Here is a 411212-nt window from a genome sequence, read left to right as displayed (position 1 = left end):
TAAACAGTATCACCAGCGTGGGTAATCTCAACTCACTCAATGTAGATGGAACCGTTACAGCTCAAACACTCAGCGCTACCTCCATCAACGGTACATTGAGTACGCCTACTCAAAACAGTATCACCAGCGTGGGTAATCTCAACTCACTCAATGTAGATGGAACCGTTACAGCTCAAACACTCAGCGCTACTTCCATCAACGGTACATTGAGTACGCCTACTCAAAACAGTATCACCAGCGTGGGCAATCTCACCTCACTCAATGTAGATGGAACCGTTACAGCTCAGACACTCAGCGCTACCACCATCAACGGTACACTCAGTACGCCCACTCAAAACAGCATCACCAGCGTGGGCAATCTCACTTCACTCAATGTAAATGGAACTGTTACAGCTCAGACACTCAGTGCTACCACCATCAACGGTACACTCAGTACACCCACTCAGAACAGTATCACCAGCGTGGGCAATCTCACTTCACTCAATGTAAATGGAACTGTTACAGCTCAGACACTAAGTGCTACCACCATCAATGGTACACTCAGTACACCCACTCAAAACAGCATCACCAGTGTAGGTGACCTCACTTCACTCAATGTAAATGGAACCGTTACAGCTCAAACACTCAGTGCTACCACCATCAACGGCACATTGAGTACACCTACTCAAAACAGTATCACCAGCGTAGGTAACCTCAACTCACTCAATGTAATCGGAACCGCTTCCGCAGGAACGCTCAGCACTGTCACCATTAACGGTACACTCAGCACACCCACTCAGAACAGTATCACCAGCGTAGGTACACTTACCGGATTAACGGTCAGTGGCACTGCTACCATCAGCAGTTTTACCACTACCGGGTTCGTTCAATCCACCAGTGCAGGCGTATTGCGTTCTTCAGCACTCAGTTCCTCCAATGTAGTCACGGCCCTTGGATTCACCCCTGTTGGCCCCTATTTTGGATGTTTCACAGACAACACCCCTCAAACCCCTGCCATAAATACCGCTACGGTAATGACGTTAAATACAACTGTTATTGGTGGGCACGGAGTGAGCCTGGTAGGTACTTCACAAATTAAAGTAGACTATGCCGGTATCTATAACCTGCAGTTTTCAGCACAGGTGTCAAAGTCAACCGCCGGCGCTTCAGATGTCACCATCTGGTTCAGGAAAAATGGCACTGATGTTGCTAATTCGGCAACAGATTTTAACTTATCCGGTAATACCGCACTGGAAGTGGCTGCCTGGAATTATTTCTTTGATCTGGCCGCAAATGATTATGTTGAGATCGTATGGAGCATCCCGGCTACAGGAATAGTTATCCAAAACTTAGATGCGCGAACAACACCTACCCGGCCTGCAGTTCCATCCCTCATTGTAACGATGCACCGGATCAACTGACACCAGCCACCGGAAATACACATATCTTTTTGCTGTACTTTTGCGGTCCATGGGACAGAAAAAACTCATCCGCTTCGAAGCCATCAAACATTTTTCCAACGTACTGGAATACCCCCAGGATATGCAGGGTAAATGGAAGGATTTTTTTAAGAACGATGGGCAGATCACCCTGGAACTGGCCTGTGGTAAAGGCGAATATGCCGTAGGATTAGGCCGGATGTTCCCCGAACGAAATTTTATCGGTATCGACCTGAAGGGCAACCGCATCTGGCGTGGCGCCAAAACAGCATTGGATGAAGGGCTGGGTAATGTGGCGTTTGTGCGTTCCCATATTGACAAGATCACCGACTATTTCCAGAACGGGGAGATTTCCGAGATCTGGATCACTTTCCCCGACCCTCAGTTACGGGGTTCCAGAGCCAAAAAAAGATTGACACATCCCCGATTCCTCCGCTTGTACCAAAAAATACTGGAGCCGGGCGGACGGGTTCACCTGAAAACAGATAGTCCCGACCTCTACCAGTTTACCCTGACCGTCATCAACTTATTTGAACTGGAATTGTTAGAAAAATCAGACAATGTGTATGCCCAGGCCAGCATCCAGCCCGAATTACTGATCAAAACACATTACGAAGGGTTGGATATTGCCGGAAGTAACCGCATACATTATCTCTGTTTCCGTATCAACCGGGAACTGCCTTTGGCAAAAGACGAAGTATTAAAACAGTTACTCAGTGAGTCAGAACCTGATTGAAGGCCTTCATTATTATCTTGACGGGAACGGGTATACCGTTTTCACCGAACAATACCACCTGGAAAAAGGGCATTGCTGTGGCCATGGCTGCCGGCACTGTCCTTACCGGTACGAATGCGTACCTGAACCCCGCCGTTCACAATTATTGGATCAAAAAGAAAACGATTCTGCCACGAAACAGTAAATTGTTGTTATTAAACCAGCTTCTGTGGCTACCCGAAAATCTTCTGAAAAACCCAACGCTATTCTACCCAGCGGCAAAAAAGACAGTTCCTTTTTTGCGCAGGTATACGATGTAGCCCGGCAAATACCCCGTGGCCGTGTAACTTCCTATGGCGCCATTGCCGCTTATCTCGGCACTAAGCTGAGCGCCCGCATGGTGGGCTGGGCTATGAACGGGGCTTCCGGCCAGCAAGATATTCCTGCACACCGCGTAGTGAACCGCAACGGCATGCTCTCCGGTAAAATGCATTTTGCCACTCCTACCCGCATGGAGGAGCTCCTCAAAAAAGAAAGGATCAGGGTTGTGGATGACAGGATCGTAGATTTTGAAAAGAAATTCTGGGATCCGGCGGTGGAATTGTCAATTTGAAAATGTAGCAATTTGAGAATTTGAAAATATTTTTCCTCCCATTTTCAAATCAGCACATTCTCAAATTTTCAAATTAATGATAATAAGGGCTGATCATGCAGTATACAACCGGTCCGGTAACGGCTACATATAACCATAAGGGCCAGGTGATCCTGGCCAGTTTTTTGTGTGCCGGAAATTCTGCTGTTAAGGCACGGTAGGCGGTAAACAGGATCAGCGGCAGTATCAAAGCGGCCAAAACAATATGAGTACCCAGAATAAAATAATAGACCATACGGATCGTGCCCGCCTGCAACTTTTCTTCGTCACTCACCAGGCCATCATGGTTACTGTCGCCAAACCTTGCCTCACCGGCCAGCAGGTGGTGGGCGATATAGGATACCAGGAAAAGGATGGATAATACCAATGCAATCATCATCAGTTTCCGGTGCAGCTGGTAATTTTTATTTTTCACGGCCCACAGTGCCGCCAGCAGTAATACAGCAATCGCTGAATTGATGAAGGCATTGATGGTGGCAAAAATATGCACATCGAAACCCAGGTTCAGCTCCAGTTTTACACGGCCCAGCAATACAACAGCCGTAAAAACAACAACAGAAAAGATACCGATGAGCCAGGAGGCTTTTTTATCGTTCTTAGTGAGTGAGGGTTGTAACATGGATTGTTTATTAAGTTAATGCTTGTTGTCCTATTTAAAATCATCCTGATAATCGAGATTCAGTGTCGCTCAAGGCCGCTGGACCCCGTTCCTGTTCCCGGGCTGCTTTTTCTTCTGTCAGAATATGCTACGCATCATTTTGACTGCCATCGCCTACGCTTGGCACCGAACAAAAATCCCGCCCGGGCGGGACGTCCACAGGAACTGATTAGAAAAATTTCATCAACACCCTCCAGATCATCATTTTTCGCTTCTTATAGCTGAAAATGTTGGCTTATAGTCGGGTTGATTTATTTTCCCGGTTCGCAGAAAAACGGTCACGGATATAGATAAACAAAATTCTACCCGTTTAGTTTTCTCCTGCTGCGCATATAGGTCACAAAAAAGATCACCAGCACAATAATGATGAACCAAAGCCAGCTCAGGTCAATGATCTGTGAGAAAACCGCACTTTTTTGTTTCTTATCCTTTTCCAGCATCAGCAGACCAATATCCCTGGCCAGTTTGCCGATGGAAGCAGAATCCAGGCCATTGTAATAACCACGCACCCGGTATTCCTTGTCGATCAGTACAAAACGACTGGTATGCACAAAATCGGGGCTCACCGGCTCGGTGCTGAACTTATCTACTTTCAGTTCTTCAAAAGCAAACCGGTAAATGGAATCGCGGTTCCCGGTCAGCATCCACCAGTTATCGTGGTTCACACCAAAACGGTCGGCATACGCTTTGAGTACCGGCACGCTGTCGCGCTCCGGATCTACCGTAAACGACACGAACTGCACAATGGAGGTATCTACCTTTTTGCGGAGATTACCGCCGCGGATGAACGATTGCTGCAAAGCGGCCATATTGGAAGTGAGCTTGGGGCAGATGCTTCCGCAGTGCGTGAAGAAGAAATCCACCACCAGGATCTTCCCTTGTTTATCATACAGGCTCACCGTATCGCCCAACTGGTTCTGCAAACGGATATTGGAGGTCTGGTGCCAGAGGGTGTCTGTGATCATCTTACCCTTCTCCACACGTTCCACCACGGTATCCAGCAGGTACCTTCGCGGCATATCCACTGCTGAACCACTCGCATATTTGAGGATGAGATAAGAGCAGATCGGCAGCAACAAAGCCAGCGACAGACCTAACAGCGCTTTTTTATTCATAAGGTATCAGTATAAAAAAACCATCGGATGACAACATACGATGGTTTAGATATGATTGAATGCAGTTGTAACCTATCCTTTATTCCACCGCTTTTTTCTCGGTTGCAGGTTTGGCTTCTTCGTGTTTGCTTTCGCCGTGTTTGTTTTCTGCTTTCTTCTCTACTTTGATGGTGCTCTGCTCCTTAAAGTGCGGATCGTATGTGTTACGCAGGTTACGGAACGAGTTACCATCGTACAGGAAAGCCGTGATGAACCATACAAACAGTGCCAAAGGAACCACGATGGTCATGATCATGTTCTTTAACTCGTGTTTCAGGTGCATGAAATAGGCTACGATATAGAAAGCCTTGGCCAGCATCAGGATAATGATGGCTCCTTTAACAGCCAGGCGCAGGCTGCTTTCCAGTGGCATACCGATCATCCAGAAACCAAGGGCCAGTTCAATAATGGTTAATACCGAAAGGATAATGGTTACCCTGACGATCTCTTTGGTTCCTCCACCGCTGTGTTCTTCGTGTGCTACTGTATGTTCCATAAGTATGTTGCTTAATGAATTGACGAATTAGATAAAACTTAGATCAGGTAAAAACAGGTGAATACGAATACCCATACCAGGTCTACAAAGTGCCAGTACAGACCGGCTTTCTCGATCATCAGGTAATGACCACGCTGCTCAAATTTGTCCATCAGGGTCATGATCAGCATTACGATATTGATCACTACACCCGAAAACACGTGGAAACCGTGGAAACCGGTGATGGTAAAGAAGTAATTGGTAAAGTTGGTAGAAGAAGCCGTTCCGTCATGGTTCAGGAAAGGGTTGCTTCCCCACCAGGCACCTTCGTGGTACAGGTGGTTCCACTCCCAGGCCTGGCAGCTCAGGAACGCGATACCGCCGATGATGGTCAGGATCAGGTTCTTCACCACACCTTTTTTATCCATGTTATGACCGGCATGTACCGCCAGTACCATGGTAACGGAGCTGATGATCAGGATAAAGGTCATGATACTCACAAACACCAGTGGCGCATGTACACCTTCCGGGGCAAAAGGGAAACTTTTGAATACTTCGTTCGGGTCAGGCCATCCATTGGTTGAAAAACGGATGGTTCCGTAAGAGATCAGGAAAGCGCCAAATGTGAAGGCGTCACTCATTAAGAAGTACCACATCATCAATTTGCCGTACTCTACATTAAATGGGCTTTTTCCGCCGCCCCACAGTTTGGTGGGTGTAACTGTTGCTGTTGACATGAGTTATCTAAAATTTCGTTACAAAAATATTGGCTAGTGTTCAAAAAAGGTGAATAAACCCCAACTTTTTCTTAGACTACCCGATCCAGTTGTAAAAGATGAATAAATAGATCCAAAGTATATCTACAAAGTGCCAGTAAGTGGCTGCCAGCTGTATGGGCAGGTTACTGTAACTCTTCACTTTTACGGAATAGGCGCGTGCAAAGATCACCAGCAGGGCAATGACCCCACCCAGTACGTGCAGCATATGCAGTCCGGTGATCACGAACAGGAACGATGCAGCTGAATTGCTTTTAGGACCAACCAGGGCGATATTTTGGGCATCCAGCTCAAAAAAGCCCCATGTCTGCATCAGCATAAACGCAGCACCCAGCACTGCTGTTACGGTGATCAGGGTGCGGTAACGGCCCATATCGCGTGCTTTGAAGGCTTTTGCGGCCAGGTGTATGGTGACACTGCTGAGCAGGATCACAAAACTCGAATACCAGAAAACCTGTGGCAGGTCGAACTCGAGCCAGCTGCTCTGGTTCTTTTTGACCACATAAGCACTGGTTAAACCTGCGAACATCATTACGATACTGCCCATTCCCACCCAAAGGGTGAATTGATACGGATGTATCCGCTGGCGTTCGTTTGTCTGCACTGTTGTCATCGTCACGTTCATTTTTTAGTTATTATCTTATTTTATCTGCCAAAAGGGCCAATAATACAATCGGAAGATAGATATAGCTGCTGAACATCACCCGTCTCGCGGCTTTTGCATTCATCTCGCGGTACAGGCGGATGCTCTGGAACACCATGAACAGGTTACAGGCCACCAGTATCCACATGCTTACCTGGCCGGTCATCCCAAAATAATAGGGCAGTATACCCACAGGGATCATCAGTACGGAATACATGATACCCTGTACGGCCGTAAAACGGGTTGGACCCTTATCGGCCGGCAACAGTTTAAAACCGGCTTTGCTATAATCGCCATGAGCCACCCAGGCAATGGCCCAGAAATGCGGAAACTGCCAGAGAAACTGGATCGCAAACAGGATCCATCCGCCTGCATTGGAGAACTGTTTTCCATTGGCGATGACGGTTCCCAGCGGATCGATCATATTGGTAGCTGCCACCCAACCAATCAGGCAGGGCAAAGCGCCGGGGAATGCACCCACCAGCACTGCTATTGAGTTGATCTTCTTTAACGGGGTATAGATAAAAGCGTACAGGAACAGGCTGAAAGCCGATAACAAAGCTGCATTCCAGTTAAACGCGTTCTCATCGTTTTTAAAGAACCAGCCCATCATGAATACACCCACGGTGCCGGCCAGTATGGCAAAAGTGTAGGCTTCCTGCTGGCTCATCCTGCCATCTGCCACCGGACGGGTAGCGGTTCGTTTCATCACCGCATCGGTATCTTTTTCCACCGCCTGGTTAATGGCGTTGGCACTGCCGGTGATCAGCATACCGGCTACAAACAGCAGAAAGATCATCCACCAGTCAAATTCCACCACATTGGGTGCCAGTAAATAACAGATGATACAGGAGAACACAACGGTGAAACTCAGCGTGAACTTGATCAGCTGAAAATAATCCTTCACTTTGGAGGCCAGTGAAAAAGAAGTGGATGTTTTTACCGTTCCTGTCATGTTGCTATTGATGAAAAGGGATGCAGCACAATATTCCGCCACACCCTTCCCGTTTTACTCGCAGTTAAAAACAATGCTCCCGGTAACCGGGAGCATTGCCGCTATTGTGAAACCGGTATGTATTGTTCCGGTTCTACAAGGTATTTTTTAGTGATGGCTTTCGTCTGCTCCAACCGGTGTGGTCTGCGGAATAAACTCTGTACCATCTTTACCGTAATCATATGCCCAACGGTGTACTTCAGGGATCTCGCCCACCCAGTTACCGTGACCGGGACGGATAGGTGTGGTCCACTCAAGTGTATTGGCATGCCATGGGTTCTGCGAAGTCACTTTTCTTCCTTTGAAGATTGAGTAGAAGAAATTGAACAGGAACAACAGTTGTACGGCGAATACGATCATCGCTACGGTACTGATGAAACGGTTCAGTTCTGCAAACTGCTTGAAGCTTTCCCAGATGCTGTAATCGTAGTAACGACGTGGCATACCGGCCAGACCTTCATAGTGCATAGGCCAGAAGATCAGGTAAGCGCCTGCAATGGTTACCCAGAAATGGATATATCCCAATGAGTTGTTCAGGTAACGGCCATACATTTTAGGGAACCAGTGATAGATACCGGCGAACATACCGAACATAGAAGCAACACCCATTACAATGTGGAAGTGCGCAATTACGAAATAGGTATCGTGCAGGTGAATATCCAGTGCTGAGTTACCCAACCAGATACCGGTAAGACCTCCTGAGATGAATAAACTTACAAATCCGATCGCGAACATCATACCCGGCGTGAAACGGATATTACCTCTCCACAAAGTGGTCAACCAGTTGAACACTTTGATGGCAGATGGAACCGCGATCAGCAGGGTCAGCAATACGAAGATGGAGCCGAGGAATGGGTTCAGTCCGGTAACAAACATGTGGTGCGCCCATACCAGGAACGCCAGTACCGCTATCGCAAACATAGAACCGATCATGGCCATATAACCGAATATCGGTTTACGTGAATTCACAGATAATATCTCTGAAACCATACCCATGGCTGGTAACAGGATGATGTATACTTCGGGGTGACCCAGGAACCAGAACAGGTGCTGGTACAGGATGGCACTTCCGCCCTCATTGGGCAGGGCACCTATGCCACTGATAAAGATATCAGACAGGTAGAAGCTGGTACCGAAATTTCTATCGAAAATCAACAGGATGAAGCCTGAGAACAATACAGGGAATGACAATACACCCAGAATAGCGGTAAAGAACAGGGCCCAAACGGTCAGAGGCAAGCGGGTCATGCTCATACCTTTGGTACGCATGTTCAGTACAGTGGAAATATAGTTCAGACCAGCCAGCAATTGAGATACCACGAACAAGGCCATGGAGATCATCCAGAGGTCCATACCCGTTTTAGAACCCGGCGACGCATCACCCAGGGCACTTAACGGAGGATACGCCGTCCAGCCACCGCTGAAGGGGCCTGTTTCCACAAAGATGGAGGAGATCATTACGATACTGGCTGCAAAGAAGAACCAGAAGCTCAGCATGTTCATGAAAGGAGAAGCCATATCCCTTGCTCCGATCTGCAGCGGAATCAGGAAGTTGGCGAAGGTTCCGCTCAAACCGGCGGTCAATACAAAGAATACCAGTACGGTACCGTGCGTGGTAACCAGCGCATAGTATGCTTCGGGGGTAATACGTCCGCCTTTTGCCCACTTACCCAGGATGTCTTCCAGCCAGGGGAAAGTAGCATCAGGATAACCCAGTTGCAAACGGAATAACACACTCATCAAACCTCCCAGCACCGCCCAGAACATACCGGTGATCAGGAATTGCTTCGCGATCATCTTGTGGTCCTGGCTGAACACGTATTTACTGATGAAGGTCTCATGATGATGGTGTTCGTGATGATGATCACCATGTGCATCATGTGCTGCAGCATCTGAATGTGCATGTAAAACAGCTTCGTTACTCATACTCTGTTTTCTTTAATATATTTTCTGTTCACTGAAGATCCCGCAAAAACGGAACCCATTATTAAATTACAATTTAGCAACTACTTTGGTTGCAGCTTTAGCGGTATCTGCTGCAGCTGGCTTGGCATTCTCAGGATCTTTGTCCGGATTGGCCACCAGGTATTGTGGTTTTTGTTTGGCCTGCCAGATATCGTATTCTTCCTGGTCCAGTACTTCAATGATACCTTTCATTGAGTAATGACCGTTACCGCACATCTGGTCGCAGCTGATCTCGTAAACAAAATCAGGGTTTTTGGTCAGTTCCTTCATTTCCTTGGTGGTGTACTTCGGCGTGAACCACAGGGTGGTCGGGATTCCCGGTACGGCATCCATCTTCATGCGGAAATGCGACAGACCCACGTCATGCACCACATCCCTTGCACCGATGATCAGTTTAACAGGGCGGCCTTTTACCAGGACCATTTTATCGGTAACGATATCATCGTGACTCAATTTATCATCCCACAGCACACCCAGCGCATTACCGGATGCATCATCAATGTTTTTGTAATATTTTTTTCCGAAAGCACCGTCTTTACCAGGGTAACGGAAGATCCAGTTGAACTGTTTTCCGGTCACTTCCACCACCATGGCTTCTTTGGGAGGTTCGCCGGTGAACAGGAACCAGTTACGCAGACCGATCACCACCAGGATGGTCAGAACGATCGCAGGAATGATAGTCCACAGCACTTCCAGGCGGTTATCATGCGGGAAGTAGAATACTTTGCGCTTATCGCTCTCCTGGTATTTGTATGCGAACCAGAAAAGCAGGATCTGGGTAGCAATGAATACGATACCGGTTACGGCAAGTGTGATCCATAACATGGAATCTACGCGGGCACCTTCCACACTGGCTGAATCTACCGCCAGCAGGGTCTTGCCGAAATAGAGTTTGTTGCAGTACCAAACACCGATCATACCCAGCACCAGGAAGACCACCATCAGGAAACCGTTGATCTTATTGTTCTGTTTACGGCTAACATCTTCGCCTTTCAGTACAGATACATATTCGCTGGCTTTGGCGATCTGGAAGATCACTACAAAAATCAGGACAATTACTGCTATGGTTAAAAACATTGTCATAATGCTATCAATATTATCTTAATCTAACAATTAAAGCTACAATACAATTATACCTGGTGTATAATACTTTCTTTCAGGAACGGATGGTACTTGGAAATCAATGGTTTGCTGGCAAGTGCGCGTCCCACAAACAGGATCATCAGTCCCACGAACAGACTCAGGATACCAAAATCGAGCCAGCCGAGGGTCACATGCTCTTTGGACAGGCTACCCATCACCATCTGGTAAAAATCGATCCAGTGGCCAAAGATGATCAAAACTGCCATAAAAGTGACCAGTGTATAATTTCTTTTGGAAGAACGCTTCATCAGGATCAACAGCGGGCAGATAAAGTTGATGATCAGGTTCAGGAAGAAGATGCCTTTATAAGGTCCCTGTACACGGTGTTTGAAATAAACGGTCTCTTCAGGGATGTTGGCATACCAGATCAGCATGTACTGGGAGAACCAGAGGTAGGTCCAGAAAATAGAGAATGCAAACATGAACTTACCGATATCCTGCAGGTGCTCCTGGTTGGTCAGTTCCAGGTAACCTTTGTTCTTCAGGTAGATCACCCACAGGGCAATCAATGACAAACCGGAAACGAAAGAACTGGCAAAAGTGTACCAGCTGTACATGGTAGAGTACCAGTGTGCATCGATACTCATCATCCATAACCAGGGAATAGTAGAACCTACGGTCAGGGCAAACCATACGGTGAAAAGTGCGGCACGTACCGTACTTCTCCAGATATAGGAAGCACCTGTCTGCTGGTCCATCGGAGCCTCATCCGCTTCGCTGCTGATCTGGCGCATTCTCCAGCCCAGTAAACTCCAGAGGCCAATGGCCAGGGTGGTCCAGATGATGAAGAATTTCGCATTCAGAAAACCGGCTTTACCAGACAGGATCGGGTCTTTGGACACCGCTTCTGTATCCAGCCAGTGGTAGATATGGTGTTTGTCGCTGACAACCACATAGATCAGTACCAGGAACGTGATGGAACCGAAAATGGGTACCATGGTAGAAATGGCTTCCGGGATGCGCTTGAACGACTGCTGCCAGCCACCCATGGCCAATGTGGTTACACAAATGAAGAACATACTGGCATTACAGATCAATGTCCAGAAGATCGTATTGTACATGAGGGTTCCCCAGAAATGTGCCTGTTCATGTTCATCGGAGCTGAAACCTTTGGTCACTGCGCCCAAAACCAATGCAACCAGACCAACACCGATCAATGCCATTGACCAGGTTTTCATCTTTCCGGGAATCTCAAATTGCTCTCTGATAGATGCCATCGTTATACTCTTTTATATCAGTTAGTACTTTTCCTGCGCCCAGTGGCGCAAGGTGAATTTATTTGGTTACTGCAACTGCAGCAGGTGCGGCAGTAGCAGTTGATTTTGCTTTTGCTTGTTGATCCTTGATATACCTGATCACCATCCAGCGCTGCTTACGGCTCATTTGTGAAGCGTAAGAACCCATCATATTTTTTCCGTAAGCCACAGAATAGAACATCTGTCCCTCAGGCATGGCTTCATACTTGGCATCGCCCACCAGGGTGGCAGGTTTGGCGGCATAAGGTCCGTTACCGTCTTTGTACAGCGGTCCGTTACCATTCAGCTTGGCGCCATGGCAGATTCCGCAGTTGATCAGGTACAGTCTTTCTGCTTCTGCCTCATCCTTGGCTGATAAGGAATCGATCGGATTCTTCACCAGTTTCGAAGCCACATAGTTGGTAGAATCACCCGGTGCATCTTTGGTCAGGTGGAAGGGCATTTCTTCTTCACGGGAAATGGTTCCAGCTACCGGCATGGCCGTGTAATGGATACCTTTCTCTGCCAGGTTGCTGTGGTCTGCATAGGTTTCATAAGCGCGGCTGTAAGCCATATCCGGCATGTAGATATTGCCCGGGGTACGTTTTACATCGCTGCAGCTCACCATCACTATGGCAGCAGACAAAACAGTTATGATTGATAATTTCTTCATCATATATCTATTCTAAAAAGTAAGATTAAGCTACTACGGTTTGTTTGTTCTGGAATGGATGTTCGTCCTTATCGTAACGACCTAACCACCAGCCTTCTTCTGCCACCTGGATATCCGTTTCTATAGCACCGTTACTGGCCAGGAACGCTTTCAGGTCGTCCGCATTGGTCTTCTCGGTACACTCGATCACCATTACAAACATATCGTCAGTGGCACGTGCATGGAAATGGTGTTTCTTCACGAACGGGGCCAGCTGGCACAGGTAACAGAAAGTAAGTACCATACCCACCGCAGAGAACAACACCGTTAACTCGAATGTGATCGGTATCCATGCCGGTAAGGCAAAATGCGGTTTACCACCAAAGTTCAGCGGCCAGTCTTTTGCCAGGATCCAACTGATCGAACCCAGTGCGGTGGCTGTACCGGTGATACCATAGATGAATCCGGCTGTATGCAGGCTGGTTTCCCGGAGGCCCAGCGCATGGTCCAGTCCGTGTACCGCAAACGGCGTGTACACATCATGGATCTTATATCCCGATGTACGAACTTTCTTCACCGCGGGAAATAAAACAGCTTCGTCATCAAAGCAGCCTACTACGAATTTCTTTTTTGCCATTGTTTTTAGCTTTTAGCTTTTAGCTGTGAGCTACCAGCTTTTTTTCAAACTTCTTTATCTGTATCACAGCCTCCTGTGAGGCCGGCATTCATTAATGTGCGTGATCGTGTGCAAACTGTTCAACACCTTTCTCTTCCAGTTGATCCATTTTATCTTTAAAGCTCTCACCGGATGTTTTCAGTACATACTTGATCTCGGCAACCGCGATCACCGGCATGTATTTGGCAAACAGGAAGAAGCAGGTAAAGAACAGACCGAAGGTACCGGCGTAAAAACCGATCTCCCAGATGGTGGGACTGTAGTAAACAGACCAGCTGGAAGGCAGGTAATCACGGTACAGGGAAGTAACGATGATCACAAAACGCTCGAACCACATACCGATGTTCACGATGATACTCATGAAGAAGGTCACAAACAGGTTCCTTCTCATCTTGCGGAACCAGAAGATCTGCGGACTCAATACGTTACAGGCCATCATACCCCAGTAGCTCCAGCCATAAGGACTGAACAGGTAAGCACGGCTGTACCAGAAAGTGTAACCCTCGTATTTGTTCTGGCTGTACCAGCCCATGAACAACTCGGTGAGGTAGGCAATACCTACGATAGAACCGGTGAGTACAATTACCTTATTCATCGCCTCAATATGACCGAGGGTGATATAATCTTCCATCTGGAACACTTTGCGGATGATCACCATCAGGGTCTGCACCATGGCAAAACCGGAGAAGATGGCACCGGCAACGAAGTAAGGAGGGAAGATGGTGGTATGCCAACCCGGAATCACGGATGTGGCGAAGTCGAAGGATACGATGGTGTGTACAGACAATACCAGTGGCGTACTTAAACCCGCCAGTACCAGCGACAGGCTCTCATGGCGCTGCCAGTGTTTGGTGGAACCCGTCCAGCCAAAAGAAGCGATACCGTATAAACGTTTGCGCAGTTTGGTGAAAGCGCGGTCACGCACGGTAGCCAGATCGGGGATCAGACCACTGTACCAGAACAGCAGCGATACGGTAAAGTAAGTAGAGATCGCAAATACGTCCCATAACAGGGGTGAGTTGAAGTTCACCCACAGAGGACCACGGGTATTCGGGTAAGGTAATACAAAGAAAGCCATCCACACACGGCCCATGTGCCAGATCGGAAACTGGCCCGCACACATTACCGCAAAGATGGTCATCGCTTCCGCTGCACGGTTAACACCGGTTCTCCATCCCTGGCGGAACAGCAGCAGGATCGCTGAGATCAGGGTACCGGCGTGACCGATACCAACCCACCACACGAAGTTGGTGATGTCCCAACCCCAACCAACGGTCTTATTCAGGTTCCACTGGCCGATACCGTAGGTAACATCCCGGTAAATGGAATATACACCAAACAGCAACAAGGCGACAGCGATGTAAAAACCGACATACCAAAGCCGGGAAGGCTTCGCTTCAATAGGGCGAATGATGTCTTCTGTAACCTGGTGATAGTTTTTGTCGCCATTCACCAATGGTTCCCTGAGCTGTGATTCGTACTTTAAATGCATCTGGTCTTGTTTATGGGTCCATTCCGCTTGCGGCGGAACAGTATTTTTATTGAATCAACTTTTCTTCTTTCTTCCGCTTCGTTGCGTCGCACACTTGTACCGTGGCTCGCTCCTCGGCTTTGTGAATCGTCATTCGTGAATTGTCAATGGTGAATTGTCAAACAAACATTCACAATTGCCCATTCACACTAGTGATGCGCCGCTGCTTCTTTTTTCTCGGCTCCTTCTGCCTTAGCACCGGCTGCATGGTGTTCCTCTTCCAGGTTACGCACTTTTGCCATATACGTTACATTAGGCAATACGTGCAGCTGCTCCAGAACATAGAACTGGCGGTTCGGATTCTCCACCCTTGCTTTGGCAATGGCGCTGTTGGCATCGTTCGCATTACCGAATGTGATGGCGTTGGTAGGACAAGCCTGCTGGCAAGCCACTTTGATATCGCTGTCAACCATCGGTCTGCTGTCGTTCTTGGCAGCCAGTTTGCTGGCCTGTAAACGCTGTACGCAGAAAGAACATTTTTCGATCACACCACGGGCACGCACCGTAACATCGGGGTTCAGCACCATACGGGTCAGGTCATCGTTCATATCCAGCACCACATCGTTCACAATGCCTTCCTGGTTATCAGGGAAGCTGTCGGAACCGGTGTAATCGGCCCAGTTGAAACGACGTACTTTATACGGACAGTTGTTGGCACAATACCTGGTACCGATACAACGGTTATAAGTCATCTGGTTCAGACCTTCGCTGCTGTGGTTGGTAGCGGCCACCGGACAAACGTTCTCACAAGGAGCGTTATCACAGTGCTGGCACATCATCGGCTGGAACACCACGTTCGGGTTGTCCATATCACCGCTGAAATAGCGGTCAATACGCAGCCACTGCATTTCATGTCCGCGCAGTACTTCCGGTTTACCTACCACAGAAACGTTGTTCTCTGCGGTACAGGCCACCACGCAGGCGCCACAACCGTTACAGGTGTTCAGGTCTACGCTCATGCCCCATTTGATACCTGGTCTGTCGTACACAGGATAAATGGTACCCTGGCTTTCGAATTTCTCCAGTCCACCCCATGGTTTCAGCTCGGCTTCGCGCTCTTCACGGATCTCGGTAGGATGTGCTTTGTATTCGGCCAGTGTCAGTTCTTTCATCACTTCCGTACGGTTACCCTGTGTGGTATCGTAGCGGCTATGTGTCTGGGTTAACGCTACCGGGTATTTATCGCCGGTGGCAGTAACGGTAACATTTGCATTGGTGAAGCTTACGGTTGCACCGTTCAGAGAAGCCATCGGGAACACGTTCTTACCGGTTCCAACTACAGACTTACCCAGTTTCTCGCTTCTTCCGTAACCAACCGCAATACCGATGGTATTCGGATGGGTTCCGGGTATGATCAGGGCAGGCAGCTCAACGCTCTTGCCATTCACGGTAACTTTTACCACTTTCTTCGGAGGATTCACTTCATAAGCATCCGCCTGACCGCCGTTGTTCAGGTCAATGTTCAACAGGGTTCTTGCCAGGGCTGGCGATACGATCACGTAGTTATCCCAGGTAGCACGGGTAACCGGATCGGGCAATTCCTGCAGCCATGGGTTGGCGGCACCTTGTCCGGCACCGATCGCTACTTTTTCGTAGAGCACCAGTTCCACTTCTCCGCCTTTTTTAGCGGTACCTACTGCAGCAACAGCACCGGCAACAGCACCACCATTAAAGGCGGCACCGGAAGCAACACCGGCAGTCGGGTTGATCACACCATCCTGCAGGGCTTTGTCCCAACCGGTTTCACCACCCACTTTAGCGCTCCAGAATGTTTTCAGGAAAGCCAGGTAATCGGTGGTAGCGCCACTCCATTTCAGGAGGCTGTCCTGCCACTGGCGGGTTTTGAATAAAGGATAGATCGTAGGCTGGATAAAGGAATAATGACCGGTAACAGGTTCGGCATCACCCCAGCTTTCCAGGTAATGATGATCCGGAACTACGTATTTACACAGTTCTGTGGTCTCATCCAGTTTGGTATTGAAAGAAACGGTTGTACGTACTTTTTTCAGGCCTGCTTTGAATTGCCCGGCATCAAACCAGGTATAAGCAGGATTAGCGCCGTGGATCAGCAGGGTACCTACGGAACCGGCATTCATATCTGCCACCAGTTGGGTAAAATCAGCATCCACACCCTGGCGGGTATTCATGGTAACGGACCAGTCGATGGTTTTACCACCGGCACCAATCGCTTCATTGATCGCGTTCACGATGATCTGTACATTCACATCATTGCTTCCGCAAACTACCAGGGCTGCACCTTTGTTCTCGTTCAGCGCTTTGGCTGCTTTTTCAACGCCTGCTTTCAGCCTGGCATCGGAAAGCGTTACTGCCTGGCCGTTAACGGCGCTTAATAAGGCAGCCACCACCGCTCCTGTTTCAGAAGGGCGATGTAAATATTTTTCATCAGCGTTGGAACCGGTGAGACTGGCCACAGTTTCAAAATGAATGTGTTTGCTCATCTCGGGGTTCTTCTCGTCTAATTTCTTACCGGTTGCATATTGTCTGGCAAATTCTACCGGGCTCAGCCAGGTACCCAGGAAATCGGCGCCGATGCTTACGATTGCTTTGGCGTTCTCGAAATGGTAAGAGGGAATGGCTTTTTTACCGTAAGTAGCTTCATTGGCCAGCAGCATACCGCTATAAGAGATCGCATCGTAGGTCACGTGGCGACTTCCCGGGTATTTGGCAACAAACTGGTCAATAGCGGCTTTGGTAGAAGGAGAGGTAATGGTGCTGGTCAACACAACCACCGGACCGGAAATGGCACCGGCAACTGCTTTGTCGATCGCTTCAAAAGTCACTTCCTTACCATCGATGGTAGGGAAACGCAGGCGGGCGGTATCGTACAGGTCGAGCACAGAAGCCTGCACACGGGCGGAAGTACCGCCTTTGGTGATCGGGCTCAGGTCATTACCTTCTATTTTGATGGGACGTCCGTCGCGGACCTTGGCAAGCACACTTACCACGTCACCGTCCTGAACATAGGTGGTAGCATAGTATTTGGAAACACCCGGCACAACATCTTCCGGCTTATTGGCAAAAGGAATGGCCTTTTTTACCGGCATTTCACAACTGGCTGCTGCAGCGGCAGCGGCGGTGCTGAAACCGAGATACTTTAAAAAGTCTCTTCTGGGCGCTTTTGCTTCTAAAAAGCTGGTGCTTTTGCTTTCATCGGCAACAAAAGGTAGTTCTTCCCTGAATTCATCTTTCACATCCTTGTTGTATGCGTCTGACTGATTCAGCTCTCCAAAACTTTGCCAGTGCTTTTTTTGCTCCATATGCTAATTTGAAAATTTGAGAATGTGAAAATTTGAAAATGCTGGATGAGCCTCTCAAAAATTCTCTCTTTCTTTAATACTATTATGATACTGCTTTTCTAAAAATTCTTTTGAAACAAAGGTTTGAAAACCCTATCAGACCTTCAAACCTTCGGTTGTCAGCTGATTAATAGTGACATTTCTGACACTCTGTACCACCGATCTTCTCTACGGTGATGCCTTTGGTGCTATCGATCTTTCCAGACTTCAGGTCCTGATGGTATTTCTCGTAAATACTGTAAAAACCGTTGTCCTTGAATTGCACTTTGGTTTCGCGGTGACAGTTTACGCACCAACCCATGCTCAGGTCAGAGAACTGTTTCACTTCGTCCATTTTCTGGATCTCGCCGTGGCAGGTCTGACAGGCAACCTGTCCTGCTTTTACGTGCTGTGAGTGATTGAAATATACGTGGTCGGGCAGGTTGTGGATACGGGCCCACTCGATCGGCTTGGCCTGTGTGGCATCCCAGGGTTTACCCTCTTCAAATCCTGCGTATTTGTATAATTTTTTGATCTCGGCGGTACCATCTACCTCTTTACCGTCCTCATTGTACAGTTTTTCTCCTTTGTACTCGTTGATGTTCATGTGACAGTTCATACAAACGTTCACAGAAGGGATGGTGGCCTGTTTGCCCTGGTAAACACCGGTATGGCAATACTGGCAGTTGATCTGGTTAACGCCTGCGTGTACTTTGTGAGAATAGTAGATCGGCTGAACGGGCTGATAGTCCTTGCTGCGACCCAGCGCCATAGCGCCTTTGGAAGTAAGGTAACCACCCACGATGAACAGGATCACGGTTACAAAAGCGATATACGCTTTGTTTCTCCAGAAAGGAACCGGCTCAACGGGCGCAAATCCTTCGCGCTCGTCAGATAATTTCTTCAGGTTGGCATTTACCTGCAACAGGATCAGGGCTACAACGGCCAGGATCAGGGTCAGGATACCGAATAATAAGGTATTGTCGCCCTCAGCAGCCGGCGCAGCTGCTGCTGCGGCCGCTCCGGGTGCAGCAGCACCAGGGGCAGGTACGGACTTGATATAAGCCAGGATCGCGTCAATATCAGCATCCGCCAGGCTCGAGAAAGCAGGCATCGCGGTTTTATTGTACTCCAGGTACAGGTCATTGGCGTACTTGTCGCCAGACTTTAACACGGCAGCACTGTTCTTGATCCAGGCATGCAGTTTGGCCTTGTCGGTCCAACGATCTTCCACACCAGCCAGGGCCGGTCCGGTGGACTTTTTATGTACTGCGTGGCAAGCCGCACAATTGGTCTGGAAAAGTGTTTTCCCATCCTGTGCATTTGCGGTGGTACCCAGAGAAAAACCCAGGAAAAGAATAGTTCCGGTGAGGCATGTTTTGGCGAAACGTCTAAAAGATATCATATTCACAAACTGTGGTTCTTGGTGTGGAAAAATATCCGTGAACGGCTGCAAAAATATGACAGGAAGCTGACAAAAACTCCAAGGCTAAAAAATTTTTTTATCCTTGCCAGGCTTGCATTTCAGCGGATTCGCTTCGGGTTCTTTCAAAACATGTCATGAAATTGGAACGATATTGATCGGGGCTGCTTATTTGCGAACCGGCAAAAGATTAGTCAGATTTTTATCCCATTTTTGACCCATGTTTAAACGCCTGCAGCAGAAATGGGGGGTAAACACCCGCCAGTTCTGGATACTTTTTATTGTTTTTGGTCTCACCGGAACCACCACCGCCATGCTTACCCGGTACATTACCAGTTGGTTAGGCATGGATGACAGCAGTTTCTGGCTCTGGAAACTGCTGTTACGGGTAGGTATGCTGTTATTTGGCTACCAGGTGATCCTGCTTACCTATGGTTTTTTGCTGGGGCAATGGTCTTTTTTCTGGAAATACGAGAAAAAACTGCTTGTCAGACTGGGCTTTACAAGCCTCGCCCCCAAAACTACCCACAAAAAGCCCCCTACCGCCATCGCCATTTTTGCCTCCGGCGCCGGTTCTAACGCCTTGAAAATAATAGAACACCTGAAAGAACATGTTTCCATACAGGTGGCACTGATCGTATGCAATAAACCCGATGCCGGGGTGCTTGCGATTGCCAGGACCCATGGGATCCCTACCCTGCTGATCGAAAAAGAGCGTTTTTTCAGGGGTGATGCCTACCTGGCCGAATTACAGAAACACCATATCCGCTTCATCGTACTGGCCGGTTTTCTCTGGAAAGTGCCCGATGCCTTGATAAAAGCTTACCCGGATAAGATCATCAATATACACCCGGCCCTCCTGCCCAAATATGGCGGCAAGGGCATGTATGGCATGCGGGTTCATGAAGCCGTCATTGCCGCCGGCGAAAAAGAAAGCGGGATCACCATACATTATGTTAATGAGCATTTTGATGAGGGAGCCCCTATTTTCCAGGCCCGCTGCCCCATAGCACCCGGCGATACGCCCGAACAGCTGGCCCAAAAGATCCATGCACTGGAACACCGGTATTTTCCGGAGACCGTAGAAAAAACAGTAGGAAAGTTGAACAGATGAGCAGGGAACAAAGAACAAGGAGCAAGGAATGATGAAGTAGTTTTTATGATTGACCGATGCGAAGCTGCGCTCGGAGCAGTCGCTCGGCTCTGCCGAGTGATGCCTATCCCCAGGCTTCCAGCCTGAAAATCTTACAACTGCCATACCCACCGCCTCCAGGGCAACCCTGTCTGATCTTGTCTCTTCTGTGAGCCCCATCCTTCATTCTTCCTTCATTATTGCTTCGTTATTCCTTCGCCCCCGCTATACCTGTTTACTACCCTTTGTTCGTCCTTTGTTCGCCCTTTGTTCGCCTTTTTCACTGATTTACTGGCCGCGGAGCGAAGAAAAGGCGAAGCGGAGACGAACAAACCCATGTTAAACTAAGAGAATAACAGGAACAAACCGGGGTGAACTATTGCTTATCTCAATAAAAAACGGTAGCTTTTACGAACCAACCCATCGGATATCTCCTTTTGCCCGGCTTTCCTGTTACCAAGGTTTTGTGTATCCATTTCCTAACCAAAAACCTGTCCCATGGAAAACAATTCAACGGCGTACCGTTATTCCATTGCTACCCGGGGAATCCTGGGTGGCCTGTTCGTGGGTATCGCCACCACCATTATCGGACTGATCTTCGACCTGGTTTACCGGAAGATCACCGGCTATGAGTTTGCCGAGTATATCAATATCAACTCCATCATCTTCTTCACCATCCCTACGCTGGTAGTGGGGGGTATTGTTTATTCGCTCATCATGCAATTTGTCCGAAAGGGCTTATGGGTGTACATATCGCTTTGCCTGGTATTGACCCTTGTGGTGGCCCTGATCCCGCTTGGTCCCAATATGCTACCCACCGGCGATCCCATGCCCCCCAGTGCCCGTGGCCTCACCCTGGGCCTCGAACTGCTCACCGGACTGATGGGCGCCTTCGCCATCCCCTATTTTGCCAGGCATGCGGAGATCTGGGGAGACTAGGGAGTTTGAACAGATGAACAAGGAACAGGTGAATGATGAGGTAGGGGGCAAACCTCTGTGAAAACTCCCGAGCCGCTGCAGTGAAGAACTATTGAATTTTGAAGAAGAAGTGATGATCGGAAGGACATCGTTCATCGGTTCGTCTGTTCCTTGCTCATCTGTTCAATATTCTCTTTGTTTTCTCTGAATTGTTTATGAACTTACCGGTTCAACCGAAACATATGAGAAAACAGGTTCCGCTCTTCTTTTGCTTTGCCTTGCTGGCAATTTTGCGTCTTACTGCACAAACAGGTGTCCCTCCCTTATTAACTGTGGGTGTGCCGGAGAAAAATCATTTTTCTGCGGAGCGTTTACAACGGATCGACAAACTGGTGCAGGAGTATATCGACAGTAACTGGATAGCCGGGGCTATTGCACTGGTGGCCAGGGATGGCCATATTGTGTACCATAAAGCTATCGGGTATGATGATAAGGAAAAGAACAAGCTTTTACAGAAAGATGCGATATGGCGCATCGCCTCACAAACCAAAGCCATCACCAGTGTTGGGGTGATGCTGTTATTCGAAGAAGGCAGGTTCCTGCTCGATGATCCCATCAGCAAATACATCCCTGAATTCAAAAAACCGGTGGTACTGAACACTTTCAATAAAGCTGATACCAGCTACACCACCCTCCCCGCCAAAAAAGAGATCAGCATACGCGAACTGCTGACGCACACATCGGGCATTGGTTATGCCCAGATCGGCAGTGAGACCATGAATGCCATCTACGCCAAAGCCGGCGTGGTGGGCGGTATTGGACTGAAGGGCGGAAAACTGGGTGATAATATCAAAAAACTCGGCAGCCTGCCACTGGTACACCAGCCCGGCGAAAAATGGACCTATGGATTGAATACAGATGTGCTGGGTTACCTGATAGAAGTGGTGAGCGGCATGAGTCTCGACGAATTCTTCCGCAAAAGAATATTTGAACCGCTGGGCATGAAAGACACTTATTTCTATCTCCCGAAAGAAAAACAGGGACGCCTGGCCATGCTGCATTCTGATGACCAGCAGAAAAAAGTAGCCAATACCGCTGAGACCATCCAGGTGAACGGAGCATTTTACCGCGATTACCCGATACTGGCTGATGGCAGTTTCTATTCGGGTGGCGGCGGACTGGTTTCTACCGCTTACGACTATGCGCTTTTCCTGCAGATGTTACTGAACAAGGGAAGTTATCATGGCAAACAATTACTGAGCAGGCATAGCATTGATATGATGACTATGAACCAGACCGGCGATCTGCGCCAGGCAAGATTTGGTTTGGGTTTTGAAATTGTAACAGAAAATACAGTGGCGAAGTCTGTCTTATCACCCGGCACTTTCAGCTGGGGCGGTATGTTCGCCTCTTCTTACTGGATCGATCCGAAAGAGAAGATCGTTGCGCAGTTTGTACTGCAGCAGTACCCTTTTTCGCACGGGGAGATCGCGGAAAAATTCAAAGTGGCCGTATACCAGGCCTTACAGTAAACTTTTGTGATGGACAAATGCAAGTGGGGCGCGGGGGGCCGCCCCCTCTTGCTGTTTGTACCTAATCAGGGTTTCTTCTCACAGGTATTCACACCGAACAGTGTATACAGCGGGCAAAAACTGATGAACGAGGTAGCCAGGAACACAGCACCGAGGATAACCAGTACCAGTCCAACAGTGCCTGTTACCGTTCCGGTAAAATACAAAGCCGAAAAAACAATAGCCGCTATCACACGGATGATGCGGTCGATATTACCCATGTTCTTTTTCATACTTGTTTATTTTTTGAGTAAAGAGCTTACAGGTTTGATTCCAGTACAAAACAGGTTGTAGCAACCAATTTTCTCAGGAACAGCTTGTTTTCTTCCCATGAAGCTAATCATCTTTGGAAAATTATTATATGATTTTGGTCAGTTTTTATGCAAAAGCCTGATAAGCAAGAAGGCTTACCTGTTATTAGCCAAGTAATAACAATGTGCTACCCACCGCCTAAGCCCTGGGAATCCCTAAAACACGCCGGGCAGTCAATCGCATAGATAATATTAATTATATTCGTTGCCGTATCCTTTTTGACCAGGCTGGAAACAATCTGGTCAAAAGATTTTATCCTATCGAAAAACTGTCTATGAGAAAATACCTGACTATTTGCTCAGCCTTGCTTTGCCTGGAAAGTATTGCACAACCAAGTATCAGTTCCATCACTCCGGGAAGCGGATCTATTGGGTCCAGTGTTGTGATAACAGGTAAGAATTTCCATCCCACTCCGGCGAATAATGCTGTTTATTTTGGTACGGTTGCTGCAAGGGTTAGTGCAGCCACCAGCACAAGTGTAACTGTTACGGTTCCCATCGCGGCCAGTTATCATCCCATCACCATCACTGCCAATGGCCTGACAGGCTCCAGTGATATCCCATTTTTACCTCTTTTCTCCGGCAACATCACGAATTTCTCCGGCAGCCGGTTATTTGTGAAACAAAAACCTGATTCTGCAGTAAACAATGCCGCCATATCAGACCTGTACAACTATGATCTGGATGGCGACGGGAAGCCTGATTTTGTGGCTATCATTTACGATAACGGAAGTTCCACCAATCCTCTGCCGGGAAGTAATCCGGGGGCTATCCTGGTTGGTATCAACACCAGTATTACCGGTACTCCCTCATTCGGCAGCAAACAAACCCTCAGTACAGGGCTCCACCCCAGTGAAGTTGCCTTTGGTGATATTGATGGCGATGGAAAACCGGATATCATTACCGCCAACCAGGGTGAGAACACCATTTCTGTCTTCAGAAACACGAGCACCCCAGGCAGTCTCTCCTTTGAGAGTAAAAAAAACTTTTCGGTTGGCGCTTCCTATAACACCGTTGTATCGGGTGTAAAGAATTCTGTAGCCATCGGCGATTTTAACAATGATGGAAAACCTGACATTGCTGCCTCTGTAGGTAATGCTAATATTTTCTCTGTTTTGACAAACACTTCAACCACTGGAACCATCTCATTCAGTAAACAGGATGTAGGGACTACCAACAACACGGGTCCTTCAGCACCAACCGACCTGCTCACCTGCGATCTTAACAAAGACGGCAAGTTGGATATTGTTGTTATGAATTATATCGTAGGCAATATTTCCATTTACAAGAACCTGAGCGCTGCTGACAGCATTGCATTTGCTCCCAGACAGGACATACCGGTTACCGGGTATGCCATATCTGCGGCAGACATTGATGGTGATCAAAAACCTGATCTGCTGATAGGAGAATCCTTACAGTCACAACTACATATTTTACTCAATAAAAGCACCCTTGATACCATCGGTTTTACCTCACCCATTACGAGCAATACCCTTGGGCCTTCTGCTAACTTCATAGTAGAGAATATTGACGGTGATGGCAAACCCGATATCGTGATCGGACAAACCAATGGGGACTCTATCCAGGTTCTGAAGAACACGAGCACTGCAGGAAGCAGCTCCTTTACCAGCCGTACATACCTGGGTGATAATGGCAGTAATTCCCTTACCAGAATCACCTGTGCCGATTTCGACGGTGATGGACTGAAAGACATTGCAGGCAGCAATGTTGTAAGTCTGACGGTTTTTCGCAATTCAATCACATCCAGTCCTTTCATCAAAGAATTCTCCCCCACATCGGCGGGAGCAGGCAGTACTGTTACCATTAAAGGAATAAGGTTTACCGGAACAGACCTGGTACGTTTTGGAACAGACACAGCCAAAACATTTACCATTCTATCGGATACGCTGCTAACGGCAACGGTTGGAACCGGGGGGTCGGGTACCATTACGGTGAAAAATGCCTATGGTGCGGATTCCCTTGCCGGTTTTGTTTTCCTTAATCCCCAGATTTCACTATTAGACAGTTCTGTGAATACCCTTCGTTTTAATACATTGAAAGGGGTGTATTCGGGGGTGCAAAATTTTACCTTCATGGGCAAATTCCTGCAATCCGGCGTTACTATTACAGCGCCACCATATTTCCAGGTTTCATCCAATAAGGATAGCGGGTTTTCATCCGTACTCTCTCTTTCTCCGGTAAATAACCAGCTGGACTCTGCCAAAATATATGTCCGGTTTAAAATGGACAGTATTGCCTCTATCAACGGCCCTCTCTCTATTGGAGCAACCAACGCAATAACCAGAACTGTAACCCTGACCGGCAGCGCCTGTGATTCAACAATACTATTCACTCCATTGATCAACAGTATTACCAAAGACTCTACCATCTGTTTCAGGGATTCGCTCGTGCTGTCAAGTACCAGTGGCAGTTTTGCTACCTATAAATGGAGTAATGGAGATAGCACCCAACGCACAACCCTGAAAGCCTCTGCCAATATCACCCTGCAAACAGCTTCCCAGGCAGGATGTTTGTCGAAAATATCATCCATCCTAAAAGCCATCAAAAATTCCAATCCTGTTCCCGTGCTCGCACTAACCGGCAGTAATACTTTGATAAGCAGCACAGCCCCCAATTATCGCTGGTACTTCAATAACATACCCATCAACAATCAAATTACCAATACCCTGACTGCTGATAAAGTGGGTTTTTATACCGTAGAGACCAGTAACGACAGGATATGTTGGGATGCTTCGAACGACTTCCCCATCATTACGGTTTCTTCACCACTGGTCAATGATACGCTTCAGGTGAAAGCCTACCCGAACCCCGCCACCGGAGGCAGTTTCAATGTAGTGGCCACTTTGCAGTATCCTACCAACGTAATTGCAAGGGTGACCGTTGCAGATGTAAATGGAGCTATACTGTTACAAACCAACAAATTCATCTTCTTTGGACGGGAAATCAAGATACCTGTCACACTCAGTGTCAAGGGGACTGTATTTGTCAAAGTGGAGATCAACAATGACATCAAAACACAAACTGTGATTTTACAATAAACAAGGACGTCGCATGCAAAACAGAAACATTTTTTATCCGCTGCTCCTGGTTGCCATAACCTGCCAGTTCGGTTGCAGCAAAGGTGGGCATACTACCGATACTTCTACCACACCCCCCGCTCCCCCTCCACCCCCGGTAGTAACACCCAAGACCTGCCTGATTTCGGGTATCTCACAACGTAACAGTGGCAACAAAGCAGAATTCGGACTCACCATTTCATATGATAACAGTTTACGCCCTACGGCTGTCTCTGTATATGACAGTATGCTGAACACTACCCTTTTCAGAGCTAACCTGACATACGCTTCCGCTGATTCGATCCGTTTAGATGCTTATCAGTACATGAAACTGGATGGAAATAATCGTGTGGTGCTTTTCGTAACCAGTTCTGACCCCTCCAATCCCCAGCAGGCTGATGCATATCGCTATGAATACACTTATAATGCAGAAGGATACCTGACAACCAAGAACCTGTTCATCAACGGTTCTAAAAAGGCTAATTACAGTACCGCCTATTCCTATACAGGCAACCTGCTCACCGGTTGTATCATGCTGTCAACCAGTTCCGGCAACCTGAAAATCCTGGAATCGACGCTCAGCTACGATCTTAGCATCACACCTAAAACCATGTTTTATTGTTTTCCTGACGGTTTTGAGAATTTCTATTATACTGCAGCACTCAATTTTGGCAATCGTCCCACCAATCCTTTGGCAAAAGTGACAACCAAACTATACAACCCGGCTAACAACACCCTGCTCGACACCTGGACCACTACTTATGGTGGTTATGGGCTGGATACGAATGGGTACCTGACAGGAGGTATTGCATCAGGCGACTTACAGCAGGGCATGGCCTCATTTTATGGCAAAACATTTTTCAGTTACCAATGCCAGTAAAACATTACCACGATATGTAGCGATGTTTTACTGGCTATTTGCCTGATAAAGGCCGTTTCATACGGTAAGCCGGATACCTGCCACCGCCTACAACTTTACATACATAGAAAGGTTCACAACCCTTCCATCAAGCGGTGCCCATATTTCGGGAAAAACCGGGTTGGTATATGGTGGGAACACGACGGTGGCATGTTTATTCTGCCTGTAATCCAGCAGGTTTTCACAGTTCAACACAAAAGCGACCTTCCCTACATTGTATCGCATCATGGCTGCCGCAAACAGGTAGGGCGATGTGGTGCTTCCGTCTTCCAGCCATTGTTTGCCGGTATGGGCCGCTTCAATGCCTGCCCTGAAATGTTCACTGAATTCGTAGGCGATCACTGTGGCGAACTTATTCCTCGCTATCAATGGCAGGTTACGCTGAGTTTCCGGTGCATAATTCCGGCGGGCATGTGTGTACACATACCCTATATACATTTCCAGTGCCTCATGCCGGGCCTGTATATAGGTCTCAAAACCTGCTGTCTGCAAGCGGTCGGCCTCATTGGCATAGAAATAGACCGGTGAAACCAGTCCTGCTTTTTGCCATACCAGCGGCGCTGTGATCTGGTTATAGAAAAAGGTCTGGTTCAGGGTAAGTTCCCATGCACCCAGTTTCTTTTTATAATTAATGTCGTAATTCACCCCCAATGAACGTTCTGCTTTTACCGATGTGGCATATCCCGCCAGGTAACGGTAATCGCGTTCATCTATTTCACTGTTGAAGAGGGTAGGCGTTTTGTAACCCAGTCCCCCTCCCAAACGCATGGTTATTTCGGGATTCATTTTATACATGAGTGATAATCGCGGCAGCACAAAAGTTCCATACCGGTTATGCAGGTCTATCCGCAGGCCGGATTGCAGGGTAAACCGGTCATGGAATTTCCAGTCATCCTGTGCAAAAAAGCCAAGGGTACTGCTTTTCTCATTGGGAACCAGGCTGCTATCGGGCAGGTGTTTGCGAAAATCATCACCGTTAAAATTCATGCCTGCCACCCAGTTATGCTGTTCCGTTTTACGGGTATAGGCAGCTTCTGTGTACCAGGTCAACTGTCCGGCCCGCATCCCGAACAGAGAGGTCTCCACATCTCGGTTAAAATGACTGGCGCTTGCTTTCAGGGTGAACTGTGCGTTTGCGGGCAGTTTTTTCTCCCAGGTTATATCGCCCGTATTGCGCATGCTTTTGTTCCGGATAAAAAATTGATGCTGCGCGGAACTTCCTTTATCCAATACCTGCATATCGCCCCCATTGCGATTCTCGTAACTGAGAGTATATCCCAGTATAACGGTAGATGTGGGTCCGCCATAGAGGAACAGACGTGGGTGAACCAATACAGATTTTACAGAGGGCACATCAGAAAATCCATCTTTATTCACATCCACTGCCTCCTGCCGGGTTCCACCGGTAAAAAAGGTATACCCTGTTTTCTGATTCCTTCCCGACAAGAAAAGGTTCAGGTTGTTTTCCTGCAAATTGGACCGATTAATGGTGAAGTTTTTTTCCGGTTTGCCCAGTTTCGGTTTTTTGGATACCAGGTTCACCATACCGGCAATGGCACCACCGCCATAAAGGGTGGAACTGGCCCCTTTTACCAGTTCTATCTGTTGCAGGTCCAACGGGGGTATCTGTAAAATGCTAAAACTTCCGGAATAACCGCCGAACAGCGGGATACCATCCCGTAATATCTGTGTATACTTTCCCTGTAAACCCTGTATGCGCATGTCGGCATTACCGGTGGCTGCATTGGTCTGCTGGATCTGGATACCTGCGATATCTCCCAGCAAACTGGCGATATTACCGGGTTTAATGCCATTCTCCTCCTGCACTTCTTCGGCACCCAGTACTTCCACTTTTGTGGGCAGGTCCTCAATGCGCGAGTTGGTGCGTGAGGAGGAAACGATCACCACTTCATCCAGTTCTTCCTTTTGTGCGTAAAGTGCAATATTCAGTGTAACCAACTGCTCTGCGATAATCGTTACCAGTGTGTCTTTGTCTGCATATCCTGTATGTGAAAACCGGATAAGACTGCTGCCGATTGGCAGTTTCAGCAGGAAATGCCCCGAGCTATCCGTTGCGGTTCCTTTCTGAGAGCCCACCAGATGTATGCTTACCCCCAACAGGGGTTTTCTTTCAGCCCTATCTGTAACCGTTCCGCCAATTGCCTGGGCAAACAGGGTTGCCGATGGAAAAAACAGGCAGGCAAGAACGTACAGGACAGGCTTATTAATAATTTTTTTCATGCTGATATATAAATAGGGATGCGGGCTGTGTTGCCACCCGCATCCATGATGATTAAATAATGGTACCCGCTGTTGAGAGTTTTGCCTCTTTTTTCTTTCCCTTCAACGTGTATTCGATTTCATAATAGATTTTCCCGTCAGGAGAAGAGATCTCATACACCCTATCTACTTTTCCACCAGGAAATTGTTTAACAAAAGCCTCCATCACTGCTTTAGGGACAACAGACAGAGGAATGGCCTTCTCTGTTTCGAGCCAACGGCCGGTAGCCGAAAAATTAGCGGATACCTTTTCTCCGTTCAATATGAATGAAGCCTCGTATTCGTCTTTATTTTCCCGGTTCCAGGTTACCTTTTTCGCTTCAGGGAATTTTAGCCGGAAGGCTTTTTCTGCTGCAGTGGGCATCTGGGTTTTCTGAGCTGCAGCCATAACCATAGTTGCCATGCATAACATGGCTATAACGATAATTTTTTTCATGACAGTATCTGTTTGCGGCAACAGCATGACCATCGCTGTTGCCAATAATCAATAAAATAGTTCCTGTAAATGACTCAGACAAAAAGGGGCGGATGAAAAATACCAGGACGGAAATCGCAGTTGCGGATCACGGTATTGCTGAGGGGGATAGTATTGATGGGGAGTTCAGGTTGTTCCAGGTTGATCTCCTGCTGGATAGGTTGGTACAGGTAACCAGACTGTATCTGTACCAGCACTGCACCATGAATGGGTTCTTGCGGACAGGAATTACGCTGTTCGTCCTCTTCATCGGGATCAAATCCGGCTACCAGTAATTTTTCACCGATGAATTCAATGAAATCCATATCTGCATCCTGTTTCAAACAGTTATTGTATACGGCCTGCAGCGATGTTACGTCATCAAAATTGGCATAGGGCATTACCAGGGTTGATAATGAGAACAATACCAATATGAGTATGATCAGTATTTTTTTCAAGCCAGGGGATCAATTGAATACCGAAGATCGAACAAGAAATGTTGATTCTGGCAGTTTTTTCCGGAATAACGAAATTATAACAGGCCAGCAGGAACATAGTCCTGCAAGAATGGATATTGCTCTTTCCCGTTATCCCGGCATCCGGGAAATGTATTTCTCGATCTCTTTTACCTGCTCCAGTACCTGCTGGGTCTTGGGTTTGCAGGCTTTGGCTTTGCGGAAAAAGTCTTTGGCGGCGCGGAATTCCCTTTTGTTCATGAAGATCTGGCACATGCTCAGGTAAGCCACTGCTTCACTTTCCTTATCAGGAATACCGGCACGGATAGCGGCACGGATATAACTTTCGCCCTGTTTCAGGTCGCCCCGCTGCATAGCCATCATACCCAGCTGCAGTTTGTTGGAGCCTTCTGCTTCCGGCATGGGTGATCCCAGTTCGGAGCTTTTTTTCAGGTGTGCTTCGGCCGAGGTAAAGTCCTGTTTCATCATGGCCAGGTTACCCTTGATGGTATAGTAGGTAGAACGTACCGGTTTGTACAGCAGGTTGGGGTACCAGATAGTGGCCAGGATCCTTTCCACTTCTTCAATATTACCGGCTTCCATGGGTTCCTGTATCAGTCGCAGGGGACCAATGAAGAAATGGCTCGCTATGGCGATCACCCCGATAAAATACAATATAAAGGAAGGCCAGAAACCGCTGAGCACATTCACAGTGATTGCCAGGGCAATAGACAGCAGTCCTAACCAGAAACGATATTTGATCAACAGATTGTAAAACTTCATAACCCTCTTTTGAAAGCGGCAAAGATAGGGTGAATTGGCATTGGGGCAATGGGGCCGGAAGGCGTGAATCGTCAGTCGTGAGTGGTCAGTGGGGAGTGGGGAGACAAATTCCTCCCAGCCCCTGTCACTCACTACTCACTACTGACCACTCACGATTGACGACTGACGATTCACCAAAACTAATTCTTCGCGTCGTTCACTTCTATCCAGTAGCCGTCGGGGTCGTTCACCCAGATCTGTTTTACCCCGTCTATGCGGTTGGTGATCTCTCCTTTTACACCTCTGGAGTTATAATAAGCTATGTTACGGGCTTTCAGCAGTTCTACGAATGCTTCGGTCTTGGGTACGCTGAAGCAGATATGGTTATTCAGGAAGTATTCTTTGGCTTTTTCGGCCCCCTGTATCACATGCAGCGCCACGCCGGGGGCGATGGAATACCAGATATGGCGGTTATCATGAAAAGGCTCGGGGATGGTATCCAGCTGGAATACCCCACTGTAAAAAGAGCGGGTCTTTTCCAGGTCTACCACATAAATGGCCACATGGTTCAACACAGCTTTGGGTTTGGGGGCAGCTGCTTGGGCCAGCAGCGACTGGGTGCTGCCAAAAATGCCTATCAGCAGCAGTAAAGAACGAAATACCTTCATATGGTTGTTTTATTTCTCTGAAAATACTGAAGAAATCGCTGATTTGGCAGCATTTATTTGTCCTGGAATGCGTAAAAGCCCTTCGGGAACCCTTAAATCTGTTGAACGGGGAATACCAGAATCTATTATTTTTGCAACCCATTAGAGATTTGTAGTTTGTGGTTTGTGGTCTGTTGTTGAAATAACCATAGACTACAAACCACAGACTATCCAAATCTCTCCCGGTCCCGTAGTTCAATGGATAGAATAGAAGTTTCCTAAACTTTAGATACAAGTTCGATTCTTGTCGGGACTACTTTCAACTAAGAACCCTTGATAATCAAGGGTTTTTCTATTTTAGGACGTTTATTTTATATAATTGAAATGTCCTATTTGTGTAGCAAACTGTGCAGCAAAGTATTGAAAACAACCTAAAATCAGGAGATTCCCCTATTGCCAGTTTAACATAAACTTTGGGCTCTAATTTTAAACTGTCTGCTGTTTAGGTACACTTACAAAATCCAATTTTTTTGCGGCTTCAACTCCTCGAATAAATCCAACAATGGATGATGATTAAGTAGCACAACAACTCAACTTTGTCACATCTTTTCCGAATGTGATGGCCGCCAATTTAATACCTTCCCCTAATGTCAAATAAGGATAAAAGTTTTCAGCTAATTCTTTTATGGTTATCCCGTATTTAATAGCCATACTTAATTGTTGAATCAGCTCTCCGCCTTCCGGTGCTACTATTCTTGCTCCAATTAATTTATCTGTTTTGGTGTTGCGGATAAGTTTGATAAATCCTCTTGTATCGTATGCAGCAATGGCACGGGGCACTTCTTTTAATGCTACTGTAGAAACCTCATAAGGTATGTTTTGTGCTGCTGCCTGTACTTCATCTAAACCGGCTCCACTCACTTGTGGGTCAGTAAATACAACCCATGGCAAAGATGAATAGTCCGCTTTATTTTCACTATCGGTAAATGCATTTTCAACAGCTATCTTTCCTTCGTAAGCGGCGGTATAAACAAATGAGGGCGTGTTAACAACATCACCCGCAGCATAAATATTTGGCAGGTTTGTTTGCATTAATTCGTTCACCTGTATATGACCGGTTTTGGTTAGTTGCAGGCCTGTTTTATCCAGTCCAAGTTTTTGTGTGTTTGGTTTTGTTCCGGAAGCCACTACTACTTTTCCCGGCTCTTTAATTTCAGTAAAAGAACCATCAGGACATTTACAGTGAATTACAATATTGCCTTCCGACCTTTCAAATTTAACTGCACGGAAATTCGGCAGAATTTCAATTCCTTCAATCCTCATGTGCTTTTCCAGTTCTTCACTGATATCAGGTGTTTGGGTTCGCAGTACACGGTCGGTAAATTCTATTATACGGACTTTTGTTCCAAGACGGTTATAAGCCATTGCAATTTCTAACCCGATATAGCCAGCGCCCATAATGGTTATGCTGGCCGGTTGTTCTTCCAAATCAAATAGAGATACATTGGTGAGATAACCGATATCTTTCAACCCCTCAATATCAGGTATATGGGTGGTTGCACCAGTTGCTATAATGAATTTTAGGGCAGTGTATGTATCTTTACCATTTACCAAAATAGTTCTATCATCCACAAATTCCGCCCAACCTTCAATTAATTGTAGATTTTTAAAATCACTCACCACATCCAGGTACTTTTTTTGCTGAAGGGTTTTCACCAATTGCTTTTTGTCTTTAATCACCTGTGCAAAATCAATATCAACACCCTTGGGTTTTATACCGGCAAAGTTGGAATGGGAAGAATGATGAGCAGTTTCCGCTGCACGGATAAGGGTTTTGGAGGGCACACATCCCACATTTACACAAGTACCTCCAAAATCTAAGCCCCCATTTACCATAAGAGTAGTTACACCAAGTTCATTGGCTTTAATAGCAGCTGAAAAAGCTGCCGAACCGCCACCGATAATAATTAAATCAACCTGCTTTACCTTAGTTTCCGCCAACACATTAACATTGGCTTCTTTTGCCCGATAAGCCGGTGTAAGATTGATGGAATGTATAATCTCCTCTTTTGAAATATGGTCTGGGTTAAATACAATTTCCCCCTTCCCTGATGCATAACTTATTTTCTTTGAAAGGATCCCCTTCTTCTTTTCCAGCAAACGTTCAATACTCACTGCACAATGGTCACAAGTCATACCGGAAATTTCGATCAACATTTTTTCTTCCCCTGTGTTGTCTCCGTTATTGTATCCGGCATCCAGACTTTGTATTTTTTTTAAATATTTCATTATCGTTTTACTATTTTTAATTACAGAACACTCAAGAGGCCTATCCAAAAACTGTAACAGGAAAAATACTAATAGTACTATATTCCTTATCACTCCGATTCCTTATCCGGTTTTTTCAACAACTGTAATTATTCATTTTCTGAAATTGCAGTATGAATATGGTTGCTCCTCCGGTACTACCGCTTCTGTAATTGTAAAATTGTTAGTTATTTAATCGGATTTGTCATGGTTATTTTATACCCGGTTTCATTTACAGCATCTGTAATGATTTGTTCTTTGGTTTTTGAATTATCAAATTTTACGGTGCTGCTGCCTGCTTTAAAATCAGTTTTATATGCTAGTACACCAGGTATCTTTGATAAGGCAAGATTTATATGTTCCGTACAGGCTTCGCAGGTCATTCCTTTAATTTTAAACTCTATCTGTTGAATGCTGCTTTTGTCAACTACAATTATTGCATTCTTTGCCGATTCAGGAAAAAAAATATGGGAATATTTTGGGAATGCCATCAGTGCAAAAGCTAATAAAGTAACTATTCCCAGAAATGTTTTGCCTTGCCAGAATAAGGGCTTGTCTTCTTCGCAAGCACAATCTATATCTGCTTTTTTAGGCTTTAATTTTTGATACCAGGCTAACCCCAATACTGCAAACGTGAGGCCCAAAAGATAAGGTCGATAGGGTTCTATCCATGAAAACGTTGAAGCTATTCCACTGGTGCCACTGATTAAAGCGAGTACCGGGGTAATACAGCATAAGGAGGCAGCAGCAGCAGTAAATAACCCGGCTATCCAGGTCTTGCTATTTGATTTATCTGTACTCATACTAATTCAAATTTTGTATTTAACTCGTTAATGTATTTAAATAAAGACCGAAGCATTTTTAAATGTTCCGGTTTTAAGGAATAAAAAATTGTTTGCCCTTCTTTACGAGCCTTTATGATTCCGCCATCTTTCATTTTGCGCAGATGTTGTGAAATGGCAGGAATGCTCATGTCAAGTATATCACTCAGATCACAGGGACAGAGTTCCTTTTCTTCTTCCAGCAGATACAGGATCTTAAGACGCACTTCATTGCCGGCCAATGACAACACTGATGACATGGCGGAAAAGGCATTACATGTGTTTTCAATCTTCTCCTTGCAGGTTTGTATTTGAGTGGGGTCGGCATATAAACGAATACAGGTATTCATGTTCTTTTCGATTTAGTACGAATTTAATAAATAGTTTATTATTTAAGCAAATGCTTAAATATATATTTTTAAAATTAATCGCTAATCTGTTCAGTATATGTCAAATGAAAGTTTGGGATGGTGCTTATTTGTTTAGTTGCTCGTGCCTGGTTCTTCGGGTGGTGTAAATATGCCTATATATGTGGCTGCGAAATAGCTGTAATTAAGATGATGTGTTATTACATAAAATAACCCGCTAGTCGCGATTTCGTATCGTGCAGGCGCCATTGTGGCGGGAGGCTATTATTGTACAGAAAATCTTCATCAATCAATACAAATTTGCATTTTTCTGTTTCATACAAGAGAAAAATTGATATACCTGATAGCACAATACTGACCAGCTCATCCACCTCGCTTGGAAAAGCCAGCTACCGGAATGAATATTGTATTACAGGTGGTTTTAACACTAAAGGCCGGTTACCAGAACCGACCTTTAGATTGGGGGAATTCAGACATATTAGGCACCTGACTCTTTTTCTTTAAGCAGGAAAATGAAGGGGATAACATATACCCAATGTCGCAAAATTGAGCCGATTGGGGTCATAGCTCCCATCTTATTTCCAGCCACTCCTGCTCCCAATAAAGGGAACATAAATAGCCATACAAGTGCAATGGTTTGCACTGTAATAAACAGGAAAGGCCTGATCCATTGCGGCCCCCATAATGAGGACTTAATGCCGGCGTACAATATGGCGAGCAACATACCATTACCAAAATGAGCCGCTACACCGTAGGCAAATCCAAGTTCTGTTTTTTCGCCGAGCAGGGCAGGAATATCCCACCATTTTCCCGTCATAACAAATCCAAAAACATCAAATAGTAGGGTGCCGGCAATACCTGCTATAATTGCATTTTTCCAATTTATTGTATGATTCATGATTGCTATTTTAAGAGTAATTGACTAATTGAGTGGCGCTGCTTCCGGAAAATCAATCGGTATATTCGTTACTTTGTGCAGAAAATTGGTAATTGTTTTCTCGCCCACTGAAACAATTGTGTCTATCAGATTTTCATTCGTATATCCCGCATCGTAAAAGGCATTCAGAACATTATCCGAAACTACTCCCCTGTTTTCAATAATGGACTTTGCCAGTTTCACAAGGGCATCTAATTTACTGTCGAATGTAGCGACCCCTTTTCTCAATTCAATAATCTGTTCATCGGTAAATCCATTCATCTTGCCAACTGCTGTATGTGCTGCCTGGCAATACAAACAATTATTAACCTGGCTTACAACAAGAAAAACAGCTTCTTTTTCTTTGTTGGATAGTGATGTATTACCTGATGAAAAACTAAGATACCGGCCTAATGCATTATCAGAATATGCATAAGTGGCATAAATATTAGGTACAAAACCTAATTTACTTTTCAGGTCATCAAAAATTGACTGGTTAACCGGAGAAACCTCCTCTCTTGTGGGAACTTCAAATTGTTTCATGATTATAATTTTTATGATGAAACAAAGTTCCTTTACTCGAAAGCGGTTTACAATGGCAAAACAACACGCTCACTTGTCAATTTTACCCGGAAACCGGCTGCAGGTGCTTTCTCTTGAAGTCAGCTGCATTTTGGCCTTCTATATTCTTAAAGAGTTTGCTGAATTGGGCCGGATCTTGGAATCCCAACTCACGACTAATTTGTTTCAGCGACTTATCAGTATAAAGAAGTTGCCTTTTTGCTTCCAGAACGATTCTTTCATGTATGACCTGCAACGGTGTCTTATCCGAAAAAAGGCTGAATGTATTTGTGATTGTCTTGGGCGACTTATGCATGACAGCAGCATAATCGCTTACCTTACGAAGTGTTTTGTAATATTCTTCCACATACACCATAAACTGTCTGACGGTATCAACATCGGTTAAGGATGCCGTACTTCGAAACCATTGTCTTCTTGCCACCCTTGTACAGCGTATAATCAGCCGCTTCAGTAAGATCCGCAACATTTCTTCCTGGTTATTATCTTCGATATCAAATTCTTCTTTCAATGCGGTAAACAAATAGCCAAGCGTCATACTTTCACTTTCATCCAGGTATATTACGGGAGTCACATCTGATCCAAAAAACAGAAGCCCATTGCAGGACACTTCCTTATCGTTTGTATGAATACAATAAAACTCGCGGTTGAATAATACCGCAGAGTAATATGCGTCTGTATCGGCTATATGAATATATTGTAAGTATGTAAGACAGATCAAATGGCTTGGCAGTAATATGACAGGTTTTTCATCAACCCAAAATTCGATAGGGCGCAGCGATCTGTTCCAGATAATCCGTAGATATTTTTTACTCTTATCAAAGGGGGGCGTACGCAATTCATTTTCACACAAAATGAACCTGGCTTCAACTTTTGAATTATAGAAACTCTTTAGCATGATATTGGGAATTCTGGTGTTAGAGATCCCTGTTTAAAACAAATGTCTATTTCGACATCAGCTGGCTTCTGTATTTGATAGTAGAGGATGCAACGCCATAATTATCGGGCAATCCGATATTCGAAATTTCCCGAATGCCGATTTTTATCAATGCCATATGATGAATGGCATGTTCAAGGTTATACGCTATTTCCCGAAAATAATTAGTTGGTATCCGGTTTAGTTCAAAGTTGTTTTCATCAAATCCGGCCTCAAGTATCAATGGCTTATTCTTCTCATGCAATGATACATTTATGTGGTGCATTACATTAATAGCTATCTCAGGGGATGTTTCAATGACAATATCTCTTTTTCTTTTCTCGTAATTTACAATTCCGGATTTATAACCTTCCTGTAAGCATACAAACATCTCCACTACATGTCGCACATGCTGTCCGATACTGGCACCAGAAAGCGTATCTATTTTTTGACAATATTGCTGATCCGTAAGTTGCAATAATGAATCTTCGAGTTGATTGAGAATAACATGAACAGATTGCTGTATTGTCATTTTTTAAATTTTAATATTTATACCCTTCGCCTGCTTTTTCTTCTAACGCAACACCCAATGCCAATACTATCCGGTTTACAAAATTGAAATAAGATACTACTAATGTGGCATCAAGTATCGCCCGGTCATCTAAGCCTGCCCGCTTTAATTCCTTTGTTTTATTTTCATCATCAAAGTCATCTGGGTACAGGGTAAGATCAATAGCATACCTGCATAGCAAAGTATCCGTTTCGTCCAATCCTGCTGTTTCATAATTCCTGCGAAGCCTTAGTACCTTCCATTCATCCTTCCAATAATTATGTAAAGCCGTACCATGATGTTGTTGACAATATTCACAACCATTGGCCGCTGATACCACCACCGCTATCATTTCTCTCTGCGCCCTTGATAAGGGACTTTGACTGAACATAATCGTCATATACAATTCCATGTGGGCAATAATACTATCAGGATTCAGGCTTTGTATGGTATGCACAGCCGCCAGTTTACCCCTTTTTTTAATCAGGTCATCATAAATATTTTTGAGCTTTCCGGTAGCTTCCTCAAATGGGATCACTGTAATATTTGCCATAAAGCTGTCTTTTAAGACGAGAAACCGTTGTTTTTCTTACAATGCATGAACTGATCAGCAATTATAAATGCGATAGAATCTCCCGAACAGTCACTCTTTTTCTATAGTCGGGGTCAAAATGCTTGAAAGTAATCACTCCCTGTTTATTAATTATATAAACCGTAGGTACAGGCAGCGTCGCACCATTAGCTCCGTTTGCCTCATGAAAATCTATACCATATGTTTTGTATTTGTTTACCGTACCGCTATCTACGGCATACGCCACTTGGTAATCTTTCATTATTTTCAACCCGTTATCGAAAAGTACCGGATAAGAAGCTTTTGTTTTTTCAACAGTTTTAGAAATATTCTCCGGCTTTTCAGGAGAAACAGCAATCAGGCCAGCTCCTTTTTCTTTTATAAAATTTAATGAATCCTGGAGTCCTTTCAATTGCCTGTTACAATAAGGGCACCATTGCCCCCTGTAAAACACCATCACAACAGCCCCTTTTTTTAATTCTGCTGAAAGCGTAATTAATTTACCCTGCTGGTCTTTTGCGGAAAATTCCGGGGCCTTATCATTTAATTGAAGACCGCTGAGCGATAGCTGTGAAAAAGAAAATAATGGTAAGATCGCTAATAAAAAGATGGTTAAATAAAGTTTCATGTTATTACTATTTTATTTACATTAATTAGTATTAAACACATTATGCTATTGAAGATTATTAGTCTCCTATTTCGAAATGCATATCACCCGGCAGACCCCAATGGCGGGAGCTTCTTCTTTGTTATTCCCCCCTCTTCAGGATATTCAGAAGAATTGATTGAAAGTAAATTATCTGACATGCTGAGGTGCCGATTTTATTATTAAAAAACAATCCTAAAATATATTTAATAATCTAAACATTAGATGTAAGTAATAAAGAGCTGCCTATTATAGCAGGCAACTCTTTAGCGGCAAGAAGATCAGACCGCCCAGTGTCTTTATTCCTCTCCTTTATCGTATGCAGCGATGTAGTTAACTTCGATATCATCAGCCACATTATTCTTCTTTTTTCCCATTGGTTTACCAACTCCATAAGCAGTAATATCTTTCACGATAAATTTACAATGCACTGACACTTTCCCTTCTTTCACTGTAATATGCGCTTTCTCTGCAAGGGGTTTTGTAACACCTTTAATTGTCAGATCGCCGGTTATAGCAGCTTCATAAGTACCATCTTTTTCGAAATTAACTGCTGTGAGATTAGAGATTTTCCCTTTCAGGCTAATTTTCGGAAACTGTTTTGAATCCATGAAATTGGTATTGTTAAAATGCTCCTGCATCAGTGATTTTTCAAAAGAAAAGCTTTGTACCGGTACCGAAATGGCAATATCGCCGGTAGAAGTATTGATGACACCGGTAACCGTATTATTAGTGGCTGAGATGTCTTCGGCAACCGTATGCGAATAAATAGTAGCCTGGCCTGTTCTGGTTACATACTTGGCCTGGGCATTAACACCTATTGCTAAAATGGTTGCGAATACTGCAGAAAGGATACTCTTTTTCATGTTTTTTTATTTTATTATTATTGACTTTTCACTGGATAAAACCTTACACCTGAGCCTATCTTATACATTTTGTTTTTTCTTCAACATATGTAACTGAACTAAAGCATTAGTTAAACAATGAACTTATCAGCCACCAGATCACAAACATTATTATAACTATAGATTTGATATTGCAAAATGTCCAGAAAGATTTGGGCCTTCTGTTGTCACACCCATTACCACAATCACAATTGACACCATTACTCATTTTACTATCTGTTTTGTCAATGGAATAACAGGTTTAACTAACATAGCAATGCCTATCCCAAAAAGCACATGCCCAAAAACACTCCCTATGATCATCAATAGCATTGAACCTTCGGGTTGAACTGTGGCTGGGTCTCCGGAAAAAACAGTCATTAGCGGGAATCCGATCTGAGCTATGATAAATACAACGATACCATAAACAGCTCCCCTGGCTATTTTGCCTGCTATTTTCTTTAACCAGTCATTGAAAAAGAAAATATAGCCGGCTGCAAATACGATGCCTATTAAAAAATGAATAGCCCATCCCAATAAAACCGGAATACCCATCATTCCAGCCAATATTGCAGGTGGATTCATTTTAGGCATCCCCACAGCACTACCCAACATCATGAAAAGAGTCATGGCGATAGTAGCAACTATTCCAATGAAAACCGATTGTTGAATTTTGTTCTGCATATCTCTTTCTGGTTATGACGGGATATTGTCAAATACCTGACACTTTTGCTATCTATTAGTTTCTGCCTGCTATTCCAACTGTTTACATATTTCAAGAAATTCGGCTTGTAAAGTAACAGATCTGTCCTTTGTATACCATCCGTGCAGTTCTCTTTCAAAATCATTCCGGCTTTTACCGTTAGGTTTCATTTTCCATTCGTTAAATATTTGCTGTGCCGGCAATGGCCTGGGCCCCCATAGAAATGCCTCTTTACTCAGCGTTTCATTTACCGCTATCAATTTGGGTATTGCCCGGGTGCCATTGGTAAGATAATGATCCATTAATTCAGAATTTTCGTCCCGAAGCAGGATAAACAGCTTTATTTTATCGGTATTTAGTTTCGCCAACTCAGCAATAACAGGCAAATTTTGTGCACTATCCCCACACCATGCTTCAGTAAGCAAAATCTAGGTATAATAATGCTTGATTTTTTCAACTGCCGTTTTTAACGCCGGGTTTATTAAAATAGTTTTATGAATGCGCCGGGTTCTTATCCAATTTAACTTTGTGTATTCCACTAAAGCCTCTGAATGAAGTACAGAACTTGTTATTTCCCCCTTAACCCATTCTTCAAATTTTCCCAGATAAGCTTCATAAGTGTAAAGACCGAGCTCTGTTAATAATGTTGACATGCCTTATTATTTCTTATGTTTTATCCCATATTCGCCAAATTCAATCAATTGTTTGGGCGTAATATATCCTCTTGTATAAGTAACAATATTACCGTCAGCATCGGCTATAATCAGGGTCGGGTATGCACTAACTTCAAATTTTTCACTTAAGAAAGGCCCGTCGCCTTTTTCCATATCAATGGCTACGTTAACGTAGTTTGCATTAAAAAAATCTCCGACAGACTTATCAGGAAAAGTTTTTTTCTTCAATAATTTACAAGGACCACACCAGGAGGCATAGGCATCGAGAAAAATCAATTTATGCTGTTTTTTTGCCTCAGCTAAAGCTTTACTCCAGTCAGCTGGCATAAACTGGATACCAGACTTATTAACAGGCTCATTAATGGCTTCATTTTTTTCATTATCATCCTGTTGAATGAAGGCAAAAAACAGAATGGTTATGGATACCACCAGACCGGACAGTAGGATCTTATTACGCATACTTTTTATTGTAAAGACTATGAATAGTAATAATCCTTACAGATAAAAATGCAAAACAGGTAACGGAACCAGCGTAATTACTCTTTTCAGATCGGAAATGATGTAAAATAACTTGAAATAATGTTGCGCGTCTGACACAACCGATGTTTCAACTTAGTTGCTGCGCACCTAAGGCATTTAATTATATTCGGAAGATGTGCGATAGGAATAGTAAAATGTATACCAGGCCCATAACTTTATTGAGTATAAAAATGTTCATTTTAAAGTAATCCAATAGCTTTTTACCTAAAAACACATAGGTCAGCATTACCAATAAAGTTCCCACTGCATTGAAAAAGACAAATGCAAAGATGGTCCAGTTATTGGGAATCAGGTTCAGTAAGCCGGTTAATACACTACCTGCAATTAGCCAATAAGGAATTTGTTGGGGGTGGATTATTACAGCAAGGAGACCTCTAACGATGGTGTTTTTATGAGGTTGATTATTATTACCTTTTCTTTCCAATAACATCCATAAACCCATAACAAGAAGTACCATATAGGATACAGATTCAATACATAAAAAGAGCCTATTGTTGTTTTTAAGGTTGACAATAAACAGAAGCGATCCAAGACAATAAATGCTTTCAAATACTATCACCAGCGCCAGCATGCATATGAAAAAACCATGTCTTTTTGAAGTATATAATTCCAAAATCATCAGGTTAATATTTCCCGGAAAAATATAGCCATAGAAACCAATAAAAATTCCACTTAACACTATCATCATTTTATGTCAACGCTTATTATAGGGGGTCATAACATTATGACCGTTTTGTAGAAAAGATAAAAAAACCACTCAGTTTTTATACAATACAGGTTTGTTGCTGAACAATAGCCGCTTCAATTTCCTTTACAATATCGTTGGCAACTTCGGTTTTATATTTAACAGGGAATCGATGTACAGAACCCTCTTTTTTCAGGATTGTTATTTTGTTGGTATCATGCTCAAAAGTTGCTCCTGCATCATTCATGGAATTTAGTACAATTAAATCAAATGATTTTTTTAGCAATTTATCCTTAGCGTGTTCCATTTCATTGTCTGTTTCTAACGCAAACCCAACAGAAATCTGCTTATTCCCTTTTACTTTACCAAACTCGAAAGCTATATCAGGATTTTTGATCAATTTAATAAAAAGTTCTTTTCCTGTTTTCTTGATTTTATTTTCAGGAACCAGTTCCGGCTTATAATCTGCCACCGCTGCAGCAAACACCGCAATATCAATATCATTAAAATAAAGGCTGCTGGCAGCATACATTTCTGCAGCGGAAACAACTGATACAATTGTTAAATTGGGATGTTGCAAGTGGATGTTTACCGGTCCGCTAACCAATACCACTTTTGCCGCTTTATATAAAAATGATTCGGCTAAAGCGTAGCCCATTTTACCAGATGAATGATTACTGATATAACGAACAGGGTCAATAGCTTCTCTGGTTGGGCCAGCAGTAATCAATACATTTTTGTTCTTTAAAGAAGATATAGCCATAAAGTGTTTTTCACATATTAAGACGTAACAATACGTTGTTCCTTTCTATTTGGATAAAGAAGTCCGTAAAAGTTATCGCTGATAAAGGGTCCTTCTCAATAGTCTGTTCGAATATTCCTGACCCTATCCTGCGAAAAGAAATATGTAATGTCTTTGCAGTTTTCTATTTTAGCTCTTCATTTGTAAGGTAACTGACAACTTTCCGTCTTCATTATAGCATTCAACAAACAGCAAAAGAATCGGATCATTCATGTGTACGGTAACTTACATTCCTACTAAAACCGGGATAATTCTCACTTCAAACCGAGACGAACATATTAGTCGCGGCATTGCCTTCTATCCGGAATTTTATCAGGTAAATAATAGAAAGTTGGCTTTTCCCAAAGACAGTAAAGCTGGTGGCACCTGGTTTATCAGTAATGAATATGGCGATGTCGGCGTATTGTTAAATGGTGCGGCAGAGAAACACAAACCGATGCCTTCCTATCGAAAAAGCAGAGGTCGCGTATTACCTGACATATTTCAACACCATTCACCCTTAGATGCATTAAAAAACTATCAGCTTATTGGTATTGAACATTTTACCCTGATTCTATGGGAACAATCTGTGTTAAGGGAGATACAGTGGAATGGCGAACGACTGATAATCAAACTACTTGATAAACAAAAAGCTCATATCTGGTCATCCGTAACCCTATATGACAAAATCATGATCACAGAAAGACATAGCTGGTTTAACAATTGGCTTCAGCAACACGCTGCTATTACTCAAAAAAATATATTGAATTTTCATGGAAATACTCATACAAGTAACAAAGAATATGGATTATTAATATCAAGAGAAAACAGCATCTCAACAACCAGTATTACTTCACTTTGCATAGAACAAAAAAAGGTTCAGCTATACCACAAAGACTTAATACAAAATATTGAATCGATACTTCAGTATGATTTAATGAATATGCCGCATATTAACCCCCGGTCAATCAATGAAAGTAACATTGCTTAAAAAAATTAAATTTTCACCCTTCTTTATCAGATTAATGAACTGGGAATTCTGGCCCTTCCATGTGGTGTATTTCCCGATCTATCCTGTATGGTTATGGTATTGTATTAGAGCGAGATCGGTTTTCTTTTTTAGTACATCCAACCCAAGCATCAAAAATGCCGGTTTTCTGATGGAATCCAAAAGTGATATTGACCAACTGATTCCGGAAAAGTACAAACCAGTTACCTTATTTTTTTCAGCCGGCCATCCGTTTGACAAAATAAAAGAGGCGGTAAAGAATAATGGTCTACAATATCCACTTGTTATTAAGCCCAATATCGGGATGCAGGGCAAGGCTGTGCTAAAAGTGCATAACAACTATGAATTCATTAATGCGATTAAAGCATTTACCGTTGATTTTATTGTGCAGCCTTTTATACCTTATCCAAAAGAAATAGGCATCTTTTATGTAAGATTACCAAATGAAAAAAAAGGTAAAATAACGGGAATAGTTGAAAAGGAGTTTTTAAAAATAACTGGCGATGGCGTAAGTACCATCAGGGAGTTATTGAGCAGTAATCCCCGTTATATTCTCCAATTACCGGTACTCAAACGAAATTTAGAAGATGGTATAGATAGCATTCCGGGAAAAGGTGTAGAAAAAATCCTGGTACCATATGGAAACCATGTAAGAGGCTCTCTGTTTCTCGACAGCTCTTATAAAAAGAACAAACAAATCGAATCGGTCATTGATAACGCCTGTCAACAAATTAATGGTTTTTATTTCGGGCGACTTGATATAAGATTTAACAATTTTGAGGAATTGGCCGAAGATAAAAACTGGAGCATTATAGAACTGAATGGCGCTGGCAGTGAGCCAACACATATGTACGATCCTGCACATTCCCTATTCTTTGCATGGAAAGAAATTATCCGACATTGGGAATTGCTTTTCCAGGTATCCATTCAGAACAGAAAAAGAGGGTTTTCTAATTTATCTTTCAGGCAAGGTATGAATATGTTCAGAGAAAATTCACAGTACGTTAAAAAGCTGGATCATATTCAATTTCATTTGCATTCACAGGAATATCAAAAGCAACCACTTTTGTTAAACCTTACTACGGCAAGATAGCTAGTGCGATAAATTCATAGTTTATTTCAATCGGCATAAACCAGCAAAGTGGCTATTTTCAATTGCCATTACCAATGTAAAACAAAACGCGTTTACAACAGCACTTATCGTTTTGATGAATGATTCCCCCTAAAAGAGAGAATGGTTCTTAACCATTATACCCTGCCAACTTCACAAGCATAATTTACGAAATGTTGTAAGAAATGATAATGTGCAGGTTTAAATATTATCCACTCCATCAACCATGGACTCAGTATCCTCTTTTACGACCAATGTATTATTACACTCTTTTCTGATCAATTAATTATTTATAACGATTGAGGCAAAAATAATTCCTTCAGGCAGGAGCTGATCCTATGTCACTGAATATTTTGATTTCAGCAGATTTAATTAAATACTTTCGTTTAAGAGATCCTGCATGCCAACGTAACTGTTCACGAATGGAATTTTATTCCAATTCAATGCAAATTTTCATCTAATATTCTCTCCATTCTTTCTTTTGTAAATACCGGTAATTTGTCTTCGGCCTGAACTTGCTTGCTCTCTGATCTTATCCACATGGTCTGTTTTTCAAATTTCCTGCAAAAGGAACACACAGAAGTATGCATAGACAGCTTCATTTTTTCTGTCAAACTGAGTTTACCCTCTTCCTTTTTTGCCATAAGGAATGTAGCTTCCTTACAAGTAGCCATAAAATACTTCATCATGAACTTTTTCATACTCCTCATTTTTTTAACCAATTTTTTTCTACGCAGTCACGCATTTGCAGCCGGGCTCTGTGTATTAACACCCAATAGTTAGACGAACTTATATTTAATAACTTACAGATTTCATCAGAGTCAAGATCTTCCATATATTTCAATGTAAAGACATGTTGTTGTAATGCTTTAAGATGGTCCTTACACCAATTAATGACTTTCTGGAATTCTTTTTTTTCTACAGGATCATCAGCAGCCTGCCAGTCTTTCGGCTTGCTGTTTTCTGCCCAGGCTCCTTCTTCATTAAACCATTCATCCACTATTTGCAAATCAGGCATCGTCACTACAGGCTGTTCAGTAGCTTTCTTTCTATAGTGATCAATTATTTTGTTTTTCAGAATGGTAAACAACCAATTTTTTTCAGATGCCTCGCCTTTATATCCATCCAATCCTTTTAATGCAGATAAAAAAGTCTCCTGAACCAGATCTTCTGCCAATACACTGTCATTTATCCTCGGTAATGCGTGCTGATAAAGCATATCTCCGTAAAGCTCCGGCCATTTGTGTGGATCAGCTTTATATTCTTTTTTGGGGACTGTTGGCGGCATTGTTTTTTTATAAAATTAGTAAAAGCTATCCTTAATTGATTCGCTAAATTTTAAACCCTGTCTGTAAGGATTGGCGTAGCCGGCCGTCTCTACATAGGTATACATTTACCGAAAGCTGCACTCGTTGAATCTTCCATATGTCATGTATTAAATAAAAGCAAAGCAGCTACTATGAAAAAGAAAACAACTAAGTTAATCGGATTAGTCATTCTGGCAGGATTGGTAATAGCCGGCAGTATAGGCACTTATATGTGGTTTAAACCGCATCGGAATGTACAGGCCACAAAAGCATTTTCGGAACTAAAAGCCAGAGATCTTATACAAGAATTTTCAGCAGATGCCAATGCGGCTAATGCAAAATACCTGTCACAGGATGGCAATTCTAAAATACTGATCATTGAAGGCCAGGTAAATAAAATATCCAAAAATCAAATTGGAGAAACGGTAATTATTTTAAAAGAGGAAGGTGCTAAAGCCGGTGTCAGTTGCACATTTACATTAAAAACAAGCCCGGAAATAGCGGGAATAAAAGAAGGTGATATCATACACATCAAAGGCGCCATTACAGCCGGCAACAGCTATGATGCAGACCTTGATTTATATGAACATGCTGTCATGATTCAATGTGCTATTGTCAAGTAAGAGTCCCTGAATTTTATAAAATTGATGATTTCACGCATATCGATTAGATTCCTGTATTGAAATTTGACTGGCATACATCAGAGGTTGGCTATATACTATCAAACCGGATAAGAATGCCCTTATACAGTCACTGAAGATGAGTTTACTCTCAATTAAATTACGACCTAATCCAATTGCAAAAAATGAAAAAAAACTTAATTGGCTTTATCATACTATTATTCAGCAGCCAATTGTTACCGGCTCAGGAAAGTGGTAAATTATTTTTTACAACTGCCGTCGGGTCGATAAATCCGCAGGGAAAGTTCAGGGATGCTGTTCAGTCAACACTTGCCTTCAACTCGGGTGTTGAAATGGCTTTGAAGAAAAACTGGTATACGCAGGCTGTTTTTGATTTTAATGCCCTCAAATATGACCAACAAATTAGAGACGGGAATTCTCCTTTTCTGTTTCAGAATACCAACAGTTCACTCCTCCTGCTTGGACTAAACGGCGGAAAGAATATTTTCCTTAAAAATCATAAATGGTTCATTTCATTCTATGGCGGCGGAGGTTATTTAAATATAGGTGAGCCCAGAGTAACGGTTGATTTAGTATCAAGCATCGCTAAACAGGATGTAGCGAGAGAAAGTAATGTATTTGCAAGAGGCGGGAGCAGGCTGGCATATAAAACCAGGTCAAATTTTTTCCAGACGGTTTATTTTGACGTGTCCTATTGGGCCTCACCCGCTACCATCCAGGGGGGCCGCGTAAATGGAATCTCTTTTTACATAGGCACAAGGTTTGGCACCATTCAATAGAACAGTTCTTAAAAAATAGAGAATAGAAGTTTCCTGAAATTTAGATACAAGTTCGATTCTGTAGCGTTGAGGTAAACCCATTAGGGCCAGACTATACATAAGCTCTCCCCGACTGCAGAGAAATTGGTTGTTATTATCAGCGTTAACCTTAGCACAAGAGGCAATCCCGAAATAGGTTCGGATATACCAACATAAAAAAAGTTCATAACCTTTCGGCTATGAACTTTTTACAAAATCTGCAGCTATTATTTGGGGGAAGTGAAATTCTCGCTTGAAAAGCGGGGGGTCTTATCATTCGATTTGTTCAGGTCTTCCCAGGTGCTATTGGGCTTATCGGTCACAAAGATCTCTGAACGTCTATTCACCAGCTGCAATAGACTGTCGTAATTTGCATCAGAACAGTCCTGAACGAGGTATTTTTTACCATAATGGTTTTCTACTATCTGTGAGGCGGGCACGCGGTTATTGAGCAGATACCTTTTTACTGCAACAGAACGTTTGTTTGATAAACCGATATTGTATTTCTCATCGGCAGCACAATCTGTAAAAGAACCGATCACCGCCTGCATGGCTGGATGGCTCTTCAAATAGCTGACCAGGGAATCCAGTACCAGTCTGTCTTTTGCACGTATATCTGATTTATCCAGATCATAATAAACGATATAATGCAGGGCATCAGCGGGTTTTACCACTTCCTCTTTGGGTGCTGCAGCAATAACAGGTACTGTCACATCCAGTATTCCCTGTTCAAGAGCATACCTGTTTTTACCCAGGCTGCGATAGTTTGCCGCAGTAACAGGCTGTATGTTCTCATGGCCTTTCCTGTCGTCAACAACGATCTTATATGCCTGGTTTGGTCTTACGGACAACTGGTAATTTCCATTCTGGTCTGTCACCGTGCTATCCAGGAGCTGTCCGGTAACGCCATCATACAAACGAACGCGTATATCTTTTCCCGCATTTTTATTGATCGTGGCCTTTCCGAAAAGTTGCACAAAGGCTTTTTGGTAAGCGTATTCAAAAATATCGTCACTTCCATACCGGTTAGAATTGAAGAATCCGGTATTTTCTTTTTTCGAGAATCCGAAATCATCACTGCTGCTATTAACGGGGTATCCCAGGTTCTCTGGCTTTCCGGCTGCATTGACGCGGTAGATATCCAATCCACCCAGGCCTGCATGCCCATTCGAGCTGAAATACAAGATCCCTTCATAATAAGTGGGGAACAGTTCATTTGCTGCGGTATTGATGGCAGCACCGGCATTGATGGGGTCACTCCACTTACCATCTTCTGTTTTTTCAACATAATAGATATCTGTGCCGCCTAATCCTCCGGGCTGGTCAGTGGAGAAGTACAGTCTTTTATCATCAGGCGTTGCTGCCGGATGGAAATAAGAATGGGCTTTCTGATTAAACGGCATCGGGGTGATATTTGTCCAGGCACCTGATTCCGTTCTTTCTGCCCTGCATATTTCCAGCTCACTCACGCCGTTGCCAACAGACCGGTTCCTGGTGAAATAGGCTACTTTTCCTTCGTTAGCAAAACTGATCGCTCCCACATTCACGCCTTTGTTCAATTCTTTGCTAAACAAGGGCACATCAACAGCCGTATAGGTAAACTGTTTGAAATCAAACTTGGGGTTGAGTATGCTATTATCGTTGGGTATCGCAGACGTATAATCCGTGATACTTCTCCTTAATTTTTTCTCTGCCCAGGCCGATTGCCGGATACTGTCTGTACGGATATCAGTCAATGTTCGCTGGTAATACAGTTTGCTGAAAGGAGTCCCGTCCCATCCGAACTCGCTACGACCGGTAACTTTGGAGCCCCTGTTAGATTCGAATACGAAACCGCTCTCATACAAAGCAGCATTGAATTCGTTGAGCGGGGTATTGACACTCAGATAATACAAGGTATAATCGAGAGAATCCTTCATGAAAACTTTCGGATTGGTAAAACCCGCAAGCCTCTCTTTCGCTACCCTGGCATCCACTCCGCTATTAGCATCGGCTAAACGGCCCTGATAAGCTGATATTGCTTTTGTATAGTTGCCGGTGCTGGCATACAATTCCGGAAGGAGATTACCCTTTACCGAACCGAGCTGGCTGGCTCTTTCATAATAATAGATGGCACTATCGTACTGGTTATTGATTTTGAAACAATAAGCCAGCTTGGTTAATGCTGCCGTATCTTCCGGATGGTTCTTCAGATGACCCTTAAAAAAGGGGATAGCATAGGCGAACCGCAGACTGTGGAACTCCCGGTTTGCAACGGAAAGGGCTGCTTCTGTCTTTTTTTGCGCCTCTACACAAACGGGAAGCAAGAGCGCAGCAAGGATGAGTTTGTACATATCTTAAAAATATCTTGTGGATTTAATGGTTTTATTCCTGCCGAATTCAAATCGGAACATCAGTTCATGAGAACCCCTGTTAAAAGCGTTCAGCTGCGAAGTGGTAACATCATATGCATAACCCAGACGCAGTTGCGGATTGATCTGTAACTCGGCCATACCTACAAAAGCATCGCCTGTTCTGTAGGAGGCGCCCAGACCAATGACATCCCGTAACCATACATTACAGTTCAGATCAGCCTGAAGGGGTGCACCAGATACCGCTTTGAACAGGACCGATGGTTTGAGTTTCACTTCATCTGACATATCCAACACAACACCTGAGGTAATGAAAATATGGAAGTCATTTGCCTTTTGAATGCCCGATGTGATCATGTCAAGCGTGGCGATCCTTGTCCGCAGGATATTCGGTACAGAAACACCTGCATAAAAGCGGTCGGTATTATAGTACAGACCTGCCCCGATAGTGGCCATCCATTTGCTATAGTTCTGAGAAAAAGCAGGGTCGCCGGGTGTAAAACGGTTAGGCACCTGGGTCAGGTCGGTCCTGTAATTCATCATACCAAAGGATAAACCTCCGGACAACACACCTTTCTCCGACACATGCACCCTTGTGGAAACCATGGCATTGAAGCCGGTAGCTTTTTCCACACCCAGGCGGTCATCGTATAACTGTATACCCAGACCCACTTTGTTATCATTGATGGCTCCATCAACACTTACGGAAGTGGTTTGTGGTGCACCGGGCAGTGAAACCCATTGTTTACGGTAAAATGCGTTCAGACTGATGGCTTCTCTGCTTCCGGCATACGCAGGATTTATCCCAAGCATATTATACATGTACTGCGAATACATAGGATCAGTCTGTGCCTGGAGTTTACCTGTAATACAGAGGCTTACAAGCAACCCGATTCCTATCTGTTTGAATATTTTTTGGCTCATTTTTCAGTTTTTATCTTACAATAGTTAAGGGTCCGGCAAATTTTTGTACGATTCCCGTTGCATCGGTGGCAACCACCACATAGTAATAAGTGCCTTCGGGAACATATTGTCCTAAGAAATTCCCTGAACCACGTGCATCCCAATCATTCTTATAGTCATTGTTCTGGTACACCTGGTTACCCCAACGGTTGAATACCTGCAAGGCGATCCTGGTTCCAAAGGGGCGGGTGATGATGAACTTGTCATCCACCCCATCCTGGTTCGGAGAGAATCCTCCCGGGATGATGATATCCAGCTTAGGTACCTGGAATTTGGTAGCTAAACGGTTATTCGGATCACTGCCATTGGCTACCGGATCATTAGAAGCCAGTTGCGCACGTCCATAAGGCGTATTTGCCTGCATGATCGCAACGTTGTTATAATTACCCGGTGTAGCACTTGCATTGATCTTTATAGACAAGGTGATAGAATCGGACTTGTTGGCTGCCAGTGAAGACTGCAACGTTACCAGGTCAATGACACCTGATCCGTTGTACAGGACATTGGCCGCCAGTGTACCCGTTGCCTGTACATTGATTACTGAATAATCACTGGCATTGGTAAACACTTTTGACAGATCATCTTTTACCTGCACGCTATCCATTTTCACATTCATCAGGTTGGTAGTCTTGATCTTGAATACGGCGAGGAAACTTCCGTCCGGTTGTAGTTTGATTGACTCAAACCGTTTGGTGACTTCCATGATCGTTTGGGGGGCAATGATCGTTACCGTATCAAATTTACAAGGCGTGCTAACCAGTCCACTGGCAGTATCTACCGCTTTCACACACCATACATACACACCCAGTTTATTGGGCAAAGCAGGTGCGGTGGTGGTGCAGTTCTGACCATTCACATCACACCACTGAGGTTTGCTGCCAGCTGTGATGGTTTTGATCAGTCCGCTGATATTGGCGGGCAAACCGATACCGCCCAGCACATAGGTTGCATTTACAGGGGTAACTGTAGGCAATATGCGGATGGTGTCGAACACACAAGGTGTGCTGCTGATATTACTTATTGTATCGATATTCTTTACACACCATATGTAGATACCCGGTTTGGTAGGTAACAACGGAACCGTAGTGCTGCAATTATTGCCATTTACATCGCAATAGATCGTTTTGGAACCAGCCGGCGGCGCGCTTACTGTTTTACCGATATTCACCGGATTGGAAGGATCTCCTGCATTATAAGTGCCACCAGTTGCTTTAGGAGGATCAACATTAGGATACTCGATCAGCAGGTATAATGTAGCTTTTGCACAGGTGGAAGGAGTTCCGCCACAAACTGTGTAAGCCACTTCTATCGGTCCCGAAAATCCAGGGGCCGGGGTGAATGTATACGTTCCATCTGTATTGATCACCAAAACTCCTTTGGAAGCCGGTACGGTTCCGATCGCAGTTACGGTGAGACTGGCCTTAGCTGTGTTCCTGTCATTGGCTATCAGGCTACCCTTGATTTCCGCACCAACAGTGGTAGAAGCATAGTCATCTGCTGCTATTGTAATTGGATCCGTGTCAACAGGTACCGTGTAATATACCCAGGCTGTGGCACAGTTGGCAGGGCTGGCATTGTCACATACCCTGTAGCGAAGGCTGTCCGTACCTGAAAAACCTGCTTTAGGTGTATAATTAATGGTACCATCTGCATTCACTGTAGCTGTTCCATTCAAAGGATCCGTTACAATCGTTACACTGGCAGTATTCAGGCTGCACCCTATGTTACTGCACTTGTCATTCGCCAGCACATTTGTAGTAGTGGTTTCACCTGGCAAAGCTGTTACAATATCCAGATTGACCACGGGTGGATTATCTGTACGAACCGGATCTTTCACCGTAATCACCAATGAAGTAGTGGCACAGTTGGATGTCTGACCAGGCACACACAATGGAACCTGGTAGGTATAGATGCCCGGCTGAGTTGCTTTGAAGACATAGGTACCATCCGTATTCATTGTGATCGTAGCACCTGAAGGATTACCGGATGCCGGTATGGGTGTACCATAGCTTGATCCCACAGGTATCACATCATTCGTTGACACATTACCACTTACGGGAACATTCACATTCGTGGCGTTCACATCCGGATTCAACTGTGCAGGTGGGTTTACCAGCAGGTGCAAGGTTGCCTGGGCACAGGTAGAAGGAGTACCTCCACACACTGTATACACCACATCGATTGCGCCACTAAAGCCTGCCGCAGATGTGAATGTGAAAGAACCATCGGTGTTGATCACCAACACTCCTTTGCTGGCAGGTACGGTTCCACTTGCAGTTACAGATAAGGCAGCACCGCCTGTATTCTTATCATTCGTTAATATATTACCGCTTGTTGCAACACCTGCATAGGTATTGGCATAATCATCTGTTGCCACTGTAAGAGGAGCTGCGTCGGCAGCCGGTACTGTATAATATACCCAGGCTGTAGCACAGTTGGCAGGACTGGCATTGTCACACACATTGTAACGCAGACTGTCTGTACCGAAGAATCCGGCTTTAGGTGTGTAATTCATCGTGCCATCCGCATTCACTGTAGCTGTTCCGTTCAACGGAGCAGTTACGATCGTTACGCTGGAAGCATTCAGGCTGCAACCTGCATTACTGCATTTATCGTTGGCCAGTATATCCGAAATCGTGGTTACTCCTGGTAAAGCTGTTACGATATCCAGGTTCGCAACGGGGGGATTGTCTGAACGGGCCGGATCTTTTACAGTGATCACCAATGATGTGGTAGGGCAATTCGATGTCTGACCAGGTGCACACAAAGGAACCTGGTAAGTATAGGTACCGGGCTGGATCGCTTTGAACACATAGGTACCATCCGTATTCATTGTAATTGTAGCGCCTGAAGGATTACCGGATGCCGGTATGGGTGTACCATAGCTTGAACCGGCAGGTACCACATCGTTCGTTGACACATTACCATTTACGGGAACATTCACATTCGTGGCGTTCACATCCGGATTTGTCTGTGCTGACACGGTAACCGTTACAGTGGCCGTATTGGTGCAACCTGAACTGGCAGAAGTTCCGGTAACTGTATAGGTAGTGGTTACGGCAGGATTGGCTGTTACACTGGCCGTATTAGATGCAGACAATCCTGTAAGCGGCACCCAGCTGTAGCTATTGGCGCCATCTGCGGTAAGAATAGCAGCATTCCCCAGCTTAATAGTAACAGTAGCCGGATACACAGACACTGCAGGTTTATTATTAACGGCAACCGTTACCTGGGTACGCGATGCAGATACACATCCGCCAGAACTGGTTACATCTACATAATAACTGGTGGTAGTGGTTAATGCCGCTGTTGTATAGGCTGCACCCGTATATAAGGAAGTGCCGCCTGTCGCTGCAGTGTACCAATTGTAGGCAGGTGAGCTGGTGGCAGAAGCTGCCGTTAAAGTAGTTGTCAACCCAGAACATACAGCCAAAACGCCCGTTACACCACTGATCGTTGGCAACGCATTTACCGTAACGGTAACTGCAGTTCTGGATACAGATGTACATCCTCCCGCATTGGTTACATCCACATAAAAACTGGTGGTAGTGGTCAATGCTGCTGTTGTATAAGCTGCACCCGTATATAAAGAAGTACCGCCAGTTGCTGCAGCGTACCAATTATAAGTAGGTGAACTGGTGGCCGATGCTGCCGTTAAGGTAGTAGTTGAACCGGAACAGATAGATAAAGTACCCGTTACACCACTGATCGTTGGCAAGGCATTAACCGTAACAGTAACTGCAGTTCTGGATACAGATGTACATCCTCCCGCATTGGTTACATCCACATAAAAACTGGTGGTAGTGGTCAATGCTGCTGTTGTATAAGCTGCACCTGTATATAAAGAAGTACCGCCAGTTGCTGCAGCATACCAATTATAAGTAGGCGAACTGGTGGCTGAAGCTGCCGTTAAGGTAGTAGTTGAACCGGAACAGATAGCTAAAGTGCCCGTTACACCACTGATCGTTGGATAGTCATTTACGGTAACGGTAACCGCAGTTCTGGAGGCAGATACACATCCCGCAGAACTGGTTACCTCTACATAAAAACTGGTGGTAGTGGTCAATGCCGCGGTTGTATACGCTGCACCCGTATATAAAGAAGTACCGCCAGTTGCTGCAGCATACCAATTATAAGTAGGTGAACTGGTGGCCGATGCTGCCGTTAAGGTAGTAGTTGAACCGGAACAGATAGATAAAGTACCCGTTACACCGCTGATCGTTGGCAAGGCATTAACTGTAATGGCAGTAACGGTTCTCGGAGTAGACGTACATCCACCTGAATTTGACACTTCAACATAAAAATTCGTATTGGCGTTTAAAGCCGGTGTTGTATAAACTGCGCCGGTATGTAACGGTGTGCCCCCGGCTGCATTATCATACCAATAAAAGGTAGGAGAAGTGGTTGATGAGGCAGCTGTTAATGTGGTAGTCAAACCGGCACAGAGGGTTGTTGTACCCGTCACACTGCTAATGGTTGGTGCTGATCCGCCAACTACTGTAACAGTAGTTGAGGTTCTTGATGCAGAAGTACATCCGGCACCACTGGTCACATCCACATAAAAACTCGTGGTGGTGGTCAATGCTGCTGTTGTATAAGCCGCACCTGTATATAACAAATTGCCGCCGGTTGCTGCATCATACCACTTATAGGTTGGCGACTGGGCCGCGGAGGAAGCAACCAGTGTTGTCGTCTGGTTGGTGCAAATAGATAAAGTACCTGTCACATTACTGATGGTCGGTAACGCATTTACTGTAACAGTCGTGGCGGTCCTTGATGCAGAAACACAGCCGGCTGCATTTGTTACATCCACATAAAAACTGGTGGTAGTGGTCAATGCTGCTGTTGTATAAGATGCCCCCCCCGTTTGCAATAAGGTACCCCCTGTTGCTGCCGTATACCACTTATAGGTAGGCGTACTGGCTGCTGATGCTGCCGTTAAAGTAGTGGTCAAACCGGAACATATGGATAAAGTACCTGTTACACCACTGATTGTAGGTAGATCAAGAACGGTAATTTTCCCGGAAACATCACTGGTGGCTTTGAGTCCGGAACTACCTGTAATGATCGCGTAATAATAAGAATCACCCGCAGAGGTACTGGTTGGTGTATAAGAAATCGTTTGACTGGTACCCGTTAAGCTAACAGTTCTGATCAATGTACCACCCGCATTAGAATTCGTTGTATTCTTATACCAACTAACCTGGCTTAGGGTACCACTGCTGATGGTAGCTGTAAGTTGCAATGGGGTAACTGCCGCATTTAAACAAACGGTTTGGGTAGCGGTAGACATCTGAGCAGTAATATTGGGCTGTAAAGCCAACATGTCGTTCAATGCCGAAGCGATAGGATCTGAAGAAGTAGCAACATTACTATTATCTGATATATTCGCTGGACCATTTACGGGGTGTATCAGCAGATATGCTTCACCTGAATAGACCGGACTGACAAAATTATTATTGGAGATTACCACCATATAAAAACAGGTGGTATTATCTCCCGAACCTCCAGTCTTTGCTCTCCGGTTAATTTCTCCATAAATAGTCTGCACCTGACCGGATGCATCGGTATATGTTAAAATACCTCTAACATAGTTTCCGACAAAGGAGCTGGGCTGATTGGGATCTTCAAACTTAAAATTAGTTCCCGCTATAGAAGTCGTAATGGCTGCAGTATTTGTCTGGGCGCCATATGAACTTCCCACCGCTTTGTACACTTTATTAAAATTCACTGACACTCCGGCATAGGCATTTACCGACAGAAAAAGGGCTGCCAGCCAGGTCAGCAGAGTCTTCAACCGGATGGAACCGGCAATACTGCTTTTCAAGATCTCAGGGTTTGAAGTGGTTGAATAATTAAGCATGAATCCTTTTTTCAATTATTATTAAAATCAGATGTAAGACCGTACATATCAGAAAACCGGGGGGGATGGCTCGGGAGATTGGATCGTCTACAAGTGCGCAAAAGAACACCACTTGCCATTATAATTTCGTACTACGTTGTCCAGTTTCGACAATTCTGAACAGAGAAGTCGTTCAATTTTATATACAGACACATGATTGAACCCATCGAAGCATAAACAGAGCGTTCATACTTGTCCCAACAACAGAGTGGTTGCCAGAAGAGCGTTAGCAGAATAAGATATTTTTCATGCGGATCCGGCGAAAATCAGCTATTTCACAGGATTTCAATGCATTATTTTTAACATTTTTTGCCGAATAAGTTTGATTTTGGAAAATAGACCGGTCGTTTTAAGCTATGCGGGAAAAACTCGATTTAAATTTGTCAGCTTATCTATTCAGAACACCCCTTATACAAGGGGCTTGAGCGCAAAATCGCATCGTAACAATGGGCATTACACAGGACTCGATTTTATTCGTCGTCTGCCTCCTGACCGGCAGCCTGGGACTATTTGTTTCACTGATCCTTTTTTTTGTGAACAAGGAAAAAAGCCTGGCACCCAACCTGGTTGCCATGATCATTGCCATCCTGTCATATGTAATGCTTACCAATGCAGCGTATGTAACCAACTATTTTATCATTTTCCCGCTTTTCTACAGGTTAATGGCCTGGACGATCTTCTGTATAGGACCACTGTCTTATTTATATGTACGTTCTGTTTTAGAACAAACCTTCCGATTAAAACGTACTGACTGGCTATATTTTATTCCGGTACCTATCTACCTCATTCACCGTATCCCATTTTACCTGTTAAGCCGTGAAGAAAAAGTGGCTGTTATCAAAAGCAACCTGACCAACCTCAAACTGATCCTGGTAGAGCCCGAGGGGCTGTTCCCACAGGGCTGGATGGCAGTGGCCAGAATATTGCTGGGCGTTATTTTCCTTGCTGCGCAGTGCAGGCTGATCTGGAAGTGGAAAGCTAAGGTCAATAACCAACAACAGTTCAACCTTCACAACAAGACCGTATTTACCTGGCTTCAATCGTTCACCTATATCATGTCGATCAGTTACCTGCTCGTATTTATTGAAATGACTTTGCATGTAAGCAATGTATTTCGTCTGGACTACCTGATCCTTACCAATGTCGGGCTCACCATACTTTTTATCTGTGCCTATTTAGTAGTGAAACCGGAGATACTTTATGGCATGAAGGGATGGCTTCAGGAATCACCCGTTACAACTGAAGAGAAAGCGGTGAAGCCGATGGAAGAAGCCATACCAAGCGTTACAAATACAGATCATCTGAGCAAGAAAAAAAGCATACCGCATGCTGATGCCGTTTTGTATGAGTCTATGATAGAAGAACATTTTTCCAAAAACCATCCGTTCATCAAAACAGGCTATTCCATCAAAGACCTAAGCAAAGAGATACAGTTGCCTACCTATATTTTGTCGGCATTCATCAACCAGTACCTGGGAAAGAATTTCAATGAATTCATCAATGACCTGAGAATAGACCACCTCTGCAACCTGGTGCAAAAAGACGATTCCTTACTTTCCTATACCATTGAAGCCTTAGGCAATAAAGTAGGCTTTAATTCAAGGACCAGTTTTATCAATGCCTTCAAAAAAAGAAAAGGGATGACGCCTTCGGAGTATTTCAACCTCTCCAAGAAACAACACACAGAGCCAAACAATGACTTCAGCTATTTCCAAGACAATACCAATACACTTGGTCTCCCATTAAAAAATACGCTACCCAGCGATATAAGCGTTTCCTAATCCATCCACTCATTCATTCATTCATTGTTACCTGTCCTTCAAAAACAACCCTCCCTTCACCAGCCAGGAGACCCCGAATGCCAGCAAAGCGCCGGATTCGAGCCAGAAAACAGGTTTATAGGCTTTTAACCATGTCATTGTATCACGCAGATTCGTATAGAGTGCCAGTAATACAATACATACCAGCATTAACACCCCACAAATATGGTACACCCGGTTACGCTGTTTTTTCTGGCGGGTAATGACCACACCCCTGCTTTTGGTGAACTGGAACAGCGAAATGGCCGCCAGTATGAGGAATAGTGCGGCAGAAAACACATTATGCAGGTTATTACGCAGTTCATTCAGCGGCAGATGAACAATGGCGCAACTGTCTGTGCTGGTTTCATTGGTGGGAAAAAACGCCACCCCTAATGCCAGTATACCCGCCGAGGTCGATAAAAACCCGTCTAACCGGTCGCCGGGATATCCTTTGTAGGAGATCAGGAACAGCGCCACCGCACATAACATACCCACCAGCAGGTCGCCGGTAATGGTATAATAATAATCGCTCACCGAATCCTGTATAGTATAACAGTGCCCAAACAGGTAGTTACCTACCAGCATGGCAGCAGGCAACAAAACACTCATCCAGCCTATGGATTGTACCAGTGTTTTAAAGGAAATCAGTCGCGGGTCTGACTTGGGAGTTCCCATCACACGCTATTTTAGCCTGAAAAATAGGTATCTTTTCTTATACGTTTTTTATCCCACTGAATAAAAAAGGTCCGGCAGTTACATCTGCCCGGACCTTTTGCATTATTGCACACTCTTCTCATTTACGAAATTCAACACCTGCCAGCACGGGGTAATGATCAGAAGGGAACTTACCATGATAAGTATCTGTGAGTATACCATACCGTATTGCTGTAAAATGAGCAGAAAGAAAAATATGGTCGATAATATCTTTCGATGGATTATCTGTTTTAAAGCTGTTAAAGCTACCATTGTTCTGGTAAGGATGTGGCACTTGTTGCAAAACATCTTTTAAAAGATTGCTGTTCTGGATAAATTGGTACCACTCGCTTTGGTGGTTTCCGTTAAAGTCGCCTGTAAGTATTACTGGCTGATCACCGGCAATTTCAACGATCTTTTTCATAATCAGTTTACTGCTCTCCACACGGGCAACCACACCGCGATGATCAAAATGTACATTAAATACATAAAAACTTTTTTTGCTTTCCCTATCTCGGAGTTTAATCCACGAACAGATCCGGTTGATCCTTGCATCCCAGCCAAAACCTGGTTTTTCAGGCGTTTCGGATAACCAGAAATCACCTTTATCCAGCAGGTCGTATTTTTCTTTCTTGTAGAAAATAGCAGAGTGTTCCCCTTTGAACCGGCCATCATCTCTTCCTTTTCCATAGAAAGTATATTCAGGAAGCTCTTTCTGCAGGTCGTCGAGCTGATTTCTCAGCCCCTCCTGGGTTCCCAAAATATCGAAATCGTGAAAACGTATCAGCGCTGAAGCTATGGGCGCCCTGTTTTTCCAGAGATTCCCCGAATCCCCCGGATTATCGTAACGTAAATTAAAGGTACCTATAGTAATTTTTTGGGCTCTTAGCGCAAGCATGCCTGTCAAGAACCAACACAAAATGAGAACGATTTTTTTCATACAGTCATTTATAAATTTAGACAGTGGCCATGTAACAAATACCGGACCATCATTTGCGGCAATGCAAAAGGGAACAGCACGTAGCGGCATATTCCCTCTTAGCATCCCTGATGATTACTGCTTAGCTAACACTGTTACCATCCCGGGTTCTGCCCCAGCTTTGGATTGATAAGCAGGTCCGCTGTTGGAATGGGGTACAAGTATTTTTTATCTTCCCATTTTCTCACAGAATTATTCAGCCAAGTAATTTCACCTGAAGTAGCGCCACTTAATCTCTGTGGATTTACTGATCCGTTAGGAAGTGTTGGTGACACATTAATGAATGTTACTCCTGCAATGGCCGCAGGTGCAGTACCGCTGTAAAACAACACATCATTTTTACCATCCTCATTCAGATCCATAGGTGTATTGAGAGCGGGAACATAAAATCCATTCCAGGTTTGCGTGAGCAGGTCTCCTCTTTTCCAGCGAAGCAGGTCAGAGAAACGTAGCCCTTCCCATGCCAGCTCAATACCCCGCTCACGTCTGATCTCCAGAATAGACGGGTCGGTAATCCCCGGAAAATAATTGGTTTGCAGGTATGGATCAGCCGTTACGGGCTTATTGGTCAGTCCTCCGGTGATACCAGCTCTGGAACGTAATGACCCAATAGTTTTTGCCCAATCGGCATCTGTAAGAGTCCCCAGTTCTGCTTTGGCTTCTGCATAGTTCAGCAGTACTTCTGCATACCTGATAAGTGAAATTGAGTTATCGTTACGGGTACCTCCGTCAAAATATACATCATCCAGACACCATTTGATAGGCTGGTAACCTGTATAGGTATAAGAGAATACCGGAGGAGCCGCTTCCTGGGCTCCGCCATTAATTCTTTTATAAGTTCCCAGGCGGATGGTTTGCTGCAGGCGTTTGTCTCGGTTCTTCACCTCATCGGCAAATACTTTTGTCTGATAGCCGGCGGTTCCGGTAAACGGTGTGCCGTCTATATTGAGATAGGTATTTACAAAGGTCCTTGTAAAGCTAAGACGTGATCCATACGTGGCCGAGGTCCAGTACCAGTTCGCATCGTTCAATACGTTCAGGGTGGCATCTGACACATTGCTCAGGATAACTTCGGAGGTTACTGGTTGTTTACTGATAAAGAGTTGACGATAAGAGAGGTCTGTTCCACTGGCCGTATTCAGTTTAAAGCCGCCTTCAGTAATGACTTTATCCGCCGCCGCTGCTGCCTGCTGTAACCACTGGTCAGCAGTGGATGCAATGGCGTTAGTAAGTCCACCTGTTCCGCCATGGTATTTACGGAATGTTCCCTCAAACAGACAAATCCTTGATTTGTATGCTAAGGCAACATATTTGGTGATCATACTACGAGTCGCATCGGTTGCCGTAATATTGTTGCTGGCAAAATCCAGATCGGCCAGTACAGAATCCATCACCAGTTTACGCGGGTCTCTTGCCCTGTAAAGGTTTACAGAATCGGCGATGTCAATAGTTTTACCATACCAGGGTACATCGCCAAAACGCTGCACCTTATCAAAGTAAAACAAAGCACGGAAGAACCGCGCGATAGCGATATAGTTCTGACGAACCGCAACCGGCACAGCAGGATCTGTACAGTTTTCAATAAAATAGTTGATGTTCCTGAGTGGCGACCAGCTCCAGCCTGAACTTTGCAGAGCTGTAAAACCACTGGCTGTAAGGAAAGTCGGCACATCTGTTCGTGCACCATAATCGCTCATAGCATCTGCTCTTACCACATCGTTTCCGGAAGGAAGGTTATTGTAAAATGATGCCACATACAACTGTAGCCCTTTTTCATTGCCAAATACAGCGCTTTTAGAAGCCGTAGCCTGCGGTTCCTGATCCAGTTTCTTACAACCTGACAGGATCAATGTTAATATGCTTATGGAGAAAAGTATCTTTTTCATAGCTGAATTAATGAATTGTGATCAATTATAAACCAATGGTGATACCCACTGTCCAACCTTTCAGGATTGGGTAGTTCTGTCCGTTTCCGCTGGTGCCACTGGTCAACACCCTGTCTGAACCCTGGATATTTTCCACGTCAAGATTATGGGTGATCTTGTACATAGGTGAATAGGTCCACACGTTATCTGCTGAAACATATACTTTGGCTTGTGTGAGTTTTAGACGGCTAATCAGTGACTGAGGCAGATTGTATCCCAACTGTACATTCTTCAACCGGATATAGGCAACGTTCTGCAGGTACTGAGTTTGTGTTACGTTCAGTGCACGTCCGGTACCCTGGGCGATATAACCTCTCAAACGCGGAAAATAAGTATTGGGATTAGCTTCGGACCAGATTTTATCAACCATTTCAGATGGCACGCGGTTATAAGGTCTGTTATAAGGACCCCAGAAAGCGTCTGCTTCTGCACCTGGCCACCAGCTCTGTTTACCTACCCCCTGGAAGAAAGCACTGAAGAAGAAATTGTTCCAGTCAAAATCAAACAAAGCGCCAAATGAATACCTGGGTTGCGCGTTACCAATGATACGGCGGTCGCCGGGATTAGAAACGGTATTAGCTCCGGTATTGATCACTCCGTCACCATTCAGGTCAAGGAATTTCACATCACCGATCATAGTAGTTCCGGAATTGGAACTCTTGATCAGAGACTGCTTGGAAGCTTCACCAATATTAGCGGCTGTAAAGAATCCATCAGTAACATATCCCCAGATCTCACCCAGTTTCTGTCCCACATAATAATCACTCAGCAGCTGGGTCGGGTTATTGTATTTGGTGATCTCTGACTGGTAATCAGACAATGATAACCTGATACCATAATTAAAAGGTTTGTGCGCTACGGTAATATTGTCTCTCCAGGAAGCAACGACCTCCCAGCCTTTGGTTTTCAGATCGGCATAGTTGCCTTTGGGCACACTGGTACCAAATACAGCAGGCAGGGTTGGTCCATTGGTGAACATGTCTTTTGTGTTCCGTACGTACCAGTCGAAACTCAGTGTCAGTTTATTTCTCAGGAAAGAAGCGTCTACGCCGATGTCGGTGGTGGTGGCTTTTTCCCAGGTAAGGTTATCGGGTAATACAGAAGGCTGACCGGTTGTTTGCGGGCGGATGCCACCCAATACACGTCCAGACTGGCTGATACCAAACTGCTCCATAAAAGCATAGGAAGCAATATTACCATTACCCAATGAACCATAAGAAGCCCTGATCTTGAAGTCGGAAATAATATTTTTTGACAATTTCCAGTAAGGTTCTTTGGATACCCTCCAGCCACCCGATACAGATGGGAAGAAAGCATAACGCTTATCGCTAGGAAACTTGGAAGAACCATCATAACGGCCATTTACTTCCAGCAGGTACCTGTCGTCAAACCCATAGTTCATACGGAAGAACCCTCCTCGTACACCCCACTGCTCATAAGGTCCGGCAGTGGTGATCGCAGTACCTAATGCCAGGTTAATGCTCTGCACATTATCATAGATCAATCCGTTACGTGTGGTAGAAAGACCTTTGTATGTAGACTGTTCATTGTTGAAACCGGCAAGTACCTTGAAATAGTGCTTTTCTTTGAACTTGTTCTCATATTCTGCATAAATATTGGCAGCGAGATACTGGGTTTCCGTATAGCTGTCTGTAATATCATTGGTAGTGGTACCGATATATTCAATAACATTCGGCTTACGGCTGTATGGTATAGGAACCCGGATAGTTTTGGAATTATCATCTACATTCTGGATAGTGAAATCTCCTTTTACGCGGAAAGTATTCCCGAAGAATTCAGAAACAAAACCAACCCTGTTGCGCAGGGTGCGTTTGTTGAAATCGATCCCGTTTTTCCCATACACAAAATCACCTACAGTATATGCAGCCGAGTATGACAGATTACCATCGGGATTAAATAGTGGCGACATTTCATGACCTTCATCTGAAATATTTCTCCAGATACCTCCACCCTCACCCACATTCAGCGGGTTATGGTACAGCATATTGGCATAATCGGCATTATTCTCAAAACGCAACCAGGGTAGTACCTGGATGGTTCCTTTTGCCCGGAAATTATACATTTTGTAATTATCAGAATTGTAGCGAAACAGTCCATCCTGACCATAATAACGGCCAGTGATCATAAAGCTGGCTTTTTCATTACTTCCACTGATAGAAATATTATGATCCGCTGCCAGGGTATTTTTCTTATACAGGATATCATACCAATCAGTATTTCCGTAATAAACATATTCTCCATCGGCATTCACATCCACTTTAGATAAAGATGGATTATCGTTACGGTTCTTATACTCAGCCAGATAGGCCTGTGAAAATTTCACGGTTTTGTTCACATTTTGCGGAAACTGCGAATAATCGTTCCAGGCACTCCATGCGTCGTTGAAGATTTTTGCAAATGTGTAACCGTTGGTTACATAACTCGGTCTTACGATCGGAGATTTACTTGAATAGTTGGTTGAATAGGTGATACTCGTTTTCCCTTTCGTTGGATTTTTGGTAGTGATCAATACCACACCAAAAGCGCCCCTTGCTCCATAGATGGCTGCAGATGCAGCATCTTTCAGTACCGTTACATTGGCCACATCATTGGGGTTCAGCAAAGCCGGGTCTCCCACAACACCGTCAATCAGAATCAACGCGCTACCACCCTGGCCGATAGAAGTATTACCCCTGATATTATAAGAAGGCGACTGGGTAGGTTTACCATCGCCCATCACCAGGTTCAGGTTAGGAATAAAACCCTGGATACCCTGTGAGAAGTTAGACATCGAGCGATTCTCCAATACTTTGCCCGATACCTGATCTACGGCGCCGGTAAGATTTACTTTTTTCTGGGTGGAATACGCCACCACTACAATATCATCCAGCTCTGATTTGGAAGGCGCCAGGCTAACCGAGATCATCTTATCATCACCACCAACCACATTCTCTATCACTTTGGTGCCATAGCCAACATAAGAAAAAGTAAGCTTGTAGGCGCCGGACTTTGCAAGATTAGCAATGGCAAACACACCATCAGCACCTGTAACGGTCGTCTTCTTCAGTTTCAATGCTGCATTTTCCAGCAGCACGGATACACCGCCAAGCGGTTCGGATTTTTCGTTTTTAATTTCACCTTTTATCACAGTTTGCGCAGAAGACATTGCACATCCAAAAAATGAAATTAAAATCAAAAACGCTATTCCTTTTTTCATTTTAATCTTTTTTGCAAAGAAACTCGTTTTGATTTGTTTAACATTTGTGTGAACATTAAGATAAGGTTACGAAACGGTATCCAACAGGATTGTTATCACAATTCCAGTGAATTCGTTTACATGCAGTCTGGACTAAAATGATATTAGATTATGTCTGATATTATTCATGTATACCGCTCTAAAAGAAAGGTTCTGACTTAATAAGCTTTCAGCGCAAAGATTTTCACACACTATTCAATCATGTGGAATAAAAAGAAGGGAACGATACTGCTTCATTTATTTATCAATTTCAGAAACACAGGAAGGTCTTTTTCTTCATTACTATAAAGAACAAGTTGCTGATTTGTAGAATACAGGAACAGAGATGGAAATTTCTTAGGCTGAAAAAGAGTGATGAACTGCTGCCGGGTATCTCGCAGCAATAAAACATTGGGTTGCTTTGCCAATTGCGGTGCTACGCTGGCGAGGAAAGCTTCTGCACTGGGACCAGGATCCATAGTTACCAGATATAGTGCCACCTTATTCAGTTCACGGTAATGACCATTCAGGTATTGCAGACTCATCCGGCAATGCTCACAGGTAATATCGAAAAAGACAAAAAAAACCGGTTTGCCGGTTGCCAGGTCCTGGCGGGTAAATGCAGCACCGCTCTTCCTGATAAAACGGAAATCAGGGATCTTTTGGGCAGGCGTTTGTGCCATAGAAGTGCTCAATAACACAGAGAACAATAGTACCAGGCTCATTTTCCGTTTCATAAGAATGAAGATAATAAAGATCCCTGTTACATACTGATAGGGATCTTTCTGAAAACAGTGTCTATAAAAAGTATGTATCCTACATGGTCAATACCAGTACAACTATACACAAGTTAACAGTATGTCAATAGATGGGACTTAGCTGGTATTCATTACCATAAACCTGAACAGTATACCCAATTACTGAAATTATCCGGCAAAAAATATACAGGTATCCATCAACAGACACTAATCAGATCCCCATCCGCATTTCGATCATCAGTTGACTGAAACCCGCTTTTTCGTAGGAACGGATAGCGGATTGGTTATGATGATATACATCCAGGCGCAATTCCGTAATCCCCCTTTCCCGGGCCCATTGTTTCAGCGCATCCAGTACCAGCCTGTTCAAACCTTTGCCCCGGTGCGTGGGATGGGTGTACATAAAACCCAGGTAAGCATGCTGCGGATGCTGCAGGTACGGTTTGGCAGTTTCCACACGGGCATATCCCGAAGCTACCAGCTCACCATTCAGCTCAACCACCATGAGTACAGAAGCGGGTGAGTTAATCAGCAGTTCCAGGTCGTAATAATGGATGGTACCGTTTTTAAGTGTAGGATCATAAGGCCTTTCGGCTTCGATCACGCCTTGTTCAAATAAACGGAGCGTGTTTATATCGGCTGCCGTAGCAGGCCGGGTGATCAGTGTTTGCATAGCGGAACAGGTATGATGGGATGGTTGATGGTTTTGCAGACAAAGATACCAGATTCATTTACCATACATGAATACGATCTGCCAATACCTGTTGTCCGGCTCTTTGATGCCAGGCCTATTATCGTGATCGCTGACGGGTTCCTGAAAAATTTTCCCGAAACAACTGCCTGGTAGCGGTTCCTGCAAATTCGTATCTTACCGGTATGAGAAAAATGCTTTGCCTGTTACTGACAAGTTACTGCCTGCAACTCTCTGCGCAGGAGCATACGGCCAGCTACCGTTACCTACCTCCTTCTGATACACTGGTACAACAGAAACTGAACGAATGGAAAAAGATCAAATTCGGTTTGCTGATGCACTGGGGTACATATAGCCAGTGGGGTGTTGTGGAGAGTTGGAGCATCTGCCCGGAAGATGAGGGCTGGACACAACGGCGCGGTCCCTATGCCGGCAACTGGTATACTTACCTGAAAGCCTACGAAAATCTTCAAACCACATTCAATCCAACCCGCTTCAATCCCGAACGCTGGGCATCAGCAGCTAAAGAAGCCGGTATGAAATACCTGGTGTTCACCACCAAACACCATGATGGTTTCTGTATGTTCGACACACACCAGACCGATTATAAGATCACCAGCAGCAAAACCCCGTTTTCTTCCAACCCAAGGGCCAATGTGGCCAAAGAAGTATTCAATGCTTTCCGTAAACAGGATTTTATGATCGGGGCCTATTTTTCCAAACCCGACTGGAACACTGATCACTACTGGTGGAAATATTTTCCACCCAAAAGCCGGAATGTATCGTATGACCCTGCAAAATATCCTGAACGCTGGCAGGGTTTTAAAGATTTCACCTATCACCAGATCAAAGAACTGATGAGTGAATATGGCAAAATGGATATTCTCTGGCTGGATGGCGGCTGGGTAAGACCCTACAGCAGTATCGATACTGCTGTAGAATGGCAGCGCACCATTCCATACAACCAGGATATTGACATGGCCCGGATCGCCGCCATGAGCCGCAGTTACCAGCCCGGCTTACTGGTGGTTGACCGCACCGTACACGGAGAGTATGAGAACTATGTCACACCCGAACAGGCTGTGCCTGCTGCCTATCTTCCCTACCCCTGGGAAAGCTGCATCACCATGGGCAATTCCTGGTCCTACGTACCCAACGACACCTACAAATCATCTCGCAGGATCATTCACCTGTTAACGGATATCATCAGTAAAAACGGGAACCTGCTGCTCAATGTAGGCCCTGGTCCCGACGGGGAATGGGACCCGGTTGCCTATGAACGCTTACAACAGGTAGGCGCCTGGGTGAAGATCAACCAGGAAGCCATTTATGATACAGAAGCCGATCCTGATCTTCCCCGGCAGGGCAATTTTGTGTTTACCCGCAAGGGCAAGACCATTTATGCCATTTACCAGTTGGCAGAGAAAGAGATCCAGACGGGAGAACTGACATTACGAGGAAGCATTTTTACCGATGCCAAAAAAGTACAGCTACTGGGCAGTAAACAAAAGATCAGGACAGCGGCAACCGCTGATGGCCTGACCCTCAGGTATAACCCAATAGCCGATACAGAAGCACTGGTCTTTGCAATAGAACGATAAAACAAACTGGTGTCACCGTTTGGTTTATAGTTGGTACACCACTGCCTCGTAAGGACGCAGATCACCATTGGTAGCCGGTGTTGCGTAATTATTCAACAACAGTTGGGCCTTACGCATATCAACCCCTGTTTGCACCGTTGCCGGTTTTGCGGTGAAATTCAGCATCACTAAAAAAGTTTTGCCCTGCCACTCGCGTGTGTAGGCATAGACCGCGGGATTGTCTTTATCCAGGATCGTGTATTTGCCATATACAAGCACCGGATTGTTTTTGCGCAACGCCACAGTTTTACGGAAGTAATGGAGTACGCTATTCGGATCTTTTTCCTGGGCAGCCTGGTTGATGAGCGTATAGTTCTTATTCACCTGCAGCCAGGGTGTACCGCTACTGAACCCGGCATTCAGGCTGCCATCCCACTGAAAGGGTGTGCGACCGTTATCGCGGCATTCGAACTGCATACGTTTGAGGAAAGCAGGAATATCCCCCTTATGGGCCAACTGGTTCCTGTACTCGTTCAGTGTAGGCATATCCCGGTAATCTTCGATCTTGGTAAAACCTGCATTGGTCATGGCCAGCTCATCACCATTGTAATAATAGGGGGTGCCGCGCATCGTCATGATGAAAGTGGTGAGCATTTTGGAAGACAGGTCGCGGAACTCCGGGCTGTCATTACCAAAGCGGCTGACCATCCTTGCCTGGTCGTGGTTGGCCAGGAAAATGGACAACCAGCCATCTTTGGCGAAAGCACTGTCCCATTTGCTGTACACCTGTTTAAAATGCTGCAGGCTGTATCCGCCGGCTTTGGCAATATCCACGCCTTCAAAAGCATATGCCATATGCAGCTCTTTGCGGGAAGCATCTACCAGGTTATGCGCATCTTCAAAACTGTTACCGGCACCTTCTGCCACACTCATCACATCGTATTTGCTGAATACCTCCCTGTGCATCTCTTTCAGGTAATCGTGTATGCCGGGCACCATGGAATAATATTTCATGAAGTCCTTCTCATACGCTTTGGGGAATGCAGGAAAACTGGTGTCTTTGGCCGCAAAACCAAAAGCATCCAGCCGAAAACCATCGACCCCCTTATCGGCCCAGAACTTCATGATAGCATACACTTCCCTGCGCAGTTCGGGGTTCTCCCAATTCAGGTCGGGTTGTTTGCGTGAGAAATAATGCAGGTAGTAACTGTTGATGAGCGAGTCGTATTTCCAGGCATCGTGGTTCACATCAAACAGGCTGTAGCGGTAGTTGGGTTTGCCCCTTTCCGCATCCCACCAGTGGTAGTAGTTCCGGTATTTGCTGGTACGTGAGCTACGGCTTTGCTTGAACCATTCATGCTCATCGCTGCTGTGGTTCACTACCAGGTCCATCACCAGTTTGATGTTGCGGTCATGCAGCCCTTTCAGCAAGGCATCAAAATCCGCCATGGTACCGAATTCACGCATGATGTTACGATAGTCGCTGATATCATACCCGTTATCATCATTCGGTGAGCTGTAGATTGGATTTAACCATACCGCCGTAACACCCAGACTCTTGATATAATCCAGTTTGGAGAGGATGCCTTTCAGGTCACCGATACCATCGCCATCACTGTCTTTGAAACTGCGTGGGTAGATCTGGTATACGATGGCTTCTTTCCACCATTTTTGTTCGCTGCTGTCTAATGCAGGATCTTTTTTGGCAGGGCCGTTCTGGCAGGAGTACAAAATAAGTAACATAGCGGATACAGCAGCCAGCGATCGGGTAAAGAACATAACGGGATATTTTAAGGTTGACAGCAATAAATCTACGACAATGACCGGACCAAGCATAACAGGAATCCTGCATTTTGTTATGTTTCCCGGGTATGGTCTTTGCAACAAAGGGCTTACTGTGCAGGGGTGTGCTGTTTTTTTGTCTGGGTGGTCATCAACCCGAACATCATCACCAATGCTGAGAGAATGATCACCTGTATGATCAGCGACTTGTTCACCAACGGGATACTGCTGGCAGGTGTTATGGATAGGAATAAAAGTATCGTGATCAAACCCCGTGGTGCAATGAACAGGAGTGGTTTCAATGGCAGGCCCGACAGTCTGAGCTGTATGGCACGCAGCAGGAAAATAGCGACTACGATACCTGCTGCCCACGCCAATGTTTCCGTATTCAGCAGCTCAGCGGTCTCGATCAGGTACCCGAACAACAGGAAAAACAGGGAACGTATCAGGAATGCGGCTTCTGTAGTGATCTCCCTGAATTTATGCACTTCCTTGTTCAAGGCTACCGGATTCAGTTTATGGATCCATTTTATATGCTGCAATTCATCAAGGTTACCCAGGAACAACCCGAATAGCAGGATAAAGATCAGGCCCGGCAAATGGTATACTTTTGATACCTCATAGATCAGTATCACCAGCAGGATGATGGGTGCAAATTTTATGGAATGGTCAATGCGGCTCAGTAGCAAGGACAAACCAATGGTTGCCACAAACGAGACTGCAGCAATCACCAGCAATTGCATGAAGAAGCCACCTATCGTATACAGATTAATGAATTCGTTCAGTGCCACAAAATTAAACAGTAGCACACCCAGGATATCAGACAGGCTGCTTTCATAGATCACAAATTCCTTGTTGTGTTGTCCAAGTGATTTTACACTGGGTATAGCAATCGCGCTGCTGATCACACAGAGCGGGATGGCATTGGTCAGACTGTCTTTAAAATCATAAGCACCCACCTGTTGCAATACCCAGGCGAGGCCAAAAGCCAATGCCAGCATGGGCAACAAAGCTACGGCAACAGAGCGTTTGATCAGGGGCGTTTTGGAAGCATTGAACTCCAGTTCAAGCGCCCCTTCCAGTACGATCAATATCAACCCAATAGTACCCAGCACCGGCAATACAGGGGTAAGATCGGGCAGGGAAAGATCCAGAATACCTGCCAACTCACGCACTAAAAAACCCAGCAATAACAAAAGGATCACCGAAGGGATTTTTGTTTTGGATGAGGTAAGGTCAAATACATAAGCGATCAGCAATAAAACACAAAGAGTGATAATGATAGCATTGGTCATGCGCCGTATTTTGAATAATGATATTCTTCAAAATACAAAACATATGGCAGTATGAATCATGGCAACCGGTCAGATTAACATAGTTTTTGTACCCAGTTACAGGAAGTTAATCATATCATGAACCCTTAGGAATAGGACTACTGTTGTAAACACATGCCTGTTTACAGGTGTTTTTTTCTGCGCATGATCATTTTTTCCAGTTCCACACCTATGAACACAATAGTGGAAGCAGCGCCCACAATGATGAACTCACGAAGATCCAGGGCTTGTGTTGCAAAAACTGTTTGCAGCAGCGGCAGATAGGTGACCGCCCACTGCAGCAGCAGGGTAAGCAGTACCGAACCCATCAACAGCGGATTAGAGAACAGGCCGATGCGGAAAACAGACTGGTGTTGCGAACGTATGGCCACTACATGCGCCATCTGTGACAAACACAATACATTAAACACCATGGTCTGCCAATGCAACCCTTCTGCAATGGCCCATGCCTGCATACTCAGTGCCACTGTGCCCATCAACATTCCAACCCAGATCATGTGCGCACCCTGTCCATTGGCAAATACCGTTTGCTGTGGCGGCCTCGGTGGCCGGTGCATGATATTCTTTTCAGCTTTCTCAAACGATAAGGCAATGGCCGGCAACCCATCTGATACCAGGTTGATCCATAAGATATGAATGGGCAATAAGGCAATGGGCATGCCCAGTACAGGCCCCATGAGCAGGGTCCACAACTCGCCTGAATTGGTGGTCATGAGGTACTTGATGAACTTTAAGATATTATCGTAGATCCTGCGGCCTTCCTTGATGGCTTTAACGATGGTAGAGAAATTATCATCCAGCAGGATCATATGTGCTGCTTCCTTTGATACATCCGTGCCGGTGATGCCCATAGCGATACCGATATTGGCCCGTTTGAGCGAGGGGGCATCGTTCACCCCATCCCCTGTCATGGCCACGTAATGCCCTTTTTCCTGCAGCATTTTTACGATCTGTAATTTCTGTTCCGGCGATACACGTGCATACACTTTGATCTGTTCCACTTTTTCAGCAAATGCGGCATGGTCCAGCGCCGACAATTGCCGACCACTGATCACCAGGTCCTGTTCGCTGCTGACAATGCCGATACGCCTGGCAATGGTCTGGGCAGTAAGCGGATGATCGCCGGTGATCATTACCGGAACAATACCGGCGGTCTTGCATTGCGCCACGGCACCGTACACTTCTTCCCGCGGTGGATCGATCATACCGGCCAGGCCCAGGAAATGCATTTCCTTTTCATGCTGATCACTATTGGGATTAGCGGGCACTTCATCCCAATAGCGGTAAGCAAAACCCAGTACCCGCAAACCTCGGGCAGCCATGCTGTTCACCTGGTGGTGTATGGCGTCTGCCTCCACCTTTTCGCAGCGGGTGAGCAGCATATCGGGGGCTCCCTTGGTAAAAGCAATGATCCTGCCATTGTGTTCATGGAAAGTAGTCATCAGTTTGCGGTCGGCATCAAATGCGATCTCCGACAAACGGGGCCAAACGGCAGGACGTATATAATGTTCATTCGAAACTTCCATCAGGGCGATCTCGGTACTATCGCCCACCATACTGTTGCCATCGAACAGTGTATCGTTATTCAGGGCAAATGCGTGCAGCAGCAGCGAAACCTCTTTCTGGTGTTTCACTTCAGCCAGTTCGTTGCGGTCGTACAGGTGGCCATTCACATACACCTGCTCAACATGCATTTTATTCTTGGTAAGAGTGCCTGTTTTATCCGTGCAGATATAAGTGACCGAACCCAGGGTCTCTACAGCAGGCAATTTCCTGATCAGGCTATTGAACTGTACCAGCCGTTTGGCTGCCAATGCCAGCGAAATGGTGATCACCGCAGGCAAGGCTTCGGGTATGGCTGCTACCGCCAATGAAATACTGGTCATGATCATTTTGAGCAGACCCTCCCCGCGCAGCCAGCCCACCAGTAAGAACAACAAGCACAGGATCAGCACGATCACCGATAGTTTTTTTCCAAAGGATGCCATGCGCTGTTGCAGTGGCGTCTGCACTTCTTCTTCCTGCAGCATTTTGGCAATACGGCCCAGTTCGGTCTGCATACCGGTAGCGATCACAATACCGCTGCCGCGGCCATAGGTCACATAGGTACCTTTGAATGCCATATTGAGCCTGTCGCCCAGCGGCAGCTCTTCCGTTTCCAGGGTGGCGGCAATTTTATCCACGGCCATCGACTCTCCGGTGAGTGCCGCTTCTTCTATTTTGAGGCTGATGGAATCGATGATGCGGATATCGGCGGGAACAGCATTACCGGCTTCCAGTAACACAATATCGCCCGGCACCAGTTCGGTGGCGGGCAACCAGGTCACTACCCCGTTGCGCATGGTCTTTGCCTGCGTGGTGCTCATCTGTTTGAGTGCCTGCATGGCTTTTTCGGCCCGGTATTCCTGGAAGAAACCGATGAGCGCATTCAGGAACACGATGATGATGATGACAAGCGTATCAGTAGCTTCGCCAATAACCGCCGAAATAACCGCAGCAGCCAGCAGGATCAGGATCATCACATCTTTGAACTGCGCGAGCAATATACCAATGGCTGTTTTTTGCTTACCTTCTTCCAGTTGGTTCGGACCCTGTTCCAGCAGTTTCTCCTCTGCCTGCAGCGAACTCAGTCCCTGTGGGGCTGATCCCATCAGTTCAAAAACGGTTTCGATGCTCAGGCGATGCCAGTTCATAGTTTGGCTTTGCCTAAAGTTACGCAAGAATACGGGTAGGTGATCCTTAAGACCTGCTGAGGCATCCGTTCAACAAATAATCGAAGAAAACGACTATCTCCTTCAACCAAATACAACTTTCTTTGTTAACAGTAAAACTCAAATAGGATTCCAGAACTTAAACAATACCCCATGTTTCCTGCAGCAAGATTATGGAGAATGTTTCTGATCGTGATCGGCAGTATGACTGCTCTTGTTACCTATGCACAGGACAATGGCCGTATCTCCGGCACTGTATTGGATAAACGTTCACAAAAACCCATTGCCGGCGCAGCTATCAGCATTAAGGGCAGTACCAAAGCAGCACTCACCGATACCAATGGCCTGTTCCGCATCACCGGCATAGCTTTAAAGACATATACTATTGAGATAAGGGCCACCGGCTACCAATCGCTCAGTTTATACAATATCATCCTGAGCGCGGGTAATGAATACACGGTGAACATAGAACTGGAACTCCAGGTAACCGAACTGGCAGCCGTTGTGGTAAGCAATAACCGGCGCACGGCCAAAGCTGCCACACTGGAAAGCCCTTTAAGCGTACAGCGTTTAACACTGGAAGAGATCCGGAGTAACCCCGGCGGCAATTTCGACATCAGCAAAGCCATTCAGGCATTACCCGGAGTGGGCGGCGGCGCGGAAGGCGGCAGTTTCCGCAACGATATCATCATCCGCGGCGGCGCACCCAATGAGAATGTGTATTACCTGGACGGGATCGAGATCCTGGTGCTAAACCACTTCCAGACACAGGGAAGTTCGGGCGGTCCGCAGGGTATGCTCAACATCTCTTTTATCGAAGACGTGAAACTCAACTCTTCCGCTTTTGATGCACGGTACGATAACGCTTTGAGTTCCGTATTCCAGTTCAAACAGCGCAACGGTAATACCAATAAGTTCCAGGGCAATGCCCGTATCAGCGCCACGGACGTATCGGCTACACTGGAAGGACCTATGTCGAAAGACAGGAAAACCAGTTTCCTGGCATCGGCGCGCCGCTCTTATTTGCAATTACTGTTCTCTGCCATCGATCTGCCCATACGTCCCAACTACTGGGATTTCCAGACCAAGATCACCCGGCAGATCGACCCCAAGACCAGTTTATCCTTCATGGCATTGGGAGCGATCGACCAATTCAGCCTGGCGCCGGTAAAAAAAGCCACTCCGGAAAAATTATACATCATCAACGCCAACCCCTCCATCAACCAATGGAACTACACGTTCGGACTGAGCCTGAAGAAACTCATCCGGAACGGGTATGTGAACTGGGCCCTCAGCCGCAATGCTTTTGACAATGCCATTGAATCGTTTGAGGACAACACCCTGAAACTACCCTCACAACGCACACTCGATTACACTTCAAGAGAAACAGAGAACAAACTGCGGGTAGATGTGAACAAGAACATAGCAGGCTGGAAGATCAGTTACGGCGCTTCCCTGCAATACGTACAGTACCAGAACCGCTCGTTCAGCGTGATCCGGAAAGAACTGAAAGACAGTGCCGGCAACCTGATCCAGCCAGCGGTCACAGTGAACTTCAACAGTCCCCTGTCCGGCTTCTGGCGGTATGGCGCTTTTGTACAGGCGGGCAAACGTTTCCTGGATAACCGTTTGGGCATCAGTGGCGGTTTACGTACCGACATGAACAGTTTTACATCCGAAGGTAATCAGCCCCTGCAAACCTTATCGCCCCGGATCTCGTTCAGTTATGTGCTGGCAGATAAATGGACGGCCAATATTTCTGCCGGTCGCTACTACAAACTGCCACCCTATACCATTCTGGGTTTTGCCGATAACAACGGTTTACTGGTAAACAAGAACAGTCGCTACCAGCGAAGCGACCACTATGTGGCCGGTGTCGAATACCTGCCCAATGATGGACTGCGTTTTACCGCAGAAACCTTCTATAAATTGTATGATAACGTGCCGGTATCGGTCCGCAACGGCATTTCACTGGCCAACCTGGGTGGCAATTTCGATGTGCTGGGTAATGAGGCAGTGATCACCAATGGAAAGGGAAAAGCCTGGGGCGTTGAATTGTTTGCCCAGAAAAAACTGACCGAACGGTTCTTTGGGATTTTCTCATATACTTTCTACCGGAGCCAATACAGCGGTAACAATGGGAATTACCTGCCCAGCAGTTGGGACAATAAACACCTTTTAAGTCTTACCTGGGGGTATAAGTTCAAACGCAACTGGGAGTTGGGCATGAAATTCCGCTACCAGGGCGGGGCACCCTATACTCCGTATGACATGACCGCCTCACGCCTGAATTATCTTTCGCTGGGAAGGGGGGTGTTCGATTATGCGCAACTGAACAGTTTACGCTTACGGGGTTTTCATTCGGCTGATATCCGCATCGATAAAAAATGGAATTTCAGGAAGACCACCATCGACCTGTTCCTGGACATCACCAATTTCCTGCGGGCACGTAACCAACCCATACCCGATTTCACTTTCACGAGGAATGCCAACAACACGGCTTTCATTACAACAGACGGAAGGGCGTTGAAAGCTGATGGCAGCAATGCCATCCCCATCCTGTTGCAGGATGATTCGGCCAGTTTCATTCCTTCTATTGGACTGATCGTTGAATTCTGATGGCTGAATAAAGAACAGAAGATCCCTAACAGATGCGCGGCAGTTGCTCACCGGTAAGATACCCCACTACCCGGTGTCCACCGATACGGCTCTTCAGCATCACTTTGCCGGCATGTTCCTGGGTCACTTCACCAATGATACGGGCATTCACCCCATTGGGATCGGCGTGTAACAAAGAAACCGCGAGGTCTGCCTGTTGTGGCGATACGATGGCCACAAAAGACCCCTCATTGGCCACATACAGCGGGTCAAGACCCAGCATTTCGCATGCGCCTTCCACCTGTTCGTCGATGGGCAACTTATCCTGCTCGATCACAAAACCCAGTTTGCGGATCTCGGCCAGTTCATTCAGTACCGAAGCCAGTCCTCCGCGGGTAGGATCGCGCATGAATTTGATATCCGGGCCGATCACATCCAGTAATCCGCGTACGGTATGGTTCAGGTTGGCGGTATCGCTCACGATATCTGTCTCAAACTCCAGTCCCTGGCGTTTGCTCATGATGGCAATGCCATGCTGCGCCAGGTTACCGCTGATGATGATCTTATCGCCCACTTCAATATGGTCATGGTGGATCTGTGCTTTGGGGTGTATCACGCCCACACCCGATGTATTGATGAACAACTGGTCGCCCTTTCCTTTCTCCACCACTTTGGTATCGCCTGTAACGATCTTGACGCCGGTTTTCTGCACGGCATATTTTACACCGGTCAGTACGTTCCAGAAAGCTTCCATCGATAAGCCTTCTTCTATGATGAATGCCAGTGAAAGATATTTAGCATCGGCACCGCACATGGCCAGGTCATTCACGGTTCCATTCACCGCCAGTTCGCCGATATTGCCGCCCGGGAAAAAGATGGGAGAGATCACATAACTGTCGGTACTGAATGCCGTCCGTCCCTCCAGTTCAAAACTGGCGCCATCATGCTGCTGGTCGAGCAGCTCATTCTTCAGGACATCAAACACCCCGCTTTGCAGCAACCGGTGGGTAAGCAACCCCCCGCTGCCGTGACCCATCGTGATCACATCAAAATCGAATTTGGGCATGGGGCATTGTAACTGGAAATGTTTTTTATCTGACACGTTGCTCTTTTTTAGGATGATACTACTTCTGTGGTTCCTGTTCCGGATAAACTATATTGATAATACGCGGCACAAGCGCCCTCACTGCTGACCATGGGTGCCCCCAATGGATGCTCCGGTTTGCACTTGGTGCCGAAGTTCGGGCATTGGCGGGGTTTCTTCAAACCTTTCATGATATCGCCACTGATACACTCTTTGTTCTCTTCGGCCAGCGGTATATCAATGGCGAATTTGATCCGCGAATTGTACTGGCGGTAACGTTCATTCACTTCATAACCGCTCTGCGGGATGGAGCCAATGCCTCGCCAGGTGCGGTCGCTCACTTCAAATACTTTCTGTATGGTATCCTGTGCCATGCGGTTGCCCTCGCGCTGCACGCTGCGGGCATACTGGTTCTCTACTTTGTATTCACCTTTCTCCAGTTGCCTTACGGCCATCAGGATCCCCTGCAACAGGTCAACCGGTTCAAAACCTGTTACCACAATGGGTATCTGGTATTTTTCTGCCACCGGGTAGTATTCTTCCATGCCCATAATGGTGCACACATGCCCTGCTGCCAGGAAAGAATCGATCTGGTTCTCCTCATCGCTCAGAATAGCTTCCATGGCCGGAGGCACCAGTACATGTGATGCCAGTATGCTGTAATTGTTAATACCCTGGTTATCGGCATGCACCACACTCAGCGCATTGGCCGGCGCCGTAGTTTCAAAACCCACCGCAAAGAACACCACTTCCTTATCGGGGTTCTTCTTGGCCAGCTCCACCGCTTCCAGCGGCGAATACAGAATGCGTACATCGGCACCTTCAGCCTTTGCTTCCAGCAAACTTTTCCGGCTGCCAGGCACTCGTAACATATCACCAAACGAACAAAGGATCACATTGGGCTGACCAGCCAGGTAAATGGCTTCATCGATCACGCTGACACTGGTCACACAAACCGGGCATCCCGGACCATGCACCATAGTGATCTGTTCCGGCAGCATATCCAGTATGCCATTCTTCACCAGGCTATGCGTTTGCCCGCCACAGATCTCCATCAATGTCCAGGGTCGGGTGGTGATGTTATGTAATTCTTCCACATAATCTTTTACAAGCTGTGGATCTCGGTATTCGGAGAGGTATTTCATATAATGATAGAATGATAGGATGATAGAATGATAGAATGTTTGGTTTGGTGGTTAGTTTGAGAGTGTTTTCCTCGCTTTGGAAACTACTCTCAGGATTTCGGTCACTTCAGTTTGTAAGGTTTTTAATTCGGGTTTTGTATAGATCAGCGATTCCTCTATTAATTCAAGCCAGAATAATGTTTCGTCACACTCTTCTATTACGATACTCATTTTAGCAAAGAACTCCTGTTGAGACCTTGCCCTGCAGGCAGCCCTGTAATTAGACGCCGTTGAAGAAGAACTTCATATCAACTGTTTACCTATCACACCAGCCTCTTCCGTTTTAGGCAGCATCTGAACCAACCTGATACTGCTTATGGCCATTTGTTTCGTCCGCCTCTTGAATGTCTCGATAAACAATGACTTCTCTGTCATAAAAAATATTTTCCCACTAAACTACCAAAACCAACTCCTCCTAGTTAGTAGAAATATTTCTATCACCCCATTCTATCATCCTATCATTCTATCATTCACTCATTATTCTCTATCTCCTCCACCTCCCCCATCTGCTTCAGATAGCTGAAGGTTTTTTGGGCTTCTTCTTCGTCTACCAGGTTGATGGCCACACCTACGTGGACCAGCACATAATCTCCGATCCTGGCTTCGGGGACCATGAAGAGATTGATCTCTTTGAGTATACCGCCGAAAGAAACTTTTCCTTTACGGAAAGTGGTATCCAGTTCTTCGGTGATGGCGATGATCTTTCCGGGTATGGCTAAACACATGGTGTTTGTTTTTAGGGTTATTTATTGCACCTGCATCAGCGGTGCGATGATATTCTCAAATCTTTTTTTTTGCGCTTCCATGGATGTGTGGGGCCGGTCGCCAAAATGTGCATACCAGGCCAGCTGGCCCAGGCTGATACATTCATCGTTCGGACTCACCTGCCTGTGAAAATAGAGTTTGCGTTTGTGTTGCAACAGGTCCATGATCATGTCTACCAGCAACGCGTTCTGAAATACCCCGCCACTGAAAGCCAGTTTGTCGATATCGTAATAAGAACTCAGGTATGCGATGGCTTTGGCCAGTGAATAAAAGAATTTCCAGGCGATCATTTCATTGGGTTCCTTGTGTTGCCAGTCATCAAGCAGTTCATGTATCAGCTGCTGCCAGTTCCATACCCCTTCGGTCAGTGGCATACTGTAATAATCGTATGAATGATAGGTACAGCTCTGTGCCAGTGCTTCCAGTTTCATGGCTGCTTCACCTTCATAACTGGTTTTGGATGCTACGCCCAGCAGACAGGCCACTGCATCTATCAAACGACCCATGCTACTGGTCTGCATACGTGTGGGTTGTTGCAGGAGCTGCTGGTAATACACCCATTCTTTTTCGGTGAAGAGGTGTTTCAGCCTGTGTTCGGCCACGGCAGAACGACCCAATATGCTCAGGGCGCTCAGCCGGGGCTCATGGCTCATCTTATCGGCCAGCAGCTGGGGAAAATAATCCAGGTGTACCACGCGGTTGATCTCACCCTGGTCATACAGGAACACTTCACCACCCCATATCTGTCCGTCATTGCCATAACCCGTACCATCCCAGGTAATACCCAGCACGGGTTGTTTCTGTGCAAACAGGTCGTGTTCGGCCATGACCGCAGCAAAATGCGCTTCATGGTGTTGCACTTCGGTAAAAGAGCAGGCATCCATGGCGGCCAGATCTCTGCCACGTTGCGATACCTGGTAACGTGGATGTTTATCGGCCACAATATGTTTCGGCGTGAAGTTGAGCAGCTTGCTTACCTGCTGCAACGACTTCTCATAACTTTCCTGCGACTCCACCGATTGCTGGTCGCCCAGGAACTGGCTGATGAAGAGCCGGCCGGCATGTGCTACCGCAAAAGCGCTTTTCAGTTCACCCCCCATGGCCAACGTATCGGCAGGCAGGTCACTGAATGGAAGCGGATAATAGTTCGGTGCCAGTCCACGGCTGCGGCGGAGGAGGATCCTTTGCCCGCGGCTGCTGAACTGCAGTACGCTGTCGTCCTGCGGCGCTACAATTTCCCTGTCGTATGTGAGGATAAAATCTGCAATGGCCGGCAGCCAGTGCAGGGCTTCAGCATCATCATAGATCATCGGTGAACCGCTCAGGTTGGCGCTGGTGGCGATCAGGGGTTTACCAAAGGCTTTCGCGATCAGTTCCAGCAGGGGCGACGAGGGTAACATGGCGCCCACCCGTTGTAAACCCGGTGCTATCTGATCCGCCACGATCCTGTTCTCGGGGTGAGGTTTCAGCCTGCATAGGACAATGGGGGCAGCTTTATCTTTCAATGCGGTGATCTCTGTGCCGCGCAGGGTCACATCTGCATTGAGCATTTCCAGGTCGGCGTATAACAGGGCAAACGGTTTTGCCGGCCGGCGTTTTCGTTCGCGCAGCAGTAAGATGGTTCCTGCATTCGTGGCATCACATAACAAGAGGTAACCACCGGTATTTTTTACGGCAATGATCTTACCCTGTTGCAGCCAACGGTTCACCTGTTGCAGTTGCTCCTGTTCGGTAGCGGGTATCTCTTTGCGATAGGCATCGTACAGGTGCATGGTGATACGGCAATCAGAGCAGCTATTGGTCTGGCTGTGATGCCTGTGATCCTGCACCGCTTCATATTCATTTTGGCAACTGTTGCAAAGTGGCAGTTGCGCCATGGTGGTATGCCTGCGGTCGTAAGGCAATGCTGTTGTGATGGAGTACCGGGGACCACAATTGACACAGGTAGTGAAGGGATAACGGTACCGCCTGTTCTCCGGATCGTTCAGTTCGCGGCGGCAATCATCGCAGAGGGCGATGTCGGGGGTGATGAGCATGTCAACGGTCTCGGAACCGGTGCTCATATCAATGAAGAACCCGGGAGCCACTTCACCTGTATAGAGTTCTATGTGGTAACCGGTGATGATGGCCAGCGGAGGTGGCTGCTGCAGCAGGGTTTCGTACAAAGCACTCACCTGTTCCTGGCTGCCGCTGCAGTAGATATGTACACCGTTGGAGCCATTATGCACCCTTCCGTTCAGCTGCTGCTGTACGGCCAGTTTGTGTACATAGGGCCTGAAACCCACGCCCTGTACCATTCCTGTAATATGTATATGATACGCAGGCATCGGTAGTGCGGGGTTATACAGGTTGTAATACTTTAGTTTTCAGCCATTCATACCACTGGTCCATTCCCTCGCCGCTGGTACAGCTCAGTTCAATGATCTCCAGTTTGGGATTCACTTTACGGGCGTATTCCTTGGCTTTCTCCACATTGAACTTGACATAAGGCAGCAGGTCCGTTTTATTGATCACACACAAAGTGGATGAATGGAACATGTCGGGGTATTTGATGGGTTTGTCCTCCCCTTCGGTCACACTGATCACCACCACCCTTTCCTGTTCGCCCAGGTCGAACATGGCGGGACATACCAGGTTACCTACATTCTCGATGAACAGTACAGAGTCGGCCTGCAGTTTCATACCCTGTACGGCGTGTAACACCATATGGGCATCCAGGTGGCAGCCTTTGCCGGTATTGATCTGCGTGACTTTGGTTCCGGTGGCGTGAATACGGTCCGCATCATTGGCCGTTTGCTGGTCACCCTCGATCACGGCAAAACTGAGTTCGCCTTTCAGATCGGTAAGGGTTCGTTCCAGCAGGCTGGTTTTGCCCGAGCCGGGTGAGCTGACAAGGTTGATGGCGAGGATATTCCTTCCTTCAAAGAAACCACGGTTGCGCTGGGCAAGCAGGTTGTTCTCCAGCAGAATATCCTGCTCAACATCCACTACTTTTTTGCCGGGAGAGGTCTCGTGGGTATGATCATGCGAATGATCATGGTGATGTGAATTGGGGCCGCAGCCACAGGTAGCACACATAACTAAGGTTTTTGTGAGATTAATCGGGTAGTACAAGTGAGCGGAGTTTCAGTTCCTTTCCGCTCTTGATCTGGCTGAGATGACTGCCGCAATTCGGACAGCCATCGTACAAATGCTCCATCGTAAAGTCCGTATTACAGTCAAGGCACAGGGCCCTGCCTTCTATCCGGTTCACTGTACGACGGGCATTCTCCAGCAGGGTTCTTTTGACAGCCTGTTTCCATGCAAAATCGAACGAGTCCATTTCAATTCCACTCAAACAGCCGATATCCAGCTCTATCTCTTCTATCACAGCAGCATCGTGGCGGGATGCCTGTTCAGAAGCCAGTTCTACGATACTCATTACTATGGATAACTCGTGCATGGGTCAGTAATGGTTTATTAAAGACTCTTTTTGTTTTTCCTTTTTTCAACGGCAATAAAAACACCCGTCAGTACTACTACACCCAGTGATACCAGTAAGTGCTGGGGCTCGGTGAAATAGTGGATGATGGTATACCCTTCTGTTTCACCATGACCGGGATGGGCCAGCGCAAATAAGGGGGTCAGGGCCGCCAGGGAAGCAATTACTTTTTTCATATGATCTTTTTTTTACGTGTTGGTATTTCCTGCAAAATAGCAAATGCCTCTCCGGAGAAATATGACAATAATCATTTCAGCCGATGATAAACGTCATTCCGAAAAGTTGGGTAGAAAAGTACTTTGTATCCTCTTAAATCTATTCAACATGTCTAACGAGATCATTCCCACACAACAACCCACCTACTACGAAGAGGTACAGCGAAAAGGCTACAGCCGTCGCGATTTTCTGCAGTTCGTGAGCATGATGACGGCCTTTATTGGCCTGGAGAATACAGCTATCGGACAGGTAGCCAAAGCTTTAGAAACCAAACCCCGGGTACCGGTCATCTGGCTGCACTTTCAGGAATGTACCTGTTGCAGTGAGAGCTTTATCCGCTCATCGCACCCCATTGTGGCGGATATCCTGCTGGACAAAATATCGCTCGACTATACCGAGACCCTGATGGCCGCTTCCGGTTTCCAGGCTGAGGAAGCGATGCAGAATACCATGAAGAAATACAAAGGCGAATATATTCTATGTGTAGAGGGAAGTGTACCAACCGGTGCTGACGGCGTTTACTGTATGATCGGGGGTAAGACTTCGCTGCAGATCCTGGAGGAAGCCGCCGAGAACGCCAAAGCCATCATTGCCTGGGGCAGCTGCGCCAGCAATGGCTGCGTACAGAGCGCCAAACCCAATCCTACCAACGCCACACCAATCCATAAACTGGTGAAAGGCAAACCCGTGATCAAAGTGCCAGGCTGTCCTCCTATCGGCGAAGTGATGGCCGGGGTGATCGTTCACCTGGTGACTTTCGACCGCATTCCTGAGCTGGACCGCCTGGGTCGGCCCAAAGCCTTCTACAGCAAAAGGGTACACGATACCTGCTACCGCCGTCCATTCTACGATGCCGGTCTGTACGTAGAAAGCTTCGACGACGAGAACGCCAAAAAAGGTTACTGCCTCTACAAAGTGGGCTGTAAAGGACCTTCTACCTACAATGCCTGCGGTGTGATGAAATGGAACAACGGAACCAGCTTCCCTATTCAGTCCGGACACGGCTGTATCGGCTGTTCGGAAGAGAACTTCTGGGACAATGGCCGGCTCTATGAACGCGGCTCTGCCTTTGCCGGTTTCGGTATTGAAGCCAATGCCGACACGTTCGGTAAAGTGGCCCTGGGCGTAACCGCCGCCGCACTGGCCGGACATGCTGTAATGACCAACGTGCGCAAGAAAAAACTGATCCGCGAAGTAGAAGAAGAAGGCAAACAGAATGAACAAGCACTCAAATCCTGATTACTAACAATACAATTTGTTATATGAGCAAAAGAATTGTTGTTGACCCCATCACCAGAATTGAAGGTCACCTGCGTATAGAAGCAGATATTGAAAACGGCAAGATCAAGGATGCCTACAGCAGTGGTACCATGGTACGTTTGCTGGAAGAGATCCTGCAGGGCCGTGACCCGCGCGACGCCTGGGCCTTTGTAGGCCGGGTATGCGGCGTATGCACTTCTGTTCACTCCCTTACCTCGGTAAGGTGTGTAGAAGATGCCCTGGGCATTACCATCCCGCCCAATGCGGAACTGGTGCGTAACATCATGTTCTGTGCACAGTACATGCATGATCACGTGGTTCACTTTTATCACCTGCACGCGATGGACTGGGTTGACGTGGTGAATGCACTGAAAGCCGATCCGAAAAAAACATCCGAGCTGGCTCAGAGCATCTCCAAATGGCCCAAAAGCTCTGTAGGGTATTTCAGTGACATACAGGAGCGCATCAAAAAATTCGTGGCCAGTGGCCAGCTGGGCATTTTTGCCAATGGTTACTGGGGACACCCCGCGTACAAACTGCCTGCCGAAGTGAACCTGATCGGTCTGGCTCACTACCTGGAAGCGCTGGAATGGCAGAAGGAGATCGTAAAAGTGCACGCCATATTCGGCGGTAAGAACCCGCACCCCAACTACCTGGTGGGCGGTATGGCCTGCGCCATCGGTATTGACGATGTGAGCGGCATCAACGCAGAAAGGCTGGCCTATGTGGAACAGCTGATGAAAGATGGTAAAGAATTCATTGAGCAGGTATACATCCCCGACCTGATGGCCATCGCTTCTTTCTATAAAGACTGGGGCGCCATCGGTGGCGGACTGGGTAACTTCCTTGCCTATGGAGACCTGCCCACCAACGGTTACCGCGATACGGCTTCTTTCAAATTCCCTTCCGGCGCCATCCTGAACAAGGATATCAGCAAAGTGATGGACGTGGACCTGCGCAAAGACGACGAGGTACAGGAATTTGTAAAACACTCCTGGTACGAATACAAAGGTGGCGATGATATGGGCCTGCATCCCTGGAAGGGCGAAAGCAAAGTGAAATATACCGGACCCAAACCACCGTTCGAACACCTGGATACCACCCAGAAATACAGTTACCTGAAAACACCCCGCTGGAAAGGCCATGCGATGGAAGTGGGCCCACTAGCCCGTGTGCTGATCGGTTATGCAAGGGGACGCGAAGATTACAAAGCTGTGGTGGACAAAGCGCTGACAGACCTGAACGTACCGGTCACCGCCCTGTTCTCCACCTTGGGCAGAACAGCTGCCCGCGGACTGGAAAGTGTGCTGGTAGCGCAGTGGGGACTGGAATTCTTCGATAAACTGATCGCCAACATCAAGAACGGCGATACGCGTATGGCAGATACCACGCTGTTTGAACCTTCTACCTGGCCCAAACAGGCCGTGGGTGTGGGACATGCCGAAGCGCCTCGTGGTGCCCTGGCACACTGGATCAATATTGAGGACCAGAAGATCGCCAACTACCAGCTGGTGGTGCCCACCACCTGGAATGCATCGCCAAGGGATAACAAAGGCGGATTATCAGCCTATGAATCATCCCTGATCGATACGCCGGTACACGATGAGAAACAACCGCTGGAGATCCTGCGCACCATACACAGTTTCGACCCCTGTATGGCCTGCAGTGTTCACCTGTACGATGAGGAAGGCACTACCATCAGCCGCGTAAGCGTGGTGGGAGAATAACTCTGCGAAAACTCCCTGTTCTCTTGTTCTCTGCGGTTGGATGGAGCTTACACCAACCGCAGAGAGCGAGAGAGGCAGAGGTTACTCAGAGGGAACCGATACACATTGGCTTCTAACAATTAAGTAATTCAATATGAAAACAAAATACCTGCATGTTCACCGGCTCCGCCGCGTATATGTATGGGAGTTGCCCGTACGGTATTATCACTGGCTGAACGCATTGGCCATCCTGGCCCTCATTGTCACCGGTTTCTTCATTGCCGATCCGCTGGCTTTGCAAAGTAAGGATGAAGCTGCCATGCGTTTTACCATGGGCTGGGTGCGTTTGATCCATTTTATCGCGTCCTATATCTTCTTTTTCAATTTCCTGTTCCGGTTGTACTGGGGTTTTGTGGGGAACAAATACGCCAACTGGCGCCAGTTCATCCCCACATCCCGGAAATTCATCAAGGAAATGTGGACCGTATTCAAGATCGATATCCTGATGTTGCGTGGTAAAGAGCATATCAGCATCGGACATAATGCAATGGCTGGATTTATTTATTTCCTGACTTTCTGGGCTTTCCTCATCCAGTGTTTAACAGGGTTTGGCCTCTATGCTTCCATGGGAACCTGGTGGCTGCCCAAGTTATTCAGCTGGGTACCGGCTCTATTCGGCGGCGATATCATGACCCGGCAGATACATCACTGGGCCATGTGGTTCTTCATTCTTTTTGCGGTGATCCATGTATACCTGGTATTTTACCATGACTATGTGGAAGGACGGGGAGAAATGAGCAGTATGGGCGGTGGCTGGAAATTCATTGAAGAAGACGTGTTCCAGAACGAGGAACACCATACACCAAACAAGGTTAAACAATGACAGCACCCAATCCAAACCTGTTGATCCTGGGCATCGGTAATTACCTCATGGGGGATGAGGGTGTAGGTGTACACACCGCACTCAGGCTGCAGGAGAGGCAGCTGCCGGAAAGTATCGAGATCGTAGATGGAGGTACCGGTGGCTTTTATCTCCTGCAGTATTTTGAAGACCATGATACCGTGATACTGATCGATGCCACCCTGGATGGTAACCCTCCCGGTACCATCCGTTTGATAGAACCCCGTTTTGCCAAAGATTTTCCCCGTGCCATGAGCACCCACGATATCGGCTTACGCGATATGGTGAGCGCCCTGCAATGGATGGAGAAAATGCCGCATATCTACCTCTTCGTCGTAAGCATCGAAACCATTCAGCAACAAGGCATTGAACTGACACCTGCCGTGGAAGACATCATGCCCCAACTGTTGCAGCTGGTGGCCGACAAGGCAATGGAAGTACTGGAAGCCAAACTGCAACTCCCTACTGCCCTGGCAGTCTAGTGCCAAACCCCTCTGCGCAAACTCAGCGCTCTCTTGTTCTCCCGTTCTCTGCGGTTGGATAGAACTTTCCCCAACCGCAGAGAACGGGAGAACAGGGAGGTTTCGCAGAGGATGGCTCCGGCATTTTACCTGGATCACACATCCGCTTCTTAGTTTCTGTACTTTTGCAGTTCAGCAATACACCCTTATCCCTTGCAAGTATTAGATAACCCCGTGTGGCAGGCACTGAACAGTGTCGACAGCCGCTTTAACCTGGGCGATGAAGTGGCCGGGTATTTCCCCGCAGATGTATCACCGTTTGCCGCTTTGCCCAATTGGACCGCTGCATTACAGCAAACCCTGTTCGAACGTTTACCCGCCGACCGTTCCTGGTCGGTCATGATCAAAGACCCCGTTGAACTGATCGCTGCCTGGGAACTCAAGTTCTCCACCACGCTACACCAGATGACCTGTACGGATTTCACACCCTATCACAATGGCGCCATTGAAACGATGCCGCTTAGCATTTCACATGTACCGGCCATGCTGGAGCTGACCGCGCTCACCAAACCCGGTCCCTTCCTGGAACATACCATTGACTTTGGTAACTATCATGGTGTTTTCGACGGTGAACAGCTGGTGGCCATGGCAGGCGAACGACTGCACCTGAACGGGTACACAGAGATCAGTGCCGTATGCACCCATCCGGATTATGAAGGCAAGGGGTATGGCGCACTATTGGTATCGCTGATCGCCCAACAGATCATCAACAAAGGCAATATCCCTTTCCTCCATGTAAAATGGGATAACCAGCGCGCCATCAAGATGTATGAACGACTGGGTTTTGCGCACCGGTCTGATATGTATTTTGGCGTGTTCAAAAGAAGATAACCTTTACCGGAAAAATTCCTCCGCGTAATTCCGCGCGCTCTGCGGCTCCGCGGTGAAAAAAGTTCACAATTCAATTCACCGCAGAGGCGGGGAGAAGTAGAGGTTTCGCAGAGAGTTACAGATCAGGGGGAGTTGTACACCCGGTTAAAGAGGTTCCTATTTAACATGCGTGATAAGTGCTCTCTTCTCCGTAGGGTCCTCTTCGAGTGACCCTGCGGAGAACAAAACAGTAGTTGTCAGGCGACCAACATCGGCGTCAGGTTTTGTAGATCAGTAGCAGTTGCACATCCGGTTAAAGAGGTTCCTGTTTAACATCTGTGCAGCGTGCTCCGTAGACCGCAGGGTCCTCTTCGAGAGACCCTGCGGAGAAGGTTATCTGCCAACTCACCACTCCCAACTCACGATTCACGACTCACCACTCACCACTCACCGCCCGGAGGCTCTTTGCAGAATAAAGATAAATGCAGTATTTGGTCCATCGGCTGTTGTATTTCTGACCAGGCTTCTGTAATTTGGCTTTAGCTAATCGAGGTCACGCTATGGCGTGATGGCCAACCTGCCTGCCCGTAGGCAAGGCCAGCAGAAGGAACATCTCCCCGTCTTTCGCAAAACCCAAACATTAGCAGCAAGTGTAAAGACAAACCGAGTGACGCATTCAAACAAGTTGTAAACATCAGGGTGGCTCACAAATTGCACGCAAAAAGTCCTTATGCAAACAATGAACGAAAATAGGTTTTGGCAATTTGACACGAGGCATTGGTTTCAACAATTGAACAGTGCTGAGAAAGGACTGTCCCAGGCAGCTGCAGACAAGATCTTACTTGAGCAGGGGCTTCATCCTAAAAACAGATCCGTTGTAAAAAAAGAGTTTTTACTTTTCATCGGCCAATTTAAAAGCCCGCTCATGCTGCTCCTGATCGGGGCAGTTATCATTTCGGGATTCCTGGGGGATGTGTCAGACGTATTGATCATCCTTTTCATCGTTTTATCAACAGGTCTGCTCAGTTTTTTCCAGGAAAGGAATGCAGGGAAAGTGGTAGAGAAACTTCAATCCATGATCTCTTTAAGATCAACCGTTCTGCGTGATGCGCAACAACAGGAGATCGCATCATCTCAAATTGTAAAAGGCGACGTGATCATTTTGAATGCGGGTGCTATGTTGCCTGCAGACTGCCTTTTAATTGAATCTGATGAACTGTACGTCAATGAGGCCAGTTTAACAGGAGAATCTTTCCCGGTCAGAAAAGAAGTCGGCATATTGGATGAGCAAACGGAACTTGCCAGTCGGACAAATTGCCTCTGGGAGGGAACGAATATTGTAAGTGGAAATGCCAAAGCGCTGGTCATTGAAACAGGTGAAGCAACCATATTCGGCAGTATCTCAAAAAGTGCTTCACAGACCATTGAGACCAGTTTTGAGAAGGGCATCAGGAATTTTGGTTTTTTCCTGATGAAGATCACATTGGTTCTGGCGATATTCATTCTTGTAGTAAACCTCCTGAATCACAAAGGCATCATTGAATCCGCATTATTTGCATTGGCCTTAGCCGTAGGGATGGCACCTGAACTGTTACCTGCCATTACAACCATTGCCATGAGTGCCGGGGCAAAGAGGTTATTGGAGAAAAAAGTGATCGTAAAGAAACTGAATTCCATTCAGAATCTTGGAGAAGTGAACCTGCTGTGCACAGACAAAACAGGCACGATCACAGAAGGAAGTATCATAGTAACAAGCATTGTAGACGGCTCTGGACAGGAAAGTGAATTTGTACAACAACTGGCTTTCTGGAACGCTTCTCTTGAGTCAGGATATTCAAACCCTATCGATGACGCTTTAAGACAATTAAAGCTTGACACCAATATATCTGCAGAAAAGATCGGTGAAGTACCCTATGATTTTATCAGAAAAAGACTGAGCATTGCAGTAGGCACTGAAAAAGAAACCCTGTTCATCAGCAAAGGCGCATTTCCCCAGATCATCAGCATCTGCTCTAAATGGAGAACAGGCAACGGGACTGTGGAAGATATAGCCACTCACAAACAAGTACTTGAAAATATGTTTGTGAACTATGGAACCGATGGTTTACGGGCCGTTGCCATTTGTTACAAACCCATTGTTGCCCATACTATTTCTAAAGACCTTGAAACAGACATGATCTTTGCGGGATTTATCCTAATGAACGACCCCATAAAATCAGACATCATTGCAACCATTGACGAATTGAGTAAACTGAAGGTTGGTTTAAAGATCATCACCGGGGATAATGTCAATGTGGCCAGATCCATCGCCTTGAACATTGGCATAAAAAATCCTGTGATCATGACGGGAAAACAACTTTTTTCCACCAGTCCTGAAGCATTGAAGCAGCTTGTTAAAAAGATCCATCTCTTTGCAGAGGTAGAGCCACAACAGAAAGAAAGCATCATACTGGCCCTTAAAAAGACGTATAGCGTTGCCTATATAGGAGATGGAATTAACGACGTATCAGCCATAAATGCAGCCGATGTAGGCATATCCGTTGAGAATGCGGTAGATGTAGCCAGGGAAGCCGCCGATTTTGTACTCATAGAAAAGGATCTGATGGTAATAGTAGATGGCATTAAAGAAGGAAGGAAAACCTTTGCGAATACCTTAAAATATATTTTTATCAATACAGGTTCAACATTTGGGAATATGTTCAGCGTGGCCATTGCCTCATTGCTTCTTCCATTTTTACCCATGTTACCCAAACAAATATTATTGACAAATTTCATAACCGACTTCCCATATCTCACAGTTGCCTCTGACAATGTTGATAAAGAGCAATTAGCCAGGCCGGGGAAATGGAACCTGACATTCATCCGCAATTACATGGTAATATTTGGGATACATAGTTCTTTGTTTGATATAATAACCTTCGTGATACTTTTATACGTTTTGAAAGTAAAAGAATCTGCATTTCAAACAGGCTGGTTCATTGAATCAATCCTGACAGAGTTATTTATCCTGTTTATCATTCGAACACACAAGAACTTCTTCAAAAGCAAACCCGGAAAATATCTTTTCATTTTGAGTGTTGCAGGTTTAGCGATCACACTGGGGCTTCCATATTTGCCTTTTGCGGGTAACATCGGTTTAATACCCTTGCCAATACTGAATCTCGGTGTGATGTTACTAATCGTTGCTGCTTATGTCATAACAGCAGACCTATTGAAAGTCTGGTTCTTTAAAAAATATCGCAACGCCTGAATACAAGGCCCTCAACCGTTGGCTGAAATGCAGGATATCACTTACCCGTTTCAGAAAATCGGGTATTTCGTCAGCAGAGACCCTTCGGACATGGTTCACCGCCCAACTTCCCGCTCTCTTCAGCGCAGCGGTGAACAGATCAGGCATTGCCGACAGGCTTCTCCCTGAATAGCAGTAGAATAGGGACTGGATAGCAGCCGGATCACCTCCCGGTCAGAACCGGAGTACTACCGAAGTATCCCCGGATAGGGACTGGATATACTTAACTATAACTTAGCTATAAGTTAGCTATAAGTTCGCTATAAGTTAACTATAACAGGCGCTCCCTTGTTGGCGCCTGACCACTGTAGGGAGATAAAACTTCTATAGAATTGCTTTGCCACACCCGAAAGGGCGCGACAAAAGAGACCTTAGCTTTCCGAACGGCTATGGATCCTATACCAGGATTAGTCAGTAGGGCCCTGATTATCAAACGTACTGTGTACTCTGTAAACCGTAGGGTCCTCTTCGAGAGACCCTACGGGGAAGGTAGGTTCCTGATTACAAGCGTACTCCGTAACCCGTAACCCGCAGGGCCCTCTTCGAGAGACCCTGCGGGAAGGTTTTCTGCCTTACTCACTACTTACCACTCACGATTCCCGATTTGCTGCATTATTTAGCCAATCCGATCTGTTTCATGAACGACTGGTTATCCCAGAACAGGTACTCCTCGATCATTTTACCATCTTTCCAATGGCCGATGGTAGACATGGCAAGTTTGAATTTCTTATTAGTGGGCGGAATCGTTTTGCCGTTACCTATTGGCATAGGCCGTGAAAAGGTTCCTTCCATTTCACCAATGACACAGGTCCAGTCACCATTACCAAAACGAACGGGGTGATTTTTAATTTTTGTGTCGGGCGCAAAAACAAACATGGGTGTCAACATATCAATGTGTTGCGGCGCCAATCCTACGGTTGTTGATCCATCCGGGTAAATTACTTTGATATTGTCGGCGTGACTGATATTGAAATTTTTCCAGTCCTGGTTGCTGTAAAATACATAGTCCAGTGAATCGAACCGGGTAAGTCTCATCTCGGTCATCGCTTTTTCATCCCTGAATTTTTTCAGTTCATTCTGCAGAGAGTCAACCTTTGCCTGCAGGTTGGAAGCGTTCCCGCAACTGCTTACCGCTACAATGGCTGCCATTATCAATAGCAGCGCTGCCGTTTTTACGGTGGTAATTGATTTTTTCATTTTGGATTTTTTATTATGATTAATTAAGAAAAACCAGGAATGTATTATAGTGCGGCCGTCCTTTCACTTTTCATCTCAATTGGCTTTTCAGCAGTTGCGCATTAATGGCCACTACGATCGTGCTCATACTCATTAACACAGCGCCGATAGCCGGACTAAGCATAATATGCCATTTGTATAAAACACCTGCAGCCAGCGGTATTGCTATGATATTATAGCCTGCTGCCCACCAAAGGTTCTGGATCATTTTTTGATAGGTCGCTCTTCCGAACAGTAATAAACTGGCTATGTCTTTCGGGTTTGAATTGACAAGTATGATATCTGCAGTTTCTGCAGCCACATCCGTTCCCGATCCTACAGCGATGCCTACATCGGCCTGTGCCAATGCCGGGGCATCATTTACGCCATCACCGGTCATAGCTACAAATTCTCCTTTGTTCTGCAGCTCTTTTACTTTTTTCAGTTTATCATGTGGCAGTACGTTGGCCAGGTAACCATCCATTTTTAATTCCTCGCTTACTTTTCTGGCTACCCTTTCATTATCACCGGTAAGCAATAGATTTTTTATTCCTGCTTCTTTCAGGATGGCAATTGCCTCAAATGATTCTTCCCGGATACTATCTGCGAAAGAAAAATACCCGGCAACCGCGTTATCGATCAACACATACACAACCGTGCTATCCGATATGGTCGCTTCTTCAATAACTGCGAGATTCTTTTCTTGTAAGTAGTTGGGCCCTACTACTTTTATCTCCTTTCCCTCCACAACTCCCTCTATACCTTTTCCCGGGAGATAGTTGAACTTTTCCGGTTTCGGGATATTGATGCCCGCTTCTTTCACTTTCCTGATCAAGCCATTAGCAATGTAGTGCTCTGAATACTGTTCAACACCTGCTGCCAGGCGCATTAGTTCTTTTTCCGTAAACTGTTTATTTACGACCACTGTTTCCTGCAACTCATGTGATCCGCGTGTAAGGGTTCCCGTTTTATCGAAGATGATGGTAGTAATCAGGCGGGCATTTTCAAAAGCGGTCCTGTTGCGCAACAACAACCCTTTCTGTGCCGCTACGGTAGTAGAAATAGCTACCACCAGGGGAACGGCAAGTCCCAATGCATGTGGACATGATATGACCATTACCGAAACCATTCGTTCTAATGCGAACACAAATGGAAAACCTAACAGTAACCATACCAGCAGGGTAATGATACCACCTCCCAGCGCGACAAATGTGAGGACTTTTGCTGCCCGGTCGGCAAAATTCTGTGTAGTGGATTTTACTTTTTGAGCGTCTTCTACCAGTTTAACGATCTTATTGAGATAGCCGTCTTTGCCGGTACTTGTCACCTGAACGGTCAATGAACCGCTGCCATTCACGGAACCGCCGATCACTTTACTGTCTTTTTCTTTTTTTACAGGTTTACTTTCACCGGTAAGCATGCTTTCATCCAGGTAACTTTCTCCTTCCAGCACAACACCATCTACCGGGATCTTTTCTCCCGGCTTTACCAATACCTGATCGCCGATCCTGATATCTGCCACAGGCATATCGTGTATATGACCATCCTTCAGATGATGTGCTGTTGCCGGCATCATTTTCACCAGCAATTCAAGCGAACGGGAAGCGCCCATCACCGATCGCATCTCAAAATAGTGCCCTATCAGCATGATATCAATCAGGGTGGCCATTTCCCAATAAAAATCCATACCAGGCAGTCCTAATGTAATGGCTACACTATATCCCCATGCTACTGTAATGGCAACTCCGATCAGGGTCATCATGCCTATGTTGCCGTCTTTCACCTCATCATACAAACCTTTCAGGAATGGATATCCTCCATAGAAGAAAATGAAAGCAGACAGGAGGGCCAGCACATATTTGTCGCCGGGAAAGACTAGCTCAAATCCCAGCCATGTCTGAATCATGTGCGATAGGAGCAATACAGGAACCGAGATGATCAAACACACCCAAAAACGCTTCCAGAAATCAACTGCGTGATGACCCGCATGTTTGTCGTGCCCGCCCGGGTGATGACCTGTATGATCATGACTGGTTGCGGCATGTTGCTGTTCATGATGATGGTGTTCCATATATTATTTTTATAGGAATGGCACAGGTTCAGATCGGTGTACTATCACAAACCAAAATTTATGCAACCAAATTCACCACAACACTTTCAGCTGCATCGGAAACAACCATATATATGTTATCCCCGATGCCTGCTTTTAACTAATCTTTCCTACGCTTTTACTAAACACCCTATACCTGGTATCATCAAACATTTCCATAGCTATTGGACTGGCCACCATCAATGGCGATCGTTTGTCCATTTACATAAGAAGCATCCTCACTCAGTAAAAAGGCTACCACTTTGGCTACTTCTTCGGGCAGTCCCAATCGTTTGGTTGGATTGGCTTTTGCGTACTCGGCTTCTGCAGCTTTGGGATCTGCCGGGTTCACCTGGCGAAAAGCTTCTGCCACCATGGGCGTTAATATGGCTCCGGGAGCAATGGCATTTGTGTTGATCCCATCTCTTCCGTATTCCAGTGCGGCATTTTTCGTCATACCAGAGACCGCATGTTTACTGGCTACATAGGGAACCTGGTTCAATACGCCCCTGATACCACCCACAGAAGCCACATTTACAATACGGCCATATTTTTGCTTCTGCATCACCGGAATAACATAACGCATACCATAATACACCCCCATCAGGTTGATATCGATCACTTTTTTGAAGATGGCCACATCATACGCTGTCATTCCCGCCTGTTTACCCTCAATACCAGCATTATTATATAGTCCGTCAATACGACCAAATGTTTTCAGGGTTTCGTCTACATAATTCTTTACTGCTTCTTCTTTAGAAACATCTGCTGTAACTGTAATTATTTTTCCCGCAGGCGATAGTTTGCCAATTTCTTTGCTTGCTTCATTCAGCGCCGTTTCATTAAAATCCACCAGTGTCAGGTTTGCTCCTTTTGAAGCAAGTTCTTTCGCTGCTGCAAGACCAAGTCCCATAGCTGCGCCGGTAACAATGAAGGTTCTGTTTTCAAAATTTTTCATTTCCGTTTATTTTAAGTAGTTAACAATCACTAAAGCACAAATAAACCATCTGGCCGTTTATTTCAACCAGTTATTAAGATCATCGAGCACGAGGCTACTGATTTCATGTCCTGTCGGGTATTCGTGATAGGCTAGGGGAATGGCTAATTTTTCCAGGTACTCTTTTGCGGCCCTTGCGTAATAAACTGGCAGTACAGTGTCTTGCACACCATGTGCGATAAACACTTTAAGACCTTTAAGGTAACTCTTTTCCCCCGCAAATACAATAGGTTTGATCTCGTCCAGCAAGCGGCCGCTTAAAGCTATGAGGCCCTGCACTACATCCGGATGCGTGAGTGCAATACCATAACTCATGATGGCGCCCTGGCTAAACCCGCCTATATACACTTCATTTACCTTGTATTGTTGCTTTATCTGCCTGATAAAAGTCAGGATCCGTTCTCTGCTGGATATTTCCTGCGCCTCATTGATCATCGGCTTCCCGGTTGAAAAGTCAACCTGGTACCAGGCATAGCGTCCGGGGCCCAGTATGAACTGGCCCCTGGGCGAAATAACATAACTATCCGCCGGTAACCGGTTGGCCAGGCCAAAGAGATCCTGCTCATTACTGCCCACCCCATGCAATAAAATAATGGCCCGTTTTCTTGTTGAGACAAGTTTTGGCTCCCGTACAAGATAGGGCAGGGAAAGCTCCTTGCCGGTATCCGTAACTATTTGACTTATTTCTGAAACAATCATCTTTATACTGTTTTAATGATAAACCAAGCGCGATCCTTCTGCAAACAAATGACAGGCGGCCCTGTTATCCGAGTCGTACCGATGTCATCGTAAGTGAACCGCCTACTGCTTTATCGTTAAAAAATGAGACCTTGTCCTTATCGGTCTTGATCCCCAGGGTATACATCAATGGCAGGTAATGCTCGGGCGTTGGAATAGCCAGCATCGCTTCCCTGCCCAATGCGGTATAATCAATGAGGGATCTATGATCACCGGCCTGTATCAATTCCTTAAACTTATCATTCATTTGCAAGGCCCAGTCATAAGCATAGTTTGCATCGTTCAACTTATCCCATGCTACCATCCGCAGATTATGGACCATATTGCCGCTTCCCATTATTAAAACTCCTTTTTTCCGAAGCGCATACAGTTCCTTTGCCAGATCGTAATGGTATTGGGGGCCTTTGGTATAATCGATGCTTAATTGCAGTACGGGTATATTTGCTTCGGGGTACATATGTCTCACTACTGTCCATGCACCATGATCCAATCCCCAGTCGTGGTCTAATGTCACCTTCGCCGAATGCAGCAATTCCGCCGCTTTTTTGGCCAGAGCCGGATTTCCGGGGGCATTGTACTGAACATCGAAAAGCGCTTGGGGGAAGCCGCCAAAATCATGTATGGTCTTCGGAAAATCCATAGCCGTTATCCGTGTTCCTTTTGTAAACCAGTGTGCCGAGATGACCAATACTGCTTTTGGTACCGGTATCTCCTTTGCCATCTGTGTCCATCTGCGGCTGAATTCCGTATCCTCAATACCATTCATTGGCGAACCATGACCTACAAAAAGAACAGGCATACTGTTTTCCTGCTCGGCTAATCCGCCTGTAAAACTTTTGAATGCTGCCAATGTTGTCATACCCACTACTCCTTTTACGATTGTTTTTACAAATTGTATCCTTTTCATTCCAACCGGCATTTGGGATTAATAAGCTGCTGTAAAACGCTGCCGTATATGTCTGGGTGTTTCCAGTTCATCTACTATCGCCACTGCCGTATCTTCTACAGACAGAATACTTCTGCCGTTATCATCAAAGACCGGGTTCTCCAACCCTGTTCGATAGGTTCCTTTCCGCACACCTGATGTTCCGGGGTGCATTTCTATTGCCGGGCTTAAAAAAGTCCAGTCCAATTCGGTCTCTTCTGTAAGCAGGGTCAGGTAATCCCTGGCTGCTAATGCGCCTGGTTTTATATCTGCGGGAAACTCTTTGGTGTCTACAACCTGCAGATCCGGGGCAATAAATAAACTACCTGCTCCACCTACAACAATGAATCGTTTGACTCCCGCATTTTTAACGGCTGCCTGGATGCGCTGTGATCCTTTTAAAAATTCCTGATACAAGTCTGGATTTGTCCATCCCGGATTATACGCACTGATAACGGCTTCGTGACCAGTGATGGCAGTTTGCAGGGCGGCTTCATCCAATACATTTACAGAAATGACCTTCAGATTTTCCGCGGGTGTTATTTTCCCAACATTCCTGGCAATTGCTGTAACCTGATGGGCTCTCTGCAACAGCTCTCTTAAGATCGCCCTGCCTACAAATCCCGATGCTCCTATTAAAGCTACTTTCATTTTTACTATTTGAGTTGATAATGGTTATTACTGATAAGATTGATCGCCTGTTCGGGTATTGCTAAAACCCAGTAACCTGTTTTTGTGACTGAGTAAATAGTCTACAGAGAATTTACCACTACCCGCCAAAAGCAGTACTATGTATACCAACAGATAATACAAAGCCGGCTCTTTTACCTTGAAAGGATCTGTTTCATGAATAACAAAAACTGCTACCAGCATGGTGATGATCAGCGGCAGGGTAGCCAGCCTCGTTGCGAAACCGGCTAAGATCAGTACAGAACAGATCACTTCTGCAAAAACAGCAAGACCCAGTGAAGTTTTTGCTCCCAAACCCATCACTGGCGGAAATTGCACCGGGTCACCGGAAAAGAGCATACTCATTTTTGGCAATCCGTGTGTGAGCATCAGGATAGCTATACCGATCCTGGCGATTAACAATGCTAGGTCTGTGGTAGCGGATTCAATATTTCTGCTCATTGTGTTTTTCATTCCTGTAAGTATTTCGTTATGCTACTATGGTTTTTGTGTAAATTCTCCATCTGCGTATATACGTACTTCATCGCTGATCATCGGAGGCGGAAACCCATTGCCTAAAGCAAAATCAGATCTCTTGATCGCTCCTTCCAAATGAAAACCTGCTGTATTGGCTTTCGACATGGGGTTGACAACCAGGCCTCTATACTTCAGGTCCATAGTAACCGTTTTGGTAATACCGTGCAGGGTAAGGTTACCGGTAAGCTTGTATTGGTTATTTCCGGTTTTCTTCAGTGAAGTACTTTTAAATGTGAGTTCAGGATATTTGGCCACATCAAAAAAATCAGCGCTTTTCAGGTGGTTGTTTCTTGCTTCTACCCGGGTATCGATAGAAGCCGATTTAGCGGTCAGCTCAAACGAAGCATCACTGAAATCGGGTTTGGATGTGTTGATCTTTGCATCAAAATCATTGAAAGTGCCGGAAACATTGGAAATACCCAGGTGTGTTACGGTAAAACCGAGCTGCGAATGCGGGTCATCATTTTCCCATGTTACGGTTGCGGCTGTAAATGCGGTCAATGCAATAAATGCTGCGAGGATGAGTGTTACTTTTTTCATTAGTTGTTTTTTGTTTATGTAAGAAGATTAATTGTGTAATATTTTCCAGCCGGCCAACCAGTTGTAATGGTATTTCATACCCAACTGAATTAGCAACAGTTGCATGTTTTCCAGGGTTCTGCTAACGGCTAAATCACCAGCCACGATCGGATGAAACCCTGCAGTTGCGACTATTTCAGATACGGTCTGTAAAGCCTCTTCATCATTTCCGGCAATAAACGCGTCTACCTGCTTTCCATCAATAATCGGAGTAGAAAAGTCTGCCGCGAATGTGGTATTGAATGCCTTGATCACTTTTGAGCCGGGCAGCAGTTTCTGTAATTCCTCTGCCGCGCTGGTATCTGGCGGGGTCACCAAACCATTGTAATTTCCATTCAAAGGGTTGGCAATACTGATCACGATTTTCTGGTTGGCCACTTCCTTTATCTGTGGCGCTATTGTCTTCTCAGCTTCAAACGGAACAGCGAGGATAATGATATCCGCTTCCCAGCTGGCTTCTGTGGTACAAACAGCCGCTTCCACATCAGCAGATGCATTCAGGGATTTGATTCCCTGGACCAATGCATCCAGTGCGGACTGGTCATTTCCTTTTAAAAGCAACCTGTACGGTCCTTTTGCGATTGCTTTGGCAATGGCCGATCCCATATTACCATTGGCACCTATGATCGCTATGGTTTGTTTGGTTTGCATAATTTTTATTTATTACACAAAACTACTTTCCAGCGATGCCTGGTTCCATTGCGTTTGGGCAAGAAATGGCATTGACAAAAATCAATGAAAGTTGCAAATCATTGATTACAAATTACTTGCGAATCATTTTTTGACGAACCCGACTCAGGGTTTCCGGGGTGAGGCCCATATAGGAAGCTATCATGTGTTGGGGTACACGTTGTACGATATTGGGGTAGAGATTGATAAAGCCCGTGTATCGTTCTTCCAGTGTTGAACTAATGATAGAGGTTAATCTTTTCTGCATGGCAAGGTATGCACCGGTAATATTCAGCCTGGTAAAGGTTTCATATTTGGGCAGTTTCCTTAATAGTTCTTCGTGAGCCGACTTGCTTATGAGTACCAGTTCGGCATCTTCAATAGCATCAATATTGTAAGTGGCAGGTTCATTGGAAAGAAAGCTATAGAGGTCTGAGATCAGCCATCCTTCCAGGCCAAACTGGATGATGTGTTCATTGCCTTTTTCATCCACCGAGTATGCCCTTAATGCTCCCTTTTCTACAAATGCTATGGACTTACAGATGTCTCCTTCCTGCAGCAGGTATTGCTTTTTGCGTAGTTTCTTCGGCGTCAGATACTGTTTTACCAGCGTCTCTTCTTCCTCTGTAAGAGAAATCTTTTCATTGAACTTACGGAAGAATAATTCGTACATCTGAATGAATTGTCTGTAAAGATCCCAAAAAATCTGATTCACCTCCCTAATCCGGATACACTAATTTATCCGGAGCCAATGCCAGCTGCAATATCCCGTATTGCTTCATGATGCAGTTTGCCATCATCCATCAGGGAATCTAAAATTGGGGGGTGCACTTGGTTCTCACACTCATTGACCATTCACTATTGCCAACTTCCTACTCACGGCTCACGATTGACCACTCACCGCAGAGCCGCAGAGAGCAGGGAGGTTCGCAGAGGTTTACTCGACCTTGGTGATTGCGGTTCTCTTGCCTACGCCATTCTCATTAAAAGGCTCTATCTGGAAATAATAAGGCTGGTCCTTTTCCATGGCGGAGAAATAGTATTCATTCTTGCCGTATACCATGATGCTGGTATACAGTTTATCCGGTGCGGTGCCCGTGTAAATGGTATAACCGGTGGCCGTTGGATTCACTTCCCATTTCAGCCAGCTGTTGCGCCGTTCGCTCTCGCCACGCAGTACCACAAAATGTTTCACTGCATCCGGTACATCTCCTCCACCTTTGCCAAATACCCGGAAGCCGCTGATGGCAAACTTGCCGGTGGGCATGTGTATGTTCTCCAGTTTCAGGTAACGGGTCTGTATGGGTTTGGGCAATTCTATGTATTCGTGGGGCACATCCGTCTTGTTCTGGCTTTTATCTACCAGCAGTTTCCAGTTGATCCCATCCACTGAACTGTACAGTTTGTATTGATGATAGGTGGTGGTGGATTTTCCCATCAGCGTCACGTCCTGGTCGGCATAGTTGATCTGTACGGAATTCACGGTGGACAGCGCTCCAAGGTCGGTCTGGATCCATTCGCCCTTATTGGCAGTGGCTGCGCTCCAGTAGGTCTTGATGTCTTCATCCACCGCCAGGTTGGCTGCAAAAGCACCCAGGGTAGAAGATACTTTTACCGGCTTCTGGTAGTTCAGCAGCATCCACCCGGTGAACTGCGAATGGGTATGATCCGCGGTTGCGGAGGGAAGGTAATGCGGGTAATCGCCAAAGGCGGTGTTGGCAGACAGGATCCCATCCTGATCGAACTGTGCGGGCCAGATACCGATGCGTCTTTCAAAATTATTCTTTGATCCGATCACGATCGTGGATACATGCCACCACTGGTTGTATACATCCTGGTAGGTAGCACCATGCCCTGCACCACGGGCAAAACCACCGGGCTTGTACGAGAAGGGATTATGCGATTGATAGGTGAAGGGGCCCATGGGTCTATCAGACACATATACCCCATCGCCATAACCACTGAATTCAGTTCCGGGAGCACCATATTGCAGGTAGTATTTACCGTTGTGTTTGTTCACCCAGGCACCTTCCATAAAAGGTTTGAGGAAAGTGTTATCGTTATGCTCGCCAAAACGCTCCCATCCGTGCACAGTATCGTGCAGGCGGATCAGTTCTTTTTTCTCACCGATGGGTTGCAGGGTCTTGCGGTCTATTTCCTGTCCGTAGATCGGGTAGAAATTACTGGACCCCCAATACAGGTATACGCGCTTGTCATCATCTACAAAAAATCCGGGATCCCAGGCACCGGCCTGGAAGGAGTCCACCGCTTCTTTCCACTCGTCTTTCTGCGGGTTGGTGCTCATCCACAATGGGAAATTCTTTTCATGGGTGGAGCCGATCACCAGTAAAGTGTCGCCCAGCACCAGTGTGGCCGGCGCGCACAATTCGTCATATACTTTGTGCCAGGGTTTGAGGAACTTACGCGATACGAAATGCCAGTTCAGCATATCAGGGCTCCACCAGTAACCCCATTGGTTGGTGGAGAACAGGTAATAGTTGCCCTTGAACAGGGTGATCACCGGATCGGCTGTTGCCCGGTGTTTCCCCTGCTCCACAAAATTGGGAATAGGACAATATCCATAATCCACATTGATCGGATTACAGTAGGTCTTCTGTTGTGCGTTCACTGCATGGACCATCGCCACCAGTACAACCAGGCAAAAAGCAAAACGTAGTTTCATATAATAAATGTACTATTATTCTCTGCACCTCCTCCCCGCTCTCCCCGCCTCCGCGGTGAAAAAAATCACGCACGGAAGATTGTCTTCAAGCTCTCAGCCTATCCGTTCAGCAACCATTCCTTCAACTCAGCAAAAGAGGCTTTCATGGTGATGCTCTTCTTCTCCAACCCGAACAGGTATTGCGCTGATGCCGGCACTTCTATTTTTTTCCCGATCATGGCTTCTACCGTATCAGGAAACTTGACCGGGTGTGCAGTCTCCAGAATGAATCCTGCCTCGCCGGGATGCCCGGATAGGTATTCCTGCAAAGCATGGTACGCAACAGCACCGTGCGGATCAAGGATATATCCATACTGATGGTACACATCGGCAATAGTCTCACGAGTGGTTTCATCCGTAACCGTATAACCGGAGATCTTTTCCCGGATCGTTTCGTATTTATTGTCAAACAGTTCCATGATGCGGATGAAATTACTGGGACTTCCCACATCCATGGCATTGGAGATAGTGGGTACGGCTGTTTTAGCTGCATAATTACCGGTACGCAGGTACTCGGGCACTGCATCGTTCACGTTGCAGGCGGCTATAAAATGTTTCACCGGCAAACCACTGATATGTGCCAGCAAACCTGCACAGATATTGCCAAAATTTCCACTCGGGACAGCGATCACAGGGGCTTGTTCCTTATCCTGCCATTGCTGGTAGGCAAAGAAATAATATAACTGCTGCGGCAGCCAACGCGCCACATTGATGGAATTGGCGGATGTAAGCTGTAATGCCTTATTCAAATCAGTATCCATGAATGCATCTTTCACCATGGCCTGGCAATCATCAAAACTACCTGAGACTTCCAGCGCTTTGATATTTTGTCCACAGGTGGTCAACTGTAATTCCTGCACGGGACTCACTTTACCCGAAGGATAGAGGATCACGACTTCCACACCTTCCACACCCAAAAATCCATTGGCGACGGCGCCGCCGGTATCACCCGAAGTGGCTACCAGTACGGTGACCTTGTCTTTTGCCTGTTGTGAAAAATAACCCAGGCAGCGGCTCATGAAACGTGCCCCTACATCCTTGAAAGCCAGCGTAGGTCCATAAAACAGTTCCAGCGAAGAGATCCGTTCATTCACTTTCACCAGCGGAAAATCGAACCCGATGGTTTCAGAAACGATACGGAACAGGTTTTTTTCATCGATGGTATCTCCCACATAAGGTTGCATCACCAGCATGGCCAGTTCTTCCCGGGTATAATCGTTACAATTTTTGATGATTAGCGGGTCTACCGTTGGAATGGTTTCGGGGAAATACAATCCTTTATCCGGAGCCTGTCCCTGTATGGTGGCTTCACGGAAACTGACATTGGGTGCTTTTTTATTGAGACTGTAGTAATGCATAGTAAATGGGCAATGGTGAATGGTGAATATTACTGATCAATGAAACGTACACCGGTGCAATTGATCGTTGTGACATAGGTATGGTGATCGAGTGATAGCTTCTCATATACGGCATGCATTTGTGCCTGTACTTCTCTGGCAGTGGTTTCGTCTTTGCTCAGCATGAAAATGGAAGGGCCACTGCCTGAGATGCCGCCTCCCAGTGCGCCGGCTTCGCGACTTTTCTTTTTTATATTGTCAAAACCGGGGATCAGGATACTTCTGACCGGTTCGATCAAAACGTCTTCCAGCGAACGTCCAATGAGGTCATAATCTTTTTGCAACAAGCCTGCTACCAGCCCTGCGATATTACCCCACTGGCGTATAGCGTCTTTGAGTAATACCTGCTGTTTTAAGATACCTCGTGCATCTGCCGTTCTTACTTCTATCTGTGGGTGTACAATAGTCACATACAGTTCCGGTACGGTGAGTGGAACAATATCCAACGGAAAGATGGATCTGATCAGTGTTACGCCCCCATAGATACAGGGTGCAATATTATCGGCGTGTTTTACGCCCGATGCCAGTTTTTCTCCATTCATCGCAAAACGGACTAGGTCCTGTTTGCTGAAGCGATCGTTCAGTAACCGATTGGCGGCAACCACTGCTCCTGCAGAGCTTGCCGCGCTGGAACCCACACCGCTTCCGGGTTTGATATGTTTACAGATAGCCAGCTCAAAGCCTATCGGTTCCGGTATCTCTTCCAGCATAGCCAGTAACGCGGCACCTGCCACATTCAATTCGGGTTGGGTGGGCAGGTTATACGCATCCAGGTTGACGATGGTCACTCCGGGTTTATCGGAAAAGCGGATATGCATTTCATCATACGGTTCATTCACCGCAAAACCGAGTACATCAAAACCGCAGACCATATTGGCAACCGTTGCCGGTGCGTGTACCGTTATGATCCCGCCTCCTTCGCTACCAAAAGGGGAATAAAAGAAAGTATTGTTGCAAAACATTCTCATATGAATCTTTTTTGTTTCACCGGTCAACTCCAAAAGCTAATCTGTGAAACAGGTTCCTCATCTCGCTACCCGGATGATATCTGCAAACACACCACTCGCCGTTACATCGGCGCCGGCGCCGGCACCCTTAATGACCAATGGCTGTTCGGGATACCGCTCTGTGTAGAACAAGACCAGGTTGTCTTTACCGTACAGGTGATAGAAATCAGAATCCGCAGGTATGTGCTGCAATCCTACCGATGCTTTACCGTTCTCATATTGTGCCACGAATTTGAGCTTGCAATTCTTATCGGCGGCGGCCTGGTAAAGGGCCTGGAAATGCGCTTCCTGTTTTTCCATTTCTGCATAGAAATCTTCCACACTTCCTTCAAAGCAGGAAGCCGGTAAGAAATATTCGTTGCTGATATCTTCCATTTCCAGTTGCTGACCGGCTTCCCTGGCCAGGATCATGATCTTACGCATCACATCGGTACCACCCAGGTCAAGCCTCGGATCCGGCTCTGTATACCCTTCTTCCTGTGCCTGGCGTACCACCTGCGCAAACGGGCGGGTGGCATCGTAGTGGTTGAATACAAAGTTGAGCGTGCCGGACAGCACCGCCTGTATCCGGTTCACCTGGTCGCCGCTGCGTAAGAGATCGTTCAAAGTTCCGATCACCGGCAGACCAGCGCCCACATTCGTTTCGAACAGGAAAGAAGTATTGTACTCGCGTGACAGTGATTTCAATTTCTTATACGATGCATAGGAAGAAGAAGCGGCTATTTTATTACAAGCCACCACAGAAACACTTTTCTCCAGCAATGAGCCATACACAGATGCCACTTCCGCATTGGCGGTAACATCCACGAATACACTGTTGCGTAAATTCTTTTGGATGATCTGTTGCACAAAGTCATGGATATTGCCCTGTTGCGCCTGCTGCAGGTCCTGTTTCCAGTCAGCCAGATTCACCCCTTCTTCGTTGATCAGGATACGCTTACTGTTGGCCAGTCCCGTGATCTGGATCTGGAGACGAAGATGATCCTGCAGGTATTTGAATTGTTTCTGAATCTGCCCGATGAGTTTACCTCCCACATTACCAGTTCCGGCTATGAATACGTTCAATTGTTTATAAGTGGTTTCGAAAAACTCTTCGTGTAATACATTGATCGCTTTTTTAACATCAGCGGAAGATAATACCGCCGATATGTTCTTTTCGGATGAACCCTGTGCAATAGCCCTTACATTAATGCCGTTCCTGCCCAGCACACCGAACATTTTACCGCTGATACCCGGATGACTCTTCATCTGTTCACCTACCAGTGCCACAATAGATTGGCCTGTTTCCACTTTCAGCGGATCTACTTTTCCGGAACGGATCTCATGGTCAAAAGCATGATCGATAGAACGTTTTGCCTTATCGGTATCAATTTCATTAATAGCTACACAGATCGAATGCTCTGAAGAGCTTTGGGTGATCAGGATCACATTCACTTTTTCCTGTGCCAATGCTTCGAACAAACGTTTGGAGAAACCGGGAATACCTACCATGCCGCTTCCTTCCAGACTTAACAGGCTGATGCGGTTAATGCTGGAAATACCACGGATAAAACTATCCGGCGTAACAGCCGATTCATGTTCCACCAATGTTCCAAAGTCGTCCGGCGCAAATGTGTTCTTCACCCAAACGGAGATCTGTTTTTTCATCACTGGCTGTATGGTAGGCGGGTAAATGATCTTGGCACCAAAATGCGACAATTCCATGGCTTCCTGGTAAGAGATGCGTTGTATGGGTCTGGCATTCTGCACCAGCCTGGGATCGGCGGTCATCATACCGCTCACATCTGTCCAGATCTCCAATGCGCTGGCCTGCACCGCAGCTGCATAGATAGCACCGGTATAATCGGAGCCGCCACGACCCAGCGTAGTGGTATTGCCATGTGCGTCACTGGAAATGAAACCCGGAGCAACATATAGTTGGTGTGGATTAGCCTTGAGATAATCCTGGATATTTTTCTCTGTCTGTGTAAAATCCACCACCGCATTGCCGTGGCTGGAATTGGTGACGATCAGTTTACGTGAATCGAGCCAATGCTGGTTCACTCCGAGCGACTGGAACTTTGCCGAGATCATCATGGAAGACAAGAGTTCTCCATAACTCACGATACGGTCTTTGGTGCGGGCAGACAACTCACCGAGCAGGAATACACCATCACAGATCCCTTCCAGTTCATTAAACTGTTGCTTTACCAGGCTCAGTGTGGCACTCTGCTGCTGTATAGGCAGAAGCTCACGTACGGTATCGAGGTGGCGGCTTTCCATCTCTTTCAACAACTGTTTATAGGCTTCATCTGCGTGCGAAGCCAGTTCACCGGCATGTAGCAGGTTATCCGTGATACCACCCAATGCAGACACTACGAGAATCGTGGTTTCTTTCTGCACAGAAGACTGTACAATACTAACTACCCGGTTGATGTTTACTGAATTGGCTACGGAACTACCGCCGAATTTTAATACCTGCATATCTGGATACTTGTTGCTTGAATAAATGTTTTGAAAATAGGATACTGGTTTCCCTGAGGGAGAACAGCTGTAACAGCCCGAAGATGATATGATATTGTATAACCCCTTACAGGGTTGTAATGGTAATAATAGCAGTTGCGAACAGCGGGGCTGTTGCTATGGTGGATGTGATATGTAACTGCTGTAATGGCATCTTTTGCTAAGCGTGATCTAAGATAATTAAAAAATGTTTTCATCATACGAGATAACCGAACAAATTATCGTTCTGCTTCAACTCTGTATAGTTGATATGATAACGGTTCAGGTTTTCCAACAGTGTTTCATAATCATGTTTCGACTTCAGCTCTATACCTACCAAAGCAGGCCCGGTTTCTTTATTATGCTTCTGCATATATTCAAAACGGGTAATATCATCACCAGGGCCGAGTACATGGTTTACAAACTCTTTTAAAGCACCCGGCCGCTGGGCAAAGCGGATCAGGAAATAATGCTTCAGTCCTTCGTACTGCAGTGAACGTTCCTTGATCTCCTGCATACGGTCAATATCATTGTTACTGCCGCTCACTACACAAACGATGGTCTTCCCTTTGATCGCATCAGCATAATCGTCCAATGCGGCTATAGATAATGCCCCGGCTGGTTCTACTACGATCGCGTCTTCATTGTATAACTGCAGGATCGTAGTGCAGACTTTGCCTTCTGGTACCAGGTGCATATCGTCCAGCACATCTTTACAGATATTATATGTTACATCACCGACCCTTTTCACTGCCGCACCGTCAACAAAACGTTCAATGTTCTCAATTGTAACAGGATGTCCGGCTTTTAAGGCTTCAGACATAGATGGCGCACCTTCTGGTTCCAGACCGATGATTTTTGTTCTGGGAGAAAATGTTTTAAAATAAGCGCCAATACCCGCAGCCAATCCACCGCCGCCAACCGGAACAAAGACATAATCAATATCCGACCTGTCTTCCATGATCTCCATCGCCACTGTGGCCTGTCCTTCAATGATACGCAGGTCATCAAATGGCGGGATAAAAGTCATGCCATGTTCCTGCGTATATTCTTTGGCAGCAAAAGCACAATCATCGAAAGTGTCACCCGTAAGCACCACTTCTATAAAACCTTCCCCGAACATTTTGGTCTGATTCACTTTCTGGTTAGGTGTGATGATGGGCATGAATATCACCCCTTTCACATTCAGTTTTTTGCAGCTATAGGCAAAACCCTGTGCATGATTTCCTGCACTGGCACAGACCACCCCTTTCTGCAACTGCTCCTGCGGAAGGCTGCTCATCATATTATATGCGCCGCGCAGTTTATACGACCGCACCACCTGCAGGTCTTCCCTTTTCAGGAATACATCACACTGGTACTTTCGAGATAAATTGTGGTTATACGTAAGCGGGGTACGGTTGACTATCTTCTGCAAACGCTTTTTGGCGCTTTCAAAATCCAGTGTGGGGGTTGCGGTACTTGATCGGGTATCCATATTGGTCATTTTTCTCATCCCCGGCACTTTCTCTTATCATGGGAAAGCACCAGGGACGAGTCAGGTTATTTTGCCGGCTGGTTCTCTGGACGTAAACTTCTTACGGTCCTTCCTGCCTGCCATATTTCACTATCATGCAGTTCTTTCAATTCGGCATCCAGTTTTTCGCGGTAGTCGGGTTTGCTGTTACTTTCGATCGACTTGGCCGCTTCTTTGCCGGTAGCCACGCTCTCATACAATTCTGTAAATACAGGTAATGTGGCATCGCGGAACTTCTTCCACCAATCCAGGGCTCCACGTTGTGCGGTAGTGGAACAGTTGGCATACATCCAGTCCATACCGTTCTCAGCTACCAGCGGCATGAGGGATTGCGTCAACTCTTCTACGGTTTCATTGAAAGCCTCGGAAGGAGAATGTCCTTTAGAACGCAACACCTGGTACTGTGCTGCAAAAATTCCCTGAATGGCACCCATCAGTGTACCACGTTCTCCGGTAAGGTCACTGTATACTTCTTTCTTAAAATTGGTCTCGAACAGGTACCCGGAACCAATAGCGATACCCAGTGCCACCACCCTTTCAAAAGCACGACCGGTAGCATCCTGGAAAATGGCATAACTGCTGTTCAGTCCACGACCCTGTAAAAACATCCTGCGCAGTGAAGTACCTGAACCTTTGGGAGCCACCAGGAATACATCCACATCAGCCGGAGGTATGATACCTGTCTGGTCATTATACGTAATACCAAAACCATGAGAGAAATACAAGGCTTTTCCCGGGGTCAGGTGTTTTTTTACGGTTGGCCACATGGCTATCTGTGCTGCATCGCTCAACAGGTAACAGATAATGGTTCCTTTCTGAAGGGCTTCTTCAATTTCGAATAAGGTTTGTCCGGGTACAAATCCATCCTGTACTGCTTTGTCCCAGCTTTTAGAATTTTTGCGCTGACCCACGATCACATTAATACCGTTTTCTTTCTGGTTCAAAGCCTGTCCGGGACCCTGTACGCCATAACCGATCACGGCCACCACTTCATCCTTCAATACCTGCTGTGCTTTCGCCAACGGAAACTCTTCGCGTGTCACTACATTTTCTTCTACCCCACCAAAATTTAATTTTGCCATTTTGTAAAATTTAACTGTTAATTGGTTTAGTTGTTATTGGTTGATTTGTTTTTATGTTGATTTGCATTTCCTGATCGACACCTTTTTGTGAATAGGCAATTGTCAAAGGTGAGTTCTTACCAAGTCAAGCCCTATTGACCATTCACTATTGACCATTCACCATTGCCATTCACCCTCCTCACATCGAAAACACTTCATCCTGTTTATCCAGATATTCATTCTCTACCAGTTCTTCTCCCGGCTCTGCCTGTTCAAACTCTTTCAGTTTTTCATGGAAGCCTTTGCTCTGTTTGATGATGGCCACCCTGGCGCTGCGTACGAATTCGATCAGTCCATAAGGCGCCAGCACTTCTACCAGCTTGTCTGTTTCTTCCCGATGGCCACTGGTTTCGAAGATGGTATAGTCCTTACGGATCACTACCGCCCTTGCACCATATTCGCGCAGCAGTCTTTCCACTTTTACTTTTTCAGCGATCTCATCCGTAGGTACTTTATACAAGGCCAGTTCCTGCCAAACGATCTCTTCGTTGTTATTATAGTAAGCTTTCAGCACTTCCACCTGCTTTTCTATCTGGCGGGCCAGTTTGCGCACCACTTCTTCCGTTTCATGGATCACGATGGTAAAACGGTGTATTCCTTCCGCTTCGGAAGGAGATGTGTTCAGGCTCTCAATATTGATCTTCCTGCGCGAGAACATGGTTGCAATACGAACCAGCAACCCAATATGGTTCTCGGTATATACGGTTATGGTAAATTCCTGTTTTGTCATATTCACCCCCCTGCGCCCCCTGTTCGGGGATTTGGTTATATAATGCAATTCATATTGGTAGTACAGGCACTGCACTACTGCGGCTGGTTTATTTCAGCCTTACTTCGCTTACGCTGCAACCCTGCGGCACCATCGGGAACACATTGTTCTCCTTGCCCACCATCACTTCCAGCAGGTAAGAACCTTTGTGATCGAGCATTGCCTGTAAAGCTGCTTTCAGACCGGAACGGTCGGTGATCTTGTTACCGGCAATACCGTACCCCCTGGCTACCATCACAAAATCCGGACTGGCAATGTCTACAAAAGAATAACGCCTGTCGTTAAACAATTGCTGCCACTGGCGTACCATTCCGAGGAATTCATTATTCAGGATCAGTATCTTGACATCCACCCCTGTTTGCATGATGGTTCCCAGTTCCTGTATGGTCATTTGCATACCGCCGTCTCCGATGATGGCGATCACTGTTCTGTCCGGAGCGCCAAACTTGGCTCCGATGGCTGCGGGTAAACCAAAACCCATGGTACCCAATCCGCCGGAAGTGATATTGCTCTTGCTCTGGTTGAATTTGGCATAACGGCAGGCCACCATCTGGTGCTGGCCCACATCTGTAACAATAACGGCATCACCGCCGGTAAGCTCGTTCAGGTTCCTCATCACTTCACCCATCGTCATTTTTTCGGTAGAGGGATGCAGTTCTTCAAAAATGACTTCCTTGTTCTCCTCGGCGTCGCAGGCACGGAATTTCTCCACCCACTGCGGATACACTTTGGCTTCCACCAGTTTTGTCAGCATGGGCAGAGTTTCCTTACAATCACCCCAGACACCTACGGTTGCTTTCACATTCTTATCTATCTCCGAGGGATCTATATCCAGGTGAATCACTTTGGCCTGCTTGGCATATTTGTCCAGTCGTCCGGTAACACGGTCATCGAAGCGCATACCCACGGCTATCAGTACGTCGCACTCATTGGTCATCACATTCGGGCCATAATTTCCATGCATGCCCAACATGCCCACATTCAACGGATGATCGGTGGGTAAAGCGCTTAACCCTAAAATGGTCCAGGCGGCGGGGATGCCCGCTTTTTCAATAAAGGCCTTGAATTCTTTTTCTGCCTTACCCAATATCACACCCTGACCAAAAACCACAAATGGTTTTTCCGCTGCATTGATCAACCGGGCCGCTTCTTCAATATATTCTTTCCGGATAATGGGCTTTGGACGATAACTGCGCACATGGTTACAAGCTGTATACCCTTCGTAACGGAATTTCTGTATCTGTGCGTTCTTGGTGATATCTATCAATACAGGGCCCGGCCTGCCGCTGCGGGCAATGTAAAATGCCTTGGCCAGTACTGCAGGTATCTCTGTGGCATCTGTTACCTGGTAATTCCATTTGGTAACCGGAGTCGTAATATTCACCACATCGGTTTCCTGAAAAGCATCTGTTCCCAGCAGGTGTGCAAATACCTGTCCGGTGATGGCAACTACGGGTGTACTGTCGATCATCGCATCAGCCAAACCTGTAACTAAGTTGGTAGCACCAGGACCACTGGTAGCAAATACCACCCCCACATTCCCGGATGCACGTGCATAACCCTGTGCGGCATGTATACCACCCTGCTCATGACGTACCAGGATATGTTTCAGTTTATCGTTATAATCATACAAAGCATCATAGATGGGCATGATGGCACCACCAGGATAACCGAAAATGGTAGTTACCCCCTCTACAATGCAGGCTTCCAGTACCGCCTGGGAACCGGTCAGTTCATCACCTTTCGCGGAAGAGATTACCTGTGGTTGCGGGCTGGTCGTTGTTTTTATTTGCGCAGTTGTACTCATACAATCTGTTTTTTTCTTTTGGATTCAGTTGAAAATTCTGTTGTTAACTCTCATCGGTCACACAGCCTTCCGAAGCATCTTTTACCTGTTTGGCATACTTGTACAAGAGACCTTTGGTGGCTTTCAAGGCAGGCTGCTTCCAACTGACTCGGCGCCTGTTTATCTCTTCTTCGCTTACTTTCAGTGTCATTTTTTTAGTGGCTACATTCAGTTCAATGATATCATTGTCCTGCACCAATCCTATCAAACCGCCATTGTATGCTTCAGGTGTTACATGTCCTACCACGAAACCGTGTGTACCGCCGCTGAACCTTCCATCGGTGATCAATGCCACGCTCTTACCCAATCCCGCACCAATAATGGCTGATGTGGGTTTCAGCATCTCCGGCATACCCGGTGCACCTCTCGGACCCACATAACGGATCACCACCACATCACCATGTTTGATACGGCCGCTGTTGATGCCGTTGATGAGTTCATGCTCACCATCGAACACACGTGCGGGGCCTTCAAACAATTCACCTTCCTTTCCACTGATCTTAGCCACACTGCCACCCTCGGCGAGGTTGCCGTAAAGGATTTGTAAATGACCGGTCGCTTTCACAGGTGTTTCTACAGGCAGGATGATCTGTTGCTGTGCGAAATCCAGATCTGGTGCATCAGCTACATTCTCAGCGATCGTTTTACCGGTTACGGTCAGGCAATCGCCATGGAGCATCCCTTTGTTCAACAGGTATTTCATCACCGCAGGTACACCACCATATTGATGCAGGTCCTGCATCAGATATTTACCACTGGGTTTAAAATCTGCCAGAACAGGAACCCTATCGCTGATGCGCTGAAAATCATCCTGGGTCAGTTCCACATCAACACTCTTGGCCATGGCGATCAGGTGCAGCACCGCATTGGTACTGCCCCCCAGCACCATTATCAGGGTGATCGCATTCTCGAACGCTTTACGCGTCATGATATCCCTGGGTTTGATATCTTTTTCCATTAACAGCCTGATAGCTTTACCCGCTTCCTGGCATTCCTGTTGTTTCTCCTCACTCAACGCGGGGTTAGATGAGGAATAAGGCAGACTCATACCCAATGCTTCTATGGCCGATGCCATGGTATTGGCAGTGTACATACCACCGCAGGCACCTGCGCCCGGACAAGCATGTTTTACTATTCCCTTGAAGTCAGCTTCGTCAAGATTACCGGCGAGTTTTTGTCCCAGCGCTTCAAAAGCCGATACGATGTTCAGGTCCTGCCCTTTGTAATGGCCCGGCGCAATGGTGCCGCCATACACCATGATGGCTGGCCGGTTCAAACGGCCCATCGCAATAATGGAGCCCGGCATATTTTTATCACAACCCGGTAATGCGATCACAGCATCGTAATACTGTGCGCCGCAAACAGCTTCAATCGAATCTGCAATAATATCCCTGCTCACCAGGGAGTAACGCATGCCATCGGTACCATTGCTCATCCCATCACTCACGCCAATGGTGTTAAAGATCAATCCTACCAGATCGTTCTCCCATACACCTTTTTTCACCAGCTGTGCCAGGTCATTCAGGTGCATGTTACAGGTATTGCCGTCGTACCCCATGCTCACCACACCTACCTGTGCTTTTTTCAGGTCTTCATCCGTCAGACCAATTCCGTAATACATGGCCTGTGCGGCAGGCTGTGTTACATCCTGTGTTAATGTTTTACTGTACTGATTGATTTCTTTTGCCATTTTTTCAACGATATATCTTTATTCAACTTTACTTGTGTCACTCACTTGTACTTTCGGTAATGCTATTCAACACCGGTGATCTCGTTCACCACTACATTTTTCCGTTCCACTACCAGGTCCTTATAAGCCTGTTGTATGGTGCGGCTCACGGTCTTTTCCCAGGGCAATGCAAAGGTTTTGTCATCCAGCGATTCCATACCGATCACTTCCGCTGCTGTTCCGCAGAAGAAAGCGGCATCGGCGCCATACATGGCTTCTTTGGTGAACAGTTTCTCTTCCACCGGTATGTTCAGTTCGGCACATAATTCCAGCACAGTGGCTCTGGTGATACCCGGAAGAATATTGCCTAATGCCGTAGTGTACAGGCGACCGTCTTTTTCGTAAAACACATTTGCTCCTGGACCTTCCGCCACATTGCCGTTCATATCACTCAGCAGGGCTTCATCAAAACCATTGGCCTTGGCTTCCTGGCTGGCCAGGATGGAGTTCACATAATGCCCGGCCGCTTTAGCGTGTATCTTGAATCCTTTCGGATTGGGGCGCTGAAAGGAAGAACTCATTACGCGCAGCAGCTTATCGCCCAGGAAGGGCGCCATCTCCCATACTTCTATCACAATGAATGATTCCGTGTTCCGGTTAAAACTCATATTGGCCGGGGCATATACCACCGGGCGGATATAAGCGTCCTGCAGTTTGTTCTGCGATAGCAGTTCATAGGTAGCTTCTATCAGTTCAGCGGCCGACCAATGGTACGGCATATTCAATGACTCCGCAGAAACCTTCAAACGCTCATAATGTTCGTCTGCCTTGAATATGCGGGTCTCGCCGGTGAGGGTCCTGTAAGAACGGATACCTTCAAACACAGAATAGCCATAATGGAACGACTGGCTATAAAAATCCATTTTGGCCTCCGACGCATTTACAAAAGCCCCGTTGAGGTAAAGTACCGTATGCTCGTTATAATAGTTTGCCATATATTTTTTGTTCTTTGTTACAGTGCTGAAAAAGAAAGCCCCGCCTTTTGGGAGGCGGGGCTTATATGCTTAGTATCTTTTACCTAATATAAACTCATCCTCCATGCAGGGCAGGAATAATAATGACGATCACAATCGCAATGACTGTAATGACCGTGTTCACATTATGTATTCTGCTTCTTAACATGGATGAGCTGTTAGCACAAAAGTACTCCCACCACTGCAAAAAACAAAGAACTATTTTATGTATTCCAAAAACACACGCATATTATTTACGAACGTGTGTAAGTTATCAGATAATCGTTGACTGGTTCAAACTCGCGTTACTACTGCGTCTGCCGCCATCCCTATGCCGTTCGATATGATCTGCGATCAGGTCACCGATCGCTGTGGTTGCATAGTTGTTGATCGGATCCACATCTTTTGAAACAAAGCCATGCGATAGTGTCCAGCTCACCGCTTCCCTTACCGCATGTGCCTCATTGGTCAGACCAAAATGATCCAGCATCATGGCTGCAGAAAGGATGGAACCCAGCGGGTTAGCGATATCTTTTCCGGCCGCCTGCGGATAGGAGCCGTGAATGGGCTCGAACAATGCGGTCTTATTACCCACAGACGCAGAAGGCAGCAGGCCCAGCGAACCGCTGAGTACACTGGCTTCATCGCTGATGATATCACCGAACATATTCTCTGTGAGCACCACATCGAACTGGGCCGGATTCAGGATGATCTGCATGGCTGCGTTATCAACGAACATATAATCCACGGTCACATCCGCATACTGCGCTGCTATCTCCTGGATCACTTTGCGCCAGAGGCGGGAGGTTTCCAGTACATTGGCCTTATCTACCAACGTCAGCTTCTTTTTTCTTTTCTGCGCATACTGAAAAGCCAGGTGCGCCACCCTTTCTATCTCGGGTTTGGTATACACACAATCATCGGAAGCCCTTGTCTGGTCTTCGCTCAGCTCCTTCTTGCCAAAATAGATACCACCCGTCAACTCGCGGAAGATCACAAAATCGATCCCTTTCAACTGTTTTGCTTTCAGGGGAGATAAGTGATGCAGCGCATGATAGGTAGTAATAGGACGGATATTGGCGAACAATTGCAGTTCCTTGCGAAGCTTCAGCAAACCCTGTTCGGGCCTTACTTTGGCAGTGGGATCGTTATCATATTTGGGATGGCCGATAGCTCCGAATAAAATCGCATCGCTATCCAGACAGGTAGCAATGGTTTCGTCGGGCAAAGGATTACCCGTTTTATCAATCGCATCCGCTCCCATGATACCATAGTTGTAATGGAACACATGTTCGAAACGGTGCGCTATGGCATTCAACACCTTGATGGATTGCTGGGTCACTTCCGGACCTATGCCATCTCCGAATATTACTGCGATCTTCTTTTCCATATCAGATAGTATTTCTTAGTTTTTTTATGCTGCGATTCTTCCTTGCTTCAGCTCCAATGTGCGGTTGACACAGGATGGAATCTCTTCTTTATAATGACTCACATAGATCAGCGTTTTCTGCATCTCTACACAGATCGTATCCACCAAGGCAATAAAACGGGCAGACAAGTCACTGTCCAGTCCCTGGCAGGGCTCATCCAGTATCAGCAATGGCGGGTTCTTTACCAATGCCCTCGCCAGTAAAATCAGTCGCTGCTGCCCATTGGATAACTGTCTGAAAGATTTTTGTGCAAGGGCTGTGATATCGAGCAATGCCAGCCACTGGTAGACAATAGCGCGCTGTTGCTGTGATAATTGCCTGAACAAACCGATGGTATCAAACAAACCGGAAGCCACTACCTCGAATGCGGTGGCAGTGTCATCAAAATAATGGTGCAGTTCGGGTGATACATAACCGATCTTCTGTTTGATGTCCCAGATACTTTCCCCACTACCTTTTCTTTTATCGAACAGATAAATTTCATTGGCAAAAGCCTGCGGATTATCACCATTGACAAGGCTCAGCAAAGTAGATTTACCCGAACCATTGTGGCCGGATACACTCCAGCACTCACCCTTCCTCACTTCCCAGTTAATGGTATCCAGTATGGTACGGTCATGATACACCACCGAAGTATTCACCATGCGTATCGCTATAGAAAAATCAGGGTAAGTATAGACCGGCGGTATGGTTTTACAGGAAACAAGGAATGCATCATTGAGCAACAAAGGTTGTTTTGCCTCAGAACGGATAAGGACGTGATCCTGACGGGAAGATATGGTTCCCAGTTTACCATCCGACAATTCTGCCACATGCGTTACGGAAGCGGGAATATCCGTAGGGCCAGTTACCAGCAGGTACTGGATACCACGCTCAGAGAGATTATCCAGGATGGTATTCAGCATCTGCCTTGCCGTTATATCCAATCCGGTATACGGATTATCGAGCAACAGCCATTCGGCATTCTGCAACACGGCTTTGGCCAGCTGACATCTTTTGTGTTCACCATTTGATAACTGGATCAGGCGGGTATTACTGATATGGCTGATTCCGAGCTGAGCCAGCGTTTCAGCAACAGATACTTTATCTGCACCTGTTTCTTCCAAAGCTTCCGAAACAGTCTGTGCGTCTTCGGAATCGTTTGAATTGAATCGTTGCTGGTAATAAAAAGAATTCAGGTGGGACCGGTTTTTAAACTGGTGTTGTTGTGCAATGACGGCTATCCGCGTAGCAGTTCCGTTCTGAAAACAGATGGTTCCACTGCCGAAACATTGACCGGACAATGCCTTGATTAAAGTCGTCTTGCCAGATCCGGAAGCACCGATCACTGCCAGTTTTTCTCCGGGCTGTATGGTAAATGACAAGTCCTGCAACACAGGGCGGCCCGACAGTTGTACTGTAAGTCCGTTTACCTGTAAAAGAGGAGAAGCTGTCATAATAAAAAATTAGGATTGTAACTGTGCCTCAAAAGCTTCTATCTGCGCTTTATTACTGATGAGATAATCAATATCATCGTACCCGTTCAAAAGACATGTTTTCTTATACCTGTTGATATCAAACACTTCCTGCACACCGGTTGCATCAATCGTAATGGTCTGTGCGTCCACATCAATGGTCAAGGTTGCTTCATTTCCCAGTGCAAACAATTCTGCAAGGAAAGCATCGCTCACTTTTACCGGCAACACACCGTTGTTCAGGGCGTTGTTACGGAAGATATCTGCAAAAAAACTGGACACCACCGCCTTAAAACCATAATCCTGCAGGGCCCAGGCAGCATGTTCGCGGGATGAGCCACAGCCAAAATTCTTGCCTGCCACCAGTATCTCTCCGCTGTATTGCCGTTGGTTCAACACGAAATCCGGTTTGGGCTTGCTTTCATCATTATCAACATAACGCCAGTCGCGGAACAGGTTCTTACCAAAACCTTCACGGGTAGTGGCTTTTAAGAACCTTGCCGGAATGATCTGGTCCGTATCCACATTCTCTATCGGTAGCGGAACAAAACGGCTGTGTATTGATTTCAGTGGTTTCATATATATAACCCCTTCGGGGAAAATTTTACTTTGATGAGATAGTATCCTTCCATCTTACTTCAGAAAACAGCGGGCAACTCCCTTACATCCGTTACCACTCCGGTAATGGCTGCAGCAGCGGCTGTTAAGGGACTAGCCAGCAGTGTTCTGGCGCCGGCGCCCTGGCGGCCTTCAAAATTCCGGTTACTGGTACTGATACAGTATTCACCTGCCGGGATCTTGTCTTCATTCATCCCCAGACAGGCACTGCAACCTGCCTGACGTATTTCAAATCCCGCTTCGCGGAATACTTTATCCAATCCTTCGGCCTGTACTTGTCTTGCCACCTGTTGTGAACCTGGAACAATCATCACCTGCACATTAGGGTTTTTCTTTCTTCCCTTCACCAGTGATGCTACCTGGCGCAGATCCTCGATACGCGAATTGGTACAGCTGCCGATGAACACATGCTGCACCGGCATACCCAATAAGGCTTTGCCTGATTCGAGTCCCATATAGGTCAGTGCCTTGATAATATTATTTCGTTCACCTTCGTCAGTGATATGATCCGTTACCGGGATCTTTCCATTGATGGCAATACCCAGACCGGGATTGGTTCCATAAGTGATCATGGGTTGAATATCGGCCGCATTGATCTGTATCTCTTTATCGAATACCGCATCTGCATCACTATACAGTTCTTTCCATTCGGCCAGTTTTTTATCCCACTGGGCAAGTCCTGGTGCAAACTGACGCCCTTTGATATAATCGAAAGTGGTTTGGTCCGGAGCGATCATACCGCCACGGGCGCCCATTTCGATACTCATATTACAGATCGTCATCCTTGCTTCCATCGATAAGGCGCGGATGGCAGAACCGGCATACTCTACAAAATAACCGGTAGCGCCACTGGCCGTTATCTGTGCAATGATGTACAGGATAATGTCTTTCGATACCACACCCGGCTGCAATTCACCGTCAATGATGATGCGCATTAGTTTGGGTTTGGTTTGCAGCAGGCACTGCGATGCAAATACCATTTCTACTTCACTGGTACCAATACCAAAAGCGATGGAGCCGAAAGCGCCATGCGTGGATGTGTGGCTGTCGCCGCAAACGATCGTCATACCTGGTTGCGTAATGCCCAGCTCAGGTCCGATCACATGTACAATCCCCTGGAAAGGGTGCCCCAGGCCATACAATTCAATATGATGTTTCTTACAATTTTCAATGAGTTGCTGAACCTGCAAACGGGAGAGTTCATCTTTGATAGGTAAATGCTGGTTCAGCGTAGGCACATTATGATCGGCTGTGGCTACCACCTGCTGCGGACGAAATACGGTAAGGCCTCTTTTCTCAATACCGGCAAAAGCCTGCGGACTGGTCACCTCATGTATAAAGTGTTTGTCGATATACAGTACCGAAGGACCCTCTTCAACCTGTTGTACTACGTGTTTGTCCCAGATCTTATCAAATAATGTCTTTGCCATACGAAATTTAAATTAAGCGTGGTGTAGAAACACCACGCTACTCAAACTAAAACTATACTGATGAGAAAATCCTAAGCGATGGCTGGCTCTGCCTGATAAGCTTTTGCCAGCTGGTGCAGGTCCTCTTCCTCAACTTCCTTTTTTCTGTCTGCTACCTGCAAAAATGATTCATAGAGAACATCTATATCGTTACGTGTAAATGCATAACCGATCTTCTGGAAACGGTGCGCCAGTGCACTACGGCCGCTCCTGGCAGTAAGTACGATCTTACTGCCTTCTGCCCCAACTTCTTCGGGGTTAATGATCTCGTAAGTAAGTGAATCCTTCAAAAAGCCATCCTGGTGTATTCCGGATGAATGTGAGAACGCATTGGCGCCCACAATGGCTTTGTTCAATTGCACAGGTACCCGCATGGTATCAGCCACTTCGCGACTGAGCGGGTTCAGCATTCTGGTATTGACATGGGTATATAAACCCAGGTATTTGTGTTGTTTCAGCACCATCACTACTTCTTCCAGTGAAGTATTCCCGGCCCTTTCGCCCAGGCCGTTGATGGTACATTCTATCTGCCTGGCTCCGGCAACTACGCCTGCAATGGAATTGGCAGTAGCCAGTCCGAGGTCGTTATGACAATGGCAGGACAGGATCGCCTTATCCACATTGGGCACATGGTTCATCAGGTACGCGATCTTTTCGCCATACTGTTGTGGTAAACAGTAACCGGTTGTATCCGGTATGTTCACAACAGTGGCGCCGGCTTTGATCACCGCTTCCACCACCCGTGCCAGGTATTCGTTATCGGTCCGGCCGGCATCTTCGGCGTAGAACTCCACATCATCCACAAAATTCTTAGCCCATTTCACGGCCTGAACAGCACGTGCCAGGATCTCATCACGCGTAGCGTTGAATTTGGCCTTGATATGATAATCAGAAGTGCCGATTCCGGTATGAATCCGGGGACGTTTGGCGAATTTGAGCGCCTGGGCGGCCACTTCAATATCTTTCTGCACAGCACGGCTAAGACCACAGATAGTGGCATTTTTCACCGCTTTGGAGATCTCGGTTACCGATTCAAAGTCGCCGGGACTGGAAATAGGGAAACCAGCTTCGATAATATCCACTCCCAGGGCCTCCAGGTGCAGGGCAAGGGTCAGTTTCTCTTTGGTATTGAGCTTACAGCCAGGAACCTGTTCCCCATCGCGGAGTGTGGTGTCGAATATGAAGACCTGTTGATCCATTAATATTTTTTAGTCTAATTTTCAGATGAAAAGGCAGGCTATTTACATTTGTTATCGATTGCCGTTAATAACAAACCTAATAGCCTGCCATTATCGAATATAGTTCGGATAATACAGGAAAAAAGACCAAAATCGGGGGCTTTTTACACTCTATAAAGCCCCCAAAAAAAGACCAAACCCTTACTGGTATTGGATCTTAGTTAAAAAAAAATACGATGCCTAACCGTTCTACCGATACTTTATTTCAACTGATCCAATCGCTGGAAAGATCGGAGAAGCGGAATTTTAAGCTCTATATGACCCGGAATTCGGGATCGGGCGACCTGAAAGTGATCCAGTTATTCGATGCCCTGGACAAAATGAAGGAGTATGATGAAGAACAGTTGTTAGTTAAAAACCCCTCGATTCAGAAACAACAGCTTTCGAACCTGAAAGCCCACCTGTACCGCGAGATCCTGGTAAGCCTTCGTCTGCTGAACCAGGAAGAGAATATCGACCTGGAACTGCATGAACAGCTCGATTTTGCCCGGCTTTTATATAATAAGGGACTTTATCTGCAGAGCCTGAAGATCCTTGACAGGATCAAAGAGCTGGCACGCAGCAATCACCAGGTCACCTACCAGTTACAGGCACTGTTTCTGGAGAAAAAGATCGAATCGCTACATATTACGCGCAGTATGCAGGACAGGGCCGACAGACTCAGTGCCGAAGTGAATGAAGTGAACCAGCGACTGGAGCTGATCAGTACACTCTCTAATCTGTCATTGCAGTTGTATAGCTGGTATATCAAACACGGCATTGCCCGTAACGAAGAAGATACGGCCGCGGTAGATGCTTTCCTGAACCATCCGGCTATTGATCGCGCGAAAGATGTAAAGGAGTTTTATGAACGATTGTACCTGTACCAGTGTTACTGCTGGCATGCATTTATAACCCAGAATTTTCTGGGCTATTATCGTTATTGCCAAAAATGGGTAGACCTGTTCGAGTCTACACCCAGGATGATCGAAATAGAGACCGCACATTATATCAAGGGTATGCATAACCTGATGGGTGCCCATTTTGACCTGCGTAATTTTCAGAAATTCAATGAGACCATCCTGTTGTTTGAAAAGTTCATGCAGACACCGGTGATACAGCAGAACCGGAACAACCTGATACAGACTTTTATTTACCTGAACATATCCAAGCTGAACAAACATTTTATGGAAGGGACCTTCAGTGAAGGACTGGAACTGGTCCCTTTTATAGAGGAAAAGCTTGAAGAATTTGAGCTGTACCTCGACCGTCATCGGGTACTGGTGTTCTATTACAAGATCGCATCGCTGTATTTCGGCAGCGGCGATGCCGACAGGAGCATTGATTACCTGAATAAGATCATCAACTGGAAGGTAGACCTGCGTACAGATCTGCAATGTTATGCCAGGTTGCTGCACCTTATCGCACATTATGAATTAGGTAATTTCACCTTGCTTGAATACCTGCTTAAATCTGTATACCGGTTCATGTACAAGATGCAGAACCTGAGTACGGTGGAGGAAGAGATCTTCAGTTTCCTGCGCAAATCGTTCCGTTTATCGCCGCAGCAACTGCAACCTCAATTCGAGACCTTACTGGCTACATTGAAACCGCTGGAAAAAAGTCGCCTGGAAAGCCGGGCTTTCATGTACCTCGACATCATTTCCTGGCTGGAAAGTAAGATCAGCCGTGTACCAGTACAGAGTATTATCCGTAAAAAATACCTGGATGCACTGCATAGCAAACAGCCCTAATATGCATACATTTACTTACAAAAATATCTCTGCATTCAAAGGGAACGTGATGTACAGGGCACATCCTTTACCAGGCTCTGTTTCTATATCAACGATACCATTGTACACTTCCGCACGACTAATGATGTTGTAAAGACCGATGCCTTTCCGATGCTGGCTACTGTTAAAACCTACACCATTATCAGCAATCTTCAGGTAAATCATATGGTTGTTGCGCATCAGTTCAATATTGACCTGTGTTGCCTGCGCATGTTTGATGATATTATTCATCTGTTCCTGTACCATCCGGAACACACTTAGTTTAAAATCATACTTGATATCTTCCTCAAAAAAAGTATCTGCTGTAAGATCGATCTGCAAAGTATTCACCGCACCAATATCATCCAGCAGGCCCTCTATGGCTTTACTCAGACCAAAATGTTTGATTAATGGTGTCACCAGCGTCTGGGAGAGTTTGCGGATCTCTTCAATGGCATGCAGGATAAATCCGGAAGATTGTTTCAGAAAACCTGATTCATCTTTACACTTCTGTTCGGCCGATGCTATGTACATCATGGCAACGGTCAGTTGCTGGTTCACGTTATCGTGCAACTCGGTGCTGATCTCGTATCGCTCCCGTTCCTGCACACGAATCATGGCTTCATTGATCTCTTTCTGTTTCAGCAGGCGTTCTTCTTCCAGCTTTTCCTCTAATCTCACTTTTTCGGTGATATTATTATGAATGGAAAGAATTGCCGGTCCGCCCTTGTATTCGATGCGATGAGAAGAGATATCAAGGATCATTTCTTCCCCGTTTTTTTTAATATGCTTCCATATACCGGAACTTTTCAGGGTTTCATCCTGCTGGAACTCCCTGGCAAAAGCACGGATACTTTGGTGAAACTCTGGTTTCCTGAGATCCAGTACCGACATGTTTAATAGCTCTTCATACGTATAACCGTATTCCTGCTGGGCAATATCATTTGCTTCCAGAATGGCGAGGGTCTCCATGTCCCAGATAAAAATAGGTAACGGATTATTGAAAAAGAGATTGCGGTAACTCTCGTTGCTTTCAATCAGACTCAGGCGGATCCTGTTACGTTCTATACTGTACTGGATGGATTTAGCCAGCAAACGTTCGTCATATTCTCCCTTCACCAGGTAATCCTGCGCGCCTTGGGCCATCGTTTCCAACGCCAGCTCCATATCGGCCAAACCGGTAAGCACAATAATGGGCACACTGTCTGCCACACTATTTACCTGGGCATAGGAATTGAATCCTGAGCTATCCGGCAAAGAGAGGTCGAGCAATACCACACTTACTTCCTGTTGCTTCAACACATCAATGGCCGAAGCCGCGCTGGTTGCTTTAATGACTTCTGTGAAAGGAAGGTTGGTTAAACGCAGGGTCTCTTCCAGCAGGAACATATCTCCCGGGTTATCTTCCACGATCAGCACTGAAAAAGCTGGATTTGTTTCGGTAATAGCCATTATTCTGAATTCTTCTTCCGGAATATCCTTTTGCTGGCAATCCGGTATGATAAACAATTGATTCTTTCCTTAGCGATAGTCAGCCGCCGATTTACTGATGGTAAAATAAAAACAACTTCCCTTACCAGGTTCGGATTCTACCCAGATCCTGCCCCCATGCCGTTCCACGATCTTCTTACAAATAGACAATCCGATACCGGTTCCGCTGTATTCATTTTTATGATGGAGACGCTGGAACAATACAAAGATCTTTTCAAAGAAAATTGGTTTGATACCGATCCCATTGTCTTTCACACTGAACAGGTAATGTGCAGCTTCCTCCTGTCCGTTGATCTCTATCAGGGGCGATTCGCCACTATGGTATTTCAGTGCATTCCCCAACAGATTCTGGAATAACTGAAATATCTGTATACGATTGGCCGTTACAGACGGGAGATCTCCCACCACCACAGTTGCTTTCATCTCATCGATCCTGCCCATGAACATATTCACCACTTCCTTCAATAACAGATTGGTATCTATTTCTGAAAAATTATCCTTATTTGATCCCACCCTTGAATATTCCAACAGGTCCATGATCAGTTTTTTCATCCTGTCTGCCCCATCCATGGCAAAATGTATGTATTGCTCCGCAGTTTCATCAATCTGGTCTTCATATTTTTTCTTGAACAACTGCAGAAAACTGGTGATCATCCTCAGGGGTTCCTGCATGTCATGCGAAGCAATGTATGCAAAACGCTCCAGTTCCACATTCGATGCGGCCAGTTCATCGGCCCGTTGTTTCAAGCGGGTATTCAGCTCCAGTAATAAAGCTTCATTTTTCTTTCTTTCCGTAATATCCCGCGTAGCACCCAATACGCGTGTGGCTTTCCCATTATCGTTGCGGATAATATAGCCTCTGTCGAACACATGGGCATATTGTCCATCTTTTTTCATGAAACGATATTCATCCTCCCAATACAACTGTACCGGATCAGCCAATACTTCTGCCCGATGATCCAGCAGCGAGGGCAGGTCGTCGGGATGCACCCGTTTGTTCCAGAAGTCATCTTCCGCAGCAGCTTCTTTCAGGTCGTATCCGAAAAAAATCTGAAGACCCTGACCTGACCTCACCACATCACCTGTTTCCACGTTCCAGTCCCAAATAGCGTCGTTGGTTGCCTTTGCCACCATATCATAATTACGGTTACTGGATTTTACAGCTTCTACCGAAAGATGGTTCTCGATGATAACCGTCAGGAGATTCTTTACCCGATTCAGTGTATATTCTTCTTCCTTAGTGGGTGATTTTATCCTTCTGTAATAGATCGCAAAAGTGCCCATTACCTGGTTATGCGAATCAATAATGGGAAACGACCAACAGGATTTGACACCTCCTATGTCTGCCAGTTCCCGATAGTTCGCCCAGCGGAGATCGGTAGCAATATCTGTAACCACCACTTTCTCCCTCAAGTAGGCTGCTGTGCCGCAAGATCCGGTATTCTCACCAATCTGGCTTCCATCAATTGCCTTGCAATAAACTTCCGGCAAACTGGGCGATGCCCAGTTATACAAACGATTCCCCACTAACCGGAGCACGGAACAGATCATACCGGTATGCAGTTCCTCTATCTGCTTCAGGTAAAAACACAAAGTATCTTCCAAAACACTCTCAGGACGCGCATTCATCTCCAGTACTTCTCTTTCCAGTTTCTCCAGTATACGCAGGGTTCTTACTTCCGTTACATCTTTGATATAAACAAAAAAGTTTTTTTCTGAAGGATACACACCTACATCAGCCCATATCTTATACTGGGGAAAGAACTCCCTGAAACGGATGGCTTTATTCTTCTTTACCAGGGTATCATAATCAATACCGTTTTTCAATACTGCCAGGTCAGGAAATGTAGACCAGAAATTTTTACCAATAATATCGCGCTCATATCGCTGCAGAATTTGTTCTGCCGCTTTATTGAAAAATACAATCTTCCAGTCCTTGTTGGTAATAAAGAATCCGTCGGTCACACTGTTTACTGCACTTTCCAGCAGGCGGCGACTGTCTTCCTCTTTCTGGTGAAGCTGTTTGGTATCTTCGAGCAACTCTTTCAGCTTCTGTTCCTGGCTTTGCCGGTCAGGCACCGGGGCAAACATCAGACAGGTCAGTTCCCTACCATCTTCCGTTCTGCTCGTTGACGATATGATCTTTATCGGAAAATGTTCCCCATCCCTGCGGATACCGATAGCTTCCATTTCTACAAGCCTGCCTGGGGCACCTCCTTTCATCAATTGCTGGATAGACAAATCATCCAATACCAGCATATATTTACTACCAAGATTCTGCAACTCCGCTTCGGTATAGCCAAACAGATTGCAGGCAGCCTGGTTTGCCTGCAAAATGCCACCCTCCGGTGTTGCGATGATCAATGCCTGGAGTGATGTATGAAAAAAAGATTCGTAAACAGAGCTTGGCATCATAGATCCGCATGGATATTTTTATTCAGAAAACCCAAAATACCGGTATGTACAGGTCATAATAACCGGCATTATGCTGGCTTACAAGTTCGGTAAGATTTGTTTTCCTGCCAAGATTTGTTTTGTGCGAATACTATTCTTCTTTTGCTGTAAACTTTTCTACGGTATTGTCAATCGGCTTTACGGTTCTCAGGTATGCATAGATAGCCGACAGATCTTCTGGCTTCATGCCCGCATACATGGTCCATGGCATAGGCGAATTAAAATCCGTTGGTTTTAATTTGGGAGAACGGTAGCTGCTGTCTTTATACGCAGCAAACCGCTGTATAAATTGTTCCCGTGTCATATTAGCCAGGCCAGTGCTGTGTATGGTAAGGTTAGCAGAACGCACAATGCCACCTGGCATACGGAACTCACGACCACCGCCGAATTCTGTTCCTGCAATCACCTGTCCCTTACTTTCTTTTGAATGACATTCCACACAGGCTGCCATATTGGTCAGGTATGCCCCATATTGTACAGAATCAGACTGCGGAGGCCTGGTTACAAATGCTGGTTTAACCGGTACCAGGTTCATCATCAGGTTTGCCGGAAAATCAGGTCGCGAAACAGTTACGTCATGTGTAACAGCAGGCAATGTGCGGATATAGGCAATGATACTGTAAACATCTTCCTTATCTGTCTTTCCATAATGACCGTATGGCATGATCGGGAACAGGGCATTACCATTCCTGGTAACCCCGGTGGTAATCGTACGGAAAATCTCACCATCTGTCCATTTCGATAAAGCATACGGCGTAATATTCCTGGCATAAAATGTTCCCGGAAATCCAAACTCCCTGGCAAACACTTCTCCTCCTTTCCCATCGGTACCTGCAATGGGAGGACCAGCGAACTGAGACCAATCGCGGGTGGAATGGCAGTCAATGCATACGGCCACACTGGTAGCCAGGTACTTGCCACGTTCCACCCTTTCAGGTGTAATCTCAACTTTTAGTTCGGGGGCATTACCAACATCGGGCAGAAAATAATAAACATACCCTGCAGCAAGTGATACAAGTAGCAGCAACAAGGCTGCCAATACCAATAATGGTTTGAGTAGCTTTTTCATAGAATGTGGTTTGGTTGTAGTGTATGTTTGACAAAGTAGAAACTATTTTGAATATTTTATAGTGTTTCGGGGTAAATAAAAAAGGTCCCGCAGAACTGCGGGACCTTTTTTACAATATTGGCATTCAGCTTATAGATAGATTCTTTCGATCACATCCTTAAATTTCTCCATCACCACTTTTCTTTTCAGGCTCATTTTAGGTGTCATTTCGCCGGTATCGATGGTCCATTCACGGGGCAGTAATTCAAATTTCTTGATCTGCTCCACATGATTGAAGTATCCATTGAAGCTTTCTACCAGCCCTTTGAACAGCTCCTGCACCTGCGGCTGACGGATCACTTCTTCATTGCTGGTATAGGTTAACCCCCTTTCTTTCATCCACTCACGGAGTACGGCAAAAGAGGGAACAATGAGTGCTCCCACAAATTTGCGTTCCGCACCCACTACCATGATCTGCTCAATAAACGGACTTTCCTTGAATTTATTCTCGATCGGCTGTGGTGCCACATATTTACCGCCACTGGTTTTAAAGAGCTCCTTTTTCCGATCGGTGATCTTGAGGAATTGACCATCTTCAAAAACGCCGATATCCCCCGTATGCAGCCATCCGTTTATCACTGTTTCGGCAGTGAGGTCCGGACGTTTGTAATAACCTTCCATCACACAGGGACCCGTTACGCAGATCTCTCCGTCCTCCGCCAGTTTCACCTCTATGCCATTGATAACAGGTCCTACGGTTCCGAATTTCATGCCTCCTTTACTCTTACGGTTAACGCTGATCACGGGACTGTTCTCTGTGGGACCATATCCTTCGTACACCGGTATTCCTGCTGCATTAAAAATACGGAGCAGTTTTACCTGGCAGGCTGCACCGCCGGTAACCACATACGACACCCTGCCTCCCAGTGCCTCTCTCCATTTGCTGAAGATGAGTTTATCGGCCAGCGCCAGTTGCGTGCGATACCAAAGGCTGCCGCTAATGCGGTTATCATATTTTTCTGCCAGCTCAACCGCCCAGAAAAACAGGCTGCGTTTGATGCCGGTTAACTCGTTACCCTTTGTCATAATACGCTCAAATACTTTCTCCAGCAAACGGGGAACAGTGGTAAAACCATCTGGTTTCACTTCGCGCAGATTGTCGCCAATCGTTTCCAGGCTTTCAGCATAATAAATACTGATACCGCTGTAGAGATAGATATAGGTGCAGGTCTTCTCAAAAATATGGTTCAGTGGCAGAAAACTCAACACACGGGTTTCCGGCGCGTCTTCAAACGGAAAGCTCTCTTTAGAAAACTGTACATTACTGTAAATATTCTTGTGGCTCAGCATGACACCTTTGGGTGTCCCTGTTGTACCTGAAGTATAGATAATGGTAGCCAGATGTGAAGCAGGAACGTTTTGTTTTACAGCAGCTACCTGCTGTAGAGAAGCTTCATCGGCCAGGTCAGTTACTTCCGACCAATGTGCAGCTCCTGCTATTTTATCGAATGTATACGCTTTCTTAAGTGTTGGGACTTTAGAAATGAGGCTATTGACTTTTGCCAGCAATTCTTCATTGCTCACGAAAATGTATTTTACTGCCGCATCGTTTAAAATGAATTCTAGCTCCAGTGGATTGGTGGTGGGATATACCGGAACCAATATGGCGCCCAGTTGCTGAACGGCCATATCAGTGAACACCCACTCGGGACGGTTATTACTGATGATGGCGATTTTATCGCTGCCCTCGGGTGTCATATCATTTCCGCTGACGCCCAGTTTCATCAATCCGGCACTCAGGCGGTTTACCGTATCGGCAACCTGCTGTGTACTGTACTTTACCCATTGTCCCTTTTCCTTGGCGGCCAGCATATCGCTCTTGGGGAAATGCTGTAGCTGGTGTTCTAAACAGTCAAAGAGTCTTTTAATGGTCATGTGCAATCGTTATTCGTTCAAACAAATCAATACTTCGATCCGGATTCTCTGTAAGGACCGGATACTGTCTAACGGCTTTATATAGCAGTCGTTTCAGGAAGTCAAATTAGGCAATTAAGCACAAATAAAAAAGCCGATGTTCTTTACACCGGCCTTTGCAGAAAAAGATATTAGCGTGAAAAATAATATTGACCAGGAGGTGTTTTAAACACCCTGCTTTGCTGGTAAGCACTGAATCCGGCTGTTTCCTTTGGATGTGCTTTCTGCCATGCCTGGCACGCATCAGCCCCCAGCGATGGTGCGAAGAGCCAGTAAGTGTAGGCTTCGAACAGGCCCTGGCTGATCAGGTATTGCTGATGGGTAAACAATTGAAAAGGATAGTTTTTTTGCTGTGTAGCAGCCCACTCAACCACAAATCTTGTACGGATAGCCGTTAATGCATCTGCGGTTACGGCCAATTGTGTGGCACCGGCTGCTTTGGCCACGATGTCGAGTACGGTCTTCTCAAATGCAGAACTCATTTTCAGGTCTTTCTGTTGCTGAATGGCGCCTGGTATCAATAAACTTCTCCAACTGTTATACAGTTGTGTTTTGATCTCCTCGGTGCGGGCCGAATAACTTTCCAGGTTCAGGAAGATTTCGCCATATAGAACGGAACGTATCCAGTTTCCCTTTCGGGTATGATACATCGTGGCATTGTAATAATTGCTGCTGAAGTTGGGATCCGCTTCTATCCCTTTCTCCCATTGTACAATGGCTTCTTCCAGGTCATTCTCCAGTGCAAACAATTCGGCATATTCATTATAGATAACGCCGCTATTGGGAAATTTACGCAGCGCCGAACGGTACAGCTTGGCACATTCCTTATACGATGCAATGGCTTTATACGAAAGTCCCAGCACCTGGAAACTCTGCTGGTCGGCATTGGGCTTTTCTACCAGATCTTTCCCTGTTTCGATGGCTTTACTGAAATCCCTTTTGAGATAATAAGCAAAACAGAGGTCCCGCAGGATCTCGGTATTATCAGGTTCCTGCTGTTTGGCGCGTTCCAGCACTACGGCGGCATTGTCGTAATCGCCTTTCTGTACCAGGGTACGGGCAGTTTCCTGTAATAACCTTGCCGTTTGTTCCTGTGCTTTCGCTGAACCTGCCAGGACAATTACGAGCAGTGAAAGAAATGCATATTTCATGAGCTTGTATTTAACCACAGTTGTGTTGCAAAACACATGCCGCGGTTATTCGTAGATGAGATGCGTTAACAGGCCGTCTCTGAGTTTAGGCTCAAACCAGGTACTTTTAGGCGGCATTACATTACCACTGTCTGCAATATCGAATAACTGCTCGATTGTAACTGGGTACAGGCTGAAAGCTGCTGCCATTTCACCGCTGTTCACTCTTTTTTCCAATTCTGCCAGTCCACGTATACCTCCCACAAAATCGATACGCTTGTCGGTACGCTGGTCTTTGACACCCAGGATCGGGTCAAGTATATTATTTGACAGGATAGTCACATCCAGCACACCTATGGGATCAGTGGTATAGGTTCCCGTTTTGGCGGTAAGCTTGTACCAGTTCTTATCCAGGTATAAGCCAAAGGAGTGCAGGGTTTCCGGACGATATTCACCACCTTTGAATGGTTCTACCGTAAAATCTTTTTCCAATGCTTTCAGGAACGAAGCCGGTGTTAAGCCATGCAGATCTTTCACTACCCGGTTATAATCCATGATATACAGTTGATTGGAAGGGAACAGGGTGGTCAGGAAATAATCAGCGCCCTCTGTAGCGGCATCTCCCAGGGCTTTCCGCACTTTAGCTGCCGAAGCTGCCCGGTGATGACCATCCGCGATGTAAGTGCAAGGGATCTCTTTCTCAAAAACAGATGTAATTTGTTCTGTAACATCGTCACTGCTTACAATCCAGATGGTGTGTTGTATGCCATCGTCGGCTGTAAAATCATATACCGGCGATTTGGTTTCCTTCCACTGACCGATCAATGCATCGATGGTGTCGTGATTACGATATGCCAGGAAAACATTACCGGTTTGCGCACCGGATATTTTGATATGATTAATACGATCCTGCTCTTTTTCCGGACGGGTAAATTCATGTTTCTTGATAATGCCATTCTCATAATCATCCACACTGCTCACACATACCAGGCCCGTTTGTGCGCGGCCATTCATCACGAGCTGGTAGATATAATAACAGGCTTTCGACTCGCGGAAAAGGATCTCTCGCTTGATAAAAGCGGCCAGGTTCTCTTTTGCCTGCTCATATACAGCTGCATCGTGTACATCCATCGTATCCGGAAGATCGATCTCACTTTTCGTGATATGTAAAAAAGAACTGTGGTTGCCCTGCGCCTCCTGTTTCGCTTCTACTGAACTCAATACATCGTAGGGACGGCTGGCAACCTGTTTAGCCAATTGTGGTTGCGGGCGTAATGCTTTGAACGGTCTGATTCTTGCCATTGGACAAATATCTGTAAATAATTACAAATGAAAAGTTATGTATCGCCAATGAAAGGACTACTCAATAGCCCTAACAAACATTTGTATGAATTTTTGTGCCAGTTCACTACGCTGAATGATCCACTGAAACAGGTAGATACCGGTGATAGCGCAAACAATGCCCGCCAGTACATCCAATACATAATGATGGCTGTTATACACGGCAGCAAACCAGATACCGGCCATCACAATGCCAAAGAAAAGATTGATCCAGCCAAGGCGGTATTTGATTCCATAGAACAGAACGATCAATGGGTAAGATGAATGCAGCGATGGCATGGCCGCAAATACATTGGAGCTTTTGCTATAGAGAGAATGGAAGATAGTAACCCCGAAAAAAGCGTCAAACCGTTCCAGTCCGCCTGTATTACCCGGCGTGGATGCCAGGAAGTCGAACCCATGCAGCTGCACATACCAGGGTGGTGCGGCCGGATACAGGTAATAGATCACAAAACCCATCAGGTTCACAAACAGGAAAGTGAGTGAGAAATAGAGAAAAGCCAGCCGGTTCTTAAAAAACAGGTAACCGGCAAAAGCCAGGGGTACCGGAACCCAGCAGAGATAAAAAACACCGGTAAGCACATCCAGGAATGCCGTCTTGTGTGTGATCCAGAATTCATTCGGTGTAATGATGCGGCCCTCGTGGGGTATGCCAAACAGGGCTTTTTCCGTGTTGTACAGGCTTTCGATACGGACATCCTGGTACAGGTAGTTCGGAAAGGCTTTCATGAAATCAAAGATGATCCAGAAAATGATGAAGATGGAAAAACCAGTAATGAACTTCCGGGTGATGCGGGAGGTAAAATACATGGCATTAAAGAGCAGCATCAGATAGACCTGATCTGTTTTAAAACCGATCAGTATGTAAGAAAGCAACAGGTACAGCAATGAGATAGCCGCAACGATCACAAACTGGCGGGTTGAAAAAAACGAAGTGTCCTCCTTCTCTGCAACATTCATATTCATCAGGGTTTGAACCTTTCAACCACTTCTTTTCCGGTGGCCACATCGATCCCCTTCATTTCCATGTATACCACATTGGGCGACCAGAAAGTGCCACCATCCACTTTTACAAATAAACGGGTAAGCTGCGCATGTTTCTGGTTGATGGTTGCATACACACGGTACTTATTGTCTTTGGGTGAAGGCATGAGCGTAAAAGTCTGTTTCCGGTAAGAAACAAAGTTCAGCTTATACGCCCCATTGCCAATGGACTGCGACTTGATGCCATAGGCGAATACACGCTGGATATAATTCAGCTCCTTACGCATGCCACCCTCCGGATATCGTATCCAGAAAACATGTACGGGCGATTCTTCGTTCAGTTTCCCCGATTTGTCGTAATTCAGTTCACAAACGATGGTATTGGTATTGGCAGTACGTTGCAGGTAGAACAACTGCAGGGGATTACCTGTTGGAACCGGGAAGGTATCCTGGGGTTCTATCAACATATTAGCAGATGCCGGATGCACAGCTGCCACCGGGCTCTTGCCCTGATCGGGCACTGTTGTAAATGCCACACCGCTCATCACCAGCACAGCCAGGCCGGCCAGCAGTTTATTGCCAGGTGTTTCATTGGCAGCATTTTGTTTGGCTGCATCCCTGCTGTCAAGGGTTTTTTGCGCACCTGTCAACCGTTTCAATGCGGTGATATTGGTAAGTACTGCCATCAGCGCAATGGGAATGGTGAAAATAGACATGGTTTCCAACACATGAAAAGAGATCCCCGGTACATACCATTTATGATCGCCGCCAATATAAGTGGCCGTTACGCCGCAGGCAATGGCAGAGATGCCGATCAGGATCACCCGCTCCGGCCTTTGCATCAACCCATCCTTGCATTCAATACCCAGTCCTTCGGCGCGGGCCCGGGTATAACTCACCATCATAGAGCCGATCATGGCAATGAACGCAAAAATGGAACTGAGAAAATAATGATGTCCCACCAGGTAATAACAGATGCCAAAGAACATGACCAGTTCACTGTATCGATCCAGTACAGAATCGTAGAGAGCGCCAAAAGTAGAACTCATATTGCCCAGTCTGGCCACCTGGCCGTCCAGCATATCGAACAGGCCTGCAAAAAGGATCAGTGCACCTGCCCAGCCAACATAAGAAAGGTCTCCGCGGTGTCCTTCTTCTGCTCCCGAAATAAAAATCACGGTCACCCCGATATTTAAAATAAAGCCAATAGTAGTTACTGCATTGGGTGTAAGCCCCGCCTTAATCAGCAATTTCACAAAGGGGTCTATAACAACATAAATCCCTTTTTGCGCCCGAACTCTGAATGGAACTCTTTCCATGAACCGTTTGTTCTATTGAATTAAAAATCAAATTTAAACCTTGCCCGCACACCCAATGACGCCACATATGGATTTTCAAGATAATTAAACCTTTTTACCAGGTCAACCCTGATCAGCTTGAATATATTGGCCACACCTACACTTCCCTCGATATAAGGTTTCTTATCCAGCGAGAAGGTAGTGGGAACCCCTTCAAACAGCGGATACTTGATCAGCGACGGGTCTTTGGCCGGATTATTTTCATCCCGCACACCTCCATACAGCATCTTGAAGGAAACCACTTCACGCAGTTTCAACTTTTTGAGCAGGGGCACACGGTTAAAGAAGAGCCCGTTAAAGTGATGATCGATATTGATCGCAAAAAAGCGGTCGCTCACAAATTCCTGGAAATTCATCAGGTTATACGAGTTCAGCTGGTAAGCATAGGTCTGGTTGGCCCTGTGCACCGTCATCAAGGGATAAGGGATTTTACCAAAGATATAACCTCCTTCGAATACCAGGTCACTATATCCCAGTTGCGACATATACGCCCTCTTCTCGAATCGGGCGCTGATGTTCTGGTAATTGTATTCGCTGTTCATCAACCCCTTTACACCTGCAATAAAACGGAGGGTAAAAATGGGGTATTTGTTGATGATGGGAATACGGTACACTTTACCCTGGTAAAACTGTTCATTCGGTGCCCAGCGGATCTCACCGGAAAATTCCGAAGTGATCAGCTTATTTACATTCACAGTGCTGCCGTTCACCTCCTTATTATAGATAATGGCTCCTGCCGGCTCCTGTTTCCAATTCTTGAAACCGAGGGTGAATGACAGGTGATTATCCAACTCGTGTACATAATCCAGTTTAAAATTGCTATTGTATAACCACTTATCGTTCTTTCCTCTCTTGAAAGACAGCAGGAAGTTGTCTTCTGCCACAAACTGCAGTTCCTGTCCCGGTATCTTGGTATCATGCTGGTAACTTACCCGTACAAAATTGAGCGGGAAGGAATAGATGGATTTGTTATTGAGCGAATAGGTGGCACTCAGGAAACCCTTCCATCTTTCATCCTTAAAACCATATGCACCATAGGTTTCAAAATAAATGCGTTTACTGAATTTCGGTGTTGTCCTTCCGCCAAAACGGAGTTTGAAACCTTCTACCGGGTTAAAGCTGTAAAAAGCTGCTGCCGGACCGAATTCAAAAGGCCCCACGGAAGTATAACCCGCCACCAGGAAAGTAGCGATGGCCAGTGTTCTACGGAAGGAAGGCATTTTTTCCAGGCTGTCGATATTGCTGTACACCTTCGCTTCGGTGCGGGTAAGCGTATCGTGACGGCTTTTGTTCCAGAAATCATCCGGAAGCTGGTCTATCTTATCCAGTTTCACGGTAGCAGGTCCGTCATATACACTATCCGGCAATGCCTGGTTGATCTTGAAGTTCTTGTAGGATACGGTGCGTTCTCCAAAAAATCCGGTACCTGAGTTTTTGGTCACACTGGCATCCGCCATGATGTTACTACGACTCAGGTGGTAGCGACTATCCTCGCTTTTTTCAAAATCCAGGTCAATATGCAGCTCACGAACAAAATTCAGGTTGGCATTCTTGCTCAGGAACATGTTGATCTTCTGAACAGAATAATTGCCATCCAGCGTGATCCACATATTACCACGGAACAGCAGATCATTGGTATTCCTTGGCGTGAAATACACTTTGATCAGCTTATGCCCGCTGGCATCCACCGTGGTATCCCTGATATAATACATATAAAAAGTGGGCGCCAAATCTGCAATCGGACTCAGGAACTGGTAGGTGAACAAAGGGATATCATTATCGTAAATATTGATATCCATATACAACCTGTTTAGGTAACTGCTAACCCCGTTATTATCGATGTATTCACCAAAATTCACACGTTTTTCGCCGGTGATGATGGTCTTTGTTTTTTCAGGTTTCTTACGGAAATATTTTTTGGACAGGGTCTCCTCCAGGTAAACAGGCAGCAGGGCCTTACCCTCCAGTTTGGTCGTATCCCGGTTCTCAAAAAGGAACTTGTAGTTCTTAAGTAATTTGGAATTGGTGAGCTTATCAGAAATATTACTGATGGATACCTGTAGTTTCTCGTACTGGTCGTATTGTACAAAATTGTAACTCTCCGGCCGGTTCAGTGGTTTATTGGCAACCACCCGCCTGATCAGCTCTACTGCGGGATTGCCTTTGTTACGGTAAGGCGCCCTTTTACGGGTGGTGACCGTTACGTTGTTGATGGCTTTGGGATCGGTTTCCAGCTCAAAGTTCAATGTCTGGCTAACGCCTGGTGTGATCGCCTTCAATACCGTTTTATACCCCACATAGGTAACCTGCAGTGTGGCAATGGTACCGGAGGAGCGTAAGGTATAACGTCCCAGGCTGTCGGTAACCGTACCACGGCCCCCTTTCAGCACCACGCTTACGTATTGTAAAGGTTGTTTGCTTACCGCATCGGTAACTACCCCCTGCACCACTGTTTGCGCAGAAGCCTGTGCCAATCCTGTAAGCAACAGCAACAAAAAAAATATCGATCTTCTCATCTTAATACTTGTCATTATTATTATTTAAACACGAATCTCTTTTGCAGCACATAATTGTAAAAAACACCCACAACCAAAGAAACGGTGACTTTAGAAACCACGTAACTGAAACCGGCATAATTGGTCAACAGGAACACGCCTGCCGAAACCAGTAACAGGTTACCCATCCAGACCATGATATATTTTACGGCCTGCAGTTGTACTTTTTTACTTCTTGCCCTGAACACCCATCGGCGGTTCATGGTAAAATTGATCACTCCCCCACTGATCGTACCCAACACACTTGCCAGCAGGTACCAGCATTGAAATGCTTCTTTCAGCACAATGGTCATCGTAAAATCAACCAATGTTGCTGTTAAAGACGCCATCTGTGCTTTTACGAATGTTGCCATGCAATCAGTACTGCTGTGATTTGTAACAGACCATTGGTATACACACCCGCCAACAGGTCATCCATCATCACACCCCAGCCAGTCGGCAGGGATTCTGCTTTGCGGATATACCATGGTTTTACGATATCAAAAAAACGGAACAACACCAGTGCTGCTGTTATCCATGCCCAGCCTGCGGGAAGCAGTAACAGGCTTACACACATACCCGCCACTTCATCGATCACTACTCTGCTGCTGTCTTTGCCCCAATCTTTTTCTACGATATGAGACGTTACGATTCCAATAACGATGATCGCCACCGTAGCAGCAATCATCGTTTCTTGAGATACTCCTTCTGCCGCTGCCCGCCACCAGATCAATGCCGTCACCAGCGCAGCAATGGTTCCGCCGCCCCTGACGTATCCGATACCGAAACAACCGGCTGTTATTTTAGCGATCTGCATCATAAAGCTTCCACCAGGTCCTGGTAATAATCCAGTCCCAGGTGTGTGATCAGGTCTTCGCCCATGATATGACGCAAGGTATTCTGCAGCTTGATCAGCTGTTTGAAGATATCATGCTCCGGACGCAGGCCTGGTGCGGTTTGTGGTGATTTGAAATAGAACGACAGCCACTCCTGTATACCTGACATATTTGCACGTTTGGCCAGGTCCATGAACAGGGCCAGGTCAAGTACGATCGGTGCAGCCAGGATGGAATCGCGGCAGAGGAAGTTGATCTTGATCTGCATGCCGTAACCCAGCCATCCGAAAATGTCGATATTATCCCAGCTCTCTTTGTTATCGCCATGCGGAGGATAATAGTTGATCCGTACTTTATGGTACAGGTCGCCATACAGGTCCGGGTTGATCTCCGGCTGCAGGATATCTTCCAGCACGCTCAGTTTGGAAACCTCTTTGGTTTTGAAATTATCCGGATCGTCCAGTACCAGACCATCGCGGTTACCCAGGATATTGGTCGAGAACCAGCCACGCACACCCAGTGCACGGGCATGTAATCCAGGCGCTACAATTGTCTTCATCAGGGTCTGACCGGTTTTAAAATCCTTACCGCCGATCGGGGTGCCGGTCTCTTTGGCCAGGTCCATCAGGGCAGGGATATCGCAGGTAAGGTTGGGGGCTCCGTTGGCAAAAGGCACACCCAGTTTCAATGCGGCATACGCATAGATCATACTGGGAGAGATCGCAGGATCGTTGTTGCGCAAACCTTCCTCAAAAGATTCAATGGTAGCATGTACTTCCGTCTCCTCAATGAATTTTTCAGTAGATCCGCACCAAACGATCACTATGCGGCTACAACCATTGGCATCGCGGAAATTCTCAATATCGTCCATCACCGCTTTGGCGAGGTCAAATTTGGTGGCAGCCTGTTTAATATTCTTGCCATCCAGGTTCTTTACATAGGATTTGTCGAATACCGCTTTCATCGGAACAATGGCTTCCAGTTCCGGTTTGATGGCATTGAGCAGGCCGGCATCGAGCACTTTGGCGTTCATGGCAGATTCGTATACGTTATCAGAATATACGTCCCAGCCACCAAAAGCAATATTGTTCAGTTCGGCCAAAGGCACAAAATCCTTGATCAGCGGGTAACGGTTCTCGGTACGCTTACCCAGGCGGATATTACCCATCTGCGTAAGGGCACCGATCGGCTGTGCCAAACCTTTGTTCACAGCAATTACACCTGCGATCATGGTAGTAGCCACAGCTCCAAGACCGGGTAACAGGATGCCAAGTTTTCCATCGGCGGGTTGAATGTTCTCTTTCATATAAGTCGTGTTAGTTTTTTTCATTGATACAGATCGCTATGGCATGGTTGCCTAAGGCCGCAAACCTTTGATCAGTATATTCATGATCGACTCCATCCTGGTTTCCAGTTTGGCATAACGGCCTTCGATGAATATTTCCCTCTCCAGTCCACGCAATGAGGTCACCATTACGGAAGACAGGACGTCCAGTTCTTTACTGATGGTCCCGTCAAACTCACCATTAGTAATACCGAAAGTCAGGATCTCTTTCACCAGGTTCACTTCCTGCGTATCGTATTCCGTATGCAGGTGTTTCATGCAACGGAAGTTATCCTGCATCTCGCCTTTTACAATCTTGCAGAGATTGGCATATTTCTCAACAGATTTGATCTTGATCAGTGTAAAAGCCCGCAGTTTGTCTTCGGCTGTTACCGCTTTCTCCACCCCCTGTTTCACCTGGCTGAATACCTCAGCCATTTCCTTAAGGATGACGGCATCGAAGATCTCTTCCTTACTGCAGTAATAGTAATAGAGGGTACTCTTGCCCTTGCCCATGGCTTTGGCAATGTCTTCCATGGTCGTCTTTTTAACGCCAAACTGCCGGAATAATTGTTGGGCCTGTTTCAGGATCTCATCACGGATACTATCGTCTTTTGCCACTATCATATTTTCGACCAAAATCGTTTTACGGTCCAAAATTAGCGCAAAATCCGTACCAAATGCAACCGCTTATCAAAATTATCCGTTGCGGGAGGCAAAAACCTTCATTAGGTCGCAGAAGAACTGTACGCTTTCAAGGGGGAGTGCGTTGTACATACTTACCCGTATGCCGCCCACTGTCCGGTATCCCTTTACCCCTACCATACCTTCTTTTTTACAGAGGTCGAGGAAAGGGGCTTCCAGTTCGGGCTTGCTCAGGAAGAAAACGGCATTCATATGGCTGCGGTCTTCCCTGGCAACCAATGCTTTGAACAGCGGGAGGCTATCGATGGTATGATACAAAAGGTTCGATTTTTCCAGCATGCGGCGCTCCATTTCGGCCAGGCCGCCCTGCTCCAGTATCCAGCGCAGGGTAAGCATGCTCACATATACGGCAAAAACCGGCGGGGTATTCATCAGCGATCCTGCCTCAATATGTTTCTGGTAATCCATAATGGTTGGGATCCGGTGCTGGATCCGGCCCAGGATCTCTTTTTTGACCACGACCAGGTTTACCCCGGCTGCGCCCATATTCTTTTGGGCACCGGCATAGATCAGCGAGAACTTACGGAAGTCGACAGGCCGGCTGAAGATATCACTGCTCATATCCGCCACCAGCGGCACCGCCGTTTCGGGAAACTGGTGCCATTGTGTCCCCTCCACGGTATTGTTGGAGGTGATGTGCAGGTATTTGGCATTATCGGGGATGGCGAATGCCTTTTGTATATAGGTATGGTTCTTGTCTGAACTGTCGGCCACCACTTCCACCTTTCCAAACAGGGAAGCTTCGCCGATGGCTTTTTTGCCCCAGATCCCGTTGTTGCAGTAAGCAGCCGTTTCACCGTCATCCAGCAGGTTCATGGGCACCTGCATGAACTGGGTGGTAGCACCTCCATGAAGAAAAAGCACTTCATAACTGTCATCCAGCTGCATCAGTTTCTTCACCGAGCTCACCGCCTCCTGCAATACCTCGCCGAACAGGGGTGTGCGGTGCCCGATCTCCAGGATGGACAATCCGGTATCATTGAAATTGAGGATCGCGCGGGAGGCTTCTTCCAGCACTGACTGTGGCAGAATAGAAGGGCCTGAATTGAAATTATGGAGTTTCATAAAGATTGCTTGAGGCGCAAAGGTAACCGGATTTATGGAACTTGAGGGGTGAGACGTGAATCGTGAGTGGTCAGTGGTGAGTAGGAAGTTATAGAACAGCACTAATTGTCAATGGCAATAGGCAATGGTGAATGGTCAATAGTGGCCTTTCACCATTACCCCCCCCACTCACCACTGACCACTCACAACTGACGACTAAGGCCACACTATTCATGCACATCCGTCACCCCGCCCGAAACCGCGTATTTCATGGCATCGGCGGCGCTTATATTGTGCAGTAATTTTACCCTTTCGCGGGGTACTATATAGGTGATGCCTGAAATGGCGTAGGAATGCGGTACATACACGGTCACATGTTCGGGCAGTCCAAACTCATGTGCATTCTGCTGTGTGATAAAACCCACGCGCCATACATCAGGCGCATCAATATTCACCAACACGGCCTTATCAAACTTTTTCTTGTTACCGGCAAAAGCTTCCAGGAAATCTTTGACTGATGAATAAATGAATTTGATTCCGGGGGTTTTCTCCAATACCGTATCCAGCACAGCCACCAGTCGGCCCACTACAAATAACGAAGACACCCATCCCACAAACAATACCAGCGAAATCACTACCAAAAAACCCAGACCGGGTATCTTTTTGGGAATTCCACCTTCATCCTGCGGAAGCAATCCGGGCGCCACCGATTGGATAATGTTGGGAAGGATATTATCAACAAAATTGAACAGACCCAGCACTACCCAAATCGTAATGCCGATAGGTGCCAGTACAATCAATCCCTGGAAAAAGAACTGTAACAGTTTCCGCAGGTAAGCACGGATAGTAATACGAGGTTGAGCCGGGTTCATTCAGTTAGTTATTATACTGTAAAGTAAGTAAGAAATCAGGATACCACAGTCTGCGGGAAAACAAGGCAAAAACCTCTCTGAAAACTAACAACAGTAAGTATTCTTGTTTTCATTCATCCCTCTCCCCGACCGCTTAACACAAAAATAACCCCAAAAAAGTGTTGGAAACTTTTGTAACGAATTAAGTTTCCATAGTTTTGGCCCCCAACTGAAAATTATCATGGAAGTAAGAGACAGAATTGTGAAAAAGGCACATGAATTGTTCATGCGTTACGGTATCCGAAGCGTGAGTATGGACGAAGTGGCCAGTCAGCTCGGGATGAGCAAAAAGACCATTTACCAGTTTTATGCCGACAAAGACAGCCTGGTAGAAGACGTGATTGATATCGAACTGCACGAAAGTGAGTGTACCTGTATCAACCACAAAGCACATAGCAGCAACGCCATAGATGAAATTTTTATGGCTATGGATATGATGCAGGAATTGCTGTCCCGCATGAATCCCAGCGTGATTTTTGATATGGAGAAATATCATCCCAATGCGTTTAAAAAGTATAATGAGTTCAAAAACAAGTTCCTGTATGCCATGATCAAACAAAACCTGGACAAGGGAAAAGAAGAGGGCTTATACCGTCCGGAAGTAAATACTGAGATCATGACCCGGTTCAGACTGGCTTCCACCTTCCTGGTATTCAATCCTGAACTGTTCCCGCTGGGCAAACACAGCCTGGCCGCCGTGATCATTGAGACTACTGATAATTTTTTATGCGGACTGGCCACCGCCAAAGGCCAGAAACTGATACAGAAATACAAGCAACAAAGACTAAAAACCGACATCTTATGACCAAAAGAGGATTAGCAAGAATTGTGTACCTGGGTTTTATCCTGTGTGCGGGAAGATCGTTTGCCATTGCGCAACCACCTACCAAACACGAATTCACCATCCGCCAGGCAGTTGAGTATGCTGCGCGAAACAATGTACAGGTGAAGAATGCATTGCTGAATATACAAAGCCAGCAACAGACCAACCGCGAGATTACCGCTGCGGCACTTCCCAACATTAACGGCAGCTTTGGCATCACCGATTACCTCAAACTGCCCACTTCCCTGTTGCCGGGAGAGATCTTCGGACAACCCGCCGGAACCTATATACCGGTGCAGTTCGGTACCAAGTACAACTCTACCGCCAATATCCAGGTGCAGCAGCTGCTGTTCGATGGGCAGGTATTCATCGCCCTGCAGGCAAGAGCTACTTCCATTGCCTTCCAGACAAAGAACAAGGAAGTGACGGAAGAAATGATCAAGACTAACATTCACAAGATCTATTACCAGCTGGTACTCAGCAAAACGCAGATAGAACTGCTGGATGCGAATATTGCCCGTTTGCAGAAACTGAGCCATGATGCCACCGAACTGTACAAAAACGGTTTTGCCGAAAAACTTGATCTCGATAAGATCTCCGTACAGCTGGCTAACCTGCAGACAGAAAAAACCAAAGCGTTGAATGGCATCAGTATCGGTTATCTGGGCCTGAAAACACTCATGGGTATGCCGGTACAGGACACGCTGATTCTTACCGACAAACTTACCGATGAGCAGGTACAGGAGGATTTTTCCAATGATACGGCTTACCAGCATGCCGACAGAAAGGAATTCCAATACCTGTCGCTGGCCAAAAAGCTGAACGAGTTCAATATCAAACGTTACCAGTTGAGTTATGTACCTACCCTGTCGGTAGTAGGCGCTTACAGCAAAAATGCGCAGCGCAACAAATTCGACATGTTCAAGACGGGCGAATGGTACACCACATCCTATCTGGGATTTAACCTGTCGGTTCCCATCTTTGACGGTTTTGCCAGAAGTGCCCGTATCAAAAGGGCAAGGATCGATCTCAAGCAGACCGAGAACCAGCTGGAAAACCTGAAACTGACCATCGACAGTGAAGTGGAGCAGGCCAAGATCAATTTCAGATCTGCGTTGAGCACCATGAGTTTCCAGAAGAAAAATATGCAGCTGGCCGAAGAAGTATACAACCAGACCAAGAAAAAATTTGAAGTAGGTACCGGTTCCAATACCGAGATCACTGCAGCGCAAACGGACCTGGTGACTGCACAGACCAATTACATCAATTCACTGTACAGCGCCATCATTGCCAAAGTAGATTACCTGAAAGCAACCGGAAAATTATAAACCAAACACACTATCTAAACCTTACTATATGCAAAAGTTCATACAAATCATTTTCATCAGCGGTTCCCTTGTCCTGGCTGCCTGCAGCGATAAAACGGAAGGCAATGGATCATTGGCCGCTAAAAAAGCGGAACTGGACAAACTGAAAAAAGAACATGGTATCATCACCGATAAGATGAAATCGCTTGAAAAAGAGATCTCCCTGCTGGATACATCCTTTTCAAGAGAAGATGTGGCCAAGCTGGTGGGTGTTGCCGACATCACTACACAGGATTTCTCGCACTACATCGACCTGCAGGGCAGAGTGGATGCTGATGATATTTCCTATATCTCGCCCCGTTTGGGTGGCGGACAGGTGAAAGCCATTTATGTAAAAAGAGGTGATTTCGTAAAAAAAGGGCAGCTGCTCTTAAAACTGGACGACGCGATTGTGAAACAACAGATCGCTGCATCGCGCCAGAATGCCGAAGCGGTAAAAACACAACTGGGTTTTGCCAGGGATGTATATAACAGGAGGAACAACCTCTGGAAACAGGGCATCGGTACAGAGATAGAACTGATCAGCGCCAAAACCAATGTGGAAGCACTGGAAAGACAGGTGAAAGCAGCGGAGGAGTCCATCAAGGTGCAACAGGAACAACAAAGCGGCACCAATATCTACAGCGATGTGGAAGGTATTGCGGATGATGTGAACGTGCGTGTGGGAGAACTGTTCACCGGTTTTGCCGGAACCATGCCACAGATCAAGATTGTCAATACCAATAGCCTCAAGATCGTGACCGATGTACCTGAGAACTACAGCGGCCGTATCAAACAAGGCTCAAACATGGAAATTCTGCTGCCTGATATCAATAAGACCTTCAGCACCAGCATTTCTGTATCCGGTAAAGTGATCGACCCCAATAATCGTTCTTTCCGCGCCGAAGCCAAACTGCCACGCGATCCTGCTATCCGCCCCAACCAGATAGCACAGGTACGCATCCTGGACTACAGTGCCAAAAATGCCATCGCCATCCCGGTGAACACCGTAGGTACCGATGAAAAAGGGAAATATGTGTACATAGCTGTTACCGAGAACGGCAAACTGGTTGCCAGGAAAAAAACAATTGTAGTGGGCGAATTATACAAGGCCCTGATCGAGGTCAAAAGCGGGTTAACCGCCGGTGAAAAACTGATCACCGAAGGTTTCCAGAACATATACGACGGACAGATCTTACGGGTGAAATAAACGTGAATCCTGCTTAGTGGGTGATCACTGATCACAGCACTGATAGTTCACAAAAACCAAGCTACTACTAAAAATAATAATATGCATCCATTCATAGAAGGTGTCGCCAAAAAATTCAAACAGTTCAAACCCACCAGTTGGTCTGTTGACAACCGTACGGCGATCTACATCATTACCATACTGATCTCCCTGTATGGCCTGAATAAATTCAACACGCTGCCCAAGGAGCAGTTTCCTGACATCGTGGTGCCCACCATCAGCGTTAGCACCGTGTATTTCGGAACCTCACCCAAGGACATGGAAAACCTGGTGACCCGCCCCATCGAGAAACAATTGAAGGGTATCAGTGGCGCCAAAGTGAAAAAGATCCAGTCCACCTCGCAGCAGGATTTCTCACTTATCATCATCGAGTTCGACACAGATGTAAAAACGGAAGTGGCGAAGCAGAAAGTGAAAGACGCGATAGACAAGGCACAGACCGACCTGCCTACCGACCTTACGCAATTGCCCAACGTACAGGAATTCGATTTCAGTGAAATGCCCATCATGTACGTGAACGTAAGCGGCGATTATGACGGGATGACGCTGAAGAAGTACGCTGATAACATGCAGGACCATTTTGAGGAACTGACCGAGATCAGCCGTGCAGATATCGTGGGCGCACCGGAAAGAGAGATCCAGATCAATGTGGACCCCTTTAAGATGCAGGCGGCCAAACTATCTTTCAACGATATCTCCAACGCCATCAGTTACGAGAACCGTGACATCAGCGGTGGACTGATTGAAGTGGGTGAGATGAAAAGGACCATCCGTGTAAAAGGACAGTTCAACTCAGCCCTGGATATGCGCAACATCGTGGTCAAGAACCTGCAGGCTGCACCGATCTACCTCAGGGATGTGGCCGAGATCATTGATACCGTGAAAGAGACCGAGAGTTATGCCCGTCTGGATGGTAAGAATGTGGTGACCCTGAACATCATCAAAAGAAGTGGCGAGAACCTGATCAATGCTGCGGATAAGATCAAAGCGATCGTGGATGAGATGAAAGAGAAAAAAGAACTGCCGCCGAACCTGAAAATCGTGATCACCGGTGACCAGAGCATCAAAACCAAGATATCGTTCAACGATCTGGTAAACACCATCATCATCGGATTTATACTGGTACTGGTGGTGCTCATGTTCTTCATGGGTGTCACCAATGCCTTCTTCGTGGCGTTAAGTGTTCCGTTGAGCGTATTCGTAGCCTTCCTGTTCCTTCCGCTGGCCGATTCGATCGTAGGTACGCATGTGACACTGAACTTCATCGTACTGTTTGCCTTATTATTCGGGCTGGGTATCATCGTAGACGATGCCATTGTGGTGATCGAGAACACTCACCGTATCTACAATAACGGTAAGGTAAGGATTGAAAGGGCCGCCAAAGAAGCAGCCGGCGAAGTATTCATTCCCGTACTGGCCGGTACACTTACCACACTGGCACCTTTCTTCCCTCTGCTGTTATGGAAGGGTATCATTGGTAAGTTCATGATCTACCTGCCTACCATGCTGATCCTGACATTGGCGGCATCACTGATCGTAGCCTTTATCATCAACCCCGTTTTTGCGGTCAGCTTCATGCACCCGGATGGAAGGGAGTTTGACAAACCCAAAAAACAGATCTTCCGGCAGCCGCTGTTCTGGGTGCTCATTGCATTCGGTATCCTGTGCAACCTGGCAGGATGGCATGGCTTTGGCAACTTCCTGCTGGTGGTTGCGGGTCTGATGCTGCTGAACCGTTTTGTACTGCGCGACATGATCCACAATTTCCAGGAAAAAGTATTGCCCGGTCTGATGAACAGCTACGAAAAAATGCTGCACTGGGTATTGAAGGGAGCCCGTCCTGCAAGACTGATGCTGTGGTTATTCCTGCTCTTCCCGATCGCGTTGGGATTATTGATCGTGCGTAACAACCCCAAACCTTTCTTCCCCAGTGGAGATCCCAACTTCGTGTATGTATACCTGAAAATGCCGATCGGTACCAAAACATCGGCAACCGATTCGGTAACACGCATACTTGAACAGCGGGTGCAGAAAGTATTGGGTAAAGAACTTCCGGGTAACGAGGGTGGTATTGTAGAAAGTGTCATCACCAACGTAGCGGTAAGCGCCAATAACCCAAGAGATAATAACCGGAGCACACAAAGCAACCTGGGACGTATACAGATCTCTTTCGTGGAATATGAAAAACGTGATGGCAAATCAACGGCTCCGCTGATGGCAGCCATACGTGAGCAGATGACCGGCATACCCGGCGCCACCATCGAAGTAAAACAGGAAGATGCCGGACCTCCCACTGATCCTCCTGTGAACATTGAAGTGAGTGGTGATAATTTCGACGAGATCGCCAAAGTGGCCTACGACCTGCAGAACCACCTGGATACCAACCGCATCCATGGAATAGAGGGTTTACGGATGGATGTGGACCTGCAAAATCCGGAAGTGACCATCAATATCGATCGTGAAAGGGCGCTGCGCGAAGGTATCAGCACTGCCCAGATCGGTATGGAGATCCGCTCGGCTGTATTCGGAAAAGAAGCCAGCAAACTGAAGGATGGAGAAGATGAATACAAGATCCAGATCCGTTACAACCAGTTGCAGCGTAACAATATCAGCGACCTGATGAATATGCGACTGACCTTCCGTGACATGAGCACCATGGGCATCAAACAAGTGCCATTGAACGCTGTGGCAACCGTTGAATATACCAACACTTCCGGTGGTGTAAAACGTAAGAATGTAAAACGCACCATACAGATCCAATCCAACATCACCGATCCTTCCCTGACCGGCCCCATCAATGTGGAGCTGGCCAAGAAGATCGAAGAGTTCAAGGATAAAACACGTATTCCTTCCGATGTAACCATCAAACAGACCGGAGAGGGAGAACAACAGGCTGAGACCATGAGCTTCCTGGGAACCTCGCTATTATCGGCCCTGTTACTGATCTTCCTGATCCTGGTACTGCAGTTCAACAGCTTGAGCAAACCGTTCATCGTGTTGACCGAGATCTTCTTCTCCATTATCGGTGTATTGATCGGCTATGCGGTGACAGGCATGTCCATGGCCACCATCATGGTGGGTGTAGGTATCATCGGCCTGGCAGGTATCGTGATCAAAAACGGTATCCTGTTGATCGAATTCACTGACGAACTTCGCGGCAGGGGTTATAAAACAAGGGCTGCTGCCATTGAAGCGGGTAAGATCCGTATCATCCCGGTATTGCTTACCGCACTGGCAACTATGCTGGGTCTGTTACCGCTGGCAGTAGGTTTCAATATCGACTTTGTATCACTGTTCACCCATTTCAACCCGCATATCTTCTTCGGTGGCGATAGCGTGGTGTTCTGGGGACCTTTGAGCTGGACCATCATCTTTGGATTGATTTTTGCCTTCTTCCTCACGCTGGTAATGGTTCCCAGCATGTACCTGATCAGTGAGCGACTGAGAAGACCGATGGAGAAATTCTATGGCACCAAGTATGTGGCACTGTTAGGTTTCACCGGTCCGTTCTTCTTCATCACCGTAGGTATCATGTTCCTGGCGAGAAGGATACAGGGTAAAAAAGTATGGCTGGGTAAAATGAAAGATTCACCGGCCGTATAAACGGACAGTTGAATTTTGGTTGAATAATCAGACCGCCTCCGAGAACGGGGGCGGTCTTGTTTGGGAGATTAACGGATTCACAACCACTCATCCTGAAAATATTTTTACACTAACCAAGCCTTTCTTATTTTCATAAAAACAAAAACAATGATCGAAAATCACGAAATAGACTACCGCATTTATGGCGAGGAAATGCAGTATGTAGAAGTAGAACTGGATCCCAATGAGACCGCCATTGCAGAGCCTGGTGCCTTTATGATGATGGATGATAATATCCAGATGGAAACACTTTTTGGTGATGGCAGTCAGCAACAGAAAGGCGGCCTGTTCGGAAAATTATTAAACGCCGGAAAACGGGTACTGGTAGGAGAAAACCTGTTTATGACCGCATTTACCAATGTTGGCAATGGCAAAAGAACAGTAAGTTTTGCCTCACCTTATCCGGGTAAAATCATCCCATTGGACCTGGCAAGGCATGGTAACCGCGTGGTATGTCAGAAAGATGCTTTTTTATGCGCCGCCAAAGGCGTGAGCATCGGCATCGAATTCCAGCGCAAACTGGGCACAGGTTTGTTTGGCGGAGAAGGTTTTATTATGGAGAAACTGGAAGGAGATGGTATGGCATTCCTGCACGCCTGCGGACACGTGGTTGAGCGTCGCGTAATTCCTGGAGAAACCTTACGCATTGACACCGGATGTATCGTAGGTTTTACCAATGGTATTGATTACGATATCCAGTTTGTAGGCGGTATCAAGAACACGATTTTTGGCGGAGAAGGGCTTTTCTTTGCCACACTACGTGGCTCGGGTACCGTTTGGATACAAACATTACCTATCAGCAGGCTTGCCGGAAGGATCCTTCGTTATGGAACCACCAGCCGCAAAGAAGAAGGAAGTATCCTTGGCGGCATCGGTAATATGCTGGATGGCGACGGCTGGTAGCCGATTTTACTGATACTTTTTTAGCCGGAGATTTGCAGATTTTGAATATTCTGCCTATCTCCGGTTTTCTTTTTGGGGATTTACCGGTTTTCAACTACCTCGCAACTGAAACATCATTTATATTACGGTATCATACCCCAAGGAAAATTACTGCATTGAAAAACTTTTGTCTTGCCATTGGCCTGCTGTTATCAGTAAGCGTTGTCGCCCAGAAAAAAAATGCCGCTTTCCGGCTCAACATCCATCGTACTTTCACACCCGTACAGGTGGACGGATCTGTGAATGATCCTGCCTGGGAAAAAGCAGAGCGGGCTGATAAATTTTATATGGTACTTCCCATGGATACCAGTATGGCCCAGGTGCCCACTGATGTACGGATGTGTTATGATGACCAGAACCTGTATATTATCGCTATCTGTTACAAAAAGATAACAGGTGCGAACATGGTGGAATCGCTGAGGCGGGATTTCAATTTTGTCAAAAACGACAATTTTATTTTTTTCATTGACCCCTTCGAAGACCAGACCAATGGTTTCACCTTCGGTGCCAATGCTGCTGGCGCACAATGGGATGCCACTTTATACGAAGGCGGTAAAGCCGACCTGAACTGGGACAATAAATGGACTTCGGTAGTCACCGACCATACCGACCGCTGGATATTTGAAGCTGCCATTCCTTTCAAAACCATCCGTTATAAAAAAGGTATCAAAGAATGGGGTATCAATTTCAGCAGGAACGACCTGAAGACCACTGAAAAATCCAGCTGGGCACCGGTGCCCAGGCAGTTTCCTACCGCATCACTGGCCTATACTGGTGTATTGGTATGGGATGAAGCACCACCGGTACAGGGTCCCAATGTTTCTGTGATTCCCTATGTGCTTACAGGTGTATCAAAAGATTATGTCAACAAAACGCCTTCGCAATACAAATCAGATATCGGTTTGGATGCCAAGATCTCAGTAACTTCTTCACTGAACCTCGACCTTACTTTTCATCCGGATTTTTCGCAGGTAGAAGTGGATAAACAGGTAACCAACCTGGATCGTTTTGAATTGTTCTTCCCAGAAAGAAGACAGTTCTTCCTGGAGAACAACGATATCTTCGGCAACTTTGGCAATACCAATATCCGCCCCTTTTTCTCAAGAAGGATCGGACTGGGTGTGCCCATCAACTTTGGTGCCCGCCTCAGCGGCAAGCTGGATAAGAACTGGCGGATAGGTGCCATGAATATCCAGACTGAAAAAATGGAAGAACGTGGCCTGCCCGCACAGAATTTTGCCGTGGTTTCGCTGCAGCGTAAAATCTTTAAACGTTCTTCTGTAGGTTTTCTCTATATAGACAAGACCTCCCTGAATTATACCCCGGGTGCCGATCTTACCAAACCCCAGTACAGCAAATACAACCGGAACCTGGGTTTGGAATATAACCTGGCATCTTCCAATAATATCTGGACAGGAAAAGGTATGTTCCTCAAATCATTCACCCCGGGTAAAAATGGAAGTGATTGGGTGCATAGCGGAAGTATCACTTACAATAGCCGCATCTGGAATATCAGCTGGCAGCATGAATATGTTGGTAAAAACTATACGGCAGAAGCGGGCTATGTACCCAGGCAGGGATATATTAAATTCAATCCTGCCATCACCCGGAATTTTTTTCCAAAAAAAGGTAACATACTGAGTCATGGACCACAGTTCAGCGCCGCAATGTATTTTGATGAGAAGATGCGCAGAACAGATGACTGGTTCAATGTTTCTTACCTGGTAACCATGCGAAACCGCATTACATTCACGGGTTCTTACCAGCGTGATTTTATTGAGTTGCTAAATCCCTTTGATCCTACCAATACCGGGAAAGACTCCCTGGCAAAGGGTTCACGCCATTCTGCCAACACCTATGGTATCGATGTTGTATCGCAGCCGCAGAAATTGTTTACTTATTCGGCTACGGTGCGTTATGGAGGGTATTACGCAGATGGAACGAGATTCTACTGGCTGTCTGATATAGGCTATCGTTTTCAGCCTTACCTGAGCCTGGCACTCAGCACCAGTTATAACCAGTTGAAACTGCCGAAACCCTGGGGTAATGTCTCTTTTTTCCTGATCGGCCCCAAAATAGACCTGACCATGACGAACAAACTTTTCATTACCACGTATGTACAATACAACGAGCAGCAGAAAAACATTAACGTGAATGCCCGGTTACAGTGGCGGTACAAACCCGCATCAGATCTGTTCATCGTTTATACAGACAACTACTTCCCCACCCCGTTCTCAGTAAAGAACCGGGCGCTGGTACTGAAGTTCAATTACTGGTGGAGCCTCTGATAACTGTGCCTTCGCGTCTTTGCGAAAAAACAAGTTGCAAAGACGCGAAGGCACAGTTGTAGGATGCTATTGTAATCCCGATAGTGTCTCTACTGCTTTTTTCAGCGTTTCTTCTTTTTTGGCAAAACAGAACCGCAGCACTTTATTATCTTCTCCGTGTTTGTAGAAAGCCGACATCGGAATGGTAGCGATACCGTATTCCCTGGTCAGGCGAACCGCAAGATCCTTATCAGCTTCCTGGCTGAAATGACCGTAACTGTAGCACTCAAAATAACTGCCGTGCGAAGGGATACACCGGAAGGGTGTGGCTTTCATCAGCTCACGAAAAAAATCACGTTTCTTTTGCAGAAATGCAGGCAGGCCCAGGTAAGCCTCTTTGTTAGTTATGTATTCGGCAATAGCTACCTGTTTCGGTGTATCGCATGAGAAACAATTGAACTGGTGTACTTTCCTGAATTCCTTCATCAGTAAGGGGGAACTGATACAGTACCCCAGCTTCCATCCTGTACAATGGTAGGTTTTCCCAAACGAATAGCAAACGAAACTCCGCTCCAGCAGGTCTGGGTAACGTAACATGCTCTGGTGAGCAATACCATCGAAAATCAGGTGCTCATATACTTCATCACTGAGAATGAGTATACCGGTATCTTGTACAATGCTTCTCAACTCAGCGATGTCTTGCTCTGACAATACACTTCCTGTGGGATTATGGGGCGTATTGATCATGATCATGCGCGTACGGGCGGTTATCCGGGCACGCACTTCATCCCACGGAATAGAGTAGTCAGGAAATTGAAGCGGGATCAATACAGGCACAGCGCCATTGATCTCAATATTGGGTATGTAACTATCATAGGCGGGTTCAAAAACGATCACTTCATCACCCGGCCGCAGCACGGTGGTCAGGGCAGTATAAATGGCATAAGTGCCACCTGGCGTTACGGTGATCTGCGTTTCAGGATCGACCGCCGCTCCATACAGACCCCCGGCTTTTTCTGCCAGTCGCTGACGCAGCAACGGCAGGCCATTCATATGCGTATATTGGTTCAAGCCATTCTTCATGGCAGCATCTACCAGCGAAGTCAGTTCCTCACTCATCGGAAAATCGGGAAAACCCTGGCCCAGGTTTACGGCTCCCAGTTCGGTAGCCAGCTGGCTCATCACAGTAAAAATGGTAGTACCTACCGTTGGCAGTTTGGATTGAATCATCGGGGTCATGAACACAGAATTATTGCAGCAATTTACTGAGATAAATCAATTTACCTTCCTGCGTGATGCCCTGCACCACTATTTGCAGGTTCTTACTGATGTCGTTATTATAGAATGAGAATGTCAGCGGTTTCCCTTTCCCGTCATACAACAGGTTGGGGATCCAGTGCAGGGTCCTGCGCAGATCGGTCTGGGTGAAATTAATCTGCTTTTCTGCGTAGTTGAGGGTATAAAATTCCTTAAGGGGTGAGCATTTTCGGTTCATGGCAAAGCCAACTGGCTGGCCAATCGCTTCAGTTCAATTTCAGCTACTTTAGCGGCATAATTCAGATTTACCAAACGGTAGCCTTCGTTTTCAAAACTTTGTTGTGCCTGTTTTACATCAATGATCGTTGCCTGGCCCAGCTGGAACTTCTGCAGAATCAGGTCAAGCAGCTGCGTAGATAAGGCATAGTTTTGTAAAGCTGTTTCCAGCTGCGTCAGCGAATTGGTGTAAGCCTGATAAGTGCGTATCATGCCGGTTTCATTGTCCAGCAGGATATTGTCGCGCTGGATCGTAGCATTACGGGTATTGATCGCCGCTACCTGCTGTTGCTTTTTGCTGATGCTGCCGTTATAAATGGGGATAGCCACGTTGATACCAATGAACGGACCATAACTCTGGTTCAGCAAACTAAAACCTGCTGCACTTTTACTGCTGGTAAGGTTATATCCTGCATTGGCCCGGATGGTGGGGTAACGTAACGCAGCGGTCTCTTTTTCCAGCAGCTCGTTAATACGTATCTGCCTGTCGGCAGCAGCAAGTAATGGATTTTTGGCCAGGCTGCTCCTTACGCTGTCAATATTCACTTTCCTGTCAACAACAATGGTATCACTGACCAGGATTTGGGTATCCGGTTTGAGGAAAATAAGGTTCAGCAGATCTGTTTTGGCCTGCGCGATCACCAGTTCCTGTGCCTGCTGTGACTGTACCAACGCATTCAGGTCCAGTTGTGCCTGAAAGATGTCGGCATTGTTCGACATACCCACTTCTTTACGCACCTGCAAGATCTCCAGTCGCTTTTTAGATACTTCGATAGACTGTGCGATGGTTTTCAGGTAACTCTGTTGCCGAACCACATCAAAATATTTCGTGGTTACCGCTGCAATGGTATTCTGTATCTGTACGCTTAGTAATTGCTGGTTCTGTTGCTGCAGTTCTTCCAGACGCTTTTTGGTAGACACCACACGGTAACCATTGAATAACAGAAAACTGCCTGTCAATCCAACCGTAAGGTTATTAGAGCTTACATTATTACGCTTGGTATCGCGGGCGGGATCTGCAAATTTCTGGTTAATGCTGGTCACCTGCTCATTGTCGTTACCGGTGGCATTTACTACCGGCAATCCGCCAGCCACACCGATATGGTTATTGATACTGCTGATCTCAGCGCTGTTTTTAGCCAGCTGTATATCATAACTGTTTTGCAATGCAGTATTGATGGCATCGGTAAGGCTTAATTTCTGCTGGGCAAAACCCTTGATACCGATTGACAGAAAGAGGATAACCGCAATTTTTTTCATGTGTAGTGAAATTATCAACACTGTTATATCCCGTCTAAAAATTTATATGAACGGATGAATCAGCTTACCAGGGTGCCCACATTGGCACCTTCCACCACCTGTAACAGGTTGCCGGGCTTGTTCATATCGAACACAATGATGGGAAGTTTGTTTTCCATACAAAGCGTGAAAGCCGTCATATCCATTACTTTCAGGTTATTACTGATACAATCCTGGAAGCTGATCTTCTCATATTTTACTGCAGCAGGGTCTTTTTCAGGATCCGCAGTGTATACACCATCCACGCGGGTGCCTTTGAGGATCACATCGGCTTTCATTTCAATGGCCCGAAGGGATCCGGCAGTATCGGTAGTAAAATAAGGGTTACCCGTACCAGCACCAAAGATTACTACCCTCCCTTTTTCAAGGTGACGAAGGGCTTTTCGGCGAATATAGGGTTCGGCCACCTGCTCCATATTGATTGCACTCTGCAAGCGCGTGTACACACCGATCTTCTCCAGCATGGCCTGCATGGCCATGGCATTGATAACAGTGGCCAGCATACCCATATAATCGCCATGGGCACGTTCAATACCGCTATCGGCCTCGTTCATTCCCCGGTAAATATTACCTCCACCGATCACAATGGCCACCTGCACACCCAGTTCTGTCACCAGTTTGATATCATGTGCGTACTGCTCTATGATCTTGGGGTTAAAGGGATCGCCGTTACGCTGATCGCCCAGTAAAGCTTCACCGGATAATTTGAGGAGGATGCGTTTGAACTTAGGCAGCATGGGGTAGTTGATTTGTATGCAAATAACCTGATTTTTCGATGAGTTGCCAAAAGGAAAAAACAGGGACTTCTCACCAAGTATCAGAAATCACGAATCGGTTCGTAATTACGCCAGTAAAGTGGGTATGCTGTGAATAGCCCAAACAAAAAGGGAGTGCCAGGCACTCCCTTTTCTCTATTCAGTTAACCGGGGATTATCCCAGCGCTACACGCTTGAATTCAGATACTTTCACATCACCTGCAGATTTCAGGTAAGCTTCTACGGAAATACCTGCATCTTTCACAAAAGGTTGTGCCAGCAGGGTGTTCTCTTTGAAGAAAGCGTTCAGTTTACCTTCAGCGATCTTAGCGATCATATCTTCAGGTTTACCGGCCATTTTCGGATCAGCTTTCATGGTTTCCACCACGATGGACCTTTCTCTTTCCACCACTTCAGCAGGGATGCTGTTGGCATCTACTGCCAGCGGGTTCATGGCTGCGATCTGCATGGCCACGTCTTTACCGGCTTCAACAGCTTCTGCGGACAGACCAACCAGTACACCCATACGGTATGCACCGTGAATATAAGAAGCCACATAAGGAGCTTCAATTCTTTCAAACTTGGCAATACCGATTTTCTCACCGATGGCAGCCAGTTTGTCGTTGATCATATCAACCACTTTGGATCCATTGATCACCACTTCATTCAGTTCTTCGACAGATTTTACGTTATTGGCAACAGCCGCATCCGCAATGCTCTGTGCAAACGCAACGAAATCAGCATTTTTAGAAACGAAATCCGTTTCACAACTGATACATACCACAAAACCCACTTTATTGTCAGCTGAGGTTTTAGCAATGATGACACCCTCTTTCGCTTCACGGTCGCTACGCTTGGCAGCCACTTTCTGTCCCTGCTTACGTAACCAGTCAATAGCTGCTTCAAAATCGCCATTGGTCTCGGTCAGTGCTTTTCGGCAATCCATCATACCTGCTCCGGTTGTCTGGCGCAGTTTATTAATATCCTGGGCGGTTATAGTTACTGTAGACATTATATTGGTAATTAAAGATTAAGAATTCGCAATTAACAATTAGTAATCAAGAATCATACTGTTTTCATGATGAATTCTTGATTACTAATTATTAATTCAATAGTAGTTGCAGCAGCGGCTTATTTACCTGCACCACCACCTGCAGGGCGGCGGTTACCGGGAACACGACGCTTAGGTGCTCCACCAGGACCGCCGGCTGCACCGGTAGCACCACGTGAGCGACCACCACGGGCAGCTTCAGCTTGTGCTTCAGCTTCCAGGCGACGGGCTTTTGCTTCGTTCTCATTGTTGCTATCTTCAGACTCTTCTTCATCTTTAGAAGCCTGACGTTCAGCCAGACCTTCAGCGATAGCAGCTACGATATAGTTGGTGATGATAGCAATAGATTTGGTTGCATCATCATTTGCAGGAATAGCAAAATCAACTTTATTAGGATCACAATTGGTATCAACCATACCAAAAGTGGTGATGCCCAGACGCTTGGCTTCGGACAAAGCAATATGCTCATGACCGATATCCACCAGGAACAGAGCGGCCGGCAGGCGACCCAGCTGAGCGATACCACCCAGCACTTTCTCCATTTTATCCTTATCGCGGCTCAGGGTAAGACGTTCTTTTTTGGTCAGGCTCTCTGCACTGCCATCGCTCAGCATTTTCTCTATGCTCTGCATCTTCTTCACGCTCTTACGAACAGTGTTGAAGTTGGTGAGCATACCACCTAACCAACGCTCAGTGGCGAAAGGCATGTTTACACGCTTGGCACATTCGCTAACGATTTCTTTTGCCTGCTTTTTGGTAGCCACAAACATGATCTTCTTACCGCTTTTCGCGATCTGCTTGATAGCAGCTGCAGATTCCTGCAGGTGATCAACAGTTTTGTTCAGGTCGATGATGTGGATACCTTTTTTCTCAGCAAAGATGTAAGGCAACATCTTTGGATTCCACTTCTTTTTCAGGTGACCAAAGTGTACACCGGCCTCCAGCAGTTGTTGTTGTAATGAAGTGTTATTTTCCATTTGTATAAATTGTTATAATGATTTGATTTGGTTAAGCTGCGAGCCATGAGCTGTGGGCCTTGAGCAAAAACAGCTCATAGCGCATGGCTCGCAGCTCATAGCTGGTATTAACGCTTGCTGAACTGGTAGCTTCTACGAGCTTTCTTATGACCGAATTTCTTACGTTCAACACCACGTGGGTCACGCTTCAGCTGGCCGGCAGCTTTCAGTGCTGGACGGAATTCAGCGTTCACTTCGAGCAGTGCGCGGGCAATACCCAGCTTGGCTGCTTCGGCCTGACCTTTCAGACCACCACCCTGTGCATTGATCACGATGTCCACTTTACCCAGCATATCAGCTGTTTTCAGCGGAGCCTCTACCTGGTTCTGCAAATAAACCAGTGGAAAATAAGCTTTGTAATCTTTGTCGTTTACAGTGATCTTACCATCGCCCTTGCTGATGAAAACGCGGGTAACGGCTTCTTTACGGCGACCAACTGCATTTTTTTGTTTTTCCATTTATGTTGGAATTAGTTGTTAGTGTAAGTTGATTAGAATTTCAGTTCTTTAGGCTGTTGGGCAGTGTGCGGATGCGCAGAACCTGCATACACAAAGAACTTCTTGACCATTTTACGGCCCAGACGGTTTTTAGGAAGCATGCCTTTTACAGCTCTTTCCATGACCACTTCCGGACGGCGTTTCAGCAGATCTTCAGCAGCTTCTTCTTTTTTACCTCCTGGGTAACCTGAGAAGTTGATGTATTGTTTCTGCTCAGCTTTGTTGCCGGTAAAAACAACTTTCTCTGCATTGATCAGGATCACATAATCACCGCAATCTACGTGCGGGGTGTAATAAGCCTTGTTCTTACCACGAAGAACAGAAGCGATTTTCGATGCAATACGTCCTACGGTTTGATTAGTACCGTCAACCACATACCAGTTGTGCTGTACGGTAGCCGCGTTCGCATGCTTGGTGGTGAAATGAAGTTTACTCATATTTTTTCGTTTTAATGAAACCAGCGCTATCCCGCCGATTTTAAATGGACGGCGAAGGTAGACCCAACCCGGCCAACTTTCCAAGGATTTTCAAAAGTATTTCAGATCGATATCTCACAACTAATTGATTTACAATAATAATTTTGATCGATTAATTTCAAAGGATGCTGAAACCTACGAACTTACAGCATTATAGGCCCGCCCGCCTGCCTAATTCAACCCTACCAACCCTTTTAGCGGGTGAAAAAACAACCATCCCTGCGTACAAATACGCTTCATGACAAGCGGTGAGATGAATATTTTTGCGAAAGTTGGTCTTTTACCAACTTTTTTATACTTTTCCGGTCTTTCTGTCACCTAGATGGTGCGATTGAGTTTTACTGACCGGAATCGTGCAATGCAACGATAACCCGGTAATATGAAGATCATCAATCCAATGCTTGTTGAAAACTTCGCGAAGCGACATGCTCATGCCAGGAAAAGCCTTTCTGCCTGGCGAAAAGCAACAGAAGAAGCCAGGTGGAAGAAAAACCAGGATGTGTAAAGGATTTCCCTAATGCCAAAATGCTACCCAATAAAAGAGCAAGATTTGAGATCTTACACAATACCTATCGCCTGGTGGTTGAGCTTGATTATGAAGATGGGATTATAAATGTGAGATTTCTCGGTTCTCATAATGAATATGATAAAATTGATGCAACAACAATCTAGTTTTATGAAAATTGCATGGTACCTGCTAGAGGATGAATTGGATTATCGAAAAGCATGCGAACGATTCGAGGAAGTCAAATATGCCACAAGAGAATCTCCTGATCACAAAGAAAAAATGCTACTTGCCTTTTTGATTGATGATTATGGAAAAAGAAATTCTATGCTTCCCGAATTGGACCCCATCGAATTCATCAAGATCCGGATGGAAGATTTTGGCTACAAACCCGCCGACCTGGCAAAAGCCTATGGTGATAAAGGAACTGTGAGCAAGGTTTTAAATTACAAGCAGGCATTATCCCTGACCATGATCCGTAAATTCAGTAAATTACTCCGCATACCCGCAGAGGCTTTGATCAAAGAATACAAACTCCAGTAAATTTTGTCCTACCAGAAATTCCAGGCCACCCAGCTTTTCACCGGAACCGAGATGCTCGGCCCTGAGAAAGTATTGATCACCGATGAACAGGGAACCATTGAAGCCATTGTTGACCAGCACGAAGCCGGAGAAAATGTTCAACGATTTTCCGGGCTGCTCAGTCCCGGTTTCATCAACTGCCATTGTCACCTTGAACTGAGTCATCTACGCGGTCGCATACCCGAAAAAACCGGACTGGTTGATTTTGTGTTCCGGATCGTGAACGAACGCCATTTCCCTGAAGCAGAAATACTGGATGCGATAGCAACAGCCGAAGACGAAATGCTGGGCAATGGTATTGTGGCTGTAGGTGATATCTGTAACAATTCCCTCACACTCGCCCAAAAAGCAAAACAGCGGTTGGCTTACTACAATTTTATTGAACTGACCGGCTGGTTACCCCAGGCGGCAGAGGCCCGTTTCAACAGATCATTAGAGGTTTACCAGGCATTTCAGCAACTACAACCCGCAGACAGCCGGTTCCGGAACACGCTGGCCCCCCATGCACCCTATTCTGTTTCCAATGAATTGTGGGATCTGATGATACCTCATTTCCATAACCAGACCGTAACCATACACAACCAGGAAACCAGCTTTGAAGACAGCTTATTTGAATCCAAAAAGGGTGATTTTATGCGGATGTATGGTCTGATGAATATTGATACAGCTTTCTTTGCACCTACCGGCAAAAGCAGCCTGCAATCCTATTTTGAAAAAATGATGCCGGCCCGAAAGCAGTTACTGGTACACAATACATTCACCAAAGAGTCCGATCTCAGGTTTGCGACCGACAGATCAACAGATGTAAACTGGTGCATCTGCATCAATGCCAACCGATATATTGAACAGGCTTTGCCTCCTGTTGAGTTGTTTCGCAGCCAACAGGCCAATCTGGTCATTGGCACTGACAGCCTGGCCAGCAACCATAGCCTTAGCATTCTTGATGAGTTAAAAACCATTACCCGCTTTTTCCCCAAGATTCCGCTGGCCGAGCTATTGCAATGGGCCACTTATAACGGCGCTAAAGCTCTGCAAATGGAAGATCATTTGGGAAGTTTTGAAAAAGGCAAACAACCTGGCATCATACTGATCCAGCAGTTAGCAAACCAACAAATCAACTCCCACTCCACCCTGCAAAGACTCCTTTGATTCATTCACTCATTCACTCACCCACTCATTCACTCATTATCACGCAAGTATCTCCTGCAAAATCGCATAACTCCGCATTTCTCCAAAGTCATAAATATGCAGTGATAAAAACGTCTGGTATGCCTGCAACAATTCCCTGCGGATATTCCGATTAAGGGTAAGCCCTTCAAGGTCATTATAGAACTGCAGCCTGGCAAGATCTGATGTGGTCCTGGCCATAACTCCTTCCAGGTAATACGGGTGCGTGGGTATCTCCGCTGTGAACAATCCTTCCTGCAGATCAAACACCGGTGTTTGTTGGCTGTAGGTACCCTGCAATTGAAAACCCAATTCACCGGCCAGGTGCAGCGTAAAATAAAGAGGAAGATTACCGGTCAGGGTGTCGTTACCCTTGTCCAGCTGTTTCAGTGTATCCTCGATCAGGTAAAACAATTCAGGGTTAGCCTCAGGTTGTTTAAGACTATGCTGCAGTAATTCGATGACATACATGGCCACTGCATTCCGGACCACATCGAACAGCACTTTTTCGTACAGGTACGCCCATTGGTATTCCTTGATAAATTGCAGCTGCTTCTGTTCATTGTGGTACACTTCCATGTCAAGTATGGCAGAGGGCTGGAAAAAAACGGCTTTCCCCGAAGATGTCTTACTGCTTTGACGTACCCCTTTTACAATATAGCTCTGTATCCCGAACAGCTCTGTATAGACGCTAGTGATGATACTGGTATCACCATATTTAACCGTTCGTAACACAATACCTTTGGTGGCGTGGATCATGCGATGATTGATGGGTGAAGATAACGAGTATTTGCTATCTGGTATTCCGTTGCCAGAGGGCTTACCAAAGCAGTTCCTGTCAACTCATCTTATATACGCGTTCTGCTCTATATTTGTGATCACCTTCTGATCCCATTATCCATGCGTATTGTTTTATTCCTGCTATTCTTTTTTGCTTTGCAAGGGAGCAGGCTATTGGCACAAAACAGCACTCCGCAATTTTACCTGTACGAAGACAGTTCCTCCCATTCCAATCCGCAGCATATATTAGAACTGTTCAGGGAGCATACGATAAAACAAGCTCCTGAAAAAGGAAAGAACCTAAGTTTTACACGTTCAATCTACTGGCTTATTTATGAGAACCCTTCTGCAAAACCGGCAGATTCAATGTTGCTATACATTGGCCATCACCATATCAATCGCATTCGTTTTTATTTTGTTGCGGACAGCAATATTCAGACACAATGGATCACGGGTGATTATTATCCTTTCCGTCAAAGACCCATTGAAACCACCGGTTTTTACTTTCCAATCAGCCAAAAAGGAATTTATCTGGTCGAAATAGATAAACGGAATGAATCTCTGCAGTTATCCTATCACCTTACAGATATCAAACAGGCATTACAGGAAGAATCGCGTACCAAAACAATTCTCTTCCTTTTTACCGGAATGCTGCTATTGCTCATCATCTTCGGTCTTTATCTTTTTATCATTGAAAAAGACAGACTATACCTATATTATATTCTATACATAGCTACAGGATGGTTATGGGTTTTATCTAATGCAGGTTATGGCTTTGAATACCTCTGGCCCAACATGCCATGGTTTGCAAGTAAAGCCAGGCCCGTGTTCGTAATCCTTCCGCTTATTTTCGCTTCCATATTCCTGGTGAGATATATTGGTGGCGTTACAAACCGGATTCACCTGAACATTCTAAAGTGGATGAACTCCTTATTGACAGGATGTATTATCCTCATCCTTTGTCTCAACGATCAGAATCAGCTGAATGACTGGTGGCTATACCTCCAATATATCATTCCCATCATACCCCTGCTGTATATTATTGTTTTTTTTATCATTCTGATCATTGCCAGTTTCCGCGGAAACAAACTGGCAGCCTTTTACCTGGTGGCCCAATTGATCCTGTTGATTTCTGCCGTTTTACAAATATCCTTTTCCCTTGGTAGTCTTAACCGTTTCGATTATTTCTTTAGTCATTACGGGCTTGCTTTCGGTTATGTGGTAGAAACCATTATTCTGACCATCGGATTGGTATACCGGTTCAATCGCTATCGCCTGGACAAAGAAGCGTTGTTGACCACACTAAACCAGCAGCAAAAGGAAAACACAAAAGTATTGATGCAGGTTCAACAGGAAGAGCGGGGTCGTATTGCCAGCCAGTTGCACGATGTGGTTGGCTCTCTCTTATCAGGCATCAAATTCAACCTTGCTTCGATCAGGGAAAAACAGGTATTCCTGCAGCACGATGTTTCCACTCAGTTTGATAAAACAGAAGAAGCCATAGGGATCGTATCGGGTATGGTGAGAAGCCTGAGTCACGCCTTAAGTCCTGTTATGCTGACCCAGGTCGGATTCAGGAGCGCACTTGACAAACTGGTCAGTATATTCAATGCCTCCGGCAGGATAAACATACAGGTGGAAGTGATAGGTTTTGATACATACGAAGCCAGACTGGAACAATATTACCTGACCCTATATGGTATCGTATATGAACTGTTGAATAACATAGCCAAACATTCCGGAGCTACGCATGCATTATTACAGATATCTGAATATGAGGATGTATTCGCTATAGTGGCAGAAGACAATGGTATAGGGCTTACAGATACACACACAACAGGTGAAGGACTTGGCATGGCAGGTATCCGGTCGAAAGTGTCCTATTACGGAGGCACGATGGCAATTGATAGCGACAAAAATCAAGGACTAATTATAACCATAGAAATTCCGATTGTGTATGACAAAGAACAGGCTCATATTGGCTGACGACCATCAATTCATGCTGGAAGGGGTACAGTCAATTTTGAAAGAGGATACATTATTGGATATTGTGGCAACCGCACAGAATGGTCATCAATTGATCGATGCGGTAATACGTGAAAAACCGGATCTCGTATTACTGGATCTGAATATGCCCGGGTATGACGGACTACAATGCCTTGAAAAAATCAAACAGGAGTTTCCAGGGATCAAAGTGCTTATTTTATCCAATTATTCGCAACCCGACCTGATTAACAAGGTCAAAAAAATGCAGGCAGACGGTTATTTAGCAAAAAATTCTTCTGCCAATGAATTGCGGGATGCCATCCGTACGGTGTTATCCGGCGGATATTATTTTCAGCAAATGGAAGAGTCTCCTGTCATAACCGAGAATTCTTATTACTTTGATGAGTTCCTGAAAAAATACCAGCTTACTAAGCGTGAAGTGGGGATTCTCCGGCTGGTATGCCAGGAAATGACCACCAAAGAAATCGCTTCTGCACTCTTTCTAAGCGAACTTACGGTGAACACACACCGCAGGAATATCCTGAAAAAACTAAGCGTTAAAAATGTAGCCGGCCTCGTAAATTTTGCTAAACAGCACAATATTTTATAAAGGTATCCCCTCCCCCGAAGGGATACCTGATAGGAATACATAAGGCTTATGACTATGTCATTTACTGACGTCTATTAACCTTCGCACCTATTTTACATTCAATTTTTGCATCAATCATGGTCAGACCGATCTCACTGCCCTGTATCAAACTGGTAACAGGCATCTCAATAACGTAGAGCCGGTCACAGGTAAACCCACGAACATGCTCATTTGGATACATTGAATTTTATGAAGGCAAAACTATCCTGGCAGAGGATCGGGGCAAATACCTAATAGTGGGTATTTATTGTGTTTTATCTCCTATAGGTTCTGCCTGCCGAGCACATACGATAGCTGGCAGCTGCCGTCATCTCCTATCGTGACCAATAAACCTTGTGTAAGTATTTATAAACGTTTAAACCACCCCGGTAAACTGCTTCAGAAAACGGATATCGTTTTGCGAGTAAAGACGGAGGTCATTTACCTGGTATTTCAGCTGCGTGATCCGCTCTACCCCCATACCGAAGGCAAATCCGGTGTATTTATTCGGATCAATCCCGAAGTTCTCCAGTACATTGGGGTGCACCATACCGCTTCCGAGGATCTCTACCCAACCGGTATGTTTACAAATATTACAGCCATCGCCTTTACAGATGAGGCAGCTGATATCCATCTCGGCACTGGGCTCCGTGAACGGGAAATAACTGGGCCGGAAACGCACTTTTACATCGTTACCAAACATTTCCTGCACAAAAAAGTACAGGGTCTGTTTCAGATCGGCAAAACTTACGTTCTCATCCACATACAAACCCTCTACCTGGTGAAAGAAACAGTGTGCCCTTGCACTGATGGTCTCATTCCGGTACACTTTACCCGGGCAGATCACCCTGATCGGTGGTTTCTGCGTTTCCATTACCCTTGCCTGTACGCTGCTGGTATGTGTGCGCAACAGCCAGGATGGGTTTTGATTGATGTAAAACGTATCCTGCATATCGCGTGCCGGATGATCTTCGGGCAGGTTCATAGCACCGAAATTGTGCCAATCGTCCTCAATCTCCGGACCTTCTGCCACCGCAAAACCAAGTCGTTTGAATATAGACACGATCTGGTTACGCACAATATTCAACGGATGCCGGGCACCTACGGCAACAGGATCGCCGGGCAAACTCCCATCTATTTTCAGGGTATCGGCTACTGCCCCCCCGCTATTGCTTTCTTTCAGTAATGCATACCTTTCTTCTACAAACAGTTTGAAATCGTTCAATACCTGCCCGAACTCTTTTTTACGCTCGTTGGGCACATGACGCATTTCGCCCATGATGGTTTTTACCAATCCTTTGGTACCCAGGTATTTGATACGGAATTCTTCTACCGCTTCCGGGGTATTTGCCTCAGCGGCCGCGATCTCCTGCCGGTAGGCTTCGATCTGTTGTACTAACTGTTCCATATTGCGAAGATAAACGCAGATTGGATATGATTTGGGTATGATTCCTATGATTTGCAAGGGGAAACGCTTACCAAGTCCGGAATAGCCGTAAAATTATAGCTCCATACGCAGATTGGATATGATTTCGGTATGATTCCTATGGTTTATAAAAGAAAACTGCTGACCCCGCCCCGAACCCTGAAGTGAGTGACACAAGAACCGATGCCATTGATTCACCAGCTGGTAAAGAGAGGTGTCCGCCATTCCGGATCGTTAAAACAGGCCAAAATACTGTAAAATCCTATCCTTCCTGCCCCAAATCATAGCCAATCTGTGCTGATTACTTTACATTTGCTACTGTAGACGTACAAATTATGGAATATAATACCGAGAGAAATTACCTAGGCATGAAGGAATATGGCCGCCATGTACAAAAGATGGTGGAATACCTGCTGACCATTGAGGATCGTGAAAAAAGACAGCAGCAGGCCCAGTATGTAATTGAGCTGATGGGCTTTGTGAACCCCCATTTAAAGAATGTAGAAGACTTCAGGCATAAACTCTGGGACCACCTGTTTTTCATCAGTGATTTTAAACTGGATGTGGACAGTCCCTATCCCATTCCCCAGAAAGAAACCTATAAGCAAAAACCCGACCCGCTGCCTTACCCTAAGCGTCATCCCAAGTATGCGCACCTGGGTAAGAACCTGGAAGTAGTTATTGATAAGGCACTGAAGGAAGAGGATCCGGAGAAAAAAGCCGGTTTTGCCCATGCCATAGCTTATTATATGAAGCTGGCATACAGCAACTGGCACAAAGAGCTGGTGCACGATGATACCATCCGCACCGAACTGAACAGTATTACCGGCGGGCAGCTTGAATTCAGTAACACGCCTTATATTAAACACCGCAACCAGAATTTTGAGCGTGACGAATATCCCCGAAGTGGTGGTGGACGCTGGCAGCAGAATTTTGGTGGCCGCAGCGGCGGAAGAAGCCAGGGTGGTCAGCGCGATAACAACCGCGGCGGCAGATCACAGGGTGGCAACCGCGGCGGTGGCAATCAGGGTGGTAACCGAAGTAATAATGGTAACAGGCAGGAAGGCCGTGGCGGTCAGTTCAAGAAGCGTTACTAGTTTACTTTTTTATTCATACAATTGCTATTCGTTTAGCAGTAAAAAGATATTTTTAGGCATCGGAAATTCCCGGTGCTTTTTTATTGCGTTTATTCAACCGCGTGACCTTCACCGGAGAATAAACGGGAAACCCACAAACCTGCAACCAACATGAACGCATTCGAAGTGATCGGCGGTAAAAAACTAAAGGGAGAAATTGTTCCGCAAGGGGCAAAAAATGAGGCTTTACAGATCTTGTCGGCGGTATTGCTCACTTCAGAAGCTGTAACCGTATCCAACATCCCCGATATACTGGATGTGAACCTGTTAATAGAACTGCTCGCTGATATTGGTGTAAAAGTGACCCGTAGCAACCGGCATACCTGCACTTTCCAGGCAGATGATATAGATGCGGATTACCTGGCATCAGACAGTTTTCGCAAAAAGGGGGGGCGGCTCCGGGGTAGTGTAATGTTTGCGGGACCAATGCTGGCCAGGTTCAAAAGGGCGTATATACCCAAGCCCGGTGGCGACAAAATTGGCCGGCGCAGACTGGATACGCATATCATTGGTTTTGAAAAACTGGGTGCAAAATATGAATATGAAGAGCAACTGGGCTGTTTCAAATTATCTTCCCCGCAACTGAAGGGTTGTTATATGCTGCTGGATGAACCTTCTGTTACAGGGACCGCCAATATTGTAATGGCAGCAGTTCTGGCAGAAGGTATCACCACCATTTATAATGCTGCCTGTGAACCCTACATTCAGCAGTTGTGCAAAATGCTGACCCGCATGGGAGCCAAAATTCAGGGTATTGGCAGTAACCTGCTGATCATAGAAGGTGTGAGTAAACTGGGGGGTACCACGCACCGCATGTTACCCGATATGATCGAGATCGGCAGTTTCATTGGTCTCGCCGCCATGACACAAAGCGAGATCACCATCAAAGATGCTGGCGTGGAACACCTGGGAGTCATACCGGAAAAATTCAGGCAACTGGGCATCGGGTTCGACATCAAAGGAGATGATATTTATATTCCCGCACAGGATATTTATGAAATACAAACCTTCCTGGATGGTGGTATCCTTACCATCTATGATCATCCCTGGCCGGGTTTTACCCCGGATCTGTTAAGTATCGTACTGGTGGTGGCCACACAGGCAAGGGGCAGTGTACTGGTGCACCAGAAAATGTTTGAAAGTCGTTTATTTTTCACCGATAAACTGATCGATATGGGTGCACAGATCATACTCTGCGACCCCCACCGCGCCACCGTGATCGGACTGGGTAGAAAAAACAATTTACGTGGCATTACGATGAGCAGCCCGGATATACGGGCCGGACAGGCATTGCTGATAGCCGCCTTAAGCGCCGAAGGAAAAAGTGTGATCCAGAATATTGAACAGATAGACCGTGGTTACCAATATATTGATGAACGCCTGCGAAACCTCGGTGCAGATATCAAACGTATTCCCGCCTGACAGGCTACTTTCCGATAATCGACGGTACCACACCACCAAATCAGTACCAGCTTGGTGATTCTGAATTGGCAATCAGGTATTTATGCTTTTATGTTCTGCATATGTAGTGCTTATACAAACCTACTACACAGAAAAAAATCCCGCGAAAACGCTAATATTCATGAAGTCAACCGGAAAATACGGCATTGATACATCCCGGATACTGTCGACAGCCTCTCTCCCTAAATCGTAGTAGACCGACTACAAACTAAACTGCTTTTGAGCTATTACCAGAGCTGATGAATAGTTGGAGCTTTACAGTAGCCAATATCCGTAACCTGTACAATACAGGTTAATCTCCATTCACAGGTAAAACCAATACCATGAAACAGGCTCCCATATTCACGGATAGCGCTCAAAGGATAGAAGAAACAGAGAAGATCAAGTTCCCTGAAACGCAACAGACAGACGAATTCGGGCAGATTATCCAATTAGCAGGCATCATTTGCAATTCCTCTGTATCGTTGATTTCCCTGATCGACAGAACGCAGCTATGGTTCAGGTTCAAAGCGGGTATAGAAGAAACTGCTCCTCTGGCAGAGATCACATTTACCGGAACGGATATTTTGCTGGACCATGATTTTGCGGTGGTAGAAGAAGCCCTCAGGGGTACCCATTTTTTTGACAACCCCATTGACACTGTCCCTACGGAAAAAAGATACTATGCCGGCGTACAGCTTTTGTGCCGGCAGGGTTACCAGATAGGTATGCTTTGTGTAGCCAATCCCAATCCTTACCTGCTCAGCAAACAACAATTACAGGGACTGGAATTATTGGGTAATCACCTGGCCAAACTCATTGACCTGAAAATAACCCGTAAGCAGCTGGAAAGAAAATCGCAGAAAATCGAATTACAGAACCGCTTGCAGAAAAAAATGCACTCAGTGATCGTGCATGATATCCGCGGACCGATCGGTTCGATTTTATCAGCTTTTCAGATGCTGGAATCTGAACAGGTTTCTGAAGAGGAAAGAAAAATGCTGATTTCCATTTTTGCCAAACAGATCGGTACCACCTATAACCTGGTCAACAACCTGATCGATTGGGGCTCGATAGAAATGCAGGAAAAATCTGTGAAACAGGAAGTGAACCTGAGAGAAATCGTTAATCAGGAGTTTGAACAGATACGGAGCAGTGCCGAATCTAAAAACAACCAGCTGATCAACCGGGTCAATAAAACCGCTACCATTACCATCAACCCGAATATCTTACGGTTCATGATCCGGAACCTGGTCAGCAATGCCAACAAGTTCACACACAATGGACAGATCACGATATACAACGATGTGTCCGAAACCTATCACCAGGTAGCCATCAGCGATACCGGTGTGGGCATGTCGCAGGAGATCATCAATAAGATCGTCAGTACAGAAGACAGTGTTGTGAGTACATTCGGCACCAATGATGAAAAAGGCAGTGGTATGGGCATTACCCTGATCAAGGATTTCATGAAACAAATCGGCGGGCAGCTGCAGATACAAAGTACGATAGACAAGGGTACAACTGTCTTTCTCAAGATCCCCATGTAAAGCATGGTAAAACAAACCGCATTTCGTTATTGATTCCCTGCAGAAGATTCTACTTTTGCAGTATGAACACATTTGAAACCCTACAAAGCATCATCCAGCATAGAAGAAGCGTAAAACCTTCTGATATGAATGGAAAAAAGATAGACAATGCACTTATCCAGCGTTTGCTGATCCTTGCCGACTGGGCGCCTACACATGGCCGAACTGAGCCCTGGCGTTTTATTGTGTATGAACAGGAATCTATTGGGAAATTCTGCCGGGATCATGCCGAGCTGTACAGAAATGGTACCGATCCGGAGAAATTCACACATGCTAAATATGAAAAACTGCAACAGCAGGGTGACCGCCTCTCGCACATTATTGTTGTGTATATGAAACGGAGTGTTCACAACAGTATTCCTGTACTGGAAGAGATCGCTGCGGTAAGCGCCGCCATGCAGAACATCCTGCTCGGCGCCGCATCACTGGGTATTGCCGCTTTATGGAGTACCGGCGGCATGACCCATGACCCATCCATGAAAACATACCTGGGCCTTGGTGAAGAGGATATTGTCATGGGGCTGCTCTTCCTCGGTTATACCGATGAACCCGCCAAAGATGGTCAGCGCAGGATACCGCTGGAGGAAAAAGTGAGTTGGCATTCGTGAGTCGTCAGTTGTGAGTAGTGCATAGGCAATGGTGAATCCAGGGGTCAGCCTCCCCCAACAAAGTCCTTTCCCGCTCATGACTCATGAATACCAATTGCCCATTCACCATAATATTGTTTCTTTGCGCAAATCAATCGCATGTCTGCAACACATGGCAAACTGATCATACTCACCGCTCCCTCTGGTTCGGGCAAAACATCCATTACCCGATACCTGATCAGTAAATATCCCCGTTTGTCTTTTTCAATTTCTGCCACTACCCGTGCACCGCGCGGTACCGAAAAAGACGGAGTGGAATATCATTTCCTGAATGTAGCTGATTTTAAGTCTAAGATAGATGCCAATGAGTTTATTGAATGGGAAATGGTATACGAAGGAAAATACTATGGCACACTAAAGACCGAACTGGAGCGTATCTGGAACGAGGGCAAGGTACCCATGCTCGATATTGATGTAAAAGGCGCCATACATGTGCAACAACAATTTGCAGGCGATTGCCTGTCTATCTTCATACAGCCCCCATCAGTGGCCGAACTCAGGCGCAGGCTGGAAGCCCGGGGTACCGAAACCCCGGAAAGCCTGGAAACAAGGGTGAACAAAGCCAGCTATGAAATGTCTTTCAATCACCATTTTACCAAAACCATCCTGAATGAGGATCTTGACAAAGCCTGCGCCGAAACCGAACAGGTGATCAAAGATTTCTTAGGTTGGTAAGCCGGTTTTGCTGAAATTGGGTGTCTAACCAATTGCATATGTCATTCCAGAACAGAACCGTATTCATTACCGGCGCCAGTAGGGGTATCGGTAAAGCCATGGCTTTACGTTTGGCCAGGGAAGGCGCCAATATTGTGATCGCTGCCAAAAGCGTGGAAGAAGATCCCCGCCTGGGTGGCACCATCTTTTCTGCAGCAGCAGAAGTAGAAGCAGCGGGCGGAAAAGCACTGGCGGTACAACTCGATATCCGCCATGAAGACCAGGTACAGGCTGCTGTACAAAAAGCGGTAGACCATTTTGGTGGTATCGATGTGCTCATCAACAACGCTTCAGCCATTCAGCTGACCCCGACCGAACAGACAGAAACCAAACGTTTCGACCTGATGCAGAGCATCAATGTACGCGGCACTTTCTTAATGGGCAAATACTGCATCCCCCATTTGCGTAAAGGAAAGAACCCGCATATCATCACATTATCACCCCCTGTTAACCTTGATCCCAAATGGATGGGCGGCCATATTGCCTACACAATTACCAAATACAGCATGAGCATGCTGGCACTTGGCTGGGCGGCTGAATTAAAGGGCGCCGGTATCGCTTCCAACGCTTTATGGCCCAGGACCACCATCGATACGGCAGCCGTAAGAAACCTGCTGGGGGGTGAAGCGCTTGCCAAAATGAGCCGCACACCCGATATACTGGCCGATTGCGTATACCATATCCTCAGCAAACCTGCTGCCCAATGCACCGGCAACACCTTTATTGACGAAGAAGTGATGGCAGCCGAAGGCATCACAGACCTGAGTAAATATTCTGTGGTACCCGGCGCCGAACTCTACCGCGACCTGTTTGTTTAATTTTTTGAAATTACTTGCATGAAAAAGATCTTATCTACTGCTGTCATTTGCGCAGTCTCTCTGGTATTATATGCCCAGAAAGGAACCAATGCAACTGCATTGTTGAAACAGAACACCATTACGAACATAGACGCCAGGTACGACGATTATAAAAACATTGCGTTACAGATCTGGAACTATGCTGAGGTAGGTTATAAGGAACAGAAAAGTTCTGCCCTGCTGCAGCAAACCTTACAGGCCAATGGCTTTACTGTACAGGCGGGTGTTGCCGATATACCCACTTCTTTTGTGGCGAGTTATGGCAGTGGTCAGCCGGTGATCGCCATCCTGGCGGAATATGATGCTTTACCCGGCCTGTCGCAGGAAGCAGTTCCCGGCAAACAACCGATCAAAGGAGTGGATGCAGGCCATGGCTGTGGCCATAACCTGTTCGGCACAGCCTCTGTTGCTGCCGGTATCGAGATCAAGAAACTGATCGAAAGTAAACAACTGAAGGGCACCATCCGCGTGTATGGTTGTCCTGCAGAAGAAGGTGGCAGTGGCAAGGTATACATGGTCCGCGCCGGATTGTTCAAAGACGTGGATGTAGCTGTACACTGGCATCCTTCTGATGTGAATGCCGTTACCATGACAAGCGCCCTGGCCAATACATCGGCCAAATTCCGTTTCTATGGTTTATCCGCCCATGCATCCATGGCCCCAGAAAAAGGCCGTTCCGCACTGGATGGTGTGGAAGCCATGGATCATATGGTAAATATGATGCGTGAACATGTGCCCCAGGAAACCCGTATCCACTACGTGATCACACAGGGTGGCAAAGCGCCAAATGTGGTGCCCGATTTTGCAGAAGTGTTCTATTATGTGCGTCACCCGAAAAGAGAATGGGTGGTGAGTGTGTTCGACAGGCTCACCAAAGCTGCCAAAGGTGCAGCCCTGGGCACAGACACCAAAGTAGAATATGAGATCATTGGTGGCACACACGATCTGCTCATTAACCGTACTTTGGCAGAAGCCATGCAGCAGAACCTGCAGAAAGTTGGCGGGGTGAATTACACCGCTTCTGAGATCGAGTTCGGTAAGAAAATACAGTCTTCTTTCTCTTACCAGTCACCTGCCATTGAAAGAGCAGCAACCATTGCTCCCCTAAAACCAGTGATCGATGCCGGTGGCGGTTCTACCGATGTAGGGGATGTAAGTTATGCCGTACCCACCGTTGGCCTGGAAGCAGCCACCTGGATACCCGGCACCGCCGCACATAGCTGGCAGGCCGTAGCCTGTAACGGCACAGATATCGGCGCCAAAGGAATGATGGTAGCTGCCAAAACCATGGCACTAACTGCCATCGACCTGTTCACAGATGCGGCGTTGATCACCAAAGCCAAAGAAGAATTCAAACAATCCAGAGGAGATTACCAATACAAAGCCCTCCTGGGCGACAGAAAACCCGCATTGAATTACAGGGACTGAGTGGGGAGTGGTGAGTAGGGAGTTCAGAAAGTATTGATAGACTAAAAAAGGGGAAGCATCCAGCTCCCCCTTTTTCTTGCGTATATCCCAATTCACGAATCACGATTGCCCATTCACCATTGCCAAATTATTCCCCCACTCACCACTCACCACTCACGCTCCTCCCTTCCACCACCCGCTTATATTTAGCCATATCAATCGCTTTCTCACTTTTGGCGATGATGACTGTGGCAATGGTATTGCCGATCATATTGGTCAGGGCTCTTCCTTCACTCATAAAACGGTCCACCCCGATCAGGAGTGCCAGTCCTTCCAGCGGTATCACTTTTAAGATCGTAAGCGTGGAGGTAAGAACAATGAACCCACTGCCAGTTACGCCGGCTGCTCCTTTACTGGTGATTAACAGTACCCCGATAATGGTCAGCTGCTGTGCCAGGGTAAGATTGATATCGAATACCTGCGCCAGAAAAATAGTGGCCATACTCAGGTAGATGGTGGTTCCATCGAGGTTAAAACTGTAGCCCGTGGGAATGATCAAACCCACTACAGATCTTTCGCACCCTGCAGCTTCCAGTTTCTCCATCAGGTTGGGCAGAACCGCTTCGCTGCTGCTGGCACCCAGCACAATCAGAAGCTCTTCCTTGATGTACACCAGCAGTTTCCAAACATTGAAACCATAATAACGGCCAATCAGGTTCAGTACCACAAAAATGAACAGCAGTGATGTTATATAATAAGACAGCAGCAGGTTTCCTAATAATGCCAGGCTGCCAAAACCGAATTTGCCAATGGTATAGGCCATACCACCGAAAGCGCCGATAGGACTTAACTTCATCACAATATGGATCACATTGAAAAAAGCCCTGTTCAGGTTCTCAAATACAGATATCAGTTTGGCGCCACCACTCCCCATCTTGGTGATGGCCACACTGAACAATACGCCGAAGAACAACACCTGCAACAGATCACCCTTGGCAAATGAGTCAACAATATTGGTGGGGATGATATGCGAAAAAAACTCACCCCAGTTCATCTCCTTGGCGGCAGAAGTATACTTATCGAGGTTTTCTTTGGGTAGATGATTGGTAGCAATTCCCACCCCCGGCTTCAACATATTCGCCACCAACAGTCCGATGATCAGGGCAAAAGTGGTGACCACTTCAAAATAGATCAGACCCTTACCACCAACCCTGCCCACTTTTTTCAGGTTACCAGCTCCGGCAATACCGAGTACGATAGTCAAAAAGATCACCGGCGTGATCACCATCTTGATCATATTGATGAACGACTCGCTGATCAGTTTTGCGGTAGGTGCAAATGCAGGATACAACCAGCCGGTAAGAACCCCCAAAATAATTCCAATGATAACCTGTACGTAGAGAACCTTTAGATATTTCATCGGCAACGGGGAGTTTTGGTATGGCAATCTACAAAAAAAGTCCATAGAGGCTGACCCTTACATCAGGGAGCTTCTATGGACTTCTACTTTATTTGGTTATTACTAATCCAGCTTCTCAGGACGCATCTGCGGAAAGAGCAGTACATCCTGGATAGATACCTGGTTGGTCATCATCATACATAACCTGTCAATACCGATACCGATACCGGAAGTTGGCGGCATGCCATATTCCAGTGCACGCAGGAAATCATGGTCGATGAACATGGCTTCATCATCCCCCCTTTCCATCAGCCTGGCCTGTTCTTCAAAACGTTCACGCTGATCGATCGGATCGTTCAACTCGGTATAAGCGTTAGCAATCTCTTTCCCGTTCACCATCAGTTCAAAGCGCTCCACCAGCCCGGGTTTGCTGCGGTGTTTTTTGGTGAGCGGGCTCATCTCAACAGGATAGTCGATGATGAACGTTGGCTGTACATAGGTATGTTCGCTGGTAGCACCAAAGATCTCATCGATCAGTTTACCCTTGCCGATATTGCCGGGCACATCTATTTTGAGTTGCTTGCAAACCTCGCGCAGACCGGCTTCATCCATCCCGCTGACATCAATACCTGTATTCTCCTTAATCGCATCATGAATACTGATACGTTTGAATGGTGCTTTGAAATTGATGATCTTATCACCCAGCGGCACATCTGTAGTTCCATGCAGGGCAATGGCTATTTTCTCGAACAACTGTTCGGTAGTCTCCATCATCCAGAAATAATCCTTGTAGGCGGTATACCATTCCAGTACGGTAAATTCCGGGTTATGGGTTCGGTCCATACCTTCATTGCGGAAATTCCGGCTGAATTCATATACCCAGTCAAACCCGCCCACGATCAGTCGCTTCAGGTACAGCTCATTGGCAATACGCAGGTAAAAAGGAACATCCAATGCATTGTGGTGCGTAATGAACGGACGGGCAGCGGCACCACCGGGGATAGCCTGTAATACCGGTGTATCCACTTCCAGCGCACCCTGGCTATTCAAAAATTCGCGGATGGTGTTGATGAGTTTGGTCCGTTTTACAAAAGTGTCTTTTACATCAGGGTTGATGATCAGGTCAGCATAGCGCTGGCGATAGCGGAATTCGGGATCGGTCACCGCATCGAATACGTTCCCCTCCTCGTCTCTCTTCGTAACCGGTAATGGCTTCAATGATTTGGTAAGCAGGGTAAGTGTTTGCGCATGAATAGAGGTTTCGCCTGTTTTGGTAATGAATGCAAAACCGGTAACCCCGATGATATCTCCAAGATCAAGTCCGTGTTTTACCACGGTATCCCAAAAAGATTTGTCTTCACCAGGGCAGAGATCATCCCTTTTCACATACAACTGAATAATGCCCTTGCTATCCTGTATTTTGATAAAGAACACTTTACCCTTATCATTGATGCTCATGATACGGCCCGCCACGCAAACAGCAGCGAACTGCTCCTTGGTTTCCTCGGAATACTGATCCTTTATATCGGTTGAAAAATGACTTACAGGATATAAAGGGGCCGGAAATGGATCGATACCCGCTTCCTGCAGCTTAACCAGTTTCTCACGGCGGATCAACTCCTGTTCAGACAAATGTGCTTGACTCATACTTGCTTTTTGAAAGCAGCAAAGATACGGGCAGCAGGGGAATATAGAACAGGGAATGATGAACCGACGAACAAGGAACAAGTGAATGATGAATCATTGGCTAATTCGCTAATGAAACAGACGAACAGGGAACAGATGCGTAATGGGATTTGACAACCTGATCTTTATCCGATTTTGACCGCTGTTCGTCCGTTCCCCTCCCCGTAGATATCCGGGTTATGCAGTTGCATCATCCTGGGTATCATCTCCTCCGGTATGGGTGTCCAGCCAAACTGCGCGTACAAGCCATGGGCATCGCGCGTAAAAAGCACCCAGCGGCGAAGCTGTTGGAGATCGGGATGTTCGTGAATGGTCTGCATGAGTTGTTTGGACAAGCCTTTGCCCCTATGGCCGGGCAGAATGAATACATCGGCCAGGTAAGCAAATGTGGCCCTGTCAGTGACCACACGGGCAAAACCAACCTGTCCGTCCGGACCATAAACGCCAAAACATAATGAATGTTGCAGCGAACGTTCCACAACTGTAAGCGGAATATTTAGTGCCCAATAGGAATCCTGTGAAAGATACTGGTGAATCAGGCCAACCTGCAACCTGTTGTGATCGGTACTGATTTCGTAAGCGGAACTGTGGTGTTTATTATTTTCTGTCATGAAACAGTTGTTGGTAAACTTCTTCCCGGCTAAGTTCAAGCATATCACCCGGCTCTAAGGTACCCAGTGAAAGCCCCTCTATCCGGTAACGGATCAGGCGCAAAGTAGGGAATCCTATTTTTGCCGTCATCTTTCTCACCTGCCTGTTTTTACCTTCTGTCAAAATCATCCGGATCCAGGGTGCAGGGATCTCTTTACGGAAGCGGATGGGTGGATGACGGTCAGGCACTTGCGGGACCATGGAAAACAAAGTTGCTTTGCAGGAAGCCGTTCGATATAATTTACCATCGACATTGATCGTAAGCCCCTTCTCCATTTCCCTGATGGCTGCATCGGTGATGGCGCCATCTACCTGAACCCAATACTCTCTTTCGTGGGCAAACCTGGGATCAAGCAAACGATGATTCAGAGACTTGTCGTTGGTCAACAGCAACAAGCCTTCACTGTCATGATCAAGCCTCCCCACAGGATATACATCTTTAGGCACATCAAAAAAATCAGCGAGGGTTTTCTTTCCATCGTCCGCAGAAAATTGTGATAGTACCAGGTACGGTTTATAAATAATGAAGTAGCGGTTCATAGAAAAACAAAAGTCCCGCAGAAGCGAGACTTTGTATATGGATGGGTTAGTAAGTACCGGGAAATAAATTTCCCTACACAATATTAAAAAGACTTTTACCGAAAGCAAAAAATTTTTTAAACAATTTTATTAACATTTTGGCGGGGAATGTGGATTGCATCAGCAATTGATGTATGTTATGACTTAGCCGCTGAACTGTATTTCTGCACATACTTATCACCGATTAAAAAACATAATCCTCTGAAACATTGATGAACAAAGCATTTCAGAAGATAGTGAAATACGATTTGCAGATCGGGCTCATCTTTTTCCCGAAAAAAATATTGCCGGAAACACACCCTGAAACAGGGTTTTACCACGAAAAAAAATTTCTGCTGAACCAGGAATATTACCTTTGATTTCTATCAAAAAACATTGTTATGAAGTTTCCCGCACCCGTTTCCGTAGCATGGCTCGCCGACCTGATCGGTGCAGAAGCAGCAGGCAACCTTGCTGCACAGGCATTGGGCATCAATGAAATTCATAAAGTAGAAACGGGCGACCTGGTATTTGTTGATCATCCCAAATATTATGATACGTGTTTACAAAGTGCTGCAAGCTGCATCATCATCAATACCAAAGACGTACAGATACCGGAAGGCAAAACCATTTTTGTTGTCAAAGACCCGTTTGAAGCTTATCTCAAGATCGTTACTCATTTCCGCCCGTTTACTCCTGCACAACAATCCATCAGCGATGATGTGGTCATTGGAAAAGGAACCGTGATCATGCCTAATGTTTTTATCGGCCGCGAAGTGGTTATCGGCGAAAACTGCGTGATACACCCCAATGTTTCTCTGCTTGATTATACCATTATCGGGAACAATGTAGTGATACAGGCCGGCAGTGTTATCGGCAGCGATGCCTTCTATTACAATACCAAAAAAGACAGAGCCGTATGGTATAAAAGAATGCAGAGTTGCGGCAACGTAGTGATTGAAGACCAGGTAGAAATCGGTGCCGGCTGCACCATCGACCGGGGTGTGACCGCCGAAACCCGTATCGGTGCCGGAACCAAAATGGACAATATGGTTCATATCGGACATGACACCACCGTAGGTAAAAACTGCCTGTTTGCCGCACAGGTAGGTATTGCCGGAGGAACCATTATTGAAGACGGGGTAACCCTCTGGGGACAGGTTGGCGTAAGTAAGACCCTCACCATCGGTGCCAACGCCGTAGTGTTGGCGCAAAGTGGTGTTCCTTCTTCACTGGAAGGTGGTAAGACCTATTTCGGCTATCCGGCAGAAGACGCTTCTCTTAAAAGAAGGGAACTGGTATGGATCAAACGGATACCTGAGCTGTGGAAAAAAGTGATGGAAAAATAAAAGATCGTTAATCTGTATATGATACATTATAAACCATGTATCCGCTTCAACTCTCCACAGATGCGTTTAATGGAATCCGCAACAGGTGTATAGGCAAACTGTGGGAACTGCTGTAGTAATTTGCTGTTATTGAACTGTACTTTGGCAGCAGCCGTATGTGCCGTTTCCTTAGTAAGCAGTGGATCTTTACCGGTAAACCTTGCTTTGAGGGCTTCCAGCCGCCATACGATTGCTGCCAGGAGTGGGGTAACTTTCCGATACGGCGGACGTTTGCCAAAATTTTGGGCGATCTGCGTAAACACTTCCCGGTAAGGCAGATTATCCGCACAAAGAATAAAACGCTCCGCCTGTACATCACTCTGCATCAGCAGGATCATGGCTTTCACCACATCGGCCACATCCACAAAACCTCCGGTACCCTCTGTATACCAGGGAAACTCTTCATACGCCGATTTAAAGATCTCTGATGATCCCTTTTCCCAGTCGCCCGCACCCAGGATGATGACCGGGTTAACGATCACTGCATTCAGGCCTTCGCCAATACCCCGCCACACTTCCATTTCAGCCAGCCATTTGGTCTTACCGTATTCGCTGTTGCTGGTTTCTTCAGACCAGTTCATGCTCTCATCAATGGGTTTATCCTGCCGTATGCGCCCAAGTGCAGCCACAGAACTGACGAAGACCAGCTTACGTATGCCGGCATCCAGGCAGGCATTCACCACATTGGCTGTGCCGTCTATATTGTTTTTATGCAACAGGTGTTTTTTTGCGGGATTGAAGGAAACAACCGCGGCACAATGATACACTTCATCCACACCTTTCATGGCTTCTTCCAGAGAGACTACATCCAGTATATCACCCTGTACCCAATCAACTCCCTGCCCCCCTTCAATATGGGGGATGGAACTGCGGTATAACGCCCTTACTTTTTTACCCTCGTTCACTAACTGCTTTACCAGGTGAGAACCTACCAAACCACTAGCGCCGGTGATAAAAATCATAGAAAGGTGTTTATGCGAAGATAAGGAGTGAATGGGCAATGACAATGGCGCGTCGTGAGTCGTGAATCGTGAGTAGGGAGTAGGAGTATTTGTGAATGGTCAATTGTGAATGGTGAATATTCGGGCGTGCTTACCTTACAGTTTGTGGGCGCCGGTCTGTTACTTCTCACTGACCACTCACCACTGACCACTCACGATTCACGATTCACGAATGACATTTTCTGCATTTGCCGCTTACCACCACATCGGTTTGTGAAATGGTGAAGCCATCGGGCAGGCTGAGTTTGGGTACGCTGATATTATCCAGGCAATAGGTTGTACCACAATCATCGCACATGAAGTGTACATGGTCATCGTGGTGATGACCGCCGGCGCAGGCATCTTTGCACAAAGCATAACGCACCGAATTGTCAGCAGTAGGGATAGTATGAATGATCCCCTTTTCAACAAAGGTCTGCAGGGTTCTGTAAATGGTTACACGGTCGAATTCAGTACCGCTCTCATGTTCTATATCGGCATGCGCCAATGCAGTTTTTGATCGGACAAAAAGTTCCAGTATCTTTTTCCGGCTGTCGGTAATGCTCAGCTGGTTTTTCTTCAGGGTCTCAACAATACTGTACATCATACAAATTATTTAGGGTTGGTATTGAACAACCCATTCACGAAATTGGCAGTACCCGATTTCTCCTCCAGCAACGATCGTATGTCTTTGGCAAGCCGGTCAAGTTCGGGTTGCTTCAGTCCGTCATAGATCTGTCCACGAACCTTCCCGTCCCTGTCAACCAATGCAAAGAACTGTGTATGGATGAACTGGTCCTCTATTTTTTCTACGTTATTCTTCGGATCATCCAGCAGGTAAGAACTGCGGGCCTGCTGGTACAGGCTGTCTTTACGGCCGGTAAGCATCACCCATTTCCGGTTATCGATCTTCATTGAGTCGGCATATATTTTCAACCGCTGTGCAGAATCACGTTCCGGATCGCAGGTATGCGCAACGATCATGAAATCCGGCTCATTTTTGAACTGTTCAAATACTTTTTTCATATTGTTGTTCATCTTGGGACAAATGCCCTTGCAGGTGGTAAAGAAGTATTCCACCACGCTTACCTTACCCAGCATATCCCTGTCGGTGAACGGCAAACCGTCCTGGTTGGTAAAATGAAAGGGTTTTACATAGCTGATCACAGCCAGTTTGGTTTTCCATTTGTCGGTACCCTTGAACAGGAAATAATAAAAACCCAGTACCAATACCACAAAAAACAGGAGATAACCCAGGAACTTCTTATTCATAACAGGATAAATTGAGTGTAAAGTTACACCTCATTCCGCTTATGCCGGGGACTGTGGGAAGAGTCTAACAAATATTTTGCAACAATGTTGCATTGTCGTATCTTCGCAGTCATGCGATTAAAGATTGACTGGGATGCAATGGGGATCTTTACTTCACTGGCTTGCGCCATTCATTGTGCGCTGCTACCCCTATTCCTGACCAGCTTACCCCTGTTTGGGATCAACATCATTGAAAATGTGTGGTTTGAATACCTGATGATCGGGATCGCATTCCTGGTAGGGTCATACTCTTTATACCATGGGTTCAGAAAACACCACCATAGCTGGTTGCCTTTTATCCTTTTTTCGGTAGGAATTGCCTGTTTACTGGCTAAAATGACCTGGCACGAATGGCGTAACTGGTTTCTGGTTCCGGCTGTGATCTTTATTGTGACAGCCCATATTCAGAATCACCGGATGTGCCTGGTACATAACCATGCACATTCAGATGACTGCAATCACTGATTTGTTTGAACAAAGTATGGCTGCTCAGGCAATGGTATAACTTACGCCACCATCCTTTTCATCTTTCAATTGTACGCCGAGTGCGGCCAGTTCATTGCGGATCTTATCGCTGGTAACAAAATCTTTACGGCTCTTGGCATCTTTGCGGATATCGATCAGGAGCTGCAATACACCATCCAACTTACCATCATCGCCGGCAAGTTCCTGTTTCAGTCCAAAAATATCTTGCACGAACAATTGCAGTTGTTGCTTCAGCGTGCCTACCGTAGCAGCCGACAAGGCATTAGCAGCAATATGTTTGTCTTTGATGGAATTGATGACAGACACCAGTTCGAACATATTAGCCAGCACTTTAGCCGTATTCAGGTCATCATCCATGAACTGCGTGAACTCGCTCACCAGTTTCTGCACTTTCGCGTCCAGTAACTGATCGGCAGCCTGCTGGTTACCGGGAACTGACCAATGGCTGAGCCAGTCAAAAGATTCCATCAAACGTTTCAGCGCTTTTTCGGATGCCTGCAGGGCTTCATTACTGAAATCGAGTGTACCCCGGTAATGGCTTTGCAGGATAAAAAAGCGGATGGTCATGGGATGATAGGGCTGTTCCAGCAAGGGATGTCCGCCACTGAACAGCTCGCTCAGTTTGATGACATTGTTGTAGCTCTTACCCATCTTCCTGCCATTGATGGTGATCATATTATTGTGCATCCAGTAACGGGCAGGCATTTTATGATTGCATACGGTACTCTGCGCGATCTCGCATTCGTGGTGCGGGAACTGAAGGTCCATCCCACCTCCATGGATATCGAACTCTTCACCCAGGTATTTGGTGGCCATGGCCGAGCATTCGATATGCCAGCCCGGAAACCCTTCGCCCCAGGGGCTTTGCCAGCGCATGATATGTTCCGGGGGTGCTTTTTTCCAGAGGGCAAAATCGCTCTTGTTCCTTTTTTCATCCTGGTTATCCAGCTCACGGGTACTTTCGATCTGCTCTTCCAGCACACGCCCGCTGAGGATGCCATATGGCTGTCCTTTTTGGGAATAATCCGTATTGTATTTCTCCACATCAAAATAGACCGATCCGTTTACCTCATACGCATATCCGTCTGCGATCAGTTTCTTGATCATTTCTATCTGTTCGATGATGTGACCGGTAGCGGTAGGTTCAATACTGGGGGCTAGGTTATTCAGCCTGTCCATGGCCCAATGATACAGATTGGTGTATTTCTGCACCAGCTCCATCGGCTCCAGTTTCTCGAGTATCGCTTTTTTGCTGATCTTGTCTTCCGCTTCACGCCCCTCCTCTTCAAAATGTCCCGCATCAGTCAGGTTACGCACATAACGGACCTTAAACCCGTTGTGCATCAGGTAGCGATACAGAACATCGAATGTTACATAAGGTCTCGCATGCCCCAGGTGGCTCTCGCCGCTTACAGTAGGACCACAAACGTACATACCTACATAAGGTGCATTGATGGGAACAAACTCTTCTTTCTGTCGGGTAAGCGAATTATATACTTTAAGTGGCATCTTTTATGGGTGGTTACTTTTACATCAATCAGTTGAAACAAACCGGTATCTACCCGGCAAACAGGAAACACTGCATCAGCAGCAGCAGAAACAACAGCAATATCTGTGTGGGTGGTTCATTGTGTTGCGAAGATATTTCATTTTTTCAAAAGAAGGTCAGATACCAGCATAATATGGTCGCTGAGGTCTTCGTCCACCATATCAAACTGTTTTACTTCAAAATTCCGGTCGGGAAGGATATAATCGATACGAAGGGTAGGCGCCAGCGAAATGAAGGTACGGCCTACGGCAAACCCTTTTTTCAGGAATACATCCTGCCTTTCGCCCCTGATCCGGAAATAGGCGTATGAATTGGGGACATCATTGAAATCGCCGCAGATAACGGAAGGATACGGAGACTGGTCAATAGCTTCCCTGACAATATTGGCCTGTACGGCCCGGCGGTTGAATGCCAGTTTCATTTTCCGGATAATACTTTTAGACGCTGAAATACTCTCTGCATCCTGCTCACGTATCTTCTCTATATCAGAGTAATCTGCTTTTTTAAACTTGAACGATTGCAGGTGCGTAGTATATATACGTATGGTATCATCACCTTTTTTGATGTCGGCATAGATCAGGCTCTCCGCAACCGGGTAAGGGATCCTGCCCGAATCAACGATCGGATACCGGGAGAAGATGATGCAACCTGATTGGTAGCCGCTATTGTCACGCTGGTAATCTCTAGAAAAATAATAATACTGGTACTCTTTTGAAAACAGCGCAATATTATCCGCATTGGCCGCATTATTGAATTCCTGCAGGCAGATCACATCCGGGTTCTGTTTATGGATGCTTCCCGCCACTTCCGAAGGGACCAGTTTCCTGATTTCCTTATTGGCAGAAAGGCCATTGAAGCTTTGTATGTTCCAGTCAACAATACGCATGGTGTTGGCAGGCTTCCTTTTACTGAAACCGGAACCTGGATGCCAGGCAAATACCACACTGATCTGTTGCCAGCCTACAGCCAAGGTAATCAGTGGCAACCAAACCATCGCAGGTTTTGCCAGCAACCAGAAGATCACAAAAAATACCAATGCCAGTAACAGGTAGGGAACTATCAGGCCCGCGAAACCGCTGAGCCACCAGCGGGTCGGGTTGATGTAAGGCAACAGGCAGGCCACCGCATACAGTAATGAAATAATCACATTGATTGCGATAAACACTGTTTTGGTTGCACGGCGAAAAACATTTTTTGCCATGCCCGAATTTACTAAAAATCAATTGCGAAGTTGCATATCCCTGATAAGCAGAGGCAGGGTCGGGTTTTACTCATCGGAACTAGCCCGTTTCAGGAACTCTTTTTCCTCATCGGTGAGCAGCTGGTAGCCCTCCTGGTTGATCTTGTCGAGGATCTCATCCAGTCTTTGCTGGGTGATATTGGAAATTTTCTCATAGGGTTTTCTATCGGACCGGTAATACAGTTTTTCCCGGGTTGATTTGCTGTTATGCTTTTTGTCGGGACTGAACAGGTCGTCCAGCCAATTCACCAGCCGGATCATCCAGGCACCCCAATCCTGTCCGCGGCGAAGTTGACGTATATAGAAATATCCCATCACACCACCTGCCAGATGACCGGCACCGACAGCGGCATTTCCGGTAGCCAGGGTGGCAAAATCAATAACCACAAAGATCAGGGTAAGTACCCACAAAGGAATGCCTCCATTGATCAGGGGGAAAATGCGGTAATCAGGTGCCAAAGTGGTGGTTGCAACAGCAAGTGCCATGATAGGTGCCCCGGCCCCCATCATAGGTGCAGTTACAGCGAGGTTTCTTTCCAGCACCGGCACCAGGTTATTACCCAACAGGAATACCAGTCCACCCACAAAACCGCCATAAAGGTATACAGGTATCAGTTTGTTATTACCGGTAAGATCCTGCATGATATAGCCAAAACACCAGAGCCACAAACAGTTACTGATCAAATGCCAGACTCCCTGGTGTGTAAACATATGGGTGATCAGCGTCCAGGGCCTGGTTAGGAAAGTATCCGGCATGGCTGGCAAGGTGAACCAGTTCAGGATTTGTTTATAGAAGAACTCTTCCGGAATATCTGAAAGATAATAGACCGTTTTAATAAAAGTGATGATCACAAACAGGATCATATTCACCGCAAACAGGAACACAAGTGCATTGTTATCCTGTCCTAACAGGATGTTCCGGCCGGTTTTATAAGGTTGAGGCGACATACACACAATTTATCTCTGAAAAGTAACCTGTATCTTAATAGAACGTTTTTTTGTTGTTTTTGTTCCAGGTCATCACAATTAACAATCCCACAATGGCCCCGCCAATATGCGCCCAGCGGGCCACATTATCGCCGGCTGAGTTCTTTAAGGCAAAGAACACTTCATATCCAAAATACAATAACCCGATCCACTTGGCCTTAACGGGTACCAGGAAATAGATATATAAATAGGTATTGGGAAACAGATATACGAAAGCTGCCAGTACACCAAACACAGCTCCGCTGGCACCAATAGTACTGGTATTGATCCGACTCTGATAAAAAACGGTCAGCTGTTCAAACAGCTTGTTCATCAGCCCCGCATCATTCGGGTTCTCCCTGATCAGGCTGATCAGCTGGTCGCGGTAGCCTGGGTCACCCAGTTTGTTTTTGCTGATAAAGTTGATCATCGCATCTGCCTGATATGGCCCGCCATCAGCATGCTGCTGAAAAATAGCGGCATAATCTTTCATCAGCGGCATCAATTCATAACTTAGAAATAGCAGGTGTATCAGTGCTGCGCCCAATCCGCAGATCAGGTAAAAAGTGAGGAAACGTTTGGAGCCCCAGAGGTTTTCGAGCACAGAACCGAACATCCAGAGTGCGAACATGTTACCGAAAATATGACCCAGATCGCCATGCAGGAACATATGGGTTACCAGCTGCCAGGGTTTGAACAGGTTACTCTGCCAGGCATGTAATGCCAACACATCTTCAATAGAGAAGTTGACAGAGGGTCCTTTGAATGTGTTCTGCGCCAAAAAGAACAGGCCGTTAATGATCAACAGGTTTTTTACGATCGTAGGCAAGATCTCAAAACGCGAGGGTCGAAATTCTGTCATAGTTTATCTCCCTGCCCGCCGAAGAACGGGTGATTACAATAGTTACTAAAATGGATACCCATACAAATTGCGTTCATCTATATTTTTTTCAGTTTCAGCTGCACCACATTCTCAATATGCAGTGTGTGCGGGAACATATCTACCGGCTGGATTTTTTCTACCGCATATTTTTCGTCCAGTAAAGCAAGGTCTCGCGCTTGTGTGGCCGGGTTGCAACTTACATAAACCACGGTAGGCGCAGCGATATCCAGCAGCTTTTTAACCAATTTTTCGTGCATACCCGCTCTTGGTGGATCTGTGATCACCACATCGGGGCGGCCATGGGCGGCAAAAAAAGCATCGTCACAGATATGAATCACATCCCCAGCAAAAAAATCGGCATGCGCAATATGGTTCAATGCCGCATTTTTCTTTGCATCCGCTATGGCATCTTCGATCACTTCCACACCGATCACTTTTTTGGCCAGCTTACTCACAAAAATACCAATACTGCCCGTACCGCAATACAGATCATATACGATCTGGCTTCCATCCAGTTCAGCAAACTCGCGGGTTACCTGGTACAGTTTTTCCGCCTGACGGGTATTGGTCTGGAAAAATGATTTGGGACTGATCATGAAAGAATAGTCTTCCAGCTTTTCAATGATATACCCCTTTCCAAAATAGGTCTGCGGCTCCAGGTCAAACAGGCTGTCGTTCTTTTTGGTGTTGATGGTATACAACAAAGTGGTGATCTGTGGAAACTGTTGCAGCAGCTGGTCCAGCAGTTGTTTGCGCAAGTTTTCCTCCTCGTAACCCAGCACTATGTTGATCATGAGCTCGCCGGTAGTAGTATTGCGAACAAACATATTACGCAACCAGCCGGTATGCGAACGGTTATTGTAAAATGCCAGGCCATTGTCAATGGCAAATTGTGCCACTGCTTTCCTGATCTGGTTAGTGGGCTCTTCCTGCAGATGGCAGGTATCAATCTCAACCACTTTATCAAAAAAACCACGTGCATGAAAACCCGCGGCGCCGGAATGGTTATTCGGATCAATACCTTCGGCTTTCATCCGCCTGAATTCTTCGGTGGGTATGTATTTACCGGTAGCAAATGTGTATTCCAGTTTATTCCGGTACCGGGTGGTAACATCGGCCCCGATAATAGGCGCCATCGGCGGCAAAGCCACTTTGGCAATACGTCCCAGGTTATCGCTCACCTGTTTCTGTTTGTAGAAAAGCTGCTTCTCATAGGGAAGCATCTGCCACTGGCAGCCCCCGCATACACCGAAATGCTGGCAGAATGGGCTTACCCTGTCGGGGGAAAGTGTATGGATCTTTACGGTATGGCCTTCTGCCCAGTCAGCCTTGTTCTTCGACAACTGCACATCCACCACATCACCTGGCACCGCACCTTCAATGAATACCACTTTGCCATCGACCCTGGCCAACGACTTACCCTCAGCAGCATAATCCTGCACAAGGATATTTTCTAAAACAACTGGTTTTTTTTGTTTTCTCACGGCTGCAAATGTAACTAGGATTAGGGATGAATACATGACCAGTCAAATGAAAGAACCGCATCCTTACATTTTTGACAGTAGTTTAACCCCGGTTTAGCTATTTTTACCCATCATTCAACAGCTATGAGGCGATTATTACTTACTGCAGTCAGTTTTATACTGGTAATGGGGGTATTGGCCCAAAAAAAGACAACCCCGCAAAAACCTGCCATCACCAAAGCACCGGTAACCAAGGGACGGAATATCAACATTACCCTTACCCCACTGAAAAACTGTAAAGTGTACCTGGCCAGTTATTACGGGCAAGGCCGGGCCCTGGTAGATTCCGCTTATCTGAACGAAAAAAGCCAGGGGGTTTTTAAGGGTCCCAATAAATTAACCGGGGGTATCTATTTTGTGGTATCACCCCAATACACCATCCAGTTCGACCTGCTGATGGATGATCAACAGCAATTCACGATTACAGGCGATACCGCTTTAAAAGAAAACGCTGTGATCACCGGCTCAGCCGAAAATGATCTTTACAAAAAATACGCAGTATATACCAGTAGCAAGGGAGCCAGTCTGGCACAACTGGAAAATGCCTACAAAGCAGCAACCACCAGTGCCGATTCCGTACGCCTGCGCGATGAGATCATTAAAACAGACAAGGAACTACAAACCTATCGGGAAGATATCATCCGGAAAAATCCAAACAGCCTGCTGGCCATGCTGCTCACTGCCATGAAGCGGCCGACCGTACCTGCCATACCCGTTGTGAATGGAAAGGCGGACTCTACTTACCCTTACCGGTTCGTAAAAGAACATTTCTGGGATGATGTATTGTTCAACGATGATCGTTTACTGCGTACGCCTTTCTTTGAAATAAAACTGGATGATTATTTTAAGACCATGGTGTCGCCTGAACCAGATTCGGTGATCAAAGAAGTGAATTACATGTTACTTATGGCCAGAACCGGCAAAGAAATCTACCCATACCTGCTTACCAAATTCACCAACAAATACATGAATCCCGAATTCATGGGGCAGGACAAAGTGTTTGTATTCCTTTTCGAGAACTTTTATGCCAAGGGCGATACCATGTTGCTGAATCCAGCCTCGCGTAAAGTGATCACGGAAAGGGCTTATAGCCTGATGGCTAACCAGCTGGGGCAGCAGGCCCCTTTTCTCGACCTGACTGATACCACGGGCAAAACGGTTTCGCTCTATGGCATCAAAGCACCATTCACGGTGGTTGCTTTCTGGGATCCCAACTGTGGTCACTGCAAGGAAGAGATCCCAAAGATGGATTCTCTATACAGATCCAAATGGAAAAAATACGGAGTAGCCGTTTATTCCGTCAATATCTATGAGAATGAGATAGCTTCCTGGAAACATTTTATACAGGATAAGAAACTGTCTCCCGAGTGGACACATGCCTATGAAACCAAAGCGGCCAAACAGGCAGTGGAAAAAGCAGGCAAAGCCAATTTCAGGCAGTTATACGATATCTATAAAACACCTACCATTTATCTGTTGGACAAGGATAAACGCATCATTGCCAAACAGCTCAGCCTTGAGCAGTTCGACGATCTGATAGAAGCCAAACGGAAAACATTAAAAAATTAACCCTGCTAAAAATCGGGGGCTGCTGAAACAGAATCATTTCAATAGTCCCCGATCAAATAGTATACAGCCGTATATGTTAGCTTTCAGGCTGGAAGTCTGGGGATAGGCGTCACTCGGCGGAGCCGAGCGACTGCTTCAAAAATTTAGATGCGTTTGTCCTGTGTGATGCAGTCAGTCGTTTACTGGACCTCTTTCACTACATTCCAGATCACTTTAGGTTTGCCCAGGGTATAGTAGTGCAATACCGGCACACCGAATTGTTTCAGCTCCTTACTCTGCTGCACCAGCCATTCAGTACCTACCTGCTCACATTCCTGGTCGGTCTTACATTTCATGATGGCATTAGAAAGGTCGGTCGGAATATCCACATGGAAGATCCTGGGCAGAACCGATAATTGTTTTTTGCTGGTGATGGGTTTCAGTCCCGGAATGATCGGCACCTGTATACCCATATCACGACAGGTTTTTACGAAGTCGAAAAATTTCTGGTTATCGAAGAACATCTGCGTCATGATGTATTCTGCGCCCGCGTCTACTTTCTCTTTCAGTTTTGCCAGGTCTATCTCCAGGTTCGGTGCCTCAAAATGTTTTTCGGGATAACCCGCAACACCCATACAGAAACTGGTTTTGCCGCCATTCTTGATGTCTTCATCCAGGTAAATACCGTTATTCATGTTGTTCACCTGCTGCAGTAGTTCAATGGCATAATGGTTACCGTCTTTCTCGGGTTCAAAAGCCGCTTCGTTTTTGGCAGCATCACCTCTCAGCACCAGCACATTATCAATCCCTAAAAAGTCAAGATCGATTAATGCATCTTCCGTTTCGCGACGGGTGAATCCTCCGCAGATGATATGAGGTACCGCATCAACACGGTAATGGTTCATGATAGCCGCGCAGATTCCTACCGTACCGGGACGTTTCCGAACATCCACTTTCTCAAACGTACCATCCGCTTTTTTCTTGAACATGGTTTCACTGCGGTGATAGGTAACATTGATCCAGGACGGCTTGAAGTCCATCAGCGGGTCCAGGTGATCATACAGGCTATGAATGGTCTTACCTTTTAAGGGCGGTAATACTTCGAATGATACCAGTGTGTCCGCAGACTGTTTAATGTGTTCTGTTATTTTCATTGCTTTGCTGTCTTTGCCATATGGGTATCCCCATAAAATTGGTGCAATATACACCCTCCACCATAGAAAAACATCTGTTAAGATAGCCCATAGCCCCCCGATTACCCCTGATAACCGCTATTTTTGTCAAAACACAACGCATTGAGTCTTACCATACATACCCAAGACCTGTTTAAAAGTTATAAGGGCCGCACAGTAGTCAACAGCGTTTCTGTAACCGTAAAACAGGGAGAAATCGTAGGTTTACTGGGACCAAACGGTGCCGGTAAAACCACTACTTTTTATATGGTCGTGGGTCTGATCAAGCCAGATGAGGGTCAGGTATTCCTGAACGACATGGAGATCACCAAACTGCCTATGTACAAAAGGGCACAGATGGGCATTGGCTACCTGCCCCAGGAAGCCAGTGTTTTCCGGAAACTGAGTGTGGAAGACAATATCATGGCCGTTCTGGAAATGACCAAACTTACCACAGGTGAGCGCCAGCACAAACTGGAATCCCTGCTGGATGAGTTCAACCTGCACCATGTACGCAAAAACAATGGTGACAGCCTGAGTGGCGGAGAAAGAAGAAGGACCGAAATTGCCCGTGCCCTGGCTGTTGACCCAAAGTTCATCCTGCTGGATGAGCCTTTTGCCGGTGTGGATCCCATTGCGGTGGAAGATATCCAGAGCGTGGTTGCCAAACTCAAATACAAGAATATCGGCATCCTGATCACCGATCACAATGTAAACGAGACCTTGTCCATCTGCGATCGGGCCTATCTCCTGATCGAGGGTAAGATCTTCAAACACGGATCAGCCGAAGAGTTGGCTGATGACCCGCAGGTACGCAGGTTGTATTTAGGTACCAACTTTGAACTGAAACGAAAAGACTGGATCATTGAAATGGGTAAGGAAGGATCGGTGGGGGCTTAATCAGGCCGGTTTTCTTGTCACAGGCTTTCGCATTCTCATTCCCATTGCTTATTTTGCTACTGAACCAACATGAAACTGTTTAGCCCCGCTATATCACGTTTGGCCAGATTCCGGCACTGGCGTATTGAGCAATGGATCAATGACCCCATCGGCTCGCAGCGGGAAGTATTGCAGGACCTGGTTACCCACGGCCAATACTCAGATTTCGGACGTAAATATGGATTCAAGGAACTCTTCAATATCCGAACGTTCAAAGAAAGAGTACCCATACAGGAATACAACGACCTGAAACCCCTGATTGAACGGCTGATGGCGGGAGAAGAGAACATGCTTTGGAATACCCCCGTTAACTGGTTCGCCAAAAGCAGCGGTACTACCAGCGATAAAAGCAAATTCATCCCCATTACACAGGAGAGCCTGGAAGACAACCATTTCCAGGCATCCAAAGATGTATTGACGCTGTATTACAACTTCAATAATGAAAGCAACCTGCTCACCGGCAAAGGGCTGGTGATCGGCGGATCACACCAGATCAGCAAATTGAATGAAGATATACAATATGGCGACCTGAGTGCCGTATTGCTGCAGAACACACCCATGTGGGCCAACTGGATCCGCACACCGGAATTGTCCATAGCGCTGATGGATGAATGGGAAAGTAAGATCGAAAAGCTGGCCCAATCCACCATACAGGAAGATGTAACGTCTATTTCAGGGGTTCCCACCTGGACACTGATCCTCATCAAACGCATATTGGAGATCACCGGTAAAGCCACCCTGAAAGAAGTATGGCCCAACCTGGAACTGTATATACATGGCGGAGTTTCTTTTGTCCCCTACCGAGAGCAGTTTGAAAAAGTCATTGGCGAAGGCTGCACGTATCTTGAAATGTACAATGCCAGCGAAGGCTTTTTTGCCGGCCAGGACAATCCCAATGAAGATGGGATGCTGTTATTCCTGAATCATGGCATCTTTTACGAATTCATGCCGGTGGAAGAATACGGCAAACCTGAACCCAGGACCATCGGGTTGAGAGAGGTGGAGATCGGCAAAAATTATGCACTTGTCATCAGCACCAACGGAGGCCTTTGGCGCTACCTGGTAGGCGATACGGTTCAGTTTACTTCTACCTTCCCCTTCCGCATCAAAGTAAGCGGCAGGCTGAAACAATACATCAATGCATTTGGCGAAGAAGTGATCGCAGACAATACCGATAAAGCCATCGCTATGGCATCGCAGAAGACAGGATTGGTGGTGAATGACTATACTGCCGCACCCGTATATTTCGGCGACAACCAGAAAGGAGCCCATGAATGGCTGATAGAGTTTGAAGAAAAACCGGCCAGCACCGAACAGTTTGCCTTTGAACTGGACTGCGCCTTAAAATCACTCAACAGCGATTACGAAGCCAAGCGGTATAAGGATATTGCACTTACCCTGCCCATCGTGCATGCATTGAACAAAACGGTTTTCCGCGAATGGCTGAAAAGTAAAGGCAAACTGGGCGGCCAGCACAAAGTGCCCAGACTGAGCAACGACAGGCGTTTCGTAGACGATATCCTGTCATTCCTGTAAAAACAGCAATGGCAGATATCCCGATTGCTTATTGCCGCCCAAAACAATTCTTTTACATTTGTTCCTCATAACAAACTGTTTCTTATGAAATTATTGGAAGGAAAAGTATCGATCGTTACCGGGGCTGCCCGTGGCATTGGCGCAGCCATTGCGGTGACCCTTGCCGAACATGGCAGTGATGTGGCATTCACCTATGTAAGCGATAGCAGTGCAGAAAAAGCCTCCGCACTGGAAGCACAGCTGACCGCATTGGGTGTAAAAGCCAAAGCCTATAAAAGCAATGCCGGTGTTTACGAAGAATGTGAAACACTGGTGAACGAAGTACTGAAAGAATTTGGCAAAATAGATGTGTGCGTAAACAATGCAGGAATCTCCAAAGACAACCTGCTATTGCGTATGACAGCAGAACAATGGGATGAAGTGATGGACATTAACCTGAAAAGTGTTTTCAACATGACCAAACAGGTTATCAAACCCATGATGAAAGCCAAAAGCGGTAGCATCATCAACATGAGTTCCATAGTGGGTGTGCGGGGTAATGCCGGACAAAGCAGTTATGCAGCCAGTAAAGCGGGCATTATCGGCTTCTCCAAATCGGTGGCACTGGAACTGGGCAGTCGCAATATCCGCTGCAATGCCATTGCTCCAGGTTTCATTGAGACCGACATGACTCATTATTTAAAAGATGGGGACGGCGCTACGGAGTTCCTGAAAAAAATACCACTTGGCCGCTTTGGCAAAGCCGAAGAAATTGCCAATACTACATTGTTCCTGGCGAGTGACATGAGCTCCTATATCACCGGACAGGTATTAAGTGCCTGTGGCGGACTGAACATATAACAATCCGGATAATCACTATAACAAATTGTAACTGTGGCGGATAAATATATCCGCCACAGTTGGTAAATACCCTTCCGTTAAAAACTTTAACAACCAGCTTATTGATGTTTGTGGTTATTTTCGCGAGGCAATGAAGAAAAAATTCTGTACAATCTTTTTACTGATGGTGCTGGCGATCCAGATACTGCCTATCAGGCAGATGGGAGGTCTACTGTTCAGTAACCAGTTTACAGAAGAACTGCCACATTCGAGCAGTGTTGATAAGAGCTGCCTGCAGAAAGTTGACCTGAAAAGCGACTACCTCTCAGCTTCACCTGAAACAGCTGTTTCAGCCTATATGCACGCCACTTTACATCACCTGGCTTTTGCTGATGCCATTCCGCAGAACTTTACGGGTGATATACATGTTCCTCCTCCCAACTGCTGATCGTTACCTGTTACAGGCATTCCTGTGACCACCGCTTATTTGCATTGACTTTTCCCTGTTTTACGTTATCAGCTATTCTCAGTAACGATGAAGAAGAGATTCTGTACTGTATTCCTGTTGATGGTATTGGCCATACAGATACTGCCCATACGGCAGATGGGAGGCCTGTTGTTCCGTAACCAGTTCACTGAAGAACTCCCGCATTCCATACACATAGAGAAAAGTGGGTTTCAGAAAGCTTTCCTGCGAAACGACCATCTTTCCAATACCGTTTCTGCGCATTCACCCTCTCCGGAGAAAGAAGCTTCGCAGCATCACCGGTTTGCCGACGCCATCCCGCAGAACTTCACGGGTGATATCCATGTCCCCCCTCCCAATTGCTGAATGGTAACAGGCAGCAAACCTTTTTATTTACTATAGTTCTAATTGTATCATGAAAAAATATTTTCAGAGCGCCGGCAACGACCTGCCCGCCTCTATTGTAGTGTTATTGGTAGCCTTGCCATTGTGCCTTGGAATTGCACTCGGCTCAGGCGCACCTCTTTTTTCCGGCATTATTGCCGGTGTGGTGGGTGGTATAGTGATCGGCTTACTCAGCGGTTCACAACTAAGCGTTAGCGGTCCCGCCGCCGGATTAACCGTTATTGTGGCTACCGCCATCCTGAAACTGCAGGTGTACGAGGCTTTTTTGCTGGCCGTGGTCATTGCCGGTATCATACAGCTGATCTTCGGTTTTATCAAAGCCGGTGTGATCGGTGATTATGTACCCAATTCTGTGATCAAGGGTATGCTGGCGGCTATCGGCCTGATACTCATCTTAAAACAAGTTCCTCACCTGATGGGTTATGATACCGATTTTGTGGGTGATGAAACTTTCCGGCAGAATAATCAGGAAAATACATTTACCGGAATGTTCCAGGCAATCCGGTACATCACACCTGCCGCAGTGATCATCGGAGCCGTATCACTGGCCATACTGATGTTCTGGGAAAGAAAATTCGTCAAGAAAAACAAGGTACTCAACCTGGTGCCAGGCGCCTTGGTAGCAGTGATCGTGGGCGTGCTGCTCAATCAATATTTTGCACTTAGTCAACCGGAATATGTGCTCGGAACCAAACACCTGGTATCATTACCTGTTGCCAGTGACCTGAATCATTTTTTCTCATTCTTCACTTTTCCGGATATCAAACACCTGAATAACCCGGATGTGTGGACCTCTGCAATCACCCTTGCCATTGTGGCCAGCCTGGAAACCCTGCTGGGGATTGAGGCGGTAGACAAGCTTGATCCGCTGAAACGGGTTACCCCACCTAACCGTGAATTAAAAGCCCAGGGAGTTGGAAACATCATTTCCGGACTGATCGGCGGTCTGCCCCTTACTTCCGTAGTGGTTCGAAGTTCTGCCAACGTATCAGCAGGTGCCAAAACCAAGGTATCTTCTATCATGCACGGGGTACTGTTACTGGTATGCGTTATGCTGATACCCACCCTGCTGAATAAAATACCTTTAAGTGCTTTAGCTGCTGTACTTATCTTTACAGGGTATAAACTGGCGAAAGTTTCGCTGTTTAAAGAGTTCTTTCACAAAGGATGGGATCAGTTCATCCCGTTTGTGGTTACCATTTTGGCTATTCTGCTCACAGACCTGCTGATCGGTATCCTTATCGGCATCGCGGTTGGACTGTTCTTTATGATCCGGAATAATTTCCGCTCATCCGTAATGGTAGTGAACGACAAGAACCATTACCTGATCCGTTTACGAAAAGACGTCTCGTTTCTGAACAAGCCCATCATTAAAAAGAAACTGGAAGACGTACCCCAAAATGCTTTTGTACTGATCGACGCCACAAGGGCCGATTATATTGATAAGGACGTGATTGAAGAGATCAATAACTTCCTGCTGCACGCTCACCTGAAAAATATCAGGATCGATATCAGGAAAAGCGTACACAAACCCATGCACCTTTTACTTAATGAACCTAAATTAACCATCCAATGAAAGCATACGAAAAACTATTATTAGAAAACAAAGCCTGGGCAAAAGAAAAAGTAGAAGATGATCCCGGGTACTTCAACAGGTTATCAGAAATTCAAAAACCAGAGTTCCTGTGGATAGGTTGCAGCGACAGTCGCGTACCCGCCAACGAAATCACCAATACCCAGCCTGGCGAGATCTTTGTACATCGCAATGTGGCCAACCTGGTCATTCATACCGATGTGAACCTTCTAAGCGTGCTGGAATATGCCGTGGTACACCTGAAAGTAAAACACGTGATCGTCTGCGGCCACTATGGCTGCGGTGGTGTAAAAGCTGCCATGACCAATCACGATTTCAAACAGGTGCTGAATATGTGGCTCAGAAATATCAAAGATGTATACCGTCTGCACACAGATGAGTTGAACCAGATTGAAAATGAAGATCAACGGTTCGACAGACTGGTAGAACTGAATGTAATTGAACAGGTGCAGCACCTCGCTAAAACATCCATCATCCAGAAAGCCTGGCAGAACGAACAACGTCCAGACTTGCACGGATGGGTATATGGTTTAAAGAACGGGGTGATCAATCCCGTATTTGAGATGAAAGCACAAACCCCCATTGACAGGCTGTACCAATACGACGACCTGTAAATAAAAGCATAACCGAACAAAGGCACATAGTTATTATGTGCCTTTGTTTTAAATTCTGTTCCGGAATACCATATCCTGAGGTCAGGCAACAGCCTTAGCTGGCCTGTGCGGGTTTGGGCGCTTTGAATTTTTGGATGAATCGTTTGCTATGGTCGCTCAGGATCAACCTTCCGCTGATAGCAGCCCGCTCTTGCAGCAGTTCATCCCAGTGTTCTGTTCCTTTCCACAACACCTGCTTGATTTCCTGCATGGCAGCAGGAGAGGAATGCGACAACGTACCAGATAACCGGCCAACTGCATCATCTACAGCAGCAATATCTGTATGCAGTTCTGCAAACAGACCTTTACGACGGGCCCAGTCGGCCGAACGCCAGTTGGTGGCATCAATGGTAAGCTGTGAAAAAGCGGAAAGGCCCAGCTTACGTTCTACGGCAGGCCCCACCACGAAAGGACCGATACCCACTGCTAATTCGCTTAACTTGATATCCGCACCCTCCACTGCAATGGCATAATCGGCCGCAGCAGCCAAACCTACCCCGCCCCCGATGCATTTACCCTGGATACGTGCAATGATGAACTGTGGCACTTTACGCATAGCATTGATGACCTGTGCAAAACCTGAAAAAAAGTGATACCCTTCTTCTTCGTTGCTGATAGCCGCAAGCTCATCGAATGAAGCGCCGGCACAAAACACTTTTTCGCCTGCCGAACGCAGGATGATCACATGGGTCTCCGGGTTCAGTCCCTCACTATGGATATCTTTGGCCAGGGTTGCCAACAGTTTACCCGGCAGGGAATTGCTCTGCGGATGAAAGAACTCTATCGTGGCAATACCATGCTCACGCTCCACTTTCACATAACCGTCTGTTACTTGCTCTATCATGATACTAAATTATTAAATCGTCTGAAAAATCCTTCTTTTCTCCGTTTCTCTCTTATTGCCCCTTCCTTTCCACCATCGTCAATATCGTTGCCACACCCACTATCTCATTAGTATCATCCATAATCTCTACCAGCCACTTCACAATACCCCTGGGGATATCATCGGGTTCTTTCTGTTCCTGTGCTATTTTCTCTTTACAGGTAAACCGAACCTGGATCTCGGCGCCCGGATATACGGGTTTTGTGAACCTGAGTTCATCAATACCATAATTCAGCAATACCGGATTCTTTTCATAACTGTCCACAAACAGACCTGCAGCTGCGCTCATGATAAAATAACCATGGGCCACCTGCCTGTCGAACATGGTTCCCGCAAAATCGGTCTCTCTCAGGTGTGCATAAAAATGGTCGCCGCTCAGGTCTGCGAAGCGGTCGATATCTTCTGTAGTGATCTCTCTTTTGGCTGTCAGCAGCTGATCGCCGATGACCAGTTCCTCAAAATATTTTTTAAACGGATGTTTTCCTTCACATTTGCCCGTAGCTCCTGGCTGGTACACCTGGCTTATCGCAGTGATCATATCAGGAGAACCCTGTATGGCCACACGTTGCATATAATGTTTTACGCCGCGCATACCTCCCATTTCTTCACCACCGCCAGCCCGGCCAGGACCACCATGAACCAGCAAGGGCAATGGCGAACCATGTCCCGTACTTTCTTTGGCACAGGCTTCGTTCAGAACAAGGATGCGACCATGATACATGCCAGCACTCAGCACATACTTCCTGGCAATTTGTGTATTGGCCGTTACAATAGAACTTACCAGGGAGCCCTTACCCATTTTTGCAAGTGTAATGGCTTCTTCGGTTGTACGGTAAGGCATAAGGGTAGATACGGGACCGAAAGCTTCCACTTCATGTACTTCACGGCTGGTGAGCGGCTGGCTGTTCAACAACAGGATCGGGCTCATGAAAGCCCCTTTCTGCGCATCGGCATCTATTACTTCCACACTATCCAGTGAACCATAGATGATCTGAGAGGAAGCCAATAGTTTCTGCACCTGTTCTTTCACTTCTTTACGCTGTGTATCGCCGGCCAGCGAACCCATTCTCACTTTTTCGTTAAGGGGGTTTCCGATGGTGGTTTGCGACAGTGCTTTACGCAAAGCCAGTTGTACCTCTTCCAGTTTGTTCTCCGGAACAAATATGCGGCGGATAGCAGTGCATTTCTGTCCGCACTTCGTGGTCATCTCTTTTCTCACTTCTTTGAGGAAGATATCCCATTCAGGCATGCCCGGTATCACATCCTCGCCAAGCACGATACAGTTGAGCGAGTCAGCTTCCATGGTAAACGGAACATTCTCCTGCAGGATGCGTTTGCCCGATTTCAGCATCAGTCCGGTTGAAGCGGAACCGGTAAACGTTATCACGTCCTGCGAGGTCACATGCTCCAGCATATCGCCTGCACTTCCACAAATCAGTTGTAAGGCTCCATCCGGTAAGATACCTGATGCCACGATCCGTTTTACCACAGCTTCTGTCAGGTACGAAGTAACGGTTGCGGGTTTCACCACCGCGGGTACACCTGCCAGCAGGTTCACTGCAATCTTTTCCAGCATACCCCATACGGGGAAATTAAAGGCATTGATATGGACAGCCACCCCTTCTTTTGGCACCAACAGGTGATGGCCCATGAATGTATTCGCTTTACCGAGTGGGTGATTCTCTCCATCCAGGCAATACGGCGTATCTGGAAATTTTCTGCGCAGTGAGGCATAGGAGAAAAGGTTGCCGATGCCTCCTTCAATATCTACCCAACTATCGGCTTTGGTGGCACCAGTCTGGTAACTGATGCGATAAAACTCATCCAGGTGTTCGCGCAGGTGAAGTGCCAGTGCGCGCAATAACCTGCCCCGCTCATGAAAACTCAACTTGCGGAGAGATGGGTTGCCCTGGGTTCGGGCATAATCAAGGATAGCCGCAAAATCCAGGCCTTTGGTAGAAGCCCTTGCAAGCGGCTCACCGCTTACTGCATGATACAGCAATTGACCATCGCCATCTCCTTTGATCCAGTTTCCCAGAACATAATTTTCCAATGCAATCATAGCAATCATTTATAGAGCAACAAAGCTAACGATTGGTAGGTTTTGGCAATGCGAAGAATGAATATTAATCTACCAGCCCAAACTGCCGCAGGTGATGGTAAACATGTTTATAGAGATAACGGATCTGTTGTTCCTGATCTAACCAACCAAAAATAGGATGCATCAATTGCAGCGAAGGGTCTGCCGCGTATACTTCAAATACCAGGTCCAGTTCTTTTGCCAGTTTTTCAATGCCTTCCTGCAGTGTGACATATTTATGCGGCCGGGGTTCTTCCGGCATAACCGGAACCCGGGTATTTTCCTGAAAAGGCAATTCAGTAGCCAGAAAATCACGGGCAGCGGCCAAACCTCGGGGATCGGTATTGATCAGTTGCAGCGGTATTTTTCCATTGGCCACTTTACAAACATCCTCCAGGTGTTCCACCATCTGTTGCGCGTCCATTTTACCCCAGTTCCCTTTCTGCAGGGGACTTAGTTTCTGTAATAAAGGAACGACCTCCTCTTTCAGGAATACGATTTTTTTCTCCAGCATAACAATCGATTGACTTTAAAGATAGGAATGAAGATGATTGGCGACAGTAAAAAAGAATCCCGCCATTAAAATGACGGGATTGCAGTTGGTTGTTGGTTGTAAAACTTTTTACAAGATATATATTTAAGACATCCGTTTGTCAATTTCGCTGCAAAGAGCGGCAAAAATTTCTTCTACGGATCCTTCACCCTTCACATTGACCACTTTATCGAACTGGCTGTAATAATCTGCTACTACGGATGTTTTGTCCTGGTATTCCTTAATTCGGGCCCTGATCACCGATTCGTTGGTATCATCGCTACGACCACTGGTTAACCCCCTGTTCAGCAGGCGCTGTACCAGCTCTTCTTCAGTTACCTGCAATGCCAGTACCACACCAATGGAGGTGTTTTTCAGGTTCAGCAGTTTATCCAGGGCTTCACTCTGGGCCACCGTACGGGGGAATCCATCAAACAGGAAACCTTTGGCCTGCGGATTGGCTTCCAGCGCAGAACTGATCATACCCACCACCACTTCATCCGGCACCAGCTGGCCACGGTCCATGATACTTTTGGCTTCCAGTCCGAGAGGTGTCTGGCGCGCAATTTCACTGCGTAACAGATCCCCGGTTGATAAATGTTTTAACCCATATGCTGCAATCAGCTTCTCGCTTTGCGTACCTTTCCCGCTTCCGGGAGGTCCAAACAGGATAATATTAAACATGTAGTTGCTTACCTTACGTGAAGCACAAAGATAAGGCCTTGATTTTAAAAAACATTTAACAGTATTTGAAAACCTTTGGAAGCGATCGATCGTAAGGTTTTATGACGCATTTCCGTCAGACAAAAGCCAAGATCCCGACAGGTTACGTTATTTTTATCACATAAAATTTAATTGAATATGAAGCCGCTCATTCTGCTACTGCTCTCAACCATTGTATGGCAGGGCTGTCATAGTCAATCCAATCAAAAGAACCCGATCAAAATGGATACAGAAAACAAAAAGAATAACCCCGTGTATTCGCGGACCGATTCGTCCAAAGTGGTTTTACAGGAAGAAGAGTGGAAAAAATTCCTGAGTCCGGAAGTATATTATATCGCCCGCCAGAAAGGAACCGAACGGCCCTTTACCAGTCCGTTCGAAACTTCCAAAGAGATCGGCACTTATTACTGTGCCGTTTGTGGCAATGCCCTCTTTAAAAGTGACACCAAATTCGAGAGTGGTTGCGGATGGCCCAGCTTTTATGAACCCATCACCAAGGGTTCCATCATTTATCTGCCCGATAACAGTCACGGTATGCAACGGACCGAGGTACAGTGCGGCCGCTGTAAATCGCATTTGGGCCATGTATTTGACGATGGCCCGCCTCCAACCGGTCTGCGCTACTGCATCAACGGTGTGGTGCTCGATTTTGAAAAAGCGAAAGATGCAGAGAGAAAATTTGAGGAGAAGAAAAAGGGATGAGGCGGCAGTGGTGAGTAGTGAGTTGGCAATGGTGAATGGAGCAGCATAGAGGCCACCGTCACTCCCTGCTCCCTACTCACCACTCACGATTGACGATTCACCCTCACGCTTCTTCCCTGCAAAATAATACGCCGAGAAAACGGTGATCAGCACGCCCACCACAGAGAGGATCATGACACTGTTGGAAAAGAAATCCACCCAGTTCAGTTTTACTTTAAAGATCTCTTTACTCAGCAACACACCCACACTCCCCAGGTAACCGAAAGAATCTGCCAGGTAGATCAGGAAGCCCACATTACCTGTAAAACGGAATGTGGCGATCAACCGTTCGAAGAAAACAGAATTGAAGGGGATATAGACCATGTACAGGCCCAGACCCACGGCCGTCATCCACCAGACAGGATCCAGTTGTTTCTGCACGAAGAACAAAGTAGAGATCCCCGCCAGTACAAAACCGATACCGATGAACACATGGGCCAGCATCAGCGCTTTGTAACTGTTCCGGATCAGTACCATACTTCCAATCAGCACCAATACGATCAGGGTAATCGGTGTTTCCGTCTTGGAGAAGATGGCAGGCTGGTTCAGGTAACCCATCTCCTTCCACATATCGGCGCTGAAATTATCGCGGATATCGCGGAAGATGGTGGCAAAACCATAGATCACGATACAGGCCACCAGACCCGGCAGAAAGGTTTTGACGAATTGTTTACGGTCTTCAGCCGACATGGGCGTCCGGTTCATCCGAGCAGCTATATCGGCCTCCTCCGGTGGTGGTATTTTTTCGATGAGATAAATGAAAAGAAGCAATGGCAGAGCAAATACCAGTCCGGTAGCAAAAGGTACCCAGAATTCAGACAAATGAAACTCCAGCAGCAGCCATCCGCCCACCGTTTTTACAAAGCCCGATGAAAAGATAAAACTCACAGCCAGCGAAGCACCGATAAAATCGGTACTGCGTCTTCCCTCCACATAAGAGAACACCACACCCCATAACATCCCCAACGGAAAGCCATTGATAAACAAAAACACGGCATTATACGGTGCAGGAATCACGGCAAAAAACAACCAGGCAGCCCAGGCTATGCCCACCAGTAACAAGATGATCTTGTAACGGCCCAGCCGCTGTAACTCTGAAATGAACTTGATACCATAAAACTTAGCCATCAGGTAACCGATCATCTGGCTCAATACCAGGATCGTCTTATAATGGACCCCCGCAAAACGCATCCCATCGAACGTGCACACCGTGTAGGATTTTCGGAAACCAAAGATCATGGTATAGGTAAGAAAGGCAACAACGGCAGCATAGATACCGGTTCGCAGGGCGTTTCCCTGCAGGTAGGTTCGGATCAGGTTAGGCAAGTGATTCGTTTGAGAACTAAATATAATCCCTCCAGCTGCTACATCACACGACTGCCGGCTTTTTTTGTTGTTTTTTTAATCCACCGATTCATTCTGGCCGCTCAGCAGAAATACCTGAACCACAGATCAATATCATTTGGCAGTTGCGGGTTTATTTCAGAATTTCCGAGACTGAAACTTTCACGTATGAGAAAAATCTTCCTGGTCACATCGCTGATCATGGCTTCTGTTGGACTATTTGCCCAGCAGGCCGACCTGTCCAAACATTTCAAGAACCTGAAACCCCGCAATATCGGCCCGGCCGGTATGAGTGGCCGTGTTACATCTATTGATGCTGTCTGGACCAATCCCAATATTATTTTCCTCGGAACTGCCAGTGGTGGTGTATGGAAAACCGAGAACGGCGGCGGCAGCTGGACACCCGTATTTGACGAGCAGCCGATCCAGAATATCGGTTCTGTTGCCATTACCCAGTCTAACCCCAGCGTGGTATGGGCAGGTACCGGAGAAGGTAACCCGCGTAACTCCATCAGCCTGGGCGAGGGCATCTATAAAAGCCTGGATGGTGGTAAAACCTGGAAATGCATGGGCCTGCAGAAGACCCGTAATATCCACCGCATCATCATCGACCCCAATAACCCGGATGTGGTGTATGCCGGTGTGATGGGCAACCCTTTTGCCGAACACGCCGAACGAGGATTGTACAAAACAACCGATGGCGGCGAAACCTGGAAGCTGATCCTTCATACCAACGATACCAGCGGTGGGGGGGATATGGTGATGGACCCGTCAAACCCCAACAAATTACTGGTGAACATGTACCAGCATAAGCGCACTCCCTGGAGCCTGAAAGGCGGTGGCAGTGGCAGCGGCCTGTATGTGACCTATGATGCCGGTAAATCATTCAAAAAATTAGGCAAGGAAGAAGGTCTGCCTGCGGGCGAATATGGCCGCATCGGCATCACCATCAGCCGCAACGATCCCAACCGCATATACGCACTGGTGGAAGCCACCAAAAACGGTCTGTACCGTTCAGATGACGGTGGACAGAAATGGCAACTGGTGAACAGCGAGCCTTCTGTGGTGACCAACCGCGCTTTCTATTTCCAGGATATTGCAGTGGACCCGCAGAATGAGAACCGCCTGTTCAACATCAACCAGATGATCACCATGAGTGAAGATGGCGGTAAAACATTCCCCACTACCATCATCCCTTACGCCGGTATTCACCCGGATCACCATGCCTGGTGGATACATCCCACCAATTCTTCTTTCATCATCGACGGTAACGATGGCGGTATCGCCATTACCCGCGACAGGGGCAAGACCTGGCAGTTCGATGAGAAACTTCCGCTGGGACAGTTCTATCACATCAACGTAGACAACCGCATTCCTTACAATGTCATGGGAGGGTTACAGGATAATGGCAGCTGGCACGGCCCCGCCTATGTATGGGTGCGCAGCGGCATCCGCAATGCTTACTGGCAGGGAGTGAACGGCGGTGATGGATTTGACGTGATGCCCGATCCGGAAGATCCTAACTGGGTATACTCGATGAGCCAGGGAGGAAATGTGAACCGTTACAACATAGCTACCGGCGAAGAGTGGAATATACGCCCACCCAGACCCGATATGAAAACCAGGCAACGTTTTAACTGGAACGCAGCCATAGCACAGGATCCTTTTGATAAGGCCACGATCTACTACGGCAGCCAGTTTGTGAACAAAAGCACCAACCGTGGTGCTTCCTGGGAACTGATCTCCCCGGACCTGACCACGAATGACAGCGCTAAAATTGACCAAAGTAATAATGGAGGTATCTCTATCGATATCACCGGTGCCGAAAACTATTGCACCATCCTGGCCATTGAACCATCTGCCAAGCAGCAGGGTGTGATCTGGGTTGGAACCGATGACGGTAATGTGCAGCTCACTACCGATGGCGGCAAAAGCTGGACCAATTTCCGTGGTAAGATACCCGGCATGCCGCTGGGTGCGTGGGTACCGCAGATCCGCGCTTCACGCCACAATGCCGGTGAAGCATTCGTAGTGGCCAATGATTACCGCAGGGGCGATATGAAACCCTATATTTTCCACACCACCGATTTTGGTAAGACCTGGACACGCATCGTTGATGAAAAGAAAGTGACCGGTTATACTTTGTGCCTGATACAGGATCCCGTTGAGCCTAACCTGATCTTTGTGGGAACCGAACAGGGCTTATGGGTTAGCTTCGATAACGGCGTTACCTACCAGCAGTTCAAAAACGGGTACCCGTCTGTTTCAACCTACGACCTGGCTATCCAGGAAAGGGAAGCGGACCTGGTGATCGCTACTTTCGGAAGAGCACTGTGGATCCTGGATGATATCCGCCCGCTGAGAAAGATCGCAGCCAGTAAAGGCATCCTTCCTGTCAAAAAATTAATGGCTTTCGACGCTCCTCAGGGATACCAGGCTAATATTAAAAACGCATCGGGTATTGAATACAGCATCTGGGGAAGTTATGAAGGCGAGAACCGAAGAACCGGTGCTGCACTCAGTTTCTTTGTGAACAAATCTGCTGCTGATACCGGCAAGAACAAACTGGCCGATACAGCTACTATCCACATTTTCGATGCGGCTAATGTACAGGTACGCACCCTGCGCACCAAAGCCGACAGCGGTTTTAACCGCTTCTATTGGGGCATGGAAGGCAAGGGTGTTCGCCAGGCCGGTGGTGGCCGTGGTGGCCGCCGCGGCGGTGGTGGTGCCGGTGAAGCAGAACCAGGTGGTCTGCCCGTTGATCCCGGTACCTATAAAGTTGTGTTCAGCCTGGGTAAAGACCATACCGATAGCACGCTGGTAGTGGTGAATGATGATCCCAATGCACCGTTACACAAAGAGATCCGCGATGCCATCCGCAAAGCCAATGCGAGACTGGACAAACAGACCCTGAAACTGGCCACCCTGAACGATCGTCTGACAGAAGCAGATGAGATCATCAAAAAGATCGAGGCTAATCTGAAAGACATGGATGCCAAACAGGCCGACACTTTACGCAAAGTGGGCAAAGCAGTTCAGGAAGGTTTAAAAGCCATCCGTGAGCAGCTGAATGGCAAACCCCAGGAAAAACAAGGTTACGGCAATGTACCACAGGTGACCGTTAACAGCATTTTCGGCGAAGCCCGCATGTATGTACTCGGTAAACGCGTTGCACCCGACGCACAGGAAGAACGCCTGATGCAGGATGCCGAGAACATGATCTCCGCAGTCATCGCCAAAGCCAATGCATTCTTTGATGGCAAATGGAAAGAGTACAGATCACTGGCGGAGAACGCACCTGTGAAAATGTTCAAAGACTATAAACCTATCGAGTAGGATCAATGAGTGAATGAGAGGATGAGTGAATGTTTTTATTGGATTGTTGCAAAAGGCCCGGTGGGCCTTTTGCCTTTTATAGGGGCCTGTTTGCAGAAAATACCGATCCGTTGGAAGATATGTGTAAATGCAAATAAAACAAACAGTGGAACTTTACAGAATCAACGGATTCGAAAGAAAACTTTTTGGTAAAGAGCCGGAAGTAAGAAGCAATTAATGTCCCCTTCATAACCAGAATGGCGGTCCCCCCGCTGCTATTTCCTGGTTTACTTCAATAATGCTCCTATAACAGACTTGTAGGTTTTACCGATAGGGATGGGGGTATTATTCTCCTGCAGGTAAATGATATCGTCCTGTACCAGTTTGATGTGACGGATGCCTACCATATACGAACGGTGTACCTGCAAAAAACCAAAATTGGCCAGCCTGCGCGACAGTTCGGACAGGGAGAGATTCACCAGGTGCGTTTCCTGACCGCTAAGTACCAGTTTGATATAATCGCGCAGCGCCTCGGCATACAATAAACGATCGATCTCAATTTTGATGATTTTGACACCGGTTTTGATGAACAGGAAGGGTTTTTCCTTTTCCACGGTTGCCGGCACTGGTGCAACCGGTGCTTCACGCTCAAAGATCTTATCGATACTTTTCTTGAAACGGTTCGGCAGGATCGGTTTTTTCAGAAAATCTATGGCACCTATCTCAAATGCGGTGAATGCATAGTTCTCATTTCCTGTAATCACAACAATGGAAGGATCGCCCGAAATGAATGGGATAAGATCAAAACCATGCCCGTCTGAAAGTTCAATATCGAGCAGCACAATATCCACCACTTCTTTTTCAAAAAACTGTCTGGCTTCCTGGAACGACCTGCAGTTACCCACCAGCTCCAGCGCAGGATACAGGCTGATGAGTTTGGTGAGCATAGTGATGATCAGGATATCATCGTCGATGATCAGGATCTTTTTTTTCATCCGGTTAATTTCCTATTCCAAATTAAGGAAAAAACTTATACATACGTTCGGTCAGAATCATATGTTGTTGAGTACCAAATCGTAAAGGAGATGGTATTTGTCATACAAGTGACATAAATCCCGGCCGCGACCAATTATTTCATAGCTCCACCGGTCAATGGTGTAATTTTGCGCTCGATTTTCAATCAATCTTTTATGAGCCAACCCAAACTAAGCCACCTGGCCGGAACCCTGATCGGCAGTGAGATCGTAAAACTCGGAAACGCCATCAGCGAACGCATCCGCAACGGTGAGAAAATATACAATTTCACCATCGGTGATTTTGATCCGCAGGTGTTCCCAATCCCGGCAGAGCTGGAATCTTTGATCATCGAATCGTACCAGCAACGCAATACCAGTTATCCGGCAGCAGAAGGTGTGCTTGACCTGCGCAAAGCCGTCAGCAGTTTCATTAAAGAATGGGAAGGCATTGATTATTCGCCCAGCGAAATACAGATTGCATCCGGTGGCCGCCCGCTGATCTATACCATTTTCAAAGCCATTGTAGACAAAGGCGATAAAGTGATCTATGGTGTTCCTTCCTGGAATAATAACCACTATGTTCACATGACAGATGGTGAACATTGTGTGATCGAATGTTTACCCGAGAATGACTTCATGCCCACTCCCGATGATATCCGTAAACATATCAAGGGCGCTACCCTGATCTGCATCTGCACACCGCAAAACCCTACCGGTACCACCTTATCCAAACAGGCGCTGGCAGAGATCTGCGACCTGATACTGGAAGAAAACAGGCAACGCGGTGAAGATGAAAAGAAATTATACCTGATGTTTGACCAGATGTACTGGACACTCACCTACGGTGCTACAGAACATTACAACCCCATTTCACTCAGGCCTGATATGAAATCTTATACCATTTTTGTGGATGGTATTTCCAAGGTTTTTGCCTCTACCGGTGTGCGGGTAGGATGGGCATTGGGTCCGGAGACCGTGATCGCCAAAATGAAAGCGATCCTGAGTCACCTCGGTGCCTGGGCTCCCATGGCTGAACAGAAAGCGGTAGCAAAATACCTGTTACAGAAAGATAATATCGCCCGCTACCTGGTTCATTTCAAAGCTGAGATAGAAGAAAGGTTGCGCAGCATCCATAACGGACTGATCGCTTTACAAAAGAAAGGATATCCGGTTGATTCTGTTTCACCCCAGGCAGCCATTTATCTTACCATCAAATTAGACCTGGCAGGCAAGACCACTGCCGATGGCAAGCCACTGGTTTCACAGTCAGATGTTACTTCCTATATTCTTGGAGAAGCCAAACTGGCGGTGGTTCCCTTCTCTGCATTTGGAGCAGGAGCCAACAGTCCCTGGTACCGTTTAAGTGTAGGTACCAGCAAAAAAGAAGAGATCCCCGAAATGCTGGGTAAACTGGAAGCAGCGTTAGAGAAACTGAAGTAGTGCAGATGCATAAATTATAGTGAGGGTCTCCGAACAAGAGGCCCTCATTTTTTTCTTCCCCCCATTTTTCTTTTATTAAAACTGGCTCCACTTAATGCAGAAATTACAATAAAAGCCATAAAAGAAAAGAAGGGGATCTGCTACGGGCGCAAAATCTTCTCCATCTTTTTGCCTTTGGCCAGTTCGTCTACCAGTTTATCCAGATAGCGTACTTTTTGTGTTAAGGCATTTTCAATTTCCTCTACCCGGTACCCGCAGATCAGGCCGGTGATGAGGTGAGCATTGGGATGCAGCGTTGCTTTCCGGAAGAATTCTTCAAAAGTCACTTTCTTATCGATCAGACCCTGAAGCTGTTTATGATCATACCCGGTAAGCCATTCGATCACCTGGTGCAGTTCCTCCTGGGTCCTTCCTTTCTTCTCAACCTTGTTGAGATAATGCGGATAGACCGAAGCAAAGGTCATTTTGGCTATACGTTCATCGTGATGGGCGGTGTTGCTCATGCCAACAGATTAAATAATGGTAAGGTTGGTGATCGTTACTGATAACAGCTCAATATAGCTATATCCTTCCTTTTGCCAACAGGTTCTGAAAAGGGAACCTGGCAAGCCTTTTAATTCTTATTACAGGTAAACACAAAAGGTTTCTGTCTTCGTTCTGTTAATACCTGCTGGATCAGGTGTGTCTTGCGGATGATCCTCCTGCGGTTAATGTCGATGATCTCGTTGGCAATGGAAAATGCTGCCCAGTTCTCGGTATCGAACAACAGTTGGTGCAACTGTACGAGCTCATGCTCCATCAGCTGTGGATTGCGTTGCGCAGAAGATGATAAAACCAGCAAATCCCTGTTCATAGGCTAATCAAAAATTATCGGTGACTGGGCGGGCAACCGCAGAGTTTTGAGTTTTTATTCCTGTTCAAAAGACCACAGGAACCACAGACCAGTGATACCAACAACAACAAAACGATTATTTGGTTTATTTTCATCTTCATATTCGCGTTCTAAAATACTATTTTACGCCGTACACTTACCAAACAAATCGTTTTGCCTGATAATTTTAACATACACACGGTACTGGTGGCCCCACTCGATTGGGGACTGGGCCACGCAACACGCTGCATTCCCATTATCAGGGCACTGGTAACCAAGGGTTTCAATGTCATCATTGCTGCCGATGGTGCTCAGGCCCACCTGTTGAACCAGGAATTCCCCATGCTTACCATACTGCCCATACCCGGTTACCGGGTTCGGTATGCGGGTACCCGTATTGGCCTGGCACTGGCATTGATCAAACAGTTGCCGCGCCTGAAAAAACTGATCATCGAAGAACACCAATGGCTGCAGGATGTGATTGACCAACACCAGGTAGACCTGGTGATCTCCGATAACCGGTACGGTTTATATTCGGAAAAGGTTTCCTGCATTTTCATCACGCACCAGCTTGCCATCAAAGCACCGTTTGGCTGGTTACAAAAGATCCTGCAACGCATCAACTACCGGTATATTAACCGGTTCTCTGCCTGCTGGGTACCTGATGCAGCGGGGGAACTTAATCTTGCCGGCATTTTATCTCACCCCAAACAATTGCCCGCAATACCTGTCAGGTACATGGGTGTTCTTTCCCGGTTCCAGGAAAAGAAGCTGGAAAAAAAATACGATTACTGCATCCTGCTTTCCGGACCTGAGCCACAAAGAAGCATCCTTGAAGAAAAATTCATATTGGGATTACCAAAACTGAACAGTACCTGTTTATTGGTTCGGGGAAAACCGGGAGAAGTGGAAAATATTTTCATTGGCGATAAAGTCACTGTAAAGAACCACCTGGGGGGCAACGAACTGGAGGACGCCATTAACCAGAGTGACTATATTGTCTGTCGCAGCGGGTATACCAGCGTAATGGAAATACTGTCACTTCATAAAAAAGCAATACTCATTCCCACACCGGGCCAAACGGAACAGGAATACCTTGCCGATCGGTTACAGGAAAAAGGGTACTGTTTATCATTTTCGCAAGACCGGTTCGATTGCAGCAAACACCTGCCCATGGCCGGAACTTTTTCTTACCAACCAGTATCCTTAACTACGTTCAGGGAAACCGACCTGTCCAACTTACTCAACAACTCCCTTCATGAATAGGCCGAAACAAACGCCCTGCTCACCACTGCCCACTCACTCTCCTACATTATCCTACCTTTGCCCCCCATGACCCGCAACACCAAAGCACATGCCGCTGTACTGGGCGCCAATTTCATTTTTGGGGCCAATTATGCAATCGTAAAATATATCACACCTGCATACCTGCACCCTTTTGCCTTAAATGTGGTACGGATACTGGTAAGCCTGTTCCTGTTCTGGACACTTTTCCTCTTCAAACCCGGCAAGGTCAGGCTTGAACGCAAACATATTCCCCGTTTTCTTCTTTGTGCGTTAACAGGGGTAGTGATCAACCAGATCTTTTTTATCAAGGGGGTATCACTTACCACACCTATCCACAGTTCCTTACTGTCGTTGGCCACCCCCATTTTCATCACCCTGATCGCCGCATGGCTGTTGCGCGAAGGATTTACCTTATTGAAATTCACCGGACTGATACTCGGTATCGGCGGTGCCACTTTACTGATCTTATTGAAAGACCCCGGGCATAGTGGCAGCAACCTGTTACTCGGCGATATCATGGTACTGATCAATGCCGTTTCTTATGCATTCTATCTGGTGCTGGTACGTCCGCTCATGCAGACCTACAGCGGCATACAGGTTCTCAGATGGATCTTCACATTTGGCTCGCTTGTGATCCTGCCCTTTGGCATGCAGGAGTTCCTCGCCACCAACTGGGCAGGGTTTGGATTGGCACAATGGCTGGCGCTGGCCGCTGTGGCCGTAGGCGCCACTTTTCTGGCTTACCTGCTGAATGTATATGGCATTTCCATCATCGGTGCTTCTGCAACCGGAGCCTATATCTATACGCAGCCTGTATTTGCAGCAGTGATCGCCATCGTATTTGCCGGAGAGCATTTCAACCTGATCAAACTGACTGCCGCCATCCTCATCTTTACCGGGGTTTACCTCGCCAACTTTAAAAAACAGACAGAGACCATACAACCTTCCTGATGTATCGTTTATTCAGCGTTTGGGATAATCGAAAAACCAGAAAGATTTTTTAGCTGCTGCAAAATCTTTCCAGTGCAGAGCATCGGCTTTCACCGCAAACACCCCGCAGGTGGGCATATTATCGATCTGGGTACTCGTCAATTCATTGACAAAAGTAGTGATGCCGGGATTATGCGAAAAGACCGCCACAGTCCGGATGGAATCATCGATCTCACTGATCACTTCATAAAATATGGCAGGATACGCATGGTAGAGCTGTCTCACAGTAGCCAGCCGTTCTTTCCCCGTCTGGTATACTTCCACAAAATGTTTGGCGGTTGTCAGGGCTCTTTTGGCAGGACTGGTGATGAACAGATCGATAGACACCTGCCTGTCCAGCAGCCGTTGTGCCATCATGGGTGCATCGTGTTTCCCGCGGTCGTTCAGTGGCCGGTCAAAATCGTCCTGGCCAACTACGGCCCAGCTGCTTTTGGCGTGTCGTATGATCAATAACTGTTTCAGACCCAAAAGTTACAAAATTCTGCCCTTACATTTGCTGCATGGCTATTACCCGTATTCCGGTAGAAGAATTCCTGGCACTTGCTCAAAGGCATCCCGTGCTGGACGTACGCAGTCCGGGCGAGTTTGGTCATGCCCATATTCCCGGAGCCCATAGTTTGCCGCTATTCTCCGACGAAGAGCGGAAAGTGGTAGGAACCGCTTACAAACAGGAGAGTCAGCAAAAAGCCATTAAACTGGGACTCGATTTTTTTGGGGTAAAAATGGCGAAGATGGTTGAAGCAGTTGAAGAGATCCTTGATATCAAAAACAAACGGCAACACTTCAGAAGAGATCACCATATCATACTGGTTCATTGCTGGCGTGGCGGTATGCGCAGTGCAGGTGTTGCCTGGATGCTGGACCTCTATGGATTCAAGGTATACACACTGGCAGGAGGGTACAAGGCTTACCGAAAATGGGTGCTGGACCAGTTCAACATTGCTTACCCTATCAATATCATTGGTGGTTTTACGGGCAGCGGCAAAACAGAAGCCTTGCAGGCACTAACCAAAAAAAAACAGTCGGTGATTGACCTCGAAGGACTGTCCAACCATAAAGGATCTGCATTCGGAGCTCTTGGCCAACCGGCACAACCCTCCCAGGAAATGTTTGAGAACCTGCTGGCTGCCGCATTAAAGAAAACAGTTGACAGCTGGCACACAGGATCCGATGATCAGGCTGCAGGCAGACCGTATTTATCAAAAGTCATCTGGTTGGAAGACGAAAGCCAGCGCATTGGCGAAGTAAACCTTCCCGCTGCTTTTTTCAGACAGATGCGCGATAAACAAATCTATTTCCTGGATATACCTTTTGAGGAAAGATTACAATTCCTGGTAGAACATTACGGAAAATTTGAAAAGGAGAAACTGATCAATGCCATTCTTCGAATCAAAAAAAGGCTGGGCGGACTGGAAACCAAAAATGCGGTGAGTCTGTTGATAGAAGACAATATCAAAGACTGCTTCGCTATCCTGCTTGCCTATTATGACAAATTTTATCTCAAGAGCCTGCAGAACCGGGAAAATTTTTCGTCACTCTTCAACAAAGTGATCCTGAACAATGTTTCTGCAGAAGCTACCGCCGAAGCCGTACTTACACAGTATTCACAGAAGGCAACAGCTGGCATATCAGGCAACTGATCTGTCCGGTACAGCATGTTTTTTAAAACTGCAGAACAGAAAGTTCTGTTTGGTATTAAAAGGTGTTACATGGTCTTCCGTAACACAGCGGATCTTGTCGAACTTGTTTGCCATTTCTTTTTGTAATAATTCTTCCGTGTATTTACGTATAGGAAGTCCACTGCATTTATCGGGGCCATAATCTGAAAACGTTCCGATGGTCATATACCCTTTTACATGTTGATCAGCAATATTGATATACTTATTAATCTGTTCGGGCGTAGTCAAAAAATGAAAAGTGGCCCGATCGTGCCAAACATCGTATTGTGTATCCGGCTCAAACGCTGTTACATCAGACACCACCCATTTGATCTTTCCTGCTTTGTCGCCCAAACGTTTTTGGGCACGGGTAAGCGCTTCCTGCGATATATCAAGCACCGTGATGTTCTGGAAACCCTCATCCAGCAGGTAATCTGCCAGCCGGCTGTCGCCTCCGCCCACATCAATGATGGCAGCGTCTCTGGGTATGTGAAAACTATGTATAAAATCCAGCGAAGTGGCAGGTTTTTCCTGTGTCCAGCTTACTTCATTGGGTTGCTTGGTCCGGTAAATAGCGTCCCAGTAATGTTGTTTATCCTCCATGACGGTTTTTTATAAAGTTACAAAAAAGGATCTTTGATTACAATCCCAGCCAGCGGGTAATGGTCAGGTAACTCATCCAACTCATCACCACCACTACTATCCATCCGGCAATCTGCAAAATCAACGGATGGCGATAACTGCCTACCAGTCGGTTATTTCCTGCAGCCAGCAGCATTACTGCCAGTGTAATGGGCAAGATCAACCCATTCAAAGCTGCTACCGTAACAAGGATCTTAACCGGCTGGCCAACCCATGCAAAAACGATCGTTGAAAAAACAATGATACAACTGATCAGCCAACGGTCGTTGCGGTTGATCCATGGATGGAATGTTCTGAGAAAAGAAACCGAAGTATAAGAAGCACCCACCACCGAGGTAATGGAAGCTGCCCACATAACCACACCAAAAAATCGATATCCCAATTCGCCAGCAGCAAGCCGGAATACTGATGCCGGCGGATTGGCAGCATCCAGCAATCCTGCATGCGTAACTACACCCAGTGCAGCCAGGAACAGTACCACACGCATAGTAGCTGTTACGAGGATACCGGTTACGGAACTTCTGGTCACTTCCGGCAAAGCCGCCTGCCCCTTAATGCCCGCATCGAGCAGACGATGACCACCGGCAAAACAGATATAACCACCCACTGTGCCACCGACCAGTGTAACAATAGCCACTACGCTGATCTTTTCCGGAACAAATGTCCGGCATAGCGCATCGCTCAACGGGGGATGCGAACTGAATGCCACATACAGGGTCAGCAGGAATATCAGCACACCCAATACTTTCGCAAAAAGGTCCATGGCTTTACCGGCTTCTTTCATCCAAAAAAGGAACAAAGCCATTATACAGCTAATGATGGAGCCATATACGGTATCGATCCCGGTGAGTACGTTCAAGCCGAGACCACAGCCAGCCATATTGCCTACATTGAAAGCCAGTCCGCCTACCACGATCAGTGCAGCCACAAAATATCCCAGGCCCGGTAACAGTTCGTTGGCGATATCCTGCGCGTGTTTCTCCGTTACAGCCAGCACCCGCCAGATATTCATTTGGGCGCCGATATCAAGCAACACGGAGATCAGGATCACAAAACCAAAGCTGGCCAGAAGCTGCTGGGTAAACACAGTGGTCTGTGTCAAAAAACCCGGGCCAATGGCAGATGTGGCCATCAGGAAAGCTGCGCCGGAAACGGCAGACGAGCGTGCAACTTTTTTCAATGTTCGAGGGGTTGAATTTGAATATGGTGTTGTTGTAGCTTATAAAAAATAGCCCGGGCAAAATCCAGTGCATGCTCCCCATCACCATGCAGGCAAACCGTGTCTGCTACTATGGAAACCGCCTGTTTGTTGGTTGCGGTCACTGTTTTTTGCTCTATCATCTGTAATACCTGTTGCAGGCACTCCTCTTCCGAGCCAATAAGGGCATTGGCGGCTGAGCGGGGTGTGAGACTTCCATTAGGCTGGTAGGTTCGGTCGGCAAAAACCTCACTGGCGGTTCGTAACCCAATCTTTTCTGCTTCACTGATAGAATGACTGCCGCTAAGTCCAAACAGTACCAATTCACTATCTACCGTATAGACTGCTTTTGCAATAGTATTAGCAAGAAGTGCGTCTCTTGCAGACATATTGTACAATGCCCCATGCGGTTTTACATGATGCAGCCTGGAGCCCATCTGCAAAGCCATCTCCTGCAACAGCTGTACCTGTATCATCACCAGATCAAACACTTCGTTAAGGGGAAGCAGCATTTCGGTACGGCCAAAATTGGCTTTGTCGGCAAAACCGGGATGTGCCCCGATCGCCAGCTGGTGTTCAATGGCCAGTGCCAGTGTACGCTGCATGCTATCTGCGTCTCCGGCATGATAACCGCAGGCAATATTCACGCTGCTGATCCAGGGCATCAGTTGGGCATCGTGGGCAAAGCCCTCTCCCATATCGCAATTCAGATCGATGGTTTGCATGCACGGGCTCCCCGGCAATCGGGGGGAGTTATGATTTAGGTTTTGATGAACGATCAGCTTCCGAAATACTGATCTAAACGGAAGTTACAGGCATTTTGCAGTTGCTGCAAATTCATTTCCTGTTCCCGTAGAATTTTTTCTGCCTCGGTGACACTCACCAGTTGCAGCCCAAATTCCTCACCTGCCTGTTTTTGGGCCAAAACGGGCAGGTCGGCACTGGTCACATGCGCCAAACGAGGGTACCCTCCTGTTGTCTGGTGGTCTGCCATCAGAACAATCAGCTGTCCGCTGGGCAATAGCTGCATAGTACCCCTGGTTACGGCTGTTGATACCAGTTCGTTACTCAGGTTCGTTTGCAGTGGAGGGCCCTGCAAACGGTACCCCATCCGGTTACTCTCCCGGGATATCTGAAAAACGGAATCTGTCAGTAATTGTCGGGTATCGCCATCCAGCTCGTTTCCGGCAATACAGCGGATAGGTCCATCATGGTATAATCCACCAATATCTGCGCGCCAGGGCAGGGTTTCAAAATCCTGCGAAAGTTCGGGTAAAGGATACCGGTTCGCATGTTTTAGCAATAAGCTGTCCTGCTTCTGCAAGGCCCTTCCTGCAAAACCACCGGCTTTTACCTGCAGCTGCGTACTGGCACTATGCAACCATTGCTCTGCTACAAAACCACCGGCTACTGCCAGGTACATTCTGGCGCCTTTTCTTTGTTTTTTACATTGCAGAACTGCACCTTTTTTTACCAGCACCGGCTGATGCAGGGGAACTTCCCTGCCCTCCACTTCAGGAGAAAAATCCGCACCGCTCAATGCGATCAGGGTGGTGGTCTCAAAGAATAAGACGGCCGCAGGAAAATGCATTTCTAGTACAGCTGTTGCCGGGTCATTGCCCACCAGCATGTTGGCGATACGCATAGCCAGACGGTCCATTGCACCGCCGGGGTTGATACCGGATTGCTGGTAACCGTAACGGCCCCTGTCCTGCAGCGTATCCAGCAGTCCTGTTTTTTGTACCCGTATACTCATGGCCGTTTCAGTTTTTGAAATTCAGCAAGAGATATTGGATAGAAACGCACTTCATCGCCGGGTTGCAGCAAACAGGGGTTTACCTGTTGCACATCGAAAAGTTGCAATGGTGTCTGACCGATCAACTGCCAGCCGCCGGGCGAATCCAACGGATAGATCCCGGTCTGTTCCCCGGCAATGCCTACACTGCCTGCAGGCACACGGGTTCTGGGTGTCGTCTTCCGGGGTGTGATGAGTTGCTCAGGTACCGATCCCATATAAGCAAAGCCCGGGAGGAACCCGATCATATATACACGATAGGCAGTAGCCGTATGCAAGCGTATCACTTCTGCTGCAGACAATTCATGTAAGGCGGCAACTGCCTCTATATCCGGAGCGAGGGTCCTGTCGTAACAAACGGGAATCTCTATTTTTCGTGCTGGCTGCTCCTGTACATGATGCATCGCTGCAACCGATTGCTGCAGCCAGTTGTGCATCATCTCATAAGGTGAACGGCCGGGGTATTTCCTGAACAGCAACAGCGCATCGTACACGACCGTGAGCGAGTTATATGCGGGAATGATATCCAGCACCGCTTCGGTTTCCTGCGCAATCAGGCACCGGTATAAACGCATCACCTGCTCATTGATGGCAACAGAGATCCCATTGCCCAATGCAATGGTAACGGCATGATCGCCGCAGGCATAGTACTGGTATTCGGGAAGATTTGCCACCGGCTACAAATTACATCATCGGCCAGAAACCACCAGCAGGAACTATGCCCTGGTCAACATGGCTTCTTTGCGAAGCAACCACCATTGGCGCAGTGAAAAGATATGCAGGCCAAGTGCAATGGCCACCAGTACCGCCCCCAGGTATACAAAAGGGAATTCCCCGATCAGCGTATTGGGTGGTTCATTGGTGAAATAGCGGAAACGAGTAGGCATCGAGAGTACGGCTATCAGGAGGATATTCAACAACAACAGCAAGCCGGCAATATTAAAGAACAATACCAGCTGTGGTATCCATTTACGCATCAGGAGCATGGCTGCCGGAACAGCCAGCAGGCCACTTAGCCCGTCGAAATTACTGCCCTCAAAAGTCATCTGGATCGGCAGCAGGTTATCGAGAAAAGCCCGCCACAACAAGAGCTCCACCAGAATGCGGAACGATTGCATGCCCACCAGCCAATGCGGCGGTATGACTTTGATGATCTCAGTTCCTGTAGCAGAAAAGGCGATGGTAACAAAAACCAGCAGCGGAATAAGGATCATGAAAACAGGTCGCGGAGGGATCGTTGAAAAATCAGCAAAAAAACCTTTGATGGCGAGTGCACCGATCAAAACCAACCAGGCTGCAACGAAGATCCATGTGTTAACCCAGATCCTGTTCCTTCTAACAGTTGTAAAGCCCGTTCGGCGTAATGCCAGTTGCAGGCCACGCATCACGATCGCGATACAAAGCAGCGACAGGACTGAAAGCAAGATAGCAGGTATTAGTTTCGGATTCATCGGTTCAGTTCATCATAAGTAGGAAACCAAAACTATCTTACCTGTAAAAAGCGGACAACCTATTTTGGATAAATGGCATCAGTGCGCCTTACCTGCGGTCGTAATTTCATGTTGCCGCAACCAGCTGAACAGCTTGGCGGTCACAGATTCTGTAGTATAAGGTTCGAATCGGGTATGATCCAGCTCTCGTATCGGTATTACCCGTTTGGTGGAACTGCTGATGAATGCTTCACGCGCAGCACCGATCTCTTCCAGTGAGATATCTTTCTGTATGACCCGCAGTCCATTTGCAGCCGCAACCTGCAGTATCTGTTTCCGGGTAATCCCTGCCAGGATATTTTTCTCTGGGGTAACGATCGTATGGTCGTCGGTCACGAGAAAGAAATTAGACCTGGGAAACTCGGTGATGATCCCATTCTGATGGTACAACACATCATCTGCCCCCTGTTGTTTTACCCAGGGTTGTAACCAGATCGCCATCAGGTAATCGGTGGTCTTCACATGCGGCATCTGGCGCTGATGCGGATAACTGACCACTTTGTACCCAGGCAACATCACCTGATCCGGCGGAGGTGTTAACGGTGTTTGCACGATCACCAGGTTAGGCTCAGTGATCTGGTACCCATCGGGCGAACTTCCTCCCGACAGCATGATACGTATTCCCGAAAAAGGCAGGGCATTCTCTTTGATCAGTTGCAGGATGATCTGCTGTAACGCATCCCGCTGATATTTTACCGGCAAATGCATGGCCTGGGCCGAGAAGAAAAAACGGTCCAGGTGGTCCTCCCAGTACAAAGGTGTATTGCCGGTTACACGCAGAAAATCAAAAATACCATACCCACGCTGATAACCCAGGTCATTCACGGGTAAAGAAGCCTCGGTTAGCGGCATGAAACGGTCATTACAAAAACAGGTCAGGTTGCTCATTATCGAATACGGTTATATTTTTTCAGGATGTCCAATACTTTTTCTACCGGTAAAACTTCCGCCACATGGTTACCAATACCCCTGGTGGTAGTGGCTGCGAAAAGTGAATTGATGATCGCTTCTTCTGTTGCTTCGATGGCGGCCATGAACAGGGGTGAGACCGCGTCATTGGTCAACAGACTCACTGTTTGTGTTTTCCCTGAAGCATTATGATCGATCCGTAATAAGGGATCTGTTGAAAAAGCGATCACATAATCACCACTGCCATTATGCGCAATGCCACCGGTTTTGGCCAGTCCCATAAAAGCGCGTTTGGCCAGGCGGCTGAGGTTGCGACTGTCAAGCGGCGCATCGGTTGCCACTACGATCATACAGGAACCATCTTCTTTTTTATTCAGCTGATCGCTCAGATAATATTTGTTCAATTCTTCTCCTATCGGCACACCGTTAATCTGCAATACTCCTCCAAAATTGGTCTGCACCAGCACACCTACTGTATATCCGCCCATCGATGCCGGCAGTTTGCGTGAAGCCGTGCCGATTCCTCCTTTGAACTGGAAACAAACCGTGCCCGTACCGGCACCTACTGCTCCCTCTGCAACAGGACCGCTTGCTGCCTCCTGTATGGCTTTCAGCACATCTGTTTGTTGCACATGCTGGCCTCTGATATCGTTCAGGTAACTGTCGTTGGTCTCACCCACCACTGCATTCACGGAAAATACTTTCTCATTACCTGCCTGTTGTAACGTATGCCCGATCACCGCATTCATGGCAGTGGCCACACTCAGGGTATTGGTGAGGATCACGGGACTTTCCAGGTTGCCCAGCTCGGTCAGCTGTGTGCTGCCCGCCAATTTGCCAAAACCATTGCCCACAAACACACCTGCAGGGACCTTATGCTGAAAAATATTCCCGTCGAAAGGCAGGATGGCCGTTACACCTGTACGGACCGAATCGCCCTTGATCAAAGTGGCATGCCCTACTTTAACACCCGCTACATCCGTGATCGCATTATAGGTACCTGTTGGCAATACACCGATGCCGATTCCCAGGTCACGCGGTCTTTTGGACTGAGACAAGGCAAATAAAGCAACTGACATACCACAACAAAGAAGAAGAGATCTTTTCATAAAAGGAGATGGTGTTAAAATTACGGTTTCTTTGACATCGTTCTCAGGACTTTGCCGGTTATGGCTTTTCAACCAGATCATACCCTTACCTATGATTTTACAATAGTTCTTTCCTAACTTTCTGGCTCATTATACTGCTATGAAAAAAATCACCTGTTTACTGCTGGCAGCCTGCTGCAGCTTCAGCAGTTTTGCCCAGACCGATCCGGGATGGATCCGTTATGCGGCCATCTCACCCGACGGAAACACCATTGTATTCACCTACAAGGGGGATCTTTACCGCGTTGCCGCCAGCGGAGGTAATGCTACTGCGCTTACCGTACATGAGGCACACGATTTCATGCCCGTATGGAGCCACGACGGCAAACAGATCGCATTTGCCAGCGACCGCTACGGCAACTTCGACATTTTCGTGATACCGGCAGAAGGCGGAGAAGCCAGGAGAATCACCTGGCATTCAGCACAGGAATATCCCTATGAGTTCTCCGCAGACAACCGGTCAGTATTGTTTGGTGCCACACGTATGGACCTGGCCAGCAACCGGACTTACCCAACGGGTTCACAGCCGGAGTTATACAAAGTTCCTGTCAACGGTGGCAGGGCCGAACAGGTGTTGAGCACACCGGCAGAAGAAGTAAAACTGAGCCGGAATGGCCAATACCTGATCTACCAGGATAAAAAAGGCGGAGAAAACACCTGGCGCAAACACCATCATTCTGCTATTGCAAGGGATATCTGGGTGTACGACAGCAAAGCCGGCTCGCATAAAAAGATCACTTCCTTTGCCGGCGAAGACCGTAACCCGGTATTCACCGATAACGACCAGGCTTTTTATTACCTGAGCGAAGAAAGCGGGTCTTTCAATGTACAGAAGATGTCTATTACAGGTGGGAAGCCGCAGACCCTGACCTCTTTTACAAAACACCCGGTGCGCTTTTTAAGCGCTGCCAATGACGGTACGCTTTGTTATACTTACGATGGCTACCTGTATACCCAGAAAGCCAATGGCAAAAGCAATAAGGTTAATATCAGTATTGCTACAGATGTCAAGAGCAATAACGAGAAAGTAGTTCCGGTAACAGGCGGTGCAAGGGATATGGCCGTATCACCCAATGGTAAAGAAGTTGCCTTCATCTTCCGCGGCGAAGTTTTTGTGACCAGTGTGGAGGGTGGTGTCACCAAACGCATCACCAATACACCCGAGCAGGAGCGACTGGTGAGTTTCTCGGCTGATGGCAAAACACTGCTGTACGCTTCTGAGCGTGGCAATAGCTGGAAAATATTCGAAACCAGGAAAACACGCGATGAAGAACCTTATTTCTATGCGTCCACCGTATTAAAAGAAACCCCGGTGATCGTGAACGGGAACGAGAACTACCAGCCCGTATACTCTCCCGACGGTAAAGAGATTGCTTATATAGAGAACCGGATGACGCTGAAGGTATACAACATTGCCAGCAAACAATCCCGCACCCTGCTGACTGATAAGGAGCTGTTTTCGATGGGCGACAATGACCAGTATTTCCAATGGAGTCCTGACAGCAAATGGATCCTCTTTGATTATTCCGTTCCGGGAGTGGCTTCCGGCGAAGTGGGTATCATTGCTGCCGATGGCAAGGGAAAAGTGAGCAATCTCACCGAAAGCGGCTTCAATGATAGCCGCGCCAAATGGATCATGGGCGGAAAAGCCATGCTCTGGTTCAGTAACCGCGATGGATTGAAAAGCGTGGCGCAGAGCGGCGGCGCACAAACAGATGTGTATGCAATGTTCTTTACACAGGAGGCCTATGACAAGTTCAAACTCAGCAAAGAAGATGCCGCATTAGTGAAAGAAGCCGAAGAGAACAAAGCCAAAGCAGATACCACAAAGAAGAAGGAAAACAAAAAAGATAGTGTGGTGATCGACTGGGAAGGGCTCAGCATCCGCAAGGCTAAACTTACCATTCACTCTTCTTCGCTGAGTGATGCACTGGTCAGTAAAGACGGTGAAACGCTCTATTACCTGGCCCGTTTTGAAAAAGGAAGTAATCTCTGGAGCACCAACCTGCGCACCAAAGAAACCAAAATGCTCGTTCCGCTGAATGCGGGTGGGGGTAGCCTTGCCTGGGATAAAGACCAGAAGACCATCTTCCTCTCTGCGGATGGAAGTATTTCTAAAATTGACCCAAACACCGGTAAACGCGACATGGTGAGCATCAATGGTGAAATGGTATTGAATGTAGATGCTGAAAGGCATTTTATGTTTGAACATGTATGGCGCCGCACCAAAGAAACTTTTTATACCGCCAGTATGCATGGGGTGAACTGGGACAGCTACAAACCCGACTATGAGAAATACCTGCCGCATATCGGTAATAATTATGAGTTTGCAGAAATGCTGAGTGAGCTGCTGGGCGAGCTGAATGTGAGCCATAGCGGAGCCAGCTATAATAACGTTTCCGCCAATGGCGATGCAACCGCCTCGTTAGGTGTTTTCTATGACCCGCAATACAAAGGCAATGGTATCCGGATAGAAGAACTGATCAAAGACGGTCCATTAGACAAAGCCGGTCTCAACATCAAAGCGGGCATGATCATAGAATCGATCGATGGTGAACTCATCACACCCGATAAGGACCCTGCACAGTTCCTGAACCGCAAAGCCGGTAAAAATACCCTGCTAGTGGTGCTGGATGGTTCGGCCAGAAAAGAATTTATCGTAAAACCCATCAGTCTGGGCGAGGAGAACGGGCTTTTGTACAAACGCTGGGTAAGAAAGAACCAGGAAGAAGTAGGCCGCTTAAGCAATGGTCAACTGGGTTATGTACACATACCCGGCATGAACGATGGTGCCTACCGCACCACTTATGAAGAAGTGATGGGCAAATATGCCAGCCGCAAAGGAATTGTGGTAGATACCCGTTTTAATGGCGGCGGCGACCTCGTGGCCGACCTGGCCATGTTCCTCAGCGGAAAAAAATTCATGGATTACACCACCGACACGCGCAGTAATGGATATGAGCCTAATTTCCGCTGGACCAAACCCAGCATCTCCATCGCCAATGAAGCCAATTACAGCGATGGTCATTGTTATGCCTACACATACCAGGAATTGAAACTCGGCAAACTGGTGGGTATGCCTGTACCCGGCACCTGTACGTTTGCTGGCTGGGAAGCACTACAGGATAACAGTATCCGCTGGGGTGTGCCACCATTGGGTTGTAAAGACATGAAAGGACAATACCTCGAGAACGCACAGACTGAACCCGATATCAAACTCATGAACGACTATGAAACCGTGATCAAAGGCCGCGACCAGCAACTGGAAGCTGCAGTAAACACTTTACTGAAAGAAATCCGGTAATACTGTAATAACTATGGGAAAGTTACAGCACTTTCCCATAGTTATATACTTCGCAGTATATTAATTCCGATCATAAAGTCACACCTGTGCCTATAGGATTGTCTAATCTTATAACAACACAATAACAGGAAAATGAAATCTTTAAAAACCGGAATTACAATGGCATTATCAATTTTGAACATCCTGAGCAGTTCTGCTCAAAAACCCGAAACAGACGTATCGGCAGGTTTTCCGTTTAAGATACAATCACAGCTTGTTAATGACGTACCCATAAATTATTACGAACAGGGGCAGGGCGATCCCGTTTTATTTCTTCATGGAATTCCAACAAATGCATATATATGGAGAAATATTGTTCCGCAGGTTGCTACCCAGGCAAGGGCTATCGCTTTCGATTTGGCGGGTTACGGCACATCCGGCCTTCCGGCTAATCGAGATTACAGTCTTTCCTCCCAATACAGTTATGTAAAAGGATTTATTGACAGCCTCCGGCTCACCAATATTACACTTGTTGTGAATGATCTTGGCTCGCTGCTTGGGTTAAAATACGCAGTTGAAAATCCCACAAACATCAAGGGGATCATATTCATCGAATCTGCTTTTATGCCAACGGAGCAATGGTATCGGCAGCTGACATGGATGCAGAAAACAATGTTTTATCTGATGAAACATCCGAAACTTGCCTGGCATATGCTGGTCACGAAAAACAGGATCCCGGCAATGATGATGAAAATGGCTGTACTAAGAAAACTATCCCATGAAGAACTGAAATGGTATTTAGAGCCCTTCAACAGGGATATGGAAAGAAGAAAACTGATGCTTTACGGGCCCGGACCGGCAACTTTTCCCAAAAAAGGCATTTCGAGAAAACAAGGGGATTTTGCAGACGAAATCAACAAAATTGCGGCAGGACTAAAAGAAATGAGCAACACAAAACCCTATCTTTTAGTATATGCCACACCCGGAATGATCACCAGAAGGCCGGCTGTAGCATATGCGAAACAAAATTTCAAAAAATTAACTTTACTGAATGTTGGCAAGGGAAAACATTTTTTACAAGAAGACCATCCCCATGCCATTGCAACAGGAATAGTGAACTGGATGTTACAACAAAAAGCGGAATGACAAATACAATCATATATGAAACAGTTGCAAAAGCTGCCAATGGCGACAAAACCGCTCTGAACGAGGTTATCCGATCTATTGATAAACTTGTGTACAATCTCTCCATTAAAATGTTGTGGAATATTGATGATGCAGAAGATGCCAGTCAGGAAATTCTAATTAAAGTAATTACAAACCTGGGTAGTTTCGAAGGAAAAAGTTCATTTATAACCTGGGTATATCGTCTTGCCACAAACTATTTATTATCTCATTTATCAAGAAAGGCCCGCAGTCAAACCGTTCATTTTGACGAACTATCTCAAAGTTTAGCGGAAGGAGTAATAGCGGATACCGGCTTTACCGAAAATACCGGAGAACAAAACTTATTGGTTCAGGAAATAAAAATCGGCTGTACAAATGGAATGCTGCAATGCCTGGATAAAGACAGCAGGGTAACCTATATTCTTGGCGATATTCTTAATTTCAACAGCACGGAAGGATCTGCTATATTAAAAATAAGCCCCGCAACGTTTAGAAAAAGATTGTCCAGGGCAAGAGAACTGCTGTATGCATTCATGCAGGCAAACTGTGGCATAGCACAACCCAAAAACAGCTGCCGTTGCCAGAAACAAATTGATCACTGCATGGCAACAAAAAAAATCAATCCCCGAAAATTAAATTTCGCTACTCATGGCGAGGATATGCAGCTATTACAGAAAATAACCTTTGCAGAGGATACGATAAGTTTATTCCGGACAAACCCGGAATATGAAATGCCTGAAAACAGCATAAATGAATTAAAAACGATTTTGAATATTATAGAAAGATAACCCCGGGCACACAGCAACCAATGACTTGCTATCCATACATTACTAATCATTCACTCCCTTTCTGCTATTCCTCCCTACCGCATAGTGCGGCTTTAGCTCCCTGTAGATACTGGTTAACTGCTCATTACCTGATTCGGACGCATTTTTAGAATTCTGGAAATAAGCCCGGGTCTGCCTCATGATCTCGTTGCCGATCACCAGTTTGGCATCTTCCAGTTTGGTTTTAACAGCGTCCAGTTCTTCTATCAGTTCTGTATACTGGGCATAGAGATGAACATAATTGTTACATTCCATCACGTCTACAAAAGAAGGAACCGTGTTGGGGTTCTTGCGCATGAACTGAACGGCTTTTTCTACAAACACATGGCGTTTGGTATTTAGTTTGAACATACTCCGCCTTTCGCTGGGCTTTAGTTTGATGTTGTTGGGAACCATGTTACGTACAGCAGCAATATTCTGCTTGATAGACATCAACTCGCTGGCAACAAAGCTTCTGAAGGAGGCCATAGATTGGATATTTATGCTATAACGCTGTTTGTAATTAGAAAATTGCTTATTAATCCGGTTTTTTATGTGAAGTGTGAATCGTCAATCGTGAGTGGTGAGTTGTGAATGGTGAATGGGAGTAATCATATGCCCTGTATGCAATTGTAGACTTACTCACTACTGACCACTCACGACTCACGACTCACCACTCACGACAAACCCTTCCCCCCTATCTTTTTTCTTATTATCTTGTCAATCAGAACAATTGCTGCCACATGAGATTATTATGGAGCTTCTATCTCCGTGCCATGGGATGGACCCAGAAGGGCTCTTTTCCCTATCAGCTCAAAAAAGCCGTACTGATCGTGGGACCGCATACCAGCGCCTGGGATTTTGTGATGGGCCTGGCATTCCGTAGCAAACTTCGCCTGCATCATGTCAAATTCCTCGGCAAGGATTCCCTGTTCAAAGGACGGTTCGGTTTTTTCTTCCGCAAACTGGGCGGTTTCCCGGTAAACCGGTCGAGCAGCAACAAACTGGTAGACCAGGTAGTGGACCTGTTCAACAATCACGAAGAGTTCATCCTGGCCCTTTCTCCCGAAGGCACCCGAAAAAAAGTGGACCGGCTCCGTACCGGTTTTTACCATATCGCCAAAAAAGCCGGTGTACCGATTATCATGGTCGGACTGGACTTTGCCCATAAACAAGGTGTGTTTTCAGAACCGTTCTGGCCCACGGACGATGAGGTCGCCGATTTTACAAAGATTTACGAATTCTATGCGCCCCTGCAGGGAAAGATACCCGAACAGGGCATGGCGCATTTTTTACTATCTCCCCAAACCTAATACGATATTGCTGTATGCTTCGACCACTCCCCACCATGCTTGATAAGTTCTGCGAATTTGAGCAGACCCGTGCCAACAAACTTTTTCTGGCAGAACCTGTGAAAGGGGTTTACCAGACATTTACCTGGCAGGAAGCGGGAACCCAGGTTCGCAGAATGGCCGCCGCCTTGCGCGCCATGGGCCTGGGCAAGGACGATAAAGTGGCCATTCTCAGCAAGAACTGTGCACACTGGATCATGGCCGACCTGGCCATATCCATGGCAGGCTGCATTTCGGTGCCCCTATACCCCAATATCACCCCCGATGCCCTTCGCGAGATCATTGACCACAGTGAGAGCAAAGCCATTTTCATCGGCAAACTGGACAATCCCGAAGAACTGCGTACCGGTGTTCCGGATAAGCTGCTGCAGATCAGTTTCCCTTTCTATCCCAATGCCGGTTGTATCAACTGGAATGAACTCATCAAAGAACAGGAAGGCCTCACAGGCAAACCCGATATTGACCCACAGGCACTGGCCTGCATTGTATATACTTCCGGTACAACAGGCCAGCCCAAGGGCGTAATGCATACTTTTCATGCCGTTGCTTATGCCGTAGATGCCTTCCTGATAAGTTATCCCGAGATCAGAGAGGAGATCTTTTTCTCCTATCTGCCCCTCTGCCATGTAGCCGAACGTATGCTGGTAGAATGTGGCGCCATCTTCACAGGCAGTACGGTATATTTTGTTGAGTCGATGGACACGTTTGCCGCCAACCTGGCCCATACCAAACCCACCATCTTCCTGGCCGTGCCCCGTATCTGGGAAAAACTGCAGGAAGGCATCCTCAAAAAGATACCGCAACAGAAACTTAACCGGTTATTGTCCATTCCGCTCGTATCAACAGTTATCAAAAAAGCCATCAAGAAAAAACTGGGCCTGACCAATGCCCGGTTCCTGTTCACCGGGGCCTCACCCATCAACCCAGCCCTGCTCCGCTGGTTTGCCCGGCTGGATATTGTGATACAGGAAGCTTATGGCATGACGGAGAACCTGGCACTCTCCCACTCCAACCGCAGGGGTGCCGTTAAATTCGGCACGGTTGGACAATCCTATACAGGAGTAGAAGTACGCCTGGGCAAGGATAATGAAGTGCAGGTAAAGAGCCCGGCCAACATGCTGGGTTATTACAAAGAACCCGGTCTTACCGCCGAATGTTTTGAAGAGGGTTTTCTGCGTACAGGTGATGAGGGTTCTATAGACAGTGAAGGTTACCTGACCATTACGGGCCGCATCAAAGACCAGTTCAAGACCAGCAAGGGCAAATACATCATGCCGGCACCGGTAGAAAGCAAACTGCTGCAAACACCCGAACTGGCACAGGTTTGCGTGGTAGGGTCTGGCATGCCCAATGCCATGGCACTTTGCACCCTCTCAGAATCGGCCCGCAAACACGCCCTGGAACAGCTACAGGAGATCCTGCACCATGCCCTGGCAGCAGTCAACAAAAGCCTGGAACACCACGAACAGTTAACCAAACTCATCGTATTGCGCGAAGAATGGACCATCCAGAACGGCCTGCTCACGCCGACACTGAAGATCAAACGGAAGATGATCGACGCCAGTTTTGGGGAACTATACCCCGAATGGAGCAAGACCACACACAAAGTGATCTTTGCCTGAGCAACAGCACAGCAAACGCAGTTTTTGTTGAAAACTAGCCCGGCACCGGCGGTTTTTTAGTGATTAATTTTGCGATAAGTACCTTAAGCACAATTTAATGTCCAGATAAGACGTTACATAAGGGCAATTTTTATCACCACCAATTAATGAACATGAAATCAAGAATTCTCTTACTGATCGCCATGGGTTCAATGGCCGTCTTTTCCTGTGTGAGTCCGAAAAAACTCGAAGAAGAAAAGGCAAAGTACACACAACTTAGCGGCAACTACCTGGATATGCAGGCCAAATACCGCGACCTGCAGGATGAACTGAAACGCTGCCAGAACGAATCAAGCGCCAAGATCTCCGACCTGAATACCCGCAAAGCGGCCCTGGAATCACAGATCGCCGATATGGGCAAACAGATCGACTACCTGAAACAGAACAACAATACCGTGCTGAACCAGCTGAAAGACCTGTCTGTGGTTACCGGCTCACAAGCGGAAAGCATCAAGAAATCACTGGAGAATATCGGTGCCAAAGACCTCTATATCCGCGACCTGCAGGGTTCTATCGCCCGCAAGGATTCGCTGAATATGGCCCTGGTGATGAACCTGAAAGGCGCCATCGGCAACCTGGATGACAAAGACATCAACATCAAAGTGGACAAAGGCGTGGTATATGTAGACATCTCCGACAAACTGCTGTTCAAGAGCGGCAGCTACGAGATCACCGACCGTGCCAAGGAAGTACTGGGCAAAGTGGCCAAAGTGCTGAACAACCAGCCTGAGATCGAATTCATGGTGGAAGGCCATACCGATTCCCTGCCGATCAGCATCCCTGGTATCCAGGATAACTGGGACCTGAGCGTAAAACGCGCCACTACCGTAGTTCGTGTATTACAGAACACGTATGGACTGGATCCTAAACGCATGACGGCTGCCGGCCGCAGCCAGTACCTGCCTCTGGCTACCAATACCACACCCGAAGGCCGTTCCGTAAACCGCAGAACACGTATCGTGATCCTGCCGCAACTGGATCAGTTCTTCAAATTGCTGGAGACCAAAAAATAGAAGACCATTCTACCATAAAAAATAAGCTGTCCTTTTGGGACAGCTTATTTTTTTATCATCAACAGAACAGATATTATTTGCCAGCCGCTTTCCAGGCTTCCAGGATCTCTTCTGTATGGTTCTTGCTGTCGGGTTTATCGATGATCTTAACGATCTTCCCTTCCTCGTCTATCAGGAATGTGGTACGGGTGGTACCCATATAAGTGCGGCCCATGAATTTCTTCTCTCCCCACAAATTGTATTTATCCACGATCTTTTTATCCTCATCTGATACCAGCGGGAAGGGCAGTTCATGTTTCTGCTCGAATTTCTTGTGGCTTTTCACGTCATCCACACTTACCCCAACCACCTGGTAACCCTTTTTCTTCAACAGGGCGTAGTTATCACGCAGGTTACAGGCCTGTATGGTACAAGTGGGGGTATCGTCTTTCGGATAGAAATAAAGAACCAGTTTCTTTCCCTTGAAATCGGCCAGCGAAATGGCATTCCCGTTCTGATCCAATGCCTTGAATGCGGGTGCTTTGCTGCCTTCTTTTAGTACTGCCATATTATTATTTTACGTAATCAATTTGTAATAATAACGCTATTTGGCCTGTTTTGTTCCTATTTGGCCGCGCCAGAGCAAAAAATAACACAGTCTTTGCCCTTGCGGCCTTACATTTGCACAATTTATTTTTTTGCAACCATGCCCAAAGACAATTCCATCAAATCCGTTCTGATCATTGGTTCCGGCCCCATCATCATCGGCCAGGCCTGTGAGTTCGACTATTCCGGTTCCCAGGCTGCCCGCAGTCTGCGCGAAGAGGGTATCAAAGTGATCCTGATCAACAGTAACCCGGCCACCATCATGACCGACCCCATGATGGCCGATAAAGTGTACCTGTTGCCACTGACCGTAGAAAGTATTGAACAGATACTGGAAGAGAACCAGATCGACGCCGTTCTGCCCACCATGGGTGGACAAACAGCCCTGAACCTCTGTAAAGAGGCGGAGGAACTGGGTATCTGGGAAAAATACCATTGCCGCCTGATCGGAGTAGACGTTGCCGCCATTGATACGGCTGAAGACCGTGAGAAATTCAGGCAGTTAATGGTAAAGATCGGAGTAGCGGTAGCCCCCAGTAAGGTGGCCAACAGCTTTCTGGAAGGCAAAGAATTTGCACAGGAGATCGGTTTCCCGTTGGTGATCCGCCCTTCCTTCACGCTGGGAGGTACCGGCGGTGGTTTTGTACATAGTAAAGACGACCTGGATGCTGCCCTCGAAAGAGGTCTGAAAGCCTCTCCCATACACGAAGTACTGGTAGAGAAAGCAGTTCTGGGATGGAAAGAGTATGAACTGGAGCTGCTGCGTGATCAAAACGACAATGTGGTGATCATCTGTACGGTAGAGAACCTTGACCCGATGGGTGTGCATACCGGAGACTCTATTACCGTGGCCCCGGCCATGACCCTGAGCGATACCTCGTTCCAGGACATGCGTAACAAAGCCATCCTGATGATGCGTTCACTGGGTAATTTTGCCGGTGGATGTAACGTACAGTTTGCCCAGAACCCGGAAACAGAAGAACTGATCGCCGTAGAAATCAATCCCCGTGTGAGCCGTTCCTCTGCCCTGGCTTCCAAAGCAACCGGTTACCCCATTGCCAAGATAGCAGCCAAACTGGCCATCGGTTATTCGCTGGATGAACTGAAGAACCAGATCACCAGAACCACATCGGCCTATTTTGAGCCTGCACTGGACTATGTGATCGTAAAAGTACCCCGCTGGAACTTCGATAAGTTCAAAGGCGCCAACGATACCCTGGGCTTACAGATGAAAAGTGTGGGTGAGGTAATGGCCATCGGAAGAAGTTTCACCGAAGCCATCCAGAAAGCCTGCCAGAGCCTTGAGAACGAAGCCATTGGACTGGGCTACTACGGAAAAAGCCTGATGAAGAGCGAGGAACTGGTAGAATATATCAAAACCCCGAAATGGGACCGCATCTTCCGCATCAAGGATGCACTGATGCAGGGTTCCACCATCAAATCCATTGCACAGGCCACCCGCATCGACCGCTGGTTCCTGTACCAGATACAGAAACTCTGTACTATCGAAAAAGAGATCGCTCAATACACCATCGACACCATTCCGGAAGAACTGCTCAAAGAAGCCAAGAAAAACGGCTTTGGCGATGCCCAGATCGCCCGGATCCTGCATGGTGATTGCAGCGACGAACAGGTATACCAGAAAAGAAAATCACTCGGCATCACCCGCGTCTACAAGATGGTGGATACCTGCAGCGCTGAATTTGAAGCCAAAACACCCTATTTCTACAGCACATTCGAAGGATAGGACTTTTTTTGTGAATGGGCAATTGTGAATGGTGAATACCCCACCCCTCGCAATTGCCCATTTTCATTCACTCATCCACTCATCCGCTCATTCACTCATTCATTCATTCCTACTTTTCCTTTACCTTGCACCATCAATAAAATCACTGTATGAAACTGAAAGACATCCAGGTACTGAACGAAAAAGAGACCCGCGGCGGATTTGGCGAGGGCATGTATGAGATCGGGAAAGAGAATGAAAACGTAGTGGTACTCACTGCCGACCTTGCCGGTTCTCTGAAACTCGGTCCTTTTATCAAAGATTTCCCTAACCGTTTTGTACAGGTAGGTATTGCTGAAGCCAATATGATCGGCATTGCAGCCGGTATGACCATCGGCGGAAAGATCCCTTATACCACCACTTTCGCCAACTTCAGTACCGGCCGTGTATACGACCAGATACGCCAGAGTGTGGCATACAGCGATAAGAATGTAAAGATCTGTGCCTCTCACGCCGGTCTCACACTGGGCGAAGATGGCGCTACCCACCAGATACTGGAAGATATCGGCCTGATGAAAATGCTGCCGGGCATGACCGTGATCGTTCCCTGCGATTTTAACCAGACCAAAGCGGCCACCAAAGCCATTGCCGCTCACCATGGACCGGTATACCTCCGCTTCGGACGTCCGAAATGGCCCAACTTTACCAAAGAGGACGGAAGCGATTTCGTGATCGGTAAGGCCCAACAGCTGAGCGAAGGGACCGATGTCACCATTTTTGCCTGCGGACACATGGTATGGAAAGCCATTGAAGCCGGAAGGATCCTGGAAGACAAAGGCATCAGCGTAGAACTGATCAACCTGCACACCATCAAACCATTGGATGAAGCTGCGATCATCGCCTCTCTCTCCAAGACCAAATGTGCGGTAACGGTGGAAGAACATAATATCATCGGCGGTATGGGAGATGCTGTGGCACAGGTTGCAGCCCGCCATATTCCCGTACCCATCGAATACATCGGCACCAACGATACTTTCGGCGAAAGCGGCAAACCCAACGAACTGCTGACCAAGTACGGCCTGGATACTCCATTTATCGTAGCTGCTGCTGAAAAAGTGATGGCAAGGAAAAAATAATCAGGATCGCATACCACAGGAACCGTGGCTGAAAAGCTGCGGTTTTTTGAATAAGAGAGGAACGGAGAAAAGAAGAAAAAAAGGGTACGGCCCCTGTCTTCTTTTCTCCGTTCCTCTTTTATTGAACACCCTTTATATTAGTATTACCAATAAAATCACATGATCCAGACTGAAAGACTCCGCCTGATTCCCCTGACCCATGACCAGTTGCAGAAATACCTGCTTGCCGATCATTCGCTGGAGGATGACCTGCAGCTGGACTACATAGACCTGACGATCGCTCCTGAGTTGAAAGAAGCCATCGAACAGGTCTTTCTTCCGAATACGGCCAACCCTCAAAAGAATTACCTGTTCTGCACACTCTGGACCATCGTACTGCGATCCGCCAATAAGATGGTGGCCGATCTTTGCATTGTTGACGAACCCAATGAGCTTGGTGAGATAGAGATCGGTTACGGCACTTATGCAGCGGAACAGGGCAAAGGTTATATGACAGAAGCCGTTGGCGGCCTCATTCAATGGGCCCGACAACAAGCTTCTGTAAAAGCCATCGTGGCGGGTACGGACAAAACCAATATCGCTTCTTATACCATCCTCCAGAAAAATGGCTTCATCCGATCAGGAGAAACAGAAACAGGCTTCACCTGGCGACTGGAACTTAACTGATCAGCAGCTCCATCCAACATCTCAGTCATCTGCTATCTCACAAAGAATATCCGACAGTTCCTCCGGTTTGCTAAAGAAGGGTGAGTGACTGGTTGCCATACTGTATACTTTTTTACAGGGTGTTTCTGTATACATTTTCCGTTGGATAAAGGGTGTAACGGCCCTGTCTTCCGTGCACTCGATATAATACCGGGGCACGCTTCCGAAATGTTCATCCGTCAACTGCAGTGGTGTAATTCCTGATATCACTGGCTCATGGCTCAATAACAACCTGGCCAGCTCCGTAATATACGCGTCACAATCGTGGTATAAACCTTCCTTGTAGATCTCGGGTTGTAATGTGGAGGAACCGGTTGCTTCGTGCAGGGTAACATACGGTTTCAACACACCTTCCGTATCCTGCAGGGAATATTCACGCTGGGTCTTGCCGCCAGGTATCAGGTAGGCTGCCAGGTAGATCAGTTTTTCGATCCTGTGCGGTCGGTATTCTGCCGCCTGCGAGATCATGATCCCGTTCTTACTGTGCCCTACCAGGATGATCTCCGTTTCTATGCTATCGATCAGGTTGCATAATTTCTCTACACCTGTTTGCAGCGTCACTCCCTGTATCGGTGTTTTATCCCTGCCCATACCCGGCAGGTCTATCGCAATTACCCTATGTCCTTTTTTTCCCAGGATAGGACTTACCCTGTGCCAGTTCCAGGCACTATGCCATGAACCGTGAACTAAGATGATTGTTTTCATATCGATTGGTTTATGCTGCAAAACTGCAACACCCGATACCCGTCTGCAACCCGATACTTGCTTTCTTACAGGAGGATCCGGCAAACCAACTCAATCATGATTGACCCTGGCAGCTTCCCAGCCAATCATAGCCGCCTTGCGCCGGGAGCCCCACATATATCCCCCCAATGTGCCATTCGACTGGATCACACGATGACAGGGGATCAGGAACGCAACAGGATTGCTGCCAATAGCAGTGCCTACTGCACGGGATGCATTGGGCTTCTGTATCTTTTCTGCAACAGTGCCATAAGTGACCAACTGGCCTTCTGGTATCTTCAGTAAGGTCTCCCAAACCTTTAACTGGAAGTCGGTACCTTTCAGGTGCAGTTTGATCTGGTTCAGTTTTTTCCAGTCCTGAGTGAATATGTACAACGCATTCTGCTGAATAATATCTGTCATCTGCCTGAAAGCCGCCCTGGGAAAATGTGCCTGCATGTCCGCAAAGGAAACCGCTTCCTCCTCTGCAAAAGCCATATAACATATGCCCCTTTGTGTAGAAGCTACGATGATGTTTCCGAACGGGGTTTCTGCGTAACTGTAATTGATCGAAAGGTTCTCCCCTCCATTCTTGTATTCACCCGGCGTCATGCCTTCAATGGTCACAAACAGGTCGTGCAACCGGCCGGTACCAGATAAACCGGTATCATAGGCCGCATCGAACAAAGTAGCTTCCTGTTTACGGAGGATCTCTTTGGCGTAAGCCACACTGGTGTATTGCAAGAATTTTTTCGGACTCACCCCAGCCCATTCTTTGAACAGCCGTTGAAAATGGAAGGGACTCAGATGCACTTTAGCTGCCACTTCATCCAGGTCGGGCTGCGAACGGAAATTGAGCCGGATGTATTCAATGGCTTCCGCGATCCTGTTAAAGTTCAGCTGTTGCTGGGTATCCATATCTTTTGTTTGTGCTGTAAAATTATCCGGCAATCCCCTCTCCGCAAACCCGAAACTTGCGCTCTTGCTCTGCTCACTGGTCAGGAGATCACAATCCTGACTATGTCTTCCTGAAATAACGGTACAAGTTTTACATTTAATCCCAGAAACCAACGCCATGCTGAAAAAATTCTTTCCCATCCTGGGTATTCTTGTCTGCCAGTCGCTGACCGCACAGCAACAAAATCGGTACAATCCCTCCATCGATGTACAGCATTATACATTCCAACTGGAAGTTTCAGACAGGAACGACAGTCTTACAGGCACTGCCCTGATCACGGTACGGTTTACCGAAAAACTGGCTGCGGTATCCTTCGACCTCTCCAATATCAATGATACAGGCAGGGGCATGTTGGTGACATCGGTGATGGAAGACGGCAAAAAACTTGCTTTTACACATAAACTTGACCGCTTGACCATTCAGCTGCCTGCTGCCTGTGAAGCAGGTTCCTTACACAGATTCGCCATTCATTATAAAGGTATTCCGGCAGATGGGCTCATCATTAGTCGTAACCAATTCGGGCGTCGGACCTTTTTCAGCGATAACTGGCCAAACCGGGCACATCACTGGATCCCCTGTAAAGATCATCTGTCCGATAAAGCTTCCGTAACATTTGTGGTCACTTCACCGGATCATTACAAAGTAGTGTCCAACGGTGTAAAGACAAAAGAGATCCTGCTACCCGAAAAAAAACGTCGTACTCATTGGACCGAAACGGTTCCATTACCTGTAAAAGTGATGGCCGTCGGTATTGCCGATTTTGCTGTTGAACAGGCCGGTGAAGTGAATGGTATCCCGGTTACCAGCTGGGTATTTCCTGAAAATAAACATGCCGGATTCTACGATTATACCCAGGCCACGGAGATCCTGCCTTTTTTCATGGATAAACTGGGGGCCTATCCGTATCGCAAACTGGCCAATGTGCAATCGAAAACCATTTTCGGCGGCATGGAAAATGCCGGCGCCATTTTTTATACCGAGACCAGCATCACCGGCAAACGCCAGATGGAGGAACTGCTGACACATGAAATTGCCCACCAGTGGTTCGGCAACCATGCTACTGAAACCGATTGGCCGCATCTCTGGTTAAGCGAAGGTTTTGCCACCGCCATGACCCATCTGTATATGGAGTACCGACATGGAAGCGATACCCTGACCAGCCGTTTACAAAAAGACAGGGAGACCGTACTGGCATTTACCAGGATCAAAAAAACACCGGTTGTGGACAGTACAGGGAGAACAAAACCCATGACCATGCTGAACGCACATTCTTACCAGAAAGGGGGATGGATATTACTGATGCTCCGCAACCAGTTGGGTAATGATCTTTTCTGGAAGATCATACGAACCTACTACCAGACCTATCGGAACAGGAATGCGTCAACAGAGGATTTCCAGAAAGTGGCAGAGACTGTTTCGGGAAAAGACCTGGGCACTTTCTTCAGACAATGGCTGTATACGGCTGAGAATCCCAATCTCGATATCAGCTGGAACTATGTTGCGGAAAGTAAAGAAGTACGACTTATGGTAACACAGAAGACCCCGACCCTGTTCTCAATGCCCGTTGATATTGCTGTAACGGATGCGGCAGGGAGGAAAGGAGTCACAACCCTCACGATCGGTCAGAAAACCACCGTTGCCAGTATTCCGGTAACCAGTAAGCCTGTAACAGTGGAAGCCGATCCCGATTGCCGGTTACTGGCTCAATACCAGGTGAAAGAGATCAAGTAGCAAACAGAGGTCAGGATGAAGATTTAAGGTGCCAGTCTTTGCATATGCCATTTGCTGCCGAGCTGGTGTACATACCTGATACGATCGTGCAGGCGGCTGCTGCGGCCCTGCCAGAATTCGATATTGGTGGGTCTGACCACATAACCTCCCCAATGTTCCGGCCGGGGTATATGACCATCGCTGAATTTTTTCTCCAGTTCCTTCACATTGCTCTCGATCACTTCCCGGTTGTCGATCACGCTGCTTTGGGGTGAGGCCCAGGCTCCGATGCGGCTGCCGGCCGGGCGCGACTGGAAATAATCGTCACTCTCTTTTTCAGGAACTTTTTCCACGATGCCCTCAATGCGTACCTGCCGCTCCAGTTCTTTCCAGAAAAAGATCAGTGATGCGCGCGGGTTCTGCTCCAGTTCCCTTCCTTTATGGCTGTGATAATTGGTGAAGAAGACAAACCCCCGCTCATCAAACCCCTTCAATAATACCACCCTTGCCGACGGCAGTCCACCCAAGGTAGCCGTAGCCAGTGTCATGGCATTCACTTCGTCTATCTCACTTTTGATGGCATCATCCCACCAGCGGGCAAATTGCTCCATGGGGTTCTCGGCCATATCAGCCTCATTCAGGGCATGCATCATATAATCTCTCCGGATATCGGCAATGGTCTGGCTCATAATCATTGATTAAGACAACAAAGGTAATATGCTTACCGGGGAGTTGGTATGATAAAAATCAGGCAAAAAGGAGCGAGAGGCATAAGTCAAAATTAAAAAGTCAAAAGTCAAAACAGGATAAGTTCCTCATTTTGACTTTTGACTTTTTAATTTTGAATTCTTTCCTATTCCGTGATCTCAATATGTTTCGCCCGGTGTTTTCCGGAGATAAAGCTGTACACAGCAGGGATCACCAGCAGGGTAAGTACCAGCGAAAAGAGGATACCACCCACTACCACGATACCCAATGGCATACGGCTTGTGGCAGCAGCACCCAGACTCAGGGCAATGGGCAGGGCCCCCAATGATGTAGCCAGACTGGTCATCAGGATCGGTCGTAGCCTCTGCGTGGCCGCTTCTATCACCGCCTGGCGTTTGGGCATACCGAAATTCCGTTTCTGGTTGGCGAACTCCACGATAAGGATACCGTTTTTCGTCACCAACCCGATCAGCATGATCATTCCGATCTCGGAGAAGATATTCAGCGTCTGGTCAAACAGGTACAGGCTCAACAAGGCACCGGCCAAAGCCAGTGGTACCGTGATCATGATGATCAATGGGTCCAGGAAACTCTCGAACTGTGCAGCCAGTACCAGGTAGATCAGTAATAAGGCCAGGATAAAGGCGAATACAATATTGGAAGAACTTTCTGAATAGTCCCTGGAAGGACCGTTGAGCGATGTCTGGAAAGATTCATCCAGCAGTTTATTGCCAATTGCATTCATGGCTTTGATACCATCGCCAATGGTCTTTCCCTCTGCCAGTGAAGCGGAAATGGTAGCTGCTTTGTATCGGTTAAAGTGATACAGGGTGGCCGGGTTACTGCTTTCTTCCATTTTCACCACCGCATCCAGCGGAATATAATCACCCCTGTTGTTTCTCACATACAGGTTACTGATGTCATTCGGCGTGCTCCGGTTATCACGCTCTACCTGTGCCACTACGGAATACTGGAAACCATTCATGATGAAATAGGCCATCCGGCCGCCACTGAATGCCGATTGCATGGTGGCCACCACATCTGCGGTAGACAGTCCCAGGTCCTTGGCTTTCATCCTGTCGATAGTCAACTGTACTTCCGGTTTATTGAATTTAATGTTCACATCCACGTTGGCAAAAGTCTTATCCTTACGGGCTTCTTCGAGGAATTTGGGTATGACCGCTTTCAGTTTGGAAAGGTCCTGGTTCTGCAGGATGAACTGCACGGGTAGTGAGCCTCTGGAAGCAAAACCTACCGCAATGGTCTGTTCCTGTATGGCGAAAACCCTTACTTCGTTGAATCTTCCCAGTTTTTTCTGCAGATCGTTGGCGATTTCATTCTGGCTTCGCTTACGCTGATCAGGTGGCACCAGTGCTACCCTTGGCGCTGCAGAGTTGGCAGCTCCGCCCGGACCGAATCCTCCGGGGGTACGTGCCTGTACAAAATCATTCTCGGGTACCGAATCGATCAGGAAATTGGAGATATTATCCGAGATCTTTTGCATGGCGTTATAACTGGTTCCTTCGGGCGCCGTTACCGTAAAACGGATACTGCTCCTGTCTTCCAGCGGTGCGATCTCGCTCTGCAAAGTGCTCATTACGCCTACAATGATACCTATACAAACCAGTACGATCACCCATGCCATCCAGCGTACATTCATGAAGGCAGAGAGTAACCGTTTATAGCCTTCCTCCATACCCGTAAAGAAAGGTTCTGTCTTTTTATAGAACCAGCCTTCGTGGGCTTTTTCAGAACTGAGGTATACGTTCAGTACCGGAGTAATGGTGAGTGATACGAATGCCGATATCAATACCGCCACAGCCAGGGTCACACCGAATTCGCGGAACAGCCTTCCCACAAAACCTTCCAGGAAGATCACCGGCAGGAATACCACAGCGAGGGTGATAGAAGTAGAGATGACCGCAAAAAAGATCTCCTTACTTCCTTCCAGCGCCGCTTTGCGGATCGGCAGACCCTCTTCCAGTTTCCGGAAAATATTTTCCGTTACCACAATTCCATCATCCACCACCAGACCGGTTGCCAGTACAATACCCAACAGGGTAAGGATATTGATAGAGAAGCCGGCAATATACATGATGAAGAAAGTGGCCACCAGCGAAATCGGGATATCAATCAATGGTCGCAACGCAATGAGCCAGTTACGGAAGAACAGGAAGATCACCAGTACCACCAGGCTGAACGAGATGATCATGGTCTCTTTCACTTCCTCCAGCGACTTACGGATATTGATGGTGTTATCCAGTATCACCGTCATTTCAATATCCGACTTGTTGGCTTTTTTGATCTGCTCCAGTCGTTTATTGAACTCGTCGGCTATCTGTACGTTATTGGCGCCGGGTTGCGGTACAATGGCCAGACCCACCGCATTCACTCCATTCAGTTTCCAGGACTGTTCCAGCTGTTCAGGACCTAATTCCACTTTGGCCACATCGCCCAGGCGAACGATACCACTGGCATCTTCACGGATGATCAGGTCGCGGAACTGTTGTTCGTTACGGAGTCTTCCCAAGGGACGAATGATGAGCTCCGTAGTGTTACCATAAATTTTACCGGGTGGCAGTTCAATATTTTCTGTGTTGATCGCTGTCCTGATATCTGTGAAAGCCACATTATGGGCTCGCATCCTGTCGGGGTTCAGCCAGATACGCATGGCATATCGCTTCTGTCCGAAAATGTTCACTGCACTCACATCCTTGATGGTCTGAAGCTGCTGCTGCAAAACATTCTCTGCATAATCGCTCAGCTCCATCAGGCTCTTAGTGCGGCTTTGCACCGCCAGTACCAGGATGAAATCGCCACTGGCATCGGCTTTGGAAACGATCGGAGGGGCATCAATATCCTGGGGCAGGCTCCGCTGGGCCTGTCCTACCTTATCGCGCACGTCGCTGGCAGCAGCTTCCAGGTCAACCCCCAGGTTGAACTCAACCGTGATATTACTGCTACCCAGTGAACTGGATGATGAAATGGAACGGATACCGGGAATACCATTCACCTGTTTCTCCAATGGTTCGGTGATCTGGCTTTCAATGATATCTGCATTGGCACCCACATAACTGGTACTGATGGAAATAATGGGCGGGTCAATGGCAGGATAATCACGCACAGCCAGGAAACTGAAACCCACCAATCCAAACAGGATGATCAGCAGGTTCATTACGGTAGCCAATACCGGCCGCTTTAACGATAGTTCAGAAATATTCATAGCTGTGGGGCTGTTCTGTTTTGGAAATCAAAAAATCAGGGTACCGGAACGGGATTGTTTTAGTTCGCTAACTGTTCCAGTTTCTTTACGCTCTTCACTTTCAGCGTTGATTTGGGTCTTGCAAACAACAACCCGGTCACAACCACTGAATCGCCCGGTTCAAGTCCTTTCAGCACTTCCACCGTGTATGCCTGCCTGCTGCCAGTCTCAATAGTTGCAAAAGAGGCTTTCCCGTTCTTCACGAGCACCACCTGTTTGTTCTTATCGTCGGGAATGATGGCATTGGACGGGATCAGGATGGTTTTCTTATCGCGGCTGGCCGACAGGAATACTTTTACATAAGCACCCGGATTCACATCGCTGCCCTGCAGCAGCGCCCTCACTTTCAGGTTACGGGTTGCCTGGTTCACCTGTGGTTCAATGGCCGATACCATAGCTTTCCGGATGGTTTTATTGGTAGCGTCTATCTGTACATCCACCACATTGCCCTTGCGTATCATTTTACCGTATTCTTCCGGAAGGGTAAAGTCGATCTTGATCTTATCCACCTGCTGTATGGTAGCGATGATGGTGGAGGGAGACACATAAGCACCCGGGCTCACCTGGCGCAGACCCACCACACCGCTGAACGGCGCTTTGATCACCGTTTTATCGATGAGTGACTGGGTATAGGCCATATCGGCCTTATAACTGTTCACCGCGTTCAGGGCCACATCATACTCAGCCTGGTTAACGCCATTGATAGCCAACAGCTTTCGCAGACGGTCTTCCGTTTTCACGGCCATTTCCAGCAATACTTTGGTTTTGTTCAGCTGCGCCTGCAGATCCGCATCATTCACACGCGCTATCAATGCACCTTGCTGAACACGAGCTCCTTCCGGAACATTCAGGTAAGTAAGCCTGCCACTTACTTCGGGATGTAGTTCCACATACTCGTTGGCCACCACGGTGCCGTTGGCTTCAACAGCGTTGGAAACGGTTTGCGGCGTGGCAATGATCACATCTACCGTTACGGGCTGGTTGGCATTGTTCTGTTTGGGTGCATTCTCTTTTTTGCTCTTACAGGCAGTTGCCAGGAAAAGGCCGAGCGACAGAATATAAAAATGTTTCAAAGTCGTATAATTTATGAGCCGTTAAAGATAAAAACTATTTATATCTGACTGCAGTTTATCGATGAATGGTTAAGCTGCCAAAATAATTCGGCTGAATCTTAAAAATGATCGGTTTGCGGTGTAAATTCATTAGCAGAACCTCTTGGTTCATTTTGTAGACGTTTATCTACCCGCCATGTACCAGCTTAGCCATACACATCCCTCCAAAAGGGCATTTATTACCGGAGCAGCCTCCGGATTGGGCAAAGCTTTCTGTGCAGAGCTGGCCAAAGACGGCTGGACAATCGGCATGGCCGATATCAACATCAAAGAGCTGGAAAACGTTGCGGAAGAGATAACTGCCCTCGGCGCTAAAACGCTGCTATACCCGCTCGATGTATCCGACAAAGACCAATACGGCAAAGTGGCCGCGGCTTTTCTGGCCGAAGCAGGGGGTATTGATCTGCTCTTCAACAATGCCGGTGTGGGAGATGGCTCTCCTTTTGAGGAATACGGCCTGGAAAACTACGAGTGGATGGTGGGCATTAACCAGATGGGAGTAGTATATGGCTGCCATTATTTTATTCCCGCCATGAAAAAACAGCGGTCGGGACATATCCTGAACACCGCCAGTGCCGCAGCCATCAGCTGTGCACCTACTATGGGCGCCTATAATATGACCAAAGCCGCCGTAGTAGCCATCAGCGAAACCCTGTATGGAGAACTGATGGATCATAACATACAGGTATCCTGTATCCAACCCACTTATTTCAGGACCAATGTGGTGCAATACGCTCGTGGTGGCGATACCGTGAAGAAAGCCACACAGATGTTCATCGAAAAATCAGGTCTCGAAGCTGACACCGTAGCGCAGGAGATCCTGACAAGAGCAGGAAACAGGGAACTCTACATCATACTTCCGAAAAACGCCAGGCAGATGTGGCTTTTCAAACGCCTGGCGCCTACCCGGTTCCGGAAAAAAGTAAAAGAACAGTTCCTGGCGGCTATGAACAAAGCCCTGCGCAGGAAATGACCAATAGACAGGTTTCCGGAACCCGCATAAAAAATCATACCGCATGACAGCCAATCAATTATTCAGTCTCGAAGGAAAAGTGGCCCTCATCACCGGTGCCAGCAAAGGTATTGGAGAAGCTATTGCACGCATCTATGCAGCCAACGGCGCCCGTGTGATCATCAATTCGAGAAAACAGGAAGAGCTCGACAAAGTAGCTGCATCCATCAATGCAACAGGTGGCACCTGCACAGGAATTGCCGCCAATGCGGGTGAATTACCGGCATGCAAGGAACTGGTCGAAAAAACAATATCGTTATATGGCGGTATCGATATACTGGTGAACAATGCCGCTACCAATCCGGTGTACGGTCCGGTTGTAGACTGTGAAGAATGGGCTTTCGACAAGATCATGAACGTAAATGTGAAAGCCCCTTTTGAACTGGGTAAACTGGTCTATCCCATCATGAAACAAAGAGGTGGGGGCAGTGTCATCAATATCAGCTCCATTGCGGGGCTCACACCCGATCCCGGGCTCGGCATGTATTCCGTTTCAAAAGCGGCATTGAATATGCTGACCAAAGTAACCGCCAGGGAATGGGGAGCAGATGGCATACGCGTAAATGCCATCTGTCCGGGACTGATCAAGACCAAATTCTCCGAAGCCCTCTGGCAAAACGAGAAATGGCTCAACCATTTTGTCAAACAATTACCCATTGCACGTATGGGCACCGTGGAGGAAATTGCAGGGCTGGCGCTCTTCCTCGCATCCAACGCCTCAGGCTACTGCACAGGTACATTGTTTACCGCAGATGGCGGGGTTACCATTTAACAAAACACTGCCGTTTACGGCCAACTCATTTTTATGGAATCTGTATTTGCTACCGAACGATTACAACAACTGCTTCCCAAAGTGCAGGCCTTTGTTGAAGAAGAGCTGGTGCCGCTGGAGAAGGACCACAGCATCCGACCCTTCAAACAAACCGAAAAGATCCTTGCCGAGAAACGCGAAAAAGTAAAAGCACTGGGATTATGGAACCTGCATTTGTCCAAAGAAGAAGGCGGACAGGGATTAACACTCTGCGAGTTTGGCCAGGTAAGTGAAGTGCTTTCACTGGCACCTTATTACGGACAGTACACATTCAACTGCCAGGCCCCTGATATCGGCAATACCGAACTTATCAGCAGGTTCGCTTCGGATGCGATCAAACAGCAATTCCTGCATCCTTTGCTGGAAGGAAAGATCCGCAGTTGTTTTTCTATGACGGAGCCGGAATTTGCCGGTTCAAATCCTACGAGGCTTGCCACCACTGCTGTTCGCGACGGGGATGACTATGTGATCAATGGACACAAATGGTTCACTTCTTCTGCCGATGGCGCTGCTTTTGCCGTAGTGATGGCCGTTACCAACCCGGAAGCCAAACCCCATGAACGTGCCAGCATGATCATTGTGCCTACCGATACACCCGGTTTTCAGTTCGTGCGTAACATCCCCATTTTTGGTGAAACAGGAGAAGGTTGGGCCAGTCATGCAGAGATCAATTATGTAAACTGCCGTGTTCCCGTAACCAACCTGATCGGCCAGGAAGGAATGGGTTTCCGCCTGGCACAGGAACGCCTGGGTCCGGGACGCATCCATCACTGCATGCGCTGGATCGGCATTGCAGAAAAAGCTTTCGACCTGATGTGCCGCCGCGCAGCCAGCCGTGAAATGGAAGAAGGCGTAATGCTGGGCGAAAAACAATTTATCCAGGGATTCATTGCAGAAAGCCGCGTAGAGATCGATGCGGCCCGTTTACTGGTATTACGCACCGCATACAATATTGACCAGGTGGGTGCCAAAGCCGTGCGCGACCAGGTATCGGGTATCAAATTCTATGTGGCCAATATGGTACTGAAAGTGCTCGACAGGTCCATACAGGTACATGGCGGCATGGGGCTCACCGATGAAACCCTGCTGGCCAACCTGTACCAGCATGAGCGTGGGGCCCGCATCTGGGATGGTGCTGATGAAGTGCACAAACAAAGTATGGCCATGAATATCCTGAAGAATTACGGACTCGATATCAAGAAAAAACGCTGATCCCGTCATTCAAAATGGCAACGGCTCTATACTGCCAGATCCATGCTAACCCAACAAATACAGACCCTGATGCAGGATGAACAAAATAGCCTTATCGCCCTAAACCAGTATCTGCAGGAACAGGGAAATCCCATTGCGGTGGTGAATACCATCACCCGTTTTACGGGTGGTTACTCCAACCTTACTTACCTGCTACAGACGAACGATACAGCCTATGTGCTGCGTATGCCGCCCCATGGCGCCCAGATTAAATCGGCACATGATATGGGTCGCGAATTCCGTGTATTACAATTATTGAAACCGCATTATAACAAAGTTCCTACCCCCATTCTCTACTGCCAATCGGCGGAGATCATCGGTGCCCCGTTTTATATCATGGAAAAACTCGAAGGCGTCATTTTACGGGCACAGAACGCTCCGAAAATGCAGATACCCTCAGCGACCTTCGATCAATTATCCGGCGCACTGTTGGATAACCTGGCAGCATTACATGCATTGGATATAGAAAGCACAGGGCTGACACAACTGGGCAAACCGGAAGGATATGTACAACGCCAGGTAGAAGGATGGGTGAAACGATATTATGCTGCCGAGACCGACAAGATCGATACCATGGATGCCTCAGCCCAATGGTTACAGCAACACCTGCCGCCTGCGCAGGCACCGGCATTTTTACACAACGATTATAAATACGACAACCTGGTACTGGATCCGGACGATCTCACCCGTATCACAGGTGTATTGGATTGGGAAATGTCTACGGTTGGCGATCCCCTGATGGACCTAGGCGCCAGTCTTGCCTATTGGTTCGAAGCGGGCGAAGAAGAAGTGTTCAAAAACTATAACCTCAGCTGGCTTCCCGGTAATTATAACCGCAGGCAGGTAATCGACCGGTATGCAGCAAAGACCGGCAGAGACCTTTCGAACATATCTTTCTACTATGCATTCGGCCTCTTCAAAAATGCGGTGATCGCGCAACAAATCTACCACCGCTGGAAACAGGGATACAGCAACGATCCCCGTTTCGGCGCCCTACTCCCTATGATCCGGTTATTAGGAAAAAAAGCAGCAGACACCATAGAAAGAGAAAGCTTGTAACACATTATTTCAATATTCCCTTCACCGCAGAGACGCAAAGAGCGGGGAGTTCCCGCAGAGGTATCACCCTCAACATTCATCTGTTCCTTGCTCATCTGTTCTTTCTCCCTCAACATTCCCTACTCTTCTCTCCTCCGTAACGATCCTCTCGGCGCATTCTTTGCCGCTTTGTACTGTTCAAAACTTTGCTGGATATAGTATCCCAGCTCCAGGTCGTTCAACAGTTGCACCACTTCGTAATCGGGGCGATAGCGGGCCATGAATGTGTCCAGTTCGGGCGATTGCAGTTTGGTGATCTTTCTCACAAACTGTTTGCTGTAGCGGTTGTTCACGTATTTCTCCTGTTCCTGATCCAGCAAACGTTTCTGTAAACTCAGGATACTGCGGTTCCTTTTTACACGGAACATGTTGATGATCTCATCCAGGTCGAAACCTACTGTCAAACCGCCGGGGTTATACGTGGGGCTATTGCTCAACCGAAGACCTGGTTTTCTGAAATCAAAGACCTTGGCATAATCTTTCCGGTTCTGGATGGAATCGAATTTATAATAGCTGTTCCGCACTTTTACCTCCGGCAGTTCAAAACTGCGGATATGGATCATCACATTGAAATTATCAAGATTGGAAATGGTATCCACCGGGTATTTCATGGTGGTCTTACCAATCAGCGAGAACCAGATCGAATCTTTGGCAGACACCGTAATCCTGTATCTACCGAGCGAATCCGTAATGGCACCTCGACCCGAACTGCTCAGCACCCCTACTGCTTCCAGCGGCCTCCTGGCAGATATATCATATACCGTTCCGCTGATGGTCACTGTCTGGGCATGCGTTTCATGAAAGATAAAGACAAACAATACCAGCAGCAGAATGGGTAAACTTTTTCTCAAGTCATCAATTTAGGCTGTAATATTAAATCAGCAACGGCATAGTACAAGAAATGTATCCCAAATTAACTCGGCTTTTACAGAATAGGCCTGCGAGCAATAACCTCAAAACAGCTAATGTCGAAATAAAACAAGACGGCCATGTGCGATCTCATGGCACACTGCAGGGACCATCAGAATTTTGTATCGATGATATAAGGCAACATGGTCCGCCAGGTAGGCCAGTCGTGGGTGATATCCGGACCCCATACATCCAGATCGTACCAGATGCCTTTGCTGTACAGGATCCCGGCAAAACGCCGCGAAGCTTCCGGGTCTTCATAAGCACCGCTGCCTGTGTAAATATGTATGTGATGACTGGTTTTGATCTTTTCAAGATACCAGTTATCGGTAAGATTGGGCAGATAGTGTTCCGGGCTGTTATAGTACACCTGTTCGTCAAAAAATCCCCTGGTGTATTCCGTAAGATTGTACACACCGCTCATGCTGATGACGCCGTTGATGATATCGGGTCTTTTCAGGAACAGATTCATGGCATGTAGTGCACCAAAAGATGCCCCGCAGGTATAGATCATGGTGTCCTGGCTCGTAGCATTTCTGATAAAAGGAACCACTTCATTGAACACATATTCATTGAACTGGTTATGACGGATGGCTTTGTGTTCGGGCACCATCTCATAATTCATCCAGCTTTCCTTGTTCATGCTGTCAATGCTGAATACCCTAAGTTTACCCGCATCGATGAACGGGGCCAGCGCGTCGATCAGCTGGAACCTTTCGTATTCCAGGTAATCCGCTGCCGCGGTGGGTATCAGTAATAAGGCAAATCCATAATGTCCATAAGAGGCGATGGGCATGTCTTTTCCCAACGCAGGACTATACCAGGAATCCAGTTCTCTGTTCATACGCAGACGTTTGGTGAAAAGCAAATGGCAGTTTCAAAAACTACTCGATACAGTTCTTCTTGATCTCTTTCCATAGGTCGCGGTAACACTGTGCCGCATAACTGCTGGCGGCAAAGGTCTCCAGGGGGGCTTCATTGATCCCCATCTTCTCAACATCGCTGAGATAAGGGATATAACTTTTCAGGAACACTTTGTCCTTGTAAAAACTATTCATCACTTCATGATGCAGGTTCTTACGGTGGTCTACCATGCTGAAGAAACATTTTAGTTTGGAGAGATCCAGCTCATTCTCCTTGAAATAAGCCGCCACTGTTTCATAAGAGCGGATCGACAAAGTGGTAGGGATATTGGGCATCAGTATCCAGTCAACACCGGCAAAAACAGCATCGTGCAACACAGAGATCCCGGGCGGACAGTCCAGGATCACGATATCATACTCTTTCTTCAGACCCGACAGCAAAGCAGAGATCTTTTTCTTCGAATGTTTCATTTCACTCAGCAGTACATCTGCATGGCGGGCAGACAGATCGGCGGGGATGATATCGAGGTTCTCGTATGCGGAAGCCTGCACTGCATCCAGCAATTCCATTTCGCTGTTCAGCAATTTACGCGACTCGTTCTTGGTAGTTGCTTCGGCACCCAGATAAAAGGAAGAGGAACCTTGTGGGTCCATATCCCAGATCAGGGTTTTATAGCCTTCTTTGGCAGCTAAATACGCCAGGTTAATTGTGGCAGCGGTTTTACCAACCCCGCCTTTCAGGTTATACAGTGCTAGTGTGACCATACTCTAATATACGAAATTCCTTTATGTAACAGGTTGTTTACTAATTCTGGTATTACAGGAGTTTTGAGGAGAGTTGCCCGCAGAGGCGCAAGGGTGCGGTTTTGGGTTTGTCAGATGAACCAGCCCAGTACCAGGCAGCCCGCTACAATAAGGGGGGCGGGTATCTTATGGCTGTTGAGCAGCAGGAATGTAATGATCACGATCATCAGGTCCCAGATGCCGATGGCTTCGGCCTGGATCAGTGAGCTGAGGAAAGTGTCTTTGATGAGGTAACAGGTGGCCCCCGCCATGATGCCCACTACAGCGGCGTTGATCCCCTCCAGCGAGCGGTAGATCACTGCATATTTTTTCAGGTTATGCCATACCGGGAAAAAGAACAGTACCAGCAGGGCGCTGGGTAAAAAGATGCCTACGGCACCGATCACACAGCCCAGTAACTGCATCAGTGTACCCTGATCGCGCAGCACCATACCACCAGTAAAGGCGCCGATAGAGAACACGGGCCCAGGTATGGCACGTACCATTCCCGATCCGGTTAAAAAATCTTCCCTACTCATTTTCAATACATCCCTTTTGGTGGTCTGTATTCTTTTGGTTTCCGGGCGGATCACATACTGTTCATACATCAGCGGTATCAGCACATCGCCGCCGCCGAATACCAGGCTGCCGAAACGGTAAGTATTCTCGAACAGGTTGATAGGCTTACGGTATTCCCAGTTTTGGCGGCTGGCCGTTTCAGACAAATAACCCGCCAGGCCAAACAGGGCAAAAAAGATGAGGATATTGCCCCAGCCTACCTTTTTATGCGGGATCTCTGTCTGCGGTATCCTCCTGTCGCTGAAATTAGTGGCAATACCCGCCGCCACGATCAGTGCCGGGAAGATCCAGGGTGTTTTGAATGCGATGAATGTGGCCAGAGTGGCCACTACCATGATCACTTTTGTAATGGTGTTATTAACTGCCACCCCAAAAATGCGGAAAGTGGAATAAGCGATAAAACCGATAGCCATGGGACGCACGAATTTGAATACACCCACTTTCAGACCCATGTCTTCAAAATAATCCAGCAGGAAAGAAATGCCTCCCATCAATGCACAAGCGGGTAGTATCCAGATAAGCAGGGTAAGGATGGCCAGGGGTAGTCCCCCCCTTTTGTAGCCGATCAGTGTGAGTGTTTGCGTGGAAGAGGCTCCGGGCAACAGCTGACAAAAGCCGTTGTATTCAATCAGTTCCGCTTCGGTTACATCTTTTCTTTGTTGTACAAAGGTCTTCAACATCATCCCCATATGTCCCTGCGGCCCCCCTACTGCGGTAATGCTGTGCCAGAACACAGCCCGCAAAAAAGGTATATGGCGCATCACGACCATCAGGAGTACTTTGTTGAGAGCGGAATTTAATTAAAATTTCAGGCTTGGGGGTAAACAAATACGCATAGTGGTCAAAAAACCGTGCCTTAGTGCCTTTGTGCGGGATAATTGCACACAAAGGCACTAAGGCACGGCGGTTATGAATCAGGCTATTTCTTCAATCCAATTTCCCGCAGGCGCTCATCCAGGTATTCTCCTGCGGTTGCATCAGGGTAAGCTTTGGGATGTTCGGCGTCAATACAGCTTTCCAGGCAGGCAAGACTCATCTCACTTCTTGGGTGCAGGAAGAACGGCATGGAAAAACGGCTGGTATGCCAGAGTTCCCTTGACGGATTCACCACGCGGTGTGTGGTACTGCGTAGTTTGTTGTTGGTAAGCCGCTGCAGCATATCACCCACATTCACCACAATCTGCTCGGGCAGTGAGGTAACGCCTACCCAATCACCCTGTTTGGTCAGGATCTGCAAGCCATCAGCAGAAGCACCTACCAGTAAAGTGATCAGGTTGATGTCCTCATGCTGTTCCGCACGGATCGCAGACTTGGGCTCCTGGGTGATCGGTGGATAATGTATACAGCGCAGGATGGAGTTACCGTTGTGAATATGCGCATCGAAATAATGTTCATCCAGTCCGAGGTATACAGCAATTGCCTGCAACAGGGCTTTCCCGCTTTTTTCAAAATTACGGTAGGCATTGAACAGGGTCTGGTTGAACGCAGCTATTTCCGGAACGGATACATTATCGGGGTATTCTGACTTTATGGGATCATTATCTTCCACCGTTTGGCCATACTGGAAAAATTCTTTCAGGTCCGGTGCTTCGCTGCCCTTGGCATGCTCGCGGCCAAAACTGGTATAACCTCGCTGGCCTGCCAGTCCGGGGATTTCATACGCCAGTTTCTTTTCCAATGGCAGGGAAAAGAACTGCTGCACATATTCATATTGCTGTGCAATCAGTTCATCCGGCACTCCGTGGTTTTTCACTGCCACAAAACCCACTTCTTCATAGGCCTTACCCAGTGATTGCACAAATGCTGCTTTACGACCTGCATCTCCACTCAGGAAATCGGCCAGGTCAACGACAGGAATAGACATAATTCATTAGATAGTTTAGTGAGTAAAATAGATCGGATATGGCGCGAAAAGTACAAAATAGGCATCATACCAGGTAATGTGTAGATAATATACGCTTATGGAGAATTTTTATCAACTTTAAGATATGATCCGGAAATGGCCTTTTATCGTTTGGATATTTTTCTTTTTTGTTGGGGGATGCAGCAATGGGTATCATCGTTTTATCTCCCATTATACGTTTACCAATTCCAACGGTGCACCCGATTACAGCAACCCGGATCATTGGGCCGCATTACCTTCCAAATGGGACCCTTCCGATAGCGTGCCTGCTCCTTTACGTAAGTCATACCAACCCGATACCAGCGCCGATGTTTTTTTTATCTATCCCACCACTTACACCGATCAAAAGAAAACCCTTGGCTGGAATGCGCCGATCGATGATGCCGAACTGAATGCCAAAACAGATTATACCAGTATCTTACTGCAGGCCAGCGTATTCAACGAAGCGGGCCGGGTTTATGCTCCCCGTTACCGTCAGGCCAACTACTATGCCTATTTCCCGGCAAACGCCCAGGACACGATGCAGGCTATCGCCGCTTTTGAACTGGCGTACCAGGATGTGAAAACCGCATTTCAGTATTATCTCTCGCATTACAATCATGGCCGCCCGTTGATCATTGCATCACATAGCCAGGGAACACAGCATGCCAAACGTCTGTTAAAGGAATTGTTTGATGGTACTGAACTGGGCAAACAACTGATCGCTGCTTACCTGGTAGGTATGCCACTGGAGCCAGACTGGTTCTCTTCCATACAACCCTGTATCACCCCCATGCAGACCGGCTGCGCAGTCAGCTGGCGCACCATGCGCGAAGGGTATAAGCCGGATTATATTGCCAAAGAAACCTTTGTTTCCACCGTTACCAACCCGCTTACCTGGGATGCCGGCAAACCCCTGGCAGAAAGGGTGGAGAACAAAGGCGGACTATTGCTCAACTTCAACCGGCTGATCCCAAAGATCATTGATGCCAAAGCCGTACAGGGGGTACTTTGGACAAGCAAACCCCGTTTCTTCGGCAACCTGTTCCTCACCAGCCGGAACTACCATGTAGCGGACCTGAACTTTTTTTACCTGAATGTGAGAGAGAATGCGAAACAACGGGTATTATCCTTCACGCAAGCGCAGAAAAGCAAATAACGCTTCAGCAAAAGTTATACGATAACTGCACAGCTATCTTAAAACAAAGGTCCCGCCAGTATTACGGCGAGACCCATATAGATACCCCCAATTGAACCCTTAGTTATTGCTTTTCAAAGCGGATGGACTTGATGAATATGTCCCCGCTGAAAGCATTCATTACATACCGACCGCTGTTCAGATCACCCATGTTCAGCTCCAGTTGCTGACGTCCTTCATTGATCTGTGCCACCACCGTTTTGGCAATACGACCATCCATATCCAGCACTTTCAGTACCAGCCGGCCAACTTTGTCGGCCATTACGGTCACATAACTGCGCTCAACCACCAACCCCGGTTGTAAATTCTGGATATGCATAACGGATGTATAAAATTTCTGAAAATAGCGGGGGCCTATTCTTTAGACAATACAGATAGCTGTACCGCTGCTTATCGGTTGCAAGTATGGTGCCAGAAAATGGGATAAAAGGCTAAAAACGGGAAAAATCCCGTGGTAAAAAGGACTTTCTTCCGGGATATGCCTAATGCTAAAGGAGGGTGGGCCCGGAGAACCCGTCCGGGAAGTTGTATGTGCAGGAATCTTATTTCCCTTTTTTAGTTAGTTTTTGCACTGCTGTTAGTTGTTCTTTCAATTTTTCCAGCTCCCGGCCCAGCTGTTTTACCAGTTGGGTTAACTGCGCAAGTTCTTCTTTGGACGCATACCCATACTGGGGAGCTGATTGCATAACCTGCTGCGGTACGGGGTTGCCCCCGGTAAAAAAATTGGCTACATCCACTTCCAGGATTTCGGCAATCCTGAGCAGGCGGGTGGCCGAAGGATCGGTTTCGCCACGTTCAATTTTGGCATAAGCACCCGCGGTGATCTCCAGTTCAGCGGCCATATTATCCTGGGTATAGTCTTTGCTCTGCCGCAGCTTACGTATTCTTTCTCCGATGGTTTTTTTCACAGATCAAATTTCTTCAACACCCTTATCTTGAACTGTCTTAAAAGTATAGTTTAAGATATTTTAAATACATTTACTGTCTTTATAGTGCAATATTGTTGTTTTACGACAGCTCCTGTGCTTATCAAACCTTAGAAGACAGATGCCCACATTACATTGGATAGGAAAAGACAAGGTGATCAACCATCACCTCGATGTGCCTTTCCGTGTTTTGGCGCATGGCTATGGTTTCCATAATGGGAAAATAAGCAAATCGGTTAGCGGAAGCGGTAACCGGATCATTCATGGCGATAACCTGGAAGCGCTGAAAGCTTTACTGCCGGAGTATGAAGGAAAAATCAAGTGTATTTATATAGATCCGCCGTATAATACCGGTAACGAAGGATGGGTGTATAATGATAATGTGAATGACCCCAAGATCAAAAAATGGCTGCACGAAGTTGTGGGTAAAGAGGGAGAAGATTTAACGCGCCACGACAAGTGGTTATGCATGATGTACCCGAGACTGAAGCTGTTGCATAAGTTATTGGCGGATGATGGGGCGATATTTATTTCAATTGATGATAATGAGCAGGCGAATCTGAAATTATTGTGCGACGAAGTTTTTGGAATAGGAAATTTTATTAGCAATATAATATGGGAGAAAAACTACTCCCCGAGGAATGATGCAAAATATTTCTCAGCATCTCATGATTTTATTTTGGTTTATACTAAAGTGAAAAATAACTGGAATCGTAACCTCACACCTCGCACCGATAAACAAAATAAGTTTTACAAATATGACGATGATAATGGGAGAGGTGCCTGGCGACCAGATAACGTTTTAGTAAAATCTTTTTCTGAATCTGGGGTATTTGGAATCGTAAATCCAACAACAGGAAATGTGTTTTTTCCTCCAAAAGGCAGCTGTTATAGGTTTAATGAAGAGAAGGCCAAACAGTTGCTTGCAGAAAATAGATTGTATTTTGGAAAGAACGGGGAGGGTAAGCCACAGCTAAAAAGATATCTATCTGAAGTAAATGAAGGAGTTGTCCCACAAACAATCTGGAAATATGATGAGGTATCACATAATCAACAAGGGAAAAAGGAGTTAAATAAGATTATTGAAGGAAATGTTTTTGATAGTCCCAAACCTTTTGAATTAATATCGCGAATCCTGCAAATAGCATGCAACAAAAACTCCATCATCCTCGACTCTTTCGCCGGCTCCGGCACTACGGCCCATGCGGTATTGAACCTGAACAAACAGGATGGAGGCAATCGCAAGTTCATTCTCATTGAAATGGAAAACTATGCCGAAACCATTACAGCCGAAAGGGTGAAACGGGTGATCGGTGGTTATGCAGACAAAGAAGGCACCGGCGGCAGCTTTGATTATTATACGCTGGGGCAACCCATTTTTACAGAAGAAGGTATGCTGAATGAGTCGGTTCCGGTAAAAGAGCTGCGCCGCTATATTTTTTACACGGAAACCCAGCAGGCTTTACCCGATACAACTACCAATAAAGACAACCCCTTTTTGCTGGGCCTGCATAACCAAACAGCTTATTACTTTTTTTACGACTCCGGCAAGGCCACATCGCTGGATCATGATTTTCTGGCCACCATCCGTACCCAAGCTGAAGAATATATTATATACGCAGACAATTGTACACTTACCAATGAGTACCTGACAATGTATGCCATCCGTTTTAAAAAAATACCGCGAGATATCACACGGTTTTAAACCAGCCTATGGAACTGAAAAAATACCAGCAGGATGTTATCGCCGACCTGGAAAGATTTCTTTCCCGCTTACAGGAAGTAAAACACCTGGGTGATTCGTTTTACGGATTCTGGTCGCAGCACCCCAAAACGCCTCTCCAGCCTTTTGTGGGATCGGCTATTGAGCCTTATAAAAACAATATTCCCGGTGTACCACATGTATGCGTAAAAGTACCTACTGCCGGCGGTAAAACCTTTATAGCCTGCAACGCCATTAAGACCATATTCGATTCATTCTCTTACGATAGGAACAAAGTGGTGGTATGGCTGGTGCCTTCCATCACCATCCTGGAGCAAACCCTGCGTAACCTTAGCGATTCTTCTCATCCTTACCGGCAAAAACTGAACACCCATTTTAACGGCCGCGTGGAAATTTTTGATAAGTCGGCCCTGCTGCAGGGCACCAGTTTTAACCCTTCCAGTGTGCAGGAGCAGCTCAATATTATTGTGATGAGCTTTGACAGCTTTCGCTCGCGCAGTAAAGAAGACCGGAAAGTGTACCAGGAAAATGGTAACCTGCAATCGTTCGGCCCCCTGCTGGGTACCGAAGAAGAGATCAGCCTGATGAAAGTGATACAGGCGCTTAACCCGGTGGTGGTAGTGGATGAAAGCCATAACGCAGAAAGCGAACTCAGCGTGGATATGCTGGTTAACCTGAACCCCTGCTTTATTCTAGACCTGACAGCTACACCCCGCAAAAACAGTAATATCATCAGTTTTGTGGATGCCCTTGAGCTGAAGCGGGAGAACATGGTGAAACTGCCCGTAATTGTATACAACCATCACGACAAAACAGAAGTGATCCATTCAGCCCTGCAACTGCAACGCAAACTGGAGAAAGAGGCCCTGGAAGAACATAAAAACGGGGGACGCTATATCAGGCCCATTGTACTGTTTCAGGCGCAGCCCCGGAATGCAGAAGACAATACCACATTTGAAAAACTGAAAGAGAAACTGGTCGAATTACAAATACCTGCCGAACAAATCCGTATTAAAACGGCCAATATCAATGAGATCAAATCCGAGGACCTGATGAGTCCGGATTGCCCCGTGAGGTATATCATCACTGTTAATGCATTAAAAGAAGGCTGGGATTGTCCTTTTGCGTATATCCTTGCCTCACTTGCCGACAAATCATCGGCGGTAGATGTAGAGCAGATTCTGGGCCGGGTTCTTCGGCAGCCTTATGTTACCAAACATCGTTTCCCTTTACTGAACCTCAGTTATGTACTGACTGCTTCCGATAAATTCATCGACACCCTGGACAATATTGTAAAAGGATTGAATAAAGCCGGGTTCAGCAAACAGGACTACAAACTACCCGAAACAAACATTAACACTGCCACACCTACCCCGAACCAGGTATTGAACCAGTTAACGGTTTTTGCAACAGACGGGGAAGAGCATGAGGAAGATATCAGTGCTGGCATTGATTCCGCACGGATTATGGCTATGATCGAAACAGAAGTTCCAGCCGAGCCACTATCGATCATCGAAAACATGGCCATTCAGGAAACGAACGCTATGGAATCCAGGGTGAATCAATCGGCACATACACAAACCATTTCCTTACCCTCCGAAATCCAATCGATCGTGAAAAAATACAGCATGAAGGAGTTCTTCCGGTCCGATGCACTTTCGATGCAGATACCCCAGTTTTTCCTGCAGGTACCCGCAGGTGAGATTTTCGGGGGCGATAAATTGCTGGAAAAAGATGAACTACTGGGTGTAGATTTCAAACTGTCGCAGGAAGACACCAAAATCGATTTCACCAACGTTACCGCCAACCTCTACAAGGTAGACCTCGATGAAAGTAAAAAAGAACATACCCCGAGTTTTATTAAACTGGATGGTGATATCCGCGACAGCCTGCAGGCTTACCTGCTGGACCCGGTCAGGATTGACAGCCGGGTAAAAAATTTTACCAGAAGGATCATGAATATCATCGGGAAATTTGACCCCATACCCGACAGTGAAATAACGAAATATATCAGCCGGATACTGGAAGGTTTCAGTGATGAGCAGTTTATAGCACTGGTCAGCCATGAATACAGTTATGCTGATAAAATCAAGGCCAAAATCAATAGTTTGAAAGATCTCTTCGCAGAGAAAAAATTCAGGGAATTCCTGGATACCGATAAGGTTTTGATACGCCCTTCTTACCGTTTCCCGCCAGAGATCATTCCGGGTGATCCTTCCAAAGACTTCCCAAAATCCTTATACGAAACGGAAGGGTGCATGAATGGTTTTGAAGAACGCATCATCAATGAAATAGCCAATATGGAAAACATCGCTTTCTGGACCCGGAACATAGAAAGAAAAGGGTTTTGCATCAATGGTTATATCAATCACTATCCCGACTTCATCATCAGGAGTAAATCGGGCAAAACCATAATCCTTGAAACCAAAGGTGACCACCTGGATGCGGAAGCAAAAATCCGTCTTGGAAATGCCTGGGCCGCCAAAGCCGGAAATGCCTACAGGTACTTCATGGTATACGAGAACCGTGCTGTACAAGGCGCCTACACACTGGATGCCTTTTTACCAATTGTGCGGGCAATTTGATTCCTACTTCAGGGCAATGGCCGGTAGATCCGTTTTGGGTGTTCCCTTTATCTGTCGGTATAACAGGTATCAATTTTCCGCTTTTGTTTTGTTTTCAGTTATTTGACAGGTTTCTTATTCATAAATGCTTTTCAGGTATTGCTCGGGTTGTAGGTTCTTGTCCCGGACTGCAGGTCTGGGAGTGCAGGAGGTGAAAGATAATTGATTCAGGCGCTTTAGCGCCGGGTTTTTAATTGATAATGCGCGAGGCTGTTATCGAGATCTTTCGTTATAAGATACAACTTCTTCCATTCTTTATATTCCTCAGTAAATGTTCTTTTCTGATGATGTTGTTCCTGATTATCAATATAAGCTCTCACCTTCTCAATCATAGACAGGCAAACAGATGCAGCAAAATAATCTTTCTGCCATTGCAACTTCAAGTCGCCAAAACCTGCTTGGTTATTAAACCAATAGGCCGATTCTCCTTTCAGGATCTGCGCTACTTCATCCAGGCATTGTGTAGATCTTAGCCAGACCAGGCAATGAACATGGTCGGTAAACCCATTCACCCTATCGAGGTAAATACCTTTCCGCAATGCATTCTGGTACATATGATCGAATAATTTCTGCCGATAAGGCTGTGACAACATGGGTTTGTGCTTGCAGGTTGCCCATACATAATGGATATAAACATTGGTATATGACATATCTGTAAGAAAACAAGAAACCGGCAATTCCAATACCGTATTAATACGCAGAGCTGCCGTTTTTTTAACCCACTCTGGGCTAAAGCCCGGAACCCATATCAAAAACACCTGATTATCCCACGGCCTGAAGGCCACGGCAAGAGAGAAACTGCTGTTGGAAAAAGGTCACAACAGCCCAGCCGCAACAGCGGCGCCTGGCCAATAGAAAAGCCCGTCCAAACAGAACGGGCTCCCAAAAATTCATATCCATCATACTAAAATCCGCGCCCTCAGCGATCAGTTTCCATACACACTCAGGAACTTGATCCGCATGATCTTCAGCTGTTCCCAGTTATAGTTGTTCTCGCTCAGTTCTTCCTGTGCCACCTGGAGTGAAGAGGTTTCGCAACTTTTGAAATAATCGATGATCTCTTCCTGGTCGTAAGTATCCAGCCATTCATCAATGGCATAATCCAGGTTCAGTTTGGTGCCGCTGGCCGCAATGGTTTCCATCTCTTCCAGTAATTCATCCAGCCGCAGGCTCTTGTTCTTGGCGATGGTCTCCAGCGGTATCTTCTTATCTACGTTCTGAATGATATAGATCTTGTTATTAGCTTTATTGGCCACACTCTTCATCACAAAATCATCCGGTTTCTCAATATCATTCTCCTCAACATATTGGGCGATCAGTTCTACAAACGGTTTCCCGTATTTGATAGCTTTCCCTTTGCTTACACCCTGACATTTCTCCATTTCTTCCAGTGTGGTAGGATAAATGGTGGCCATATCCTGCAAGGAACTTTCAAGAAAGATCACAAAAGGCGGCAGGCTTTTCCGCTTGGCCTCTTTCTGACGAAGTTCTTTCAGCATCTCGAACAGTTTCTCATCCGCTGCAGCACTGCCTTGTGAGGCATTTTCATTCTCATCCTCATCAAACTGCGCATCTTCAAACAGGTTATTCAGTACGATCTTGAATGAAGTTGGTTTCTTGAGGAACTTCTCCCCTTTTTCGGTCATCTTCAGCAAGCCGTATTCTTCAATATCTTTTTTGATCAGGTTCTCCAGCAACATCTGCCGAACCAGGCTGTTCCATAAATGCGCTTCTTTGTCCTTGCCAATCCCGAATACGGGCAGGGAATCATGCCGGTACAGATTGATCTGAGGAGTAAGTTTGCCCATCACTACGTTCACCACATAGTCGGTGGTAAACCGTTCATCCAGTGCCTTGATCGTTTTCAGCATCTTCACCACATCTTCTTTGGCTTCAATCTTTTCTTTGGGATGCAGGCAGTTATCGCAGTTACCGCAATTGGGGGTGTCCCAGTTCTCACCGAAATAATGCAGCAGTATCTTTCTGCGGCAGACCGCACTTTCTGCATAAGCCACCGTTTCATCGATCAGCTGTGCACCCACTTCGCGTTCGCTCAATGGTTTATCACGCATCAGGTGCTCCAGTTTGGATACATCCTTGTGTGAATAGTACAGCACACAGATCCCTTCCATACCATCCCTTCCTGCACGACCGGTTTCCTGGTAATAGTTCTCAATGGATTTGGGGATGTTGAAATGGATCACATAACGGATATCCGGTTTATCGATCCCCATACCGAAAGCGATCGTGGCTACGATCACCTGTACGTCTTCGTTCAGGAACTGGTCCTGCCTTTCGGCACGCAGTTTCTGGTCAAGACCGGCATGATAGGCCACCGCTTTTATCTGGTTGGCCACCAGTATCTCAGCCAGCTCTTCGGTGGTTTTCCGGTTCAGGGTATAAATGATACCGCTCTTTCCCTTATGGCCTGTAATGAATTTAACGATGCTCTTGATGGTCTGGTCTTTCGCTATCTTGGGCTGGATCTCGTAATACAGGTTGGAGCGGTTGAACGAAGACAACAAGATCTCCGGATCACGCAGACCCAGGTTCTTCACAATATCGCTTTTAACTTTTGGAGTAGCGGTTGCCGTCAATGCCACAACGGGTATATCAGGGTTAATGATATCCATCATCTCTCGCAGTCTCCGGTACTCCGGCCTGAAATCATGCCCCCATTCAGAGATACAGTGCGCTTCATCCACCGCAAAAAACGAGATGTTTAGATCGCTGAAATATTCCAGGTTCTCCTGTTTGGTCAGCGTTTCGGGTGCTACATACAGCAGTTTGGTCTTACCGCTGTCCAGGTCATCTTTCACCTCTTTGATCTGGCTCTTATTCAATGAAGAGTTGAGAAAATGTGCTACTTCATCCTTCTCGCTGTAACCACGGACCAGGTCCACCTGGTTTTTCATCAGGGCGATCAGGGGCGATACGATGATGGCGCAGCCCGGCAGCATCATAGCCGGTAACTGGTAACAAAGGCTTTTACCGCCGCCCGTAGGCATGATCACAAAAGTATCTTTCCCGTTGAGAATGCTGTTAATCGCTTTTTCCTGCGTGCCTTTGAACTCGCGAAAGCCGAAATACTGCTCCAGGGCCCCATAAATATCATAGGAATGGGAAGCGGTGCTTTTTTTAGCTGCCGCTTTGGGGGTGGCCGCTTTTTTAGGCTTGGGGGATACTGCCTTGGTAGCGGATTTCTTTGTACTTGTAGCCATGTATCAAAATCAGTTTTCTGCCCGTTCTACGGGCCACTTTTCTAACGATTGTATAATATACTTCTTTTTGCCGGAAACCGTTGTGTAAAATATTTTAACGGCAGGGGTTACAGCGTGTCCGGCAGTTATTTAGCCCTTTTTTCAGGAACCAGGGAAGGTTTTTTTAAAAGGGTAGCGAAGTTAGTAAAGTATCAGGGCAATATCGTCACATTGCTGTTAAAGTTTACCTTTGTCGCACATGAGTCTATCTATACGGCAAACCGCCCTACATACCATCGAGCTGGAAGCCCAATCCATAGCTGGGTTGGCATCCTCCATCAACGAATCTTTTGAGAAGGCAGTACACACCATTCACCAGGCAAAAGGCCGTCTGGTGATCAGTGGCATTGGCAAAAGCGCCATTGTGGGCCAGAAGATCGTTTCTACCCTGAACTCTACCGGCACTCCGGCCCTGTTCATGCATGCTGCCGATGCCATTCATGGCGATCTGGGCATGGTTCAGCAAGGAGATATAGTAATGATCATCAGTAAAAGCGGAGAGAGCCCCGAAATCAAAGTACTGGTTCCCCTGATCCGTAATTTCGGCAATACCCTTATCAGTATGGTGGGCAATACCAACAGTTTCCTGGCACAACAGGGCGATCTGGTTCTGGATACCACCGTGAGCAAGGAAGCCTGCCCCAATAACCTGGCCCCTACCAGCAGTACCACCGCACAAATGGTGATGGGTGATGTGCTGGCTGTTTGTTTGATGGAACTGAACGGTTTCACCGGACAGGATTTTGCCAAATACCATCCCGGCGGTAACCTGGGAAAACGGCTATACCTGCGGGTGGCCGACCTGATACAGGCCAACGAAAAACCTTCGGTACGGACTACGGCAAGTTTAAAAGAAGTGATCGTTGAGATCACCGAGAAACGATTGGGAGTGACCGCCGTGACCAACAGCGAGAACCAGGTGGTAGGCATCATCACCGATGGCGACCTCAGACGCATGCTGGAAAGAAGCAACGACATCAGTCAGATCACCGCAAAAGATATCTTATCCCCCCATCCCAAAACCGTTGTCGCCTCCTTGCTGGCGGTTGAGGCGCTCGATACATTAAGAAAAAACGACATTAGTCAATTGATCGTGGAAGAAGAAGGGAAGTACCTGGGTATTTTACACCTGCACGACCTTGTCCGCGAGGGAATTGTTTAACCATTATTTACGGGTATTCGGCAAATAAGCCTGTAATATTGCATCGCAAAATTGCCGTTATTAATTAGGAGCAGATGAACAAGCATCACTATGTTGCCATCATGGCCGGTGGAATCGGAAGCCGTTTCTGGCCCAGCAGCCGCAGCAGTTATCCCAAACAGTTTCTGGATATCCTGAATACAGGTAAATCACTTATTCAATGGACCTATGAACGGTTTGCAACTTTCATTCCTGAAGAGAACATTTTTGTGGTTACCTCTGAGGATTATTGTCATATCGTTAGAGAGCAATTACCGGAACTCAACCCGGAAAATATCCTGGCTGAACCCAGTCGTAAGAACACGGCCCCCTGTGTGGCTTATATTTCTTACAAATTGCTTCAGAAAGACCCCGAAGCTTCCCTGATCGTAGCACCCAGTGATCACATGATCCTCGACAACGAAAATTTCCGGGCAACCACTTTGCAGGCCCTGGACTTTGTATCACATATTAAATCACTGGTAACACTGGGCATCAAACCCACGCACCCCAATACCGGTTATGGCTATATCCAGCACGAAGCTCTTCCGGTAGCTGATGGTATTTACCAGGTAAAAACTTTTACCGAAAAACCGAACCTGGAACTGGCCAAGACCTTCCTGGCCAGCGGTGATTTCCTGTGGAATGCAGGTATTTTTGTATGGCAGGTGAAAAATGTGATCAAAGCATTTGAGATCTACCAGCCCGAAATGTTCGAACTCTTCGATTCAGAAAAAGAACATTTCAATACACCTACTGAGCAGGAAGCCATCAACCGGATATATCCGCTATGCACCAATGTATCCATCGATTTCGCCATCATGGAAAAAGCGGATAATGTGTACGTGATCCCTTCTTCTTTTGGCTGGAGCGACCTGGGCACCTGGAACAGCGCCTATGACAACCTCGAAAAAGATTATCTCGGTAATGCCGTGGCCGGAGAAAATGTGATCGTGATCGACGCCACCAAGTGTATGGTATCTGCTGCCAACGATAAATTGTTGGTACTGCAGGGCCTGGATGATTTCATTGTGGTAGATACCAAGGACGTATTGCTGATCTGCAAAAAAGATAAGGAGCAGTCCATCAAAGATTATGTGGCTGAGGTAAAACGGAATAAAGGTGATAAATATCTCTGATTTTGACCAGGTAAGAAAATAGCTATGCAACGAGCGACCGCAACTAACAAGCGATCGTTTTTTTATGTTCAAAATAGAGTTTGTCAATACCATCCTGCATGAATATTGATTACATTTGAAGTGTTGCCTGTTCGCAGGCGGGATTCTTTCATAGCTATAGTAATTGTTACAAACATTAACCCTATTTTGCTCATGCCGCAAATAAGAACCGTAATTACCGGAACAGGGAGTTTCATTCCACCGAACATCAAGACCAACAAAGATTTTGTCCACCAGGATTTTTACAGTGAGGACCACGAACATATTGTTGCTGCTCCCAATGAGATCGTAGACAAATTCAGGGATATCACCGGAATTGAAGAGCGCCGTTATGCAGATGCCGATATGAACTCTTCCGATATGGCTGCTATTGCTGCCCGCAGAGCCATCGAAGATGCCGGCATTGATCCGGAAACGCTTGACCAAATCATCGTAGCACATAATTTCGGGAACATCTTATCCGGAAGTATCCAAAGTGATGCCTTACCGGCCTTATCATCCCGCGTAAAACAATCACTGGGCATCCATAACCCCAATTGTGTGGCCTATGATATCTTATTCGGCTGCCCCGGATGGATACAGGGTGTGATACAGGCCGATGCCTATATCAAAGCCGGCATCGCCAAAAAATGCCTGGTCATCGGAACAGAAACGCTAAGCAGGGTGATCGACAAATACGACCGCGACAGCATGATCTTCAGCGATGGAGCCGGTGCTACCATCATTGAAGCCGTAGAAGGCAGCGAGCAAGACAGTGGCATACTCGCCACGAGCGTGCAAAGTCATTGCGTGGAAGAAGCCTACTACCTGAAATACGGACATTCCTACAATCTGAAAGCCGACCAGAACATCCGTTACATGAAGATGAAGGGAAGAAAAGTGTACGAATACGCCATCAAGAACGTACCACTGGCCATGAAAGCCTGCCTGGAAAAATGCGGGTTACAGGTGACAGATGTCAAAAAATTCTTCCTGCACCAGGCCAACGAAAAAATGGATGAAGGTTTTGTAAAAGCACTCTACAAACTCTACGGTCTGCGCGAAGTGCCCAATGGCATCATGCCCATGAGCATCCATAAATTCGGGAACAGCTCTGTAGCCACCATACCCACCCTGTACGACCTGGTGAAACACGAACAACTGGGCGCTCACGAACTGGAAAAAGGAGACATCATCCTCTTCGCCTCCGTAGGCGCAGGCATGAATATTAATGCGATCTGTTACAGGGTTTGAACAATGAGTGAATGATAGAATGAGTGAATGTTAAGACTCCCAACCATTCTATCATTCTATCATCCTATCATTATCAATAACCTCTTACGTTCTTTCCTTCCATAAAATTCAGGAAAGCTTTGTTCACCACTTTATTTCCGCCGGGTGTGGGGTAGTTGCCGGTGAAGTACCAGTCGCCGGTATTGGTGGGGCAGCTGTCGTGCAGGTCTTCGATGGTCTGGTAGATGACTTCTACCTGAACATCCACTTCCTGCGGGGTAATCAGTTGTGCAATCTTATCGGAGATCTCCTGGGTGGTGAAGGGTTTGTATACCTGCCGAACCACATTTTCGGTATGCAGCTGGTTGGTTCGTTGTAATTCTTTTACTTTTTCCAGCAGGTCGGTGAGTATATGTTCCATATTCCGCTCTTTCAGCAAAGCAATAGCGGCACGGAAAGCGATAAAATCGCCGAGTTTACTCATATCGATACCGTAACAATCCGGGTAACGGATCTGCGGAGCGGAAGAAACCACTGTGATCTTTTTGGGTTGCAGACGCGCCAGCATCCGCACAATACTTTCTTTCAAAGTGGTACCGCGTACAATACTGTCGTCGATCACCACCAGCGTATCTTCTTTTTTGCGTACGGTACCATACGTGATATCATACACGTGCTGTACCATTTCATTTCGGTTGGCATCTTCGGTAATGAAAGTGCGGAGTTTTACATCCTTGATCGCGATCTTTTCCTGGCGGATCTTCCGGTTCACCATCTCTTCCAGTTTCTCGGGTGTAAAATCCTTACCCCAACTGAGAATACGTTCTACCTTGATCTTATTCAGGTATTCCTCCATGCCTTTCACCAGACCGTAAAAAGCCACTTCGGCAGTATTGGGTATGTAGGAGAAGATGGTATTCTTCAGGTCATAGTTGATGTTCTCAAGAACGGTCTTGCTGAGGTGATGTCCCAACGCAATACGCTCCCTGTATATTTTCTCATCACTTCCGCGTGAGAAATAGATGCGTTCAAAACTGCAGGCCCTTCTTTCTTTGGGCTCCAGCACCTGCACCATCTGATAATTGCCTTTATCATCCACGATCAGGGCCATACCAGGCATCAGTTCCAGCACTTCATTTTCGCCTACATTGAACGTAGTACGGATGGCGGCACGCTCACTGGCTGCCACGATCACTTCATCGTTGATGTAATAATAGGCAGGACGTATGCCATGTGCATCGCGCATCACAAAACTGTAGCCGTTGCCCAGCAGACCGCCAATGGTATAACCACCGTCGAACAACGGAGTGGCTTTTTTCAGTACGGTAGACACATCAGCTGCATTGGGGTGTTGGGCATCTTCTTTGGACAGGAAATGATGCAACACTTCCATCATCGCTGCCAGATCGCTCTGTTTCTGGAACTCACCGGGATCCATATTGATGAGATCAAATAACTCATCCGTATTCACCAGGTTAAAGTTTCCCGCAAGGGCCAGGTTCTTACCCGGCATCAGATCTCTTTTGATGAAGGGGTGACAGAACTCCACATTGTTCTTACCCTGTGTTCCGTAACGCAGATGGCCCAGCAGCAGTTCTCCCAGAAAAGGAAGATGACCCTTCATCAGGCCGGGATGCTGTTTGATATCGGGCTGGTATTTTTCCAGTTCAGAGATCTCCTGGCCAACCTTAAAGAAAATATCGGCAATGGGTTGCTGTGCGTTACTGCGCATGCGGTGTAAAAAAGGACTACCGGGTTCGGTATTCAGTTTTACGGCGGCGATACCTGCCCCATCCTGACCGCGGTTATGTTGTTTCTCCATCAGCAGGTACAGTTTGTTCAGACCGTACGTAACAGAGCCATGCTTTTGCAGGTAATAGGAAAAGGGCTTTCGTAACCGAATGTAGGCAAGACCACATTCGTGTTTGATTTCGTCGCTCATGCGGAGTATTTAAAAAGAAAGTGGCGAAGTTACAACTCCGCCACGTTTTTTCAGGTTAATTATAGACCGTTTCCATCTCCGGATGCAGGGTTTCTGCCAGCCAGAGGAACTCATTAATAAAAATATCTATGTTTTTCTGGAACGAAGGATCTATGAGCCGGGCCTCTTCATCAAATTTCTTGTCCACAAAAGGCGTAACCAGCATATACGGCGATGCAATGCCGAATAAAGCCGGCACCAGCAGCAGCAATTGCTGTGTGGCACGCATACCTCCCATGGCTCCTGGCGAAGCGGTCACTAAACCAAAAGCCTTATGCTGCTGCTTGGGAAAATGGTCCAGTAGGTTCTGTAAAGCCGGTGAATAACTGCCATTGTACTCGGGAGTCACCAGAATGAAGGCATCTGCTGCAAACATCCTCTCCGCCAACGGTTTATATTCAGCCGGAACCTTCTCCATACTGCTAAAGACCTCTTGCAGCAGCGGCAGGTTCCAGTCGCGCACATCAATAACGTTCACTGTATGATGGGTTTTCTCTGCCAGGGATTTCTGCAGGTATACTGCCACCCGGTGCGATACACTGTCTTTTCTTGGACTTCCAGATATGATCTCAATGTTCATGTATATATTATTTATCTATTTATCTTATAAACCACCCAAAGTGGTTCATTAATGATTGATCGGTACCTCTATAACAATAAAAGAGGCTTCCTGTTCGGTATGCAGGGTAAAAGCATCCGTATCCCAGATACCGATGGCATCGCGGGAGGTGAGTGTTTGTCCGTTGACAGACAATACACCTTCCAGTACAAAAACAAATACGGCTTTGTTCTGCGGGTTCAACAGATATGGGATATCCCTGTTCTGCTCAAACCAGCCCAGCTGCAAACGAGCATTCTGGTTGATCCAGCAATGTTCCGTTCCTTCTTCGTTGCTCACGATGGTCTTCAGTTGGTTCTTTCGCTTTTCCTGCGGGAAATACCTTTTCTGGTAGCGGGGACTAATATTCTGCAACTTGGGTTCGATCCAGATCTGCAGGAATTTGACTTCTTCCTCACCAACATTGTGCTCTTCATGCCGCAGGCCTGATCCGGCACTCATCAGCTGTACCCAGTCTTTCTCCACAACCTCGGAATAACCCAGGGTATCCTTATGGTTCATTTTGCCCTGCAGCATCACACTGATGATCTCCATATTGGCATGTGCGTGCAGGCCAAAACCGCCACCGGATTTCACCGTATCGTCGTTAAACGTGTGCAGCAGTCCAAAACTCTTTTTAACAGGATTCTGGTAAGATGAGAAGCTGAACGAGAACCGGCTCTGCAGCCATCCCAGGTCTTTCAACCCTCTTTCAGATGCCGGATATAACAGGTATTGCATACAAGAATAGTAATGTGGCCAGGATCAGTACTGGTCCTTCTTATGAATGATTTGCCAAAGCCATACGAACTTTCAGCATGCCGATATACTGGTCCTTATGCTGCAGAATGCCCAGACCGTTCAGTATCACCATCAGCACCGCAAGGCCCGGCTGGTGAGCGATCAGCAATTCAAACAACAGGATATTGATGGTAATAGGAGCAATCAGTACCAGACCCAGTGCCCTTGTTTGGGGAACCAGCATCAAGACGGCAAAACTGATCTCCAGCAGTTTCACTACCAGCAAAAAGTTAGTGCTGAATAATACGCCCACAAAACTGCCCGCATTACCGGCCATGGGAGGCATACTGATGAAATGGAAAAAATAGTTGGACCCGAATACCAGGTAGATCAATGCCAGTAAATACACCGGCAGGTGTTTTATCAGTTTCATGTACATTATATAGATTGTTAGGAATAACCAACCGATTATCTTCTCACGTACAATGGTTGGTAATGTGTACCGGCCCGGTATTCACCAGACCGGTATACATTATTATTTAAGCCTGTTTGATCATTTGAACACCCAGGTGCAGTTTCACTTCGTCACTCACCACTACACCACCGGCTTCTGTGGTAGCGCTCCAGGTAAGGCCGAATTCTTTACGGCTGATCTTACCGCCGATCTCAAAACCCGCTTTTACCTGTCCGTAAGGATCGGTAACGGTGCCACCGTATTCAACGGCCAGTTCTACGGGTTTGCTGTTGCCACGGATGGTCAGGTTACCTTTCAGCAGGTAGTTACTATCGTTCAGTTTTTCGAAAGAAGTAGAGGTAAAGCTCAGTTTAGGGAAACTGGCAGCTGCAAAGAAGTCATCACTTTTCAGGTGAGCATCACGCTGTTCGTTGTTGGTAGAAATACTGTCGATATCCGCCTCAAAAGAAATTTTGGCATCGCTGAAATCAGCGGCGGAACTTTCCAGGGTAGCATCAAACTTGTTGAAGTTACCGGTTACATTGGTGATCATCAGGTGTTTTACCTTGAAAGTGATCTCACTGTGTGCTGCGTCGATTTTGTAAGTTGACATTTTTTTTGTTTTAATTGTTTGTATTTGTAATTGATGTAAGGGCTCCGTTAATTATTCGGTCTCGATGTGCATGGGTACATCGATCAGTAAAAATTCAGCGGCGGTATCTGCTTTGATGTGGATGGTATCTGTATCCCAGATCCCCAGTCCGTCGCGGTCAGATACGGTCTCGCCATTCAGGGTCACGGTTCCGTTCAGGATGAAGGCATAAACGCCATTCCCTGTTTTCCGGATCTGATAGCTGGTGGTCAGGTCTTTTGAGAATCTACCCAGCGAAAACCAGGCATCCTGGTTAATGAAAACCGCCTTGTCGTCATCGGGAGCCACCACCGTCAGCAACTGGTTATTCCTGTCTTCGGGTTTAAAGCTTTTCTGTGCATATCTCGGCTCAATATTGGCCAGTTTCGGAAATACCCAGATCTGCAGGAATTTAACTTCCTTGTCTTTGTTGGCGTTCATCTCGCTGTGTGCAATACCGCTACCCGCGCTCATGATCTGAACATCGTGCTGACGGATGATCTCATCACGTCCGGTACTGTCTTTATGGTGCAGGTCGCCATACAGGGGGATCGACACAATCTCCATGTTATCGTGCGGGTGTTTGGGGAAACCCATACCCTTGGCAACAGTATCGTCGTTCAAGACCCGTAAGGCACCAAAATGCACCCGCTCGGGATCGTAATAGCTACCAAAACTGAACGTATGGTAACTGTTGAGCCAGCCAAAATTGGCATGACCCCTTGTGTTGGCTTTATGTATGATTGTTTTCATGTCTGTTATCTTTATTACGTGTATATACACGTATTTGTTCAAAAAAATTTATCCTTCGGTCAGCCTTACTTTTTCAAGCAGGACATTCAAATCAACGGCATCCTGTTCATTGATCACCAATGATTCATCCATGATCCTGTTAATCACCTGGGTACTGGCTTCCAGCAGGGTAATGCCGCCCTGGGTAAGGGTAATGACGGTCTCCCGTTTATCGATAGCCGAGGTGGAGCGTTTCACCAGCTTTTTAATTTCCAGCCTGTCAATGATCCTGGGAACGTTCGAGTTCTTTTCTATCATCCTGCAGGCGATGTCCCTAACACACATCTGGTCGGGGTATTTACCTTTCAGAATCCGTAACACATTGTATTGCTCATGTGTCAGTCCAAACTCCTTCAGTTCCTTACTCATCCGCGTTTTCAACCACCAGGCGGTATATAATATGTTCAATCCTGCCTTATGCACTTCGTTCCTGAATTTGGTACTTTGTATAGCCTGTTCTAATTTCACAACACAAATGTATGTACATACATGCAATTTACCAAATGTTTTGGAAACTTTTTTCTGGGTGGTTGATTTTCAATGGGTTGGGGAAGTGAGTGGTGAGTGGGTAGTAGGTAGAGATGGGAATGGTGAATGGTGAATGGTGAATTGGCAATAGTGAATCGTCAATCGTGAGTGGTCAGACGTGAGTGGGTAGTGGGTAGGTGCGAACAAAAGGGTGAGCATGCTGCTCACCCTTTTGTTTATATAACTTCTTTCCGGGCTCCCTACTCACCACTCCCGCACCCATTCACAATTCACTATTGACAATTCACGTCTCACGACTCACTACTGGTTGCTCCTCGCCTTCTCAGCATTTTCTGCCGACTTGCGCCATTCTTCCAGGCCCTGGCAGGCAGCGTATTCTTTATCAATAGATATGAAGTACGTAGGGATATGGTCTTTGAACCATTTTTCCAGTGCACTGCTCTTCTTTTCTTCCAGCGCTCTTTTGGCAACGCGGTCGTAGTCTTCTTTCAGGTTCTCGCGGTGCGGCTCGGTGCGGTTACGCAGGTAGATCAGGCGTACCACCTGGCTTCCCCTCTCGTCCTTGTACAATTGTGGTTTGGAATAGTCACCGGGTTTCAGGCCTTTCAGCAATACCACGATATCCTTGTCCAGCTGATCAATCGACAGGAATGTGGTGGGCGAGCCAGTGGCATCGCGACCGGAAAGGGCACCTGCACTGAATTTACTGTTCTCGTCGTCGCTGTATTTGTTCACCGCGGCACCAAATGTAAGTTCACCGGCTACCAGTTTGTTCCTGACAGAGTCCAGCAGTTTTTTGGTTTCGTTGATCTCATCTTCGGTCACCGGCGGAATACGAAGGATATGTTTTACCACCGCTTCATCACCCGAACGGCTCACCATCTGAATGATGTGCAGACCAAATTTCGATTTGATCACCGGTGAGATCTGGCCTTCCTTCAAACGGAAACAGGCCGACAGAAAAGCAGGGTCCCAGGAGCCTTTATCGTTACGGTTCAGGCTGTACTGACCGCCGTTTTCTTTTACGGCAGGGTCTTCACTGTACAGTTTGGCCAGCTGGTCAAACTTTTTGGGTCCCTGTGTCTCTGCCTGGCGTTTGTAATCGTATAACTGCTTCGATACATATTCTTCCACATCCTTATTGGCTTTGGGGTGGATCACGATCTGGCTCACTTCGATCTCGCTCTCGTAAAAAGGCAGACTGTCTTTCGGGATCTTATTGTAATAGGCTTTTACTTCGGTAGGGGTGATCTTGATCGCATCTACGATCTTGCTCTGCATCTGCTCAGACATTTTCTGTTCGCGCAGGGCTTCCTTAAAATCTTCCTTGATCTGGTACACGGTCTTACCCGCGATCTCTTCCAGGATGTCTTTGGAACCGTACTGCATGATGAAACTGCGGATACGGTTGTCCAGTGCCGCATCGATCTCTTCTTCACTCACGTTCAGGGAGTCTTTCTGCGCCTGCAATACCAGCGCCTTACGGATCAGCTGGCCTTCCATGATCTGGCATTCGGTAGGCAGGATCACGTTCTCCTGGCCCTGTGCCTGTCGCCTCATGTCGGCCATTGCATTCTGGATATCGGAACGGAGGATGATCCTGTCGCCCACCTGTCCCACAATTTTATCCGCCACTACTTTTTTGCTTTGTGCCGAAACGCTCATCGTTCCACAAACCAGAAAAGCCACTGCTGCTGAAAATAGGTACTTCATAAACTTCAATATCATTCAAATGTAATTATTCAACCCCGGTTTCGCTTGCGGGGTGCGGCTTTTAACAAAATATATATATTAGCTGTGAGCCTTGAGCTATGAGCTTTTAAATGGAAAAGGTATAGAACAAATCATGTCGTCTATACCTTTCCTGCTCGCAGCTCAAAGCTCATAGCTGCTCCTTATAAAGTCCTTTTCACTTCTTCTTCTTCGAACGCTTCCACGATATCCCCTACTTTCAGGTCGTTGAAGTTCTTGATGGTCAGACCACATTCCATATTGGTCGCCACTTCTTTGGCATCGTCCTTGAAACGTTTCAGGCTGCCCAGCTCTGCGCTCTGTCCTTCTCCTTTGGGATATTCCACAATACCATCGCGGATGATCCTGATCTTGCTGTTCCTGGCGATCTTTCCTTCCAGTACATAACAACCGGCCACAGTGGCTTTGTCGAACTTGTACACTTCGCGTACTTCCACGTTGGCGGTGATCTTCTCCTGGTACTTGGGTTCCAGCATACCCTCCATCGCGCTCTTGATCTCGTCGATGGCCTGGTAGATGATGGAGTAGAGTTTGATCTCCACACCTTCTGTTTCAGAAAGTTTATTGGCCTGCATGGACGGACGCACGTTAAAGCCGATGATGATGGCATCTGATGCGGTTGCCAGCAACACATCACTTTCAGAGATCTGGCCCACGCCTTTGTGTACCACGCGTACGGCGATCTCTTCGGTAGACAGTTTCTGTAAGGAGTCGCTGAGGGCTTCCACGGAACCGTCCACGTCACCTTTGATGATGATGTTGAGTTCCTTGAAGTTACCCAGTGCCAAACGACGGCCGATCTCATCCAGGGTAATATGTTTCCTGGCACGCAGTCCCTGCTCGCGCAGGATCTGGGCACGTTTGGTAGCGGTCTCTTTGGCTTCGGCCTCGTCTTCGAACACTTTGAACTTCTCACCGGCCTGAGGCGCACCGTTCAGACCCAATATCACTACCGGGGTGGATGGCGGCGCTTCTTCAATACGCTGGTTACGCTCGTTGAACATGGCTTTCACACGTCCGAAATGCTGTCCTGATACGATCAGGTCGCCCTGGCGCAGGGTACCGTTCTGAACCAGGATGGTAGCCACATAACCGCGGCCCTTATCCAGCGAAGCTTCAATAATGGTACCGGAAGCTTCCCTGTCGGGATTGGCTTTCAGGTCCAGCACTTCGGCTTCCAGCAATACTTTTTCCAGCAGCAGGTCTACATTCAGCCCCTGTTTGGCAGAGAGTTCCTGGTTCTGGTATTTACCACCCCAGGCTTCCACCAGGATATTCATCTGTGATAACTGCTCGTATATTTTCTGCGGATTGGCTCCGTCCTTATCAATTTTGTTCACCGCAAAGATCATCGGAACACCTGCAGCCTGTGCGTGGCTGATGGCTTCCTTGGTCTGGGGCATCACCGCATCGTCGGCCGCAACCACGATAATGGCGATATCGGTTACTTTGGCACCACGGGCACGCATGGCAGTGAACGCTTCGTGACCCGGTGTATCCAGGAAAGTGATGGCTTTGCCGTTGGGCAGGGTCACTTCATAGGCACCGATGTGCTGGGTAATACCCCCGGCCTCACCAGCCACCACATTGGCGCTTCGAATATAGTCGAGCAATGAGGTCTTACCATGGTCTACGTGACCCATGATCGTTACGATCGGAGCCCTGGGAACCAGGTCTTCCTCATCATCTTCGTAGTCCTCATCTTCCATTTCATCGGCATCTTCCAGTCCAATGAATTCCACTTCAAAGCCGAATTCACTGGCTACCAGTTCAATCACTTCCGCATCCAGACGCTGGTTGATGGATACCATGATACCGAGGTTCATACATTTTCCGATCACATCGGCAAAACTTACGTCCATCAGGTTGGCCAGCTCACTTACGGTAACAAATTCCGTTACCTGCAGTTTGTTGTCAACGGTCTCCTCGCCCATGGCTTCAGCAGCCTCATCGCGTTTGGCGCGGCGGTATTTGGCTTTCAGGCTCTTACCACGTCCACCCGTACCGGCCAGTTTGGCCTGGGTTTCGCGGATCTTCTCCTGAATGGCTTTCTGATCGATCTCTTTTTCCTCCCTGCGTACAGCCGGTCCACGGTTGCCACCGCCACGGTTGCCACCCTGGCCTCCGCGGTTAAAGCCACCCTGTCCGCGGTCGCGTCCGCCGGTGTTGTTGTTGGCAGGAACGATCGGACGGTTGGGCCCGGTTGTAGGACGTCCATTGGCATCACGCTGAACGGCGCCGGCTTGTCCCGGACCACCCGCTTTGTCTACGGGAATACGTTTGCGTTTGCGTTTTTCATCCCTGGCCATGGGTTTGGGACGGGTATCGCTGTTAACAGGTAACTCGATCTTTCCAAGAATTTTGGGTCCTTCCAGTTTCTCTGCCTTGATATTGGTGATGGTTGGTCCGGTCTCTTCTTCGGGCTTTGGCGCTGGTGCTGGCTCCGGTACGGCTGTCACAACAGGCGCTGGGGGTACCACCGGTGCTGCAGGTATTTCTTCTTTGGCAACGGCTTTGGGTGCCTCTTCTACTGCAGGTACTTCTTCCTTCTCTTCTTTTTTCTTTGCTGTCTTTTTCGGCCTGGTAGAGGAGTCGATCGCAGAAAGATCGATCTTGGTGATCACTTTCGTGCCTTCCAGTTCCGGGGCTTCTATTTTAGCCACTTCCGCTTCTGCGGGGGGTGGCGGTGGGGTAACCGGTGTTTCGGCTACAGGCTCCGGTTTGGGGGCTTCTACTACCGGTTCGGCGGGTTTGGGTTCTTCTTTCGCCGGTTTTTTCTCTTCTTTCCTGAATGATATCTCTTCCTCGTCTTTTTTCTTCTTAGGCTCACCCTGCGCCGCTCCCTTGGGTATCTCTACCTGGTCGGCTTTGTTCTTCGCTACTTTATCGCTCTGGAACTCTGCCTGCAGTGCATAGTACTGGTCTTCCTGCAGCTTAGCGGTGGGCTTCAGGTCATCGCGGTTAAATCCTTTCTTCACCAGGAACTCGATCAGGGTGTCCTGACCAATGTTGAATTCCTTGGCGGCTGCTAACAGTCTCGGTAATTTCAGTTCTGACATTCAGTAATTTTTAGTCCATAGTCAATGGTCGACGTCCCATGAACAATGGACTATGGTCCATGGGCTTTTTAAAGTATCGTTCAGACTATCTATTCGACAAAGATAGTTCCTTAATAGCTGCTTACTCTTCTCTATCGAACTCTTCCTGCAAGATTCTTCTCACTTCGTCAATGGTCTCTTTCTCCAGGTCGGTCCTTCTTTCCAGTTCCTCAGCGGTCAGTTTCAGGATGCTGCGGCCGGTATCGCAACCAATGCGCTTCAGTTCCTCGATCACCCATGGCTCGATCTCGTCTGAGAACTCATCCAGGTCAATATCGAACTCATCCACCACTTCCTCGTCCTCGCGGTACACATCGATCTCGTAGCCGGTCAGTTCGCAGGCCAGTTTGATGTTCACCCCGCGGCGGCCGATAGCCAGGGATACCTGGTCGGCTTTGAGGTATACTTCGGCGTGTTTTTTCTCATTGTCCAGTTCCATATAGCTGATCTTGGCCGGTGTTAAGGAACGCTGGATCAGCAGCTGGATATTGGTGGTAAAGTTGATCACGTCAATGTTCTCGTTCTTCAGTTCGCGTACGATACCGTGGATCCGGCTACCTTTCATACCCACGCAGGCACCCACGGGGTCAATACGGTCGTCGTATGATTCCACCGCCACTTTGGCCCTTTCTCCCGGATCGCGAACGATCTTTTTGATGGCGATGAGGCCGTCGAAGATCTCTGGCACCTCAATTTCGAGCAATTTGGCCAGGAACAGCGGGCTGGTCCTTGACAGGATGATCACCGGTGAGTTGTTCTTCAGGTCTACCCGGGCCACCACAGCGCGGATATTCTCACCTTTCTTGAAATAATCCTGCGGGATCTGCTCCGATTTGGGCAGGATCAGTTCATTGCCTTCCTCATCCAGCAGCAATACCTCTTTTTTCCATACCTGGTATACTTCTGCGCTGATGATATCGCCAATGCGGTCGCCATATTTCTTGATCAGTACATTCTTCTTCAGGTCGCTGATACGGCTGGCCAGGGTCTGTTTGGCCGCCAGGATGGCGCGACGTCCGAAATCGAGGATGTCCACTTCTTCGTACAGTTCTTCCCCAACTTCAAAGTCGGGTTCGATCTTGATGGCCTGGGTATAGGCCACTTCGGCCAGCGGGTCCATCACTTCACCATCTTCCACGATCATACGCCTGCGGATGATCTCAAGGTCACCCTTTTCGGCGTTTACGATCACGTCAAAATTATCATCACTGCCGAATTTCTTACGGAGCAGGGTTTTGAACACATCTTCTACCACTTTCATCATCGTTGGACGATCGATATTCTCTGCGTCTTTGAACTCCTGGAACGCCTCAATCAGGTTGATACTGGCCATAATTCAATTTTTTAGTACGGTGCCGTGCCGCGGGGCGGTACGGGTTTAGAATTTTATTTGAACGATTGTTGATTGTATGTTACTGAAAGGTACCACCAGTTGCCGGGTTACCGCTTTTTTTCCTTTGCCCTCTGTGTGTTCAATGATCAGGTCTGCCTCGGCCACCGACAGCAGTTTGCCTTCTTTTTTGGTGCCGTCCGTAAAGCTGATCTCCACATCGCGCCCGATATTTTTGGTGTACTGGCGGTGCAGTTTCAGGGGTTCATCGATGCCCGGTGAGGAAACTTCCAGCGAAAATTCACCCTCGGGGTACATGCCGCTTTCTTCGATCAGTTTGTACAGGGCCCGGTTAAAACGAACACATTTTTCAATGGTGATGCCATTGTCCCCGTCAATGAACACTTTGATGTTATTGGTGGGTTTGATGCGCACAGATACGGGAAAATATTCCGTTTCCTCTGCCAGCACGCTGTTCAGCATCTGTTCGATGGCCTGTATTGCCGTTTCATTTGCCATATGTAAAAAGGAGAAGGGAACGGTAGCCGTTCCCTTCTGTTGATTCTTTGATAGTGCAAATGTAGTGTAAATGAGCCTATACCGCCAAATTTCTTTCTGTATCGACCCGGGCTTCGCCGTTTACCGGGAGGGCCTGGTTTTAGGGAATGGTTTTAACAGTTCCTATACCAAGATTTCCTGTTACCGGTGCGATATTCTTTACCTTTACGCCCTTATGTTCAAGATGATCCTATACGGCTTCCTGATCTACCTGGCTTACAAATTCATATTTGAGCTGGTGATCCCCGTGAGCAAAGCCACATCGCAGGTTAAAGACAATCTCCGCAAGATGCAGGAAATGCAGCAGGCACAACAACAGCAGTACCGCCAGCAGCAACAGCAGGCCCAGGCCCAAGCACAACAAACTGCCGCCAAAGAATCCGCCACCAAAAGTGGTGATTACATTGATTTTGAGGAAGTTAAATAAATCTTTCCCCCTCAACCTATCCATCAGTCCCTTTTTACTTTTGAATTTTGACTTTTGAATTTTAAATTCTCCATTCAAAGCCCCAGATCCAAAACCGTCTGCGGCCATACCAAATGCAAGGTCTGCAGACCTGCTTCTCTCGCCCCCACCAGGTTTTTCGCAGTATCATCAATGAACAGGGTTTCAGCGGGGTCCAGTTGCTGTTCTGCGAGTATTTTCTGATACGATTCCACATAGGGTTTCCGCATGCCCAGGGTATGGGAATAATAGGCTTTGATGAAATAGCTGTCGAAATCGGTACAGTTGTTCTCCCGGGCAAGGATCTCCGTGAAAGCATCGTAATGGATGCTGTTGGTATTGGAGAACAGGTAGACCCGGTATTTTTCCCTGATCCTGTTCAGCCAGTCGAGCCGCTCCTGCGGAAAATCGAGCATCAATGCGTTCCAGGCCTGCCTGATCTGATCATCGGTCAAAGCAGTGCCGGATTCCTGGCGGAATGCGTTGTAGAATTCCCGGTCGCTGATCCTGCCAGTCTCCAGTTGCTCGAACAGGTCGTTGGAATGGTGCTGGTTGAACATACCGGGGAATGCCGTAACACCGAGATCGATGAATGCCCGCTCGGTCAGACCAAAATCGAGGTTCATAAAAACCCCGCCCAGGTCGAATAGGATGTTTTTGGTCAATTTGAAAATTTGAGAATGAGAAAATTTGAAAAGGCTGATTTGCCATGGTCAAATGGTATTCAGCGACCAATATGCAGGCAAGTAATGGCTTGATTTTCAAATTTTCAAATTTTCAAATCAGATTTTACTGGTCTTTTCTCTATTTTTGCCGCCTTGAATAGCAGAAATGTTATTCGGGCCTATAGCTCAGTTGGTTAGAGCACCTGACTCATAATCAGGGGGTCCCAGGATCATGCCCTGGTGGGCCCACTTGAAAATCAAGCACTTACACAGTTTTTCTGAGTAGGTGCTTTTTTATTTGCACATGTTTTGATACATCTATGCTTTTCTTGCACATTATAGAAAACTACTTATCGGTAAAAAAAAATCGTCAAATTCATTTAGAAAGAGTCTAGATAGTAATATATTCAATTAATCTAATATCAAAACCGACATTTAAATGCGTTCTATTCAAGTGGATCCTTTAATTCCCGCCATTTATTTTAAGGGGTACCAAATACCTCAAATAACAAAAGATTATGTAGAACTTCAAAATGGTCAAATTAAAAGGCTAAGATTTCTTAAAAACTTTTTCTCCGATGTTCCCTTTCCGGAAGAAATTCATGAAACTCTTTTTATAAAAAGAGAATATCTAGAACTAGATATTCCAAAAGAGATAACTGGAGGATTTCCATATAGATGTTTTATACGAGAGCCACATTATTACTTTTTTTTCCTTAAATACAGAGATGATGTATATCTCGATATTAATGGCACCCCGATAACAGAAGTTCAATATAATATTTATAAAACGGCATTTCTTAAGGGCTATTGGAACGGTTATTCAAAACTAGCAAACGAACATCTCTATTTTCACAATGCACTTCTTGATAAATATAGCCTTGTAGAAACAATTTTTAATTTTTGGTATAACCCCTATTCAGAAGATCCTTTGTTTTTTTCTTTCCGCTTCAATTTAGATCCAGAATATTTTGAAAGAATGGGAGGTTACTTCGGCATACAGTATTTTTTTGATGAAACAATGAAAAAGATTGATATAAAAGAAAGAAACACTTTATTGGATAAGGTTTATCTAAGCAAAAACATATTACCCAAAGATCATTGCGATTGTTTCTCATTCTTATCTGATACATTTCTATTTCAAATTCAAAATGCTATTAAATTTAAAAAAAGAAATGTCTTTAATACAATGTCATTAGAAGAAGCCTTTAGATTTATTGAGTAGCTAAAAAAGGAAAAGAATTTAAAAGATGAACGTTTAATAAGCGATAGTCAGTTATATATTTTTTTTAAAAGGGCTTTCTTAGGTGAAGAAATTCCTAAAGCACAAATAAATATTTCGAGCGAAAGGGGTGGAAAAGAATTTGTTTATTCGCTTTTTTATGATTTTTATTTTGAGTGCATTGATAAATATAACTCCGAAAATAATAATAGAGAAGACTATATAAGACTTCTGACTGATAACTTTTTAGGTTTTGATTTTGAGACAGTAAAAAGAAACTTTCGTAAGAAATAGCCAAACACATTTTTTCATGGTTTAAGCACAACATCTTAATACCTATTTCAATAATTTCTTGTTTTACACCAGCATTAATCATAAACTACTGGTGATGAAAACTTACAATCCTTACCTTGAAATCTTTGAAAAACTCGACAGTTTGTCCTCTGCTGTGAACAAAATACTCTCCATGCACGAAAAGAGAGTATTTTCCAACCAAACCATGGAGGCATCCTCAGAATTCCTATTCATTGAAGATGTTGAAAAACTACTTAAGATGCCAATATCCACCATTCGGCATCACATTGAAAAACACAAGCTCCCATGTTATAAAGCCACAAAGCCATTGAGATTCAAAAGATCCGAAGTACTCAAATGGTTTGAAGAATACTCTCACTCCCCAGATAGATTTAAAATAAAACCAACAAGTATCCTTAAACAAAGATAGGTAGTGGTTGCAGCCACTACCTATTGTAAACATTTAATTGTCGAGTATGTCGAAGTTATATACTCTGGAAGAAATTATCAAACATAATTCTTCCAGACAGATTCATCACGCCTATACTTTTAGCTACTTAGTGGAAGGAGGTCAATCATTACCGAACCTGAAGTCAATCTGGGGCAAGTACATTTTCGAGAACGGATTAATTCACTTCCCATCACTTCGAGGATCTGCCAAAAGTCTTCTTATGATGCAGATTTGTTTGGCAGTAGCATCAAACCAAACAAAGTTCCTCGGAGAGATCATTGAACTAAACGGCAAAACGCTTTTCATAGACTTTGAAATGCCCGACTTCTTCCTTAAAAGAAGAGCTTATAAACTGTTTAAGGGCTCTCCATTTAACCTAAGGCCATACGTTGATGATTTTCTGGTCTTTTCCACAAGACAATCATTCGAGGCATCTTTCGATACGATAATTAAACTCATTGTTCAAGAAAAACCAATCCTCATCGTCATTGATAATCTCCGAACAGCAATTAAAGGAAGTAATACAAATTCAGCAGTAGACATGACTAATTTCTTTGCCATTTTAGGCGGGATTAGAGAGATATATCAAGTGGCTATTGTGGTGATTGATCATTTAAGAAAAGGAACTAAAAACCTAAAATCAGACAGTGATCTTCAAAGTGGTAGCGGCGTAAAAACTGATTTAAGTGACGGGGATTTTCAAATAAGGCATTCAAGCCAGTCTAAGGATCTACGGCTCATAAAAAGGTTGAAATCCAGAATGTTCGAAGAATCTGACAAAACAAAATTAGTTAAACTAAATCCAGAGACATTATGGTTTGAATTAGTAGACGAAGACGTAAATGAGTCAGAACATATTTTCTTAAACGCATCTTCTGACAAAGAAGAACTAATTGATCTGGCTCAGGATCTAAAGAAAAACGGGAAATCATACCAGGAAATAGCTCAAATCCTGGCGAAGCCAAAAACAACCATCTACAGATGGCTAAATCAGCAAGGTGACTCATCGTAACCAAAGTGTTCCATTCCGTTCCATTTCTGGAAAACTGGAACATCGGAACGGAATGGAACGGAATTTAGAAAGTAAACCTTTAACGCTTTATCTCTATTAAACATAAAACAAAAGACATGAAAAAAGTCCACTTTATATCCCAGGCAAAAGGAGGTGCCGGTAAATCATTACTAACATATTTACTGGCCCTTAAAAATCAATTCAATATCCGCTCATACTTTATTGATCTGGATAGCTCTGTCATGACGAGCAGTAAACAACTTCAGTTCTTAAAGGGTCAAAAACCTACAAGGTTCGCCATAATGAATCTGTTGGATGGACGGGATAAACTTGATCGCCAGCTCCTGTTTGAAAATCTGCTGGAGTTAACACAAAAAGATTACGATGATTTCTATCTGGACTTTGGTGCACCAGAAAGCGACCAGCTTCCTTCCCTGTTTACTAAAGACTATACAGCAGCAGAATTTAAACAGATTGAACAAGAACTCAACTGCGAGTTTATATTCAACATCATAGTCGCTGGCGGAGGAGCCTACCCAGGCTGCACACAATATCTTCAAAAGATGGCAGATGCATTAGATGGTAATTTTCAACTAAACATCTATGCCAATCAGGCCACTTTCCAAAATCACCTTTCACTAATTGATGAACTAAGTTCCTATACTGAGTCTAAACAAAATAAAATCAACTCATTGAAACTGTTTGGCGACTTTGATATTACGACAGCCCCACACAAAAACATACTCAGAATAATAGAACAAGGGCGAGGGACTGAGGCCTACGTGTTTATTGAAAAGATTAAAATTCAAAAAGAACTTTCAAAAATCTAATAATGGAATCACAAAACTTAAACATAGAAAATTTAGCTGCAAAAATTACGCTTAAGTATGGAGTTAAGCTAGATGAAACCAGTTTGACCATTCTGACAATACTACAGAAAGAAATTGGAGATAAGATTACGGTGCAGAACCAAAAACTAGATCAAGCAGCTAACGCCATTGAACGATCAAAAAAATCTTTATCGGTAGATTCAGATCATCCCCGATGGCAGGCTTTCTGGTTTGGAATGGGCAAATGGGGAGTAGCCAGTTGTCTGCTTATTATTCTGTTAGGCATTTACACTCAGTTTTACATAAGCGAACAGCGCAAGAAAAAAATTGTGGACGACTGGTGTTGGTGGTATAAATCCTATTACAGCGAAACAAAAGGGATGTCTAAAGGTGCGGCGGAAGAATGGTTAGCGAATCATCCAATGCCAGCCCAATAATGAATCGACACTAATTTACTTTTTGAGCCTTGGCGCAAAAAGCAAGATCGAAATCCGCCTGCGGTTTCACATCTTGCCTGCTTTACTAAATCGACGTGAATACATTGAATTTAAACGTGCCATTCATTCTCTATTTAAAACTGGCTTATTTCATTTTATGTCTGCTTAAATACATTCATATCCGTTCAATCTTAATTGAATCTCTATGCAAAAACAATATATCCGGGATATCCTCCTATCTGGTAGATGGCGTGCGTATAGTATTGTTGTCGACACCTATATAAATGAAATTCAAGAGCTAAAACCAGCGCTATTTAAGACCTGGCTTTCAAAAGAGTTAGAAATTGATGAAGATAAAATCAATCTTAACAGCCTCTATTCTGCTTTCAAAAGGCATCGTGATAACCATTCTAAAACTGTACAAAAGGGGAATGCAATTAGGGTCGATAATTATAATATAGTATCAAAAGATTCGACATTTAAGTTTAGTAGTCCAGATCTTACCCAAAACAAACCTCGAATTACTGAGCAATAATATTAAAATGAACAAAAAAGATGACCCATCAAAAGTTTTAACAAAGCGAGCAACAATCAGATATACTGAATCAGAATACAAAATGGTCAAAGACAAAGCTGCTGATTCAGGGAAAAGTTTCTCAGATTATTGCAGAGAAGTAACTATCAAAGGATTCGTTCAGGCTATAAGAAAGAGCCAGGAGTTAAATGAGATTCGTGAGCTTAAGTCTATACTTATCCAATATAAAAGCAACTTTAGCCGAATAAGTAACCTTATTCAGAACAAAGATGCCCGACTAAATAATGAGATACTGAAATTAAAAGACTCTTTGCAACTGCTTATTGAAAATATCCGATTATGATTGGGAAAGCAAAATCTAATCAAAGCCTAAATGCAACTATTTCTTATAATCTTAAAGAAGGCGCATCATGCATATATCAAAACAAACTTGATGGTCTTGATATTAGTGACCATCAGCTACAAATGGAAGACCTACAAAAATGCTATAAGGGACGCAGTAAGCAATTAACAATACATGCCATTCTATCGCCAGGAATAGAAGATGGGAAGAATCTCTCTCATGAAAAGTGGAGCCAAATTGCGAGTAGATATCTTCTGAAAATGAACCTTATAGAACATCAGGCGATTGGTTTTCTTCATAAGGATAGGGAACACCACCACCTTCACTTAATAATAAATAAAGTAAATGACAGTTCCTTAAAATTATATCATGATTCGTATATCGGAAAAAAAACACAAAAAGTAGCCGATCAAATTGCTGAAGAAATGAATCTGGAAAGAGCTCGTAAAATTATGTTTCAAAGGAGGCTGCAGGCAATTAATGAAAAAGACATAGAAAGTCCTCTTAAGTCCACAATATCAGGAGATAAAGGAATAAAGCTAAAAATGAAACTAATACTGGAAGAAGCAATTCAGGTAAAACATAAGGATGCTGAAAGTTTTTTTAAGGCTTTGGAGAAGAAAAACCTGATCATTCACAGGTACAAAAACAACCAAACTAAAGAATTGCGTGGCTATGGAGTCGAACTTGGAGGATGCGTTATGGATGCATCGGCAATCGGCAGAAAATACACCCTCCGGGCATTAGGATTACAAACCAGCTCTATGAGCAATAACAATACGAAAACAAATTGCAAAAGAACTAGTGGGCAACTAGTAAAATTGATAAATAATAAAGGGAAGAAAATACTGGAAGAGTTAGGGGCCAATTATGGTATCTACAAAGAAAGCTTAAAGTACGATCGAATTTTAATGTTACAAAGAAATAATTATTATTACCTAGCGATTCAGAACGACAGCAAAGGGTATACGCTATACAATACTTACACTAAAACGTATGAAGGCGAAAAAGACATTACTACAATTTTTTCTGATAAAAAGCACCAAACTATTGTAGTACAAGATCTTTTTAGCTACCTCCTATGGAAACAAGAGCACAGGAAAGAAAGATTCAACTTCCTCATAATAAACTCCCCGTCTAATAAAGAAAAACTATCCGAAAAGATAGCCAGTCTTCCGTTGTCAAAAATTACTATAGCCTTGATAAATCAACCTGGCAGTGAGTTGGTAAATAAGATAATACTAGACTATATTAAACAGTTATTTATAGGAGATTCGCATGTCCCTAAAAGAAAACAAGGATTTAGTACTATTGAATTCACTAATAGACTATCTATTCCCAAAAGTCACATAGAAGTTGAAGAAGAACAGGAACCTCAGTTAAGGCAATCAAAACGAATAAGATAGCATCAAATCAATTCCGGCTAAAATAGTTCCGGAAGATAAAATCATCCTCCCACCACAGTTCCACCTCTTTTTGTTTAAGCCATTCAAAATAACGACCAGCCAGAGAATAATCACTATTAGGAGATACTACTTCAATTTTATACTTTTCACACAAGCGAATGAGCTTAATAAAAATTTCGTGAATATCAAACTCCCATTCGCTATTGCCGGATATGTCAATTTGATTATTGTATGAGAAACATACCTCAAGTATTGATTCTCGATGATCCTGATCAAAGCCAGTAAAAGGCAACTCTTTGTAGACTTTTGAAATTTCTGATTTTAGATAAATACAGATGTAGCCATCAGTTTCTGTATCATCATAATACTCTAAACAAATAAGTGCTATCTCGGAAAGTTTATATTTTTTATCATCTTCTCTATCTCTCCTGTCAATTATACGCACTAAGTCGTTGGGTGGGTCAAAAATAAAACTGATCATATTTCACTATTCAATAATTGATATATTATTTAAAATATGGAATTGAGCAAGAGCGGAATCCTGTGATTTACGGCTAAAAACACCTTCTTTTATCAAGATGTCATAATCTTCTTTTTTTATAGTAAAGTTGATTTTAAGCTCACGTATTTCCATACTACACTTAACAGGATTTTCCGTGGCATGCTCCACTCGGAAAAATAAGGGGATGTTTTCTGTTGCTTTATATGCTTTCATTTTATGAGGTTTATCTAAAGATAAGAAAACTTCTTTAAAGTTGACATATTTTGTCATGTCTTATTTTGTCTTGTACATTACGTTCACTTTCTATCTAACTTAGCCCAAAACTCAAAAATGGAACAAAGCTTAGGCTCAACAATACGCAATTTGAGAAAATCAAAAGGCCTTCTTATACGCGAAGTAGCGGCAGCATTGTCAATAGACGCAGGTTTACTAAGTAAAATTGAAAACAATACTCGTTTGCCTACTAGAGAACATGTTAAACAATTTCAACAGTTTTATAAGGATAACTCAAATGAAATATTATTGCAATATCTTAGTGATAAGGTGGCTTATGAACTGTCAGAAGAAAACTTAGGGGTCAAGGCCCTACAACTAGCTGAGGAAAAACTTAAATATCAAAAAAATAACACTACAAAATCAACATAATAGCATGACCACATTTTTGGGCGCAAAGGGATCGGTAGGCAATGCTCTGAGTGTGGATTTTTCCTGTAAGTAATAAAAGTACAAAAAGCTATGAGCCGTGTTCTTATAGCGTTTGTCAATGAATAACAGGAGCTGGTCATCCTTTAAAACGGAAGCCAACTCAATTAGTTTAGAGGGGGTCAACATGCTCCGGAATCTACATCAGGTTTTTGTTTATAGGATGTTTAGCTGTCACTGTCGGATGGTAATTTGTCGGGTTGTGGGTGGCGTTTTTTATTTTTTTGAAAGGTCGGGAAATTTTTAAAAACAATTTTTCTCTGCGTTGCTTTGCAAGCTCTTTGACAAAGCTTTGCCTTGCGGGTTGGCATGTGGGGCTTTGGCAATATGCTTGAAAAATGCGTAGGCTATTTTCATTACATATAAAAGGCATAAGATTCTTTAGGTTGCTCATTTTCGCCCATATACTTCATTATTTCCCCAACTCGTCTGGCACAGCCAATTGTGATTGGGTATTTGTTGTCGAATTGAGTGTTGTTCCAATTCATCTTTGTTAGTCCAAGAATTTCTTTGCAAACTGTCTTAACTGAAGAAACTGACTCTACTATTCTCACTTCCAAAGGAGCAGGAATATACATTCCGGGATATGTCTGATATTGATGAACTGAACCTCTCGTATATAAGATGTGTCGTTTTTCAGTCAAGGTAAAAACTGAACCTCTAACTGGTGGATATAGATTATTTCTAAAGAAACGTAAATCGGTTTCCATAACCGTTACGATGTCATATTCTGTGATTCCTAAATCCTGCATTGCCTGAATAAATCCATCAAGTTCGTCTTCATAATATTTTGATGTCTTATGCAAGACGACACGGCCTGGCATTGTGCCAGTTGCAAATTTGTATTTAGTTAAAGCATCTTTAAGAAGGCTTAAAGATTGGTCATAAGTCAGGTGAGGCTTTTTGTCGTCTTTGTCTTCCATTACAGGGGTTCCACGAAGAATTACGCCTTTACCATTTTCATTGAAGATTTGAGCTAAACTAGTTTGAATGGTCTTTTTATCTCGACTTCTGTAAAAACCAATTCCAACAAAGCAAACTTTTGGTCTATTCTCGTCTACATCTAATTTCCAAGGTATTGTTTGAAGTCCTTTATAATATAGTGCCGTGCAAAAATTCCATGCTTTTGTTGCTGCATCTTGAGATTTATTGTTGTCGTGTAAAACATATTCTCTGAGGAGTTGAATGGGAGTATTGTATTTCATTGCACGGGCTTTTAATGCACGTCTAAAATTTAATTCCAATTCAGGTTCTCCATTATCATCAGCATTTTGTTCTACGGGTTCATCTTCTTTATTTTCCTTTACAATTTTTCCTTCAAAACTTTTAGGAATAATACAAACGATAACATCACAGTTCTTTATGTCAGACAGAAAACCGATGTTGTCACCAAATAAGTCAACAGCATCTAATACTTTCTTATCCCTGTCAGGTTCTTTTAAAATCTTCTTAATATCATTCGGAGAAAGTATACGTTCGTAATTAGAATCGTAAATAAATTTAGCACAGAACCCTTTCTCTTGATTAAAGCCGGGAAATGACTTGAATAGTCCTTTTTGCTTGCCTTTTGGACTTGCAGGAATATAACTTTCAAATCGTCTAAGCCAGCTTTTCAGGTTTTCAACATCTTCTTCAATGCCAATAATTCCAAGTAGTAATTGATTTTTTCTGGCTTCAATAACGGTGTCGTAAACGCTTAATTCGGAAATGCCTTCTCTTGGACAAATGCTTTTGCCTTTGCCAAATAATAAAAATGGTTCTAGAATGTAATCTGCCTTCATATTCCAAATAAATCTACGTTACCATCTTCGTCAGTCATCTTTTTTTGATTGCCTATTGCTTCCAAACTACTCCACACAGAATCTGGAATTATAGGGGCAAAATCAAATTTTTCAATTTGCTCCAATTTTAAGAAAGGATAATCCTTGTATTCCGTAAATAGTGATTCCATTTGTGGCGGCTGGAGATAACGAAGTATGAAATTGTAATGATTAAATACGTGCATGTTTCGCTCGTTCTTTTTAAGCCATTGAATGTTCTTATATGCATAATTACAAACTTTTAAATCGCTCCACAGGAATATCCATTCTGGTTTTAAAGCCAAATACCAGTCTTTTTCAAAGTTCTCAAAACCAGTTTTGAAGGCCAAACATTTAAGATTGAATACCTTAGACTTGTCCTTTAAATTATACTTTACGTCAACAACTTTACGGGTTGCTCGCTTCACCGTTTTTGTCCACTCAATAGACCTTGGCTGCCATGTGCCTAACTCATCAGATTGTGAAGGAAGAAATACAAACATTTTCTCTTCTTTGAACCATTTGATTTTTAGTTTGTGAAGTTTTGCTTCAAGGCACTTCTTTAAAAGATACTTGAATTGTGACAAATGGTCTGATGATGTGTCGTAAAATTCATCACAAGCAAAAGACTCTGCTGTTCCACTATCAATTATTTTGGTTAAGCCTATTGAATCATCTTGAAGATTGTGAAAAGTAATGATTTTCCCATCCCAAACTAACCAGTCATGAGGGAATGAAATGCCTTGCATATACAGTGCTGAAACTGCATAGTCGTGCAAATTCGGTTTAAAAAAAGAACGTTTTCTTTCTTTGTTATATTGCTTTACTGCTTTTTTATCAATGTCCAAATCAGCTATAAAGATTTGGCTTGGAAACTGGATTCTTACCAAGTTAGAGTAAACAGATTCGGTTCTATTAAAATATTCGTTCTGCTTTTTATCTATTTCGGTCTTTAGTGCTTGTTCAAGTTCTCTTTCCAATTCAAAAGCATCATTAACCGTTTTTCTGAAATAGTTTGGCTCAACTCGACCTTCAAATGCTTTTTGTAAATCTTCTTTAGGATAAGTAGTGTTAATAACCAACACAGGAATATTTTTGCTTCGTGCAATTTGGTATTCTAATTCGGTGATAGATTCTTTTCCTTCGGGCTGCCAACCATAACGACTACCTAGAATCAGCACGTAAATATCTGATTCCATTACCTTGCTCAGACAAGCAGTAAGCGAATCTGTGCTTTGTGCCTCCATAGTTTTTTCTGACATCACAGGGAACCCGCCAACCTTGTTCACAGCATTGTATGCAGCTGTTCTTTCGTTGTTTAAATCGAAAACGGTGCTACTAATGAATATTTTGGGCTGTGTGATGAACATATTAATTTATGATTGAACTTAATTGTTGACCATCCTCCAAAATAAATTCTTCATTTACATTCTTACCATTTGAGGCATCGTCAACACCGAAAACATGATGGTAAATCATATCATAGGCTTTCTCTGTGGTACATTCTGGTAGCTTGTTCAATTTTTTTGTGTTGTCTCCTTCAACATAGTTTTTTGGTTTTAAGAAAACAGGTGTATGCTTATGTACTCCATCCATAGTAAACTTAAACACATCAACACTTAATGCTAAAGATGTAATACGTGTTGTTGCACCATGAATGGTTGTTAGGGTAACTTTGGTGCCTTTTGCTATAAGTAGGTCTTTTTTTATGGCAATAAGTTTATCTGCCAACAAGAAGGTTTCCTGCAATTCTCTTTTAAAAACTGGTTTACTAAGGTTGTCATGTGATAATGGATTAAGCGTTGTTTTTGTATATAACAACAAATCCGAAAAAGGTGAATAATCAAATGCCAAGTCTTTAAGCATTTGCTCAAAACTCTCTCTCAATTCGCCCAACTCTTCCCTTAATAACACTGTTCCCTTTTCACCACTTTTTAATAAATACTTATCGTACAAAAGGCGTTTGAATTGGTACTCAAATTCCTTTCTTAAATAGTTTGCTGATGCTGGATAATCTTTGTAGTCCCTGCTTTTCTTATAATAAATTTCTGCCTTTTGATAATAATTTGAGGATTGGGAAATAATTAAAGGCAAATCAAAATCAACACCATTTTCAGAATGAGAATACATTTCTACTGTTTCCCATATGCTATTTGGCAAGTAATATTTCGCTGTTTCAAACCAATGATAATCGTAGGTAGTTATGAAAATTTGATAGTCATTAAAGAAAGGGTTTGCTTTGTATTTTATTGAACCGTCTTCATTTTTTTGTATGACATTTTCTAAGAAATTTGTTATATCGTTTATGCCTTCTTTCCATTCTATTGCTTTATATTCATTCAATATTTTTAGTAATGGAATACGGTTTGAAGTATCTAAGCCTATAAAAATATCGTCAAAGAAAAGGAACTTGATTTTTGTTTTCTGTTTGCTTTTAATAATTATACCCGAAAGGAAAATACACAAGGCTAATGCTGATAATCTTGCTTCATTCAAAATGGTTAAATGATTTTCTCCATTCTTGCTTGTGTCTATGCCATTATGCCAACATTTTAAAGCTATTTGAAATACAGGATAATTTTGTGTTTCGTAATCTATGTAAGTATCTATAACAGATAATTCAATTTTTAATTCGGGGAAGAAATAATGAAGCAGTTCATTGAGGATGATATTTATATCGGCAATATCTTTTTTGAAACCAATGTCAAATTTCTTGGCAATGTCTTCTTTTTGGGAGCGACTGGGTCTTGTACCTTTGCCTGCTACCCATAATTCTTTATAGTTTTGGCTGTAAGTTTTATTAGTTCCAATATTGACCGTTTGTGCTAAAATATCTTTTAAAATTAATTCAGCTAAATTTACCTGAAAGGCAAAACCGTCCGTAATATTCCCTATTAAATAGGTTTTTAACAATTCTCTGTATGATAAAAAACTGTTGCTTTTACTAGCATCCAATACATCCTTATCATTTTCTACATTACCACCGGGAGTACCATAAACCACTTGCTTTATATTTCCTTTAAAATCATTTAAAGTGATAGTAATATTTGCTGCTTGTTGAATTTGCTTTGTATCATCATCGGGGTCATTTATAAACTCATCTACTGCTAAGTGCCTTGAAAAATGTGCATTGCCATCTGTTACATTGGATGCTAAAAATAAATTCTTTAAGCCTTCGTATATACTGCTTTTACCACTTCCATTTTCGCCATAGATAAGCAAATTTTCACCAGTAGGTATTTCAATCTTATTGGTAGAACCATTGCCATAAAATGCTTTATAGTTAGTAAATTGTATTTCGGTTATCTTCATATGGTAACACTATTGTTGATAAGGTTAATTTGTGGAATAATAGTCATGTCTTCTACAGCATTGCGAATGGGGTTTCCTTGTTCGTGAGCTTTTATATATGCCTTACGAATTTGAAGTATTACAGGCTCTTTACTCTCCTTATCTATTTCAGGCAGCTGTGCGACATAACTGGCTACTTCAAAACTCTCATTAGCAAACGCTTCTTTGAAATATAATTCAAACACCAAAGCATTGGCAATCTGCTCGAAATAGATAAACATAAACTGGTCTGTAGGTTCCTGACTGTTTTCTTTTTTAAGGGCAACCAAATAATCTACCATTTTAGCAAATGGTTTTTCTTGCTCGTCTGAAATTTGTTTTACGGGAATTTTTTCAAAGAATACCTTTCTTAGTTCTCTTGTTCCTCCTTGTAATTCAGGGAAATTATCCGAGAAACAATACTTGAATAGTTTTGAATTGAAAAAGCAAGTAAGATATTTTAAGTGCTTACCAAGTAGGATAAAACTTTTGTCATTAGAATAGAAATTGTCCTTTTCATCATATACAAAAGGCATATACTTGGTCATATTGGGATATATGATTTTAGGCTTCTCAAAGTCCTTCCAATAATTTGAGCCGAATCGCTGTAGTGCGAACCATTCATATCTTATGCCTATTTCGGCTTGGTTTCTTGAGGATAGTTCTTTTTTAAATTTTAAAAGGTGATTGTAGATTGCGGGATAAAGCTTTTTAAATTCTGGTTCTGCTTTGGGAGTAGCTCCTACGATTTTAGAATCTTCATGTAATGGGAAATGCCATGGAATATAAACAAGCCACAAATCCGCAAATTCAGGATACCAAGAGGAGATATCCTTACCCCTAAGAATTGGCTTTAATACTTGCTCGCTACTTTCATGTTCTTGTATTAGCTTGTCCTTTTCTACACCTGTTATTATAAAGGCATCATTCAGGCCTGTTTTGAGCCCATAGTTTATAACAATGTCCCAATTTGTCAACGGAGTGCCTTGTTGTTCTACATAATCTTTAATGTCATAGATATCTTTTTCACCCACAACCCATGCGTTGTGATTTAATAATGAGAGTTTATAACCGTTACTTAAAACATACTCTTGTAAACTTTGGTCTTCAATATTGAAATCATTGTTTATACGGACTGCAAGTGTTTCTTTACTTTCGTGCTTGTTGGCTTTGGGCTTGTTTTGAAGAATAAAGATATTTGTGTCAACGGTAGCTGTTTCGAATACCTGAACATTGCCAAAATCTATGAGCAAAAGCGGATGTGTTTTTTCAGCAAAATATTTTCGAGTGCTAGCTCCATAATTTGCCCTCATCCATTTATTGGAAGTAATGTAACAAAGTATGCCCTTATCATTCAATAGCTGAACACCTCGTTCATAGAATAATGAATATATATCGCCTGTTCTTTCAAATGTGTCATACTGGTATGGCTGATACAATTTTGCCAATTTTCCACCATCTTTTTGAAGCTGCACATAAGGCGGATTGCCAATAACAATATCAAATCCATCTTTTACGCCAAACATCCACCATGCATCAAACCATGAGCAAGGGGCTGTTTGAAAATCAAAGGGATTGAAACCATAGAGCTTCGTATAAAACTCATAATTGTCTTTGGTTGCCAATTCACGCCAACTCAATAAATCAGTTTGAACCTTTTTAAATTGACGTTCTATCTTCAACTTCTCATCGCTGCTTACATTAAAGAAATCGTGACGGATTTTTGCTAATTCCTTCACTGCCAAACTTGCTTTGGCATCCATGTCCCAACTTTTTATTTCTCCTAAAGGAATTAGTGTGTTTGCACAAATGATTTTAAAGTCAAGGTTAGGCAATGGTTGTGGCTCTTGTTCATCAACAACCAAGCTCAACCAAAAACGCAAACGTGCTATATCAACCGCCCCTGCATCAATATCTACACCGTATATGCTTTCTTCAATGATGTGCTTCTTAATGTCTGCATCTGAAACACCCTTTTTAAATCCTTTCAGTTCCTGCAAATAGATTTGAGCATTAAAAATCTCTTGTAGCAATCCCATGGGAAAAGCACCTGAACCAATAGCAGGGTCGCAAATTTTTACTTGCTCTAAGGCATCAATTATTTTAAAAGCATTCTTCTCAGCAAACTGCTTTTCCTCACTGTCCAATTCTTGTTGTTGAATTACTTTGTCAATGGTTCGTTTTGCCAGCTCGTTATTGGCAAAGCTTTGTTCATCGTATGCAAAAAGATAAGCTTTCAAGCTTTCCTTGCACATATAATGGACTATTTCTTTTGGAGTGTAGAATGCTCCTTTGTCTTTATTGTCTTCCAACAAGTTTTCAAAGATGTGTCCGAGCATTTCAGGGTCAACGGCTACTGTGTGTTCGTCCGGCGCATCTTCATAAATGGTGAAGTTGTAATTATTAAACGTCTCAAACAAGTTTTGAAAAATATGCTCGGGCAAATGCAACTTGTTGTATTTCCTGTCCTGACTGTCGTCAAACAAACCACCATTTAAGTAAGGAAAACGTAGGGTGTGTGAACTTTTTTCAGAGTCAGGATTATTTAGAGTTTTAAAGAATAATGGCACTAACTCCTGAAAATAGAAATCGTCTTTGTGTTTTGATTTTTTGAAAAGGTCATACAAATAATCAGGATTGCCTTCACCCCACTTTTTACCTTGTGCAACAGCCAACCAACCTTTCTTTTGAATGAAATACAAAAAGACAATACGCCCCATCATTCGTTTACAGAAGTCACGGGCTTGTTTTTCGTCTTTATTAAAAAGTGCTGTTAATTGCCAATCGGGTTGGTGTATTACCTGTTCCACATATTTGTTTCCTTTCTTGCCGTATCTCTTACCAGTAAGGAATTGAACAAAATTTTCGTAAGTGTCTTTGTAGTTTTTAAAGAATTCCTTGCTCAATTTCTCCACTGAGAATGCTTCCTCAAATTCGTCTAAAGAAAGGAATTGAAATATATTTTCTTGCTGCTTTTGAATGAGTTTATCAAAGCGAATAGCAGCCGTAAGTGCTTTTTCACCTTTACCAAACAAGTATGTGTACCGTTTTGGTGCTGTTTCTTTGTCTTGTATTTCGTTGGTGTCTTTGTTTTTAACCTTCCGTTTACTGATGTAACTGAAACGCCACTTGTCGCCCTGCACAAAAACAACCATTGCACCTGCAACCTGTTTAGTCAGGTCTTTAATTAAATTTCTTAAAGCAACACGGTTTCGGGTAATGTTTACTTTCTCATTTAGTTCAACTTCAAAGATTCCGATTATGGTGTATTCGTTTATTTCGTAGTTACCCAAACTCAAACATTGTTTGCTCAATGTCTTGTCAGATAACGAAATGACACGGTCTTCTGCATTCAGTTTGTTGTTGGTAAACTGTGTTTGCAAAAAGCCTTTCCATACTTTTCTATTGTATGGACTTTCGAGTATTTGTCTTATTTCTGTTATTGTCATTGTGCAAGTCGTTTAGGAAACAAAAGTTTCGGAAATGATAATTTTGGGTTGCAATGGCTCCGTTTCTTTTTTTGCTTCCCGCTTAATTTTGGACGTATATTTCCGTGAAAGTTTTATCAACTCCATTTCCAATTTCATTGGATTTGTTTCGTTTCTCAATTTATAAACTTCGTTGGTCAGGTTGGTGTATGTTCCGTGTTTTAGCAAAGGCAACAAGTTTGCTCCTGCTTCAATAGCTTCAGGTGATGATAGAATTTGGTTTGCTAACCAATTATTCAAATCATTCAACGCCTTGTTTGACCTTACATCCAATTTGTCTTCATTTCCACTAATCATTTCAGGAGTTGTGATGTCTCTTTCAAACTGTTCTAAAATATAGTTGATTTGCTTGTAATGCAAATCAGGAACAGGCAAAATACCATCTTCTGATTTTGGTGCTTCAAAAATCTTTACTGCCTTTTCAAAAGGAATTGAAAATGATTTTCCTTCTGAATGCAAATAGATGTTCTTGTGGTCTCCATTTTTCACAAATGCAACACTGATTTCCTTTTCTGTCGCTTTGCGTATGCAGCGGACTTTTAAAGGCATTTTTCTGATTGCGTTAAAATGTTCTTCATTCTGTTCACGGTATTTACGCAACCATTCTAAATATTCTGTTCTCAGGTCTTTATCTTCTTCTTTTTCCTCAAACATTCTGAACTGGTCTATAATCTCATCCAGCGTATAGATTTTGTTATCCTCTCCAAATGTGCTGTGGCTACTTTGCAGTTTTACCAAAGATTTTTGACGAAGGTTGATGCGGTTGTCTCCGTGTTCGGAAGGGTAGAAGTTGTAATTGTAAATGTATTGGGCTTTTGTTCCAATTCGGTTGATACGTCCAAGACGTTGAATCAATCTTGTCGGATTCCAAGGAGTATCATAGTTTACAATTACATTGGCTCGGTGTAAGTTAATACCCTCTGCCAATACATCAGTTGTCAGAATGATGTCGTAATCGTTTCTAAAAGTTCCTTCGTAATTGGCATCAAAATTTTCACGAATGGTTTCAAACTCTTTGTTTCTGTTGTCGGACGTGATGCTAAGAACCTTGTAAAGCGTTTCCTTTTTTAGCCTTGAAGCCAAGTAATTTAAGGTGTCTGCTGATTCGGTAAAGATTACCAGTTTGCCTAACTCGTTTTTGTCTTTATTGAAATACTCGTTTTCAAGCAACTGAATAAACACATTCCATTTGGGGTCGTGGTGTTCTTCAATGGCTTGCCACCTTTCATTTAAGGCGTGTAAGTTTTCATAATCTCTACGCAAACCTTCAATAAATCCTGCTTTGAAATCAGCTTGTTTGAACTTTTTATTCTTTGGCTTTTCATCGTCTATTTTTAGAATCTCAATTTCAATTTCTTCATCGGTGTAGCCTTTGTTCAGCAAGTCCGAAATGTCTAAATCAGGAGCAATAAAAACACTGTCTCTTTCATACATTTCAATCATTTGTTTTGTTGAAGCAGTGATTTTGCTCAACGAATTTTTGAAAGCATAAAAACTACTTTCCAAACGTTTGATTAACTGCGTTTGCATAATGAAAGCCAAAGAACGGGAGATTGTTTGAGCACTTTGGTAAAGTCCATTATTTGCTTCGTCTGTCAAATAGGCAATTGCCTGATAGCGGAAAAAGTCAATTTTGCTTTTATCAATGATGCTGTTTGCCGTGTCAAGAAATAGCGTTGCTAAGTTGTGAGGCAATTCATATTCATTGGCAAATGGGTCAGCCACTTTCGGGAAAATGATACCTTGCTCTTGCAAGTCCTTTGCATAGCGTTCATTTTTCTTTAGGTCAGTTCGGGTTCTACGAATGGTAATGTCCTTTACAACTTTATCTCTGATGTCATTGAAAATGTCTTGTATAGCTTGTAAGTCAAGCGGAGTTTGTTGTATAAGCGTTTTGTATCGGATAATGTGCGGATAGAAATACTTCTGCAAATTCGGTTCTCCCAGGTTGCTATTTCTAATATCCTGAAATAGTGAGATGAGATAGTAAATGTCTTCGGGTTTGTTGTTCAATGGTGTTGCAGAAATCAGCACAACCTTTTTTTCAAAACCTTCAATGCCACCGATATTCTCACGACCAGATTTGCAGATTACCTGTAAGTTTTCAAACTGCTGACTTCTGTGGTTTCTGAATTTGTGTGCTTCGTCAACTAAAATCAAATCATAGCGTTCTTTGTCGGCATAGTTGTGGTCACCTTCTACAATTTTGCTCAAACTACCATTGGCAATAAAATGGCACTTTTCATCAATTCTAAATTCTTTGAAAGTGCTTTTCCAGTTCTTTTCCAGTGTAGGCGGATAAACAATTAATATTTTGGTTTTCGGTCCATTGTTGATTATAAATTTCTTAGCCAACAATGCAGCCATTATCGTTTTTCCTGTTCCAACTACGTCTGCTAAAAAGAAACCATTATGTTTTAGCAGTAACTCATAGCCCTGATTAACTGCATCAATTTGATAGCTTAGTTTTTTGAATTTCTTCAATGGAATATCGCTGATACTATCCGGATCGTATTCAATGTTCTTTCCGAAAAACTCAATTAGGAATTTTACATACAGTTCAAAAGGAGTTGGAGCAGCATCTAAATACGTTTTCTTTATCAATGCAGGTGCATCAACTGGAAGTATAGGTGTGCTTTGTTCCCATAGCTTTTCAAATTCGGTGTCGGCAAATTTTACGTTTTCATAATCTCTTAGCTCAACATTCATTTCGTAATTATGGTCAACGTCTTCCAATCCTAAACCTTGTGCTGAAAGATTAGATGAACCCATAATCACCATACCGTTGGGATTGTGTTCGTTGAAGTTTGGCGAAAGAAAAATGTAAAATTTTGAATGAAGCTTTTTTGAATTGTGTGCTCTGATTTCTATTCGTCCGTCTGCAATGTCACCAATCAATTGAATGATACCTGCTTCTATGTCTTTACCATATTTCGCATTGATGATGTCTTGCTGAACTGATTCAATAAATGATTCTTTGGTGTCTTTGGCGTTTAGATTAAATAGAAGTCCTTGTTTTTGGGCTAAAGCAATGAAAGGGTCAACATTGATACCTGCTATGATTTTTACTTTTAAATTCTCAGGGAAGTGTTTGCGAATTGCGAAATAACCTGATGCACGGAAATAGCCAATAACTGATTTGAAGTATTCTATATTCTGCATATGCTCAAACACACCTACAAATTTCTTGTATAGTGTATTGTCGCCTTGATTTGTAAAAAAATTTGACGCCATCTATTTTCTTTTTTTGATTTTCTTAGAAACTGATTTGAGTGCTTCGTCAGCTAATGGCTCGTCCTTTATCACATCCATAACTTGGTCAGCCAGCCAAAGTGTATAAAGCTCCTCTTTGTCGGCTTTAAGAATGTCAGCCAAGATTGCAATTTGCTCTTTCTTGATTGGTCTTTCGCCTCTTTCCATTTTGCTGATGATAGAAGTGTCAACGTCAAGTTTAGAAGCAACCTGTCTTAAAAGCAGGTTTTGCCTTGTTCTAAACTCTCTGATTTTGTCTCCGAGTTGTGTCGCCATTATAAATTTATTGTCTTGACAGATATTGGCAAATATAACAAAATTAATTATACCATTTTCCGTGTGTGTGCTAAAATTTGGCTCTTCGGGTTTTGTGAAGGGTCGGCTTGTGGGTTGGGCAAAACCAAATGTGCCAAATGCAGGCTGGCTTAAAAATGTTTTTAAAAAATGTGTGGTGGAAAAAAATAAAAAACATCGGGTTGGCTTGAGTGTCGGCTTACCTGTTGTCGAGTTGAAGTATGGTCTGTATGATGTCTTCCTGTCAAACTGTTTGTCTTGTGTAGTGTCGTCTTTTAGGCTTGCTTACAACAATTGAATATATGAACTCTCCCTCTCAAAAAAAATTGTTAATGATTTGGTTGCATCCGAAATATTTTGGGTAGTGTGTGTATTTCAACCTCAAAAGTGCGGGAGATCTACTTATAAGACTATGGAGGTATATCATTTGAGTTTATGCAGAGGCTCCTTATTTTATTAAACTTGCTTTTGCTCACACGAGTGAGCTAACACTCTTTAAGCATAAATAGTAAACGCTAAATATTACATCTGAGGTTTTGCAGGTGGTTACCAAATTATGAATATTAATAAAGCATGTTTTTATTCAGTAGGTTAGACGAGTTGTAAGCAATTGAAGTAATTCTGAAGTATAACGAAATGGAGATATAATGGGGAGGGATATGTCTTTATTACTGCCACAAATTATTTTGGAAACTACTTGCAAAAAGTAACAGGTATTAATGGAAATAAGTATAAAAAAAGCCGAAACAATTATTATTTCTCTTGTCTTTGTTACATTTATACCTATTTAATAATGGAGGAATGCAAGGGTAAGGAGGATTATCAACTTGAAATTAGAAAATCATATTATTACATATCATTCTACTGCAATAGAAGGTTGTTTATTGACAGCTGATGAAATTCGTTTATTCTTGAATAAAGGAGTCTTACCAGCTGGTAAATCCATCATTGATGTGATGATGGTTAAAGATCATGCTGCTGCTCTTACATATACTCTCGAAACTGCAGTTAAACGAAACCCAATTACAGTAGAGCTAATCAAACATATTAATGCACTTATTATGAAAAACACAGGGAGCATTTACAATACTCCCCTCGGACAGGTAGATGCATCCAACGGTGAATTTCGTAAGGGCAATGTTAGTGCTGGTGGTACATATTTCCCAGGTTATGATAAAGTAGAAAAGCTCACTAAAGAATTTGTCCGTTCCTTACAAGAAAAGATGCTACTACTTAACCCCAATAATATTGAAGATCAATTAAACTTATCCTTCGCAGCACATTACAATCTCGTTTCAATACACCCGTTTTACGATGGGAATGGCCGCACTAGTAGACTGATTATGAATTATATACAAGCCTATTATGGGCTACCATTAGGAACAGTTTTCATAGAGGACAAGGAGGAATATTTTAATGCCCTCCAAAAATCAAACCTTGAAGATAATATTAACTGGATAAGAACTTTTATGCTCAAACAATATAATAAAGCACAATTATTAACATAAAGTTTTTAATCGACTCAATGCTTACCAATTAAAAGCTTTTTCAGAACAATAAGATTGCTAGCACTACTGATATTACATCAGTATTCTTACTAGAATTTTTCTATTCCCTCTTTTTTGCCCCTTTTAGAAGGGCCCAAATTGCCTATTTCAAAGTATCGCTGACTGGAAATTACTTTTCCTTCCTCACCCCCTTAAAAGGCTTATTGTCAGCTTTCTGATCCATAAATCTACCTGTCTCAGTATCTCTTTTAACCCAGGCTTCTGTTTTCGAATTGTAAGTTTGACTTCTCTCCTTAACCTGACCATTTCTGTGGCCATCTCCAGATTTACCATTTTTTGCCATTGTAATAAATTTTAATTTGTTATGTTTATGTTCACGATTTTGTGAATTTAAATATAATAATTCACAATTTTGTGAATTATTTTTGTAAATTTGCTAAACCGTTTCTATTGGAATTGATTTTCAAAGACTTAAACCTTATTGATCTTTATGAGGGAACAAAGATTTCTGATAAAAAATATCGGTTTGATCCCGCATTAATAAAACAGTATCAAAAAGTAATATTTCGCTTAAGGGCTATAGAAAACATTGAGCAATTATATCAATTTCACGCATTGAATTATGAAAAGTTAAAAGGGAATTTAAAAGGTAAAAGTTCTGTCCGAATTAATAAGAAATATAGATTAATCTTTGAGGAGATACAGAGCACAGATAGTCCACCCGAAATAACTATACTATTGATTGAAGAAATAAGTAACCATTACGAATAGTATATATCAGAAATACTGATTTATAACTATTAACTGGGCTCACCCCAGTAAAAACCAGTGCAAAAAAACGCTATGTCAACTGCAAGTAAGAACCTAGTCCCAGGGAATTTAATTCATCCTGGTGAAATTTTATCTGACGAACTTGAAGCCAGAGAAATTAGCCAAAAGAATTTTGCTATTAAATTAGGTATCCAGCCCTCATTGCTTAATGAAATTATCAAAGGTAAACGTGGAATAACTGCCGAACATGCACTATTAATTGGTAGAGAATTAAAGATGGATCCATCAATTTGGATAAATCTTCAAAGCAACTTTGAGCTAGATAAAGAGCGGGTAAATCAAAAAACCTTGCAGAGATTATTTGCCATTGATCAATGGAATATGATTGAATCAATGATCCCTGTAAAGTTTTTTAAAAAACAAGAAGTAATCTCCGGAGATCCAATAATTGATATTCCTGTTATTAAATCAGTATATCGAATTAACCATCTCGATCAATTACCAGAAGCATTTAATAGCCCAAGTATGGTGCATTTTAGGCGGTCTGAAAAGCTTTCTACAGATAGAATTAATCTAACAGGATGGCTAAACCTTGTAAAGTATAAAGCTAAAAATATTGTAGTAAGTCAATTTGATAGTCGTAAAGAGAAGGAATTAATATCAGATTTAAAAAATATCATCCAACAAAATCTGAATGTTATCGATAGCTGTGTTGCAACATTAAGTAAATATGGTATCAAACTAATTGTACAGATTCATCCTGAAAAATGCCCGATTGATGGTGTTTCGTTCTGGAGTGATGGGAATCCTGCAGTGGGTCTTACAATAAGACACAAACGTCTAGATAATTTTGCTTTTACACTTTTTCATGAATTAGGACATATCTTCAGCCATCTTATAAATAATAACAATGCTGAATTTATAGATATAGAAAATAATGAGGGTGCGGCTAAAGATCAAAATTCAATAATGGAGAACGAAGCTAATTGCTATGCGAATGATAAACTTATAGACAAAACTGCATGGGATGAGTTTTTTTCAAAGTCCATTAGATTACATAAAAGCTCGGTCATAGAATTTGCTCATTCGCAAAAAATACACCCAGCAATTGTAAAAGGACGGCTTTCACATGAACTTAAATCTTTTTCATTACCGTTAGATATTGATAATTCAATACATTAAATAAATCAATTTGTCAATTCTTTACATCTTAAAAGACGTCAATACATCTGAATAATACTCGTCAGTTTTAATATCAAAGCCGGCAAGATATTTTTCTGTTGTAAGTAAATTAGTATGCCCTAACTTGTCACTTATGTATTTAATTGGGGCCTTCCCTTCTTGAGCTAAGATTGTTGCAAAAGAATGACGAGCCACATAAGTAGTAAGCTTAATATTAATACCAACCTTCTCACCAATTTTTGTCATCCATTCATTTGTAACCTTTGTAAACTGCTTGATCTTATTCCTAATAACAATGAAGTCATCGTCATCTGATATGATATCAAATAAGTAAGAATCTGGCTTAATACTTTCCTTTTTACGCCACTTATGAATAAGCTCATCAACTTTTTCTGATCTAAAAACAGTTATTACCTTAGGATTAGCCCTTCTGCTAAGTTTAGTTTTCTCTCGAACAAAGGATATCTGCTTTGGTTGCAGATTCTTAATTTTTAATTGACAAATATCCATCATATTTATTCCATTACACAGATAACTAAGAAGCCAGAAATCTCGAGATCTTTCTTCAAAATATCCATTTGTACATTGATAATTTATAATCTTGGAAATGTCATTTAATCCAATTGCTTTCTTAACATTATTTCCGGTAGGGATAACATATTTATGCTTGCCAAATGGATACTCTTGTTTTGTAATTAACCCTTCATTTAAAGCAATATTTAAGATAACACGAAGAGGTCTCAAATAAATTCCAACAGTAGTAATACTTCTCCCTTTGCCCAATAGATATTCTTCAAAATCAGATAAGTACCCGGCTGTTATTTCTGATACTTTCTTATCACCTTTAAAGTTAATTAATGCATTTAATGCCGTTTGATAGGCTTCAGCGGTTCCAATGCGCCTTTCTGTAGTTAATTGATCGATATATTCTCTAAAAAAGTTATTAATTGTCCTGGATTTACCCGATTTCTTATAAAATCGCTTTTCAAACTTGGAGAATGAAAAAACATCCATTAGTCTTATAGTTTGCTCAGCATCCAGTTCTAAGGCACTGATCTCATTTCGAATCGTTCTTAGTCGCCCCTTGACCTGGTCGGAATTGATTGCCTCCCATTCTTCAGTAGAAACATCATAAATGGTATTATAGTATCGCCTCTCCCCTTTACAGGTAAGTCTAAGCTTTAAGGGATATTTACCAGAAAGCTTACCTCTCCGGGTATCTGGGACTACTTTGACTGTAACTCGCTGCTCTTTCATCGTATAACCTTAAATTTGATACATGATTTGATACATGTTTTTTGAAAACAACTATCAAAAGCAAAAATCAAGTTTAAGCAATATTTCTCTGAAATGCAGTAATAGCAAGGATTTTATGAATTTTTATTATAAATCGTTAACAGCTGATAACAAAATAAAAGTGACTCATAATCAGGGGGTCCCAGGATCATGCCCTGGTGGGCCCACAGAGTTAACCACTCAAAATCAATCACTTACGTTCTCGAAATGTAGGTGATTTTTTACTTAAGGATGCCCCTGCCAGTTCCTGCCAGATTTTGATGATCATTGAACCCGCCTCGTTAACATGATCTAGGTTACTACCAAATATGGAAGAAGGTCACAAATCTTTCGACTCAGGTTGTATGCTGTCTGCGGCTCGGGGACAATTTACAATCCACTTCTAAATAAGATTTTAGGCCTAAATATGTTCCAAAGTGGTATAGGGGAACAAGGAGGAGCTTTAGTAGCTAGCCAAATAGCATGCATAGTAATACCTTAAATGCTCAAATAATTCAGAAAATACACGCGTATGAAAATTATAGCAATCAGCATTGTTTTACTGACTTTTCCCTGTCTGGTAAATGCTCAATCAAATTCAAAACTTCGCCTTGACAAGACAATGGATAGTATTGCCAAACACAATCCATTACCAACATTTATCGTTGGCGGGATTAATAAAAATGGGGTTTTTTACGAATATCATCATGGCAATAAAATTTGGAGTAAAAAAACACCCGTCAATGACGATCATATTTTCAGAATCTATTCAATGACAAAAGCCATAGCTACAGTTGCAGCAATGCAATTAGTAGAACAAGGTAAATTACAATTAGACCAGCCTTTAGACAATTTATTGCCAGAAATGGCTGCCATTCCAATACTTACTAAAGATGGAAACTTAGTAAAGCCTAACAAATCAATCACATTAAGACATTTATTAACGCATACAGCCGGTTTTGCATATCCATTTTTACATAATGGACTTGATCAATTTAGCAAACATATGCCTGCAGATTATCATTATTCCGACTTGCCAAGAGTATTTGAAGCGGGTGATAAATGGCAATATGGCACCAATATTAACTGGGTAGGCAAATTGGTAGAAAAAGTATCTGGCAAAGATCTTGAAACATACATTCACGAGAATATTAGCAAACCACTAGGAATGAGTAGAACATTTTTCACTGTTCCAGATTCCTTAATCGGCGAAATCACCACATTCGGACAGTTAAACGGTGAAAAATTTGAGGCTGATACAGCTTGGCAATATAAAGATCTGAAACCCAAAACTTATGATGCAGGTGGTGGCCTGTTTAGTACTTTTCACGACTATGCACAATTTATCAGGTGTATTTTGAATGATGGCACACTGAATAAACATCAAATACTAAAAAAATCAACTATTGATGTAATGTTTGAGAATAATATGGGCAGTTTGGAAACCCTACTGGAAGATCCAACGAATGCATACCCTTTTTTGACAAGCCCCAATTCACACTTTTTAGAAAATAACAAATTTGGAATCGGCTGGGCTATAGATCAAAACGGAAGAAAAGGTATTCGAAATCCTGGAACTGTCTTTTGGTCAGGTATCGCAAATACTTTTTATAGCATAGATCGAAAGAGAGGCAAAGCCGTCTTATTTTTTAGTAATACGCTGCCATTTAGCAATCAATATGCTGAATCTGCAAACTTTAAAGCAGAAGGAGCCATATATAATATCAAATAGTAACAAGAGGATGTACATAATAAAATATACCAACCTAATTGCAGAAAGAGGGTATGATCATAAAAAGAATTCACTTTTACTAACAATAAAATCCTACTAAGATGACAAAAATGCTTTTATCAGTTTTAATGGTATCGAGCTTATTCGCATGCAAGGAAGAAACAAAGCCTTCATTCGATTTAGTAAATGCTAAAAAAGAAATTGAAGCGACTAATCAAGTAATCATGGAAACTTTTGCCAAAGGGGATTCAGCAGGAATGGCAGCAGCATATAGTAAAGAAGGATCTGTCATGTTAAACTATATGCCATCCGTAAAAGGAAAGGAAAACTTAACCAAAGTTTGGGGTAGCTTTATGAATGCTGGTTTGAGCAAGATAGAGTTAACAACTTTGGAAGTATGGGGTGACGAGAACTACATCACAGAAGAAGGTGTCTTTACCGTAAAATCAAAAGAAGATAACCAGTTAGATAAAGGAAAATACCTGGTTCTTTGGAAAAAAGAAGATGGTAAATGGAAGTTACATAGAGATATGTCAAACACAGATTTGCCTTTGGCAACAAAATAACTATACAATTAAAATGATTTATACAACAGAGGCCCCTAATAACAGGGGCTTCTGTTGTCTTTTTTTCTGATTTAGATTAACCAGCTTTATTGAAAGCCTAACCTTTTACAGCTTTCGCGAATCCGATAAAGTGAACAATCTTCCCGTTTTCAAATCTGAAAGCATCAACCCATTGGTATTTTTGTGTTTTACCATCCGGGGTTACAAGATCAGCTTCATCCCAAATATCTACCCACTGGTGTCCATTTTCGCCAACCACAGGCAATATGGCAGCTATTTGAAAATTTTTGATAGTGATTCCGGCGAAATTCTTTTCCATAAAATCTACTATTGCTGCTTTCCCTTTTAAAACTGAGCCATCATCATTATTTAACTGTGCCGTATCAGCTATCAATTCTCCTGCTTGTTTAAAGTCTTTCTCAAACAATAATTTGTGAAATTGTTCTGCCAACAATACATTCTTTGGATCACCTATTTTAAAGTTGTCGGTGTACGTTGGCTTAAAAATGTGGGCAACTGGATTTGGCTGTTTTTCAGCGCCTTCGCTTTTTTTACCTGAATCAGTACAAGCAATCAATAAAGCTGATACAAGAACACTTACCAATAATTTTTTCATGATTTTTTTTGAGTTCAATTTATATAGCAACCGGATCTAAAACGACCGTTTTTTAATAAAAAATGTTCCGGATTCATAAAAGGGAACAAGCTAGATAAGGAAAGCAACTAAACGAAAGGGAAAATCAATGTTTCTTAGTGTGATAAACTTTAAATATCATCAAATGAAAAAAATTATCTTTTTATCCATGCTTTATGCAATCGGATTAAACGTGACAGCTCATGCTCAAAAAGCCATTAACTCTGTACATTTTTATGACATAAAAAATGCAGAAATGGAAAAAACCTATATGGCCAGCATAAAAGAAATCAATGCAATTATTGCTGAAATCGGGTTCCCGAAAAATTATTACAGCTGCTTTAAATTAGATGCTTCTGACACCACTAAAACCTATAGAAATTGCACTATCGGGCATTGGGTTTCCGAAAAAGAGTACAAAGCTATCCACAACCACCCAAAATTTAAAGCCTGGGCAACCAAGAATAAAGACAACAACGCTGTTTTTATAACTGGTCAATTGTATAGAAAATATTATGCTGTAGACTAATGAATAAGCACTAAGTGCTTCTAAAAAATCAGGAAGTATTATCCCTATTTATTAGAAAAGGAATGCATGTAAAGGGTTTATGAAGTGAAATTCATAGACCCTTTTACTGGGAGCGAGCGAGTCTATGCGGTTTTTTATTTTTGTCAGAAAAACAGGAGTGAGAATTGGTTGTAGCCTTTATTAAAAGGGCTCCCATTAACAGGGGCCCTTTTTAATACAAAATATTTACTTATTTACAGAAGGCACGGGCAAGTCTGAGTTGAACATATCTCTATGTAACTTCCATTTACCATCTTCTTTTTTCCAAAGCACTAAATATTTGCCTTTTTCTATAACAGTGCCATCTTTGATGTTTAATGCGAAAGTACCTTCTTCCATAATTGAATTTTCATCTCCCCAAATTTCTTTAGAAGTCAGTTTTATTCCAGTTATGCCTGCCTTAAAAATGCCTGATACAGCTGATATAATAGCGGGTCTTCCCTCTGCCCCCGGATTATTGGGACTCATAAATTTTGCATCAACTGTATACACATTAGTTGCTAAGCCAACCGAGTCTCCGTTGCTTACATAATTTTCAAATGCTTTGTTGACTTCATTGATCTCTTTTTGGGCATTGATTGGATCAAAAGCAGGTTTTATTTCAGTTTTTGACTGACAAGCAACAAGGCTAGTTACCAAGGTAAAACAGGAGATTAGTCTTTTCATATGTATACTTTTTTTGAAATATAAAAATGAAATATTCAGATCAAAGATTCGTATTTATCGTATCCCTAAATGTTCCAAAAGGGTATTTGGGAACAGATTGGGTATTAAAATGACAACTTGATCGATTTTATACTATCTTAATACCCATTGAATTTATAATCAACCATTTATGGCAATATTTTTCCCCTTATTTGGGATTTTTACTTCCTTTATTCTTCTATACTATTTAAGTGCCTTAAACAGATCCAATAACTTTCTTGCACTTTTTTTCCTGTGTTGCAACCTGGTGGTATTGGTATATTATGGGTTACATTTTACAAAGGACATTTTCTGGGAGGGCGTTTGTTTTGTTAATTGGCTCCCGCTTTCTTACTTATTAGGACCACTTCTATTTTATTATGTTAAGACCACCCTATCAGATAGTAACAAATTGGGGAAATGGGATTGGCTTCATCTGATTCCGCATTTTTGACAATTATCAATTGTCTGCCATTTACGACCCTGCCTTTTGAACAAAAGAAACAAATTGCACATGAAATTGTAAATGTAACAGAGAACTATTCCTTAGATTTTAATTTCGTTTCTTTTGAGTTTATTCTATTGTCGCGATCAGTTCACTTGTTTATTTATTCCGTAGCCTCTCTTATTTATTTTTATATACACGGAAAACAAACATTGAGAAAATTTGGAAGACTACCATCCAATCATTCTATTATCAAAAGATGGGTGTATTTATTAGGTACGATTCAAATTGTTATTGCAGTGAATAGCATTGGGCACATGTCTACTTTGTATGATTTTCATTATACTGTGTTTGGCATCCCTGCGAAAGAGTTTTTTACAGAAAAAAATTATTTTGGTATTTGCGGAGGAGGCTTCTTTCTTCAAAATATATTTTTATTTCTATTCCCCAAGATTCTTTACGGCAACATATCTTACTCAGTTCAACAAGGAAAGGATACGATTATTGAAGAGATAAAATCTAACCTGCCCAGGAAAACAAAGGAAATGTCTACGGTTTATGATTTCGAAAAAACCATAGAAAATTATTTGAAAACCACCCCATTTATACAAAAGGAGTTCTCACTCTCACAAATGTCCTTTGATTTAAAAATTCCGGAAAGAGTTTTGTCAAACTATTTTAATAAAGAATTGTCAATTACGTTCAGCGAGTGGAGAAAACGTTTAAGAATTGACTATGTATGTAAATTGATTGATTACGGAGAATCTAAAAATTTAACCCTCGAAGCAATTGCCAATAACGCGGGGTTTGCTTCCAGATCCAAATTTATTGACGCTTTTAAAGAGCGAAAGGGAGTAACCCCTTCCGCTTATATAAAATCAATTACACCTTTATAATTATTTAGCGATTAAGCCAAGTTGTTGTAAAAAAGTAAGGTTGTCAAAGAAATCCTGCTCTTCCGTAATTTTCCCATTGATAATTGTTGCAATAGTACAGCCAATTACATCAACATCTTTATTGGTTGCAGGGATCCCAAAGAAAGTTCCAGTATGCTTGCCTTTGAATTGCCAATACTTTACCAATTTGTTCCCTTGGGCAAAAGTTTCCTTAACAATAAATTGTCTATTGGAAAACCCAGCTACATAATTAGCATAATACGCAACACAATTCGCTTTCCCTTTCGTCTCTGGTACAGTATGCAATACTGCATTGTCTGCGTAAGCAGTATCCAGGATATTTATCCTGCCTTCGTTGATGGCAACATCCCAAACATGGCTATAAAATTTGATGTTCCTGGTTGCAACGTCAGCCTTTTGTGCAAAAATTTGCAAGCTACTCATTACACATAATACTAATGCAGGGGCAAAATGTTTTTTTCTCATAGATTCATTTTTATTGAAGCATAAAACTAGACCTGTCAATTTTTCCCTAAAAAGATTAAGTATCAAAACATGTTCCCAATTGCGTTTATAGGAACATTTTTACTTAGCAATGAAAATAAATACTTGTAGGTCGTTTTTATCATTAAAAAAATGACCCCCATTGACAGTTTCCTGCCGATGGTGGTCGCCGACCAGCATCCAACGATTCCATTAGATGTCATTTTTCCTGCCATCAGATCCATCCGGCATATCATTGTCTGCTGTAGAGTGTTTGAACTGCAGGTCAGGCAACGAAAATAACAGGAGGTTCCTTTGCCATACCTGTCTTCCGCAGGGGAACTTTCGGGGAAAACAATGAATACCTGCTTATTTGCTGCAAAACTCAGCTACCAGGTACTTACTGCAATAAAAAGCTGACACAAGGATTCATTCCCTACTGCTTCCCAATTCAAAGCGCCCACCTCTTCATTCCTTTCCCAGTAGCTTCCCGGTCACTTCCCGACCGCTTCCCGGTTGCTTCCCGGTGCCTACCCGGTGATAGTTCAGTATAAGTTGGGTTTATCCACATTTTTAGCGGCCAAAAACAGCCATTTTGCCTGCGGTTTTTCGTTTTTTGGCCTTTTTGAATAATGACTGCCAGGCAAAGAAATAACTATCAATCATTTATACGAGTTATACCAGTTAGATCTAACTGGTATAACTCGCGATAGAGAAGCAGGAAAATGCTGCTTGCAAGCCGGAGATAGCCTGGAAGTTACAGGGATGTACCGCTTACAAAAACGAAAAGCCCCCAGTGGAGGCTCTTCGAAGAACAGATGCCTTTTTCAGACCTCGCTCATATTTAAGATCAAAAGGAACCTGTATCCTCTAAAAAAACCTGGCAGCTTTTTCAATCTTCCGAAAGGGATGCTTGAAGAACTGATGAACATTCTTATTAAAATCATCCTTATAAACCAGGGCTGCGCTATGCCCTGAGTTTGGCGCGATCCATAGATAGGCGTTCGGGATATTTTGATAGATCAGCAAAGTATGCTCCGGTTTGATCACATCATTGTCGCCGGCCATTACCAGTGCAGGCGCCTGGATAGCGTTCAGGGAGGATGCTGCAATTTGCGGCTGCGTAAGCAACAGTTTGCCCAGTTTTGCCTCTGTTCTTTCCGCCGGCGTTTTATCCTTTTTTTGGATCAACGATTCAATGCTGGGTGTGATCATTTCTATCACATCCTGAAAAATAGCCGTTTTATCCGGCCATAGGTTCGTGCCGGTGATCGCCATTTTTTTCACTTTCCCCGGATGTCTTATGGCCAGCAATACTGCATTGATGCCTCCATCGCTCCATCCCAGCACATAGACCGAATCCAGCTTCATGGCATCCAAAAGCGCAGAAAAATCATCCGCCATCATTTCATAGGAAAGCGAATCTGCATCATCTTTTGTTTTCCCGTGGCCCCGGCTATCAACAGCAATAACCTTATAGTATTTGGAAAAATAGGGTATCTGATAAATGAAATTATTGATAGATCCACCATTACCATGAATCAAAAGCAAGGGTTTTCCTTGTCCATACGTTTCTGTATACATATTGATTCCACGAACCTTATAATACTTAGCGACCGCGGAATTCTTACCGTAAGGAACTTTTGTGTTCTTTACCATATCCTCATATTGTTTTCGCAGGGCTTCAATATCCTGAGAAAACGCCTCATGACAGGAAAGGCTGATAATGAATATAACAAGGATCATTTTCTTCATAATGGCTATTTTATATCAATTTATGCTTTTTAATAACCTGATTTCAGCAAAAAAAGCCTGTCTGCCGGATCGATCAGGTTACCCCACTGATATATGGCTAAACAGGTGGGGATGGTTAAAAGAAGTTTATCCTGTCTGCGGCCCCACCTGAGAAATGCGCTATCCTGTTAGCTTTTCCGGGTTGCGTGCAGATACGAAGCTTGGATCAGGTTGAACATTTGCAGGAACATCCACACCGATCCCATTTTGGCAGAACACTGACGGAATAGCTATTCTATGCGATCATAGAGGGAATAATTATATAGATATTAAAACAAAATATATACGTAGACGACTTCAGCAATTCAATAGACATCACACTACAACACAATAGAACATATAGCTCTGTTTTGTAAAATTAGAACTACATATTAGCAACTAATTATGCATAAATGGGTCCTGTGTAACATTTTTTATCCCGTTTTTTAATCTTTTTTTAATAAAAAATAGAAACTATTAGTCAACTTATATCAATTGTAAGTCAATCTATAATGCATTTATTTAAAAGTAATTTTATCGGATAGATTTGCCCAAAATCTAAAATAAAAAATGAAAAAGTTATTCGCAATTTGTCTGTTTGCAGCTACCAATTTGACATTGTTTTCTTGTGTTCCGGAGATCCCGTCTATTACACCGGCCAATGCACAAGGTAATTACCACGAGGACCTGTCTGCTTTAAAAGGAGCAACCGTTGGCTTTTTTGATTGTTCAAACAATGAGCTCTTTTTAAATGATGGCGATTTATTAGTGAGTTACAATGTTGTTTCCAATTCAAACACCACAAATGCTAACGCACATGTATTGTTAAGCAACTTAACGTTTACAACTTCTGATCCCAATATCAGTTATCATGGAAACCTGGACGTTAAACTCAACTCTCATGTAGCGAAAGGTGAAGCAGTAACTTTTGCTACCAGCTTCCAGCTTGAAGGAAAAGGAACCGCTAATAAAGTGTCTGTTGCGGTTAAAATACATACCGTATCAAATGCTAATGGAACACTGACCGTAGACAATATAAAACTAACGCCTGGTTGTTCTTTATAAGCTCAATTACAACACAAAAAATTAAAGCACTTGTTACTAATAAGTGCTTTAATTTTTTGTGATACCCCCAACTCCAGAATAATGTTTTCGCGATCAGTTTTATTGGCTATCCTGCTTGTTTGCACAGTTACCCGAATACAATCCCAAACGCCAACAGATACCCGTATCTTTTTAAAAGACTCCCTGACAAAAGCCCCCTTATCAGGTAAAGAAATTGAGGTACAAGTAAAAAACAAGCTGTATCACTATCAAACCGATCAACATGGTATATTTTTATTGCCGACCAATACCGGCAGTACTCAAATCATAATCAGTACAGAAGGTTATACCACAGATAGCTTCTATATAACCAGCTTCAGGGATTCAGTAAGTATTGTACGATTACTTAAACCCAGGCTGACCGTTCTCAAGGAGATTTTTGTAAAATCACAGCTGCTAACCAGATCTGACAAAAAATCTTTTGCGGGTATCCAGAAACTGAAAGTTGCGGAGTTTAACAACATACCTGTTCTTTTTGGAGAAAAGGATATTCTCAAGTCAATACAAACCTTACCGGGTATTAAAAATGCCGGCGAAGGTTCCAGCGGACTATATATCAGAGGTGGAAGCGCCGATCAGAATCTGGTGCTGTTAGATGGTGCAACTATCTACAATCCATCACACTTGCTGGGGTTTTTCTCAGTTTTTAATTCGGACATCCTGAATGATGTTACTATTTATAAGGGCGCATTACCTTCCGAATATGGCGGCAGACTTTCCTCTGTTATTGATATCAAAACCAATCCGGGAGATACAGCCGCCTATAAAATTACCGGGGGAATCGGACTGATTGCATCCAGAATCGCGGCAGAGGGGCCAATCGTTAAGGATCGTGCCTCCTTTTTATTCAGCGTAAGGAAGTCCTACCCCGACCAGTACCTGGCGCTCTCCAAAGATCCGGCTATCCGGAACAACACTTTACATTTTACAGATTATAACGGGAAGCTTTACTGGCGACTGAATAAAAAGAATGAACTGTTTGTGAATTTTTACCAGGGCAATGATCATTTTTCTTTAGGAAAAATATTCGGCATTGAATATGGCAATAAAATTAATCAGCTAAGATGGAGGCATCAGTTCAGGCGTAAACTCGTTTCAAATACATCGATCATATACAGCACCTATAAGTATAACATTTCTTTACGGCCTTCCAATACGAATTTATATGTTTACTCGGACCTGTACGATTATACAATAAAGCAGGAGTTTCAAAAAACAAAAAACGAAACAGAAACAGTAAAATTCGGCTTTGATATTACGGCTCATAACATACGTCCGGTATCGCTGGAAGCAACCATGGGATCCGGTTTCAGTTCCTTTGATCCGGAGATGAAGCGTAACCTCGAATGGAACCTCTACTTCAGTAAATCTCAAAAAATTAATGACAGAACACTCATTAATTACGGGATCCGTTACAACTTCTTTTCAATAATGGGACCGGGGAATTATTATTCTACCGATTCATTGGGAAACCGGTATAATTATGCCTACTATAAACCATTTCAAATTGGCAAACCTGAGGCAAATCCGGAACCCCGTATTTCGATCAATTATGACATTGATGAAACCCGGGTGCTGAAAATATCCTATGCCAGAAATGTGCAGAATATTCATATGATATCCAATTCCACATCCGCAAATCCAACAGACTTATTTCTGGCCACAAACAATACGGTACATCCAGAAATAGCTGACCAGGTATCATTGGGTTATTTCAGTCAAACAGGTAATAAAACCCTGGAACTTTCTGCTGAAATCTATTACAAAGATTTTCAAAACCAGATTGATTACAAAGACGGATCGCAATTACTTCCCAACCAGGATATCGAGACCCTGTTAACGTTTGGCAAAGCAAGAGCCTATGGATTTGAATTTCTGGCTAGAAAGAAAAAAGGCGTTTTAACGGGCTGGTTATCGTATACATTATCAAAAACAGAGCGCCGGTTTTCATCCATTAATAATAATCGCTGGTTCAACGCTCGCCAGGACAGACCTCATGAGCTTTCTGCGGTTCTGATCTACCAGCCGAACAGAAGATGGACAATATCCTCTTCCTGGATCTATTATTCCGGCAGTCCGGTAACCTTTCCCTCCGGGAAATACCGGATAGGTGGCCAGATATTTTATTACTACACAGAACGCAATCAGAAAAGAATGCCCGACTACCACAGACTGGACCTTGCAGTTACCTATCATATGAAAAGTAAAAAAATGCGGGAAAGCAGCTGGACCTTTTCGTTATACAATGCCTATAACAGAGAAAACGCATACAGCATCACTTTTGAAGATGATCCCACTGTTTCAAATAAAACCAATGCCATGCAAACCACTTTATTCAAAATGGTTCCATCCTTCACTTATCATTTCAAATTTTGACAAAAGAAGTAATGCAGCATATGTTCTATAAACTTAAATTATCCTGTTTTGTACTGCTGTTAAGCGCCTGTGTAAAACAGATACCATTTGATATCAATACGAATAACAGGAAAATGGTTATCGAGGGATACGTTAATAATATTGATACAACCGCTACTGTTATCATTAGTGAAACAGTTAATCTATCTACAACCGAACCGCCTCCATCCGTTTCCGGTGCCCGGGTGGCGGTTACCGATGTAACCAGCAATACAACCTTTCTTCTTTCTGAATGGAAACCCGGCAATTATATAGCGAAATCTTTTAAAGGCTATCCTGGTCATGAATATTTCTTACAGGTACAGCTCGGCAATAATACATATGAAGCCAGGAGTCAAATGCCCTTACCCGTGAAACTGGATTCCATTGCCTTTTTAGATATGTCATTGTTTGGACTAAATAAATATTACCATACCATTTTATATTTCCAGGACCCCTATCTATCTGATAACTATTACAGATACCTGCAAAAAGTAAACGGTATAGAAAGAAATACGATATATGTTTTTGATGATATTTTCACAAACGGCAATTACCAGAGTGTGGAACTATACAAAACAGATCTGCTACAGAACGATACGGTGAGTGTTGAAATGCAGTGTATTGATAAATCCACTTATCAATACTTTAAACAGATCGGCAATGTAGATCAGGTAAGTGGTCAGCAAAGCCTGACCCCCACGAATCCGGTAACGAATATTACCGGTGGTGCAATAGGATATTTTAGTGCTTATTGCAAGCAAACAAAAAACGCAGTAATTAAGTAAGACGAACGCATCCCTGGTTTATCAGTTCAGTGAACAATAACCAGCAGGTAACACTATTAAAGGAACAGGTCATTCCTTCATCCGCTTATAGCGCTCTATTTATACAGCGATGATTGTATAATAACGCGGCGATAGAACCTCCTGCACACCCAGCCTAATTTACACTAAGCGCTTCCCCCGTTGGGTCCTATCGAATTATCACTGTATTGCAGAAACTTGCGTTATCAATCCTAATACATAATTCCCCTTCAGAAAGGTTGGGTACATTACGCTCATAAACGATTGTCCAGACCGGGTTTCGGCAGGTTTCCTGATAAATACCTGAACGATGGGAACCCAATGTCATTTTGTACGGATACATCATTATCTTTAAATGACAAGTCCCTTCAAAAAGTTATGAAACAGAGTAGTCTACAGACATTCTTTACCCTAGTTACCGCCCTGCTGCTAGCATCATCCCTTACGGCACAATCGCCTGAAGCCGGAAGGCAACGACCCAATATTGTGTACATCATGAGTGACGATCATGCTTATCAAGCGATCAGCGCCTATGGTCATGGGTTAAACCAGACGCCTAATATTGACCGGCTGGCCAAAGAAGGTATCTTGTTTACCCGGGCCACGGTAACCAATTCGCTTTGCGCCCCCAGCAGGGCCGTATTGCTTACCGGTAAACACAGTTTTATCAACGGGAAAATTGATAACGAAGCCCGCTTCGACTGGAGCCAGGATAATTTTGCCAAACAACTTCAGTCACACGGTTACCAGACCGCACTCATAGGAAAGATACACATGGATGGAATACCCCAGGGTTTTGATCATTCCGCCGTACTGATCGATCAGGGCGAATATTACAATCCCAATTTCATCATCAACGGCAACAAGCAACAGGTGCAGGGATATGTAACCGACCTGACCACCGATATGGCGATTAATTGGGTAAAAAACCGCGACACCAACAAACCTTTTTGCCTGCTCTACCACCAGAAAGCCCCTCACCGCGAGTGGCTGCCTGCCCTCAGGCATATTGCAGCTTATACCCAAATGCAATTCCCGGAACCCCGTACTTTATTTGATGATTTTGCCGGCAGGGGCACCTCGGCAAAATCAGCCGAAATGAATATCCTCAAACACATGAACTGGGCAGGCGATAACAAGGTACCTCCCGCCATACTCGATGAACTGGGTCTGAAGGGTTATATGGGCTGGGACAGGAACGCCTATAACAACAACCTCGGCAGGATGACACCTGCAGAGCGCGCCACCTGGGACAGTGTTTACAACCCGATCATGGAAGCCTTCAAAAAGAACTACCCCTCCATGACACAGGAAGATCTGATGCACTGGAGATACCAGCGTTATATGCAGGACTATATGGGCTCTGTGGCTGCCGTAGACGAGGGCGTGGGCCGTATGCTTGATTTTTTAAAGGAGAACGGACTGGATAAAAACACCATTGTGGTATACACTTCAGACCAGGGATTTTACCTGGGCGAACATGGCTGGTTCGACAAGAGGTTCATGTACGAGGAATCACTGCGTACACCACTGGTGGTCCGCTATCCTGCAGAAATACCTGGCGGCAGCAAGTCTGATGCGCTGGTGCAAAACCTCGATTTTGCACCTACCCTGCTTGATTATGCCAACGTACCCGTTCCGAAAGAAATGCAGGGCCGTTCTTTCCGGAAACTGGCCGCCGGCAAAGAAAAGCAGTGGCGTGATGCAGTGTATTATACCTACTACGAATATCCCTCCATACACATGGTAAAACGGCATTACGGTATCCGTACCAGTCGCTATAAGCTTATCCATTTTTATTACGATGTGGATGAATGGGAGCTGTACGACCTGCAGAAAGATCCTTCAGAGATGAAGAATGTATACCAGGATCCGGCTTACGCAACAGTGAAGGCAATGATGCAAAAGAAACTGGAAGCATTGAGAAAGCAGTATAAAGATTCAGATGAGAATGATCGGAAACTCCTCCCAAAAAAGAAGGTTGCTGAGTAGCTCTTTCCGAAAGATCAGGTGAAAAAGCAACGCAATTTTCAGTGATCCATCCCGTTCTGTTACGATTGGCAGACACCCACACCGGTAGCTTACACTCATTAAAAAGCCTGCTTTCTGTAAAGCAGGCTTTTTAATTTTTTATTGTAATCCCAATCGATCAAAGATCACCCATTCCCAGGCAACTTTATCGTTTTTGAAACCATAGGATCCGAATAGGGTCAGGTCTGCTTTTTTACCGGTCTTCCGGTTTTTGGTAGAAAGTTTACACCAGACATGGCCGTACTTGTTGCCGGCCGTATCGGTTACCACTTCATAGATAGGCGTATTGATAGACATCCCTTCCCAGGTCGTTTCACGATCTCTGCTGTGATGGGCAACCACGGTATCAACAGGAATTTTTTGAATGTTGGTGTCGGTGGCCATCTGATTATAAACAGAAAAAGCGCTATCTGTAAAACAGGAACGGTAAGTAGCCCAGTCTGCTTTAGCATAGGCTTCAAACATTTTCTTTAACTGGTCTACATCCGGACCCGCATTGGCGAAAGAGGCCCTGGAAGGAGTAACAACAACATTTGTTGTACGCTGCTTACAAGCCACAGCCAATAACAATAAGCTTCCCGATAAAAAAAAGAGATACTTTTTCATGTTGGTTTGGTTTGGTTGATAAATGAACTCACCTGTTGTGTACCTCGCAACAGGTTGCGGGATCTTTATTTATTGCTCAGGTCTGCCCTGAAATACTGGTATTGCACATTTACCGATTCGGTACACTCATTGATCGCTTTCATAAAATCATTGTACCTGGCTTCTGAATACATCTGAACAAATACATCTTTGAACAGTGGAGTACCCCCCGGATCCAGTTCTGCCCATCCTTTGCTTAAGCGGCGGATAGAGATGAAACGGTTGGTATTACCGGTCACGTTCCGGTAAAGGGCAATGTGCACGCCTGCTTTTTCCCAAACGGTTTTGGCCTCTGTCTGCAAAGCTAGGTAATCGTTCACCCTACCTACCCTGATGATTCTTTCGGTAGCCACGTTTTTGGCTGCATAGGCTTTCTGGGCAGCAGAACTGTATTCACTATGGAAGTTCATGAAGTCCATGTGGAAGTCTTCTATCAGTGGCCTGATCTCTTTGTTGAAAGCTGTCCAGAAAGGTTTGCTTTCCTTTTCGTAGTCAGCCCCGTCGTAATAACCCAGGGTGGTGAGTTTACTGGCAGACATCACAAAATTGCCGTCATTCTTACCCCCGAATACCTGCTGCACCCGGAAGTCCATATTGCCTTTGAAATGTGCTTTGGCAAAAGCGGCCATTTTTTGCTCGAACAGTTCCGATGAATTGGTTTTGACCCTGAACACAAAGCTCAATAATTTGGTTTCCTGCGCAAAAGACTGACAAACAATCAGTACCAGGACGGCTAAAAAAAGAATCTTCTTCATAATGTAGTGGTTGAATGGTTTAAAAAATGGGAAGGTTTTGGCAATGGTCAGTAACAATGGGGCAGGCTGTGTAAAGCTCAGGGAGCTGATGCGGTTGCCGATGGATCCCTGGCTGTAACGGTTGCGAGTCTTATCATTGGGTTGATTTTGGTGAATACCAAAAATCAACCTGGCATCTGTAAATACCGAGAATCTGCAAGCCAAATAAGTGCATATTCGCCCTTATTTGGTGCAGTAAACAGGTAATTTCCTATTTTCTGTACTGCTTCAGGTAAGTGGAAGGGTTGGTGTGCAGCACTTTTTTAAAAGCCAGGTAAAAAGTGGTCTTGTGCTGAAAGCCGCATTCCAGGATCAGGGTTTCCATTTTGAGCAGGCGGGAATCCTCTTCTTTCAACAGTTCCAGGAAATGGTGGATCCGGAACCGGTTAACGATCTCGGGGAAACCCATTCCATAATATTGCTGCAGATATTGAGACAACTTATTCTTAGACATAGAAAGCTGCCCGGCCATAGCTGCCAGGCTCAGCTCGGGATCCCTGAACCGCTTGTCCACCTGGAAAAATGCATGCAACTCACGGTAACCAGGCGATGTTGCATGCGGCTCCATGACCCTGGGTAAGATATCCGCCATATCCGGGAGGGAGGCCGGTATTTCGTCCGGCACTTCAATACAGCCATCCATGTTCTCTATGACCAGGGGATTTACCAGTAAATACACTTTGAGGGTGATCAATGAAATGCTTTGTCCCAGCTGGGCAAACACGCTGAAATCTCCTTTCAACAGCAAACTCAAATATTGTATGGCCTGCAGCAGGATGAAAATGGTGATCACCACCGCTACCAGCAAGATCCAGCGGAGCAGGATCTTATTCACCTCCCTGAACCGGGCGGCTTTTCGTTGGCTGTACCGGATGATATAACTGATGGAAACCACCACATAGACCAATCCAAAGAACAGTAGAAAGGGCTGAATAAAACCGGCAGGAAAGATGCCGGCGTTTTTCTTCATCAGTGAATTATTCTGGCTATAAAAATGTTGCAGCATTTCCATTTTATAGGCCACCGGCTTCAAAAAATCGGGTAGCAGGCCCAGTGTAATGATCAGCGGTACAATAAAATGCAATAGCTGAACCTTACTGAACTTCCGGTTGGGATGCAACATGGCCCATACATACAGCCATAACAATACCGGGGCTAGGGCCCGGAAAGGAAAAGCTGTCCGGAAAAGAAAAGGCATCTGTAAAATATACCGCGAGCTCAGGGCAAACATATAGAACTCGATCCAGCACAAACAGAAAATGACCGACAGTAACAGATAGGTAGACCGGAACCGGGGAAAACGCAACTGTAAATACAGCGAAAAAATAGCACCCAGTGCACAGGTTAGAAAACAGAGGTAAGAGGCTATCAAAAACATAGTTTGCCTGATGTTTAAAAATCATTGACACACATAAAGTAGTAAGTGTATCAATAATGATAAGTAGTTGCTTTTTGATCTACTGCAATGCTCCCCGGCTTTTGACAATTTTGTGCTCCATAGTCCCTTCTTTCTAAAAAATATCACTTACGGCATGTCCTAAGATAACCGCGATTTATGCCGGGAGCTATCAATAAATCTCCATATTATTCTGTTTTTACAGCATTATAACCCCGCAACCCAACAAGGCAGGTACAGGACCCTGCTGTGCCAAATACTTTTCTTGCTGCATGCTGCTATTTTATTTTATTCAGGTAGCGCTCATTGACCCGGTACTGGTATACACGTTTATCCAGCTCTGTTTTTTCCCGTTCCACTAATGTATCCTGCGAAGCTGCATATACCCTGAATTTCCTGTTGATCATCTGCAGCGTATCTGACCGGAGTTTGTTCTGTATACTTACATCCTTGTTCTTTACCCCCAATACCCGGTTGATCTCATCAATGGAAGTAGGCAGGTCCTGGTTGGATTTATGGATGAGCAGTTCAAGTACTGATCTTTCCTGGCTGGTAAGATTATCTGAAAATGGTGTGTCCTTATCAACCATCACTTCCCTACCCAGCTTTTGTGATTGGGATAATGCAAGCTGCAGGGTCTGCATCCTCTTTCGCTGATGCAGATACAGCAGGCCTGTAAAACCGGCTGTAAATAACAAAATGGCCGTTACAACGATCCCCCAGATCAGTTTGGGACGAAAAGGTTCCGGAAGGGTCTTGAGCGGCGGTATGTCTGTAGTAACCAGGTCTGTCCGCGATAGGCGGAGGGTGGTAATGGAGTCGGTTGTGGGATTATAATAGAACATACTGCTATCCTTTACCACATAAAAACCGTTCTTGTTCTTTACCTGTGCATCCAATATCTGTTCGGCAAAACCTGTGTTTAATTTATAAAGCCGGTTATTTTTAAAATCCAGCAGGCTCAGGTATTCTTTAGCAGGCAAAATCAATCCTATCCCCGGAAGCAGGATCGGTGCAAAACCAAGGGTCTTGGCTTGCAGACCCGGTGATAATAATTTAGGTTTATCCCACCAGCTGTTGGTGTTAAGATCCAGGCATTGCACCAGCATGGAGTCGCCCACATTATCCCTTTTATTCTGCACATAGGAATTCGGGTAAGGCAGGTAAGCTACATAGACCAATCCGGCCCGGTTATCCTCATACACAAACGCATTGATGATTTGCGAAAACGGAACCTCTTTATTAAGCGGGATAACGGACCATTCCTTCAATTGCTCAGAATAATAACGAAGTCCGCCATTGAACTGCCAGAAGCCCCAGCCGCCCAGGCTATAAAACCTATTGTTGCGGATAAAACTATAGGCGCCGAAATTATAGCCCTCATAACAGGTGGCATCCAACCGACGGGGTTGCCGGGCGAGGTTATCCCATACAAATAACTTACCCGAGCCGTCCAGTTGTACATAGAGTTCCCCATTTTTCAGAAAATAGTGATGTCTTGCATCAGAACAGTTCAGCTCTTTTGCAAAGGGGATCATTTTATTGACCGGATCCACCGCCCTCAGATAAAGGTAGCCCGTATCAGTCCCAAACAAACGAAGCAGGCTCTTTTGGGCACTACCCTGTTGCATCGATAACAGCAGAGAAAGGAAAAAACAGAAAAACCTCTTCATATACAACAGGTTTTAGGGTAGTATATACAAACTATATTTAAATACATTTAATATATATTAAATGTATTTAAATATTGATTAACAATAATTTAAAAAGAAATAACGCGTTTCACTGAAAATTCATTGATTAAGTTGCGCATCTGTCAGCAATGGCAGTCAGGCAACCTTATATTAGCCGGGTGAATTATTTGGGGGAATAATTCTATGTGAGCTCCTGTTACCAGGAGCTTACCATTTTACGGCAGTGGTTTTTCACCGGCAGGATCTGGAATTCCTTTTAAGATATTGAAGATAAAACACTTGTACAGAACGAGCCATTCGGTGTTCATTAAAATGTTTCTTTTTTTATCATATTATTAAACAAAATTCCGGTCAGAAATTCTTTGAATAGATACCTAGATATACCTACATATTAATTTGTAAGATTTAGCTACTTTAGACATACATCATTTAAACCTTAGCAAAGCATGAAAAAAATCAGTTATCTCCTTGTCTGCTGCCTGGCATTATCCTGCACCAAAACGATAGACCCGGGAGCAGATGCCACCCAGGCAACGGATGCCGCCAATGCCGCACTCAACAGTGCCGTTGCTACGCAGGAAGGCGGTTACGAAACCGTACCCAACGAATTACTGATCCAGTTCAAAGACAATACCAGTGATGTGCAAAGGAATCAGGCATTCAACGCCATCGGCGCTTCGGTACTGGAACATATCCATACTAATGCCATGAAAAGAGGTGGTAGAAAAACCGGCGTATTCCTGGTACACAGTAACCTGAATGCGCTGGCTGCCATCAGCAAACTGAAAGGCGATGCCATTATTGAGTTTGCCGAACCCAATTATGTTTACCAGCATTCAGCTACCAGTACAGACCCCTATTTAACCAACGGCTCTTTATGGGGCATGGGATCAGGGTTCGGCTGTGAAGCCACTTCTGCCTGGGCAAACAACAAAACAGGCTCGGGTACCATATACATCGGCATCATTGATGAAGGGGTGATGTACAACCATGAAGATATCACCGGCAACTTCGCCACCAATCCTTATGAAACCCCCGGCAATGGCGTAGACGATGATGGCAACGGTTATGTGGATGATGTATACGGATGGGATTTTGCCAATAACGATAACAGCATTTTTGATGGCACCGGCGATGACCACGGGACCCATGTGGCAGGCACCATCGGCGCCAGGGCCAATACCAAAGGCGTAGTGGGTGTGAACTGGAATGTTTCCCTGCTTTCTGCCAAGTTCCTCGGCTCACGCGGGGGTACCACCGCCAATGCCATTAAAGCGGTCGACTATTTTACCGATCTGAAAAAGAAAGGACTGAATATTGTTGCTACCAACAACTCTTGGGGTGGCGGCGGTTTTTCGCAGGCTTTGCAGGATGCCATTGAACGTGAACTGTATATGCGCCATCACAATACCCCGGTACCATGCTACGGCATCGGGTGGCAGCAGACCGGCCAAACAACCTGTGATCACCTGCACCACACCCAGCACAAGGGTAAGAGAACGAAGCCGTTCTGTTAAAGGGTTCTGTTCCATAAGATCTTCGTTAGCGGTTCAGGTAAAATACAATATGGTTTCAACAATGTCAAGTGCCGTGGCCTGCCCCATGGGCCCTCTGCCGTTCATCCCTCGATTTTCGATAAAGGAAATAAGTATGTATCCATTAGTCTATCATTTTGGTGGGTTTGTAAAAATCCCCTACATTCGCTCCTCCATTATCAAAACCTGTTCTATGTACCACGATATGTACCCACAGTTTCGATGTTGACGCTTTTCTGATTGCCACGTTACCACTATTCTCATTTATTTTTTCATTTATTATTTACCGGAAGAGACTGCTTTTGCAGCACTCGGCGGTAACAAAATCTATTGTTATGCAGCAACCAAACATTCTCAGAAATCTCACAACGCTCCTGCTCCTGTTTGTATCGGTGCAGGTATTTGCCCAAACCGCTACCCTGAAAGGAACTGTACGATCGGGCAAGGATCCGCTGGCCGATGCCACCGTTCGTGTGGGCAAGACCGGCACCACCACCAACGCACAGGGTGTATTCACTGTATCACTGACCCCCGGAAAATATACCATCACGGTATCCTATACCGGTTTTGAACAGCAATCCAGAACGGTAACACTCACCGCAGGTGAGACCTCCGTGATCGATTTTAGCCTGGAAGCAAGCGCCGTGTTGAACGAAGTAGTGGTGCTGGGCAGCCGCTCCACGCCCAGAACACAACTGGAGACCACGGTCCCGATCGATGTGCTGGACATCAAGAAACTGGCAGGTGTGGGCGCCCAGGTGAACCTGAACCAGATCCTGAATTTTGCAGCGCCCTCCTTTACTTCCAATACACAATCCCTGGGCGATGGTACCGACCACGTGGACCCGGCCTCGCTTCGCGGACTGGGACCTGACCAGGTACTGGTACTGGTGAACGGAAAAAGAAGGTATAACTCGGCACTCATCAACGTGAACGGTACGTTTGGCAGAGGCAGTGTAGGAACCGACCTGAACGCCATCCCCGTTTCATCTATCGAAAGGATCGAGATCCTGCGTGATGGCGCTTCTGCACAATATGGCAGCGACGCGATAGCCGGTGTGATCAACGTAGTGCTGAAGAAAAGCGTAGATAAATTATCCGCTTCTGTTACTTCGGGTGAATACAATTCCAAATCCAACGGCAAGTCGTACCACGACGGACAAAACACACAGGTTGCTTTGAACCTGGGCCTGGCCCTGGGCAGCAAGGGTGGTTACATCAATTTCTCCGGCTCATTTGATGACCGCAAACCCACCGACCGCGGTGGCGCAAGAAACGATGTGATCTACCGCCGTTACCCCGGTGGTGTTGACAGGACCGATTCCTTCCTGGTGGCTACCAATACCACCAGAAAGGATTATAGCCTGGTAGTGGGCCAATCGAAATATACCAGCGGCCAATTCTCTTTCAACACCGCCATCCCATTGAACAACGGTGCAGAATTCTATGCATTCGGTGGATTGGGTTACCGCAAGGGTAAATCCGGTGGTTTCTATCGTTTACCCAACGAGTCAAGGAATATCCTGGAGATCTACCCGCTGGGTTTCCTTCCCTATATTGGCTCTGATGCATACGACCGTTCTTTGGCTGCCGGTATCAGGGGCAAGATAGCCGAATGGAATGTGGATTTCAGCAACACTTACGGACAGAACCAGTTCAATTTCAGTGTACTGAATTCCCTGAACGCTTCATTGGGCAAGGCATCGCCTACCAGTTTCAATGCAGGTGGTCCTAAGTTCACACAGAACACCACCAATGTTGACCTGAGCAGAAGCCTGGACTGGTTAAGCGGAACCAACCTGGCTTTCGGTGGTGAGTTCCGTTTTGAGAACTACCAGTTAAAAGCCGGCGACCAGAATTCATACGCCAATTATGGCCTTGCACGCCAGGTAGGTATTGATGCCAATGGTAACCCGATACTGGTTCCGGATTTCACCGGTTCCGTGAATACCCTGTTCGGACCGGATGGTTCTGCCAGGCCCGGTGGCGCGCAGGTGTTCCCCGGCTTCCGGCCAGAGAACGCGGTTAATGCCAACCGCACCGCAGCCAGCATCTATGCCGATGCTGAACTGAATTTCAGTAAAGCCTTTTTGGTAGATGCCGCCGTTCGCTACGAGAACTACAGTGATTTTGGTTCGACCACCAATGGTAAGATCGCTGCCCGTTATAAACTGAACAAGACCTTCAGCATACGTGCTTCTGCCAGCACCGGCTTCCGTGCGCCTTCTTTACAGCAACGCTACTATGCCAATACCGCAACGGTATTCACCAGCGGTGTGGCCAACGAGATCGGCACCTTCCCCAACGACAGCAGACCTGCACAGTTGCTGGGTATACCCAAACTGAGCCCTGAGAAATCGAAAAGCGTAAGTCTTGGTTTCACAGGCAGCTTCGGTAAACTGAAAGTGACCCTGGATGGATATTATACCCGCATCAACGACCGCGTGATCTATACCGGTCAGTTCACGGGAAGTAATGCACCCACCGCCTCTCCTGTTGACAAAGAGATCTACCAGCTGTTATCACTGGCCAACGCAACCGGTGCCGCATTTTTTGCCAATGCCATCAATACAGAGACCAGGGGTATTGACCTGATCGTTTCGTACAAGGCCCGTTTGGGTAAGGGTACCCTGAGCGCCGACTTTGCGGCCAATGCCTCACAGACCAACCAGGTAGGTCCCATCAATGTTTCCAGCAAACTCATCGGTAAGGAGAGCACTTACTTCAGCGCCTCCAGCAAAGTGTACCTGGAAAATGCGGTACCCAACACCAAGGCTAACCTGGCCCTGAATTACGGTATCGGCAAATTCAACTTCTTCCTCCGCAACAATTATTTTGGCGGGGTGATCGAAGCCACCAATACCCTTGCCAACCAGCAATACTATACACCCAAATGGGTGACCGATCTTTCCATCGGTTACAAACTCAGCAAGATCGCCAACCTGACCATCGGCGCCAACAACCTGCTGGACATCTATCCCGACAAGATCGCGATAGCTGGCAACAGCAACTCCGGACAGTTCGTGTACTCCAGAAGTGCCCTGCAGTTCGGCAGCAATGGCCGTTACCTGTTCGGCAGGATCGATATCAATTTTTAACACCCTCATTAAATTAGAAAAGCACCATACAAAACAGTATGGTGCTTTTTTATTGGGTACAGGCGATCCGTTCTATAGTACCAGGGTCTGGATAGCATGCGCCGGAATAGTGATCACTGCCGCGCTTTTACCAATACAAATATTATAATCCAGTTTTTTGTCACTCTGGTTCATCACCACCACTGCTATTTTCCTATCCTTATTGATGAATGACGTGGTCAACAACTGGCTTCTGCTGGCCGCACTTCCAATGCGTTTGGCGCCCAGGCGGATGAATTTGGAGAAATGACCGATATAATAATACGAGTTGGTATAGATAAGGCTACCATCCTGCGTATTTGCGTGGACCGGAGCAAAACAGAAATTACCAACGTGGTTGGGACCACCTTTTTCATCGAGCAGGATATTCCAGTCTGTCCAGCCCACGGATCCATTGTTGAAATCATTGATCATGGAGCGGCCATATTCCTCGCCCAGTCCCCAGAACTGGTAACGGGTGGGGTCAAAACTTTCGGCACAGCCTTCTGTGAACAGCAGGTTCTTGTTGGGGAAGGCTTTCTGTACCAGTCCCACATTTTCGTACATGGGCAATCCGCCACTCCAGTCCTCATACCAGTGAAAGCCCATTCCCCAGGCATATTTCGCCGCTTCCGGATCATCAAAGATCACGTTGGCACGGTGAAACATCAGGTCGCGGTTATGGTCCCATACCACGATCTTCTTATCGGCCAGTCCTTCGCGTGCCATGGTTGGGCCCAGGTATTGCTTCAGGAAATCCCTTTCTTCTTCGGCAGTAAAAATGCAGGACTCCCATTTCTGTGTGGCCATGGGTTCGTTCTGAATAGTGATGCCCCAGATAGGGATGCCCTCTTTTTCATAGGCTTTAATGAATTTGGTATAGTACCTGGCCCAGCTCTGCCTGTATTCCGGTAACAGTTTACCGCCACGCAACATGGTTTTATTCGATTTCATGAATGCAGGCGGGCTCCAGGGACTGGCATATGTGGTGATCTTTCCACCCGCAGCTGCGATCACCCTTTTAATGAAAGGGATCCGGTACTGGCGGTCGTGATCTATGCTGAAGGAGCCCAGGTCTGCATCGCCCTCTTTTACATAGGTATAACTGCCACTGCTGAAATCGCAGCTGTGGATATTGGTGCGGGCCAGGGTATAGCCTATGCCTTTGTTCACATCATAATAAGCGGTCAGAAACTCTTCCTGTTTTTCTTTGGAGAGTTTGGCAAAGGTTTCGGCACTGGCATCGGTCAAAGCCGCACCGATACCCATGAAAGACTGGAAGGTCTTGGTGGGATCCACAAACACACTGATCTCTCCCTCAGTAGGTTGAGCCAGTTCTTTAAAGACCACTTTATCCGTCTGCGACAATCGCAGGTCCGTATTGGCGGCGGTGGTGTATACCGTGACTGTTTTACCAAGATAACTGAGCGGTGGTGTAGGTGGCACTTTTTTGGACTGACCAAAACATACGATGGCCCCCAGGAAAACTGAGGCGGTAAGGATGGATTTCATAACATGGTTTTTAATGAACACAGCAGTATGTATGTCTGCCTGCTGATCAATGCAGGCAAATGTATCGTATCAAATACAGCAGGCTTATGACTTTTGTCATTCCCCTGAAGGGACCAGGTACTATGTCTGGTTATTTACGGGTATACACCCTGACCCAATCCACTTCCATCGTTGCCGGGAAAATGGAATCATCCACCCCGTATTTGCCACCCCAGTTACCACCGATGGCCAGATTGAGGATCAGGTAAAAAGGCTGGTCGAAGGGCCATTCTTTGGTACTCTTATCTTCGTTGCGGATATGGTTGTATACCACACCATCCATCAGGAAATCGATCTTCTCTTTGGTCCACTCAATGGCATATACATGAAAACGATCATAAGGATCTGCCGTGTAGATGCTCCTGCCTTTCTGCGTTCCTTTCATGTGGTTATAGGCTTCGCTGTGGATGGTTCCAAAAATGCTGTCTTTTTGATATCCCACATGTTCCATGATATCTATTTCACCACAAGCGGGCCAGCCTGCCTGTTGAATATTTTTACCCAGCATCCAGATAGCGGGCCAGGTGCCTTTGCCGGCAGGCAGTTTGGCGCGCACTTCTATGCGTCCATAAGTGAATAAGGCGGTCTTATCTGTTACCAGTTTGGCAGAAGTATAGGCTTTGTTCTCCTTGGTCTCTTTGCGGGCGGTGATCTTCAGTACGCCTTTCTCCACTTTGGCATTCAGGGTGTCTTTATCCGTGTAGTACTGCAGCTCATTGTTGCCACCGCCATGACCTCCCACATCAAAACCCCAGCGGGTACTGTCGGGCAGTCCTTTGTAGTCGAACTCATCGCTCCAGCTGAGTTTCCAGCCGTTACGGGTGAGCGACTGTTTTACACGCTCTGCCAGCAGTTCGGGTTCGTTGGTGGTGATGAAATCAAATTCATTGGCCAGCAGCCAGTCCATGGTTTCTGTATCGTTCACCGTCCAGGCGTTGAGTACGATCTGGTTTTGTTTTGCCTGCCCGATCCATTCGGGTTTGTTCCTGAATACGGAATAATGATAATCGGCGCCGGCCACCCCATCTTTTTTTAACTGCTCCGGAGCAATATCGCCATTCAGGTATTGGGTGTTGGCTTTGGGATTGACCAACAGTATCTTCTTAAGGATGTCATAATCAAAACTGATATACACCACTTTCTTCTCTGCTCCCAGCTGGTTGATCAGCTGTACCGATCTTTCTGCAATGAGCTGCCCGCGTTCCTTGCTCTCAGGTGAAGGTTTGATCTCGCAAACCAGTCTTGTAGTGGTATTGTTGGTGATACCTGCCAGGATATACTCACGCAGGGTAGGCAGCTTTTCGCCATTGGCAAGGGGGAATGCCGTCAGTTCCGCATAGGTATGTTTCTCGATCGGGAGTTTATGGTACTCGGGGTCGTGGTTGATGACGAGCGAATCATCGGCAGTCATCCGTACATCGAATTCAGAACCGGCACATTGCAAACGGATGGCTTCACGTAAAGATGCGATGGAGTTCTCCGGATACTGGTGCAATTTGAACGCTCCGCGATGTGCTACTACCGGACCAGGGGCAAACGCATCTGCAGCCGGAGCTGCACTGTTAAAAGCAAAAGCCGTAACACCGGAACAAAGCAACAGGCACAGGGAAATACAACGCATAAGGATATGATTTCAAGTGATAGATAAAGAGGACCAAACTTATCAAATAAAACAATACCGAGTCCGCTGGCCATATGAATAAAACAAGAATATATTCCGTTGTATCTCTCTCTAAAAATGACGATCACAGATAAACAAAAGCACTGGTCACCTGTTATTAGATAAATGGGTTCTTATATGTGGCAAAAATCACTCCCCCTGCTCTTCTTTGCGTTACTCGGCCTTTCTGCATCTCTCATTGCCCAGAACAATTGGAAATTATATGCTGAAAAAGATGGCATACAGGTGTATACACAAAACCTGGATGGTTCGCGTTTTAAAGCGGTAAAGACCGTTTGCACGGTCGACGCTCCCTTAAGCAAACTGACCGCAGTGCTGATGGATGTAAAGAGTACGCAGGACTGGGTATATGCCACCAAAACATGCAGCCTGCTGAAACAGGTGTCGCCGGAAGAGGTCATTTATTATTCAGAGGTAAGCCTGCCATGGCCCGCGCGAAACCGTGATTTCATCATCAGCATCGCCATTTCGCAGGATGTACAGAGCAAAGCGGTTACCATACTGGCACAGAACAAACCCACTTACCTGCCTGAAAAGAAAAATATTGTTCGCATACAACAGTCTTCCGGTAAATGGCTGATCACACCGCTGCACAACGGGCTAACCAGAATTGAATATGTGCTGCAGGTTGACCCCGGGGGCTGGTTACCCGCCTGGCTGGTAAACCTGTTCGCCGCACGTGGCCCCTATGAGTCTTTTAAAAATCTGCGGGAGCAGGTCAAAAAGCCGATCTACCATTCTGCCCAGCTGGCTTTTATCAAAGACTAGCGCAGGTGGTGATCATATTCTACGGCTATGTAACCATTGTTACAAATAACTCTTGCACCCCTGCTTACCTTTGTAAAAAATAACCTATGACCCAAACAGCCAACACATTCACCTATCAGGTAAGCGGAGCCAAACCCATTACAGCGGTCATAGCGCTGGTGGGAGCAGCCTCTGAACAAAACAAATTCTCCGTACTGCACAGTTATGATTTCTTCGAGATCCTGCAGACCAAGGGTTTTCCTATTGAGCGCAAAGTTCATGTGTTCGAGATCTGCCGTGCCCCCATGGCTTCCAAAATGCTGACCGCTTTCCCGGGTTTTGCCACATTCATGCCCTGCAGGATCGCCGTATATGAAGAGAACGGTGAAACCGTGGTATCTACCATGAATATGGAACCGCTGCTCAAAATGGTTGAGGGTGATCCGGAACTTTTTAAAGAAGCTACTGCCATGTACCAGTCCATCCAATCGATCATGAAGGCGTTACTGGCATAATACATTTTCATACCCGGTCTTACCAGCCATTCACCCCCTGGGCGAATGGCTTTTTCATGAAAAAGGGTTCTGAAATTTATGGAATGTTAAAGTGATGGTTCCACCGGTTCCGGCTGTTTTACCAGCAGTTTGTTCCGCTATCTTCGTGGCAAAGCAGGATCCTATGACATTGAAAATAGCAACCGTTGTTGCACTGGCAACTTTTGAAGTATACGCCGCCATTCCGGCCGGGTTCGCTTTTGAACTGCCCTCTTACGTGATCGGCCTGGCCAGTATCGTTGGTGGATTGATCGGCGTATTCGTGGCCGCCTACCTGGGCAAACAGGTGCGTAAGGTCCTGAACAAATACAGGAAACAACCGGCAGAAGAAAAACCAAAGACCGGGATGATCATACGCATCTGGGAGAAATATGGTGTTGCCGGATTGGGATTCCTGGGCACCATGACAGTAGGCGCCCCCATCAGCATTGGTGTAGGGGTAGGTTTCAACGTTCCCGTTAATAAAATGGTACTATGGTGCAGCCTGGGCGTGATCGTACGATGCACCCTGTTTACCACACTTGGCCATTATGGAATGAAACTGCTGTAAGTTCCTTATTCTGTAAAATGTATCCTTGCTTTTTCTGCCAGTCTTGCTTTGAGTAATACGGCAAGCGCTTCCGCTTTCATTTTACCGGTGGTCTTCACTTCCATGGGTACCTGCGCAAATGAACGTTTCCGGCTGAACTCACGGTGCAGGTCATACTTGGCCTCTGCAGGTCCGGTCAGTAACACGAATGCGGCTGTTGGAGACACCCGGGCAATGATATTCTTACAGAACTGATGCATCTGCGCATGCTGCCGGTTCTGTTCTTTCTCCTTTACATTCAGGGATGCGGTCAGGATACCGGTCTTATTGGTGGTCTCCCCGCGGAACCGCTGGTGACTGTCGAATGCAGAGATCAGGTCTTCCTCCTGCATCACTCCCTTGCTGTCGATATGGATGAGGATCGCTTTTTTATGATCTACCCAGATGGCGTAATGAATGGTATTTACTAATTTCTTTGCCATAGGATCAGGTTTTATTGATGGATGAAGTTAGCACGCTTCCCGGCCATTTTATATGACTTTTATCATCCCCAATCCCTTACTCCGTAAGTATTTCAGGGTTCCGGCCTGATCGGATACCCGGCAGCCCTGTTACCTTCCGCAGCATCCGAATCTCATCTAACCAATGCCGATAATAAAGGCATTAGAATGTTCAATGAACGGCCATTTTGTAAAAACTACGGGGTTCTGCCAATAGTTTTTTTACCTTGCGGCCCAAATTCATACAAGATGAAACTTGACGCGACCCTACTTGACAGAAGTGAGAACAAATGTGAACTCTGCGGATCAACCGATGATATCCAGGTTTACGAAGTGCAGCCACAGGATCAACCTCGCACCGAAAACTGCATCATTGCCTGTAAAGTATGTCGCGACCAGATCGATAAAAAAGCCGAACTGGACCAGGAGCATTGGAAATGCCTAACCAATTCTATGTGGAGTGAAGTACCCGGTGTACAGGTGGTGGCCTGGCGTATGTTGAACCGTTTGCGTACCGAAAGCTGGGCCACCGATCAGCTGGACATGTTATTCCTGGACGATGAGCGGCTTGCATGGGCCAAAGCTACCGGCGATCATGAGAGTGACGGCAGCGTAGACCTACACAAAGACGTAAATGGCGCCATACTGCAGCAGGGAGATACCGTGGTACTGACCAAATCGCTGGATGTAAAAGGCTCTACCCTGAATGCCAAAATGGGAACCGTGGTAAAAAATATCCGCCTGGTTCCGGATAATACGGAACAGATCGAGGGAAAAATTGAAGGGCAGACCATCGTGATCCTGACCAAATACGTAAGAAAACAAGGAAATAACGCATAACCGATCGGCAATAACGGATCGGCAACCAAATAGTAAAGCCGGCAACTGATCAGTTGCCGGCTTTTGTTTGGCAGGCCATGGAATAGGGATCCCATAGCTGCCGATAAAAACTTCTGCCGCTTCAGGCAATATCATTCCCCCAAACAATACACCCTCAGCGGCAGAAAATCAGTTTATGGATCAGGCACCAGGCCCTGACCAACGATGTCCTGTGATACCCATTTTACCGGAATCCCGCAGGTTTTCATCATTTTGTATCAATTACCCTGCAAATCTAACCTGACCATGGCCCGCATAAGCTGAATAGGTTAACTTACTGGTATCCTTACAGGTTATTTCCTATTTTTTATGCTGCGGGAAAAACAACGATATAGGTTACTTTCTTTTTCAGCCATCCCAAAAGGGCTTACGCTATGGCTATACATCAGTATGGGGCTACTGTTCCTGGCTTATCCGAAAAACGGGTTCAGCCAGGAAGTGGATAGTGTGCTGACCATCAAAACATCTCCTTTTTTTACACAGATGCTGTCAAGAAAAGGCTACCTGGCGCCCATACAAACAGCTGCCAACAGCATTACCCTGCCTGAGTCGAAAAGATTACAGGCCAAGGGACAGATCCTGATCAAAACACCCAAACAGCTGTACCTCTATTTTGCCGGAACGGGTTGGCTTTACCAGCTGAAGCAGGAAAAGGATTCCGTATTGCTGTTCCAGCGTATCGACAGAACGGAGAATATCAACTATAATATTGATGCAGTGGTATTCACCAACGGAGAGAACCTGTATAACCTAGGGGGATATGGATTCTGGAAATCGAATGGCACCTTACGCAAGTTTAATTTCACCGACCGTGAATGGGATGTGGAACCTGTGGATACGGAAGTTCACCCTCCCGGGAACCCATTTTTATCCTGGTTTCACGCAGGCAGTTCCACGCTGCTAGTGCCGTATGAGCAGGAGCTCAATTCAGGTATCAAACAAGATGAGAACCCAATATCCATTACCCATAAGACCTACCGGCTTGACCTGAAGACACATAACTGGGAAGTACTGGGAGAAACTGGGTTGAAATTCAGGGATATAACGGCAGTGGCACATGCCGGCAGGCTTACAACAGACAATGGATACCTGGTTCCATTCAATGGCCTGGTTTATTGGGTCGATTTCATCCATAACCAGATCCTTGTTTTCGACAACAGTTCATTGGCGCAGACATTACTCAGGGTGGATAGCCATTACCTGCATTATTATGATCAGCAGAAACTGTACCTGCTCAATACCCAGAACTGGCGGTATGATTCCGTCAGCATCAATCCGAAAGATTTTGTGGCTACCGGCCATCCCGTATGGAATACATCCACCAACTACCTTTCCTTAAGCCTGATCGCACTACTGCCGGCTCTGGCTTTGCTTCTGACCTGGTACCTGGTATGGCGAAAAAAGTCTCATACTCCCGAAACGGACCAGGTGGCCAAAAAATACCTGGTCAACTTCACCGAAACAGAACTGAGCCTGATCAATCTGCTGCTGGAACGGAGCAGGGACAACAGGACTGCTTCCATTACAGATATTAATTATGTATTAGGTATCAAGGACAAGAACACCGGGATGCAGAAAAAAGTAAGAAGCGACATCATTAACAGTTGCAACGAAAAATACAGTTACTTATCCCAACAAGATACCCCTCTGATCCAGAGTATCAGAAGTGAGACCGACAAACGGTATTTCGAGTACCTGATCAGTAAGGAAAAAATCAGGGAAGCAGAGAAATTCCTGTCCTGATCCTCAATACCCTTAATTGAGGGGTTTCCAAAATCAGCATTTTGTCGAACTTTTACTACTTGAAATTAGTGAAGCACTATAAAATCATGTAAAACATAATTGACAAGTGTACCACTAAACAAAAAAGCCGCAGCACACAATGCGTAAGCGGCTAAGGCAGAATTCAATTATCCCTTGTAGCCAATTGTTGATTACCCCCAACCCCAATTATTATCATTATGCTATTATTAGCGGCAGCGCTAGGAATGTTGATTTCTATGATCCTCTTTGCATTCAGCAGAGCGGGTAATAAAGTGAACCGCTACCTGGCTATCTACTTTTTTATTGTTTCACTGTATGTGCTGGTGCATTATACCATTGTTTTCAGTGGTAGCGTATTTTGGATCGCCATCGCATTCATCAATCCCAGTTTCCTGTTCCTGCTGCCAGGTCCAATCCTATACTTTTACGTACGCGGAACCCTGACCGGCAAAACAAAACTTGATAAAAAGGATTGGCTCCATTTTTTACCGGCTGTGATACATTTTTTGCTCATCACCCCCTGGCTGTTCACAGATTTTGCCACCAAACAAGCACTGGCCAGAACCATCGTGGAAGTGCCTGACAGTATTTTCCAAAACGAGTACTTTCATTCGGTGATATCCTTTTACAGCAGTTTCCTGCTACGTTCCTTCATGGGTATCGGGTATGCAGCTTATTGCATCGTACTGATTTACAAACATCACCAGCACAAATTAAGCATCGCCAACAGGCAGCAACACCATGCTGTGATCTGGTTGAACCTCTTCGTTTTTTCCCAGGCAATGTTATTCATAGCATATATGGCAAGCGTGATCATCTCTTATAATGACAGCACAGAATCCCTGCTCATCGGGCATGGTTCACTGTTCCATATTTCACAGGGCATGGTATTGGTGATCCTGCAGATTATCCTGTTGATCTTTCCCTGGGCATTATATGGTATCCCCAGGCGGCTTACAGGTGCTGTTGCAACCGCATAAACCCTGCCTAAAAAACACGATTGTAAAAGGCAATGGCTGGCAATTATTACCAGCCACCTCCTAATGCCTTGTATAGATTTACGGTTGTGAGGAATTGTTTTTTGCGCGTATCCACCAGTTCCAGTTTTGCCTGCAAAGCATTTTGCTGTGTCAGCAGCACTTCCAGGTAACTGGCACGGCCGGCTTTGAACAGGGTTTCTGCGATATCGATCGACTGCGACAACGATGCTGCTTCTTTGTTCTTCAGGTCAAACACCCGTTCCAGGTTCTTTACACGCAACAGTTCATTATGCACTTCCACGTAACCCGTTAAGATAGCTTTCTGGTATTGGTAAAATGCCTCTATCTGTCCGGCATTGGCTCTCTGGAAATTGGCTTTCAGCGCCGTTCGGTTAATGATCGGTGTGGTCAGTCCGCCCAGCAGTCCGTAGGCAACAGACTCTGGCGTACGTATCAACAGATCCGGTTTAAATGCCTGGAAACCCAGGGAACCGGTGATGTTGAATGATGGATAGAACGCTGCGCGGGCCGACTGCAGTTCGGCATTGCTGGCAAGTACATTCCATTCGGCCTGGCGTATGTCGGGCCTGTTCTGCAACAGTGCCGAAGGAACCCCTGTTTTTATCAGTGCTGGAAATGCTGCTTCAAAAAAATGCTGTTCCCGTTGTATTGGTGCAGGCATTTTACCTGTGAGGATATGAATGGCACTTTCTACCTGTTTCGCCTGCTGCAGCAGATCCCAATGAAATGCCCGAAGGTTCAGCAAACGGGACTCGAATTGTTTCACCGCCAGTTCAGTGGATGCAGCAGACTCTTTCTGCACTTTTACCAGCTCATACGCCCTTTCCTGGATGAGGGTCGTTTCATCAATGATTTTCAATGTATGATCGATGGCCATCAGCTCATAATAACTGGCAGCGATAGCTGATACGATCTGCGTAGTGAGCAGGTTCTTACCCTCTACACTGGCAAGGTATCGGGCCAGCGCTGCTTTCTTCTTGTTTTTGAGTTTGCCCCATACATCCACTTCCCAACTGGTCTGTACACCCAAAAAATAATCGGGCAGGTTAATGGGGATGAGTTTTCCGGGCGTCATCTCTGTAACAATATTACCGGCACCATCCATGGTATACAAGCCGAATTTTTTCAGACTGCTCACCACACTGGCGCTTACGGTGGGTGCTAATAAGCCTTTCTGCAGCAATACTTCTGCCTGCGCCGACTGGATTCGCTGCATGGCAGCCTGGAGGTCGTGGTTGTATTCGAGCCCGGTACTGATCAGTGACAGCAGGCTGGTATCCGTAAAGAATGATTTCCAGTTATGCAAGGTAACCGCTGCGGTATCCGTTGTTGATCCGGGATAGGCTGCCGGCAAACTCAATCCGTTCTTCTGGGTCACCACTGCCGGTACGCTGCAGGAGCTGACCCATAAACCGGTGACCAGCACCACTATCCCGCCTAAATAATTTCTTTTCATGTTTGATTAAATTGTCTCTGTAAATGGTTTTTCCTCTTTGTTCTTCGATTTCCGCATCGAATCCGTGATCTTGGAGAAGATCACATAGATACCGGGTATCACGATCACACCAAAAAGGGTTCCGAACAACATACCTCCTGCCGCAGCAGTACCGATGGTCTTATTACCGATGGCACCCGCGCCACTGGCGAAGATCAGGGGTATCAGTCCGGCAACGAATGCAAATGAGGTCATCAGGATGGGACGCAACCTTGAGGCGGCCCCTTCAATGGCTGCCTGTAACGGTGTTTTACCTTCCCTGTGTTTCATGGAAGCGAATTCTACGATCAGGATCGCATTCTTACCTAACAGACCGATCAGCATGATCATGGCTACCTGCGCATAGATATTGTTCTCCAGTCCCAATACCCACAGCAGGAAAAATGCACCGAACACACCGGTTGGCAGCGACAGGATCACCGGCATGGGCAACAGGAAACTTTCGTACTGGGCCGAGAGCAGCAGGTACACGAACAACAGGCTCAATATGAAGATCAATATCGCTTCGCCGCCCGTATTGGCCTGGTCACGTGAGGAGCCTGCCCAGTCGTACCCGAAACCAGCCGGCAGTTTAGTCTTGGCCACTTCGCGGATGGCTTCAATGGCCTGACCACTGCTGTACCCCGCTTTGGGTTCACCGTTCACCATGGCCGAAGGATACATATTATAACGGGTTACCTGTTCGGGACCATATACTTTTTCAATTTTCAGGAAAGCGGCCACCGGCACCATCTCACCCATCTTGTTCTTTACAAACAAACGCATCAGGTCTTCGGGTCGGGAGCGGAATTCGGGCGATGACTGGATCATTACGCGGTACAGCTGACCAAAGCGGATGAAGTTGGTGGCATATTCACTACCAATGAACGCCTGCAGCGTATTGAGCACATCCGCCAGGACCACCCCTTTCTGCGCAGCTTTGATATTATCGATGCTGACCAGGTACTGCGGGAAACTGGCATCGAAAGTGGTGAAAGCATTTCCGATGGCCGGGTGTTTTTTCAGTTCGCGTACAAAATCATTGGCAACGGATTCCAGTTTCTTCAGATCGCCCTTGCCGGTCTTATCCAGCAAACGCAGTTCAAAACCACTTGAATTACCGTATCCCGGTACCGGTGGTGGTGTAAAGAATTCGATCCGGGCATCTTTGATGTGACGGGTCTTATCTTTCAGCAGTTCGATCACTTCCTTGTCGGTCCGTTCACGGTCTTCCCATTTTTTCAGTCCGATCAGGTTCATTCCGAATGTGGCACCCACCCCTTCAGACAATACACTATAACCGGCCAGGGTTGATACCGACGCCACATCGGGCAATGCCTGTGCAGCTTTCTGGATCTCATCCACCACTTGTTCAGTACGCTCCAGCGTAGCACCGGAGGGAGCAGTTACGTTAGCATAGATGGTGGCCTGGTCTTCGTTAGGAATAAAACCGCTGGGCAATACCCTGCCCACCATTCCGGTCAATCCGCAGAACAGCAGGATGATCAGCCAGGTAACCACCCTCCGGTTGGCAATGGCTTCGATCAGTTTCTTGTATTTATTGGCTACACCATTGTATCGGTTATTGAATGCATCGAAGAAGACCTGGAACAGGCTCTTTTTTGCATGAGCACCCGCGTGGTGGTTATTTTTTAGCAGGGCGGCACAAAGTGCGGGTGTCAGGGTCAATGCCACAATACCCGATAAGACAATAGATACCGCCATGGTCAGCGAGAACTGTCGATAGAACACGCCCGTAGGACCTTCGAGGAAAGCTACCGGCAGGAACACCGCCGACATCACCAGGGTAATGGCAATGATGGCACCACTGATTTCACGCATGGCTTTTTCAGTGGCTTTTCGCGGGCTCAGGTTGGTTTCTTCCATGATGGAGTGCACCGCTTCTATCACCACAATGGCATCATCCACCACGATACCGATGGACAATACCAACGCGAACAGGGTGATCATATTGATCGAGAAGCCGAACAGCTTAATGAAAAAGAAGGTTCCCACCAATGAAACCGGTACCGCAATGGCCGGTATGATGGTTGACCGGAAATCCTGCAAAAACACAAACACCACCAATGCCACCAGCAGGAAGGCTTCGATCAGGGTCTTGATTACCTCATGGATCGAAGCGTCCAGAAAAGCAGATACGTCGTAACTGATTGTATACGTCATACCGGAAGGGAACCCGGCAGACAGGTCTTCCATCCGGCTCTTGATATTGGCGATCACCTGGCTGGCATTACTACCTGGCCTTTGTTTCAGCAGGATGGCCGCAGAAGGTTTACCGTTCTCTTTGGAGATCACATCATATTCCTGTGAGCCGAATTCCACATTGGCCACATCTTTCAACAAAATGATCTGCCCGTCTACCGTACTCTTCAATACAATGTTCTCATATTGTTCCTCTGTGTTGAACTTACCTGTGTACTTCAACACATACTGCAGGGCCTCGGGTCTTTTGCCGGAACTTTCACCGATCTTACCCGGGGCGGCTTCCACATTCTGCTCTTTCAGTGCCCTGATCACATCATCGGTAGAAATATCGTACGTGGTCATCTTATCCGGATTCATCCAGATACGCATGGAATATTCCCTGGAACCCATGATATCGGCAAAACCCACACCTTCGATCCTTTTTAACTCGGGTAATAAGTTGATGTCTGTAAAGTTGTACAGGAACTTTTCATCCATGGTACTGTCCTCACTGAGAATGTTCAGGTACAGCAGCATACTGTTCTGCACTTTCTCCACGATCACACCTGCTTTGATCACTTCTTCCGGCAATTCATCCACAACGGACGATACCCGGTTCTGCACATTCACCGATGCCACTTCGGGGTCCACGCCCGATTTGAATATGATGGAGATGACGCTGGATCCGTCGTTACCGGAAACAGACGACATATAAGACATGCCGGGCACACCGTTAATGGCACGCTCCAGCGGGGTTACTACGGCTTTTACACAGGTTTCTGCATTGGCACCGGTATACTTGGTGGTCACGGTCACTTCGGGTGGCGCGATATCCGGGAACTGGGTCACCGGCAGTTGCGTGAGTGAGATCAGCCCGATGAGCATGATCAGTAACGAAATAACAATCGATAAGATCGGTCGGCGTATAAAATTAGATGTCATGGGTTGGATTAATGGGTTGATAAGAGTTGTGGAAGCAGGCTTTGCAGATCAACAGGTTTGGTATTGATGCTGTCTCCCTCCTTCACCAGTTGCACTCCTTCGTAGATCACTTTGTCGCCAGTGGCAAGGCCGGCACCCACCACGTACAGGTGTGGTAACCGCCACAGGATCTCCACGGGTCTTGTTCTTACAATATTTTTACTGTCGACCACAAACACATTCACCCTGTCCTGCACTTCAAACGTTGATTTCTGCGGGATCACAAGGGCATTGTCCAATACCCCATTGAGTATGATCTTACCGGTAGCCCCATGTTTGAGCAGGTATTCGGGGTTGGCAAAACGTGCGCGGATGGCAATGTTTCCGGTATTCTTATCAATCTCTGTTTCGGCTGTTTCAATGCGGCCTTTGTATTTGAAGCGTGTATTATCGGCCAGCAGCAGCGAAATGGAATTTTGTTTGGTGAGCTCATTCGACTTAGAGAAACGGAGATACTCTTTCTCTGAAATGTTGAAATAGGCAAACATTTCCTTGTTGTTAGAAAGGGTGGTCAGAAGGGTGCCCTCATCTACCAGGCTACCTACTTTATAAGGGATCCGGTTGATCACCCCGTCAAAAGGTGCTTTGATCTGCGAATAGGAGATGTGCAGTTCTGCAATGGACACAGCGGCTTTGGCTTCCAGGATCTTTGCTTCGATCGCTTCTTTTTTGGCTTTGGCCATTTCCAGTTCCGTTTCTGAAACCACTTTTTTCTCTACCAGGTTCCTCACGTTCTTCAGCTCCACTTCAGCCACTTTCAGTTCCGCTACGGCATTTTTCAAGTGCGCATTGGCCTTCAGCAGTTCTTCTTTGAGCATGAGGTTGTTAAAAACGAATAAGGTCTGGCCCGCTTTTACGGGTTTACCCTCATCCACCAGTATCTTCTCGATAAATCCTTTTACACGGGCCCGTATTTCTACGTTTTGCATAGAATGGATATCTGCCACATACGATTTTTCGTATGATGTGTCAATAACAATGGGTTGAAATACCTGGAAAGTTTCCGGGGTTGCCTGGCTGGTCTCCTTTTTAGCACCACAGGAAATAAAGAATACACCCGTACAAATGAGGATCCATACATACAGTACACGACTATGCATAACTAGAATTGTTTTTGCCCATATGGGCCGATAAGGAATAGACTTAGTAAATAGAAAAATCAGCGAAGGTTTTCCTTAGCACTCAGGAGGAGGCGTATTAACGGAAAAGTTCTGTTGCGCAACCCGTGCCAACAGGTACTGTCCAGACAGGTTCTTGGTGTTCTTTTGATAGGGAAGCATCAATCCGATACGGCAAACCGGCAATTTGAAATCGTCAGATTCATCATTATCGAAATGACCGTGCTGGTCGAGGTCCTGGTCCTGGTCTGTATCCTGCTGTCCGCTGCCGGTATCGGCAAATAACAGGGCAGCCTGATCCACCTTTACCTGCAGGGCACAGGCAAATACGGGAGACTGTATGATAAACATCAACAGCAGTAAAAAGGCGGTTATTTTCCCCATTGCGCGCGAAATTATATTAAAAAACACTGAAAATGGGGGCTTTGTTTGATTATTGACCGCTAAATGACAGAGGTTGGTATCCCGTTTATAAAACAGGTGAAGCTACAAAAGGTTTTCTGCCAATAAATTAACGTTTCTCTAAGGGAACCTGGATAGTGAGGGTTGTGCCCTTACCCGGGGCAGATGAAATATGGAATGCCCCATTCATCGCATACACCCTTTCCCGTATTTCCAGGATACCGTAATGCTGTTTGCTATCTACGTCGTCGAGGGGAGTAAATCCTACGCCATCATCTTCTATCTGCAGTTCCAGGGTGCCATCCTGCCTGATCAGGCTAACGGTGGCTAAGCTGGCTTTGGCATGTTGTTTTACATTGGCCAGTGCTTCCTGCACAATACGGTACAGGGCCAGGCTTTGATTCGGATGGATCTTTTCATTCTCCGTGTTGGAGACCAGTTTTACAGGTATACCACTTGATTTGGTAAAAGAATGTACCAGGTACTCAACAGAAGCATGCAAACCCAGCTCATTCAGCATTGAGGGGTTCATGGCACTGTAAATACGGGAGAAGGAATCCAGGTTAGCAGAGATCGCATCCAGCAGGTTATCTATCTTTTTAGATACCAGTTCCGTATCATCACCCAGGTGCTTTTTGATCCAGGACACATCAATCATCAAAGCAGCCAGGCCCTGGCCCAGTTCGTCGTGAACCTCACCCAGGATCTTGCTCTTTTCTACTTCGCGGACAGACTGCAGGTGCCGCGAGAATTCACGCAATTCCTGGTTCAGGCGCAACAGGTCCTGTTCGGTCTCTTTCATACGTGTAAGGTCAATGGCCGTGGTAGAAAGCTGGACGTTCTGGCCATTCTCATCCTTATGTAATACAATCACCTGCATGACTGGTATGTTCTTACCCGATTTGGCTTTATAGTTGTTCTCACCAATCCATTTACCAGTTTCCTTCAACGTTTTTTCAGCATCTGCCATAACCTTTATACCCCCCTCACCCCTGAATTGGCTTACATTATATCCGGTAATATCTTCCCCGGCACCTATTTCCAGCACCTGGCGCATGGAATGATTCATATACAGGAAGTTCCTGTCCATATCACAGGTAGCTACATAAGCATTGGTATTTTCAAATATGTCGATCAGCTGTTTCTGTTTCTGTTCTATCTTTTTTCTTTCCGTGATATTTTCTTTTACCGCTACAAAATGGGTGATCTCATTGTGCTCATCCAGTATCGGCGATATGATGGCATGTTCCCAATAGGTTTCTCCATTTTTCTTTTTGTTCAGGAACTCACCCTGCCATTCTTTGAAATTCGTGATATCCTCCCATAGGTTCTCGTACTCGGTCTGCGTGGTATAGCCCGTTTTTAATACCCTTGGGTTCTTACCAATCACTTCCTCCTGGGTATACCCGGTTAGGCGGGTAAATGCAGGGTTTACATATTCAATATCCCCCTTGATATTGGTGATCACCACCGAAGCAGAACTTTGCTCAATGGCCATGGTCACTTTCAATAACTCTTTTTCTACATCTCTTCGTTTATTGTTGCTGGCAATAGCAGTTAGGGCATAACTGATATTATCTGTTACCCGGATCAGCAATTCGATTTCTTCCTCTGTAAAGAAGAAAGTCCTTGGCGCATACATGGTAAACAAACTGACCACTTTGCCCTCCACGGTCACCGGAAGGGCTATGGAAGACTGGAAACCCTTTAATAATGCCCTGGGTGCCCAAACATGCATAACCGGGTCGTTGGAAATATCATTGCAGTAATAATACCTGCCGGTCCGGTATGCCCTTCCGGTAGGTCCCTGTCCGTAAGCGTCATCCTGGGTTGACACTTTGATATCACGTACATAGTCTTCCTCTTCCCGGTACTGGTAACGCGGTTCTATAAAACCGGTTTCTTCATTGGGTATGCCGATCCAGGCAAAAAGAAAATCGCCGGAATTCACGGCTATTTTACATATCTCCCGATAGATTTCATCACCATCTTTAGCATGCAGAATCAGATCGTTACAGTCACCAATAAACGCATATAACCTTCTGGACTTATGAATTTCCAATTCAGCCTGTTTGATCGCTGAAATATCTTTCAGGAAAAAGGTAAAATCGTTGGCAGAGGGCAGTATGCTTACCCGGAACCATCTGTCTACATTCACATGATAAAAGTCGAATGAGTTGGTACCATTGTGGTTGATACTCTTCTCAACTGTCTGCCGCAGGGTAATATTTTGCGGTACCGTATCATCACTGATAAAATCGAAAATATTACCGCCGATGATATTCTGCCCATGTAAACCCAGCAGCTTATCGATCGCTTTATTAGTATAGGTGATTTCAAAATGTGAATTGGTTACCAGCATTCCGTCACTGGACTCTTCGAATAACCTGTGTCTGCGAATCTCTCTGTCTTTAACCGATAACTGAACAACAAATCGCCAGATGATAAACCCCAGTATGAGCAGTGTGGTGAACACAAACATACCTAGTAAACCGTACCGATCGGTGGATTCTTTGTCATAAGCATCATGCGTTTGCTGTAAAACAATATTAGCCCGCTTCACCAGTCGATCGTATTCCCTGATCATCTGCAACCGTAACAGGTTATACTGAATATTATTTGCCAGCAATTCAGGATCGCTCATTCTTTCATTGACCAGCAGCTCTATTGTTGATGTCAGGTATAGTTGGCTTCCCTGGAACAGGGAATCAAGATGGATTATATCACTGCAGTTAACAAGTCCATCAATGCACAGTTGTTTCAGGGTATCAATATTGGACTTTGCCTGATTTTGGAGGTATCGTATATCATTCAGGTTACCGGTATTGTGCGAGATCAGGAAAGTGTTGACATGGTATTCTATTTCATTGAGAGAGGTTCTGAAAAGATTCAGATGATCAATGATCGCAATTGCCTTTTTCTGTGCGCTGTTGGAACCCTTGCTTCTTGAGAGTCGTTGATACTCTACCCCATATAACGACAGCAACGCAATGATGCAAATGATGATGAACGTATAAAGGAATACTTGTAGCCGACGATTTTTCATATCAAACAATGTCTGTGAACAGCAGGCACAGACCCACGGAAAGCCGGATCACAGCATGCTGTAATAATGGATATCAGACATAATTGAGGGTGGTTGCGATATTCGCGGTGGATATAGTATTTTAAAAAAGAAACCACAAATGAAACAGACAACAGTGCTATTGCTCCAATGCATTTTTTGGCTACTGTCTGTTTTTTTGAGAACACAATGTATTCCTTCTTTCAGAAAAAGCCCATGATTTTCATCATATTACCCTGCTTTTTTCAGATCCGGTCATTTTTCGAGTGGACCCGGACCAGAATACCATAATAAATATAATACAGACAAAATCGATAAAGAAACATAAATCGTCAAGTTATATAACAAATAATACGATTATAATTACGACTGAAATGCTGACGACAGGTTGGTTGTCAGGTTCCGTTCGTTTAAAGCAAGATTCCCGGTTTCCGGGGACAGCTGAACAGGTAAAATGCTTGAATACAGCATACAAAAAAGCTCCCGAAAAAGAAGCTCTGGTCGGGATGACTGGACTCGAGCCAGCAACCTCTTCGTCCCGAATCACGCCGGTGGCGTGACGTTACCGGGCCACTTCAGATTACATTAAGATCATGCAAATACCTGCCTGCCACCCTTGTTTCTTGATCTTTTTCTCCAATTCCATAGCAGATCTCCTATCATCTAAAACCTTACTCCACACAATATCTCAAGGCTGCTCTTTTTTAGTGTGTCCCGCCAACTCACTATTATGCTCAGCAAGCCTTTTTGCCAGATCATACGTCTGCCCAACATAAAACCGCATCGTTTTACGGCTCTGTAAGATCTATACGTAATAAGGCATAAGCTAAAAAAGCTCCAAAAAAGGAGCTTTGGTCGGGATGACTGGATTCGAACCAGCGACCTCTTCGTCCCGAACGAAGCGCGCTACCGGGCTGCGCTACATCCCGAATGGAATGCAAAAATAAATAAGTTCCGTAATTACTTTGATCGCTCCCGCCTGTACGGCTGAAAAAACCATTCTACAGGAGTGATCTGGCGGGTCAATACCTTGTAGCGTGTTTTTTAAACTGGAGTAGTCCGTTTTGCCTGGCAGTGATCCTGTTACCGGATAATGGTCACACTGCCCCCAATGGGTTTGATGGCGGTACTTAAGGTGATCACATAATAATAGGTACCCTGTGGCAGGTCACGGCCCCTGGCATCTTTCCCATCCCAGTCACGGGTATACCCGCTGGAGCGGAATACTGCGCGTCCATACCTGTCGAACACTTCCACCAGGCAGGAAGGGTACTGCTGCAGTGAAGGAATGCGCCACACATCATATACACCATCCTGGTTGGGTGAGAACACATTGGGCGGATTGATCGGCGGGTTAACGATGACCTGCACGGGCAATACCTGTGAGCAACCTTGCGCCGAAGTGCCTTTGATATAATACACACCGCTCGAGTCTGCCACAGAGCCCTGCAACGGACTCGTAAGCAGGGCATCGCGCCAGAAACTGTACTGGTAATCGGTGGACGCCTGTATGGTATTACGCAGGTCTACCTTTGTAGGTCTGATCACAGCCGGCGGATCTGCCACGGTAAATGCAGGCGCGGGATTAATCCGTACGTTCACTTTTTCCATGCTGTAGCAGCCTGTCTGATTGAATCCCTGTACATAATAGGTTCCCTGCTCAGTGATCGTTTGTGGTGCGGATACGCTGATAGTAGCTTCTGCATTTTTCCAGTACCGGAAATACAGGCCGGGATCACTTCCGGCGGTAACCAGGCGGATGGTAATATCGGCAGGTCCGGGATAACAGACCGGGGGTGGATCGGTGATCACCAGTTTTACCTTATCGGCTATCACCTGCACCGGTTTGCTATCTGTACAACCTGAGGCATTCTCTCCTTTGATATAATACAAACCCGTTGCTGCCTGTTTGGGCACCGGTACGAACTGCTGTAACGTATTGTCTGTATAATAGGAAAAGAACAGTCCGTTGCTGCTACCGGCCGTTACTGCTGCTGCTGTCAGGTCCACACCAGGTGAAGCGCAACCAGCAACAGAATCTTTTACCTGCAGCTGAAAAGGTTCACCTGCCAGCTCGATGGTGGTTCGCAGCGTATCCAGACATCCCAATCCCGGGTAGGGAACAATCTCCACTGCATATCCTGTTCCCGGTATGGCCGGAAATATCTTCAACAGGTTACCTGTTCCCAATTTCTGCGAAAAATCCGCATTGTACCAGTGATACTCTTTAAATCCATACGGCGCGGTAAGTGTCACCACATCGCGGTTCTCGCAAACCACACTTCCTGATAAGGGTGTGGTGCAGTTCTCGTTCACGTCCAGATAAGCATACCCGAAATGCGCGCCTGCCGCACAATCGTTGGTGGTGAATTCCAGGCGTAGTGTTTTACCCGCATAACCGAACAGGTTGATGGTGATGGGCGACCAGCTTTTATAAAACACATTCTCACCCTGCTTCGACAACTGGAAATCCGGCAGCTCGCCCGATGCCGTAAAATCAAAACCGGCACAATCCACATAATGATTATCAGTAACATTGAAGATTCGGGAGGTGAACCTGGGCTGCTGAAAATCCTGGTGCTCGGGATTCTGCAGCACTACCGCGTAATGGTATACGATGCTGTAATTATTCCTGGCGACAGGAATAGAAAAAGTATAACTCAGCCTTTCGGCCTGCGCATCGATGGAATCATTTCCCAAACGCATGGAATAACCACTGCCGTTGGGACAATTGACCGGGAATCCCCCATAAAAATCCTTGACCTGTTGATTACTGTTCTGAAGCAGCTTATGGCGTGAGGCAACGGGATTGGATTTGTTCAGCCCCAGTTTACCATCGGTGAATATCCTTCCCGTCCAGGTTTCCCAATAACTGAGATTGCCCATTTCAAATCCGATATTGGGCGCACAGCTGCCTTGTGCTTTTGCAGTAGGGGGTACCAGCAAAAAGAACAGGACTGCAAAAACAGATATGATATGCAGTTGTTTCTTCAGATGCCTTACCTGTTTAATCGTTGTTAACAGACAGGATATTATAAGCTTACAAATTATGTACCACAGAATGGCAATATCAGGTACGGGGTTTTCTTGCCCCCGGATGCCCACCATGTCCGTTGCGGCCACTTTGTTGCCTTGCGCCAGGTCTTCCGCCAGGACGTCCGCCCTGTCTTCTGGAACCTCCTCCGGAAGACCTGCTTTTACGGGGGTTATATTCAGGAGTGGGGCCGAATTGTTCTGGTACGGCGGCTTTGGTAACAGGACTACCTAACAGGTTCTCTATCTGGGCAAACTTATGCTGCTCGGCTTCTGTTACAAAAGTATAGGCAGTACCGGTACTGGCGGCACGGGCTGTACGGCCGATGCGGTGTACATAATCTTCCCCGTCATTAGGAACATCGTAATTGATGACCAGATCGATCTCTTCGATATCGATACCGCGGCTCAGGATATCGGTAGCTACGAGGATCTTTATTTTTTTATTCCTGAAATCCTGCAATACCTGTTCACGTGTATCCTGTTCCAGGTCTGAATGTATTTCTCCGATAGAGAATTTGGAACGTTTTAATTCGTTTGACAGCTGTTTTACATTGGATTTGCGGGAACAGAAAATGATCACACTCTGGAAATCCTTTCTGCGCAGGATATCTTTCACCAACGGGATCTTCTGTGGTTCATACAGGATGAACGCCTCCTGAACGATCTGCTCCGGCGGTTTGGAGATCGCAATGTTGATCTCCAGCGGGTGATGCAGGATCTTTCTTGCCAGTTCGCGCATCTTCATAGGCATGGTGGCGGAGAACAGCAGGTTCTGCCGCTGTTTGGGCAGGAAGGAGATGATCTTCATGATATCATCATGAAAACCCATGTCCAGCATGCGGTCTGCCTCATCCAGGATCAGGTATTTTACCGCTTCCATCCTTACATATCCCATATTCAGGTGTGCGATCATGCGGCCGGGGGTACAGATCACCATATCCACGCCACTCGACAATGCTTTTTTCTCCGTGGTAAAGCTGGTACCATCGCTACCGCCATATACGGCAATGGAACTTACATCGGTGAAATAAGAAAGTCCCTCCATGGTCTGGGCAATCTGCACTGCCAGCTCCCGGGTGGGTACAATGACAACTGCATTGATCAGGTGCGCTTCGTGCGGTTCTGTAATGATCTTATTGATGACGGGCAGCAGGAAAGCAGCGGTTTTTCCCGTACCGGTCTGTGCTGAGGCAATAATGTCTTTCCCCTGTAAAATAGGAACGATCACCTGCTCCTGAACCGGAGTGGCGTTTTCGTAACCCATTGAGTCGATCCCTTCCAGTAATCTTTCGTCGAGGCCAAATTCTGTAAACTTCAAAGCGGATTCAAATATTTAAAGTGATGATTTTTGTAAAGATAGGCTGTTACAAAGGATATCGGGCCCGCTGTTTGCAGTGAGTCTTTTATTCTACCACCGTTTGCCCGTATTTTACGCACAGATAGGCCCATTTTAGCCCAAAATAGGTGTATCTGCTATCGGCAAACGGGTTTTGACTAATTTTTAACCACTGGTATGCAGTCATTTCTGTTATTTTTGCGCCCTACCAGCAATTATTTGCAATTAACTATCTGAAATGAAAAAAACACTACTCGTCCTGTTAAGCCTTTCCGCTTCTTTACTGGCTTTGTCGCAATCTACCGATATCAAGAAAAAATTGGACCTCAGTAACCGTGCTGCCGATCATTTTATGATCCAGTACGGAGCAGATAGCTGGACCAACCGGCCGGACAGTGTTCGCACCGGCGGCTTCAGCAGGCATTTCAATATCTATTTCATGATCGACAAACCTTTCAAGACCAACCCTAAGTTCAGTATTGCTTATGGTATCGGTATCGGAAGCAGTAATATGTTCTTCAAGAACACCAAGGTGGATGTGAAAGCCAACTCCACAAAATTGCCATTCACCAATGTGGACAGTGTCAATCATTTCAGTAAATTCAAAGTGACCAATATTTACGCCGAACTGCCCGTAGAACTACGTTATTTCTCCAATCCCGAGAATCCCGGCAAATCCTGGAAGGCAGCGTTGGGTGTAAAAGTGGGAACCCTTTTAAAGACATACAGTAAGGGTAAGAACCTGGTGACCAAGAGTGGCGCCTCTGTATACGGAAACGGTTATATCGAAAAAGAAAGCAGCAAACGTTTCTTCAACGGAACCATGCTGGCTGTTACCGGCCGTATCGGTTATGGCATCATTTCACTGGATGCCGGTTACCAGTTCAACAGCGTATTGAAGGACGGAGCAGGACCCAGCATGAATAAATTCTCACTGGGCATTACGTTCAGCGGACTGTAGGTTGTGAGGTGTGAGTGGGAAGTAATATCTGGAAAATCGTGAATAGGGCAGCCCTATTCACGATTTTTTATTTCCCCCCACTCACTCACTACTGACCACTCACGATTCACGCCATCATTGATTACCTTCGCCTAAATTATCACCCCTTGATCGAGAAAAAGAAAGCGATACAGAATGAAGAGAAGACCGTGTTGGTGGGATTGATCCAGAAAGACCAGACGGAAGAACAGGTAACCGAATACCTGGATGAACTGGCATTTTTGTCAGAGACCGCCGGCGCCATAGCCGTAAAACGCTTTACCCAGAAACTGCCTCATCCTGATAGCCGTACATTTGTGGGAAAGGGTAAACTGGAAGAGATCAAGGATTATGTACGGGGTAGGGATATCCATCTCGTGATCTTTGACGATGAGCTCACCGGCTCCCAGATCTCCAATATTGAAAAGGAACTGGCCGTGAAGACCATTGACCGAAGTGACCTGATCCTCGACATTTTTGCCAGTCGCGCCCGCACCGCCCAGGCAAAAGTACAGGTAGAACTAGCTCAGTATCAATATCTTTTGCCCCGTTTAAAAGGTATGTGGAAACACCTGGAAAGACAGGGAGGCGGTATTGGTACCCGGGGTCCGGGGGAGACAGAGATCGAGACCGACCGTCGTATCGTAAAGGATAAGATCGCTTTATTGCGCAAACGCCTGGCCGAAATAGACAAACAGGCATTCACCCAGCGCAAAGAACGTGGCGAACTGATCCGTGTGGCCCTGGTAGGATACACCAACGTAGGCAAAAGCACCCTGATGAACCTGCTGAGCAAGAGCGAGGTATTTGCCGAGAACAAACTGTTCGCCACCCTGGATACCACTACCCGGAAAGTGGTATTCGAGAATACACCGTTCCTGCTGAGTGATACGGTGGGTTTTATCCGCAAACTTCCGCACCACCTGGTAGAGAGTTTCAAAAGTACGCTGGATGAAGTGCGTGAAGCAGATATATTACTGCACGTGGTAGACATTTCGCACCCGCAGTACGAAGAACAGATCGGCGTGGTGAACAAGACCCTGCAGGAGCTGAAAGCGTTTGAAAAGCCCATCCTCACCATCTTCAACAAGATGGACCTGTACACCAAGAACAATTTTGACGAGTGGCTGGATGAAAGCGTACAACAGGAGATCCTCCGCGAACTGAAAGAAAAATGGGACGAGGCCACCAATAACAACTGCGTATTCGTATCGGCCCAGGAAAGGAACAATATTGACGCGCTGAGAGAGATGATCCTGAATAAAGTGAGGGATATGTATCAGGTTCGATATCCGTATAGAACAGTACATTACTAGATTTCAATTTGAAAATTTGAAAATGGGCTTATTTGCTAATGAAGCAGGATACCCTGTACATCCGTTTTCTCATTTTCAAATTCTCAAATCACCTAATTCTCAAATTAACCCATGGTCTGGCACAAAATAGCCGAAAGCGAAGCGGAACTACCCTGGCAGGACAACCAATTATGCCTGGTAGAAGCCGGAGGTAAAACAGTGACATTGGCCAAACATAACGGACAGCTGTTCAGTTGTGCCCATAAATGCCCACATGCCAGCGGGATCATGGCCGATGGTTATATCAATGCCGCCGGGCAGATCACCTGCCCCCTGCATCGCTACCGGTTTGACCTGAAAAATGGTCGTAATACCAGCGGCGAGGGCTATTTCTTAAAGACCTACCCCGTAGAGACCCGTCCCGACGGGATCTATATAGGGTTGGAAGACAAGGGATTTTGGAGTTTATTGTAAATTTTCAGCCACAGATTTTGCCGGAATACATTTTTCCCTATTTTTGCAACCCCATAGCGGGAAATTCCTCCTTAGCTCAGTTGGTTAGAGCATCTGACTGTTAATCAGAGGGTCTCTGGTTCAAGTCCAGAAGGGGGAGCCAATACTGATAAGGGTTTCATGAAAATGAGACCCTTTTTTATTTTATGACTCCGACACAATTCCTATTTTATTACCCGAATTAACATCCCCCTCTCGTGGATATTAAAAAAGACCTGAATTGCCATTTTCAGCTCTTATGATCGATAAAAGATGATTTGAATGCATGGCAACAAATATTCACAATCCCCTTCAGCAATTCTATGTCGGCTATCATCCGTTTGATTTCTTTGCATACCCATAACGGGATGTAAAGGAAATTTGTTTTATTTATAGAGATGGAAGGTTCTGTTATTACAGTGGATTAACAGATCAACTAATGATTAATTTAGCTAACAAAAGAATATTTAGGCAATTAATTAGTTGTTTGAAAGTCTCGCTAATTTCAGGGGGACTACTGGCTTACCTGATTATGGAAAAATAATACTATTTTAAAAGTATTTCTTACGACTTAACCCATTTAGTCTATTGAAATATTAAATGTGTTCTGTAAGATTTCTTTAATCTGCGTTGTTTGGTCAGGACCTTCATAAGTCACTAATAATTGACCCGGAAAATGTTCAGCGTACCATTTCTGCTTTGTTTCCCAATGGCTTTTGTATTCTGGCAAGTCTAAGCGGCCAACATGCTCCCAGAAATATTCAGTTCCCCGCCAACGGATAGTAAAATCGGGGAGGTACATAGAACCATTGGGTGCAAACTTTGGTACTTCGTATTCAAATGGTATATTTTTCAATTGCAGAATATTTGCGATGTTCATCTCGGATTTAGACCGAACAAAATATTTTGAGAGTGTTGCAATTACCTTTTGGTCTTCATACCAATTGGATGATAAGGCAAAAAGCAAGTCTGGTAATGGTTCAAATTCAAATATGGATGAATTGATTTTGCGGATGTTTGACTTTTCAATCTTGCTCAATTCAATAAAGGTGGTTACATCCTCTTGAGCAAAAATGGCAAGATGCTTCTGAGCCCTTGTTACTGCTGTGTAAAGCAATTCCATTGACATTAACGGACTGCTTTTCTTTGGCAGAATGAAGTATACCCTGTTAAATTCACTACCCTGTGCTTTATGTACGGAGATAACGTAACCTAACTCAATATTTTCCTCAACAGGTTCATTGAACATGACTTTACCATAGTCATCTTTTCTGAAACCATAATTGATGTTGTAATCACTACGCCTATCGAACTTTACCTGAAAATTCTTTAATCTGAAAAATGGAGAACCAGCTTTGGATTTATCGAATGGATGAGGATTTACAAAACCAATCTCGCCATTGTAAATATCAATTTTTACATTCTTTCTGTCATTCCAGCTAAAAGCACTGATAGGATTTGATTTTGGACGATTCCTAAACTGAATAACTTTATCGTATAATGCAACCCCGTCAAGCTGTCCTTTTTTAGCCTGATAGCCATTAAGCAGTTCCTGAAAGAAAGTATTCAAATAATCTGTACCGTAAAACTCACCTCTGAATGGTGATAATATTTGCAAATAGGTAGGGTCGGGGTAATCATTGGTAAGCCTGATTGCTTTACACCAAATGTTATAAAATTTACCAGCTTCAGCTTCCTCACCTGTTTCTGCTTCCAAGTCTTTAATGATGATTGATTTAAGCATTAGCTCCAAATCATCCATGTCTTTCCAGTAATGTACTGAAAGGTCTTTGTCAATGACTCCGCCTTGCTGAACTTTTTTAAGTATCTGCTCCTGCTTTGCTTTATCAAATTGTTCTTCTGATTGTTTTTCCTGAATGAATATTTCTGCTAACTCCAGAATGCCGTTACCATCGCCTTTGGCTTTGTTTTCTAATTGGCGAACATTTATATCCAGCTTACCCAAATTATCGTTACTTGATTTTTTCATCCATTCAATTACATCAGAAAATACTTTCCCTCGGCCAATAGGCGGTAACTGATTTGGATCACCTACTAAAATCAAACGCTGCACACTATTCCAATTTATACTTCTAAATAAGGTGGCGAAAAGGGATAAATCAATCATTGAACATTCATCAATGATTAATGTGGTGATGGAACCGTCTACTTTACCGCCCTTACGTTTAAAGGTGAAGTTCTCATTAAGCCATGCCCTATTGGGATTTGCCAAAAAGGAATGTATGGTAGAAGCTGTTTTGCCAGTCTTTTCTTTTATCCGTTCTGAAGCCTTTCCTGTTGGTGCTAAGAGTATTATACCTGTCCCTGGACCGTGAGCTTTTTCAATACTCTTAATGATGGATTTGAGAATAGTTGTTTTACCTGTCCCGGCTGCACCTGCAATTACACAAACAGGCTTGGTAAATACCTTTTGACAAACCTTTGCCTGACCTCGCAAAGCTGCTTCATATTGTTCTGGTGCTTTATTATTTAACGGACTGTTGGAATCTTTAAGCAGGTTGAAAAAAGTATCATCGGTAATTTCAACTTTCAATGGAATGTTTGCCCGTTGCTGTAATTCATTCATTACGGACTCAATCAGCCGTTCATCTTCATATACTTCATTCAGGTATAGATAATTTTCATCATTATACTTTCTGAACTTCACCGATTTTTCAATAAAGTCAACATCTACATCAAAGTATTTGGGTGTGAACTGGTGGTTTTTCCAATCAGGCAGGTAGCTAAGTTTATTATTGATATGGAATAGAACTTTTGTTTGTGATACAAAAGAATGTACTGTTTCCCTTTTCAAAACATCTACACACAATGCCCTAAATCTTTCTGCTGCGTTTTTTGGATGCAGACTTTCAATGCCTAAATCAGGATTAGGAATTATGCCATGATCTATTGAGTGAAATGAAATAATATCATCCACATCATCACCAACATATTGCTCACAAAGCAGGTAAGGATTTTCAATGATTTTCTTTAGCGAAGCATGAATACTGTTTTGCTCTCTTTTTACCGAAAGTATATTGGCAATCTGTGTACCTGTTAAAGCAAACCTTGTTAGGCGTTCTAAAAGAATTTCCTTTTCTTCTTCCTCCATCAACTGCCAATTACGCTTTACCTCTTTCAGCCTTACAGCATCAATGGTAATACCTGGAATATCTTTGGCAGCACCGGTAAGGAAATCTTTGATGTTATTGTAGGCAAGCTTATCATGCCCTTTTGCAACCTGTTTTTTGTAATAGTCAATTGCTTCATAAAAATCAATTTGAGCCAATACTTCCGGCAAGCCCGGATATGCACCCCTTTTTTTCCATAACTCAGTAAACAGCGATAGTAGCCATTTTCTTCTTTCTTCCCAGTTCTGTGAATCATCACCAATTTCAATCAGGTAGGTAACAATTTCAATAAACCGTTCCACCAATGCCAATGAATCATCATCAGAAACTGGCCGTGTGGCATATTTGAAATTTCGCTCATAATCCGGGACCAGTAAAATCCTATCCAACACGTCCGGCCTATCCATGTACTTGTGATAAGGTATTGCAAAGCCTTCATCAGGATAGTTGGATGTGACAGGCATCTGCCAAACAAAACCACCTGCATACTTGGCCTTCATTTCATCGGAAACTCCCTCGTAGAAATGGATCTTACCGACTTTCTTTAGTCTTGACAAACCTACAATCACATATTTCGGGCTTTCATCTTCGCTAAATGGATTGCTGTAATTAGCATAATAAAACAGCAATGATTGACCTTCTTTTAAATCAGCGAAATAATCTTTTGCATTTTGTAACCGGGTATCATAATCGTATTTCTGACCTGTGCCAGCTTCCCGAACTACATCTTCTGAATACATGCCTTCGTAATTCCAAATACACACTGTGGATTCAGGAATATCAAGGATGGCAGGTTTAGCTTCTTTATTAAACCATGCAGGTGGATTTATTTTTGCTTTTGTTTTTTCGCCACCAAATGCATTGATGCTAAAACCACATGCCGGAATGCCAGAAGTAAGTGAACCGCAAGGCTTACCTTTTACATCGGGTTGCATTTCCCAATCCAAATCTCTTGCACCTTTTATGTAATCCCCGGGATAGGAATGTCTGCCTATGCAATAGGTGTTTTTTTCGGGCTCATCGCAGATGTGACCGTTCCAACCGTTATTGTGCCATGCTAAGCGAATTGTTATGTGCATAAAGTGTTTGATTGGTTCTTTATTTCATTATACCTCTTACCCTTTGGTCATAAATATCGTTGAACCAAAGACGCTTGAACATCAGATTCACCTTATCTTCTGAAAGCTTATTATAAAGCTCCAGTTTGGTGTTAATAAAATTCAACAACTCATTATCAATTTCCTCGTTGAATTTATCCTGAATATTGTCTTTGCTGTTCTTTGTATTGAAGAAGCTCATCAGTTCATCATTTGCATAAATATTTTTACGCATTCTCTCAAACTCTACCTTGTCTTCTTCTTTTAAATCCAAACCGTATGTCTCGTTCAAGACTTTTATAATTTTAGTTAGCCATTCTAACTCCTCATCCTCCTTCTTTCCATCACCGCCTGGAGTCATCCCCTGCATGGCTGTATTTTGACTTTGTAATGCTAAGTCAGTAGTAAACTGATGTTGCAGCTTGTAACTATCCAAATCAATCTCTTCCAGAACTTCGATTGGAAGGGCATTTGGACTTGCAGGGAGTTTCTTGAACAGGTCAGATAAGAAAACATAATACTTTTCCAACTGAACATCGGTAAAAGTGATTATCTGTGACAAGAAGCGATATAAACGAACGAAATTCTTGATGTTTGCCTTGAATGAGATTTTCTGATCTTCATCTAATTCCGAGTTGTATCTTTTTACAACTTCGTTTAATATGGGCTGCAACTTTTCCTTGTGATCACCTTTTGTAAAGAACAGCTTAGCGTAGGCTTCAATATCATTTTGATGGATAACATGGAATGCCTCAATTTTTTGCTGCACATCATAAAGGCTATTCGGGTCTGTTTGGTCATCTAATTCCATGTAGTTGCTACCGTAATACATCTGGAAATCTTCCTGCACTTTTTCCGGGTCATTTACAAAATCTAAAACCATTGTTGTATCCTTACCCGGTGCAGTCCTGTTTAACCTGCTCAGCGTTTGTACCGTGCTCGTACCACCCAATTTCTTATCAACAAACATTGTATGCAGCAAGGGCTCGTCAAAGCCGGTTTGATACATATTGGCTACAATCAGTATCCTGTACTGAGGCAGCTTCAATGCATCCGGTATCTCGATTTTACCACCAAGATTATTCATGTTTTCCTTTGTATAATCTTGCCCGGTTTCTGCATCTGTTACCGTTCCACTAAATGCCACTAATGCACCGTATGGCAATTTCATTTCTCTCATGATGTCATCAAACTTTCGTTTAAAACGAACAGCATGAAGTCTTGAACGAGTAACCAACATAGCCCTGGCCTTGCCTTGGATTTCATTTTGCGTTTGTGACACAAAATGTTCAATCATGATTCTTGCTTTCTTCTCAATGGCATGGTCTTGCAAATCAACGTAAGAAGAAAGAAGTCTTACAGTCTTCTTCTTTTCGTATTCTTTATCGGCAATTTCGGTACGCTTTATTAGCTTATAGTACCTCTTCCAACTCATGTAGTTTTTCAGTACATCCTTGATAAAGCCTTCTTTGATGGCCTGCTCCATCGTATAGAGATCAAATGCTTCTTTCTGGCCGTTTCTGGTTGTACCAAACAGTTCTAATGTTTTTGGCTTGGGTGTAGCTGTGAAAGCAAAAAAGGAGATATTGGCCTGATCACCTTTTTTCTTTATTTCTTCTGCAATCAAATCGTCAAGGTCTTTTTCTTCACCATCTGCCGTCTCTGCTTCTTCCAATGATAACGCCTTTCTCAAATGCCTTGCGGATTCACCTGCTTGTGAGCTGTGAGCCTCGTCAATGATTACTGCGTATGTCTTGTCTCTATTCTGAGCAATTACATCAGAAATGACAGGAAACTTTTGAAGTGTTGTAACAATAACTCTTTTGCCCTTCTCAATTGCATTCTTTAAATCCTGACCTGTTTTATTCTTGTCAATATATTCTACCGTTCCGGGCATTTGTTCAAATTGCCTGATGTTATCCTGAATTTGTTTATCCAGAACACGCCTGTCTGTAACTACAATAACGCTATTGTATAGTGCCTTTTCATCATCAGGATGCTGATAGAAATCGGATAAACGGTGAGCTAACCAGGAAATCGTATTTGATTTTCCCGAACCTGCTGAGTGCTGAATCAGATATTTGTTTCCAACACCGTCTTTTCGCACTGCTTCCAATAAATTTTGTACTGCTCTTCGTTGATGAAAGCGGGGGAATATCAGAACCGGTTTTTCTTTCTCTCTAAGAGCTTTTGTTTGATTGTCGTAGTATTTCTCCTTGTTAATTTGAAGGTTAATATAGTTCTGTATCAGGTCAAGCAGGGAATCTTTTCTTAAAACATCTTTCCATAGATACGAAGTTGCATAGTCATTATCATCCTGATTAACTAACGCTTTATTGAATGGTAAAAAGTAGGTACTCCTGCCTTTCAATTCAGTACACATACTTACCTGCTCTGTACTTACAGCAAAATGAACCAAGCATCTCTTAAATTCTAATAGTTGCTCTTTGGGGTCTCTGTCCTGAATGTATTGCTTGATAGCATTGTGCAAATATTGACCTGTCAAGGCGTTCTTCAATTCCATAGTAACAACAGGCAGGCCATTCACAAAAAGAACGATGTCGATAGATTTCTCATTCTTCTTTGAGTATTTCAATTGGCGGATTACGGTGAGCCTATTTTTCAAATAGCCCTCCATGTGCTCAGGGGTTTTGCTATGGGAGGGCTTAAAGTAAACAAGGTCTAAATATTGGCCTCTGTCTTTTACTTTTTCCCGCAGCACCTGTAGTGTCTTCAGCTTGCTTTTATTGATATTATCAGCAACCAGTTCAACAATTTTAGCATCGGCATTTGGACCATATTGAGTACACAAAGCATCATACTTTTTAGGCTGCGTCTCCTTTATGAAGCCAATTAAATCTTCCGGGATGAGGCACAGTTCCTTATCATAACAGGAATTGTCTTTCTCTGTATATTCAGGAAATTCGGGCTGAGCAACTCTTGTAAGATACTTTACAATATGCTCCTCAAAATGTAATTCTTTCGTTCCTTCTGCCATAATTATTCATTGGTTTGCTCCGGCAACTCATTACCAAAAGCAGTATTTACAATTTCCTTCGGAAGTTCTTTTTTGGTTTTTAAACCCAATGCCTTGAGTTTGGTAGCTTGTAATACCAAATTATCATTTCCGGTACTAAGCTGCTTATAGGCTTCCGTATATTTGCCCTGCGCCTTGTCCAAATGTTCACCTACATCTTCCAGATTGGCGACAAAACCAACAAACTTGTCGTACAACTTTGCACCACGTTCGGCAATTTCAAGGGCATTCTGGTTTTGATACTCCCTCTTCCACAAGTCAACAATCAACTTTAATGAAGTGATCAAGTTGGTTGGGCTAAGCAACAAGATTCGCTTATCGTATGCAAAATTCCATAAGTCAGGATCACCTTGTAAAGCTGCTATGTAGGCAGGTTCACTCGGAACAAACATCATTACAAAATCCAATGCTTTATCATAATCATCATAGCCTTTGGCACTTAAAGCCACAATATGCGATTTTACAGCTGCCACATGGGCCGCTAATTCCTGCTTTTGTTCTTCCGCATCAGTAGATGCAATCAACCTTGTAAACGCATTTAATGACACTTTAGAATCAATGATGACGCTTCTGTTATCAGGGTACTTGATAACTGCATCGGGTCTCATTTTCTTGCCCTCAGAATCAGACTTTAGTGGGTTGCCGTTTGCATCCAATAACTCATGCTCCATGAAATATTCTCTATCTTTCACTAAGCCTGACTTTTCCAAAATACTTTCCAGAATCATTTCACCCCAACGCCCCTGCGTTTTTGCTTCGCCTTTTAGTGCCTTTGTAAGATTATGGGCTTCTTCACTGATTACTTTATTCAGCTGTGCCAGCTCTTTTACCTTTTCTCCCAATGAAAACCGCTCTTTGGATTCCTTGTCATACACTTCCTCCACCTTGGTTTTAAACTCAGTTATGTTTTTACCCAAAGGTTCCAAAATGGTTTTGAGGTTTGTCTTGTTCAGTTCGGTGAATTTTTCTGTTTTGGTATCCAGTATTTTGTTGGCAATATTTTCAAATTCAGTATTGAATTTCTTGCCTAACGCTTCTATTTCTTCCTTCTGTGTTTGCAACTTCTCATTCAATGCCTCATTTGTTGCTTTGGATGTAGCCAAAGCCTGATTTGTATCAGAAAGTTCCTTTTTAGCAGCCTTCAAATCTTCTGTAATTGCCTCTATCGCTTTGTTTTTATCCAGGACGGTTTGATTGGCCGCCCTTAGGTCAGCATTAGCAGTAGATACCTGGCTATTCAGCGTTGAAAGTTCCTTTGCAGTTGCTTCGATGGTTTGCTTTAAACCGGCAATCTCAACAGCTTTTGCATCAAGATTATCTGCTGCGGTTTTTAACTGCAAAGAGGCGGTTGCTTTATAGCCAACAAATTCCTTTTCTAATTCGGTGTATTTAAGCTGTGCAGCATCTTTTTCTGCTTGAATAGCTGAAGCTGTTTTTGACTTAGCTAAAAGCCAGCCTACAACTGCACCGATTAATACGCCAATTGCTATGTTTAAAATGATTTCCATTATGCTGCTTGTTTATTATTGGGTTGCCAATCTCTAACATCGATTTTACCCGTTACTGCCTCGGCTATCATTGATTGACGATACTCTTTTAATTTATCGATTTGAATCGTATTAAGATTCTCCAATTCATAAAATTGCTTGAGAGAAGATTGAACTTTACTTAATATTTCTTGCTGCTCAGCTAATGAAGGAAGAGGTATTGTAAATTCCTTAATTGCTTCAAAAGTCAATCCTTCACGATTACCGCCTGTGGTACCAAGTTTAATTTGAACTTGACCAATATTTGACTGCAATACAAGATTTAGATACTCAGGTAAAATTCTCTGTGTAGGTCGGATAATACATACATGCTGGTTAACATTCATTTCATCATGTATTTCAACTACGCAACACCTCCCTATTGAAGCTCCTGTAATATTCAGGAGTACGTCTTTATACTTCACTTTAGACCCACTCATTTTCTCATGAGTGTCATAATCAATTTTCACAACATCATCTAAGCGTAAACCATCAAAATGAACGTTTTGGCTTCTGATAAATATTACACCTTCTTCGGTATAAACTTCTGCACCACCTTTTGGGGTAACACCACTGCCTACTTTTGTGTTTAGATGTCTAATTTGAACAAGATTCCATGTTTGTGGAATCTCACCTAACCAATCAATATTACTTTCCTTCATTTTCGCACTGGGGTTAAGTCCACATGTTACTGCTTCATTAACAACGGCCTGTCTCTTCTCCTTCAGCAATTCTATCAACCTTTCCTTTTGCAGGATAAGCTGGTCAATGATAGAAGTTTGATGATCTAAATATTGGGCAATTTTAACCTGTTCAGCTTTTGGAGGAATTGGTAAACGACTATTTTTTATAACCTCCTGGTTGAATATTTTAGCACCATAAATATTCTCATTCGCATTATGAATTAAAATTGAAGGAAGACAATAATAATAGTATGAGAGTTCCAAATTCTCATCTGGCAAAATGCTGAAAATGGCTTCGTTCGTAAAAATATCTTTACCGGCAAAAGCAACTTTTCCAACGCTTAGTTTAAAACTATATAATAATGAACCAGCTGGAACAATTTCTTTAGAATAAACCTCTATAGCCTTTTTACTAATCTTATTCCTTGAATCAAATACATATTTACTATCCATGTCGGAAATAGTTACCCAATCAAAGCCGTTTTCTGGATCATAAAATTCATCGTTTGATGTAGGTGGGGTAAATCCAACCTTGAATTTAAAACAGTGCTTTACAGCCCCAACTTTCCAATGCTGCGGCACTTCACCAATCCACTGCAGGTTGCTATCTTTATATTTTTGATATTTCTCACTCATCCCAATAATTCTTTTATAAGGTCAGTAATGCCTTTTTGGTCTTTTTTCCCAAACTCCAATGCCTCAATTTCTTCTTTGATTTCAATTGATGGCCTGAGGCCTTTATACTCATAGAAGTATTTGGTAAAATTTATTTCATAACCAATACGGGTTTTATCAAAGTCAATCCAGGCATCGGGCACATGAGGCAATACTTCGTTTTGAAAGTACACTTCGATGTCTTCGCTTAAAGGGATGTTTTCTTTATCTCTCTTTTTACTATCGGCCTTTATATTTCCTTTTCTATCTACAACTGGTTTACCTCTTTCGTCATACTCAGGTTGCTCAACTGTTATCTGGTAATAACCAAAATCATCGTTATTGAAAATCTTGCAATACTTACCTTCTTCAAAATTGGCATATAGCTCCACCAGTTTTTCTATATGAAAACTCTCAATCTTGTTTCTTTTATTGCCCAAGCTGCGTTTTTCAGGACGGCAAAAGCCTTCTATGCCAGCGGCTTTATCTTCCGGTACATTAGCATTAATCAACTGCACTTTGCTTTTACGGTGCTTAGGCTTATTGTTATTCAAAAACCAGATATAGGTATTGATACCTGTGTTATAAAACAGGTCTTTCGGCAAGGCAATGATGCAATCGAGCCAATCGTTGCTGATAATCCATTTGCGAATATCACTTTCACCCCCACCTGCATTACCTGTAAATAAAGGAGAGCCGTTTGTAACTACAGCAATCTTACTTCCTTCTCTTTCCATTTTGCTAATCATGTGTTGAAGGAATAGTAACTGACCATCACTTGTACCCGGCAAGCCCGCATAAAACCTACCGGCAGGGTTGGCACTTTCGTTTTGTATGAATTGAGCATCCTTGCTCCAGGTTACACCATAAGGAGGGTTGGCAAACATGTAGTGAAAATGCTTATCTGGGAAACGGTCCTCCGTAAAAGTGTTTCCATGACGTATGTTGTCAGCATTTTCACCAGTGATTAATGCTTCCGATTTAGCAATAGCATAAGATTGCTCGTTGATTTCCTGACCGTATGTTTTTATCTCCGGCTTGGTCTTACTATCGGCTAACAATTCGTCCAGCACATAATTTTTTGCCAGATTAATCATTCCGCCTGTACCCAAAGTGGGATCGTAAATGGTACGAATAATGCCGGGCTGTGACAGAATATCTTTCTCGGTACTGAACACAATCTTTACCATCAACTCAATCACGTCACGAGGTGTAAAGTGCTCACCCGCTGTTTCGTTGCTTTGTTCGTTCGATATACGAATGAGTTCTTCAAATATGTAACCCATATTGTGGTTATCCACTTTGCTGGTATGCAAATCCACCTGGGATATGGCATCAATCATTTGATAAAGCAGCTTATTCTTTACCAGCCTTGCAATCACTTTGTCAAACTGAAAATTGTCGATAATATCTCTGACCTCTTTATTAAAGCCATTGAGGTAATTGTTGAAATCAATCTCAACGGTTTTAGGATTCTCCTTCAGGGTTTCTAAGGTGTGCTTTGAAGTATTGTAGAACTGTAAGCCACCGGCAGCCTTGCGAAGGATGGGGTCGAGCTTTTCTTCGCTAACCTTATCTTTAAAGTTCTCGTAAGCGGCCCTTACTTTGCTATTTACCGGGTCGAGGATACAGTCTAACCTGCGTATTACCACAAAAGGTAATAGCACATCGCCAATTTCATTCTTCCTGAAAGTATTCCATAGAACCTTATCGGTGATTTGGAATATGAATCCTACAACTTCTTTTATATTATTGGTAGCCATGTTATTTTTTTCTCTTTTCGTTTGACAATACAAAGTAATTACCTAACTGTGCAGTGGTTCTGCATTGTTATTTTTATTTTCAGACATCGTTGATTAATCGGTTTTTGAGAGACTTATTCGCATTACAACCACCCAAAATAGCACCTCTATAAACTGGAGTACCTCCATGAATATGAGCAGCTAATTCGTTGCAAACATTTTTTAAAAGACTAAGGTCTTTGTTAGCAATCTGATATTCAGACTCACCTTGACTATTATTCAAAGCACTGAAATATGAATTGATTTGAAGCTTATTGACCACATGAACAGTTTTGCCATCTTTGGCTTTAAATACATAAAAACCATGTTCACAAGAAGAGTTAACATAGTTCATTAGCAGAAGCCTCTCGTGTAGCATTTCCGATTTAATAAAAACAACTTCTACATTGATTTCATAATCCCTCAGATTATTAATCTCTGTATTTAATTGACCGGCAACTCTGTTTCTCCAGGCCTCGTTTTGATTATTATCCTCAGAGATGATTGTAACATGATATGGAATAGATAATGTGACTGGAAGTATTGCATCCAACATCCATAAAAGATTACTTTTCCCTGAGGCAACATAATTGCCACCTACTCTTTCTGTGGATTGTAATAAATAATTATCAGAAATTACCACAGCATTTGATGGCGGAAAAGTAAATTTCAATAGTGACTTCCAGCCAATAGTTGTACCTTCTTGAATTTCCTCGTCTTTTAACAATTTTCTCTTGTAACTGCCTGTAAGAATATCATCATTAATTGATTCAGCACTTTGAACTATAACACCGTATGAGTTCTGAATTAATTCCGCATCAGCCGCGGAATAACTTAGAAAGAATGCTGAACGAGGCTTTGCTGCAATGATAAAATTGTCTTCATATATTGAATCAAAGTATTCTTTCAATGCAATAACACCTCTTCCTCCCGTAGCTTTTATAAACTCAAAAATGGGAGTACCTTCCATTTCCTCGGCCTGGAGTTCTTCATCTGTCATGTTCAAGCAAACCTCTGAATGATTGCAAAAGATATCATACCAGTTTGGTGTCCGGTCGTTAAAAACAACTATGTTTTCAAATATGTCCTTTTCAGCGTAAACAGTAAACATCAGGCTTTCTTTTGGCGTTTGAGTTTTAATAATTCAAGAGTACTTGAAGAGGCTTCATCAAAAAAACCATCGCCAAAATTCCTGTTAAAAGAACCATCTTCCTGATATTCTAAACGATAAGGCATTTGATGAATATCTTTTGGGAAATAGTGAACACAGAAAGGATTCTCATTAGGTGCTACTTCAAATTCATTTATAGCAACAATAACCTGTGACCTCCGCAAAATATACTCGGAGTGAGTTTCAATCAGAAAATCGATATTAAACCTCTGGTGAACGTCCAAAAACAAGTCGGCCAATTTACTTTGCAATGCAGGATGTAAATTCAATTCAGGTTCTTCAATAATTACAGTGGTTTTATCAATCAGCCTATAGTTTGAAGAGTCTTGCTTTACCTCCTTACCATCAACAATACGGGTAACAGTGGAATTTTTTTCAGCCAGCTTAATCTTTTTAATTACACATGCAATTCTCATGATTAAGAGCATGGCTTGAATTGAGCCCATTCCTTTATCAGCTAAATGAATTTTGACATTATTAGAAAGTATTTTCATTTCATATGCCTCACCTGCGTGCATGGAAATTGTGAAGTCATCACCCACTTCAAAATCCTGCATCCACTTTAATACAAACCTGTGCTCTTCTTCTCCTTCAAGAATGTTCAGTTGCTTGTATTCATGTATAGCCTGTGCCAAGGCATTATTTTTATCCCTTATCGCAAACAGTGCTGATTGTTTTGCAGGGTTAGCACCCATATAGGCAATTGAAAAATCATTCATTAAAGTCATGAAATGACTAAAAGAGGATTCTACAAATACCGGATCAAGTTCTTTGAGTGCTCGCAAATCTTCAAACCTTTCTGAAGCCTGCTCTCCATTCTGAACATTCAAAAACTCTCGTTCATATTGTGACATTGAGTGAATCAAGAATCCATCAACTATTTCAGTCAAAGAATTAACATCGCCAAAATCTTCATCTAAAGAAAACAGGACTTCATCCTTTGCATCTAAAGCATTGCCAACCTTATTAACCTCAGTGAATTTTGCTTCCAGATTCTCTAACCTGGATATAAGTTCTATATACTCCTTGCTGGTCTTTTTTAAGCCCGGTTCTGCAAGCTGTGTTTTGGTTTCGCTTATTTGTAACTCTAATTCTGCAAGTATTTTTTCATTAACTGAATTTATCTGAGTATCCCTGGTTTTGATTATCCTGATGAATCTATTTTGCATGTTGAAAATAAAATTCAACTTGTGAACTGTGTCGGTGATTGTTAGGGAATGAACACTTGCAAATGCTTTATCGTCTTCACCAGTTACCGTTAGTTCAATCAGGTAGTTTTCAATTTTCTGTGTGAAGTGAATGAAGTTCTCTTGGGCCTGATGGTTTTTTGCTCTTCCATAAGTTACAATGTTTGCATCTTCTAACACATTGTTACCAAAAGAAAGACTTTCAATATGGCCGGACTTGAAATAATTATCTATAAGTAAAAGAGCTTTCACCAAGGTGGACTTTCCTGCATTGTTTCTGCCTACAAGAAAAGTGATACCATTGTATTCAAGAGGATTGAAGTTTTGAAAGCGTCTGAAATTTTTAAACCCTATCTTATTCATGATGCAAATTTTATGCTTTAGTGTGCAGCTTATCTGCACTGTTGTATTTGTAGTTGGAAAAAGTTAATTCTATCCGCTTTTTGATTTTATCTCTTAAAAGCTTAGGATGTAATACTTCCAAGCCTTCCCCATAGGAAAGGATTAAGGATTCGAGTTCGTAATTGGGAATTACATCAATGGATATAAGAGCATGAGATGAGCCTTGTTCTTTCAGCTTTTGAGAACCGTGTATTGGTTTTGTTTTTATATATGGCAACAGCTCATTACTAACTTTAATGACTACGTTCTCAACCTTCCCCTCATTATTTAAGGTAACCCCAATAATATCTTCAAAGTATTCATTGAAGTCAATTGACTTGTTAGGTATATACTTTTTCTTGCTTTCTTCAATTGCTGTAATCCTATCAAGGGCCAAATTCATAATAAACTGGCTTGCATCATTTTTGCCAAACACATACCACCGATTGTTATACTGCTTTAAAAAGTAAGGGTGAAAAATGATTGACTGCGATATATCTTGTTTAAAGCTTTTGTATTCAATATTGATTGCCTTCTTATACAATATTGAATTGTAGATTGGCGTGATAAATTCTAATCCCTTTAGAAAATTATTCTGGTCAAACTCAATAATTTTTTCACTGTTATGAGATAAACCTAAACCAGAGTCCAACCTCGCAGAAATTTCATCAACCCATTCAAACTGAGGCATTCCCTTAAAACGGGATAGTGTCAGTAAGGCCTCCTTTAATTGATTTTCTTCCGTTTCATTTAACGGTTGATTGTTGATTGAAAAGCCTTTATCCTCATACCTGAAATAAACCCTATGCCCATCTCTGATTCGCTCAAGGGGTATATTCCAGCCTTGTGTACTTTCCATGAACTTAATATCTTCAAGGATTTGTCTACGCTTGATGCCGTTATCATTTCCAGTGAATTCATAAATAGCATTACTACATGCTTCTACAAGATCCTCTATATAATACTTACGCCCCGGATTGCGAAAGCACTTATCCAGGGTTTGGTATCTAATTATTGCATGTTTATTGGTAGGCATTGTTACTGCTTTGGGTTATTATTTCTGTCTCAGCCAGCTGTAGTGCCCTTAAAGCAACATCTTCGCCTTTTGTGATGTCAACAATTTTGTCTGCAAGCCAAAGTGTTAGAAGTTCTTCTTCTTGCGTATTCAGAATCTCTGCTAATAATGCAATCTGATCCTTTTTTAAATGACGAAAACCATTTTCAATTTTGCTCAATTGGGCTGTATCCATATCAAGTTGTGAGGCAACTTGCCGTAAGTATAAATTTTGAGCCTCCCGTAATGTGCGTATCCTTTCACCAAACCTTGTTTGCATTGAATTTATTTGACTTGTTAGATATTGTCAAATTTATTAAATAAAAACCTTATTTCACTGGTTTTCTCTAATTGGTAAAAAGCTTAAAATTTCTTGCTCTCTTAGACAGAAGCTGTTGCTGATAGTAGTGGCTACTTATTGCAAATCTGCTTAAGAAATAGCCTTGATGGAGATATAACTTGCTACATCGTTTTGATGTTACTGGGCAAATGAAAAATATAATTTGCCCTTTACCAAGATTAGAAGGAACCAGCCCTAATTGTATTTGATATTTTATTATTCTATTATTGTAAATATATTCTAATTCAATATTCATATTATCGTCCAAAGTATTTACCAATAAAATTGCATTTCCATTTATTTCGCCTTTATCAATTATATAGTTAGATCGCCAAATAATTTCTCCTTTTACTTTAATATTTAGCTTAAGAAGCCCTAATCTCTTTAACATATTTGTAGAAAGGGATAATATGTCTTCAAGTATTATTGGGTTTGCTGATTTTATGCCCACAATAAGTAACCTAAATAGTTAGGAAAAAATGAACTAATGTCTTACTAATAGTAATCTCTCATAATTAAGTCGCAGATTTTTAAGTTTTAAATACAAGGATTAATTACTATTTGAATAAACTATGGTTAGTATTGCATAAAACAGTATGATATACTTCTACCCTAATTCTACAGTATATCATTTTAGAGTAACAAAATCTACTGAAATGTCTTTGTCTTAAATAAATGGCATTAGAAATATGTTCTAACCCATGGATTTGATTAATAGTTCTGAAAGATCAAATTCACATTTTTTAAGTTCGATTTTTTTAAGACTATTAAAAAGCTGTCTAATTCTGGCTTTTTGATCATCCTTGCTTAAGATGTCAGTATAGGATTTTATAATTTCTTTTACTACCGCAGTAGTATTATAGTCTCCAATATCCTCCAGCTTTTTTAATGCTATTAAGCAAATCGATGGCAGAGATAACTGCTTTTTATTCTCAATAAGAACACTTCCGGTTTTCAAAATAGAGTTGTAGTAGTCTAATAAATCATTTTTAAAGAATTCAATGAATTTTATATCAAACAGGTCTTGTATTAAAAGACCTCTATGTTTTACTGATATTTCTGGTCTCTTATACTTATTCTCTATTTTAACATAAGTCTTATTCCCTGAGTAGTTTGATGATTTCTCTAACTCACTCCTAATGTTTTTTGATACTTTAGACTTAATATTTTTTTGAAAATCATAAATCTTACTTATAACATTTGAGTCCTCAAAATATTTTCCGTTGCTATATGATTTAGTTTTCATTCCTTTAATTTTAATGTGAGAATTAAGTATGCTATTAATAGTGAAGGGGCTTTCGATGACGCATCCCACTTCAACATTAACCACCGTAAATTTGAATATATCTGTTTCGAGAACATTAGAAATATATTCGATAGTACCCATTTCTTGTTCTAAACTTATTGAATAGTTATGTCCTAATAGAAAGTATGGCAAACTACCTTTAATAGTAACTTTATTATACTCGGGATAGTGATATATATCCAAGGGTGTGTTTTCTATTTTAAGTTCATAGTGAATCAAATTGTATGATTCAGACTTAACTTCTTTAATTCTACTTAAATACTGCGTTTGTAAAACATCACTTTTTAAATTCTTTGTTGCTGTAATGAAGTCGTAATAAAACATATTAGCCCGCTATAGCTGTCATAACAGCTATTATTTAAATGCGATCTAACGATTGTATTGTGCGATTGAAAGGGTAAGAAATCTTACCCTTTTTTTATATAATAAAGAGTGTGATATTTTTCAGGGTAGTCAGTCTTGAGAAAGTAAATATCGAAATCATTCAGCCGTAGAATCTATAAAATTTGATTACAGTAATCAATGCCCTGCTACCTTTTATTAATTCTATCTTTTATGATTCGTTCGCTTGATTTTAGTTCTTCATGGAATAATTGTACTTCGCATTTAGAGATAAAGGCAAGTATTCGATTCCTGGAAAACAGGAGCTTTTTACCAACTTTCCAATGAGGAATGATCTTTTTATGAGTATAGGTATATACAGTATGCTTTGAGAGGTGAAGCATCTTAGCCACTTCATCAACACCGATAATAGCATCGACATCCTGTTCTTCAGGCTTGGGAAGATGTATATTTAAGGTTGCAAGTAACTGTTCAATACAAGAAAGCCGTTTTTCAATCGCATCAAACGGATTGTAGGAAGTGATCATTTATCATTACGTTCATCAAATCCACTTAGAGCAAGTGGTAGCCGCGATCTTAGAAAGCAAAGATAATTATTTTTTTGATTTTCATTGTTTTTAGTAAACAGAACACTGCTATAGCCTTTATCTGGCTTGAATTATATCAATGATGATATAAATTCATTACGATACTTTTTTCAGTTTATTGAAGTTTGTTAGTTCACTTGCCATCAAATGTTTCACATCGTCTTCAAACCCGGCTAAATATGATCTTGTCGTATTCAAGCTAGAGTGGCCTAACTGTTCACTTATATATTCATCACTTGCACCACTTCTTTTTAAGATACTGCTGAAGCTATGACGAGCTACATAAGTTGTAACACTTACATTGATTTTCAGCTTATCCGCTATCTTCCTCATATTGTTGTTTATGAAGTGGGTGAATAGCTGTATATAATGATATTCTTTTTCAGGAGAAATTCCATTTGTTAGTATTGGAAAAATGTAGTTCTCAGTTTTAAAATCTTTATTCCGCCACTTATCCATTATCGTTTTTACATCTTCTGTTATTGGAATAGAAATGATAACTGGCTTATCCTGATTTGATCTTTTGGTTTTTGCACGTTCAAATCTTATATTGTTACCATCGATGTTTTTAAACTTCAGTAGTGCTATGTCTTTTATGTTGATGCCATTTGCTAAATATGAGAATAACCAAAAATCTTTTTCCTTAGCCTCACTTTCCGTTTCAGGCTTATAATTGTATATGTTAGCGATATCGGAAAGCGTGAGTGCCTTTTTTATGTTTCTCCCAGTAGGAATTACAAACTTATCCCTACCTTTTCCGAATGGGTAAATCTCTTTAGGTATATTCCCAGAGCTAATTGCCTCATTGAATATTGTACGCATATTTCTCAGATACATTCCTACAGTGGTGTTGCTACAACCTTGATTATTCATCCATGCTTTATATTCATTAAGGAACTCTACTCCTACCTGATCAAAGCTTAGCTTTTCTTTTGAGTAGAATTTTTTTAAGCTATTCAATGCACATTCAAAAGTTACTGCCGTACTAATCCTCCCTTCTATCCTTAGTTCTTTGGCTCTTTCTTCCATTAAGGCGATAATGTTTTCATCATCTCCAATTTTCCTCGCATATTTCTTTTCAAATAAGGTAAAGCTGAAACGAATCCCCAATTCGTTTATGATAGACAGAGCTTTTTCCTCCTGCGTTACCAGATCCTGAAGAATCTGTTTGTATGGCGCTCTTGGCTTAGGCGTATACAGGTTTTTAAACTCATCTTCGGTAAGCTTGTACTTAGTAGGGTAGTGGCGTTTTTTACGATCAAACGTGACCCTGATTGATACAGCACATTTTCCATTCCCTTTACGGTGATACTTATCAATGAAAATGCTAGTGGTAGCTTGCTTGCCCATATAGAATATTAATTATTCCGACACAATTCCAACACAAACATAACAGAAAAGAAAAAGAATTACAAAGAGAATATCATTTAATTAATTGTATTTCAGCAAATTATAAACAATCACAAAACATCAAAAAGGAACATTATTATGACTGTTAATCAGAGGGTCTCTGGTTCAAGTCCAGAAGGGGGAGCAGATATAAAAGTAAAAGGGTTATACTTGTATTGTATAACCCTTTTTTATTTTCAATCATGAATATGAAAACTATAGCCCTATTCTTACTTGCTTGCATTCCTTTTATTGGAATTGCCCAAACCTCAGATTATAAGATATCTTCTTTCCTGACAGAGGGTCCAAAAGCACCCAATACACATTATATTGGAGCAGCCTGGCTCAACTCTGTACTTCAGGCAGATGATGAGATTAATTACAATATTACTAAGGCTACTTTCAGGGCAAACTCAACACTTGATTGGCATAAACATGCTACTCCCCAAGTAATCATTATTGTTGATGGTGAAGCATATTATCAAGAGAGGGGAAAAGAACCTGTCATTCTGAAAAAAGGGGATGTAATTAAGTGCAACAAAGAAACGGAACATTGGCATACTTCAACAAAAGAGCATTCTGTTACATACCTCGCAATATATGGTGGAACTCAACCAACCATCTGGACAGAAAAACTCACTCAGGAATATTACGACAGCATTGCAAGAAAGCTGAACAATAGAAAATAGAGTAGCAAAACAGGTTAACTAAAAATATCTGATACCATTGGCAAAGTGCCGGCCGAATATGTATAACACAATGTAAAGACAGAGTCAAGTATTTGTCCGATATGGTGGCATCGCCTATTAGCCCGGTGTAAGGCAGATCAGTATATGCGATGCCACCGTTTTACCATCCTCATCTTCTCCCACCACTAAAGTTACCCTGACGCCTGTTTTCAGGTCAGATGCCGGTACAGGTCCTGCCGCACTCCTAATCGTTGTCTTGTCGGTAAAATGAATCAGCTGAACAAAACCATCATTCCGCTTAATGGTGATAGTTTTATTTCCCGTACTGATGATCTGTCCGGTGCCTCCGGTACCACCACAGGGATCATCGCCGGGTATCACCTTGCCGGCTTGAGGATCAAAATGTGCCGGCTGCCCATTTTCCACGGCCGGCTCAAAACCCACGGAAAGCGGTCCGTTCCGGTATATGAAAACACTGTAAAATATAGCCAGCCCTATCATGCCCACTATCGCTGTAATGAGGAGGTTTCTTTTCCCCATTGGCTGAACCGGCTTTGGAAAAATTCTATACAACCCAAAACCGATCAACACACCCAATCCGTTCAGTATTACATCATCAATATCAAATATGCCTACATGCAACAGGGTCTGCAAGCCCTCGATCAACATACCGGCAGCGATCGCGAGCCCGATCGTTTTTTTCCATGTCATATTCCGGAATACAAACCCTACCAGCAGACCGATCGGTACCAGTAACACAATATTGCCGATCAGGTTGATACCTGCGATGATCCACCCCTTCTCTCCAAGCAGGTAAGGAAAAATGGTTTTGAAGGGTACAAGGTTGGGCGAACCTTCATGGGTGCCTCCAAAATTCAGCTTCAGTACGCCTACCCTGATCAGGGGCATATCCTTGAACACCAGCAGTTTTACCAGGAAGATGCTATAGGCAATAAGCAGGATTGCACCCAGAATTGGTTTCTTCATTTTGTACTGAATAAAGCGTAATGGTTAACTGAATATATCAACTATTTTCAGAAATGGCAAGCAGTTCCTACCATTCACCGGAACGGCGCGGATCAGTTAAGAGGCTTCATGCAGACGCTTATGATGAACGATATCCAAAAATCACAATCATGTAACCACCTAGAATAACAAAAGAAACAATGACAATACCCTCTGCTACCGGTCTACTAACCTGTACCTGATTTTTCCATCTTTTAAACACTGGGCCCGGATAATTGTTACAGAAAACATGGCCAATGCAGTTACCCTTGTTTTCCCCCACCAGCTGTTCGAGAACCATCCTGCTTTGCAGAAAGACCGAAAGGTTTACCTGGTGGAAGAATGGTTGTTCTTCAGACAGTATACCTTCCACAAACAGAAACTGATATTACACAGGGCCAGCATGCAATACTATCAGAACTGGCTGCTGCAAAATCAATATGAGGTTGCTTACATAGAAACAGGTTGCCGGGAAGATGACTGCCGGCAATTGATCACCAAGCTGGCCAAACAAACGGTAACAGAGATACATGTGGCTGCTGTGGCCGACAACTGGCTGCTTAATCGGATACAAACTGCCTGCAGACAGAATAAGATCGCATTGCATTTTTATGACAGCCCCAATTTCCTGAATACACCGGAGAACTGTTCCGCCTATTTCAGTAAAAAGAAAACGTATTTCCAAACAGATTTTTATATCTGGCAGCGAAAGCAGCGGAATATCTTACTGGAAAAAGACGGAAAACCAGTAGGTGGCAAATGGAGCTTTGATACAGACAACCGTCAGCGGTTTCCGAAAAAAGGGAAAGCGCCCATCCTACCCTTACCCGAAGAAAACCCGTATGTAACTGAAGCAAGAAACTACGTGCAGTTACATTTTCCGCAGAACTATGGCGAGACAAATGGCACCCACCTGTTTGCAATAAGTTTTGCGGATGCCGAAAAATGGCTGGATGATTTTTTTCATACCCGGTTCGCCGCATTTGGAATGTATGAAGATGCCATTGTAGCCAAAGAGAGTGTACTGCACCATTCCGTAATCTCACCTATGCTCAATATTGGTTTGTTGCAGCCACAACAGATCATTGATAAGGCAATAAGCTGTGCCGGACAATACAATATCCCCATCAACTCACTCGAAGGGTTTATCCGGCAACTGATGGGCTGGCGTGAATTTATCCGTTTGGTATACGAACGGGAGGGAAGTAAACAACGTAATACCCATTACTGGCAATTCAAGCGAAAGATCCCCGCAGTGTTTTGGACCGGGGAGACCGGCATCCCGCCTGTTGACATAACGATCAGGAAGGTCTTGCAAACCGGTTATTGTCACCATATAGAAAGGCTCATGATACTGGGAAACTTCATGCTGTTGTGTGAGTTCGACCCGAACGAAGTATACCGGTGGTTCATGGAAATGTTCATTGACGCCTACGACTGGGTAATGGTGCCCAATGTATACGGCATGACCCAATTTTCCGATGGCGGCCTGATGACGACCAAACCCTATATCAGCGGCAGCAATTACCTGATGAAGATGAGCGACTATGAAAAAGGCGATTGGCAAGCCATATGGGATGGATTGTTCTGGCGGTTCATGCATGTACACCGCAGCTTCTTTTTACAAAATCCCCGTTTGGGCATGCTCGTCAATAGTTTTGACAAGATGCCTGCCGAGAAACAACAGCTGCACCTGAACCATGCTGATATGTTTTTGAAAAGATTGGACAAGCAGCTGATAACCCATCAACAGAAATGAGTAAACCCAGCAATAACATGATCACACAGATAGTATCTGCAACTGATATAGACCGTATCATAGAAATGGCCTGGGAAGACCGGACCCCTTTCGAAGCTATTGAAATACAGTTCGGCCTGCAGGAAAAAGAAGTGATCACATTGATGCGCAAAGAGATGAAAGCCAGCAGTTTTCGAATGTGGCGCAAAAGAACCCATGGAAGAAGCACCAAACATGCCGCACTCAGGAGCAAACATATCACCAGGTTCGTATCGAAACAACAACGGACTATCACACTCAATAAAATAAGCAAACGATGACGATGCCGGTTTTATTCGATGAAACGCAAGATCCCGAAAGAACAGATTTTACTACCGATCACCATTCGATCCTTCAACAGATTCAACGTATCGATCCTGTGTCATATGCCAGAACCAGGAATCATATTACTGGTGCCGTCAGCTATTTATCCCCTTACATTTCAAGGGGTATCATCAGCTTAAGGCAGGTCAGAGAGTCGGTCTTGCGAAGAGGATACCAGCCACAGGAAGCGGAAAAGTTCTTACAGGAACTGGCCTGGCGTGAATATTATCAACGAGTCTGGCAGCAAAAAGGCGATTCCATCTGGGAAGATCTGAAACAACCCCAAACCGATTTCATACATCGCCAGATGATCACGGCAATAAAGGATGCTGCAACAGGGATCAGGTCCATCGACAGGCAAATTGAACACCTGTATGCTACCGGATACATGCATAACCATGCCAGGATGTATGTAGCTTCCATCGCCTGTAATATCGCGAAGGCTCATTGGCAGGAACCCGCAAAATGGTTGTACTATCATTTGCTGGATGGAGATATTGCCAGTAACAACTGCAGCTGGCAATGGGTGGCCGGTGCCTTTGCCTCTAAGAAGTACTATTGTGATCAGGAAAACATCAACAGATACACCGGTAGCAGCCAACAACAGACATTCTTAGATAGGTCTTATGAAGAAATAAACCGGATGCCGGTTCCGGAGATCCTGAAAGCCAGCCATACGCTTGACCTACCCTGTCATTTGCCAACAACCTCATTGCCCGTTATAGATAACACCAGACCAACCTTACTTTATAACGCTTATAATATCGATCCACTCTGGAGAGCCCAGGACAATGTTAATCGGGTGCTGTTATTGGAACCCTCACACTATAACAGGCACCCTGTCAGTGAAAAAGTGATCCGTTTCATCATTGACCTTTCAAAAAACATATCAGGCATCCAGCTGTTTTGTGGCGAACTGTACCAGCTGCAATCTTTATATAAAGAAGGTAAACTCTCCCCACAGAAAGCTTTTATTTCAAAAGAACACCCGGCTTTCACACACTATTCAGGCATTAAAGACAGCCGCGACTGGATGTATCCGGAAGTGACCGGATATTATCCCTCTTTTTTTAGTTTCTGGAAAGCCAGTCAAAAGCTTGTTAAACAATTTCAATCAAATTAAATACATAGTCAGCTATTACCCAACCGGTCTTCACAGTCAATATTCCCATCACTTACCATACAGCTACACTTAATTCGGAAAATCAGCTCACCGATCGGCTCATTACAGAACAGACGACAAGGTATCAACTGACAGGAAAAATAAAAGGTCGGGGTCTCCCGTCCCAAAAAATAATGTATACATTTGCTTACACAAAAGCACGGGGTGCCGTTTAGTGGCTGAGATAATACCCGATACCTGATTTGGATAATGCCAACGTAGGGATGCAGTTTGAAAACCTATTTCACGCTCCATTCATTGGTATTTCCAGAGAATGGAGTTTTTGTTTTTATAAAATGAAAACAATGGAAATAGAAAAATTTTCAACCGGTTTAATTCCCGCAAATCAGCCAAACTGGCAAGGACGACCTGAATGGTTCTTCAATCGTGAACATACCGACACTTATGAACAATGGTATGAAGGTCGTTATAAACGTTCTGAAATCTGGCAAAAAAAAGTGATGGAACAACTCGTTTCCAGTGACAAGCGGGTGAAGACATTACTCGAGTTTGGTTGTGGAACGGCCCGATTTACCAGGTGGTGGAAAGAAATAGGTATTGAAGCTACCGGGGGAGATATTTCACCCTTGATGCTTTCTCAGGCAAAATATCTTTTTGAAGGCGATCTGGTTATGGCTGATTCCCATAATATGCCTTTTAAAGATCACAGTTTTGATGCGCTTGCCTTCATTACCACTTTTGAATATTACAAGGATCCCGTAAAAGTCATCCGTGAAGCGGCAAGAGTAGGAAGATACGGTATTGCCATGGGAATGATGAACCGTTACTCCACCAAAGTAGTGAGAAGAAGGGTTCAGCAGTTATTTGGTAAAAACCCATTTTACCTAACAGCAACTTTTTACTCTCCAAAAATACTCACAGAAATAGTTGCTAAAGCACTGGAAGGGCGTGAATATTCCATACACTGGACTTGTACAGGACTTCCCAAATGGTTTCCCGTACAACAATGGGGGTTGCCTTTAGGTGATTTTTTTGGTTTGTATGTACAATTAAATGATGTAGACTGATGAATGAAAAACTGGGCAAAATTGAAGGGCATTTATTTGAGGAGTTCATCTATCATAAATGTGGACATCAACGTAGCGAAATAGTGGCAGGTGCTGCATTTGGTGTAGATGTGTCTGTTGTTGACTTACAGGGAGGTATGGCAATGGCATTAACCAGCGACCCGCTCTCTTTGATTCCTTCGCTTGGTTTGCAAGAATCTGCCTGGCTGTCTGTTCATCTGATGGCAAACGATATGGCAACAACAGGATTTGCTCCAATGTATGGTCAGTTTGTATTAAATCTTCCCTCTACATTTAAAAAAAACGATTTCAGGATATACTGGGAATACATGCATAAATTTTGTTCCGAAATAAAAATTGCCATTACAGGCGGGCATACCGGCTTTATTGAGGGACAAAATTCTACCATAGCGGGTGGCGGAACACTTATTACGATTGCCCCCAAAGAGAAAGTTCTGGTATCAAAATCAGCAAAATCGGGAGATGCAATATTGGTCACCAAATCCTGTGCCATATCCTCCGCTGCCATTCTTGCGATGAGTTTTCCCGAAACGGTAAAGAATAAAGCAGGAATAGAAATTTATCAAAAAGCGTGCGATTCATTTTATCATACCTCCTCATTGCAGGATGCATTGATTGCTGTGGGTGAAAACAATCACCATCGTGAAATTACGGCTATGCACGATGTTACGGAAGGTGGTGTATTGGGAGCTATTTATGAATTGACAGTTGCTTCCGGAAATGGAGCCATTGTTTATCACGACAAACTACCTGTTGCAGATGTGCAAGCAGCAGTTTGTAAAATTTTTGATATAGACCCGAGATACTGTATAGGTGCTGGCTCTATGATCATCACCTGCAACAAAGAAAATGTTGATGCTGTGATCGAACGTTTGGCAAAAAGTAATATCCCCTGTACCAGGGTTGGCGAATTATGTGATCGAGAAAACGGAATAACACTTATGGAAAGAGATAAAAAGTCAGACCTAAAGTATCTTGAGGAAGACCCCTATTGGAGCGCATTTTTCAAAGCGCTAAAAGGAGGGTTGAAATGAAAATACCAAACGGCATTTATCTCATTGTTGACCCCTCAATGGAGAAAAACACATTGCTAAATAAGCTAAACGAAATCATTCAGGAAGAAATAGCAGCCATACAGATTTGGGACAATTTCAGACCGGATGAAAACCCGGCAGAACTGATTAACGAGCTATTACAGGTATGCCACACAAAAAATACACCTGTGCTTATTAATAATCAATGGAAACTGTTGAAGCAAACAAAGTTAGATGGGGTTCATTTTGACAATGCTCAGGAAAATATTCCGCAAATCAGGAGCCATTTGAATCGTCAAATCATTACGGGAATAACCTGTAATAACGACTTGTCTATCGTAAAATGGGCAAATGAAAACGGGCTGGATTACATTTCGTTTTGCTCCATGTTTCCTTCGTCAACAGCCAACAGTTGCGATTTGGTGAGTTTTGATACTGTTAAAAAAGCAAGAGAGATCACAGCACTGCCAATTTTTTTGGCAGGTGGTATACAACCCAACAACATTGCTCAACTAAACGAACTAAACTATTCAGGAGTTGCAGTAGTGTCTGGTATCATGAATGCTGATAACCCTGTTGAAGAAATTAAAAAGTACTGTCAAAAATTAAAAAAAAGGTAAAATGAGAATAGAAACCATCAAAAAACTTTGCTGTTCATTTGATAAGTCAGATCTGCAACTGACCGTGGTCACCAAAGACACACAGGAAAACATTTTAGAAGGGATTTTATTCTGCCATGAATGCAAGCGTGTGTACCCAATTGTGTCAGGCATTCCCATAATGAGTCCTGACGAATACAGGGAATTTCAACTTGAACAACCATTATTACAACGCTGGACAGAAAACAAAGTATCTGAAACCTTCCGGCTGATAGAAAACGAAACGAAAACAGATAGAATTCCATAAACCGTCATCTATCATATTTACCCGGATTTTATATTTCCATAAACGATCGATTATCATTTTCGGATAACCAACAAGGGTATTAACTATGACCATGAACTTCTTTTCCTTTGTCGCTTTCATTTTTTACGAATACTGACCGTCACTATAAAATTAACGCATGTATAAGATGGCCGGGACTATTCAGTTGGCTAACAAATTGATATCCCGAAAAACCAGTTAAACATGGCGTATTTACCTGAGCGGTTTCTTTTTCGGCCGCGGTGACTTCACCTTTTTGATGATCTGTTTTAACCTGAGGGTTACCCCAATCAGCCCTGTTGCGCAATACGTCGTTAAGGATCTGCAAAGCTGTTTCTCTTCCCTGCATATCCGTAAGAGACTATTCCTCAAATGCTGATTCATTCTCTGAAAGCAGGAAAGCTGAAATTCCTGTTTTCGTAAAATGATTTTCCAAATCAGGTAGGTGAAAGGAATTTCTGCGTACAGTTTTGCAACCAAATTGTACATCAACTATGAGAACCAGACTATTTTCCGCTTTTTGCCTGCTGATCCTATCCTTACCCATATTTGCCCAAAACGAAACCAGCAACAGTAGTATTAAAGGGATCCTGATCAATGCAGAACAGCAACCTGTGGTATCAGCTACTATTCGTATTAAAGAGATCCAGAAAATCACGCTCACCAATAATGAGGGTCACTTTATTATCAAAAATCTCCGGCCCGGAACATATAACCTGCAGGTATCCAGTGTTGGTTACCTTACCCTGGAAAAGAAATTAACCATTACAACAGATAGTATTGTTTCTCTAACACTTCAATTGACAAACGCTCCGGAAGAATTGGCTGAAGTCATCGTATCAGCCGGACGTACCAGGGAAACCATCGATGAAGTACCTTCTTCTGTTTCGATTGTTGGACAGAAAACGCTACAACAGAACATGAATATTACCACTAACCTGGGCGATATTCTGGAAAACCGGGTATCAGGCCTGGCGCCCAGCACGGGTCTTAGCAGCAATTTTGGCCAGACACTCCGCGGTCGCAGCCTGCTGATCATGATAGATGGTGTTCCCCAATCTACTCCTTTGCGCAATGGAGCCATGGACCTGCGCGCACTTGACCCGGCTGCCATAGAACGTATTGAAGTGGTAAAAGGTGCCACAGCTATTTACGGCAACGGAGCAGCCGGTGGTCTGATCAATTATTTTACCCGGGAACCCAAGTCTAACAAAACGTTCAACAGCCAGACTTCGGCAGGAATAACAGGATCGCTTGTCAGGGCTTCCAACAGTATGGGGGGGCGTATCAGCCAGCTGTTTTATGGAAATAAAGGAAAGTTCAGTTATGTAACAAGCGGCGTATATGAGCAAACCGGCGAGTATAAAGACGCTTCCGGCGACATATTACCACCCGTATACGGACTGGGCGAAACAGACTCATATAATGCTTTTGCCAAACTGGGATACGAGTTCAATAACCACCACAAAGTACAGGCTACTTACAACTTCTTCAGCAGCCGTCAGACCACAAATTATCTCACCGTAAACGGCGATTATAAAGCCGGTAAAAAAACAACGGCCAAATTAGGAGAAAGTGCCGGCGTACCACAGGGTGTAAGGGGCAACCATAATTTTGATCTACAATTTTCAGGCAATACCGGCATTGCAAAAACACATTACAATGCTGATGTCTACTATCAAAACGTTGACAATATCTTTTTTTACTCCGAAGCATTTGTAGATGGAGGTATTTCGCGTATCCTCTCCCAGAAAAAAGGAGCCCGCCTGGTACTGAATACACCTGTATCCTGGAAAAACACGGAAGCCAGCTTTACTTATGGTCTTGACTGGCAAAACGATATCACTTCACAACCACTGGTAGATGGCAGGATATGGGTACCAGAAATGAACATGGTAAACCTGGCCCCTTTTGTTCAGACAAAATTGACACTATTTGAAAAACTAGTGCTGAAAGGAGGCCTGCGTTATGAAAAACTAACGATCGGCGTGGATGATTACACCACACTTCCTACAAAAAATACCAGTACAGGCGTGGTAACACCCTCCATGAACGTACAGGGTGGACAGCTACAGTACAATGCCTTTGTATCTAACGTAGGGTTGCGTTATAACCTTTCGCGGTATTTCTCTCCTTACCTGAGTTTTTCACAGGGATTCAGTGTGTCAGATATCGGTCTTGTACTCAGGTCGGCCAGGGTGAACAGTATTTCCAAGATCAACACAGAAGCTGTAATTGTCAACAACTACGAGGCAGGATTTGTCAGCAAATTCCATAAGGTTCGTTTTGAAGTAACAGGTTATATCAGTAAATCCAGCCTGGGAGCAAACAGCGTTTATCAAAATGGTATTTTTGTGGTTGTGAGAAGCCCGGAGAAGATCTATGGATATGAGATTGCCGCGGATATGGAAGTAAGCAGGCATATGAAAGCCGGTCTTTCTTACAGTTATGTGGAAGGCAAACTGGATGCCGACAACGATGGCCGATATGATGGCGTTAAAGATGAGTACCTGCCTGGCCAACGGATTTCACCACCTAAACTGACCGGCTATATTGATTATAGCGTATTGCCCGGAAAATTGAACCTGTTGCTGCAATATACAGGAGTGATGAAAAGAGACCGCTTTGCCAGGAATAGCAGCGGCTCATACGATCCGTATAAAGCCCCGGTAAGTCCCTATCATTTATTCAACTTATCTGCCGGCTACAACTTCAGCGAAAGCACTTCACTAAACCTGGGCATTGAAAACCTGCTGAACGAAAATTACTTTACAGTACGCTCACAGGTTGGCGCTTTCAATGATAGTTACACCAAGGGCAGAGGTGCGGCTTACCGCTTAACACTGAATTTGAAACTATAAACCATCCCTCGCAACCGCTCCTGAGAACCTTATCAGGAGCGGGACCACCGGATTCATGACAGGCAAAATGACTTTACAGAAGCTGTTTGGAAAACTTCATCTCTGGCTTGGACTTGCAAGCGGGCTCGTGGTGTTGATACTGGGACTGACCGGCGCGATCTATTGTTTTGCACCGGAACTGCAAAACAGGCATCCGTACCGGAGCGTTCAGACCGAAAACGCTCCCTTGCTGCCCCCTTCACAGATAAAACAGATTGCTGAACAACAGTTGCCGGGGAAAATGGTTCAGCGAATATATTATGATGCCAGGGACAAAGCAGTGATGGTATTGTTTTCTGAAAAAGGATCCTATAACTATTCCGTTTTTATCAATCCCTATCATGGTGATGTACTGAAAGTGCGTGACAACCATCGGGACTTTTTCAGTGTGGTGTTACAACTGCACCGCACGCTATTAATTCCATATGGACAGGATATCATACGATGGGCTACCGTTGTTTTTCTACTAATGCTGGTTTCAGGAATCATACTTTGGTGGCCACGGAAGGGGAAAACAGCAAAACGGAGATTCAAAATAATGTGGAATGCCCACCCCAAGCGCCTGAATTATGATCTTCACAGGATACTGGGTTTTTATGCAACCTGGATCGTTCTCTTCACTGCCATCACCGGGCTTCTGTTTGGTTTTGAAAACCTGGCAGACAGGATATACCAATTTACCGGCTCCCGACATTCGGTGGTGCAGAAAAAACCACCTGTATCTGATACAAGCGGCAGCATCACCAAAAGAAATAACGGCTTAGACCTGGTATGGAAAACGATTCAGCCAGACCTGCACAAAAAATACGCCACAGCCCTGCTGGTATTACCTGCCGGCAGGAACGGCGCTATCCTGTTACGGGCCAACCCCGAATCGGGAACCTTGTACAAAACTGATTTCCGGTATTTTGATCAATATACCGGGAAAGAAATACCGGGGGCCTATGTCTGGGGAAAATACTCCGATGCACATACTCCTGTCGATTACCTGAAACGAATGAACTACGACATTCATACAGGCGCTGTTTGGGGTTTACCCGGCAGGATCGCTCTGTTTTTGGCCTCACTGATTGTTGCCAGCCTCCCTGTTACGGGATTTTTATTCTGGTGGGGAAGGAAACATAAAAGAAGAAAAACAGCCTTAGCCGGCAGCAGATCCTTGTAAGACCCAGACATATCTTACGGGATGACATGTCCATAGCCGGCATTTTACACATAGAGAAATATTTGGAAGTCTGGTTTTAAATACTAACTTTGAATTTCAAAGTACTTTTTATTTATCAAATAGTCCCGATGAATTACAGAACCCTTGCCGTAACCCTGCTCAGCTGGCTATCTGGTCTCCTGTTTTCCGCTATCGGTATAGTGAATATGTTCTGGGGGAACGATCCGGTATTTGGAGTGTTCCTGTTCTTATTGTCACTGGTGTATTACCCGCCAGTACATGAACTGTTCTGTAAACTGACCGGCTACCGGATCCACGCTGTTTTAAAAATTGTGCTGGCACTGTTCCTGCTTTGGGCAAGCCTGGGCGTGGGTGAACTGTTTAACAAGATAGGCCTGCTATTACAGTCCTTTTAAAACCTGAACGATACCTTTTCTATCATACCTGAACTGCAAACCATCTTAAAAGAATCTACATGAATCAACAACAGGAACAGTTAGAAGCCATCCGCGATATCAGGAACCTGATGGAACGCTCTTCTCGTTTTTTATCGCTCAGCGGCCTTGCCGGAGTGATTGTTGGCATATTCGCTATCGCCTGCATTGTTGCCGTATACCTGTTCCTGGGGCTTTCGCCATTGGCTACGGGTTATTACGAGCTGCTGAAGGACGGAAATGGCGGATTACAACTGTCCACTTGCAGTTTCCTGGCCGCCGATTTCGGCCTGGTATTACTGCTTTCCCTGTTCACCGGGGTTTTAATGGCAGTCAGGAAAGCCAGGAAACAAAACCTGCCCGTTTGGGATGCCACTGCCAGGCGTATGCTGTTAAATATGGCCATTCCGCTGGTAGCAGGTGGTATCTATTGCCTGGTATTACTGTACCACGGACAGGCTGCCCTGGTAGCCCCGGCCACTTTGCTTTTTTATGGTATGGCGCTTCTGAATGCCAGTAAATATACCATCAACGATATCCGCTACCTGGGCGTACTGGAACTTGTTCTTGGATTGCTGGCTTCTTTTTTTATCGATTACGGCCTGCTGTTCTGGGCTTTTGGATTCGGCATACTGCATATAGTATATGGTATCACAATCTATTTTACCTACGAGAAGTGAAAAATTACATCACAGAATTGAATAAAGCCTTTGAGAGCAGGGTGCGCCTGGGTATCATGTCGATCCTCATGGTGAACGACTTTGTAGATTTCGGCACGCTCAAAGAACAGTTACAGATCACAGATGGCAATATGGCCAGCCATTTGAGCGCACTTGAAAAACTGCAATACATCGATGTGAGAAAGCAATTCATCGGTAAAAAACCCAACACCTCCTATGCAGCAACTCCGGCCGGTAAAAAAGCCTTCATCGAACACCTGACCGGTCTGGAGAAACTAATCAAACAGTCAACCTGATACAGCTTCACAGCCATTCAAAAGCATACCTAAACCTTCACCATATGGAAACAAGCACTGTCGCAATAAAAACGAACGCGGAATTTGATAGCGTTAAAGAAAACATACTCCATAACATCGACCGGCCTGTGGAGCTCGAAAAATTATACAGGAAAAACAAAACATCCTTTCAAAAAGTATTCAATACGCTTTATACCGACCTGCGTGACAACCCCATTGCACAAGTATGGAACGAACGACTGAACTACCAGCAGGATGAATTTTATACAGGCTCCAGAAACGACCTGCTTTTCGTGATGCTGGCTTCCCTTATGGCGGGACTCATTGCTAACCTTCCCGCCCTGTCCGGCATGAACAAAGAATTCTTTTTTTCGCGTAACATCGGATTCATCGTATTTCCTGTGCTCATAGGATATTTTTCATGGAAACAAAAAACAGCTATCCGAAAATCAATACTGTCTTTGATTATCATACTGGCATCTATATGTTATATCAACCTTCTGCCCGATAATCCTAAAAGCGATACGCTGATATTGGCCTGTATCCATCTACCCGTTTTTTTGTGGACCCTTCTTGGATACAGTTTTGTGGACGGCAACCTTTCTGACAACCAGAAAAAGATCGATTTCCTCCGTTTCAACGGTGATTTCGCTGTTATGACGGCTATCCTAGTGCTTTCTGGAATCCTGTTCACTGGCATCACTTTCGGCCTGTTTGAAATGATCGGACTGCATATACAGGAATTTTATGCACAGCACATACTGGCATGGGGACTGGCGGCGATTCCCTTACTTTCCGCCTTCCTGGTTCAGACCAACCCACAACTGGTTAACAAAATCTCGCCGCTGATTGCCAGGATCTTTACACCTGTTGTATTCGTTACGCTGTTCATCTTCCTGTGTACCATTATCTACACAGGCAAAAATGTATATCATGACAGGAATTTCCTGTTAATGTTCAACGGTCTGCTGATCGCAGTGATGGCTATCATTCTTTTTTCGGTGTCGGAAGCCACCAAGAACACAGGCAACAGGATCAACCTGCTTTTTTTATTCGGGTTATCTTTATTGAGTATTGTGGTGAACAGCATTGCGTTATCTGCCATTGCATTCCGTCTTACCGAATTCGGCATATCGCCCAACAGACTGGCCTTATTGGGTGCCAATCTGCTGGTTTTTCTGAATCTATTATGGGTTACTTATCAGCTACTGCGAGCCTTACAAAATAAGGCCGATGTACAAAAAGTAGAAAATGTAATAGCACGCTTCCTCCCTTTGTATGGGATCTGGGCCGCTTTGATCACATTTTTACTGCCGCTTATTTTCGGATTTAAGTAAACCTACTTATCTGAACCGACTGCATATATACAAGAACAGGGCTCACTTTGCGGTGAGCCCTGTTCTTGTATCCCATCGATCGGATAACCATTCTATTTTCCACCGCTAATGGCATAGACGGCAAAACTGGCCAGCCAGTGTTCGCCACCATAATGACCCGAAGCCACTGTTGCCAGGCTCTGGTTCAGGTGTTTTACCGCGGAATGTATCAGGATCTTCCGGCGACCATCATTCTTCGGAAGTTGCTGTGCAATACCCGACATACACCAGCTTCTGCTGAAACACAGACCATCCAGGTGTACGATCTGCAGGTCCGTTCTGTCAGACACCTGCGGCAAACGGGTAAGGTGAAGCAGTGACTGATTGTTCAACCATTTCCCCAACCAGTCGGTGAAGCTCTTTTTAGTAAGCACTTTCCGCATCAGATCGGCCTCCATCAGGGATGGTGAAAAAAAGTCAGCCCCGTCCGGCTCCCACACGGTAGGTGCATTCTTATCTTTTCCAAACAATTGTGTGGCGGCAACGATGATCTTGTTCTCGAACACATGATTTTTTGTAGCGCGTGCATAATCCAAAGCAAAACTCAACCCAAAAGCTGTGTTACCATGCATGCCCGACCTGTTGGCATAGGTTTGTTTGGGAAGGTAAGCCTCCCATAATGTAATGATGGTATCGCACAATGGCTGCAGTGCATTCCGCCATTGGCCTGCATCAGGATCGCTCCAGTTCAACAGTTCCTGCTGTAGTTTCAGCACCCAGGCCCATCCATAGGTCCGTTCAAAACTCCTGCTCAGTGGCGCTTTGAAATATTCGGTCTCGACCCGGATATTTTTAGCGGTAAGCGTTGTATTCAATACTTTCCGGATAGCCGCCTGTTCTTTCAGGTCCGGGAATTGTTTTAACAGGCGAACCAGCATCCAATGCCCGTGAACACTGCTATGCCAGTCGAAACAACCATAAAAACTGGGATGTTGCTGTATGGGCGTCAGCACCTGGTCGCTATCCGAAACCGCTGTGTGATTGATCTTATTGGGATACTGCTGCAGGATACATTTCATTGGCAACATGGCCAGCTGCGAAGCACCTTCTTTGGTGAGACTGAACTGCGTACTATCTGAATTGATGGTATAGAATTTCGTTTGCTGGGCACTGCTGCCGACTGCTACGAATAAGGCAAGCAATATGAACAGTTTTTTCATCGAAAATTATTTGTGCTGAAGGTACAGATATAATGAATGCGTGTTGTTGCGATAAAGAAAGAGACCATGCTCTTTGGATATGATCGTAAGATCTTCCCCACTCTTTTGCATAAATCCCGGGAAATAGTATCTTGTTGGCAATTCAGTGTATGTCATTATTGACCGCCACCCCCATTCTCGCTTATCTTGACCAGCAGCAGACCGTTGCTTTTTACAAAAAGCTTGGGTTTACCTGCAATGCCGAATGGCCTAGTTATCTCATGTTTGAAAGGGACCAGATCAGTATTCATCTGTGGTTATGCAATGATGCGGACATACCCAAGAACACGGGATGTTACATATATGTGGATCAGATCGAGAGTCTTTACCAGGAATGTATTGCACTGGATATCATACACCCGGAAGGCAAACTGGATAACAAAGCCTGGAACATGCGCCAGTTCAGCATTCTGGACAACAGTGGCAATATCATCCATTTTGGTTAGAGGATCCGTTAGGCGATACCTGGCATTTACAGAAGCATCCTACCTTTGACCTATGACACCCAAGGTTAAGATATGCTGTATCAGTTCTGTTGAGGAAGCCCGGCTGGCGATACAATATGGCGCCGCTGCATTAGGACTGGTAGCCAAAATGCCCAGTGGTCCTGGCCCCATACCTGATGAGCTGATCCTGGAAATTGCCAGAACCGTTCCTCCGCCGGTCGCCACTTTTATGCTGACGAGTGAAACAGATGCGCAAGCGATCATAGCACACCACACAAGAACACTTACCAACACCATACAGATCGTTGATGAACTGACGACTGGCTCTTATGATGAGATCAGAATAGCGATACCCTCCGTTAAACTAGTGCAGGTGATCCATGTAACAGATGAGGGCTCTATCGAAGAAGCCATCCGCATATCGGAGCAGGTAGACGCTTTGTTACTCGATAGTGGCAACCCAAAAGCAGCCATCAAAGAGCTGGGCGGAACAGGGCGCACCCATAACTGGCAATTGAGCAGAAAGATCGTGGAACAAACCCGGGTACCTGTATTCCTTGCCGGCGGCATCCATGCCGGAAATGTTCAACAGGCCATCAGCGAAGTGGGTCCTTTCGGTATAGACCTTTGCAGCAGTGTCAGAACAGACGGCAAATTGGACCCCGTAAAACTGGAATCATTCTTTTCTGCACTGTGATGGCATCGTTTGCCGTTTTATCCGACTCGATCAGGATTTGAAATCAGCCCCTTCCGTAACGGAAGCCCAGGTATCGAAATCTTTTTTCAGTTCCTCCAGTTTGGCACGGGCACCTTTCAAGGCAGCTACCCCTAATAAAAGACGCATGGGTGGATTTTCTGTTTCGGTCACCTGTATCATGGCCTTGGCCGCTTTTACCGGATCACCCGGCTGGTTGCCGCTGTAGCCCCTGATATCGCCCATGTTTTTCCAGGCGGTGGTAGCATAATCCTCTATTTTGATGCTGGTATTCTTAGCTGAACGGCCTGCCCAGTCGGTACGGAAACCACTGGGTGCGATCACGGTCACTTTGATACCCAGCGGCGCCACTTCCTTCGCAAGCGATTCGCTTAAACCGTCTACCGCATATTTGGTGGCATTATAGAAACCAACGCCCGGGAAAGAACGCAGTCCGCCGATAGAAGCAACATTCAGGATATGGCCGCTTTTTTGCTTACGCATATGCGGTAACACTTCCTGTGTCATCCTGGCCAGTCCAAACACATTGATCTCGAACATCCTTCTCACTTCCGCCTCTTCACTTTCTTCAATGGCGCCAAAATATCCGATACCTGCATTGTTCACCAACACATCAATTCTTCCAAAACGGTCGATGGTAGTTTTTACCGCCTGCACGATCTGCTGTGCGTCGGTAACATCCAGCCGAATACTGATAGCTGTATCCGGGTGAGCAGCAACGATATCCGCAATATCCGCTACATTCCTTGCTGTAACTGCAACCTGGTATCCATTGGTAAGTAGTTCCTTTGCCAGCTCTCTTCCAAAACCGGTGGAGCAACCGGTGATCAACCATACATTTTTCATAGTACCTGTTTTATACGTGTGCCGGTTGCATTCGTTCTGTTCTGCACTACAACCTGCGTACAAAGTTATTTCAAAATAAATGCTTCGTACAAACTGTTGACCGTTTTCCTGATCACCGTATTGAATCCGTCCGTATAACCTGGGTGACAACCGTTGCTGATGACCACGATACCGAATTTTTCATCCGGCTGAAAGAACATGGCGCTGTACAGGCCGTAGGCAGAACCCGTATGGCCCGTCAGGGTCTTGCCAGCGATCAGTTTATCTGTTTTCAACAGGGCCAGCCCGTAGTTCTCCTTGTCTGAAAGTGGCGTCTGCATGTCACGCGCATGTTTTTTGGAAATGATCCTTTTGCCTTTGTACTTACCCAGCTTGCTGTGCATGATCATATAACGGGCAAGATCGCCGGCAGAGATCTTCATACCACCGGTTGGGGAAAAAACAGATGTGCTGTAGCCCATTTCATAGGCGGCGATCTCTTTACTCCTGGGAGCATAGGCCGCCGGCGAAGCCATGAATTTTGCCGAATCAACATTGTATTCGTAGATCGTGGCAAAACGGGCTTTATCCAATGAGTCCACACAGTAACCACCGTATAAACCAAGCGGGTCGAGGATATGGTGTTTGATGTATTGATCGAACCTTTCACCGGACAGTTTTTCGATCAGGGTTCCCGCCATATTATAATTCAGGTTACAGTATTGGTAACCGGTTCCGGGGGCATAGTCGTTGTAACATTTTTCCCAGTTGGGATTCTTGTCCGGGTTAATGGCATCCAGCGTAAAATAACCCTGGCTGTCATTGATGGAAGAGCGGTGTGAGAGGACCATCCTGAGTGTGATGACCTGGTCTGGGAACTTCGGGTTGCGGACCCTGAAACCCACTAGTTTCCCCATATCCTCCTCCAGTGAAACCTTACCGGCCTCTGCCAGCTGCATCATGGCTGTGGCAGTGAATGATTTGGAGATGGAAGCGATACGGAAGATACAGTCGTCCGTGAGTGGCTCGTTGTTCTCGATATTTTTAAGACCAAAGGAATGTGTGTAGATCACCTGGTTATTCCTGACCACCGCCACAGATAACCCCGCTACTTTCTGTTGTTCCATAATGATACGGATGGCAGCTTCTGCTTTTTCAGGTTGTGCATTTACTGATTGGGTAACACATACACCCAAAAAAAGCATCGGAAAGAACAGGTAAAATACAGATCTGGATCTCATAAAAATTAAGGATTTGATGGGTAAGCTATGCAAAAGATGGGATTTTATAAGATGACCATCCGCCACTCAGCGCCTGAACAGCATCAGCACACAACCGATCAGCGTTAATACCATGACCATTTTGCGGTAACTGGTATCCCGTATCCTGGCCACCAGCCATAGGCCGGCATAAAAACCCAGTGCCAGCATAGGTAAGAGTACCGCGTCTACCTGTAAACTTTGTGCATTGATGTTTTTCCAGTAAAAGACCTGGAAAGGAAGTTTGAACAGGTTCATGAACAGGAAAACCCAGGCAGCCGTGCCGATAAAATCGTTCTTCTGCATCCGCATGGCCAGGAAATACAGATTGGCGAACGCACCGGCAAGGTTACCGATCATGGTGGTGAACCCTGCCGACACCCCCGTTGCCACAGCAAACAAAGGATGTGTGGGCACCCGTTTTGATTTGCGCAACTCCTGCACCAACACGATCACAATGGTCAGTACAATGATCAGTGCCATCAGTTTACGGAAGACCAGTTCATTCATGTCCTTGCCAAAATACACGCCCAGTAAAACACCCACTACCATCCAGGGTGTCAGTTTCCAGAAATGCTGCCATTGGGCGTGGCGATGGTAATACCAGACGGCAGCAATATCCGCTGCACACAATAAGGGCAATACAATACCCGTAGAAGATTTGCCTCCGAACACAAATGCCATCAGGGTCACGCTCAGCATGTCTACCCCCTTCAGGCCGGCTTTACCCAGTCCAATGATAAAAGCCGCCAACAGGATCATGACCCATTCGGAAAAAGGAAATAAAGAAAAGATGCTCATGCGCTTATAAAGCAACAAATTATCAAATAGTTCCCGTACCGGGGGCTGTCAATCAGGTTGAAAAATGTTTTTTTTGGATTTTTCTTGCATATATCAGTTTACAGCCTATCTTTGTTAACCAAACGGTTAAACTAAATGGTTAACGAAGAGCAAACCACAGAACAACTGATCCTTTCAGCGGCCAAAAAGATCTTCTCCATTCAGGGTAAAGATGGCACGTCGATGCAGGAGATTGCCGATGAAGCCGGTATCAACAAAGCCTTGTTACATTATTATTTCAGGAGCAAGGACCTGTTATTCGAGAAGGTATTTTTTGGGGAGCTGCAAAAGTTCTCTCCCATCCTGAAGACGGCGATCGCCTCTGAGGCACCGCTGTTCGAAAAAATAGAAAAGCTCTGCGAAACCTATATCCGGATGGCGATCGACAACCCCTTTCTCCCGGTATTTGTAATCAGTGAGATCAATAAGCAACCCGTAGTGTTCATTCACCGCATGTTCGAGAACGACCTGCCCGATTTTTATAAGTTCAGCATGCAGATAAACCGGGAAGTGGAACTGGGAAACATCAAGCCCATTTTACCACCACACCTGATCATGAATATCCTGTCCATGTGCGTGTTCCCATTCCTGATGAAGCCCATGTTCGTTCATGGTATGAAGATCGACAAAGACCTCTATGACGAGCTGATGCACCAAAGAATCAAGGAAGTACCCGCATTCATCATCCAATCAATCAAAAAATAAACCAGTCATGCGTTACACCCTACTGTTTTTTCTGCTGGTTTCGAAAATAGGTTTTTCCCAGACCTATACGCTGGAAAAGATCCAGGAATTGAGTCTCAGTAATTACCCGCTCATTCACCAGAACCAGTTATTGAAACGTACCGAGGCACTGAATGTGGAGAATATCAAAACACTGTTATTACCACAGGTGACCATCAACGGACAGGCTACCTACCAGTCTGATGTAACAGGCATCAGTGTTCCGAATAACCTGTTCAAGATAGATCCCCTCTCCAAAGACCAGTACAAAGCCACTGCAGAGATACAGCAAACCCTGTACGATGGCGGACTGAATAAAAAAACCCGTGAGCTCTCACAGGTATCACTCCAGGTAGACCTGCTGAAGAACGAAGTGGAACTGTACAAACTCAGGGAACGAGTGACACAGATCTATTGCAGTATGCTCTACACCGATGCCTTATTGAAACAGCTGAACTATGTAGCTGCTGACCTGAACAATGGTTTACAGAAAGCAGAGGCCCTGTATAAGAATGGGGTCGTCTTTAAGAACAATGTACTGCAGGTAAAAGCGCAGATCTTAAAAAACAACCAGCGATCCGAAGAGATCCTGTCGACAAAACGATCGCTGCACCACGCACTGGAACTGCTGAGCGGACAAAAGCTTGGTGACTCTGCCGTATTCCTGTTACCGGAACCACAGCAACCAGTGGATGACAATAAAGAAGTGACAAGACCGGAGATCTCCCTGTTTGATGCGCAGATGAACAGCATTGACAAACAGTCTGGGCTGATAGACGCCAGAACAAAACCTAAGATGGGCGCATTTGTACAGGGCGGTTACGGAAAACCCGGGCTGAACATGCTGAAAAATGAATTCACCTGGTTCTCACTCACGGGTATCAAACTGCAATGGTCGTTGGGCGGCTTCTATACAGCGAAAAAAGAGAAAAGTATATTACAGCAACAGACCGGCCTCATCAAAAACCAAAAAGAGACCTATCTGCTCAACACCAATATCCAGTTACAACAACAGTTGGATGAGATCGGCAAACTGGAGAAACTGATCGTGTCGGACAAGGAAATGCTTTCCCTCAGGGAGCAGATCAAAAACACTTCGCTGGCACAGCTCACCAATGGTGTCATCAGCACCAACGATTACCTGAAAGAAGTGAACGAATCTGACCTGGCCGGGCAAACACTGATACAACACCAGATACAACTGGTGCAGGCCAAACTGGTATACCAATTATTAAAAGGGAAAATATAAATACATGAAAAAGTACCTACTTGCGGCAATTCTGCCAGCATTGTTCAGCTGCGGCAAATCCGATTCCGCATTTGATGCACAAGGCGTATTCGAGTCGGAAGAAGTCATCGTTTCTGCTGAAGTACCCGGCAAACTATTGGCATTTCCTGTGAACGAAGGCGATAGTCTGGCAAAAAACCAGGTAGTGGCCTATCTTGATTCTGCCGGTTATCTCCTGCAGCGCGCACAACTGAATGCCACAGTTTCATCCATCAAAGAAAAAACGACAGATGTATCGCCACAGGTGGCTTTGCTGAATAACCAAATACAGGTACAACAGGCCCAGTTAAAGAACCTGCTGTTTGAAAAAGAGCGGATAGAGAACCTGCTGAAAAGCGATGCGGCCACCAGGAAACAACTGGACGATATCAATTTCCAGATAGAATCGGTGAACAAACAGATCAAAGTGACCCAACAACAGGTGAATGTACAGGTTGCCAATGTAAACAACCAGAACAAAGCCATATTAAGTGAACTGGATCCGGTACAAAAGAAAATAGACCAGGTAGCAGATCTTATTAGCAAGACCCGCGTTCACAATCCGGTAAGCGGAACCGTGCTGACCACTTATGCCAGGGAAGGCGAAATGACCGCTGCCGGGAAACCCCTGTACAAGATCGCCAATGTACAGGAGCTGACCTTACGCATGTACATCACCGGAGACCAGCTACCGATGGTGAGGATCGGGCAGCAACTGAAAGTTTTTATTGACAGGGGCAAGCGCTCATACAAAGAATATGCAGGTACCGTATCGGCGATCGCTTCGAAAGCAGAATTCACACCCAAGACCATCCAGACAAAAGAGGAAAGGGCCAACCTGGTATATGCAGTAAAAGTGCTGGTAAAAAATGATGGTGATATCAAAATAGGTATGTATGGAGAAGTTCGTTTCTGAGCAACCGGCCATTGTTGTTTCATCGGTAAGCAAATCCTATACAACGGGTAAGACCTTAGTAAAAGCCCTGGACAATATCAGCTTCGAAGTAGAGAGAGGTTCATTGTTCGGTTTGATCGGCCCCGATGGAGCAGGTAAAACAACCTTATTCAGGATACTGACCTCACTCCTCTTATTTGATAAGGGGCAGGCAATAGTAGATGGGTTTGATGTAAGAGCCGATTACAAAGCCATCAGGAAAAGGATCGGGTATATGCCGGGCCGTTTCTCTCTATACACGGACCTGACCGTTCAGGAAAACCTGAATTTTTTTGCCAGCATCTTTGAAACAACGATCGAAGAAAATTATGACCTGATCAAAGCCATTTATGCACAGATAGAACCTTTTAAGGACAGGAGAGCCGGCAAATTATCTGGCGGTATGAAACAGAAACTGGCTTTAAGTTGTGCATTGATCCATCGGCCTTCCGTATTGTTCCTGGACGAGCCGACTACGGGAGTGGATGCGGTATCGAGAAAAGAGTTCTGGGATATGTTGCAGGCATTGAAGCAGGAAGGCATCACCATCCTGGTATCCACCCCCTATATGGATGAAGCGAACCTCTGTGATAAAGTGGCGCTGATACAGGCAGGAACCATACTGGGCATCAACACCCCGGCGAATATTACACAACAGTTTCCAAAAACCATCTACCAGGTACGGAACAACAATATGCATGCACTGCTGCAGGAAGCGAAACAGTGGCCATTCACAGAACAGGTATATCCCTTTGGCGAATACCATCATGTGGTGATCAGGCCAGGGATAGCAGAACCGGTGTTCCCGCCGGGAATTGAAGCCGGAAGGATCCATCCGGGTATTGAGGACGTTTTCATAGACCTAATGCGAGACCATGAACAGTAAAGCGATCATAGTAGAGAAACTCACCAAAACCTTCAACGGCTTCACCGCTGTTGACGGCATCAGTTTTGAAGTGGAGAAAGGTGAGATCTTCGGTTTCCTCGGAGCCAATGGGGCCGGGAAAACAACAGCTATGAAAATGTTGTGCGGCCTGTCGATGCCCACCAGCGGCAATGCCATGGTTGCCGGGTTCGATGTATACAAAGAGAACGAATCCATTAAAAAGAATATTGGCTACATGAGCCAGAAATTCTCGTTGTATGAAGACCTTACCATTAAAGAGAATATCCGGTTTTACGCAGGCATTTATGGAATCAAACCAGACCTGATCACCAGCAAGACCGCCCTCTTATTGGAGCAGCTTAGCCTGGAAAAAGAAGCCAATATGCTGGTGAAACAGTTGCCCCTGGGCTGGAAACAGAAACTGGCTTTTTCTGTGGCCATCTTTCATGAACCGCAGATCGTTTTTTTAGACGAACCCACCGGCGGTGTAGACCCCATTACCCGGCGGGATTTCTGGAACATGATCTACGATGCTGCAGCCAGGGGAATTACCGTATTTGTGACCACTCACTATATGGATGAAGCAGAGTATTGTGACAGAGTATCGATCATGGTAGACGGACAGATAGATGCGCTTGATACCCCAGGAAATTTAAAAAGCTCTTTCCAGGCAGTCAGCATGGACGAAGTTTTTTTACAGATAGCAAGAAAAGCCAAAAGATCTGAATAACATGAAGCAGTTCTATCATTTTATCATCAAAGAGTTCTATCACATTTTCCGTGACAGGAAAACGCTGCTGATCCTATTGGGCATGCCCATGGCGCAGATCGTGATCTTTGGTTTTGCCCTTTCCAATGAGGTAAAAAATGCACATATCACCATCGTTAACCAATCGAATGGTGCCGCTTCCATGAAACTGGTGCAGAAAATTGAGTCCAGCAAATATTTCGAGACCTATAACCAGACCACCCAGACATCTGACATTGAAAAGATGTTCCGGAAAGGCACCATCAAAGTGGCATTAGTGATACCCCCTGATTTCGACAACGCCATTCTTGCCCAGAACAGCTCAAGGTTACAGATCATTTCAGATGCCACAGATCCCAATGTGGCCACCACGCTTACCGCTTATTTATCCATTATTGTAGCCGATTTTCAAAAAGAGCTGAACCAGCCCAACAGCATCCCTTATACCATCGATGTTGAGACCCGCATGATGTATAACCCACAGTTAAAGGGTGCTTATAATTTTGTACCGGGCGTAATGGCCATGGTGCTACTGCTGGTTTGTACCCTGATGACTTCCTTAACGGTTGTAAGAGAAAAGGAACTGGGCAATATGGAGATACTACTGGCTTCACCGGTAAATCCTCTGATCATCATCCTGGCCAAAGCAGTGCCTTACTTACTGTTATCCATTATCAACATCATCACCATTTTATTGCTGAGTTATTTTGTGCTGGACGTTCCCATAAACGGCAGCCTGGTACTGTTGTTTGCGGTCAGTATCCTGTTCATCCTGGTATCGCTGGCGCTGGGGCTGCTGATCTCGTCGGTGACGGCGTCGCAGAAAGCGGCCATGTTCATTTCACTGATCGCCATGTTCCTGCCAACGGTGATGTTCAGTGGTTTTATTTTCCCTATCGAGAATATGCCTTTACCACTTCGGACCATCTCCAATATCATTCCTGCCAAATGGTATTTCATCATCGTAAAATCGGTGATGATCAAGGGACTTGGTTTTAGTCTGATCTGGAAAGAAGTACTGATCCTGACCGGCATGATGCTGTTCTTTTTCACCATGGCCATCAAAAAATTCAAAATCAGGTTGTCATGAGCCCACTGAAATATATTTTGCAGAAAGAGTTCAAGCAGATCTTCCGCGACCCGGCCATCATCCGTGTCATCTTCATCCTGCCCATCATTCAGCTCATCCTATTACCCCTGGCAGCGGATTATGAAATCAAGAACATCAATATTGCCATTGTGGACCGGGATCACAGCCCCAGTTCCAACAGGCTCATCCATACCATCACCTCTTCCAACTATTTCAGGCTGGTAGAATACAGCAGTCATTTCGGTCAGGCCATGCAGGGTATTGATAACGATAAAGCCGACCTGATCCTCGAACTGCCCAGTGGTTTTGAATCTGAATTATACGCACAAAAGGAAACCAAGGTTTTTTTGGCCGTGAACGCCATCAATGGGGTGAAAGCCAACCTGGGCGCCACCTACCTGAGAAGCATTGTTCAGAATTTCAACAATGATTTCAGGATATCGGTACTCACACCCGGCAGGTTCAACGACCTGCCAGTGATAGAAACCACCTCCTCCAACTGGTATAACCCAAGAATGAATTATACTTTCTTCATGGTACCCGGTATCCTTGTATTACTGATTACCATGATCGGCCTGAACCTGTCTGCCATCAATATTGTGCGGGAGAAAGAGATCGGGACCATTGAGCAAATCAATGTAACACCCATCAGGAAAACACATTTCATCCTTGGCAAGCTCATCCCTTTCTGGATACTCGGACTCGTGGTCATTACCATTGGTTTCCTGATTGCCTGGCTGGTATACGGCATCATTCCATTGGGATCTTACCTTACCATTTACCTGTTTGCGGCCGTATACCTGCTGGCCATTCTCGGTCTGGGTCTGCTGATATCCACGTATGCAGAAAACCAGCAGCAGGCCATGCTGATTTCTTTTTTCCTGCTCATGATCTTCATCCTGATGGGAGGCCTTTATACCAGTATTGATAGTATGCCCGAATGGGCACAATGGATCACCCGGTTCAATCCTGTTGCCTATTTTATTGAAGTGATGCGGAGAGTGGTATTAAAAGGCAGCGGACTGGCAGATATCAGGCAGCCCATACTGATCATGCTGGGTTTTGCCATCGTCATCAATTACTGGGCGGTGTTGAGTTACCGGAAAAGGTCATAAGAACAGGGTATGCCATACGCATACTCACCCCCTTTTACAAGTGGTTTGTTGTTGCATCAGCCTGCTTTTGCCTACATTTAAGTATTAGACCAACTGCACTATGCCATCAACGCTTCCGGTAACCAAGCCTCATTACCTGATTCTCGATGGATTGCGCGGCGTAGCCGCTATCCTGGTGGTGATCTTTCATTTGTTTGAAGCGTATTACCCGGTACCAGCCAACCATCCTATGCACCATGGTTACCTGGCAGTAGACTTTTTCTTTTTATTATCCGGGTTCGTGATCGGTTATGCCTATGATGACCGTTGGGGCAAGATGAGTACCTGGGAGTTCTTCAAGATCCGGCTGGTACGCCTGCATCCCATGGTGGTGATGGGGGCCTTGATCGGTGCCATTGGCTTCTGGTTCGATCCCTTTACTACCGGTCACCAGCAACTGAACCTGCTGCAGCTGGCAGGTATCATGCTGATGGGCATGACCCTGTTACCCGGACCCGATATCCGCGGCTGGGGTGAAACACATCCGCTGAACGGTCCTTTCTGGTCTTTACTGCAGGAATACATCGGTAATATTCTCTACGCCACAGTAGTACGCAAGGCGGGCAGCTTTCTGTTGTGGGCACTCGTCATCATCAGTGCCGCCGTACTGATCTATGTGGCCACCTGGCGCGGAGACCTTGCCACCGGATGGGGATACAACACTTTCTGGATCGCGTTGGTAAGAATGATGTTCCCTTTTTTCGCAGGATTGCTGCTGTTCCGCTCGCGGAAAATATTACGGCTGCCCATGGCTTTCCCGATCTGTTCCCTGCTACTGATCATTGTATTCTTTTTACCTACTTTCCGGCACAACGGCCTCTATGAATCTTTGAGCATCATCCTGGTCTTCCCATTGATCGTTGCCATTGGCGCAGGAGGCAGTGTCAGTGGTTACTGGGCAAAACTTTGTAAGTTTTCCGGCGATATCTCTTACCCCATTTATATTACCCACTATCCATTTATCTATATCTATACCCTTTGGGTTGCAGAAAAAAAACCAGCACCTGCACAGATCATACCCATAGCCATCGGATTGTTTGTATTGTTTGTACTGCTTGCCTGGTTCTCTTTAAAGTTATATGATGAGCCGGTACGCGCATGGCTGAAAAAGAAATTCCTGCTGAAAAAATAAACTACCCGTTACTTTGCATTTTCCTGAACCCTAGTTACCAGCAACGGAACCCTTTTCTCATGCCAGCCAAACAATTGCTTCTTTTTACTAGCCTGTTGTTCTGCTTATTTTCTAGCATCACTGCACAGGTAAACGATAGCGTACCCAAACACAAGAAAAATATTTTCACACTTGCGTTTTACAAACAGCCTGGCAAAGATTCGATGGTTGATTTCGTAGACGGCATCTACCGGGTTTTCATGCCTCGTAAAACAAGGGACTACAGTGAGGATCAGACGGTCACGCATTTTTCTTTTGTACCTGCTGTAGAATACAGTCTCGCTACCGGGTTAGCTGTTTCTGCCAATGCCAGCCTGGTATTACCGGGCAAAACCAATTTCACCAACACATCTACTGTTTTAGGTGAACTGAAGTACACCCAAAATAAACAAATCATCGGACAGCTGGTATCGAATATCTGGTTTCGTAACAATGATTACATACTGAATACGAACTGGTCATACGCCAAATATCCGCAGAAGGATTTTGGCCTGGGGTCCAACAGCGACCTCTCGCGTTTTGACCTGCTGGATTATTCCTATCTGAAAATGCACCAGTCGCTCGTAAGACGGATCTTTCCCAGTTTTTACGTGGGACCTGGCATCGTCCTAGATCATCACTGGAACATCACGGATACCACCACGCTTAACAAACCTCTCACGGGCTTCACCCAATATGGCTTTACGAGCTCGGCCACTTCGGTGGGGATCTCTCTGAACCTCGTGTACGACACACGAAAAAGCATTGTGAACCCTGTGGCCGGCAGTTCCTATGTCAATGTCATTTACCGGAACAACCTCTCTGGCCTGGGAAGCAGCCAGCATTGGCAAAACCTGGTCATCGATGCCAGGAAATACATCGGTTTCCCGAAGAGCAGTAAAAACATCCTGGCTTTCTGGACCTATGGCGTACTTACGTTGCAGGGAAGACCACCGTACCTGCACTTGCCGGCAACCGCATCAGACGTTTTCAGTAATACGGGCCGTGGTTATATACAGGGCCGGTCCCGTGGCGATAAATGGTTGTTTGCTGAATCGGAATACCGTTTTGGCATTACCGAGAACGGCTTCCTCGGCGCAGTGGTGTTTGCCAATGTACAGACGGTTTCTGAACAACCCGGCAAAAACATACAGGGACTAAGACCCGGTTATGGTGCAGGTATCCGCATTAAACTGAACAAACATTCCAATACCAATATTGCCCTTGATTATGGGTTCGGGCAAGGTGGCTCACATGGTCTGTTCATGAATTTGGGAGAAGTATTTTAGCAGGCTTCACTGCTAAATAATGATAACTTTAGGTGCATGAAAAAGATCTCACGCACCGTCTGGATATTATCGTTCGTGAGCCTGTTCACAGATGTGGCCAGTGAAATGTTGTATCCCATCATGCCCATCTACCTTACCTCCATCGGATTTTCTGTTGTATTGATCGGATTACTGGAAGGAATTGCCGAAGCCACCACGGGTTTAAGCAAAGGGTATTTCGGGCAACTGTCAGACCAGTCGCACAAAAGAACCCCCTTCATACAAATCGGCTACGCGTTCAGTGCCATATCCAAACCTATGATGGCCATGTTTGTATTTCCGCTCTGGGTATTTTTTGCCAGGGCCACAGACCGACTGGGCAAAGGCATCAGAACCGGCGCCAGGGACGCCATGCTCTCAGACGAATCCACTCCTGCCACAAAAGGGCAGGTCTTTGGTTTTCACCGTGCGCTTGACACTTTAGGTGCGGCCATTGGTCCATCCATGGCGCTGCTGTACCTGTATTTCTATCCTGGCAATTACCGGATGTTGTTCCTGGTAGCTTTCATACCCGGACTGCTGGCGCTGGGCACATCCCTGTTCTTAAAAGATAAAAAAAGAACGGCTGAAAAACCAGCAGCCAAACCCGTCAGTTTTTTTTCCTTCTTCACTTACTGGAAACAGAGTCCGTCCGGTTACAAAAAAGCGGTGATCGGGTTGTTGTTCTTTTCACTGTTCAACAGTTCTGATGTTTTTTTATTGCTCAAGGTAAAAGAATCGGTGAATGATGATGCCCTGGTCATCGGTGTCTACATATTTTATAACCTGATCTATGCTTTGTTCGCTTATCCTTTGGGGGTCATTGCCGATAAGATCGGACTGAAAACCATACTCCTGACAGGGTTTACGCTGTTTGCCCTCATGTATGCCGGCATGTCTGTAACAAACGACCTCTACCTGTTTTTCGGTCTGTTTGTTCTATATGGTATCTACGCTGCCGCCACAGAAGGTGTGGCAAAAGCCTGGATCTCCAACATGGTAAGCAGCAGGGATACCGCAACTGCCATTGGTACGTTTGCCGGTTTCCAGAGTATCTGTATGATGTTGTCCAGTTCATTGGCGGGTGTCATCTGGTATCGTTTTGGTTCTTCTGTGGCCTTGCTGGTGCCTGCATTGGCTGCGATGATCGTAATTATCTATTTCCTGCTCATCGGCAGGATCAAAACACATGAAACAACGCCGATCCCTGTACCCGATCCCAAGTCGGGCATGTAATTCATTCACTGTTAAGGAATTTTATCACAGATATGACCCTGGTCATATTATCTGCCATATCATGTTTTACCTTTGTATCTGAAATCAGCCCGGTATTTTGAAACAGTTTGCCGTTATATGGATCCTTCTTTCACTGCTGGCCAGCAACTATTCCAGGATGCTGTACTATGCCGACTACCAGTTTAACCGGGAAGTGTACCTGAAGAACTGTATCAACAAGGCAAAACCCAAACTGAAATGCAACGGTCATTGCCAGTTACAGAAGAAGCTGGATCAGGACAGCAGCTCGCAAGACAAACAGGCCCCCGAAAGAAAATCGGGTTTCACTGAAGAAGTGATCAGTTCAAAAAGTTTTTTTGCCACAGTTTGTTTACCAACAGCATTTCATTCAACAACATTCACACACAGGAACATCAATACCACCATTGATGTATCGTTGAATTTGTTTCACCCCCCGCAGGCAGCCTGATCATAGCTGCCCATTTCTGTTCTCTGCTCTGCAGATCTGTTATCTATTAAACAAACATTATGAAAACGAATTTCACAAGCCTCTTTGTGGGGGTGCTTGTACTGTTATTGTATACCCAAACAGCTCCCGCACAAAAAAACAATTTCAACGATTCAACAGCTGAAACCCTTAGTCCCGTAAGTGTATATGCCCTGAAAGGCAAACCCACCCATAAATCCCTGAAACTGACACATGCCGATTGGGTAAAACATGATGCCGGCGAAGTGCTGTTGCAGATACCTGGTTTTTCTTCGATACGAAAAAGCGGCGATTTTGGATTTGATCCCGTATTCCGTGGTTTCAAGTGGGAGCAGGTAAGCATCCTCAACGATGGCGGACTGACCGCACATGCCGCCTGTCCAAACCGGATGGACCCGCCCAGCAGCCAGGTCATGATCAACCAGGTAGAGAAGATCGAAGTGATCAAGGGACCACATAATTTCCGTTTTGGACCTGCAACAGGCGCGGTGGTGAATTTTAAAACGGCAGACCCCATATTCAGTTCGCAAAAAGAGATCTTTGGCAGGATCAATATCGGTGGTGAATCCAACGGAGACATCTTCCGGACAGAAGGACAAATCGGAATGAGGGGCAAAAATACACAAGTGTCATTGGCTGGTTCTTATTCCAACGGGCGGGATTATAAAGATGGTAGCGGCACCATCATTCCGGCTGTATTCAATCGTGGTGCTATCAACCTGAATGCAGCTTACCAGATGAAACAAAACCAGGTGGCTTCTATTAACATCACCCGGAATTTTGCGCGCAACACTTCTTTCCCCACATTGATGATGGACCTGTTAAGCGATGACACCTGGATGATACAGGGTAAATACCAGGTAAGCTCTGCCAACAGATGGTACAGTCAGTGGAACACACAGGTATTCACTTCCTTTGTTGACCACCAGATGGGTAATGGTCTACGACCGGCTTCTGCCACCATGTTAAGTCATGTATTCTCCAATACGCAAACCTCAGGTGGCCGTACAGAGTTCCAGATCAAAAGGAACAACCAGACGATCTACCTGGGTGCCGACCTGAAATATGAATATGCCAATGGCAACCGCACCCGAACCATGATCACCGGTATGATGGCAGGCAAAACATTTACAGATACTTTATGGCAAAAAGCATCCCTGTTACATACCGGTTTCTTTAGCCATTTTGATAAAACCATCGGAAAATATGAATTCACCCTTTCTTCCAGGTTAGACCTGGTTCATGCAAAACCCAATGCAGTGAGTGCCAAATACGCCGGCACCAATACCAACCTGGAAACGGTTGATCTGAATCCCAGCATCAGTGCGGGTATCAACCGAATCTTCTCCAGGTCCTTCCAGGCCGGATTATGGCTGGGCCGGGGCGTGAGAAGTGCCAGTATCACAGAAAAGTTCATCAATTTCATTCCTGTAGGGCTGGATGCCTATGAAGTAGTGGGCAATGCGCAACTGAAACCTGAGGTCAATACACAACTGGACCTGATACTAGCTTATAAAAACCGATCTACCAGTCTGCAGGTAAACCTGTTCGCTTCTTCTGTGAAGAACTTCATCAGTTCGGTGGTCGATCCTACCTTAAAGCCGGTGGTGTCAACAGCACCCGGAGTAAGAAAATTCATCAATATCAGTCAGGCAAGACTGACGGGTTTTGAATTTCACTGGGGGCAGCAGGCTGGCGGCCGCATCCGCAATGAATTCAGCGCTACCTATACAAGAGGGCAGAACCGGGAGTTAGACCAGCCACTTCCCGAGATCAATCCTTTTGAGATCAGGAATAAACTCCAGGCAGATCTGTATAAAAACAAGGTCAACGGTTATATCAGCCTTCGTCATTCGTTTGAACAAAACCGGGTTTCCGCTGCCTTCAGTGAAAAAACCACTGCAGCGTTTACGGTAACCGACCTGGGACTGAATATCAGACCAGCAGCAAAACTGCAGTTCACATTGGCTGTTCAAAACCTGTTCAACCAAACATATAAAGAACACCTGAGCCGCTATATCAATTCCAGCCTGCCACTGAACTCACCCGGCAGAAGCTGGGTGATGATGGCTTCTTACCAATTTTGATTTGTCTTTTCCTGTTATCCGGAAACAGGCCTTATGGGCCTGTTTTCTTTTACCGATCCATGTATAGGAAAACCCCTCTGGTGCTGATATGTAAAAGTTTCCTTTATCGCTTATCTGTTGAAAATGCAGTAACTTTTACCATCGGTTCAACATGCGTAGCAAAACAGAACGATATTATCTGCAAAGGGAAAAAAATATTCTCCGGCATCTGCATGAATTTGAGACTTCAGTCAGTGAAACAGGTTTACACAATTTCCGGGTTGAATTGAAAAAGTTGCGGGCCCTTCTCCGGTTTTTACAGGAAGTATACGGAAAACAGGAAGTAAAAAAGATCAGGAAAGCGGTTGACACTGTTTTCCACGAAGCCGGCACCCTGCGCGAACAACAGTTGTTTGTACTGTGGCTGCATAAAAACAGGCTAACTAAATTGAAGAAATCATATGCAGACGAGCACCTTTTACCCGAAATCTCCGGAACATTGCAAAAGATCCTGAAAGCAATACGAAAAAAACTTTCGGCTGTACTGGAACAGAACAGGAAACTGGTAGCAGCAACCACACAAGGCATTACGGAGGAATATGCGGCCAAACTCAAACACAGGATCGAAAAATGGCTATCGCAAAAACCTGCAGAAGCCGAATGGCATGAACTACGCAAACTGCTGAAGCAATGGCTCTATTCCGTGAACTGGATCGAAAAGCAAAGATCCACCAGTCTCAGCCAGCTCTTCCGATTCAGCGGTCAGTTACAGGAAGCCATTGGCAACTGGCATGATGCTATACATATACATATTACCCTGCTCACCATGAAAGGTCATTTGCCCAAAGACCCGAAAATTCAGAAAGACCATACTGCCGCCTTACAAAAGATAGCTGCCGCCATCAAACAAACAGCGGCTGCGGTACAACAGCTTCTCGAACATCCGGGCCCTGCAGGTAAACGATCACTACCAGCGGTCCATTTATAATTTTTCAAATCTCGCCTGGAAGAAACGCAGGTATTTGGGCTCATAGATCATCTTGAGTCCTTTGATCTTATTTCTCCGTTCATATACCCTTGCAGCAGATTCTGCTATCACATCCATGTGCGCCTGGGTATATACACGGCGGGGTATGGTGAACCTCACCAGTTCCAGTTTGGGATAATAATTCTCTCCATTGGCTTTTCTGCCGGCCGATACAACACCTCTCTCCATTGTCCTTACACCGGAATCGAGGTACATTTCTGCGGCCAGCGTCTGTGCGGGAAAATGATCCTGCGGAATATGCGGCAGGAATTTTTTGGCGTCCACAAATATGCCATGTCCGCCAATCGGTTTTACGATCGGCACATCGTATTCGATCATCTTTTCACCCAGGTAGATCACCTGGCCAATACGGGCTTTGATATGTTCATCACTCACGCTCTCGCGGATGCCGATGGCCATCGCTTCCATATCCCTGCCAGCCAGTCCGCCATACGTGTGCAGGCCCTCATATACCACCACCATATTTCGGGCTTCCTCAAAAACATCCCAATCATTCACCGCCAGGAAACCGCCGATATTCACCAGCGCATCTTTTTTGGCACTCATGGTGGCACCGTCGGTATACGAACAGATCTCTTTTACAATGGATTTGATGGACCGCTCTGCATACCCCTTCTCTTTCTGCTGGATGAAATATGCGTTCTCTGCCACACGTGTCATATCATGGATCACTTTGATGCCATGTTTTTTGGTAAGCGCCCTGAGTTCCTTCAGGTTTTTCATGCTGATGGGCTGTCCACCTGCCATATTCACACTGGTGGCCATGCTTACATACGGGATCTTTTTAGCTCCGTGTTTTTTTATCAGCCGTTTCAGTTTATCAAGGTCAATATTGCCTTTGAACGGGAATTCATTTTCCGGGTCGTGTGCCTCATCGATGATCACGTCCTCAAACTTGCCGCCTGCCAATTCCTGGTGCAGGCGCGTGGTGGTGAAATACATATTTCCCGGAACGATATCCCCTTTTTTGATCAGGATCTTCGAAAGGATATTTTCTGCACCGCGACCCTGGTGTGTGGGGACCAGGTATTTATAACCATACACATCCCGCACCACTTCTTCCAGGTGATAAAAATTGCTACTGCCGGCATAGGCTTCGTCGCCCAGCATCATACCTGCCCATTGGCGGTCGCTCATGGCAGAAGTGCCACTATCGGTAAGCAGGTCGATATACACATCTTCGGAACGGAGTAGAAACGTGTTATACCCAGCTTCTTTCATGGCTTTTTTCCGCTGGTCGGCTGTTGTCATCTTTAACAGCTCCACCATTTTTATCTTATAGGGCTCAGCCCAGCTTTGTTTGATCTTTTTCATATTACAGCGTTTTAATTATTGAATGGGTTTGAGTTTGGCCGTAAAGTGACGCAGCATCGGCGCTTCCTCCACTATGGAAAGTCCTTTGATCCTGCCCCTGTCGCGGAACACTTCGATGATCACTTCGGCCACATAATCTATATGGCTTTGCGTATATACCCTTCTGGGTATAGCCAGCCTGACCAGCTCCAGTTGTGCAGGTACCATTTTTTTATCTGCATCATATTTACCGAACATCAGGGAGCCTATCTCTACGCTACGGATACCACCATGTACATACAAAGCCCCTACCAATGCCTGGCCGGGATACTGATCGACCGGGATATGTGGTAGAAATTCTTTGGCATCCAGGTAAATGGCATGTCCGCCCGCTGGCTGCATCACGGGTACGCCTGCAGCGATGAGTTTATTGCAGAGGTATTCGGTACTGCAGATACGGTATTGCAGGTAGTGTTCATCCATCACTTCGGTTAGTCCTATGGCAATGGCTTCCAGGTCGCGGCCGGCCAGTCCGCCATAGGTAGGAAAACCTTCTGTCATGATCAGCATATTGCGGCATTGCTGTGCCAGCGCTTCATTGTGCATGGCCAGGAAACCGCCGATATTGGCAAATGCATCTTTTTTAGCACTCATGGTGCAGCCGTCCGCATAAGAGAACATTTCACGTACAATTGCAGGAATGGTCTTATCGGAATAACCTG

General features: G+C 45.2%; 354 protein-coding genes, 4 tRNA genes, 1 pseudogene and 1 riboswitch (1 of these 360 running past the window's edge). Of the genes and pseudogenes, 142 read left to right on the top strand and 217 right to left on the bottom strand.

Going from position 1 to position 411212, the window contains the following annotated elements:
• From ACH3Y6_RS04950 to ACH3Y6_RS04935, 4 genes are all read left to right on the top strand, one after another.
• Nucleotides 1–1400: beta strand repeat-containing protein (locus tag ACH3Y6_RS04950; RefSeq protein WP_490834474.1), on the top strand; the 1400-nt coding region annotated here is incomplete at its 5' end.
• A gap of 49 nt (nt 1401–1449) precedes the next feature.
• Entirely contained in the window at nt 1450–2154 is a 705-nt protein-coding gene (trmB, locus tag ACH3Y6_RS04945; protein WP_490834473.1) for a tRNA (guanosine(46)-N7)-methyltransferase TrmB, read from the top strand.
• A complete protein-coding gene (locus ACH3Y6_RS04940) occupies nt 2135–2338 on the top strand; it encodes a C1orf53 family protein (RefSeq protein WP_490834472.1) in 204 nt (67 codons plus the stop codon). Before trmB ends, ACH3Y6_RS04940 begins: the two co-directional genes overlap by 20 nt.
• A 24-nt stretch (nt 2339–2362) precedes the next feature.
• A complete protein-coding gene (locus ACH3Y6_RS04935; protein ID WP_490834471.1) occupies nt 2363–2746 on the top strand; it encodes an MGMT family protein in 384 nt (127 codons plus the stop codon).
• Between the two features lie 73 nt (nt 2747–2819).
• On the opposite strand, the gene ACH3Y6_RS04930 is transcribed toward ACH3Y6_RS04935, so the two are convergent.
• From ACH3Y6_RS04930 to ACH3Y6_RS04865, 14 genes are all read right to left on the bottom strand, one after another.
• Entirely contained in the window at nt 2820–3404 is a 585-nt protein-coding gene (locus ACH3Y6_RS04930) for a DUF420 domain-containing protein (RefSeq protein ID WP_490834470.1), read from the bottom strand.
• A 341-nt stretch (nt 3405–3745) separates the two neighbouring features.
• The gene (locus ACH3Y6_RS04925) at nt 3746–4558 is read right to left on the bottom strand and encodes an SCO family protein (protein WP_490834469.1); all 813 of its coding nucleotides are present in this window, start codon (nt 4556–4558) and stop codon (nt 3746–3748) included.
• Nucleotides 4559–4637: 79 nt separating this feature from the next.
• Nucleotides 4638–5093, bottom strand: a complete 456-nt coding sequence (locus tag ACH3Y6_RS04920) for a cytochrome C oxidase subunit IV family protein (protein WP_490834468.1) — start codon at nt 5091–5093, stop codon at nt 4638–4640.
• 38 nt (nt 5094–5131) lie between these two features.
• Nucleotides 5132–5809 (bottom strand): cytochrome c oxidase subunit 3, encoded by a 678-nt coding sequence (locus tag ACH3Y6_RS04915; protein ID WP_490834467.1) that lies wholly within the window; start codon nt 5807–5809, stop codon nt 5132–5134.
• A 76-nt stretch (nt 5810–5885) separates the two neighbouring features.
• Entirely contained in the window at nt 5886–6461 is a 576-nt protein-coding gene (locus ACH3Y6_RS04910) for a cytochrome c oxidase subunit 3 (RefSeq protein WP_490834587.1), read from the bottom strand.
• Nucleotides 6462–6483: 22 nt separating this feature from the next.
• On the bottom strand, nt 6484–7488 hold the full coding sequence (gene cyoE / locus ACH3Y6_RS04905) for a heme o synthase (protein ID WP_490834466.1): 1005 nt from the start codon (nt 7486–7488) through the stop codon (nt 6484–6486).
• Between the two features lie 105 nt (nt 7489–7593).
• The gene (locus ACH3Y6_RS04900; RefSeq protein WP_490834465.1) at nt 7594–9411 is read right to left on the bottom strand and encodes a cytochrome c oxidase subunit I; all 1818 of its coding nucleotides are present in this window, start codon (nt 9409–9411) and stop codon (nt 7594–7596) included.
• A 66-nt stretch (nt 9412–9477) separates the two neighbouring features.
• The gene (locus ACH3Y6_RS04895; RefSeq protein WP_490834464.1) at nt 9478–10533 is read right to left on the bottom strand and encodes a cytochrome c oxidase subunit II; all 1056 of its coding nucleotides are present in this window, start codon (nt 10531–10533) and stop codon (nt 9478–9480) included.
• A 47-nt stretch (nt 10534–10580) separates the two neighbouring features.
• Nucleotides 10581–11810 (bottom strand): quinol:cytochrome C oxidoreductase, encoded by a 1230-nt coding sequence (locus ACH3Y6_RS04890; RefSeq protein WP_490834463.1) that lies wholly within the window; start codon nt 11808–11810, stop codon nt 10581–10583.
• A 58-nt stretch (nt 11811–11868) separates the two neighbouring features.
• Nucleotides 11869–12504, bottom strand: coding sequence for a c-type cytochrome (locus ACH3Y6_RS04885; protein WP_490834462.1), 636 nt, complete (start codon nt 12502–12504; stop codon nt 11869–11871).
• 22 nt (nt 12505–12526) lie between these two features.
• Entirely contained in the window at nt 12527–13117 is a 591-nt protein-coding gene (locus ACH3Y6_RS04880; protein ID WP_490834461.1) for a DUF3341 domain-containing protein, read from the bottom strand.
• 91 nt (nt 13118–13208) lie between these two features.
• Nucleotides 13209–14648, bottom strand: a complete 1440-nt coding sequence (gene nrfD, locus ACH3Y6_RS04875; RefSeq protein WP_490834460.1) for an NrfD/PsrC family molybdoenzyme membrane anchor subunit — start codon at nt 14646–14648, stop codon at nt 13209–13211.
• Nucleotides 14649–14836: 188 nt separating this feature from the next.
• Nucleotides 14837–17965, bottom strand: coding sequence for a TAT-variant-translocated molybdopterin oxidoreductase (locus ACH3Y6_RS04870; protein WP_490834459.1), 3129 nt, complete (start codon nt 17963–17965; stop codon nt 14837–14839).
• Nucleotides 17966–18131: 166 nt separating this feature from the next.
• Entirely contained in the window at nt 18132–19388 is a 1257-nt protein-coding gene (locus ACH3Y6_RS04865) for a c-type cytochrome (protein WP_490834458.1), read from the bottom strand.
• 238 nt (nt 19389–19626) lie between these two features.
• Between ACH3Y6_RS04865 and purN the strand changes: the two genes are divergently transcribed.
• The 3 genes from purN to ACH3Y6_RS04850 all read left to right on the top strand — a co-directional run bounded on the left by purN (nt 19627) and on the right by ACH3Y6_RS04850 (nt 22988).
• Nucleotides 19627–20520 carry a phosphoribosylglycinamide formyltransferase gene (gene purN / locus ACH3Y6_RS04860; protein WP_490834457.1) on the top strand — a complete coding sequence of 298 codons (894 nt, stop codon included), beginning with the start codon at nt 19627–19629 and terminating at the stop codon, nt 20518–20520.
• Nucleotides 20521–21036: 516 nt separating this feature from the next.
• A complete protein-coding gene (locus ACH3Y6_RS04855) occupies nt 21037–21477 on the top strand; it encodes a hypothetical protein (RefSeq protein WP_490834456.1) in 441 nt (146 codons plus the stop codon).
• Nucleotides 21478–21698: 221 nt separating this feature from the next.
• Complete coding sequence (locus ACH3Y6_RS04850; protein ID WP_490834455.1) at nt 21699–22988, top strand: serine hydrolase domain-containing protein; 1290 nt, start codon at nt 21699–21701, stop codon at nt 22986–22988.
• Nucleotides 22989–23053: 65 nt separating this feature from the next.
• On the opposite strand, the gene ACH3Y6_RS04845 is transcribed toward ACH3Y6_RS04850, so the two are convergent.
• Nucleotides 23054–23260, bottom strand: a complete 207-nt coding sequence (locus ACH3Y6_RS04845) for a YgaP family membrane protein (protein ID WP_490834454.1) — start codon at nt 23258–23260, stop codon at nt 23054–23056.
• A 353-nt stretch (nt 23261–23613) separates the two neighbouring features.
• Between ACH3Y6_RS04845 and ACH3Y6_RS04840 the strand changes: the two genes are divergently transcribed.
• On the top strand, nt 23614–26397 hold the full coding sequence (locus tag ACH3Y6_RS04840) for an FG-GAP-like repeat-containing protein (RefSeq protein ID WP_490834453.1): 2784 nt from the start codon (nt 23614–23616) through the stop codon (nt 26395–26397).
• Between the two features lie 13 nt (nt 26398–26410).
• Nucleotides 26411–27295, top strand: a complete 885-nt coding sequence (locus ACH3Y6_RS04835; RefSeq protein WP_490834452.1) for a hypothetical protein — start codon at nt 26411–26413, stop codon at nt 27293–27295.
• Between the two features lie 87 nt (nt 27296–27382).
• On the opposite strand, the gene ACH3Y6_RS04830 is transcribed toward ACH3Y6_RS04835, so the two are convergent.
• The 5 genes from ACH3Y6_RS04830 to ACH3Y6_RS04810 form a co-directional block, all read right to left on the bottom strand.
• Nucleotides 27383–29575, bottom strand: a complete 2193-nt coding sequence (locus tag ACH3Y6_RS04830) for a TonB-dependent receptor (RefSeq protein ID WP_490834451.1) — start codon at nt 29573–29575, stop codon at nt 27383–27385.
• A 52-nt stretch (nt 29576–29627) separates the two neighbouring features.
• A complete protein-coding gene (locus ACH3Y6_RS04825) occupies nt 29628–30050 on the bottom strand; it encodes a PepSY-like domain-containing protein (RefSeq protein ID WP_490834450.1) in 423 nt (140 codons plus the stop codon).
• A gap of 74 nt (nt 30051–30124) precedes the next feature.
• Nucleotides 30125–30526 (bottom strand): hypothetical protein, encoded by a 402-nt coding sequence (locus tag ACH3Y6_RS04820; RefSeq protein ID WP_490834449.1) that lies wholly within the window; start codon nt 30524–30526, stop codon nt 30125–30127.
• A gap of 129 nt (nt 30527–30655) precedes the next feature.
• Nucleotides 30656–31306: a tetratricopeptide repeat protein gene (locus tag ACH3Y6_RS04815; RefSeq protein ID WP_490834448.1), complete on the bottom strand. Its 651-nt coding sequence runs from the start codon at nt 31304–31306 to the stop codon at nt 30656–30658.
• 179 nt (nt 31307–31485) lie between these two features.
• On the bottom strand, nt 31486–31953 hold the full coding sequence (locus ACH3Y6_RS04810) for a VOC family protein (protein WP_490834447.1): 468 nt from the start codon (nt 31951–31953) through the stop codon (nt 31486–31488).
• Between the two features lie 223 nt (nt 31954–32176).
• On the opposite strand from ACH3Y6_RS04810, the gene ACH3Y6_RS04805 reads away from it, so the two are divergent.
• Nucleotides 32177–32248: transfer RNA gene (locus ACH3Y6_RS04805), tRNA-Arg, on the top strand.
• Nucleotides 32249–32505: 257 nt separating this feature from the next.
• On the opposite strand, the gene merA is transcribed toward ACH3Y6_RS04805, so the two are convergent.
• The 16 genes from merA to ACH3Y6_RS04725 all read right to left on the bottom strand — a co-directional run bounded on the left by merA (nt 32506) and on the right by ACH3Y6_RS04725 (nt 43855).
• Nucleotides 32506–34221: a mercury(II) reductase gene (merA, locus tag ACH3Y6_RS04800; RefSeq protein WP_490834446.1), complete on the bottom strand. Its 1716-nt coding sequence runs from the start codon at nt 34219–34221 to the stop codon at nt 32506–32508.
• 206 nt (nt 34222–34427) lie between these two features.
• A complete protein-coding gene (gene merTP, locus ACH3Y6_RS04795) occupies nt 34428–35042 on the bottom strand; it encodes a mercuric transport protein MerTP (RefSeq protein WP_490834445.1) in 615 nt (204 codons plus the stop codon).
• Complete coding sequence (locus ACH3Y6_RS04790; RefSeq protein ID WP_490834444.1) at nt 35039–35410, bottom strand: ArsR/SmtB family transcription factor; 372 nt, start codon at nt 35408–35410, stop codon at nt 35039–35041. The genes merTP and ACH3Y6_RS04790 overlap by 4 nt, the downstream gene beginning before the upstream one ends.
• Before the next feature lie 496 nt (nt 35411–35906).
• Nucleotides 35907–36326, bottom strand: coding sequence for a hypothetical protein (locus ACH3Y6_RS04785; protein WP_490834443.1), 420 nt, complete (start codon nt 36324–36326; stop codon nt 35907–35909).
• Nucleotides 36327–36350: 24 nt separating this feature from the next.
• On the bottom strand, nt 36351–36887 hold the full coding sequence (locus ACH3Y6_RS04780) for a carboxymuconolactone decarboxylase family protein (protein ID WP_490834442.1): 537 nt from the start codon (nt 36885–36887) through the stop codon (nt 36351–36353).
• Between the two features lie 82 nt (nt 36888–36969).
• Nucleotides 36970–37821 (bottom strand): helix-turn-helix domain-containing protein, encoded by an 852-nt coding sequence (locus ACH3Y6_RS04775; protein ID WP_490834441.1) that lies wholly within the window; start codon nt 37819–37821, stop codon nt 36970–36972.
• 46 nt (nt 37822–37867) lie between these two features.
• On the bottom strand, nt 37868–38371 hold the full coding sequence (locus ACH3Y6_RS04770; RefSeq protein WP_490834440.1) for a hypothetical protein: 504 nt from the start codon (nt 38369–38371) through the stop codon (nt 37868–37870).
• 10 nt (nt 38372–38381) lie between these two features.
• A complete protein-coding gene (locus ACH3Y6_RS04765) occupies nt 38382–38942 on the bottom strand; it encodes a peroxidase-related enzyme (RefSeq protein WP_490834439.1) in 561 nt (186 codons plus the stop codon).
• 61 nt (nt 38943–39003) lie between these two features.
• Complete coding sequence (locus ACH3Y6_RS04760) at nt 39004–39588, bottom strand: peroxiredoxin-like family protein (RefSeq protein WP_490834438.1); 585 nt, start codon at nt 39586–39588, stop codon at nt 39004–39006.
• Nucleotides 39589–39905: 317 nt separating this feature from the next.
• Nucleotides 39906–40472, bottom strand: coding sequence for a YceI family protein (locus ACH3Y6_RS04755; protein ID WP_490834437.1), 567 nt, complete (start codon nt 40470–40472; stop codon nt 39906–39908).
• A gap of 243 nt (nt 40473–40715) precedes the next feature.
• Nucleotides 40716–41174, bottom strand: a complete 459-nt coding sequence (locus ACH3Y6_RS04750) for a DUF6789 family protein (RefSeq protein WP_490834436.1) — start codon at nt 41172–41174, stop codon at nt 40716–40718.
• A 69-nt stretch (nt 41175–41243) separates the two neighbouring features.
• Entirely contained in the window at nt 41244–41618 is a 375-nt protein-coding gene (locus ACH3Y6_RS04745; RefSeq protein WP_490834435.1) for a thioredoxin family protein, read from the bottom strand.
• A gap of 3 nt (nt 41619–41621) precedes the next feature.
• A complete protein-coding gene (locus ACH3Y6_RS04740; protein WP_490834434.1) occupies nt 41622–41846 on the bottom strand; it encodes a hypothetical protein in 225 nt (74 codons plus the stop codon).
• Nucleotides 41847–41852: 6 nt separating this feature from the next.
• A complete protein-coding gene (locus tag ACH3Y6_RS04735) occupies nt 41853–42326 on the bottom strand; it encodes a thioredoxin family protein (protein WP_490834433.1) in 474 nt (157 codons plus the stop codon).
• A 181-nt stretch (nt 42327–42507) separates the two neighbouring features.
• On the bottom strand, nt 42508–43086 hold the full coding sequence (locus ACH3Y6_RS04730) for a hypothetical protein (protein ID WP_490834432.1): 579 nt from the start codon (nt 43084–43086) through the stop codon (nt 42508–42510).
• An 85-nt stretch (nt 43087–43171) separates the two neighbouring features.
• A complete protein-coding gene (locus ACH3Y6_RS04725) occupies nt 43172–43855 on the bottom strand; it encodes a phosphopantothenoylcysteine decarboxylase domain-containing protein (protein WP_490834431.1) in 684 nt (227 codons plus the stop codon).
• 250 nt (nt 43856–44105) lie between these two features.
• Between ACH3Y6_RS04725 and ACH3Y6_RS04720 the strand changes: the two genes are divergently transcribed.
• Together ACH3Y6_RS04720 and ACH3Y6_RS04715 are read left to right on the top strand one after the other, a co-directional pair.
• Nucleotides 44106–44864, top strand: a complete 759-nt coding sequence (locus ACH3Y6_RS04720; RefSeq protein WP_490834430.1) for an NRDE family protein — start codon at nt 44106–44108, stop codon at nt 44862–44864.
• Nucleotides 44845–45975, top strand: coding sequence for a hypothetical protein (locus ACH3Y6_RS04715; protein ID WP_490834429.1), 1131 nt, complete (start codon nt 44845–44847; stop codon nt 45973–45975). The genes ACH3Y6_RS04720 and ACH3Y6_RS04715 overlap by 20 nt, the downstream gene beginning before the upstream one ends.
• Nucleotides 45976–46433: 458 nt before the next feature.
• On the opposite strand, the gene ACH3Y6_RS04710 is transcribed toward ACH3Y6_RS04715, so the two are convergent.
• Together ACH3Y6_RS04710 and ACH3Y6_RS04705 are read right to left on the bottom strand one after the other, a co-directional pair.
• Nucleotides 46434–46694 carry an anti-sigma factor family protein gene (locus tag ACH3Y6_RS04710; RefSeq protein ID WP_490834428.1) on the bottom strand — a complete coding sequence of 87 codons (261 nt, stop codon included), beginning with the start codon at nt 46692–46694 and terminating at the stop codon, nt 46434–46436.
• Between the two features lie 5 nt (nt 46695–46699).
• On the bottom strand, nt 46700–47281 hold the full coding sequence (locus ACH3Y6_RS04705; RefSeq protein ID WP_490834427.1) for a sigma-70 family RNA polymerase sigma factor: 582 nt from the start codon (nt 47279–47281) through the stop codon (nt 46700–46702).
• A gap of 171 nt (nt 47282–47452) precedes the next feature.
• Here ACH3Y6_RS04705 and ACH3Y6_RS04700 point away from each other — a divergent pair, with 171 nt between their 5' ends.
• On the top strand, nt 47453–47923 hold the full coding sequence (locus ACH3Y6_RS04700) for an OB-fold protein (RefSeq protein WP_490834426.1): 471 nt from the start codon (nt 47453–47455) through the stop codon (nt 47921–47923).
• A gap of 182 nt (nt 47924–48105) precedes the next feature.
• The gene (locus ACH3Y6_RS04695; protein WP_490834425.1) at nt 48106–48720 is read left to right on the top strand and encodes a hypothetical protein; all 615 of its coding nucleotides are present in this window, start codon (nt 48106–48108) and stop codon (nt 48718–48720) included.
• A 245-nt stretch (nt 48721–48965) separates the two neighbouring features.
• Here ACH3Y6_RS04695 and ACH3Y6_RS04690 read toward each other — a convergent pair whose 3' ends face one another.
• The 3 genes from ACH3Y6_RS04690 to ACH3Y6_RS04680 are packed head-to-tail and all read right to left on the bottom strand — an operon-like array spanning nt 48966 to nt 57915.
• Nucleotides 48966–51071 (bottom strand): OmpA family protein, encoded by a 2106-nt coding sequence (locus tag ACH3Y6_RS04690; protein WP_490834424.1) that lies wholly within the window; start codon nt 51069–51071, stop codon nt 48966–48968.
• A 3-nt stretch (nt 51072–51074) separates the two neighbouring features.
• Entirely contained in the window at nt 51075–52013 is a 939-nt protein-coding gene (locus ACH3Y6_RS04685) for a PorP/SprF family type IX secretion system membrane protein (RefSeq protein ID WP_490834423.1), read from the bottom strand.
• 10 nt (nt 52014–52023) lie between these two features.
• Entirely contained in the window at nt 52024–57915 is a 5892-nt protein-coding gene (locus ACH3Y6_RS04680; RefSeq protein WP_490834422.1) for an Ig-like domain-containing protein, read from the bottom strand.
• A gap of 485 nt (nt 57916–58400) precedes the next feature.
• On the opposite strand from ACH3Y6_RS04680, the gene ACH3Y6_RS04675 reads away from it, so the two are divergent.
• Nucleotides 58401–59735: a helix-turn-helix domain-containing protein gene (locus tag ACH3Y6_RS04675; RefSeq protein ID WP_490834421.1), complete on the top strand. Its 1335-nt coding sequence runs from the start codon at nt 58401–58403 to the stop codon at nt 59733–59735.
• A gap of 27 nt (nt 59736–59762) precedes the next feature.
• Here the strand turns inward: ACH3Y6_RS04675 and ACH3Y6_RS04670 are convergent, their stop codons facing one another.
• The 6 genes from ACH3Y6_RS04670 to ACH3Y6_RS04645 all read right to left on the bottom strand — a co-directional run bounded on the left by ACH3Y6_RS04670 (nt 59763) and on the right by ACH3Y6_RS04645 (nt 68019).
• Complete coding sequence (locus ACH3Y6_RS04670) at nt 59763–60431, bottom strand: hypothetical protein (protein ID WP_490834420.1); 669 nt, start codon at nt 60429–60431, stop codon at nt 59763–59765.
• 118 nt (nt 60432–60549) lie between these two features.
• Nucleotides 60550–61389 (bottom strand): endonuclease/exonuclease/phosphatase family protein, encoded by an 840-nt coding sequence (locus ACH3Y6_RS04665; RefSeq protein ID WP_490834419.1) that lies wholly within the window; start codon nt 61387–61389, stop codon nt 60550–60552.
• Between the two features lie 134 nt (nt 61390–61523).
• The gene (locus ACH3Y6_RS04660; protein WP_490834418.1) at nt 61524–63314 is read right to left on the bottom strand and encodes a RagB/SusD family nutrient uptake outer membrane protein; all 1791 of its coding nucleotides are present in this window, start codon (nt 63312–63314) and stop codon (nt 61524–61526) included.
• 25 nt (nt 63315–63339) lie between these two features.
• Nucleotides 63340–66519 (bottom strand): SusC/RagA family TonB-linked outer membrane protein, encoded by a 3180-nt coding sequence (locus ACH3Y6_RS04655; protein ID WP_490834417.1) that lies wholly within the window; start codon nt 66517–66519, stop codon nt 63340–63342.
• A 323-nt stretch (nt 66520–66842) separates the two neighbouring features.
• Entirely contained in the window at nt 66843–67325 is a 483-nt protein-coding gene (locus tag ACH3Y6_RS04650) for a TlpA family protein disulfide reductase (RefSeq protein ID WP_490834416.1), read from the bottom strand.
• A gap of 232 nt (nt 67326–67557) precedes the next feature.
• On the bottom strand, nt 67558–68019 hold the full coding sequence (locus tag ACH3Y6_RS04645) for a GNAT family N-acetyltransferase (protein WP_490834415.1): 462 nt from the start codon (nt 68017–68019) through the stop codon (nt 67558–67560).
• A gap of 203 nt (nt 68020–68222) precedes the next feature.
• On the opposite strand from ACH3Y6_RS04645, the gene ACH3Y6_RS04640 reads away from it, so the two are divergent.
• Nucleotides 68223–69638 carry an alpha-L-fucosidase gene (locus ACH3Y6_RS04640; RefSeq protein ID WP_490834414.1) on the top strand — a complete coding sequence of 472 codons (1416 nt, stop codon included), beginning with the start codon at nt 68223–68225 and terminating at the stop codon, nt 69636–69638.
• Nucleotides 69639–69662: 24 nt separating this feature from the next.
• Here ACH3Y6_RS04640 and ACH3Y6_RS04635 read toward each other — a convergent pair whose 3' ends face one another.
• The 3 genes from ACH3Y6_RS04635 to ACH3Y6_RS04625 all read right to left on the bottom strand — a co-directional run bounded on the left by ACH3Y6_RS04635 (nt 69663) and on the right by ACH3Y6_RS04625 (nt 75426).
• Nucleotides 69663–71396 (bottom strand): glycoside hydrolase family 13 protein, encoded by a 1734-nt coding sequence (locus ACH3Y6_RS04635; RefSeq protein ID WP_490834413.1) that lies wholly within the window; start codon nt 71394–71396, stop codon nt 69663–69665.
• A 113-nt stretch (nt 71397–71509) separates the two neighbouring features.
• The gene (locus ACH3Y6_RS04630; protein WP_490834412.1) at nt 71510–72694 is read right to left on the bottom strand and encodes a cation:proton antiporter; all 1185 of its coding nucleotides are present in this window, start codon (nt 72692–72694) and stop codon (nt 71510–71512) included.
• A gap of 161 nt (nt 72695–72855) precedes the next feature.
• Nucleotides 72856–75426 carry a cation-translocating P-type ATPase gene (locus ACH3Y6_RS04625; RefSeq protein ID WP_490834411.1) on the bottom strand — a complete coding sequence of 857 codons (2571 nt, stop codon included), beginning with the start codon at nt 75424–75426 and terminating at the stop codon, nt 72856–72858.
• A 171-nt stretch (nt 75427–75597) separates the two neighbouring features.
• Here ACH3Y6_RS04625 and ACH3Y6_RS04620 point away from each other — a divergent pair, with 171 nt between their 5' ends.
• The gene (locus tag ACH3Y6_RS04620; protein ID WP_490834410.1) at nt 75598–78063 is read left to right on the top strand and encodes a TonB-dependent receptor; all 2466 of its coding nucleotides are present in this window, start codon (nt 75598–75600) and stop codon (nt 78061–78063) included.
• A 25-nt stretch (nt 78064–78088) separates the two neighbouring features.
• On the opposite strand, the gene hypE is transcribed toward ACH3Y6_RS04620, so the two are convergent.
• From hypE to ACH3Y6_RS04580, 8 genes and pseudogenes are all read right to left on the bottom strand, one after another.
• Nucleotides 78089–79144, bottom strand: a complete 1056-nt coding sequence (gene hypE, locus ACH3Y6_RS04615; protein ID WP_490834409.1) for a hydrogenase expression/formation protein HypE — start codon at nt 79142–79144, stop codon at nt 78089–78091.
• Between the two features lie 11 nt (nt 79145–79155).
• Nucleotides 79156–80271 (bottom strand): hydrogenase formation protein HypD, encoded by a 1116-nt coding sequence (hypD, locus tag ACH3Y6_RS04610; RefSeq protein WP_490834408.1) that lies wholly within the window; start codon nt 80269–80271, stop codon nt 79156–79158.
• A gap of 51 nt (nt 80272–80322) precedes the next feature.
• Nucleotides 80323–80541: pseudogene (locus ACH3Y6_RS04605) on the bottom strand (four helix bundle protein); the annotation flags it as partial.
• A gap of 239 nt (nt 80542–80780) precedes the next feature.
• The gene (locus tag ACH3Y6_RS04600) at nt 80781–81035 is read right to left on the bottom strand and encodes a HypC/HybG/HupF family hydrogenase formation chaperone (protein ID WP_490834407.1); all 255 of its coding nucleotides are present in this window, start codon (nt 81033–81035) and stop codon (nt 80781–80783) included.
• A gap of 21 nt (nt 81036–81056) precedes the next feature.
• Complete coding sequence (gene hypF / locus ACH3Y6_RS04595; protein ID WP_490834406.1) at nt 81057–83402, bottom strand: carbamoyltransferase HypF; 2346 nt, start codon at nt 83400–83402, stop codon at nt 81057–81059.
• Nucleotides 83403–83415: 13 nt separating this feature from the next.
• On the bottom strand, nt 83416–84153 hold the full coding sequence (hypB, locus tag ACH3Y6_RS04590) for a hydrogenase nickel incorporation protein HypB (RefSeq protein WP_490834405.1): 738 nt from the start codon (nt 84151–84153) through the stop codon (nt 83416–83418).
• A gap of 19 nt (nt 84154–84172) precedes the next feature.
• Nucleotides 84173–84517 (bottom strand): hydrogenase maturation nickel metallochaperone HypA, encoded by a 345-nt coding sequence (gene hypA / locus ACH3Y6_RS04585; RefSeq protein ID WP_490834404.1) that lies wholly within the window; start codon nt 84515–84517, stop codon nt 84173–84175.
• A 17-nt stretch (nt 84518–84534) separates the two neighbouring features.
• Nucleotides 84535–84732: a hypothetical protein gene (locus ACH3Y6_RS04580; RefSeq protein WP_490834403.1), complete on the bottom strand. Its 198-nt coding sequence runs from the start codon at nt 84730–84732 to the stop codon at nt 84535–84537.
• 148 nt (nt 84733–84880) lie between these two features.
• Here ACH3Y6_RS04580 and ACH3Y6_RS04575 point away from each other — a divergent pair, with 148 nt between their 5' ends.
• The 6 genes from ACH3Y6_RS04575 (at nt 84881) to mgtA (ending at nt 93220) form a co-directional block, all read left to right on the top strand.
• Nucleotides 84881–86011 (top strand): hydrogenase small subunit, encoded by a 1131-nt coding sequence (locus tag ACH3Y6_RS04575; RefSeq protein WP_490834402.1) that lies wholly within the window; start codon nt 84881–84883, stop codon nt 86009–86011.
• Nucleotides 86012–86034: 23 nt separating this feature from the next.
• Nucleotides 86035–87759: a nickel-dependent hydrogenase large subunit gene (locus ACH3Y6_RS04570; RefSeq protein WP_490834401.1), complete on the top strand. Its 1725-nt coding sequence runs from the start codon at nt 86035–86037 to the stop codon at nt 87757–87759.
• Between the two features lie 133 nt (nt 87760–87892).
• Nucleotides 87893–88621, top strand: a complete 729-nt coding sequence (gene cybH / locus ACH3Y6_RS04565) for a Ni/Fe-hydrogenase, b-type cytochrome subunit (protein WP_490834400.1) — start codon at nt 87893–87895, stop codon at nt 88619–88621.
• Nucleotides 88618–89121, top strand: coding sequence for a hydrogenase maturation protease (locus tag ACH3Y6_RS04560; protein WP_490834399.1), 504 nt, complete (start codon nt 88618–88620; stop codon nt 89119–89121). Before cybH ends, ACH3Y6_RS04560 begins: the two co-directional genes overlap by 4 nt.
• Nucleotides 89122–89313: 192 nt before the next feature.
• The gene (locus ACH3Y6_RS04555) at nt 89314–89991 is read left to right on the top strand and encodes a GNAT family N-acetyltransferase (protein WP_490834398.1); all 678 of its coding nucleotides are present in this window, start codon (nt 89314–89316) and stop codon (nt 89989–89991) included.
• Between the two features lie 709 nt (nt 89992–90700).
• Nucleotides 90701–93220, top strand: coding sequence for a magnesium-translocating P-type ATPase (gene mgtA, locus ACH3Y6_RS04550; protein WP_490834397.1), 2520 nt, complete (start codon nt 90701–90703; stop codon nt 93218–93220).
• A gap of 651 nt (nt 93221–93871) precedes the next feature.
• Here mgtA and ACH3Y6_RS04545 read toward each other — a convergent pair.
• The 25 genes from ACH3Y6_RS04545 to ACH3Y6_RS04425 all read right to left on the bottom strand — a co-directional run bounded on the left by ACH3Y6_RS04545 (nt 93872) and on the right by ACH3Y6_RS04425 (nt 123388).
• On the bottom strand, nt 93872–94456 hold the full coding sequence (locus tag ACH3Y6_RS04545; RefSeq protein WP_490834396.1) for an ester cyclase: 585 nt from the start codon (nt 94454–94456) through the stop codon (nt 93872–93874).
• A 70-nt stretch (nt 94457–94526) separates the two neighbouring features.
• Nucleotides 94527–96545, bottom strand: a complete 2019-nt coding sequence (locus tag ACH3Y6_RS04540; protein ID WP_490834395.1) for a copper-translocating P-type ATPase — start codon at nt 96543–96545, stop codon at nt 94527–94529.
• A gap of 184 nt (nt 96546–96729) precedes the next feature.
• Complete coding sequence (locus ACH3Y6_RS04535) at nt 96730–97521, bottom strand: glucose 1-dehydrogenase (RefSeq protein WP_490834394.1); 792 nt, start codon at nt 97519–97521, stop codon at nt 96730–96732.
• A gap of 57 nt (nt 97522–97578) precedes the next feature.
• Nucleotides 97579–98259 (bottom strand): alpha/beta hydrolase, encoded by a 681-nt coding sequence (locus ACH3Y6_RS04530; protein ID WP_490834393.1) that lies wholly within the window; start codon nt 98257–98259, stop codon nt 97579–97581.
• A 64-nt stretch (nt 98260–98323) separates the two neighbouring features.
• Complete coding sequence (gene ygiD / locus ACH3Y6_RS04525; protein ID WP_490834392.1) at nt 98324–99205, bottom strand: 4,5-DOPA-extradiol-dioxygenase; 882 nt, start codon at nt 99203–99205, stop codon at nt 98324–98326.
• Nucleotides 99206–99223: 18 nt separating this feature from the next.
• Nucleotides 99224–99874, bottom strand: a complete 651-nt coding sequence (locus tag ACH3Y6_RS04520; RefSeq protein WP_490834391.1) for an NAD(P)-dependent oxidoreductase — start codon at nt 99872–99874, stop codon at nt 99224–99226.
• A 27-nt stretch (nt 99875–99901) separates the two neighbouring features.
• Nucleotides 99902–100366 carry a DoxX family protein gene (locus ACH3Y6_RS04515; protein WP_490834390.1) on the bottom strand — a complete coding sequence of 155 codons (465 nt, stop codon included), beginning with the start codon at nt 100364–100366 and terminating at the stop codon, nt 99902–99904.
• A gap of 24 nt (nt 100367–100390) precedes the next feature.
• Nucleotides 100391–100969 carry a YceI family protein gene (locus ACH3Y6_RS04510; RefSeq protein WP_490834389.1) on the bottom strand — a complete coding sequence of 193 codons (579 nt, stop codon included), beginning with the start codon at nt 100967–100969 and terminating at the stop codon, nt 100391–100393.
• A 27-nt stretch (nt 100970–100996) separates the two neighbouring features.
• Nucleotides 100997–101659 (bottom strand): NADPH-dependent F420 reductase, encoded by a 663-nt coding sequence (locus ACH3Y6_RS04505; RefSeq protein WP_490834388.1) that lies wholly within the window; start codon nt 101657–101659, stop codon nt 100997–100999.
• A 112-nt stretch (nt 101660–101771) separates the two neighbouring features.
• Nucleotides 101772–102350 (bottom strand): Crp/Fnr family transcriptional regulator, encoded by a 579-nt coding sequence (locus ACH3Y6_RS04500; protein ID WP_490834387.1) that lies wholly within the window; start codon nt 102348–102350, stop codon nt 101772–101774.
• A gap of 264 nt (nt 102351–102614) precedes the next feature.
• The gene (locus ACH3Y6_RS04495) at nt 102615–104360 is read right to left on the bottom strand and encodes a family 43 glycosylhydrolase (protein WP_490834386.1); all 1746 of its coding nucleotides are present in this window, start codon (nt 104358–104360) and stop codon (nt 102615–102617) included.
• A 98-nt stretch (nt 104361–104458) separates the two neighbouring features.
• Complete coding sequence (gene thrC / locus ACH3Y6_RS04490; protein ID WP_490834385.1) at nt 104459–105757, bottom strand: threonine synthase; 1299 nt, start codon at nt 105755–105757, stop codon at nt 104459–104461.
• 29 nt (nt 105758–105786) lie between these two features.
• Nucleotides 105787–106764 (bottom strand): homoserine kinase, encoded by a 978-nt coding sequence (locus tag ACH3Y6_RS04485; RefSeq protein ID WP_490834384.1) that lies wholly within the window; start codon nt 106762–106764, stop codon nt 105787–105789.
• A 57-nt stretch (nt 106765–106821) separates the two neighbouring features.
• The gene (thrA, locus tag ACH3Y6_RS04480) at nt 106822–109266 is read right to left on the bottom strand and encodes a bifunctional aspartate kinase/homoserine dehydrogenase I (RefSeq protein ID WP_490834383.1); all 2445 of its coding nucleotides are present in this window, start codon (nt 109264–109266) and stop codon (nt 106822–106824) included.
• Nucleotides 109267–109501: 235 nt separating this feature from the next.
• A complete protein-coding gene (gene ilvA / locus ACH3Y6_RS04475; RefSeq protein ID WP_490834382.1) occupies nt 109502–110779 on the bottom strand; it encodes a threonine ammonia-lyase in 1278 nt (425 codons plus the stop codon).
• A 47-nt stretch (nt 110780–110826) separates the two neighbouring features.
• Nucleotides 110827–111882, bottom strand: a complete 1056-nt coding sequence (gene ilvC / locus ACH3Y6_RS04470) for a ketol-acid reductoisomerase (RefSeq protein ID WP_490834381.1) — start codon at nt 111880–111882, stop codon at nt 110827–110829.
• A gap of 178 nt (nt 111883–112060) precedes the next feature.
• Nucleotides 112061–112651 (bottom strand): acetolactate synthase small subunit, encoded by a 591-nt coding sequence (ilvN, locus tag ACH3Y6_RS04465; RefSeq protein ID WP_490834380.1) that lies wholly within the window; start codon nt 112649–112651, stop codon nt 112061–112063.
• 88 nt (nt 112652–112739) lie between these two features.
• Nucleotides 112740–114497: a biosynthetic-type acetolactate synthase large subunit gene (gene ilvB / locus ACH3Y6_RS04460; RefSeq protein ID WP_490834379.1), complete on the bottom strand. Its 1758-nt coding sequence runs from the start codon at nt 114495–114497 to the stop codon at nt 112740–112742.
• A 43-nt stretch (nt 114498–114540) separates the two neighbouring features.
• Nucleotides 114541–116226, bottom strand: coding sequence for a dihydroxy-acid dehydratase (ilvD, locus tag ACH3Y6_RS04455; RefSeq protein ID WP_490834378.1), 1686 nt, complete (start codon nt 116224–116226; stop codon nt 114541–114543).
• A 62-nt stretch (nt 116227–116288) separates the two neighbouring features.
• Nucleotides 116289–117200 (bottom strand): branched-chain-amino-acid transaminase, encoded by a 912-nt coding sequence (gene ilvE, locus ACH3Y6_RS04450; protein ID WP_490834377.1) that lies wholly within the window; start codon nt 117198–117200, stop codon nt 116289–116291.
• 292 nt (nt 117201–117492) lie between these two features.
• Complete coding sequence (gene leuB, locus ACH3Y6_RS04445) at nt 117493–118608, bottom strand: 3-isopropylmalate dehydrogenase (protein ID WP_490834376.1); 1116 nt, start codon at nt 118606–118608, stop codon at nt 117493–117495.
• Between the two features lie 24 nt (nt 118609–118632).
• On the bottom strand, nt 118633–120084 hold the full coding sequence (locus ACH3Y6_RS04440) for an ATP-binding cassette domain-containing protein (RefSeq protein ID WP_490834375.1): 1452 nt from the start codon (nt 120082–120084) through the stop codon (nt 118633–118635).
• 9 nt (nt 120085–120093) lie between these two features.
• On the bottom strand, nt 120094–120681 hold the full coding sequence (gene leuD, locus ACH3Y6_RS04435) for a 3-isopropylmalate dehydratase small subunit (RefSeq protein WP_490834374.1): 588 nt from the start codon (nt 120679–120681) through the stop codon (nt 120094–120096).
• A gap of 59 nt (nt 120682–120740) precedes the next feature.
• On the bottom strand, nt 120741–122150 hold the full coding sequence (leuC, locus tag ACH3Y6_RS04430) for a 3-isopropylmalate dehydratase large subunit (RefSeq protein WP_490834373.1): 1410 nt from the start codon (nt 122148–122150) through the stop codon (nt 120741–120743).
• A 71-nt stretch (nt 122151–122221) separates the two neighbouring features.
• The gene (locus tag ACH3Y6_RS04425) at nt 122222–123388 is read right to left on the bottom strand and encodes a 2-isopropylmalate synthase (RefSeq protein ID WP_490834372.1); all 1167 of its coding nucleotides are present in this window, start codon (nt 123386–123388) and stop codon (nt 122222–122224) included.
• Nucleotides 123389–123603: 215 nt separating this feature from the next.
• On the opposite strand from ACH3Y6_RS04425, the gene ACH3Y6_RS04420 reads away from it, so the two are divergent.
• Nucleotides 123604–125160 carry a hypothetical protein gene (locus ACH3Y6_RS04420; RefSeq protein ID WP_490834371.1) on the top strand — a complete coding sequence of 519 codons (1557 nt, stop codon included), beginning with the start codon at nt 123604–123606 and terminating at the stop codon, nt 125158–125160.
• 15 nt (nt 125161–125175) lie between these two features.
• On the opposite strand, the gene ACH3Y6_RS04415 is transcribed toward ACH3Y6_RS04420, so the two are convergent.
• The 15 genes from ACH3Y6_RS04415 to ACH3Y6_RS04345 all read right to left on the bottom strand — a co-directional run bounded on the left by ACH3Y6_RS04415 (nt 125176) and on the right by ACH3Y6_RS04345 (nt 144273).
• Nucleotides 125176–126630 carry a PAS domain-containing sensor histidine kinase gene (locus ACH3Y6_RS04415; RefSeq protein WP_490834370.1) on the bottom strand — a complete coding sequence of 485 codons (1455 nt, stop codon included), beginning with the start codon at nt 126628–126630 and terminating at the stop codon, nt 125176–125178.
• A gap of 69 nt (nt 126631–126699) precedes the next feature.
• Nucleotides 126700–129084 (bottom strand): PAS domain-containing sensor histidine kinase, encoded by a 2385-nt coding sequence (locus ACH3Y6_RS04410; protein ID WP_490834369.1) that lies wholly within the window; start codon nt 129082–129084, stop codon nt 126700–126702.
• 130 nt (nt 129085–129214) lie between these two features.
• A complete protein-coding gene (locus tag ACH3Y6_RS04405; protein ID WP_490834368.1) occupies nt 129215–130192 on the bottom strand; it encodes a c-type cytochrome in 978 nt (325 codons plus the stop codon).
• A gap of 129 nt (nt 130193–130321) precedes the next feature.
• Nucleotides 130322–132106 carry an AMP-dependent synthetase/ligase gene (locus tag ACH3Y6_RS04400; RefSeq protein WP_490834367.1) on the bottom strand — a complete coding sequence of 595 codons (1785 nt, stop codon included), beginning with the start codon at nt 132104–132106 and terminating at the stop codon, nt 130322–130324.
• A gap of 170 nt (nt 132107–132276) precedes the next feature.
• Nucleotides 132277–133296, bottom strand: a complete 1020-nt coding sequence (locus ACH3Y6_RS04395) for a tetratricopeptide repeat protein (RefSeq protein WP_490834366.1) — start codon at nt 133294–133296, stop codon at nt 132277–132279.
• 45 nt (nt 133297–133341) lie between these two features.
• Nucleotides 133342–134577, bottom strand: a complete 1236-nt coding sequence (locus tag ACH3Y6_RS04390; RefSeq protein WP_490834365.1) for a DUF1015 domain-containing protein — start codon at nt 134575–134577, stop codon at nt 133342–133344.
• Nucleotides 134578–134634: 57 nt separating this feature from the next.
• On the bottom strand, nt 134635–135576 hold the full coding sequence (locus ACH3Y6_RS04385; RefSeq protein ID WP_490834364.1) for a phosphatase PAP2 family protein: 942 nt from the start codon (nt 135574–135576) through the stop codon (nt 134635–134637).
• A 5-nt stretch (nt 135577–135581) separates the two neighbouring features.
• The gene (locus tag ACH3Y6_RS04380; protein ID WP_490834363.1) at nt 135582–136919 is read right to left on the bottom strand and encodes a DUF4833 domain-containing protein; all 1338 of its coding nucleotides are present in this window, start codon (nt 136917–136919) and stop codon (nt 135582–135584) included.
• Nucleotides 136920–136939: 20 nt separating this feature from the next.
• On the bottom strand, nt 136940–139474 hold the full coding sequence (locus ACH3Y6_RS04375; RefSeq protein WP_490834362.1) for a DUF5686 and carboxypeptidase-like regulatory domain-containing protein: 2535 nt from the start codon (nt 139472–139474) through the stop codon (nt 136940–136942).
• Between the two features lie 20 nt (nt 139475–139494).
• Nucleotides 139495–139866 carry a GtrA family protein gene (locus ACH3Y6_RS04370; protein ID WP_490834361.1) on the bottom strand — a complete coding sequence of 124 codons (372 nt, stop codon included), beginning with the start codon at nt 139864–139866 and terminating at the stop codon, nt 139495–139497.
• Nucleotides 139851–140312: a phosphatidylglycerophosphatase A family protein gene (locus tag ACH3Y6_RS04365; RefSeq protein WP_490834360.1), complete on the bottom strand. Its 462-nt coding sequence runs from the start codon at nt 140310–140312 to the stop codon at nt 139851–139853. Before ACH3Y6_RS04365 ends, ACH3Y6_RS04370 begins: the two co-directional genes overlap by 16 nt.
• Nucleotides 140309–141634, bottom strand: coding sequence for an inositol-3-phosphate synthase (locus ACH3Y6_RS04360; RefSeq protein WP_490834359.1), 1326 nt, complete (start codon nt 141632–141634; stop codon nt 140309–140311). Before ACH3Y6_RS04360 ends, ACH3Y6_RS04365 begins: the two co-directional genes overlap by 4 nt.
• A gap of 51 nt (nt 141635–141685) precedes the next feature.
• Complete coding sequence (locus tag ACH3Y6_RS04355) at nt 141686–142273, bottom strand: TetR/AcrR family transcriptional regulator (RefSeq protein WP_490834358.1); 588 nt, start codon at nt 142271–142273, stop codon at nt 141686–141688.
• A 78-nt stretch (nt 142274–142351) separates the two neighbouring features.
• The gene (gene serC, locus ACH3Y6_RS04350; RefSeq protein WP_490834357.1) at nt 142352–143422 is read right to left on the bottom strand and encodes a 3-phosphoserine/phosphohydroxythreonine transaminase; all 1071 of its coding nucleotides are present in this window, start codon (nt 143420–143422) and stop codon (nt 142352–142354) included.
• A gap of 206 nt (nt 143423–143628) precedes the next feature.
• Complete coding sequence (locus ACH3Y6_RS04345; RefSeq protein WP_490834356.1) at nt 143629–144273, bottom strand: DUF502 domain-containing protein; 645 nt, start codon at nt 144271–144273, stop codon at nt 143629–143631.
• Nucleotides 144274–144493: 220 nt separating this feature from the next.
• On the opposite strand from ACH3Y6_RS04345, the gene ACH3Y6_RS04340 reads away from it, so the two are divergent.
• From ACH3Y6_RS04340 to ACH3Y6_RS04315, 6 genes are all read left to right on the top strand, one after another.
• A complete protein-coding gene (locus ACH3Y6_RS04340) occupies nt 144494–145117 on the top strand; it encodes a TetR/AcrR family transcriptional regulator (RefSeq protein ID WP_490834355.1) in 624 nt (207 codons plus the stop codon).
• Nucleotides 145114–146463 (top strand): TolC family protein, encoded by a 1350-nt coding sequence (locus tag ACH3Y6_RS04335; protein WP_490834354.1) that lies wholly within the window; start codon nt 145114–145116, stop codon nt 146461–146463. The genes ACH3Y6_RS04340 and ACH3Y6_RS04335 overlap by 4 nt, the downstream gene beginning before the upstream one ends.
• A 28-nt stretch (nt 146464–146491) precedes the next feature.
• Complete coding sequence (locus ACH3Y6_RS04330; protein ID WP_490834353.1) at nt 146492–147691, top strand: efflux RND transporter periplasmic adaptor subunit; 1200 nt, start codon at nt 146492–146494, stop codon at nt 147689–147691.
• An 81-nt stretch (nt 147692–147772) separates the two neighbouring features.
• Nucleotides 147773–151333, top strand: coding sequence for an efflux RND transporter permease subunit (locus tag ACH3Y6_RS04325; protein ID WP_490834352.1), 3561 nt, complete (start codon nt 147773–147775; stop codon nt 151331–151333).
• A 147-nt stretch (nt 151334–151480) separates the two neighbouring features.
• Complete coding sequence (locus ACH3Y6_RS04320) at nt 151481–152275, top strand: TIGR00266 family protein (protein ID WP_490834351.1); 795 nt, start codon at nt 151481–151483, stop codon at nt 152273–152275.
• 155 nt (nt 152276–152430) lie between these two features.
• Nucleotides 152431–154602, top strand: coding sequence for a DUF5916 domain-containing protein (locus tag ACH3Y6_RS04315; protein ID WP_490834350.1), 2172 nt, complete (start codon nt 152431–152433; stop codon nt 154600–154602).
• A 66-nt stretch (nt 154603–154668) separates the two neighbouring features.
• Here the strand turns inward: ACH3Y6_RS04315 and ACH3Y6_RS04310 are convergent, their stop codons facing one another.
• The 8 genes from ACH3Y6_RS04310 to rplM form a co-directional block, all read right to left on the bottom strand.
• Nucleotides 154669–155820 (bottom strand): methionine aminotransferase, encoded by a 1152-nt coding sequence (locus ACH3Y6_RS04310; RefSeq protein ID WP_490834349.1) that lies wholly within the window; start codon nt 155818–155820, stop codon nt 154669–154671.
• Nucleotides 155821–155830: 10 nt separating this feature from the next.
• Nucleotides 155831–156076 (bottom strand): hypothetical protein, encoded by a 246-nt coding sequence (locus ACH3Y6_RS04305; protein ID WP_490834348.1) that lies wholly within the window; start codon nt 156074–156076, stop codon nt 155831–155833.
• Nucleotides 156073–157374: a TolC family protein gene (locus ACH3Y6_RS04300; RefSeq protein ID WP_490834347.1), complete on the bottom strand. Its 1302-nt coding sequence runs from the start codon at nt 157372–157374 to the stop codon at nt 156073–156075. The genes ACH3Y6_RS04305 and ACH3Y6_RS04300 overlap by 4 nt, the downstream gene beginning before the upstream one ends.
• Before the next feature lie 59 nt (nt 157375–157433).
• Nucleotides 157434–158150, bottom strand: a complete 717-nt coding sequence (gene pyrH / locus ACH3Y6_RS04295) for a UMP kinase (protein ID WP_490834346.1) — start codon at nt 158148–158150, stop codon at nt 157434–157436.
• Nucleotides 158151–158343: 193 nt separating this feature from the next.
• A complete protein-coding gene (gene tsf, locus ACH3Y6_RS04290; RefSeq protein ID WP_490834345.1) occupies nt 158344–159180 on the bottom strand; it encodes a translation elongation factor Ts in 837 nt (278 codons plus the stop codon).
• Nucleotides 159181–159299: 119 nt separating this feature from the next.
• Nucleotides 159300–160196, bottom strand: a complete 897-nt coding sequence (gene rpsB / locus ACH3Y6_RS04285) for a 30S ribosomal protein S2 (protein WP_490834344.1) — start codon at nt 160194–160196, stop codon at nt 159300–159302.
• 107 nt (nt 160197–160303) lie between these two features.
• On the bottom strand, nt 160304–160693 hold the full coding sequence (rpsI, locus tag ACH3Y6_RS04280; RefSeq protein WP_490834343.1) for a 30S ribosomal protein S9: 390 nt from the start codon (nt 160691–160693) through the stop codon (nt 160304–160306).
• A 32-nt stretch (nt 160694–160725) separates the two neighbouring features.
• Nucleotides 160726–161169, bottom strand: coding sequence for a 50S ribosomal protein L13 (rplM, locus tag ACH3Y6_RS04275; RefSeq protein WP_490834342.1), 444 nt, complete (start codon nt 161167–161169; stop codon nt 160726–160728).
• A 418-nt stretch (nt 161170–161587) separates the two neighbouring features.
• Between rplM and ACH3Y6_RS04270 the strand changes: the two genes are divergently transcribed.
• From ACH3Y6_RS04270 to ACH3Y6_RS04255, 4 genes are read left to right on the top strand one after another with little or no spacing between them, the layout of a single operon-like run.
• Nucleotides 161588–161713 (top strand): hypothetical protein, encoded by a 126-nt coding sequence (locus ACH3Y6_RS04270; RefSeq protein ID WP_490834341.1) that lies wholly within the window; start codon nt 161588–161590, stop codon nt 161711–161713.
• Nucleotides 161689–161880, top strand: coding sequence for a type II toxin-antitoxin system HigB family toxin (locus tag ACH3Y6_RS04265; protein WP_490834340.1), 192 nt, complete (start codon nt 161689–161691; stop codon nt 161878–161880). Before ACH3Y6_RS04270 ends, ACH3Y6_RS04265 begins: the two co-directional genes overlap by 25 nt.
• Before the next feature lie 4 nt (nt 161881–161884).
• The gene (locus ACH3Y6_RS04260) at nt 161885–162256 is read left to right on the top strand and encodes a helix-turn-helix domain-containing protein (RefSeq protein WP_490834339.1); all 372 of its coding nucleotides are present in this window, start codon (nt 161885–161887) and stop codon (nt 162254–162256) included.
• Between the two features lie 3 nt (nt 162257–162259).
• Nucleotides 162260–163444: an amidohydrolase family protein gene (locus ACH3Y6_RS04255; protein WP_490834338.1), complete on the top strand. Its 1185-nt coding sequence runs from the start codon at nt 162260–162262 to the stop codon at nt 163442–163444.
• Between the two features lie 39 nt (nt 163445–163483).
• Here ACH3Y6_RS04255 and recO read toward each other — a convergent pair whose 3' ends face one another.
• On the bottom strand, nt 163484–164221 hold the full coding sequence (gene recO / locus ACH3Y6_RS04250) for a DNA repair protein RecO (protein WP_490834337.1): 738 nt from the start codon (nt 164219–164221) through the stop codon (nt 163484–163486).
• Between the two features lie 141 nt (nt 164222–164362).
• Between recO and ACH3Y6_RS04245 the strand changes: the two genes are divergently transcribed.
• On the top strand, nt 164363–166228 hold the full coding sequence (locus tag ACH3Y6_RS04245) for a sensor histidine kinase (RefSeq protein WP_490834336.1): 1866 nt from the start codon (nt 164363–164365) through the stop codon (nt 166226–166228).
• Nucleotides 166200–166838: a response regulator transcription factor gene (locus ACH3Y6_RS04240; protein ID WP_490834335.1), complete on the top strand. Its 639-nt coding sequence runs from the start codon at nt 166200–166202 to the stop codon at nt 166836–166838. The genes ACH3Y6_RS04245 and ACH3Y6_RS04240 overlap by 29 nt, the downstream gene beginning before the upstream one ends.
• A gap of 394 nt (nt 166839–167232) precedes the next feature.
• Here ACH3Y6_RS04240 and pheS read toward each other — a convergent pair whose 3' ends face one another.
• On the bottom strand, nt 167233–168264 hold the full coding sequence (gene pheS, locus ACH3Y6_RS04235; RefSeq protein ID WP_490834334.1) for a phenylalanine--tRNA ligase subunit alpha: 1032 nt from the start codon (nt 168262–168264) through the stop codon (nt 167233–167235).
• 386 nt (nt 168265–168650) lie between these two features.
• Between pheS and ACH3Y6_RS04230 the strand changes: the two genes are divergently transcribed.
• The 7 genes from ACH3Y6_RS04230 to ACH3Y6_RS04200 all read left to right on the top strand — a co-directional run bounded on the left by ACH3Y6_RS04230 (nt 168651) and on the right by ACH3Y6_RS04200 (nt 176093).
• Nucleotides 168651–169379 (top strand): DUF4290 domain-containing protein, encoded by a 729-nt coding sequence (locus ACH3Y6_RS04230; protein ID WP_490834333.1) that lies wholly within the window; start codon nt 168651–168653, stop codon nt 169377–169379.
• Between the two features lie 150 nt (nt 169380–169529).
• A complete protein-coding gene (murA, locus tag ACH3Y6_RS04225; protein WP_490834332.1) occupies nt 169530–170840 on the top strand; it encodes a UDP-N-acetylglucosamine 1-carboxyvinyltransferase in 1311 nt (436 codons plus the stop codon).
• A gap of 362 nt (nt 170841–171202) precedes the next feature.
• Nucleotides 171203–172408 (top strand): sensor histidine kinase, encoded by a 1206-nt coding sequence (locus tag ACH3Y6_RS04220; RefSeq protein WP_490834331.1) that lies wholly within the window; start codon nt 171203–171205, stop codon nt 172406–172408.
• Nucleotides 172409–172470: 62 nt separating this feature from the next.
• A complete protein-coding gene (locus ACH3Y6_RS04215; protein WP_490834330.1) occupies nt 172471–173055 on the top strand; it encodes a nitroreductase family protein in 585 nt (194 codons plus the stop codon).
• 138 nt (nt 173056–173193) lie between these two features.
• Nucleotides 173194–173769, top strand: coding sequence for a guanylate kinase (gene gmk, locus ACH3Y6_RS04210; RefSeq protein WP_490834329.1), 576 nt, complete (start codon nt 173194–173196; stop codon nt 173767–173769).
• Nucleotides 173770–173807: 38 nt separating this feature from the next.
• Entirely contained in the window at nt 173808–174626 is an 819-nt protein-coding gene (locus tag ACH3Y6_RS04205) for an SDR family oxidoreductase (protein WP_490834328.1), read from the top strand.
• A gap of 18 nt (nt 174627–174644) precedes the next feature.
• Nucleotides 174645–176093: an amidohydrolase gene (locus ACH3Y6_RS04200; RefSeq protein WP_490834327.1), complete on the top strand. Its 1449-nt coding sequence runs from the start codon at nt 174645–174647 to the stop codon at nt 176091–176093.
• A gap of 139 nt (nt 176094–176232) precedes the next feature.
• Here the strand turns inward: ACH3Y6_RS04200 and dctA are convergent, their stop codons facing one another.
• The 4 genes from dctA to ACH3Y6_RS04180 form a co-directional block, all read right to left on the bottom strand.
• A complete protein-coding gene (gene dctA / locus ACH3Y6_RS04195; RefSeq protein WP_490834326.1) occupies nt 176233–177492 on the bottom strand; it encodes a C4-dicarboxylate transporter DctA in 1260 nt (419 codons plus the stop codon).
• Nucleotides 177493–177594: 102 nt separating this feature from the next.
• Nucleotides 177595–179118: a lysine--tRNA ligase gene (gene lysS, locus ACH3Y6_RS04190; protein WP_490834325.1), complete on the bottom strand. Its 1524-nt coding sequence runs from the start codon at nt 179116–179118 to the stop codon at nt 177595–177597.
• A 164-nt stretch (nt 179119–179282) separates the two neighbouring features.
• Complete coding sequence (locus ACH3Y6_RS04185) at nt 179283–179768, bottom strand: GNAT family N-acetyltransferase (protein ID WP_490834324.1); 486 nt, start codon at nt 179766–179768, stop codon at nt 179283–179285.
• Nucleotides 179755–180348 carry a pseudouridine synthase gene (locus ACH3Y6_RS04180; protein ID WP_490834323.1) on the bottom strand — a complete coding sequence of 198 codons (594 nt, stop codon included), beginning with the start codon at nt 180346–180348 and terminating at the stop codon, nt 179755–179757. The genes ACH3Y6_RS04185 and ACH3Y6_RS04180 overlap by 14 nt, the downstream gene beginning before the upstream one ends.
• Nucleotides 180349–180767: 419 nt before the next feature.
• Between ACH3Y6_RS04180 and ACH3Y6_RS04175 the strand changes: the two genes are divergently transcribed.
• A complete protein-coding gene (locus tag ACH3Y6_RS04175; RefSeq protein ID WP_490834322.1) occupies nt 180768–181715 on the top strand; it encodes a UDP-3-O-(3-hydroxymyristoyl)glucosamine N-acyltransferase in 948 nt (315 codons plus the stop codon).
• Nucleotides 181716–181741: 26 nt separating this feature from the next.
• Here ACH3Y6_RS04175 and ACH3Y6_RS04170 read toward each other — a convergent pair whose 3' ends face one another.
• From ACH3Y6_RS04170 to ACH3Y6_RS04160, 3 genes are all read right to left on the bottom strand, one after another.
• A complete protein-coding gene (locus ACH3Y6_RS04170) occupies nt 181742–182716 on the bottom strand; it encodes an NAD-dependent epimerase/dehydratase family protein (protein ID WP_490834321.1) in 975 nt (324 codons plus the stop codon).
• Between the two features lie 205 nt (nt 182717–182921).
• Nucleotides 182922–183341: a Fur family transcriptional regulator gene (locus tag ACH3Y6_RS04165; RefSeq protein ID WP_490834320.1), complete on the bottom strand. Its 420-nt coding sequence runs from the start codon at nt 183339–183341 to the stop codon at nt 182922–182924.
• 5 nt (nt 183342–183346) lie between these two features.
• Entirely contained in the window at nt 183347–184006 is a 660-nt protein-coding gene (locus ACH3Y6_RS04160) for an SCO family protein (protein ID WP_490834319.1), read from the bottom strand.
• Nucleotides 184007–184117: 111 nt separating this feature from the next.
• Here ACH3Y6_RS04160 and ACH3Y6_RS04155 point away from each other — a divergent pair, with 111 nt between their 5' ends.
• Complete coding sequence (locus tag ACH3Y6_RS04155; protein WP_490834318.1) at nt 184118–184510, top strand: MerC domain-containing protein; 393 nt, start codon at nt 184118–184120, stop codon at nt 184508–184510.
• Between the two features lie 24 nt (nt 184511–184534).
• Here ACH3Y6_RS04155 and cysS read toward each other — a convergent pair whose 3' ends face one another.
• From cysS to rlmD, 5 genes are all read right to left on the bottom strand, one after another.
• On the bottom strand, nt 184535–186040 hold the full coding sequence (gene cysS, locus ACH3Y6_RS04150) for a cysteine--tRNA ligase (RefSeq protein WP_490834317.1): 1506 nt from the start codon (nt 186038–186040) through the stop codon (nt 184535–184537).
• 137 nt (nt 186041–186177) lie between these two features.
• Complete coding sequence (locus tag ACH3Y6_RS04145) at nt 186178–187281, bottom strand: endonuclease/exonuclease/phosphatase family protein (protein WP_490834316.1); 1104 nt, start codon at nt 187279–187281, stop codon at nt 186178–186180.
• A gap of 66 nt (nt 187282–187347) precedes the next feature.
• On the bottom strand, nt 187348–188268 hold the full coding sequence (locus tag ACH3Y6_RS04140) for a rhomboid family intramembrane serine protease (protein WP_490834315.1): 921 nt from the start codon (nt 188266–188268) through the stop codon (nt 187348–187350).
• 34 nt (nt 188269–188302) lie between these two features.
• Entirely contained in the window at nt 188303–189148 is an 846-nt protein-coding gene (locus ACH3Y6_RS04135; RefSeq protein WP_490834314.1) for a rhomboid family intramembrane serine protease, read from the bottom strand.
• Nucleotides 189149–189225: 77 nt separating this feature from the next.
• Nucleotides 189226–190653: a 23S rRNA (uracil(1939)-C(5))-methyltransferase RlmD gene (rlmD, locus tag ACH3Y6_RS04130; protein ID WP_490834313.1), complete on the bottom strand. Its 1428-nt coding sequence runs from the start codon at nt 190651–190653 to the stop codon at nt 189226–189228.
• 123 nt (nt 190654–190776) lie between these two features.
• Between rlmD and ACH3Y6_RS04125 the strand changes: the two genes are divergently transcribed.
• The gene (locus tag ACH3Y6_RS04125; protein WP_490834312.1) at nt 190777–192261 is read left to right on the top strand and encodes a redoxin domain-containing protein; all 1485 of its coding nucleotides are present in this window, start codon (nt 190777–190779) and stop codon (nt 192259–192261) included.
• A 179-nt stretch (nt 192262–192440) separates the two neighbouring features.
• On the opposite strand, the gene metF is transcribed toward ACH3Y6_RS04125, so the two are convergent.
• Nucleotides 192441–193394, bottom strand: a complete 954-nt coding sequence (metF, locus tag ACH3Y6_RS04120) for a methylenetetrahydrofolate reductase [NAD(P)H] (protein ID WP_490834311.1) — start codon at nt 193392–193394, stop codon at nt 192441–192443.
• Nucleotides 193395–193517: 123 nt separating this feature from the next.
• Between metF and lptB the strand changes: the two genes are divergently transcribed.
• The 7 genes from lptB (at nt 193518) to ACH3Y6_RS04085 (ending at nt 199785) form a co-directional block, all read left to right on the top strand.
• Nucleotides 193518–194312 (top strand): LPS export ABC transporter ATP-binding protein, encoded by a 795-nt coding sequence (gene lptB / locus ACH3Y6_RS04115; protein WP_490834310.1) that lies wholly within the window; start codon nt 193518–193520, stop codon nt 194310–194312.
• 69 nt (nt 194313–194381) lie between these two features.
• Complete coding sequence (locus ACH3Y6_RS04110) at nt 194382–195887, top strand: GH3 auxin-responsive promoter family protein (RefSeq protein WP_490834309.1); 1506 nt, start codon at nt 194382–194384, stop codon at nt 195885–195887.
• An 84-nt stretch (nt 195888–195971) separates the two neighbouring features.
• Entirely contained in the window at nt 195972–196727 is a 756-nt protein-coding gene (fabG, locus tag ACH3Y6_RS04105; protein ID WP_490834308.1) for a 3-oxoacyl-[acyl-carrier-protein] reductase, read from the top strand.
• 130 nt (nt 196728–196857) lie between these two features.
• Entirely contained in the window at nt 196858–197154 is a 297-nt protein-coding gene (locus ACH3Y6_RS04100; RefSeq protein WP_490834307.1) for a hypothetical protein, read from the top strand.
• Between the two features lie 87 nt (nt 197155–197241).
• Nucleotides 197242–197538, top strand: coding sequence for a hypothetical protein (locus ACH3Y6_RS04095; protein ID WP_490834306.1), 297 nt, complete (start codon nt 197242–197244; stop codon nt 197536–197538).
• Nucleotides 197539–197587: 49 nt separating this feature from the next.
• Complete coding sequence (locus ACH3Y6_RS04090; protein WP_490834305.1) at nt 197588–199153, top strand: SulP family inorganic anion transporter; 1566 nt, start codon at nt 197588–197590, stop codon at nt 199151–199153.
• Nucleotides 199150–199785 carry a carbonic anhydrase gene (locus ACH3Y6_RS04085; RefSeq protein WP_490834304.1) on the top strand — a complete coding sequence of 212 codons (636 nt, stop codon included), beginning with the start codon at nt 199150–199152 and terminating at the stop codon, nt 199783–199785. The genes ACH3Y6_RS04090 and ACH3Y6_RS04085 overlap by 4 nt, the downstream gene beginning before the upstream one ends.
• A 94-nt stretch (nt 199786–199879) precedes the next feature.
• Here ACH3Y6_RS04085 and ACH3Y6_RS04080 read toward each other — a convergent pair whose 3' ends face one another.
• The 4 genes from ACH3Y6_RS04080 to ACH3Y6_RS04065 all read right to left on the bottom strand — a co-directional run bounded on the left by ACH3Y6_RS04080 (nt 199880) and on the right by ACH3Y6_RS04065 (nt 204003).
• Nucleotides 199880–200668, bottom strand: coding sequence for an enoyl-CoA hydratase/isomerase family protein (locus ACH3Y6_RS04080; protein ID WP_490834303.1), 789 nt, complete (start codon nt 200666–200668; stop codon nt 199880–199882).
• Nucleotides 200669–200720: 52 nt separating this feature from the next.
• A complete protein-coding gene (gene paaZ, locus ACH3Y6_RS04075; RefSeq protein WP_490834302.1) occupies nt 200721–202769 on the bottom strand; it encodes a phenylacetic acid degradation bifunctional protein PaaZ in 2049 nt (682 codons plus the stop codon).
• A 64-nt stretch (nt 202770–202833) separates the two neighbouring features.
• On the bottom strand, nt 202834–203301 hold the full coding sequence (locus ACH3Y6_RS04070) for a hypothetical protein (RefSeq protein WP_490834301.1): 468 nt from the start codon (nt 203299–203301) through the stop codon (nt 202834–202836).
• A gap of 123 nt (nt 203302–203424) precedes the next feature.
• Complete coding sequence (locus tag ACH3Y6_RS04065; RefSeq protein ID WP_490834300.1) at nt 203425–204003, bottom strand: adenylate kinase; 579 nt, start codon at nt 204001–204003, stop codon at nt 203425–203427.
• Nucleotides 204004–204180: 177 nt separating this feature from the next.
• On the opposite strand from ACH3Y6_RS04065, the gene msrB reads away from it, so the two are divergent.
• The gene (msrB, locus tag ACH3Y6_RS04060; RefSeq protein WP_490834299.1) at nt 204181–204744 is read left to right on the top strand and encodes a peptide-methionine (R)-S-oxide reductase MsrB; all 564 of its coding nucleotides are present in this window, start codon (nt 204181–204183) and stop codon (nt 204742–204744) included.
• Nucleotides 204745–204816: 72 nt separating this feature from the next.
• On the opposite strand, the gene ACH3Y6_RS04055 is transcribed toward msrB, so the two are convergent.
• Entirely contained in the window at nt 204817–206109 is a 1293-nt protein-coding gene (locus tag ACH3Y6_RS04055; RefSeq protein WP_490834298.1) for a DUF5690 family protein, read from the bottom strand.
• 186 nt (nt 206110–206295) lie between these two features.
• Between ACH3Y6_RS04055 and ACH3Y6_RS04050 the strand changes: the two genes are divergently transcribed.
• On the top strand, nt 206296–209466 hold the full coding sequence (locus ACH3Y6_RS04050; RefSeq protein WP_490834297.1) for a WD40/YVTN/BNR-like repeat-containing protein: 3171 nt from the start codon (nt 206296–206298) through the stop codon (nt 209464–209466).
• Nucleotides 209467–209732: 266 nt separating this feature from the next.
• Here ACH3Y6_RS04050 and ACH3Y6_RS04045 read toward each other — a convergent pair whose 3' ends face one another.
• Complete coding sequence (locus tag ACH3Y6_RS04045) at nt 209733–210440, bottom strand: LytR/AlgR family response regulator transcription factor (RefSeq protein WP_490834296.1); 708 nt, start codon at nt 210438–210440, stop codon at nt 209733–209735.
• 195 nt (nt 210441–210635) lie between these two features.
• On the opposite strand from ACH3Y6_RS04045, the gene ACH3Y6_RS04040 reads away from it, so the two are divergent.
• Nucleotides 210636–211901: a pyridoxal phosphate-dependent aminotransferase gene (locus ACH3Y6_RS04040; RefSeq protein WP_490834295.1), complete on the top strand. Its 1266-nt coding sequence runs from the start codon at nt 210636–210638 to the stop codon at nt 211899–211901.
• Between the two features lie 140 nt (nt 211902–212041).
• On the opposite strand, the gene ACH3Y6_RS04035 is transcribed toward ACH3Y6_RS04040, so the two are convergent.
• The gene (locus ACH3Y6_RS04035; RefSeq protein WP_490834294.1) at nt 212042–212404 is read right to left on the bottom strand and encodes a DUF2200 domain-containing protein; all 363 of its coding nucleotides are present in this window, start codon (nt 212402–212404) and stop codon (nt 212042–212044) included.
• Nucleotides 212405–212514: 110 nt separating this feature from the next.
• Nucleotides 212515–212754, bottom strand: coding sequence for a hypothetical protein (locus ACH3Y6_RS04030; protein ID WP_490834293.1), 240 nt, complete (start codon nt 212752–212754; stop codon nt 212515–212517).
• A gap of 192 nt (nt 212755–212946) precedes the next feature.
• Here ACH3Y6_RS04030 and ACH3Y6_RS04025 point away from each other — a divergent pair, with 192 nt between their 5' ends.
• On the top strand, nt 212947–214038 hold the full coding sequence (locus ACH3Y6_RS04025) for a glycosyltransferase (RefSeq protein ID WP_490834292.1): 1092 nt from the start codon (nt 212947–212949) through the stop codon (nt 214036–214038).
• 66 nt (nt 214039–214104) lie between these two features.
• Complete coding sequence (locus ACH3Y6_RS04020; RefSeq protein WP_490834291.1) at nt 214105–215010, top strand: DMT family transporter; 906 nt, start codon at nt 214105–214107, stop codon at nt 215008–215010.
• Nucleotides 215011–215022: 12 nt separating this feature from the next.
• Here ACH3Y6_RS04020 and ACH3Y6_RS04015 read toward each other — a convergent pair whose 3' ends face one another.
• On the bottom strand, nt 215023–215517 hold the full coding sequence (locus tag ACH3Y6_RS04015; RefSeq protein ID WP_490834290.1) for a SixA phosphatase family protein: 495 nt from the start codon (nt 215515–215517) through the stop codon (nt 215023–215025).
• Nucleotides 215518–215549: 32 nt separating this feature from the next.
• On the opposite strand from ACH3Y6_RS04015, the gene mnmH reads away from it, so the two are divergent.
• Nucleotides 215550–216689 (top strand): tRNA 2-selenouridine(34) synthase MnmH, encoded by a 1140-nt coding sequence (gene mnmH / locus ACH3Y6_RS04010; RefSeq protein ID WP_490834289.1) that lies wholly within the window; start codon nt 215550–215552, stop codon nt 216687–216689.
• Here mnmH and ACH3Y6_RS04005 read toward each other — a convergent pair.
• The 8 genes from ACH3Y6_RS04005 to ACH3Y6_RS03970 all read right to left on the bottom strand — a co-directional run bounded on the left by ACH3Y6_RS04005 (nt 216678) and on the right by ACH3Y6_RS03970 (nt 223850).
• Entirely contained in the window at nt 216678–217310 is a 633-nt protein-coding gene (locus ACH3Y6_RS04005; RefSeq protein WP_490834288.1) for a class I SAM-dependent methyltransferase, read from the bottom strand. The genes mnmH and ACH3Y6_RS04005 overlap by 12 nt on opposite strands.
• A 37-nt stretch (nt 217311–217347) precedes the next feature.
• Nucleotides 217348–218529, bottom strand: coding sequence for an NRAMP family divalent metal transporter (locus ACH3Y6_RS04000; RefSeq protein ID WP_490834287.1), 1182 nt, complete (start codon nt 218527–218529; stop codon nt 217348–217350).
• Nucleotides 218526–219272 (bottom strand): 5-oxoprolinase subunit PxpA, encoded by a 747-nt coding sequence (locus tag ACH3Y6_RS03995; protein WP_490834286.1) that lies wholly within the window; start codon nt 219270–219272, stop codon nt 218526–218528. Before ACH3Y6_RS03995 ends, ACH3Y6_RS04000 begins: the two co-directional genes overlap by 4 nt.
• A 53-nt stretch (nt 219273–219325) precedes the next feature.
• Entirely contained in the window at nt 219326–220303 is a 978-nt protein-coding gene (locus tag ACH3Y6_RS03990) for a 5-oxoprolinase subunit C family protein (protein ID WP_490834285.1), read from the bottom strand.
• Entirely contained in the window at nt 220300–221016 is a 717-nt protein-coding gene (pxpB, locus tag ACH3Y6_RS03985) for a 5-oxoprolinase subunit PxpB (protein ID WP_490834284.1), read from the bottom strand. Before pxpB ends, ACH3Y6_RS03990 begins: the two co-directional genes overlap by 4 nt.
• A gap of 42 nt (nt 221017–221058) precedes the next feature.
• Nucleotides 221059–221793: a hypothetical protein gene (locus tag ACH3Y6_RS03980; protein ID WP_490834283.1), complete on the bottom strand. Its 735-nt coding sequence runs from the start codon at nt 221791–221793 to the stop codon at nt 221059–221061.
• A 78-nt stretch (nt 221794–221871) separates the two neighbouring features.
• Complete coding sequence (locus ACH3Y6_RS03975) at nt 221872–222720, bottom strand: aminotransferase class IV (RefSeq protein ID WP_490834282.1); 849 nt, start codon at nt 222718–222720, stop codon at nt 221872–221874.
• Complete coding sequence (locus ACH3Y6_RS03970; protein ID WP_490834281.1) at nt 222720–223850, bottom strand: DmpA family aminopeptidase; 1131 nt, start codon at nt 223848–223850, stop codon at nt 222720–222722. The genes ACH3Y6_RS03975 and ACH3Y6_RS03970 overlap by 1 nt, the downstream gene beginning before the upstream one ends.
• A 139-nt stretch (nt 223851–223989) precedes the next feature.
• Between ACH3Y6_RS03970 and ACH3Y6_RS03965 the strand changes: the two genes are divergently transcribed.
• The 3 genes from ACH3Y6_RS03965 (at nt 223990) to ACH3Y6_RS03955 (ending at nt 229127) form a co-directional block, all read left to right on the top strand.
• On the top strand, nt 223990–227193 hold the full coding sequence (locus ACH3Y6_RS03965; protein ID WP_490834280.1) for a S41 family peptidase: 3204 nt from the start codon (nt 223990–223992) through the stop codon (nt 227191–227193).
• A gap of 159 nt (nt 227194–227352) precedes the next feature.
• Entirely contained in the window at nt 227353–228318 is a 966-nt protein-coding gene (locus ACH3Y6_RS03960; protein ID WP_490834279.1) for an alpha/beta fold hydrolase, read from the top strand.
• Nucleotides 228315–229127, top strand: a complete 813-nt coding sequence (locus ACH3Y6_RS03955) for an RNA polymerase sigma factor (protein WP_490834278.1) — start codon at nt 228315–228317, stop codon at nt 229125–229127. The genes ACH3Y6_RS03960 and ACH3Y6_RS03955 overlap by 4 nt, the downstream gene beginning before the upstream one ends.
• A 42-nt stretch (nt 229128–229169) precedes the next feature.
• Here ACH3Y6_RS03955 and ACH3Y6_RS03950 read toward each other — a convergent pair whose 3' ends face one another.
• Nucleotides 229170–229634: a hypothetical protein gene (locus ACH3Y6_RS03950; protein ID WP_490834277.1), complete on the bottom strand. Its 465-nt coding sequence runs from the start codon at nt 229632–229634 to the stop codon at nt 229170–229172.
• Nucleotides 229635–229888: 254 nt separating this feature from the next.
• On the opposite strand from ACH3Y6_RS03950, the gene ACH3Y6_RS03945 reads away from it, so the two are divergent.
• The 3 genes from ACH3Y6_RS03945 to ACH3Y6_RS03935 all read left to right on the top strand — a co-directional run bounded on the left by ACH3Y6_RS03945 (nt 229889) and on the right by ACH3Y6_RS03935 (nt 233171).
• Complete coding sequence (locus ACH3Y6_RS03945) at nt 229889–230458, top strand: 1-acyl-sn-glycerol-3-phosphate acyltransferase (protein WP_490834276.1); 570 nt, start codon at nt 229889–229891, stop codon at nt 230456–230458.
• 14 nt (nt 230459–230472) lie between these two features.
• Complete coding sequence (locus ACH3Y6_RS03940; RefSeq protein ID WP_490834275.1) at nt 230473–232119, top strand: AMP-binding protein; 1647 nt, start codon at nt 230473–230475, stop codon at nt 232117–232119.
• Nucleotides 232120–232271: 152 nt separating this feature from the next.
• Complete coding sequence (locus tag ACH3Y6_RS03935) at nt 232272–233171, top strand: OmpA family protein (protein WP_490834274.1); 900 nt, start codon at nt 232272–232274, stop codon at nt 233169–233171.
• Nucleotides 233172–233244: 73 nt separating this feature from the next.
• On the opposite strand, the gene bcp is transcribed toward ACH3Y6_RS03935, so the two are convergent.
• Nucleotides 233245–233718 carry a thioredoxin-dependent thiol peroxidase gene (gene bcp, locus ACH3Y6_RS03930; RefSeq protein WP_490834273.1) on the bottom strand — a complete coding sequence of 158 codons (474 nt, stop codon included), beginning with the start codon at nt 233716–233718 and terminating at the stop codon, nt 233245–233247.
• Between the two features lie 138 nt (nt 233719–233856).
• Here bcp and carB point away from each other — a divergent pair, with 138 nt between their 5' ends.
• The 3 genes from carB (at nt 233857) to ACH3Y6_RS03915 (ending at nt 237284) form a co-directional block, all read left to right on the top strand.
• Nucleotides 233857–235503, top strand: a complete 1647-nt coding sequence (gene carB, locus ACH3Y6_RS03925; protein ID WP_490834272.1) for a carbamoyl-phosphate synthase large subunit — start codon at nt 233857–233859, stop codon at nt 235501–235503.
• A 149-nt stretch (nt 235504–235652) separates the two neighbouring features.
• Nucleotides 235653–236618 carry a transketolase family protein gene (locus tag ACH3Y6_RS03920; RefSeq protein ID WP_490834271.1) on the top strand — a complete coding sequence of 322 codons (966 nt, stop codon included), beginning with the start codon at nt 235653–235655 and terminating at the stop codon, nt 236616–236618.
• A 159-nt stretch (nt 236619–236777) separates the two neighbouring features.
• Nucleotides 236778–237284 (top strand): GNAT family N-acetyltransferase, encoded by a 507-nt coding sequence (locus tag ACH3Y6_RS03915; RefSeq protein ID WP_490834270.1) that lies wholly within the window; start codon nt 236778–236780, stop codon nt 237282–237284.
• Nucleotides 237285–237305: 21 nt separating this feature from the next.
• Here ACH3Y6_RS03915 and ACH3Y6_RS03910 read toward each other — a convergent pair whose 3' ends face one another.
• Nucleotides 237306–238028, bottom strand: coding sequence for an alpha/beta fold hydrolase (locus tag ACH3Y6_RS03910; RefSeq protein ID WP_490834269.1), 723 nt, complete (start codon nt 238026–238028; stop codon nt 237306–237308).
• A gap of 90 nt (nt 238029–238118) precedes the next feature.
• On the bottom strand, nt 238119–238964 hold the full coding sequence (locus ACH3Y6_RS03905; protein WP_490834268.1) for a bifunctional helix-turn-helix domain-containing protein/methylated-DNA--[protein]-cysteine S-methyltransferase: 846 nt from the start codon (nt 238962–238964) through the stop codon (nt 238119–238121).
• Nucleotides 238965–239121: 157 nt separating this feature from the next.
• On the opposite strand from ACH3Y6_RS03905, the gene ACH3Y6_RS03900 reads away from it, so the two are divergent.
• On the top strand, nt 239122–240735 hold the full coding sequence (locus ACH3Y6_RS03900; protein WP_490834267.1) for a M1 family metallopeptidase: 1614 nt from the start codon (nt 239122–239124) through the stop codon (nt 240733–240735).
• A gap of 23 nt (nt 240736–240758) precedes the next feature.
• On the opposite strand, the gene pdxH is transcribed toward ACH3Y6_RS03900, so the two are convergent.
• The 3 genes from pdxH to ACH3Y6_RS03885 all read right to left on the bottom strand — a co-directional run bounded on the left by pdxH (nt 240759) and on the right by ACH3Y6_RS03885 (nt 245757).
• The gene (pdxH, locus tag ACH3Y6_RS03895; RefSeq protein WP_490834266.1) at nt 240759–241403 is read right to left on the bottom strand and encodes a pyridoxamine 5'-phosphate oxidase; all 645 of its coding nucleotides are present in this window, start codon (nt 241401–241403) and stop codon (nt 240759–240761) included.
• A gap of 164 nt (nt 241404–241567) precedes the next feature.
• Nucleotides 241568–244645 (bottom strand): efflux RND transporter permease subunit, encoded by a 3078-nt coding sequence (locus ACH3Y6_RS03890; RefSeq protein WP_490834265.1) that lies wholly within the window; start codon nt 244643–244645, stop codon nt 241568–241570.
• Nucleotides 244646–244704: 59 nt separating this feature from the next.
• Entirely contained in the window at nt 244705–245757 is a 1053-nt protein-coding gene (locus ACH3Y6_RS03885; RefSeq protein WP_490834264.1) for an efflux RND transporter periplasmic adaptor subunit, read from the bottom strand.
• A gap of 175 nt (nt 245758–245932) precedes the next feature.
• Here ACH3Y6_RS03885 and ACH3Y6_RS03880 point away from each other — a divergent pair, with 175 nt between their 5' ends.
• The 4 genes from ACH3Y6_RS03880 to ACH3Y6_RS03865 are packed head-to-tail and all read left to right on the top strand — an operon-like array spanning nt 245933 to nt 249929.
• Nucleotides 245933–246769, top strand: coding sequence for an SDR family NAD(P)-dependent oxidoreductase (locus ACH3Y6_RS03880; RefSeq protein WP_490834263.1), 837 nt, complete (start codon nt 245933–245935; stop codon nt 246767–246769).
• Nucleotides 246770–246812: 43 nt separating this feature from the next.
• Nucleotides 246813–247580, top strand: a complete 768-nt coding sequence (locus ACH3Y6_RS03875; RefSeq protein ID WP_490834262.1) for an SDR family NAD(P)-dependent oxidoreductase — start codon at nt 246813–246815, stop codon at nt 247578–247580.
• Between the two features lie 33 nt (nt 247581–247613).
• Nucleotides 247614–248831 carry an acyl-CoA dehydrogenase family protein gene (locus ACH3Y6_RS03870; RefSeq protein ID WP_490834261.1) on the top strand — a complete coding sequence of 406 codons (1218 nt, stop codon included), beginning with the start codon at nt 247614–247616 and terminating at the stop codon, nt 248829–248831.
• Nucleotides 248832–248873: 42 nt separating this feature from the next.
• Nucleotides 248874–249929, top strand: a complete 1056-nt coding sequence (locus tag ACH3Y6_RS03865) for a phosphotransferase family protein (RefSeq protein WP_490834260.1) — start codon at nt 248874–248876, stop codon at nt 249927–249929.
• A 119-nt stretch (nt 249930–250048) separates the two neighbouring features.
• Here the strand turns inward: ACH3Y6_RS03865 and ACH3Y6_RS03860 are convergent, their stop codons facing one another.
• The 5 genes from ACH3Y6_RS03860 to ACH3Y6_RS03840 form a co-directional block, all read right to left on the bottom strand.
• On the bottom strand, nt 250049–250819 hold the full coding sequence (locus tag ACH3Y6_RS03860) for a peptidase associated/transthyretin-like domain-containing protein (protein ID WP_490834259.1): 771 nt from the start codon (nt 250817–250819) through the stop codon (nt 250049–250051).
• Between the two features lie 170 nt (nt 250820–250989).
• Entirely contained in the window at nt 250990–251721 is a 732-nt protein-coding gene (locus ACH3Y6_RS03855; protein ID WP_490834258.1) for an esterase family protein, read from the bottom strand.
• A 40-nt stretch (nt 251722–251761) separates the two neighbouring features.
• Nucleotides 251762–252505: a ParA family protein gene (locus tag ACH3Y6_RS03850; RefSeq protein ID WP_490834257.1), complete on the bottom strand. Its 744-nt coding sequence runs from the start codon at nt 252503–252505 to the stop codon at nt 251762–251764.
• Nucleotides 252506–252615: 110 nt separating this feature from the next.
• Complete coding sequence (gene chrA, locus ACH3Y6_RS03845; RefSeq protein ID WP_490834256.1) at nt 252616–253872, bottom strand: chromate efflux transporter; 1257 nt, start codon at nt 253870–253872, stop codon at nt 252616–252618.
• A gap of 149 nt (nt 253873–254021) precedes the next feature.
• Nucleotides 254022–254966 carry an isopenicillin N synthase family dioxygenase gene (locus tag ACH3Y6_RS03840; RefSeq protein ID WP_490834255.1) on the bottom strand — a complete coding sequence of 315 codons (945 nt, stop codon included), beginning with the start codon at nt 254964–254966 and terminating at the stop codon, nt 254022–254024.
• A 124-nt stretch (nt 254967–255090) separates the two neighbouring features.
• Between ACH3Y6_RS03840 and ACH3Y6_RS03835 the strand changes: the two genes are divergently transcribed.
• Nucleotides 255091–256143: a DUF3089 domain-containing protein gene (locus ACH3Y6_RS03835; RefSeq protein WP_490834254.1), complete on the top strand. Its 1053-nt coding sequence runs from the start codon at nt 255091–255093 to the stop codon at nt 256141–256143.
• Between the two features lie 103 nt (nt 256144–256246).
• Here the strand turns inward: ACH3Y6_RS03835 and ACH3Y6_RS03830 are convergent, their stop codons facing one another.
• Both ACH3Y6_RS03830 and ACH3Y6_RS03825 read right to left on the bottom strand, forming a co-directional pair.
• Entirely contained in the window at nt 256247–256501 is a 255-nt protein-coding gene (locus ACH3Y6_RS03830; RefSeq protein ID WP_490834253.1) for a T9SS type A sorting domain-containing protein, read from the bottom strand.
• 223 nt (nt 256502–256724) lie between these two features.
• Nucleotides 256725–257090: a helix-turn-helix domain-containing protein gene (locus tag ACH3Y6_RS03825; protein ID WP_490834252.1), complete on the bottom strand. Its 366-nt coding sequence runs from the start codon at nt 257088–257090 to the stop codon at nt 256725–256727.
• A gap of 139 nt (nt 257091–257229) precedes the next feature.
• On the opposite strand from ACH3Y6_RS03825, the gene ACH3Y6_RS03820 reads away from it, so the two are divergent.
• Both ACH3Y6_RS03820 and ACH3Y6_RS03815 read left to right on the top strand, forming a co-directional pair.
• Nucleotides 257230–258813, top strand: coding sequence for a site-specific DNA-methyltransferase (locus ACH3Y6_RS03820; protein WP_490834251.1), 1584 nt, complete (start codon nt 257230–257232; stop codon nt 258811–258813).
• Between the two features lie 8 nt (nt 258814–258821).
• Nucleotides 258822–261416, top strand: coding sequence for a DEAD/DEAH box helicase (locus ACH3Y6_RS03815; RefSeq protein WP_490834250.1), 2595 nt, complete (start codon nt 258822–258824; stop codon nt 261414–261416).
• A 215-nt stretch (nt 261417–261631) separates the two neighbouring features.
• On the opposite strand, the gene ACH3Y6_RS03810 is transcribed toward ACH3Y6_RS03815, so the two are convergent.
• Nucleotides 261632–262240 (bottom strand): IS200/IS605 family transposase, encoded by a 609-nt coding sequence (locus tag ACH3Y6_RS03810; protein WP_490834249.1) that lies wholly within the window; start codon nt 262238–262240, stop codon nt 261632–261634.
• Between the two features lie 141 nt (nt 262241–262381).
• Nucleotides 262382–264676, bottom strand: coding sequence for a DNA helicase RecQ (gene recQ / locus ACH3Y6_RS03805; RefSeq protein WP_490834248.1), 2295 nt, complete (start codon nt 264674–264676; stop codon nt 262382–262384).
• Between the two features lie 238 nt (nt 264677–264914).
• Between recQ and ACH3Y6_RS03800 the strand changes: the two genes are divergently transcribed.
• From ACH3Y6_RS03800 to ACH3Y6_RS03790, 3 genes are all read left to right on the top strand, one after another.
• A complete protein-coding gene (locus tag ACH3Y6_RS03800; protein ID WP_490834247.1) occupies nt 264915–265877 on the top strand; it encodes a KpsF/GutQ family sugar-phosphate isomerase in 963 nt (320 codons plus the stop codon).
• 74 nt (nt 265878–265951) lie between these two features.
• Complete coding sequence (locus ACH3Y6_RS03795; protein WP_490834246.1) at nt 265952–267034, top strand: mannose-1-phosphate guanylyltransferase; 1083 nt, start codon at nt 265952–265954, stop codon at nt 267032–267034.
• A gap of 192 nt (nt 267035–267226) precedes the next feature.
• Entirely contained in the window at nt 267227–268306 is a 1080-nt protein-coding gene (locus ACH3Y6_RS03790) for a 3-oxoacyl-ACP synthase III family protein (RefSeq protein ID WP_490834245.1), read from the top strand.
• A 73-nt stretch (nt 268307–268379) separates the two neighbouring features.
• Here ACH3Y6_RS03790 and ACH3Y6_RS03785 read toward each other — a convergent pair whose 3' ends face one another.
• From ACH3Y6_RS03785 to ACH3Y6_RS03735, 11 genes are all read right to left on the bottom strand, one after another.
• Nucleotides 268380–270227: an amidophosphoribosyltransferase gene (locus ACH3Y6_RS03785; RefSeq protein WP_490834244.1), complete on the bottom strand. Its 1848-nt coding sequence runs from the start codon at nt 270225–270227 to the stop codon at nt 268380–268382.
• Nucleotides 270228–270282: 55 nt separating this feature from the next.
• A complete protein-coding gene (locus tag ACH3Y6_RS03780; protein WP_490834243.1) occupies nt 270283–270846 on the bottom strand; it encodes an NADPH-dependent FMN reductase in 564 nt (187 codons plus the stop codon).
• 48 nt (nt 270847–270894) lie between these two features.
• Nucleotides 270895–271605, bottom strand: a complete 711-nt coding sequence (locus ACH3Y6_RS03775; protein ID WP_490834242.1) for a pirin family protein — start codon at nt 271603–271605, stop codon at nt 270895–270897.
• Between the two features lie 40 nt (nt 271606–271645).
• Nucleotides 271646–272038 carry a hypothetical protein gene (locus ACH3Y6_RS03770; RefSeq protein ID WP_490834241.1) on the bottom strand — a complete coding sequence of 131 codons (393 nt, stop codon included), beginning with the start codon at nt 272036–272038 and terminating at the stop codon, nt 271646–271648.
• A gap of 106 nt (nt 272039–272144) precedes the next feature.
• Complete coding sequence (locus ACH3Y6_RS03765; RefSeq protein WP_490834240.1) at nt 272145–272672, bottom strand: YceI family protein; 528 nt, start codon at nt 272670–272672, stop codon at nt 272145–272147.
• Between the two features lie 51 nt (nt 272673–272723).
• Nucleotides 272724–273443, bottom strand: a complete 720-nt coding sequence (locus ACH3Y6_RS03760; protein ID WP_490834239.1) for a pirin family protein — start codon at nt 273441–273443, stop codon at nt 272724–272726.
• Nucleotides 273444–273491: 48 nt separating this feature from the next.
• A complete protein-coding gene (locus ACH3Y6_RS03755) occupies nt 273492–273950 on the bottom strand; it encodes a MarR family winged helix-turn-helix transcriptional regulator (protein ID WP_490834238.1) in 459 nt (152 codons plus the stop codon).
• 321 nt (nt 273951–274271) lie between these two features.
• A complete protein-coding gene (locus tag ACH3Y6_RS03750) occupies nt 274272–275684 on the bottom strand; it encodes a peptidylprolyl isomerase (RefSeq protein ID WP_490834237.1) in 1413 nt (470 codons plus the stop codon).
• A gap of 182 nt (nt 275685–275866) precedes the next feature.
• Complete coding sequence (gene infB / locus ACH3Y6_RS03745) at nt 275867–278782, bottom strand: translation initiation factor IF-2 (protein WP_490834236.1); 2916 nt, start codon at nt 278780–278782, stop codon at nt 275867–275869.
• Nucleotides 278783–278903: 121 nt separating this feature from the next.
• Complete coding sequence (gene nusA, locus ACH3Y6_RS03740) at nt 278904–280154, bottom strand: transcription termination factor NusA (RefSeq protein ID WP_490834235.1); 1251 nt, start codon at nt 280152–280154, stop codon at nt 278904–278906.
• Nucleotides 280155–280199: 45 nt separating this feature from the next.
• On the bottom strand, nt 280200–280670 hold the full coding sequence (locus ACH3Y6_RS03735; protein WP_490834234.1) for an LSm family protein: 471 nt from the start codon (nt 280668–280670) through the stop codon (nt 280200–280202).
• Between the two features lie 214 nt (nt 280671–280884).
• Between ACH3Y6_RS03735 and ACH3Y6_RS03730 the strand changes: the two genes are divergently transcribed.
• On the top strand, nt 280885–281136 hold the full coding sequence (locus tag ACH3Y6_RS03730; protein ID WP_490834233.1) for a hypothetical protein: 252 nt from the start codon (nt 280885–280887) through the stop codon (nt 281134–281136).
• Nucleotides 281137–281210: 74 nt separating this feature from the next.
• Here the strand turns inward: ACH3Y6_RS03730 and ACH3Y6_RS03725 are convergent, their stop codons facing one another.
• Nucleotides 281211–281819, bottom strand: a complete 609-nt coding sequence (locus tag ACH3Y6_RS03725) for an HAD family hydrolase (RefSeq protein WP_490834232.1) — start codon at nt 281817–281819, stop codon at nt 281211–281213.
• A 175-nt stretch (nt 281820–281994) separates the two neighbouring features.
• Between ACH3Y6_RS03725 and ACH3Y6_RS03720 the strand changes: the two genes are divergently transcribed.
• The 9 genes from ACH3Y6_RS03720 (at nt 281995) to ACH3Y6_RS03680 (ending at nt 288349) form a co-directional block, all read left to right on the top strand.
• Nucleotides 281995–282068, top strand: a tRNA-Ile gene (locus ACH3Y6_RS03720).
• 190 nt (nt 282069–282258) lie between these two features.
• Nucleotides 282259–283044: a hypothetical protein gene (locus ACH3Y6_RS03715; RefSeq protein WP_490834231.1), complete on the top strand. Its 786-nt coding sequence runs from the start codon at nt 282259–282261 to the stop codon at nt 283042–283044.
• A 385-nt stretch (nt 283045–283429) separates the two neighbouring features.
• On the top strand, nt 283430–283765 hold the full coding sequence (locus tag ACH3Y6_RS03710; RefSeq protein WP_490834230.1) for a helix-turn-helix domain-containing protein: 336 nt from the start codon (nt 283430–283432) through the stop codon (nt 283763–283765).
• Nucleotides 283766–283811: 46 nt separating this feature from the next.
• A complete protein-coding gene (locus ACH3Y6_RS03705) occupies nt 283812–284798 on the top strand; it encodes an AAA family ATPase (protein ID WP_490834229.1) in 987 nt (328 codons plus the stop codon).
• A gap of 116 nt (nt 284799–284914) precedes the next feature.
• Nucleotides 284915–285628 carry a P-loop NTPase family protein gene (locus tag ACH3Y6_RS03700; protein WP_490834228.1) on the top strand — a complete coding sequence of 238 codons (714 nt, stop codon included), beginning with the start codon at nt 284915–284917 and terminating at the stop codon, nt 285626–285628.
• Nucleotides 285629–285630: 2 nt separating this feature from the next.
• On the top strand, nt 285631–286065 hold the full coding sequence (locus ACH3Y6_RS03695) for a hypothetical protein (protein WP_490834227.1): 435 nt from the start codon (nt 285631–285633) through the stop codon (nt 286063–286065).
• A gap of 205 nt (nt 286066–286270) precedes the next feature.
• Complete coding sequence (locus tag ACH3Y6_RS03690) at nt 286271–286600, top strand: hypothetical protein (protein ID WP_490834226.1); 330 nt, start codon at nt 286271–286273, stop codon at nt 286598–286600.
• Nucleotides 286601–286607: 7 nt separating this feature from the next.
• Entirely contained in the window at nt 286608–286943 is a 336-nt protein-coding gene (locus ACH3Y6_RS03685; protein WP_490834225.1) for a plasmid mobilization protein, read from the top strand.
• Nucleotides 286940–288349: a relaxase/mobilization nuclease domain-containing protein gene (locus tag ACH3Y6_RS03680; protein ID WP_490834224.1), complete on the top strand. Its 1410-nt coding sequence runs from the start codon at nt 286940–286942 to the stop codon at nt 288347–288349. The genes ACH3Y6_RS03685 and ACH3Y6_RS03680 overlap by 4 nt, the downstream gene beginning before the upstream one ends.
• A 7-nt stretch (nt 288350–288356) precedes the next feature.
• On the opposite strand, the gene ACH3Y6_RS03675 is transcribed toward ACH3Y6_RS03680, so the two are convergent.
• Together ACH3Y6_RS03675 and ACH3Y6_RS03670 are read right to left on the bottom strand one after the other, a co-directional pair.
• Nucleotides 288357–288830, bottom strand: coding sequence for a hypothetical protein (locus ACH3Y6_RS03675; protein ID WP_490834223.1), 474 nt, complete (start codon nt 288828–288830; stop codon nt 288357–288359).
• A gap of 6 nt (nt 288831–288836) precedes the next feature.
• Nucleotides 288837–289121 (bottom strand): hypothetical protein, encoded by a 285-nt coding sequence (locus tag ACH3Y6_RS03670; RefSeq protein WP_490834222.1) that lies wholly within the window; start codon nt 289119–289121, stop codon nt 288837–288839.
• Nucleotides 289122–289181: 60 nt separating this feature from the next.
• On the opposite strand from ACH3Y6_RS03670, the gene ACH3Y6_RS03665 reads away from it, so the two are divergent.
• Complete coding sequence (locus tag ACH3Y6_RS03665; RefSeq protein WP_490834221.1) at nt 289182–289496, top strand: helix-turn-helix domain-containing protein; 315 nt, start codon at nt 289182–289184, stop codon at nt 289494–289496.
• A 413-nt stretch (nt 289497–289909) separates the two neighbouring features.
• Here ACH3Y6_RS03665 and ACH3Y6_RS03660 read toward each other — a convergent pair whose 3' ends face one another.
• The 6 genes from ACH3Y6_RS03660 to ACH3Y6_RS03635 are packed head-to-tail and all read right to left on the bottom strand — an operon-like array spanning nt 289910 to nt 301698.
• The gene (locus ACH3Y6_RS03660; RefSeq protein ID WP_490834220.1) at nt 289910–291334 is read right to left on the bottom strand and encodes an argonaute/piwi family protein; all 1425 of its coding nucleotides are present in this window, start codon (nt 291332–291334) and stop codon (nt 289910–289912) included.
• Nucleotides 291331–292722 carry a DUF4062 domain-containing protein gene (locus tag ACH3Y6_RS03655; RefSeq protein ID WP_490834219.1) on the bottom strand — a complete coding sequence of 464 codons (1392 nt, stop codon included), beginning with the start codon at nt 292720–292722 and terminating at the stop codon, nt 291331–291333. The genes ACH3Y6_RS03660 and ACH3Y6_RS03655 overlap by 4 nt, the downstream gene beginning before the upstream one ends.
• Nucleotide 292723: 1 nt before the next feature.
• Entirely contained in the window at nt 292724–294664 is a 1941-nt protein-coding gene (locus tag ACH3Y6_RS03650; protein WP_490834218.1) for an OLD family protein, read from the bottom strand.
• A complete protein-coding gene (locus tag ACH3Y6_RS03645) occupies nt 294661–298131 on the bottom strand; it encodes an Eco57I restriction-modification methylase domain-containing protein (RefSeq protein WP_490834217.1) in 3471 nt (1156 codons plus the stop codon). The genes ACH3Y6_RS03650 and ACH3Y6_RS03645 overlap by 4 nt, the downstream gene beginning before the upstream one ends.
• 12 nt (nt 298132–298143) lie before the next feature.
• A complete protein-coding gene (locus tag ACH3Y6_RS03640) occupies nt 298144–301404 on the bottom strand; it encodes a helicase-related protein (RefSeq protein ID WP_490834216.1) in 3261 nt (1086 codons plus the stop codon).
• Nucleotides 301405–301698 carry a helix-turn-helix domain-containing protein gene (locus ACH3Y6_RS03635; protein ID WP_490834215.1) on the bottom strand — a complete coding sequence of 98 codons (294 nt, stop codon included), beginning with the start codon at nt 301696–301698 and terminating at the stop codon, nt 301405–301407.
• Nucleotides 301699–302543: 845 nt separating this feature from the next.
• On the opposite strand from ACH3Y6_RS03635, the gene ACH3Y6_RS03630 reads away from it, so the two are divergent.
• Nucleotides 302544–303224, top strand: coding sequence for a Fic family protein (locus ACH3Y6_RS03630; protein ID WP_490834214.1), 681 nt, complete (start codon nt 302544–302546; stop codon nt 303222–303224).
• A 169-nt stretch (nt 303225–303393) separates the two neighbouring features.
• Here the strand turns inward: ACH3Y6_RS03630 and ACH3Y6_RS03625 are convergent, their stop codons facing one another.
• Entirely contained in the window at nt 303394–303567 is a 174-nt protein-coding gene (locus ACH3Y6_RS03625) for a hypothetical protein (protein ID WP_490834213.1), read from the bottom strand.
• Nucleotides 303568–303674: 107 nt separating this feature from the next.
• Here ACH3Y6_RS03625 and ACH3Y6_RS03620 point away from each other — a divergent pair, with 107 nt between their 5' ends.
• Together ACH3Y6_RS03620 and ACH3Y6_RS03615 are read left to right on the top strand one after the other, a co-directional pair.
• On the top strand, nt 303675–303995 hold the full coding sequence (locus ACH3Y6_RS03620; protein WP_490834212.1) for a type II toxin-antitoxin system RelE/ParE family toxin: 321 nt from the start codon (nt 303675–303677) through the stop codon (nt 303993–303995).
• Nucleotides 303996–304067: 72 nt separating this feature from the next.
• The gene (locus ACH3Y6_RS03615) at nt 304068–305177 is read left to right on the top strand and encodes a HigA family addiction module antitoxin (RefSeq protein ID WP_490834211.1); all 1110 of its coding nucleotides are present in this window, start codon (nt 304068–304070) and stop codon (nt 305175–305177) included.
• 21 nt (nt 305178–305198) lie between these two features.
• Here ACH3Y6_RS03615 and ACH3Y6_RS03610 read toward each other — a convergent pair whose 3' ends face one another.
• Nucleotides 305199–306434: a tyrosine-type recombinase/integrase gene (locus tag ACH3Y6_RS03610; protein WP_490834210.1), complete on the bottom strand. Its 1236-nt coding sequence runs from the start codon at nt 306432–306434 to the stop codon at nt 305199–305201.
• A gap of 550 nt (nt 306435–306984) precedes the next feature.
• Here ACH3Y6_RS03610 and ACH3Y6_RS03605 point away from each other — a divergent pair.
• Together ACH3Y6_RS03605 and ACH3Y6_RS03600 are read left to right on the top strand one after the other, a co-directional pair.
• A complete protein-coding gene (locus tag ACH3Y6_RS03605) occupies nt 306985–308184 on the top strand; it encodes a serine hydrolase domain-containing protein (protein ID WP_490834209.1) in 1200 nt (399 codons plus the stop codon).
• Nucleotides 308185–308285: 101 nt separating this feature from the next.
• Nucleotides 308286–308750, top strand: a complete 465-nt coding sequence (locus ACH3Y6_RS03600; protein WP_490834208.1) for a YybH family protein — start codon at nt 308286–308288, stop codon at nt 308748–308750.
• 97 nt (nt 308751–308847) lie between these two features.
• Here the strand turns inward: ACH3Y6_RS03600 and ACH3Y6_RS03595 are convergent, their stop codons facing one another.
• Nucleotides 308848–309366, bottom strand: coding sequence for a nuclear transport factor 2 family protein (locus ACH3Y6_RS03595; RefSeq protein ID WP_490834207.1), 519 nt, complete (start codon nt 309364–309366; stop codon nt 308848–308850).
• Nucleotides 309367–309529: 163 nt separating this feature from the next.
• On the opposite strand from ACH3Y6_RS03595, the gene ACH3Y6_RS03590 reads away from it, so the two are divergent.
• Entirely contained in the window at nt 309530–309913 is a 384-nt protein-coding gene (locus ACH3Y6_RS03590; RefSeq protein WP_490834206.1) for a hypothetical protein, read from the top strand.
• A 225-nt stretch (nt 309914–310138) separates the two neighbouring features.
• On the opposite strand, the gene ACH3Y6_RS03585 is transcribed toward ACH3Y6_RS03590, so the two are convergent.
• Nucleotides 310139–310618 (bottom strand): YybH family protein, encoded by a 480-nt coding sequence (locus ACH3Y6_RS03585; protein WP_490834205.1) that lies wholly within the window; start codon nt 310616–310618, stop codon nt 310139–310141.
• Nucleotides 310619–311056: 438 nt separating this feature from the next.
• On the opposite strand from ACH3Y6_RS03585, the gene ACH3Y6_RS03580 reads away from it, so the two are divergent.
• Nucleotides 311057–311977, top strand: coding sequence for a helix-turn-helix domain-containing protein (locus tag ACH3Y6_RS03580; RefSeq protein ID WP_490834204.1), 921 nt, complete (start codon nt 311057–311059; stop codon nt 311975–311977).
• On the opposite strand, the gene ACH3Y6_RS03575 is transcribed toward ACH3Y6_RS03580, so the two are convergent.
• Nucleotides 311978–312463, bottom strand: a complete 486-nt coding sequence (locus tag ACH3Y6_RS03575; protein ID WP_490834203.1) for an ester cyclase — start codon at nt 312461–312463, stop codon at nt 311978–311980. It abuts the gene before it with no gap.
• An 867-nt stretch (nt 312464–313330) separates the two neighbouring features.
• Entirely contained in the window at nt 313331–314215 is an 885-nt protein-coding gene (locus ACH3Y6_RS03570; protein WP_490834202.1) for an alpha/beta fold hydrolase, read from the bottom strand.
• A 588-nt stretch (nt 314216–314803) separates the two neighbouring features.
• Here ACH3Y6_RS03570 and ACH3Y6_RS03565 point away from each other — a divergent pair.
• The 4 genes from ACH3Y6_RS03565 (at nt 314804) to ACH3Y6_RS03550 (ending at nt 320529) form a co-directional block, all read left to right on the top strand.
• Nucleotides 314804–315298 (top strand): hypothetical protein, encoded by a 495-nt coding sequence (locus tag ACH3Y6_RS03565; RefSeq protein WP_490834201.1) that lies wholly within the window; start codon nt 314804–314806, stop codon nt 315296–315298.
• Between the two features lie 276 nt (nt 315299–315574).
• Entirely contained in the window at nt 315575–317713 is a 2139-nt protein-coding gene (locus ACH3Y6_RS03560; protein WP_490834200.1) for a TonB-dependent receptor plug domain-containing protein, read from the top strand.
• 20 nt (nt 317714–317733) lie between these two features.
• Nucleotides 317734–318519, top strand: a complete 786-nt coding sequence (locus ACH3Y6_RS03555) for a DUF4249 domain-containing protein (RefSeq protein ID WP_490834199.1) — start codon at nt 317734–317736, stop codon at nt 318517–318519.
• Between the two features lie 396 nt (nt 318520–318915).
• Complete coding sequence (locus ACH3Y6_RS03550; RefSeq protein WP_490834198.1) at nt 318916–320529, top strand: sulfatase family protein; 1614 nt, start codon at nt 318916–318918, stop codon at nt 320527–320529.
• 138 nt (nt 320530–320667) lie between these two features.
• Here the strand turns inward: ACH3Y6_RS03550 and ACH3Y6_RS03545 are convergent, their stop codons facing one another.
• The 4 genes from ACH3Y6_RS03545 to ACH3Y6_RS03530 all read right to left on the bottom strand — a co-directional run bounded on the left by ACH3Y6_RS03545 (nt 320668) and on the right by ACH3Y6_RS03530 (nt 325076).
• Nucleotides 320668–321174, bottom strand: coding sequence for a hypothetical protein (locus tag ACH3Y6_RS03545; protein ID WP_490834197.1), 507 nt, complete (start codon nt 321172–321174; stop codon nt 320668–320670).
• 65 nt (nt 321175–321239) lie between these two features.
• Nucleotides 321240–322172 carry a hypothetical protein gene (locus tag ACH3Y6_RS03540; RefSeq protein WP_490834196.1) on the bottom strand — a complete coding sequence of 311 codons (933 nt, stop codon included), beginning with the start codon at nt 322170–322172 and terminating at the stop codon, nt 321240–321242.
• Nucleotides 322173–322218: 46 nt separating this feature from the next.
• Nucleotides 322219–323385, bottom strand: a complete 1167-nt coding sequence (locus ACH3Y6_RS03535; protein WP_490834195.1) for a helix-turn-helix domain-containing protein — start codon at nt 323383–323385, stop codon at nt 322219–322221.
• A 296-nt stretch (nt 323386–323681) separates the two neighbouring features.
• Entirely contained in the window at nt 323682–325076 is a 1395-nt protein-coding gene (locus ACH3Y6_RS03530) for a hypothetical protein (RefSeq protein WP_490834194.1), read from the bottom strand.
• A gap of 467 nt (nt 325077–325543) precedes the next feature.
• Here ACH3Y6_RS03530 and ACH3Y6_RS03525 point away from each other — a divergent pair, with 467 nt between their 5' ends.
• Both ACH3Y6_RS03525 and ACH3Y6_RS03520 read left to right on the top strand, forming a co-directional pair.
• On the top strand, nt 325544–326614 hold the full coding sequence (locus tag ACH3Y6_RS03525; protein ID WP_490834193.1) for a S8 family serine peptidase: 1071 nt from the start codon (nt 325544–325546) through the stop codon (nt 326612–326614).
• Nucleotides 326615–326967: 353 nt separating this feature from the next.
• Entirely contained in the window at nt 326968–329730 is a 2763-nt protein-coding gene (locus ACH3Y6_RS03520) for a TonB-dependent receptor (RefSeq protein WP_490834192.1), read from the top strand.
• Between the two features lie 72 nt (nt 329731–329802).
• Here the strand turns inward: ACH3Y6_RS03520 and ACH3Y6_RS03515 are convergent, their stop codons facing one another.
• Nucleotides 329803–331260, bottom strand: a complete 1458-nt coding sequence (locus ACH3Y6_RS03515; protein ID WP_490834191.1) for a glycoside hydrolase family 30 protein — start codon at nt 331258–331260, stop codon at nt 329803–329805.
• 130 nt (nt 331261–331390) lie between these two features.
• On the bottom strand, nt 331391–332920 hold the full coding sequence (locus tag ACH3Y6_RS03510; protein WP_490834190.1) for a family 16 glycosylhydrolase: 1530 nt from the start codon (nt 332918–332920) through the stop codon (nt 331391–331393).
• 177 nt (nt 332921–333097) lie between these two features.
• Here ACH3Y6_RS03510 and ACH3Y6_RS03505 point away from each other — a divergent pair, with 177 nt between their 5' ends.
• The 3 genes from ACH3Y6_RS03505 (at nt 333098) to ACH3Y6_RS03495 (ending at nt 334831) form a co-directional block, all read left to right on the top strand.
• A complete protein-coding gene (locus ACH3Y6_RS03505; RefSeq protein ID WP_490834189.1) occupies nt 333098–333748 on the top strand; it encodes an START domain-containing protein in 651 nt (216 codons plus the stop codon).
• Nucleotides 333749–333834: 86 nt separating this feature from the next.
• Nucleotides 333835–334242 carry a DUF302 domain-containing protein gene (locus ACH3Y6_RS03500; protein WP_490834188.1) on the top strand — a complete coding sequence of 136 codons (408 nt, stop codon included), beginning with the start codon at nt 333835–333837 and terminating at the stop codon, nt 334240–334242.
• Nucleotides 334243–334405: 163 nt separating this feature from the next.
• Nucleotides 334406–334831, top strand: coding sequence for a hypothetical protein (locus ACH3Y6_RS03495; protein WP_490834187.1), 426 nt, complete (start codon nt 334406–334408; stop codon nt 334829–334831).
• Nucleotides 334832–334836: 5 nt separating this feature from the next.
• On the opposite strand, the gene ACH3Y6_RS03490 is transcribed toward ACH3Y6_RS03495, so the two are convergent.
• Nucleotides 334837–335292: a hypothetical protein gene (locus ACH3Y6_RS03490; RefSeq protein ID WP_490834186.1), complete on the bottom strand. Its 456-nt coding sequence runs from the start codon at nt 335290–335292 to the stop codon at nt 334837–334839.
• A 267-nt stretch (nt 335293–335559) separates the two neighbouring features.
• Here ACH3Y6_RS03490 and ACH3Y6_RS03485 point away from each other — a divergent pair, with 267 nt between their 5' ends.
• The 3 genes from ACH3Y6_RS03485 (at nt 335560) to ACH3Y6_RS03475 (ending at nt 338933) form a co-directional block, all read left to right on the top strand.
• Nucleotides 335560–336150: a PhnA domain-containing protein gene (locus tag ACH3Y6_RS03485; protein WP_490834185.1), complete on the top strand. Its 591-nt coding sequence runs from the start codon at nt 335560–335562 to the stop codon at nt 336148–336150.
• A gap of 429 nt (nt 336151–336579) precedes the next feature.
• Nucleotides 336580–337932: a hypothetical protein gene (locus ACH3Y6_RS03480; protein WP_490834184.1), complete on the top strand. Its 1353-nt coding sequence runs from the start codon at nt 336580–336582 to the stop codon at nt 337930–337932.
• 257 nt (nt 337933–338189) lie between these two features.
• Nucleotides 338190–338933 (top strand): hypothetical protein, encoded by a 744-nt coding sequence (locus ACH3Y6_RS03475; protein ID WP_490834183.1) that lies wholly within the window; start codon nt 338190–338192, stop codon nt 338931–338933.
• 46 nt (nt 338934–338979) lie between these two features.
• Here the strand turns inward: ACH3Y6_RS03475 and ACH3Y6_RS03470 are convergent, their stop codons facing one another.
• The 9 genes from ACH3Y6_RS03470 to ACH3Y6_RS03430 all read right to left on the bottom strand — a co-directional run bounded on the left by ACH3Y6_RS03470 (nt 338980) and on the right by ACH3Y6_RS03430 (nt 352552).
• Entirely contained in the window at nt 338980–340410 is a 1431-nt protein-coding gene (locus tag ACH3Y6_RS03470; protein WP_490834182.1) for an efflux transporter outer membrane subunit, read from the bottom strand.
• A gap of 6 nt (nt 340411–340416) precedes the next feature.
• On the bottom strand, nt 340417–343575 hold the full coding sequence (locus ACH3Y6_RS03465) for an efflux RND transporter permease subunit (RefSeq protein WP_490834181.1): 3159 nt from the start codon (nt 343573–343575) through the stop codon (nt 340417–340419).
• A gap of 8 nt (nt 343576–343583) precedes the next feature.
• Nucleotides 343584–344714, bottom strand: a complete 1131-nt coding sequence (locus ACH3Y6_RS03460; protein ID WP_490834180.1) for an efflux RND transporter periplasmic adaptor subunit — start codon at nt 344712–344714, stop codon at nt 343584–343586.
• A gap of 75 nt (nt 344715–344789) precedes the next feature.
• Nucleotides 344790–345116 carry a hypothetical protein gene (locus tag ACH3Y6_RS03455; RefSeq protein ID WP_490834179.1) on the bottom strand — a complete coding sequence of 109 codons (327 nt, stop codon included), beginning with the start codon at nt 345114–345116 and terminating at the stop codon, nt 344790–344792.
• A gap of 127 nt (nt 345117–345243) precedes the next feature.
• Nucleotides 345244–348180 carry a PAS domain S-box protein gene (locus tag ACH3Y6_RS03450; protein WP_490834178.1) on the bottom strand — a complete coding sequence of 979 codons (2937 nt, stop codon included), beginning with the start codon at nt 348178–348180 and terminating at the stop codon, nt 345244–345246.
• 706 nt (nt 348181–348886) lie between these two features.
• The gene (locus tag ACH3Y6_RS03445) at nt 348887–349003 is read right to left on the bottom strand and encodes a GIY-YIG nuclease family protein (RefSeq protein WP_490834586.1); all 117 of its coding nucleotides are present in this window, start codon (nt 349001–349003) and stop codon (nt 348887–348889) included.
• Between the two features lie 47 nt (nt 349004–349050).
• Nucleotides 349051–349127 (bottom strand) — tRNA-Pro (locus tag ACH3Y6_RS03440).
• Nucleotides 349128–349281: 154 nt separating this feature from the next.
• On the bottom strand, nt 349282–351144 hold the full coding sequence (locus tag ACH3Y6_RS03435) for a T9SS type B sorting domain-containing protein (protein ID WP_490834177.1): 1863 nt from the start codon (nt 351142–351144) through the stop codon (nt 349282–349284).
• Nucleotides 351145–351268: 124 nt separating this feature from the next.
• The gene (locus tag ACH3Y6_RS03430) at nt 351269–352552 is read right to left on the bottom strand and encodes a DEAD/DEAH box helicase (protein WP_490834176.1); all 1284 of its coding nucleotides are present in this window, start codon (nt 352550–352552) and stop codon (nt 351269–351271) included.
• A 256-nt stretch (nt 352553–352808) separates the two neighbouring features.
• On the opposite strand from ACH3Y6_RS03430, the gene ACH3Y6_RS03425 reads away from it, so the two are divergent.
• From ACH3Y6_RS03425 to ACH3Y6_RS03410, 4 genes are all read left to right on the top strand, one after another.
• The gene (locus tag ACH3Y6_RS03425; protein ID WP_490834175.1) at nt 352809–353531 is read left to right on the top strand and encodes a porin family protein; all 723 of its coding nucleotides are present in this window, start codon (nt 352809–352811) and stop codon (nt 353529–353531) included.
• 146 nt (nt 353532–353677) lie between these two features.
• Entirely contained in the window at nt 353678–354865 is a 1188-nt protein-coding gene (hflX, locus tag ACH3Y6_RS03420; protein ID WP_490834174.1) for a GTPase HflX, read from the top strand.
• Nucleotides 354866–354976: 111 nt separating this feature from the next.
• Nucleotides 354977–355318, top strand: a complete 342-nt coding sequence (locus ACH3Y6_RS03415; protein ID WP_490834173.1) for a Rieske (2Fe-2S) protein — start codon at nt 354977–354979, stop codon at nt 355316–355318.
• Nucleotides 355319–355383: 65 nt separating this feature from the next.
• A tRNA-Asn gene (locus ACH3Y6_RS03410) sits at nt 355384–355460 on the top strand.
• 456 nt (nt 355461–355916) lie between these two features.
• Here ACH3Y6_RS03410 and ACH3Y6_RS03405 read toward each other — a convergent pair.
• From ACH3Y6_RS03405 to ACH3Y6_RS03345, 13 genes are all read right to left on the bottom strand, one after another.
• Nucleotides 355917–359546 (bottom strand): ATP-dependent DNA helicase, encoded by a 3630-nt coding sequence (locus ACH3Y6_RS03405; protein ID WP_490834172.1) that lies wholly within the window; start codon nt 359544–359546, stop codon nt 355917–355919.
• A 19-nt stretch (nt 359547–359565) separates the two neighbouring features.
• Entirely contained in the window at nt 359566–362562 is a 2997-nt protein-coding gene (locus tag ACH3Y6_RS03400; protein ID WP_490834171.1) for a type I restriction endonuclease subunit R, read from the bottom strand.
• 2 nt (nt 362563–362564) lie between these two features.
• Complete coding sequence (locus ACH3Y6_RS03395; protein ID WP_490834170.1) at nt 362565–364109, bottom strand: DNA recombination protein RmuC; 1545 nt, start codon at nt 364107–364109, stop codon at nt 362565–362567.
• The gene (locus ACH3Y6_RS03390) at nt 364109–365446 is read right to left on the bottom strand and encodes a restriction endonuclease subunit S (RefSeq protein WP_490834169.1); all 1338 of its coding nucleotides are present in this window, start codon (nt 365444–365446) and stop codon (nt 364109–364111) included. The genes ACH3Y6_RS03395 and ACH3Y6_RS03390 overlap by 1 nt, the downstream gene beginning before the upstream one ends.
• Entirely contained in the window at nt 365443–367227 is a 1785-nt protein-coding gene (locus ACH3Y6_RS03385) for a type I restriction-modification system subunit M (protein WP_490834168.1), read from the bottom strand. The genes ACH3Y6_RS03390 and ACH3Y6_RS03385 overlap by 4 nt, the downstream gene beginning before the upstream one ends.
• Nucleotides 367228–367306: 79 nt before the next feature.
• Nucleotides 367307–368356, bottom strand: coding sequence for a hypothetical protein (locus ACH3Y6_RS03380; RefSeq protein WP_490834167.1), 1050 nt, complete (start codon nt 368354–368356; stop codon nt 367307–367309).
• Nucleotides 368356–369966 (bottom strand): AAA family ATPase, encoded by a 1611-nt coding sequence (locus tag ACH3Y6_RS03375; protein ID WP_490834166.1) that lies wholly within the window; start codon nt 369964–369966, stop codon nt 368356–368358. Before ACH3Y6_RS03375 ends, ACH3Y6_RS03380 begins: the two co-directional genes overlap by 1 nt.
• Before the next feature lie 10 nt (nt 369967–369976).
• Nucleotides 369977–371020 carry a helix-turn-helix transcriptional regulator gene (locus ACH3Y6_RS03370; RefSeq protein WP_490834165.1) on the bottom strand — a complete coding sequence of 348 codons (1044 nt, stop codon included), beginning with the start codon at nt 371018–371020 and terminating at the stop codon, nt 369977–369979.
• Entirely contained in the window at nt 371007–371318 is a 312-nt protein-coding gene (locus ACH3Y6_RS03365) for a helix-turn-helix domain-containing protein (RefSeq protein ID WP_490834164.1), read from the bottom strand. Before ACH3Y6_RS03365 ends, ACH3Y6_RS03370 begins: the two co-directional genes overlap by 14 nt.
• Nucleotides 371319–371385: 67 nt before the next feature.
• The gene (locus tag ACH3Y6_RS03360; RefSeq protein WP_490834163.1) at nt 371386–371769 is read right to left on the bottom strand and encodes a hypothetical protein; all 384 of its coding nucleotides are present in this window, start codon (nt 371767–371769) and stop codon (nt 371386–371388) included.
• A 303-nt stretch (nt 371770–372072) separates the two neighbouring features.
• Nucleotides 372073–373008, bottom strand: coding sequence for a hypothetical protein (locus tag ACH3Y6_RS03355; protein ID WP_490834162.1), 936 nt, complete (start codon nt 373006–373008; stop codon nt 372073–372075).
• A 206-nt stretch (nt 373009–373214) separates the two neighbouring features.
• A complete protein-coding gene (locus ACH3Y6_RS03350; RefSeq protein WP_490834161.1) occupies nt 373215–373553 on the bottom strand; it encodes a helix-turn-helix domain-containing protein in 339 nt (112 codons plus the stop codon).
• Nucleotides 373554–373709: 156 nt separating this feature from the next.
• Complete coding sequence (locus tag ACH3Y6_RS03345; protein ID WP_490834160.1) at nt 373710–374963, bottom strand: tyrosine-type recombinase/integrase; 1254 nt, start codon at nt 374961–374963, stop codon at nt 373710–373712.
• 248 nt (nt 374964–375211) lie between these two features.
• Between ACH3Y6_RS03345 and ACH3Y6_RS03340 the strand changes: the two genes are divergently transcribed.
• Nucleotides 375212–375691, top strand: a complete 480-nt coding sequence (locus ACH3Y6_RS03340; RefSeq protein ID WP_490834159.1) for a cupin domain-containing protein — start codon at nt 375212–375214, stop codon at nt 375689–375691.
• A 117-nt stretch (nt 375692–375808) separates the two neighbouring features.
• On the opposite strand, the gene ACH3Y6_RS03335 is transcribed toward ACH3Y6_RS03340, so the two are convergent.
• Complete coding sequence (locus ACH3Y6_RS03335) at nt 375809–376678, bottom strand: VanZ family protein (protein ID WP_490834158.1); 870 nt, start codon at nt 376676–376678, stop codon at nt 375809–375811.
• 268 nt (nt 376679–376946) lie between these two features.
• Between ACH3Y6_RS03335 and ACH3Y6_RS03330 the strand changes: the two genes are divergently transcribed.
• From ACH3Y6_RS03330 to ACH3Y6_RS03300, 7 genes are all read left to right on the top strand, one after another.
• Nucleotides 376947–378455 carry a cryptochrome/photolyase family protein gene (locus ACH3Y6_RS03330; protein ID WP_490834157.1) on the top strand — a complete coding sequence of 503 codons (1509 nt, stop codon included), beginning with the start codon at nt 376947–376949 and terminating at the stop codon, nt 378453–378455.
• A gap of 17 nt (nt 378456–378472) precedes the next feature.
• Complete coding sequence (locus ACH3Y6_RS03325) at nt 378473–378754, top strand: TIGR03643 family protein (protein WP_490834156.1); 282 nt, start codon at nt 378473–378475, stop codon at nt 378752–378754.
• 2 nt (nt 378755–378756) lie between these two features.
• Nucleotides 378757–379920 carry an FAD-binding domain-containing protein gene (locus tag ACH3Y6_RS03320; RefSeq protein WP_490834155.1) on the top strand — a complete coding sequence of 388 codons (1164 nt, stop codon included), beginning with the start codon at nt 378757–378759 and terminating at the stop codon, nt 379918–379920.
• 190 nt (nt 379921–380110) lie between these two features.
• A riboswitch (TPP riboswitch) is annotated at nt 380111–380201 on the top strand.
• Between the two features lie 63 nt (nt 380202–380264).
• Nucleotides 380265–380987: a class I SAM-dependent methyltransferase gene (locus ACH3Y6_RS03315; protein WP_490834154.1), complete on the top strand. Its 723-nt coding sequence runs from the start codon at nt 380265–380267 to the stop codon at nt 380985–380987.
• Complete coding sequence (locus ACH3Y6_RS03310; RefSeq protein WP_490834153.1) at nt 380987–382042, top strand: AIR synthase family protein; 1056 nt, start codon at nt 380987–380989, stop codon at nt 382040–382042. The genes ACH3Y6_RS03315 and ACH3Y6_RS03310 overlap by 1 nt, the downstream gene beginning before the upstream one ends.
• Nucleotides 382039–382662 carry a thiamine phosphate synthase gene (locus ACH3Y6_RS03305; RefSeq protein WP_490834152.1) on the top strand — a complete coding sequence of 208 codons (624 nt, stop codon included), beginning with the start codon at nt 382039–382041 and terminating at the stop codon, nt 382660–382662. Before ACH3Y6_RS03310 ends, ACH3Y6_RS03305 begins: the two co-directional genes overlap by 4 nt.
• A gap of 1 nt (nt 382663) precedes the next feature.
• Complete coding sequence (locus ACH3Y6_RS03300) at nt 382664–382948, top strand: Trm112 family protein (RefSeq protein WP_490834151.1); 285 nt, start codon at nt 382664–382666, stop codon at nt 382946–382948.
• A gap of 142 nt (nt 382949–383090) precedes the next feature.
• Here the strand turns inward: ACH3Y6_RS03300 and ACH3Y6_RS03295 are convergent, their stop codons facing one another.
• Nucleotides 383091–383315, bottom strand: coding sequence for a hypothetical protein (locus ACH3Y6_RS03295; protein WP_490834150.1), 225 nt, complete (start codon nt 383313–383315; stop codon nt 383091–383093).
• Between the two features lie 145 nt (nt 383316–383460).
• On the opposite strand from ACH3Y6_RS03295, the gene ACH3Y6_RS03290 reads away from it, so the two are divergent.
• The 6 genes from ACH3Y6_RS03290 to ACH3Y6_RS03265 all read left to right on the top strand — a co-directional run bounded on the left by ACH3Y6_RS03290 (nt 383461) and on the right by ACH3Y6_RS03265 (nt 389778).
• Nucleotides 383461–385827 (top strand): TonB-dependent receptor, encoded by a 2367-nt coding sequence (locus ACH3Y6_RS03290; RefSeq protein WP_490834149.1) that lies wholly within the window; start codon nt 383461–383463, stop codon nt 385825–385827.
• Between the two features lie 67 nt (nt 385828–385894).
• On the top strand, nt 385895–387031 hold the full coding sequence (locus ACH3Y6_RS03285; protein WP_490834148.1) for a PepSY-associated TM helix domain-containing protein: 1137 nt from the start codon (nt 385895–385897) through the stop codon (nt 387029–387031).
• A 128-nt stretch (nt 387032–387159) separates the two neighbouring features.
• Nucleotides 387160–387447, top strand: coding sequence for a hypothetical protein (locus ACH3Y6_RS03280; RefSeq protein WP_490834147.1), 288 nt, complete (start codon nt 387160–387162; stop codon nt 387445–387447).
• Between the two features lie 59 nt (nt 387448–387506).
• Nucleotides 387507–388145, top strand: a complete 639-nt coding sequence (locus ACH3Y6_RS03275; protein ID WP_490834146.1) for a hypothetical protein — start codon at nt 387507–387509, stop codon at nt 388143–388145.
• A complete protein-coding gene (locus ACH3Y6_RS03270; RefSeq protein ID WP_490834145.1) occupies nt 388142–388441 on the top strand; it encodes a winged helix-turn-helix domain-containing protein in 300 nt (99 codons plus the stop codon). The genes ACH3Y6_RS03275 and ACH3Y6_RS03270 overlap by 4 nt, the downstream gene beginning before the upstream one ends.
• Before the next feature lie 44 nt (nt 388442–388485).
• Nucleotides 388486–389778, top strand: coding sequence for a hypothetical protein (locus ACH3Y6_RS03265; RefSeq protein ID WP_490834144.1), 1293 nt, complete (start codon nt 388486–388488; stop codon nt 389776–389778).
• Between the two features lie 92 nt (nt 389779–389870).
• Here ACH3Y6_RS03265 and ACH3Y6_RS03260 read toward each other — a convergent pair whose 3' ends face one another.
• Nucleotides 389871–390977 carry a DUF2891 domain-containing protein gene (locus tag ACH3Y6_RS03260; protein WP_490834143.1) on the bottom strand — a complete coding sequence of 369 codons (1107 nt, stop codon included), beginning with the start codon at nt 390975–390977 and terminating at the stop codon, nt 389871–389873.
• A 149-nt stretch (nt 390978–391126) separates the two neighbouring features.
• Between ACH3Y6_RS03260 and ACH3Y6_RS03255 the strand changes: the two genes are divergently transcribed.
• A complete protein-coding gene (locus tag ACH3Y6_RS03255; RefSeq protein WP_490834142.1) occupies nt 391127–391462 on the top strand; it encodes a DUF8817 family protein in 336 nt (111 codons plus the stop codon).
• A gap of 52 nt (nt 391463–391514) precedes the next feature.
• A complete protein-coding gene (locus ACH3Y6_RS03250; protein ID WP_490834141.1) occupies nt 391515–392159 on the top strand; it encodes a phosphoribosylanthranilate isomerase in 645 nt (214 codons plus the stop codon).
• A gap of 30 nt (nt 392160–392189) precedes the next feature.
• On the opposite strand, the gene ACH3Y6_RS03245 is transcribed toward ACH3Y6_RS03250, so the two are convergent.
• From ACH3Y6_RS03245 to ACH3Y6_RS03235, 3 genes are all read right to left on the bottom strand, one after another.
• Entirely contained in the window at nt 392190–393023 is an 834-nt protein-coding gene (locus tag ACH3Y6_RS03245) for an oxidoreductase (protein ID WP_490834140.1), read from the bottom strand.
• A gap of 65 nt (nt 393024–393088) precedes the next feature.
• On the bottom strand, nt 393089–394243 hold the full coding sequence (locus ACH3Y6_RS03240) for a serine hydrolase domain-containing protein (protein ID WP_490834139.1): 1155 nt from the start codon (nt 394241–394243) through the stop codon (nt 393089–393091).
• Between the two features lie 66 nt (nt 394244–394309).
• Nucleotides 394310–395062, bottom strand: a complete 753-nt coding sequence (locus tag ACH3Y6_RS03235) for a sulfite exporter TauE/SafE family protein (RefSeq protein WP_490834138.1) — start codon at nt 395060–395062, stop codon at nt 394310–394312.
• A gap of 135 nt (nt 395063–395197) precedes the next feature.
• On the opposite strand from ACH3Y6_RS03235, the gene ACH3Y6_RS03230 reads away from it, so the two are divergent.
• From ACH3Y6_RS03230 to ACH3Y6_RS03170, 13 genes are all read left to right on the top strand, one after another.
• Nucleotides 395198–395806, top strand: coding sequence for a TetR/AcrR family transcriptional regulator (locus tag ACH3Y6_RS03230; protein WP_490834137.1), 609 nt, complete (start codon nt 395198–395200; stop codon nt 395804–395806).
• Nucleotides 395807–395813: 7 nt separating this feature from the next.
• The gene (locus ACH3Y6_RS03225) at nt 395814–397073 is read left to right on the top strand and encodes a TolC family protein (RefSeq protein ID WP_490834136.1); all 1260 of its coding nucleotides are present in this window, start codon (nt 395814–395816) and stop codon (nt 397071–397073) included.
• 4 nt (nt 397074–397077) lie between these two features.
• Nucleotides 397078–398007, top strand: coding sequence for an HlyD family secretion protein (locus ACH3Y6_RS03220; protein ID WP_490834135.1), 930 nt, complete (start codon nt 397078–397080; stop codon nt 398005–398007).
• Nucleotides 397988–398911 (top strand): ABC transporter ATP-binding protein, encoded by a 924-nt coding sequence (locus ACH3Y6_RS03215; protein WP_490834134.1) that lies wholly within the window; start codon nt 397988–397990, stop codon nt 398909–398911. The genes ACH3Y6_RS03220 and ACH3Y6_RS03215 overlap by 20 nt, the downstream gene beginning before the upstream one ends.
• Complete coding sequence (locus ACH3Y6_RS03210) at nt 398901–399641, top strand: ABC transporter ATP-binding protein (protein ID WP_490834133.1); 741 nt, start codon at nt 398901–398903, stop codon at nt 399639–399641. Before ACH3Y6_RS03215 ends, ACH3Y6_RS03210 begins: the two co-directional genes overlap by 11 nt.
• Before the next feature lies 1 nt (nt 399642).
• A complete protein-coding gene (locus tag ACH3Y6_RS03205) occupies nt 399643–400749 on the top strand; it encodes an ABC transporter permease (protein WP_490834132.1) in 1107 nt (368 codons plus the stop codon).
• Nucleotides 400746–401864: an ABC transporter permease gene (locus tag ACH3Y6_RS03200; RefSeq protein ID WP_490834131.1), complete on the top strand. Its 1119-nt coding sequence runs from the start codon at nt 400746–400748 to the stop codon at nt 401862–401864. Before ACH3Y6_RS03205 ends, ACH3Y6_RS03200 begins: the two co-directional genes overlap by 4 nt.
• Nucleotides 401865–401964: 100 nt before the next feature.
• Entirely contained in the window at nt 401965–403035 is a 1071-nt protein-coding gene (locus ACH3Y6_RS03195) for an acyltransferase family protein (RefSeq protein WP_490834130.1), read from the top strand.
• Between the two features lie 59 nt (nt 403036–403094).
• Nucleotides 403095–404342 (top strand): BamA/TamA family outer membrane protein, encoded by a 1248-nt coding sequence (locus ACH3Y6_RS03190; RefSeq protein ID WP_490834129.1) that lies wholly within the window; start codon nt 403095–403097, stop codon nt 404340–404342.
• A 36-nt stretch (nt 404343–404378) separates the two neighbouring features.
• A complete protein-coding gene (locus ACH3Y6_RS03185) occupies nt 404379–405596 on the top strand; it encodes an MFS transporter (RefSeq protein WP_490834128.1) in 1218 nt (405 codons plus the stop codon).
• Between the two features lie 97 nt (nt 405597–405693).
• Nucleotides 405694–406065, top strand: coding sequence for a hypothetical protein (locus ACH3Y6_RS03180; RefSeq protein ID WP_490834127.1), 372 nt, complete (start codon nt 405694–405696; stop codon nt 406063–406065).
• A gap of 59 nt (nt 406066–406124) precedes the next feature.
• Nucleotides 406125–408170 (top strand): TonB-dependent receptor domain-containing protein, encoded by a 2046-nt coding sequence (locus tag ACH3Y6_RS03175; protein WP_490834126.1) that lies wholly within the window; start codon nt 406125–406127, stop codon nt 408168–408170.
• A 151-nt stretch (nt 408171–408321) separates the two neighbouring features.
• Nucleotides 408322–409137: a CHAD domain-containing protein gene (locus tag ACH3Y6_RS03170; RefSeq protein WP_490834125.1), complete on the top strand. Its 816-nt coding sequence runs from the start codon at nt 408322–408324 to the stop codon at nt 409135–409137.
• Here the strand turns inward: ACH3Y6_RS03170 and ACH3Y6_RS03165 are convergent.
• On the bottom strand, nt 409132–410511 hold the full coding sequence (locus tag ACH3Y6_RS03165) for a tyrosine phenol-lyase (protein ID WP_490834124.1): 1380 nt from the start codon (nt 410509–410511) through the stop codon (nt 409132–409134). The two genes, ACH3Y6_RS03170 and ACH3Y6_RS03165, sit on opposite strands and share 6 nt — an antisense overlap.
• Nucleotides 410512–410526: 15 nt before the next feature.
• Nucleotides 410527–411212: the final stretch of a tryptophanase gene (locus tag ACH3Y6_RS03160; RefSeq protein ID WP_490834123.1), read on the bottom strand. 688 nt of this gene lie beyond the right edge of the window; only the last 686 of its 1374 coding nucleotides appear in the window; its start codon lies beyond the right edge, outside the window; the stop codon is at nt 410527–410529.

Source organism: Sediminibacterium sp. FW305-C-269 (genome assembly GCF_058231045.1).
Note: the sequence above shows the minus strand (reverse complement) of the source record. Positions and strands in the feature narration are given on the sequence as shown.

Excerpts from the sequence above, each read along its gene's own strand:
- trmB (WP_490834473.1), top strand. The coding sequence starts at position 1,450 with ATGGGACAGAAAAAACTCATCCGCTTCGAAGCCATCAAACATTTTTCC.
- ACH3Y6_RS04930 (WP_490834470.1), bottom strand. The coding sequence starts at position 3,404 with ATGTTACAACCCTCACTCACTAAGAACGATAAAAAAGCCTCCTGGCTC.
- ACH3Y6_RS04925 (WP_490834469.1), bottom strand. The coding sequence starts at position 4,558 with ATGAATAAAAAAGCGCTGTTAGGTCTGTCGCTGGCTTTGTTGCTGCCG.
- ACH3Y6_RS04920 (WP_490834468.1), bottom strand. The coding sequence starts at position 5,093 with ATGGAACATACAGTAGCACACGAAGAACACAGCGGTGGAGGAACCAAA.
- ACH3Y6_RS04915 (WP_490834467.1), bottom strand. The coding sequence starts at position 5,809 with ATGTCAACAGCAACAGTTACACCCACCAAACTGTGGGGCGGCGGAAAA.
- ACH3Y6_RS04910 (WP_490834587.1), bottom strand. The coding sequence starts at position 6,461 with ATGACAACAGTGCAGACAAACGAACGCCAGCGGATACATCCGTATCAA.
- ACH3Y6_RS04900 (WP_490834465.1), bottom strand. The coding sequence starts at position 9,411 with ATGAGTAACGAAGCTGTTTTACATGCACATTCAGATGCTGCAGCACAT.
- ACH3Y6_RS04895 (WP_490834464.1), bottom strand. The coding sequence starts at position 10,533 with ATGACAATGTTTTTAACCATAGCAGTAATTGTCCTGATTTTTGTAGTG.
- ACH3Y6_RS04890 (WP_490834463.1), bottom strand. The coding sequence starts at position 11,810 with ATGGCATCTATCAGAGAGCAATTTGAGATTCCCGGAAAGATGAAAACC.
- ACH3Y6_RS04885 (WP_490834462.1), bottom strand. The coding sequence starts at position 12,504 with ATGATGAAGAAATTATCAATCATAACTGTTTTGTCTGCTGCCATAGTG.
- ACH3Y6_RS04880 (WP_490834461.1), bottom strand. The coding sequence starts at position 13,117 with ATGGCAAAAAAGAAATTCGTAGTAGGCTGCTTTGATGACGAAGCTGTT.
- nrfD (WP_490834460.1), bottom strand. The coding sequence starts at position 14,648 with ATGCATTTAAAGTACGAATCACAGCTCAGGGAACCATTGGTGAATGGC.
- ACH3Y6_RS04870 (WP_490834459.1), bottom strand. The coding sequence starts at position 17,965 with ATGGAGCAAAAAAAGCACTGGCAAAGTTTTGGAGAGCTGAATCAGTCA.
- ACH3Y6_RS04865 (WP_490834458.1), bottom strand. The coding sequence starts at position 19,388 with ATGATATCTTTTAGACGTTTCGCCAAAACATGCCTCACCGGAACTATT.
- purN (WP_490834457.1), top strand. The coding sequence starts at position 19,627 with ATGTTTAAACGCCTGCAGCAGAAATGGGGGGTAAACACCCGCCAGTTC.
- ACH3Y6_RS04855 (WP_490834456.1), top strand. The coding sequence starts at position 21,037 with ATGGAAAACAATTCAACGGCGTACCGTTATTCCATTGCTACCCGGGGA.
- ACH3Y6_RS04850 (WP_490834455.1), top strand. The coding sequence starts at position 21,699 with ATGAGAAAACAGGTTCCGCTCTTCTTTTGCTTTGCCTTGCTGGCAATT.
- ACH3Y6_RS04845 (WP_490834454.1), bottom strand. The coding sequence starts at position 23,260 with ATGAAAAAGAACATGGGTAATATCGACCGCATCATCCGTGTGATAGCG.
- ACH3Y6_RS04840 (WP_490834453.1), top strand. The coding sequence starts at position 23,614 with ATGAGAAAATACCTGACTATTTGCTCAGCCTTGCTTTGCCTGGAAAGT.
- ACH3Y6_RS04835 (WP_490834452.1), top strand. The coding sequence starts at position 26,411 with ATGCAAAACAGAAACATTTTTTATCCGCTGCTCCTGGTTGCCATAACC.
- ACH3Y6_RS04830 (WP_490834451.1), bottom strand. The coding sequence starts at position 29,575 with ATGAAAAAAATTATTAATAAGCCTGTCCTGTACGTTCTTGCCTGCCTG.
- ACH3Y6_RS04825 (WP_490834450.1), bottom strand. The coding sequence starts at position 30,050 with ATGAAAAAAATTATCGTTATAGCCATGTTATGCATGGCAACTATGGTT.
- ACH3Y6_RS04815 (WP_490834448.1), bottom strand. The coding sequence starts at position 31,306 with ATGAAGTTTTACAATCTGTTGATCAAATATCGTTTCTGGTTAGGACTG.
- ACH3Y6_RS04810 (WP_490834447.1), bottom strand. The coding sequence starts at position 31,953 with ATGAAGGTATTTCGTTCTTTACTGCTGCTGATAGGCATTTTTGGCAGC.
- merA (WP_490834446.1), bottom strand. The coding sequence starts at position 34,221 with ATGAAATATTTAAAAAAAATACAAAGTCTGGATGCCGGATACAATAAC.
- merTP (WP_490834445.1), bottom strand. The coding sequence starts at position 35,042 with ATGAGTACAGATAAATCAAATAGCAAGACCTGGATAGCCGGGTTATTT.
- ACH3Y6_RS04790 (WP_490834444.1), bottom strand. The coding sequence starts at position 35,410 with ATGAATACCTGTATTCGTTTATATGCCGACCCCACTCAAATACAAACC.
- ACH3Y6_RS04785 (WP_490834443.1), bottom strand. The coding sequence starts at position 36,326 with ATGAATCATACAATAAATTGGAAAAATGCAATTATAGCAGGTATTGCC.
- ACH3Y6_RS04780 (WP_490834442.1), bottom strand. The coding sequence starts at position 36,887 with ATGAAACAATTTGAAGTTCCCACAAGAGAGGAGGTTTCTCCGGTTAAC.
- ACH3Y6_RS04775 (WP_490834441.1), bottom strand. The coding sequence starts at position 37,821 with ATGCTAAAGAGTTTCTATAATTCAAAAGTTGAAGCCAGGTTCATTTTG.
- ACH3Y6_RS04770 (WP_490834440.1), bottom strand. The coding sequence starts at position 38,371 with ATGACAATACAGCAATCTGTTCATGTTATTCTCAATCAACTCGAAGAT.
- ACH3Y6_RS04765 (WP_490834439.1), bottom strand. The coding sequence starts at position 38,942 with ATGGCAAATATTACAGTGATCCCATTTGAGGAAGCTACCGGAAAGCTC.
- ACH3Y6_RS04760 (WP_490834438.1), bottom strand. The coding sequence starts at position 39,588 with ATGAAACTTTATTTAACCATCTTTTTATTAGCGATCTTACCATTATTT.
- ACH3Y6_RS04755 (WP_490834437.1), bottom strand. The coding sequence starts at position 40,472 with ATGAAAAAGAGTATCCTTTCTGCAGTATTCGCAACCATTTTAGCAATA.
- ACH3Y6_RS04750 (WP_490834436.1), bottom strand. The coding sequence starts at position 41,174 with ATGCAGAACAAAATTCAACAATCGGTTTTCATTGGAATAGTTGCTACT.
- ACH3Y6_RS04740 (WP_490834434.1), bottom strand. The coding sequence starts at position 41,846 with ATGTCAACATTATTAACAGAGCTCGGTCTTTACACTTATGAAGCTTAT.
- ACH3Y6_RS04735 (WP_490834433.1), bottom strand. The coding sequence starts at position 42,326 with ATGCGTAATAAGATCCTACTGTCCGGTCTGGTGGTATCCATAACCATT.
- ACH3Y6_RS04725 (WP_490834431.1), bottom strand. The coding sequence starts at position 43,855 with ATGGCTATATCTTCTTTAAAGAACAAAAATGTATTGATTACTGCTGGC.
- ACH3Y6_RS04720 (WP_490834430.1), top strand. The coding sequence starts at position 44,106 with ATGTGTACGGTAACTTACATTCCTACTAAAACCGGGATAATTCTCACT.
- ACH3Y6_RS04715 (WP_490834429.1), top strand. The coding sequence starts at position 44,845 with ATGAAAGTAACATTGCTTAAAAAAATTAAATTTTCACCCTTCTTTATC.
- ACH3Y6_RS04710 (WP_490834428.1), bottom strand. The coding sequence starts at position 46,694 with ATGAAAAAGTTCATGATGAAGTATTTTATGGCTACTTGTAAGGAAGCT.
- ACH3Y6_RS04705 (WP_490834427.1), bottom strand. The coding sequence starts at position 47,281 with ATGCCGCCAACAGTCCCCAAAAAAGAATATAAAGCTGATCCACACAAA.
- ACH3Y6_RS04700 (WP_490834426.1), top strand. The coding sequence starts at position 47,453 with ATGAAAAAGAAAACAACTAAGTTAATCGGATTAGTCATTCTGGCAGGA.
- ACH3Y6_RS04695 (WP_490834425.1), top strand. The coding sequence starts at position 48,106 with ATGAAAAAAAACTTAATTGGCTTTATCATACTATTATTCAGCAGCCAA.
- ACH3Y6_RS04690 (WP_490834424.1), bottom strand. The coding sequence starts at position 51,071 with ATGTACAAACTCATCCTTGCTGCGCTCTTGCTTCCCGTTTGTGTAGAG.
- ACH3Y6_RS04685 (WP_490834423.1), bottom strand. The coding sequence starts at position 52,013 with ATGAGCCAAAAAATATTCAAACAGATAGGAATCGGGTTGCTTGTAAGC.
- ACH3Y6_RS04680 (WP_490834422.1), bottom strand. The coding sequence starts at position 57,915 with ATGCTTAATTATTCAACCACTTCAAACCCTGAGATCTTGAAAAGCAGT.
- ACH3Y6_RS04675 (WP_490834421.1), top strand. The coding sequence starts at position 58,401 with ATGGGCATTACACAGGACTCGATTTTATTCGTCGTCTGCCTCCTGACC.
- ACH3Y6_RS04670 (WP_490834420.1), bottom strand. The coding sequence starts at position 60,431 with ATGGGAACTCCCAAGTCAGACCCGCGACTGATTTCCTTTAAAACACTG.
- ACH3Y6_RS04665 (WP_490834419.1), bottom strand. The coding sequence starts at position 61,389 with ATGAAAAAAATCGTTCTCATTTTGTGTTGGTTCTTGACAGGCATGCTT.
- ACH3Y6_RS04660 (WP_490834418.1), bottom strand. The coding sequence starts at position 63,314 with ATGAAAAAGATACTTTTCTCCATAAGCATATTAACATTGATCCTGTCA.
- ACH3Y6_RS04655 (WP_490834417.1), bottom strand. The coding sequence starts at position 66,519 with ATGTCTTCTGCGCAAACTGTGATAAAAGGTGAAATTAAAAACGAAAAA.
- ACH3Y6_RS04650 (WP_490834416.1), bottom strand. The coding sequence starts at position 67,325 with ATGAAACGGAAAATGAGCCTGGTACTATTGTTCTCTGTGTTATTGAGC.
- ACH3Y6_RS04645 (WP_490834415.1), bottom strand. The coding sequence starts at position 68,019 with ATGCAAACACTGATCACCCGGCCTGCTACGGCAGCCGATATAAACACG.
- ACH3Y6_RS04640 (WP_490834414.1), top strand. The coding sequence starts at position 68,223 with ATGAGAAAAATGCTTTGCCTGTTACTGACAAGTTACTGCCTGCAACTC.
- ACH3Y6_RS04635 (WP_490834413.1), bottom strand. The coding sequence starts at position 71,396 with ATGTTCTTTACCCGATCGCTGGCTGCTGTATCCGCTATGTTACTTATT.
- ACH3Y6_RS04630 (WP_490834412.1), bottom strand. The coding sequence starts at position 72,694 with ATGACCAATGCTATCATTATCACTCTTTGTGTTTTATTGCTGATCGCT.
- ACH3Y6_RS04625 (WP_490834411.1), bottom strand. The coding sequence starts at position 75,426 with ATGAACTGGCATCGCCTGAGCATCGAAACCGTTTTTGAACTGATGGGA.
- ACH3Y6_RS04620 (WP_490834410.1), top strand. The coding sequence starts at position 75,598 with ATGTTTCCTGCAGCAAGATTATGGAGAATGTTTCTGATCGTGATCGGC.
- hypD (WP_490834408.1), bottom strand. The coding sequence starts at position 80,271 with ATGAAATACCTCTCCGAATACCGAGATCCACAGCTTGTAAAAGATTAT.
- ACH3Y6_RS04600 (WP_490834407.1), bottom strand. The coding sequence starts at position 81,035 with ATGTGTTTAGCCATACCCGGAAAGATCATCGCCATCACCGAAGAACTG.
- hypF (WP_490834406.1), bottom strand. The coding sequence starts at position 83,402 with ATGCCTGCGTATCATATACATATTACAGGAATGGTACAGGGCGTGGGT.
- hypB (WP_490834405.1), bottom strand. The coding sequence starts at position 84,153 with ATGTGTGCTACCTGTGGCTGCGGCCCCAATTCACATCACCATGATCAT.
- hypA (WP_490834404.1), bottom strand. The coding sequence starts at position 84,517 with ATGCACGAGTTATCCATAGTAATGAGTATCGTAGAACTGGCTTCTGAA.
- ACH3Y6_RS04580 (WP_490834403.1), bottom strand. The coding sequence starts at position 84,732 with ATGAAAAAAGTAATTGCTTCCCTGGCGGCCCTGACCCCCTTATTTGCG.
- ACH3Y6_RS04575 (WP_490834402.1), top strand. The coding sequence starts at position 84,881 with ATGTCTAACGAGATCATTCCCACACAACAACCCACCTACTACGAAGAG.
- ACH3Y6_RS04570 (WP_490834401.1), top strand. The coding sequence starts at position 86,035 with ATGAGCAAAAGAATTGTTGTTGACCCCATCACCAGAATTGAAGGTCAC.
- cybH (WP_490834400.1), top strand. The coding sequence starts at position 87,893 with ATGAAAACAAAATACCTGCATGTTCACCGGCTCCGCCGCGTATATGTA.
- ACH3Y6_RS04560 (WP_490834399.1), top strand. The coding sequence starts at position 88,618 with ATGACAGCACCCAATCCAAACCTGTTGATCCTGGGCATCGGTAATTAC.
- mgtA (WP_490834397.1), top strand. The coding sequence starts at position 90,701 with ATGCAAACAATGAACGAAAATAGGTTTTGGCAATTTGACACGAGGCAT.
- ACH3Y6_RS04545 (WP_490834396.1), bottom strand. The coding sequence starts at position 94,456 with ATGAAAAAATCAATTACCACCGTAAAAACGGCAGCGCTGCTATTGATA.
- ACH3Y6_RS04540 (WP_490834395.1), bottom strand. The coding sequence starts at position 96,545 with ATGGAACACCATCATCATGAACAGCAACATGCCGCAACCAGTCATGAT.
- ACH3Y6_RS04535 (WP_490834394.1), bottom strand. The coding sequence starts at position 97,521 with ATGAAAAATTTTGAAAACAGAACCTTCATTGTTACCGGCGCAGCTATG.
- ACH3Y6_RS04530 (WP_490834393.1), bottom strand. The coding sequence starts at position 98,259 with ATGATTGTTTCAGAAATAAGTCAAATAGTTACGGATACCGGCAAGGAG.
- ygiD (WP_490834392.1), bottom strand. The coding sequence starts at position 99,205 with ATGAAAAGGATACAATTTGTAAAAACAATCGTAAAAGGAGTAGTGGGT.
- ACH3Y6_RS04520 (WP_490834391.1), bottom strand. The coding sequence starts at position 99,874 with ATGAAAGTAGCTTTAATAGGAGCATCGGGATTTGTAGGCAGGGCGATC.
- ACH3Y6_RS04515 (WP_490834390.1), bottom strand. The coding sequence starts at position 100,366 with ATGAAAAACACAATGAGCAGAAATATTGAATCCGCTACCACAGACCTA.
- ACH3Y6_RS04510 (WP_490834389.1), bottom strand. The coding sequence starts at position 100,969 with ATGAAAAAAGTAACACTCATCCTCGCAGCATTTATTGCATTGACCGCA.
- ACH3Y6_RS04505 (WP_490834388.1), bottom strand. The coding sequence starts at position 101,659 with ATGCAAACCAAACAAACCATAGCGATCATAGGTGCCAATGGTAATATG.
- ACH3Y6_RS04500 (WP_490834387.1), bottom strand. The coding sequence starts at position 102,350 with ATGTACGAATTATTCTTCCGTAAGTTCAATGAAAAGATTTCTCTTACA.
- ACH3Y6_RS04495 (WP_490834386.1), bottom strand. The coding sequence starts at position 104,360 with ATGAAACTACGTTTTGCTTTTTGCCTGGTTGTACTGGTGGCGATGGTC.
- thrC (WP_490834385.1), bottom strand. The coding sequence starts at position 105,757 with ATGCATTACTACAGTCTCAATAAAAAAGCACCCAATGTCAGTTTCCGT.
- ACH3Y6_RS04485 (WP_490834384.1), bottom strand. The coding sequence starts at position 106,764 with ATGAGAATGTTTTGCAACAATACTTTCTTTTATTCCCCTTTTGGTAGC.
- thrA (WP_490834383.1), bottom strand. The coding sequence starts at position 109,266 with ATGCAGGTATTAAAATTCGGCGGTAGTTCCGTAGCCAATTCAGTAAAC.
- ilvA (WP_490834382.1), bottom strand. The coding sequence starts at position 110,779 with ATGAGAAAAATGACCAATATGGATACCCGATCAAGTACCGCAACCCCC.
- ilvC (WP_490834381.1), bottom strand. The coding sequence starts at position 111,882 with ATGGCAAAATTAAATTTTGGTGGGGTAGAAGAAAATGTAGTGACACGC.
- ilvN (WP_490834380.1), bottom strand. The coding sequence starts at position 112,651 with ATGACAAAACAGGAATTTACCATAACCGTATATACCGAGAACCATATT.
- ilvB (WP_490834379.1), bottom strand. The coding sequence starts at position 114,497 with ATGAGTACAACTGCGCAAATAAAAACAACGACCAGCCCGCAACCACAG.
- ilvD (WP_490834378.1), bottom strand. The coding sequence starts at position 116,226 with ATGGCAAAAGAAATCAATCAGTACAGTAAAACATTAACACAGGATGTA.
- ilvE (WP_490834377.1), bottom strand. The coding sequence starts at position 117,200 with ATGGCAAACTATTATAACGAGCATACGGTACTTTACCTCAACGGGGCT.
- leuB (WP_490834376.1), bottom strand. The coding sequence starts at position 118,608 with ATGGAAAAGAAGATCGCAGTAATATTCGGAGATGGCATAGGTCCGGAA.
- ACH3Y6_RS04440 (WP_490834375.1), bottom strand. The coding sequence starts at position 120,084 with ATGACAGCTTCTCCTCTTTTACAGGTAAACGGACTTACAGTACAACTG.
- leuD (WP_490834374.1), bottom strand. The coding sequence starts at position 120,681 with ATGAAACCACTGAAATCAATACACAGCCGTTTTGTTCCGCTACCGATA.
- leuC (WP_490834373.1), bottom strand. The coding sequence starts at position 122,150 with ATGGCAAAGACATTATTTGATAAGATCTGGGACAAACACGTAGTACAA.
- ACH3Y6_RS04425 (WP_490834372.1), bottom strand. The coding sequence starts at position 123,388 with ATGGATCAACAGGTCTTCATATTCGACACCACACTCCGCGATGGGGAA.
- ACH3Y6_RS04420 (WP_490834371.1), top strand. The coding sequence starts at position 123,604 with ATGCCTAACCGTTCTACCGATACTTTATTTCAACTGATCCAATCGCTG.
- ACH3Y6_RS04415 (WP_490834370.1), bottom strand. The coding sequence starts at position 126,630 with ATGGCTATTACCGAAACAAATCCAGCTTTTTCAGTGCTGATCGTGGAA.
- ACH3Y6_RS04410 (WP_490834369.1), bottom strand. The coding sequence starts at position 129,084 with ATGATGCCAAGCTCTGTTTACGAATCTTTTTTTCATACATCACTCCAG.
- ACH3Y6_RS04405 (WP_490834368.1), bottom strand. The coding sequence starts at position 130,192 with ATGAAAAAGCTACTCAAACCATTATTGGTATTGGCAGCCTTGTTGCTG.
- ACH3Y6_RS04400 (WP_490834367.1), bottom strand. The coding sequence starts at position 132,106 with ATGACCATTAAAAGACTCTTTGACTGTTTAGAACACCAGCTACAGCAT.
- ACH3Y6_RS04395 (WP_490834366.1), bottom strand. The coding sequence starts at position 133,296 with ATGAAATATGCATTTCTTTCACTGCTCGTAATTGTCCTGGCAGGTTCA.
- ACH3Y6_RS04390 (WP_490834365.1), bottom strand. The coding sequence starts at position 134,577 with ATGGCAAGAATCAGACCGTTCAAAGCATTACGCCCGCAACCACAATTG.
- ACH3Y6_RS04385 (WP_490834364.1), bottom strand. The coding sequence starts at position 135,576 with ATGAATGTTGCAGAGAAGGAGGACACTTCGTTTTTTTCAACCCGCCAG.
- ACH3Y6_RS04380 (WP_490834363.1), bottom strand. The coding sequence starts at position 136,919 with ATGGAAAGAGTTCCATTCAGAGTTCGGGCGCAAAAAGGGATTTATGTT.
- ACH3Y6_RS04375 (WP_490834362.1), bottom strand. The coding sequence starts at position 139,474 with ATGAGAAGATCGATATTTTTTTTGTTGCTGTTGCTTACAGGATTGGCA.
- ACH3Y6_RS04370 (WP_490834361.1), bottom strand. The coding sequence starts at position 139,866 with ATGGCAACATTCGTAAAAGCACAGATGGCGTCTTTAACAGCAACATTG.
- ACH3Y6_RS04365 (WP_490834360.1), bottom strand. The coding sequence starts at position 140,312 with ATGATGCAGATCGCTAAAATAACAGCCGGTTGTTTCGGTATCGGATAC.
- ACH3Y6_RS04360 (WP_490834359.1), bottom strand. The coding sequence starts at position 141,634 with ATGAAAGAGAACATTCAACCCGCCGATGGAAAACTTGGCATCCTGTTA.
- serC (WP_490834357.1), bottom strand. The coding sequence starts at position 143,422 with ATGAAACTCCATAATTTCAATTCAGGCCCTTCTATTCTGCCACAGTCA.
- ACH3Y6_RS04345 (WP_490834356.1), bottom strand. The coding sequence starts at position 144,273 with ATGAACCCGGCTCAACCTCGTATTACTATCCGTGCTTACCTGCGGAAA.
- ACH3Y6_RS04340 (WP_490834355.1), top strand. The coding sequence starts at position 144,494 with ATGGAAGTAAGAGACAGAATTGTGAAAAAGGCACATGAATTGTTCATG.
- ACH3Y6_RS04335 (WP_490834354.1), top strand. The coding sequence starts at position 145,114 with ATGACCAAAAGAGGATTAGCAAGAATTGTGTACCTGGGTTTTATCCTG.
- ACH3Y6_RS04330 (WP_490834353.1), top strand. The coding sequence starts at position 146,492 with ATGCAAAAGTTCATACAAATCATTTTCATCAGCGGTTCCCTTGTCCTG.
- ACH3Y6_RS04325 (WP_490834352.1), top strand. The coding sequence starts at position 147,773 with ATGCATCCATTCATAGAAGGTGTCGCCAAAAAATTCAAACAGTTCAAA.
- ACH3Y6_RS04320 (WP_490834351.1), top strand. The coding sequence starts at position 151,481 with ATGATCGAAAATCACGAAATAGACTACCGCATTTATGGCGAGGAAATG.
- ACH3Y6_RS04310 (WP_490834349.1), bottom strand. The coding sequence starts at position 155,820 with ATGACCCCGATGATTCAATCCAAACTGCCAACGGTAGGTACTACCATT.
- ACH3Y6_RS04305 (WP_490834348.1), bottom strand. The coding sequence starts at position 156,076 with ATGAACCGAAAATGCTCACCCCTTAAGGAATTTTATACCCTCAACTAC.
- ACH3Y6_RS04300 (WP_490834347.1), bottom strand. The coding sequence starts at position 157,374 with ATGAAAAAAATTGCGGTTATCCTCTTTCTGTCAATCGGTATCAAGGGT.
- pyrH (WP_490834346.1), bottom strand. The coding sequence starts at position 158,150 with ATGCTGCCTAAGTTCAAACGCATCCTCCTCAAATTATCCGGTGAAGCT.
- tsf (WP_490834345.1), bottom strand. The coding sequence starts at position 159,180 with ATGTCTACAGTAACTATAACCGCCCAGGATATTAATAAACTGCGCCAG.
- rpsB (WP_490834344.1), bottom strand. The coding sequence starts at position 160,196 with ATGGAAAATAACACTTCATTACAACAACAACTGCTGGAGGCCGGTGTA.
- rpsI (WP_490834343.1), bottom strand. The coding sequence starts at position 160,693 with ATGGAAAAACAAAAAAATGCAGTTGGTCGCCGTAAAGAAGCCGTTACC.
- rplM (WP_490834342.1), bottom strand. The coding sequence starts at position 161,169 with ATGAGTAAACTTCATTTCACCACCAAGCATGCGAACGCGGCTACCGTA.
- ACH3Y6_RS04270 (WP_490834341.1), top strand. The coding sequence starts at position 161,588 with ATGAAGATCATCAATCCAATGCTTGTTGAAAACTTCGCGAAGCGACAT.
- ACH3Y6_RS04260 (WP_490834339.1), top strand. The coding sequence starts at position 161,885 with ATGAAAATTGCATGGTACCTGCTAGAGGATGAATTGGATTATCGAAAA.
- recO (WP_490834337.1), bottom strand. The coding sequence starts at position 164,221 with ATGATCCACGCCACCAAAGGTATTGTGTTACGAACGGTTAAATATGGT.
- ACH3Y6_RS04245 (WP_490834336.1), top strand. The coding sequence starts at position 164,363 with ATGCGTATTGTTTTATTCCTGCTATTCTTTTTTGCTTTGCAAGGGAGC.
- ACH3Y6_RS04240 (WP_490834335.1), top strand. The coding sequence starts at position 166,200 with ATGACAAAGAACAGGCTCATATTGGCTGACGACCATCAATTCATGCTG.
- pheS (WP_490834334.1), bottom strand. The coding sequence starts at position 168,264 with ATGGAACAGTTAGTACAACAGATCGAAGCCTACCGGCAGGAGATCGCG.
- ACH3Y6_RS04230 (WP_490834333.1), top strand. The coding sequence starts at position 168,651 with ATGAAGGAATATGGCCGCCATGTACAAAAGATGGTGGAATACCTGCTG.
- murA (WP_490834332.1), top strand. The coding sequence starts at position 169,530 with ATGAACGCATTCGAAGTGATCGGCGGTAAAAAACTAAAGGGAGAAATT.
- ACH3Y6_RS04220 (WP_490834331.1), top strand. The coding sequence starts at position 171,203 with ATGAAACAGGCTCCCATATTCACGGATAGCGCTCAAAGGATAGAAGAA.
- ACH3Y6_RS04215 (WP_490834330.1), top strand. The coding sequence starts at position 172,471 with ATGAACACATTTGAAACCCTACAAAGCATCATCCAGCATAGAAGAAGC.
- gmk (WP_490834329.1), top strand. The coding sequence starts at position 173,194 with ATGTCTGCAACACATGGCAAACTGATCATACTCACCGCTCCCTCTGGT.
- ACH3Y6_RS04205 (WP_490834328.1), top strand. The coding sequence starts at position 173,808 with ATGTCATTCCAGAACAGAACCGTATTCATTACCGGCGCCAGTAGGGGT.
- ACH3Y6_RS04200 (WP_490834327.1), top strand. The coding sequence starts at position 174,645 with ATGAAAAAGATCTTATCTACTGCTGTCATTTGCGCAGTCTCTCTGGTA.
- dctA (WP_490834326.1), bottom strand. The coding sequence starts at position 177,492 with ATGAAATATCTAAAGGTTCTCTACGTACAGGTTATCATTGGAATTATT.
- lysS (WP_490834325.1), bottom strand. The coding sequence starts at position 179,118 with ATGAGTCAAGCACATTTGTCTGAACAGGAGTTGATCCGCCGTGAGAAA.
- ACH3Y6_RS04185 (WP_490834324.1), bottom strand. The coding sequence starts at position 179,768 with ATGACAGAAAATAATAAACACCACAGTTCCGCTTACGAAATCAGTACC.
- ACH3Y6_RS04180 (WP_490834323.1), bottom strand. The coding sequence starts at position 180,348 with ATGAACCGCTACTTCATTATTTATAAACCGTACCTGGTACTATCACAA.
- ACH3Y6_RS04175 (WP_490834322.1), top strand. The coding sequence starts at position 180,768 with ATGAAGTTTCCCGCACCCGTTTCCGTAGCATGGCTCGCCGACCTGATC.
- ACH3Y6_RS04170 (WP_490834321.1), bottom strand. The coding sequence starts at position 182,716 with ATGATTTTTATCACCGGCGCTAGTGGTTTGGTAGGTTCTCACCTGGTA.
- ACH3Y6_RS04165 (WP_490834320.1), bottom strand. The coding sequence starts at position 183,341 with ATGATGTACAGTATTGTTGAGACCCTGAAGAAAAACCAGCTGAGCATT.
- ACH3Y6_RS04160 (WP_490834319.1), bottom strand. The coding sequence starts at position 184,006 with ATGAATAAGAAGTTCCTGGGTTATCTCCTGTTTTTTGTGGTATTGGTA.
- ACH3Y6_RS04155 (WP_490834318.1), top strand. The coding sequence starts at position 184,118 with ATGCGATTAAAGATTGACTGGGATGCAATGGGGATCTTTACTTCACTG.
- cysS (WP_490834317.1), bottom strand. The coding sequence starts at position 186,040 with ATGCCACTTAAAGTATATAATTCGCTTACCCGACAGAAAGAAGAGTTT.
- ACH3Y6_RS04145 (WP_490834316.1), bottom strand. The coding sequence starts at position 187,281 with ATGGCAAAAAATGTTTTTCGCCGTGCAACCAAAACAGTGTTTATCGCA.
- ACH3Y6_RS04140 (WP_490834315.1), bottom strand. The coding sequence starts at position 188,268 with ATGTCGCCTCAACCTTATAAAACCGGCCGGAACATCCTGTTAGGACAG.
- ACH3Y6_RS04135 (WP_490834314.1), bottom strand. The coding sequence starts at position 189,148 with ATGACAGAATTTCGACCCTCGCGTTTTGAGATCTTGCCTACGATCGTA.
- ACH3Y6_RS04125 (WP_490834312.1), top strand. The coding sequence starts at position 190,777 with ATGAGGCGATTATTACTTACTGCAGTCAGTTTTATACTGGTAATGGGG.
- metF (WP_490834311.1), bottom strand. The coding sequence starts at position 193,394 with ATGAAAATAACAGAACACATTAAACAGTCTGCGGACACACTGGTATCA.
- ACH3Y6_RS04110 (WP_490834309.1), top strand. The coding sequence starts at position 194,382 with ATGAAACTGTTTAGCCCCGCTATATCACGTTTGGCCAGATTCCGGCAC.
- fabG (WP_490834308.1), top strand. The coding sequence starts at position 195,972 with ATGAAATTATTGGAAGGAAAAGTATCGATCGTTACCGGGGCTGCCCGT.
- ACH3Y6_RS04100 (WP_490834307.1), top strand. The coding sequence starts at position 196,858 with ATGAAGAAAAAATTCTGTACAATCTTTTTACTGATGGTGCTGGCGATC.
- ACH3Y6_RS04095 (WP_490834306.1), top strand. The coding sequence starts at position 197,242 with ATGAAGAAGAGATTCTGTACTGTATTCCTGTTGATGGTATTGGCCATA.
- ACH3Y6_RS04090 (WP_490834305.1), top strand. The coding sequence starts at position 197,588 with ATGAAAAAATATTTTCAGAGCGCCGGCAACGACCTGCCCGCCTCTATT.
- ACH3Y6_RS04085 (WP_490834304.1), top strand. The coding sequence starts at position 199,150 with ATGAAAGCATACGAAAAACTATTATTAGAAAACAAAGCCTGGGCAAAA.
- ACH3Y6_RS04080 (WP_490834303.1), bottom strand. The coding sequence starts at position 200,668 with ATGATAGAGCAAGTAACAGACGGTTATGTGAAAGTGGAGCGTGAGCAT.
- paaZ (WP_490834302.1), bottom strand. The coding sequence starts at position 202,769 with ATGATTGCATTGGAAAATTATGTTCTGGGAAACTGGATCAAAGGAGAT.
- ACH3Y6_RS04070 (WP_490834301.1), bottom strand. The coding sequence starts at position 203,301 with ATGCTGGAGAAAAAAATCGTATTCCTGAAAGAGGAGGTCGTTCCTTTA.
- ACH3Y6_RS04065 (WP_490834300.1), bottom strand. The coding sequence starts at position 204,003 with ATGTTTAATATTATCCTGTTTGGACCTCCCGGAAGCGGGAAAGGTACG.
- msrB (WP_490834299.1), top strand. The coding sequence starts at position 204,181 with ATGAAGCCGCTCATTCTGCTACTGCTCTCAACCATTGTATGGCAGGGC.
- ACH3Y6_RS04050 (WP_490834297.1), top strand. The coding sequence starts at position 206,296 with ATGAGAAAAATCTTCCTGGTCACATCGCTGATCATGGCTTCTGTTGGA.
- ACH3Y6_RS04045 (WP_490834296.1), bottom strand. The coding sequence starts at position 210,440 with ATGAAAAAAAAGATCCTGATCATCGACGATGATATCCTGATCATCACT.
- ACH3Y6_RS04040 (WP_490834295.1), top strand. The coding sequence starts at position 210,636 with ATGAGCCAACCCAAACTAAGCCACCTGGCCGGAACCCTGATCGGCAGT.
- ACH3Y6_RS04035 (WP_490834294.1), bottom strand. The coding sequence starts at position 212,404 with ATGAGCAACACCGCCCATCACGATGAACGTATAGCCAAAATGACCTTT.
- ACH3Y6_RS04030 (WP_490834293.1), bottom strand. The coding sequence starts at position 212,754 with ATGAACAGGGATTTGCTGGTTTTATCATCTTCTGCGCAACGCAATCCA.
- ACH3Y6_RS04020 (WP_490834291.1), top strand. The coding sequence starts at position 214,105 with ATGACCCGCAACACCAAAGCACATGCCGCTGTACTGGGCGCCAATTTC.
- mnmH (WP_490834289.1), top strand. The coding sequence starts at position 215,550 with ATGGCTATTACCCGTATTCCGGTAGAAGAATTCCTGGCACTTGCTCAA.
- ACH3Y6_RS04005 (WP_490834288.1), bottom strand. The coding sequence starts at position 217,310 with ATGGAGGATAAACAACATTACTGGGACGCTATTTACCGGACCAAGCAA.
- ACH3Y6_RS03995 (WP_490834286.1), bottom strand. The coding sequence starts at position 219,272 with ATGCAAACCATCGATCTGAATTGCGATATGGGAGAGGGCTTTGCCCAC.
- ACH3Y6_RS03990 (WP_490834285.1), bottom strand. The coding sequence starts at position 220,303 with ATGAGTATACGGGTACAAAAAACAGGACTGCTGGATACGCTGCAGGAC.
- ACH3Y6_RS03980 (WP_490834283.1), bottom strand. The coding sequence starts at position 221,793 with ATGAATCCGAAACTAATACCTGCTATCTTGCTTTCAGTCCTGTCGCTG.
- ACH3Y6_RS03975 (WP_490834282.1), bottom strand. The coding sequence starts at position 222,720 with ATGAGCAACCTGACCTGTTTTTGTAATGACCGTTTCATGCCGCTAACC.
- ACH3Y6_RS03970 (WP_490834281.1), bottom strand. The coding sequence starts at position 223,850 with ATGAAAAGATCTCTTCTTCTTTGTTGTGGTATGTCAGTTGCTTTATTT.
- ACH3Y6_RS03965 (WP_490834280.1), top strand. The coding sequence starts at position 223,990 with ATGAAAAAAATCACCTGTTTACTGCTGGCAGCCTGCTGCAGCTTCAGC.
- ACH3Y6_RS03960 (WP_490834279.1), top strand. The coding sequence starts at position 227,353 with ATGGCATTATCAATTTTGAACATCCTGAGCAGTTCTGCTCAAAAACCC.
- ACH3Y6_RS03955 (WP_490834278.1), top strand. The coding sequence starts at position 228,315 with ATGACAAATACAATCATATATGAAACAGTTGCAAAAGCTGCCAATGGC.
- ACH3Y6_RS03950 (WP_490834277.1), bottom strand. The coding sequence starts at position 229,634 with ATGGCCTCCTTCAGAAGCTTTGTTGCCAGCGAGTTGATGTCTATCAAG.
- ACH3Y6_RS03945 (WP_490834276.1), top strand. The coding sequence starts at position 229,889 with ATGAGATTATTATGGAGCTTCTATCTCCGTGCCATGGGATGGACCCAG.
- ACH3Y6_RS03940 (WP_490834275.1), top strand. The coding sequence starts at position 230,473 with ATGCTTCGACCACTCCCCACCATGCTTGATAAGTTCTGCGAATTTGAG.
- ACH3Y6_RS03935 (WP_490834274.1), top strand. The coding sequence starts at position 232,272 with ATGAAATCAAGAATTCTCTTACTGATCGCCATGGGTTCAATGGCCGTC.
- bcp (WP_490834273.1), bottom strand. The coding sequence starts at position 233,718 with ATGGCAGTACTAAAAGAAGGCAGCAAAGCACCCGCATTCAAGGCATTG.
- carB (WP_490834272.1), top strand. The coding sequence starts at position 233,857 with ATGCCCAAAGACAATTCCATCAAATCCGTTCTGATCATTGGTTCCGGC.
- ACH3Y6_RS03920 (WP_490834271.1), top strand. The coding sequence starts at position 235,653 with ATGAAACTGAAAGACATCCAGGTACTGAACGAAAAAGAGACCCGCGGC.
- ACH3Y6_RS03915 (WP_490834270.1), top strand. The coding sequence starts at position 236,778 with ATGATCCAGACTGAAAGACTCCGCCTGATTCCCCTGACCCATGACCAG.
- ACH3Y6_RS03910 (WP_490834269.1), bottom strand. The coding sequence starts at position 238,028 with ATGAAAACAATCATCTTAGTTCACGGTTCATGGCATAGTGCCTGGAAC.
- ACH3Y6_RS03905 (WP_490834268.1), bottom strand. The coding sequence starts at position 238,964 with ATGGATACCCAGCAACAGCTGAACTTTAACAGGATCGCGGAAGCCATT.
- ACH3Y6_RS03900 (WP_490834267.1), top strand. The coding sequence starts at position 239,122 with ATGCTGAAAAAATTCTTTCCCATCCTGGGTATTCTTGTCTGCCAGTCG.
- pdxH (WP_490834266.1), bottom strand. The coding sequence starts at position 241,403 with ATGAGCCAGACCATTGCCGATATCCGGAGAGATTATATGATGCATGCC.
- ACH3Y6_RS03890 (WP_490834265.1), bottom strand. The coding sequence starts at position 244,645 with ATGAATATTTCTGAACTATCGTTAAAGCGGCCGGTATTGGCTACCGTA.
- ACH3Y6_RS03880 (WP_490834263.1), top strand. The coding sequence starts at position 245,933 with ATGTACCAGCTTAGCCATACACATCCCTCCAAAAGGGCATTTATTACC.
- ACH3Y6_RS03875 (WP_490834262.1), top strand. The coding sequence starts at position 246,813 with ATGACAGCCAATCAATTATTCAGTCTCGAAGGAAAAGTGGCCCTCATC.
- ACH3Y6_RS03870 (WP_490834261.1), top strand. The coding sequence starts at position 247,614 with ATGGAATCTGTATTTGCTACCGAACGATTACAACAACTGCTTCCCAAA.
- ACH3Y6_RS03865 (WP_490834260.1), top strand. The coding sequence starts at position 248,874 with ATGCTAACCCAACAAATACAGACCCTGATGCAGGATGAACAAAATAGC.
- ACH3Y6_RS03855 (WP_490834258.1), bottom strand. The coding sequence starts at position 251,721 with ATGAACAGAGAACTGGATTCCTGGTATAGTCCTGCGTTGGGAAAAGAC.
- ACH3Y6_RS03850 (WP_490834257.1), bottom strand. The coding sequence starts at position 252,505 with ATGGTCACACTAGCACTGTATAACCTGAAAGGCGGGGTTGGTAAAACC.
- chrA (WP_490834256.1), bottom strand. The coding sequence starts at position 253,872 with ATGGTCGTGATGCGCCATATACCTTTTTTGCGGGCTGTGTTCTGGCAC.
- ACH3Y6_RS03840 (WP_490834255.1), bottom strand. The coding sequence starts at position 254,966 with ATGTCTATTCCTGTCGTTGACCTGGCCGATTTCCTGAGTGGAGATGCA.
- ACH3Y6_RS03835 (WP_490834254.1), top strand. The coding sequence starts at position 255,091 with ATGATCCGGAAATGGCCTTTTATCGTTTGGATATTTTTCTTTTTTGTT.
- ACH3Y6_RS03830 (WP_490834253.1), bottom strand. The coding sequence starts at position 256,501 with ATGCATATCCAGAATTTACAACCGGGGTTGGTGGTTGAGCGCAGTTAT.
- ACH3Y6_RS03820 (WP_490834251.1), top strand. The coding sequence starts at position 257,230 with ATGCCCACATTACATTGGATAGGAAAAGACAAGGTGATCAACCATCAC.
- ACH3Y6_RS03815 (WP_490834250.1), top strand. The coding sequence starts at position 258,822 with ATGGAACTGAAAAAATACCAGCAGGATGTTATCGCCGACCTGGAAAGA.
- recQ (WP_490834248.1), bottom strand. The coding sequence starts at position 264,676 with ATGGCTACAAGTACAAAGAAATCCGCTACCAAGGCAGTATCCCCCAAG.
- ACH3Y6_RS03800 (WP_490834247.1), top strand. The coding sequence starts at position 264,915 with ATGAGTCTATCTATACGGCAAACCGCCCTACATACCATCGAGCTGGAA.
- ACH3Y6_RS03795 (WP_490834246.1), top strand. The coding sequence starts at position 265,952 with ATGAACAAGCATCACTATGTTGCCATCATGGCCGGTGGAATCGGAAGC.
- ACH3Y6_RS03790 (WP_490834245.1), top strand. The coding sequence starts at position 267,227 with ATGCCGCAAATAAGAACCGTAATTACCGGAACAGGGAGTTTCATTCCA.
- ACH3Y6_RS03785 (WP_490834244.1), bottom strand. The coding sequence starts at position 270,227 with ATGAGCGACGAAATCAAACACGAATGTGGTCTTGCCTACATTCGGTTA.
- ACH3Y6_RS03780 (WP_490834243.1), bottom strand. The coding sequence starts at position 270,846 with ATGAACATTGAGATCATATCTGGAAGTCCAAGAAAAGACAGTGTATCG.
- ACH3Y6_RS03775 (WP_490834242.1), bottom strand. The coding sequence starts at position 271,605 with ATGCAATACCTGTTATATCCGGCATCTGAAAGAGGGTTGAAAGACCTG.
- ACH3Y6_RS03770 (WP_490834241.1), bottom strand. The coding sequence starts at position 272,038 with ATGAAACTGATAAAACACCTGCCGGTGTATTTACTGGCATTGATCTAC.
- ACH3Y6_RS03765 (WP_490834240.1), bottom strand. The coding sequence starts at position 272,672 with ATGTCAACTTACAAAATCGACGCAGCACACAGTGAGATCACTTTCAAG.
- ACH3Y6_RS03760 (WP_490834239.1), bottom strand. The coding sequence starts at position 273,443 with ATGAAAACAATCATACATAAAGCCAACACAAGGGGTCATGCCAATTTT.
- ACH3Y6_RS03750 (WP_490834237.1), bottom strand. The coding sequence starts at position 275,684 with ATGAAGTACCTATTTTCAGCAGCAGTGGCTTTTCTGGTTTGTGGAACG.
- infB (WP_490834236.1), bottom strand. The coding sequence starts at position 278,782 with ATGTCAGAACTGAAATTACCGAGACTGTTAGCAGCCGCCAAGGAATTC.
- nusA (WP_490834235.1), bottom strand. The coding sequence starts at position 280,154 with ATGGCCAGTATCAACCTGATTGAGGCGTTCCAGGAGTTCAAAGACGCA.
- ACH3Y6_RS03735 (WP_490834234.1), bottom strand. The coding sequence starts at position 280,670 with ATGGCAAATGAAACGGCAATACAGGCCATCGAACAGATGCTGAACAGC.
- ACH3Y6_RS03730 (WP_490834233.1), top strand. The coding sequence starts at position 280,885 with ATGTTCAAGATGATCCTATACGGCTTCCTGATCTACCTGGCTTACAAA.
- ACH3Y6_RS03715 (WP_490834231.1), top strand. The coding sequence starts at position 282,259 with ATGCGTTCTATTCAAGTGGATCCTTTAATTCCCGCCATTTATTTTAAG.
- ACH3Y6_RS03710 (WP_490834230.1), top strand. The coding sequence starts at position 283,430 with ATGAAAACTTACAATCCTTACCTTGAAATCTTTGAAAAACTCGACAGT.
- ACH3Y6_RS03705 (WP_490834229.1), top strand. The coding sequence starts at position 283,812 with ATGTCGAAGTTATATACTCTGGAAGAAATTATCAAACATAATTCTTCC.
- ACH3Y6_RS03700 (WP_490834228.1), top strand. The coding sequence starts at position 284,915 with ATGAAAAAAGTCCACTTTATATCCCAGGCAAAAGGAGGTGCCGGTAAA.
- ACH3Y6_RS03695 (WP_490834227.1), top strand. The coding sequence starts at position 285,631 with ATGGAATCACAAAACTTAAACATAGAAAATTTAGCTGCAAAAATTACG.
- ACH3Y6_RS03690 (WP_490834226.1), top strand. The coding sequence starts at position 286,271 with ATGCAAAAACAATATATCCGGGATATCCTCCTATCTGGTAGATGGCGT.
- ACH3Y6_RS03685 (WP_490834225.1), top strand. The coding sequence starts at position 286,608 with ATGAACAAAAAAGATGACCCATCAAAAGTTTTAACAAAGCGAGCAACA.
- ACH3Y6_RS03680 (WP_490834224.1), top strand. The coding sequence starts at position 286,940 with ATGATTGGGAAAGCAAAATCTAATCAAAGCCTAAATGCAACTATTTCT.
- ACH3Y6_RS03675 (WP_490834223.1), bottom strand. The coding sequence starts at position 288,830 with ATGATCAGTTTTATTTTTGACCCACCCAACGACTTAGTGCGTATAATT.
- ACH3Y6_RS03670 (WP_490834222.1), bottom strand. The coding sequence starts at position 289,121 with ATGACAAAATATGTCAACTTTAAAGAAGTTTTCTTATCTTTAGATAAA.
- ACH3Y6_RS03665 (WP_490834221.1), top strand. The coding sequence starts at position 289,182 with ATGGAACAAAGCTTAGGCTCAACAATACGCAATTTGAGAAAATCAAAA.
- ACH3Y6_RS03660 (WP_490834220.1), bottom strand. The coding sequence starts at position 291,334 with ATGAAGGCAGATTACATTCTAGAACCATTTTTATTATTTGGCAAAGGC.
- ACH3Y6_RS03655 (WP_490834219.1), bottom strand. The coding sequence starts at position 292,722 with ATGTTCATCACACAGCCCAAAATATTCATTAGTAGCACCGTTTTCGAT.
- ACH3Y6_RS03650 (WP_490834218.1), bottom strand. The coding sequence starts at position 294,664 with ATGAAGATAACCGAAATACAATTTACTAACTATAAAGCATTTTATGGC.
- ACH3Y6_RS03645 (WP_490834217.1), bottom strand. The coding sequence starts at position 298,131 with ATGACAATAACAGAAATAAGACAAATACTCGAAAGTCCATACAATAGA.
- ACH3Y6_RS03640 (WP_490834216.1), bottom strand. The coding sequence starts at position 301,404 with ATGGCGTCAAATTTTTTTACAAATCAAGGCGACAATACACTATACAAG.
- ACH3Y6_RS03635 (WP_490834215.1), bottom strand. The coding sequence starts at position 301,698 with ATGGCGACACAACTCGGAGACAAAATCAGAGAGTTTAGAACAAGGCAA.
- ACH3Y6_RS03625 (WP_490834213.1), bottom strand. The coding sequence starts at position 303,567 with ATGGCAAAAAATGGTAAATCTGGAGATGGCCACAGAAATGGTCAGGTT.
- ACH3Y6_RS03615 (WP_490834211.1), top strand. The coding sequence starts at position 304,068 with ATGTCAACTGCAAGTAAGAACCTAGTCCCAGGGAATTTAATTCATCCT.
- ACH3Y6_RS03610 (WP_490834210.1), bottom strand. The coding sequence starts at position 306,434 with ATGAAAGAGCAGCGAGTTACAGTCAAAGTAGTCCCAGATACCCGGAGA.
- ACH3Y6_RS03605 (WP_490834209.1), top strand. The coding sequence starts at position 306,985 with ATGAAAATTATAGCAATCAGCATTGTTTTACTGACTTTTCCCTGTCTG.
- ACH3Y6_RS03600 (WP_490834208.1), top strand. The coding sequence starts at position 308,286 with ATGACAAAAATGCTTTTATCAGTTTTAATGGTATCGAGCTTATTCGCA.
- ACH3Y6_RS03595 (WP_490834207.1), bottom strand. The coding sequence starts at position 309,366 with ATGAAAAAATTATTGGTAAGTGTTCTTGTATCAGCTTTATTGATTGCT.
- ACH3Y6_RS03590 (WP_490834206.1), top strand. The coding sequence starts at position 309,530 with ATGAAAAAAATTATCTTTTTATCCATGCTTTATGCAATCGGATTAAAC.
- ACH3Y6_RS03585 (WP_490834205.1), bottom strand. The coding sequence starts at position 310,618 with ATGAAAAGACTAATCTCCTGTTTTACCTTGGTAACTAGCCTTGTTGCT.
- ACH3Y6_RS03580 (WP_490834204.1), top strand. The coding sequence starts at position 311,057 with ATGGGATTGGCTTCATCTGATTCCGCATTTTTGACAATTATCAATTGT.
- ACH3Y6_RS03575 (WP_490834203.1), bottom strand. The coding sequence starts at position 312,463 with ATGAGAAAAAAACATTTTGCCCCTGCATTAGTATTATGTGTAATGAGT.
- ACH3Y6_RS03570 (WP_490834202.1), bottom strand. The coding sequence starts at position 314,215 with ATGAAGAAAATGATCCTTGTTATATTCATTATCAGCCTTTCCTGTCAT.
- ACH3Y6_RS03565 (WP_490834201.1), top strand. The coding sequence starts at position 314,804 with ATGAAAAAGTTATTCGCAATTTGTCTGTTTGCAGCTACCAATTTGACA.
- ACH3Y6_RS03555 (WP_490834199.1), top strand. The coding sequence starts at position 317,734 with ATGTTCTATAAACTTAAATTATCCTGTTTTGTACTGCTGTTAAGCGCC.
- ACH3Y6_RS03550 (WP_490834198.1), top strand. The coding sequence starts at position 318,916 with ATGAAACAGAGTAGTCTACAGACATTCTTTACCCTAGTTACCGCCCTG.
- ACH3Y6_RS03545 (WP_490834197.1), bottom strand. The coding sequence starts at position 321,174 with ATGAAAAAGTATCTCTTTTTTTTATCGGGAAGCTTATTGTTATTGGCT.
- ACH3Y6_RS03535 (WP_490834195.1), bottom strand. The coding sequence starts at position 323,385 with ATGTTTTTGATAGCCTCTTACCTCTGTTTTCTAACCTGTGCACTGGGT.
- ACH3Y6_RS03530 (WP_490834194.1), bottom strand. The coding sequence starts at position 325,076 with ATGAAGAGGTTTTTCTGTTTTTTCCTTTCTCTGCTGTTATCGATGCAA.
- ACH3Y6_RS03525 (WP_490834193.1), top strand. The coding sequence starts at position 325,544 with ATGAAAAAAATCAGTTATCTCCTTGTCTGCTGCCTGGCATTATCCTGC.
- ACH3Y6_RS03520 (WP_490834192.1), top strand. The coding sequence starts at position 326,968 with ATGCAGCAACCAAACATTCTCAGAAATCTCACAACGCTCCTGCTCCTG.
- ACH3Y6_RS03515 (WP_490834191.1), bottom strand. The coding sequence starts at position 331,260 with ATGAAATCCATCCTTACCGCCTCAGTTTTCCTGGGGGCCATCGTATGT.
- ACH3Y6_RS03510 (WP_490834190.1), bottom strand. The coding sequence starts at position 332,920 with ATGCGTTGTATTTCCCTGTGCCTGTTGCTTTGTTCCGGTGTTACGGCT.
- ACH3Y6_RS03505 (WP_490834189.1), top strand. The coding sequence starts at position 333,098 with ATGTGGCAAAAATCACTCCCCCTGCTCTTCTTTGCGTTACTCGGCCTT.
- ACH3Y6_RS03500 (WP_490834188.1), top strand. The coding sequence starts at position 333,835 with ATGACCCAAACAGCCAACACATTCACCTATCAGGTAAGCGGAGCCAAA.
- ACH3Y6_RS03495 (WP_490834187.1), top strand. The coding sequence starts at position 334,406 with ATGACATTGAAAATAGCAACCGTTGTTGCACTGGCAACTTTTGAAGTA.
- ACH3Y6_RS03490 (WP_490834186.1), bottom strand. The coding sequence starts at position 335,292 with ATGGCAAAGAAATTAGTAAATACCATTCATTACGCCATCTGGGTAGAT.
- ACH3Y6_RS03485 (WP_490834185.1), top strand. The coding sequence starts at position 335,560 with ATGAAACTTGACGCGACCCTACTTGACAGAAGTGAGAACAAATGTGAA.
- ACH3Y6_RS03480 (WP_490834184.1), top strand. The coding sequence starts at position 336,580 with ATGGGGCTACTGTTCCTGGCTTATCCGAAAAACGGGTTCAGCCAGGAA.
- ACH3Y6_RS03475 (WP_490834183.1), top strand. The coding sequence starts at position 338,190 with ATGATCCTCTTTGCATTCAGCAGAGCGGGTAATAAAGTGAACCGCTAC.
- ACH3Y6_RS03470 (WP_490834182.1), bottom strand. The coding sequence starts at position 340,410 with ATGAAAAGAAATTATTTAGGCGGGATAGTGGTGCTGGTCACCGGTTTA.
- ACH3Y6_RS03465 (WP_490834181.1), bottom strand. The coding sequence starts at position 343,575 with ATGACATCTAATTTTATACGCCGACCGATCTTATCGATTGTTATTTCG.
- ACH3Y6_RS03460 (WP_490834180.1), bottom strand. The coding sequence starts at position 344,714 with ATGCATAGTCGTGTACTGTATGTATGGATCCTCATTTGTACGGGTGTA.
- ACH3Y6_RS03455 (WP_490834179.1), bottom strand. The coding sequence starts at position 345,116 with ATGGGGAAAATAACCGCCTTTTTACTGCTGTTGATGTTTATCATACAG.
- ACH3Y6_RS03450 (WP_490834178.1), bottom strand. The coding sequence starts at position 348,180 with ATGAAAAATCGTCGGCTACAAGTATTCCTTTATACGTTCATCATCATT.
- ACH3Y6_RS03425 (WP_490834175.1), top strand. The coding sequence starts at position 352,809 with ATGAAAAAAACACTACTCGTCCTGTTAAGCCTTTCCGCTTCTTTACTG.
- ACH3Y6_RS03415 (WP_490834173.1), top strand. The coding sequence starts at position 354,977 with ATGGTCTGGCACAAAATAGCCGAAAGCGAAGCGGAACTACCCTGGCAG.
- ACH3Y6_RS03405 (WP_490834172.1), bottom strand. The coding sequence starts at position 359,546 with ATGCACATAACAATTCGCTTAGCATGGCACAATAACGGTTGGAACGGT.
- ACH3Y6_RS03400 (WP_490834171.1), bottom strand. The coding sequence starts at position 362,562 with ATGGCAGAAGGAACGAAAGAATTACATTTTGAGGAGCATATTGTAAAG.
- ACH3Y6_RS03395 (WP_490834170.1), bottom strand. The coding sequence starts at position 364,109 with ATGGAAATCATTTTAAACATAGCAATTGGCGTATTAATCGGTGCAGTT.
- ACH3Y6_RS03390 (WP_490834169.1), bottom strand. The coding sequence starts at position 365,446 with ATGAGTGAGAAATATCAAAAATATAAAGATAGCAACCTGCAGTGGATT.
- ACH3Y6_RS03385 (WP_490834168.1), bottom strand. The coding sequence starts at position 367,227 with ATGGCTACCAATAATATAAAAGAAGTTGTAGGATTCATATTCCAAATC.
- ACH3Y6_RS03380 (WP_490834167.1), bottom strand. The coding sequence starts at position 368,356 with ATGTTTACTGTTTACGCTGAAAAGGACATATTTGAAAACATAGTTGTT.
- ACH3Y6_RS03375 (WP_490834166.1), bottom strand. The coding sequence starts at position 369,966 with ATGAATAAGATAGGGTTTAAAAATTTCAGACGCTTTCAAAACTTCAAT.
- ACH3Y6_RS03370 (WP_490834165.1), bottom strand. The coding sequence starts at position 371,020 with ATGCCTACCAATAAACATGCAATAATTAGATACCAAACCCTGGATAAG.
- ACH3Y6_RS03365 (WP_490834164.1), bottom strand. The coding sequence starts at position 371,318 with ATGCAAACAAGGTTTGGTGAAAGGATACGCACATTACGGGAGGCTCAA.
- ACH3Y6_RS03360 (WP_490834163.1), bottom strand. The coding sequence starts at position 371,769 with ATGTTAAAGAGATTAGGGCTTCTTAAGCTAAATATTAAAGTAAAAGGA.
- ACH3Y6_RS03355 (WP_490834162.1), bottom strand. The coding sequence starts at position 373,008 with ATGTTTTATTACGACTTCATTACAGCAACAAAGAATTTAAAAAGTGAT.
- ACH3Y6_RS03350 (WP_490834161.1), bottom strand. The coding sequence starts at position 373,553 with ATGATCACTTCCTACAATCCGTTTGATGCGATTGAAAAACGGCTTTCT.
- ACH3Y6_RS03345 (WP_490834160.1), bottom strand. The coding sequence starts at position 374,963 with ATGGGCAAGCAAGCTACCACTAGCATTTTCATTGATAAGTATCACCGT.
- ACH3Y6_RS03340 (WP_490834159.1), top strand. The coding sequence starts at position 375,212 with ATGAAAACTATAGCCCTATTCTTACTTGCTTGCATTCCTTTTATTGGA.
- ACH3Y6_RS03335 (WP_490834158.1), bottom strand. The coding sequence starts at position 376,678 with ATGAAGAAACCAATTCTGGGTGCAATCCTGCTTATTGCCTATAGCATC.
- ACH3Y6_RS03330 (WP_490834157.1), top strand. The coding sequence starts at position 376,947 with ATGGCCAATGCAGTTACCCTTGTTTTCCCCCACCAGCTGTTCGAGAAC.
- ACH3Y6_RS03325 (WP_490834156.1), top strand. The coding sequence starts at position 378,473 with ATGATCACACAGATAGTATCTGCAACTGATATAGACCGTATCATAGAA.
- ACH3Y6_RS03320 (WP_490834155.1), top strand. The coding sequence starts at position 378,757 with ATGCCGGTTTTATTCGATGAAACGCAAGATCCCGAAAGAACAGATTTT.
- ACH3Y6_RS03315 (WP_490834154.1), top strand. The coding sequence starts at position 380,265 with ATGGAAATAGAAAAATTTTCAACCGGTTTAATTCCCGCAAATCAGCCA.
- ACH3Y6_RS03310 (WP_490834153.1), top strand. The coding sequence starts at position 380,987 with ATGAATGAAAAACTGGGCAAAATTGAAGGGCATTTATTTGAGGAGTTC.
- ACH3Y6_RS03305 (WP_490834152.1), top strand. The coding sequence starts at position 382,039 with ATGAAAATACCAAACGGCATTTATCTCATTGTTGACCCCTCAATGGAG.
- ACH3Y6_RS03300 (WP_490834151.1), top strand. The coding sequence starts at position 382,664 with ATGAGAATAGAAACCATCAAAAAACTTTGCTGTTCATTTGATAAGTCA.
- ACH3Y6_RS03295 (WP_490834150.1), bottom strand. The coding sequence starts at position 383,315 with ATGCAGGGAAGAGAAACAGCTTTGCAGATCCTTAACGACGTATTGCGC.
- ACH3Y6_RS03290 (WP_490834149.1), top strand. The coding sequence starts at position 383,461 with ATGAGAACCAGACTATTTTCCGCTTTTTGCCTGCTGATCCTATCCTTA.
- ACH3Y6_RS03285 (WP_490834148.1), top strand. The coding sequence starts at position 385,895 with ATGACTTTACAGAAGCTGTTTGGAAAACTTCATCTCTGGCTTGGACTT.
- ACH3Y6_RS03280 (WP_490834147.1), top strand. The coding sequence starts at position 387,160 with ATGAATTACAGAACCCTTGCCGTAACCCTGCTCAGCTGGCTATCTGGT.
- ACH3Y6_RS03275 (WP_490834146.1), top strand. The coding sequence starts at position 387,507 with ATGAATCAACAACAGGAACAGTTAGAAGCCATCCGCGATATCAGGAAC.
- ACH3Y6_RS03265 (WP_490834144.1), top strand. The coding sequence starts at position 388,486 with ATGGAAACAAGCACTGTCGCAATAAAAACGAACGCGGAATTTGATAGC.
- ACH3Y6_RS03260 (WP_490834143.1), bottom strand. The coding sequence starts at position 390,977 with ATGAAAAAACTGTTCATATTGCTTGCCTTATTCGTAGCAGTCGGCAGC.
- ACH3Y6_RS03255 (WP_490834142.1), top strand. The coding sequence starts at position 391,127 with ATGTCATTATTGACCGCCACCCCCATTCTCGCTTATCTTGACCAGCAG.
- ACH3Y6_RS03250 (WP_490834141.1), top strand. The coding sequence starts at position 391,515 with ATGACACCCAAGGTTAAGATATGCTGTATCAGTTCTGTTGAGGAAGCC.
- ACH3Y6_RS03245 (WP_490834140.1), bottom strand. The coding sequence starts at position 393,023 with ATGAAAAATGTATGGTTGATCACCGGTTGCTCCACCGGTTTTGGAAGA.
- ACH3Y6_RS03240 (WP_490834139.1), bottom strand. The coding sequence starts at position 394,243 with ATGAGATCCAGATCTGTATTTTACCTGTTCTTTCCGATGCTTTTTTTG.
- ACH3Y6_RS03235 (WP_490834138.1), bottom strand. The coding sequence starts at position 395,062 with ATGAGCATCTTTTCTTTATTTCCTTTTTCCGAATGGGTCATGATCCTG.
- ACH3Y6_RS03230 (WP_490834137.1), top strand. The coding sequence starts at position 395,198 with ATGGTTAACGAAGAGCAAACCACAGAACAACTGATCCTTTCAGCGGCC.
- ACH3Y6_RS03225 (WP_490834136.1), top strand. The coding sequence starts at position 395,814 with ATGCGTTACACCCTACTGTTTTTTCTGCTGGTTTCGAAAATAGGTTTT.
- ACH3Y6_RS03220 (WP_490834135.1), top strand. The coding sequence starts at position 397,078 with ATGAAAAAGTACCTACTTGCGGCAATTCTGCCAGCATTGTTCAGCTGC.
- ACH3Y6_RS03215 (WP_490834134.1), top strand. The coding sequence starts at position 397,988 with ATGGAGAAGTTCGTTTCTGAGCAACCGGCCATTGTTGTTTCATCGGTA.
- ACH3Y6_RS03210 (WP_490834133.1), top strand. The coding sequence starts at position 398,901 with ATGAACAGTAAAGCGATCATAGTAGAGAAACTCACCAAAACCTTCAAC.
- ACH3Y6_RS03205 (WP_490834132.1), top strand. The coding sequence starts at position 399,643 with ATGAAGCAGTTCTATCATTTTATCATCAAAGAGTTCTATCACATTTTC.
- ACH3Y6_RS03200 (WP_490834131.1), top strand. The coding sequence starts at position 400,746 with ATGAGCCCACTGAAATATATTTTGCAGAAAGAGTTCAAGCAGATCTTC.
- ACH3Y6_RS03195 (WP_490834130.1), top strand. The coding sequence starts at position 401,965 with ATGCCATCAACGCTTCCGGTAACCAAGCCTCATTACCTGATTCTCGAT.
- ACH3Y6_RS03190 (WP_490834129.1), top strand. The coding sequence starts at position 403,095 with ATGCCAGCCAAACAATTGCTTCTTTTTACTAGCCTGTTGTTCTGCTTA.
- ACH3Y6_RS03185 (WP_490834128.1), top strand. The coding sequence starts at position 404,379 with ATGAAAAAGATCTCACGCACCGTCTGGATATTATCGTTCGTGAGCCTG.
- ACH3Y6_RS03175 (WP_490834126.1), top strand. The coding sequence starts at position 406,125 with ATGAAAACGAATTTCACAAGCCTCTTTGTGGGGGTGCTTGTACTGTTA.
- ACH3Y6_RS03170 (WP_490834125.1), top strand. The coding sequence starts at position 408,322 with ATGCGTAGCAAAACAGAACGATATTATCTGCAAAGGGAAAAAAATATT.
- ACH3Y6_RS03165 (WP_490834124.1), bottom strand. The coding sequence starts at position 410,511 with ATGAAAAAGATCAAACAAAGCTGGGCTGAGCCCTATAAGATAAAAATG.